Origin of the sequence: Kribbella sp. VKM Ac-2566 (assembly GCF_004366005.1) — a bacterium.
Classification (GTDB): Bacteria; Actinomycetota; Actinomycetes; order Propionibacteriales; family Kribbellaceae; genus Kribbella; species Kribbella pratensis.
The window spans coordinates 449,804-908,769 of sequence record NZ_SODT01000009.1; the positions used below are offsets into that span (position 1 = coordinate 449,804).

The following is a 458,966-nucleotide window of genomic DNA, read 5'->3' on the forward strand; positions in this document are numbered from 1 at the left end:
GGAGCGGTCGCCCTCAAACTCCTGGTGATCTGGAAACGCGACAACCAACAGGAACGGCGACGAGAGATGTCCGAGGAGTTCGTACGCCGCTGCGCTGCCGCCGGCCTCCTCTCCGTCCTGGAGCCCGTCGTACAACCCGCGGACGACGAGCCCGACTTCGACCTGGACAAGGCGATCCTCGACGCCGCCGCGGCCCTGGGCCCCGTCCGCCCCGACCTCTACAAGGCCCAGGTTCCGAGCCGCGGCACCGGCGACGCCGCCGGAATCATCGCCACCTGCCAGCAACTCACCGAAACGCTGCCCGTCCCATGGGTGGTCCTGTCCAACGGCGTAGCCCGCGACGACTTCCCAAGAGCAGTAGAACTCGCCTGCCGCGGCGGCGCCTCCGGCACCCTCGCCGGCCGAGCCCTCTGGACCCCCGCCCTCGAAACCGACAACCCTGCCGCCGTCCTCGCGACCACCTGTCGTGAACGTCTCGCCCTCATCGCAGACATCGTCCACGAACACGGGCGTCCTTGGACGAAGGTCAGTTGAGGGCAGTTAGTTCGGGGTGGGTCAGAGTGTCTTCTGTGGCTAGGAGGAGGACGCCTATGCACCAGGAGTGGGAGAGGGTTAGGAGGGCTCCGGGTGGGCCGAAGCATTCGGTTTGGTAGTAGCGTTCGGTGACCATGCCGCGGCGGGCGTTGAAGTCGCCGTCGTGGCGGGCGATGAACTGGCGGGCGAATCTGAGGTGTTCGGCGGCGGAGGTGGCGTAGCTGTCGTCGCCGGTGAGGGCTGAGAGCGTGGCCAGTTCGGCGGTGCAGATCAGGCCGTAGTTGTGCAGGTGCTGGTTGGACGGGCTCGCCTGGTCCGCGCCGCGGCTGCGGAAGCCGTACGCCCCGAGGATCGTCTCGGGATCGAACCGTACGTCGTAGCTGTAGCGGAACGTCAACATCCAGTCTGCGGCGTGCCGCGCCAGCGCGAGCCATTCGTGGGACGGATCGATCCGGTGCAGGCCGACGTACGCGAACAACGCGGCGTACCCGTCCTCGGACGTCGGTGCCAGGTCGACGTCCTCCGGGGCGCCGCACAATGTCTCGTCGCGGACGAAGGAGGCGTAGTACTGCCCGCCGCGGCGCGCTGCCTCGCGGAAGCGTTCGTCGCCGAAGAGTTCGTACGCCTCCGCCATCGCGCCGACCCACGTGAGCCCGGCCGCTCCGAGCCGGGACAGCACTTCGCCGGTCTCCAGGTGGTACATGCTCCCGAAGTTGCCCTCGGCATCTTGTGCCGCCAGCGCGAACTCCAGGTTGCTGAGCGCTGCCGCACGCCACACCGGATGCTCCACCGGCTCAGCGGCGATCGCCCGCAGCGTGAAGAGCGTCGCCTCGGCCAGCGTTCGCGCGTGGAGCCCGCCGGGCACCGGCGTCCACGACTGCTTCCAGCCCTTCCCGGCGTACCACGTCCCGAAGAACGTTCCGGCCGGTGTCAGGTTCGCCGTGATGTGGTCGATCACCGCCGTACCGGCCTCGACGTACGACGGGTTGCCGGTACGTCGGCCGTGGCGCAGCAGCGCGTGCGCGTACGGGATCCCGCTCACCCACGCCACGTGCATCGCAAGCCGGTCGCCGCGATCGCCCAGGTCACCCGCGAGCTCACGGTCGAACAGCGCGGTCTCGATCAGTACGGCGGGATTCTCCCGGTAGTGCCAGCGCCACAGGCCGTACGCCGTCAGCTCCGCAGCCTGGGCGATGTCGACCCAAGGCGTCACCGGCGGATGAGCCGCGCGCTCACGATCACGCAGTACCTGGAGGACCGGCGCATAGCTGTGCCGGTCCGCCGGCAACGTCCACAAGCTGGCCTGAATCTCGTGGCATTCGCCCGGCTCCCAGCGATGGCAATCCGCAAGCGGTTCGACGCCTCGTGGTTCGCCGATGTAGCTGAACGGCTCCTCGCGATAGGGCAGCGAAACCCAGATGGTCGCCGGCCGGTCCGGTCCGGCGCCCAGGCCGAGTCCGCTGAGACCGAGCGACGTGGTGGCGCCGACTGACAGCGCCACACCGCCCTCCTCGCCCCAGGCGAACACGACCGGTGTCGCGGCGCGATCCGCCCGGAACGCCCACCGGTCCGCGATCAGGTTCTCCGCATCCAGCTCACCAGGCGCATAGCGCGGGTAGAGCCGGGCACAGGCAGGATCCCGGTTGGCGCCGTAGAACAACCCCGGGATCAGCCAAAGCGGCGCGTCCGGCGCCGCGACCTCGAGACGCACACGGGCATCGGCCGCGGCAACCCCGTCGTACTGCACCCGCAGCTGTACGGCGTGCTCGTCGGCACCGACCGGTGTGGCCTCGAGCTCGACGCGCCAGTCGGGCGAATCGATCGGTGAGCCGTCGACTGTTTCGAGCACTACGTTCAGGTGCACCGGATGAGCCTCTCTCTGGGATCCAGTCCGAGCCCGTCGATCGCGATCACCCGTTCGCCGCCGGCTCCGTGCCAGCGGAGATCGATTGTCCGTTCCTCCCCGGGCAGCAGGACGAAACCGCTGTCCGACAGCCGCAGCCATCCGCCCGCGTCGCCCTGCACCGGACGCGCATCCCGGATGCGAACGAACGGTGCCACCGGACCCGACAGGTGCCGCACGCTCAACTGGTCACCGCGCAGTTCCGCGTCCACTTCGATCCGATGATCGAGCAGGTCGGCAAAGTCGGTACCAGTCAGCACGTACCGCCGTTCCGCCCGGAAGTCACCGGCGATCAGCTGCAGGTCCACGACGAACGGTTCAGCAGGTGTGGCGGCACGCAGTTCACCCGCGAAAGCATCCGCCGAGACGTCTTTGTACGTCAGGGTTGTGAGCTCCGTACCGCTGAAGGTGAGGAGACGGGCAGTGACGGTGGCGGGCGGGAGCGGATGCTCGGACAGGAACCACAAGGGCAGCCGAAGCCCGTCGTGGCTGGCCCAGGACTGGCGCGTGCAGACGGCGCCGACCAGGGCAGGACGATAAGCGGCGGCCACTCCGTAGTACGCGGGCTTCGGCTCGCCGGTGTGGGTGACCGCCGACGTGCACCAGGCGTTGGGAAAGGGCTCATTGAACTGCCACGGGAGAGTGCCGACGCAGCGCGGCCAGCGCCGACGGTGAGCTTCCGTGGCGTACTGGAGCCCGTCGCGTTGCAGGAACTGACTCGCCAGGCCGAGCGTGTCCAGGTCCCGGATGCGGTGACCGAACGACTCCTGGACGAGGTCCTCGTTGTTCCACCAGCGCCCCAGATGGTCCCAGACGGGCCGTCCCCGGGTCGGCAGCCGGCGATCCGGCTCGGGCACCACCTGGGCGACCGATCGCGGCATCGTCATCCCCTCGACGCCGAACTCGCTCAGCAGTTGCGCCGTCCCCGCGTCGTACAACGCGTAGTGGTCGCGCAGTCCTTGGTGTTCCCATGGCCCGTGGACATCGTGCTGGTTGTCCGGTGCGTGCCGGATCAGGTCGAGCCGGTTGAGGAACGCGGGACCGGTTGGCGAGGTCGCCAACCACAGGCGCTCCGGATCCAGTCGTCGTACGACATCTCCCAACGCGTCCAGGACCGGCGCATCGGAGAGCGGTTCGCCTTCGCCGGCCTGCAGTTCGTTGCCGCCGCCCCAGATCGCGAGCGACGGATGGTGCCGCAGGCGCGGCACGATCGCCTCCGCCTGCGAACGCATCATCGCGACGAAGTCCTCGTCGTCGGCCGGCGTCGACGAGATCCCGGAGCTCGACTGGGCGAACTCCTGCCACACGAGCAGCCCTCTCCGGTCGCATTCGGCGTAGAACTCCGGCGTCTCGATCAACCCGCCACCCCAGACCCGCAGCAGGTTCACCCCGGCGTCGACGGCAAGATCCAGCAGATGCCTGAGCCGGTCAGGTCGCGGTACGCCGTAGCTGAGATCGAGCGGCACCCAGTTCCAGCCCTTGGCGAAGATCCGCCGCCCGTTCACCTCGATCCCGTACGGCGCGGCGTCCGTGGACGCGCCGTCGGCCCGGAAGAACCGCAACGTCCGGAACCCGATCTCGTACTCCCGCCGGTCGCTCACCACGCCATCGGCATACGCGGTCGCAGTCAGGTGGTAGAGGTACGGCGTACCGCTGCCGTTCGGCCACCAGAGCCGGGGATCGCGCACCTCGAGCGCCCGGTCGCCGGTCGCGACTATGACCCCATCGGCATCCGTCAGCGTCAACTCCACGTGATCGTTGCCTGGGGCCCCGACCAGGACCCGGTCCGCGGTCACGGTGAGATCCGTGATGCGGGCGGGTCCGGTCAGTTCGACGTACACCGACTGCCAGATGCCTTGGTGGACGAGCCGCGGGCAGAAGTCCCAGCCGTACGTCATGCGGGACTTGTGCACCCGGACCTTGGCCGTGTGACCCACCTGCGGTTCGCTCACCGGCGTCGGCTCCACGACGACCACCAGCGTGTGCTCCGCCGACGTCCGCACCAACTCGGTGACGTCGAACCGGATGGCGACGAACATCCCGTCCACCCGGCCCAGCTCAGTGCCGTCGAGGTATACGAAGGCGCTGTGGTCGACGCCGTCCAGACACAGAAACGCCTGCTGTCCTGGTGGTGGCGGCTCCAGCCGGAACTCGTGCCGATAGGCCCAGTGCCGGTCGGACACCCACTCGATCGCCCGCGTGTTCAGGCCGACATACGGATCGGGTACGGCGTTCGCACGCCACAGATCGTCGACGACGCTGCCCGGTACCGTCGCCGGCAACCACGCGTCGGGTTCACGCAGCGGGCCCCAGACACGGTGATGCCGCCACTCGTCGCCGAGGAAGCCCCGGACCCTCCAGGGCTCCCTGTCGAGAGGTACGCGCATCTCACTCCGTCGTGAGCGGCGGCGGTGCGGCCGGGTCCCACTCGAGCAGGTCGACCTCGGTCGGGCTGACGTCGCCGTCGGCAGGGATGCGCAGCGTCTTGACCTCGTGCGGCGTGAAGGCGGTGTCGAAGGTACGGCCGAGGAAGGGCACGTCGATCGTTACCTCCGCGTCTCGTCCCGCGGTCTCGTACGCGCGGAGGATGGTGGCGCCGCCGTGGTCCTCGGCGCGTTTGAGGACCGAGACGACGACGTTGTCGGCGCCGGTCACGGTCACGTACGACTGCGACGGCGGCAGCGGCCCGCGGTGGAAGCACTCGATCAGCGCGGTGACCGGCTGGTTGAGCTCGGCCGCACGGCGGACCACGGCCGCCGCACGCCAGTCGCCGCCGTGCGGCAGCAGGCGGTAGGTGAACCGCTGGATGCCCTGATCGAGGTACTCGTACACACCGTCCTCGTCCAGCTGCCACGGGTCGTGCCAGGCATAGACAGGCGAGCGCACCGCCGTCATCGCCAGCACGGAACGCCCGGCGGTCGTGCCGTCGACGGCGAACGAGTACTTCCCGTCGTTGAGCACCGCGACGCCGCCGTTCGGGCCGGAGACGTCGACCCACGCGTGCGACGGCACCTCCTCGCGATTCTGCTCGCGTTCCAGGTGCCCGTAGGGGATCTCGTGCGTCGCCACCGAGTCTTGCAGCGCGAACGGGAAGCACAGTTTCAAAGACTTCAGTTGTTCGCGCCAGTCCACCGTGACCCGTACCTCGACGGCGTCCGACCCTGCGTCCAGCACGAACTCCTCGACCAACCGCGACCGGCCGTACGTCGATTCCACCCTGATCAGCTGCCGCACCGGGCCGTCCGCGAGCCGCCGTACCCGCTGCACCTTGAAGGAGTCGGCGGTCTTCCACAGCGACCGTACGCCGTGGCTCCAGGTGTCCGTGTCGTCGTCGATCACCTGGGCATGCGCGACGCCGGAGGCCAGCAGGTTCGGCCCGCCGGCCGTCGCGAGCGACTTCAGCCAGCCGGTCTTCGGATCGACCTCCGCGTGGACCGTGCCGTTGTCGAGCACCAGGCCGTCGCCGGTCGGCGCGCCGAGGTGGTACGACGGCTCGTCGCCGGTCCGCATCGTGAACAGTTGGTAACCCAGCGGCGGGACGTTCGCCGTGAAGGCGACCCGCCGGCGGCCGCCCGCGGTTGCGGCCGATCGGACCTCCTGGAGGTCGAGGATCCGGCCGTCGAGGCCCTCGCGGAGCTCGATCGCTCCGCGCATCGGGGCGGGATAGCCGAGCTCGAGCTCGACCGTCGCGGTCACCGGCCAGGCGTGCGGGTTGAACACCGCCACCGGCACCATCATCGCCTCCGCCGGGATGTCGATCTGCCGCGCGATCGACTGGATCGAGCGGTTCGCCAGCCGGGCCGCGATCGACTTCGCCTCGCCGAGCTGGTCGCGCGCGTCGTCGTACGCCGGCTCGATCGCGGTGCCGGCGGCGATGTCGTGGAACTGGTTGAAGCTCACCTGTTTCCAGGCGTGCCCGAGCTCCGCGGTCGCGTCCGGCATCCCGCTGACTGTGGACGCGATCGTGGTCCACTTCTCGGCGGCGAGCAGCGCCTGCTCGGCCAGCCGGTTCTGACGCTTCACGCCGGAGTGCGCGGCGTAGCAGCCGATCGCGTGCGGCTGCAGCTCGGTCGGGTGCACCGGGATCCCGTCGAACGTCCGCGCCTCGTCGAAGAACCGGCGCATCGTCGACGGGAACACCTCCGGGTACAGGTCCCGCTCGGCGAGCTGCTTGATCGACTCGATGTTCTCGATCGTCGGACCGCCGCCGTGGTTGCCGACGCCGTAGAACACCATCAGCGGTTCGGTTGTCACCGGCAACTGTTGCAGCGCCTTCGTGACGTGCCCGGTGATCTCACCGCGGGGCGAGCAGTACTCGTGGGGGATCCGGTACGCCAGCACGCGCGAACCGTCCGCGGACTCCCACCAGAACTTCTGGCCGTGCAGCTCGCGTTCGTGCATCTGCGGCCGGAGAAACGCGTACGAGTCCAGCCGGGCCTTGCTGAGCAACTGCGGCAGGTTGGCGTTGTGACCGAACGGGTCGACGTTGCAGCCGACTGTCGCGATCACGCCGAGGTGCTCGGCGAGCCAGTGCTGCGAGTACAGCGCGTGCCGGACGAAGGCCTCGCCGCCGGGCAGGTTGCAGTCCGGCTCCACCCACCAGCCGCCGACGATCTCGAAGCGGCCCTCCGCGACCCGCTTGCGGATCCGCTCGAAGAGCTCCGGGTCGTGCTCGGCGATCCAGCTGAAGTACGCGACCGAGTCCGCGGTGAAGACGTAGTCCGGATACTCCTCCATCCGGTCCAGCGCCGACCGGAACGTCGCCCGCACCTCCTGATATCCCTCCTGCCACTGCCAGAGCCACACCGCGTCGATGTGCGCGTTGCCGATCATGTGCAGGGGACCACGCTTGGTCATAGAGCCTTCCTGTTGTCGGGGGTGTCAAAGGCCCAGCGGTCGACGAGTTCGCTGACCAGGTGCAGGGCAAGGACGTGCATCTCCTGGATCCGCGCCGTCTCCTCCGCCGGTACGACGACTGCCAGGTCGGCCGAGTCCGCGAGCGCCTGACCGCGGACCGAGGTGAACGCGACCGTGCACGCGCCGTTCGCCCGGGCGGCCGCGAGTCCCTTGACGACCGTGGGCGAACTGCCGGACGTGCTGAACCCGACCACCATGTCCCGCGGCCGGACCAGCGCGGTGACCTGCCGGGCGAACACGTCCTCGTACGAGTAGTCGTTGGCGATGCAACTGACCACCGCGGCGTCACCGATCAAGGCGACCGCGGGCAGCGGACGGCGTTCGCGCAGGTAGCGGCCGATCAGCTCGCCGGCCAGGTGCTGCGCATCGGCCGCGGACCCGCCGTTGCCGAAGGTGTAGAGCACTCCGCCGGCCGCCAGCCGCCGGATCAGCTCGTCCGCGACGGCCTGCACCTGGGGCAGTTGGGCACGCATCGCCGCGGCCACTTCCGAGTGTCGATCGAGCTGCCCGTCGAGCAGCCCCTCGAGTCTGGTCGTCACGCGTCCCCCAACCGCTCGTACGCGATCGCCGCAGCGCCGAGCACGCCGACCGCGTCACCGTGCCGACTGAGTACGACGTCGCAGGCGCGCGCCGCCGGCGGCATCGCCTGCCGCAGCGCGGCGTTCCGCACCGGGTCGAGCAGCTGCGCACCGGCCCGGGTCACCCCGCCGCCGAGTACGACGAGTTCCGGCTCGCAAACGTTGACGAGTACGGCGACCATCCTCCCCAGCATCGCGGTCGTCTCGTCCCACACTGCCCGCGCGATCGGATCGCCCGCGCGGGCGTGCGCCGCAACATCCTTCGCGGTGATGGTCAGCCCGGCGAGTGTCGAGTCCGAACCGGCGACGGCTTCGGTGGCTCTGCGGGCGATCGACGTACCGGAGACGTAGGCCTCGGCGCAGCCGCGGGCACCGCAACCGCACTGCCGGCCCTGCCAGTCGATGACCACGTGACCCAGCTCACCGCCCTGCCGGGCCGCGCCGTGGAACAGTTTGCCAGAAGCAACGATCCCGCCGCCGAAGCCGGTCGACACGGTCAGGTAGACAAGGCTCTCCACACCCCAGCCGCCCCACCGGTACTCGCCTAGTGCGGCCGCGGTGGCGTCGTTCTCGACGTACGTCGGTAGTTCGAAGCGCTCGGCCACCAATTGACCGAGTGGTACCGAGTCCCAGCCAGGCAAACCTGGCGGCCCGAGGATCACCCCGGTCGACGGGTCGAGCGGACCGCCGCAGCCGACTCCGACCGCGGCCACGGGCGTGGAGCCGACGGGTAGTCCTGCCTCGGCCAGCGCTTGCTCGCCGAGGTCGAGCAGGCGCTTGACGACCGCGGTGGGACCTTCGCCCACCGCGGTCTCGATCCGGCAGAACGACCGCACGGTGCCGTCGCGGGCGACGACGCCGGCGGCGAGTTTGGTGCCGCCGACGTCGAGGGCGAGGACGGGCTGCAGCTGGGTCACACTCAGCCTTTCTGCGCGGTCGTGGCCACGCCGTCGAGGATGTAGCGCTGCCCGAAGGCGAACAGGATGATCATCGGAACCACGGCGATCACGCTGGCGGCCACCGCGATCTCCCACTCGTAGTGACCCGAGAGGGCGAAGGCGTCGATGATCTGCTTCAGGCCGCGCGGCATCGTGAAGTACTCCGTGGTCTGCAGGTAGATCAGGGGCTTCATCAGGTCGGACCAGCTCGCCTTGAACTCGAAGACGAACACGATCACCAGGGCGGGCTTGCACAGCGGGAACGCGATCCGCCGGAACATCGCGAAGTAGCTGCAGCCGTCGACCCGGGCGGCCTCGAAGAGCTCGCGGGGAATGCCGAGGAAGAACTGCCGGAGCAGGAAGACGTAGAACGCCGAGCCGAACAGGTTCTGCGCCCAGAGCGGGATCTGGGTGTCGATCATGCCCAGCTTGTTCCAGATCAGATAGACCGGGATCATCGTCACCGCGCCGGGCAGCATCATCGTCGACAACAGGATGCCGAACAGGATGTTCCGCCCGCGGAACCGGAAGTACGCGAAGCCGAACGCGACCAGGGCGCTCGACAGCGTCACCGCCGCGGCCGCCATGAACCCGACGGTCAACGAGTTCGTCAGCCAGCGCAGCACCGGCGCGGCGTCCCAGACCCGCACGTAGTTCGACGGCTGGAAGATCTCCGGGATCAGCCGGTTGTCGAACACCTGCGACCGCGGCTTCAGCGACGCGGACACCAGCCACACCAGCGGATACACGAACGCGATCGTCGCCAGCGTCAGGAACACGAAGAACGGCAGCCGCCGCCAAGGGACAGTCATCAGCGCTCCCCGTGGTAGTACACGTAGCGGTTGCCGATCCGGACCTGGAGGAACGTGATCAGCAGGATGATCACGAACAGCAGCCAGGCCATCGCCGAGGCGAAGCCCATCTTGAAGAACTGGAAGGCGTTCTGGAACAGGTAGACCATGTACACCAGCGACTCGTCGGAGGCCGTCGCCTTCTGCTGCGGCCCGTAGAACATCGTGTAGGCCTGGTCGAACATCTGCATGGCCGCGATCGTGTGCGTGATCACCGTGAAGAACAACGCCCCGGAGATCATCGGCACGGTGATCTTGAAGAACCGCGTCACCGGACCGGCGCCGTCCAGCTCGGCCGCTTCGTACAGCTGCTTGGGTACGCCGTTCAGCGCGGCCAGGTAGATGATGACGGTGCCGCCGACGGTCCACAGACTGACGATCGCCAGCGACGGCTTCAGCCAGTTCGGATCGGCTGTCCAGTTCGGCCCGTTGATACCGAACCAGCCGAGAACCTTGTTGATCAGGCCCTGCTGACCGTTCAGCAGCAGCAGGAACATCGCCGCCGCCGCGACCGCGGGCGTCATCTCCGGCAGGTAGAAGGCGGTCCGGAAGAAGCCGCCGGCCTTGCCCACGCGCTGCAGCATCATCGCCAGTGCGAGCGCGAAGACCGTGCCGAGCGGCACGAACATCGCGGCGTAGACGAAGGTGTTGCTGAGCGACTTGAGCACCCGCGGGTCGTCGAACAGCTCGCGGTAGTTGTCCAGGCCGACCGCGTGCGGCGCCTGGATCATCTGGTAGTCGGTGAACGACAGCACCAGGCTCGCGATCATCGGACCAGCGGTGAAGATGAGGAACCCGATCACCCACGGCGAGATGAACAGCCAGCCGGCCCGGTCCTCCCGCTTCGCCAGCGGACTCCGCTTCGGCCGCCGGCGACGCGCGGGCTCGGCCTGCCCGCTGGTCGCCGGACGCTCGACGGTGGTCGTCATGTCAGCCCTGGCTGGCCTTGTCGAAGGCGGCCTTGGCCTCGGTCTGTGCCTGGTCGAGGGCAGCCTGCGGGGTGACCGAGCCGCCCAGGGCCTTGGCGACCGCGCTCTTCCAGGCGGCGTCGATCTCGGCGCCGGCCGGCGACGGGTTCAGCGACTTCGCCTTGTCGAGCACGTCGTAGTAGTTCTTGATCGCCGCGTCGAACCCGGCGTCACCGCTGGGCTTCAGGTACTGCGCCTTGATCTCGTCGTCGGCCACCTTGTTGCCGGTGAACAGACCGGTGAAGAAGCTCTTGTCCTTGGCAACGGTCTGCATCCGGGCCTCGGCCGCCTTGTGCCAGGTCTCCTTCGAGGTGAGCGTCTTCGCCCACTGGCAGGCCGCGTTCGGGTTCTTCGCGCCCTTCGGGATCACCCAGGCAGAGCCGCCGATCGTGCTGATCGGCTGTCCTTGCCGGTCGGTGAACGGCGTCGACTGCAGCTTCAGCCCGTTCGCCCGGGAGTCCCGCAGGACGTTCACGTACCAGTTCTCGATCGGGAACGCGGCCAGCTGGTCCTTGGTGAACTGGTTCTTCGCGCCGAACAGGTCGAACGTGTCGCGGAAGGTCTTGAAGTTCGACCAGCCGCCCTGGTCGTTGATCAGCTTGATCGTGAACTGCAGCGCCTCGACCGCCTTCGGGTCGTTGAGGTTGGGCTCGCCGCCGGGTTTCACCAGCTCCGCGCCGTTCGCCATCGCCCAGAGCGGGAAGAAGTCCGGCATCTTCGGGTCGTACCCGATCCGGGACGGGCGGCCGTTCTTCGCCGTGTAGAGCTTCTTCGCGGTCGCCTCGAGCTTGTCCCAGTCGGCGGTCTGGATGTCGCTGACCGGCACCCCCGCGGACTTCAGCGCGGTCTCGCTGATCAGGTTCGTCGACACGGTGTAGAACTCCGGGATGCCGTACGTCTTGTCCTTCAGCTTGACCTCGTTCAGCGCGGCCTCGCGATACTGTGTGGTATCGATTCCAGCGTTCTTGATGCAGTCGTCGAGCGGCTGGATCGCGCCCTTCGCGGCATAGGTCCCGACCAGGTTGCGGGCCATGTAGACGACGTCCGGCGGGTTGCCGCTGGACACCGCGGTGAGGAACTGCTGGGCGTCGAAGTCGCCCTTGTTGTTCTGCACGGTGACGCCCGGGAAGGCGGTCTTGAAGGCGGTGATCCGGGACTGGGCGACCTCGTCCTCACCGCTGAAACCCATCACCTTCAGGGAACCGGTCGGAGTCGAGGCTGCCGAGCTCTGGTCGCCGCTGCCGCCGCCGGCGTCCTTCTTCCCGACGCCGGCGCAGGCGGTGAGGGCCAGCGCGCCGGCCGCGAGCACCACGGGAAGGCGCAGGTGCTTCATGGGGTTGCTCCTAACGTCTACAGGGGACGAGCGGCGGAATGTGGTATCGATGCCACATTTCCGGAATGCAGGAACCGTACGGGTGCGTCCGAGCAGTCGTCAAGACGTCAGCGACGACCTTGTGGAGAACGAGGACCTGTCTGGTCCTAGCGCGGAGCGGGTCCGGTGGAGCCGCGGACGATCAGGCGGGCCGGTACCTTGACCTGCCGGCGCTTCGGGGTGAGCTCGCCGCGGATCCGGGCGAGCAGCAGGCGCGCGCAGCTGCGGCCCATCTCGACCGTGCTCTGGTCGACCGTGGTCAGCGCCGGCTGGACCAGCGACATCCACGGCACGTCGTCGTACGCCGCGAGACTGATCTGCCGCGGGATCTTCAGCCGCCGGTCCTTCAGCTCGGCCAGCGCGCCCTGTGCGAGCACGTTGTTCGCGGAGATGATCGCGGTGACGTCGTGGTCGTTCAGCAGCTTGCGCGTCGTCAGCCGGGCGGCGTCCGCGTCGAAGCTCGTGTAGGCGATCAGGTCCTCGTCCACGGTGAGGTCGTTGTCCACATGGGCGGCCCGGAACCCGGCGAGGCGGCCGGCGCCGGTCGACCACTTCGTCTCGTCGATGAGCAGGCCGATCCGGGTGTGGCCGAGCGCGATCAGATGCTCGGTCAGCTCCCGCGCACCGGTCTCGTTGTCGCCCAGTACGACGTCACTCTTCGACCGGCTCAGCTCGCGGTCCGCGCAGACGACGTGCACCCCGTTGTCCTGCAGCACCTGCGGGCACTTCGCGGTCACCGGTGTCACGATCACACCCGGCACCCGCATCGCCAGCAGTGTCTCGGCCGCCTGCAGCTCCTCGGCCGGATCGCCGTTGTCGTTGACGAGCACCATCTGGTACCCCGCTGAACGCAGCTCCTGCTCGATCCCGGCGGCGAGGTCGGCGTAGAACGGGTTCCGCAGGTCGGAGATGAGCACGCCGATCGACGTCGACGTCCGGCTGCGCAGGTTGCGGGCGTTGTGGTCGGTCACGTACCCGATCCGCTCGGCCGCCGCCCGGACCCGGGCCCGTACGGCGGGTGACGCGTACCCGCGCGTGTGCAGTGCACGGGACACGGTCGACGGCGAGACACCGGCCTCCCGTGCGACGTCCTGCACCGTGGGACGGCGTACCGGCGGCTGTGTCGGTTGTGGCACCGCCCGTGCCGCCTGCCCCCGGGGACTCATGGCCCGCAGTCTAGATGGTCGGTCGCGCTCTGTACCGGTTCCACGTCTGCTTGACGGCGTCGAAATCCTCGGTGCGGAAGTCGTAGCGATCCGTGTCGGTGCCGTCCACGTAGTACAGCGCGGGCACCCCGAGGGAGTCCTGAATCCGCAGGTAGTCGCGCCACTCCGCGTGACTGGGCATCATCCAGCCGTCCGTGTCCACACCCAGCTCCGGCACCACAGAGCGCACCACACCGGCCCGGTAGCTCATGTGACGAGCGACATAGCCCGGCTCGGCGGAGTGATCGTGCAGTACGTCGTTCAGCCGGATCATGTCGGTGACGTCGAGGAAAGCCGGATTGGGTGTGTGCGTGACGACCAGAGCGTCTGGCTTGACCTGCTTGGCGGTGTCGTAGACCAGCCGGAGCTGTTCGTGCAGCAGGGCAGCTCCCCACCGGTTGCCGCTGTGCCGCAGTGACGAGCCGGACGGCGTCCGCGCGGTGAAATCGATCTTGAACCCGTCCGCGTCCAGTCCGTCGGCCGAGAGCATGTATGTCACCGCATCCCGGATCAGCTCGACACAGGCCGGTGACTCCGCGTCCAGCCCGACCGGCTCGCCTCCAACGTCGGTGATGCACGCATCCGGTGGGGCGCCTTCGAAGTCCCACGCCTTCCACCACAGCAGCACCCGCTGGCCGGCCGCGTGCCGCTTCGCGATCCACCCGGCGAGGTCGGTCCAGCGCGCCGGATCGGGTCGGCAGGTCGCGTACGACGCCTGCCACTTGTCGTCGATCACCACTGTCTCCGGCACGATGCCATGGCCGGCGAGGGTCTCCAGAAAGGTGTCGTAGTTCGCCTGCGTGGCCAGCGGCTGTGGTGCCTGGTCGGTCCGTACGCCGAGAGCGCACTGCGCGCCCCAGCCGCAGAAGATCGTCCCCGACCACCACTCGGGCCGCTCTGCCACGCGCGAAGGCACAGCACCCGCAGCGTCGAGCAGCTCACGATGCCGAACCAGCACGTCCTCAGCCGAGTCACCACCCAGGTGCACGACCAGGAGCGGCGTCGTAAAGGTGCCGTCGACGGCGGTGTGACCCTCGTAGTCCAGCTGGAGGCTGAATCCGCCAGTCACCGGACGGTAGTGGTAGCTGGTGAAGTTCTGTTCGGCGACAGGTGCGACCAAGCTGAACCCGATCCACTCCTCAGAGACGGCCGCAGCGAAGCACCAAGGCGCCGGAGTGAACAGCCACCTCTCGATCCCCGGTTCACCGCCCTCGCCGCAGACGCTGATCGTGGCCGGCTCGACCGCGTCCCGGACAACCCGCGTCGGATGGTCCGGATTGGGCGAGTACACCTGCCGCAGCCGGGACCCACTGGGCAGGAACCCACGGGGAGTACGGCGTCCGCCCAGCAGATGCACGTCCGTGAGACGACCCTGTCCGGTCACTGTAGTCTGGACCTCGATGCGGTCCGGCAGGAACCGTGTCGTCGTGACCCGGCTCTCCCAGACCGAACTGCGAGCCGTCACTCTCACCACGCCGGATTCCGACGTGTCCACGTCGAGCGAAGAACTCTCGTCGAAGCCCTCCGCGGTGTCGAGCGAGGCGAACAACCGCAGGTTGAACAGGACCTGTTCGTCCCGGCTGACGGTCGCGTACGCCTTTCCGGCATTCACGTCCACGCTGTAGTCCACAAGGTTCCTTTCACGAAAGGCGTACGTCGACCAGGGCCTCGGCCAGCTGCCCCAGGTACATCCCGTCCCGCGTGACCGCAGCCGCGATCCGCTCCCGCCGTACCGCTTCGGCCACCCGCGGGATCACCACGAACTCATCCGTGCCGACCCGTCCGCACTCCCATCCGGCAGGCACGACCAGGTCCGCAGGCACGCTGACTCGCACCGTGAACGGCTGCCCGTTGACCGCGTCCACCCGGTACGGCGTGATGCGCACAGCACGCGTGAACACCGGGTCGTCCGCCGGCAGCAGCGCCCGGTGAACCCGCGCAACCTCGTCACCGAGCCGCGCCAGCTCAACCAGGTACGCCGGAGTGACCGGGCGCGGGTCCCAGTGACCAGAGATCATCAACTCCGGCTGCAGCCGCCGGTAGAGGGCGGCCGACGCCACGTAGTCCTCGGCCGCGAACGCATTTGCGTACTGGAAGTTCGGTATCTCGGGGGCCCCGTCCGATGACCAACTGCCAGTTTGCTGGTCACCTGTCGCCAGCACTCGCCGTCCGTCGACCTCGAACCCGATGGCCGACGCGTAGAGCGTGTGGCCAGGCAGCGCGTACATCGACAGCTCATACTCGCGCCACCGGATCCCGGCGCCGTTGTCGATGTGCTGGACGCACGGAATCGGCTCGTACCAGAGGCACGGCAGGTCGTAGTGCGTCGGGTTCTCCAGGACGTGCGCTACCGGGCTGGACGCCCACACCTCGGTCCCGTGCACCTCTCGCATCAGGTTGAAGGCGGCAACGTGGTCGTCGTGGTAGTGCGTCGGGATCGCGACTTCGACACGTTCGATGCCGTAGTCCCGCCGCAGTGCTCGCAGACTCGGCAGCCATGGCCGGACCACGTGCCGAGGCCCGCCCGTCGGGATGCTGGTGGTCAAGTCGTACCCGTAGTCGATCAACAGCGCCGTACCGGAGTCGCTCAGCAGCACGTAGCTGCGGGACTCACTGGTCCGGTTCATCAACAGGTGGGGGCTGAGCTCGACGTACGGATTCTCGAGCTTGTCGAGCAGACCGCTTGGTGTGCCGAGCCGCACGGTGATGAGGTCCTGTAGCGCGGCGCAGGTCTCCCGCACAGCGTCAGCCGGGTTGTCCATCCGCGACCCATGGCTGGGCAGCAGTGCTCGGGGTGAGTGATCCAGGAGTTGCGTCAGCGAGGCCATGGTCATCGCGGCGCCCTCCATGCCGACGTACGACCACTGCAGCGCGGCAGCCGACCACACCTTGCCGGGACTGTGGATGAGGTCACCGGTGAACGCGTAGCCGTCGATCAGGTAGCTCACGCTGCCCGGCGTATGGCCAGGCGTCGGCAACGTCAGCACCGACACATGGCCGATCTGTGCCGTGCTGTAGTCCTTCATCACGCCTGTCACCGGCACTGACGACAGCAACGAGAACCGGTCCGTATGCAGGTCGTAGTTGTTCACCAAGTTGCGTCGCTGCCAGTGGTGATCGGCGTCCGTGATCAGCTCGGCCTCGTTCTCCGGCGCCCAGATCCGCGTCCCGGCGGCCGCCAGCTGCGGCAGGCCCTCGACCTGGTCACGGTGGTGATGCGTGACCAGTACGTCGGTCACAGTGTCCGCGCCGTACGACGGGAGCCGTTCGAGCCAGCGCCCGCTGCCGGCGTCGACCGCAACAGCTGTCCGCGACGACGGGTCGACGAGCAGGTACACCACGCAGGTGTCCTCGATGGCGTGCACGATCACACCAGCACCCTAAGCGCAGACCTGGAATCGATTCCACCCCGGCCGGGCCGGTCAGCTGTCGGCGAGCGCCTCGGCGGCCGTGCTGTAGATGCGGAACTGACCGCCAAGACCCGTGACGCTCAGCGGGCGGTCGACCGGCCGGCCGACGCCGACCAGCGCCAGGGTGATGTTGTGCTCACCGGCCAGGTTGCGTGCCTCGACCAGGTTGCCGAGGCCGGCCGAGCTGCAGAACGTGACGGCGGACACGTCGATCAGCACCAGCCGGGCCGGTGGTGCGACCGCGGCGCGGATCGCCTCGGCGGCGAAATCGGTACTGGCGATGTCGATCTCGCCGGACAGCCGGACCAGGAGTACGCCGGGCTCGAGCTCCTCGGTGACCGCATCGAAGGTGGTCCTGATCATCTCGCCGTCCCGCGGCTCTGGATGCCTGGTCACGCGGGTATCTCCCCCGGATAGCGCCACGAACGCGGGTCCTGGCGGATATGGAACTGCCCTGCCCTCACACCGTATGCCCCAAGGCGCGAGCCGTACAACGGGTGCGCCGACGATCGACCCCGGAGCGTGACCTCGCGGCTGTAAGCGCTGTCGGAGTAAAACAAACGACGGACCTAATGGGGTGATAGACAAGGCAGTATGGGCGTTCTGGACGGTAAGACGGCGCTGGTCACCGGAGGCTCACGTGGGATCGGTGCCGCGATCGTACGGCGGTTGGCCGCGGACGGCGCCGTGGTGACCTTCACGTATGCGAGCAGCGAAGCGGCCGCGGCCGAGGTGGTCGCGGAGGTGAAGGCAGTCGGCGGCGCGGCGATCGCCGTACAGGCGGACCAGGCGGACCTGTCCGCGATCGACGGACTGTTCGATCGTGCGGCCGAGCCGACCGGGACGCTGGACATCTTCGTCTGCAACGCGGCACAGGCGATGGTGAAGCCGATCGCCGATGTCACTGTCGAGGACTACGACCAACTGTTCGCGACCAACGTGAAGGGTCCGTACTTCGCGATCCAGCGCGCCGGCCGCGTCCTCCCCGACGGCGGCCGGATCATCGCGCTGTCCACTCTGAACACCGTGATGCCCGGACCCGGGATCTCGCTGTACGCCGCGAGCAAGGCAGCGCTCGAGCAGTTCGTGAAGATCGCTGCCCGCGAGTACGGTCCGCGCGCGATCACCGTCAACACGGTGTCCCCGGGAGCGACCGACACCGACATGTTCCACGACCACAATCCGCCGACGGTGCAGGACGCACTCGTCGGCATCACCGCGCTCGGCCGGATGGGCGAACCCGCCGAGGTCGCCGACGTGGTCGCGTTCCTGGCCGGTCCGGACGCCCGGTGGATGACCGGGCAGAACCTCCGCGCGACCGGAGGGATGCTGGTCTGAGTACCAAGGACCTGATCGCCGACGTCGACGCGGCCGCGGATCCCGCGGTGGCGGAGGTACTCGCGCGCTACTTCCAGCTTCAGCCCGGCGGCTACGGCCACGGCGACCAGATGATCGGCGTGAAGCTCTCGACGATCCGCGGCATCCTCAAGCCGTACCTGCGCGCCGACCTCCCGCTGCCCGAACTCGAGCAGGCCCTGACCAGCCCGGTGCACGAGCACCGGCTCGCAATCCTTTGTCTGCTGGCCGATCGCGCGTCCCGCAGTCTCAAGCCGCGTACGGCGAACCCGCACGAGCTCGCCGCGATCTACGAGCTGTACACGCGCAGTACGGTGTACATCAACAACTGGGATCTGGTCGACTGCAGTGCTCCCCAGGTTGCCGGCGGGTACCTGCTCGACAAGCCGCGCGATCCTCTCTATACGCTGATCCGCTCCGACCAGCTCTGGGAACGCCGGATCGCGCTGATCGCCACGCAGTACCTGATCGGCCAGGGGCAGACCGCAGACACCTACAAGCTGGCCGCCGAGGTCCTCGACGATCCGGAAGACCTTGTCCACAAGGCCTCCGGCTGGATGTTGCGGGAGGCAGGCAAGCGGGTCTCCGAGGACGAACTGCGCGCCTTCCTGGATCAGTACGCGACCCGGATGCCCCGCACCATGCTCCGCTACGCCATCGAACGTCTGGACCCCATCAGCCGCAAGCAGTACCTCGCGCGATAAGTCGACAAATCAGCTTGGCGTGCGGCTGTCGGCGTACGGCGGGGCCTCGAGCGCACAGTGCGTGTGGTGGTGCACGAGGTGGTGCCTGTGCGGTACGCCGCGATCGCCGAGGGTCACCCACGCGATCACGCCGCCGACTGCCGCGAGGACGGCGGAGATCCACAACGCGTGGCCGAATCCGTTGTGGAAGGCAACGGGATCGCGGTACGCGTCGCCGGTGATGCCGGCCGCCATCGGGATCGCCGCGACCGCCATCAGCTGCGCCGACCGGGCGACCGCGTTGTTCACCCCGGACGCGATCCCCGCGTGGTGGTCCTCGACCGACGAGAGCACGGTCGCGGTCAGCGGCGCCACGGTCGCGACGAGACCGAGCCCGAGCAGAACGACGGCGGGCAGCACGGCGGTGTAGTAGCTGGTGCCGGTGTCGATCCGCAGCATCAACAGGAATCCGCCGGCCATCAGCGCCGGCCCGACGGTCATCGGGATGCGCGGGCCGATCCGGTCCGCGAGACCACCGGCGTACCCGGACAGGCCGAGCATGAGTAAGGTCATCGGGAGCAAGGACGCGCCGGCCCAGAGGGCGGAGTAGTGCAGGGCGGTCTGCAGGTAGACGACGACGAGGAAGGTCGCCGTACCGAGGGCGCCGTACACCGCGACGGTGACCAGGTTCGCGCCGGTGAAGCGGCGGTTGGCGAAGATGTTCAACGGCAGCATCGGGTACGAGCCGCGCCGTTCCACCTCGATGAACGCCACGAAGGCGACGACCCCGATCGCCAGGCTGGTCAGGACCGTCGCGTCGCCGAAACCGTGGTCGCCGGCGCTGATCAGGCCGTACGTGATGCCGGCGAGCCCGACGGTCGCGAGGACCGCGCCGTTGATGTCGAGCTTGCCGGCGGCTTCCTCGTCGCGGGTCTCCGGAACGTGCCGGAGCGTGACCAGAACGGTCGCCAGCGCGAGCGGTACGTTGAGCAGGAAGATCAGCTGCCACGATCCGCTGTCGACCAGGCTGCCGCCGACGAACGGGCCGACGGCCGCGGCGACCGAGGTGAGACCGGACCACATACCGACCGCCTTACCGCGATCGGAGTGCTGGAACGTCGTCTGCAGGATGGCCAGGCTGCCCGGGGTCAGCAGCGCGCCGCCGATGCCTTGCAGGACGCGGCCCGCGATCATCACCTCGAGGTTCGGCGCGATCGCGCACACGACGGAGGCCGCGGCGAACCAGATCACCCCGGCGACGAACGTCCGCCGCCGTCCGAGCCGGTCGCCGAGCGAACCGCTGAGCAGCACCAGCGACGCCAGCATCAGCATGTAGCCGTTCACGATCCACTGCAGGCCGGCCATGTCGGCGTTCAGGTCCTCGCCCATCGCCGGCAGCGCGACGTTGACCACGGTCCCGTCCAGGAATGCCATGCCCGACCCCAGCGCGGTGGCGGCCAGCACCCACCGGCCGCGCGCCGTGCCCAGCGCGATCCGCTCATCACTCATGGGGTCAGCGTGGCAGATTCAGCTGCAGTACGACGAGGGCCTTGCCGGCCGGGATGCCGGGCCGGACCGTGAGGTGGGGCGGATCGCCGACAGCGCACCGGGGCTCGTCCAGCAACGGGCAGACCACGTTCAGCAGCCCGCTGGTGATGGTGATGTCGGTCGGCAGGGCGCTCGCGGCGCTCGCGGTGAGAGGGCGAATGGCCGCGCCGGCCCGGGACGTCTGCGACGGGGTGGCGCGCACCGTCGAGCCCGACAGCCGATAGGTCAGCAGGAGCTTGGTGGCGCGGACGGACAGCGGCACGTTGTCCGCGCGGGTGATCGTGGTCTTCTCGAGCGGCACGGGCTTGTCGTCGGCGACCAGCTTCAGGCCCGTCACCAGCGGTGTCGTCGGGGTCATCATTCCGGGAAGGTTCGCACCGGAGCCCGGCAACTGCAGCGGCACCCTGTCCGTGGCCGCGGGCAATCTCACGTTCTCGGTGACATCGAACGAACCGTCCGCCCGTGGTACGGCGGTCAGCTTGATCCCCGGCTTGGGCTGCTCGGCGCTCGGTGCGACCGTCGTCCGGAAGGTCGGGGTGACCGGCGCGGGCGGACGCGAACCGCCGATTCCCGGGCTCGGGGCGGCCGGAGCAGCGGACCCGTCCGAGCAGGCGACGGTCGCGCCGTACCCCAGCACCAGCGCGACCGCCGCCAGGCACCCGGTACGCCCGCGTCCTGACACGAAGCCACCGCCCCCAAAAAAGGACCTGGCCGCAAAGCCGGAAACGTTGCCCCTGGCGATCAGGTCGGACCTGCGCATACGATACGCCCCAATTGGAGGGGACGGGCGTTTGTTTCACAATTTCCGGTGAACTCCGAGGGGGAGAAGAAATGCGCAGACGGAGCGTGTCCGGGCAATCCCGGACAGTGCGCGAGAATGTTACGAGAATTCACGGTCCGGTAATTCGAAGGGTGGTTCCGCTGCTGCTCGCGGTGTTGATCGCGGCCGCACCGGCACTACTCAGCGCACCCGCCGACGCGGCCGCGGGCGCCAACCTGTACTTCGTCCAGGGCCTGCCCGGCCGCGTCCTGGACATCAGCGTCGACGGGCGTCAGGTTGCCAAGGGGGTGGCCGGCGGGAAGCTCGTCGGACCGTTCGGGGTCGCATCCGGCAAGCGCATGATCACCGCCAGGCAGGACGGGAAAGTGGTGATCCAGCGGGCGATTTCGGCGGGTTCCGGCGCGAGCCTGGACGTCGTTGTTCATCAGCCGGTGTCGCCGACCGGGGCGCCGCTGATCACGACATACGCGAACAAGTTGACCGCGGTGCCGAAGGACAAAGCCGGATTGCGGGTCGCGCACGATGCGGCGGTCGGTCCGGCTGACATCCGGGTGAACGGAAAGGTGCTTTTCGAGAACGTCGCGAACGGTGAATCCCTGGACGTCGTCGTTCCGGCGGGCACGTACAAGGTCGACATCGTGCCGACCGGTGCGACGTCGCCGGTCGTGCTCGGACCGCTGGATCTGCCGGTGCAGGCGGGGTACCTGACCCGGGTGTTCGCGATCGGGGCTCCGAGTCAGAAGACCATGACCGTCGCGCTCGGCACGATCAAGGTTCCGGCCACCGGGTCGGCCAAGCCGGCCGAGGTGAACACCGGAACCGGCGGACAGGCCGCGGGGCTCGACCAGGCGCAGAGCCCCGCCGGCCAGTCCGGCCTCTGGATCGTGGTGTTCCTCGCCGCGCTCGGGGTGGCGGTCGTCACGGGCCGGAAGGTGGTCCGTCGCTGAACCGGCGACTCGCAGGTACGGCGCTGTGCTGTCTCGCCTTGGCCGGCTGCTCGGCCGAGGCGGACGGCGCGGCGCCTACACCCACGACCACAGTCAGTTTCAAGCACGGCGGTACGCCGTCGGCAGTTGAGCCGGCTGCTCCGACATCCGCACCACCGGGACGGGTCGGTACGCCGGCGCCGAGCCAGCGCATCCGTTTCGTCCCGGAACAGGTCGTGCTGCCCGGAGGAGCCAGCGCATCGGTGCTTTCGGCAACTACCGTCTCCGGTCAGCTTCAGGTGCCCTCCAAGGCGCAGCGCGTCGGCTGGTGGGACGGCGGCGCCCAGGCGGGTGATCCGTTCGGCTCGGTGGTGCTCGCCGGACACGTCGACACCAAGACCGAGGGACTCGGGTTCTTCGCCCGGTTGCTCGACGTACGGCGCGGTGAGGTCGTCGTACTGAACGGGGCCGGGCACACGGCGTCGTACCGGGTCGTCTCGGTCGTGTCGGTGCGGAAGGACGCGCTCGCGACGAAGAGCGGCGCGTTCGACCAGACCACCGACCAGCGTCTCGTGCTGATCACCTGCACGGGTGCGTACGACGCGTCGCGCGGTGGCTACGAGGACAACTTGGTGGTGACCGCACTGCCCATCGGGCTCGCGCAGTAGGCTCGGCGGTCATGGCCAGGTATTTCGACATCCATCCCGAGAACCCTCAGCGGCGGTCGATCGGACAGGTCGTGGACCTGCTGCGCGAGGACGGGCTGATCGCGTACCCGACCGACTCCTGCTACGCGCTCGGCTGCCAGTTGGGCAACCGGGACGGAATCGACCGGATCCGCACGATCCGGAACCTTGACGACCGGCACCACTTCACGCTGGTGTGCGAGAACTTCGCGCAGCTCGGCCAGTTCGTGCACATCAGCAACGCGGTCTTCCGCTCGATCAAGGCGGCCACGCCGGGCAGCTACACGTTCATCCTGCCGGCCACCAAAGAGGTGCCGCGGCGGCTGCTGCACCCGAAGAAGAAGACCGTCGGCGTACGCATCCCGGACCATGTCGTCACCCAGGCGCTGGTCGCCGAGCTGGGTGAGCCGCTGGTCTCCAGCACGCTGCTGCTCCCCGGCCAGGAGGAGCCGATGACGCAGGGCTGGGAGATCAAGGAAGAGCTCGACAACCAGATCGACGCAGTCATCGAGGGCGAAGCCGGCACCGACCCGACCACCGTCATCGACTTCTCCGACGACGTCCCCGAGGTCGTCCGCGTCGGCTCCGGCGACCCGACCCCCTTCGAGTGAGGTCTTGCAGACCGGAAGATCATGACGGATCGTGGCGGATGAGCGTTAGTTAGTTTCCTCGTCCGCCCCGGAGGGACTCATGCGTCGTGTTCTGCTTGTTGTGGCCCTTGTGCTTGTCACGGCTCTGATGCCTGCGTCGGCGCAGGCCTACGCCAACGCCTTCTTCCCGACCCAGAGCAGCGGTAACCGTGGTGCCGACGTACAGGCGATCCAGTTCCTGCTGCAGCACGCTGGGCAGTCCGTCGACGCGGACGGGGTGTTCGGCGCAACCACCGTCACCGCGGTGAAGGCGTTTCAGGCCGCCAAGGGGCTGGGGGTCGACGGGATCGTCGGGCCGCAGACCTGGGGCGCGTTGGCGCCGACTATTCGTTCTGGCGACAGCAACGCCGCCGTGAAGGCGTTGCAGGTCGAGTTGAACGCCAAGCGCCGCCTCAGTCTCCCGATTGACGGTGTGTTCAGTACGGCGGTCCGCGACGCGGTCGTGTCCTTCCAGTCGCACGCGGGGATCGGCGCGGACGGCATCGCCGGCCCGATCACCTGGCGCAACCTGGCCTGGCACTACGACTACCCGGACTTCACTGCGAACCTGTGCGACCAGGACCCGGACGGCAACGGTACGGCGGCCAACTGGGCAGCTGCTGCACCTGTGGCGCAGATGGAGGCCGCAGCCCGCTCCTTCGCGTCCACGGGTCAGGGCAAGGTCCCGTACGGCGATGCGGGGTTCGAGCACGGTGGCGACATCCCGGGTCACGCCAGCCACGACAACGGTATGGACATCGACATCTGGCCGATCCGTACCGACAACGCCCAATGCACCGCGGGCCGGATCACCTGGGAGTCCTCGACGTACGACCGGGCGGCTACTCGTCAGCTCATCCAGGCCGTTCGCGCCGCGGCGCCGGGGCACGTGAAGTACATCTGGTTCAACGACCCGACCCTGATCAGTGAGGGTTTGACCCAGAACTGGCCGGCCCACGACAACCACCTGCACGTCCGGTACTGCGAGAAGGTCCACCCGAACAGCACCTACGTCTGCTGACAAACTGGTCCACGTGACCTACACACTCGACCTGAACCCCGACGAGCTGCTGACAACGACCCGTACCGTCCGCAAGCGGCTCGACCTCGAGCGGCCGGTGCCGATGGAGCTGATCCGGGAGTGCATCGAGATCGCGTTGCAGGGCCCGTCGGGGAGCAACCGGCAGACGTGGCACTGGCTGGTGATCACGGACGTCGAGAAGCGCGCCGCGGTCGGTGAGTACTACCGCCGGGCGGTGGAGAAGTACCTGGAGGGTCCGGGTGCGGCCGGGAAGCTGTACGCCGACGATCCGGTCCGTGGGCCGATCCAGCGCCGGATCGGCGACGGCGTCGCGTACCTGGGCGAGCGGATGGGGCAGGTCCCGGTGCTGGTGATCCCGTGTCTCCAGGCGAAGAACCTGCCCGCGGGGAACCAGGCCGGCCTGTGGGGTTCGATCCTCCCGTCGGCGTGGAACTACATGCTCGCCGCCCGGGCTCGCGGGCTCGGTACGGCGTGGACCACGCTGCACCTCAACTACGAGCAGGAGGTCGGGGAGCTGCTCGGCCTGCCCGAGGACATCCGCCAGACGGTGCTGATCCCGACGGCGTACTCGATCGGCACCAACTTCAAGCCGGCGCCCCGGCAGCCGCTCGACGACGTACTGCACATCGACGGCTGGTGATCAGGAGGCGGCCATCTCCTCGATGGTGAGGCCGCTGAGAACCGATCGGGGCTCGGTGACGGTCAGGTCCAGCGACGGATCGGCGTCGGCGTCCTTCACCTTGACCAGCAGCCAGTCGCCTCCGGTACGGGTGAAAGCCCAGGCCCCGTTCAGCTTGACGCCGTGCAGTTGCACCTTCAAGTGTCCGCGTTCGATCGCCTCGGCCGGGTCGACCAGCTGCCGCCGGTCGTCGCGGGTGAGGTTCGTGTAGACGCCGGCGTCCCAGACGATCACGGCGCCGCTGCCGTACTGCGCGTCGCGGTGCACCCCCTCGTACGACGCGTACTCGAGATCGTGGTCCGTGGTGAACACCGCGAGCCGTTCACGATCGGATCCAGCGACGGCCCGCGCGGCACCGCCCACGACTTCAGCACCCCGTCCACCTCGAGCCGCACGTCGTAGTGCAACCGCCGGGCATCGTGCAGCTGCACGACGAAGATGGGTTTGGACAACGGGGCTCCCGGACGAATTCGAGTTACGGCTAACGGTCTGTCATGTTGCGGTTGTACGCTTGCGACTGGTTGGGAAACCGGCCCCCACAACTTCCTCCATCATCCGCCCCTGTCCCTAAGCAGGTGCCCATGCCCGTAGCCCCCTCACCGGCGCGGCCGCTCGCCGTCCAGATCCGCATCGGCGGACGCTGGATCGCGGGTCAGGAGCTGGGTCGCCGGACCGGGACGGCCGGGACCGACGAGGTTCTCGTCAGTCACCACGGCCATCTCGTCTGGATCGACCAGAGCTCCGTCCGCGCATCCCGAAGCTGAATCCCTTTACAAACAAGAGGTTTCAGCAAAGAGTTTTCGCAACCAGGTTGCCGATCTCGACCGCCGACCCTGACCCCGTCGGATCGAACAGCGTCCTGGTCAGCGCGAACGTGACCCCCGAACGCGTGTCGGCCCACGCGACACTGCCACCCGTGCCCGGCCAGCCGAACGACGCCGGGCTCTCCTCCGCACTCGACCCGAGCCGGCCGATCGCGTAGCCGAGCGCCAACGTCGCCGGGTTGCCGAGCAGTTCGTCCTGCACGACCAGCGCCGGTCCGGTGATCACCGGGACCGCCTCCGGCCGGACCAGCCGAACCCCGTCCACCTCGCCGATCAACCCGGCGTACAGCTTGGCGATCCCACGAGCGTTCAGGATCCCGCTCGACGGGTCCTCGATCGCGAGCTGCTCAGGCCGGTTGAGTACGGCGGCCCGCGGCTGCATCGCCCGCGGCACGACCTGCTCGAACATCCCGGCCAGCATCGCGAACGTCTCCTCGGCGCCGCCAGGCTCCACGAGCTCGGCCAGCCGATGCCGTTGCTCCACCGGCAGCGCGAAGAACACGTTTTCCTGCAGGCCGAGCGGCGTCACGATGTCCCGCAGTACGTCGGACATCGTCCGACCGGTCGCGCGGCGGACGATCTCACCGACCAGCAGGCCGAAGGTCTCCGCGTGGTAGGTCATCTTCGTGCCCGGTTCCCACCACGGCTTCGCGGCGGCCAGGCGCTCTGCCTGCTCGGGTAGCGTTTTCCGTGTCGTGTCGGGCGGTAATGCGGGCAGGCCGACGGAATGCGTCAGCACGTGCCGCAACGTCGCCTTGTCTTTCCGGTGCGCGCCGAATTCCGGCCAGATCTCGACGAGCGGCTGGTCGTAGTCGAGTACGCCGCGATCCACCAGCACATTGGCGACCGTCGCGGACGCGCCCTTTCCGGTGGAGGCGGCGAAGTACAGCGTGTCCGACGTCACGCCGTCGCCGGCCACCGCGTCGACGACGAGCTCGCCGTGTCGATACACCGCGACCTGCAGGCCGAGCTCGGTCTCCACCAGTTCGTCGATCCGCCGCTGCACCACGTCCTGAAGCTCCATGCGGGTACGTCGGAGTGGCGGCGGATCGTTCGACACGTCTCAAACGTAGTCGTGCGCGAACTGGATCGTGCGTGCCCGCTCCGCGTCGGTCCCGACCGGGCAGACCAGGAATTCCGTCGTACCGGCGTCCGCGAACCGCTGCAGTTCCTTGGCCACCGTCTCCTCGTCACCGAGGACCGCAGTGTCCGCCGGGCCCGCCTTACCGCCGCGGTCCAGCACGGCCCGGTACGCCGGCATGTCGCCGGCTGCCCCGAACTGGTCGTGGATCCACTGCCGGGTCGCGTCCGGGTCGTCCGTGACCGCGGTGCAGACACCCGCGATCACCTGCGGCTCGGGCCGTCCCGCCGCGGTCGCGGCCCGGTCGATCGTGGGGCGGATGAAGTTCTCGATCACCTCAGGACCCGCCCAGCTGGTCGTCGTACCGGCGGTCAGTTCACCGGCCGTCTTCAGCATCCGCGGACCGAGCGCGGCCAGGATGAGCTCGGGCGTCTCCGCGCCGGTGATGTCGATGTGTCCGCGGGCAGTCAGCCGCTCGCCCACGTAGTCGGTGGCCTCACCGGCCAGCAGTGGGCCGAGCGCCTCGACGTACTCACGGACGTACGCCGCGGGGCGGTCCATCGACAGGCCGAGCATGCCTTCGACCACGTGCGGATGGCTCGAGCCGACGCCGAGCGTCAAGCGGTTGCCGGTCAGTACCTGGACGCTGAGCGCCTGCGCCGCAAGCGCCAGCGGATGCCGCGGGTACACCGGCACGACGCCGACGGCGTACCCGATGGTCGAGGTGTACGGCGCGACACCCGCGATCAGCGTCAGCGCGTCCCACCCGAGCCGCTGGCTGAACCAGATCCGGTCGATGCCCGCGTCCTCGGCGGCCTTCGCGGCGGCCCCGATCTCGTCAACAGTCTGGCCCTCTTCGTCGATCCACAGTCCGATCCTCATGTCCACCAGTCAACGGGTCCGGAGGCTGCCGACCCAGACGCAGTTACGCTGTGCAGCGATAAGGAATCGTGATCGCCGGGGGTGTCCGATGGAGCTGCGGCAACTGCGGTACTTCGTGACCGTCGCCGAAGAACTGCACTTCGGCCGGGCCGCCGAGCGGCTCAACATCGTGCAGCCGGCCGTCAGCCAGCAGGTCGCCCGGCTCGAACGCGAGCTCGGTCTGCAGCTCCTCGACCGTTCCTCGCGGCATGTCCGGCTGACCGGCGACGGGGAGCGGATGCTGCGCGAGGCACGGGCGGTCCTGTCCGCCGCGGATCGGGCCGGCGAGGTGGCTGCGGAGCTTGCCTCCGGGCATTCCGGCGTACTGCGGATCGGTACAGCGCCTGGGCTCCGGGACCGGCTGGAGCGTGGGCTCGCGGCCCTTCGAGCCCAGACGCCGGATCTCGACCTCCGACTCACCTCGGGGTCCACGGCCGAGTACCTCACGGCGTTGCGGGCCGGCGAGTTGGACTTCGCGTTCGTCCGCGGTGACGTGGCCGCCGCCGATCTGCGGGTGATCGAGCTCTGGCGCGATCCGCTGTCCGTCCTGCTCCCGTCGTCCTACCGGACCGACGACGGCGTCAAGCTGATCGACCTGGCTGATCTGCCGCTCCGGCTGCCGTCCGACCAGTGGTTGCGGGACGAGTTGACTGCCGCCTGCCGGGCGGCCGGTTTCGAGCCGAGGATGGGCCGGCCCGCAGACGATTTCGAGGCCGCGATCGTCGAGATGTCGACCGGATCGCCGGCGTGGACCGTCGTCTACGGCACGGCCTGTGAGGCCGCCGAGGGCGCGCTCTGGATGGGACCGCTCGCGCCGCCGCTGAGTGCGCCGGGGCAGTTGGTCGTCGGGCCGGGACCGACCGCCGAGTGTGTCGACGGACTGGTGGCCGCCTTCGGCTGAAGACCTCCGGCGGGCCCTGACAGCTCCGCCGGAGGCCGGGTGTTGATCACTCAACAAGCACCGGATCGTACGTTGGAAATCGCGTTCCGAGGAGGTCCCGTCTCATAATGCGCCGAACCGGCGTTTCGTGGCTCCCGGTGAACGGTTGCTGACGGTGCGGGATTAAAGTTGGTAGTCGCAACCAAATAGTCAGGTCGGGTGAGGGCATCGCCGGCCGTTTCCGCCTCGGAGCAGCACACCCGCTGCTCCGGTCGTTCGCGTTCCCGCCGTACGAAACGGAATCTGATGTCTGCCACCCAGGCCTCCCCGGCCACACCCGCCGCCGACTCCACACCTGCCGGCTCCACACCTGGCGACCCGACGCCGCCCCGGTACCGCTCGCGGTACGCCGCCGGCGACCCCGACCCCGCGCCGTCCGCACCGCCGCCTGCCACCCCATCCGCCGACGACCCCGAGCTCTCGCACCGCGAGATCCTGGAGATCCTCGCCGGGCTGCTCGCCGCGCTGTTCACCGCGGTCCTCAGTTCGACGATCGTCAGTAACGCGCTGCCGACGATCATCGCGGACCTCGAAGGCACCCAGACGCAGTACACGTGGGTGGTCACGGCCAGCCTGCTCGCGATGACCGTGTCCACGCCGGTCTGGGGCAAGCTGTCCGACCTGATGAGCAAGAAGCTGCTCGTGCAGCTCGCGATCATCATGTTCGTCACCGGCTCGGTGTTGGCCGGCGCCTCGCACAACGTGCCGTTCCTGATCGGATCGCGGGTTCTGCAGGGGATCGCGATGGGCGGGCTGATGGCGCTCGCGCAGGCGATCATCGGCGCCGCGATCCCACCGCGGTCGCGGGGTCGGTACTCCGGGTACATGGGCGCCGTGATGGCGCTCGCGACCGTCAGCGGACCGCTCGTCGGCGGGGTCATCGTCGACACCTCATGGCTCGGATGGCGGTGGTGCTTCTACGTGTGCGTGCCGCTCGCCGTACTGTCGCTGATCGTCCTGCAGCGGTTCCTGCACCTGCCGGTGATGAAGCGCAAGGTCAAGATGGACTACCTCGGCGCCGTGCTGATCGCGGGCGCGGCCAGCCTGCCGCTGATCTGGGTCTCGTTCGCGGGCGAACACTTCCCGTGGTGGTCGTGGCAGACGGGCGCCTATCTGGGCGGTACGGCGGTGCTCGCGATCCTGGCCGTGGTCGTCGAGGTGCACGCGGCCGAGCCGCTCGTGCCGATGCGCGTCGTCCGGGAACGGACGACGGCGCTGGCGATCCTCGCGAGCGTGGCGGTCGGGATGGGGATGTTCGGGAGCGCGGTGTTCCTGGGTCAGTACTTCCAGGTGGCCCGCGGGTACAGCGCGACCGAGGCCGGGTTGCTGACCATCCCGATGATGTTCGGGTCGTTCCTCGGATCGGTCGGGTCGGGTCAGTTGATCACCCGGTTCGGGAAGTGGAAGCGGTACCTGGTGATCGGCGCGTTGTTCCTGACCGCAGGGCTCGGGTTGCTCGGGACGATCGACCACACGTCGCCGTACTGGTATGTCGGGCTCGGGATGCTTGCCATGGGCATCGGGATGGGCATGTCGATGCAGAACCTGGTGCTCGCGGTGCAGAACACCGTCGACGTCAGCGAGGTCGGGGCCGCTGGTGCGTCGGTCACGTTCTTCCGGAGTCTTGGCGGTGCGGTTGGGGTGTCGGTGCTGGGGGCGATCCTGGCTACGCGGGTTACCGACTTGATCACGGAGCATCTGCGCGAACTCGGGCCTGGGGCGGCAGCCGCGGCGCAGGGCGGTTCGGGGAGTTTGCTGGACGTGAACGCGCTGCCGGGGCCGGTCCAGGAGATCGTGCGGCACGCGTACGGCGACGCCACCGGGCGGATCTTCGTGATCGCCGCCGGGGCTGCCGTGGTGAGCCTCCTGGCGGTCCTGTTCATCCGCGAAGTCCCCCTCCGCCGAACCGTCGCGATACGCCCGTCGGCCGATGACACGGCCGCTGACACGGCCGACGAGACGGCCGGTTCGGGCGTGGCGTCGTACCGGGAGACGAATGACGATCCGGCTGAGCGGGCTGCGGTGGTTGCGCTCGACGTGATCACGTCGGCGGAGCGTACGGCGCGTGAACGCGAGCGCGAGGCCAGCGAACGAGTGCAGGCCGCCGCGAACACGATCCGCCAGATGCGGACCGACGTCGCGGACCTGTTCACCCGGGTGGACCAGCAGATCGCCGAGTTGGAGAGCACTCTCCCGGACGCCGGGATCCCGCAGCCGGCCGCGGCGATCCTCGACGCCCAGCGCCCCGCGGGTGAACTGGTCGACGAACTCCGCCGGTACGAGCTCAGCGTCCTCAGCGCCAGCCAACGCACCGCCGACCACCTCCGCGAAACCGCCCGCGCCGAATCCGACCACCTCCGCGCAACGGCCCAGGCCGAGGCGGACCACCTCCTGGCGGAGGCTCGAGCCGCAGAACAGGAAATCCGCACCCGAATCACCGAACTGCAAGCCGTAGAACACCGCCTCCTGACCACAGTCCGCAACAACCTCGCCAACACCCCACCCCACGGTGCACCGGAGCACGGCACCGCCCGGCCCACCCACGAACCGGCACACGACGCGGCCCCATCCACCCACCCACCAACCCACGACACGGCCCGACTCACCCACGAACCTGCACACGACGCGGCCCGACCGGCGCACCCCACCGCCCCGCCCGCCCACACCTCCGGCCACCACACCCACCCACCAACCCACACACCGGCCACCCACGAGGCAACCCCGGCACAGGCCTCCGGCAACGGCTACCCCGAAGACCTCCCCACCCGCCAACCCTTCGGCTGACCCCCATTTCCCTGGCTGCCCCACCCCTTTCCCTGATGACCCACCAACTGCGGGGCTCCCCACCCGCATTAAGAGTCCAGAACCCCACACCTCATGGGTCAGCCCGCCAAATGCGGGCGGCCCGCCCCCGGAACCCGCACATCTCGTGGGTCAGCCAGCGAAATGCGGCGGCGAAGCGGGCACTGGCAGCCCCGCGGCGAACCCTCCGGTTCGGTGGGCATCCCCTCATTTGGAGGGTTGCCCACTGGAAATACGAGGGGGCAACCCTCCAGTCGAGCGGGCAACCTTCACGCGGAGGGCGCCCCTCCAGTCGGGGCGCAACCCTCCAGGCGGGGGGGCAAGCGTCCGTGTGAGAGGGCGGGACTCTGGGGGAAGGGGGCAGGTGGGGCGGGGGGTGGGTGGGGTGTCGGTGGGGGGTGGCATGCTTCGGGTAGGGCGTGAAGGAGTGGTGTGGGGTTGTGGGACGTGGAGCAGGTGGTGGGGCTGGCGCCTGATCCTGCGTCCGCGAAGGCTGGGCAGGGGTTGGCTCGGGGCGAGAAGTGGTCAGGCGCCGGTGCGACGGATCGTGCGGTCTGGGGCCTGTGCCAGGGCAGTGGGAAGCAGCCCTACCAGACAGTCGTGGATCTCGGCGGCCCGGCGTACAAATGCTCCTGTCCGTCGCGGAAGTTCCCGTGCAAGCACGCGCTCGGCCTGCTGCTGCTCTGGGCCAAGCACGAGGTGTCGCCCGGCGACGAGCCGGACTGGGTGAAGAGCTGGGTCGACCAGCGGGCCGAGCGCGCTGAGCGGCCGGAGCGGAAGCCCGGAGAGGTCGCAGACCCGATTGCCGCGCAGGAGCGGGCGGCCCGGCGCGCGGATCGGGTCTCGGCGGGACTGGCCGAGTTGGCCGGGTGGTTGGACGACCAGGTCCGGCAGGGCCTCGGCGGATTCGATCAGCGGGCGTACACCGAGCTGAGCCGCCTCGCCGCGCGGATGGTCGACGCCCAGGCACCAGGAGTGGCAGGAGCGGTACGTCGGGCAGCGGGTGTAGTCGGACGTGGTCACGGCTGGCCGGGTGAACTCCTCGAAGAGCTGTCCCTCGTCCACTTGGTCGTAGCGGCGCACGGGCGTCTCGCGGAGCTCCCGCCGTCGCTCGCCGACACGGTGCAGAGCCGGATCGGCTGGACGACGGAGACGGCCCGCGTACGGGAGGAAGGCGAGAAGGTCGAGGACGACTGGCTCGTGCTCGGACGCGTGATCGAGCCGGACGAGCGCCTCACGGTCCGCCGTGTGTGGTTGCGCGGGGCAACGACTGGCCGGATCGGCCTGATCCTCACGTTCGCGGCCGCCGGGCGCCCGTTGGACCCGCTTCCGGCCCGCCCGGGTGAGTACGTCCCCGGCGCGCTCTCCTTCTATCCCGGCGCTCTCCCGATGCGCGCTCTCCTGACTCAGACCGATCCGCGCCTGCCCGCACCACGTCCCGCTGGAATGACGGTCCATGAGGCGTTGGCGTCGTACGTCGAATCCCTCGCGGCCGATCCGTGGAACGAACGCTGGCCGCTGGTGCTGCAGGACGTCCGACCCGCACGGCACGGCGACGGCTGGGCGCTGGTGGACGAAGCCGGCGACGGGCTGGAGATCCTGCCGGGCTGGGATGCGTTGAAGCTGCTCGCGGTCTCGGCGGGCGACCCGCTGACCGTCGCCGGTGAGTGGAACCGCGCCGGCCTCCGCCCGATGACCTGCTGGCACGGCGATCGGCCGGTGATCTTGTGAAGGGCTGGGACGGGCTGGTCAGCTCGGCGTTGCTCGGCACCGATCGGCGGCCGCCGCATTTCGACGAGCTGCCCGAGCACATCCAGGAGCGTCTCGGCGACGGCAACCTGCTCGACGCTGCTGCGCTGGCGACCGTGTACAAGCGGGCCGGACGCAAGCCGTTGCACGATCTCGAGCCGCTTCCAGCCGCGCCCGGTGAGGATCGGCCGTTGCCGCGCGCGAACGCGGTTCGGCGGTTGGCCGCGATGCTGAGCGGGTTCCAGACGTCCGCGCTGGGCGAGTGGTTGCGTACGGCGGACGCGCACGGCTGGGGCGTTCCGCCCGAGCACTTGCCGGCGTTGGCGGACTACGCGCGCAACCGTGCGGAGTACCGTCCGCTCGTCATCGCGGCAGCCGGTCGTCGTGCGCGGTGGCTCGCGGATCTCAACCCGGAGTGGCGATTCCTGCACGCAGCGGTTGCTGAGAGCAATGATCCGGAGTTGTGGACGCACGGCAACGCGATCCAGCGCCGTACCTGGTTGCGCGCCGCGCGCACTCAAGATCCCGCCGCCGCACGCGACGCGCTCCAAGAGGCCTGGCCGACCGAGGCCGCCGCCACCCGGGCCGATTTCCTCGGCCTTCTCTCGGACAACCTCTCGCTGGCAGACGAGGAGTTCCTGGAGTCCGCGCTCGACGACCGTTCCCGTGAGGTACGGCGGGTGGCCGCGCGGCTGCTCGCACGGTTGCCGGGATCGCAGTACGGCGTACGTATGACGGAACGCCTGCACGCGCATCTCCTGCCCAGTCAGGGCGTGCTCGCCGTCGACCTTCCGCGGCGTCTCACCCAGTCGATGGAGCGTGACGGCCTCGACTCGCAGAACCCGGAAGGTGTCGGGAAACGCGCGTGGTGGTTCCACCAGATCGTCGCCGACACGCCCTTGCAGGCAATGGACCTCACCTGGCTCCAGACGCCCGTCGAAGGATGCGCCGTCGAAGTGCTGCAGTCAGCCTGGACCGAGGCCGCCATACGTGAGAGCTCAGTCGAGTGGTCGCGAGCCATCTTGCAGGCCGGATCGAATACCGGCAGTCGTGGTCCGGCCGAGTTGTTGCGGTTGTTGCCGCCGGAGGAGTGGGCGAGTGCGGTCGACGTACTGCGGAAGAACGTCGACGTTGCCGAGCTGGTCGGTGGGTTGCCGGTGCCGTGGCCTGCTCCGCTCGCGAGCATGATCCTCGATCAGTTGGCCAAGGTCGGCACCAACCGCGCCTGGGCCCGACTCGCCAGTATCGCGGCCCGCGCCGCGCCGCCCGACGTACTCGACCATCCGATCACCCGCCAACCCACCGGCGAGGAAGACACCTGGCTCCGCCGCCTCGTCGAAACCCTGACCTTCCGCCGCGAAATGTACGAGGAGCTCACATGAAAGTACTGATGCCACGCCTCCGGCGCGGCGGGTCATGGGGCTGTGACTCCTGGCCTTCCCTCGTCGCTCCGGTCGCTCCGCTCCCTACGCTCCTCAGTCCAGGCCAGGAGGCCCCATGACCGGCGAGGTACTGCGCCCGCACGCGGAAGTGGAGTATGCCGACGAACTGCAGGCGCTGCGTGCGACGGACGACAAGCCGCGACCGCCGGCGTGGCTGATGTCCCCGAGCGCCGTGGTCACGTACCTGCTCGGTGGGAAGGCCGGTGACACCGAGATCTCGCCGAAGTACGTCGGCCCGCGGCGGCTGGTCGAGGTCGCGGTCTCCACCCTCGCGACGGATCGCGCGCTGCTGTTGCTCGGCGTACCGGGGACGGCGAAAACGTGGGTCAGCGAGCACCTCGCGGCCGCGATCAGCGGCGACTCGACGCTGCTCGTGCAAGGTACGGCGGGCACCGCGGAGGAAGCGATCCGGTACGGCTGGAACTACGCCCAGTTGATTGCCCAGGGCCCCAGTGAGGCGGCACTCGTGCCGAGCCCGGTGCAGCGCGCGATGACCGAGGCGAAGATCGCCCGGATCGAGGAGCTGACCCGGATGCCGTCCGACGTCCAGGACGCGCTGATCACGATCCTGTCCGAGAAGGCGCTCCCGATCGCCGAGCTGGCCACGGAAGTCCAGGCTCGTAAGGGATTCAACGTCATTGCCACCGCCAACGATCGCGACAAGGGCGTCAACGAACTGTCCAGCGCGCTCCGCCGGCGCTTCAACACCGTCGTACTGCCGCTGCCCGATTCCGCCGAGGACGAGGTGGAGATCGTCTCGCGCCGGGTGTCCCAGCTCGGCTCGGCACTCGAGCTGCCGCAGCCGGACGATGCGCTGGAGGAGATCCGCCGCGTGGTCACGATCTTCCGCGAGCTCCGCTCCGGCCGGACCGAGGACGGCCGTACGGCGGTCAAGTCGCCGTCCGGAACGCTGTCCACCGCGGAGGCGATCAGCGTCGTCACCGGCGGTCTCGCGCTCGCGGCTCACTTCGGCGACGGCGTACTGCGTCCGACGGACGTGGCCGGCGGCATTCTCGGCGCGGTGGTCAAGGACCCATCCGCGGACCGCGTCGTGTGGTCGGAGTACCTCGAAACCGTCGTCCGGGAGCGGGACGACTGGGCGCCGTTCTACCGGGCCTGCCGAGAGATTTCCGGATGACCGTTCACCTGCTCGGGATCCGGCATCACGGGCCGGGGTCGGCGCGCGCGGTGGCGGCCGCGCTGGCCGAGCTCCAGCCTGATGTCGTCCTGATCGAGGGGCCACCGGAGGCCGACAAGATCGTCGAGCTGGCTGCCTCTGCGGAGATGGAACCGCCGGTTGCGCTGCTCGCGTATGCGGTGGACGACTCGACACGGGCGGCGTTCTGGCCGTTCGCAGTGTTCAGCCCGGAGTGGCAGGCGATCAGGTACGGCCTGGCAGCCGGCGTGCCGGTGCGCTTCTGCGATCTGCCGGCGGCGCAGCAGTTCGGCTCCTCGGGTGGGCGGTCGGTATCGATGGATCCGCTCAAGACGCTCGCGGAGGCGGGCGGGTACGACGATCCCGAGCGCTGGTGGGACGACGTGATCGAGTCGCGGCGCGGTGGCGCCGAGCCGTTCACGGTGATCGCCGACGCGATGCGGGAGCTGCGGCACGGCGAGGAGACGACCGGTCGCGAGGCGCAACGCGAGGCCTACATGCGAACCGTTCTGCGGAAGGCGATTCGGGACGGATTCGAGCGCATTGCGGTGGTCTGCGGCGCCTGGCACGTGCCTGCTCTGGAACTACCGTTGCCTCCAGCAACACACGACGCGCGGATCCTGAAGGGCTTGCCGAAGCGAAAGGTCGCCTGCACCTGGGTGCCGTGGACGCACGGTCGGCTGGCGGCGGCGAGCGGGTACGGCGCCGGCATCACCTCACCCGGTTGGTACCACCACCTGTTCACCGCGCCCGACCAGATCACGACCCGTTGGCTCTCCAAAGTGGCGCAAGTGCTGCGCAACGAGGACCTGCCGGTGTCCAGCGCGCACGTCATCGAGGCAGTGCGGCTCGCGGATACGTTGGCGGCGTTGCGCGAACGTCCGCTCGCCGGGTTGAGCGAGGTGACCGAGGCTACACGGGCGGTGCTCTGCGGCGGGAACGACGTACTGCTGGATCTCGTGACGCGCGAGGCGGTTGTCGGTGAGCTGCTCGGATCCGTGCCGAGTGAGACGCCGCAGGCACCGGTGGCGGCGGATCTGGCGGCGCAGGCGCGGCGGCTGCGGATGAAGCGGGACGCGGCCGAGCGGGTGATCGAGCTCGACCTGCGGAAGTCGAACGACCTGGAGAAGTCCAGACTCCTGCACCGGTTGCGGATTCTCGGCGTGCACTGGGGTGTTCCGGCCGCCGACGAGCGGCGGGCGCAGGGCACGTTCCGGGAGATGTGGCGGCTGGCCTGGGACCCCGGCCTGGAGGTCGAGCTGGTGGCCGCGGGCGCTCACGGTACGACGGTGCTCGGCGCTGCGACGTCCGTGATGCTGAAGTCCGCGGACTCGCCGACACTGGCCGATGTCACCGCTGCGTTGGAGAAATCGCTCCTCGCCGACCTCGCGGAGGCGCTCCCGCCGCTGCTTCAAGGTATCGACACCCGCGCGGCAGCCGATGCCGACGTCGGGCATCTGATGGCGGCACTGCCCGCGCTCGCACGAGCCTCGCGGTACGGCGATGTACGCGGGACCGACACGGCCGGATTGGCCGCGGTCGCGGGGCGGATGGTGTCGCGGGTGTGTGCGGGTCTCGCGCGGACGGTTCACGGGCTGGATCCGGATGCGGCCGCCGCCGTACAGGAACTGATTGACGGGGTGCAGGACGCGACCGTGCTGCTGGCCGAGGACGTGCGGTCGGAGTGGCTGAACACGCTGCAGGGGTTGAGCGATCGGACCTCGGTGCCGCCATTGATCCGTGGGCGGTTGACGCGGTTGATGCTGGACACGTCGCGGTTGCCGGATCACGAGGTCGCGTTGCGGCTCGGGCGTTCGCTGTCACCTGGTACGCCGACGGCGGACGCGGCCGGGTACGTCGAGGGCTTCCTGGCCGGTGGCGGGTTGTTGCTGGTGCACGACGAGCGGCTGCTGGCGATGGTGGACGGGTGGCTGGCGGCGATCCCGGACGATGCGTTCGTGGAGGTTCTGCCGTTGCTACGGCGTACGTTCGGCACCTTCGCGGCCCCGGAGCGACGCTCGATCGGCGCGCGGGCGCGGGTGCTCAGCGATCCGGCGTCGTTGGTAGTTGCTGACGACGACGAGCTGGACGCTGAGTTGGCGGCGACCGCGTTGCCGGTGGTTGCCCAGTTGCTGGGGGTCTCATGAGTGACGAGCGTCTGCGTCGCTGGCGGCTGGTCCTGGGCGGTGAGGCCGAGGAGGAGACGGGTACGACGTTGTCGGCCGAGGACCGGTCCGTCGATGCGGCGTTGGCCGCGTTGTACGACGCCGGGGAGGGGGAGTCGGGGACGCAACGGTCGTCCGGGTTGGGTGCGTCGGCGCCGCGGGTGGCCCGGTGGTTGGGCGACATCCGGCAGTACTTCCCGAGCACCGTCGTACAGGTGATGCAGCGGGACGCGGTCGAGCGGCTCGGGATCACGCGGATGTTGATGGAACCGGAGTTGCTGGGCGCGGTCGAGCCCGACGTACATCTCGTGTCCACGTTGCTCGCGCTCAACGAGGTCATGCCGGAGGAGACCAAGCAGACCGCGCGGGACGTGGTCGGCCGGGTGGTGGCCGAGCTCGAGGCACGGCTCGCGGAACGGACGCGGGCTGCGGTGACCGGTGCACTCGATCGGGCCGGGCGGACCGCGCGCCCGCGGCATTCGGACATCGACTGGGACCGGACGATCCGGGCGAACCTCAAGCATTTCTCGCCGACGCTCGGGACGATCGTGCCGGACCGGCTGGTCGGGTACGCGCGACGCAATCACAGTGTGCAGCGAGACATCGTGCTGGCGATCGACCAGTCGGGGTCGATGGCGGAGTCCGTTGTGTACGCGTCGCTGTTCGGTGCGGTGCTCGGGTCGATCCGGACGTTGCGGACCTCGCTGGTTGTGTTCGACACCGCGGTCGTGGACCTGACCGATCAGCTCGAGGACCCGGTCGACGTACTGTTCGGGACGCAGCTGGGCGGTGGGACGGACATCAACCGGGCGCTCGCGTACTGCGAGGAGCTGGTCACGAAACCGGCCGAGACCGTGCTCGTGCTGATCTCGGATCTCTACGAAGGCGGAGTCCGGGAAGAGATGTTGCGTCGGGCGCGTTCTTTGGTGGAGTCCGGCGTACAAGTGATTGCTCTGCTGGCGCTCGCGGACTCGGGTACGCCGTCGTACGACGCCGAGAACGCGGCCGCGCTGGCGGAGCTCGGCGTACCGACGTTCGCCTGCACACCGGACAAGTTTCCTGACCTGATGGCCGCTGCCATCCGCCACGAAGACGTCGCCGGCTGGGCGGCGACCAACATCACCTGAGAGGTACGTCGATGTCGACAGTCGAACTGACCCGCTTCCGTGTGCTGCCTTCGCGCTCGGAGGAATTGCTCGCGGCGCGCGCCGACATGCTGAAGGACTTCGAGGCGGACCGCTCCGGGTTCCTGGGTGCTCGACTGGTGCAGCTCCCGGACAACGAGTGGCTGGACATCGTCGACTGGGCGACCCCAGCGGATTTCGCCGCGTCCCGCGAGAAGGGCGCCAATCTGCCGGGCATTGCGCGGTTCTTCGCGGCGATCGACTCGCTCGTCGTCGCAGAGGAAGGCGTCAGCGTGCCGTAATTCGCCTGACAGCCTGCTGCGCGCGGTGCGACGGTGGCGGGATGGAGATCAGCGACATCCGGCCGGACGAGTACGAGCGGGCGCTCGAGTTGTGGGAGGCGTCGGTCCGGGCGACGCATTCGTTCGTGACCGAGGCGGATCTCGACGTGTTCCGGCCGCTGGTACGGGCGTCGTTCCCGGAGATCGCGCAGCTGGCCGGGTTGCGCGGCGACGACGGGCTGCTGATCGGGTTCATCGGGGTGGCGGACGGAAACGTCGAGATGCTGTTCCTCGATCCGGCGTACCGGGGGCGCGGCGGCGGGAGTCTGCTGCTGAAGCATGCGTTCGCGCACTTCGCCGCCACGTCGGTCGACGTCAACGAGCAGAACCCCCAGGCCGTGCGCTTCTACGAGCACCACGGGTTCCGCCGCGTCTCCCGCAGTTCGCACGACACCACCGGCAAGCCGTACCCGATCCTGCACCTGACGCTCTAGCCGGCGACCTCCAGGATGTCGATCTCGGTGTACGGGTCGGCCTCGGCGAAGCGGAGGGCCCACTGCACCGCTTCCTCCTTGGTGTCGACGCGGATGATCGAGACGCCCGCGACGAGCTCCTTGGTCTCGGCGAACGGCCCGTCGATCACGCGCGGCTGCCCCGGCACCGGGAACGTCACCCGGGCGCCACGGGAACTCGGCATCAGGCCTTCGCCGAGAACCAGCACCCCGGCCTGACGCATCTCCTCGAGTACGGCGTCCGCCCGCTCGAGGATCTCCGGATCCGGCGGATTCCCGGCCTCCAGGCTGTCATTGGTCTTGTGCAGCAGCATGTACCTCATAGCGCAGACCTTAATGCGGTCCAGAACGCTGTCGGCACCTCAAATTCAGCGCGGCACGTCACCACGCCAGGCGCCGGTCTCGCCCGGGCGCTCCTCGATGAAGTGCTTGAACCGCTCGAGATCACCCTTCACACGCCCCTCGACGACCCCGAGCTTGTCGCCGACCTTCTCGACGAACCCCTCCGGATCGATCTCCATCTGCGCGGTCACGCGGGTGCGCTGCGGCGTCAACTGGTGGAACGTGATCACGCCGGCGTGCTGGGGCCCGGAGTCCGATCGCCAGGCAACCCGCTCGTCCGGGTGCTGCTCGGTGATGGTCGCGTCGAACTCGCGACGCGCTCCGCCGACCTTCGTCACCCAGTGGGTGTGCGTGTTGTCGAGCTGCCGCACCTCTTCGACGCCCTCCATGAACGCCGGGAACGACTCGAACTGCGTCCACTGGTTGTACGCCGTTGTCACCGGAACGTCGACATCGACGGACTGGGTGATGCCACTCATCTGCATTCCTCCTTGTTCGCCGTGAGGGATTCCGGTACCCGCAGGGCACTGTCATATGCCCGGTCTTCCGTGATGGCCGGTCAGGCGGCACGATGCGGAGATGGGTGAGATCGCGGAGCGGTACCGCCGCCGGGCCGAGGCGTTCGAGCGGAAAGTTGCGGCGGTGCACCCCGAGCAGTGGGGGAACCAGTCGCCGTGCGCGAAGTGGACGGCGCGGGACGTGGTCGAGCACGTCGTCACGATGCACGCGGTGATGCTGACACCGGTCGCGCGGAAGCTGGAGCCGGCCGACGACCCGCTGACCGCGTTCCAGGAGGCACGAGCCGCGATCGAGGACGTACTCGACGACCCGATCGCCGCGCTGACCGAGACCGACACGCCTGCCGGTCGGCTGACGACCGAGCAGCACATCGACCAGGTGGTGTCGGACGACCTCGTCCTGCACGGATGGGACCTGGCGCGCGCCACCGATCAGGACGAGACGATGGATCCGGCCGACGTCGAGCAACTCTGGGCGACCGCGGTCGCGATCCCGCCGGAAGTGATGACGAAGTACCGGACGCCCGGCGCCTTCGGCGAGGGCATCGAGGTGTACGGCGCCGAAGTACCGGTCGAGCCGGACGCCCCGCTGCAGGACCGCCTACTCGGCCTACTCGGCCGCGAGCCGTGACAGGCTGCTCGGCGCGTAGTAGCTGCTCGGGTCGTCGCACAGCGGCGCCTCGGTGAGTTGCCCGGGACGAGACATGAGGAGTGCGTGCCCCTTGGCGATCGCCGGGTCCAGGTACTCGTGGCCCGGGAGGTTCGCGACCGCCGTACGGCAGCCGAGCGCCATGCCTTCGAAAAGCGCGGTGGTCGAGACGCCGACCTGGTACGTCGAAGTCGCGAGCAGATCGAGCGTACTGCCGCCGGTCGAGAGCTGGACGCCGGCCGGAATCGTGTAGTCCTCGGCACGCTCGCTCGGGTGCAGGCGATAGAGAACCTCCAGGTCCGGGTGCTCCTTCGCGACCGCGTCCGCGACCTCGACGAGCTCCGCTCCAACGGTCCCCTGCGACAAGAAGACGACCCGGCGCGGCTCCTTCGGGCCGGGCGGCGGCAGGAACGGCGCACCCATCACCTCGGTCCGCATCCCGGCGGGCAGGTCCGCGACATCGGTCCAGTACGACCCGAAGCACCACAGCTCGTCCGGCTGATCCGCGACCACAGGCCGCCCCGGGTAGCTGTACCCGAGGTGGAACGGGCTGATCGCGCCGTGCTGCAGCTCGACGACGCGGATCCCGAGATCGCGGGCGGCGCCAACGATGTGCTGGTGGAAGTACGCGACGACCAGGTAGACCGTCTTGATCCGGTGCTTCCTGAGGAGCGCGCGGTACAGGGCACGCAGCCGCAGGTGCTTCGGGACCTCACGGGCCAGCAGCGCGCCGATCGGAATCCGGACACCGGTGAGTTTCTCCAGCGCGCTCGCGATGCCGCGGTCGTCCGCCGTACGGCGATGGATCGCGCCGGCCGCCGACGTGAAGAAGTCCAGGTTCTTGCTGCCCGGAAGCGGGGTGCCGTTGATCCCCGAGTCCAGAATCAGGGCACGGTCGCCGAGCGTGGCGCGGAGCTCGTCGGTGTAGATCTCGACACCGTTCGGTTTCCGCGGGTGCGGTACGACGAGTGCGTCGTACCGGCCGGGGAACGGGGTACGCGCGACGATCCCGGCGACGTGTTTCCCGACCAGGGCGGCCTTGTCGTACGGCGTACGTCGTACCGGATGTGGCGCGCCGTGGATGCCGGTGCGCCGGGTCAGCTCATGAAAGACGCGCATCCGGATGATCGGCCAGGGGTGCGCTCCCCGGATCTGCCACGCGAGCAGCTCCAGGTCCCGCTCCACCGTCCAGATCGCCCGGCACAGCTCCGCCACCGTCGGCCGAACCGTGCCGTTCCCGGTACTCGTCATGGTTGATCCCTACTATCCCGGCGAGACTACCGACGCCCGAGAAGAACCGGCGGACTGCCTTCAGCAGGTGCGTCTTACGGCCGAGCAGCAGCCCGGCGAGGGCGAACCCGATCGCGGAGATCACCCGGGCGGAAGCATAGGCCAGCACCAGCACGTAGCTGACCGCGCCCGGGCGGATCAGCAGGCGGCTGATCGTGTCGCCGCTCCCGGAACGGAACGCCCGCCGTACCAGCCAGCGCAGCGTGGTGCGGCCGACCGGGACCTCCTCGGCGATCCAGGCCTCCTCGCACCAGACGATCCGGAACCCGGCGCGGTGCACGCGCAGGAAGAAGTGCAGGTCGCTGGAGCCGGTGTACCGGAACGCGGGATGGAAGCCCGGCGTGACGGCGTGGTAGACGCGACGGCTGACCAGCGTGTTGTTCGTGTACGCCTTCCGGAGCTCCTCGCCGGTGGTGTGCCGGCCGGTGGAGTCGTGTACGTCGCTGTAGGCGTTCCACGGCGGTGCGCCGGGCGGAAGATTGCCCTTCACCGGGCCCGTCACGACGTCGGCTCCGGTGGATTCCCATGCCTTGAGCAGCGTCGCCAGCCAGCCGGGCGGGGCGACCTCGTCGTCGTCGACGAAGATCAGCGCGTCGTCGTTCCAGCAGAGCTCGACGGAGCGCTCCCGCGCGAAGGGGATCCCCGGCTCCGGTTCCACGACCGACTCGATCGGGTACGGCGTACCGTCCCCGAACTCCTCCAGCACCCGCGCGGCCGACCCGTCCGCGTCGTTGTCCACCACGACGATCCGGATCGCGTACTCCCCGTCCGAGGGCAGCTCCTGAGCCTGCAAACTCGTCAACAACCCCCGCAACAGAGCAGGTCGCCTGAAGGTAATCACCGCGATGGCGACACTCGTGCTCATGCCGCCCGAGACTATCGGTCCCCACCCACAACCGCCCATCCACCGCGTGTGACATTCCCGGTCCGCCCAACCGGGGATGTCGGCACAACCCCCGGAGACTGGAAACAAGCAATTGCACATCCCCAGCCCCCACGAGCTATCCCCAGTCCGACCTAGACCCGGGTGGGGAGTTTGGTGTCGAGGGTTTTGAGGGTGGTGGCCAGGGGCAGGCCGAGGAGCAGGACGAAGGTGGCGTTGCAACCGGCCACGCCGGCGGGTATCGGTGAGTTTGTAACGCCGGGGGGCCGTCCAACGATTTAAGGCGAGGACCGAATATGGTCGGTTCACTCATCTTGGGGGTCCCCCGTTGTCCCGTCCCACCCAACTGCTGCGCCTGGCCGTGCCCGCGGCCCTCGTCGCAGCCGGCTTGGTCGCCCTCTCCGGATCGTCCGGCACCGCCGCGGTCTCCGCCGAGCCGAACGTGCTGCACGCGAAGTTCCGTCCTGGCACTGCTGGCGGACCCGCGTACGACGCCAAGTCCGTGATCGTGAAGTTCAAGTCGAAGGCGACCACCTCGGCCCGGAAGGCCGCGCTGGCGAAGGCCAAGGGCACGCCCGACGTCTCCGTCACCTCCGACGTGGTCACTGTGACCGGTGACACAGCGGCACCCGAGCTGCTGAAGAAGGTCAAGGCCGATCCGTCGGTGGAGCTTGCCTCGCTCAACTACATCCGGCAGAAGTCCGCGACGCCGAACGACTGGCTGTACACGAACTACCAGAAGTACCTGTCGACCGTCCGCGTCAACAGCGCCTGGGACCTGTCGAAGACCGCCGGAACCCAGACGATCGGTGTCCTCGACACCGGTGTCGACGCCGGCCATCCCGACCTGGTCGGTCACCTGCTGCCCGGCTACAACACGTTCAACACGGCCCTGCCGCCGAACGACGGCGACGGACACGGTACGGCGGTGACCGGCATCATCGCCGCCGGAACCAGCAACGGGATCGGCGTCGCCGGTGTCGCCTGGAACGCGAAGGTCCGCCCGGTCAAGGTGCTCGACGACGGCGGCTCGGGCGACGACTCGAACCTGATCAACGGCATCAACTGGGCGGTCAAGAACGGCGTCCGGGTGATCAACATGTCGCTCGGCGGCGAGGGTGACAACCCCGTCCTGCACCAGGCGATCCAGAACGCGGTCAACGCCGGTGTCGTCCTGGTCGCCGCGGCCGGCAACACCGGCTCGTCGGACCTGCATTACCCGGCCGCGTACCCGGAGGTCCTGTCGGTCGGCGCTACGACGTCGGCCGGCGTACTGACCAGCTTCAGCACCTGGGGTGACTCGGTCGACATCGCCGCCCCCGGCTACGACATCACCAGCACCGCGCCCCGCGACCAGACCGAGGCCGGCTACGAGCCGTACTGGCTCGGCCTCTCCGGTACGTCGTTCTCGTCCCCGATCGTCGCCGGTGTCGCCGCCCTGGTCCGCAACAAGTGGCCGTCGTACACCCCGGCCCAGGTGATGGCGCGGCTGAAGGCCACCGCCCGCGACGCAGGCCCGCGCGGCACCGACCCGTACTACGGCGCAGGAATCCTGGACGCCTACCAGGCTCTCGGCGGCAAGTGGACCACGGACTTCGCGCAGGGCGTCGCGGACACGAACGACCAGCCGGCCCGCGCGGGTGAGCTGATCGCCGGGGTCGCGGTTTCGTCGGCGATCAGCGTCGAAGGCGACGTCGACTGGTACAAGCTGCCGACGGACTACGCGCACCAGGTCCGCATCGACGTCAGCGGGCAGATGTTCGACTCCGGCGCCTACGCGCAGAACTTCGGACCGGTCGTGTCGGCGTACGACGAGAACCTCAAGCCGCTGGCCTTCGTGCAGAAGCCGGAGCCGCCCGTGGACAGCGACGGGTACGAGATCCCGCAGCCGCTGACCGCATCGACGTACGTCACCGTCCCGGCCGGGCCCATGTACGTCGCGGTCCGGAACGCCAACGGGTCGCGGGACAGTCGCACCTACTCCCTGAAAGTCACCAACGCGGACGGCAACGTCGGCACCGCGCCGATCGACGCGTACCCGGTGCGCGACGTGCAGCCGGCGAATCTGTCCTCCGGTGTCTCGGTCCTTGCCAAGCCCACCGTCACCTTCCCGCGGGAGGTCGACGAGAACAGTGTCGCCAACGGCGGCGTGAAACTGCTCAACGGCAAGACCGGTGCGGTGATTCCGGCGACCGTCACCTACGACCAGTCCATCCGCCGGGCGGAGATCGCGCCTGCGTCCCCGTTGGCTGAGGCAACGCCGTTCCGGATCGTCGCCGACGGCGTCGTCTCGCTCGATCCCACGGTGCCGATGGTGCCGTTCAGCTCGGTGTTCAGCACGGAGGACCGCGTTCCGCAGCCGGTGCAGCTCATCGGCGTCGGCGCCTACCTGGCCGCCAACCTGTCGTGGACGATCCCGCCGACCAATGACCTCGATCAGGTGATCGTACGGCGCAACGTCGGGAGCAAGGCGCCGACGCCGACGACCGGGACGCTCGTGTACGCGGGTACCGGGACCGCGGTGAAGAACACCGGGCTCGCGCAAGGTACGACGTACACGTATGCCGCCTGGGTCAAGGACCGTGCCGGTCACTACAGCCCGGCCGCGGTCAAGCAGCTGCTCGGGATGAAGTCCGGGATCGCGGTGACGTCGACGCTCGTCAACTACGGCGGCTCGATCACGATCAAGGGCAGCACGCTGCGGATCGACAATCTGGCGTACGCCGGGTTGCCGGTGAACGTCTACGTACGGCCGAAGACGTCCTCGAAGTTCACGCTGCTCGCGGCGCTGAAGACGTCGTCGACCGGGACGCTCTCGGTGACGCACAAGCCGCTCGTGTCGTCGGTCTACATGCTGACGTTCCCGGGCAACGGGACCCTGATGGGCACCCGCACCCCCGACGTCACCGTCCAGGTCAGGCCGACGATCTCGGCAACTCTGTCGCCGGCGTCGATCCGCCTCGGCGGAACGACCGCGTTCAGCGGGTACGTCGCTCCGGCGCACTACGGCCAGACCGTCTACCTGCAGCAGTACGGCAACAAGGTGTGGAAGTCGATCGCCTCGGTGAAGCTGAGCAGCTCGGGCAAGTACGCCTTCGGCATCCGGCCCGCACTCCGCGGCCAGATCGCCTACCGCGTCTACTTCCCCGGCGATGCCGACCACGCCCCGGCGTACACGGTGAACAAGATCGTCACCGTCAGCTGACAATCACGGTTGGGGAGGGTTCTGTGCCGATTCGGGTACAGAACCCTCCCCAACTTCATCTCCCCGGGCTGTACCTGTGGGTACAGTGGGTTCGTGGAGACGGTGGAGCGGTTGATTCGTAGTACGCAGGAGTTGTTGTGGGAGCGGGGGTATGTGGGGACCTCGCCCAAGGCGATTCAGCGGGCGGCGGACGCTGGGCAGGGGAGTATGTATCACCACTTCACCGGGAAGGCGGAGCTGGCGAAGGCGGCGATCGAGCGGTCGGGGGCCGAGCTGCGGGCGGCTGCCGAGGTGCAGCTGGCCGGTGAGGGTACGGCGGCCGAGCGGATCAGCGGGTACCTCGGGCGGGAGCGGGACGTGCTGCGCGGGTGTCAGGTCGGGCGCCTCGCGGCGGATCCGGACGTGGTTGCGGATCCGGAGCTGCGGGCACCGGTCGCGGAGACGTTCGAGTGGTTGCGGTCCAGGCTCGCCGAGGTGGTTGCTGAGGGCAAGCGTACGGGCGACTTTCCCGAATCCCTGGACCCGGAGCGGACCGCCGCGACGATCGCCGCCGTACTGCAGGGCGGGTACGTGCTCGCCCGCGCGGCCGGGTCGACCGAACCGTTCGAGCTCGCGGTCCAAGGGCTCATCGACTTGTTGGGAGCGAAATGAAAATCGGTGCGGTGTTTCCGCAGCTCGAGATCGGCGCGGACCCGAAGGTCGTGCGCGACTGGGCGACGACCGTGGAGGACGCTGGGTACAGCCACGTGCTCGCCTACGACCACGTGCTCGGCGCGGATCCGTCGAATCGCCCGGGCTGGAGCGGGTACACCGACAAGTCCTTGTTCCATGAGGTTTTCGTGCTGTTCGGCTACCTCGCCGCGATCACCACGGAGCTGGAGCTCGTCACCGGCGTACTCGTCCTGCCGCAGCGCCAGACCGCGTTGGTGGCGAAGCAGGCGGCCGAGGTCGACGTACTGAGCAGCGGCCGGCTCCGCCTCGGCGTCGGCATCGGCTGGAACCACGTCGAGTACCAGGCGCTCGGCGTACCGTTCAAGCAGCGCGGCGCTCTGCTCGAGGAGCAGGTCGACGTACTGCGGAAGCTCTGGGCGGACCCGGTGATCTCGTACAAGGGCAAGTACCACGAGATCGAGGAGGCCGGGCTGAATCCCTTGCCTGGCAGACAGATCCCGATCTGGTTCGGCGGCAGCGCGGATGCCGTACTGCGTCGTACCGGGCGGATCGGTGACGGCTGGATGCCGCAATCAGCACCGGACGAGAAGGCCCGCGAGCAGATCGCGACGATCCGCGAGGCGGCGGAGGCGGCCGGCCGCGACCCGCAGTCCGTCGGCATCGAGGCCAGGCTGACGCTGGGCGCCGTACCCGAACAGGACTGGCGATCTTTCGCCGACGGCTGGCGGGACCTCGGCGCAACCCACCTCTGCGTCAACACGATGAATATGGGTCTGTCCCAGCCGGCAGAGCACGCCCAAATCCTCCGCGACGTCCTACCGCGCTTGCGCGGCTGAAGCCACGAACGGGGCGAACGGGCTGCTGCGGAACCATCCCGGGAACTGGTTGCACAGGCGTGGTGGGCCGATCAGTTCGACGCGGCCGGTGCGGATTGCGCGTGCGTAGGTCAGCTGCTTCAGGTGCAGGTCGACGAGGGTCAACGCATCGGTCCGGCACACCAGATCCTCGGCGTACCCGCTGGACCTGCTGCACAGCTCAGGCTGGGGTCGCCGCAACAGCATCCAGTGCTGCTCAGCGGGACGGTCGCGCAGTTCGAACCTGACCACCGTCGTGCCGTCCGGGATCCTGTCCAGGTCCACCAGCTTCATCGTTGCCCAGAGCACGTACGCCGGCTCCAGGTGGCCCGGCTCGATCTCCAGCCAGCGCGCACCCCACTGCCCCATCACATCGAGCACCGGCCGTAGCGCCTGGCCCATGTCGGTCAGTTGGTACGTGACCGCGCGGCCGTCGGCGGTACGACGGAGTACGCCGTGACGTTCGAGTACGTCGAGACGCTGGGCGAGGAGCGCTGTGGAGATGCCGGGCGCCCCTTGGCGGATCTCGTTGAACGTGCGGCAACCGTTCAGCAGGTTGCGGACGATGATCGGCGTCCACCGTTCCGCCAGCAGCTCGGAGCTCCTGGCGATCGGACAGAACTGGCCGTATCCGCGCACAACTTCACTGTCGTCCGCCCGCGGCCGGATGGCAACTTCAGAATTTGATATTGCCTGACGCCCCCGGCCGGACGACTGTGGGAGCAATCGAGCAGGAGGCGGTGGGGACAATGACAGGTCAGGCGCACGTGGTGACGAAGGATGCCGGACGGACCGTGGATCTCGGGGTGGCCCGGATGCGGGTGCTGGCCGATGACGCCGTCACGCGAACGTTCTCGTTGACCGAGTTCGCGGGGGAGGCTGACGGACCGTGGACGGTTCCGCACCTGCACCACGGGTTCGAGGAGTCGTTCTTCGTGCTGGAAGGTGAGTTCACCTTCACCGTCGGCGGCGAGCCGGTGGTGGCCGGCGCCGGCACCTACGTCCTGGTTCCGAAGGACACCGCGCACACGATCACCGCCGCCCGCGGCGGTGGGCGCTTCCTCACCCTGATGGTGCCGGGCGGGCTGGAGAAGATGTTCGTCGAACTCGGCGAACTTCCTGCGAACGCGGTCACCGACCCCGTGGCCCGCAAGAAGGTCTCGGCCCGCTACGACTCGATACCGGTCTAGATGCGCCGGTTGGCGGTCGATCCGCGGATCGCGAGCGGGCACGGCAGTTTCATCGTCGCGGCCGGGCGGTCCGGGTCGGCGATGCGCTGCCGGAGCAGGTCGATGCCGGTTTCGACGATCGAATGGATCGGCTGCTCGACGCTCGTGAGGTCGAACGCCTCCCAGGCGGCCATTTCGGTGTTGTCGAAGCCGATCACCCAGAGGTCGTCGGGGACGCGGGCGCCGACCGCGCGGGCGCCGTCGAGGATGCCGAAGGCCAGCAGGTCGGTGACCGTGTAGATCGCGGTCGGCGGCTTCTTGCGGCGAAGGAGTTTCCGCGCGGCGGCGTGTCCGTCGGCGTGCGGAACGCCGACCGTGATCACGTTGCCCGGCTTGATCTGTACGCCGGCGTCGGCGAGGGCGGCGCGGAACCCGAGGTCGCGGTCGCGGGACGTGTTGCTGGTGGGGGCCAGCGTCACCAGGCCGATCTCGGTGTGTCCCGCCTCGACGAGATACCGGCCCGCGTCGTACGCGCCCTGCCAGTTGTCGCCGACGACCTGGTCGCAGTCCAACCCGTCGATCCCGCGATGCAGCAGCACGGTCGGCGTCCCGGACGCGAGCGCCATCGTGTGCAGCTTCGAGTCGAACGTCGCCGACGTCAGCAGGAACCCGTCCACGAGGCGCTGCTGGAGCACCTCCGCGACCGACTCCTCGGGATCGTGCTCGATGTTCCACAGGATCATGTGCAGGCCCATCGAGCTCAGCACCCGGCCGATCTCGTCGAGCAGCTCGGCGTGGAACGGGCTGGTCACCCGCGTCATGAACACGCCGATGGTGTCGGTCCGGCCGGTCTTCATCGCCCGGGCCAGCGCGTTCGGCGTGTAGTTCGCGTCCTTCAGCACCTGCAGGACGCGCGCCCGGGTGTCCGGGTTGACCTTCGGGTTGTTGGTCAGCACCCGCGACACCGTCGCCTGCGACACCCCGGCCAGACGCGCCAGGTCGCGACTCGTCGGTGGTCGTGTCATCGTCCGTCTCCCCTCGTGGTCCCCGAACCCTACTGAAGAGTGTCCGCACCAGGCGTTGACCATGCCAACGGAGCTGTGTATACGTATTCAGTAGTCGATTGTATACGTATTCATCCCTCGCGGATGGGAGATTCCGGTGCAGACCAACCTCTCCAACCTGAACCGCCGCAGGTTTCTCGCCGGTCTGACGGGACTGACGGCCGCCGGCCTGCTGGCCGGCTGCGGTGGCAACGGCAACGCAAGCAGCGGTGGCAAGAAGGGCCTGACCTTCCTCAACTGGGAGCAGGTCAAGGGCAACCCGCTGGAGCAGGCGATCCAGGCGTTCGAGAAGCAGTCCGGGACGCAGGTCACCATCCAGCCCGCGGTCACCCAGGAGTACGACACCAAGATGCGCACACTGATCGCCGGCGGCAGCCCGCCGGACGTGATGCGGATCAACGACGACTTCGTCCGCGGCTTCTCCCAGCAGGGTGCGTTGCTGGATCTGAAGCCCTACATCGAGAAGGACAAGCTCGACACGTCGCAGTTCGCCAAGGAGACGTTCGAGTTCCCGAAGCAGCCCGACGGCTCGCACACCGCGTGGGTGCTCGGGTACCAGCCCCGGCTGATCTTCTACAACGTCGACCTGTTCAAGCAGGCCGGCGTACCGCTGCCGCCGACGACCTGGTCGTCACAGGGCTGGACCTGGTCCGACTTCGAGGCCGCAGCGAAGAAACTCACCGATCCGGCGAAGAAGCAGTACGGCGCTCTCGTGTATCTGGACACCGGCTACGAGCAGACGTTCACGGTCAACCACGGCAGCGAGACCGGCATCTTCTCCCAGGACGGCACGCAGTTCACGCTCCCGGGCCCGAAGGAGACCGAGGCGCTGCAGTGGGCGACCGACCTGACCTGCAAGGACAAGGTGCAGCCGCCGTGGTCCGCGCTGCAGCAGGACAACGTGCAGAACCAGATGTTCGCGCAGGGAAAGATCGCGATGATGTTCGCGACCTTCGGCACGGTCCCGTACCTGCGGTCCGCGGTCAAGGACTTCACCTGGGACGTCGCTCCGCCGCCTGCTGACGTGGAGCAGAAGACCGAGTCGAGCGTGATCGTGTTCTGCGTCCCGAAGAAGGCGAAGAACCCGGACGCGGCCTGGGATCTGCTGAAGTACCTCGCGAGCGAGGAGGGCGGCAAGATCCTGCTCCAGGGCGGCGCCTTCACGCCGATCAACCTGAAGGCCGCGGCCGGGCTGGCGCCGAACGGCAAGGCACCCGCGCACATCGGGCTGTTCGCCGAGGCCGCGAAGCACCTGACCGCGACCAACCAGACCAAGAACACGATCGGCGCCCGCGAGCTGTACCGGCCCGCGCTGGACAACGCCTACAACTGCGAGAAACCCGTCGGTGACGTGCTCCAGGGCGTCAAGTCCCAGGTGGAGAACGCCTTGAAGGGTTGATGTCGATGGCAACCATCACGATGGCGCGCGACCGCGGCACCGTCCAGGTGGCCGACGTACGGCGGGCGCGACGCCGGCAGAATCTCACCGGCTGGTTGTTCATCAGCCCGATCGTGGTCGGGGTGGTGGCGTTCCAGTTCTTCCCGATCCTGGTCTCGATCGGCGCGTCGCTGACGGACTGGAACGGCATCTCGGCACCGAAGTTCGTGGGGCTGAAGAACTTCGTCGACCTGTTCGGCGACGATCCGTTGTTCCTGCAAACGTTCAAGAACACCGTCTACTTCACGCTGGCGAGCATCCCGCTGACGATCGGCATCGGCCTGGTCCTGGCGTTGCTGTGCGCCCGCCCGATCCGGGGTGTCGCGTTCTTCCGGACGGCGTACTTCGCGCCGTACGTGACGAACGTGGTGGCGATCGGGTTCGTCTGGTTCTGGTTCTTCCAGCCGGACAACGGGGTGATCAACGGGCTGCTCGACCAGCTCGGCATCCCCGGCCCGCAATGGCTGTCGAGCTCGAGCTGGGCGATGCCGGCGGTGATCATGGTCAGCGTCTGGCAGGGCATCGGGTACCCGATGATCATCCTGCTCGCGGGCCTGCAGGGCCTGCCGACCGAGTACTTCGAGTCCGCGAAGCTCGACGGCGCCGGAGCCTGGCGGCAGTTGCGGTACATCACGCTGCCGTTGCTGACACCGCATTTCCTGTTCCTGCTGATCACGCAGTTCATCACGTCGTTCCAGGTGTTCGGCCTGATCTACGTGATGACCAAGGGCGGGCCGGGCCACGCCACCAGCGTCTACATCTTCAACATCTACCAGAACGCGTTCAGCTACGGGAAGGTCGGCTACGCCTCGGCGATGGCGTGGATCCTCTTCGCGGTGATCGCGGCCGTCACCTACCTGCAGTGGAAGCTGCAGAAGAGGTGGGTGTTCTACACATGAGACTCGTCTCCAAAACCTCGCAGTACGTCGTGATGTCCTTGTTCGCCATCGTTTTCCTCGCGCCGCTGGTGTGGATGATCAGCGCCTCGCTCCGGCCGGAGGCGAAGGTGCTGAGCGTGCCGCCGAAGTTCCTGCCGTCGGACGCGCAGTGGGACAACTACCGGCAGGTGTTCGAGCTGATCCCGGTGTTCCTGTGGAACAGCGTGAAACTCGCCGGGCTGAACGTGATCGGGATCCTGATCGTCGCGTCGATGGCCGGCTACGCGTTCGCGCGGCTGAGGTTCGCCGGCCGGGACGCGGCGTTCATGGTGCTGCTCGCCACCTCGATCATCCCGGGGATCGCGTACCTGATCCCGCAGTACATCGTTTTCCGGCAGATCGGGTGGGTGGACACGCAGTACCCGCTGTGGGTGCCGAAGGTGCTCACGCCGGTGTTCGCGACGTTCCTGATGCGGCAGTCGTTCCTGACCGTTCCGCAGGAACTCGAGGACGCGGGCAAGATCGACGGTGCGTCCACGTTCGGCATCTACTGGCGGATCATGCTGCCGCAGACCAAACCGGCGCTGGCCGCGATCGGGGTGTTCACGTTCCTGGAGTCGTGGAACGACCTGTTCGGCCCGCTGATCTACATCAATTCCGAGAACCTGCAGACGCTGCCGGTGGCGCTGGCCCAGTTCCAGGGCGAGTACTTCACCCAGATCAGTCTGCTGATGTGCGGTGCGACGGTTTCCGTCGTACCGGTGATCGCCGTCTTCCTCTTTGCCCAGCGCTATTTCATCCAAGGCATCACGATGACAGGAATGAAGGGGTGAGCACCGTGCCGGACCGGCTCGTTGCCATGCAGATCGGAGCGGTTTCGTTCGTCGACGAAGGCGTCGACCAGACACTCGACATCCTGGCCGGCCGCGGCGCGGTGAACGCGCTGTTCCTGGCCACACCGACCTGGACCCGGGGGACCGGCGGCCGGCAGATCCCGGGGCACCCGCTCCCGGACCACGGTGTGGGTGAGTACGACCTCGGCTGGGTCGGCGGCAACTACGCGACCCCGCACCCGGAGTACTACGGAAATACTGTGCTCGGCGCGGTCGGAAAGGCGCCGGAAAATCCGGAATTCGACCTGCTCGGTGAGGTGATTCCGAAGGCCCGCGAGCGCGGCATGAAGTCGTTCGCCTGGATGGAGGAGAGCGGCGGTGCGCGTCAGCTGCGGACGTACCCGAACTTCGCCAAGGTGCTCGAGGTGGATGTCTGGGGACGGCCGGGGCGGCGACCGTGCTTCAACAACCCGGACTACCGCAACTGGCACCTGGGGTTCGTCGAGGACTACGTACAGAGCTACCAGCTCGACGGACTGGCCTGGTGCTCCGAGCGGCCCGGGCCGCTGAACATGCTGATGCAGGGCACGGTCGACGTAGCCGAGGTCGGTTGCTTCTGCACGCACTGCCGGCGGATCGCCCGCGAACGAGGCATCGACGTCGACCGCGCGCTGCGCGGGTACCGGGAGCTGGTCGACTGGAACCAGCGGGTCGGCGCCGGCGAGCGTCCGGTGGACGGCGCGTTCGTGACGTTCTGGCGGATCCTGCTGAACTTCCCCGAGGTCCTGGCCTGGCAGACGGTGTGGACCGAGAGCCAGCGGCAGTTGTACCGCGACATCTACGGGGTGGCCAAGGCGATCTCGCCCGAGGTCCAGGTCGGCTGGCACGTCTACCACAACATCTCGTTCAGCCCGTTCTACCGAGCCGACCAGGACTACGCCGAGATGGCGAAGTTCTCGGACTTCATCAAGGTCGTCATCTACAACAACTGCGCGGGTCCGCGGTTCTTCACCTGGGTGAAGAGCATCTGCGGTGCGCTGTTCGCCGACGCCGAGCCGGAGGACGTCTACCCGCTGATGATGAAGCTGCTGCAGCTCGACGAAGGCGACTACGAGAAGCTGCCGCAGACCGGATTCACCGCGGACTACGTACGGCGGGAGACCGAGCGGGCCGTCGCGGGTGTCGGCGGGCAGAGCAGGATCTACCCGGGGATCGACATCGACATCCCGGTCGGGGTCGCGAAACAGCGCGGGCTGGAGTCGCCGCGGGACCTCGGCACCAAGATCAACTGGGACGACAACGAGGGCGAGCTGACCCGGTGTACCCGGGAGTCCGTGCGGGACGCGACGCTGGCCGCGTTCGAGGGCGGCGCGGAGGGCGTCGTACTGAGCCGGAAATACTCGGAAATGCTGCTGGACAATCTTTCCGGCGCCGGCGACGCCGTCCGGAGTCTCGCGTGAAGCCCTGGTACCAAAGAACACTGCGGTGGGCGCAGACCAACCTCACCGAGAAGGACCCGACGCGGTACGACGCCGCCTGGTGGCGGGAGCACTGGCGGCGTACGAAGGTCCAAGGGGTGATCGTCAACGCCGGCGGCATCGTCGCGTACTACCCGAGCAAGTTCGAGCTGCACCATCGAGCGGAGTACCTCGGCGACCGGGACCTGTACGGCGAGATCGTCGACCTGGCCCGGCGGGACGGTCTGACGGTCCTCGCCCGGATGGACTCCAACCGAGCCCACCAGCCCTTGTACGACACACATCCGGACTGGTTCGCGGTCGATGCCGACGGCAACCCGTACCGGGCAGGCCGCCTGTACGTCGCGTGCGTCACCGGCCCGTACTACAAGGACTTCCTGACCGGGATCCTCGAAGAGATCATCGAGCGCAGCACCCCGGACGGCCTGACCGACAACAGCTGGAGCGGTCTCGGGCGGGACTCGATCTGCTACTGCCCGAACTGCCGCGACAGTTTCGGTCAGGAGCTGCCCACTGCCCCGGACTGGACCGACCCGGTCTACAAGCAATGGATCCGCTGGAGCTACGACCAACGGCTGGCGGTCTGGGACCTGAACAACGAGGTGACTCGGCGCGCCGGCGGTCCGGACTGTTTGTGGATCGGGATGAACGGGGGTGAGGTCGTTGCGCAGAGCAAGAGATTGCGCGACGACGTCGAGATCTGCAAGCGGGCGTCGATCTTCCTGCTGGACTCCCAGTGGCGGCACGAGGAGACCGGGTTCCAGGCGAACGCGGATTCCGGAAAACGCCTGCACGGGATGCTCGGTCCGAAAACCCTGATTCCGGAAAGTACCGCGATGTACGACGCCGGCGTTCCGACGTTCCGGCTCGGGAGCAAACCCGAGCCGGAGGCGCGGATGTGGGCGATCGAGGGCTGGGCCGGCGGGATCCAGCCGTGGTGGCACCACATCGGCTCGGTGCACGACGACCGGCGGCAGTACGCGACCGCCGAGCCGTTGTTCACCTGGCACGAGGAGCATGAGGAGTTCCTGGTCGATCGGGAGCCGGTCGCCACGGTCGGGCTGCTGTGGAGTCAGCGGAGCGTGGACTTCCACGGGAAGGACGAGCCCGAAGAGATCAGCCAGCTGCCGTACCGGGGCTGGGTGGATGCGCTGATTCGTGCGCGCATCCCGTACCTGCCCACGACCGAGGTGGATGAACGGTTCGAGGTCCTCGTCGTGCCGAACGTGGGCGTGCTGACGGATGAGCAATGCGACCAGCTGAGGGCGTACAGCGGGAAGCTCGTCGTGACCGGGGAGTCGGGGCTGTACGACGAGTGGGGCGATCGTCGCGACGGTTGGCCGTTGGGCGATCTGCTGGGCGTCCGGCACCAGGGCAAGCGGCTCGGCGACGGGACGGTGACGGACTGGGAGAACTACGACAGCCACAGCTACCTGCGGATCGAGGACCGATCCGTTTTCGACGGTGACACCGACGTACTGCCGTTCGGCGGGCAGCTGGAGGTCGTGGAGTCGCAGGCCCGGAAAGCGTTGTCGTGGATTCCGCCGTTCCCGATCTACCCGCCGGAGAAGTCGTGGATGGAGGAGCCGCACAGCGACGTACCAGCGCTGGTCCTCGGTGAGCGTACGGCGTACCTCGCGGCCGACCTGGACCGGTTGTACGCGAAGTACCACCATCCGGACCACGGGCAACTCCTGGCGAACCTGGTCCGTCACGACGGCATCCCGCTGCGCATCGAGGGCGTCGGCGTACTGGACTGCCAGCTGTACCGCCAGGGCGACCGGCACGTGCTGCACCTGGTCAACCTCGACCAGGGCGGCGCCTGGCGCGGCCGCCTGCAGGAGCTCACGCCCGCCGGTCCCTTCACGATCAAGCTCAGGGTGAACAGTCAGCGGGCGCGGCTCCTCGTCTCGGGCGGTGAGGTGGACGTGCAGGAGCAGGACGGCTGGATTACGGTCGGGGTAGACCGGATCACCGATCACGAAGTCGTAGTACTTGATTAAGGAGTTCCCTGTGGCAGTCGAGGTCACCGGCCCGATGGGCGAGCGGTACGACGAGATCCTCACCGAGCGGGCGCTCGGACTGATCGAGACGCTGCACCGTGCGTACGACGGACGCCGGCGGGAGCTGCTCGAGCGACGCCAGCAGCGCGTCGCGGAGATCGCGGCCGGGGCGTCGCTGGGGTTCCTTGCGGACACGAAGGACGTTCGGGACGACCCGGAGTGGCGGGTCGCGCCCGCTGCTCCGGGGCTCGTCGACCGGCGGGTGGAGATCACCGGCCCGACCGACCGGAAGATGACGATCAACGCGCTGAACTCGGGCGCCAAGGTGTGGCTGGCCGACCAGGAGGACGCGAACACGCCGACCTGGGAAAACGTTGTCGGCGGCCAGCTGAACCTGCTGGACGCGATCACCCGGAACATCGACTTCAGCACCGACACGAAGAGCTACGCGCTGAAGCCGGACGAGGAGCTCGCGACCATCGTCGTACGGCCGCGGGGCTGGCACCTGCCGGAGAAGCACATCCTCGTCGACGGCGAGCGCACCTCCGGTTCGTTGGTCGACTTCGCGCTCTACCTGAGCGCCTGCGCGCAACTGCAGCTCGACCGCGGCCAAGGACCGTACTTCTACCTGCCGAAGATGGAGTCGCACCTCGAGGCGCGGCTGTGGAACGACGTGTTCGTCACCGCGCAGGAAGCGCTCGGCATCCCCCGCGGGACGATCCGCGCGACCGTGCTGATCGAGACCTACCCGGCCGCGTTCGAGATGGAGGAGATCCTGTACGAGCTGCGCGAGCACTCGGCCGGGCTGAACGCGGGACGCTGGGACTACATGTTCAGCGTGATCAAGACGCACCGGACCCGCGGCGAGGACTTCCAGCTGCCGGACCGGAACAGCGTGACGATGACGGTGCCGTTCATGCGCGCGTACACCGAGCTGCTGGTGCGGACCTGCCACAAGCGTGGCGCGCACGCGATCGGCGGGATGGCGGCGTTCATCCCGAGCAAGGACCCGGCGGTGAACGAGCAGGCGTTCGCGAAGGTCGAAGCCGACAAGACCCGCGAGGCCGGCGACGGCTTCGACGGTTCGTGGGTCGCGCACCCAGGGATGGTCGAGACCTGCAAGGCCGTCTTCGACAAGGTTCTCGGCTCGAAGCCCAACCAGCTCGACAAACTCCGCGAGGACGTCGCCGTCACCGCGGATCAGCTGCTCGACGTCGCGGCCACGCCGGGTGAGGTCACCGAAGCCGGTCTGCGCAGCAACGTCAGCGTCGCCGTCCAGTACCTGGCCGCCTGGCTCGACGGTACCGGCGCCGTCGGCATCTTCAACCTGATGGAGGACGCGGCGACCGCCGAGATCTCCCGGTCGCAGATCTGGCAGTGGCGCCAGAACCAGGTCGCCCTCGACAGCGGGGAAACGGTCACCACCGAATTGGTCGAGCGGATCGCCGACGAGGAGATCGCGAAACTCGGTACGCCGGAGCGGTACGACGCCGCTCGTGCCCTGTTCCTCGAGGTGGCCCTCGCCGACGAGTACGTCGACTTCCTGACGCTGCCGGCGTACGAGCGCTTCAGCTGAACCTGGAGTCTGCCGCCGGGGGGTACCGATCCAGATCAATTTCGGTAATGGCCGTAAAGCGTTGACATCGACGCTCGTACGGCCCTACGGTCGCGCCATAAGTCGAGTTCAGGACGCCAGAAAGGCGGCACTCAATGGCGAAGCGCGCGAGCTCGGTTCCCCTGGCCGGTCAGACCCGGCGTGACTTCCTGCGATTGTCCGGTCTGACCCTGGCCGCGATCGGCGGCAGCTGGTCGCTGACCGGGTGCGGTCTGTTCGGTGACGACAGCAAGGCGGCCGACGGTCAGTCGACGCTGAAGATCGACTACGTACCGGTCGAGGTCCTGGACCCGCAGGTGATCACCAACGGCATGTGGATCCTCAGCCGGGGGATCTCCGAGGGCCTGGTGACCCAGAACGAGAAGGGCGACGGCGTGCTGCCGGCCGTCGCTTCCGAGTGGAAGGTCTCCGACGACCACCTGACCTACACGTTCACGTTGCGCGACAACGCGCAGTGGTCCGACGGCAAGCCCGTTGTCGCACAGGACTTCGAGCGGACCTACAAGCGGCTGTTCACGCCCGCGGCGACGTCGGCCGGTGGTACGACGCTCGGCGCGAACAGCTACCAGGTCTCGACCGGGATCAAGGGCGGCAAGGACTTCCTGGCCGGCGTACTGACCGACTGGTCGAAGGTCGGCGTGAAGGCGACCGGGGACCACGAGCTCGTACTGACCCTGTCCAACCCCAACCCGGACTTCCTGCTCGCGCTGACCCACCCGGCGATGCTGCCGCTGCCGATGGACCTGGTCGAGAGCAAGCCGAAGGACTGGCAGAACCCGCCGAACTACGTGTCCAACGGGCCGTACACAGTGATCGAGTGGGTCCAGAACTCGAAGCTGATCCTGGTGCCGAACGAGAAGTACTGGGACCGCGGCAACGTCAAGCTCGGGCGGATCCAGGTCAACCTGGTCGAGCCCAGCGCCGCCGCGACGGCGACCGTGGCGTACGAGAACGGCGAGACCGATCTGGTGCAGCTGGCCGGACCCGACGTACTGCGGTTCCAGAAGGACGCGAACCTGTCGAAGGAGCTCGAGCAGACCGAGAACTACAGCATCCTCTACCTCGCGAAGCTGCGTAGCCAGCACCCAGCGATGGAGGACGTCCGGGTCCGCAAGGCGTTGTCGCTGGCGCTCGACCGCAAGACCCTGGCGGGCGTGCAGCCGGGTCAGGAGCCGGGAGTCTCGCTGGTGACCAGCCGGACCGGGGGCTGGGACGAAAGCCTCGGGATCAAGGAGGACGTCGCCGAGGCGAAGCGCCTGCTCGCCGAGGCGGGCTATCCGAACGGCCAGGGCCTGCCGCCGGTGCGGATCCTCGTCGGCGTACCGGACACCACGCTGGCCGACGCGATGGTGGACAGCTGGACCAAGCAGCTCGGCATCAAGGCGAGTGTCGACCACGTCGAGTCCGGCGTGTACACCGAGCGGCGCTGGCAGGTTCAGAAAGGCAACTACATCGGCTTCTACTACGGCACGTTCGCCGGGCTGCCGACGTGGCCGACGATGGTCGGTTCGCTGTGGTCGCCGAAGAACGTGCAGGAGATCAGCCTGCCGGGCGACCAGTGGCAGAAGTACCAGTCCGTGCAAGAAAACAAGAACCTCAAGCCGGCGGACAAGACCGCCCAGCTCGACGCCATCCTCGCGGGCCACGCCTCGAAACCCGCGCTGGAGATCGGTGCGCTGGTCGACCAGGCCAACACCGAGCCGGACGACGCGAAGCGGATGGAGTTGTACAAGCAGGCCGCGAAGCTGCGCGAGGAGCAGTACCTGTACCTGCCGGTGCTCTGGCTGAGTCTGTTCCACGCGGTCAAGCCGAAGGTGAAGGGGCTGCAACTGCGGGCCTATCCGGACTACTTCTACCTCAAGCCGCTGAGCGTAGGGAGCTGACGTGGGGCTCGCCGGTTACCTCGGCAAGCGCGCGGTGCGCCTGGTCCTGTCGTTGATCGCAGTCTCGATGCTGACGTTCACTCTGCTGCAGCTCGCGCCCGGCAACTTCGCCGATCTGCAGCGGGTGAACAGCGGCGCCACGAACTTCGGCGGCGTCGGCACCGAGTCGATGGTCGGCGAGCTCGAGTCCCGGTACGGCGCCGACGTACCGGTCTGGAAGCAGTACCTGATCTTCATGAAGGGCGCGGTCGTCTGGGACTTCGGGCCGTCGTACAAGTACGCCAGCCGCAACGTCCAGGACATCATCGCGGAGGCGTTCCCGGTGTCGGCGACGCTAGCGCTGCTAGCGGTCCTGCTCGCGCTACTGATCGCCGTACCGATCGGGGTGTTCGCGGCGTTGCGGCAGAACACCAAGACCGACCACGCGACGATGTTCGCGGTCACCCTCGGGCACGCCTTGCCCAGTTACCTGACCGCGGCGTTCATGATCCTGCTGTTCTCCGCGACCCTGAAGTTGCTGCCGTCCGGCGGCTGGAACGGCCCGGAGGACCTGATCCTGCCGGTGCTCGCGCTCAGCCTCGGGCCGGCCGCGGTGCTGGCGCGGTACGTGCGGTCGAGCATGCTGGAGACCCTCCGCGAGGAGTACGTGACCGCCGCGCTGGCCAAGGGCGGTCCGCGGCGGACGGTCATCATCCGGCACGCGCTGCGCAACTCGCTGATCCCGCTCGTCACCGTGGCCGGCCCGCTGCTGGCGGCACTGATGACCGGCACGGTGTTCGTCGAGGCACTGCTCCGGATTCCCGGTCTCGGCCTGTACTTCGCGAACGCGGCGGCCAGCCGGGACATGCCGTTGCTGATGGGTACGGCGATGTTCTTCGCGCTGATCCTGATGGTGACCAACCTGGTCGTGGACCTGATCTACGGGCTCCTCGATCCCCGAATCCGTACCGTGGGAGGTGGGTCCCATGACGGCCACTGAGGGCGTCGAGGCCGTGGTCGGCAGCCTGAGTACCGGCGAACCGGAGCCGATGGAGCGCGGTACCACCGCGCGCGGCCCCTGGTCGCGGGCCTGGTCCCGGTTTCGCAAGCACCGGTTGGCTTTCGGCAGCCTGATCTTCTGCGCGTTGCTGATCCTCACCGCGATCGCGGCGCCGCTGATCGCGCCTTACGGGTATGAGGAAACCGACATCCAGCACAAGCTGGCGGGACCTGGTGCCCCGGGGCATCTGCTCGGCACGGACCTGCTCGGGCGGGACATTCTCAGCCGGCTGATCTACGGCCTGCAGACCGCGCTGACCGTGGCATTCGGCGCCGAGCTGACGGCGCTCGTGCTGGCCTTGGCGATCGGGCTGCTCGCGGGCTACCTCGGCGGCCGGGTCGAGTCGTTGCTGATGGCATTCACCGACGTGATGTACGCGTTCCCCAGCTACCTGTTCGCGGTCGTGATGGTCACCGTTCTCGGCCGCAGCATCTTCGCGCTGGTGGTCGCGATCGGGATCGCGTCCTGGGTCACCCAGGCGCGGCTGGTCCGGGCGCAGGTGATGACGCTGAAGGAGCGCGAGTACGTCGAGGCGGCCCGGTCGATGGGCGCCAAGGGCAGCACGATCGCGATCCGGTACATCCTGCCGAACGCGATCGGGCCGATCCTGGTCACCACCAGCTTCGCGATCCCGGCCGCGATCGCCGCCGAGGCAGGGCTGGCGCTGCTAGGGCTCGGCGTACAGCCACCGACTCCGTCCTGGGGCGCGATGATCAGCGAGGGCAGCCGGTACCTCCTGGCGGCGCCGCACATGCTGGTCGCGCCGGCGGTGCTGTTCGCCCTTACCCTGCTGGCGTTCACCTGGATCGGTGACGGCGTACGGGATGCTTTCGACCCGAGTGGAGAGCAGCGATGAGTGAAGGCGCGTTGCTGTCCGTCCGCGAGCTGCGGACGACGTTCCGGCGCGACGGCGCCGAGCCGTTGACGGCGGTCGACGGGGTGTCGTTCGACGTACGACGTGGGCAGGCCCTGGCGATCGTCGGCGAGAGCGGTAGCGGCAAGAGCGTCACCATGCGCAGCGTGATGGGGATCCTGCCGCGGACCGCGCGGATCACCGGCGGTCAGGCGCTGTTCGGCGGCCGGGACCTGCTGGCTATCGGCGACAAGGAGTTGCGCAAGGTCCGTGGTCGCGAGATCGCGATGGTCTTCCAGAGCGCGATGGAGGCGATGAACCCGACGCTGACCCTGGAGCGCCAGCTCACCGAACACCTGCTCTGGCACGGGATCTGCAACAAGGCCGAAGCGCGCAAACGCGCGGTTCGCGCGCTCGGCGATGTCGGGATTCCCGATCCGGAGAAGCGGATCCGCACGTACCCGTTCCAGTTGTCCGGCGGGATGCGGCAGCGCGCGATGATCGCGATGGCGATGGTGACCGAGCCGGCGCTGCTGATCGCCGACGAGCCGACCACCGCCGTCGACGTCACCGTGCAACGGCAGATCCTCGATCTGCTGGCGGAGCTGAAGAATCGCGGCACCGGCGTCATCATGATCACCCACGACCTCGGTGTCGCCCGCTACTTCTGCGACGACGCGGTGGTGATGTACGCCGGTCGCGTGGTCGAGCGGGCGCCGATGGGCCGGCTGCTCGACGACCCGCGCCACCCGTACAGCGTTGGCCTGCTCGGATCAGGTGTCGAGGTCGGTGGCCGGGACCTGCCGTTGCGGCCGATTCCGGGTAGCCCGCCGGATCTGTCGCATCGCCCCGAGGGCTGTCCGTTCCATCCGCGGTGCGCGCAGGCCGAGCTGCCCAGGTGTGCGACGGAGCAGGAGATCCTGACGATCGGTCCCGGTCGGGACGCCGCGTGCTGGAAGGTGGCCGTCGATGCCTGACGAACTGGTTCGTGCCGAGTCGGTGACCAAGGTCTTCCGGACCCGTGCCGGAGAGGTCCGCGCTGTCGACGACGTCTCGCTGACTGTGCATCGCGGCGAGACGCTCGGCCTGGTGGGGGAAAGCGGAAGCGGCAAGTCCACGATGGCGCGGTTGATGATGGGCCTGCAGACCCCGACGTCGGGCCGGGTCTCATTCGACGGTCGCGATCTCGGCACGCTCCCGGCCCGCGAGTTGCGGATGTTGCGGCCGCGGATGCAGATGGTCTTCCAGAACCCGTACGGTTCGCTGCTACCGCATTTCAGTGCCATCGGCAACGTGATGGAGCCGCTGCGCCTGCACGAACGGGGCGACAAGGAGTCCCGGCGTACCAAGGCCCTTGAACTGCTCGAGCTGGTCGGCATCAACACCGGGCACGCGGAGCTGTACCCTCGGCAGTTCTCCGGCGGTCAGCAGCAGCGCATCGCGATCGCCCGCGCGCTGGCCCTCGAGCCCGACCTCCTGGTCTGCGACGAGCCGACGTCGTCCCTCGACGTCTCGATCCAGGCCCAGATCCTCGAACTCTTCACCGACCTCCGCGACCGCCTCGGCCTGTCGTTCCTGTTCATCTCCCACAACCTCGCCGTAGTAGAACGCCTGGCCGACCGCGTAGCAGTCATGAACAAGGGCCGCCTGGTCGAGGAGAGCACCACCGAGGCCCTGTTCCGCTCCCCCCAAGACGACTACACCAAGCAACTCCTGTCCGCCGTACTCCCCATCCGCCAAGACTCAGCTCTGTAGCCGGGGTTGGGGAGGGTTTCTGCCCGTTTTGGGTAGGAAACCCTCCCCAAGTGACGGTGCTAGCTAGCTACGGCATTGGTGAGGGTGGTTGCGATGGTTCGAGTTTGGGGTTCTGTGCCTAGTAGGTAGGGCTGGGGGAGCCAGATGGTGTCGGTGGAGACTTTGTCGGCGTTCGGGCAGTCGGCCTCTGGGTAGGGTTGGCCCAGGCGGGTCGTGATGGCTTTGGATTCTCGGAGTACGGCGGTGTTGCGGTGCAGGGGGACGTAGCCGCTGGACGCTCGGGTGATTCCTGCGGCGGCGAGGGACTGTAGTGCGGCGTCGCGTCGGCCGGGGATTCGGAGCATGAACAGGTGCCGGCCGTGTGCTGTGATCGCCGGGTCGTCCGGGGCGAGCTGTATGCCGTCAACGTCGGAGAGCAGGTCCGTGAGGAGTCGCGCGTTGCGTTCGCGCACCTCCTGCAGCCGTGGGTGACGCCGAAGCTGGACGCGCAGGATCGCCGCCTGGAACTCGGTCAGTCGCAGGTTGTACCCAACCGCCTCGTGCTGGTACCAGCCGCCGCCCGGCACCCGCCCGACGTTCACCAGCGAGTACACGGCGCCTGCCAACTCCGAGGAGTCAGTAAGTACGGCGCCGCCCTCGCCGGCCGTGATGTTCTTGCTGCTCTGAAAGCTGAACGTGCCGAGGTCCCCGATCGCGCCGACCGGCCGCCCCTTGTACGCCGCCCCGTGCGCCTGAGCCGCATCCTCGATGATCGTCAGCCCGTGCTTGGCGCCGAGCGCGTTGAAGGCGTCCATGTCCGCCGGCCGACCCGCGAGATGGACGACAACGATCGCCTTCGTCCGCTCGGTGATCGCAGCCTCGGCCGCGACCGGATCGAGGAGATGAGTGTCCGCGTTCACGTCCGCAAAAACCGGGACCGCACCAACGAACAGCGCCGCCGAAGCGGTTGCGATAAAGGTGTACGGCGGCACGATCACCTCGTCACCAATGCCGACGCCGGCCGCTCGCAAGGCCACCGCGATGGCGAGCGTCCCGTTGGCGAGGCAGATCGCATGCCCTGCCTGCTGGTACTCCGCGAACTCCTGCTGGAAGGTAGCAACGACATCCCCGCTCGTGCTACCCCACTTCCCCGAGTTCAGCACGTCCAGCAGGGCCTTCGCCTCTTCGTCGCCGTACTCCGGCCACTCCGGCATCCCGGACATCCCAGACGTCATGGTGTGATCACCCATCTGTTGTCTCCAGCAACGATATCCGCGGTCAGTTCGACGAAGGTCCGGCCGAGCCGTACCACCGTCTGGGCCGAACCCTTACCCTCCTTCACAATGGGGCCAGTGCTCGGTACGGCGAGCAACACCGCAGCGCCAGGCACCGGCTCCGAAGCCTCAGCCCGTACGGCGAGACCGTCCGGATGCGGCTCGACCGACAGCTCGACTCCACGCCGGCTGCGCTCCCAGCTGTTGATCCGGGTTGCCGTCCACCACGGCATCCCGCGCCGACGGGCCTCCGCAGCGAGCTCGATACACGCCGCTCGAGTAGGTGGCCGCAGGTGCAGATGCGGCCCGTGGAACAGGAAGTGTGCAACGCCGTGCACCGACTGAGCGCCGTCCAGGATCACATCCCGGACAGAAGCGTGCCCAGCCCACGCGAGATCCTGGGTGTGCAGCGGCAGGTTGAGTACGTCGTACATCCGGTTGCCTTCAGCAACCGGTGTCATCGGGAACGAAACGTGCGCGGTGCCGAACGTGAACCCCACATCACCTTGTTTACTGGGCCCGCGCGACTCGTCGATCTGGATGCCGAGTCGTTCGCACCAGGTGTAGAACTCAGTCCATCCCTCCCAGCGGGTGAAGTGATTCTTGTTCGAGACGATCTGCTCGGTTCCGGTCACGGCTTGCGCCCACGCGTACTGCGCCCGCATCTGCGGCCAGCCCCAGACCGCGAGATCCGCGTCGCCCATCGCGTTGTAATGCAGGGCGTTCTCGTGCCCAGCCGCGGTGATCGCCTCGTACAGCTCGGGCGAGTATCCGCCCGGAAACACGTGGCACCACGTCACCTGAACATCCGCCTCGGCGAACGCGTCGATTGCCGCCTGGCCGTGTTCCTCGACGTTCTGGTCGGAGTCGTGCGACATGTGCGCGACGGCGTCGACGCCGGCCGGCCAGTACCAGAGCCACGGCACTGCCGCGCCGGCCTGTGAAGTGCCCCACCACAGACTCTGCGCGAACAACAAGCACCACCAGTCGGCGTGCGGCTGGTCGAACATTGGTACGGCGCTCGGCGGCGGATAAGTGTGCTCGTACGTCGGGAGCAACTCCGGCTCACCCGGCGGCATCGCCCGGTCCCGCTCGAAGCTGAGCACCATCCCGTCCTCGCACTTGAGGATGCCGTCGTCGATCGGCGCGGTGCCGTCGGCGGCCGGTGCACCGTCGGCGGTGACGGCGTACCCCTGCTGGATCCGGACGATGGTCTGCCACAGGTCGACGCCGTACGTCAGCACGACACCCGCGTCGAGCCGGCGGAGGGTGACCGCGGCCGTGTCATCGTCCTGCCAGCGGGCGAGCACCTCGACATCCTGGCCAGTGAGTCGACGACCGCCGACGGCGTGGAGTGCGACCGGTGGGCGGGATGACCAAACAGGGGTTTCGGACAGTACGACGTGGCCGCCCGGGACGCTGGCGCCCGCCGAGACACCCGCGAGCGCGGCCAGCGGACCGGGGTCACCGACGAGGATCAGCACACCGCCGTCGCGCACCCACTGCTCGAGACCGTCGTTCGGCCTGGTCTCCGGGGTGGTCGCGAAGACCAACACCGAGACGTCGTTGTCCGCTTCGCGAGGGGAGATCGAGCGGTACGGCAGCCGCAGGTGCCCGAGCACCTCGGCCAGATAGACCCACCAGGCGTCCTGACCCGCCTGGTGGGCCCGCTCGGTCGCCGCCCGGCTGTCCACCACTGCGACTGCGTGAAGGGGTTCTGGCACGCGACCAACCCTGCCCCAGGCGTCCTTCTTCGGCAAGGCCTAAATAGCTGTTATGGACGACCGTAATAACTAGCGCGGAATCTTCTCCACCAGCAGTTGGTACGGGCGTGGTGGCCGGCCGAGCTTGCTCGAGCGGGGTGGCGGCATCGGCCAGGCCAGCCCCTCGTCGACGAGCGTGCTCAGTGTCCGGCGGGCAGTTCGCAGGGTGACGCCGAGGAGTTCGGCGACCTTCTCCGCGTCGACGACCCGCTCGGTGTCGTTCGCGTTCTCCAGCTGCTCGGCCAGCGTGGCCAGGATCTGCAGCGCGCGCGAGTCGCCCGGCACCGGCCGCTCGGCAGCACGCGTACGTTCTCCAGGAACCTGCAGGACGAAACCGTGCGGCCCGACCACGAACGCGGTCCCGCCACCCGCCGCCTTGTCCACCGCGGATTGCGCGTTCACCTCCGCCTCGCGGGTCGACGTACCGAGTCCGATGCCGACCTCGAGCCGGATCCCCAGCTCCTCGGAGATCCGGTCCAGGAACGGCGCCATCGACAGGTTGTCGGTTGCCAGCCGCAACGAGCCCATCGTCGTGACGATCAGGAAGCTGTGCTCGTCACGCGGCACCACCGCCGCGTCCATCGGCCGCGCGTCGCGCAGCAACTCGCGGTGCAGCGACAGCCGCAACTCCTGGTACCAGTACGCGCTGGCGCTCGCATGCGCCGGCAGCGAGGCGGCGGGGACCCGGACGATCATCGTGACGATCCGGGACTCCTCGAGCTTGGCGCCACTGCCCATCAGGATCGCCGTCGTCAGGGCCTGCCGGATCGTCATCGACGACGGCGTCATCCGCAGGGTCGGTACGCCGGCCTTGCGCAGCGCCACATCGACGGTAGGCACGGTCGTCACCGCCCCGGTGGTCCGCCCGCGCTCGTGCAGCGTGCGGTGGAAGTCGAGGAACGTCTCGGCCGACTCGGGACCGGTGTATTCCTTCAGCCGTACGCCGGACGCACTCAGGCCGATCTCTTCGTAGACATGCGTGAGATCGCGCCGCGACATCGTGTCGACGCTGATCCGGGCCGGATCGAAGACCTTCTCGAGCACGCCGCGAAGCAGGGTCGAGAACAACGCCGGCCCGCCGCTCGGCACGTACGTCGCCGGCACCGGCAGCCCGCCCGCGACCGCCACGTCGTACGGCAGCGGTCCCGCGAACAGGAAGGAGTCGACACGGGAGGCGATCCGGGCTGCCTGCTCATGCGCGTCGTGCTCGTCGGCGTACTGGGCGGTGACCAGCCGCAGACCGGGATTGTCCAACTCGCGCGCCAGATTGATGATCCGCCGCACAATCTGCTCCGCGCCAACAACACCAACCGTCACCTGTTCGTGGGTCGCCATGTCAGCGCCGCCACCCGCCCGCGATAAGGACCAACACCCAGCCAGATTAACCGTCCCCAGCCAGCTCAGTTCGCCTCAGGGCGTCGATCGGTTTGCGGTAGTCTGGGGAGGAAGGAGGTGGTCGGTGATGTCTGAGCCAACATCAGCGCCTGACGCTCTGGACCGTGCCGACGCGTCCTATTGGCAACGGCAGGATCTCGAGGAGCTTCTGCGCGGTACCGAGCCGCTCCGCGAGGACGAGTCGTTCGAGATCCCCGATCTTGCTGAAGATGATTGGGACCGGTTCGTCCGGGCGATCCACGAGTGACGGTTGGGACCGTCCTGCTCGACACGAACGTATTCACCGCTTGGCTGAAGCCGCGCTCAACGCTCGTGCCGCTGTACGGGAAGCACGTCTTCGGTCGGCGGATCGCCATTGCACACCAAACGGTGGCAGAGGCTCGGTACGGCGCGGTCGTCGCGGGGTGGGGTGACAAGCGACTGGACAACCTGGAGCGTCTGATCCATCGGAGTGCGGTGCTTCCTGCCGACAACGAGACGACCTGGGTGTACGCGCGGTTGCGGGCGGAATGCAGGCATTCGGGGCATCCGCTACATCAGAAGCAACATCAGGGTGATCTGTGGATCGCGGCGACCGCGCTCCGGTGGCACTTGCCGCTTGTCGCTCACGATGCCATCTATGTCGAGTGCCCTGGACTCGAACTTCTTACCGAGCTCTCGCCCACCTGATCACCGCGGGTCCGGTGGGTCGACGTTGACGGTGGGGATTCCGCCGCCGGCTCGGGCGATGATGGCCAGGGACGGGTCGGTGGTGGGGTTGCTCTCGCGGTGGACGGTGAAGGACGGTACGTGTACGAAGTCGCCGGCGACCGCGTCGAGGTACTCGTCGGTGCCCTCGAACTCGAGGCGCAGTACGCCTGACACGATGTAGAGGCTGCTCTCGTTCCGGTCGTGGTGGTGCCAGCCGGAGATCGCACCGGGCTGCGTGATGACCTGGCCGGCCCACAGGATCGGGAGCTCGAAGGCTCGCATCCGGAGCATGCCGGCCGTCGGGTCGGCGGCGACCAGGTCACCAGCTTTGATCACACGGACCGGCTCAGTCATGACACCAGTCTGCCGCCGCGCGAGCTGCCCGGCTATCGGGCGGCGCGTATGGTTCGGCTATGGCGAGGATTGTGTTGCGGGTCCGGCTGATCAGTGGCGACCAACTGGATGTCACCTACGACGAGCCCGGCGCGGCGGACGACGTGACTGTCCAGCATGCCGTCACAGCACTCGCGAGTGATGGCGGACTGCTGAGGTGCAGACACGGCGATCGGGACATGGTGCTGTACTCCCGCGGAGTCGCCGCCGTCGAGGTCGCGCCACGCGGCGCGGTGCTGTAACCGGAATGCCCCGGCTGGATCGCCGGGGCATTCGGAGTGGTCAGCGTGTCGGGTAGGCCGCGTCGACTTCTACCTCGACGAGCCAGCCGCCGACCGGGAGGTTCTCGATCTCCAGGGCGAAGCGCGACGGGCGGGCCTTGTTGACCACGAACGGTTTTGCGGGTGCCGCCGTACCGAGGGGGACGGGGACGTAGGCGCCGGTGGTGAGGTCCGTGTTCGCGAAGTACTGGCGGTATGCGCGGTTCCACCCGGCGAAGTCGGCGACTGTCGCGCCGGCGGGGTTCTGCAGGAAGACCCGCATCGTGTAGACGTCGGCGTAGGACAGCCCCGCGGCCGCGAGGTTCTCGCCGATCCGCCGGAGTACGTTGATCCCTTGGGCTTCGGTGATGGTGACGCCAGCGGGCAACGTCCCGCCCGGGAAGATCGCGGTGTCGATGTACGACGCCTCGGACCCGGCCGGAGCGCCCGTGTTGAGCGCCGACGGCCCGATCCCACTCGTCTTGTAGACCGGCGTGTTGGCGCCTATGCCGACACCGGTCGCGATCATCGGGTTGGACTGCCCGGCGGGCAGGGCGGGTACGACGGTGCCGGGTTTCGGCGGCTTCGGCCGGTCCCACCAGCCGGCCGCCGTACCGGCGCCTGCTGTGAACGACACGACCAACGCGACGGAACCCGCGATCAGAGAGGTGCGCTTCATCGGCTCGCCACCCGACTGTGCAGGGCGGTCACGGCCGCGCGGGCGGACACCATCGCACCGTGCTGCCAGGCGATGGCGTGGGACAGGTGGTCGCCCGCGAAGTAGATGTTGCCGGTGGCCTCGAGCAGCCGGGCGTAGATCCCGTCGGTCTGTGACGGCCAACTGACCCAGGAAGCCTCGGAGTACTTGGTGCCCATCCAGTTGACCGAGAACGACGCCTTCACGTCCTTCGAGTAGACGTCACCGTGCATCTTGGTGCCTTGCATCAGCGCGCGCTCCAGCCGGGCCGCCGGCGTCAGAGCGCCGTACGCGTTGGCGTTCGCGCCGGTGTTGTAGTAGCCGATCACCGTGCCGCGGTCGCCGTGGAAGCCGTACGACGGGTACCAGGTGTTCACGGTGTCGAGGCTGCTGTTGGTGATACCTCCGTAGATCCGGTGGTCCTCCTCCCACCAGCGGCGGCCGTACTCGATACCGATCTTGCCCGCGTTCGTCGGCCGGGCGTACTTGAGTGCCTCGACGATCGGCGCCGGCAGGTTCGACGGGACCTTCGCGGCCAGGTGCGGTGGCAGCGTGCAGATCGCGTAGTCCGCGGTGATCATCTTGGTCCGCGATCCGGTCTTGTAGGTGACCTGGACACCGTTGCCGGTGTTGGTCATCCCCGTCACCTCGGCGCCGTACCGGATCTTGTCCTTGCCGACGGCCCGCTCGAACGCGTACGGGATCCGGTCCATCCCGCCGACCGGCTGGAACATCATCACCGCCTGGTCCCAGCCGAACTCGAACGAGAAGTAGTTGCCGACACCGCTGGCGAAGACGTCGCTCAGTGCGTACGGCGCGGCCGTCGTACCGGCCTCCATCCCGGCGCCCGGCTCGACCGTGTACCCGCGGCGGCCGTCGGTCCCGGTGTACGCGAACCCGGAGGCCTTGTTCCCGATCGAGCCGAAGCTGCTGAGGAACCCGATCAGCGCCTCCTTGTCGGTCGCGGTCAGCATGGCGTCGAGTGCGCCCTGATCGGCGGCCGTGGCGAGCAGCTCGGCGACGTAGCCGTACACGTCCGCCTTGGCGGTGCGGTGCCGGATCGGCTTGTTCGACAGGCTGGTGGTGCCTTCACGGTAGAGGTACGCGTCCGCGTTCTGGTTGACGAACGGCTCGATCGCGACGCCGAGCTCGCGGCAGTAGTCGAGCGTCACGTGGTGCTGCGGCAGCCGCGCCGGACCGGCGTTCATGTACTGACCGGGTGAGAAGGTCGCGCGCTGGGTGTTGCCGGCCAGGTCCGTCTCGACGGTGCCGCCGCGTACGGTCCAGTTGCGGCCGCCCGGGCGTTGCCGGGCCTCGAGCAGCGTGACCTGGTAGCCGGCCTTCAGGAGTTCGTACGCCGAGGTGAGTCCGGCGATCCCGGCGCCGAGGATGACGACGTGCTTGGCGCCTCGGCCGTTGAGATCGGCCCGCGACGGGGCGGCGTACGCAGGAGTCTCGGCGACGCCCGTGAGGCCGAGCGCCGACATGGTGGAGTAGAGCACCCCCGCACCACCGGTGATTCCGACCTGCTGCAGGAATTGACGTCTGGTCTGCGCCATGCCTTCTCCTCACTGAGCAACTGGGTAGCTGACCAGAAAGGTAAGGACATGGTGTTTTCGGAGCGTGACAGGACCGTAACGTATAGACGCTCGTACTGACAGGTATGTTTCGGCTTAACGAACCTGTTGGAGCATCGCCTTCGCCGCGCCCGCGATCTCCGTGTAGACGCCGGGCTTGCCGGGTTGGGCGCAGCCCTGGCCCCAGGAGACGACACCGAGCAGTCGACCGTTCAGGACGAGCGGACCGCCGGAGTCGCCCTGGCAGGCGTCGGTCCCGCCCGCGAGGTAGCCGGCGCAGACGTTGGTGGCGGCGGCGTACCCGTTGGAGACGTAACTCTTGACTGCCAGGCAGGCCTTGTCCCCGAGGTCCGGTACGGCGGCCTTCTGCAGGGTCTCGTCCGGCCCGGTGTCCTGCGTGTCACCCCAGCCGTACACAGTCGGTACGGCGCCTGCCCGGTCGGCTCGTGCCCGAGTCTCCAGAGGCAGTACCGGGACGCCGATGAACGGCTTCGCCAACGTCAGCACCGCAACGTCGTACCGGTGGTCTTTCGTGTTGTAGCCGGAGTGGACCCACGCTTTGCTGATCGCCGACACCCGGCCGACCGAGTCGTCCGCGAGGTCCGCCCGCCCCTGCACCGCGTAGTACGTCGACACCGGCTCGTCCATGCAGTGTGCGGCCGTCACGATCTTGTCGGGTGCCACCAAGGCAGCTCCGCAGTACCGGCCGCTCGAGGACATGGACTGCGTGTTGTTCAACGCGATCGCCCAGGGCGCCTCGGTCGTGCTCGCGACCGTCCCTCCAACGACCACCGGCTTCGCGCCCGCCGTGACAACCAGCAGAACCCCAACAAGAAATACAGCCCGCTTCAGCATTCACTACTCCACGTGAGACAACGATCGCTCCAAGTAAAGTCCCACACCGAGCGCGATCGTCCACAGCCCCCACGCCGTACTCCCGAGCAGTCCGGCCGCGTCCCACACCGGGAACCCGGGGAACGCGGTCGCCAGGATGTCGCCCTGGTTGGCGAAATACAGCACGCTCGCCGCGAGCCCCATCCACCCGATCCACCGCGGCAGTGCACGCGTCCGCAGTATGGCGACACTCACCAGCGCGCTCCATGCGATCGCGAGCAACTGTCCCAGGTGCTCACCGAGCAGCGCGCCGCCGAATTGATGTTGTGCTGTCCAAGCCATGACTGCCGTCGGGTCCCCGTCCGCATATGCGCGAGCCAAAGGCGGTACGACGAAAACCCAGCGCAGGAAGCCGATCAGCGACAGCAGGACCGACGTGGCGCCGAGCGCAGTCGCAACACGCAACGGCTGATTGATTGCCCGCGGCAACATCAGGATCGGGATCGCGAGCAGCCCGTACGTCCAGGCGGTCGCGAACCAGGTCCAGGTCAGTCCGGAGCCGCCCTCGACGTACTCGGTCAGCACCTTGCCGGCCGGCTCCCGCAGGATGTCCGGCCAGTCGAAGGTTGCGGACAGCACGGACGCGGCGGCGGCGAAGCTCAGCGCGGCGACGACGAACAGGATTCCAGTGGTACGGCGCATGATTCCCCCAAATAAATTGTACGGTGTACAGAGATAGTGTGCGCGTAATTCTGTACGCTGTCCAGAGATGGCTACGCGAGGGCGGCCCGGGCCGCGACGAACCCTGACCGAGGACGAGCTGCTGGATGCCGCGCTCCAGCTGCTGGACGAGGGCGGGCAGGCGTCGATCCGCGGGATCGCGGCGAAGGTCGGAGTGGCGCCGAACGCCGTCTACACCTATTTCCCGGACAAGTCCGCGGTGATCGCCGCGCTGATCGAGAGGCTGCTCGGCGACGCCGACACCGGCGGATTCGCGGACGAGAGCCGACCGTGGCGGGAGCGGATCGAGGCGCTCGCGCTCGACCTTCGCGCGAACCTGGTCGCGCATCCGGGTGCCGGCGCGCTCCTGATGAGCGGTCCGATGGACGGCCCGCGGACGACGGCGCTGAACGAGCGTCTGCTCGGTCTGCTCATCGACGCCGGCCTCGACACGGCCGACGCCGCGCGGTCGACGTACCTGCTGATCGTCTACGTCCTCGGGTCGATCGCCCTCGAGGTAGCGGACGAGACCGATCCCGGACCGCTACCGCCCGAGGACGCACGCGTGGCCCGGCGGCGTGCGACGTACGACCAGATCCCGGCTGAGGTCTTCCCACGGTCAGCCGCGGCAGGGCCGACGATGGCGCGCTTCATCACCACCGAGCAGTACCTGTGGGGTCTGCGCCGGATCCTGGATGGCATCAAGGGCTGACTGGCGCCTGCAGACTGCCGTAGCGCTCCATGCGTTGCCAGCGGAGCCGGGTGCCGGCCAGTGCGGTGAAGACCGACTGGATGACCACCAGGTACATCAGCTGCCGGTAGACGAACTGCTGCAACGGCAGCGTCCACAGCGGTCCGGCTCGCTCCCCGTCCAGCCGGAATGCGTAGAAGCCCATGAGCAACTGCAGTACGACGAAGGCGACCCAGACCGACAGCACGCGGACCGGGTTGAGGAACACCAGGCCGTAGATCGCGAACACGTCCACTACAGGTGCCAGCAGCGGCAGCAGCACCTGGAAGAGCATGAGGTACGTCAGACCGCGACGGCCGAACTTCCCGGCCCGACCGCCCTGCACCATCGCCCCGCGGTGTTTCCACATCGCCTGGAGCGTCCCGTAGCACCAGCGGTACCGCTGCCGCCACAGTGCGCCCAGCGACGCCGGCGCCTCGGTCCACGCCACCGCACTCTCCTCGTAGACCACCCGCCACCCGTCCCGGCACAGCGCCATCGTCAGGTCGGTGTCCTCGGCCAGCGTCACGTCACTCAGTCCGCCGATCCGCTCCAGCGCCGTACGACGGAACGCGCCGACGGCACCGGGCACGGTGGGCATGCACTCGGCGAGGTCGAACAACCGGCGGTCCAGGTTGAACCCGATCACGTACTCGATGTGCTGCCAGCGGCCGAGCAGACCGCGCCGGTTGCCCACCTTGGCGTTGCCCGACACCGCCCCGACGGACGGGTGCCCGAACGGCTGGATGAGCTTGCGGACGGCGTCCGGCTCGAACACGGTGTCGCCGTCGACCATCACGATCAGCTCGAACCGGGCCGCTTGCAGCCCGGTGTTCAGCGCGATCGGCTTGCCCGAGTTGGCCTGCCGGATCACCCGGACCCCAGGGATCTGCAGTGCTTCGACCAGGTCCGCCGTACCGTCCGTCGACCCGTCGTCGACGACGATCACCTCCAGCGGGTGGTCCGAGGCGACCAGCGAGCGGATCGCGGCCTCGATGCCTGCGCTTTCGTTGTACGCCGGAACGATGACGCTGACCGGTTCCGTCACCGGGGGGCCGTACGACCAGCCTCGCATCTTCACGTGCCGTCGGGCCGCGATGACCGTGGTGATCGCGCGCAGCACGCTCAGCGCGCCGGCGGCGTACAGCAGCCAGCCGATCAGGGTCAGTACGGCGTCGCTGATCCGCATCGCCCACATCACCGCGAGACCGCGGCCGCGGTCCAGCACACTCGCTTTACGGGTGGGGTCCGGCAGACCGACCGCTTCGCTGACCGTTGCGAACCGGAAGCCACGTGCCTTCAGCCGGGGGAGCAATTTGCTCAGTGCCTCGACGGTCTCGCTGCGGTCGCCTCCCGCGTCGTGCATCAGCAGCACCTGTCCGGCCGTGCTGCGCGGCATCGAGTTGGCGATGACCTGTTCGGTCCCGGGCTTACGCCAGTCCTCGCTGTCCTGCGTGCTCAGCACGCTGAGGTAGCCGGCCTTCCGGATCTCCTGGAGGCTTGCCCAGTCGCGGTCGTTCAATGCGCTCGGTTCGGACGAATAGGGCGGCCGGAAGAGCGTCGTACTGGTACCTGTCGCTCCGGCGAGGATGAGCTGGCTCTGCCGGAACTCGAGCGCACGGCGCCAGGAGGCCGCGGTCGACAGGTTCGCGTGGGTGAAGGTGTGCAGGGCGATCTGGTGCCCTTCGGCAAGGATCCGCCGGGCCAGCTCCGGGTGCGCGGCGACCTCGGTGCCGATGACGAAGAAGGTCGCGTGCACGTGCTGCTGCCGCAGCAGGTCCAGGATCTTGGGCGTCCAGACCGGGTCCGGGCCGTCGTCGAACGTGAGCGCGATGGTGCGGGCCTTCGGTGACGCGGACCGGGGAGTGCCCTCGCCGGCGTCGATGACCGGTCCGCCGGTGAGGATCTGCCGCGGTACCGTTCCGTAGCTACCGGTCTGCTGGACCGCGCCCTCGGACAACGTACCGAGCATGTGGTGCGTGTAGCCGTTCAGCAACAGCATGCTGGCCAGGCAGACCAGCAACATGGTCAGCACGACCCAATGCGTGCGGAGCGGGACCGGCTTGGCCCGCCGCGCGACAGGTCTGCTCACGGCGTCGTCGGCGTCTTGGTCTTACCGGGCGGCGTGGTCGGCTTGTTGCCGCGTGTCGTGGTGGTCGTCGCCGTCGGAGTAGGTGTGGCGGTCGTCGGCGAGTTCGTCCGGCCCGGCGGCGTGGTCGTGGTCGTCGGAGCAGTCGTCGGTACGACGGTCGGCGGCGGCACCGGAGTCACCGGCGGGACAGTGGTCGGGACGGTCGTCGGACCTGAGGTCGGTACGCCGGTGGGGGTCGTCGACGGAGTCTGCGGCGTGGAGGTCTCGCTCGGCCCGTCACCCGGCGTACCGGAGGTGTCCCCGGTCGTGGGCCGCACTGTTTCGATCGCGATTTCGGCCGGCGGAGCGGTCGGCCGGTGCTTGGGCTTGGCCGCTTCCGGGAGCGGAATGAGCGGGGTGTCCATCCGCGGCCCGCCGAGAAGGCTACTGACCATGAGCACCAGGTAACCGACGGTAGGTACGGCGAGGAAGGCGCCAGTTCTGCGGATGGTGCGACGGCGACGCCCGGTCGCGTCGAGGAAGACCGGCCGCCGGGGGGAATGCGGTTTCACAAGGGCGAGAGCTTAGTCGAATCGAGCGGAAATTGGGACGTTCCAAGTCTTGCAACAAGCTGCAAGCCCTTGCCCGGTGAATTCTCGAGACCGAAACACCCGGGGGTTCGGTGACCGGGGGTCGGGGTGGCTACTGTCGTCAGGTGCAGAAATGGCCTGGTCGTCCTTACCCTCTCGGCGCCACGTACGACGGCGCCGGGACGAACTTCGCGGTGTTCTCGGAGGTTGCCGATCGAGTGGACCTGTCGCTGATCGGCGACGACGGATCCGAGCAGCTGGTGCAGCTGACCGAGGTGGACGGGTTCGTGCACCACGCCTACCTCCCCGGAGTGCAGCCGGGACAGCGCTACGGCTTCCGGGTGCACGGGCCGTACAACCCGTCCGAAGGCCACCGGTGCAACCCGTCCAAGCTGCTGCTGGACCCGTACGCGAAGGCTGTCGACGGGCAGCTCGACGGTGACGAGTCGCTGTTCAGCTACCGGTTCGCGAAGCCGGACGAGCTGAACACCATGGACAACCGTGAGCACACCATGCTCTCGGTGGTGACCAACCCGTTCTTCGACTGGGGCAACGACCGCCCGCCGGGCCACGCGTACCACGAGACGGTGATCTACGAGGCGCACGTCAAGGGCCTCACCAAGACGCATCCGGGCCTGCCGGAGAACATCCGCGGCACGTACGCCGGGATCGGCCACCCGGCCGTCATCGAGCACCTCAAGGAGCTCGGGGTGTCCGCGATCGAGCTGATGCCGGTGCATCAGTTCGCCCAGGACGGCCACCTGCAGGAGCTCGGCCTGTCGAACTACTGGGGCTACAACACGATCGGCTTCTTCGCGCCGCACAACGCCTACTCGTCGACCGGCACCCGCGGCCAGCAGGTGACCGAGTTCAAGGCGATGGTGAAGGCGCTGCACGAGGCGGACATCGAGGTGATCCTCGATGTCGTCTACAACCACACCGCCGAGGGGAACGAGTTCGGTCCGACGCTGTCGTTCAAGGGCATCGACAACGCGGCGTACTACCGGCTGGTCGACCAGGACAAGACGCACTACTACGACACCACGGGTACCGGTAACAGCCTGCTGATGCGGCACCCGCACGTGCTGCAGCTGATCATGGACTCGCTGCGCTACTGGGTCACCGAGATGCACGTCGACGGCTTCCGCTTCGACCTCGCGGCCACGCTGGCCCGCCAGTTCCACGAGGTCGACCGGCTGTCGGCGTTCTTCGACCTGGTCCAGCAGGACCCGGTGGTGAGCCAGGTGAAGCTGATCGCCGAGCCGTGGGACGTGGGCGACGGCGGCTACCAGGTGGGCAACTTCCCGCCGCTGTGGACGGAGTGGAACGGTAAGTACCGCGACACCGTGCGCGACTTCTGGCGGGGCGAGCAGTACACCTTGGCCGAGTTCGCCTCCCGGCTGACCGGCTCGTCGGACCTGTACCAGGACGACAGTCGCCGGCCGCTGGCCAGCATCAACTTCGTCACCGCTCACGACGGCTTCACGCTGCGCGACCTCGTGTCCTACAACGAGAAGCACAACGCGGCGAACGGTGAGGGCGGCAAGGACGGCGAGAGCCACAACCGCTCCTGGAACTGCGGTGTCGAGGGCGCGACGGACGACCCCGAGGTACTGCGACTGCGCGCGAGGCAGCAGCGCAACTTCCTCACCACGCTGCTGATCTCGCAGGGAGTGCCGATGATCGCGCACGGCGACGAGCTGGGCCGGACGCAGAGCGGCAACAACAACGTCTATTGCCAGGACAACGAGATCGCCTGGGTGGACTGGGGGCTCGGCGAGCCGCAGAAGCACCTGCTCGAGTTCACCCGGGCCGTCGTCCGCCTCCGCAACAACCACCCGGTGCTGCGCCGTCGCCGCTTCTTCCACGGCGACACCGGGATCGACGGACTCGGGGACCTGGTCTGGTTCGCGCCGAAGGGCGCCGAGATGCAGAACGGCGACTGGCAGCAGAACGACGCCCGGGCGATCGCGGTCTTCCTGAACGGCGACGCGATCTCCGAGCCGGACCTCCGCGGCGAGCCGGTGGTCGACGACTCGTTCCTGATCCTGCTGAACAGCAACTACGAACCGGTCGACTTCCTCCTCCCACCCGAGGAGTACGGCGAGAACTGGACGGTCGTCGTCGACACGACGAGTGCTACCGGCGCCGGGACCGACGAGCCACACGCCGCCGGCACCACGGTCCAGCTGGAGGCCCACAGCACGCTGGTCCTGACCCGCCCGAGGCAGGCCGCCGGATGACGGGGGTCCCGCAGGCCACCTACCGGTTCCAGCTCCGCGCCGAGTTCGGCTTCGACGCCGCGGCCGCGGTGGTCCCGTACCTGGCCGGCCTCGGGATCTCCCACGCGTACCTCTCCCCGATCCTCCAGGCCGCACCCGGTTCCACCCACGGGTACGACGTGGTGGACCACAGCCGGCTGTCCGAACCGATGGGCGGCCGGCCGGCGTTCGACCGCCTGTCCGCGCAGCTCACCGAGTACCGCATGGGCGCCATCGCGGACGTCGTACCGAACCATGTCGCCGTACCGACGCCGGAGAGCTTGAACAAGGCGCTGTGGTCGGTGTTGCGGCTCGGGCCTGGTTCGCAGTACGCGGACTGGTTCGACGTCGACTGGGGCGCGGGGAACCAGCCGTTGCTGATGGCGGTGCTGGGGCAGCGGATCGGCAAGGTGCTGGCGGACGGAGAGTTGTCGATCGACGGCGACGTACTGCGGTACTACGAGCACGAGTACCCGCTGCGGCCGGGGACCGAGCACCTGCCGATCCAGGAGCTCGTCACCGAGCAGTGGTACCGCCTCGCACACTGGCGGGTCGCTGACGAGGAGCTGAACTACAGGCGGTTCTTCGACGTCGACACGCTCGCCGCAGTACGTCAGGAGACGCAGGAGGTCTTCGACGCGACGCATCAGCTGCTGCTCGCGTTGCTGCACGAGGGCAAGCTCAACGGCTTCCGGATCGACCACCCCGACGGCCTGGCGGACCCACGCGGCTACCTGCGTCGACTGGCCGAGCGCACCGGCGGCGCCTGGGTCGTGGTGGAGAAGATCCTGGAAGGCGACGAGCAGCTCCCACGCGACTGGCCCTGCGCCGGCACCACCGGGTACGACGCCCTGCTGCGCGTCGGCGGCCTGTTCGTGGACCCGGCCGGTGCTGCACCGCTTGCAGCACTGCACTCGGAGCTCACCGGCGCACCGGCCGACTTCGGGCCCGTGGTGGAGGAGGCGAAGCGCGAGATCGTCCAGCACGGGCAGTACGCCGAGGTGCATCGGCTGGTTGAGTTGCTGGCCCGCATCTGCCAGGACGACGTACGACTGCGTGACCACACCAGGCGGGCGTTCCATGAGGTCGTGGCCGAGTTGCTGGTCCAGTTCGACGTCTACCGCGCGTACGTCGTACCGGGTGAAGAAGCGCCTGCTGCCGCCGTTGCTGCGATGGAGCGTGCGGCCGAGAAGGCACGGGCCAATCTCGACGAGGACCGGCAGGCGACGCTCGACGTAGTGCTGCACCTCCTGCTCGGACGTGAGACGAACGCGATCGACGAGGAAGCGCGGGCCGAGCTGATCGTGCGCTTCCAGCAGACCTGTGGGCCGGTGATGGCCAAAGGCGTCGAGGACACCGCGTTCTACCGATGGCTGCGGCTCACGTCGCTCAACGAGGTCGGTGGGGACCCGGAGCACTTCGGTGTCACGCCCGAGGAGTTCCACGCGTACGCCTCCCAGCTGAACCAGCACTGGCCCAAGACGATGACCACGCTGTCCACTCACGACACCAAACGCTCAGAGGACGTCCGTGCGCGTCTCGGCGTACTGTCCGAGCAGCCGGCCGCCTGGTCGGAGGCGGTGCGTGAATGGCGCAGGCTCGCGGATGACCACCGGAGTCCGCTGCTGGACGGCAGCACGGAGTACTTGTTCTGGCAGACGCTCTTCGGCACCTGGCACGACGGACCGCTCGCTGAGGACCGTCTACAGGCCTACCTCCTCAAGGCGATCCGCGAGGCCAAGAGGCACACCAGCTGGACCTCCCCGGACGACGAGTACGAGCAGACCGTCGCAACCTTCGCAAGAGCAGTCCTGCGCGACGACACCGTGCTCGACGCGGTACGTCGCTTTGCTGACGAGCAAACCGACTACGTGCGCGCAGCCACGCTCGGACAGAAGCTGGTGCAGCTGACGATGCCCGGCGTACCGGACGTGTATCAGGGCACCGAGCTGGTCGACCTGTCCCTCGTAGACCCTGACAACCGTCGTCCCGTGGACTACGAGCAGCGCATCAGTCGGCTGCAGCGTCTGGACGACGGCGGCAAGCCGGAGGACCTGTCCGACGAGAAGCTGCTCGTCACGTCGCGGGCGCTCCGCCTCCGCCGGCAGTACCCGGAGGCCTTTGCTGGTAGCTACACGCCGCTCCCGACGTCAAACGGACATGCGGTTGCGTTCGCCCGTGGAGACGCGGTGATCACCGTTGCGACCCGGCTGCCGGCCGCGTTGCAGCGTCTGGGCGGCTGGGGGGAGAGCACGGTCGTGCTGCCGAGTGGCCAATGGAAGAACGTGCTGACCGGACGCGACGTCGGCAGCGGCGCAGCCCGGATCGTCGACCTGCTGACCGACCTCCCGGTCGCCTTGCTGGTCAGGAGCTGACAGCCATGCACACCTTCCGAGTCTGGGCACCCGAGGCGACCAACGTCGACCTGGTCCTGCGGGACGGTGTGCTGCCGATGCGCTCCGTCGACGACGGCTGGTGGGAACGACAGGTGGTCGAGGCACACCACGGCACCGACTACGCGTACTCCGTCGACGGCAGTGACCCGCTACCCGATCCACGCAGTCCCTGGCAGCCGGACGGGGTCCACGGATTCAGCCGGGTCTTCGACGCCGCCCGCTTCGAGTGGACCGACGACAGCTGGACAGGTCGCGACGTACGCGGTGCTGTCTTCTACGAGCTTCACCTGGGTACGTTCACCTTGGAAGGCACGCTGGAGGCCGCAGCTGAGCACCTGGACTACCTGGCTGTGCTCGGCGTAGAGGTGGTCTCGCTGTTGCCGATAGCCGCGTTCCCCGGCGTACACGGCTGGGGGTACGACGGTGTGGACCTGTACGCCGTGCACGAGCCGTACGGCGGCCCGGAAGCACTGCAGCGGTTCGTCGACCGGTGTCACGACGCCGGACTGGCTGTGTGTCTCGACGTCGTCTACAACCACCTCGGCCCGAGCGGGAACTACCTGGACAGCTTCGGTCCGTACTTCACCACTCGCCACTCCACCCCGTGGGGCCCCGCGGTGAACCTCGACGACACGGGCAGTACCGAAGTACGACGGTGGATCTGCGACAACGCACTGCGCTGGTTCCGCGACTTCCACATCGACGTACTGCGGCTGGACGCCGTACACGCGCTGGTCGACGACAGCCCGACCCACCTCCTCCAACAGCTCTCGACAGAGACCGCAGCGTTGTCCGAGGACCTGGGACGCCCGCTGGGGTTGGTGGCCGAGTCCGACCTCAACGACCCGCGCACGGTCGAGCCAGTGGCGCAAGGCGGGATGGGGATGACCGCGCAGTGGAGCGACGACTTCCACCACGCGCTGCACGCCCTGCTGACCGGCGAGCGGTTCGGGTACTACGTCGACTTCGGCGATCCGGCGGTGTTCGCGAAGACGCTGACGCGGGTGTTCCTGCACGACGGGGAGTACTCGACGTTCCGCGGCAAGGACTGGGGCCGGCCGGTCGATCCACGCAAACACCGCGGTGGCGAGTTCCTCGTCTACACGTCGAACCACGACCAGGTCGGCAACCGGGCGCTCGGCGACCGTCCGGCGCTGACGCCGGGACAGCTCGCGATCGGCGCCGCGCTGGTGCTGACCTCGCCGTACACGCCCATGCTGTTCATGGGTGAGGAATGGGGCGCCTCGACGCCCTGGCGGTTCTTCACCGATTTCGCCGAGCCCGCGCTGGCCGACGCGGTGCGGACCGGACGGCGGCGGGAGTTCGCGGAGTTCGGCTGGGACGCGGACGAGATCCCGGACCCGCAGGATCCGCAGACGTGGCGGAGTTCGGTGCTCGACTGGTCCGAGCCGGACGAGGCGCCGCATCGCGACGTCCTCGCCTGGTACCGGCACCTGCTGACGTTCCGGGCCCGGATGCCGGAGCTGCGCGACGACCGGCTCGAGTCCGTCGGGGTCGCGTTCGACCCGGCCGGGGCGTGGCTGGTGGTGACCCGCGGCAGCCTGCGGGTGGTGGTGAACCTGACCGCGTCCGAGGCGGTGGTGCCGGTCGACGCGCTCCCGGAGTACCTGGTGATGTCATTCGCCGGGGCCGAGCTGACCGGCGCCGGGGTCGCGTTGCCGGCTCACGGTGTCGCGATCCTCGCCGTCTGAGACTTTCTCGACAAGAGCACGTTTGTGGGTCAAACCAACACAAGACGGCGTTCGAGCGTGTTGATCCGTGGTGATTTCCGGAATCGCTTGCTGCCAGGGCTCTCCTGACGGACTGTAGATGAGCCAGCAGGGGACGGGGGGTTTGACGGGAGGACCGGATGACAGTCGGAGGCGTCGACACCTACTACGATTACGAAGAGAAGCAGTGGAAGAGCCGGAAGCTGGGGGGCGGCCCGATTCGCCGCGGCCCCGTGTGCCCGGCCCCGCGCACCCCGGACCACGCGGTGCACGAAACACTCCCCGAGCGCCGTCGCGACCACGACGTGCCGAAACACACGCTGAACTGACACAACCCCGGTGGCAGGGCCCGCCAGACCAGGTCACCGATCGCACCACAGCGGCCGCCGTACGACGGTCGCTGTGGCATGCCCTGATCAGCCGGCGGCGGTGATGACGTCCGCGGCCAGGAGGGAGCGGAGTTCGTCCGTCGACGGGCGGCGCCCGAGAGTGCGGAGGCGTTGGGACTGGGCCTTGCGCATGCCCTCGACCAGGCGGCGGGCCTCCCGGGCGTTGCCGAAGTTCGGGCCGTCCGCGATCCGGTCGAAGTACGACGTCAGCGGCGCGCCCGCCGCCGGGTCGAGCAGATAGTCGCCCCCGGCAACCATCCGGTCGGTGATCAGCAGCAGCTCCGCGGCGCTGTAGTTCTCGAACTCGATCGTCTTCGAGAACCGGGACGCCAGGCCGGGGTTGGCGGCCAGGAAGTCGTTCATCTCGGCGGTGTACCCGGCGACGATGATCGCGATCTCGTCGCGGTGGTCCTCCATCAGCTTCACCAGCGCGTCGATCGCCTCCTGCCCGAAGTCGCCGTTCCCGGCCGCGCGGGACAGCGTGTACGCCTCGTCGATGAACAGCACGCCGCCGAGCGCCTTCTCGAAGACCAGCGCGGTCTTCTCCGCGGTGTGCCCGATGTACTGGCCGACGAGATCCCGCCGCGACACCTCGATGAACCCGCCGTCCGGCAGGACGCCGAGCGCCTTCAGCAGCTTCCCGTACAGCCGGGCCACAGTGGTCTTCCCGGTCCCCGGCGCACCGGCGAAGATCAGGTGGTGGCTGACCGCGCCGATCGACAGCCCCGCGGAGCTTCGCCACTCGTTGACCTGGATCTCGTCCACCAGCGCCCGTACCTCGGCCTTCACGCCGGGCAGCCCGACCATCATGTCCAGCTCGCCGAGCAGATCGTCCACCGGGCCGTTCTCGGCCGTCGCCGTACTCTCCTCGATCACCTCGACCGTGCTGCCCGCCGCGATCGACAGCGCGGGCTCCGCGGTGTTCGTCGCCCGCAGCCCCTCGACCGCTCCACCGCAGCCCGGCGCAAACGTGATCGCCGAGCCGCGGGTGTCGTGCACGGTCGGCCGGCGGACCGTCGGCGTACTGCCGTGCGCGACCCCGATGCCTTCGGTGCCGGTCTGACCGACCTCGACGTCGACGAGCTCCGGACGGCTGTACTGGTAGATGTACACGCCGCGCCCGCCGCAGCCGGTGATCGTGCAGCCGCGGATCAGCGGATCGGCGCCCAGGGCAACGACTATGCCGTCCCCGGAGATCTCCCGGACGGTCGTGTCCAGGATCTGCCCGCCGGCGCCCTCGACCACGATCCCGGTCTCGGCGCCGCGCACCGTGCAGCGTTCGATCCGGAACGACGTACTCGCGTGCACGCTGAGCGCGGGCCGGGTGCGTCCGGAGATGGTGCAGTTCTCGACCGTCAGCGCCGTACGGTCGACCGAGACCGCGATCCCGTCCGTCGCGCGGATCTCCAGCCCACGCAGCGTCAGCGTGCCGTCGACAGCGCGGATCGTCGGCCAGTCGGCGCCTGACCCGTCCAGTACGACGTCCGCGCCGTCCTCGGCCTGCAGCGTCACCGAGCGCCCGGTGAGCTCGAGTGTCTCGGCGTACGTTCCGCCGGCGATCGCAACCGTGGCCCCGTCCGGAGCCTCGAGCAGCGCGGAGCCAACGGTCTGATAGGCGCCGGGACGATCGGCGGCGACGGTCAGAATCCTCATGAGGCGCGCTCGAGAAGCCAGCCGCGGTCGGCTGCCTTGACGCCGGCTTGGAAGCGGCTGCGGGCGCCGAGGCGGTTCATGATCTGCGCGACCATCCGGCGTACCGTCCGGACCGAAATGTTCAGATGTGCCGCGGCCACCTCGTCGGTCGCGCCGAGGGCCAGCAGGCGCAGCATCTCCTGCTCGCGCAGCGACAGGTCTGCCTCGTCCGGCAGATCCCGGTCGGCCAGCGGTACGGCGTCCGGCCAGATCCGCTCGAACAGCTCCAGCGCGGTCACCACGACGCTGGTCAGCCGCAGTACGGCGATGCTGCAGTTGGTGGTGTCGGCGGGGAGCACGGCGACCGAACGGTCGATCACGATCGCGTTCATCGGGACCTGCGGGATCGTCCGTACGGCGACACCGGCGAGCGACAACGCACCGAGGTGCCGGCCGACAGTCGGCGTGGTCCGCGCGTGGTCGGGGAAGATCGCCCGGTAGCGCACGCCGTGCTTGACCTCGCGCGGCCCGAACGTCGGACCGGCCAGGGTGCTCATGGTGATCACCTCGTCCTCTGCGGACGCGAGCAACTCGGCGAGCCCGCCGTGGGCAGGGATCTGCTGATATCCGGTGGGCGGGTTGAGCATCAGTAGAGTCATGAGAGAGGGACCCCCAGAGGTAGTGTGGCGGCGACGCCGGCGGCGTGGCGCCCGTCGAGGCGTTCGGGCTCGACCCCGAAGGAGCGGGCGAGTGTGGTCAGGACGGAGAACGCCGTGTCGAGCGTGGCCGGATGGGATGCGGCCAGGCGGAGTACGACGTCGTGGCGGGCGGAAGTCGAGTGGGCTGAGCTCGAGGTGGCGGTGACGGCGATCGTCTGCGCGGCCCCGGTCCCGGTGCCGAGCAGCGTTCCGATCAACGCGTGAGTAGTTGCTACCGGCAAGGATGCGGATCCGGCGAGTCGCACGGACAGCTGCCGGACCGGCCCGCACGACCAGGAGGTCCAGCGCTCCTGGAGTTGTCCGCGGCCGGCGTTCGCGTGGGCCAGCGCGCCGAGGGACGCGAGTACGTCGGACTCGTCGAGCGGCATGTTCTCGACCTGCTCGCGGTCCAGCCGGCGTACGAGTCGACGGACGGTGTTGGCGAGCACCTGCCGCAACTGCTCGTCGGTCGCGATGTCCGGCGTCCGCTCGGCCGAGACCGCGATCCACGCCCGCGGGGGCTGGTTCTGCTTCACCCCGGTGTGCAGGATCAGCTGTACGCCGATGCCGACCGGCTGCTCGTCCGACGCCTCCGCGAGCTGCCCCAGTCGAGGCAGCAACTGGTGCTGAGAGTCGGGGCCGATCCGGAGCGCGACGCTTGCGCCGAACGGCCGGCTGAGTACGCCGTACGGCTGTTCGCGGACGACGATCTGGTCGGTCGAGGTCCGGCCGTGGAACGTGCTGACCAACCGGACCGCGATGTCCTCACCGAGGTCGTGCTTGCGCCGCCGCAGCAGGAACACGATCAGGACGCCCGCCCAGCGATACAGCCACAGGCCGCGGATGCGGACCGCTGTGAGCAGGACCAGTGACACCGCGGCGACCGAGGTCAGGATCAGTACGGTCCGCGACGCGGTGGTTGCCGCGCCGACCGCCACCACGGCCAGCTGCCAGCAGATGATCTGCCCGACGCGGACGGCCCGGTCCGGTAGCTCGACGGTATCGGCGACCGGTGCCGGTGCCGGTGCAGGCGGCTCGGCGGCCGGCTGCAGCTTCTGTTCGGACGGTTTGACCGAGCCGACCGACGCGATCAGCGTGCGCGTCGGCGGCTGCTGCACCCGAGGCTGGGCCAACGGCATCCCGACAGCGGTCGCCTGCGGAAGGGTCGTCGTGGTTCCGGCGTACTGCGCCTCACCCTCGTGCTGAGGCGCCGCGCGGTAAGCAGCGGACCTCATGCGACCAGCTCCGCTTTGGGTCCGGCGACGACCAGCAACTGGCCGGCGTGATCGCGGACGATCGGGTGGAGTTCGAACCGGCCCGGGGCCGGCTCGGTGAGCAGGTTGAGGTCCATCAGCTGATCGACCATCAGCTCGGCGTCGGACTGGCTGGTGCCGGTGAGCCGGGCCGCCTGGCGCAGGTCGAGGCGCGGCGTCGTCCCGATCAGCCGGTACAGCCGCTGGACCGCGCCCGGGAGCGCTTCGTAGGCAGCGTCGAAGCGGGCCAGGACCTCGCCCAGCGCCTGGCACCGCGCCTGCTGGTCCTCCAGGCGGGCGGCCATCCGTGCGACGGTCCACGGCTGCCGGTTGCGCAGCCGCTCGACCAGCTGCCGGATCGCGCCCGGGTGACCGCCGCAGCAGCTCAGGATCTGCTCGAGGTCGGTCAGTTTCGCGGCCTCGTCCGGTGCCAGTACGTCGAGCGTCATCGCCGCCGTACGGTCGAGATCGCAGAGCCGGCGGCGGCTGATCACCAGCACCAGCGCGCCCGGGTCGTTCGGGAGCAGGTGCCGGACCTGGTCGGCGTGCTCGACGTTGTCCAGGATCAGCAGTCCGGTTGCCGGCGGCAACGAGGTGGGACGGTTCAGGTCGACGTACTGCTGGGTCTCGAAACCGGAGGCGGCGGCGACCTCGAGCGCGAACGCGGTCTTGCCGATGCCCGGCATCCCGTCGATCGTGACCACACCGGTCGCGCCGCGCAGCGCGCGCAGCTCGGGACCGCGGCCGACGAAGGTGCGGACCCGCGGCGGCAGGTTCGAGCTCACCGGCGGCACCGGCGTCGGCAGGACGGCGGGGGACTCCTCGCTGAGGATCTGCTGGTGCAACGCGGTCAGCTCGGCGCACGGCTCGATCCCCAGATCGCGGACCAGAGCGGTCCGGGCTCGCTGGTACGCCGCCAGCGCGTCGTGCCGCCGCCCGACCTGCCGGTACGCCGCCATCAACCGGGCCCATGCCAGCTCGCGGAGCGGCTCCTCCTCGGTCAGCGCCCGCAGTACGGCGATCGCCTCGGCAGGCCGCTCGAGCAGCAGTTGTGCGTCCGCAAGGTCCTCGCGGAGCGCCCGGTGCAGCTCGGTCAGCCGGTCCACCGCCGACGTCGCATCGGCCGTCAAACCGTCGTACGGCGCACCACGCCACAGACTAAGGGCGCGCTGGACAACGGTGACTGCCTGCGCCGCATCCTTCCGGCTGAGCAGCTCGCGGGCCTCGTCGCACAGGGCGGCTGCGACGTCGGCGTCGAGCTCGCCCGGCAGGACGTGCACCCGGTACGCACCCGGCCGGCTCTCGATCCGCTCCTCCGGAAGCGAGCGGCGGAGCTGCCAGACGTACGTCTTCAGGTTGTTCTGCGCAGAGGCCGGCACGTCCCGGCCGGCCCAGACCGCGTCCACGAGCTGCTCGGTGCTGACCCAGGCGTTGCGGTGCAGCAGGAGCAGGGTCAGCACGGTCGCCGGCTTGCCGCCGCAGAGGTCCAGGGGGTGGCCGTCGGGCCCGTCGACCTCGAGCGGGCCCAGCACCCGGAAGCTCAACCGGTCTGGTGTGTGCGCTGCGTGACCGTTCATGACACATACGATCCGGGGAGACGATGACATTTCGATGACACGCGAGGAGGGCCGTGCGCGTACTGGTGGTAGAGGACGACAAGGAGCTGCAGGTGGCCGTCCCGGCGGCGCTCCGCTCCGCCAATCTCGCCGTCGATCTGGCGGTCGACCTGGACGACGCCGACGAGAAGCTGTTCGTGAACTCGTACGACTGCGCCGTGTTCGACCGGATGTTCGAGATCGACGGCCGGAAGGTCGACTCGCTCGCCTACGTCAGCCGTCGCCGGAAGGAGGGCTGGACCCTGCCGGTACTGTTCCTGACCGGACGGGACACGCTGGCCGACCGGGTGGACGGATTCGAGCACGGTGGCGACGACTACCTGATCAAGCCGTTCGCGGTCGAGGAGCTCATCGTCCGGGTGCTCAGCCTGGTCCGGAGGGGCCCGACCATCCGTCCGCCGATCATCAGGTACGCCGACGTGGAGCTCGACACCGCCCGCCGTACCGTGCACCGGGCCGGCGTGCTGGTGACCCTGCGAGGCAAGGAGTTCTGCGTGCTGGAGTACCTGATGTCGCGGCCCGAGCAGCTGGTCACCCGGGCCGAGCTGATCGACCACTGCTGGGACGGCGACGGCCCGATGTCGAACGTCGTCGACGTCACGATCACCCGGCTGCGCAACCGGCTGCGCGGCGGTCCGGATCTGGTCGAAGCCGTTCGCGGCCAGGGGTACCGCCTGTACAGCCCGGGTGGTGCCGGATGAGTCAGCGCGGGATGCGCGGTCCGTCGGCCGACCGGCTGCGCCGACTGCGGTGGTGGCTGACCGTCCTGTTCACCGCTACGAACACCGTCGCTCTCATCGTGCTCGCGCCGGTGATCATCATCCTCGACGCGCAACGTGGCGCCGATCGGATCGACCACGACCTGAGCGTGGTCACGCAGCCCGTCCTGCGGCTGATCGACGACAACCACGGTGCGCTGGTCTATGCGCGCGTGCCGGCCGATCCGTTGGCGTCCGACTGCCCGGACTTCGCGGTCATGCCGGGGAAACCGAGCGACTTCACGCCGCTGTTCAGCACGCGCGGCTGTACGCGGGTCGACACCAAGCTGTTGGCGGACCTCGCGGCCGAGTCGGTGCGGAACGGCGCACCGCTGTCCGCGGACCGGAAGGCGGTCAACGGGCATCAGATCCGGGTCGCGGTGGAGCCGTTCAAGGACTCCAACGGCCACTACTTCGGCGCCGTACTCGCCTGGCAGGACACGCAGAAACAGCAGGAGCAGCATCGGCAGCTGACCATCGCGGTGCTCGTTGTCTGCGCGATCCTGATCGGCGCCGCCGCGCTCATCAGCTACTGGCTGTCCGGTCGCGCGATCCGCCCGGCGATGGCCGCTCTCGAGCAACAGGAGACGCTGCTCGCCGAGACCGCCCACGACCTGCGGACGCCGGTCGCCGCACTCCGCGCGCTCGCCGAGACAGCGCAGCGGGATCCCGAACAGCGCGCGGAGCTGCTGCCGCGGACCGTCCGGCTGGCCGGGCGGATGGGCGACATCATCGACGGACTGCTCGTCCGCGCCCGGCTCGCCGCGGGTGTGGAGCACCTCGCGATGCAGCCGGTCTGGCTCGACCAGCTGGTCGCCGGTGTGGTCGAGGACATGCCGACCGGTGACGCCCGGTTCTCGCTGGTGACCGCGCCGACCATGGTGCGTGCCGACCCGACGCTGCTGCGGCGGGCGATCGGCAACGTGCTGGGCAACGCGATGCGGCACGGCCGGGTGCCCGGCGCCGACCTGGCGATCATCACGGTGACGGTCGCCGACGGCCGGGTCACGGTCGCCGACCAGGGCCCGGGCATCGATCCCACCGTCGGCGCGGACCTGTTCGAGCCGTACACGACCGGCGGCGCCTCGACCGGCCTCGGCCTGTCGATCGTGCGCTGGGTGGTGCTCGCCCACGGCGGCGACCTGAAGGTCTACAACGCCGACGAGGGCGGCGCGATCTTCGAGATCCAGCTGCCTACCGTCCAGTAGTAGACCGGTTCTGTACGGCGGATGGACCAGGGCTGAGTAGGGTCACTCAGTGCAGTTCGGCGTACACCTGGGGAGATATCTATGAGCGCGACGATTCCGCCTGGCGAGGCTTATCGGCTGGTGGCGGACAACCTGGCGAAGGTGATCCACGGGAAGCCTGAGGTGATCCGGCTGGCGCTGACCGCGCTGTTCGCCGAGGGGCACCTGCTGATCGAGGACGTGCCGGGGCTCGGCAAGACCACGCTGGCCCGGTGCATCGCCCGCAGTATCGACGCGAGCTGGAACCGGATCCAGTTCACGCCGGACCTACTGCCCGGCGACATCACCGGCGTGATGGTCTATCACCAGGGCACCGAGTCCTTCGAGTTCCACCCGGGCGGCATCTTCGCCAACGTGGTGGTCGCGGACGAGATCAACCGCGGTACGCCGAAGACGCAGTCCGCGCTGCTCGAGGTGATGGCCGAGCGTCGCGTCACGGTCGACTCGAACACCCGCGCCGTACCGGATCCGTTCCTGGTCATCGGCACCCAGAATCCGATCGAGATGGAGGGCACCTACCGGTTGCCCGAGGCCCAGCTCGACCGGTTCCTGATGCGGATCGAGATCGGATACCCCGACCATGACGCCGAAGTGCGGATCGTGCTCGGCGACACCGGCCGGGTCGGACCCGACTCGCTCAGCCCGGTCATCGACGTACCGGCACTGCGGAACGCGATCGCCGCCGTCCGGTCGGTCCACGTGGACCCCGCGATCAGTTCGTACGCCGTGAAACTGGCCGCCGCGACCCGCGAGCACACCGCGGTCCGGTACGGCGCCAGCCCGCGCGGCAGCATCGCCCTGGTCCGCGCGGCCCGCGCGTTCGCCGCGACCGACGGCCGGGCGTTCACGACGCCCGACGACGTCAAGCAGGTCGCGCATCCGGTGCTCGCACACCGGTTGGTGCTGACGCCGGACGCGGAGCTGAGCCAGCGGCCGCCGTCGTCGGTGGTCGACGAGGTGCTGTCCGCCGTACCGGCGCCAACAGCCGGCACAACCGCGAGCTGACACCTTGGCCCTCGAGAACCGGTTGACGTGATGAGGCTGACGGGACGCGGGGTGGCGGTGCTGGTCGGGTCGATTGCGGCCTACGTGCTGGGCGAATTGGCCGGGTACTCCGTCTTTCGCGCACTCGCCGGGATCGGGGTCGGGGCGTTGATCGCCGCGACCGTACTGACGGTGCGGCAACCGCAGGTGACTGTGCAGCGAGTGCTGTCGCCAGATCGCGTCGAGCGAGGCCGTCCGGCGCTGGCGACGCTACGGGTGCGGAACGAGGGCACGCGTTGGCAGGCCGCCTTCGCCGCGCACGACTCGGCAGGGAACGATCGGCAGGAGGTCAAGATCCGGCGGCTCGGTCCGGGCAGCGAGGCGACGTACCGGTATGAGCTGCCGACGTTGCGGCGCGGCAAGGTCGCGGTAGGGCCGCTGACGCTCGAACGGCGTGACCCGCTCGGCCTGGCCCGCAACCGCAAGGCGACCGGCGAGGTCGCGACGTTGTGGGTGCATCCGAAGCGGCATCCGACCAAGACCGTGGTCGCCGGCCGGCCGCGGCACCACCACGTCGGGCGGACCGCGGACGACTCGTTGCGCGGATCGGCCGACCTGCGCGACGTACGCCCGTACGTCGTCGGCGACGAGGTCCGCCACCTGCACTGGAAGGCGACCGCGCGCACCGGGCAGTTGATGGTCCGCGACTACGCCGATCCGGATCAGCCGCGACTTACCGTGCTGCTCGACACGCGGCGCGAGCCGTTGTCCGAGGCAACGTTCGAGGAGGCGACCGAGGTTGCGGCGTCGATCCTGCTCGCGGCGTCCACGGCCGGCCACCGCTGCCGGTTGGTGACCACGACCGGCGCCGACCTCGCTGCTCCCGGCGGCGCCGTCGCGTCCCGGATGTTCCTCGACGAGCTGTGCGTGGTGGAGCAGATGGACGACAAGTCTGGTCTGGTGCCTCGCGTGCTGACCACCGGAGCGTCCGCGGGTGGCGCGATCGTCGTGGTCACCGGTGCGCGCGGATCAGCGGCGGACTTTGCTCCACTGCTCAGCCGGTACTCGTCGGTGACCGTCATCGGTCTCGGCGAGGCGCAAGGCGTCGCGCCGATCCTCAGCGCGCAGGTTGTCCTCGGCGGCTCCGCCCGGGAAGCCTTGCAGCAGTGGACAGGAGTTCTGCAATGAGCCGCCGGCAGACGATTGCGGTGCTCGCCGCTGTGCTTGTTGGCGGGTTGTGCTTCGGGCCGGTGTTCGGCCTGCGCAACCTGTGGCTGCCGGTGGGATCGGTCTGCCTGATCACCCTCGTCGTCACGGAGATCTGCCGGCACTGGTTCGTTGCGTGGCGCCCGATCCTGATCGTGCTCGGCGGCCTGCTCGCCGTCGTCGAAACGGTGCTGCGGGCAACTACTGTCGCCGGAGTGCCGACCGCGGCGTCGATCCGGGCGCTCGGGGACGGGCTGACAGGCTGGCGATTGACCCTGGAGTCGACCTGGCCGGCGCGGCCGGATCCCGAGCTCGTGGTGTTCGTGCCGCTGCTGACGTTGATCGCCTGCCTGCTCGCGGTCGAACTGCTCGACCGTGCGCCGCCGTTGGTCGCGTTGATTCCAGGTCTCGGCGTCATCGGTGCGAGTCAGCTGTACATCGCGGCGGACGGGTGGGGCGCCGTACTGATCGCGGCCGCGCTCGGGTTGATCATGGTGGCGCTCCTGATCCCCGAGAACCTCGAGTCCCGGCGGATCGCGCCATGGGTCGCGACGGCGGTCGTGACTGTCGCCGCGATCGTGTGTGGGCTGGTCGTGAGCACGATCGATCCGATCGGGCGTACGCCGTACTCGCTGCAGAAGGTGCAGTCCGCGACGGCCCCCGGCGTACGGCAGACGAGTCCGCTGGACGAGCTGGCGAGCCGGTTGAGTGCGCGGGAGCGCGACGAGGTGGTGTTCAAGTACACGGCCTCGAAGCCGGTCGATCGCTGGCGGCAGGTCGCACTCGACGACTTCGACGGATCGAACTGGACGACCGACCACCCGTTCCTGCGGATGGGGTCCGAGGTGGGTTCCGACGTCACCGTGCCGACCTCGCTGGAGTCGGCGAACGTGCGCCTCGAGGATCTGGACGGACCGTGGTTGCCGAGCCAGTTGCTGCCGGCAACGGTCAGTGGTGTCACGGATCCGCAGGTGGAGCCGATCGGCGCGACGTTGATGTCGTCGGGCCGGCCGGACGACTACACGCTGACGTGGCGGAAGCCGGACATCGACGCGCAGTACTTGCTGAACGCGGGGATCGACGGGGACGCACCAGGTGGGCTCGAGCTCCCCGCAGTGCCGCCGGAGATCGCGTCGATCGATCCGTTGCAGGGGAAGCGGGCGACGTTCGCGACGGCGATCGCCCTGGAGAAGTACCTGCGGCAGAACTACACGGTCGCGGTCGGGGAGAACCTGCCGACCGGGTACGGGTGGCCGCAGCTGAAGAGCTTCCTCCTCGACGAGAAGCCGGGCGGTGCACAGGCCGAGACCAAGCAGCCGGGGACGAGCGCGCAGTTCGCTGCGGCGTACGTCGTACTCGCGCGGCTGAACGGGATCCCGGCGCGGTTGGTGGTCGGGTTCCGTGCGCCTGCGAAGCCGGACGCGGACGGGTACTACACGCTGCGGAACTCGGATGCGTTCGCCTGGCCCGAGGTTGCGGTCGAAGGTCTCGGTTGGTGGCCACTGGATCCGGCCGAGGACGCGGCCACCGGGAAGACGACAGTCGCTGGTTCGATCGACGACATCACCAGCCAGGCGCGGGCCGCCGTACCGCCGGTGGAGAAGATCAAGGACCCGGAGGTCCCGCCGCAGACCGATCGGGGCGACGACAAGGGCACGCCGATCCTGCCGCGGATCTCGCTGACCGCGGTGTTCGCGGTGTCGGCGGGGCTGTTGCTGCTGTGGCTGGTCGGCGTACCGCTGGTGAAGTTCGTCCGGGCGGCGCGGCGCCGGCGGCGGGGCGGGAGCGCGGCGGTGGTCGGGGCGTGGGCCGAGGCGCGTGACCGGTTGCGTGCGTACGGCGTACCGGTGACTGCGGGTATGACGGTGCGGGACCTCGCCGATGCGGCGAAGGAGCTCCCGGACACCGCGGGCGGGCTGACTCGGGTCGCGCGGGCTGTCGATCAGGCGCTGTGGTCCGGGGGAGCGACGACGGCGGATGTGCAGAACGAGGCGTGGACAGGGGTTCGCGAGCTGCAGAAGGCGTTGCGCGGACGGCCGTGGGTCGACCGGTTCCAGGCGTCGCTCGAACTGCGAACACTGTTCACCCGCTCGCGTTCGGCATGACTTGCCGGGGGCCGGAGCGCGGTAGTTTCCGGGTCGCATAGAGTGACATCTGTCTCGACGAGGAAGGCTGTTGTCTTCGGGAAGGATTGGGCGCGATGTCCGACGCAGACGAGCCGGTGACGGAGAAGTCGCCGTTCCCGGGCTTCGACACGACGAAGCCGAGTATCGCGCGGACGTACGACTACTTGCTCGGCGGCAAGGACAACTTCGCGGTCGACCGCGCGTTCGGCGACCGGTTCATCAACGAACTGCCCGGTTCCCGCGTGATCGCGTACGACAACCGTGGCGCGCTGATCCGCGCGGTCCGTGAGATCGTCACGAACACGCCCGTCCGGCAGTTCATCGACCTGGGCAGCGGCTTGCCGACCGCGGACAACGTGCACCAGGTCGCCCAGCGGTACGCGCCGGACGCGAAGGTCGTGTACGTCGACAACGACCCGATCGTGCTCGCGCACGGCCGCGCGCTGCTCGCCGAGAACGACAACACCACGGTCATCCAGGCCGACCTGCGGGAGCCGAAGGCGATCATCGAGCACCCGGACACCGTGCGGCTGATCGACTTCGGCCGGCCGGTCGCCGTGATCTTCAGCGCCACCCTGCACCACGTGAACGACGACGAGGACCCGGCAGGCATCGTCCGCTTCTGGAAGGACCGGATCGTCTCCGGCAGCCACGTATTCATCAGCCACTTCCGCAGCGAGAACGACCCCCGCAGCCAGGAACTCGAACAGGTTCTGCAGGGGTCCCTGGGCCGCGGCCGCTGGCGCACCGACGACCAGATCCTCGCCCTCCTCGGCGAAGGCTTCACCGTCCTGGAGCCCGGCATCGTCCCCGCCTCCGAATGGCGCAACGAAGACGCCCCCGAAGACCTCACCGACTACCAACGCCTCATCGCCGCAGTCCTCGCCGTCAAGAACTAACCCTCCGCCCGACAGAGGCACACCTCCCGCATCACAGTGGATACCCAGCTCGTGTGATGCATGTGTGGGTCAGGAGAGCCGGGGGATAACCCGTCGTCTGTCGCACCATCGCGGATCGGGTTGGTCACGAGCCACACATCCGACAGGAGAACCCGAGGCATGGGCGTGGCTGCCGCCGCGGTCCGGTCAGGTGTCGGATTTCCAGAAGAACTTGTTGGAGGTGTAGGTGCCTTCGGGGCCTTGGACAGTTACCCAGGTGAGTTGGCCTACGGCGCTGCAGGGGAACTGGTCGGGGACGAGGAGTTGGCCCTGGGCGTCGGTCTTGGTGCTGTAGCCGGGGTTGAAGTTGCCCCACTCGGACGTGTACGGCTTGATGCTGTACGTCGTGTTCGGCGTCAGGTTCTCGATCCGGACCTGGATGTACGCGCACTCCGGGTGCTGACAGTTGTCGCCGTACGTCGTACCGTCGCCCCGCGAAGCCACCACCCGCTTGGTGGGCTGCTCCTTGCTGACCGAGGTCGCGGACAGGCTGGTGTACTTGCCCACCACCTCCTGCCCATCCGACGCCTTGGTGATCGCGCGCACGAAGAAGGTGGAGTACTTCCCGTCGGTCAGGCCGCTGATTGTCGCGGAGGTGGTGGTCGACCGCACCCGGACCGGCGCGGTGCTCGATCCGATCGACACCTCGTACCGCAGGAACGTCCCGTCGCCCATCGTCGGCTGCATCCAGCCGAGCGTCAGCCTCCCGCTGATACCGTCGTCCTTCACCAGGAGCTCGCGCGGCGACTCGGCCGGGTTCCACTTCAGCTCGACCCGGTTCGACTTCACCGCGGGGCCGTTGCCGGCGCTGTTCACCGCGTAGATGGTGAAGTAGTACGCCGTTTTCGTCTTCAGGCCCGGGATCAGCGCCGAGCGCGTCGACCCGCTGACCGTCGTCGATCCGCCGGTCCAGCTCAGCTTGTACGACGTGATTGTCGCGCCGTGCGCCGCGGCCGCACCCCAGGTCACGACCGCGCCGCCGTCGATGATCCGGGCCGCCACGTTCAGGGGTGCACCGGGCCGCCCCGGCTTCGCGGCCGGCGGCTTCGGTGGGGTCGGAGGAGTGGTCTTGCGGGTCGGCGGTGGCGTCTTCGTCTTGCCGGGATCCGGTTTGTCCGGTGTGTGCTCGTTGCCCGGACGGTTCGGCGGAGTGGTCTTCCGCGGCGTCTCGGGCTTGCGAGGAGGCGTGGTCCTCGGGGGAGTGGTGCGAGGGGGCGTGGTGCGAGGCGGGACCGTGGTCTTGGGCTTGGCCGGCGGCGTGATCGTCGGCCTGGCGGTGTTCTCGGGCTTCTTCGGCGTGGTCGTCGGTTTGCCGGCGCCGTCCTCGCCGGTGCCGATGTCCACGGACTCGGTCTCGCCGTCGCGGTCGACCACGACGACGCGGTCGCCGATCCCGTTCTCGACGTACACCCGGGAGTCGTCGCCGCGGTACAGGTTCGCCTCAGGCTTCTCGCGTCCACCGACGGGCCGGCTCGGCAGCTTGGCCTCGTCGACCTTCTTGCCGTCGCGGCCGAGCGTGATCAGGTTGGAGTTCTTCCGGTCCAGCAGCGCGAGCCCGTCACCGGAGGACGCGACCTTGTCGTAGTTCCCCTTCGGCAGCGGCGTGCTGATCGGCGCCTCGGGCTTGTCCGGGTGCGAGATGTCGACCAGGTGCAGCTTGTTGTGCGTCCGGTCGACGATCGCCAGCCGGCCGTCGACGTCGTTGCCCGCGACCAGCGCGTCGTCGGGTACGTCGATGTCGCCCAGATCGGGGCCGGTGTCCATCCCGCCGGCGTTCAGCGTGTACACCTGCCGCGCGGTCAGGTCGACGAACACGGCGTTCGTGCCGACCGCGGTCAGCGCGCCCTTGTGTCCCTTGGGAGCCGTTGCGGGACAGGACATCCGGTCCGCCGTCATCGGCAACCGGCACAGGTCGCCCTCGCCGACCCGGTGCACCCACAGCGTCCCGTCCGAGGTCACGACCGGATCGCCGAGCGGCCCGCCGGGGAAGGCAATCGTCTCCTTGTCACCGAACCGCACCACCCGCCCGGCCTGCTGGTACACGGCGAACGCCGCACCAGCCGCCTCGAGGCCGACCGGCTGCTCGTTCGTCGCCGGTGGCTGCACCGGGTCCAGAACGGTCAGGTCGGACTTGCCGAACTGGTCGATCCGCGACCGGGACAGCACATATCCCTGCTTGTCGGTCTGCACGACCTGTGCACCAGGCGAGGCGGTCTTCACCTCGGTGTCCGCGTCCACCTTGCCGGTCGCGCCGTCCAGGTGGAAGATCCGTCCGACCACGCTGTTGTAGACCCAGTGGCCGGACTGCGTGAACTTCACGCCGTTGTCCGGGGAGCCGGCGCCGGTCAGCACGACCACGCTCATCAGCGCGACGCAACCGGCCACGACCGCAGCGAGCGTGGCCTCGGAGCGGCCACGCCTGCGGAGCAGTTCGGTGAGCCGCCTGGGGCGGAACGGGATCGGCCTCACCCGCTCAGACTAGGCGATCAAGGTCCAGAACCGGTCCACAGTCCGTCCAGCGTCATCCACTGCAGGTGGCACCACGGATGGCCCTCGGCTCGCTCTCGAACTTGTCCACGCCGTCGGTGCCCTGCACGAGGAAGCAGTACTTCAGACCGCTGCTGACCTGTACGGTCAGCGAGGTCATCGTGCCCCGCAGCGTCGTCTGCGGCTGCCTGGCGCCCTGCTCCGCGACGATCACGGCGTACGTCAGCCTCGGCGGGCCCGACCAGGTCAGGACAACCGAGGTGCCCTTGTCCACCGGCGGATTCAGCTTGATCGTGGCCTGTTTCGGCGGTGTCGTAGGAGGCGGTGCCGGCGTCGGGGTCGGCGTACTGACGGCAGGTGGTGGCGCGGCCGCCCGACCGGCCGGGTCGTCGCCGCCCGGCCGGAACACGACCGGTACGACGGCCACCAGCGCGACTGCCGCGCCCGCGCCGAGCAACAACGGTTTCCGGGATTTTCCGGGTACGGGTTTGGCGGCCTTCTGCTTCGCGGGCGGCTTCTTCTTCGGCGCCTCGACGACGGCCAGCGGAACGCTCCGCCCCGCGGCCAGTTCGTCGCGGAAGTCGTCGAAGTCCAGATCGTCCTCCGGCACCGCACCCGCCCCGGCCAGTAGCGCCTCGAACTCGCCGACGACGGCGGCCGCCTCCGGACGGGCGTCCGGTTCCTTCGCCATCATCCGCAGCAGCAGCGCCGACAACGCCGGCGGCACATCCCGGCCGGTCACCTCCGCGGGCGGGTCCCGCAGGACCCGCAGTACGACGCCGTCCGGCGGCTCACCGGTCCGCGCCGGGAACGGCGGTCGCCCGGTCAGGGCCAGATACAGTACGGCGCCCAGCCCGTAGACGTCGGCCGCCTCGGACAGCTCACCTTCCCGCAGTACCTCGGGAGCCGTGTACGCCGCGTCGCTCATCAGATCGCGCGGGAACCGCAGCCGCAGCGCCATCCCGAAGTCCGACAGCGCGGGCTGCCCGCTGGACCGCTCGAGCACGTTCGCCGGCGTCACCCCGCCGTGCACCAGCCCGGCATCGTGCGCCTCCGCCAGTACCGAGCTGAGGATCTGCCCGAGGACGATGACGTCCCCGATCGGCAGAGGTCCTCCTCCGACCAGATCCGGCAACGATTGCGGGCAGAACTCCATCCGCAGCGCGGTCCGCCCGTCCGGCAGGTCGTCCAGCGACTCCACCCGGACGATCGACGGCGCCGACCGCAACCCGGCCAGCTTCGCCTGCTCGACCTCGATCCCGTTGTAGGTCCGCCGATCGAGCGGCTGCGGATAGACCTTCACCGCGACCGTCCGCCCGCCGGGAGGCGCCAGCAGGTACACCGTCGCCACTGGCCCGGTGGCCCGCGGCACCAGCGCATCGGGGGAGATCTCAGCCATCAGGGTCATCTTGTCATCCCGCAACGTCCAGGTACGCGCATCCGCGTGCCACCAGGAAGCGCAGGTCGCCGAGGATCTCGGCCAGGGCAGCGTCCGGATCGGTCCGCCCGGACGGTTCCGCGGTCACCGTCGCGCGAACCTCGCAGCTGTGCCACAACGTCGGCGCCACCGAACCCCATTGCCACAACTCGTAGCAGTCCGGGTCGAGGATCGCTGCGGTCCCGAGACCTGGAATCCCGACCGCATGCCCTTCCAGCCGGTCCGGAGCGTTGCCGAGGCCAACGAACATGATGTCCAGCCGGTGCCGCTGCGCGAACTGCCTCCCGTCCTCGACGACCACTATCAGCCCCGCGCCGGAGAGCCGCTCGACGTACGCCGCCGGTTCCGCGACCCCGGCCCGCTGAGCATGTAGGACGACATCGTCGACGGTCCACGCACCCTTGCCGACCTCGGGCAACCCGTGCGCCAGCACCCAGACCACGAACGCGTCCGCGTCGAGCCGGTGCTGACTCCACCCGACCCGAACCACCTGCTCCTCGTCCCGGACGCCGTTGTAGTGCCCGATCGGGAAAACCGTCACCGCACCCTCCGCCGGTCGAAGTACGCCGCCCGCACACAGAGCAGACCGTGAACCTGTCCGAGCACCCCGGCCAGGACCTGCCGCGGATCCGTCTCCTCCGGCGCCGTCACACCAGCCTGTACGGCGACCTTCGCGGCGTCGTTGCACCCGGTCCACAGCTCCGGTGCGAGCTGCGCCCACATCAGTACGTCGTACACGGCGACCGAGACCTGCGCCACCGGATGGTTCAGAAGCCCGACCCTCTGCATCCACGGCTGATCCGGATCCGGCCCGAGCCCCTGCAACAACGGGAACAGCTGGTGTTCCTCGGCGAAACCGACCGCGTCGTCCGCCGCAGGATCTACCGCCACCAGCAGTCCGTCCCGGAGGAACCGCTCGACCACGTGTTCCGAATCCAGCCCGAGGTTTCCGGCCCGCTCCACCACCGACGACCGCGTCGGCCGGTCCTGGTCGTCAACCCCGTGCGCCAGCAGCCACACCGCGAACTCGCGGTCCGCCAACTCGGCCACCTCGACCCCCACCCGCACCTGCTGCCGTCGCTCGGTCGCCCCCGAATACACCACCCCCAGGTCGTGCCCCACCGGGAGAAGCAACTCTCGATCAGTCGTCACACCCAGTACGCTAGGTCGCCGCACCGCCCCCGATCCGCCGGCGGCAGGAACCTGTCGCGTCCCCTCCCGACCACGCCGGCGCCGCGACAGTTGCCCCATGAACATCACAGGTCTGGTCCGGGTGACAATCGTGGCGCCCCAGCGCCGCATCGACCTGGCTCTCCCGGAGCAAGCGGCGATCGCCGAGATCCTCCCCGGCCTGCTCACCAAGGCCGGCGAACACCTCGCCGACGAAGGCGTCGCGGACGGTGGCTGGATGCTGCGCCGGTTGGACGGCGCGGAGCTCGTCCTCGGACGCACACTCGGTGCGCATCGCATCCGGGACGGCGAGATCCTGCATCTGGTCCCACGGACGACGGAGTGGCCGGAGCTCGAGTACGACGACCTCGTCGACGCCGTCGCCCGTGGCTCGGGCCGCCTCGGCGCTGCGTGGTCCGCCTGGCACACCCGCGCCGCGGGGCTGACGATCGCCGTGGTGGCGGCCGTGGTCAGCGTCGTCACTGTCCTGCGTCTCGGTACGCCGTGGGCGAATCCGGCGGGGTGGCTGCTGTTCCTCGCGGGCCTGTTCATCGTGGCCGGCGTGACGCTCGCGAGGGCGGTCGGGGACTCGGGCGCCGGTGTCGTACCCGGCGGACTGTCCTTGGTCACCGGCGCTCTCGGCGGTGGACTCGTGCTGGCCGGGGACGCCGCGGCGCCGGAGATCGGAGCCCCGCAACTACTCGCGGCTTCGGCCGCACTGCTCGTGGCCGGCGTGGTGCTCAGTAGGCATCGTCGACGGTGCCACGCTGTTCGCCGCGGCCGCGACGCTCGGCGCGCTCGGCATCGCCGGCAGCTGGATCGGATCCGCCGACCGGCTCGACGGTACCGATGCCGCGGCCATCACGGCGGCCGCGGCGATCACGTTGTCGCCGGCGCTCGGCTCGTTGGCGATCCGGCTCGGGCGGGTACCGATGCCGATCCTGCCGCGCACCACGGCCGACCTCGTGCGAGACGATCCGCAGCCGCCGCGGCGGCAGGTGTACGGCGCGGTGGTCCGAGCCGACAGTCTGCTCACGGGCCTGTTGATCGGCACCGCGACGATCGTTGCCGTGGGCATCGTCATGCTCGCGCTCGACGGCACCCGATCGGCCACGATCCTCGCCGTACTGCTGAGTGCGGGCGCGCTGATCCGCGCCCGGCTGTACCCGATCGTCAAGCAGCGACTGACGTTCCTGGTCGCCGGCGTCGTCGGTGTGGCCGCGCTGCTTCTCGGGCCGCTGAGCTCCGGCGGCACGAATCCACTGACACCGGTGGTCCCGGTCAGCCTGCTCGTCGCGGCCGGCGCCGTCCTGTTCGGTCTGCGGTACGCCGTCCGGCCGCCGACGCCGTACTTCGGGCGCGCCGCGGAGATCCTGGAACTACTGCTGGTCCTCGCGCTGGTGCCGGTGACCTGCGCGGTGCTCGGGCTCTACGGTCTGCTGCGCGGATGGGGCGGCTGAGATGGCGACCCGCAAGGATCAACTGCAGTCGCACCAGTTCCTCGGGCAGCGGATGGTGTCCGCGCTGGTCACCAGGGACTCCGATCCGGAACAGCCCCCGTTCCGGCGCCCGCTGAACGCCGCGATCGGAAGCTTCGTGATCGCGTTCCTCGCCCTTGCCGTGGTGGCTGTCTACGGGCTCGTCGTGCCCGGCGGGAACAAGGCCTGGCAGAGCGGCGAGCTGGTGATCGTCGAGAGGGAGACCGGGACCCGCTACGTGTACCTGGACGGGCGGCTGCACCCGGTGACGAACTACGTCTCCGCGTTGCTTGCTCTGGGCAAGAACTCGGCCACCAAGCAGGTGTCGCGGAAATCGCTTGCGGAAACTGCGCGCGGTCCGCGGATCGGCATTCCGGATGCACCGGACGCGCTGGCGCCGGCCAGCCGGTTGCTGACCGGCGGATGGACGCTCTGCTCGCAACCGATCCGGACGTCCGCGGGTGAAGCGGACAGCGAGTCGGTGCTGCTCGTCGGCTCCCGGCCCGGCACCGCCCAGCCGCTCGGCACGAAAGCGCTGCTGGTCGAGGTGATCGAGACCGGCGACCGGTATCTGATCAGCGACGGTCTAAGGCACCGGATCGACAAGTCGGACGCGGTCGCGGTCGGGCTGGCGCTCCGCACCGAGCCCTGGGCCCGGGTCGGCAGCGCGTTCGTCGCGGCGCTCCCGGAAGGCCGGCCGATCGCGCCGATCAAACCGGCCGGGATCGGTACGCCGTCGACCGCGATCCCGGACCGCCCGGCGACGAAGGTCGGTCAGCTGTTCGTGGTGAAGACCTCCGGCGGCGGACGGCAGTACTACCTCGCCGCGAAGACCCGGCCGGTGCCGATCTCCGAGCTGCAGTACGACATCCAGACCGCCTACCGGCCACTGGCCGCGGCGTACGGCGGTAAGGCGCCGGTCGCGATCGAGCTCGGCCTGCTGTCGGTCGGACGCTCCGACCCGCTTCCGGACTCGACCGGCGACAGCAGCGTGCCACGCAGCCGGCCCGAGTTCGCGGCTCCGAACGGCGGTAACGGGACGGTCTGCGCGACGTTCGCGCCCGGTAGTACCCGGCCGGTCGTCGCCATCGACGCCGTACTGCCCGCTCGGGACCCGATGATGATCACGCCGAAACGCGGACCGCGGGGTACCGCCCTCGCCGACCGGATCGTCGTCCCGCCCGGCACGGCCGCGGTCGTTGAGGCGATGCCGTCGGGTCGCGCACCGGCCGGAACGGTGGCACTGGTCACCGACCTGGGTCGTGCCTATCCGCTCGCCGACCCGAAGCTTCTCGACACCCTCGGGTACGCCGGCACGCGGCCGGTCCGACTGCCCGCGGACCTGGTCGCGCGGATCCCGCAAGGCCCGGGCCTGAGCCCGGCGAGCGCGATGACCGCCGCGCCCTGACGACCCCTGGACACAGCAGATGTCCCCGGCCGGAAGATCCGGCCGGGGACATTCTGTGTGCGTCTCCGATCAGGTGGCGAGGCGCGGAGTGGACGGCTTGACGTCGGTCTCCGGCTCGACCGACCACAGTTCCTCGTCGAGGATCTGCAGCGTCTCCGGCCGGTCGTGGTCCCGCTTGGCCGTCGACTTCGCCGCCGGGGCCGCGGGGAACATGGGCTGCTTGCCCGCGCGGCCGCGAAGCCGGTCCGGTACGCCGGGAGCCGGGCCGCCGGTGCGACTCCGTTCTCGGCCCGCCGGGCGGATCGCGCCCGTGCCGGGTTTGCCGCCGCGACCAGCACCGGCGCCTGCGGCCGCACCGCCCATCGGCGGCATCATCGGCGGCACGCCCGAGCCCGCTCCGGCGGCTCCACCGGCCGGAGACGCGCCGGTCGAGCCGGGGAGTGCGGGCGCCTGGCCGACGGACGATGCGGTCTGCGTCTGCCCGCCGCCCTTGACCACGGAAGGGATCTGCTGGTCACCGACGCCGAGCGGCTTGATGCCACCTAGCTTCGACCGTCCGGCGCCACCGAGGCCGGCACCGCCGATCCCACCGCCGGAGCCGACACCGGACCCGATACCGCGCCCGGCGCCGCCGCCGATGTACCCGCCGGCTCCGGATCCGAGCCCGTGCGAACCGACCGGGCTGAGCGGACCGATCGAGGTGGCGGGGGTGGCCGCGTGATCGATCGGCAGCAACGGCGCGATCGGCTTCAACGGCGTCGGCGTCGCCGACGGCAGCCCGGTCAGGCCCATACCGCCGGAGCCGCCAGGTGTGCCGACGCCTCCCGTGCCCTCCGCGCCTTCGCCGGCCCCGCCGGCACCCGTTTCGCCACCGGCAGCACCACCGCCGGCGCCACCGCCCGCCTCGTCACCGCCCGGAGCCCCACCGGGAGTTCCACCAGGAGCCCCGCCCGGGCTGCCGGCCGGCACACTTCCGGGCGAACCAGGACCAGTACCAGGGGTGCCTCCAGGACCAGCGTCACTGTGCGGCCCCTGCCAGCGCACCCGGTCGGCCATGCCGCGGGCCTGCTGGCCGATCATGACGTACTGCTGTCCGACCTGGTCCAGCCCCTGGCCGACGGTGATCAGATCCTGCTTGAGCCCGTCGAGCGGGTTGAATCCCCCTGTCGCCTCGGCGATCGCAAGGCCCTGCTCAGCGCCGGACTCCTTCATCAGCGTCTGCTGGACGCGTGCCTGCGCCGCGACCCGCGTGGCGTTGGCGGCCGCTGTGTTGATGTTCTGAATGACGACCGGAACCTGCCGACCGAGACTCGCGCCGTTGACCCGCCCGCTCAGCTCGTCGGCGCTGTCGGCGAGTGACTTGGCACTCTGCTCGGCAGCCTGCTCGAAGACCTTGGACTCCACCTTGCTCCGCCAACCGGTGAGCAACGAGGCCGCGGCCTGACGGAACTGCGTGTGCGTGGTGCTGAGTGCCTGCGAGGCTTTCGCGAACCGCTCCGGCAGCTTCTCCAGGCCGGGTGCGGTTTCGCGTTGCTCGCCGAGCGCCAGTTGCTCGAACTTCTCGGCCAGCGTGACGATGGCCGCGATGTCGGTGCCCACACCGGACGCCTCGGCGGCGTAGCTTGCCTGACCATCAGTTGGCTCGGCCATCAGTTCCCTCCTGTCGTCTCGCCGGCGTCGTTGATCACGCCGCCCAGGACCTGCGTGGACAGCTCCCGGTGGCGCTTGTACAGCTTGCCGACCTGCGAGCTGACGGATCCGTAGGCCCCGACTCCCTGCGCGGCCTCCGTCATCTTCTGCCCGGCGGTCGTCAGCGCCGTGTTGATGTCGTTGGCCATCTGGGTCCGGCCGGTGAAGACACCCGGCGTCACCGGTCCTGGCTGACCCATCTCGGCGCCCGCGGTTCCGAGTTCGCCGGACTGGCGCCGGTAGCTTCCCGCCGTCGTCTCGAAGTCGTCGGGGTTGTCGGAATCGAGATCTGCCATGTGCTGCTCCTTTCTGCTGTCGGTGTTCGTCCTGCGCCGTACGGCGGTCAGGTCTGGGGTGGAAGGGTGAGCTGGACCAGTTGCGCCGTACCCTGACGGCTGATCAGGCGGCCGCGGCCCGGAGGCAACGGCTGCGGGCGGACGCCGCCCAGCAACGGGCCTTCCTCGCGGCTGCCGGACAGCATCAGGCCCGGGGACGCGATGTCCCGGAGGCGAGCAAGGACCGGCTCGAAGAACCCGCGGCCGGCGCCACCGGTACGGCGGGCCACCACGAACCGCAGCCCGATGTCCGCGGCCTGCGGGATGAACGGGAGCAACGGCATCAGCGGATGCCCCTCGGTGGTGGCGACCAGGTCGTAGTCGTCGACGAGCACGTACAGGTCGGGTCCCTGCCACCATGAGCGGTCGCGGAGTTGTTCGGCGGTCACGTCCGGGCCGGGCATCCGTTGCGTCAGGACCGCGCACACCTGCTCGACCAGAGTCTCGGTCGCGTGGTGGTTGCTGCCGTAGCCGACCAGATGCTCGCCCTCGAAACCGCCGAGCAGGCTCCGCCGATGGTCGATCACCAGGATCCGGGCCTGGTCCGGTGTGTACGCCTCCTGGATCCGCCGGCCGAGGGTGCGCAGGAATCCGCTCTTCCCGGACGCGGTGTCGCCGAGCACGATGAAGCACGGGTCGGCGGAGAAGTCGATCCGGACGGGGGAGAGATCCCGCTCCGCGACGGCGACGGCCAGGCCACGTTCGGGATCGCTCTCGCCGTCGAGGCGGTCGGCGGGAACCTCGGCGGGCAGCAGCAGGACCGGCGGCGCGGATTCGCCGGTCCAGGCCGCCGCGATCTGCTCGACGAGCCGGCCCAGGCCGTCAGCGGTCCGCTCGCCCTGGTCGGCGGCCAGCAGCGGCCGCGCCGACAGGAACTGGTGCCGGCTGCCGGTGATGCCGCGCCCGGGTGCGTTCTCCGGGACCAGCAGCGCCGTACGGCGGTCCAAGAAGGAGTCGATCGGATCGCCGATCTTCAGTTCCAGCTTGGTACCGCACAGGTCGCGGATGTTCATCCGGATGTCGAACCAGCGCGCCGCGCTGATGATCAGGTGCACGCCGTACGCGAGACCGCGGGTGGCGATGTCGCCGAGCAGAATCTCCAGATCCTCGAAGTCGTTGCGGATCGTCAGCCAGCCGTCGATCACCAGGAAGACGTCACCGTACGGCGACGGCGGGACGGTCCCGGCCTGCCGGCGCTCCCGGTACGCGGCCATCCCGTCGATGCCGAGCTCGGCGAACTCGCGCTCGCGCTGGGAGATCAGGTTCATCACCTCGGCGATCGTCCGTCGTACCGAGTTGGTGTCCTGCCGGCCGGCCAGTCCGCCGACGTGGGGCAGGCCGCGCAGACCGGTCAGCACGCCGCCGCCGAAGTCCAGGCAGTAGAACTGCACCTCTTCCGGGGTGTGGGTGAGTGCCAGTGACATGATGGTTGCTGCGAGCAAAGAGCTCTTGCCGCTGTGCGGGCGGCCGACGACGGCGACGTGCCCACCGCCACCGGACAGGTCCAGTTGCAGCGGGTCGCGGCGCTGTTCGAGCGGCCGGTCCACGATGCCGGCGCGGGCGGTCAGGCTCCCGGTCAGACGCGGCTCGCCCGCGGTGAGACCGCGGCCCGGCTCGACCCGGACCGGTCCGAGGACGTCGTCGAGGGCCGGTGACTCGTCGAGCGGCGGCAGCCAGATCTGGTGCGCGGCGTCGCCACGGCCGGTCATCCGATCCACCAGGATGTCGAGCAACGTCTCGCCGACACTCTCGTCGAACGGGTCCTCCGACTGCTGCTGCTCCTGGTCGTCGGTGGCCACCGGCGGGGCGACGTACCCGCTGATGTAGTCGTGCAGGACCAGCGAGTTGCCGGGTGTCATCGGCAACTGCCCGGCCGTCGGCCGCCGGTGGACGCCGGAGACGTACGCGGCCCGGAACCGGTCGAGCTGCTCGGTACCGACTCGCAGGAACCCGTGACCAGGTGCCCTGGGCAACAAGAACGCGTCGTTCACGCCGAGGACGGTGCGGCTGTCCATGTCCGAGAACGTCCGCAGGCCGACCCGGTACGAGAGGTGCGCCTCGAGACCGCGCAGCCGGCCCTCGTCCAGGCGCTGGCTGGCCAGCAGGAGGTGCACGCCGAGCGATCGCCCGACCCGGCCGATCTGCACGAACATGTCGATGAAGTCCGGCCGGTCGCTCAGGAGTTCGCTGAACTCGTCACACACCACGAGCAGTGTCGGTACTTCGGGAAGCGGCGCGCCGGCCATGCGCGCCTTCTCGTAGTCCCGCAACGAGGCGAAGTTGCCCGCGGCCCGCAGCAGCTCCTGCCGGCGGATCAGCTCGCCGTTGATCGCGTCCGTCATCCGGTCGACCAGATGCAACTCGTCGGCCAGGTTGGTGATCACCGCGCTGGTGTGCGGGAGCTTCTCCAGCGTCGCGAACGTCGCGCCGCCCTTGTAGTCGATCAGCGCGAAGTTCAGCGAGCGCGGCGGGTGGGTGATGGCGAGGGCAAGCACCAGCGTGCGCAGCAGCTCGCTCTTGCCGGAGCCGGTGGCGCCGATCAGCAACCCGTGCGGCCCCATGCCTTCCTGGGCGGACTCCTTCAGGTCGATCTCGATCGGCAGCCCGTCGGCGCGCAGACCGAACCGCACCCGTAGCCGGTCGCGGCTGGGCCGCTGCACCCAGGTGACCGCGGGATCGAAATCGTACGGATCGCCGAGTTCGAGCAGCTCACCGAGTCCGAGGTCCGCGCTCAGCGGCTGGTCGCTCTGCGCGCCGGCGGTGAGCCGCAGCGGTGCGAGTTGGCGCGCCAGGCCCTCGGCCGCCGCCCGGGACAGTTCGTCGGCGCGGCCGAGCCCGGCCTCGTCGTCCATCGTCTCACTGGTCAGCGTGCCGTCATTGCCGACGTCGAGCACGATCGCGCTCGCGTCGAGCGCCCGCGGCGGCAGGGTGGCGAGGTCCAGGACCGTGACGCCTTCCAGTCCGCGATCGGCCAGGAGGTGATCCGAGCCGCTGGTATCGCCCCCGGCGAGTACCACGACGACGTGCGGGCCGGCCGCCGTACCGCCGCCGTCCGGATCGAACCGCGGCCGGCCGGTGAGCAGGTCGTCCAGCATCGCCTCGATCGAGATGATCGTTGGAGCGACCAACCGTAGTGGCCCGAGCGCGTCGGTGCGCTCCGGGTGCAGTGCGTGCGGCAGCCACTTCACCCAGTCCCAGTCCGCCTCCTGATCGTGGTCGGTGACGACGGCGATCCGCAGGTTGTCCGGCGCCTGCAGGGTGGCGAGCTGGGCGAGCATCGCGCGGACCAGGCCGCCCGCCCGCTCGCGGTCCCCGGTGAAGTGGATCCTCGCGAACCCGGTGATCGCGATCGCGATCGGCAGGTCCGGCACGGTCGCGTACGTCGAGACGAAGCGGCGCAAGGCCAGCGCGGACAGGGGTTCCAGGCGCTCCAGCGGCTGCGTGTCCGGCGGTACGACCGAGATCGCCGGTGCCTGCGGTCCGACCCCGATCCGGGTGATGCCGAAGTCCTCGTCGTCGCGGCGACGTTCCCAGAGCCGGTGACTGGCGGCCAGCGTCCACAGGCTCTCGGGCTCGGGGTGGTGGTACTGCAGGGCTGCGCGCTGGTTGCCGACCGATCTGGTCAGCCGGATCCGTTGCTGCGCCAGCTCCCGCAGGTACCGGCGCCGGGCGTGGCCCATCTCCGACTTGCCCGCCCCGGAGCGCATCAGCAGGCCGGCGAAGATCATGCCGACGATCGCGACGCCGAACAGCGCGAAGACCGCGATCCGCAGTCCACCGCCCAGGCTGCCGGAGAACGACAGCAGCATCGCGCCCATCATCGCCACCATGGGCAGCACCATCAGCAGTTGCGCCCACTGCCGGCCGCCCGGCTCGGGGACCTCGGGCGGCGCCTCCAGCAGCAGTTCGCCGCCCGGCACGTCCGGGCCGGGTCTGCGGTCCGGCCGCCGTACCACCATCGTCGCCATCACGATCACCTCTCCTGGGAATCCACGCCGATCGTGGCCCGTCCGGACGGAACGCCGGCGCCGATGGCAGGAACGTGCCGCGCGGATCTCCGGCAGCGGTGCCGGCTCCTAGCGTGGATCGCCAGGCAATCCAGGAGAGAAAGGAGTCTGCCGATGTCGATGCCCTTCATCGAAGGTGTCGGTAGCGACATCTACACCGGGTTCGGTGTGCAGTCCGACCAGTACGGCGACCAGTCGGACTTCAACCTGCGCCGCAGTGACGAGACGATCAACGCCGACCTGTACGACGCTCTGGGCGGCTCGCCGTACCTGGCCGCGGTGCAGAGCAACCAGGCGATCGGCGATATCACCCGGAAGAACATCGAACATGCGCGGCTGCAGGCCGACACCGGTATGGCCATCGGTACCCGGTTCGACGCGACCCGGGACCAGGCCGCCAGCACGCTGACGATCGGCGACGTGACGGCCTGACCCACCGGTCCGGCCACCTCATTGCAGCAGGCAACGAACAGGAAGGAAGCAGATGGACAACAGGCTGTTCATGAACTTCGGGAACTTCGAGCAGAACATCGGGCTCCAGAACGCCAACGCGGACGGCAAGGTCACCGAGGTCGGCGATCATGTGGCCAACGTCTCGCGGCTGGAGGTGAGCTGGCGCAGCGACGACTTCCGCGGTGCGCTCGAAGCCCTCCGCCAGCACGAGAACCGGGTCGTCGAAAACGCCCAGATCCAGCACGACCTGGCTCGCCGGGGCGGAGTCACGCTGGGCGACGGCATGGAGACGGCCAAGTTCTCCCAGGCCGCGGTCCAGGGCCTGATGGGGGCCTGACCGCGGACGAGCTGAACCGCACGACAAGAGCCCCGGCCGCCGGCCGGGGCTCTTCTGCGTGTGCGCTAGGAGAAGAGATGTTCCGGCAGGGCGTCGGTCGGCGATTCCGTACGGCGGATGTTCGAGCGACCGGCCGCCCAGCGGCGTCGCCGTCCTGCCGCCAGCACGCCCGCGACGAGCAGCAGCACCAGAGCCGCGCCGACCGCGATCCCGGTCAGGCCGCGCGCTTCGAGTGCCGCCGTACGCCACCAGGCCTTCACGGCGAGCTGTTGCTGGTCCGGTGGTACGTGGGCTGCGGCCGGTACGGCGACGGCTTTGCTGGTCATCCCCTCGGTCACGGCGCGGTACGGGTCCACGATGCCGGCGCCGTACTCCCAACTGCCCTTGCCGCCGCGGGCCGGTGATGCGGTCGCCTGGAGGCGCTGGATCACCTGTGCGGCGGTCAGTTTCGGCCACGCCGACCGGACCAGTGCGGCCGCGGCCGAGATGAACGGTACGGCGAAGCTCGTCCCGCTGACGTACGCGTGACCGGTACGGCGGGTCGCGGCCAGCACGCCGTCACCCGGGCCGACGAGGTCGACGTACGGACCGATCTGGGAGGCTCCGAGCCGTGCCCCGTTGATGTCGATCGCGCCGACGCCGAGCACGCCGGCGTATGCGGCCGGGTACGACGGCAGCACGCCCGACCCGTCCGACTGGCTGTTCCCGACGGCCGCGACCACGACGACGTCCTTGCGCACCGCGTACGCGATCGCCTTCCGGACGGCGGCCTCGTTCCGGTCGCTGGTCATCGACAGGTTGATCACCTTCGCGCCCTGGTCGACGGCGTACACGATGCCGCGGGCAAGGACTCCCGGGTCGATGACCTGGCCGGTGTTCGAGTCGGTGGACTCGCGATCGGTGACCCGGACCGGCAGGATCCGGACGCCCGGTGCGATCCCGTGGAAGCCGATGCCGGTCGCCGGGTCGGCGGCGATGATGCTCGCGACGCCGGTGCCGTGCGAGATGCAGTCGTAGTTCCCGGGCAGCCGCCCGACCAGGAAGAAGTCGCGTCCGGGCAGCACCTTCCCGGTCCGCCGGAGCTGCGGATGGTCGGCGTCGACGCCCGAGTCGATCACCGCGACCGTCACGCCGGAGCCGGTGCTGTGCGGCCACGCCCGCTCGGCGCCGAGCAGATCCTGGGCCCAGGGCAACGGCCGCACGGCCGGACGCCCGGGCTCCGGATTGGTGCAGGCGCCGCGCGGCGGGGCCGCGGCAGCCGTCGTCGGCAGGCAGGTCGCGGCCAGGCTCGTCGCGATCACCGCAGCGAGGCCGGCGAGCCGCCGGCCGGTCCCACGTCCTCGTCCGTCCACCCCCCGATCCTTTCCGGCAGCGGACCTGGCGCCGGCGCGCTGGCCGGAACAGGACAGCGCGCGAGAACGGTCGCCGGCGGACCCGAAGGTTGGTGAACGCAGCGGGCCCAACGGAAGGAGCGTCATGGGGACAGGGATCGGGCGGCTGGCCGACGTCCAGCGACTGGAGAACGAGGTCCGGCAGGCCCAGCAGGCGGTCGATGCGGCCACCGGAACCGCGGAGGCCGGTGAACAGCTGATCGAGGCCACCGTGACGGGGAACGGCGAACTCCGCGAGCTGGTCCTCGATCCGCGCGTGTACCGCGAGTTCGCGCCGGAGGTGCTGGCCGCGGAGATCGTCACCGCCGTGAACGAGGCCCGCGCGGCCGCCCACCAGAACGCCCTCGACGCCTGGATCGAGATCCTGCCGGCGGACGCCGGGGACGACGTCACCTTCGAGCCGATGCTGGCCGAACTGCGCCGGATGCGGGAGACGGTCGCCGACGGAGGCCCGCGATGAGCCCGGCCGGCGATCTGGACATGGAGGCCGGGCCGACCTCGCAGGCGCTGGCCGGGATCGAACAGCCCATCGATGGCTGGGGTACGGCGTGGCCGGCGAAGCTGGCCGCGATCCACGCGGCGGAGCGCGCCGCGAGCACCGGATTCGACGACATCAGCGTCGCGTTCCGGGACGGGTACAACAAGGTCGAGCCGGACCTGAGCACCCGGGCGAGCGCGCTCGCCCCGCGCGTGAAGCTGGCGGTCGGGACCGGTCGCCGGATCCTCCGACGGTACGGCGTGACGTTCCAGAACGCCGCCGACAACCTGAACCTGCACTGAGACCGGACGCCGCCGGTGATCCCCGAACCCGACACGATCCTGTGGCCGCCGCTGCGCAAGGCGATCGACACCACGTTCCCGATCTGGGTCGACGAGGACGCCGCGTTCGAGCTGCGGGACCTGTGGAAGAGCGCTGCCGACGACCTCCGGACGGCCGTCACCCAGGCGAGTGCGGCGAACGGGCAGCTGCCCGGTGTCTGGCGGGATCCGCAGGGTATCGGGTTCCACCAGAAGATCGACCAGCTGCTCAACTCGCCGTACACCGGGACTGCCGAGCTGATCACGGCGATGCGGGAACTGTCGGCGATGGCGGGCGAGTACGGCCGGCAGATCGTCTGGGTGAAGGACCAGATCTACGCCGAACTGGCCGCGAACGTGATCGCGTTCGCGCTGAGCTTCGGGCTGCCGCCGGGGATCGGTGACTTCGTCCGCGCTCGCATCATCACCGGGATGGCGGGCCGGATCGCTACGTTCATCGCCGGCCGGGTCGCGCAGATGGCGGCCTTCGCGAGCCGCATCGGCCGGCTGACACCGGCGATCGTGAAGGAGACCGCCTGGGAGATGATCGAGGAGCCGGCGATCAACATCGGCGCCAACGTGATCGACATCTGGCGCGGACAGCGCGACAGCATCAGCTGGCGCGACACTGTCATCGCCGGTACGGCGGGTGGGGTCGGATCGATCGGGTCACGCGTGCTCGCCCCGGTCGGCTGGGTCGCGTCGGTTCCCGCCCGGGTGGCGTTCCGGTCGCCGGGCCGGCTCCGGGACGCGGCGATCAAAGGCTCGTCCGGCTTCGTCGTCAACGGCATCACGTCGCCGGTGTCCGGGACGTTCGTCCAAGCTGTTGCCGACGGCAAGAATCCGTGGACGCAGGACTACGGCAAGGCGCTCGTCGAACAGGGTCTCGGTGCCGGAACGCTGGCCGGCATGCGGATCGGTGCACATGAGCTCGGGCACGCGCTCGCCGGGAATCACAGCCAGACCCAGGCAGGGACGACGGACACCGGCAAGCCCACCGGCACCGCCGAGGGGCCGGCCGACAACCCTCCCGACGGGCCACCGCCCAACACCCCCGCCGAGGCCACCGGGAATTCGACATCGCCCTCCACCTCGGCGGCCGGACAGGACGTCGCCGCCCAACAGACCGCCACCGCCGAACAGACCGCCACCGCCGAACAGACCGCCACCGGCGCCGACCCGTCGGCCGCCGCCGCGACGGACACCAGCCAGGCCGTCGATCAGTCCTCGGCCAAGGCCGACCAACCGTCCGCCCAAGTCGGCACCGACCAGTCCGGAGGCCAGTCCCTCGCCGGGACCCGCCCGTCGCTAACAACCGCCGCAGCCGCACCCCCCGCGGCGACGCATGCACCCCCCACTGCCGCTCCCACCTCTACTCCGGACGTCACCAGCACCCCACCCGCACCCTCCGCGGCATCCACCCCCACGACCGCGCCCGCCGCATCCACCAACCAGCCGGCCTCGGCCCCAACCACCGCCACCAACCCCAACGCATCCACCCAGCACCAGACCCCCGCCCAGCACCAGGCCCCTGCCCAGAGCCAGCCGGCGCCGAACCAGTCCGCGCAGATCCAGTCCGCGCAGAACCAGCCGGGGCAGAGCCAGTCCGCGCAGAACCAGTCCGCGCAGAACCAGGCGGGGCAGAACCAGTCTGCGCAGAGCCAGAATGGTCAGGGGCAGGCGGCCCAGAACCAGCTCGGGCGGGGCGAGTCCACCGCCAGACCCGGCAACAGTCCATCGCAGCAAAACGCCGTACCCCAGGGCAAGAAGACCGGCTCACAGGACACGGCAGACGACGCGCCAACCACAGATACGACCGACGCGACCGGCACGACCGACGCGTCCGGCTCCGGGCGTGGGGAGGGTGGGCAGTCGGAGGTGCAGGGCGCGGGGCCGGTGTTGTTGGCAGGGTCGGCTGTCTCGGCGTCTGAGGCGAACGCTGCGAGCGAGGCAACCACACGTCCACAACCACGCGAAGAGACAGCGCCGTCCGAGCCGGCGCTGCCAGTTCTGACCCGGGTTGACGGGCCGTCGGCCGAGGGGTCCGCGTCGAAGGGGAGTCCGGTGGGGCCGCGGTTGTTCCGCCCGGTGGAGGAGGCGGGTGAGGACTTCGGGCGGGTCGATCCGGATGCCTATGCGGCGCTCCGGGAATACGCGGACTCGCTTGTGCGGAAGGGATTCGAGGTTTCGCTGCGGGCGGTTCGGGTGCCTGGGTCGGCGGCGGGCGTGGTGCTCGAGGTTACGGCGGTGGACGGGACGACGGAGACGATCACCGGTACAGCCTGGGACGTTCTCGATCAGGTGAGTCCGATCCCGCCTGTGGTGGTCGACGCGGCGGCCGTCGCGGCTGCGAGCTCCGTTGCGGTTGCTGCCCAGCAGGAGCTGGTGAAGCAGCTGAACGAGCGGGCCGCCGACGGCTCGCTGACTGCGCTCGCCGGCCGGATGCGCAAGGCGTTCTACCAGGTCGGGCCGGACAGCAGGCCGCGGATCGGGATCCTGTCGCGGCGCGCTGGACGAACCGAGGCCGCGCCGGATCGCACGTTCAAGGTCCGGTTCGGCGACCAGGACCTGTCGGTGCGACTGCCCTGGGTCGAACAGCGGTCCATCGACAACCAGGAGGCCGGCCGGAACCACCGCCGTACCGATCTCGCACTCGCCGCGGTGATCGACGGTCACCCGGTCGGCAGGACCCGCGTCGACCTCTCCGACCCGGTACTGGATGTCTCCCAGGCGGTACTGGATTCGCTGACAGCCACTGTCGAGGCATGGCAGGCCGGCGCATCCCACCTAGGACCGGAGCAGGTCGGCGACGAGTTCGCTCGGACCATCGAAGGCTGGCTGGCCGCCAGGCACGCCGGCGACCGTGTTTTCCGCGTGTACCTGACGCTGTCCGGCCGCGGCGGCTTCGACCAGATCTACGTCCGGCTGAGTGCCGACGGGACGGTGACCGGCTTCGCGATCGTCGAGGCGAAAGGACCGAACGCGGACCTCGGCGCCGGCCTCGGCACCGACGGCGAAACCCGCTACGCGCAAGGCCACTGGGACTACGTGCGTGAACTCCTCGCGCAATTGAGCGATCCGGCCCGCGAGGATCGTGCCGGGGTGCTGACGGCGGAGATCGTGGAGGTCCACACCTCGGCGGAGGAGCGCGCCGGCCAGTACGCATCTCGTACGGTCGCCGAAACCGAGCACCGCATCGCCGAGTTGCGCGAGGCGTACGTCGAACACATGGCCGACCAAGACGTCGCCGACCGGGAACTGTCCCACCGCGAGGCGCAAGTGCTTGCCAAGAAGGCGGCCCGCGACGCCGGCCTGACGGTCAAGGACGCGAAGAACGCGGGCTCGGCCGCCTATCGGGAGGCGAAGAACGCGACGCGCGAAGCGGCTCGTGCGAAGGCTCTGGAGGAGTTCGCGCGGCGCGACCTGGGCACCGTCGTGGAGGCTCTGGAAGCCCACGCCGCCGACCTCACCCGGAAGGAACCAGCCGCCCCGAACCCTCGACCGAATGCAGCGAACGACGCGTGGAAGAAGTACGTGGACAGCGCGTGGAACGCGGGGAAGGCAAGGGCGCTGGCCGATTGGGCCGCCCGCAATACAGAGACCGTACGCGAGTTCCTGGCCGATCCCGACGCTGCCCGGCGAGCGTGGTACGACGCCGCGTACGAGGCCGCCTTCGCCGACGACGGAAACGCCGGTCCACGGACCAGGGTCCCGCTCAAGCCGGAGATCCGGACTCCTTTCAAGGACAGCGCCGCGCTGGCCGCCGCGCTCCTGCCTTTCCTGGACAACGGTTCGCTCGAGTACTTCGTCGTACGCGCCCTGATCGCTGCGGACGAGAACGGTGTCGCTCGGCCGCAAGGGATCGAAATCACCGAGTACTCGATGGACCCGAACCGTACGCCCCAGCACGATCACACCGGCGGGCGGCGGATCAACCAGGAAGCTGTTGATCGCGGCGATGGGCTGGAGCGTACGGCGGGGACGGTCGAGGAGGTCGCGGCCGCGGCCGGTGTGGATCTGAGCGAGATCGATGTCGTCGTTCTCGACGACGCGGCCGATTACGCGTACCTCGACGACATGCGTGCGATGGCGAGTGCGCAGCAGTTGGACGACGGTACGGTCCGGGTCCTGCTCGGCCCTGCGAGTTTTGCCGACCGGGAGTTGCTGGCGAAGACGCTGGCGCACGAGAAGACCCATGCGGACCAGTTCCGGGCCGGCCGGGTCGCCGACGACAACGTGCCGGAGATGGAGCGCGAGGCGCACGTCAGTGAGGCGGCCGCGGTAGAAAGGTTGCGAGCACATGACCAGGTTCACGATCGAAGCGACGTACGACCTGCCGAGCCGGCCCGGCATCGTGACCCCCGGGAGGATCCACGACGGGGCGGTCCGGGCCGGCATGGTCCTCCGGATCGAGGGCACCAACCGGGACGTGCGGATCCGGGGCGTCGAACTGAGCTGTTCCGCCGGGACGACCCGGACGGCGCTGCTGATGGACCGCGAACACGCCCCGATGCTCCGGCCGGGGACGGTTCTCGTCAGTCCGGCCTGAGTCCGGACAGGCCCGGTACGCCGAAGCGCAACGAGGTCCTCGTCGGTGAAGACGGCGAGGTGACCGTCCGAATTCGCAGCCTCGGGTCGCCGCGTCCCACGTCCGCCGGTGGTGTGCGTCGACTGGTTGTCGAGGCGATGCTGGCGGGTTGGGGTGGCTTCCGGGGCACGGGCGAGGGTGTATTCCCGGCGGACGCGCGGGTGCCGTGGGAGGACTTCGTACGGCTCGAGGAGGCGGTCGACTCCGCCGTACGGCGCGGTCTCGAGGTCGACCTGACCCTCGTGATGAACCCGGAAACGAAGTGGCTGGAGGCAACTGCCCACGTCACCGACCCGGTCACCGACGAGAGCGTCACCTACCGCCGAGCACCCGTCGCCGAGATCGCCAACCGCCTCCACCCAACCGTCGCCCGCACCGCCGACCCGACCCAACCCCCACCACCCACCCCACTCGGGGCCGTGGGGGACAGCGTTCGTATTGGTGTTACTGAGCATGGACTGTCGGCAGTGTTGCCGGCTGAGCTTGTCGGCGATCCGGAGGCGTTGGCCCAGCTCGAGGCGCGGTGGGTCGCGCTCGTGCGGGCCGGCTACCAAGTCGAGGTCACGGTGACGAAGGTTGCCGGTCGGCATGCTGTGGTTGATGCGTTGGAGTTCACCGTTGAGGTGACGGATCCGCACAGCACCGTGGCGGCTGAGGCGCGGGACGTGTACGGGCCGGCCGGGGTACGGGCGCTTGTCGAGCAGATGATCACCGAACAGCAGTCGCCAGGAGGCCGCCACCGCCAGCCCGAGGGCCCGCCGACCGAAGACGGGCCGGGGTATCTCACGCCAGCGGCGTTCGATCCGACGGCCGGTCCGGTGGTGGGGGAGGTGCGGCCCAACGACTCGGCAAACCGGGCCGGGTGGAGTTTCGGTACGCCGGGACGCGCCGACGAGGTCGTACTGGAGCTGCACGAAGTCCGCCCGCCTGAACGCCTGTTGAACCCTGGGGGGAAGTCGGAGGCCCTGCCCCGGATCCCGCTCGACTGGGCGTTCGCGCGCGATCGGGCCCGTGGTCTGATTCCGCCGGGCGTGCGGATCTCGGAGCAGGAGTTCGCGGCGCTGGAGCAACGCGTGCAGCGACTGATCGCGGACGGGCACGTTGTGAGCGTTCGGCTGCGGGTCCTGAACGGGCGGTTGGTCGTCGACGCGTACGTGCGGGAAACGGCGACCGGGCGCAGCGCGCTACACGAGGATCTGTCGCTCCCGGACCTGGTCGTTGCCCTGGACAACCAGGTGCTGGCAGCGCCGCCCGGAGTCGCTGAGGTCGCCGTACGCGCCGCTGCCGCGAACCTGGGCGCGATCCACCTCCAGGACGGCAGTCTCCGCGTGGCGACGGCCGATGGGCGGCAGGTGGTGATCCCCGCCGAGGTCCTCGCTCGCATCACCGCCGAGCTCGGTCAGCCGGGAGCCACCCAGGAAACCCTCGACGCCGAAGCAGTACGCCGAGTTGGTGAGCACCTCGGCGTAGTGAACCCTGGACGTGCCGCGCGGTCTCCCGCGGACGTCCTTCGTGCCGCAGCCCACCGCGTAGCCGCCGCCGAAATCACCCGCCGCGCCCAGGAGCTGTCCGGTGGGCACCAGAACGAGCAGCCGCACAGGACGCAGGAGGGCAGCCCCCGTGCCGATGGTGAGCGGGGGTTTGCGGCGCGGGCCCTGGCGGCCCTCGAGAGTGTGCTCGGCTCGGATCTGGGTGGGTTGAGTGTTGGGGATCCAGCTGTGGTGGGGCAGTTGGTTGTGGTTGACGAGCAGCACTTCCGGGTCAGGGTGGGGCGTGTGCGGCGGGGGAAGGCGGCGTCGACCGAGGTGCGGGCGGGGACTGCGCAGGATCCGCATGTTGTGACGTTCGCGGCGGGTGTTGCGGACAGCCAGTTGGCTCGCGTCTGGGTGCATCAGCTCAGCCACACGCTGCAGGAATTGCGAGCGCCCGAAGGCGGACCGCTGCGTCGGCTGTGGAGCCGCCTCACCGGCACCGGGCGGAATGCCTGGGTCGACGCCAAGTTCAACGAGTTCCGCCACCTCCAGCGCCAGTGGACGAGGGGCGACCGGCCCGAACTTCGGCAAGACATCGAAAGGCTTGTCAACGCGATCCGCAAACGCGGCCACGTCCCGCCGACCCTGCCGTGGAACACGCCGATCCCGCTCGACCCGCGGGCGGACCTGAAGGCCGCGATCACCCGGCAGCTCGCCGGCCTCGACGAGACCATTGCATCTCTCCACGCTCTGATCGCCAGTAAGGACTCGGCCGCCGAGGAAGCGATCGACGCAGCCCGCAAGGAGGCCGAAAAGCGCCGTCAAGTGGCCAAGGACGACGGAGCGATCGCACGCCGTCGCGCGGCCGAGGCCGAGGGACGAAAGCAGATCGAGCTCGCCTACTGGCATCGTCAGATCGCCGCCCAGTACAAGCAGGCACTTGCCAAAGTGACCGCAGCACGCGCGGGCTACGCTCAACTCCTTCAGAGCGCCGCAAATGCCACGCCACGTCACCTCGTCGCCGAAGCGCACAAGTTCGCTGCCGAGGTCGCGGCGTACCAGACAGCGCTGGAGAACCTCGCCCCGCCGATCGCCGCGCTGCCGAGCATGCAGCCGACCGGTCGTCTCCCGCACCTCACAGCGCTCACCGAACGTATCAACGCCGCCTTGGTAGCGAACGGTATCGACCAAACGTTCACGGCCGACGAGCTGCAGCAGTTGCTCGGTGCGGAGTTCGGACGCATCCTGACCGACGACGGCGTCGTACTGCGCGTCGGTAGCAAACACCCCGCCGACCTCCGCATCAAACTCAGCGTCGACGAGCTGGTCGAGGTCCGCGATCCGAAGGTCAAGGCCTCGGAGATCATCAACGGCCTGTTCCCGCAGGGCGGCCGGCGTCTCGCCACGGCTGCGACGTCCCGCTTCGATGCGGCGATCACGGTGCCGTTGACGGCGCTCCTGAAGCTCCTCGGCGCGGTCATCCGCCAGCCCTGGCTCAGCGACCTCACGCTCAAGGTCGAGGTCGGTGGCGGACGCACCCGCGCCGTCACCGGGAACGCCGCCGAGTACGCGCAGACCGGCGCGGTCGAGGACAATCGCGGCGAGTCCGTCCTCTATACAGGCAAGGCGTCCTGGCAACTCGACGTGCGCACCGACCGTACGTGGTCAGCTACCGAGACGATTGCTGAGGGCAACCCGGAGGACGCGACCGAGCTCCGTGCCTGGGTGTCGCACGCGTATACCGTCGACCCTGCCCAGGAGACGCGGCGACTCGATCTCGCGAACGGTCTGCTGCCCGCGCACCTCCTGACCTCGATCACCGGGCTGGAGCAGCTCACCGACGACGTGATCGAGTCGAACGAGGACCGCCTTGCCAAGCTCGGCTCCGGCCGCACGCAGGTCGAGGAACAGCTGCACGCGGTCTTGAACAACGACCTCCCGAGCCGGTTGGCCGAGTCCACCGACCATCCCGTACTGCGGCCGCTGACCGTGGACGGAAAACCGGTCGGGCATGTCGAGGTCACGACCCGGATCCGCTACGAGCAGGTCGAGCTGGTCGGCGCGCAAAGCACGACTCACTGGCAGGAGTCGGTCCGGATCGGCTTCAGTACCACCAGTGCGCAGCAGTCCTTCGGCGCCTCGGCATCGGTGTCCGCGAAGGCCGGATACGACGGGGCCGCGGTGCACGACATCGACCCGGACGGCACCGATGTCGGCCCGACCGTGAGCGGCGGTCGTACGGCGACGCGGTCGGAGACCCTGTCCGGCGGGGGTACGTCGATCCACGTCGGCGTACACCGCTTCACCGGGCCGACCCAGGCTTACAGCATGGTGCTGTCGCACGTCGTGAAAGTCGTCCTGGACGGCAAGGCGGCGACCACGCCCCGGGACAGCACGGTCGTGGCACGGGTGCGGGTCAAGGACGCGTTCCGGTACGGGCTGCCGGTCGATCGCAGCGCGGTGCACAACGACGGGCAGATCGTCGACGGAGAGGTCGACCCGAATGCCGTCGTACCCGGCCGGAAACTGGAGTTTCCTGCGTGGGCTAAGGACGCCGCCGGCCGGCTCAACACGGCCGGGCCGTGGAACGTGCAGGCCGTCACCGGTGGGAAGGCGGCCTTCGAGGCGATCATGGCGCGGCTGGCCGGTCGCGGATTCGTACCGCCGCTGGACCGCAACGGAAATCCGGACCTCACCAAGCTCTCGACCGATCCGATGGAGCGGCACTCGCAGCTGCTCAACCTCGAAGAGCTGCGCGAACAACTGTCGACCGAGCGCCTGGAGGCCGGGTACGACATCGCTGTCCGGGACGGGATCCTGATCACGCTCACCCGTGCGCGGACCGGCCAGCCGACGGAAAACGTTGTACTTCGGATCGGCATCGAGCCGCACGCCTCGAGACCGCTCGGCGTCACCGACCACGAGTCCGTCGTACTGCTCAACATCGGCTCCGAGACCGCCGGCCGGACCTCGTCGCGGTCGAAGGTCTGGCCGTGGCGGGCCGATCCGCTGGCGATGAGCTCGACGTCCGGCCTCGACGGAAAGGCAGCGCTTTCCTACGGCCGGCAGGCGCTCGGTAGCGTCCTCGCCTGGTTCACCGGCGGCACCGTCAACCAGGTCACGCTGGTCGAGAGCACGTCGCCGGTCGCGGTCTTCGCGGTGCAGCACACGCTTTCCGTCGCGGAGGGCGAAGAGACGTTCTACACCAGTTCGCCGAGCGAGACCGCGCACATCCTGATCGACAGCGACCTCCTGCCGTACGACGACGCGCTGCCGCCGACCCCGCCCACGGGACCCGTGCGACCGTCCGTTCTCCAGCGGATGACCTTGCTCGCGCTCGGTGCTACGGAGTTCACCGCGAAGTTGCCCAAGGCAATCAGGAACGAGGCGACCGCGCTCCAGCAGCTCGGAGTCTTCCTCAATCCGCGGAACCTGCTCGCTCACCCGGAATGGATCGGCACCGGCTACCGCACCACCCTTCTGGTGCCCGGCATCGGCGGGATCTCGAGACGGATCGCGGTCTCGCTCACCGGCCGGTTGCAGAACCCGCAGCTGGTTGCCGTGACCGAAGGCGTCAGCGGCGACATCAACCTCGCGCTCGGAAACCACGGCTCGGGAACCGGACGCTCGTACGGCGGGAGCACCCAAGCGGCCGCTGGGGTTTCCGAGAATTCGGCCGGTGGCGGGTTCAACGCGTCACTCGGAACCAGCGGCTCCACGGGCCGGACCGATCAGGACATCTGGGGCGTCGAGCGGCTGACGATCGAGACCGGGCGGCACTACGTCTTCACCGCTGACGCCGAGGTGTCGCTTGCGGTGGGCAACCATCAGCCGACCGAGTCGAAGGTCGGCACCGTGTTCCAGCTCGCCGAGCGGGAAGCGCTCCGGTTCTACGCGCAGAACGAACTCGCGCTGCCGCTGCAGCAGGTCGCCGACGCCGTAGAACGTTTTCTGCACGGGCACCTGAAGCTCGACCGCCGGGCGGCGACCGGTCTGGTCCGTCGCTACCGCGCGGAACTCGCCGCAGCCCGCCGACGTGGGACGCCCGTACCTGCGCTGTCCGCCGATCACACCGCGCAGGCTCTCGCCGCGAAGCTCCGTCCGAGCCCGCGACCGCAGCCGGGGACTCCCGAGCAGCGGTTGGCCGAGATCCTCCGCGATCAGCCGCCGCCCCGGATCGACCTGCCGGAGCACTACCGGCGGCACCTCGGGTTCAGCCTGATCGAGAGCACGGAGCTCGACGGGAACCACGAGCTACTGGCCGAGGTGTACGACGTACTGCGCAGTGAGTTCGATCTCGATCCGGCGCAGGACCCGGCGTTGGCTCAGGCGCTGTTCGTCGACCTCGCCGGGAAGCGGTGGTGGGGGCGGCTGGAGGACATGCTCGGGCGCAGCGGGTTCGCGCGGACCTATCCGGTGGGGCGTCCGGGACGACTGTCGGCGGAGCAGGTGACGCTGCGGATCCGGGCCGAGTTCGCCGACGAGGCGGAGAGGTTGGGCGAGGCGAAGGATGTCGTCGGGATCGTGCAGCGGTACCTGTACGGCGATCGGAGCCGGTCGCGGAGCAGCGAGCGGTCGACCGGCCTCGGGGCGGACGGTTCGGTCGATCCCACGCGGTCGGGGTCGGCGAGCACGGATCGGAGCGAGGGTACGTCGACGAGCGCCGGCGATCAGGTGACGCGGTTGGAACGGATCGCCGGGTTCGACGGGATGACGCGGGTCGGGCGGCGGATGCGGTTGCGGATCGAGGTGGAGCACGACGTGGCGGCGCCGACGCGGACTCCGCTCGGGCAGCGGTTGTCGCCGCGGTTGTCGGTGACGCGGACGGCGCGGGAGCTGACCGGGAAGGTTGTGCAGCTGATGCCGAGCGCTGCGATCGGGCGGAAGGTGCCGTCGGTGCCGGTTGTGCCGGGGGAGGTGGAGTTGCCGTCGATGTACCACGTCGAGGGTGTCGGGCCTGTTGACGGTCGGGCCGATCTGTTCGACGTGGTCGTCGACGAGTTGGCGGACGAGGAGCTGCTCGGGGTTGACGGCGTACGAGCGCAGCTCGCGGGGCTCGAGAACAAGTTGTCGGCTTCGGCGCTGAACGCACAGTTCAGCCGGATGGCGTCGGAGGAGGGGTTCACCCTTGCTCCGTTGGAGGTTCCTGGTTCGAAGCAGGACACGGTCGAAGTGACGATTCGCGCGCGGGTTTCCACTGTCGAGGTCGTTTCGGCGCCGTTCGCCGGGGAGCTGGGTGAGGTCAACCGGCACCAGGAGACGGCCTCCACCACGACGACGACGGGCCGGATGCTCCCGGTCGCTGGGTCCGGGGCGTACGCCGCTGTGGGCGCCGGCATCGGCGACCAGGTGTCGGACGCCACGACGGACCTCCGCGGCGCCCGCACCGAACGCAGCCACTTCGAGAAAGGCAACCTCGTCACGGTCCGCGTCCGGGTCGCCTACGACCTCACCATCACCCGCACCCACCACACCCCAACCGGCACCACCCGCCAACGCTCCATCAACCACGTCCCCGCCGCCACCACCGGCCGCGCCTACCTGACCCTCCACGAATCCGACCACCAGAACCTCGTCCCACCCACGCCACCAACCCCACCAACCCAGCCCACCGTGCCGATGCCGCCGGACCCTCCCACCGTGCCGATGCCGCCAACTCCTCCCTCCGCGCCGGCGAGTGTGGAGGACGGGAACGTTGAGGCGGGTGTGGTGTCTTCGCGGTGGCAGCCCATTCATACCGGGGCTTCTACGTTGCTGGCGTTTCAGCGGGCTCGGCGGTTGGCCGAGGAACGATGGAAAGCGGAATGATGTTGCCTGTAGCAAGAACTCGTGACGAGGCCCGGCTCTATCTCGATCTGACCCCATGCGCCTGCGGCGAAGTGGACGCGGACTGGCAGCACGCAACCGGTCTGCTCGACGGCGAGCTGGTCAGCGTGTACGACGCGACCTGCCCGAACTGCGACGCCGAACGCGAGTACACCTTCGGCCTCCCCGAGCACGAGACCGCGGCCGAGTTCCCCAACTTCGGTGGGCCCGAGCCGTCACAGCTCATCGACCCGGGCCACTGGATGGCGCTGGCCGATCACCTGGCCGGCAACCTCCCCGCCGACGACCCGGAAACAGTCACCCACGCCCTGCAGTTCGCTGCCGCCGCAGTCGCCGAGGTCATCAAGTTCATTCCCCCGGGTGAAACCGCCGTACCAGCCGACGCCTTCTGGACCCCCGAAGGTCGAGCCGCCTACGAAGCCGAACCGGGCCGCTTCCACCGCACTCGCCTCGGGATCACCCAACAGACCTACCGCACCACCTGAACCGTTGGCATGAAGCGGTCAACGGCCCATGCCGGCGCGCGCACGTCGTCACGCTGTGGGGGAAGGCGAGCTGAGGAGACGTCATGAGTGCCAGTCCGTACGTACCGCCGAGTCGGAGTGGAGCGATACCGACAGGCCGCTTCCGGCAGAATCACAACCTCGGGATCGCGGCGTCGGTGGCGGTGGGAGTTGTCGTCCCCGCAAGCGCCTTCACCTCGTACACCGACCTACACCTCGCCGCGGCGGTTCGGGATTACGCGTACACCGGCGGCGACGTGGCGGCGCTCAATGACGCGGACCGGCTGAGCCGCCTGGGCTCACTGGCCAATCTGGTGCTGTTCCTGGTGGCAGGCGTCCTGGTCATCGTCTGGCTGTGGCGGGCGCGGGCGAACGCGCAGTTCTTCTGCGATGCGCCGCACCGCCACCGCCGGGGCTGGGTCATCGGTGGCTGGATGGTTCCGATCATCAGCCTCTGGTTCCCCGTGCAGGTCGTCGACGACGTCGTCCGCGCGAGCAGTCCGTACGTCTGGCCGCGGGACGGTTCGCTTCAGGCTGCCCCGCCGGCCAAGGTCGTCCGCAGGTGGTGGGGCACGTATCTGGGGATGAATTTCACCAGTCTGTTCGCGACCACCCAGCAGTCCAACGGGTTGGCCGCCCCGAGCGCCTCGGCAGCTCTGCGCGGTCTTGACACTGGAGCGTCTCTGTCGATCGTCAGCACCGTCCTGGCTGTTCTGTCGGCGATCTTCATGATCCAGTTGATCGCGCTCGTCGATCGCCTGCAGAGTTCGCGGCTGCCGATTCCGTGGTGGCAGACGCCGCTCAACCCGCCCGTCCCAGGGCCTGCGCCCTGGTGAGGAATGCGAACTGAGCCGTCTTGGTGCTGCCGTCCGGTTGGGTGATCTTGGCCTCGGGACCGAGGGTGAATCCGCTGCGTCGGAACCGGTCGATCGCCCGGGTGTTGCGTACGTCGGGCTCGACCACGATCCGCGGATTCCCGAGTTCCTCGAAGACGAATTGCGCGAGTGCGTCGACCAGTTGACGCGTGAACCCGCTCCGCGTTTCGCCGGGCGCGATCAGCAGATGTACGCCGAGATCGCCCGCCGCGACGTCGTACGCGGAACCCGCGGGATCCGCCTGCGGGTCGTAGGTCTGCAAGAGAGCGACCGGTACGTCGTCCAGCCGCACGACGTACACGTGATGCGTCGGCACCGAGTCCAGGAACTGGTACGTGGCCGCGATCTCGTCCCGCGACAATGCGCCCATACCCCAGAACGCCGCCCGCTCCGCCGTCACCCACTCGTAGATCAGATCGAGGTCACGCGACGGATCCGCCTCCTCGATCCGCACGGTCCCGAACCCGTCGACGGCGACCGAGTACGTGCGATCCTCCCGGACCACCGCACCGTCGACCGGCACGAGCGAACCGCGCAACCACGACGGCAACTGGTCGTGATGGTGCGGATCTCCGAGTACGCCGGACGCGCCGAGCGGCACCACCCACCGGCTGGCCGAGCGGTCGGCGAGGTCCCAGGCGTACCGGGCCGCGGATGCGCGGATGCAGACGTCGGTGAGCCCGGGCAGGCTCGACGTCGACATCACGCAATGGTGGTCCCCGGACAGGCTGAGGTCGTACGGCTGCTCACCGGGCGCGAACACCGCGCCGCGCAACGCATGCAGCGGTGTGAGCTGGTGGGTCTCGCCCCAAGGCGGGCGCGGGCTGTTGGCGGCCACCTCTTCCAAGGCCTCGCGGGCAAGCCATTGGATGTTGACGTGCGGGATCAGGTCGGTGGCGAGGAGGTTCTCGAGCGCATACGAGACATGCGTGAGCGGGTCCATCCACGGGATGAAGATCTCGGCGACGTCGGCGTTCTCGAGCATCGTGAAGTGGTCGGTGAGGCGGGAGACGAGCGCCTTGCGGACCGCGGCGTACGACGAGGCCGTCGTACTGGTGGCGTCCATGTGGCGGTCCCAGGCGAGCAGTTCGGCGCGGAGGGCAACTGCTTGGGTGGAAAGATCTTCGAGGTCGGTCAGTAGGTCCAGGACGGAGCCGGCCGAGCCGAGGTACGTGTCGCGGTGGATGCTCGGCATGTCGTCGAGCGTCCAGTCGTCGCGCGCTTCCACGAGTTCGCGGATGCGGTCGGCGCGGTGGGGCGCGGCGAACTCGACACCCAACGGCGTTGCCAGTCCCCGCGCGTTGGCCATCACCGCCGGGCCGTCCACGTCCGCCCGCGGCATCTCGTGCCAGCCGTCCCACGCGTGCTCAGCCTCCCAGGCCGGTACGACGCGCAACCTGTTCTCCCGCGCCCGTCGAGGCACGACCCCGGCTGTTCGATGGAGGAGCCCGCCTGCAGTGTCAGCCGCGAGTACGACGTTCACCGGCTCAACCCAGTTTTCAAATGCCGAGTCGACATCCCTCACGGTGGTTGCTCCCAGCAACCGCCGCATCACCTCAAACCCGAGCCGCCCGGTGACACGCGGAGGGTAACGAAGAGAGGTCACCCGCTCCATCCCGCCGGCGCCCTCGGCGTCCGGCATGATCACCGGTCCGCGTTCGGTCTCGATCACTTCGATCTCGACGGGATCGGCGTCGGCGACCTCTACCACCTCGGTGTGGTGAGAAGCCGGTTCCCAGCCGGTCGGGCCGAGCGCTTCTACGCCCGATTCAGTTCGACGGAGTTGTTCGGCGTACAGGTCCTGGTAGTCAGCCATCGCGTTGGTGATGGACCAGGCGACGCTGCCGGTGTGCCCGAAGTGCGCGAGCCCCGGAATCCCAGGAACCGCAAGCCCCAGTACGTCGTACTCAGGGCACGTCAGCCGGATCTGCTGATAAACGCCCGGGCTCTCGATGTACCGATGCGGATCGCCAGCGACGATCGCCTGACCACTGGCGGTGTGCGACCCCGGGATCAACCATCCGTTGCTCCCCGCCCCATGAGGACCCTCTGACGAGAACAACTCCAGCGACGCCTCCCCGAGTCGCTGCGCGACATGGGTGCGCCAAAGCTTCGAAGGGAACCCGGCGAACAGGATGTGCACCGCCAACCAGATCCCGAGCGGGGCCCACGGCTCCCACTTCTGCAAAGTCAGCCCCGTCTGGGCGAACTCCGGCGCGCGCAACGCACCACCCGGCAGCGCGTGGTTCACCCCCTCGACGTACGCCGTGACCCACTCGCGCGTCTCGTCGTCGAGCGACTCGAAACACCGCTGCGCCGTGTCCGCCAACCGCGCCTGCCGCGCGAACACGTCCCACCCGGTCGCCTCCGCCCCGAGGAACGCCGCGCTCGTCCCGAGGTACCGACGGCGCTCCAGCTCGATCTGCCAGGCGCGGTCCCGCGCGGCGTTCACGCCTTGCAGGTACACCAACGCGAGCGGATCCCCGGCCTGCAGGTGCGGTACGCCGTACGTGTCCCGGAACACCCTCGCGTTCACAAACAGTCCCCACTTCAGTTAGGTTAGGCTGCACTAACTTATGCGGCAGTGTCCTGCCGCCACAACCGCATTCTCGCTGGAGGTCCATCGTGAGGCATGGCTGGGAAGGCGTCGTGCTCAAGCTGTTCCGGGCGAAGGACTTCACCTTCACCGTGACCGGCGCCGAACAGGTCACCGAGCGCTACCGCCGCGTGCACTTCACCGACGGCGGTCTGCTGCAGACGCTCGGCGTCCACCCGACCATGTGGGTGCGGCTGTGGTTCGACAACGCAGGCAAGCCGCACCAGCGCGCGTACACGCTGGTCGATCCGGACGTCGGGGCCGGCACGTTCAGCCTGGAGTTCGCGCTGCACGACGGCTGTGCGAGCGACTGGTCCCGCAAGGCCGAGCCCGGCGACACCATCGAGGCGACGGTGCAGGGGACCGGGTTCGACGTACCGGATCCGCTGCCGCCGCGGATGCTGGTGGTCGGCGACCCGGCCTCGCTGCCCGCGATCAACTCGCTGCTCGCCGTCGCCCCGAAGCTGCCGGCCACGATCTGGTTCGAGACCACACACGACTCCGACGACGAGCTCCCGTTCCGGATCGAGGACCACCACGACCTGCGGACGGTTCCGCGGCCGAAACTGGTCGAGCAGGTGAAGGCGGATCTCCAAGAGCTCGTCACCGCGGACACCTTCGTGTGGATCGCGTGCGACACCACGACCACGCGCGAACTCACGTCGTACGTCCTCAAAGATCTCGCCGTCCCCAAGCATCGAGTGAAGTCCCTCGGCTACTGGAAGGCCGCGTAATCTGACACCCGTGATCACGCCGCTCGACCTGACCGACCGCGCTCTCGCCGAGCGACTGCTGACGATCCAGCACGCCGCGTACGCCGTGGAGGCCGAGCTGATCGGCTTCGACGGCATCCCGCCGCTCGAGGAAGACCTCGACGGCCTGATGTCCTCGACCGAACTCTGGCTCGGCCGGTACGACGGAACACACCTCGTCGGCGCGGTCGCGTATGAGCTGCCGGACGACCGCACTGTCGAGATCTCCCGCCTGATCGTCGACCCCGCGCACGCCCGCCGCGGGCACGGCCGAGCCCTCCTCGACCACCTCGACCGGATCGAACCGCGACCGGTCAGCCTGGTCTCCACCGGCTCGGCCAACCTCCCGGCCGTCAACCTCTACAAGTCCCGCGGCTACGCGCCGGCCGGCGAGGTAGAAGTTGCCCCCGGCATCTACATTACGCAGTTCCGCCGCGGGTCCTGACCTGCTCGAACCCGTAGTACAGCGCCAGCAGGAACACGAGCAGCAGGGTCAGCTGGGCGGAGACGAACGAGATGCCGATGCAGGCTCCGTAGATGACGGTGCCCAGCGAGTAGCGGATCAGCGACTTGCGCATCTCCGCCTTGGACATGTCGTGGTCGACCAGGTGGTTGCGCAGCACGTACCACCAGATCAGGCTGAAGGCGATCGCCGCCAGCGTCAGGTTCGCGCTGTAGACGGCGGCCGCGACGTGCGCGTTGCTCGACTCGTCCTCGAGGTGCTCCGCGAACAGGCTGGTGGGGAACGGCAGCAGCGTCGCCCACAGCAGCAGCAACAGGTTGAGGAACATCAGCCCGCGGTCCGCGCGCTGGATCTGGCGGAACATCGAGTGGTGGTTGACCCACATGATGCCGAGGATCGCGAAGCTGGTCAGGTACGCCGCGAACTGCGGCCACTCGTGCAGCAGCGCCGGCCACAACCGCTCACCCTCCTCGAGCTCGGGGCTGCGGAGTTCGAGGACGAGGAGGGTGATCGCGATCGCGAAGACGCCGTCACTGAAAGCTTCGAGACGACTCGTCTCGGCAAGGTCGGACTGTGTGCTCACGGAGACACAGTCTGAGCCGGCGTCGTCAGTTCGTCGACAGAGAAAGCGCTGTCCAGCTGATCGCCGGTAGCGTAATCGTCAGTTTGCCGTCGACGAGCCGGGCGTCGGCCGGTTGGGGGCTGACGCGGTCCGGGTGGGCCGCGGTGTTCGTCGCCAGCCCGTCCTCGTCGTGCACGATCACCGCCTCGTCGACGGTCGTCACCCCGCTGCGGCTGACATCGACCGTGACCTCGATCGGACCGTCGGTCGACCGGTTGACCGCGAAGACCGCGAGCTTGCCGTCGTCGTACGTCGCGACCGCGTCGACAGCGGACACCTCGCCGTACTTCGCCGTGGTCACCACGGGCGAATCGGTCTCGACGCGGAGCACCTGGCCGGCCGCGAGCCGGGACGTGATCGCGAACGGGTGGAACGTCGGCTGCCGCCAGGACGCGCCGCCGGGCTCGGTCATGATCGGTGCGATCACGTTCGCGAGCTGCGCGAGACAGGCCACACCGACCCGGTCGCTGTGCCGCAGCAACGAGATCAGAAGGTTGCCGACCACCACCGCATCGGTGACGTTGTACTCGTCCTCGATCCGTCGCGGCGCCACCTCCCACTGATCGCCCGGTCCGTCGGTACGGCGGGAGCGTTCGCCGTACCAGACGTTCCACTCGTCGAACGAGATGCCGATCTTCTTGCTGCTCTTGAGCTCCGCTCCGACGTGGTCGGCGGTCGCCACCACGGACTCGATGAAGTGGTCCATGTCCACCGCGGACGCCAGGAACGAGGCGGTGTCACCGTCGTCGTTGCCGTAGTACGCGTGGCACGAGATGTACTCGACGAACTCGTACGTCTCCCGCAGTACGTCGCGCTCCCAGGTCCCGAACAGCGGCATCTTCGACGACGACGAGCCGCACGCGACCAGCTGCAGGTCCCGGTCGATCATCCGCATCGCCCGGGCGGTCTCCGCCGCGAGCCGCCCGTACTCCGTCGGGGTCTTGTGCCCGACCTGCCACGGGCCGTCCATTTCGTTGCCGAGGCACCACAACTTGATCCCGTACGGCGACGCGCCGTGCTGCTCGCGCAGGTCGGACAACGTCGTACCGCCCGGATGGTTCGTGTACTCGAGCAGTTCGAGCGCCTCCTGGACACCGCGGGTCCCGAGGTTGATCGCCATCATCGGCTCGACGCCGGCCTTGGCACACCAGCGGCTGAACTCGTCCAGCCCGAACTCGTTCGTCTCGACACTGTGCCAGGCGAGGTCGAGACGCCGGGGCCGGTCGGCGCGCGGGCCGACGCCGTCCTCCCAGCGGTAATTGGAAACGAAGTTTCCGCCGGGATAGCGGACCACGGAAACACCCAGCTCACGGGTCAGTTCCAGGACGTCCTTACGGAAACCGTCCTCGTCGGCGGTCGCGTGGCCGGGCTCGTAGATACCGGTGTAGACGCACCGGCCCATGTGCTCGACGAAGGTTCCGAAGGTTCGGCGATTCACCGGCGCGATCGTGAACGCGGGATCGATGGTCAGATTGGCAGCGGGCACCAGGTTGCTCCTGTCGTGTGGCTAGCCCTTGATTCCCGCGTCACCCACACCGCGGACGACGTGGCGCTGGAACAAGGCGTAGACGATCAGCAAGGGAAGGCCGCCCAGCACGGCGGAGGCCATGATCTGGGCGTAGCGCAGGCCGTACGAGCCCTGCACGTTGGCGAGGCCGACCGGGATCGTCATCATTGACGGGTCGGTGGTCACGATGAAGGGCCAGAGGAAGTTGTTCCAGGCCCCGATGAAGGTGAAGATGCCGACGGCAACGAGGATCGGCCGCGACATCGGCACCATCACGCTCCAGACGATCCGCCGGCGGGACGCGCCGTCGACCCGGGCGGCGTCCTCGTAGTCGCGGGAGATACCGTCGAAGAACTTCTTCAGTACGAACACCATCACCGGCGCGACCACCTGCGGCAGCACCATGCCCCAGTACGTGTCGACCAGGCCGAGCCCGGTCATCTCCTGGAACAACGGCACGATCAGCACCTGCGGCGGCACCAGGATGCCGGCGATGATCAGGCCGAACAGCACCTTGCGCCCCGGGAACTTGGTCCGGGAGAAGCCGTACGCCGCCAGCACCGACACGACCAGCGTCAGCGTCGTCACGAGGACCGACACGATCGTGCTGTTGAAGAACCAGCGGATCAGGTCGCCCTGGTCGATCACGCTCCGGTAGGCGTCGGCGGTCGGCGCTTCCGGCAACCAGGTGATCGGAGCGCGGGTGGTCTCCGGCTCCGGCTTGAGTGAGGTGTCGAGGGCCCAGAGCAACGGAACGAGCCAGACGACGGCCAGGATCACCGCCCCGACGGCGCTCGCAGCTTTCGGGAAGGTCCAGCGCACTGGACGGCTGGGTTTGGTGGCCGCAGGCAACGTAGCGGTTGTCATTCCGCCTCCCCTCGGCCTGAGAACAGTCTGAATTGGGCGACTGCGACGATCACGATGATCGCGAAGAACAGGTACGAGATCGCGGACGCGTAGCCGATCCGATAGCTGGTGAAGCCGGATTCGTAGATGTACTGGATGATCGGCCGGGTCGCGTAGTTCGGGCCGCCGTTGGTCATCAGGTAGATCTGGTCGAAGATCTTCAGCGACGCCACCAACTGCAGTACGACGATCAGCCCGGTGGTGCGGCTCAGCAACGGCAGCGTGATCCGGAACAGTTGCTGCCGGCCGTTCGCTCCGTCGATCTGGGCCGCCTCGTACACCTGGGCCGGAATCCCTTGCAGGGCGGCCAGATAGAGCAGGAAGTTGAACCCGACCGTCCACCAGACGGTCGTGATCACCACGGCGAGCATCGCCCGGTTCTCGGTGTTCAGCCAGTCGATCTCGGCGAACCCGCCGGCCGTCAGCAGGCCGTTCACCAGGCCGAACCCGGGCTGGTAGATCCACACCCAGATCAGCGTCACGACGGTAGCCGGCAGGACGAACGGAGCGAAGTACGAGAACCGCAACAGCCAGCCGAGCAAGCCTTTACGGTTGGCGAGCAGCGCCATGATGAGCGCGATGATCACCAGCGGTGGCGTACTCATCGCGGTGAAGACGAGGGTGTTCTTGAGCGACGACCAGACGGCCGGGTCGCCGAACAGGTCCTGCCAGTTCTGCAGGCCGAGGAACTCCTGCTTGACGCCGGCAAGGCTGGTGTTGAAGAAGCTGTTCCACAGGCCGGAGACGATCGGCCAGAGCATGAACAGCACGAACAGCAGCAGGAACGGAGCCACGAAGAACAGCCCGCCCCAGCGTTCCTTCCAGGGCTGTCCGGTCCCCGCCTTCGCCGCGGTCGGCGACGTACCGGGGGTGACGCGCGATGGTGTTTCTACGGCCATGACCGACCTCCTTAAACCGGTGACGGGGTGTCGAGGAGCTTCTGGGTGGCGGCCTTGAACTGCGCGAGCGCGGCCTTCGGCGTCGCCTGACCGGAGAAGACGCCGCTGAACGCCGCGGCGGCCTCGTTCTGCAGTTGCGCACCGGATCCGCTGAACCAGGCGTCCGGGTCGAACAGCACGTCCGGCGCGACGCTGCGGTACTCCGCTTGCGGCTTGAGGTTCAGGTACTCCTGACTCTTCGCCACGGGCTGGTATGCCGGAACGTGGCCACCGGCCGCCCATTCCGCGCTGTGCTTGAGCATCCAGGCGATGTACTCGACCGTCGCCTTCGTGTCGTCCTTGTTCCGGTTGCTCTGGTGCGGCAGCACGAACGTGTGCGCGTCACCGGCGTACTTCGGTACGTCGTACACGACCGGGAACGGCGCCATACTGAACGGCATCTTCGCGGTCTGGTACGTCGTGACTTCCCACTCCCCGTTGAAACTCAGGCCGGCCTCACCGTTGCTGAACTGCGCAACCAGGGCCGAGTAGTTGGACGACCGCGGCGTGAGCCCGTCGGCGGCGAGTTTCGCCATCAGGCTCAGGGCTTCCAGCGCCTTGGCGTCGTCGAGGATCAGCCGCGTGCCGGTCTCGTCGAAGAACTTTCCTTCGAGCTGTCCGTACAGCGTCCACCAGAGCCGCCAAGGGTTGGTGGTCTCGACCGAAGCGCCGAACTTGCCGGTCACGTCCTTGACCGCCTTCAGCATGTCGAAGAACGCGTCGACGCCTTTGACGGTCTTGATCTTGCCGTCCGCACCGAGGAGCCCGGCCTTCTTGCAGATCTCCGTGTTGTAGTAGAGGACGAACGGATGCGTGTCGAGCGGTACGGCGTACAGCTTGCCGTCGACGATCGCGCGGTTCCAGGACGTCGGCAGGAAGTCCGACTCGGTGACGCCGGCATCGGCGAGCAGGTCCACCGGGATCGGGTCGAGCATCGTCGTCGGGCTGAAACCCTTCAGCCGGGACAGGTGCAGGGTCGCCACCTCGGGCGCCCGGCCACCGGCCGCCGACATCGCGAGCTTGGTGTAGAACGGCGGTCCCCAGGCGAGCGTGTGCGCCTCGAACGCGACGTCCGGGTGCTCGGCGACGTACTGCTGGTGGATCTGCAGCAGGCGGGCACCGTCGCCGCCGCCGAACAGGTTCCACTCGCGGACTTTGGGCTTGGAGCCGAGGGTGCCGCAACCGGTGAGGGCGAGAGCGCCGAGCAGGCCACCAAGTACTGCTCGACGCCCGGGACGGAACAGGGCGGGGTCAGGGGGCATCTGTCCTCCAGGCGGAATGGAGCACCGATTTACATCGGTGTACTACATCGGTGTAGAAGATCGCACGGGCCGTCTGGAGCCGTCAAGACCTCAGGGCTGCGTTAGTGGAGACCTAGCGTCGATTCGCGGGTGTGCAGCTCGTAGCGGGCGGCGATCTCCTCGTGGTCGGAGTCGTCGCCGGCCATCCGCCGGACCAGCAGGTCGACGGCCTTCTTCGCGATCTCCGTGCGCCCCGGATCGACCGTGGTCAGGCTCGGCGTGCTGTAACTGGCCTCGTCGATGTTGTCGAAACCCGCCACCGCGACGTCGTCCGGGACCCGGATGCCGTGTTGGGCGAGCACCCGCAGCGCGCCGAGCGCGAGGGTGTCGTTCAACCCGAGGAGGGCGTCGAACTGCAGGCCCGACGCGAGTAGTCGCTCGGTGGCCTCGGCTCCGGTCGAGCGGTGCCAGCGGCCGGCCGGAAACGCCAGCTCCTCCGGTACCGGCAGGCCGTTCGCGGCGAGGGTTTCGGCATACGCGCCGTACCGGATGGCCGCGGTGCCGACCTTCTCGCCGGGGTGGACGCCGAGGACCGCGATCCGCCGGCGTCCGAGGGTCAGCAGGTGCTCGACCACGGCCTTCGTGGCGGGGACGTTGTCGATCATCACGTGATCGACCGGGCTGTGGAAGATGCGCTCGCCGAGCAGCACCATCGGCGTGTTCACCTTCAGCTGATCGATGTCGTCCTGCCCGAGTCCGAGCGGGCTGTACAGCAGGCCGTCCACGAGGTGGCCGCGGGGCCGGTGCAGGACGGTCAGCTCGCGGTCGCGGTCCGCGCCGGTCTGCTCGATCATCACGGTCAGGCCGTGCTCGTCGGCCGCCTCGATCACCTGGTCGGCGAGTTCACCGAAGTACGGCAGGCTGAGCTCCGGGACGGCCAGCCCGATGACGCCGGTCCGGCCGGACTTGAGGTGCCGGGCGGAGAGGTTCATCCGGTAGCCGAGGGCATCGATCGCGGCGAGCACCTTGGTCCGGGTCTCCTCGCGGATGTACGGGTACCCGTTCATCACGTTCGAGACCGTCTTCGGGGACACGCCGGCCTTGCGCGCCACATCGCGCATCGTCACCGCCATGGCGTCATCCCCATCATGAGCAGCCACGGTAATGCACCGGACCGGGACACGCTGCCGGTTGCAAATGACATGAGTGAGTCATATGAATGAATCATGTCCGAAGCGAACATCTGGGCCGCCTGGACCCTGCACAGCCATGACGCGCTGACAGCTGCCGTGGACCGGGTGACACCGCCGGGACTCGGGCCGCGCGACCTCGCCGCGCTGACGCTGCTCGGCAGTCACGAAGGGTGTTCGGCCGATTGGTTGTTCGCCCGGATCGGCCTCACGCAGTCCGGCACCGTCCGGCTGATCGATCGCCTCGAAAGCCTTGGGTACGTCGACCGCGCGCGCCGCGGGCGGGTGCTCGCGCTCGGACTGACCGAGGCGGGGCGCGGTCTGCTCGCGGCCTGGACCGCCGCGCGGGATGCGGCGAGTGAAGAGGTGCTCGGCGCACTGGCGCCGGCCGAACGGCGGCAGTTGAACGAGCTGCTCTCGACGGCATTGCGCCGTACCTCGCGGGCTCGCGATGCCGCGGACGTGACGTGCCGCTTCTGTGACTGGCCGGCCTGCGCGGCGTGTCCGGTGGACCAATCGGTGGGTGGATCGCCATGAACCGCCCGGGCCCGGTCGCCGGGTTGGCCGTCGCGTGGACGCTGGCGTCGACCGCGGACAACTTCGTGATGTTCGTCCTGCTGTGGATCGCGGGACCCCAGGGCTGGTCCGGAGCAGAGACGGCCCTGCTGGTCGTCGCCGCGAGGGTGCCGACGGTTGCCGGCGGCCTGATCGGCGGCCGGGCGGTGGATCGGTTCGGGCCGGTGCCGATGCTGATCGTCGACGCGCTCGCTCGAGCGGGGCTGATGGGTGCCTTGGCCGTTGCCGGATGGGGTCAGCACCCGTCGATCTGGGTGGTGCTCGGTCTTTGCGCCGCCGCCGGTACGACGCCTCCGCTGGCCTACTCGGCTTCGCGGACGCTGGTGCCGCGGTTGGTCGACGACGAGTTCCTGCCGCGGGCCAACGCCTGGCTCGGCATCGGCGATCAGCTGCCGATGGTTCTCGGTGCCTTGCTGGCGGGCCCGGCGCTCGGTCTGCTCGGTCCGGGCCGGGCGTTCCTGGTGCCGTTCGTGATGATGCTCGTCGTGGCCGCCATCGCCGTACGCCTGCCACGCCGCCGTACGGCCGGTCCGCGGCGGGTCTCCTCGTCGCGCACCGGTTGGGCCTCCGGGCCGGTGGTCGGCCTGATCGCGCTGTCGGCCGTGTACTACTTCACGTACGGGCCGTTCGAGAGCGTGCTGCCGCATTTCACTCGGCAACAGCTGGGCAGCGACGTGGCGGGTTACACCGTCCTGTGGGTGGTGTTCGGGGTCGCTGCGTTGTCGACGGTGCCACTGGCGTCGTGGCTCGGGCAGCGACGGCCGGGGTTGGTGAATGCGGTCGGCGCGCTGGTGTGGGGACTCGTCACGCTGCCGGTCGTCGCGGTTCAGAGTCTCCCGCCGGCGGTGGCGATCTTCGCGATGTCGGGAGCGGTGTGGGGCCCGTACTCCGCGATCGAGACGACCGCGCTGCAACGGTGGGCCGATCCCGCGGGACACGGGTCGATGTTCGGGACGCAGCGCGCCCTCCTCGCGATCGCTTCACCGCTCGGCGCGGCGGCAGGGGCGCTGGCGGTCGATCACGCGAGTCCGGCGAGCATTCTCGCCGTCTCGGCGCTGAGCTGCAGTGTGGCCGGCGCAGTGGCCGCGTGGCCACTGCGCCGGGATCGGTCCGTCTCTCCAGGCAGGCAAGTAGTCAGCGGTCGGACAGGGCGCGGCGGCGCTGGGTGATGTCGACGAGGGACTGAGGTTGCCAGGCGGCGTCCGCGCGGTACACGTCGGTGCCGGGCGGGACGATCTCGTCGATCCGGTCGAGGGTCTTGTCGTCGAGCGTCAGGTCCGCGGCGGTGATCAGGCCCTCGAGTTGCTCCATCGTGCGCGGACCGGAGATCACCGACGTGACCGCCGGATGCGTGGTGACGAAAGCCATCGCCAGCTGAGGCAACGTCGTACCGATGCCGTCGGCAACTTCCACGAGTTGCTCGACGGCGTCGTACTTCGCCGCGTTCGCGGGCAGCGCCGGGTCGAAGCGGTCGGGCGCCAGCGCGGCCCGGGCGGACAGGTCGAGCGGCTGGTTCTTGCGGACCTTCCCGGACAGGAATCCGAAGGCGAGCGGGCTGTACGTCAGCACGCCCATCCCCAGCCGCCGGCAGGTCGGCAGCACGGAGCGTTCGATGCCGCGGGCCATCATCGAGTACGGCGGCTGGTTCGTCCGGAACCGCCCGTACCCGCGCCGGTCGGCGACGTGGTACGCCTCGACGATGTCCTCCGCCGGGAACGCCGAGCAGCCGAACGCGCGGATCTTGCCCGCACTGACCAGGTCACTCAGGACCCACAGCGTCTCCTCGATGTCGGTGGTGTGGTCCGGCCGGTGGATCTGATAGAGGTCGATCCAGTCCGTGCCGAGCCGGCGCAGGCTGTCCTCGACCGCCCGGGTGATCCAGCGCCGCGAGTTCCCGCTCCGGTTCCGGCCCTCGGTGAACGGGAAGTGCACCTTGGTCGCGAGGACGACGTCGTCGCGGCGGTCCTTCAGCGCCTTGCCGACGATCGTCTCGGACTCGCCCGCGGAGTACATGTCCGCGGTGTCGACGAAGTTGATCCCCTGGTCCAGGGCGGCGTGGATGATCCGGACGCACTCGTCGTGATCCGGATTCCCGACCGCCCCGAACATCATCGCCCCGAGACAGTGCGTACTGACCTCGATCCCGGTCCCACCCAGCATCCGATAACGCATGAACAGCTCCTCTGTAGTCGCTGCCCTGCACGCTAGAAGCTAGAGCGCTCTCTAGGTCAACCCCGCACTTTGAGCCCCCACCAATCAAATCGGGGCCCCGAAAACGGTTGGTGAGGGCTCAAGGTGGAGTCCGTAGGGTGGGGGAATGGACATTGCGGAGCTTTGGGATGCGGAGCCGGGGTGGTTGAACACTGCGTCGTACGGGCTGCCGCCGCGGCCGGCGTGGGAGGCCTTGCAGGCTGCGCTTGCTGATTGGCGGGTCGGCGCGACCAGTTGGGAGCCGTGGGACGCGTCGACGACGCGGACCCGGGAATCGTTCGCGCGGCTGGTCGGGGCGGCGGCGGAAACGTGTTCGTCGGCAGCACGGTGTCCGCGGCGCTGGCGCCCGTCGCGGCCGCGTTGCCGGACGGTGCGAAGGTGCTGACCGACGACGTCGAGTTCACGTCGAACGTGTTCCCGTGGCAGGTGCACGCAGACCGTGGCGTCGAGGTGATCGCCGTACCGGGTGACGAGGTGGTCGCCGCGATCACGCCGGGAATCGATCTGGTCGCGGTGAGTGCGGTGCAGTCGTCGACCGGTGCCGTCCTGGACCTCCCCGCGGTAGTTGCCGCCAGCAAGCAGATCGATGCGCTCGTGGTGATCGACGCGACCCAGGCGGTCGGCTGGCATCCGATCACGGTCGACGGTGTCGACGCGCTGATCGCGCACAGCTACAAGTGGTTGATGTCACCGCGCGGCGCGACGCTCGGGTACCTCTCGCCGCGGTTGCAGGAGCGCTGCCGGCCGTCGGCAGCGGGCTGGTACGCCGCACGCGACATCCACGGGTCGTACTACGGGCCGGTGATGGAGCTCGATCCGGCCGCGCGGAGGTTCGACCAGTCGCCGGCCTGGTTCAGCTTCGTCGGCGCGGCGCCGGCGCTCGAGCTGATCGAGGAGATCGGCATCGAGACGATCAACCGGCACAACCTCGCGCTCGCGAACGAGTTCCGTGCCGGGCTCGGGCTCGCGCCGTCGAACAGTGCGATCGTCAGCACGAGCCTGCCCGGGGCGCAGGAGGCGTTCGCGTCGGCCGGGATCCGGGCCGCCGTACGGGACGGGAAGCTGCGCGCGTCGTTCCACATCTACTCGACGCAGGACGACGTACAGCGGGCTCTGTCCGCGCTGAAGCCTTTGATCCGGGGTTAAGGTGCCGACATGGGTGGACTGAGCATCGGGCAGGTCGCGGAGCGGACCGGGTTGAGCGTGCACGCGCTGCGGTTCTACGAGCGTGAGGGCCTGCTGGCAGACCCGGTACGGCGGGAGTCGAACGGCCGGCGCGTCTACACCGAGGAGGACGTCGACTGGCTGAACATGTGCATCAAGTTCCGCTCGTCCGGCATGCCGCTCGACACCATCCGCAAGTACACGGACCTGGTCCGGCAGGGGGCCGGCAACGAGGCGGACCGGCTGGCCCTGCTCAAGAGCCATCAGGACCATGTGCGCGCGCAGATCGAGGAACTCAACGAGTGCCTCAACGTGATCACCTGGAAGGTCGACATCTACCAGGAACATGTGAACGCCGGCACCGCCGACTGCCTGTGGGTCACGCCGTCCACACAGACAGCCAGCGAGGCGTCCTGATCACCTGATCGCCGACTCCATGGCTGCGAGCGTGGACCGCATGTTCGCCGCCAGCTGGTCGAGCCGGCCGTGGATGGACTCAGCTGCGCGGTCCGGATCCTGTACGACGCCCAGACGCATCCCGCTGACGCCTGGGCCGTGCGTGAAGGTCTGCCGCACCAGAGTCTCGGCGCCGCGGTCCTCCAGTTCGTACTCCCAGTGTGCGAACGGGACCGATTCGTCGCCGTACACGTCCCAGCCGAAGCGCTTCTGCTCCTCAAAGACGGTGACCGTGCAGGTCACGTACGTCTCGAACCCGTCCGGGAATCGGTTCCGCGCCTCGAAGCGGACATCTTTCTCGAGCCAAGCGCCGTAGACGCACTCCGGGCTCCACTCGCCGTACCGCTCGATCGCGGTGATGCCGGACCAGACCTCGTGGACCGGCAGCTTGATCAGTACCTCGACGCCGGTGGTCGCACCGGTCACTCCGTAGTCGTTCATGCCCGGTACGTCGTACGCACCTCAGCCGACTCGACATTTACGCGTTCCGGGTGGCTGTACAGGTTCAGGTTGCCGTTGCGGATGAAGCCGGCGAGGGTCAGGCCGGACTCGGCGGCGAGGTCGATGGCGAGTGAACTGGGGGCGGAGACCGCGCCGAGGATCGGGATGCCGGCCATCACCGCCTTCTGGGCGAGCTCGAACGAGGTCCGGCCGGACACGATCAGGATCAGTCCCCGGGCGGGAATCCGCCCGTTGAGCAAGGCCCAGCCGACGACCTTGTCGACCGCGTTGTGGCGGCCCACGTCCTCGCGGACGACGAGCAGTTCGCCGGTCGGGGTGAACAGACCGGCCGCATGCAGGCCGCCGGTGCGGTCGAAGACCTGCTGCCGGGCGCGGAGTGCGTCGGGGAGCGTCGCGAGTACGTCGTACCTGATGGTGACGTCGTCGGCGGCCGGGGAGTGACGGGTCTTGGTACGGACCGCGTCCAGGGACGCCTTGCCGCAGACGCCGCAGGACGAGGTGGTGTAGAAGTTGCGCTCGACTCCGGTGACGGGCGCGGGTACGCCGGGCGCGAGGCCGAGGTCGAGGACGTTGTAGGTGTTGCGGCCCTCGTCGTCGCGGGAGTCGCAGTACCGCGCGTCACGGATGTCGTCGGCGTTTCCGATCACGCCCTCGGTGTGCAGGAAACCGTGTGCGAGTTCGACGTCGTGGCCCGGCGTACGCATTGTCACGGCCAGCGGCTTCCCGTCGACCCGCAACTCGAGCGGCTCCTCGACCGCGATCGAGTCGGGCCGGGATCGGCTGCCGGCCGGGGTGACGCGCACCACCGGCCGCCGCGCGATCAACCGCCCCATGGCCGGGATCCGGGGTCGAGGGGGAGGAGGCGGGCGGCGATGGCTTCGGCGGGGCCGGGAGCTACTACGGCCAGGGCGTCGGCGGTGGCAGGGCCGCGGAGCATGGCGGCGCCGCCGTGGCCGACGGGTACGGCGCCTTGCGCGGTGAGGCGAACCGGGACCAGTCGAGTGCTGGTGGGATGGCAGGGGATCCCGCCGGGGACTGCGATGTTGGTGAGCTCGGGCAGCGGGAGGCCACGCATCCTGGCGATGGCTGCGACGCCCAGCGTCAGGAACGCGACGAGGGCGGCGAACGGGTTGCCGGGGAGGCCGACTACGAGGCGTCCGTCCGGCAGCTGTGCGAGCGCTTGTGGATGCCCGGGGCGGCAGGCCACTCCGTCGACGATCAGGTCGGCACCCAGCGCCTTGAGGGCCGGCCGGAGGTGATCGGCCGGCCCAGAGGCGGAAGAGCCGGAGACGAGGACCAGATCGGCTTCGGTTTCCCGCAGCGCGCTCAGCAACTGATCAAGCGAGTCCGGCAGATGCCGCACCGACGCGACCGGCTTGGCGCCGGAGCGTGTGATGAGGCCGGGGAGCATGGGGCCGATGGCGTCGCGGACCCGGCCAGGGGTCGAGTGCCCTTGGCGGACCAGTTCGTCGCCGGTGATCAGGGCGGCGACCGTGGGTGGGGAGATGACCGTGAGACGGTTCAGGCCGACGGTTGCCGCGAGGCCGAGAACGGCTGGGTCGATGACAACTCCGGCCCGCAGCAGCTGGTCGCCGGGGCGGCATTCCTCGCCCGCGCGCCGGATGTGCCGCCCGTCCTCGGACGGTCCGTCCAGCCGGTCACCCGTCACCACAGCGTCTTCCGACCGCACTACGGACGTCGCCCCGGCCGGCACCGCCGCACCGGTGACGATCCCGGTCGCCTGACCGTCCGCCAGCTCACCCGGATCCGCGGTCCCGGCCTTCACCTGCCCGACCACGCACCACGGCCCGGAGCCACGTACGGCGTACCCGTCCATCGCCGCCCGATCCACCGGCGGCACCGCAACCGGCGACACCAGCGGCGTGGCCAGTACGCACCCGTCAGCCTCGTCCAATGCGCGCCGTACGACGGCTCCCGGCCGCGCCACAGCATGAGCCAAGGCCCGAGCCACGTCCCACGGCACCACGTCCCGCCGTGGCCGACGTTCAGCAGTTGTACGCCCAGGCCCGTCCTCCACAGGCCCACCCTCTCCGACCCGCCCCCGCTTGTCGAACCGATCCCGCACGCCGGACGGTATCCCCGCCTTGGTCGCGCCGGACTGAGTCATGCGGGGGCCTGGAGCTGCTGGGCGGCGAGCGCCGCGGCCGGGTCGAGGTCGGTGGCTCCGGAGGCGACGTGCGCGATCAGCGCCTGCTTCATCCGGGGGTCCCACACGGCGTTCATGTGGTTCGCGATCGCGGTGGCGGCGTCCGCGGGCGGACGGTGCGCGAACTGGACCGCGATCTCGTTCGCCAGCCGCACGTACGGCGGTACGCCGCCGCTCATCGATTGCCGCCGGCAACGACAGGCTCCCGGGTGGACTCGTCGGCGACCGGCTCCGGGATCAGATCGACCTGGACCGCGGTCACCTTGTACTCGGGGCAGTTGGTGGCCCAGTCGGAGTTCTCCGTGGTGACCACGTTCGCGCCGCTGACCGGATGGTGGAACGTGGTGTAGCAGACGCCCACCGGCATCCGGTCCGAGATGGTCGCACGCAGCTCGGTCCGCCCGACCCGGCTCGACAACGCCACCGTGTCCCCGTCCGTGATACCGCGCACCTCGGCGTCGTGCGGATGGATCTCCAGCACGTCCTCGGCATGCCACGCGACGTTCGCCGTACGCCGGGTCTGCGCCCCCACGTTGTACTGCGACAGGATCCGCCCGGTCGTCAGGATCAACGGGAACTTCCGCGTCGACCGCTCCGACGTCGGCACGTACACGGTCTCCATGAACCGGCCCTTGCCGCGGGTGAACTCGTCCTCGTGCATGATCGGCGTACCCGACGGATGCTCGAGGTTGCACGGCCACTGGATCGACCCGAGCTCGTCGAGCTTGCCGAACGACACCCCCATGAACGTCGGCGTCGTCAGCGCGATCTCGTCCATGATCTGCGCCGCCGAGTCGTAGTGCATCGGGTACCCCATCGCCTGCGCGATCTCGCAGATGATCTCCCACTCCTGCTTCCCGGTCCGCGGCGCCATGATCGGCCGCACCCGGTTGATCCGCCGTTCCGCGTTCGTGAACGTGCCGTCCTTCTCCAGGAACGATGTCCCGGGCAACAACACGTGCGCGAACTTGGCCGTCTCGTTGACGAACAGGTCCTGGACGACGAGCAACTCGAGTGCACCCAGTGCCGCGAACACGTGCTGCGTGTTCGGATCGGACTGCGCGATGTCCTCGCCCTGTACGAACAGCGCCTTGAACGAGCCCTCGATCGCCGCGTCGAACATGTTCGGGATCCGCAGCCCGGGCTCGTCGAGGATCGGCGTACCCCACAACTTCTCGTAGATGTCGCGGACGTCCTCGTTCGACACGTGCCGGTACCCGGGCAGCTCGTGCGGGAACGAACCCATGTCGCACGAGCCCTGCACGTTGTTCTGCCCGCGCATCGGGTTCACCCCGACGCCCGGCCGGCCGATGTTGCCGGTCGCCATCGCGAGGTTCGCCATCCCCATCACCATGGTCGAGCCCTGGCTGTGCTCGGTGACGCCGAGACCGTAGTAGATCGCGGCGTTCCCGCCGGTCGCGTACAGCCGGGCCGCTTCGCGGATCTTCTCCGCCGGTACGCCGGCGATCCCGGCGACCGCCTCCGGGCTGTGCTCGGGCTGCGCGATGAACGTCTCCCAGGCCTCGAAGTCCTCACACCGGCTCGCGACGAACTCGCGATCGACGAGACCCTCGGTCACCACGACGTGCGCGAGTGCGTTGATGATCGCGACGTTCGTCCCCGGGCTGAGCTCGAGGTGGTACGCCGCCTCGATGTGCGGCGACCGGACCAGGTCGATCCGTCGCGGGTCGATGACGATCAGCTTGGCGCCCTGCCGGATCCGCCGCTTCATCCGGGAGGCGAACACCGGGTGCGCGTCGGTCGGGTTCGACCCGATCACCAGGATCACGTCGGACTCGTCGACAGAACGGAAATCCTGCGTTCCGGCGGATTCCCCGAAGGTCTGCTTCAACCCGTACCCGGTCGGCGAGTGGCAGACCCGCGCGCAGGTGTCGACGTTGTTGTTTCCGAAAACCGCGCGGACCATTTTCTGGACCGCGTACACCTCCTCGTTGGTGGTCCGCGACGAGGTGATCGCGCCGATCGAGCCCTGCCCGTGCGCGGCCTGGATCTCCCGGAGCCGGCTCGCCGTGAACGAGATCGCGTCTTCCCAGGAAACTTTCCGCCACGGTTCCGAAATCGTGTTCCGCACCATCGGCTCCAGCACCCGGTCCGGGTGCGAGGCGTAGCCGAACGCGAACCGGCCCTTCACGCACGAGTGCCCCTCGTTCGCGCCGCCGTTCTTGTAGGGCACCATCCGGACCAGCTCGTCACCACGGAGCTCGGCCTTGAACGAGCACCCGACCCCGCAGTACGCGCAGGTCGTCAGCACGGTCCGGGTCGGCATCCCGAGCTCGACCACCGACTTCTCCTGCAACGTCGCGGTCGGACAGGCCTGCACGCACGCGCCGCAGGACACACAGTCCGACTCGAAGAACGACACCCCGGCACCGGCCGCGACCTTGGAATCGAACCCACGCCCCTCGATCGTCAGCGCCAGCGTTCCCTGTACTTCGTCACACGCGCGGACACACCGCGAGCACGCGATGCACTTGGACGCCTCGAAGTCGAAGTACGGATTGGAGGAATCGGTCGGCAGGTCCATGTGGTTGGCACCGGCCTCCACGCCGGAGCCGTAGCGGACCTCGCGAAGTCCGGTCACGCCGGCCATGTCCTGCAGTTCGCAGTCACCGTTCGCGGAGCAAGTCAGGCAGTCGAGCGGGTGGTCGGAGATGTACAGCTCCATCACGCCACGGCGCAGCTTCCCGAGCCGCTCGTTCTGCGTCCGGACGACCATGCCGTCCCGGCACGGCGTCGTACAGGAAGCCGGCGTACCTTTCACGCCGTCGATCTCCACCACGCACAGCCGGCACGACCCGAACGCCTCCAGGTTGTCGGTCGCGCAGAGCTTCGGTACGTCGACGCCCGCCTCCTTCGCCGCCCGCATGACCGACGTACCGGGTGGCACCTTGACGGGAACGCCGTCGACGGTCAGCTCGATCGTTGCCGCACCGGCGCGTGCCGGCGTCCCGAGGTCAGGCTCTTTCAACAGAGTCATGCGTGGAAGTCCTCTCCGAAATGGCGGACGGCGCTGCGTACTGGCATCGGGGTGAGGCCGCCCATGGCGCAGAGCGAGCCGTCGGTCATGAGTTCGCACAGGTCCTCGAGAACGACCAGATTCTTTGCGCGGTCGGTGCCGGAAACGATCCGGTCGATGGTCTCGACGCCGCGGACCGCGCCGACCCGGCACGGTGTGCACTTGCCGCACGACTCGGCGGCGCAGAACTCGAACGCGAACCGCGCCATCGCCGCCATGTCCACGGTCTCGTCGAACACCACGATCCCGCCGTGCCCGACCATCGCGCCGGCTGCCGCGAACGCCTCGTAGTCCATCGGCAGGTCGAACTGCTCGACCGGCAGATAGGCACCGAGCGGCCCGCCGACCTGGACCGCCCGCACCGGCCGTCCGGACGACGTACCGCCGCCGAGGTCGTTCACCAGTTCGCCGAGCGTGATCCCGAACGCGGTCTCCACGATCCCGCCGCGGGCGACGTTCCCGCCGAGCTGGAAGACGCTGGTGCCTCGTGAGCGTCCGGTGCCGTGCGCTGTGTAGTGTGCGGCGCCGTCCGCGAGGATGATCGGCACCGTTGCCAACGACAACACGTTGTTGACGACGGTCGGGAGCCCGAAAAGCCCTTCCAGGGCAGGGATCGGGGGTTTCGCGCGGACCATGCCGCGCTTGCCCTCCAGGCTCTCGAGCATCGAGGTCTCTTCGCCGCAGATGTACGCACCCGCGCCGACCCGGACATGCAGGTCGAAGCCGAACCCTGAGCCGAGAATGTCCGGCCCCAACCAGCCCTCGTCACGCGCTCGCTCGATCGCGTCCTTGAGGGTCGCGACCGCGTCCGGGTACTCCGAGCGCAGATAGACATACCCCTCTGCGGCGCCGACGGCGTACGCCGCGATCGTCATTCCCTCGATCAGGGTGAACGGGTCACCCTCGATCAGCATCCGGTCCGCGTACGTCCCGGAGTCGCCCTCGTCCGCGTTGCAGCACACGAACTTGAGATCCGACTCGGCGCCGAGCACGGTCCGCCACTTGATTCCGGTCGGGAACCCGGCCCCACCACGTCCCCGCAGACCCGAGTCCACGACGGTCTCGACCACGTCGGCCGGCGGCATCGCTAGCGCTGCTAGCAATCCGCGCGTCCCGCCGTGCGCCACGTAGTCCGCGGTCGACAACGGGTCAACCACACCCACTCGCTGAAAGGTCAATCGCTGCTGCCGCTTCATCCACGACAACTCCTCCACAAGCCCGAGAGAGTCGCCGCCACCGGACAACATGCCGGAGGCGATCAGCCCATCCACATCCTCCGGCGCCACAGGCCCGTACCCCACCCGCCCCGCGGCCGTCTCCACCTCCACCAACGGCTCCAGCCACAACATCCCGCGAGACCCGGTGCGGACAACCTCAACTCCAGCCGCCGACACCGCGATCCGCTCCGCGACCTCATCCGCTCCGACGGAACGGGCCGCGGAGTCGCGCGGTACGTACACGCGGGGGACTCCCCGAGTTGGAAGGTCGGACGCCGGTGTTGTCATCGGGCCTCCCCGAGGAGCGCGTTCAGGCGGGTGGTGGTGACCCGCCCGTGGAGTTTGCCGGCGACTTGGACTGCGGGACCCAGGGCGCAGTTGCCGAAGCAGTAGATCTCTTCGAGCGTGACGCGACCGTCGTACGTCGTCTCGCCGAACCCACAGCCGATCGTGCGTTTCGCGTGCTCGGCGAGCTCGACCGCGCCGACCGAGCGGCACGCTTCCGCCTGGCAGATCGCGACGGTCGTGCGGCCCGCCGCAGTACGCCGGAAGTCCTTGTAGAACGTGACGACGCCGTGCACCTCGGCCACCGCGAGGTTCAGTACGTCGGCGATCACCGCGACATCGGGCTGGTCGACGTACCCGAACTCCTCCTGCACCGCGTGCAGGATCGGCATCAGCGCACCACGGAGACCGCGCAGTTCCTCGGCGATCTCCCGCACTCGCTGGGCACGCCCGGGAACCGGGACGGGGGCGGCGGCCACGACCTCACTCGTCATGTATACAACATTCCGTCGCCAATCCACCCTGGTCAAAGCAATGCTGCCTATGAGCTGATAGCCGGCACCTATCAACTCAGGCTGTGCGCCGGGCGATCGTGTGCAGTTCGACAGGTAGAGCACCAGCGAGACACCGTACGCACGACCACATTCCCGCTCAGGTGCACTACCCAGCCACCCGACACCTCCTGTCGAAATGCGCACCGGCAGCCGCATGTCCGGCGTGGGTGCGGGCGTTAGGTCAGGCAGTACGCCCCATCGCCGTGCGGATCAGGGTGTCGACGACCTCGGCGTACGACATGCCGGCCGCGGCCCACATTCGCGGGAACCGTGACGCCGGTGTGAAGCCGGGGAAGGCGTTGATCTCGTTGATGACCGGCTCGCCGTCGCGGGGGATGAAGAAGTCCACCCGGGCCAGCCCTGCGCAGCCGAGCGCCTCGAACACGTCGATCGCCGTACGCTGCAGTCGCACTGCGAGTTCGGGGTCGATGCGGGCCGGTACGACGAACCGCGTGCCGCTGCTGTCGTACTTCGCGGTCGCGTTGAAGAATTCGGGATCCGCATGGATCTCCAGCGCCGGCGCCGTCTCCACCCGCCCGTCCGGGAACTCCAGCACCGCGAGGTCGATCTCGCGACCGTCCATCTCGCGCTCGACCAGAACCCGCGGACCGAACGCGGTGGCTTCCGCGATCGCAGCCAGCAGGGTCGGCAGGTTCGTCGCGCGGGTCACACCCGAACTCGAGCCGCCGACCGCCGGCTTCACGAACAGTGGGAAGTCCAGGCCGGCCGCTTTCAGCTTCTGCAGCGTCGCTTCGGTGTCGGTCAGCTCGGTGCCGCGCAGCGTGACACCCGGCGTCACTGGGATCCCATGTGCTTTCAGGATTGCCTTGGTCAAGTGCTTGTCCAGTCCGACCGCGCCGGCGGCGATCCCGCTGCCGACGTACGGGATGTGCAGCTGTTCGAGAAAGCCCTGCAGGCGCCCGCCTTCGCCGTGCAACGCCGGGATCGTGACATCGCACGCCTGCAGGAGCTCGATCGCTTCGTGCTGCCCGTCCAGCCAGTTGCCCTCGGCATCGATCACCAGCGGGATCGCCATGTGGCCCAGTAGTTCGACGGCCTTCAGGATCCCCTTGCCACTGGCCAGCGACACGTCGCGCTCCGGACCCGCCCCACCCATCACCACCGCGACCTTCATACCCGTCATTGTTGTTTCTGGCAACGGTCGGGATCATCGGAGTGCGGGCGGATGTCGGTCTACGACCCTGGTATGACGCACCTCCTCCACAAGAATGAGCGATACTGGAGGTGTGCAAGCCACCGATCATCTGCAGGCGTCCTTGCAGGCCGCGATCGCGCTGGCCAACACCTTCGGGTCAGCCGAGCGGCAGGGGCGCCCGGCGATTCCCCCGGACGCGGCGGCGGTCGACGCCGTACTGCGCCTGACCACCAACCAACCGCCCGCCGTCGATCCCGCCGACTACGCAGCCGGCGGAAAAAAGCTGTACGACGCCCTCGGCAGCCTCCCCGCGGTCGATCGCGCTGTTGAACTGGTGAACGCACTGCTCAAGGAAACCAAGGCCGCGCCGCAGTTGACCCGCGACGGGGGCGCGCCCTGGCATCTGCACTTCGGCAGTCCCGACGACGCGAACGGCTGGCTGGCCGAATTCGCCACTGCCGTGGCGATGCTGCTCGGGAGTGACGAGGCGGAGCGGCTCCGCCGGTGCGAGGCGGGCCGGTGCGACGACCTGTTCCTGGACTCGACGCGGAACGGGAACCAGCGGTTCTGCTCAACCGCCTGTCAGAACCGCGCCAAGGTCGCCGCTCATCGGGCGCGGGTCCGCAACTCCTGAGGCCGTGACCATGGTGGCCTCCGGCGACCAACCGAGCTTGCGGTACAGGTGAAAGCCGTCGGTCGTGGCCATCAACAGCCCGGTCCGGGCGCCGCGCTCGAGCGCTCGTGCGGCCAGGGCGCCCATCACGACGCTGCCGAGTCCCCGTCTCCGGTACGCCGGTTCGGTCTGGATGTCGTGCATGACGGCGTCGTCGCCGACGATCGCCACCATGCCGTGCGCCGCGACGGTGCCGTCCACCAGGACGTTCACGTACTCCAGGGGGCCGTCCGTCTCGATCTCGGCCGTCGCGCGGGGATGCGCGAGGAGGTCGATCGACATCAACGTCTTCTGTTCTTCGAACGGCCGGGTCCCGGCAGCGGCCAGCCGGCGGGCGATCTCCGCGCCGTGCTGCGTGGTGACGGTCAGCCAGGTGTCCGCGGGCAGGGCACGGGCGAGCCGGTCCACAGTCGTCGGGTCATCGGTGCGGGTGAACAGTTCGCGGTCGCGCCCGGGGAGTCCCAGTACGGCGGCGTACGCGTCGTCGTACCCGATCACCGGCCCCAGGTCGCGGCACAGCCGCCAGCCTTCCAGCCATCGCCTCATCATGGCGCTAGTGTAACTGCCTATTGATAAATAGCCAGTTACAGCCAGTTACTCGGTTCCGAGGACGAAGGTCTGGATCGCGACCACGGCGGCGCCGCGGGCCCACTCGCTGAAGTCGGCCGGCTGCAGGACCATCGGCACTTCGGCGGCCGACGGATGCCGGTCGGCGTGCAGACCTGCCAGCAGTGCGTCGTGTGCGACCTCCGCCAGCCGGACGCCTTCGCCACCGAGGACGACCAGCTCAGGCATGGTGAAGTTCGCGGAGGCCGCGATCAACTTCCCCAGCGCGCGACCGGCCCGGTCCACGATCTCGCGCGCCGCGGGATCGCCTTTCGCCGCGAGATCGAGCGCTTCGTCGTACCCGACCTCCCGGCCGATCGCGGCGCCGACCTGGCTCGTGACGGCGCTGACCGTCAGCAGACCGAGCGCACAGCCGCGGTGGCCGCGGTTGCAGCGCGGGCCGTCGGGAAGCAACGGGTGATGGCTGACCAGTCCGAGCGTGACGTCCGGACTGTCGACCACCCGGTTGTGGGCGACCAGCCCGTACCCGACACCGGCCCCGATCGTGAGCAGCACGAAGCGGTGTGCGTTCCGCCCGGCGCCGAACCAGTGGGTGGCTTCGACCAGGGAGGTCAGGTCGTTCGCGATCACGATCGGCACGCTCGTGTGCGCGGCGAGCAGGTCTCCGAACGGTACGTCGACCCAGTTCAGGTACGGCGCCCAGCGGACCTCGGTACGGTCGGCGACGCGACCGCCGAGGGAGACGCCGACGCCGGTGATCGCCGTACCTCCCGGAACCTGGACGGTCAGTTCGTCGATGAGCTGGACGACGAGGTCGGCGACCGCGGACGGCGTGGGATCGGTGATCGGGCGCTCGACGCTCGCGAGCACGTCCGCACGCAGCGTCGTGAGGACGCCGATCGCGGAGTCGGCGGTGAGCTTGATGCCGACGAAGTGGTGGGCGTCGGCGTCCAGGTCGAGCGGCTGCGAGGGCCGGCCGACGCGGGCGTCCGTGGGACCGCCCTCGACCTCGACCAGCAGTCCGGACTCGACCATCGGTTTCGTCAACCGGGTCAGGCTGCCGGGCGACAGGCCGACCCGGCGGGACAATTCGGCGCGCGACAACGGCCCGTCCAGCAGGATCTCCAGCGCCACCTGCCGCGAGGGCCCCGCCAACGGCCGCCACGCACCCATTGCGTCAGACTAGCCTGGGCTCGAGAGGGTGTCTGAGGACCCTCGGAGACGCCGGGACGTGACCCGGTCCGCGGTACTGGCCGCACAAGTCCCGGCGTCAGGCTCATTCCGAATTATGCAGGCGTTTGAGGCAGGCGGCGCCGGGACAACGGTGTCAGATTCTGGTCAGTGTGGAAGCTTGCGCGTATCGATGAGTTGCTGGGCAACGTCGCGCAGTTTGGTGTTGGTGTCCTGCGAGTACCGCTTGAGGATCGCGAACGCCCGGTCGCCGTCCACGTCGAAGCGTTCCATCAGGATGCCCATCGCCTGACCGACCAGCTTCCGCGCGTCGACCGCCTGGGCCATCGTCTCCTCGTGCCGCGCCGACGCCACCGCCACGGACGCATGCCGCGCGAGGATATGCGCGATCGCCTCGTCGTCGGTGGAGAACGCCTCCGGCTCCGAGCTGTACAGCCCGAGGACGCCGACCGTACGTCGCGGCGCGTCACCGGTCGCCAGCGGTACGTCGAGAACGCTGCGGATCCCGAGCGCCGCGACCTTCGTGCTCCACTCGGGCCAGCGGTCGTCGGAGGTGGTGTCGCGGATCAGGACCGTGGCGCGTTCGCGGAGCGCCGTGATCAGCGGACCACTCTCCGCAGCGATCTGCAGCTCGGAGATGTCGGTGACGACCTGATCCGTGACCGCGGCGATCTCGGCCCGCGAACCACGTGTGTAGAGAGCCACGCCGGCGTACGTGCAGTTCACCGCCTGCAAGGCGAACTGCACCACGGCATCGATCGTCTCCTCGACTCCAGGCGCATCGTGCAACTCGATCGCCAGCCGGGCAAACGTATCCGCCGAACGGGCAAGCTCAGGCTCAGTCACTGGAAACTCCAGGGCATGTCACGCAGTAGGGCAAGGTAATAATGCAGCCCAACCGCCCCCCAGCGTTAGCCGTGACCAAAACCCGCCACAACGCGCTCCCGATCCCACCGGAGCCTGTCTCACGGGCCTTCAGATGGCCGCGTGGTGGAGCTGTGCGGATTACAGTGTGCGGCATGGCGGAGTTGGTCGGTCTTCTGAGTGGGCGGACTGACTGGCGACGGGGATTTGCGGCGCCCATGCGGGCGTTCTTGCGGACCGAGTCGGGTAGTTCGGGCGTGCTCGCGGCCGCGATCGTGCTGGCGTTGGTGTGGGCGAACGTGTCGCCGGGGACGTACGACGAGGTGTGGCGGACCGACCTGTCGATCGGGCTCGGGCACGACGTACTGAGTCTGGATCTGCAGGAGTGGATCAACAGCGGACTGATGACGCTGTTCTTCCTGGTCGTCGGGCTCGAGGCGCGTCGCGAGTTCGATCTCGGGGATCTGCGGGATCGCAGCCGGTTCGTGCTGCCGATGCTGGCCGGGATCGCGGGGATGATCGCGCCGGTCCTGATCTACCTGGCGTTCAACGCCGGCGGTCCGGGGTCGCACGGCTGGGGTGTCGCGATGTCGACCGACACCGCACTCGCGCTCGGTCTGCTCGCGTTGGTCGGCCGTGGTGTGCCGGATCGCGTGCGGGTGTTCCTGCTGACGGTGTTCGTGGTCGACGATCTGCTCGCGCTGGCGGTGATCGCGGTCGTCTACAGCGAGGACATCAGGATGATGCCGCTCGTGCTGGCGATCGTCGCGTTCGCGGTCGTACTGGTGTTGTCGCTGTTCCACGTCCGCAAGGCCTGGATGTACGCGATCCTCGGCGTACTCATGTGGGCCGCCCTCCTGAAGAGCGGCGTGGACCCGGTGGTCGCAGGTCTCGCGATCGGGCTGACGGCGCCGGCGTACTCGCCCGGTCGTGAGGAGCTCGAGGAGGCGACCGGCCGGTTCCGGCTGTTCCGCGAGCAACCGACGCCGGAGCTGGCGCGGTCCGCGACCGTCGGTCTGACCACGACGATCTCGCCGAACGAGCGCCTGCAGTACCTGTACCACCCGTGGACCAGTTACCTGATCGTCCCGCTGTTCGGGCTCGCGAACGCCGGCGTCACGATCGACGCGGCGTTTCTCGGGCGGGCGTTCACGTCGCCGATCACGCTCGGCATCCTGCTCGGGTACGTCGTCGGCAAGCCGCTCGCGGTGACGACGGTGTCCTGGTTGCTCGAACGTTTGAGTGGTGGGCGGATCCGGCCGGGGGTCGGCTGGGCCGCGGTCGTCGGCAGCGGGACGATCGCCGGAATCGGGTTCACGGTGTCGTTGCTGATCGCAACGATCGCGTTCGACGGGCCGCAGCTGGCCGAGGCGAAGGCCGGGCTGCTGTCCGCGGTGATCGTCGCCTCGGCGCTGACCTGGGCGGTGTTCCGCGCGGCGAAGCTGCTGTCTCCTCCGAAGAAGGCGCTAGCACTGCTAGGAAACGCGGAGCAGTTGGTCGATCTGACCGATCCGGTGGATCCGGAGCGGGACCACATCCGCGGCCCGGAGACGGCGTCGGTGACGCTGGTGGAGTACGGCGACTTCGAGTGCCCGTACTGCGGGATGGCCGAGCCCGTCGTACGGGATCTGCTGCAGGACGACGATCTGCGGTACGTGTGGCGGCACCTGCCGCTGTCCGACGTACACCCGCGCGCTCAGATCGCGGCCGAGGTGGCGGAGGCCGCGGCCGCGCAGGGGGCGTTCTGGGAGATGCACGACCTGCTGCTCGCGAACCAGCAGAACCTCCAGCCGAAGGACCTGATCGGCTACGCGGAACAGCTCGGTCTGGACATCGATCGGCTGCACGACGACGTGAAGCGGCATGTGGCGGCGGCGCGGGTCGCGCAGGATGTGGAGTCGGCGGACACCAGCGGGGTGTCGGGTACGCCGACGTTCTTCGTGAACGGGCAGCGGCACTACGGGGCGTACGACGTGGAGACCCTGAAGCAGGCGATCAAGGTGGCGCGGGCGCGGGCGAAGATCACCGCGCGGCACAGCTGAAGACAGGTGGCGGAATCTTGATGCACTAGGGCATTTCTGCCACTGTTGTCGGGTTGCCGGATCCTTGACGCTTGGCTGCATGACGCACTCCATGACCGACTCCATGACCAACTCCATGACCAAGCAGATCGACCAGGCTGCCGTCGCGCACTTCGCCGGACGGCTGGCGTACGAGACGGACGTGTCCGATGTCGCCGCCGACATCGGGGCCGGGGTGACCGGGTGGATTCTGATCGACAGCCGTAGCCAGGAGAGCTGGGACCAGGGGCACGTGCCGGGAGCCGTGCACCTGCCGACGCGGGAGATCGCGGCGCGGGCGGCGAGCGTCGTACCGGACGACGTCGCGGTCGTGACGTACTGCTGGGGGCCAGGGTGCAACGGTGCGACGCGGGCGGCTCTGGAGTTCGCCAAGCTCGGGTATCCGGTGAAAGAGATGATCGGTGGGTTCGAGTACTGGGTCCGTGAAGGGCTGCCGGTGGAGACGGCCGACGGCATCGAGCGGCGCCTCGCCGACCCGCTGACCGTGCCGCGCGGGGTGGCGTGCGCGTGCTGAAATCCCTGTGAGCGTTGAGGTTTAACACAGATCGAACTCGCCGTGGTGAAACGCTGACTCTCCGTGCGTTACGCTCGATGCAGCGCCGACGCGAGGAGACAGTGTGACCGATCAGCCGAGGTACGACGGTGGGCTGATCGCGCGCGGGATCGACACCACGCGCCCGAGCGTCGCCCGCGTCTACGACTACGCCCTCGGCGGCAAAGACAACTACGAGTCCGACCGCGAGCTGTACCGGCAGATCATGAAGATCGCGCCGGAGACGCCTCTGTGGGCGCGGGCGAACCGCCGCTGGCTCCACCAGGCGGTCACCTGGCTGGCCGAGGAGGGCGGCGTACGGCGGTTCATCGACGCGGGCTCCGGCTTGCCGACCGTCGAGAACACGCACCAGATCGCCCAGAAGGTGAGCCCGGACGCCTCGGTGCTGTACATCGACAACGACCCGTCCGTGGTCGCCCACGGACGGGCGCTCCTGCTGGACAACGACCGGACACAGTTCACCGCGGCGGACCTCACCAAGCCTGACGAGGTGCTGGCGGACCCGGCGGTCGCGGGGATGCTGGCCGACGGTCAGCCGGTTGCGCTGGTGATGGCGCTGATGCTGCACCACATCGCCGACTACGACGAGACACTGGCGATCGCCGGCCGGTACGTCGACGCGCTGCCGCCGGGCTCCTATCTGGCGATCACGCACGCGTGCAACCCGGGTGACGGCGGTCCGGTCGACGTACTCGTGACCGAGCTCCTCGAGAAGGTCAAGGATGCTTTCCCGACCTTGGCGTTCCGTTCGGTCGAGCAGATCTCGTCCCTGTTCCACGGGCTGGAGATCCTCGATCCGGGGGTCGTCCGGCTGGCCGATTGGCATGTTCCGGGCGGCCGCGTCGAGGAGGACCCGCCGGTCGACATCCGCGACGCCATCTACGGCGGCATCGCGCACAAGCCTTAGGTCCTAGCTCAGGCCCGCCAGGTAGTCGGCGTTCCCGCGGATCGCGGCCTCGTAGCGCTTGATCTCGGCGGAGTCGACCTTGTCGGCGATCACCAGCAGGAGCGTCGCGAGCGCCTTGTCCTTCGCCCCGGCGGCATGCAGCGTCAGCGCCTTGAAGACCCGCAGCGAGTCCGACTCGGGGAACTCCGCGCACGCGCCCTTGAACACCGCGAGCGACTCGTCGAAGCGTTCGAGGTTGCGCAGCGTGCTGCCGTACTGCAGCAGGCACTTGCGGCGGGTCTCCCCGGTCAGTCCGGGCAGCGCGCGCTCGTAGTACCCGACGGCCGTCTCCTCGTCGCCGGCGGTGTCGTACGACCCGCCGACCTCGTACAGCACGTACGGATTGTCCGGATGCTCGGTCAGCAGCTTCTCGAAGAAGGCGATCGTCGGGCCCATGTTCGCCCGGTCGCGCCGCGCGAACGCCTCGTCGATCGTCGCCGCCAGTTCCGGCGTCAGCTCAGTCGTCACAGTTCCATCATGCCGCGTCGGTCCGGCGGGCCTGCCACGGCCACGATCCGGAGATCTCCACTTCGAGCGCGAAGCTGAGCACGGTCCGGATCACCACGATCAGTCCCAGCACCAGCACGCTCTGCACCGACGTCTCGACGATGATCGTCCGGATGATGTCCCCGACGATCAGGATCTCCAGCCCGAGCAGGATCACCCGCCCGAGATTCACCCGCAGCTGCTGGTAGCTCCCGGTGCCCTTGCGGACGACGTCGTAGCAGTACCGCATCAGGACGACGGCGAGTCCGATCGCCATGATGACCACGCCGGCGCCCTCGATCGTCCGCGCGACGCCGGCGAAGACCCGCTCGAAGTCCATCCCTCACAGTTACCAGTCAGGCAGCGGACTCGCTGGTCGGCTCGCCGGGCCGGATGTTCTGGTTCAGGTGGAACACGTTGGCCGGGTCGTACGCCGTCTTCAGCGCGACCAGCCGCTCCAGTGTCGCAGGCGGGAACGCCCGGTGGATCGGGTCGTCGTTCAGCGTGTTCACGTAGGCCCCGCTCGCGTACGGCGCCAGCGCCGCCGCGTACCCGCGCAGGCGGCCGATCCGGTCCTCGTCCTCGGCCGGGTCCTCCCAGCGTGTCGCGGTGACGAACTCGAACAACGTGTCCCGGTGACTGAATGCAGCGTTTTCCGTGGGGACGTCGGCGATCGCGCCGCCGTACGCCTGCACACTCGCCGAGACCCCCGGGTTGTCCAGCAATGCCCGGATCGCCGCGTCCGGCAGCGACTTGAAGTAGTGACCCTTCCAGTACCGCCGAAAACGGTGTCCTTGGACGTTGTCGTCGCGCGTCTGCAGCTTCAGGTACGTCGTCTCCTCGACCAGCTCGTCGCTCACCGGCCCGAGCGCCCGGAACGCCGGCAGCAGTTCGTGCCCACCCTCGCCGACCCACACGTACCCGACCGTCACCGACTCGGCCGTGATGTTGGCGGTGAACGTCGCCTCGCGCGGCGCATCGGCGTTCAACTCCCGCCACCCGCGCAGTACGTCGAATCCCGCCGACACCGGGTAGCTGAACTCGACGATCAGCGCCCGCGTCCCCACCTGGTGCAGCTGGAACTCGAACGACGTCACGATGCCGAAGTTGCCGCCGCCGCCACGCAACCCCCAGAACAGCTCGGGGTTCTCGTCCGCACTCGCCCGTACGACGTCACCGTCTGCCGTCACGACCTCGTACGAGATGACGTTGTCGCAGGCCAGGCCGAACCGCCGTGCCAGCCAACCCATCCCGCCGCCGAGCGTCAGCCCGCCGACACCGGTGTGCGACACGTTCCCGGCCGTCGTCGCCAGCCCGTATTCCTGCGCCGCCCTGTCCAGTTCGCCCAGCAGCGCGCCACCCTGCACCCAGGCCCGCTTGGCGGCAGGATCCACGTGGACCGCGCTCATCGGCGTCAGGTCGATCATCAGCCCACCGTCCGGGACCGCGAGACCGGCGATGTTGTGCCCGCCGCAGCGGACCGCGATCTCCAGACCGGCCGCACGCCCGAACCGGACCGCCTCGGCGACGTCCTCGGTCGAAGCGCAGCGGGCGATCACGGCGGGGCGGCGGTCGATCATCGCGTTCCAGACGGTGCGGGCCTCGTCGTACCCGGCGTCTCCGGTGCGCAGCATCACGGTCATCGCTCTCAGCTCCCTGGATGAGTTGGTCTGTCCACAACCCTGACAGCGGAGCGGTCCGTCGATAAGGTCCAGTTCTGTGAGCCGAATGAGGACCAGTTCCGGAGCCGGTGAGCTCCTGGTCGAGCTGCAGCGCGACAGTGGCGTCCCGCTGCACCAGCAGCTCGAGAGCGGGATCCGGACCAGGATCCGGGCAGGACTGCTGCGCGCCGAGACCGTGATGCCGTCGACGCGCGCCCTCGCGCACGACCTCGGCCTGTCCCGCGGGGTGGTCGTCGAGGCGTATCAGCAGCTCGTCGCCGAGGGATACCTGATCAGTCGCGCCGGCGGATACACGCAGGTCGCCGACATCGCCGTGACCGAGGCGGCGACCGCTCTGAAGCCCGGCGCAGGTCCCCCGCGGATCGACTTCCGCTACAGCCGCCCGGACGTGTCCGAGTTCCCCCGCGCCGCGTGGCTGCGATCGGTACGGCGAGTGCTCACCGAGACGCCGTACCGCAGCCTGGCCTACATCGACGGGCGCGGAACGATCGAACTGCGCACGGCGCTGTCCGACTATCTCAACCGGGTCCGCGGTACGGCGGCGCGCCCGGAGAACATGCTGATCTGCAACGGGTTCGCGCAGGGCTCACGGCTACTCCTGCAGGTGCTGGCCGCACAGGGACGTCGGCGGCTCGCGGTCGAGGACCCGTCCGACAACGACCTGCGGGAGGTCGCACAGGCGGCCGGGCTCGAGGTGGTCGGCGTACCGATGCTGGAGACGGGCATCGACGTCAACGCGTTGGAGCGGTCGGGTGCGGACGTCGTACTCGTGACGGCTGCACATCAGTTCCCCACCGGAGCGGTGGCGTCGGCGGAAACGCGGGCCGCGCTGGTCGCGTGGGGCGGGCTGGTGATCGAGGACGACTACGACGCGGAGTACCGCTACGACCGGGAGCCGATCGGCGCGATGCAGGGGCTCGCGCCCGACCGGGTCGCGTACGCCGGGACCGCGAGCAAGACGCTGGCGCCCGGGTTGCGGCTGGGCTGGCTGATCCTGCCGACGTGGCTGGTCGAGCCGATGGCGCAGGCGAAACTGATGGACGATCGCGGGTCGCCGGTGTTCGACCAACTGGCGTTCGCCGACTTCGTGGCGAGGGGTGAGTTCGACCGGCATCTGCGGCGGATGCGGCCGCGGTACCGGACGCTGCGGGACACGCTGGTCGAACGGTTGGCGGCGCGGCTGCCGGAGCTCGAGCCGGTCGGGGTGTCGGCTGGTCTGCACGTGATGACGTGGCTGCCGACTGACCTCGGCGAGGACGCGTTGCGCGACGCGGCCCGGCAGCGCGGGCTCGGCGTGTACGGGCTGGCGCCGTACTGGGTGTCGGGAGAAGGACCCGCCGGGCTGGTGTTCGGGTACGGGTCGCTCTCCCAGAAGGAAGTTGTCGAGGGCATCGAGTTGCTCGCGGACGTGGTGGCGACTATCCGGAGGCGATGAATAATTATCCACTTGATTGCAATTCGATCCGGACGGTTCTAACCTTGGCGAGGTGATCGCCACAGCTGGTATCGACGCCCTCATGAACAAAGGCTGGCCTGCCGCGGACAGCACCGAGTTGGACGGCTGGCTGGTCCGCCGCAACGCAGGCGTCACCATGCGAGCCAACTCCGTCCTGCCCGCGAGCGCGCCGTTCGACCTCGACAGGGCCTTGGACTACGTGGAAAACCTGTACGCCGCGCACCAGATCGCACCGTCCTTCCAGGTGGGTCCGGCGGCGCAGCCCGGCGACCTCGACGAGTACCTGGCGGCTCGCGGGTACGAGGTTCGCACTCCGACGCTGGTGATGTGCGCCGAGGTCGCAGATGTGCTCGCGAAGCTGCCCGAACCGACGACGGCAGTGAATATTTCCTCGACGCCCGGTGACGACTGGATGGCCCTGTGGTGGGTCGTCGACGGCCACGGCGGATCCGACGCGCAGCCCGCCGCCCGGCAGATTCTCAACCGCGGCCGCGCGCTGTACGCCACGATCTCGTCCGGCCGGCAGGCCCAGGCCGTCGGCCGCCTGGCTCTGGTCGACGACTGGGCCGGCATCTACTGCCTCGCCGTCGATCCGGCCTACCGCCGCCAGGGTCTCGCCCAGGCGACCATCCACGGCTTGTTGCAGAAGGCAACGACCGTCGGCGTCAACCATGTCTGGCTCCAGGTGGTCGAGGCCAACACCCCGGCCCGCGCCCTGTACGACCGCTTAGGTTTCCGGGCCGTCTCGCGCTATCACTACCGCGTCCGCCCTCTGCCCTGAGCAGAAGCCTTCGGTACAGCCCCGCGATCGGAGAAGATGTCGGCGTGCTGACTCTCGCGGATCACCGGACCGGTCTGTTGCAACGCGGTACGAGCGGACCGCCGGTGGTGCTCCTGCACTCGCTCGGCCTCGACAAACACATGTGGGAACCGATCATCGATCAACTCGCGGTCGGGCGCCGGGTGTTCGCTTACGACCTGCGAGGTCACGGCGAGGCAGCCGGATCGCCTCGCCCGTTCACGTTGGGCGACACGGCCGCGGACCTGATCGGCGTACTCGACGAGCTCGGGCTGGAGAGCGCGCATGTCGTAGGGCTGTCGTACGGCGGAGCGATCGCCCAGACCGCGGCGATCGAGTCGCCCGATCGGTTCGCCTCCCTGTCACTGCTGGCGACGACCGACCGGGCGTTCCCGGAGATCTTCGAGGGGCGCGCGGCCGGCGCCGAGGTGGACGGGATGGCGGCCCAGGTCGACGAGACGCTGTCCCGGTGGTTCACTCCGGAAGCCCTCGCCGCCGAGACCGCGGGCGTGCGCTACGCGCGGGGTTGTCTGCAGGCGATGAAGTCCGAGGACTGGGCAGCGGCGTGGCGTTCGATGAAGGAACTCGATGCCCAGGGCAAGCTCGGAGACTTCGCCGCGCCGGCGCTGGTAGTCGCCGGCAGTGCGGACGTGTCCGGGCCGACTGGCGTCCTGCGCCAGGTTGCCGACGGCATTCCCGGCGCTGCGTTCCGCGAGCTACCCGGCGTACCGCATATGCAGACGCTGGAGCGTGCCGATCTGATCGCGGGCGTTCTGGACGACTTCCTGCCTAGAGGTTGAGTTGCTGCAGGTGATCGAGGACGACGAACTCGGCACCCGTCTTCTCGACCGACGTGCGGAGCGGGGTCAGGTCGGTCCACGGGATGCCGGGATCGTCGAGAGGCTTGTCGAAGTCGTCCCAGTGCGTGGCGATCACCTTCCGGACCGGCTTGATCGTCTGCAGCAGGCGGTCGGTGATGCCCGGCTCGCCGCCCGGAGCGGCCAGTACGACGTCGACCTGGAGACCGCGCAGCGCGTTCGGGGCGAAGTTCGCCGTGCTGAGGCTGAGGACTCGCAGGCCGCCGATCGTGATGACGAACGCGAGCGTGCCGCCCTCGACCAGGTCCTCGATCACGCGCGGGCGCGGCGGGACCTCGTACCGGTAGCCCGGGTACGCGTACGTGTGCCGCTTGCCGCCGCAGGAGTGCAGCGACGGGAACACCTCGATCGTGAAGCCTTCGAACGGCAGGTACTCGCCGCCGCGGACAGGTGACAGCAGGTCGTTCGGCGTCTTCATCGCGCGCAGCATGTTCGCGTGCGTCTCGGTGCAGAGCACGGTGGCCCGCGTCTTCTTCGCGACGTACGGCACGTCGGCCATGTGGTCGTAGTGGCCGTGGTGGACCAGGATCGCGTCGGCGGTACTCAGGTGCCGGTCGATCACGTCGGGCTTGATCACCAGCTTCGTCTTCGGGTCGGCGCCCTCCGGCGTGAACGTCCCGGTGTGGAACCGCGTCAGCCACGGATCGGTCAGTACGACGCTCTTGCCGCACCGGATCTGCCACGCATGCGTCCCGAACCAGGTCAGCTCCACCGGCTCTCGCGTCGCCTGGCTCGTGGACGTCGTTGCCGCCTCGCTCTGGTTCTCGAGCACGACCGCCCCGACCACACCCGCGGCACCGGCCGCCGCCGCGCCCGCCAGCATCCCTCTCCGACTCACCTTCACGCTGTTTCCTCTCGTCGTCTGAAACCTCAGTCAAGGCGAGGGCTCGCGGGCATGTCGAATATGCTCTTGCGCATGGACCGATTGGCTGGAGATATCACCGCAGGTCAAACAGGTCATGATCACTGAACGACATCTGCAGATCTTCATCGCCCTCGCCGAGGAGCAGCACTTCGGGGACGCGGCGCGGGCCGTCGGCATCACTCAGCCGCCGTTGTCCCAGGGCCTGCGGCGCCTGGAAGCGCTGGTCGGCTCGAAGCTCTTCGAACGCGGCGCCGGTCGCGTCGAACTCACGCCCGCGGGCGTCGCGCTGCTGCCGTACGCACGGCGCGCGCTGACCTCGATCGAGGAGCTCCACCAGGCGGCGATCGCGCGTGATCCGGAGGGACCCGAGATCCGGCTCGGTCTGGCGCCCGAAGTTCCGCCGTCGGCGGGTGCGGCGGTGGCCGCGGCCTGCGGCTCGGTGATCCCGGGCAGTCGGGTGACGGTGGTGACCGCGCCGACGAGTTCGCTGGTCAATCAGGTCGGGACGGGCCGGTTGACGTTGGCCGCCGTACTGCATCCCGCCGTTCTGGGCGGCCTGGAGGCCGGACCTGTATCGCTTCTGCCGACCTGGGCGCTGGTGCCGGCCGCGACCGTCGACACTGAGGTTGTGGCATTGCGGCAGTTGAAAGGGCTGCCGATCGCGGTGCGGCCGCGCGCCGAAGCGCCGGCGGCGCGGGACCTGTTCCTGGACACGTTGGCGTTGCACCGGCCTGACGGTGGGACGGTCGTGGTGACGGACGAGCGCGCCGGACTCGCGATGGCGGCGGCCGGCCAGGCGATCGTGGTGACCGCCGATCCGGCTTTGATCGCACCGGGCGTCGGGCGGCATCGACTGGCCGACGATCCGCTGCCGTTGCGACTCCGGCTCGTCTGGTCGAGGACGCGTACGCCGTTCCTCCGCCCGAACGACGTGATGGCTCAGCTCACGGAAGCGCTGGCATCGTGAACGCCCGGATCCGTGGGATCTTCGAGGACGCCGGTGTCCGCGGCTGGATGCACGCGATCTCACTCGAGGATCCTCAGGCGAGCGTCGAGCTGGATGCGGACGTCGTCGTACCGCTGGCATCGGTCTACAAGTTGCCGCTGCTCGCCGGGTTCTGCCGGCTGGTGGACCTGGGCGAGCTCGATCCGCGCGAGCGGGTGACGCTCGAGCCCTCGGCGCGAACCGCCGGACCGACCGGGCTGTCCGCGTTCGCGGATCCGGTGACGGTGTCGCTGCGCGATCTGGCCCTGTCGATGGCGACCGTGTCGGACAACGCGTCGGCCGATGCGCTGCTGGACATCGTCGGGCTGCGTCGACTGGCCGAGATCCTGGAGTCGTTCGGCCTGCGCCGCACCTGGGTCCGCCGCGGTACGGCGGCCAACCTGCGTGACCTGCAGCGCCGTACGGGTGCGGACGATGCGGACGCGGCCCTCGCCGTACTCGCGGACAACAACCGGACCGATCCAGTCGGCGTGTACGAGGCCGCGAACGGGTCAGCCGCGAGCGCGCGCGACCTGACCCTGCTGCTGCGGCGGTTGTGGGCGGGGGAGTTGCTGTCGGCGTCGCAGACCGAGTTCGTGAAGACGACGATGCACCGGCAGATCTTCCTGCACCGGTTGGCGTCCGGATTCCCGCACGACGGCGTACGTGTCGCGGGGAAGACCGGAACGTTCGGCGCGTTGCGGCACGAGGCCGGCGTGGTCACCCTGCCCGGCGGAGCGGCGTTCGCGATCGCGGTCCTCACGCTCGCCGCCCGCGGCGACTTCCGCCAGCCCCGCGTCGACGCCGCCATCGGCGAGGCCGCCCGGGTAGCGGTCGACCTGCTGCGTTAGACGATCGCGTACGCCTCGATCTCGAGCAGGGCGTCCGGGCTGAACAGCGCGGCCACCTGGACCGCCGTACTCGCGGGCTTGGTGCCCGGAATGTACTCGTCGCGGACCGTACGGATGGCCGGCAGGAACCCGATGTCGGTGACGAAGTACGTCAGCTTCACGACGTCCTCGAACGTCGCGCCGACCGCCGACAGGCAACGTCGCAGGTTCTCGAAGACCTGGCGTGCCTGCGCCTCGGGATCCCCGATCCCGACGAACTGCCCGTCCGGATCCAGCGCCACCTGCCCGGAGATCGCCACCCACTGCCCGCGGCCGGTGACGACGTGGCTGTAACCGTTGCCCGGGGCCACTCCGACGGCGCGCGGGTACTCCAGCTTGCTCACATGCTCCTCCAACCGATCTCCACCCCATCCGACCACATGAGCGGGTGAACTACGCCGGGAGCAGGCGCTCCGTGAAGAAGTTCTTCACGAGATCCTGCATCTCGCGGTCGAAGCGGTGCGGGCCGGGGAGGAAGGTGCCCGTGTAGCTGCCGGGACCGTCGAGGAAGAGTTCGGTGAGCTCGCGGTCGGCGGCGACCATGCCTCGCGACGGGAAGAGCTCGTCGTCCTCGGCACAGACGACGAGCTGATGGTGGCGGCCCCGGCCCGCGGTCAGCGTGGGGTGGTCGAGCTCCCGAGCCAAGCCGGGCGTCGTGAACAACCAGGAGTGGGCGTCGACGTACGCCGGGACGAGCGCCTCGAAGGTGGTCATCATGCACACCACCGCCGAGGCCCGGATGCCCGGATCCAGCGCGGTCAGTGCCGCCGCCCTCGCACCCCCGCCGGAGAATCCGAAGACGCCGACGTCATCCACTTCGTCGACTCCACGCAAGACACTGAGTGCGACCAGGTCGTCGTACGCGACCATCCCGGCGAACGACGTACCGAGGATGCCGGCCGCCTTCGCGATCGTGTGCTCGTGGTGCACGGCCGCGACGTCGTACCACTCGTCGTCATCGGGGGAGTGGTCCGCGGCGAGCCAGGCGGCCTCGTACGCCGCCATCAGGTCGCGCAAGCCCCGCGGCAGTGGATCGAAGCCGAACCGCCGGGAGCCCCACGCGAAGGTGTCGTGGCACAGCACCACGAAACCGGCGCGGGCGAGCTCGTTCGCGACGGCTCTGTCCTCGTACAGGTCCGCACGCACCCCGAGGGCCCTCGTGCTCGGCCGAGGCGTGTCGACCATCCGCTCCGCGCCGATCGACTTCACGCCGGCGTGGCAGTGCAACCCCAGCAGACCGGGTCCGAGCGGGGCGTCCGCGGGACGCAGCAACCACGCGCGAGTCGGCGGACCGAAGCCGGTCGACCACTCGAGCTCACTCCCGTGGACGCCGTCCGCCAGCCACTCGCCGACGGTCCGCACGGCCGGTCGTTGCGGAGGCTCCGGCACGCCGAGGAGGGCGGCGACCCTCGTGGTCAGTTCGTCACCGGTCAGTGGCGACGCGTCGCGGACGAAGTCCGGCCAGTCCTCGTAGCCGCCCAACGCACTCGGTCTCAACCCTTCACCGCGCCGACCGATGCCAGGCAGCGCTCCACGTTCCCGAACACCTGGCCAGTTCCGGTCACCACCTGGGTGTACCCGTTGCCCGGCGCAACGCCCTCGACCTGCGGATACTCCAACTCGCTCACAGTTCCTCCGGTTGTGGTGTCGGTCCATCATGCGTGGCACGAGGGTTGAGAAACCGGTTTCCATCGGGAGAGGATACGGAGGTGGGACGGACACCGAAGGACTCGATCACGATTGCCGACGTCGCGCGGGCGGCGGAGGTGTCACGCGCGACCGTGTCCCGGGTGATGAACGGGCGCCTCAGTGTCGCACCCGAGATCGTCGCCCGGGTGCGCGCCGCGGCGGAGCGCCTCAACTACCGGCCGAGCGACCTGGCCCGCAGCCTGTCGCTGGGCCGGACGAACATGGTCGCGCTGGTCGTCCCGGACCTCGGCAACCCGCTGTTCCAGCAGATCCTGCGCGGCATCACGAACGCGTCCGCGGCGGCCGGGTACAAGGTGCTGGTCGCCGAGACCGACGAGGACCCGAACGCCGAGGCGGCGATCGCGATCGAGGCCCGGCGGCGCTGCGACGCGCTGATCATGGTCTCGCCGCGGATCGACGAGGAGCGGCTGCTCGAACTCCTGCCGCAGGTGCAACCGGTGATCCTGGTCAACCGCCAGGGGCCGGCGGAGGTGACGTCGGTGGTGGTCGACTACGGTCGCGCCGTACGGATCGTCGTCGATCATCTGGTCGGACTCGGCCACCGGCGGCTCGCGTTCCTGTCCGGCCCGGCGGCGAGCACGTCCAACGTGCTGCGGCTGCAGGCGCTCGCGGTCGCCGAGCGGGAGATCCCGGGGCTGGAGCTCGTCCGGCTCGAATGTGGCCGGTCGATCGAGGACGGGTACGCCGCGGTGGAGCGGGTGCTCGAATCGCAGGTCACCGCGGTCGTCGCGTTCAACGATCTGGTGGCGTTCGGGCTGCTCGCGCGGCTCAACGAGGTCGGGGTCGCCGTACCGGCTGATCTGTCGGTGACAGGGATGGACGACATCGGGCTCGCGCGCTTCGCCGTACCGTCGCTGACGACTGTGCGGGTGCCGCAGAAGGATCTCGGTGAACTTGCGTGGCGGCGGTTGCACGCGTCGATCACGGGGCTTTCGGACGAGGTGGGCGGCGTACCGGAGCTGCGGCTGGCGGTGCGGGCGAGTACGGGGCCGGTGCCGCAGGAGCCGCGTTCCGAAGCGTCAGCCGATCAGGTCGGGTGGCAGCAGCAGGGGGACATCTTCGCGCTCGGGAGTTCGGCGGGGTTGCTCGCGCGGTACGAGTTCGGACGGCGGATGCCGCAGGTCCACGCACCGCGTCCTTATCTGCACCCAGTCCGAACGCTCGGCGGGCACCCGCTGACCGAGGTCAGCCCGGTCGACCATAGGCATCACTACGGTGTCTCGCTCGCCGTCGCGCAAGTCAACGGCACCTCGCACTGGGGCGGCCGGACGTACGTGCGCGGTCAGGGCCCGACCCTTCTCACGAACCACGGCCAGCAACGCAGCCGCGGAGTCACCGTCAACAACCGCGAGCTCGTCGACGACATCACCTGGTACGACGAGCAAGGGCGACCGCAACTGGTCGAACGTCGGTACCTGTTTGGCGATCTCGCCTTCGGTGGTTGGCGACTCGACTGGCGCAGCATCCTCACCGCCCGCTACGGCTCGATCCGGATCGACAGCCCGGCCACCAACGGTCGCGAGGGAGCGGCGTACGGCGGTCTCTTCTGGCGTCTGCCTGCCGCGGAGACGACTGTGCTCAGTGCCGACGGCGAAGGGCTGGAGGCCGCCTTCGGGTCTCGTAGCCCGTGGCTCGCGTTCGTCCAAGGCGATGTCAGCCTGCTGTTGCTGCAGCCGGATCAGGTCTGGCCGTGGTTCTTGCGATCCGAGGAGTACGTCGGCGCGTGCCCGGCGCTCGCGTGGGAGCAGCCGTTGGTGCTGCAACCCAACCAGGATCTGACGTTGTCGCTCACCGCGCTCCTGCTGGACCGGGCGGTCGACGCGGCCGAGGCTAAAACGTTGGCAGGCCAGTTGTAGGCGACGACGCCAGCGCCGACTGCCATCTCTTCGGCACCCGGCCGGCGAGGCGTGCGTTCCGGCCGGCCGAGACGGCGTCGCGCATCGCGGCGGCCATCAGAGCGGGTTTCTCCGCACGGGTCACCGGGGTGGCGAGCATGACCGCGTCGCATCCGAGTTCCATCGCCAGCGCGGCGTCACTCGCCGTACCGATGCCCGCATCCACGATCACCGGGACGTTCGCCGCCTCGGCGATCAGCGCGATGTTGTGCGGGTTGCGGATCCCCAGCGCCGAACCGATGGGTGCGGCCAACGGCATCACGGCCGCGCAGCCGGCCTGCTCGAGGCGGCGGGCGAGGATCGGGTCGTCGTTCGTGTACGGCAACACCGTGAAACCGTCGGCCACCAACGCCTCCACGGCATCGAGCAGCTCGAACGGGTCCGGCAGCAGCAGGTGGTCGTCGGCAACGACCTCGACCTTGATCAGGTCGGTCCCGAGCGCCTCGCGGGCCAGCTTGGCGGTCAGCACGGCCTCGGCCGCGGTGTGGCAGCCGGCCGTGTTCGGCAGTACGTCGATATTGTGCTTCTTCAGCACGTCGAGCACCGAGCCTTCGTGACCCGTGCCGAGCCGGCGCATCGCGACCGTGGTGAGTTGGGTGCCGGAGGCAATCAATGCCTCCTCCATCACTTCCAGGTTGGCCGAACCGCCGGTCCCCATGATGAGGCGCGACGTGTACGTGCGCCCGCCGAGCTCCAGTGGATCATCCATGGTCAGCCTCCCTGCGTCGCGCTGACGATCTCGACCCGGTCGCCCGGCCGCAGGGTGGTCTGCGCCCATTCGGCCTTGGTCAGCACGTTCTGGTTCACCGCGACCGCGATCCCGGTGGCGCGATCGGAGTACTCCGCGATCAACTCAGCCACGGATTTGCCGGCCGGTACGTCGACCGCCGTACCGTTCACCCAGACGGATTCCATCGCTTCCTCCCTACGCCGGAATTACCCGATTCAGGTTCAGCGGTCGGTGACGGTCCGGTCACCCTCTCAGCCCACTCCCTGCGAGCTCCCGCGGACGTTTCGACTCTAACTCACGTCTCAACTAGGACGCGAGTCCGTCTCGCAACAGCGGAAGCACCTGCTCCCGCACGGCCGGTGCGACGTTCAGACCGTCTTCGGAAGTGATCCAGCGGAGGTCGGCGAGCTCCGCGGCGGGCTGCGGGACCTGCTGCAGCTCGACGGCGTACACAGTCATCTGCATCCATTGGTTCTCGAGCGCGGCCTGGTTCTCCACGGTGGCAAGGAACTTCGGTTTGTACGGCGTGACGCCCAGCTCCTCGTGCATCTCCCGGGCCAACGTCTCCAGCGGCGCCTCGCCCGGCTCCGGTTTCCCGCCCGGAAGATAGAAGACGTCCGGCGCGGCCTGCTTGCTCACCACCAGGAGCCGTCCGTCCTGCACAACTGCCGCCGCGATCACGATCAGCACATCGGTCGTCACTGTGCTTCTCCAATACCAGTCAGGAGGGCCGCGAGTTCGGTCGGGCGGTAGAGGACCTGTTTGCCGGTGCGTTGCGGTTCGACGAGCCCGGTACGGCGCAGTAGTTGCAGGTGCTGGCTCACCGCGGACGGCGTCACCTTCAGTTCGCCGGCCAGGTCGGTCGTCGTACGGGGATAGGAGAGGAGCGCGAGGATGTGCGCTCTCGGCGTACCGATCAATTGCGCGAGGTCGTGGCGCGACGGTGGCTCGACGACGGACCACAGGTTTGCCTGACCGCGTGGCGGGTAGCCGAGCAGTGGTTCGGCGCCGGGGTCGAACGGGATGACGGCGTGCGGTCCGAACAGGGTCGGTTGCAGTACAAGCCCGCGACCGTCGACGTGTTCGGTGCGGCTCTGCTCGGCTACGCGGTCGACCTTGAGCAGACCATCGGCGTACGTGATTGCCGGGCCCAGCCCGTTGAGCATCGCGCCCGTTCCTTGCTGGGTGACGACGTGGCCGCGGTAGCTGATGTCGGCGGAGAGGAGGGTGCGCATGCGGCTCCAGTACGGCGCCATCACGGCGTCCCAGTACTCGTGGAGTGCCTCGACCACCTTGTCCACGGTGAGGTCTTCCGGCAGCTCGCCGTTGACCGCTACGAGTTGTCGCTCGAAGGTTTCGGGGTTGACGGTCGCGATCAGGTCGAGCTCGTCGGAGAGCTGAGTGAGCGGCGAGGTCGGTCGTGGCGTCAGGAAGTCCGGACTGCCCATGGTGTCGTTGACGAGCCACCGCAGTACGGACCAATCCAGGGCGGCCACCTGCGGCTGTACGGTGCGAACCCAGCCGAGCTGCAGCGGGAAGCGGCCGGGATCCCGGAGCGCCCGCAACGACAGCACCATCTCCGCCACCGGCGACACCGCGAACCGGACGTCGGCCAGATCCTGCGAGTTCAGGACGTAAGTGAGCACGGCGCCTCGCTTTCAGTCACGACCTGAAGTATGGCGGAATTGTCGGTGGCTGGTGGGAGCGTGGTTTCCATGGGATTTCGAGCGATGGACGACGACGAAATTGCAGAGTTCCTGGCGCGGCCGCTGGTGGCCGTGCTGGCAGTCGACGAACCGGGCTGGTCGCCGCATGTGACGCCGGTGTGGTTCCGCCACCTGCCTGACGACAACAGATTCCAGGTGATGACGCCGGCCAAGTCGAAGAAGACCAGACTGCACCGGACCGGCACAGGGGCGCTGTCACTCTCGATCCAGACGGTCGACGGGGCGACGGCGAAGTACGTCAACATGCAGGGCGTGGCGCGATTCCTTCCCCTCGAGCCCGACCTGCTGAACGCGATGGTGGAGAAGTACCTGCCGGAGGAGAACCGCGCGGCGTACCTGGCCAACCCACCCGAGGACTCGATGTTCGACATCACCCCACGCCGCATCACCTCAGCCGTCATCGACTGACAGTTCACCGCGCTGCCTCGTCGTACCCCGTATGAGCGACTATTACGTACTCGACGGGGAGCGGACCCAGATCGGGTTTGTGGCCGCACACCGCGTGGGCGGCAAGGTCCACGGCCGATTCACGGCCTTCGAGGGCGCGTTCCGAGTGGACACCGCGGACCCGGCGGCCTCCACCGGCTGGCTGAGCGTCCAGATGGACAGCGTCGACACCGGCAACGACCGCCGCGACGCCCACCTGCGCCGCGACTTCTTCGGTACGCCGACCTACCCGGCAATGACCTTCGTCGCGACCGCCGTCGTACCGACCGGACCCCAACGCGTCGACGTCACCGGCGACCTGACGATCCGGGGCACCACCCACCCCGTCACCATCCCGTTCGCCCTCACCGCGGCCCCCGACGAACTCCACCTGCAGACGTCCCACCCCATCAACCGCCACACCTGGAACGCCAACTCGAACCGTCTGACGACAGCCCTGGTCCACCCCGACGTAGCCCTGGCCCTGTCCCTCACCGCCACCCGGACCTACTCGCAGGCGATCCCGTCGTCGTCGGCGTCGAGGCGGTAGATGTCGGAGCCGACAACATCGATCGGACCATCGACGTACTCAGGTCCGTTCCCGCTCCCGCCCGAGCAGTCGACGTCACTGGCAATCGGAACGCAACCGGAGTAGTTCGGGTCGCACCCACCGGACTGCTCCGGCTCCTCGACCTTCGTACCCACCGCGGTCACCTGCGAACGCGGCTCCTTCGCCACCTCCTGCCGAACCAGCCGCCTACCCGTCTGTACGCCGTTCACGTAGGTAACCCGGTACACGAGCCGCCGCGTCCCGTTGACCCCCGCCGTACGGATCGTCCGCTCACCCTTCGCCAACGAGTCATCCGTCACCGTCTTCTTCTTGAACGGAATCACCCGAAGCTCCACGACCTCCTTCGTCGTGGTGACACTCGCCTTGGGTGAGCGGGACCTGGTCGGCGTCACAACCGGAGCGGATATGGCACCCGGCCCGGCCGTGCTGGCCGGCGTGGGCGTCACGCTGACCTGCACACTCGCGATCGCAGCCGGCTCACCCACCCCCGACGTACCCGAATCCGCCCCACACGCCCCCACGAGCGCCACCACAGCAACCGACCCCAACGCAGCACGAACCAACAACACGATCCATCCCCCCAAACCCGCCGTCGGTTCCCCCCGCGGCAGGACTTGTCAGCACCCGGACAACCCGAGCGAATTCCGATCTGTACCACCAGCCAGGCCCGCCACGCAACCCCTCACCCCAACCCCCACCAAGCAAACCCCCACCAAACCTGACACACTGTTCCCCTCACCAGATGAGGGCCTCTAGCTCAATTGGCAGAGCAGCGGACTTTTAATCCGCGGGTTGTGGGTTCGAGTCCCACGGGGCCTACCACTTTCCGCAGGTCAGGCGCACATCGGCGCCTCGGTCTGGAAAGTTGGGTCTGCGCAAACTCTGCCAATACTCAGAGTGGCCGATGCATGCCTGTCTGAGGGGGATCGGCGGCCCCGCGAAGCCATTTGGCGGCGCGTTGCTGAGCGACGTATCGCATCCTGTCGCACTGCTCCCGTTTCGTCCGATCCCCGCCCCGCCCAGACGTTGAGCTGCCACGTGCAGCTGGACTGTGGAGGGCCGAGATGAGCAGACCGCACCTTCCGATCGGAACGTGGGGCAACGTCCGATCCCGTGCTGAGAGGAAGGACGCCGAGGGCAAGGTGGTCTCCTGGCGCGCGTCCGCGTACTTCCGTGACCACGACGGACATACCCGTGAGGTCACCGCGTCCGCCAAGACCAAGGGCGCAGCCGAGCACCGCCTACTCACGAAGCTGCGAGACCGTGCAAAGATCACGCAGTACGGCGAGCTGAGCCCGACGGACAAGATCAACGACCTCATCGACCTCTGGATCGAGAAGCTCGAGGAACGTATCGAAGACGGCCGTCGATCACCGACGACGCTGACGACGTACCGCACAGCCATCAAGAACCACGTACGGCCCGCCCTCGGCGAACTCCTGATCGGTGAGGCAACCACACCACGCATCGACAGAGTGATCGGAACCATCAAGCGCAGCGCCGGCCGATCCACAGCGAAGACCTGCCGCGCTGTCGTCTCCGGCATGATGCAACTAGCCGTCCGATACGGCGCGCTGACCGTCAACCCGGTCCGCGAGGTCGAAGCGATCGAGGCCCGCCCGAAGGACCCGCCCCGAGCACTCACCAACGAAGAGATCGCCGGCCTACGGCAACTCCTGACCACCGACGAAGCCGCCGTACGAGCCGACCTGCCGGACCTGGTCCTCTTCATGCTCGGCACAGGCGTCCGAATCGGCGAGTCGCTCGCCGTCCTCTGGTCACAGGTCAACCTCGAGTCCGGCGCAGTCGAGATCACTCACACCATGGTTCGCGTCCCAGGCCAAGGCTTGATCCGCAAGGCCCCGAAGTCCAAGGCCGGCGTACGCGCCCTACCCCTCCCAGACTGGGCCGTCACCATGCTCCGCCGACGCCACGCAGCCGGCGTCCTCCCCGACGAACCCATCTTCGCCGACTCCCTCGGAGGCTTCCGAGACCCGTCCAACGTCCGCCGAGCCCTCCGCCGCGCTTTGTCCCCCGTAGCCAGCACCGCCCGCCGCGACCTAGGCAATACCCTCCGATCCGCCCGCCTCCAAGCCGGCCTCAGCCGCAAACAGGTCGTCACGAAGCTCGGCTGGCCAAAGACCAGACTCGAACTCATCGAGAACGGCCGCATCAAGCTCGACCGCGAACTCGTAGCCATCCTCGCCAAGACCTACCGCATAAACCTCGACGCATCCCCCACCCTCAGCGCCCAAGTCGACCAAGCAGCCCAGCCCTCACCCTCAGACGCCCTCACCTGGATCCGCTCCCACACCTTCCGCAAAACCACCGCCACCGCCCTAGACCGCCGAGGCCAATCCGCCCGCCAAATAGCCGACCACCTGGGCCAAGCCCAAGTCTCCATAACCCAAGACGTCTACATGGGCCGACGAATCCACAACCCCTCCGCAGCAACCGCCCTGGACCAGGAGTTCGCAGACCTCGACCTCTGGTGAGATCCGCACCGCATGCCTGCTTGCTGGAGTGTCGGCAGCCAGCCAAGGCAGCAGCCGCTGACCGGACGGTGTTCATGGCACTACACAGCCCGGGGCAGGCGCAGGGCTGCCCTGATGCTGTCATTGCGCAAGGGCACGTACTGGCCTTCGATGGCGGAACCTCCCCCGAAGATCTTCATGAGGTCAGCCGATGCCTGCTCACCGAGCAGGGCGCTATCAGCCTCGATCATCCGGTTGAGGCTTTCCGTGACCTGGGGAGCTGTGAGCTTCTCCAGTGCGTTCTGCAACTCTACCGGGGCGCCGGCCTCGAGTTGAGCGTTCGACAGTGCTCTCATGTTGTCGGCGATGACGGCCGCCGCGAGCATGATTTCGAGGACGCGTCGTTTCGCGTCTGCGCTGCTCATGTTCGTCATTTGCTCGTCGAGCGCTACCTCCACCTCGGTCGCGAACGCGGCAACGGCCAGTGTGGCCACGTCGAAAGATTCGGCTTCGTCGGCCAGTTCGGCCGTTTCTGACTGCGTGACCTTCTTTTCCCGGCGTTCCTTCCACCAGGTCTTGACGCGCGGTGTCGCCTTCAAGGCGCCGATGGTCACCAAGACTCCCAGCGCGATGCCCGCGGCCACCTTGAGCATGTCGGACTCGTCCTCGCCGTCCTCGACGCGGCCACCGAGGGTGGCGTGCGTCTCGAGTTTGTTCGTGTCATCAGCACGCGCCAGCGGACTGGAACCACCGGCCGAGAAGTGGGTGTCGGGGGGGCCGCCCGACCCACATCGGCTCCCACACCAGGTGGGAGCTCAGGTCATCGGAATTCACGGGGTCAACTGTATCGGCGCTGGCCGGCACTTCGCCGTTCCGTGGCCTGCATCCGTTTGTACGGATCTGTCGCAGGTTGTAGGCCGCGGCATCCCATGTTGGTGAGAGCTCATGGCGACCGTACGCAGGTCGCGATGTGGGATCTAGCGCTCGGCAGGAGCGTGAGATGGTGGACGGGTGAGCGTCTCCGACATCATCCGGTCAGCACAACGTAAGGCCGCGCAATCGGGCTCCTTACGTGTCACCGTCGATCACCTGACTTCGGAGCAAGTCGCGGAGCTTGCGGATGCGACTCTTGACTGGCTTCGTCTGCGGTCGGGCAAGCCGTCGGCTGTTCGCGAGGGATGGATGCAGATATCTGCCGCCCAAGCCGGCGTCCTGCGGATGTGGGCCGCAGATGAGAGCCTGAGCGAAGGTGAGCGGCAGGGTCTGCGACCGCTACGCCAGCAGATCTACGACCTGCTGGAGGAGGGCGGACTGATCGAGAAGCCGCCAGGGCAAGGATCACCGGTCCAGGTGTCACCCGCCTGGGATGGACGAGCGATCCTGCGGAAGGTGACGCGGGAGAACCTTGGCGCGTGGATGGTCAAGTGCAACCCGAGTGTGTGGGACTTGGAGGGTTTCCTCGATGACAACGGCGAGGTGATCGACGCCTGGGCAGTCCAGGAGAACTATCGCTCCGCCCTCATGATGCCGGGCGACGTGGTGTTCTTCTGGGTCACCGGCACCGACCGCCAGGCTTTGACGCCTGGCGTGTGGGGCGTGGGGCATGTGGTGGCACCGTGCGACTGGGACGTGCGACAGGACGTGGCCGAGGACTCGGCTGACAACGGCTACTGGCTCGATCGAGATGCTCGATTGCGAGCATTCTATTTCGCCTACCTGGAGCTTCCGCTACTTGACAAGCCGACGCCGCGGGCGATCATTGGGACTGATCCGCGCCTGGCGAAGCTGGAAGTCTTGACGAGTCCGCAGATGGGCAACCCGCAGTACGTGTCGCCGTCGGAGGCTGAGGCGCTCCTAGAACTAGTTGGTGGTCCTCCAGCAGCGCCGGAGACCCATACCGACAAGATCGCCATCGACAGGTTCGGCGCCGGATTCGGGGACGCGCTCAAGAACCGAGTCGTGGAGATCAGCGCGATGAACGCCGTCACCGAGTATCTGCAGGCGAAGGGCTGGCGCTGCGACGATGTCAGCGTCCAGAAGTGTGGCTGGGACATCACCGCGAGCCGTGACGGCCGCGAACGCCACGTCGAAGTGAAGGGCGTGAGTGGCGCAATCCCCACAATCCTCTTGACCCGCAACGAAGTAGTCACCGCCCAAGCTGATCCAGACTGGTGCCTGATCGTGGTCACTCAAGCGCTGTCTAAACAGGCCGTGCACGAATTCGACGCCACGGCAGCCATCGCAGCGTCCGAGCCCTACGTGTACCGAGCGAAACTTTCCCGATACTGACACGCGAATCGGCGATGGCGGACCACCCACCGATAGCTCTTGACCGCAGATCAAGTGCCTTCGACACGAACACACTTGTCGCGCGACGACCGGCGTTGGCCCCCAGAGCCTCGGCTGCTGCCACTCACGTGACACGGGTCGTGACGCCGAACTAGTTGAGTCCCTGACAGTGGTGTAGCGCGGTCGGTAGGTCTGGCCAATCACCTGGCTGGCAATGTCAGTCTGGCTGTACTGGCGGGACGGACTGTGTTGGCACCTCAGCGAATCCCGCACCGGCCACCGATCGTTGAGCGGTCTCTGCTGAGAAGCCAGCGAGCATGTTCATGAGCCGGACGTGCTGACGATGTTGCTCGACTGCGTTGGTTGGCGGGGCGTCTCCGAGGATTGAGCGGCCCCGAATCTGGTGGCGCTCTCTGTAGACGGCGATCTCCCGGATGAGCTCGGTGAGGTCCGGGTCAGGTGTCGTGCTGGCTGCGCGACGCAAGTCGCGATACCAGTCGGGCGGGTTGGCAGATAGTTCGTCGACGAGCCAGTTGGCGCGTTCGACGATCTGAGATTCGAGCTCGCGGAGTGGCGCGATCAGTGTGGGGTCGCTGACGTGGGTGGCTGGGGTGAGGAGGCCGACGATCTGTGCGGGGTGGCGGCCGGCCTTCTGGAGGGACCGGGCGGTCAGGCGGCGCACTCTGTGGTGGATGACCGCGGCGACGTCGTTGGCGTTGGTGAGCGCTGACTGGTTGACAGCGCGGTGGAGTAGCTCGGTGACGCTGAGGCCGGCGTTGTCGGCGCGGCGGAGTTCGGCGATGAGGGGGCCGTAGGCAGGGGAGGCTTGGAGCCCGGCTTGGTCCGCTGTGTCGATGCCGGAAGCGGAGATGGCGGGCTGGTAGCGCTTCTTAGCGTCAAGTTGGCAGAGGTGCTCGTGTATGGGGACGAGCCGGTCGAGCCGGGTCGCGTTGTCGAACTCTTGGCGCATGACCTCGTGTGCGGACTGCTCGACGCCGGGATCATTGAGGACCGCTTCAAGGACGTCTTGCATGGTCTGTTCGAGGTGGGGTTCGTGGAGGTCGGGGCTCGCCTGGTGGGTGGCGACGTAGGCGCTGTTGATGTGGCGGCCGCGAGTCATGCCGACGTACATCAGGGCTCGGGTGAGCTGTTCGGTCACGAGTAGGTGGGCGGTGTCTACGGTGGCGCCCTGGGCTCGGTGGGCGGTTGTGGCGTAGGCGAGTTCGACGGACTCCTGCACGTATGCAGTGGGCAGCGTGACGGTGTCGGCGATGTGGTTTTGGACGGTGAGGGAGCCGTCGGGCCAGCGGTGGATGACGGTCCATTGGTCGCCGTTCTTCACGAACTGGCGGCTGCCGGTGTTGCTGCCGTAGGGGAGGCGGCGGTTGTTGAGGCGGGTGACGATGTGGTCGCCGAGGCCGATGTGGTTGCCGTTGTGGAGTTCGATGCCGTCGGGTTCGACTTCGCCGGTGGTGATGCGGTCGAGGCGGGCGCGGGCGTTGAGTCGGGCGACGGTGGCGTTGTCGGCGGCGATGAGCAAGCTCGGTTTGCCGTTGTTGGTGTCGGTGAGCCAGGCCTTGTAGGCGGCGTCTTCCATTTCCTCTGATGAGCCTGCGGTGAGCCGATGGTGGTCGTCGTAGGCGTCGATGGCGGTGAGGTCTCCGGCGCGGAGCGCGAGACTGGCGTCGCGTTCCCAGGGGTTGGTGAAGCGCCAGACGTCGGTGAGTTCGGCCGCCTCCGTGTCTTTGCTGATGAGGCGGAACGCACCGCCAGTGTCGGCTGCGGAGAGCTGGGCGTCGTCGCCGACGAGGAGGAGTTTGGCGCCGGCTGTATTGGCGGCGCGGGCGAGGGTGGCGAGTTCCACGGTGCCGGCCATGGAGGCTTCGTCGACGATGACAAGCTGGTTCTGGTGGAAACTCCATCGATCCTGCTCCGCTCGCAAGGCTGCGAGCTGCCCGATCAACCGCTGGTGGCGGAGACGACGGCGTTCGTGGTGTGCGAGTCCGGCGGCGTGTTCGGTGTGCAGGATTTGATCGCCGCGTTGTTCGGCGCCGAGGCCGGCGGATTCGTAGATCCATTTGGCGATGTTCTCGGTGGGTGCGCCGATGGCGTCGGACAGGATGGATGAGGCGGCTGACGATGGGGCGAGAGCGATGACCGACCCGTAGCCGTATGTGGCTTCCCAACTGGCGGTGAGGGTTGACAAGAGGCTGGTTTTGCCGGTGCCTGCTGGGCCGATGAGGGCTTCGAGCTTCTGGCCGCTGGTCGCGATTCGGCGAAGTGCGGCTGCCTTGTCGGCGCTGAGATCGGCGATAGGGATCGTAGCTGGGGCAAGGGTAGGCCCACTGGTATCGCGCGCGAGGTCTAGCAGGACTGCTTCGGCGCCGAGGATCGCAGGTGACGTATAGATCTGGCCGTTGTGGATCGTGAACACATTCTCGCCGCTGGCACGGGTGACTGGGATGGTGACCAGGTCGGGTGCGGTGAGGCTGATCGAGTGCTGTTCGGAGTGTTCGACGATCGCCTGGAGTGCGGTGACGCGGTCGGCGGTGGTGACGAATCGGAGGAGCCGAGTTTGGCGTGCGGCTTCGGCGAGGAGGTTCCAGCGGGTCCAGGTCGCACGTTTGGTCTGCAGTGTCAGGACGGTCGCGGCGCCGTACGCGTCGAGCGTTTCCGCGCTCAGGTCTGCCGCGGCCAGCGGACGTTCACCGGCCGCGTTGAGGGATCGTTGGATGGTGGCGACGGCGTCGTGTCCGATGGCCTGGTCGGCGCGTTTGCGCCACTGCGCCATCAGTACGGCAAGGGGTTGGGCGTGGTGCTTGGATGGGCGGTTCAGGAGGGTTGCGTGCTGCCGTAGGGCGTACATTTCGCGGCGGTCGGGTGGGTGGATCTGGTCGGTTCGTTCGTCGAGAAGTGCGTTGAGGTTGGCTTCAATCTGTGCGGTTCTGGTGGAGAACTCGTGGATCAGGTCGTCGGGAATCGCGTCGATTTCGAACGCCGGATTGCGGCGAGTGCCGCGTTCGCGCAGCTCCCAATTCACGCCCAAACGCCGGGTCAGATGGTCGGCGAGAAGCACGTTGTGGATCTCCGACATCGCCACCGCGGCCCGGTACAGGACGCGCCCATCCGGCGTCCGCCACACACCGTCCACGCCCTGTACGCGGTTCGCGACCACGACGTGGGTGTGGAGTTGAGGGTCGCCGCTGCGGCTGTCCCAGTGGTCGAACGCCGCCGCGATGACACCACGGGTATCCAGTTGCGCGATGCCGCCATCGCCGCTCCTGGTAAACGCCGCATGCTGCTCGATCAGCGACAGCACGTCGGCGACAGCCTCGTGATGGGCTGCGAGGATCTGCTCTTGGGTACCCACATCGGCAGTCGCCCACATGGCCGAAACCGACTTCACCGGAGAGAAGGTGAGATCGAACCCGGCGACCGACTGCCGCGACTTCTTCCGCATCTCCTCCCGGCGGATCCGCGCCACCGCGTGCTCACGTTCGGGGTCCAGCAGGGCCGGGTCCAGGTCACGGATCCGGTTCCGAATCCGCTCCTCCGGACTCTTGAAAACCCGGTACGGCTCGCCGAGTGTCCGGCCGGTCAGCGGATCTTCGCGCGCCCGAACAGCGCCGCCATCTGTGCCTCGGTCACCTCGCTCCCCGGGACCAACTCGCCATCGCCCAGACCACTGAGGCCCTGACCAATCCAACGGCCATGCGGGTATCCCGACGCGGTGTAGTAGGCCGTCAACGGCGTCGCCATCCGCCGATCAACATCACCAGCAGCGACATGCCGAAGCAGATACAGATAACCTTCTCCGGCATTCATCCGGTGGATACTCAGCACAGTCGCCCGCCCGGAACGAGGCTGGTCAGTGGGTCTGTCAGATCGCTCATGCAAGCTCAACGGCTGAGCGCTCACATGTCTGATCGCGACGGCCCTCGCGGAGTCGAGCCGGACATGCAAGAAGTGTGCTCGGATCGGGGCTGGCGTTTTGCCGGCCGATGGGCCGGCAGCCCCACCTTGCCTGACGAGATCGGCTGCAGACACCAGCAGCGGTGCCGTCTCTGCGACCTGCTGCTCGTGCACGCCGAGAGAGCGATGGCGGTTCCTTGCACATGTGTCCACAGATCCGGCGTATCTTGCGCGCCGCATGTACGGCGAACGTGTAGCACCGCTATCTGGCTTTGGAGGTCTCCACCAGCACCGTATGTAGGTCAGTGCTGACACCACCCGGACCAGGAGGGCACCTTAGTGTTGGTGGGAGTTGACAACACCCTGGCGGGCGCGCAAGCGGAGCGAGTCCGAGCAGATTGAGCGGAGGTGGGCGCATGTCGGCGACGAAGCTCCTGGTACTCGGTGTCGTGCACCTCTCCGGCGGCGCGCATGGCTACCAGGTGCGGTCCGAACTGCAGAGCTGGGGTGTGGAGATTTGGGCCAAGATCAAGCCCGGCTCGATTTATCACGCGCTGAAGAAGGCGGCGGCTGATGGCCTCCTCACCGAACACCCCGAGCCGGGCAACTCCGGGCCGGAGCGCGTTCTGTACCGCGCGACAGCTCGGGGACGTGACGAGATAGTCGAACTTGTCCGCGACGGTCTGCGGCGGACCCACGATCCGGCCATGCTCAACGCGGCCATCGCCATGTTGCCCATGCTGACCAGGACAGATGCCATCGCGCACGTCAACGAGCGAGTCGCGCGCCTGGAAGCGGAGCTCGTAGAGCAGGCCAAGTGGCGGGAGCACCCCAATCGGGACACCCCCGAGCACGTCCGCGATCAGGCCGAACTGTGGGCGGGACACGCACGCACCGAACTGGAGTGGGCGAAGAGCCTGAGCAAACGACTGGCTGAGGGCGCCTACACCATGGCCGATGATCCGGGTTCGTGGCGAACGGTCCCCGATCACCTCAAGATGCGCCTCTAATCAAACTTGACTAGACGTTCCTCTTCGTGCACTCTGGCCAAGTAGCCAAACTTGACTAGTGCTCAACCAATCCGTTCGCAACACCGAGAGAAGGAAGCGAACCCATGGGAAAGCTCGCGATCGAGACGAGAGGGTTGAAGAAGAGCTTCGGCAAGACCCACGCGGTCGCCGGTGTGGACCTGGCCGTGAGCGCCGGGGGCGTGTACGGCGTGCTCGGTCCGAACGGGGCGGGCAAGACCACCACGATCCGCATGCTGGCCACGCTCCTGCACCCCGACGCCGGAGAGGCGCAAGTGCTCGGCTACGACGTCGTGCGTGACGCCCGGGCGGTGCGGAGCAGGGTGGGCCTCACCGGGCAGTTCGCGTCGGTCGACGAGGACCTCACCGGGGTGGAGAACCTGTTGCTGCTCGCCAGGCTGCTCGGCTACTCACGCCGCCGAGGCAGGGAGCGGGCGACCGACCTGCTCGACGCGTTCGGTCTTGCCGAGGCGGCCGACCGGCAGGTGAAGAAGTACTCCGGCGGGATGCGCAGGCGCATCGACATCGCGGCGAGCCTTGTCGTCACCCCCGAACTGATCTTCCTCGACGAGCCCACGACCGGGCTCGACCCGCGCAGCAGGAACCAGGTCTGGGAGATCGTCAGGGGCATGGTCGCCGAGGGCGCCACCGTGTTGCTGACCACGCAGTACCTCGACGAGGCCGACCAGCTGGCCGACCGGATAGCGGTGATCGACCACGGGAAGGTGATCGCCGAGGGCACGAGCGGCGAGCTCAAGGCATCGGTCGGCGCCGGCTCGCTGCACGTACGGCTACGTGCGCCCGAGCAGCGAGCCGAGGCAGAGCGGGTCCTCGCCGGCGTCCTCGAGGTGCCGGCCGAGCCGTCCGCTGACCCGGCTGCGCTGTCCGCGCGGATCTCCGACCCCGAGCGGGTCGCCCGTTCCCTGGCCGAGCTGTCCCGCAGCGGCATCGACGTCACCGAGTTCGCGCTCGGTCAGCCGAGCCTGGACGAGGTGTTCCTCGCCCTGACCGGGCACGCCACCGAGGAGACACCCGAGGAGGATGCCGCATGAATGCCACGTCCGCAGAGCAGGCGTCGGCGCCGGTCACCGCGGACGCGCTCCGCAGTGTGCTGTTGGCCGGCGAGCGGCCGTCGCGCCCCGGTCGGGTGCTCACCTCGTTGACATTCGGCTGGCGCGCTTTGCTGAAGATCAAACACGTCCCGGAGCAGCTCGTCGACGTGACCATGTTCCCGATCATGTTCACGCTGATGTTCACCTACCTGTTCGGTGGCGCGCTCGCCGGGTCGACTCAGGAGTACCTGCAGTTCCTGCTGCCCGGCATCCTGGTGCAGGCGAACGTCATGATCACCATGAACACTGGCATCACGCTGAACACCGACATCCAGAAGGGGGTGTTCGACAGGTTCAGGTCACTTCCGGTGTGGCGACCGTCGCCGCTGGTCGGCGCCCTGCTCGGCGATCTGGTGCGCTACTCGATCGGGTCGGCGATCGTGATCACGCTCGGACTGGTCCTAGGGTTCCGGCCGGAGGGTGGCGCCGTCGGGGTAGTGCTCTCGGTGGTGCTGCTACTGGTGTTCTCGTTCTGCCTGTCGTGGCTGTGGACGATGCTCAGCCTGATCCTGCGCACGCCGAACTCGGTGGCGGGGGTCAGCATGATGGTGATGTTCCCGCTCACGTTCGTGAGCAACATCTTCGTGGACCCGAAGACGATGCCCGGGTGGATGCAGGCGGTCGTCGAGGTCAACCCGATCACCCACCTGGCGACCGTGGTACGCGGCCTGATGGACGGCTCGGTCCCGGCCGGGGAAATCGGCTGGGTGCTCGTCTCGTCCGTACTTCTCGTCGCGGTGTTCGGTCCCATCACCATGGTCCTCTACCGCAACAAGAAGTAGATGCCGCTACCGCGAGAACTTGGTCGAAATCAACTCCGACAACCCGGCCCACTCGGCCAACGCCATCACCGGTACCAGGCCCGGACACGACAAGGAGAGCCGAATGAGCACCATCCCCAAGAACAACTCGGAAACCGTTGCGCACACGCCCGGGCGGGCGAGCAGCATCGGGGTCTGGATTCTGCAAGTCGTGCTGGCGGCGATAATCGCCGGCGGCGGAATCTCGAAGCTCGCCGGCGACCCGGTCATGGTGGACATGTTCGCCGACATCGGGGCTGGCCAGTGGCTCCGGTACCTGGTCGGAGCGCTGGAGGTCGCGGGAGGGGTTGGACTTCTGATCCCGGCTCTGGCGGGCCTGGCCAGTCTCGGGTTGGCGGCATTGCTGACCGGTGCTGTCATCACCGATCAGTTCGTGCTCGAGCAGAGCCCTTGGCTGCCGCTCGCCTTTCTCGTCGTGGCGGCCGTGATCGCAAGGGCGCGGTGGTCGCGCACCGAGGCCGTCGTCGGCACGCTGCTCAGGCGCTGAGACAAACCTCTCGAACGGAGATGTGAGATGAACGAGATGGCCTTTCGCGTGACATCAAACGATGGCACCACCATCGCCTACGACCGGAAGGGAAGCGGCCCGGCTGTCGTCCTGGTAGGCGGCGCACAGGACGACGGAGCCGAGAACGCTCCCTTGATACCTGCTCTCGCCGAGCACTTCACGGTTTACAACTATGCCCGTCGGGGACGCGGCGCGAGCGGCTTCACCGAGCCCTACGCCGTGGAAAGGGAGATCGAGGACCTGGATGCGTTGATCGCGGAGGCGGGCGGCTCGGCGCACCTGTTCGGGGCGTCCTCTGGTGGCGCTCTGGCGCTGGAAGCCGCCGCGGCCGGGTCAGCCATCGACACGATCGCCGTGTGGGAGGTGCCCTACGCGGTCGGGGACGACATACGCCCGCGATTCGAGGAGTACGTCGCGGACACCCGACGCGCCTTCGACGCCGGGCGAGACGAGGAGCTTCTCGAACTGTTCATGCGCATGACCGGCGCCTCCGACGACAACATCGCGGCCAGGAAAGCGGCAGGCAAGCAGACGGCGCATTGGGCGGATTCGGTCGCCCTCGCGCCCACGCTGGTCCACGACAGCCTCTTCCTCAACCGCTACCAGTTGCCGGCCGATCGACTGGCAACGGTCACCCAACCGGTCCTGGTCACCACCGGAGGACCGATCACGGTCCCCTACATGGCAGGCCTGCCCTCGGACTTCTTCGACCGCGCAGCCGACGAGCTTGCAGACCTCCTACCCCACGCTCAACGGGAGACCCTCGAGGGGCCGGATCACGTCGTCGACCCACAGATCGTCGGCCCGCTGTTGCTACGGTTCTTCAGCAGCGAACACTGAGGGGCCCGCGAGGTGTTGCGGGAAGACCGATTAGGCACCGCGCAAGCAGATCTTCGTCGCGCCAGGGACACGGGCGGACAGGTGGTGTCGAGGTTGATGTCGTTGGCGGCATCACAGGCCTGATCCAGGGCGTGCTCGTCACCAACGTCTTCGTCACCACGCAAGGCCGGGCCGTCGTACTGACCTGCGCTTCAGTGGGACTCGACCTGGCCTACTCGCTGCTCATCGGCTCCGTCGTCGGTCGTACCCCGCACTCCGGGCCGACTTAGTACCGCCCACCGAAGCCCTGCGCAGCACATGACCAGGCACCTCGGTAGGGCCAGTGATTCCGGGCTGTGGTCGCATGCGGTCACCGTTCCCGGGCGATGGCCCGGTGCCGAAAGTCGTGCCCACGGCGTGCTCACGTCAGGAGTGCCACCGATGACGCAGCCGCGTTCCCGGGTCGACCTGTACGCGGCGATCCGACGGGATGCCCGATCTGGGATGTCCAACCGCGCGCTGCAGCGCAAGCACGGCGTCGGCTTCCGAACCGTGACAGCGGCGCTGGAATCTGCATGGCCGAAGGAGAGAAAGCAACCGCCCAAACGCGGCTCACGGCTTGACGCGTACCGAGTGGTGATCGACGACTGGCTGCGCTCGGACCTCGACGCGCCGCGGAAGCAGCGACACACGGCGAAGCGGATCTTCGATCGACTGCTTGACGAACATGACGGGGCCGGGGTGGTGTCGTACTGGATGGTCCGCGAGTACGTCGCCACCCGACGCCGTGAGATTCGCGTCGAGGTCGGACGGGAACCTGCCAACGCGTTCATCCCGCAAGAGCACCTCCCGGGCCGCGAGGCCGAGGTTGACTTCGGCGACGTCGCCATCCGCCTGCGCGGCGAGCTCGTAACCTGCGCGCTGTTCAGCCTTCGGCTCTCCTACTCGGGCAAGGCGGTGCACAGGGTCAGTGCCTCGGCTGGGCAGGAAGCCTTCTTCGAGGGTCACGTCCACGCCTTCAACGTGCTCGGCGGGGTGCCGACCGGGAAGATCCGCTACGACAACCTCAAGGCCGCCGTCGCGAGCGTGATCGGGTCGCGCCCCTTCCGACCGAGCCGTTCGAGACCGGCCGCTGGTTCACCCCGCGCGTGGACAGGTACGCCCAGGTCACGGTCCGGATGAACAAGTACTCCGTGCCCGCGCGCATGGTCGGCCGTCAAGCCCGGGTGCTCCTGAACGCTGGCGACCTGGTCGTGTTCGACGGCAGGACCGAGATCGCCCGCCACGAACGGCTCATGACCAAGGGCTCGACCCGGGTCGACCTGGACCACTATCTCGAGGTCGTCCTCCGCAAACCGGGCGCGCTACCCGGTGCGAAGGCGCTGGAGCAGGCCAGGGCATCCGGGCGGTTCACGCCCGTTCACGACGCCTGGTGGGCCGCGGCCTGCAAGGCCCACGGTGACGCCGACGGCACCCGTGCCCTCATTGAGGTCCTGATGCTGCACCGGCACCTTCCACACGACCACGTCGTCGCCGGACTCGCGACGGCGCTGCGTGCAGGCGCGCTCACCGCGGACGCTGTCGCGTTGGAAGCGCGCAAGTACAACGACACAGCAGATGGCGGAGCCGACGACACGACAGCGGACCACCAGTCCCTGATGAGCGGCGACAGGGCACGCGGAGAAGGCGAGATCCCTGCCGTGCGATCGCTGACCGAGCGCCGGCTCCGCGCCCACATCCCGGCCGACACTCGGCCGCTGCCGAGCGTGGAGAAGTACGACCAGCTGTTGGCCAGCCGACGTGACACCCCGAACGAAGGAGCCGCACCGTGACCACCAAGCGCCGTGGAATGACCGAAGAAGCAGCCGACGCCGCGATCGACCAAGCGTGCCGGATGCTGCGAATGCCCACCATCCGCAACTCCTTCACCGACTACGCCGACCGGGCAGGGCGTGAGCAGATGTCTTACCGCGGGTTCCTCGCCGAACTATTGCTTGCCGAGTGCGACGATCGCGCCCGACGCCGGTCCGAACGCCGGATCAAGGCCGCCAAGTTCCCCCGCGAGAAGTCCCTGCGGGCCTTCGACTTCGACGCCAACCCCAACATCGATCCCGCCGTGATCCACACCCTCGCCAAGTGCGAATGGGTCCAGAAGGGACAGCCGCTGTGTCTGATCGGGGACTCCGGCACCGGCAAGTCCCATCTGCTGATCGCACTCGGCACCGAGGCCGCCATGGCCGGCTACCGGGTCAAGTACACCCTGGCGACCCAGCTTGCCAACGAGCTCGTCGAGGCCGCCGACGAGATGACGCTGGCGAAGACCATCGCCCGCTACGGCCGCGTCGACCTGCTGTGCATCGACGAACTCGGCTACATGCAACTCGACCGCCGCGGCGCGGAACTCCTCTTCCAGGTCCTCACCGAGCGTGAGGAGAAGGCCTCGGTCGCGATCGCGTCCAATGAGTCCTTCGGCGGCTGGACCAAGACCTTCACCGACCCCCGGCTATGCGCAGCCATCGTCGACCGACTCACCTTCGGCGGCACCATCCTCGAGACCGGCACCGACTCCTACCGTCTGGCCCAAGCCACAAAGCAGCGGACAACCTGACACCCGTCGGGAGCGGAAGCGGTGTCGACGCAAACCAACATCCGCGGCACCGACGTGCCCGGCGGTGTCAGAACTCGCCAACAAGCGGTGTCGGACGAAACCTCCGCAGCCAGCTATCGATACCGCTGCGCGCGGCCGGTACGCGGCCGCATACAAGCTGTCAGAGCGTGGTCACACAGCTATTGGGCGAGTGTCAGCGATCGCGCCAGGCGAGTGGTGAGGTTTGAAGAGCTGCTTCGGCAAGGCGGCGACCGAAATCGGTTTGGATTCGGGCGCGGGACGACTCGATCCAGCCTGTGACGCGCTTGTAGCCGGCTTCGCCGTACTCGACAGCTTGCATGAGGCACTCGAGCCGATCGGCGTCTTTCGCGCAGCGAGCCTCAATCGTCTCGGCGGCCTCGTACTCGGTGACGGCTTCCCTGATGCTCTTGGCGGCCGCCTCCGGAAGAACAGCGACCTGGTCCTCGGTGATGCGTTCGTTGCTCGCGACATCCATGTAGGGCTTGGCGCTGTGCGGAATGTCCCCGATGCGAGTTTCCTGCGAGTCGTGCCACATGCCGAGGTACGCCGCCCGCGCTGGATCGCCGCCCTCCTCGCTGGCGATCAGCGCCGCGAGCTGGGCAACGCGCAGGCTGTGCTCTGCGACGGACTCGGGGTCGCGGACTCCGACATGCCACCATCCGGCCCGACGGAGCCGCTTGAGTACGCCCATCTCGTAGGCGAAGGCGACGACTCCTACTGCGTCCCGATCGGTAGCGTCATCCGTCACGATTACTCCGTTTCGATCATCGGTTGGCCAACTGCACAGCGCACCGCAGATTGTTCAACTCTACGGTGCTGCTGTCAGCGGGGTTGTCGTCCAGCGCTGTTTCGACTCGCTCGCCGGTTCGTTGCCGTAGCTCTCTGTCGTACTCCAACAGCTCCGGGCGTGCGAGCACCAATTGCCAGAGGCTGTGGATGTTCAGCGGAGCATTCACCTGATCTGTCAGATGCTCGAGCAGGTGGTTCGCTAGCCGCACTCCTGACCAGCTTCGAGTCGACGTCGCGGTGATCAGGTAAGCGTCATCGGTATGCGGCTCGTTGATCTCTCCAAGCCAGTAGGCCCAGTAGGTGAGGTTCGCGGCTGCATGTCGTTCGTCGCTCAGCGTGTTGTCGATGAAGTAGCGCAGCGGATCCGCGTCGCCGTGTCTGGCGAGTGCGACTGCCGCTGAGCGTGCCGCGATCCCACTGGTGAGATTCGCCGTCATGCTGCCGTTGAATGCATGTTTGTGCTGCACCGCGAGCCAGTCGGCAGACTCCTGGCGTTTGTCGAAGCCGAGCAGGTAGGTCGCCTGCCGTCGCAGGACCGGCATGTCCTCAGGAGATGCCCGTTCCGCCACGCTCAGTAATTGATCGAAGAACTCATGCTGAGCCGCGATGGTGAGGACCGGGTGCGATGCCACAGGTCCTCGGCCCGGCTTGGCCGGCAGGCCGCGGAGCTGAGGAGGTGTGATTCCCGTGAACGGCCAGGTCACAAGGTTCACCAGGCGTCGGCGGTGGACAGTCGAAGCCAGTGGATGGTGCTGGACGTCGGCGTTGCCCAGCTCGCCGCTCGTGATCTGGCCGAGCAGTTCGTCGGCTTCGACGGCATCGTGCAGCGAGGCCACACCTGTGGCAGGTGCACCAAACGCCGCCAGACGTGTTTGCAGCCGCCGGAAGTCGGAGACTCGCAGCGAGGTCAGCGACCGGCGGCCGGTCTCCCAGCCCTGGACGGTGCTGACGTCGACCCCGAGTCGTTCCGCGAGCGACGTCTGAGTCTTGCCGATCGAGCCGCGCAGCATCTTGAGGACATAGCCCGAAATCACGCCGTGGTGGTCCCCAGGCATCGAGAAACCCGGCATGTCGGTCGGTGTTTCAGGACCACGCACCGGCGAGCCTTCCCTCAAGCCGCGCTGCATCACGCGAACCACCCGTACTCACAGTGAGTTCAGGATAGGTCAACGCCGCGTCATCGTTGTCGACATGCCGATGGATCTGGATCTGCGGATGGTGACTGCGGACATGCGATCAAGAGTTCCTAGGGTCTTCTTTCTGGTGCGACACATTGATGTATCCGGTGCGAGTGGCACGGGCATCGTCGCGGAGGGAACGGAGTGGACGGACGGATCCGTGTCCCTCCGATGGCGCAGTGAGCATGCTTCGACGACGTTCTACGAGGCGGGGGTGCGTGCGCTCCTTGCCGTGCACGGCCACCGTGGGGCCTGCGAGGTCGTCTATCTATCTCCATCTGACGGGTTAGGGCCCGTCGGCTCGTCGCTTGACCTTGTCTTCGCAAGCCAGCGGGTGGGCGTACCGGTCCCTGCACCTGCGCCCGCCCGCTGTTCCAACGGGCTCCAAGAATGCTCGACGTGTGACGCTGACGAGCCTGCGCACCAGGCTGTGAGTGACAAATGAGCGCTAGCCCGCGGTCGCATCCGACAGATCGCCGCGTGTGCGTCTGGTTCGGTACGCACCTCGTCGCGGACTACGTTGGCGACCCGGACGATGCGGTCGCTTACGAGTCGGGCATGCGCGGGCGATTCATCAGTCTTCGGATCTCCAACGAGCCCGCAATGCCGCAGGCAGTTGCCTCTGACCGCAATCAGTTGCGGGACGGCAAATGATCTGGCGGGGCCGGCGACGGTCATCCTCAGCCGTCAGCTCGCGGAGCGATCGCCGTGAGCTGCTGGTCCCGTCGCATCACGGTCCTTGCTCGCGTCTTCCTTCCCCTGTGGAGGGCTCGACCAGGGCCGTTCGGATGGCGGCTGGCACGGGACGCGAAGCGAGTCCGTTCCGTGTCAGCCGCTCAAGCGCCGAGGCCCGGACGGGTGCCTCGGTCACAGCTGGCTGGGTGGTTGGGGCCTACGCGCCTGGGCGAGCAACCACCCGGCCAGCGCCGTCCAAGACCAGCGGGCGGGCGCACAGCCTGCAGAGCGGACGCCCGCCCTCTGTTCCACCCCGATGATAGGAGCGCAGTGGATACGCCCGTGATCCCGCTGGACCGGCCGACCGTCGATCCAGCCATTGAGACGCATTACTCGAGCCGCTGGGACGAGGCCGCCCGGCTGAGCTCGACCGTCAAAGGCCGACTGGAGCAAGCCCGGCTCTACGACTTCCTCGGCCAGTGGTTCCCACCGGCTCCATCCCGAGTTGCCGACATCGGCGGCGGTCCCGGGGTACACGCTGGCTGGCTCCGCGACCAAGGGCACGAAGTCGTGTTGCTCGATCCGGTCCAGCGTCACGTCGACCAAGCCAACGCGGCAGGCATCACCGCCGAACTTGGCGACGGCCGCCGACTTCCATGGTCGAATCAGTCGTTCGACGCCGTGCTCATGGCGGGACCGCTCTACCACTTGCCGGAGGCACACGACCGCCGCCTGGCACTTCGCGAGGCACTGCGGGTGCTGCGCCCGGGTGGCGTGCTGGCCGCCGTCGCAATCAACCGGGCAGCCAACCTAATCGGCTCGACGCTCGCCAACACGCTGCTGACGCGGCACGGCATCGTGAGCGACATCCTGGAGACCGGCCACAGCGCCGACAACGAGCGCATGGCGCACTGCTACTACCACCGCGAAAGCGAGCTACGCAGCGAACTCATCAGCGCTGGGCTGCGGCCGGTCGACATCTTCGGTCTCACTGGTCCCGGTGGCTGGCTCACGGTCATGATCGACGCCCACTTCAAGAACCAGCCCTACACCGACAAGCTGGCCGAGCACGACCCGCTCGACACGGCGCTGGAGTGCTCTCGCCTGGCTGACCGGATGCCGGAGTTGGTGGCAGCTAGTTCGTTGTTCCTGGCCATTGGTCAGAAGGGCTGAGCCGTGGTGTCCTGCTGCACGGTTGGCGAGATCTCAGCCGAGCTGGCCGTGCAGCTCGACGTACTCCTCTTCGGCACGCAGCACCTTCGACAACACGGCATCGGCGCTAGGCAATGGATGGAGCGGGAAGTTCGACCCGTCCCACCTCAGTCGGCCGTCTACGGTCGTCGAAGGCGGGATGACCACGAGTGTCCCCGACTCGACGTACTGAACGCCTGTAGCCAGCGGGCCAAGGTCGGTTTCGGGCTGGAGCGTGCAGGTGATCCAGTCGCCGTCCGGCAGCTTCATCGTCGGCGGCCAGATCCCAGGTCGATCCTGCTCGTACAGCCGCTTGCCGTATGCGCCAGCGATCCGCGGCAGGCGCCAGATCGCCACAGCCGGGCACGACGTGACCGCCAAGTTCGGCGGCTCGGTGACGTCCCAGACAACGCGGGCTGCATCGACATCGGTGATCCAGCCGCCGTCCGGCGTACCCGCGATAGTTGCCGCCTGCACCGGAATACCACGTTCCACGCATGCGAGAGCCGTGTCCAACAAGGCGTTCTTGCGTCGAATCATCTGCCTGATCGTCCTCCCGTATCGGGACCATCATTGCCGCGCCACTGTGCGGCTTGTCAATCGGACCCAGCAGATCGCTGACTGTCTAACCAAGTGAGGAGCCGTACATGTCCCACGTCGAACAGATGAAGATGCAGCTGCACGGTCTGGCTGACCAGTCGAGGCAAGGCGCAGCCAGTTTGGCTGGATTCAAGCAGCGCTTCGAACAATCCAGCCAGCAGGTAGAGGCCCTCATCCGCGGCACAGCAACCCGTGCGGACCAGGACATCGCGACGATGCTGGACGCCGCCGCAAAATCGGTCGACCAAGCCGTCCAGTCACTGCAAATCGCAGAAGCCGGATGTCGCAGCTACGCCGACCAGATTTAGCTGGCCGAGGCAGCGCATGCCTTCCGAGCTCCAGCGGGTCGCCGAACATCTGCTCGCCTGCCTGAACGAGGCTCCGCGGGCGGTCGGCTACCTGCAGGACCGAGCGAGAAAGTGCCGCGAAGCCGCGGCGTGGATCGGGAGCACCAGTAGCAACCCAAGTGCCCGAATGGCCGCTATGCGGCTCGATGATGCGGCAAGGCGCTGCGAAGAGGCAGCCCACTACTTGTCTGAGGCGGAGGCTCGAGCGAGTCAGTGGGTCGAGCAGATGGTGAGCGGCATTCGAACCGCCGAGCCAAGCGGCGGCTCGAGGGATGAACGGTCGCAAGGGCCTGGCGGCAGCACGCATCCTATGGCTCGCCGGCGTGCGGACCATGACAACGAACCGGACGGCAACAAGCCCGACAAACCCGCGCGGGCTGGCTATGAGACGAGCTCGGAGGAAGATGAACCGCCTTCGCGGGGCACCGCCGACGACCGGCCGCAGGACACTGGCGACAGTGATGAAATTGGAGATCAGCCGGCGCCCGCTCCGTTCATCGAACAGATCTTTCGGCGACTACCCGAGCGGCCGGGAGACGTCGGGCCGACGTCCGGAATTCTGTCCAGGCCGGACGGTGGAGGCCTGATTCATGTGCGCAGCGGGACGCGAGGACCCGGAGGTGCGGCGCCAGGTCTCGGCGGCCGAACCGCCAGCCTTGACGCTGCGCGAGAACACGCGGAGGGCCACGCAGCGGCACTCCTGCGCCGCGCGGGAATGCCTCGAGAAATGACCCTGTACGTGAACAAGCGTCCCTGTGGTGGGCGGTACGGCTGCGACAACACGTTGCCGTGGCAGTTGCCACCCGGTGCCAAGCTGACGGTCTATTGGCCAGGCGGCTATAAGGTCTATATCGGTGATGGGAGAGGACTCGCATGAACGACTTCTTGACGGCCTACTACGACGATGACGCTGGGCAGCAGCGCATCGGCAGCCAGGCCGCGCTCGACGAGCTACTTGACCGAGTCGCAAGTCTGCCCCGGCCGGCCTGGGTCGAATTGGTCAGTGCGGACGAGTTCGCCACTATGAACATTGGGCTAGGGGCGGCCTTCAGTTCCTTGACGCTCTACGACGACGTCGAAGGCTCCGCCAAGTACCGCTCAGCCGGCACCCTCGCCGAGCCGCAGGACGCCACGTTCGACTATGGCGGCGTGCCGACGACCATGGGCAAAGGCAGCGCGATCACCGTGAAGGAGGCTCGTGCGGCGGCCTCTGAGTTCTTCGCCACTGGTAGACGTCCTGAGCTGGTGGCCTGGGAGTTGGCAGTCGACTAAGCGCGCACATGGCGAAGATGGATTATGCGTGTCGTTGGCGTGGCCGGTCGAGGCTTCGTTCCGTCCAACTACCGCCGCTCGTTGGCAGCGATACGCTGATTTCTCGGTTTGTGGGGTTACGTCTGTCTTATGGCCCGGCCATTGATGCTGACCCGAGGACGTCAGCGCCTTGCTCCGGGCGAGAAGCATGATCTTGACCCCCCACGCGGCGAACGAGACGCTCGAGCTCGTCCCGAAACTCAAGCCGCTGTATGCGAATGCGTACTCCGAACCTCCGTACGAGATGTCGGATGAGGACATCGAGCAGTTCGAGATCCGCATCACGAAGCACGCCGGCCTGGAAGGATTCGTCCTGGTGACTGGAGAGCTCGATGGGCGACTTGTAGGGTTCTCGTACGGATTCACCTTTCCGCCTGGACGATGGTGGACCGGGGTCAAGACTGACCCGCCTCCGGCCGACGTTGCTTCAGGCCCCCTTTTCGCGGTCATCGAGCTTGGCGTACACACGGACTTCCGTGGCCGCGGCTTCTCCCGCGAGCTCGTCGACGCCCTCCTCGCCAGCAGACCGGAGTCCTTCGCAAGTCTCATCTCCCGCCCAGGTGCACAGGCTCACGCGATGTATCAACGCTGGGGTTGGAAGAAGGTCGGCACCACGCAGACGTACGCACACTGGCCCGTTGAGGACATCGACGTCCTCCCGTTGCACGACAGCTAGTCCGCCTGACCCTCGAAGAAGGCCTCGATCATGAGCAACCGTCCGTTCGGCATGTCAGGCCTAGAGCCGGCGACCGTCGACCAGAAGGCGACGGACAGGACCGTCTCGGCACGCCTGTCCGTCGAGCGCTCACGGCTGTAGGAATCTCACCCGTCCAAAGGAGCAACGCTGTTGTCGAACGAAGAGGGCCGCATCTTCCGTGACGCATGGATCGCTGGCGTGACGAAGCACTACCCCGGTGAACCAAAGCCCGGGTACGTCGCACTGTGGGAAGAGACCCCCGATTGGGAGCGGGAGAGCGCTGCAGCCGTGTACGAGCAGGTGCGGGCGTTCGTCGAGGTCTCTGAAGGGAACACGAGCAAGCTCAGCCGAGAGCAGAAGGGCCGGTTTGTGGCGTTGTGCTGGATCGCGCAGATCTACCGTCACATCCCCGACCCCAAACCCAGCTACGTCGCCGACTGGGCCGACCTGCCAGGCTGGCAGCGAGAGACTGACGCAGACATCTTTGAACGGATCGAAGGCGTCAACTGACACCCGCTGGCATCTGTGCAGGCCGTGCTGTCAAACGAACGGGCGAGTACTGCCCGTGTGTGCCCCCGCGACGGATACTGTTCGTGATGGTTCTGCTACTTCGGGTTTGCGTTGGCGTGGATAGGAGATGGCTGTGTCCGAGCTGGGAGGTCGTCGTGGCGGCGATGACCCGAGCAAGGGCAACACGCCAGGGGATCAGGCTGGCGAAAGCGGGCGTCGTGAGAACGAGACGTCTTGGCAGTCCGACGGCGGCGTGCGTGATCAGCCGGCAAGCTGTAGAGATGCTCCGACGCCGGATCGCCACGACGCTACACATGATGAGACGCCGCGTCCGTCTACTGCTCGCGAGAAGTTCGAGCAGCGCGTCGATGACGTCTACTGGCCGGGCAACGCGCGCGGGGCATCGGCTGAGCAACGTGATGACCCGACCGACCCGAACTCCGCCACTGTCGTGTCCCGGGCTCCGGAAAGCAGACAAAAGGACTCGCAGGCGTCCGCTGACCCTCGGCTGAGGGAAGTGCAGGCATCCGAGGCGGACTCAATTGAAGGCGAGACCGCGGACCGTCGATCCTCACAGCCACTGACTGCTCGCGAAAAGCTCGAGCAACGCCTCGACGAGATGTACTGGCCGGGGTACTCCAAATGGTCGTCAGCCGAGCGGGGCGATGACGAGTCGGCCGAGCGACGACCGGTCGATCCTCCCTCGGCCCCGGCGACGACGCCGGTCGATGATCGACCCGAGCCGGAGGAGCCGTTCGCCTCGTACTCACCAGAGCTTCGGGCCCACATGCTTCACGACGACACCTTGGCCCGCCTCCAGTACATCAGCCCGCCCGCTCAAGAAGCCGAGACCACCTCCCACGACTCAGATCCTCCCAGTCTGGTCGAGTCGCCTGGTGCTGACGAGCGAACGTCAGAGGTGGAATTGCGTGGCGACGTAGCGAACGTCGCGTCGACGGCGGACGACAGCACGGCGTCGACGTCACGTCTGGCCGACGAAACCGGCTATCAGCCCGCTGCCAGCTCGCCTCGGACTGAACAGCTACCCACCGACATCGAGGCTGCCGCAGCCAAGGATCAGAAGCTCGCCGGCGATAGCGTTCCGGCCGGATGCAGCGACTTGCTCGAAACCGATGCCGTTGCTGCTGGCATCGATTCCGAACCGGGGTCTCTTGCCGGCGTCGACGAGGTCGCCGAGCTGGAGCATGAGTTCGTCGGCGATGCCTCCCCGGAGGAGATGGACCAGTACCGCCGAATCCGGGAAGCTGACGACGTCGATGCGCTCGCGGATCAGAGCGGGATGCCGCATGAGGTCATTGAGGAGGCAAAACAACACCTCTTCCAACGCCAACACGACGTGGCGGTAGGCCCGGACGACGTCAGGCACGGCTACTTCACCCCGGACGCGCTGTACGGCGATCTCTGGGAGCGAGTCGCGTCCGGTGCGGAGTTGACTGACAAGAATCGAATGGAGTTCTGGTCGTTCCTGGCGCACGAGTACGTCGAGTCAAGACTTATGGCGGCCGGACTGCCGTATCGGTCGCCAGATCCTGAAGCCTGGGACCAATCGGGGACGCCACTGGCCACCTCTGATTACCCGTCGGCGCACAACACGGCACCATTGAGTACGCGCTCATCGAGGATGGATCTACTGATTCTTTGGGACTCGTCGTTGGACATACCGAGGGGCGACCTTCGGGTCGCGGAGGACCTGTCGAATCTTGACGAGGTCGTACGTGTGGCGAAGGAAGGGCTGGGATTGTGATGGATACAGGAGCGTGCGAGCGGCTCTTGGTGCGTCTTGCGGCGGCGAGCTGGGACGACGATGAGGCCGAGGAGCGGCACTCCAGATCGCGAGGTCTGCTTGCGCAGGAGTATTTGCGGCGGATGGCGATCTGGGCCGAGGCGCTTGATGTGCCGAGGCGATGGCCGTTCTTCGAGTTGGCGGTGGTGTTCGATCCATCGGTCGAGACTGACGCAGGCTGGCTGCGGCGCCTCGAGGTCGAGGTTGGACGGGAGCTCGGGACACGGACGGAACAGGTGCTCACCGACATGTTCCGGTGGGCTTCTTTGGGCGATCGCCCGAAGGAACGTTTTCCTGATTTCGACGATCCGTACGAGCCGATGGTGCAGGTGTTCGAGCGCGGCGGCGAGATCTATCCCGGCCACGGATCGATCGAACTCCTCGCAGCCTCGATTCCGTATCTCGGCATCACCGAACGGCTCGCTCAGCCGCCGTTCCCGATCGATGCCGCCAGCTTGGACGAGGTGGACGAGAAGGAACGGATCAGGGTCGAGGAGTCACGCGCACGCCGAGCGGCCAAACGTGCGAAGCAAGAGCCCACATAGCAAGCCGGCGAGCAGGCCGAGCAACCGTCAACTGGCTCCTGATCGAGATGCGCGTGTGGTCGGGCCGTGCAGTCATCCGTGCGGAGGTCGGCCGGTGGTATCGGCGAAAGAGGAGGGATCGGCGCGTGACCGATTTGGTCGCGTGTGAGCGACTGCTGGCGCGGCTGGCGGCCGCGAAGTGGGACGACGAGGAGGCCGAAAATCGGCACCCGGCGTCCAGGGGGTACCTGGCGGTCGAGTATCTGCGCCGTATGGCGATGTGGGCCGATGCGCTCGGCGTACAGCGAAAGTGGCCGTTCGTCGATTTGGCGGGAACGGTCGATCCCTCGCTCGAGACCGATCCAGTCTGGATGGAACGGTTGGAGGCCGAGAGCGGCCACAAGTTGTGGACCATGTCCAGGAATGTGGTCACCGACATGTTTCGCTGGGCGTCGTTGGGCGACAGCCCTCGATCGCGGTTCCCGGAGTTCGATGACCCGTACGAGCCGATGATCCAGCTTTGGAGCGGGGCGGCGAGATCTGGCCGGGCCACGGGGCGATCGAGCTCTACCTTGGCTCGATGCGGTTCGGAAGCATCGCCGAGCGGCTGGCTCAGGAGCCACGTCCGATCGATGCGGCGTGCGCGAAGTTCGGAACCTGAAGGCCGGTCGTCGGCGGCGAGGATCTGAAGGGCTTGGGTGAGCGTCCAATGGACGAGTGATCCTTCGTATCCGTGGTAGACGCCGATGCGGTCAACCGCAATGTCGTCGTCGGGTTCGGCGAGCGCGCAGCCCAGAACCTGCCGCAGGGTTCGGGGGAGAGATTCTTCGGGGCGCTGTTCGCACTTGACTTCGATCAGGGTGTGGCCGATCAGCAGGTCGCCTGCGGCGAAGCGTGATGCGAACGATGGTTTGACCTTCACCGGTTCGCCGAACCCGGCGAGCGTCGCGTGTGCGTAGGTGGCGTACCGGTGCCAGAGGTTCAGGAGCGCGTTGATCGTTTCGTCGGGCGGCTCGGGCTGTGGACACTGGGCCCAGAACGTCGCCAGCGCGTCGCTGGAGTTCATCGAGGTCTTCGGCAATTCAAACGCTACGGTCTCGACATAGGCCATCTGCCAGCAGAGCTTGGCGGCCGCGATCTGCAGGTCGCGATCATCATCGAGCTCCCTGGCTGAAGGCGAGCCGACCTTGTGCCATGTGGACAGTTCGTCGCTAAGACCGGTGTCGACGGTCGGCCCGTAGCCCAGTGCCTTGATCGCATCGTGCCCAGTCGTCGAGCAGACGGGCGCCGCCAGGTCGGCGTACGGCAGAACCTGCGCGAGGTCGAGACCGATTCGAATCTCGATTGCTGCTCCAACGAGGTGCGGTGCCTTGGAGGTTCCTGCGACTCTCCTCATCGCCCGCTGCCGAAGTGTTCTCTCCCACGAGCGGATCAGCGGAACCTGGTGCGGGAGATGTTCATCGAAGAAGGCGTTGATCAGGCTGGTTGGGTCGTCCAGTGCGACGGTCAGAGACATACCAGTCGACTCCCGCCTCGGCACGACCAGGCTTGGCTACGAGGATGCGGCATGTCTCAGTCTGGCAGGGCAACTACTTCGGTCATCGATCCAACCACCTCGACGGCCGGGCTGGGCTGCAGGATGTCGGTTGACCGGTGCAGAGCTACGCGTCGTCGCCCGGCGTCGGACCCAGGTCGAGGAGGTCGCCGGGGGCCAGGCCGAGGTGTTGCTCGATCATCGCGGGAGATGGCCGGACATCTTCGTCAAGGCTGTCCAGGCGCAATTGATGCAGGTAGTCGCGGAAAGCGTCCTGGATGTAGGCCATGTACTTCTCGACTGTCTTGTCCGAGATGTAGAGCCGAGCGGCGACCTGTTTGTGGGTCTCGCCGCGGGCTTTGGCGCGCAGTACGTCGAGCTTGGGTTTCGTGATGACGGGCAGCAGCCCTTTGCGCTGGAAGAGTTCGGCGAGTCCGGTGAGTGCGGTGGTCAGGACCGCGCCGCCCGCCGCCACGTGGATGATGGCCTCGGTGAGGGCCTGCCGGGACTCGGACTTGAGGATCACCCCGTCGGCGCCAGCGGCCAGGCATCCGACGAGCACGGGGCGTCGCTGTTCGGAGGTGTAGAGAAGGATCCGGTAGCCGAGAGCACCGACTGCTTTGACAGCACGGGCCCCACGCAAGGGCGGGATCGGACCAGCCTGGGGGCGGATCCATAAGTCGAGAACTACCACGTCCGCGTCCGGCCTGGCGCTGAGGAGCTCCTCGACGGTGCTGTAGGCGCCGACGGTCTCGAACTCCGGCATGACGGTCATAAATTCTCGCATGAGGGTGTCGTCTTCGACGATCGCGACCCGGACGTGCCGCGGTGCCGCCTCATCGAGAGGAGCGTCTGCCATCAGCTCACCACTCCGTCCGGTCGCGTCAACGAGCCGGCGATGGTGATCGACGTACCGAGACCCGGTGAGCTCCAGATCGTCACGTCCGCTCCCACCCGTCGCAGCGCGGCCTCGACAAGATGGGTGAGACCGTATCCCCTCGGCGTGGTATCGGGATCGAACCCGGTTCCATCGTCGGTGACGACGACTTCCCAGGTCGAATCCTCGATCTCGCCGTGGATGACACAGTGGTTGGCCTCGGCATGGATACGAACGTTGTGCAGCAATGTTGTCACTGCGTCCTGGAGCACGCGTTGCACCTCTGGACGCAGCTGGGCGCTGGCAGCCAGGTCGGCGTTCACGGTGATGTCTAGATCGGAGAATCCGGCCGCCGCGTTCTGAAGGTTGCCAGCCAATGTCGTGGGTGCGCCGTCCGTGGGCCGGTCGCCCTCAGCGAGGAACGCCCGGATCCTGCGTTCCATCACCAGAGCCTGGCGGCGCACGGCTGCTTGCTGTTCTTGAGGCAACGCACCCAAATTCGCTAGGAGGCGCAGCATCGATGCGGGGTCGTGAAGGATGTCGCGTTGCTGACGTCGCTCGTTCTCGCGTGCCAGCTTGGCAGCGGTTGCTCGCGCGGCGTCGGCTTCGGTCGCCAGGAGCAGTAGGTAGGTCCACAGGAGCCGGATGACGATGACGTTGGCGACGTAGCCCGTCGCGTTCGACACCGCGGTCGCGGGGTGCCCGGCGTCGATAGCGCTGGGCAGGACCGAGATCAGGTAGCAGGCGGCCAGGGCCGTGGCGGCGGCGATGGTCTGCCACCATCGCGCGAACGCGATTCCGGCGATGGTGAGTGTGCTGAGGGAGACCCCGAAGCCCCATGCCTCCCAGGTCGAAAGGCGCGCTTCTGAAGGAGCGTAGGCGATCTGCGCCAGCAACAGGACGCACATCGTGGCGACATCGACCACCGCGAGTCGAGGCAGGACGGGTGACCGACAGGCGAGCATCCACCACGCGGCCAGAAGGCCCTCGGCGACGAAGATCGCGAATGCCGTCCAGTACACGGTCAGACTGAGGGTCTGAAGATGGCCGGAGAATGTTGCCACTGTGAGCTGGACGATCGCGACAGCGCGCAATGCGACGAAGGGGACCACGCCGATCCGGTGGACGCCGTCGGCCGTGGCCGGTATGCGCCAGCGACTCCACTGGATCGTCGCGCTTCGTTCCTGAGCTGACACGTGCTTCTCCTGGTCGGGTGTCTTGGACTCGATTGTGCAGAAACTGCCACCGGTGGCGACAGTGCCCAGGGCTCCGATCGTTGCCGGAGCCCCGGGGTGCCGCGAGCTGTCAGGATGCGGCGTGGCGAGCCCAGCCCAGGTAAGTCGGGTACCGGTCGATCATCGAGTAGACCTGCACCGGCAGATACTTGTTGTCCACTCCCTGAGTCCCGACCATCGACTGCCCGCCGACGTACAGGCCCGTGTGACCGTACGGCGCGATCGATGTGAACACCGGGTCGCCGTACCGGGGGAACCGGTCGTAGCGAGCCTTGCCCGCGTTCTTGAACGCCTGCCACTGGTCGATGGCGTTCGCCAGCGGGTACGACATGCCGGCGTGCAGGTAGGCGAGGTACGGGAGTTTGGCACAGTCTCCCGACCACTCGCCGGTCGGACCGGGAGCCCAGACGAACTCGGGCCTGAGGTCCGCGGTGGGCGCGTAAACCCGGCCGACCTGCCCGAGTGCCCAGTCGGCCGCCCGGACGCGCACGAGGGTGTCGCAATTCGGGACGCTGACCTGGTTGGTGACGAACGACGAGTGGACGAATCCCTCCTGCCCATTGCTGAGTTCCATCAGGAACCAGCGGTTGGAGCTGTAGTTCCCGTCCGCCCACGAGCCGTCTCGCCAGCACTGCATGCGTCCAGTCGACGTCGTCGTCGCGACCTGCCCGCAGGCAGCGCTCGCCGTGTTCACGCAGGACCGGACACGCATCCCGGGTGTGATGGTCGAAGCGTAGTACGCAGCGGAGGCCGGGACTGCGGTCAGCAGGCCGGCGGCGACGACCGAGGCCGCCGTGGTCGCGAAGACGAGGTGTCGCAACCTTGTGAGTGATGATCGGTGCACGATGTCGACTCCTTGCCGAAGGTCGCTGTGACCGAATGGTCCGCGCGACGCTGCACCAACAGAGTCGATCCGCAGCGTACCTCGCCATCATGGGGACTTCCCTACGCTTCGGATTCGCGTGAGGGTCCTGCGGCGGCCGAGCGGCTTGGGGTCGGATGGTGATCGAGCGCTTGGACTGCCTCGTTCTGACGGTCGCTGATCTGGAGGCGACCGTCAGGTTCTACCGTGACGTTCTCGGGATGCGGTATAAGCCGTCTGGAGAGGGCCGGTCGGCGCTGCGGTTGGTGATTCGAAGCAATCTGCATGAAGTCAGCCGAACCTTCGAGCCGAAGGCGGCCGCTCCCACGGCAGCGCGCTCCTCTGCTTCGTCGCGTACGTTGGCGGCCGGATGGCGACGCTCAACGCCGGTCGGGACCTGTACGGGTCTTCCGGCCCCGAATACGCTGCCGTCGCTGCGGCGTGGAGCGGCGTCGGCGTCAACTGACACCTGGCGAACCGAGCGTGTGGCCGGCACTCAGCAGAGGTGCTGGCCACAACTTGCTCCCAGGGCAATTTGCAAATGCGTGTAACGGTCCAGGCCGGAGAGCGATATTCGATGTGGGGACGGGACAGTTGTCTTTGAGTTGAAGGCAGCGATCGAGCAATCATCCGGGGGATGTTGTGCCGCTGTACGTCATGATTGACGCGCTGGGCGTGTCACACGCGCCCAGAACGCACGCCTGTCAGGAATCCTGCCCAGGCATGCGTCTCGCTAGCAGACGGAGGACGTCCTCTCCGTCTAACGAATCGCCTTCAGGTTCGGTCTCGGTCAACCAGTCGCCACCGCAACTCGCCGATCGATTTCCGGTCGACCGCGAACGTCTTCGACGGTCCGGCCGGTGTCAGACCACGCTGGGGGACAGAGCACGTGAACGAGCAGCAGGCCGTTGCCATGGACGAGCGCCAACTGGAACTGGTTCGAGATCGTTGCCTTGATCGCCTTTCGATTGAGGAAGTGAGTTGGGCAGTCCAGCGCTTGAGCCGAATGGACAAGCAGCGATTGCTTCGCATCGTTGGTCTCGAGCTTGACCCCAAGTTCCTGCGATCTGGGATGGGGCCGTTGATCCAGGCCAGGATCGCGCAAGTTGGTTCAACGAACCGTTGGTCTGCCGCCACATTGCTGCAGAAGCGGTGCCTTGAGGAGTTCGCCAGGGTCCTAGGAACGGCGTTCGAGGATCCGACGCTCGAACAACTGTCTGATGCCGTGCCACGAGTCGTTCTTTCTTGTGGAAGCACGCTTGTCAAGCTGACCTTGAGCGTAGGAGTTCATCGCGAAGCGAAGGCCGCGGATCACCTTCGGAGCATCCTTGAACTCCCCGAGTGGCGGGATGCCGATCCGCCCGACGGGATGGCGGCGCCGACGCAGAGAGGTGGCACGCAGTCGTCCGCCCTCAAGGTCGGACTGGCCGGATCTTCCAATGCGAGCGGTCATGGGCGACTCGTCGGCCCGGACATCAGCTCGCAGCACTTGCTCCTACCGCTGCGGAGGATGCAACAGCGAGCCGACGCTGCCATGCATGACTCGGATGCGACTTACTATGCCAGCCTCATTCTCCTGGGCGAGATGCTCACGAAGTTGACTGCGATCTCGTTGATCGCGTCGATCGATCCTGAGCTAGACGAGAATCTGATCGCGTACTCTACGCAACACTCTCTCTTGCGGGCCGACGGCATCGGATCATGGGCATCGGCGATCCAGGACCTCACCACGGCACCGGTCTACCGATTGCTTGGTAGCCAGGCAAGGCAGTTCCATTCTTCGATGACACAGCGATTCGGTGCCGAGAGCGAGTCCTGGCAACGGCATGCCACCGATTCGCTGGCAAAAGCGGCCGCTTGCTTCCCGGTCCTCTCCAGCGAGCGCGCTGTCGGGAAAGTTCCGCTGTCGCAGTGGTTCCAAAGCTTTGCGGCTCTGCGTAACAAGACTCGCGGACATGGAGCGGATCTGGTGAGCTGGCAGGCCAGCGCGACCGCGCCTTTAGCTGACTCCTTGAACACGCTCATGGGTGAGCTCGGTGCGCTCCGATGGAACTGGTGGTACGTCCACAGGACCGCTGCCATGCGGTACAAGTTCGCCGCGATCGCGGGGGACCCCGACCGGAGGGCACCGGACGTACCCGCAGATCTCGAGCAGAGCGTCTATGTCGTGCCTGAGGGGCAACTTCGCGGAGTGAGACTACTCCGGACTGATATCGACCTCTCGGACTTCTTCCTGCCCAACGGCGACGCGAACGACAGTCGTGAAACGTACGAGGAGCTGTCCTATATCTCAGGGCAGAAGCGATGGGCTCCGCTCAAAGACTTCATGCGGCCGCCGCGGGTGCTGCCGGCCAGCGAAACTCAAGGATCGGCCGAGTTGCGCGCGGTGGGCAACGTCCTCACCAATCTGCCGGAGCCACGATTGGACTATGTTCGGAGGGACTCCCTCGAGGCGGACCTCAAGTCCGTACTGATGGACTCCCGCCATCCAGTTGTTGCAATCAATGGCCCTGGGGGCATCGGAAAGACGTCGCTCGCCCTGCAGGTGTTGCACGACCTGGCGGAACGTGAGGCATTTACAGCCATTCTTTGGTTCAGTGCGAGAGATATTGATCTCGACCCAATTCGGGGACCTCTTGCGGTCCGTCCGGCCGCCCAGAGTCTCATTCAGATCGCACGGCAATATGCGGGCTACATCGAGCCCAAAAAGTTGACATCCTTGGGCGCTGACGATCTCATCGAATCATTCCTGAAGTCGCTGAGTGAGAATGAAGCGGGCCCGATCATGTATGTCTTCGATAACTTCGAGACCGTGCATAATCCGGCGCATTTGTTCCGCGAGCTGAATGAATTCGTTCGACTACCGAACAAGATCCTCATCACGACGCGATACCGCGACTTCAAGGGAGATTGGCCGCTGGATGTCGACGGTATGAGCCGACCGGAATTCGACGCGCTCGTTGCTTCGACTGCGAGCCGCCTCAATGTCACCGGGCTGATAAGTGGCCACGCCGGCTGGCTCGATTCGCTCTTCCGAGAATCAGGTGGCCATCCCTATGTTGTCAACGTCGCGCTCGGCGAGGTCGCCCGCACGCGTAAGGTCGGGCAGAAGTTCGACCGCATCATGGCATCCAAGGACGAAATCCTCGACGCACTCTTCGAGCGCTCGTTCAACCGTCTGAGCCCTCAAGCGCAACGAGTATTCTTCACGTTGTGTCGTTGGCGGGCCCGCATTCCGAGCATTGCTCTTGAAGCAGTCCTGACGCGGCCGGCCTGTCCACGGATTGACGTCGAGGGCGCGCTGAATCATCTCATTGACAGCTCCCTCGTCGAAAGAACTTACTCTGAAGTCGATGCGGAGAGCTTTCTGTACGTCCCGGCGGCTGCGTACCGGTTCGGGTCCAAGCAGATGAAGTTCAGCGATATAGCGGACGTTGTCGACGAAGACGCGCGCTACCTTCACCTCTTCGGAGCTGTATCGGACAACGTCGAGAAGACGGGGTTCTCGCCGCACGTTCACCGATTCTATGACAATGCGCGCGCGTTGACCGGCTCGCAATATATCGAGGCGATCGCGATTGGGGAGTATGTCGCGAGACGCTATCCGGAGTCATGGCTACTTCTGGCGCGCCTCCAGCGCCAGGAGGTTCCCAGCGGTCGAGTCGCGGCCAAGGGCAGTTACCAGTCCTACCTCAGCCGAATGCCCGACGACGCGGACGCATGGCTTGAGCTGGCCGAGCTCGGGCGCGAGACGCGAGACGACATGTGCGAGCTACGCGCCTCCGCCCAGGCCTCTCAAATTGCAGACCGGCGTTACACCGCTCTGTCGGAGTCACTTGGGACACTCCGGGAGCGTTGCGATCAAGGACTGACCAAGGTCGAATCGAAGCAGAAACGCTCGTTTCTCCTGGCGCTGTGCCGCGGATGGCACCCGCGGGAGAATCAAGCATCAATGAGCGACTGCTACAACCTTGCCCGCCTAGCGGAGCGTGCAGGTGCCCCCGAGGAAGCGCTGTTCTGGGCCGAGCATGGTCTGCGACGAGATAGACGGAATCAGCGGCTCCAGGAGATCCGTGAAAGCGCTATGCGCCTCATAAGGTCCGGGAGGTAGCGCCTCCTGTCGAGGCGATTCGTATCACACCTCACCGCTCATCGGGCGGTTGGTGTGAGGCTGCCGAGTGCGGTGGTGAGGGCGCCGATTGACACATTCACCGCGAATCCCCCAGAACACGACTGCCAGAAGATCCTCGGTCGTGTCTACCCATCTGGCGGTGAACAAGGAGTAGGCCACGCCGAACGCCAAGAGGATGGTGACGGCCAGCCGGATCGCCGCGGCGAGACATGTGTCCCCTGCGTGCGCCCGCGGGCGAATTTGCGACAGCGGTCGTGTAGGGCAGCGGCTTGCCGGGGTGACTAGGTGGGACCAGCGCTGCGTCGGCTCCGATCTGGTGGAGAAGCGGCTGCGCGGTGGCCAACCCCCGCTTCAGATCGATCCGCGGACCATCGAACGGACGCCTAGTGGAAGTGCTCGCTGATGTAGTTGAAGGCCTCTCGTGCACCAAGTGGTCTAGTGGAGTTGTTAAGGCGCACGAACAAGACATCATCTTGACCCTTCTGCCTTGTCCACACGGGCTTCGCGCTTGCCTTGACCGCTACGCGGCACACGGTCCGGCCGCTGATCTCCTCGAATCGAACCCGGACGTTCGACGCTGCGGCACCTCCTATACCGTTCTCGAGCAGTGTCGTGAGGTGGTTCTCGTAGAAGTCCAAGTCCTGGCGTTGCGGCAGCACCTTGACGTCTTTTTCTATGCCAACCACGTCGCCATCATCCGACACCCCAATCAGGAGAACACCGCCTTGGGCGTTCATCAGCCCGGATACCGACTTGACAATGACCTGCTCAAGGACCTTGTTGACCCCACCCCCTTTGAGGTCGTATCGCATGGAGCTCTTGAACTCAAGGGTCTGGCTTTCGGGCATCTGGAGGAGCTGCACGATGGAGAGGTCTTCGGCATGTTCCAACACCCTGGTTTCGCTGACGCCAAGGTCGGCGGCTGCAGTGATGTCGACGCCCTCAGGCTTCTCAGGAGTCTCGACGAACAGCTCCCGTTGAGTGTCGTTCTCCAAGTATGAGAACGAAACCTTCGCGTACTCGTGCGGTGCAAGGACCTTGAGCTGCTCTTTCACGCGCCGCCGGGCTTCGATTGCGATCTCGAGGTATTGGCGCAGGTCGCTGTGGGTGTACCGCTCGTCCGGGTGCAGCAGCTTGAGAAACCCAGACACCGTCTTCTTCACTGCTCTCTCATCGCGGGCGTTTAAGTGCGATCCGAAGGAGAAATCGGTGGTGATAGCGTCCGCGTAGCTGAACTTGCGAAGCTCGCGGAGTGCTTCGGAGAGGTAGTCAGCGACCAATCCGTAGTGGCTGGTGAAGAACTGTTGCTCCATCTTCGGAACCTCCCAGCCGGGTAGGTAGAAGTGGATGCGGTCGAGGAACGCTGGGTCCTTCATCGCCCGAGGCAAGTCAGCGAACAGGTGAGATGTCTTGATCAGTGTCTCGGCTGGAAGATCTGTGTTGCCGAGGAACACGATCGAGGCTTCTGAGGGCGTCTCGTCCTTGCCGCGTGAGAACGATCCGGACTCCATGTAATCCTTCAGCATCTGGACGGCGGTCGAATCGGAGAACTCGATTCCGCTGATCTCGTCGAAGGCAACGACGTCCCAGACGGGGATGAGTCCAGGGTTGGCCCTGCGGTTGAGATATCCGAACAGCTGCGGGACGGTGGTTTTGCCACCTGAGACCAAATGCGAGTTCGGTGAGATTTCGCGGTAGACGAATGACTTGCCGGTTCCTCGCGGGCCGAGCTCGACTAGGTTGTAGTTGCGCTCGCACATCGGAATGAGCCGGCTGAGGTAGTGCAGTTTAAGTCGGTTGTCGAAATGCTTGGGCTCGAAGCCGATTGATCGAATGAGCAGGTCGAGCCACGTGTCACGATCCAGAGCCGAGCGAGACTCGCGGTACTCGTCGAGGTCGAATGCTGCGACCTGAATGGGACGGAAAGACTCGATCCAGAACGGACGACGTGAGCCTACCGGGTCGTCGTCCGTCTCGTCGTAGATAAGGTCGACTTGCGCCCATACGCCGCTTTCGAAGAGTCGGTCGTACCTCTGCCAGACGCTCTCGGGAACGTGCACGAACTGACTGCCGAAGTTGACGAGCTCAGCCCAAATCTTGTTGTCGCTTTCGATGAGTCGGGCTTTGACTTTGTCGATGACTCGGTACTTGCCCTTCTGCTTGAGTTTCGCCTGGATCTTGCTGGCCTCGCCAGGCCAAACGAAATGTTCGGTCAGCTGACGGTTGACCTCGGTCAGCCCGACCTCGACTGCCTCGGGGTCGTCAGAGGCGCAGTACTTGCCAAGGAGGTACTCAAGGACATAAACAGGAACGTTGGCGCCGACCTTGGCCCGCCGCAGCAGATCTTTCCGGACCACCCGACCAGAAAAAGCTTCGTTCGCGAGTCGATCAAGGGCATCAGGCGAACTCATCGTCTACCTCCAGGCGCCGGGCTACGGTCGCCGGCGTGTCGCTAGTAGCGAGACGCCTATCCGTCCTCGCGTCAAATACATGTAACTCGACCTTGTCTCCGCGCTCGAGTGTAGTCGTGAGCCGGAAACCCAACGTCACCTCTTCGCCTGGTACCAGCCTGACGAAGCCGGCATCGGTCTCGGCACCGCCCGCCGTAACCAAGACGCCAGTCTCGACTCCACCCTGCAGGACGGCTACTGCCCTAACCTCAATCGGAGCGCTTAGCAGGTCGGCGTTCAGCACGACTTTCGCGGTGAACACCTGGCTGGTGATCTTTGACGCGATTGAGGCGTTGACGCTCATCACGGCGACACCTTGCGGTGGCTCGACCTCAATTGTGACAACAGGCACCACGAGCTCCTGTGGTGAGCACCCGCCATGGAAGAAGCCGCGTGCGCCGCCTCCGGAGATGAGCGCGAGGCCTCGTGGGACGAGTACGTCTAGGTCACTCGACACTCCGATGTCCGCGAGCGGGATACGCATCAGCGCCTCACCTGCGGTGCCACCTCGTCCGATAAATGCCCGTCGGTGCAGGTCTCCCTGTCCGCCGGGCTTTTCGATGATTCGGGACTGGCCAAGCTCGCGAGTGAGGCTGATGAACCCGTGATCTGCCGTGATGACGAAACGTGACACGCCATGGTTCGCGAGGCGAGACACGGCTCGCTGCAGATGCCTCACAGTAACGCTGAAAGCCTGAAGGCCGGCGCTGATCTTTCCGCCCTCGCCGGTCTCGTCGATCTCCTGGGACCTAACGAGTACGAGGTTGGAGCCGTCGATGCGCTCCCCGAGTTCTGCTACTTCGCTTCGGAACACGTCGTCGAGGGTGAGATCAACGACGGTGCCATGGGCAGCTTGGAGACGAGCAATGCGTGCTGGTACTCCATCGATCGACTCGCCGCCAATTCGGACCTCGAGCTTTCCCTTGTCGCTGAGTCGTAAGTCGAGACCCCCTTCCGCACCAGGGCAGAGGTTGGCCATCCCGACACGGGTGATCGAGGGGAGTAGCGCCACGGCAGGTCGCAACTCAATGGACCCGTCGGGGAACGGCCGCCGTAGCGCGTCCACCAGGTCGCGCCCGAGTTCGAATCGCAGGGCATCGACCAGAAAGTAGGCGATGGTCCCGTGTTTCGCCATCGGAGCTACAACCTCCGCATGGATCTGTCCCTGCGCGAGCAGACCGTCATGTGTGAGTCCGCCATCGACCACTGCTTGCGTAAACCCGCGCAGATAGGTGTCGAGCCACGACTCGTAGGCGATGCGGGCATCGCGGATCGCGACCTCCAGCCCCCTCTGCTCATCAAGTTCGAGCAACGCGAGTTCGAGTCCACGGTGCGCACGATCGACCTCGAAAAGATCTTGAGCGTACGCCTGGAGACGTGCCGTGGTGTCAGGTCTCGACGTCAGTTCTTCGGCGCTGTTGATGAGGCGGCGCAGCTGCGCACAGCCGCGACTAACTCGCCAGCGCGCACGCCAGACATCCGTTTCGTCCGCCCCCAGCACCCAGATGCTGTTCGCAAGGCGAGTTTCGGCAAGATCTTCGCCTAGCGCGAACTGGCCGCTGTTGATTCGTCGGCAGAATTCGGCGAACGCGACCTCCTCATATGCCGGGAGTGTGTCGAGATCGGCGAGAGCGTCGTCCCACTCCAGCTGCTCACCGAGGGCAAGCTGAGGCTCCACCCGCTTCATTGACTGGCGGAAGGACCCGAGGTATCGACGGTCGGACTGCCACCTGTCCAGTGCTTGGACCGCCCGCCTCCGCTGCTCGACCGTCGTCGTACCGATCGAGCCCGCGACCGACACCGGCAGCAGTGAAAGCGTTTCGCGCAGCTCACACAGCACGAGGTGACGTGCGAGAGCATCAGGCATGTCCTTGAGGTTGGCAGCAAACGACCCACCCACCATCGTTTCGATGTACGACGCAGCCTCGGCTTTCAACATTTCGTCGGCCAGTTCGCCGTTTGCAAGCTTCAAAAGGAGCTCTGACGTGTCAGCTGTCCTGAGTGCCTGAACGAGGCGGGCGGGCCCAGCGGTGACGCCTCCCTCGATCAGCGCCTCGGCCGCGGTCAGAGAGTCCGCAGCATTGGCGATCTCCTCGATCTTGGCCGCTGTCAGTTCATTCTTCAGCGTCGTGCGGAGGACAGTTGCCAGGCGTGGGCGGTACTCGATGCCAGCAGCACGCAGCTCGCCGAGAGGATCCTCTTGAGGCTCGTCCGCATCGAGATAGACGACAAGCCGCGGGTTGCTGCGGGCAAAGGTGCGCTCGGCCCGCCGCCGCAGTTCGTACCAGCTGCCGCGGAACGGCTCGAAGATGACACCGACGGGCACGAGCTCGTCCGCGATGTCCCTGTACTCCCCCTGTGGGTCGACCCACAGGACCACCCGATGGCGATCGACCTTGCGCGCGAGCTGGTCAGTGAGGTACCGCCGCATTTCGCTCATGGGCGCCGTCCGTAGAACTGGCTCTGCACGCTCGCCCATGGGTACCCACCCTTCTGGAGAACCTTGTGATGTGCTGTGATCTGAGTCCTCCAGACTCTGTTCACGAACAGTGCTTCGAGTGGTGCAGCATTGAGGACGAAGCCGTCATTGAGGTCTGGCTCCCATCCCGACTGCGCCGCAACATCTGCGGTCGCAGCGAACTTTTCGATCTCGGTAAGTAGGTCCTCGAGCGACTCGGCTTGATGGCGGAGCTCACGATCGTCGCCCCTAGCGAGCCCGGCCCGGATCTGGGCGATCTTGTCACTAAGAGCAGCCATCTTGTCGTGTGCCGCTCGGGAGATCGCGAACAGGCTCTCCCGAGACAGCGCCGGTGCGTAGAGCCACAGCCCCCATCGCTTAGACGGCACCGCCAGTTGCCAGTAGATCGGCGCGGACCGACGGGACCTGGAATACTGCTTCAAATGTGCGGCAAAGAACTTGTCGCGGACGTACTTGCGAAGGTCGCGGATTTCGGACGTGAGCCGCAAGGTTTGTGGCCCTCCGCCGGACGTCACGATTTCGGCGGTGCGGTGCACGGCCGTTACGACATCGGCCGGGTGGCCGGGGTCGTCGTGAAGCAGCAGGTCTGGGGGCAGCGGAAGCGGGTAGTCCTTCGGCGGCCGCGACGCCGGAACGCCGTCTTCCTCCACCAACATGCCCCTCGCGACCCGAGGCAGCGGATCAAAGGGGTCCGGCATCGCTAGTGGCTCCGCCTCGCCTGTGGCATAGCGGACGTCCCAGCGGCCAAAAGCTACGCCGACGAGGTATGACAGCTCCTCGTGCGGGCCGGGCTCCGGGACCGGTTCGAAATCCTCCTCGAGCCACTTCGTGGGGTAGGTGGCCGAGAGAGGCACGATCGGCTCGTAGTGACCGATCGCCTTTGCCACCAGCTGATCGATCTCGCGGCTCCATCTCACCAGTTGTTCACGATTTGCTGGGGCGCCAGACCATGGCGAAACGAACAGATGGTCGGTCTCCACACGTTCGCCCTCGCGGCGCAATGCCTCGGTCAAGGTGCGAGACACCCTCGACGCCTCGTCTGGTGGACGCAAGAACGGCAGGCGTTGTACAGCCCCAACTTCATAGGAACCGAACGCGACCATCGCTTCAAGGGTGGCAGCCGCCAGGCCGCTGTTGAGGTAGGCCAGTACAGCATCGAGGTCGCTCGCACTACCGCCCGGCGCGAGCACCATGGGGCCTTTGTCCGCGAATATCGTGCCAGCCATCACTGGTCGGACAGAGAAGCCCTTCTGACTTCGTCGCGACCACCCGAGTCCGGGCTGGCCGAAGAGGTCCCTGTTCTCAGGTATCTCGCTGGGCCGGCCCTTTCTGCCGTGAAAGTCGTTGAAGGTGCCGCGGTCATGGTCCCAATCGACCGTAAGGACGATGTCGCTGTAATACGGGGAGTATTCGCCTCCCTTGGCGAAGTTGACCCATCGATGGCCGCTCTCAATACTGCCTGACTCCGGGCATTCCCACCAAAGCCGCAAGTATCGGAAGTCATCGCCCGTATATGCGCCCCGTCGCGCGATGAGTCTCGCAGTGCCCTCCAGTGCCGGCGCGGAGGAGAAAGTTCTTAGGAGCGGCTCAGGAAGCCAGTATGCCGCTGGCTCCTCGGGGATCGCGCGGAAGTCTCGTGGATGGCGTTCGTAGGTCGGCCCGGCGCCGCCGTATACGGCGATCGCGAGGTCAGGCTCATCAAGAAGACGCCGGAATGCAGCGCTTCCGTTGTGCGGCGCGGCCTGGACGACGTATGCAGCTGATTCCACCATGGCGTTGTGCATAACTCCGACGCCGAGGTCGAGCATAGCGCGTAGGCGGGGAAGAAGGAGCTCAGATCGCCATTCGCGGAAGCTGGTAAGGAAGAATCCTGTTCGGGAAGTGATCGCGCCGACGTAGCCTTCCGGCTTGAGAAGCTCGACTCCACGGGCGACGAACGCCGCGTACATGTCTGTGGCAGCGACACCATATGCGGCTCTGATGTAATCCCTGGTCTCCTGGATTGGATCACCGAACGGCGGGTTCATCAGAACCGCGTCGTAGCGGTTCTGGCAGATAGCGAGGAATCTCAGCGCATCTTTAGCATCAGCGGTGAACATTCGTTCTTCGGCTGTCGAGGTTGCGGTCACAAGGCGTTCCAGAGCGTGGTTCAGTTCCTCGACAACAGCTGTCTCGTTCGCATCAAGTGCAAGCTTGGGCGTGGTAAGAACGCGATTCAGCTCGCTCGCGAGTCGTTGCTCAACCTTCAAGAGTGTCCCAAGCTGCGGGGCCCGCGAAAGCGCATCTGCAATCGTGTCCGCAAGGTCACGCGCGTTGGACGATAGACCGCCGAACGCTTCTTGCTGCAACTCGGAGCTGTGGGGAAGTGCGACCGCTGTCACGATGGTCGGGGCCGTCAGTTCGGCGGCCGGGGCGGCGCGGCGCGCCCTTAGCAGCAGTACTGCCTGAGCGACCTGGGCTGCCCTCGGGTCGATATCCACTCCGAACAGGCAGGGCAGAATCTTCGCCGCCGCCTCAGACGAGTCGAGACCTCTGGCTATCCATGCCTGCTCCAGCAAGTCATAGCAGCCGAGCAGAAAATGTCCCGATCCGACGGCCGGGTCCAGGACTCGAATGTCCTCGAGGGCGAGGGGCCGGTTGTCACCGGACTCACCGACGAGCAGCGGTAGGTCGACATTGTAGGCTGCTTGGGCCAGGCGACGACCGAGCGTGTTCTGTACGAGCCAGTCCACGACGTACCGCGGGGTGAAGAATTGGTTGCGTACGGCTAGTTCACGTGAGTTGCGGGGCTGGGCAGACTCGGACCGCATGACAGCAACGTCGTCTGCGTTGAAGAACTGGTAACTCCAACCGAGCGCTTCGGGTTCTGCCCACGCACTCGCCAGCTCGGGTAGGTCGATGAGTTCCAACGCCTTGTCCAGACATGCCCGCGATGGCGCGAAGGCCGAGGCAGGGTGGCGACGGTCAAATAACCGCGGCACCCCGGACGAGAGCTCATCGCCGGCGACCTGCACATAGGCCCAATAACTTCCCTCATCGTGGGCGAGGACTGGAAACAGATCTCCAACCGCATCACGGTATCCGGCCGATTGCCGGCCGCGCGCCAGCACTTCAGGCACCACCCCGATTGCCTCCGCCACGCGCACCGCTAGGAGACGGTTGACAGCAGTGAATGCAGCCTCGCGTATCAGCCGTTGTACGGCGCCACCTCCGCTCAGCCCTTCGGAGCATAGGTAGCGCAACGCGTGGATGAGCTCGTCGCGCTGCGCGATCTCGACGGGGGTGAGTGACAGATTCTCGACCGGATCCAGCCAATCCGCGAGAGAGTCAATTTTGTCCGGGCCAGGCCGTGGGGTGTCGCGGATCCCGAAACGGCCCGACGCTTGCTTGCCGAACTCGTCCTCGAACAGCCAGCGCAATGCTCTGACGGTTCGACTGAGGCTGTCACGCGTCAGCTTCGAAAGGGTCACGTGGTGCTCCTCAGATCAGCAGGAAGTACTCGCCGGCGTCAAGGGCCTCCTCAGCGGCCTGGCGAACGCGTGCCAACAACGCGGTCAGCTCGGCCTCGCTGCGGACCGGCTCGGTATAGAGCTCGACGATCCGTACCTGGCGAGTTGGTGTGTCGCGTCCGACGCTCGCACGCAGGTCATTGACGAGTTGGGGGAGCCGTCCGACGCGGGCCATCATCGTCTCGCGAGATGGGCCAGTTCCCACATCGGCGTTGTCTGGAACAGCCATAGCACGGAGGGAAGTTTCAAACTCAGCGCGAGCAGCATCAGTAACTTGGTCAAGCAACAAGCCAGCTTGTTCGCGCGCCGCGGACATTGCCTCGTCGAGTTCTCGACGTGCTTCTTCCCAACGCTCGGCACGTGCCGTGCGGACGGTCTCGACAGCGCCACGGAGTTCCGCAAACCGCTCAGCCCATGCCGCTGAGTCAAGGATTTCGCGACTCGTATCGCGAGCCTCGCGCGCTACAGCGGGAAGGTCTCCTCCAGCCACAACCAGCTCGCCGCGGGCGGCTGACAACGTCGCTAGGTTGCTCTCGTCGTCGATCAGGCCTCGGATGGATCGTGCTGCTAGCACACCATCCTTGAGATCGGCACGCCCGATATCCAGCGCCAAGATCAGCGCGTCGTCGTCCTGCTCTGTGCGCACACGTCTGAGCGTGCTTGCCGCCCGAGCAACCGACTCCGGCAACGGGATCTGCATGCCGGTGAGGACGGCTGATAGGTGCAGGACGTTTTCACGGTCGTCTTCGAGCCGCCGTCGAGCGAAGGTGGCCAGTTCGCCAGTCGCAACTGGCGGCTTCTCGCCAATTAGGTCGTGGTGGAGCAACTTGGCGACGCGCACACGCGTTTCCGCGTCAACGCCTGTGGCCGGCGGCGTGAACGACGCAGATCGAAACTTTGGCAGGGTAGACAGGACCTGGTCGAGACGGGCGTCCGTCCTGGCGGTCAACCGAACACCGCCGTGAGTGACGCTGAGAAGGCCGGCCCGGACGGCGGCTGCTGCCAGGATCAGGACGACGTCGACCTCGGCGCCGTACGGGGGCCCTTGGAAGCGGCTCTCTAGGTACTTTCCGGTCGCCTCGTGACCATAGTCCGCCCGTTCGTTGGCGATGCGCACGAAGTCGGCAACCGGGCCGTCCTCGTCGATCTTGTATCCGTCCGCTTCGAGCTTGAGCACACCGAGACCGTCCGGTCCGAGGCGATCGGGAAGGCCGGCCAGGTCGTCGGATCGCAGGATGCTCAAGGCGTCGGTACGTGACACGGGCGCCGCGAACTCGCTCAGGCGCGTATAGATCTCGGAGACACGCTCTGCCATCGACTTCGCGAGCGCTGGACGCAAGTCCTGACCATCGAGCGGCTGTCGGTTGCCGCGGAACACGATGACGCCTGAGAGCAGGTCCTCGCGAAGGCTGCGCTCGAACCGGCGTACCGCGCGGTCGAGGCGTTTACGTTCCTCATGCAGGAGCTCGGTCTCGCTTGAGTCAAGGGACCGGGCTTCTGCCTCCTTAATGGCCTCGGACGAGCGGAAGACCTCCTCCGCATCACGCCAGGTCTTGTCGCCGCGGGCGAAGACGAGAAACACATCGTCCTGGTGAGCTTCTTCTCGCGATCGAGTGACCGCCCGATCGCTCTGATCCTCCGCGCCCTCGTAGATCCGAAGGGTAACGTCACCGTCGAGCAGCTTGTCGTCGTCATAAAAAACCTGGACTTTGAACTCCCGCGCCGCCGACGCGGTCAACCCTCGAAGCATGTCCTTAAGGTGCCTGTCACGCAACAGACGGTTGAAGTCACCGGACTTCATCTCACGTGACCGACGCGCCTTCTCCCAGTCCTTCTCCTGCGGAGACTGCAAGCGATAGCCGTCTTCGCCTTCTCGGATGGCCTCCTCGGACACGAGGATCGCCAAAGCGTCCTTGACGGCGGGCCGATTGGTCTCGGCGTCGACTGACGGGTGGGTCAGCACAGCAAGGTTGTGGTCATCGAGCTTCAGGGCCCGGACATTCGACGTCAGCGCGATTGCCTTACTCACCTCGACCATCAACGTACTGTCAGGATGCCGATGCGCGATCTGGTCGATCTCCCCACGCCACGCCGTGGGGATCATCTCGTCCATCAAGTCGTAAGCCTTCGGCACGGTTGCCAAGGCTCCTACGTCCTGATTCGCAAGCGCCGTCTTGACCAGCTGATGCGCGAGCCGGATGAGGGTGCGGTTGGCCCCGCCGACCATCGGGCCTGCGCCGCCGACTGCGCGTAACGCCGATACTGCGTCGATGAAGAGCTGCACCTGGTAGGGCACCAGTGGGTAGACGCGGGTGAACTCGTCACCCGTGAAGTCGCTGCCACGAGTGGCGCTCTGCAACGCGACGTTGGATCGAAGCTGGTTCTGGTACCGGTCGTAAAGGTCCCGTACCGCCTGCGCTCCTGCCGGGTTCTTGGCCAGCACGCGCTTGCTGACGACTTCCTCGATGTCGCTGGGGACTAGATCGACCGTCAAAGGGAAGCGGTCACGGACGCGCGCAAGTTCAACCCGCTTGTCGCCGAGAGAGCCGACAACGTCCTCCAGCGTCTCCTGCCCGGTGGCGATCAGCCAGAGGCGACCGTCCTTCTTCTGGCAGGCCTGTGCGAAACCTTGGAGGTCGAGCATTCGCTGGACGCTGCGGGAGACGTACTGTCCGACCTCATCGACGATGAAGACAACGCGTGACTTTGCTGGACCGCGTCGCGACAGCATGTTCAGCGCTCGGTCAGCGAACCAGTTGGCTGTCACCTCCACTTCGGGCTTGGTCCTTGCCCAACTGTCCGCGTTCGGGTACGTAGAGGGGTCGAGCTCGTGCAGAGCCTTGGATGCTTCGTTCTTGGCAAGCGCGACGTCTCGACGTTCCTTCCACGTGCGCTTGTTCGCGCGCTCAAAGGCGGCGACGAAGTCATCTAGGCGGCCATCATCCTCAAGCGTGTACTCCAGCTCGGCCAGCTCGAAATTGCGGGCATAGTCTAGTCGCGAGAGCAGTTCCCGGTACAGCGGTAGGACAATGCTCTCGCCCTCCTTGGCCACGTTCCGGGATGAGGAAAGGTCGACGAAGATCGACAGTGTCGGTGCCTCGTTATGGATGGTGTTGAGGAGCGCGTGAATCGTGGTCGTGTCAAGTTTTGACGTTAGGAGTCGAGCCGCGGTCGTCGTACCGAGGACAGGATTGGCCAGGACGTATCCGAGGACCTTCGCGAAAGACGACTTTCCCGAGCCAAAAAAGCCTGAGATCCATGCATTGACGGACTCCGATGGCTTCTTGATTGACTCCTGGTATTCGTCAAGGACCTCTACTAGGGCGTCGTGGATGTGATTAGTGACCACGTACTCCTGGAGTTCGGCCGCCAGGTCGTCCAGGTCGGGGTCGTCGACCTTGATGACTTCCTTGATCTCACGATCCAGGTCGTGACGGAAGATCTCCGAGATCTTCACAGCATGCTCCTCTGGTAGATCTTCGCACGGTAGCCGTGCGTCGGCTCGCATTTGCTCATGAAGCTCAGACCATACGGGTCCACCACGTGTCCGGGATAAAGCAAAAGGACAGGTCTTCGCAGCCGCTCCCGCAGATCATCCAGGAGTGCTGAGGTGCGGAACACGGGGTACAGGGCCCCAGCGCGGTGGAGGATAACGGCGCAATTGTCTGGTTTGGTATCGAGCTCTGCCAGGACGCGTCCCGCGAGCGTGGGGGAGGTGTTTAGTATTTCGCGCAATGACTTGTGAACATCGTCGAGCACGTCGTGGTTATTGGGCATCGAAACCTCGGCATCAACGATGGTCTCGTAGAAGTTCGAGTCGTCGACGGCCTTCCAGAACAGGTCTGCGAGTGAGATGGTCGCGACATCGACGCGCTTGGCGTTCAGGTACGCGGATAGATCCTGCATTTCGGCGCGTACCGCAAATTCCTTGTCGGGCTCATAGACGTAGATTGCGTAGGGGCTGGACTGCGTTGAATCGCGAAGGAAGCTGAGTATGTCGTCCGCAATCTGTTGCAAGGGCTCAGGCAGCGGCATGGATCATCTCCTCTAGGCCGTCGATGGTCCAATCAATCCGAACCGTCGAGCCCGCCTCGGAAAACCTCAGGACGCCCTCGCGATCAGCCTCCAGAAAGTGGGCCCGAACCTGCCGCTCATCGAGCAGCCACCAGCGCCAAGCATTGTGTGCAACAAGCTCCGGCGCGGATGCGCCCTCCTGGCGCAGCCGCCCAACGACGTACACAAAGCCTCCAAAACTGATTTGTGGGGGTGCGATGTGTTTGATCGCCCTGCCCTCGAGGACGCCGAAGTCGCGAAGAGCAGATAGAACGCCGTGGACGACTCGCGTTCGTGTCGACTCGCTCCACTCGGCCACAATCGGCGCAGGCTGAGCCTCCAAGAGCGCGCGGGACACGTCATCGACGGCCACCTTCGTCCACCCCTTATCGCGCACGTCGTACAACAACGATCCAGCAATGTATGCGAGGAGGTCGTCGTTGCGCGCAGCCTCGAAGTAGCACGCGTCGCGGAAGGCATCGCCTCGGACGGTCAGCGCCCGCAATACTGGAAAAATCGACCGCTCCTGCGACGCCAGTCGCTGGCGGAGAATCGCCAGCGTGTCCTCTGCTCGCGACCGAGACCGCTTCCCAAGAAAGTTCCTTGTCCGAAAGGCCTGCAGGTTGTCGCCTTCCGAAAGCGTGTCGTCCCAGGTCTCAACGAATCGCCGAGACTCCTCCAACAAGGCTCCCCCCTTGATGATCCGTGACGTAATCTCCATCAGTCCACGAGGTCCAAGTATGGCGCGAGGAAGTCTTGCTTCGTCCCCGCGAATGCGGCGGTGAGTGTGTCCAGCGTCGTGCTGAGCACCGCATCATCGTCAAGATCTTCGCGCCGCAAGTTCCCAATGTAGAGACCGTCGGCTCGCCGTTCGCCGCCGTTTGGTAGCGGCAGCCTGGCCTTGAGGTCCTCGGTGGACGCTGCGGGCAGCCACTCGAGGGGGGCCGGATCACGTTCGATCTTGCGCTCGATCAGCCAATTCCTCAGCAGGCGATGAAACGGCAGGTAATCCGAGAAGATGTGAATCTGGGTCGGGCGGCCAAGTAGTTGCTCGTGCCGGACACGGGCAGACTCCATCGCGAGTTCGACTCCCGTTGCCATCCATGTGCTCGGAAAAGCCTCACCGAGCACATACTCAGCAGTCTCGTCGACAGAGTGTGATCGCCACCATCCGAGGCGGTCTGCATCGCCCAGTCGGACCACGGTGAGCAGACGATCGATCGTGACCCCCGAATCCACGAGCATCGATCCGCTCCTTCCAGGCGGGACGGATTAGTGGTCAGCCACCCCGTCACAGTTGATCCACTTGATGAAGCCACACTAGTGCCTCGTCTAGCAACGGTGAGTAGGTGATCGGGTCAGCGCAGCGTGGAGTCGATGGCGAAGGCTGGTTTGGGTTGGGCGCGCATTACGCAAGCGGACGGCGCTTGCGATCGCGTTCTCCTGGCCGGTGCGGCTGGGATGGCGCTGCCGCCGAGGGCGAGTAAGGCAGCGCGTCGTACTCGCACCCCTGATCCCGTTCAGCTGTCTGAGGAACCCGAAGGACCTCGACCCCGTTTGCGGGTGTGGAACCGGGGAACACCTGGCCGGCCGGATCCAGTGCGGCGAGCATGTCGCGACGCCGTCAGAAGAAGGTTCTCTATTTTCTCCGTTTGCTTGCTCTGCTGTCTCTGTATGCACTACTTTTGTACCGCCAGGGAGGGAAGGGGCGACAATGAACGCAACCATCGAGGTGGACGAGCAGACCTACCGCTCGTTGGAGTTTGCCGGCCGGATGAGCGACAGCACGGCTGGCACGGTGGTGGCGAGGTTGGTGGCTGACGCAAGCATGTCGACTCCTGAGTCAGCTGCGGACGAGGCTCATGTGGAGAAGGTTGCCGAGATCCCGATCTATGCCGACTATGAAGGTCACCGCACGCGCGCCAGCTTCAACCGGGACACCGCCCGGATCGATATAATGTCAGGACCGCTGGCCGGCCGGAGCTTCAAATCCCCGACGGGAGCAGCCCGGGCGGTCGTGGCCCACTACAAGCCAGACGTCAGCCCCAACCGCAACGGGTGGTCGTTTTGGATGCTAGATAACGGGTCGGGGGCATTCCTCCAGAGCATCCGGCACTCGACATGACTGGCGAGGATGACCTGGCGGTTCTCTCGTGAGTACGGGCGGCATTGGGAACGACCCGAAGAACCAACTTCCACGGTGATCATGATCGGAGATCTTCCGTGAGCGGGCAGTTGTGCCCCTCAGGTGGTCCGCTAGGCCCCTGAGCTAGGCACGGCTGGCATTCGTCGCGACCATAGTCAGTTTTGGTGCCGTCCTCGTAATAGGCCTTGCTGGCCAGTCTTTGGTGGCCGGAGTGATTGGCGCATTTTAAGGTGCGGCTTGTGGCCAGCTTGTCAAGCCAGTCTGAGGTCTGAGCGCGGCACCGGCGCCTGTATTTGGCCCGGACAGTGCAGGTGTCCGCTGGGATGACGCCGGAGGCCGGCCGCGCATGAGATTCGTTGGCAGCAGTGACTCCGCGATATCACCCGTCTGCCCGCAGCCCACGCGATAACCTCGTCAATCACGAGCTGTCCGTCCTTTACTCCGCTTAATCAACAGAAGACGATGACTATCCAAGATCACCGATGCGCGTCCTGGTTTGGGGAATCCGCAGGTCACGGGTAAATTTGGCAATTGATGACAGACGATGAGTGCATTCTTGTCAGAGTCCGCGGGTTGTGGGTTCGAGTCCCGCACGGGGCCTACTGAACCCCAGGTCAGGCGCGTGTTGGCGGCCTGTGCCCCGGATCTCCATGTCAGCTTTTACTCAGCCAATTGGCTGAGTCCGCTGCGGAGTGACTGGGTGCCCGGCTACTGGCTGGTGGTGAGCCGACGGCTGCCGGAGCCGCCCGGCCGCTCGCTGTTGTGCGACGTCTCTCATCGCCTCTCATCGATCTCGGTTTGCCCGATATCGGCCCGGCCGGGCGTTGAGTCCCGATCGATCGCCGACGGTGGAGGGCTGAGATGACCAGGCCATAGTTCCCAATCGGGACATGGGGCAACATCCGATCCCGAGCATCGACTTGTGGATCGAGAAGTTCGAGGAACGCATCACGAACGGCAGGCGGTCGCCGACGTCGCTGACGACTACCGGTCGGCCATCAAGAACCATCGCCTGGGCCAAGCTCAAGGCTCTATCACCCAAGACGTGTGCCTCTATCACCCAAGACGTCTGCATGGGCCGTCGAGTCCACGACCCGTCCGCAGTCAACGTCCTGGGCCAGGAGTTCCGGATCTCGACCTTGGTGAGAAGCGCATCGCGGCGTTGACGCCGCTGTTGGCAGGCGCACTCTCTCGGTGGCTCGATCGGGCTCTAGGTCGCGGACCAGCGTAGGTAGCCCTCGTTTACCTCTGGCAGATACGGGGGAAGTCGTTGGGCTGGCTGTGCGGCGCCGTTTGCGTAGGTTTGGAGGGCGGGGCGTCCTTCCGCGAGTGCGTACGCGACGTCGTCGATCATCTCGCTGACGCTGGCCCACCACGGTGCCGGCGCCACGCCTCCCTCGGCGTACCACTCCCAAACGCAGCCGAACTGGTCGCCGTCGCGCAAGTCGACGTACAGGAGACCTGCGTCGGCCGCGTCGGCGATCGGGAGGAAGCTGTCAAGCCAGTCCGCTGTCGGGCTCCCAGCCGGCTGGCTGTCTCCTGGTCGGGAGTCGGGGCCGAAGAGGTCACGCTCGATCCGTTGCAGCATTTGCCTGATCGACAGCATGTCCATCACTGGGACGAGGTTGTAGAGCGTCGGGATGAGCGATCCCCGGACTGCGCGGTGCTCCGTGCCGTTGGCGAGCTCGAGCAGTTCGGCCAAGTCAGCTGGGAGCGGGCGATTGATCGCGGCCTGGAGGTAGCGGATGTCGACGGCCGCCGCAGGTGGGTTGACGAGTGCAGCCGTAGCCGGCTGGTTGGTGGCAAGCCAGCCAACGATCCGCGACCAGGACGTGGCGACGGTCACCCGAGCGTCCCGGTCTGGTCCTGGGCAACATTCGGGCGACGGACGGAGTGCGGGCGAAACACGTGCCGCGGTTGTGCGCCCGCCCTCAGCGCAGGCTGGGTACGAGTTGGTGTATTACGCCGACGACCGGCGATTCGTGGGTGGCGCCTCATGGCTGGCTCATCGCTCCCGGGGGCACTTTCGTTTCAGCGCCCGAGCCGGCAACGGTCGAAGCGACTGGTACGCCGAGCTGTTTGAAGGCAATGAGTTGCGCGCGCTGCCGGTACGCAGGCGACCGGCGACGCGGTCATGATGACGGGTGCGGCGCCGCACGAGTCGGTAGTTGAGTCATCTCGCCAGCGCGTCGGTGCCCGCTGAATGGAACGTCGCTTGACCTCGCCTGTTGGGTCAGTGATTATTGAGGCAATGGGTGTTGAGCGGAATTCTCTGGTTGAGCGGGCGCGGGTTTATGCGGCGCTGGGGGATGCTGCGCGGTTGGCGGTTGTGGATGCGTTGGGGGTGGGGGATGCGGCGCCGGGGGAGTTGGGGGCGTTGTTGGGGATGCCGACGAATTTGGTGGCGCATCACTTGAAGGTGTTGGAGGAGGCTGGGCTGGTCGTTCGGGGGCGGTCCGAGGGGGATCAGCGGCGGACGTATGTGCGGTTGGTGCCGGAGCGGTTGGCGTCGGTGGCTAGTCCGTCGCTGGAGGGTGTGCCGCGGGTGGTGTTCGTTTGTACGCAGAACTCGGCGCGGTCGCAGTTGGCGGCGGCGATCTGGGCGCGGCATAGTCAGGTGCCTGCGGCGTCGGCGGGGACGCGGCCGGCTGAGCGGGTGCATCCGCGGGCGGTGAAGGTGGCGCGGCGGCGCGGGCTCGACCCGACGTCGTGGCGCACCGCGCAAGTGAGCGACGTACTGAAGCGCGATGATCTGGTGATCGCGGTGTGCGATATCGCGTATGAGCATCTGCCGGCGGAGACGCGGCCGCGGGTGCATTGGTCGGTGCCGGATCCGGCGGCGAAGGACACGGACGCGGCGTTCGAGGCGGCGTACGACGAGATCGCCGGCCGGATCGATCGGCTGGCGCCACTGGTTTCGAAGGGGACGGCATCATGACCGACCGAGAGGACCTGTCGCTCGCGTTGCCTTCGGGAGCAGTTTGGCGAGGCGATGGTGAGTAGCCGGTGAGCGTGACGCCGCTGTGGCGTCGGGTGGTTGCCGAGGGCATCGGAACTGGTCTACTCGTCACGGTCGTCGTCGGGTCAGGTATCGCGGCGGCCAAGTTGTCGCCGGACGATGTCGGGCTTCAGTTGCTCGAGAACGCGTTCGCTACCGCGCTCGGGCTGGCCGTGCTGATCTTGATGTTCGGCCCCGTGTCGGGCGCCCACTTCAACCCGGTGGTCTCGGCCGTGGACTGGTGGCTCGGCCGCCGGACCGGGAGCGGTCTGACCGCACAGGATCTCGGCGCATACATCCCCGCGCAGATCATCGGCGCGGTACTGGGTGCCGTGCTTGCCAATCTGATGTACGGCGAGGCCGCAGTGTCCTGGTCGACGACGGAGCGGACCGCGCCGCACCTGTGGCTGGGTGAGGTCGTCGCGACAGCCGGGCTGATCGTCCTGATCTTCGCCCTGGCTGCATCAGGTCGCGCAGCGGTGGCGCCTGCGGCGGTCGGTGCGTACATCGGATCGGCGTACTGGTTCACCTCGTCGACGTCGTTCGCCAACCCGGCGGTCACGATCGGGCGGGCGTTCAGCGACACGTTCGCCGGTATCGCCCCGGGCTCGTTGCCGGGCTTCGTGATCGCTCAGATTGCCGGAGCCGCTGTCGGAGTGGGCGTGCTGGCCGTGCTGTATCCGCAGGCCGGACGAGCCGCAGACGATGTTGTCACTTCTCATACCGAGACTGGAGCCTCCAAGTGAGCAAGTCAAGTGTTCTGTTCGTCTGTGTCCACAATGCCGGGCGGTCGCAGATGGCCGCCGGGTGGTTGCGGCATCTGGCGGGGGACTCGGTGGAGGTTCGCTCGGCCGGGTCGGAGCCGAAGGAGCAGATCAATCCGGTCGCTGTCGAGGCGATGCGCGAGGTCGGTATCGACATCACGGGTGCTGTGCCGCAGCGCCTGGAGACCGAGGCCGTTCGGGAGAGCGATGTCATCGTGACGATGGGCTGCGGTGACGCCTGTCCAGTCTTTCCCGGCAAGCGTTACGAGGACTGGGAGCTCACGGATCCCGCCGGTCAGCCGATCGAGGTCGTACGTCGGGTCCGCGACGAGATCCGTGGTCGGATCGAGAAGCTCCTCGGGGAGCTTCAAGCGTGACGAGTTCAGAGGTCGCGGACGAGATCGCGGGCGGTGCGGCCGGCGCCGATGAGGGTGGCCGAGGCGGGTCCGGTCCAGTCGCCGTACCCGATCAGATGCAGGCGTGATTCCTTGATCGCCTGCGTGCCGTCGGTCGGGATCAGGCCGTCCGGCGCGCGCAGGCCGAGACCGGCGAGGTGGCCGAGCGCGGGGCGGAAGCCGGTGCACCAGATGATCGTGTCGAACGATGACTCGGTGCCGTCGGGCCAGCGGACACCGTGGTCGACCAGGCGGGTGAAGGGCCGGCGCGCGTGCAGTACGCCGCGCTCGCGAGCCTCGCGCACATTCTCAACCATCACGATGTCACCGAGACCGGCGACGCCAGTGGTGTCGGATTCACCGCGCAGGCGGGCTTTGTGCCGTTCGGTCGCGATCTCGAACAGCGCGCGCCCGTCGACCTCATCCGGTAGGAACCGTGGCGGACGCAATGTCACCCAGGTCGTCTCGGCCACCAGCGAGACCTCGGCAAGGATCTGAGCGGCTGAGTTTCCGCCCCCGACGATCAGGACCCGTCGGCCCCTGACATCCGACGCACTTCGATAGTCGGCGGTGTGGAGCTGCTGGCCGGCAAAAGTTCCCGGATAGTGCGGCACGAAGGGCCTCGACCAGGTTCCCGTCGCCGAGATGACGTGCTCCGCCGGCCAGTCGCCGCTGTTGGTGTGTACGACGAGTTCATCGATGCCGCGGTTGACGGATCGGACGGAGACGGATCGACGTACGTCGAGCTGGTAGCGGTCCTCGTACCGGGCGAGGTAGTCGACCACGTGTGATGCCAAGGGGTAGCCGCTGTCCCCGGTCCAAGGCGGCATCATCCAGCCGGGCAGAGACGAGTACTGGGTGGGGGAGAAGGTTCGCAGCGTCGGCCACATGCGGGCCCACGCACCGCCAGGTTCGGCCGCCGCGTCCAGGATCACGAAATCCTTGCCAGGAACCAGGCCGGATCGGCGGAGGTAGAACCCGGTCGCGAGACCTGCCTGACCACCGCCGATCACCACGGCGCGGAACGTCACGGAGACGAGTCAGACCGCTGCGGGAACAGACAAGAGCGTGGAAAGCCAGGTGAGGCGCTCAGGCAGAGGCCAGTAGTAGACCCAGGTGCCGCGGCGCTCGCAGTCGACCAGACCCGCCTCGCGGAGCACCTTCAAGTGGTGCGAGATGGTCGGGCCGCTCACCTCGAAGTGTGGCGTGATGTCGCAGACGCAGACCTCATCGCCGGCCGAAGCGATGATCGACATCAGCCGCAGCCGGATCGGGTCGGAGAGTGCCTTGAACACCGCCGCACCCTCCGCAGCCTGCTCCGGACCGAGGGCAGCCTCGGAGATCGGCGTGCAGCACGAGTTGAGGACCGGCAGCTGATTCGACATGGATCTATCTTGACTCTTGTCGAATCAAGAGGCAAGCTTCGTGATTAGACAAGCATCTAGACAGCGCGGAGGATGATCGTGACAGAGCCGGTGGTAGTCATCGGAGCGGGCCCGGTGGGACTGGCCGCGGCGGCCCACCTCGCCGAACGCGGGCTGGAGTTCCTGGTGCTGGAATCCGGACCGGGCGTCGCGGCCGCGATCGACGAGTGGCGGCACGTGAAGCTGTTCAGCCCGTGGCGCTACGACATCGACGAAGCCGCGCGCCGGCTGCTGGAGGACAGCGGCTGGATCGCGCCCGACCTGGACGAGCTGCCGACTGGCGGCGACCTGATCGACGAGTATCTGGCGCCGCTGGCGAAGACCCTCGCGGACAGGATCCGGTACGGCGCTCAGGTGATCGCGGTGACCCGTGTCGGGTACGACCGCGTCCGTACGGCGGGCCGCGAATCAGCGCCGTTCCTGCTGCGCCTCGCGGACGGCGAAGAGGTATTGGCGTCAGCCGTGATCGACGCGGCGGGGACCTGGCGCCGCCCGAACGTTCTTGGCGCATCAGGGATCCCGGCCCGTGGCGAGGACGAGACGGCCGATGCGATCGCACACGCGCTGCCAGACGTGTTCGGGCGCGATCGTGATCGTTTCGTGGGTCGTCGTACGGCGGTTGTCGGCGCCGGTCACTCTGCTGCGACGACGCTGCTCGAGCTCGGCGAACTGGCCGAGCACGAACCGGGTACCGAGGTGGTCTGGGTCGTTCGGGGAACCGACCAGGCGCGGACGTACGGCGGTGGCGATGGCGACGAACTGCCCGCGCGGGGTGCTCTCGGCGCGCGGCTGAAGGCGCTGGTGCAGTCGGGCCGCGTCGAGTTGGTGAGCAGCTTCCGCACCGAGTCGTTGACCCGTACGGCGGACGGCCGGGTGGAACTGGCCGCTGGGGACCAGCGCGTCGTGGTGGACACCGTGGTGAACTCGACCGGGTTCCGGCCCGACCACGACATGGTCGGCGAACTGCGGCTGGATCTGGACCCGATCCTGGGTTCGACGCGGGCGTTGGCGCCGTTGATCGACCCGAACCAGCACTCCTGCGGGACCGTTCCGCCGCACGGCGTCGACGAGTTGGCCCACCCGGAGCCCGGGTACTACGCGGTTGGCGCGAAGTCCTACGGCCGGGCGCCGACGTTCCTGCTCGCGACGGGCTACGAGCAGGCTCGCTCGGTCGTGGCCGCGTTGGCCGGCGACTGGGAGGCCGCGCGCGATGTCCAGCTGAACCTGCCGGAAACCGGCGTGTGCTCGTCGAACCTCGCGTACGGCGACTCCACGGATGAGGCCGGGGGCGGCTGCTGTGGCCCAGCACCGGTCAGCATCGAAGCGCCGGTGAGTCGAGGCCTCGCAACCGGCATCAGCGGCGGACTGCTGACCGTCGTCGAGGCCAAGCCCAGCACCCAAGCCGGCTGCTGCGGCTGATGACGACGACTCCGGGTCTGGCCACTCGTGCAGTGTTCAGACCCGGACGGCTGGTCGGGACGCTCGCCGTCACACAAACGGTCGGGTACGGCGTTCTGTACTACGCCTTCAGCGTGATCCTCGGTCCGATGAGCGACGACCTCGAGATCTCGCACACCACGGCAGCGGGCGCGCTGACTCTCGCGGTCCTGGTGTCAGGTCTGCTGTCGATACCGGTCGGCCGCTGGCTTGATGCCCGGGGCGGCCACGCGTTGATGACGGTGGGATCCGTAGTCGGCACGGTGGCGGTGTTCGGGTGGTCCCAGGTCCACAGCGCCGTACAGCTCTGCTTGGTTTTTGTGCTCATCGGAGTCGCGTCGGCGATGGTGTTGTACGAGCCGGCCTTCGCGGTGGTCGTGGCAGCGACGGAGCCGGCGCGGCGGGCGAAGGCGCTGCTCGGCGTCACGCTGGTCGCCGGATTCGCCAGTTCGATCTTCATCCCGCTCACCGGGCAGCTGGTCGATCGGATCGATTGGCGTCGCGCGCTCGTCGTACTCGCGGTCCTCCTGGCTGCACTGACCGTTCCTCTGCACGCCCTTGGGCTGCGACGGACGGCTGCGGCGCGTCATCAGGCGCGACGTCCGCGCACGTCGCCCACCTGGGTGCTGCATGATCCGGGGTTCTGGTTGCTTGCGGCAACCTTCGTGCTGCATGGCGCGGCGCTGGCTGTCATCGCCGTACACCTGGTGCAGTACCTGACCAGCCTCGGTCATCCGGCCGTCGTCGCCGCCACGCTCGCCGGGTTGCTCGGGTTGTTGTCGGTCACGGGCCGGGTCGTCACCACATTGTCCACCCGTTGGTTGCCGATGGCGACGATCGTCGGATGCATCCTTGTCGGACAAGGCATTGCGATGTCATTGCTGCCTGTCGTCGGCCGGCAGTTGCTCGGAGCGATCGCCTGCCTGGTGCTGTTCGGACTCGGCTTCGGGGTCGCGTCGATCGCCACACCGGCGATCCTGCTCGACCGGTACGGCGCCATCGGATACGGCACGATCGCGGGCACACTGGCCGCCCCGATCCTGATCGCGAAGGCCACCGCACCTCTCGGCGGCGCGCTGCTCGCCGCCGCGGTGGGTTACCGGACACTCGTCCTGCTGGTCGCTGCCGCGTGTGTCGTGGCGGGCGTGCTGCTGTTCGTCGTACGGCGGATGCCCACCGAGGACCTCAGTCCAGTGTGAGTTGCTTGCGGTGGAAGTCGTAGTGCTGGGTCGGGAAGTGATAGACGTCAGCCAGGGTCATGTAGTCCTTGAAGAACGGATCCCACCGGGTCGGATAGTGCATGCCCCGGGCCAGGTCGGCGTCGGTTTCGGCGTCGAGCCGCCGGTGAAGCTTGTCGATGACGTGGTCGAACATCGTGACCATGCGAGCCGGGCTGACCGTGCGGCCGGCGGCGTACGAGCCGAGGAAGTTGACCTCGTCGAAGGGCCGGGTTCCTGCATTCAGCAATCGTGCATACGTGCGACTTGCTCCGCGGGGCAGCCGACCGAAGACACGAACCAGCCCGAGCAGCGCACGGACGATCAAGTAGCCCAGCAGCATGTGAAACAGCAGTTGGCGGTTGTTCCACCGCGTGCCGTTCGAGGCTCTGCGCAGTACGTCGTCGTCCGCCGACTCGACCAGCCGGCGGAAATCGGCGCGAACCCGCTCGAGTTCCTCGTGCACCGACGTCCTGTCCATAGCTCCATCATGTGCTGTGGAACCTCGTTCGGTCAGCAGGCTCAGGGCTGGGGTTTCATCGCGATGATGGTCTTGCCGCGGGTGCGTTCTGCGAAGGTGGCGGGGACTGCATCCAGGTCGCGGACGGCTGTGACAAGCGGTGTGAGCCTTCCGTCGCGCACGCGAGCAGCCAACTGAGCTGTCTGTTCGCGGTGGGGCTCGACAACGAAGAAGATTGACCTGCCGTCGCGCGGGTGGACGGTCGGTGGTTCGGCGACACTGACGAGGGTTCCGCCGGGGCGCAGCAGCGCGGTGGAGCGGTCGCGGATCTCGCCGCCGATCACATCGAACACCACGTCGACCTCACCGGCGTCCTCGAGGCGATCGCTGTCCAGGTCTAGGAACTCCTGGGCGCCGAGGGAGCTGACCAGGTCCCGGTCGGCAGCCCGGCCGGTGCCGATGATGTGTGCTCCGGTCTCGCGGGCCAGTTGTACGGCGACGGAGCCGACGGAACCGCCGGCGCCGTGGATGAGGACGGATTGACCTGCTTGCAGGTGAGCGTGGTCGAACAGCGCTTGCCAGGCTGTCAGACCGGGCATCGGGAGAGCGGCCCCGGTGACGTGGTCGATGTCGGCAGGGAGCGGAGCCAGGTTGCGGGCCTCCACGGCGGTGTACTCGGCGAGCGAGCCGTTACGGGCCCAGTCGGTCAGCCCGAAGACCCGCTGGCCGATCCTGAGTCCCGTCGTACCGTAGCCGAGCTCGACGACCACACCTGACACCTCGTGGCCGATGACACTTGGCGTACGGTCGCGGCCGGCACGGTCGGTCCAGGTCGCGGGCCAGTCCGGCTCGGTTCGGATGAAGCCGGCGGCGTGCACCTCCACGATGACGTCGTTCTCGGCGGCGTGAGGGTAGGGCAGCTCGGTCAGGGACAGCCCGTAGCCATCGGCCTCGCGGTCCCGGACAGTGATGGCACGCATTTGAAGATCCTTCGCACTGGTCGTAGTGATGGTTCTCCTCCGACCGTAGGCAGACGTGGCCCGCGATCGCTGGGCCATTCCGAGGTGGTTTCGATGGGCCACCTGCGCAGCCCGGCAGGTCACTGAGGTGGACGGCGGGCGTGGGTGGGCGTGCGCCGTCGGCTTGCTACGGTCGGCTGGTGCTTGTCCGCCGTCGGTCTGTCCTTCTTGGTATGGCCTCTATACCTCTGCTTGCGGCGTGTGGGGAGACCGCGGACAAGACCGCGCCGAAGTTGATGCTCGAGAAGGTTTGGCAGGAGCGGCTGGTGACGCCGTGGCCGGCTCTGCCGGGGCGGGTGCGGTTGGTGGGTGACGCCGTGGTGATGGTTGACGGCACGGGGACGGAGAACGCTCGGGTCTGCTGTTTCGGCGCGGCGGACGGTGCGCGGAAGTGGGTAATCGACGACAAGTTGCCGATGTCGGTGCCGGAGCTGGGGACTGTCTGGATTTGTGCCGTCGGCCCGGGATTTCTGGGGAACTCGCCGACACTGGTTCAGCGGCCGGCGGTCCGGCCTGCCGGCGACGTCCTGCCGGTGTCCGTTGCGTCCGCACCCAGGGGTACGACGACGAGTGGGGTCGTCGGCGTCGACGTCCGAACAGGCGATCCGGTCTGGGGTTTTCGGGCCGTGGCGACGCCGTCCAACGATCGCACGATGGTCACGGCGGTGGCGGAGTCCGTCGTACTCGCGACCGTCAGCGCGCCCTTCGGTCCTGGCTGGCCGAGCAATGCCCCGTCGCCGACCACGATCGCGCTCGACGCCAAGACCGGCGCCGAGCTGTGGCGTGACGCAGACGTCGTCGGCGTCTCGGGCGATGGGAACTCGGTCGTCGTCGCGAAGCGGGCGACGGGGTTCTGGCAGATGGAGGTCCGGGACGCGCGGACCGGAAAGGCTCGATGGACCGGTACGCATCAGTCGCGCGGACCGCACGAACACAAGGGAACGGCCGCAGACCACACCGTGCTGCAACACGCGGACCGCACGGATGTCGACGTGATCCGGTTGTCCGACGGCAAGCCACTCGTTTTCGAGACCGACAGCGTGCCGGCCGTGGTGGCGAGCGATCCACCGTTGCTTGTGTGGGACAGCGGACCCGCCTGGTGGGCGAAGGGCCCCAACGGTTTCGTCACCCAGGCATTGCCCGAAGGCTCGCCCACCAAGGGGAAGCATCGGCCCAAGGGCCTGGAGTTCACCGCGACGTACGGCGTCGGACCGTACATCTGGGGCGTGTACCAAGACACGCAGGAAAGCCAGGCGAACGACCGTCTCGTAGGGACGATCGCGGTGGACCGCACCGGCGCACCATGCTCGCCGAACCTGCAAGGCGTGGCCCTCGCCGACGTTTCCGAGAAGTGGCTGGTCGTCGGCCGAGCGGGGTACGTCGAGGTCCACCGGGTCAAGCCCGCTTGAGACGGGCCCGCAGCGGTGGGATCAGTTGCTCTCGGCAAAGGAATCTCGGCGGGCGGTTCCGCGGGTCAGGGCCAGGTGGCCGCCGAGGAAGCCCGCGCCTGCGATGACCAGGTTGCCGGCCAGGGCGAGCTTCGTGCCGGTCCGGTGCCTGCCGCGCAGACGTGCGACGACCGAGCCGGCGAAGAGGGCGATCGCAGCGTCGGCGCCGAGCGCGTGGATCGCGCCGATCCGGCGTTCGGCGCCGGACAGCTCGGACCAGTCGGCCGCGCCGGCGATGGCCGTCGGCACGGAAGCCAGCACCCCGAGCCCGGCGAGGATCCCCGCCCCACGACGCGACTGGGATCCACCAGCGAGGTCGAGAAGGGTCGTGCCGAGCCAGCACCCGGTTGTCACGTCGGTGAGCGAGGGATGTATCGAATGACCGAGTACGTCGGTGTGTAGCGGACTGCGTCGTGCCCAGTCCATCAGCGGCGCATAAGCCAGCTCCTGAGCGCGCGCCAAGCGCTCAGAGAGCGAGCTTTCACCCACCGCGCGAACCGCGCGCTGCGGCAACGGTTTGGACGCCACGATCCTCAAGATACGCGCACGCCTGACACCCCCGGAAGCACTTGGTCGGTGGTGGGTTGGAGCGCCGGCTGGTTCAGTTCGGCCAGGTGGGGTTGCGGCCGAGGTGGGCGACGATGTGGTCGAGGGGGTCGTTGCCGGACCACGGTACGTCGGGGGCGAACGGCGTTCCCGGGGTGAGGCGGACCTCGCCCGTCGGCACCACCTGGGCCACGTCCTGCGCCGCCTCGAGCGTGGCGGGGGCGAAGGTCACCGTCGTACCGAGCGACTTCGCGACGTCCCAGCTGTGGACCACGTAGTCGATGAAGTGGAAGCTGATCGCCTGGGAGCCGGGGAACGCGGCGTCGGGGCCGAACTCGGCGAGTGTGAACGTCCGCTCCGCGACTCCCGGCTGCGCGAACGCGTCCAGGACATGCTCGGCGGATTCGACGTACGCCTTCACCGGGTCGTCGCCGAGATCGCGGACCTTCCAGATCGCCGGGTCGGACTCACCGCGGGAGGCGGCCGCGAAGCCGTAGTGCTGAGTGGCCATGTGGGCGAGCAGACCGTAGAGGGTCCAGGCGCGGCACGGGGTCGGCCTGGACAGGTCGTCGGTGGTCGCGGTCGAGACGAGCTCGATGCTGGCCCGGACGGCCTCGGCGTCGAGCTGAACGTAGTCAATAGTAGGCATGCGCCTATCGTAAGCGCCAGCATATGATTGCGCCAGTGCTACCTTTCCGGGCATGGCAACCGAGCGACCCGACCTCGCCGCGATGCTGTATCCGCTGGTGCGGGAACTGATCGCGCTCGAACTGCCCGTGCTCGCCGCGCACAACGTTTCGATGTGGGGCTACTCGGTGCTCACCGCGCTCGACGACACCCCGGTCCGGACCCAGGCCGCGCTCGCCGAGGCGATCGGTGCGGACAAGTCCCGCATCATCGGCACCCTCGACGAACTCCAGCAGGCCGGCCTGATCGAGCGCACCCCGGACCCCGCCGACCGCCGCGCCCGCCTGCTCTCGATCACGCCCCAGGGCCGCAAGGTACGTCGTACCGTCCGCAAGGAAATCCAGGCGCAGGAGGAACAGGTCCTCACGACGCTCGCGCCGGCCGACCGCAAGACCTTCGTCCGCATCTTGCAAGAACTGCACGCTTCACGCTGACGATGGAGGCCGATCCCTCGCGCGGGTGATCCGAGCGCGGCCGAGGCTCAACAGACTGGCCGTATGAGACGAGCGGTCGTGGTGTGGGCGGTGGCGTACGGCGTGCTGCGGATCTGGTTCGCGACCGGTCACGCACCCGAGTGGAAGTTGCCCGGCGACGATCTGCTGGTCCCGAACTGGGTCTCGGTGATCGGCTGTCTGGTCACCGCGCTCGCCGTGATTCGCATCCGGCCGTGGTTGCTCTGGGCGCTCGCCGCGGGCTGGCTCGCCGCGGCCGGGTTCATCCTGCTCGACCTGGTCGCCACCCTCCTGCCGGGTCTCGGCATCCCGATCGACGTGCCCGGGATGCTCAGCCGACTGGGCGCGGTCGCCGGCGCCGTACTGCTCGGCCGCCTGGCCAAATCCCACCAGTCCGAGGCCAAGCCCTGGCCGCACTGGGTCTCGACCGCGGGCGCGTGTCTGGCGGCCGCCGGGTGCCTGACCAGGTTGGCGGCGCAAGCAGCCGTCGGCTTCGAGAAGGTGCCGTACGGCGGCAACCTGTCGATCGTGCTCTTCGAAGGCGGCTTCGTCCTCGCGGGAACCGTCCTCCCGTTCCTCCTCGTGCACCGCATCGGCCGGTACTTCCCGCGCTGGCTCCTACTGCTTCCCGGCTACACGATCGGCGCCGGCATCACGGCGTACTTCACCGTCGGGCTGCTCCAGATGATCGTGAACGCGGTCCAGGGCGAGCCCGTGTACGGCGATGTCGGACTCCCGGACAGCTTCTTCTGGGTCGCGGTCCCGGCGTACGTCGCCTGGGGTGCGGGGCTGACGGTCGCCGCCCGGGGGTACCAATTCGCGACCCGAAAGACAACCGATTCGGAATGTGAGCTTCACATCACTCAGCGTTGAACCAAGTAGAGCGTTGAATCGTTCGAACCAGGCACAGACCACAACCACGCCGCGAGGAGTGAGGCCCTGTGCAGGTGCTTGAGCGTTTTCAGAAAGAAGTCATCGGCGTCTTCCGGATCGTCGTCGGGTTCCTGTTTGCGACCCACGGCGCGGCCGCGCTGTTCGGCGTCCTCGGCACTGAACAGGTCGACGCCTTCGCCTGGCCGTCCTGGTGGGCGTCGTTGATCCAGGCGGTCGGCGGTGCGCTGGTGATGATCGGCCTCGGCACCCGGTACGCCGCGCTGCTGTGCTCCGGATCGATGGCCTACGCGTATTTCAGCGTGCACCAGGCGGGTGCTTTGCTGCCCGTGCAGAATGGTGGCGAGAAGGCGGCCCTGTTCTGCTTCGCGTTCCTGCTGATCGCTGTCCTGGGCAACGGTGCCTGGTCGGTGCAGCGGGCCGCTGCCGCGAGCAAGTAGCCCGATGTCCGACCCGCACAGAGCAGGAGCGCCGATGGCCGACGACCGGGCGACGCTGCTGCGTGAGCTGCACGATGTGCACGCTCCTGCGCTGTGGCGGTTCGTCGTCCGGCTGACCGGCGACGACCGGCTCGCGGAGGACGTCGTCCAGGAGACCCTGCTGCGGGCCTGGCGGCGACCGAACATCCTGGCCGAGGACGAGGCGGGCGCCCGGGCCTGGCTGTTCACGGTGGCGCGCAACCTCGTCATCGACGACCGGCGCAGCGCCCGGGTCAGCCGGGAGGTCGCCAGCGACGACCTCCCGGAGAGCCCGAGCGCCGACCACGCGAACGCCGTACTGGATGCCTGGCTGGTAGCCGAGTCGCTGGCTCAGTTGTCGGAGGAACATCGGCAGGTGATCGTTCGTGCGTACTACGGGCGCCGTACGGTCACCGACATCGCCGAGGAGCTGGACATCCCGTCGGGCACCGTGAAGTCGCGGCTGCACTACGGGCTGCGGGCGTTGAAGCTCGCTCTGCAGGAGAAGGGGGTGACGAGCCAGTGAGCGACCCGTACCGGGAGTGGGACGCTGCCTACCTGCTCGGCGCGCTGTCGGCGAAGGACCGGCGCGTGTACGAGGAGCATCTGCACGCCTGTGAGGAGTGCTCGGCCGGGGTCGCGTCCCTGGCCGGCATCCCGGGCGTGCTGGCGGCCTTGCCGGCCGACCGGGCGCTGGCCACCATCCCGGCGGAACCGCCGAATCTGCTGCCCGGTCTGGTCCGGAACGTTCAGCGTGACCGGCGCCGCCAGCGGATCCGGGTCGGTGCGCTGACGACCGGGATCGCCGTCGCGGCCGCCGTCATCGGTGCGCTGATCATCGTCCCGCTGACCCGCGACGAGCCGAAGGGCGACTACGTCGTACTCGCCCAGACGGTGTCCAGCAAGCTGTCCGCGGACGCCCGGCTGGTGCCGGAGCCGTGGGGTACGACGATCGAGATCAGCTGCCGGTACGACGAACTCGCGACGCCGAGCGAACGCGCCCGCGGGTACGAGTTGTACGTAACGGACACGTCCGGAAAGATCGAGCTGATCGCCAGCTGGACGTCCGCACCCGGGACGACGGTGAAGCCGGCGGCGACCACGAAGCTGCAGCGCAACGAGATCAAGGCCCTGGACATCCGCAGCTCGGAAACCGGTCGCGTGCTGCTCGCTGTTCGTTTCTGATCGTGCATGACCGTAGCCCGTCGGGGCACCTGTTGGGGCACGAGCGGTGGTCGCTCGAGAGGCTGCCGATCCAGGCCCCGGTGTTCAGGGACGTGCACCGGGGCCGCGTACGTTCGTGACCAGGTTGCAAGAAAATTCTTCCGATTCTGTAACACTCGGCCCGTCACCGGCGATACACCGTGTGTAACGCCACTGAGGATCCCGTCCCAGGCCGTCCGCCCGAAGGGTCTGGGGCGGGGTTCTCGATGCTTCTGAGGCGCCCAAGCAGCGTTACGAACGAAGGCCCCCGGTGACTCATCACCCCGGGGGCCTTCGTATCGTGCGCGTTCCCTCCCTAGGACGCTTGTTCAGTCGGGCCGTTCGACTCCGGGAGAGCGATCCGGTCCGCCGGGAGGCGTTCCGTCCGCTCGTTGCCGTCGTCGCCCTCGTACTGCACCAGAGCGGTCCATCCCGATTCCTCGTGGTCGCGGCCGATCAGCCAGCCGCGACGCCACTTGCCATCCGCCAGGACGACAACATGGCTGGGCAGAGGGAGTCGGGACACCAGATCGGTGCCGGGCTCGAACTCAGTCATGGCCGAAGGCTAGGGGGTTTCGGAGCCGAGCGCCTCCCGGACGCGTGTTACTTCTGTGTTTCACGCGGGCCGGGCTGCAATTCTTTGACAACTCTCACAGGCAACCCGAACGCTTGAACCGAACCGGACACCTTCAAAGCGCGACCGCCCGGGATATGCGTCACCCAGTCGTTCCGTAACGCGTGCCTGCACAACGCCGCCCCGACTGCGCCGGCGAGATGCGGGCGGCGTTCGGTCACGTCCAGACACGACCTGATGGCGGGCCGGCCGCGTCGTACGTCGACTTCGATGCCGAGATCTTCCAACCAGGCTTGGCCTTCCGGCGTCAACGCGATCCCCTCCGACCAGTCGATCAGGCCACGCTCGGTCATCGCGTCGGCGAGCGCGACGCCGAGCTTGCCGGCCAGGTGGTCGTAGCAGGTGCGCGCCCGCGCGAACGCGTCCCGCTTGCTCACCGCGGCCAGGCTGTTCGCGACTTCTTCACGACGTGGTGCCAACGCGGCGAGACCTTCGAGCAACTCGGCCGTATCCGGTCCGGCGAGCTTCACGTACCGGTGCCGCCCCTGCCGCACCTCGGTCAGCAACCCGCCGCCGACCAGCTGATTCAGGTGCTCACTGATCGTCGGCCGCGAAACTTTCGCCAACCTGGCAAGCTCGCTGGCAGTCCAGGCCCGCCCGTCGAGCAACGCCAGACAAACCGTCGCCCGAGTCCCGTCGGCCAACATCCGAGCCCACCCCGCCAACTCCTCACCCTCAGCCGTCATACCCCCATCATCCCGCTCCCACAGTTAGGCATCCGCCGAACGGTCTCGTGTCTAGCGTCGGTTTACGTGACTCATCTGACGATCGAACCTTCCATCCTGTACGTCGGTACGCCGGTTGCCCTGCTCACGACCGTGAACGAGGACGACACCGTCAACCTTGCCCCGATGTCGTCGGCCTGGGCGCTCGGCGACGTTGTCGTGCTTGGGGTCGGTGTCTCGGGACAGACTGCGATCAATCTGCGTGCGAGGCCGGAGGTGGTGATCAACTACCCGTCACCCGAGCAGTGGGAGTCGGTCGAACGCCTCGCCCCGTTGACGGCGGCCGACCCGGTCCCGTCCCACAAACAGGCCCGCTTCCGCCACGAACGCGCCAAGTTCACCGCATCCGGCCTGACCCCCGTCCCCTCCGAACTCGTCACCCCACCCCGAGTCGCCGAATGCCCACTCCAATTCGAGGCTACGGTCTTGGAGGCGGATCTAGATGCTAAAGGCAACTTCCTGATCGCACAGGCCCGTGTCGTCCGAGTACACGCCGCCAGAGAGATCGTCGTACCAGGCACCTCGCACGTAGACCCCGCAGCCTGGTCACCCCTCATCTACAACTTCCGCCACTACTACGGCCTAGGCCCCGAACTAGGAGAATCCTTCCGCACCGAAACCCCAAGGTAGGCGGCCGAGGCTGGGTGTGTGCTCCCGCTCTCGGTGGTCGGGTTACTGAGCGGCTTTGCGGCGCAGCCGGGTCACTGCGGCGAATCCGGCTCCGGTGACGGCGATCCCGCCGACTGTTCCGGCGCCGAGCTGCAGCAGGTCCAGATCGAAGCCGCTGTCCGCGGGGCGCGTCGATGATGGGTTGGCGTTCGCACCGAGCTCAGGTTTCGTGATTGCGCTGGCCGGCGCGGTGACGGCCAGCGGGAGGCCGGCGATGCCGATCGTTGCGGCAATGGTGGCGATTCTGGTGATGGTCTTGATAGCCATTGGAATTCGACTCCTCATGAGTTGGACTTGCCAATGACTGTCCGAGATGAGGAGCACCGCCGACATCGGGCATCCGCGCACAAATCTGCCGTCGTTCGCCTTATGCCGCTGTCATTTGGAGCGGCAGTGCCTTAGTTGCGGTCGCGTGCGCCAAGCCGGGCTGCGGCGCCGGTTGGTGGGATCGCCAGGTGAGGGCTTTCTCGCCACAGGACGGGGGCGCATGATGGTGTATGGCCGACTTGATGGTCGGACGCGGAGATGAGGCTCCGGTACTGCGGGGATTGATCGCTGATCTGGCGGAGCGCTCAGCAGCCGTGGTGGTTCGGGGTGAGGCGGGCATCGGTAAGACGCTGCTCGTCCGGAGAGTTCTGGACGAGCAGGCTGGTAGCGGTGTGCGGATCTTTCGCGGCGCCTGCGCGCCGATGTCGAGTGCGACCGCCTACAGCGGCCTGGGCGCCACTGTGACGGCTGCGCTGAGCCAATCGGCAAACAGTCAGTTCCCGTCGGCTGCTGCGGCTCGAGCATGGTCGATGCAGACCCTTGCCGGAGTGCTCGACGACGGGAAACGGAGCACGGTTCTGCTGGTCGAGGATGTTCACTGGGCGGATTGGTCCACGCTCGACCTCCTTGCCCACTTGACACGTAACCTGCCTGAGCGACGGTTGCTGGTCCTGCTGACGTGGCGCGACGAGACAGTCGAGCCCGACCGCCTGACCTGGCTGGGGGAGGTACTTCGAACCCCGGGGCTCGTCGATCTACCGCTTCGCCGGCTGACCGAGCAGGAGACGTTGCGACAATTGCGCGCTCTCCAACCCAACTGCACGGCGGAGACGATCGCTACGGTTTACGGGCGCAGTGCAGGCAATCCGTACCTGAACGTCGAACTCATCCGCGGGGACCTGACGGTCCCGGCTTCGTTGCGCCAGTTGCTGCTGGCGCGTCTGCAGGCACTCTCGCCGACGGCTCGCGCAGTCGTCGCGGCCACTGGCTCACTTGCTCGCGCTCTCGATGACGATGACCTGCTGGCGGCGGCTGACTCTGCCGCCGACGCCGTCCGAGAGGCCTGTGAGTCCGGCCTGGTGATCCGCGACTCGGAGGTCGGCTGCGCTGCGCGGCACCCGGTGATCGCCGAGGTCGCCTACGACCAGTTGCTGTCCTCGGAACGTCGCGACCTGCATGCGCGACTCGCGAAGCATTTGTCCGAACGCATTGGCGGCGACACCACCGCATCGGTGATCGCCGAGGTCGCCGAGCAGTATCGCCGCGCGAACGATCGAGATGCGGCGTTCAGTTGGGCTCTGATGGCGGCCCGTGCGGCCGAGAAGGAGTACGCGTTCGCGGAGGCCGGCCACTGGTTCTCCGTTGCGTCGTCGTTGTGGAGGCCGTCGGACCTGGCCGATGACCGGGTGCCGCCGCGCCTTGTGCTCGCCGAGCGGGCGGCTTCGCTGCTGAGCGGCGCCGGCCGGCATGTCGAGGCTCTCGCTTTGCTCGACGCGGCGGTGACTGATCGCGACACCGAAGTCGGCACGCTCGCGGCCCTGCTGATGCGTGGCACGCTGCGCGGACTGACCGACGACCTCGCGGGCGCGATGGCGGACCTGCAGCGAGCGCGGCGTCTGGTGTCAGCCGGTGACGACCGAACTCTTGGCCAGGTTTACATCTCGCACGCGATGATGCTGCGCGGCTACGCGCACACCGCTGAGACCGCTGAGGCGGCCCAGGCGGCGCTGGAGCATGCGACCAAAGCCGGTGACACCCGGACGATCGGGCAGGCGCGGTCGATGCTGGGAGCGGTCGCCGCCATCGAGGGCCGGCTCGACAAGGCGTTCGAAGAGGCTGTGGCAGGGCTCAAGATCGCTCGCGACCTCGCCGAACCCGAGGACCTGGCCATGGCGGCGATGCACCTGACCTTTGTGCACGGATTGCGCAACGACACCGACCAGGTGGTGGCGGTCGCGGACACCATCCAGAGCGAGCTACGGCACTTGATGGTCAACGAGCACTGGGTAGAGGGCATCCTCGAGAGCAATGCCGTCTACAACCTCTATCTCGCTGGTCGGTGGGACGAAGCGCTGGACAGGGATGACAACAAGGGCCGTCTCCCGTCCGGACCGGCGTTCAAGGACTCCCAGCTCGCGCTGATCCATCTTGCACGAGGGAACCTCCAGAAGGCCGTCGAACTGATGCACGGGCAAGAGGTGTTCGCGGTCGACGACCAGCCCCAGGACAAGAGTGACTACGCCGAGACCATGGCCCTGGTGCGTCTCGTCCAGCATCGCCCGCGCGAGGCCCTGGCTCTTGTCCTCGACTCCGCCGAACTCAGCCACGACACCGAAGACGAACCGATGGCCGGCTCGCTGCTGTGCATCGGTCTCGAGGCAGCGGTCGCAGCGCAGTCAGCTGACGGCTTCGATCGACTTGTGGCGCTCTATCGGCGTGCCGTTTCTGGGTTTGCGGCCGGAGCGCTGGCTGCGGTTGTCGACGGTGAACGATCCCGGATCCGCGGCACGCCCGACCCGGCGGCGTGGCTTACCGCAGCACAGGAATGGGCGTCACTCGGCCGGCCGTACTGGGAGGCGCAAGCCCGGCTGAGGGCAGCCGAAGCGCTGCTGGCCCAGCGCAGGCAAACCGGCGCTCGAGGCCGTGCGACGGCCGAGCTGGAAACGGCGCGGCAGATCGCAGACCAGCTCGGTGCGGAGCCGCTGCTCAGCCGAATTCAGGCGCTGGCGAAGATCGCTCGGGTCCATCTCGACGACTCCGCGACCGAGCACCACGAGCGCCGCGGTGCCACCGCGGATCCACAGTCACTGTTGACCGAGCGTGAGCGGCAGGTGCTTGCCTTGGTTGCTGCTGGGCGGACGAATCGTGAGATCGGCGCGACGCTCTACATGAGCCCCAAGACTGCCAGCGTGCACGTCACGCACATCCTCGAGAAGCTCGGCGTACAGAGCCGCGTCCAAGCCGCCGCCGAGGCAGTCCGGCTCGACCTGACGGACCACCCGGAATCATCCACCTGAGGGTAGCTGTCACGACGGTCAGCTCGATGCAGGGCGCCGGCCCGGTAGTCGCCCGAGCGCGCGTAGCTGCCTTGGACGAGGAGTGGAGCGACGAGGTGGCGGCTGCGTGGCACGCGTGAGGTTGACGCGTTAGACCAGGCGGAGGTGGTCTATTTCTTCTTCGTTGAGGATTACGTCCAGGGATGCGAGTGCGTCGGGGAGGTCTGCTGGGGGGATGTTGCGTTCGGTGGTGTGGCCGTTGGCTTGTTCGGTGGTGAGGGTGTTGCCTACCAGGCGGCGTACGACGCCTTCGGCTACGCGCATTACTACGGGGCGGCCGGTGAAGGGGGACTTCGGGTGGGTTGAGACGTAGTGGTGGTAGACCTCGTAGTCGATGGGGCGGACCGGCTCGTCGTTCGACGCGTGCTGGGGGACCCACCCGTCCGCGGTCTGTTTCGACAGGGTCCACAGGTCGCCGTCGAGCGTGAGGCGGTGGTCCCAGCCCGCTTGGTCGACGACGGCGCCGTCCTTCAACGGGGTCGGGTACAGCTGGCCGGCCCCGAATCCCACGTCAGCCAGGAACTCCTGCCCGTCGACGCCCACCTTCAGCAGTGCATGCGTCCGCGGTCCGGCCTTGTGCGGTTGCACCCGGGCGACCCGGCGTACGACGTCGAATCCGAGCTGCTCGAGCGCGGCGCCGAACAGCAGTGCGTGCTCGTAGCAGTACCCGCCGCGTTGCCGGCCGACCAGCTTGGCCTGGATCGCGTCGAGGCCGATGCCGGGATGCGTGCCGAGGATCACGTCGATGTTCTCGAACGGGATCGCCAGCACGTGTGCCCGATGCAGGCTCCGCAACGCGGCGGCGGACGGGCGCACCCGGTCGTGCCCGATCCGGGCGAGGTAGGCATCCAGGTCCAGGTCGTCGATGTTCCACATGCCCGCTACCTCAACACTTCCAGTTCACTTGAGGTCAAGCTCGGTGAACAAGGTCAGCTGGATGCCGCCCGGGGTTTCGAGGCGGGCGTTCAGCGAGTTCCACGGCGTACGGGTCGGCTCCGCGATCACGTCAGCGCCGGCGTCGGCCAGCCGCGTCGTTGTCTCAGCCGAGTCGGCGACCTCGAGCGCGACTCGGAACTTGCCGGCGACCCGCCGCCCGACCTCGACCTCGTCGATGTACTCGGCCTGAGCGGTATTCGCGATCTCGAGCGTCGCCCGACCGGCCTCGAGGATCATCACCTGAGCATCCCCTGTCGTGTAGGACTCGCGCTCCGGCAACCCGAGCGCGTCTCGGTAGAACGCCACCGCGGCGTCGTAATCGTCCACCGTCACAACCAGCCGCAGCTCTTTGACACTCATCCAGCCAGTATCTACAACCGCGACACCTGGTAGTGCACAATCAGCCAACCATCGTCCGTCCGCCGGAGCAGCACGCTCAGATTGACGGTCAGCGTAGGCCGGTCGGTGAACCTGAAGTCGACCGTCAGGTACCCGAGCAGCAGGTCGTCGCTCAGCTCGCGCGTCTCCAAGATCTGGTACTGCGGCGACAGGCCGAGAGGCTGTGAGTCGTAGTACTCCGCGACGGTGTCGCGACCGACGCCGTACGGATGCAGGCCCTGGAAGATGGCGTCCTTCGTGAAGAGGGCGGCGACGCGTTCGGGATCGTGGTCGTCGATGCCTGACTTCCACTGGTCCAGGACGTCGGTGAGGATGGCGTTCATGTGAGTCTCCTAAGGGGATGGCGAACCAGGAGCGCGGCTGCCGCGGCGAGTGCCACGACGCCGGCGCTGACCAGGAGCGCCTGGTGATATCCGTTGTGTAGTAGGGGTCCGACTGCCAGGGGTCCAACGATCTGGCCGAGGCTGTAGCCGGTCGTGAGGATGGCGACCGCGTGCGGCACGCGGAGTTCGGTGCCGATCGCGATTGCCAGGTTGGCGACGCCTAGGAACGTGGCGCCGAAGAGGGCGGCGGAGGTCAGCGCGGCAGCGACGCCGTGCACAAATGTCGGCAACGCGATACCAACTCCCTGGAGCGTCAACGCCGCCAGCAGGAGGGTCGACCGTGACCAGCGGCGGCTGAGGTGAGCCCAGGCCGCGGTCGAAGGTACGGCGGCGATACCGACGAGGATCCAGGCGCCGTTGCCGACCGGACCGGAGGCGGTTTCGTTGATCGCGGCCACGAGGAACGTACCGGCGATGATGTAGCCGATCCCCTCCAAGGTGTAGCTGGTGAGAAGTGCGGTGAAGTCCCGGGACCGGGTTGCGCGTTCAGTGGTCGACAGTGTCGGCGATCCGGTCAGGTGCCACGCCGGGAGCGTGCAGGCGATCATCAGCAGGGCCGTGATCCACCACGCCGTACGCCAGTCGCCGCCGACCAGGACCGCGCCCGAGAGTGCGATGCCGGCGCCGACACCGCCGAAGGTCCAGCCGACATGGTGGCTGTGCAGCCGGGGGAGTACGGCGCTGACCGCGATCACGAACACCAAGGCGCTCGCGATCCCCGCGATCAGGCGCAACCCCAGCCAGAGCGAACCGTTCCGGCTCAGTGGCATCAGGGCAAGCGTCGCGGCCAGGATCAGGAGCGACACGCGAAGCGCCCAGCGGGAGTGGAGGAGCCGCGGCGCGACCATCGCCGCCAACGCACCGGCGAGGTAACCGGTGTAGTTGGCCGTTGCGAGGGCCGCGCCGAGTCGCGGTGACAGGCCGGCCTGCGTGTGCATCAGCGGCAGGATCGGCGTGTACGCGAACCGGCCGATGCCCATCCCGCCGGCCAGCGCCGCCGCGCCCTGACCCGCCAGGCGCCACTGCTTCATGTCAGTGACCAGCCTGCTGGCCGCCGTCCACGTGCAGCACCTCGCCGGTCACGAACTTCGCGTTCTCCAAGTACGTGACCGCGTCGACGATCTCCTCGATCTCGCCGAGCCGGCCGACGGGGTGCAGTGCGGCGAGGAACTCGTGCGTTTCCTCAGGGTGCATCGGCGTACGGATGACGCCTGGTGCGACGGCGTTGACGCGGATGTTGCGGGTCGCGTACTCGGTGGCGAGCGACTTGGTGGCGGAGTTCAGGCCGCCCTTGGTCAGCGCGGCCAGGACGGCCGGAACACTGCTGAAGCCGCGGTCCGCGAAGGTGGTGGTGATGCTGACCACGTGGCCGCCGTCGGGGTTCTCGAGCATCGCCGCGATCGCACGGCGCGTGATGTCGAAGAAGCCGCGCAGGTTCAGGCCGGTGGCCAGGTCGTAGTCCTCGTCGGTGTAGTCGGTGAACGGCTTCGCGACGAAGACGCCCGCGTTGTTGACCAGGGTGTCGATCCGGCCGAAGGTGTCGAGGCCTTGCTCGATCACCCGGGCGCCCACGCCCGGCTCGGCGAGATCGCCTTGTACGGTCAGCACCTCGGGGTCGTCGGCGCGGTCGATCGTGCGCGAGTTCGCGACGACGGCGTAGCCGAGTTTGCGGTACGCCGTGACGAGCCCGGCGCCGATGCCCTGGGACGCTCCGGTGATCACGGCGACTTTGCGGTGGTTCATGGTTCTCGCTCTCCTCGAGTGGATGTACTTCGATCGTTGTCGAACCATGGGCGCTTTTCCACGACCGGTTTGCTCCCAGCTGATAGGCGCGGCCTACTACGCTGCAGGCGTGGAGCTGCGCCAGTTGCGGTACTTCGTGGCGGTCGCCGAGGAGCTGAACTTCGGGCGGGCCGCGGCCCGGTTGCACATCGCCGGCCCGTCGCTGTCGCAACAGATCAAGGCGCTCGAGCGCGATCTCGGCGTACGGCTGTTCGAGCGCGATCGCCGAACCGTGCGGTTGACCGCGTTTGGCGAGACGTTGCTGCCGCAGACGCGGGCGTTGCTCGAGCAGGCCGACACGTTGCGACGTACCGCTCGGGGGTTCGTGGCGAGTGAGCCGGTGCGGTTGGGTTACGTCAGCTGGCGGCCGGCGGATCTGGCGGAGCGGGTGTCCGGGGTCGCGCAGCTGCTCGTGGATGCCTGGGTGATGCCGTCGCACACGCAGGCCGGGCGAGTCGCGGACGGCAGCATCGACCTGGCGATCTGCTGGGTGCGCGCGACCGACCTCGCCGAGCAGGAACTGGCGGGCTCGCTGCTGGGTGCAGACCGGTTGTTCGCGTTCTCGATCGGTGACGACTCGCCCGTGCGGGCGCGCGACACGGTCGTGCTGGTCGACGCGGATACCGAAGCGTGGGCTTCGTGGAACATCTACGCGGTGGAGTTCGCCCGCGCCACTGGAGCGTCAGTGGTCCGCATCGACGACCACGGCATCACCGGTCCTGCCTTCTACGACCACGTACGCCGTCTGGGACGCCCGGTCGTCAGCTCGCCGAAACGGGACGCGACCCCGCTCCCGCGCGACTTCGTACGCCGGACGGTCGTCGACCCGATCCCGTTGTGGACTTGGGCTTTGGTGGCACGACAGGACGAGATGCGATCCGCCGTGCTCGCGACCGTTGAGGCGCTGACGCGGGATGTGAAGGTGGAGTTCGATCCCCGCGCGTGCTGGTTGCCGGCCGACGACCCGTTCCGCGCAGAACTCGGCGCGTGACGGACGCCCAGGCCATCACAATGCCCCGCGCCGGCGACGTGCCCGCGGGAGTCGGCCCGGTGGGCGCGATTGTGATGGCCTGGGCGTCCGGCTACCAGGCCTTGGTCAGGGCGGTGGTGTTCGGGGACGACGTCAGGCGGTAGCCCGTGTGCGCGGAGAACTCGGCGGAGAGGGCGAAGCGGTCGCCGCGGACGATGGTATGCCGCCACTCGACCGGGCGGTTCTGCGCGGTGCCCTGGCGGATGATCGAGAAGACCGCGGCATCGTCCGGGCAGTGCAGGAGTGCGCGCTCGGCGGGGCTCGGGTTCATCGCCCGGATGTCCTCGCGTCCGTGGTCGAGGTTGATGCCGGTGCGTTCGGCCAGCTCGTTGTAGAGGCTGGTGTGGGTGAAGTCCGCGTTCAGCAGCGGCTCCGCGAGGGCGGCGGGCAGCCAGACGCGATCGAGTGCGAGCGGCTCGTCACCGGCGTACCGGAGACGCTCGAGGTAGAGCAGCGGGATCGACCCTTCGAGGTCGAGGCGGGCGGCGACCACACCGTCCGCGCGGAGATCGAGTGCCCGTACGACGCTGTGCTGCGGCAGGCCCGATTCCTCGACGGAGGAGAACAGGCTGTAGAGCGCGCCCATCGGCTGCCGGATCTCCGGTGCGGTCGCGACCCGGGGCTGCCGGCCGCGCTCCGCGACGATCAGCCCGTCGGTGCGGAGCTGCCCGAGTGCCTGGCGGACGGTGTGCCGGCTGACCGCGTACTCCTCGACCAGTGCGAGCTCGCCCGGGAACGCGTCGTCGAACTCCCCGGAGCGCAGCCGGCGTACCAGATCCTCCTGCAGTTGCTTCCACAACGGATCTCCACCGGCCCGGTCGAGCCTGCGTACGGTCACCCAGTTCCTCCCAGTTGCCAAATGTCCGGTCATCTCCTACCGTGAATGTACGTACATTTCTCGCAGGAGGGAACCGGCTAGTGGTGCAGCTTGAGGTTAGGCCACCTCACCGCCACCCCGCCGCTCCCACGGTCCGTCGCCTCGGGTCTGCCGTACGGCGGCTGCGCGGGTTGTGGATCGTGCTCCTGGTAACCGCTGTCGCGGTCCCGCTCGGGCGGCTCGTGCCGCTCGTCGGCGGACCGGTCTTCGGGATCCTTCTCGGAGTGATCGCGGGCAGTGTGATCCCGGCGCTGCGCTCGGAGGTCTGGCGGCCGGGGTACGACTTCGCCTCGAAGACATTGCTCCAACTGTCGATCGTCGTACTCGGCACCGGACTGTCGCTGCAGCAGGTCGCGCGCGTCGGCGTCTCGTCGTTGCCCGTCATGCTCGGCACGTTGGCGCTCGCCCTCGGCGGCGCGTGGTTGTTCGGCCGGATCCTCGGCGTCCGTGGCGACACCCAGATCCTGATCGGCGTCGGTACCGCGATCTGCGGCGGCTCCGCGATCGCGGCCGCGACCGCCGCGATCGGCGCCAAGCGCTCGTCCGTCGCCTATGCGCTCGCGACGATCTTCACCTTCAACATCGTCGCCGTCCTGACGTTCCCGCCGCTCGGCCACCTGATGGGCATGAGCTCGGAGGCGTTCGGGTTGTGGGCCGGTACGGCGATCAACGACACGTCGTCCGTCGTCGCGGCCGGGTACGCGTACAGCCAGGCGGCCGGCGACCAGGCGATCGTCGTGAAGCTGACGCGGTCGCTGACTTTGATCCCGATCGTGCTGACCCTGGTCGCACTGAAGGTCCGGCGCGAGAACCGCGTCGCCCGCGCACTCGACGCCGCGGCCGAGGGGTCGTATGCAGGCGCCACGGCATCGATTCGTAAACCGTTGCCGTGGCGCAAGCTCGTTCCGCTGTTCCTGATCGGCTTCATCGCCGCCGCGGGCCTCCGCTCGGCCGGCGCCGTACCGGAGTCCTGGCTGCCTGGTTTGAGCCTCACCGGCAGCACCCTCATCACCGCCGCGCTCGCCGCGATCGGCCTTTCGCTGCGACCGAGTGAGCTGCGCGACGCAGGACCCAGGCCACTCCTCCTCGGAGCAATCCTCTGGATCCTGGTCGCTGCCGGCAGCCTCGGGCTTCAGTCCTTCTCGTAGGCGGCCTGGCGCTCCTGGACTGCCTTGATCCGCGGTACATCGAGCTTGTTACTGCGATCGAAGTTGTAGATGCCGTTCTCTTCCTGGAACACGTCGGTCAGCTGCGTGTAGCAGTAGCCGAACATCAACTCGTTGTCGAGCAGCGCGTCGACCAGGCCGGCGAAGCGGATGTAGAAGTCCTCTTCGTTCGCGACCCGCTGGCCGTAGCCCCACGAGTCCGCGGAGTTCCCGCTCTTCCCGGCGGCCGCCTTCTCCGCGTTCCACCAGATGCCACCGAACTCGCTGCAGAAGTACGGCTGGCCGTCGTACGCCAACGAGATCGGCTTGCCCTCGGGGCCGCCGGTGTTGCCGTACGGCTTGTCGTTCACCAGATCCGCCATCTGCTTCGCGAACTCGGCCGGGTCCTGCTCGTAGTTGTGCGAGTCCCAGACGTCCGTCTCCGGCACCCGGTGCGAGTATCCGGACGCGTCGAGCACCGGGCGGCTGGTGTCGGCGGCCTTGGTGGCCAGGAACATCGCGCGGGTCACGTCGTCGAGCTGCGTGATCCGGTCGTGCAGCAGTTGGTGCGTTTCGTTCAGCGGGCACCAGCCGATGATGCTCGGGTGGCTGTAGTCGCGTTCGACCGCCTCGAGCCACTGGCCGACGTACGACGCGGTCGGCTGCTGGTTCTCCTTGTCGGTGTTACCGACGCCGGAGCCCCAGTCGCCGAACTCGCCCCAGACCAGGTACCCGAGCCGGTCCGCGTGGTACAGGAACCGCTCCTCGAACACCTTCTGGTGCAGGCGCGCGCCGTTGAACCCGGCCGCCAGGCTGAGCTCGATGTCGCGGACCAGCGCCTCCTCGGACGGCGCGGTCATCAGGCTCTCCGGCCAGTACCCCTGGTCCAGCACGAGCCGCTGGAACACGTGCTTGCCGTTGATCAGGATCGCCTTGCCGTTGATGCTCACCGACCGCAGGCCGGCGTACGAGTCGGCGCCGTCGACCACGTTGCCGTCGGCATCGATCAGCTCGAGGCGTACGTCGTACAGGTGCGGATCCGTGGTGTCCCAGAGGCGGACGCGTTCGGCCGGGACCTGCAGGGTGAGCCGCGGGGCCAGGTCGAGGTCGGCGCGGACCTCGGCGGTGGTCACCTCGCCGTCGGCGTCCTTGAGGACGGCCCTGATCTTGTAGCCGGCCTTGTTCGCCGAGACCGGTACTTCGAGGTGGAACGCGGAGCCGGCCACGTCCGGCGTGATCCGCGGACGCTTCAGGTGCACCGTGGGTACCGCTTCGAGCCAGACGGTCTGCCAGATGCCGGTGGTACGGGTGTACAGGCAGGCGTGGTTGAAGTACAGCTGGCTCTGCTTGCCACGCGCCTGCGGGCCGCGGTGCGTGTCGCGGGCGCGGACGACGATGGTCGCCTGCTCGCCCGGCTTGGCGACGTGGCGCAGATTGGCGCTGAACGGGGTGAACCCGCCGCGGTGCCGGACCACCTCCTCGCCGTTCACCCAGACGGTGGTGTCGTGGTCGACGGCCTGGAAGTGCAGTACGGCGTCCTTGCCGTCCCACTCCGCGGGGATCGTGACGGTGGTGCGGTACCAGACCGCCTCCATGAAGTCGACGTCCTCGATCCCGGACAACTCGGTCTCCGGCGCGAACGGTACGACGATCCGCTGGGACAGCTCGCGTTCACGCAGGCCGCGCTCCAGCCCGGAGTCCGACCGGTCGATCTCGAACTGCCACTCGCCGTTCAGATTCACCCACTCGGGGCGGACGAACTGCGGACGCGGGTACTCCGCACGAGGCTGCGACATTGTTGTCTCCCGTGGTGCTTGATCGGTGGCGGGACACGAGCACTTTACAACGTTGAAATGGCCCCAGCAATGGCCAGTTCCAGTCACTGGAAAGGGGCTGCTCAGGGCTGGGTGAAGAGGGCGGCGTTGAGGAAGTCGGCGGCGAAGGTGCCTTCGCGGTCCGGATGCACGGCGCGGAGCTCGATCGGGGTGAGGGCGCCGAAGATCGCGCGGAGATCCTCGACGGAAAACGTCATACCGCCGTACGTGTCGCCGGTCGTGACGACGTCGAGGTCGCTGGGCATGTCCATCCGCTCGGCGGCGAACGCGACGATCCCGAACCGGCCACCGGGGCGCACGAGCGGGAGGACGCGCTGCAGGTACGTGAGCCGGCGGTGCGGGGCGATGTGGTGGAAGCACCCGGAGTCGTACACCACGTCGTACTCACCAGCCGGCAGCGGATCACGCAGTACGTCGACCGCTGTCAACGTGACCGCGGCGGGCATCGTCGGCCGTAGCGTGTCGAGGAGGTCCGCGGCCAGGTCGATCCCGTCGACGGTCGCGCCCTGCTCGGCGAACCACCTGGTGTTGCGGCCCGCGCCGCAGCCGACGTCGAGAACCCGCGCATTCTCGAGCTCTCCGAGCAGACCTCGCTCGTGCCAGTCGACCAGTGGCTCGTCCGGGAGTTGGGTGGTGAGCGGATGCCCGGGCGTGGTCAGCAAGCCGGTCCAGTACTCGGCGGCGGAGGTGCTGGAGCGGTCTCCTCGCCCACTCGCACTCACCACCTGATCAAGCACATCGAGCAACTGGTCAACTGTGAAAATGCGAGGTCCCGTCACCAGTGAATTCTACCGGAATTCCCTTTGCGTAGCAGCGTGTTCCGGGCTGATCGACGTACTTTCCCCAGGGTGCCGTGCGGGTGTATCCACTCGACTCGTAGAGGGCGATCGCCTCGGGCTGGAGCGCACCTGTGGACAAGCGAAGCGTCGGATAGCCGGCGGTGCGAGCGGCCGTTTCCAGACCGGCCAACAAGGCGCGCGCGTATCCCCGCCCGCGTGCGGCCGGGACGACGTACATCCGCTTCACTTCGCCGTCGCCTGGATGCTCGCTGTCCGGCCCGAACGCCTGTACGGCGCCACACCCGACAGCACGCCGCGCGTCGTCGAGCACCACGAAGTACCGCGCACCGCTCTTGACCTGCGATCGCCCCTCGGCCCCGTACTTCGCGACCAACTCGCCGTACGCCGCCGCCAGCAACTCACCTAGCTCGCGATCCTCTGCCGGCCGCTCCTCCACGATGTGCTCCACCCCCGCATCGTAAAAGCAGGTGAGCCGGTACGGCGGTGCGCCCTAGGCTGTTGCTCGATGCAGCGTTTCTGAAGGTGTAGGTACGTCGTGGCGGGCCCTGGACGGGGTCGGCTCGATCTGGCGTGCCTGCGCCGCGCTTCGACCGTTCTGTCGATCGCGAGCCTTCAGGAGCCTTCTTGTCCGGCATTGTCCTGCCTTGCATTGTTCTGCCCTGCATCACCGATCACCTTGTCCTGCGCACCATCGACGGCGCGGCCGACCTCCTCATCGAGGAACTGCGGGCGATGGCGTCGATCCATTCGATCCGTCAGGCGTCCGTCGACACCGTCGAGTGCACGATCGACGGCCCGCTCGACGAACTCGCCGCCTGTGGTCTGTACTCGACGGTCGCCGTACGTGACCTTGACCAATCGCTGCGAACCGGAGCCCTGAGCAACCTTCCGCATCCTGTCCGGTTTCGGGTCGGGACGGCGGATCCGGCCCAGCGACGAGAGGTGATCAACGCGACCGAGCAACGATTCGGCTGGGTGAACCGGCCGGGCGACTGGGACGTCAACCTCGTCCCGTCCGCCGACGGGTGGATCGCGGAGATCGGTCCGCTGTCGTGGACGCGGCGATTCGGTCTCTTGGAACGGTTGCCCTGGTCAACCAACCTGATCGTCGCCGAGGTGCTGATCCGGTTGGCGAAGATCCGGCCCGGCCAGCGCGTCGTGGACCCATTCTGCGGCACCGGCACCATCCTCCAAGCGGTACGCCGCCAACACCCCACCACCCACCTCCTAGGCCTCGACCACGACCCCCACGCACTCCAGATCGCAGCCGGCAACTCGCCTCGCGGGGGTGAGCTTCCACTCGCTCGGGGCACGGCGGAGGCTCTTCCGCTAGCGTCCGGCAGCGTGGATCGGCTGGTTGCGAATCTCCCGTTCGGCAAGCAGGTCGGCAGTCATCGCGCCAACCGCACCCTCTATCCCGCCGCGCTGGCAGAGATCGACCGGATCCTGACCGCCGACGGTCGCGCCGTCCTCCTCACCGAGGACAAACGCCTGCTCCACAGCGCGATCGAGAGGCAGCGCGCCTTGAAGGTCGTGCGTCAGCGCGTGCTCAGATACAACGGCGCGACCCCGACCGCCTACGTCCTCAGCCGGACCCGTCTAGCCAGAACCACCCCTGCGCGATAACATCGCCAAATGGCGATTGATCAGGTCGAGGTTGACGAGGCGGCTGCGTTGGCGGTGGCCGGTTGTTTGTTCCACGGGTTCAGTGATGCTTCGCGGTTGGCGATCGTCCGGCACCTGGCGCTGGGCGAGCACCGGGTCGTCGACCTGACCGAACACCTGGGTCTGGCGCAGTCGACAGTCTCCAAGCACCTCGCATGTCTGCGCGACTGCGGGCTCGTCGAGTCGCGGCCGCAGGGGCGGGCATCGATGTTCAGCCTGTCGCACCCCGAGGCGACGATGGACCTGCTGGCCGCAGCCGAGCGCCTCCTAGGCCTCACCGGCGACGCCGTCGCCCTCTGCCCGAACTACGGCCTGGCACACGACGCGACCACCGCACCGGAGCCCAGCCATGACTGACCCGCAGCAGCCGAGCCGACCCTCTACTGAACCGCTGCGGCCGGGTCGAGCCGCGGGTGAACCGCTGCGGCCGAGTTCAGTGATGGCTGAACCGTTGCAGCTGGGGACTGCTTGGGTGGTGGATCCTGCTGAACGCCGCCGGCTGGGGAAACGAGCGCAGTTGCTCGCCGGCGCATCCGTTGCGTACAACGTGGTCGAGGCTGTCGTCGCCATCACGTCCGGTTTGGTGGCCGGCTCGGTCGCGTTGGTCGGGTTCGGCCTGGATTCGGTGGTCGAGGTCTCCAGCGGCCTGATCATCCTCTGGCAGTTCAGTCACCCGCTGCCCGACTCCCGCGAACGTCAAGCCCTTCGGCTGCTGGCGTTCTCGTTCTTCGCGCTCGCGGCGTACGTCGGGTTCGAGTCGATCCGCACGCTGATCACCGGGGCCGATCCCGAGACATCCTCGGTCGGTATCGGTCTGGCGATCGCGTCCCTGATCGTGATGCCGTTCCTGTCCTGGGCGCAACGACGTACCGGAAAGGCGCTGGGATCGAACGCGGTCGTCGCGGACTCGACGCAGACGCTCCTGTGCACCTACCTCTCGGCGGTGCTCCTCGTCGGGCTCGTGCTGAACGCGACCCTCGGCTGGTCCTGGGCAGACCCGATCGCCGGCCTGATCATCGCGGCCGTCGCAGTACGCGAAGGAATCGAAGCCTGGCAAGGCAAAGGCTGCTGCTCCCCCCTCGGCGGCCCGTGCCGGGACTGACACCGTGCCGTGCAACAGCCGATCATCACGATCCGACGCAACCCAGGCAAGCGAACGGCCCACCCTCACACCACACCACGCCCCGACACAGCACGCCCCGACACAGCACGCCCCGACACAGCACGTCCTGCACAGCACGTCCTGCACAGCACGTCCTGCACAGCACGTCCCGCACAGCACGTCCCGCACAGCACGTCCCGGGCACAGCAGGTCCTGAGTGCAGCAGGTCCCGGGTGCAGCAGGTCCCGGGTACAGCAGGTCCCGGGTACAGCGGGTCCCGGGTGCAGCAGGTCCCGGGTACAGCAGGTCCCGGGTACAGCAGGTCCCGGGTACAGCGGGTCCTGAGCACAGCGGGTCCTGCGCACAGCAGGTCTCGCGTACAGCGGGTCCTGAGCACAGCGGGTCCTGCGCACAGCACACGTCCTGAGCACAGCAGGTCCCGGGCACAGTACGTCCCGCCACGCCACGTTCCGGGTGCGGCGTGGACAGAGGTGTGCGCGGCGGGGCTGGCGGGCTGCCCGCGATCGTGCACGTCCGGTTGGGTCAGATCGTGGCGAAGGAGGGGGGGCCGGTGTCGGAGTTGTTCGGGGCGCGCTCGCCCCAGACCGCGAACCGGGCTGCTTCCGCGCGGGTCGACTCGTCGGCCTGCCAGCGGCTCGGTCTCACACCCGACGCGGTGGCTGCGGGCGCTGCGGTCTCACCCCACGGATCATCTGCTGGGGTTGAGATTCGAGGCTTTGAGTTGCCGGCGGGCGTCGGCTCGCCGTCCGATGGCTCCGAGGGCGTGGGGTGCTCGCGCGGTGGCTGGGGTGGCCGGGGTGCGTCACCCGTTGATTTGTGCGCCCGGGATGGGTCATCGAGTGGGCCCGCGGGCGTGGGGCGATCACCCGGCGACTCGTGCGCTCGGAAGGCGGCCTCCGATGGGCCCGAGGGCGTGCGGTGCTCGCGCCGCGGCCCGGGTAACCGGGGTGCGTCATCCGGTGGTTCGTGTGCCCGAGAGGCGTCGTCCGATGGGCCCGACGGCGTGGGGTGTTCGCCCGGTGGTTCGGACGCCCGGGATGGGTCATCGGGTGGGCCCGAGGGCGTGGGGCGATCACCCGGCGACTCGTTTGCCCGGGATGGGTCGTTCGATGGAGCCGAGGGCCTGGGGTGTTCACCCCGTGGCTTGGGTGCTCCGGATGCGTCGGCCGGTGGTTTGTGTGGGTGGCGGGGTGGTGGGTCGGCCCAGGTGGGTCTGGTGACGTGGACTTGGCCGTTGGTGATGGTGATGGTCCAGTGGCCGTGGTGCAGGTCGGTGTGGTCGCGGCGGCAGACCAGGGCGAGGTTGTCGAGCTTGGTGTGGCCGCCGTCGATCCAGGAGATCAGATGATGTGCGTCGCACATGACCGGTGGCGCATTGCAGATGACGCAGCCGCGGTCGCGGGTGTTCAGGGCCCGGCGCATCGCGCGGGTGACGAGGCGTTCGCGGCGGCCGACGTCGAGGGGTTCGGAGTTGGAGCCGAGCACGATCGGGATGACGTTGGCGTCGCAGGCGAGGCGGCGGATGGTGGCCGCGGACAGGCCGTTGCTGTAGACGGTGTGCCCGATCGCATCCGCGGTCGCTGCCTTCAGGTCTTCCAGGTCGATTGTGACGGTCAGGTTCGCCTTCGCCCCGAACCCAGGCACCAGGTCACCACCCACCGCACTACGGCCCGCTACCACGGCACCGTCCGTACCACTGCCCTGGCCGGCTGTCGCCCCACCGTGCGAGCCAGCAACCGAGCCAGAGGCCGAGCTTGCTGCTGAGCCGCTGGCCGCGTCGGCGGTCGTGTCCGCCGCGGAACCGGCATCCGCTGAACGAGCAGAACCGGCCTCCGTGGAACCAGCCTGCGGGGAACCACCCTGCGGAGAACCAGCCTCCGGGGAGTCCGCCGCCGGGGAGTTTGCTGGTGCGGTGGGGCGGGGCATCGTCGGTGAAGGGGTGCCGGCGTCGAGGGCGGTGGCGGCGAGGGTGAGGGTGGTGGTGAGGGCGTCGGCTTGGCGTTTTTCGCGGGAGCGGGGGTCTCGCTCGCCGTCGACGGTTTTGTGGGGGCGGGCGCCGGTGACGATCAGGGTGCGGAACAGTTCGGCGTTCTCGTTGGCAAGGTAGCCCTTGAACTTCACGCCGCGGTCGGCGGTCGTCAGGGTGAGGGATTCGCGGGCGGCCGCTTTGTGTTCTTCGGGTTCGGGGCCGTCGGTGTCGAGGATGTCGCGGGATTGTTCGGCGGCCTTGCGCAGGTCGGTCGGACACAGGTGCCGGGCGAGGCGGACCAGTTCTTGTTCGGCGAACTCCAGATCGGCCACCGGGACGGTTGTCGGCACCTTCTCCAGCGCGGTGACGATTGCTTCGGCTTGTGCCGGCCGTAACAGCACCTCGGGCGGTTCGTCCCGGTCCTGCGCCACATCGGGGAGGGCGGCGGTGACGGCCGGGTACTTGCGTAGCGCGCGGGCCAGCCGGACGTCGCGGAAGGCGCGGGAGTGGTCGAGGCGGTAGCGGAACTCCAGGTACTGCACCATGTCACGGGCACCGACCCGTTCGGCGTACCCGGAGGAGTCCATCGCCGCGACCAGCCGCAACCGGCGCGTCTCGAGCAGCGCCAGCTCGGCATCGACCTCGTCGAGAGCACGCGCCAACTCCGCATCGCTCATCAACTCGGCCGGCTTGTCCATGTAGCAAAGCCTAGACACCGCTACCGACAGTTTCCGAAACCAGATCCCGTTGTTTCCAAGGGGTTCTGTTATCCACAGCCGAAACATGTTGTGGATCTTGCTATGGGCAACCGAGTAGTCGGGCGCCGTTTGCCCGGCAGACAGCGCGCAGCCAGTCGTCGCCCAGTTCCAGCGATTCCAGGGCGGTGAGTTGGACGGCGTACTCGTAAGGGATGTTGGGGAAGTCGGAGCCCAGGACGATGCGGTCCTGCAGATCGGCCAGTCGGGGCACCAGGTCGCGCGGGAACGGCATCAAGGACTCGGTGAAGGGTGTCAGCGCCATCGTGGTGTCGAGATGCACGTTCGGGTACGACGTGAGCGCGAGATGTTCGGCGTACTCCGGCATTCCGAGGTGCGCGATCACCGCGGTCAACTGGGGATGCCGTCGCAGTACCTCACCCATCGGCCCGGGACCGGTGTGCCGTCCGGGGATCGGTCCGGATCCGCAATGAACGACAACAGGTACGCCGGCCTCCGCGAGCTGGCCCCATACGTCGTCGAGCTCACCGGACCGTGGATCGTAGTCGCCGACCTGGACATGCACCTTGAAGATTCGGGTCCCCAAGTCCAACGCCTCGCGGACATACCCAGCCGCTGAAGGCTCGGGGAAGAACGTCCCGCTCGCCACACAACCGGGCGTCACGGCCGCGAAGTCCCGCGCCCACACGTTCAGCGCCGCGGCCATACCGGGCTTGTGCGGATAGACCAGCGCCGGAAACGCCCGCACCCCCAACGAATCCAGCGTTTTCAGCCGCTCCTCGACCGAGGTCCGGTAGGTGATCGGCCAGTCGGTCCCGTAGTGCTCGGACGCCTGGTCGAAGTACGCCCAGACCGCGTTCATCACCCGGTCCGGCAGGAAATGCACATGCACATCCACCAGCCCGTCGAGCCCAAGCCGCCGCCACCAGGCCGGAACTTCAGAGTCACGCACGCCCCTAGCCTGCCTGATCGGCCACCCAGTGGTCAGTAAGGCCCTTGAAGTGGGCCATGAACTTGTCCTGTTCGTGCGGCGGGTACGTCGCGGCGACGGTCTCCTGGAGTATCCGGGCGAAGTCCGGGCCGGCCACCCAGTCCCGGACCCGCAGGTCGAAGTCGCCCAGATGGGAGGCGCACCATTCGTGGTACTTCGCGGTTTCGAAGTGCTCGTCCGCGAGGGCCAGGTACGCGTTCAGTTTGGCGTCGTAGTCCAGAGATGAGTCGTCCGCGATCTCGAAGTACCGCTCGGTGTGCAGGTCCACCGACGAACGCCGGCCGGTCGCCAGGCAGAAGACCGACCACTTCACCAGAGCACTCAGCGCCCACGGGAAGTAGTAGTGCAAGGACGTCACCGCGACGTCCGGGCAGGCGTTGGCGTAGTCGATCGGGTGCACCGAGTCGCCCTTGACCAGCATCTCGCAGGAGTTGAACTCCCAGCCGAAGAACGCGTTCACGATCCGGCTGATCGCGACCGCCTCGTGGCCGGCGGCGGGGCTGAGGAAGTCGTGCGAGACGGCGTACCGGTTGTGCATCGGCTGGTCGGGGCGGAAGTCCATCACCATCGTCTCGGCACCGATCGACAGTGCCCGCGCGAACTTGTCGTACTCGATCGTCGCCTGCAGGTGCATCAGCATCTCGCCGGACTCGTCGTACGCGCGGTGCAGGTCGTCGGGGTTGTTGATCCGGGACACGCCTCGCCAGCCGCCGCCGTCGAACGGCTTCATGTACAGCGGGTACCCGAGGTCGTCGGCGATCGCGTCCAGGTCGAACGGCCGGTTGTACGTCGCCGACGTGTACGCCCAGCGCACGTTGTCGAGCGGGTTCTTGTACGGCACCAGCACGGTGCGCGGGATTTTCAGGCCGAGGCGGAGCATCGCGCAGTACGCCGAATGCTTCTCCATGGACTGGAACGTGAACGGGGAGTTCAGCAGGTACGTGCCGTTCATCAGCGCGGCCTTCTTCAGCCACTCGCGCGGATGGTAGTACCAGTACGCGAGCCGGTCGATCACGAGCCCGACGCGCACCGGATCGTTCAGGTCGAACGGCTCGATGGTCAGCCGCCGGGACCCGAACTCGTGCTCGTGCCCGTCGATCGTCACCGGCCCGACCCGCTGCAGCAACGCCTCGAACGCCTGCGGCCAGTCCTCCTCGGCGCCCAGCAACAACCCGATCAGATGACGCGAACGATCAGCCACAAGAGCTCCTTGAGTCCAGGGAAGGAAGGAAAGAAGGTGGTGGGTCTCCTCGAAGGGGAGGTGGTGGTGGGTCTCCTCGAAGGGGAGGTGGTGGTGGGTCTCCTCGAAGGGGAGGTGGTGGTGGGTCTCCTCAGCAGAATCGGGGCAGGTGGTGGGCGATTTGCTGCTGCCACCAGGGCCAGTCGTGTGCTACGTCGTACCCCCACATGTCCAGCTCATGCGGGATGCCTTTCTGCTCGAGGAGCGCCGCAGTCGCGCGAGCGGACGGCAGCGAGCCGGTCGGGTTGGTCTCCCAGTCACCTTGACCCACGGTGAGCAGGATGAACAGCCGCCCGCGCAACCATTCCAGGTGATCACCGGACAAACCAGGCAGGTAGTCGGCCGGGTTGTTGAAGTACGTCGCCTCGCCGCGCTCGCCCCACGCGTGCCAGCTGGCCGCATCGTAGTTGCCCGACTGGCAGATCGCGACCGGGAACAGGTCGGCCCGCTTGAACGCGAAGTTCAGTGCGTGGAACGCACCGAGGCTGCAGCCGGTCGTGATGATGTCGCCGGCCCCCGGCGAGTCCGACCCGATCGTCGGCACCACCTGGTTCACGATCCAGGACTCGTACAGCTCGTGCCGGCGGGCCCGGTCCTCGAGCTGGATGCTGCGGTCCGACCAGCTCACGTGGTCGTAGGAGTCGACGCAGTACAACTTGACCCGCCCGGCCTCGATCAGCGAAGCGACCGCGTCGACCATGCCGTTGTTCTCGTAGTCCCAGGCGCGTCCCTGCTCGCTCGGGAAGACCAGCACCGGGCGGCCGAAATGGCCGTACCGGATCAGCGTTCCGCGGCGGTCAAGCCCCGGCGCCTCCAACTCGACCTGCTCCCGTTCCATCAGCCCCACCCCAGGTCCGTCGCAGTAGATCCGTCAGATCAGGATCCAGCACATCTCGCCAGGCTGTGAAGTTGTGCATGTCGGGAGTTTCGTCCAGCGTCACATCCAGCCCGAGCTCGGCCAGTCGCGCCGCCATCACCCGGTTGTTGTGCACGTTCTCCTCGGTCGTCCCCGCGGTGATCCCGACCGGCGGCGTACTCGGCGCCGTGGTTGCCGACAGCACCTGCTCGACGAACCCCGTCACCTCGGCGTAGAACTCGAAGTTCGACTCCTGCGGATCGGTCTCCGGCGTGAAGAACGACCCGGACTGCAGGAACAGCCCGGCGAACGTCCCCGGGAAGCTCCACTCCGCGTGCAGCGCCGCGAGCGCCCCCAGGCTCGCCCCCATCATCGCGGGCCGACGGCTCTGGTACTGCGCCCGCACGGCCGGTACGACGTACTGCGTCAAGGACACGGCGTACTGCGGGTTCGCGGCGTACCAGAGGTTTCGGGCGGTCGGCTCGGTCAGCGCCAGCCGGAACGGCGGAAGCTCGGACTCGGCGATCATCGCGCCGGCGTACTGCGCCAGACCGGCGTACGCGGCGAACTCCGGACCGTCGTGGGCGAGCAGGAGAGGCAGGTCGAACGACGGTGCGATGCCCTCCGGCGCCCAGACCTGCACGTTGACCTGCCCGACGGGGGACTCGACGGTCACCGCGGTCAGCGTCGACGGGATCGGCTGCACGGTGAGCCAGGCGGGCTCGACGTACCCGGGCAACGGCAGCCAGGAATGGTGCCCGAACGCTCCGTCGACGGTCCGTGGATTGGTCGGATCCGCTCGCGTGCCGAGGTTGGCGATGTCGAACAGGTACTCCATCCGGTGCACCGACGGCCGGGGCAACCGCAGCTCCCAGCCGTAGTCGACCGGCTTGAACTCGAGCAGCTCCGCCGCGAGGCCCAGCTCCTGCCACAGCCGGACGCCGCTGAACGCATGCGTGGGGTCGTCGAGGCGGAACACCACCTCGGCTCCCTCGACCGCGCTCACGTGTGCAGGCATCCAACTACCGTAGCGACGTAAACACTGACAAGGGCTGTCAGTGATGGCGTTCTATCGTGGGAAGGTGGTCGATCTCACCGATATCCGCGAAATCACCGCGGACCTTCCGCGCAGCTACGAGGTACTGGTCCGGGACCGGATCAAGTTCCGCGTCGGCCAGATCGTCTATCTCGCGGTCGCGGCCGACGAGCAGACCATCGGCCTCGGCTTCCCGCGCGAGGAACGCGCCGCCGCCCTCGCCGCCGAGCCGGACAAGTTCCTTCCGCCGCGCCCGTCCGACGAGCGCTTCCAGTGGATCGAGCTCAACCTGGCAGCCGTCGAGTACGACGAACTCCGCGAGCTGATCCTCGACGCCTGGGCAATGTGCGTCCCGAAGAAGGTCCGCGCCGAGTACTTCGGAACTTAGGCGGAGGTCACGACGACGGGCGTATCCTTGCTGCCGATCAGGCCGAGGAGTTCCAGGGCCTCGGCCTCGATCGCTTCGGTGTCGGCGGCGGTGACCGGGCCGTGGGTGGTGACCCGCAGACTCGGATCGGCGCCGCGGTGATGACGCCAGTCCGCCGCGTAGTCGCCGTCGATCAGGACGGTGCCCATCGCGGCGCCGTTGCCGGGCGGCAGCGGTACCTGCCGGCCCCGCGGGTTGACCCGCCGCCGATCCGCGTGTGACAGCAGCAGATTGTCGAACTCCGGCAGGAACCGCACCGGCGCGGGCGTCTCCGCGTCAAGCAGTGGGCCGTCAGGTACGTCGTACAGCTCCCGCCCGTCCTCGTCGGCGTACACGCGCAACCCGGGCCGGAGCCGGTCGACGACCTCACGCAACCTCGTCAGCCCCGACCACATCTGTACGTCGGCCACACTCGCCGGACCGAACGCCGCCAGGTACCGCAGGACGAGCGCGTCGATCGAAGGATCCGCCACCGGCGAGCGGCCGAGCCAGCTCTCGATCGTCTGCAGCGCGGCCGGACCGGTCTGACCCCAGACTCCGCGGGGCGTGACCTGGACTGTGCCGGTCAGATAGCTGACCGCGTACGCCATCGCGTTCGCGTCCCAGTCCGGCCAGCGCTCGCCGAGCACCTCACGGAGCCGGCTGCGGCTGTACGGCTCCCGGCTCAGCAGATCAGTGCCGAACGCAACAACGGCGTCGATATCGGCCCCGGCCAACTGCTTGCCGAACGCGCCGCGGAACCCGCGATCCGCGACCGGATGCACGAGCCGCCACAGCCGCAGACAGTCCTCGGCCGTGACCAGATGGATCGTGGCCCGCATCAGCGACGTACGAACCGCGTGGCGTTCGGTCATCAGCGCGGACAACTCGGCCGGATCGAAGCCCTCGAGCCTCGACCACAGCGCGACGTACGGCGCCAGCGGGGCCTGCGCCTGCAGACCCACCAGCCGCTCGATCAGCTCGGCGACCGTGCTGCTCTCCCGCCGCAGCAACTGCTGACGCTGGAGGGTCGCACGGTTGAGTTCCCGCCGGCTGAGCACGCGAATCGAGGCGTTCATCGGCCAAGCGTACGGAAGAAGGAGCGCACGTCCTGGACCAGCAACTTGCCGCACTCCATAGCGGGGAAGTGACCGCCCTCGGTGAAGTCCGACCAGTGCGAGATCCGCTGCTCCGGATCGGCGATGCGCCGAACGACCGGGCTGCTGTTGAAGACGGCCCAGCCGGCCGGCACCGACGACTCGGCGACCCAGCCGAGCCTGGAGTGCGCCGCCTCGTACAGGAACCGGGCCGCGCTCGCGCCCGCCCGGCAGAACCAGTAGATGCTGACCAGCGTCAACAGCTGGTCGCGATCCACCGACTCCTCGGGCGACTTGGCCGGATCCGTCCACATCTGGAACTTCTCCGCGATCCACGCCAGCTGCGCGACCGGGGAGTCGGTCAGCGCGGCCGCGATCGTGTCCGGCGTGTGGTTCTGCAGATCCAGATAACCACGTCCCGCCTGCCAGGCCGCCTTGGCCTCCGCGATGACTGCCAGATCCTTCTCGTCGAGGTCGTCCGGCAGCGGCACGAACTCCCCTGCCAGCCCGAGCGTGCCTCGATCGCTGTTGATGTGTGTGCCGATCACCCGGTCGGGCACCGTCGCCCCGAGATGCCCGGTGATGCCGGCGCCGATGTCGCCGCCCTGCGCGGCGAACCTCTCGTAGCCGAGCCGCGTCATCAGCTCAGCGAATGCGGCAGTGGTTCGCCCGAGCTCCCAGCCGCCGGCGGACAACGGCGTCGAGAACCCGAACCCCGGCAAGGACGGTACGACGACGTGGAAGGCGTCCGCGGCCTGGCCTCCGTGTGCGACCGGGTCCGACAGAGGTCCGAGCAGGCGGAGGAACTCGACGGCCGATCCGGGATAGCCATGGCTGATCAGCAACGGCATCGCGTCCGGCTCGGGTGAGCGGACGTGGAAGAAGTGGATGACCTGCCCGTCGATCTCGGTCGTGTACTGCGGATAGCGGTTGAGCTCCTGCTCCGCCTTCCGCCAGTCGTACGACGTACGCCAGTACTCGGCCAAGTCGTACAGATAGCCGCCGGGGATGCCGCGGCTCCAGTCGTCGGCGTCTCCCGCGACGGGACGCGGCCGACGCGTGTGTTCGAGCCGGAACGCGAGGTCGGCCAGGTCGGCCTCGTCGATGTCGATCAGAAACGGACGGATCTGGTGTGTGTTGGTCATGCTTCGACCGTAGAAGCCATTGCGGAAGACTTTCTTCCGCAATGTCGGCCATCCTGGAGAAATGCTGAACACGTCGGCTCGTCTGCTCCGGTTGCTGTCCCTGCTGCAGGCCCGCGCACTGTGGGCCGGCCCGGAGCTGGCCGAGCGGCTCGGAGTGACCACCCGCACGATCCGCACCGACGTCGACCGGCTGCGGCAGCTCGGTTATCCGGTGGAAGCCGCGCCAGGACTCGCCGGTGGCTACCGGCTCGGGGCCGGTGCCGCATTGCCGCCGTTGCTGCTGGACGACGACGAGGCCGTGGCTGTCGCGATCGGCTTACGCACCGCCGCCAACGGCGGTGTGGAGGGCATCGGCGAGACCTCGATCCGTGCTCTCGCCAAACTGGAGCAGGTCTTGCCGCCGCGGCTGCGCCATCGGGTGAGCGCGCTGCAGTCGGCGACGCTCGCCGTACCGGCCACCGGGCCGAAGGTCGATGCCGACGTGATGATCGCGATCGCGGCCGCGATCCGCTCCGAGCACCGGCTACGCTTCGACTACGCGAGCCACGACGGGCGGGCGAGCAGCCGCGAGGTCGAGCCGCACCGGCTGGTCGTCATGGGACGCCGGTGGTACCTGATCGCCTGGGATCCGGAGCGCGACGACTGGCGGACGTTCCGGGCCGATCGCATCACGCCGAAGATCCCCGGCGGCCCGCGGTTCACTCCCCGGGAGCTGCCGGAGGACGAGCTCGCCGCCAGGCTGCAGCGCGGCGTCGGCACAGCGACCTGGCGCTACTACGCCCGCGTGCTGCTGCACGCACCCGCCGCCGAGGTCCGCGCCAAGCTCCCGCTACCCGTCGAGATCGAGGAGCTCGGTCCGGACCGCTGCCAGCTCAGGGTCGGCTCCGACACCCCGCACATGCTGACGCTCTACCTCGGTCTGCTGGACGTCGACTTCGAGGTCATCGACGCGCCCGAGCTGTCGGCCGCCCTCACCGCACTGGCCGACCGGCTGCACCGCGCGGCCGGGCCGGTTGGCCGTTCGGATGCCCCTGGCAACGACCAGTCATCCTCAGGTAGTAGACCAGAACCATCCTGACGGCCGATGGGTACGGCCGTTTCGCGAGCGACCCTGGAAACATGACTGGGGACTTCCTACCCCGGCGCCAGAAGGCGTCGGTGCTGAGCCAAGCTGTGACCGTTGTGATTCTGCTGGCCGTGGTGGCGGTCGGGATCGTGCTGTTTACCTAGGAATCCCAGCGCACATCCGCTTCGCCCGGCCGGACGACTCCGGCCTCGTAGGCGACGACGACGGCCTGGACCCGGCTGGACAGGCCGAGCTTCGACAGCACCGAGCTGACGTGGGTCTTGACCGTGGTCTCGCTGACGAACAGCTTGGTCGCGAGGTCACGGTTGGACAGCCCGCGGGCCATCCAGACCAGGATCTCGCGCTCCCGTTCGCTGAGGTGTGACAACAGCCCCGCCCAGCGCGCATCCGGTTGCGCCGGCTTGCTGGTCGCTGTACCGCCGTGGACCTGACGCTCCAGCTCCATGCAGCGCTCGAGCAGAACACGGGTCGAGGCCGGATCGACGAGCGAGTCGCCGCGGTGCACCGCCCGTACGGCGGAAACCAGGAGATCCGGATCGGTGTCCTTCAACAGGAACCCGGACGCTCCGGCACGGACGGCGGCCAGGACATAAGCCTCGTCGTCGAACGTGGTCAGCACCAGTACGGCGGGACGCGCCCGGCCGGTCTCCCGGTTGGCGGTGGTGATCCGCTCGGTGGCCACCAGGCCGTCCATCACGGGCATCCGGATGTCCATCAGGACGACGTCCGGGTCGTGCTGTTCGATCAGCCGGAGCGCCTCCTCGCCGTTCTCGGCCTGCGCGACCGTGGTCAGGTCCGGCTCGTGGTCGAGAATCATCGCCAGGCCCATCCGGATCACGCCCTGGTCGTCGGCGACCAGGATCCGGATCGGATCGCTCACTTCTGCGGCGGCAGCCATGCCTGCACTCTCCATCCACCCAGGGGGCCGGCCGCCACGGCGAGGGTGCCGCCGACCGCTGTGGCCCGTTCCCGCATCCCGATCAGTCCGTTGCCCCGGCCGCTCTCCTTGCGACGCGCGGTTTCCAGCACGTTCACGGGCGGCGGCCCGCCGTTGCCGTTGTCGTCGATGGTCAGCAGCTCGCCCTGCGGTCCACTCTGCCAGGTCACCCGTGCGGCGCTCGCCTTGGCGTGCACCATCACGTTCGTCAGCGCCTCCTGGATGATCCGCACAGCGGTCAGGTCGGTCGCCGACGTGAGCTGCCGCTGCCGTGGCGGCAGCTCCATCGTCACGTCGATCCCGACGGCCTTCAGCCGCTCACCCATCCGCGCCACATCGGCCAGGTCCGGCACCGGTGTGGTGCCGCCGCCGGACCCCGTGTCGCCGGCGATCTGCGGCGAGGCGGTGTTCAGCACCCGGACGGTCTCCCGCATCGCGCTCAGCGCTTCCTTGCCGCTGGCAATGATCCAGCGGATCGCCTCCCGCAGTACTTCGGGGCGCTCGTCGGCCACCCGGTCCGCCGCCTGCGCCCGGATCACGACCGCACTCACGTGATGCGAGATCACGTCGTGCAGGTCGCGGGCGATCCGGGTCCGCTCCGCCACCGCGGCCCGCTCCGCCTCGACCGCGCGCAGCCGCACCAGTTCGGCGTTCCGCTGCTCGAGCAGGGCCACCGACTTCCGGCGTCGGCGGGCGTCCGCACCGAGCAGCACCATCCCGCAGATCAGCGCCTCCGCGAACACGAACAGTGACACGTCGATGTACGAGTACAGACTCGGCACGTCCCGCGGCAGGCTCTTGTACCGGTCGCCGTACAGGATCGCGCGGTTGACGTGGCTGAGGACGATCGCGACGACGGTCGGCAGGCCGATCATCAGTCCGGCCAGGCTGCCCATCGTGAAGAACAGACAGGTGAACCGCCGTACGCCGGCCGACGCCGCCAGGTACCCGACGACGAGCAGCGGGACCAGGTGGATCTCCGACTGCAGCGCCGCGTCGCTGATCTCGGGCTGACCGAACATCGTGAGGCCGAGCTGTGCCGCCAGGCCGGTGCCGGCCGCGGCGTACAGGAACGGGTACAGCACGGAGACGGTCACGAGCATCGTGCGCGGGATCCGCCGGACGAGGGCGACCGTGGCGACCAGGAAGACACCCGTGACGACCGAGACCGCCGGGTTGTGCGGACGCAGACCGGTGCCGTTGATGAGGTTCAGTACGGCGAACCAGACCAGCCCGATGACCGCGGCGAGCAGCAAGTCCTGCTGCCCCTGCGACAATCGGCGCCAGATCCCTTTCACGTCGCCCAGCGTAGTCAGACCGTGTTTGCCAAAGCTTCATCTGCCCGGAGGGGCGGTCTCTCCAACTTTTGGAGGAGGCTCAGCGTCCGAACTGATACTCAGGGGCTACAGATGGGACGTGAGAACGGTCCCTGGGACCGATGTGCCGCACCGCCCGATCCGAGAGGCTGTACCCCATGAGTCACGACGTGCCGCCGCGCCGGAACACAATGGCGCGGACGCGGTTGCTGTCCGTGATCGGTGTGGTCGGGGTCGGTGCGGTCGCCGGGGCGCTGCTGCTGTGGCACGCGCAGGTCGGTGACGTGCTCGGCCTGGGTGCGGACAAGGAGCCGGTGGTGTCGACGGTCGGCGCGCCCGCGATCGGCGGACCTCCCACCACGACGAAGCTCGTGACGCCGACGCCGTCCCGCCGTACGACGCCGACCGTGCCGCCGAAGACCGCGACGACGCCCTCGAAGAAGTCCACGAAGAAGCCCGCGCCGGTATCTGGTGAGGAGAGCATCGACGGGCTCTCGCCGAAGCTGAAGTCACGGCTGGCGAAGGCGATCGCGGCCGCGAAGGCGGACGGCGTGCGGATCAGCATCACGTCCGGCAGGCGCAGCGCGGCGAAACAGCAGCGGCTGCTGAACGATGCGATCAAGAAGTACGGGTCGTACAAGCTGGCGACCCGTTGGGTGCTGCCGCCGAAGTACTCCGCCCACGTGCAGGGCAAGGCCGTGGACATCGGTCCGGCGGCCGCCATGACGTGGCTGAACAAGAACGGCTGGCGGTACGGCGTGTGCCGCCGGTACGACAACGAACCCTGGCATTTCGAGGCGCTCACAACGCCCGGCACGAAGTGCCCGCCGCGGGAACCGCACGCGGTGGCCAAGGCAGATTGATACAAGGGGGAAAACCGACATGACCATGACCTACGCACAGCCCCTCACCCGGCGCTACACCCGCGCCCGGCTCGCCGTACCCGCCTTGTGGCGCCAGGTGATCCGGACCAGCGACAGGCCCGAGCGCACGACGACCGAGCCGGATCGCTCCGCGCATACGCAGCTGGAGATCTACGACGGCATACTGGCCGCGTTCGAGCGTCGTGACGAGGTGGCAGCGGTACTGCGGGCATCCGCCGACCGTGCGACCGCCGTACGACGTCTGCGCGAGGAGTTCGCCCTCAGCCACCTGCAGGCGAGCGCGCTGATCGACCTGCCGCTCACCACCGAGTGCCGCGACCGCATCGCCCACCGCGCCGAAGAGCTCCGCACCGCCCTCGCACGCTGACCCGCCCCCTCCCACGCGAGCCGCTCTCGGTGGTCGCGGCTCGCGTGGACCTGCGGAGTTTGCGTGCCGTGGGGAGGATGGAGGGGTGATCACGATGGAGCAGGCCGGACGACTGCGCAAGGCCGGGGTGCTGTGGACACCGGCGGCCGGGGATCGTTTCGTCGTACCGGACCGGGACATGGACGACGACGTGTTCGTGGTGAGCGACATGACCGTCGAGGTGCACGACTACCAGGGCAGCAAGGTGATCGGCTTCAACGGCACCACCGAGTGGGCCCTGGACAGCATCGAGCAACGCGAAGTCATCTGGCTTCCGCGCGAGGAGCAGCTCCGCGCTCTCCTCGGCTCGCACTTCAAGTCCCTCGAAGCCACCCCGGACGGCTACAAAGTCACCCTCACCACCAGCACCCACACCTCCGACGACGCCGAACAGGCGTACGCCGAAGCAGTCATCCACCTCCTCGGCGCTTAGGGAAAGCACGTGGTGACGGCCACGATCTAACCCCGTTGGGTTGCCCGCCAGTACTGCTTCTTGTCCTTGTCCTTGACGCTGTAGCCGAGGTTGGCCAGGTCGGTGCGGAGCTCTCGTAGGTCGGCCTTGCCCTTGTCGCCCTGGTCGAAGGCCTTGGAGCGGGCCCGGAGGAGCGCGTTGGCCGCGGGCGAGAGGTCCGGGTCCCCCTCGACCCAGCGGCGGAACTCGGACTCGTGCGGGTCACCGGAGTCCGACCACGGGTAGCCGTGGGCCCGGAACGCTGCCGGGATCCGCCTCGCCTCGGACTTCAGCTGGTCGTGCTTCTCCCGGGCCAGCTCACGCGACGACGCGTCCTGGAGGACGATCTCCTTCCCGTCCAGGAACGCCACCGCGACCTTCGCCCGCGGCACCGTCACGGTCTTCTGGTTCTTCAGGAACTCGACCGACTGGCCGGTGATCGTCACCTTCAAGGTGTCGTCGAGCGCCATCCCGGCCAGCAGTACGCCGGCCACGAGCCCGACGACCACGCAGATCACCACGACCCACCAGCTGTCCCACGCGGCGATCAGCTTCAACGGCCCGTGGAACGGCACCCACTCGCGTCCGGCCGCCCAGTGGGCGATCCGCGGCAGGAAGAATCCGAGCACCAGCCCGGCCAGCGGCAACCCGCCGAACAGCACCGTCTTGTCCGTGGCGGAGTGGCCGATCACCGTGCGATCCGCAGTCGTAGACCCCATGGCCCGAACGTAGCGTGACGGCCTGAAACTAAAGTATCGATCGACGGCAACCGAAGGAGCCACGTGACGGACGGGATCTGGCTGCGCTTCCTCAGCGGCCCCGACATCGATGCGTTGGGGCTGACCCGGCTGGAGATCGTCGACGCCGTGGAGGACGCCGTCCGCGAGCACGGCGAGGGCCGGACGAGCTTCGAACCGCGCATGCACCTGATGCCGAACAACGGCGGCATCGGCCACTTCAACGTCCTTCGGGGGCACCTCGACGGCCTCGGTGAGCACGGGATCAGCGGCGTGAAGGTGGTCGGCGACTTCGTCCCGAACTACCAGAAGGGTCTGCCGAGTGAACTCGCGATGGCGACCCTGTTCGACCCGACCACCGGCGTACCGCTCGCTGTCCTGGACGCGACGATGATCACCGCGGCGCGGACCGGCGCGATGACGACGGTCGGCGCCCGGCACCTGGCCCGCCGGGACAGCAAGATCCTCGCGCACGCCGGCGCCCGCGGTACGGCGTGGTGGAACGTGACGATGCTCGACGACCTTCTCGACCTCGACGAGATCCGGGTGACGTCGCGGCGGCCGGAGTCCCGGGAGAAGTTCGCCGCGGAGCTCTCCGCCGATCTGACCACGCCGGTCCGGGTGTGCGCGACAGCGGAGGAGGCCTTCGACGGCGCCGACGTACTGGTCGAGGCAACTCGTCTCACCGAGCCCGAGCCGCTGCTGCGGACGGCGGCGGTCCGGCCGGGCGCGTTCGTCGTACCGTACGGCACTGTTTCGGCGGTCGAGCTCGACCTGCTCGACGTGATCGACAAGGTGGTTGTGGACGACTGGCGGGAAGCGCAGTCCGGGCGGTTCGGCTCGCTCCGCCGGCACGTGGACAGCGGGCGGCTGTCGCCGGAGACCCTGTACGCCGAGATCGGTGAGATCGTCGCGGGCCGCAAACCCGGTCGCGAGAACGATGCCGAACGCAACCTCTTCTGGCATCGCGGCCTGTCCCTGCTGGACGTCGCGATCGCTCACCTGATCCTCCGCCGAGCGGAAGCCGCCGAAGCCGGCACCATGCTCAGGTTCCACTGATGATCGTCAACGACCCCACTGACCTGGACCCGGCGAGTCCGGAGCCGATCGAGCTGGCACCCGCCCTCCTCGACCGTGTGGCCGCGACCCGCTCCGCGGCCCTTCACACCCTGACATCCGGCAGGCCCGTGTACGGCGTCAACACCGGCATGGGCAACCTGAGCAAGGTCCGCCTGTCGGAAGCCGAGCAGCGGGTCCATCAACGCAATCTCCTGCTGGGTAGAGCGGTCGGCGGCCCGCCCTGGCTCCCGCCCGACGAATCCCGCGCAGTCCTCATCGGCCGCCTGAAAACCTTCCTCACCGGCGACGCAGCAGTCTCGATCGAGCTGATCCACCAGTTGGTTGCTCTCATCAACACCGGCCCGCCGCCGGACATCCCCGCCGAAGGCGCCGGCTCCGCAGGCGAGATCATTCCGCTCGCGCACGCCTTCGCCTCCCTGGATCCCGGTCCCAAGGAAGGCATCGCCTTGCTGGCGGGCATCCCCGGGGCGACCGGCCGAGCCGCGCTCCACGCCACCAGAACGCACCGGTTGGCGGATCAGCTCAGCGCCGTCGCGGCCGGGGCGATCGCAGCTATAGCAGCCAACCGGGATCCGTATCAACAGCTCGCGGCGCGTGGGGACGACCTGCTGGCCGCCGAGTTCGCAAGGCTTCGAGAACTGGCAGGCCCTGAGCCCGAGCCGCGCAGTTTGCAAGCCCCGGTCTCGTTCCGGGTCGCGGGGCACGTGAACGCTCACGTTCGGCGGACCTTGCAGCACTTGGACGACGCCGTGGACCGGGCGTTCGCGGGCGTGACGGACTCCCCGGCGTACCTCGACGGCGACTTCGTCGGCACCGCCGGCTTTCACGGGATCGACCTGGCTGCGCACTGCGACCATCTGACGGCCGCGTTGGCGCACGCAGCCGAGGTCTCGACAGCACGATTGCACCGCCTGCTGGATCCCGGCGTCACCGGCCTCACCGCGCAACTCGCCCGCGAACCAGGCCCGCAAGCCGGTCTGGTCGCCGTTCACAAACGCGCCGTCGCGACCACCCACCGGTTCCGCCGCCTGACGTTGCCTACGGCAATCAGTACGGCGGAGACGTCCAACGGTCAGGAGGACGTGCAGACGTTCTCCTGGGAAGCGGTCGGCAACCTCGGCGAAGCGATCCGCCTGACCCGCGAGACGACCGCGTGCGAACTGCTCGCCGTACGGCAGGCCTTCGCGCTCTCGACCCGCGAGATCCCGGCGGGACTTCAGGACATCATGCGGACGGTCGACGCCGTCGTACCTCCGATCGACGCGGACCGCCCGTTCGGCGAGGACCTGACCAGACTCCTCACCGACGTTCTGTAGCTCTCCTGAGGGTGGGTTGATCGAAAAAGCGAGGCGACACGCGGGCCGTGGCGAAACCGCAAGTAGCCCGGACCGGGTCTGCGTCGTTGGCTTGGTGCGGGGGATCGGCGTCGGCGAGTGGAGGAGTTCTCTTTGAAGCGGTTCGTGGTGCCGCCGAACTGGCCGTCCCCGCCCCGGCGCAGCTGGGTCCCGCCGAAGACCTGGCGCCCGGATCCGTCCTGGCCGCCGGCTCCGGAGGGCTGGAAGTTCTGGGTCGACGGCAAGGGTGAGCCGGTCCTCGGCCCGATCGGCCGGTACGGCGCTCCGTCCCGCCGAGCCGCGTACGCCGCCGCCGCGGCGATGATCGTGTTCGCCGGGGTCAACCTCTGGGCGGTGCTCGTCATCGGCCAGTTCGGAGGATCGGATGATCCGGCGGCGGTGAAGTTCGCCGAGGAATCGCCGTCCGCCGTTCCGGCGGTCAGCTCGACGAGTCCCGTCGTACCGCGGACGACGTCAACGCCGCCGCTGGTGCCACGGACGGTCCTGGTGCCGAGCGAGGGCCCGACCTCCCGGCCGACCCAGCGGCCGACCCAGCGACCGACCCAGCGCCCGACCCGGAAGCCGACCGCGACCAAGACCACCGAGCGGACCACGCCGAAGCCGACCCGCACGACCACCAGCACGGCGACCGCGAGGCCGTCGCTGCCGACCAGTCGCCCGTCGACCCGGGAAGAACTCCTCCGGCAGTACTGCATCGACCGCGGCATCGACCCGGCCTGGTGCGACCCGGCCAACTGGGAGCGAACGCCCTGACGCCCTGTTGACAACCGGGGCGGTCCGCGTCCATCCTTAACCACATGGTTTTGAAACCACTTGGTTATGAAGATGGATTGACAGGCGTCTTCGCGGCGCTCGCCGATCCGACCCGCCGGGCGATCCTGACCCAGCTCAAGCACGGGGACGCGACGGTCGCCGAGCTCGCGGCCCCGTTCAGCATGTCGCAGCCGGCCGTCTCCAAGCACCTGAAGGTGCTCGAGAACGCCGGACTGATCAGCCGCTCGCAACGGGCGACCGCCCGGCTCAGCCACCTCGAGGCTGAACCGCTCCGGACGGCCGTCGGCTGGCTGATGGACTACCGCGCCTACTGGGCGGAGAGCTTCGACCGTCTGGACGACCTGCTCGACGACCTGAAGGGGGAGTCGTGAAGGTCATCGCCGAGCCGGGCGTTCCGCAGGTCGTCATCATCCGGGAGTTCCGGGCGCCGCGGGAGCTGCTGTTCCGCGCGTACACCGAGCCCGACCTGGTGAAGCGCTGGCTGGGTCCGGCCGAACTCGAGCTGGTCGTGAACCAGCTCGACCCGCAGCACGGCGGTCGCTGGCGGTGGACGCAGTACGACAGCGACGGCAAGGGCTATGTGTTCCACGGGCTGTACCACGGGGAGCCGACGCCGGAGCGCATCGTGCAGACGTACGAGTTCGACCATGCACCAGGAACCGTTTATCTGAATCTGATCACCTTCGACGAGGCCGACGGGGTCACCACCCTGACGCAGAACACCGTGTTCTTCGCGGTCGAGGACCGCGACCTGTACGTCGCCGGCGGCATGGAGCGCGGCATCCGCGCCTCGATGCAGCAACTCGACGATCTCGTCACCCAACTGGCAAAGGAGTCCAACTCATGATGCTCAACGACAAGCAGGCAATCGTGTACGGCGCGGCCGGCCCGATCGGCGGCGCGATCGCCAAGGCGTTCGCCGCCGAAGGTGCGACCGTCCATCTCGCCGGACGTACGGCGGAGCGCCTCGAACGGGTCGCGGACGAGATCCGCGCCGCGGGCGGCAAGACCGAGATCGCCGTCGTCGACGCCCTCGACGAACGATCCGTCGACGACCACGCCGCCACGGTCGGCCGGATCGACATCTCGTTCAACCTGATCGGCCACACGCAGTACTTCGGTACGCCGCTGATCGACATGTCCCTCGCCGACGTCGAGGAGCCGGTGCGCAACATGCTGCGCACGTTCTACCTCACGTCCCGCGCGGCCGCCCGGCGCATGGTCGAGCAAGGGTCCGGCGTGATCCTGACGTTCGGTGGGAACGGTGACCCCGTGGCGAACCTCGGCGCCTTCCAGACAGGGTTCGGTGCTGTCGAGGCGATGCGCCGCAGCCTGGCGCGCGAGCTCGGCCCGCACGGAATCAGGGTGATCACGTTGCAGACCAACGGCATCCCGGAATCGAACCCGGACACGTACCCGGAGGACTTCCGCCGCGAGGTAGCCGAACACACCGCCGCCCAGACCATGCTGAACCGTGCCGCCACTCTCGCCGACGTCGCCGCCATCGCGACCTTCGCAGCCTCCGACCAGGCCCGCTCGATCACCGGCACGGCGATCAACCTCACCGCCGGCGCCGTCGTCAACTAACTCAGGAAGTCGACCGTTCGGAAATCGCCCTTCGAGGCCTGGTACACCGGCCAGGCAACCGCGAGGTCCTGCCAAGGCAGTCCAACGGGCGCATACACGGTGACTTCTTCCGCCGACCGGCGACCGGCGGCGACTCCGTTCAGTACGTCGGTCAGCGTCGCGTGAGCCGCATCGGCGGCCAGGCCGACGTTGCCCAAGGCGCCCATTTGTGCGGCGAGGGAGCGGTCGTCGACGATCACACGGGCAGCCGTCAGCAAATCGGCGGACAGCTCCACCTTCCCTGGCTCGTCAGCTCCCAACGTCGTGAGATGCGAACCCGGCCGGACATCGGCCGCGGTGAGCAACGGCTCTCGAGACCAGGTGGCCAGGACGACAACCTCGGCGGCCGCAGCAACCTCCTGCGGGCTGCTCACCACAACACCCGGAATCCCTTGCTGGGCAAGGAATTCCGAGGCCCGCTCCGGTACGACGTCATGCACAACGAGGCGGTCGACTCGGCGGAGGGCAACCAACCCGGCAAGTGTCATCGCTGCCTGCGCTCCGGCACCGATGATGCCGACTGTTCCTGCTGGAGCCAGGGCGTCTGTGGCGAGGGCGGCTGCCAGGCCGGTGCGCCAGGCGGTGATGGTGGAGCTGTCGAGGAGGGCGAGGAGGGTGCCGTCGGTGGTGTCATGGAGACACACCACACCGCGCAGTGCCGGCGTGGCGCCGGGGAACTTGGCGTTGACCTTCACGGTGTACGCCGGGATGCCCGGAATCACGCCCGGCAGCAGCGCTGTCGCAGTACCGGGACCAGGCAGATCAGTGCGGATCCGTAGCGGCTCGATCTCACTGGACTGGAGGAACCCGGCACGTAATGCGTCGAGCACAGCAGGTACGTCGAGCGCCTGCAGGACATCCGACCGGGTGAGGAGAGCTGTCATCAGACGATGTTCCGCTCAGGGCGGACGGTGGACCGGAAGCGGTCGGCGCTCAGCGGAGTGACGTCGACGAACGGTTCCCGGTCCAGGTAGAGGTCGCGAATCACCTCGCCGACAGCAGGCCCCTGCAGGAAGCCATGGCCCGAGAACCCTGTCGCATAAAGGAATCGCGAGATGCTGTCCGCCTCGCCGATCAGGGCGTTGTGGTCGGGCGTGACCTCGTACAGGCCGGCCCAACCGCCGGTCAGCCCGACGTCGAGGAGCGAGGGCGCGCGTCGTGCCATGGCCTCGGTCAGCCGGGGGATCCACGTATCCGTCCGGTTGAGGTGGAATCCGGGCTCCTCGTCGGGATCGGACAGGCCGACGAGGAGCCCGGGCCCCTCGCGGTGGAAGTAGAACGTCGTACCGAAGTCGATCGTCATCGGCAGATCGGCCGGCAGACCTTGGATCGCCTCGGTGACAACGATCTGGCGCCGCAACGGAACCACCGGAAGCTCGACCCCCGCCATCTCGCCGACCTGCGCGGACCAAGCACCTGCCGCACAGATCACCGTCCCGGTCCGGATCTCACCGCGGCTCGTCCGCACCGTCGTCACATGGTTGCCAGCAGCCTCGATCCCCAGCACCTCGCACCCCGTGACCAACCGCGCCCCGAGCCGCCGGGCAGCCGATGCATATCCCAGTACGACGGACTCCGGCGTGCAATGCCCCGCGCTCGGCGAGAAACACGCACCGACCAGCCCGTCCGCCGCAACGACCGGCGCCAGCGCGACCGCCTCGTCAACGGAGACCATCCGCGTCGGGAGCCCCGATCCCTGCTGCAACCTGGTCTGCAGCGCGGTGCTCTCGCGGAAATGCTCGACCTGCTCCGCACTGTCCAGCAAAAACAGGTACCCGACCTGGTGCAGGTCGATCTCCTGCCCGGGCCGCTCACCGAACCGCGCAAACGCCTCGAGACTGCGCGCACCCAGCGCGATGTTCACCTCGTCCGAGAAGTTCGCTCGTACGCCACCGGCCGCCTTGCAGGTGGAGCCCGACCCCAGCTCGTTCATCTCCAGCAACACCACGTCCCGCACGCCGGCCTCGGCCAGGTGGAACGCGATGCTCGTCCCCATCACCCCACCACCAACAACCACCACGTCGGCAACCCCAGCCACCATCAACCTCCTCCAGGTAGATCGAGGGGTCAGGGGAGCTGGTACGTCAGGTCGGCTTCGACCGTCTCGGTGTCCATCTGGGCCTTTTGCAGTTTGCCTGAATAGTCCCAGTTCATGGACTGCCAGCGGGTGAACTGGTCCAGGACCCACATCCCGCTCTGCCGGGAGCCGTTGCCGGACTTCCCGTTCCCGCCGAACGGCAGGTGTGCCTCGGCGCCGGACGTCGAGTTGTTGACGCTCACCATCCCCGCCGAGATCCCCTGCGCGAACCGGAACGCCTTGTTCGGATCGGTCGTGTAGATCGAGCTGGACAACCCGTACCCCGACTTGTTGCCCAGCGCAATCGCCTCGTCCAGCGTCGAGTACGGCGTGACGCCGACGACCGGCCCGAACGTCTCGTTCAGGAACAGTTCGTCGTCCGCCTGCACCCCGGCCACGATCGTCGGGTGGTAGAACAGTCCGGCCGCCGGATCGCCGACGAATCCGGCCCGGGGGCTGTCCGCCGTGACCCGGCCGGTCCGGCCGATCACCCGGTGATGCGCCGCGATCCACCCCAACGACTTCTCGAACCCCGCCGCGAACTTCTCGTCCAGCAACGGCCCGAACAGCACGTCCTGCGTCGGGTCGCCCATCGCCGCGTCCGCGGTCGCCCGCCCGAAGCGGTCCAGGAACTCGTCGTACACGGACCGGTGCACGATCGCCGTCCCCAAGGACGTGCACCGTTGTCCCGCCGTACCGAAGCCGGAGAACAACGCGCCCTCGACGGCCAGGTCCAGCTCCGCGTCCTCGGTGATCACCATCGGGTTCTTGCCGCCGAGCTCCAGGCACGGCGTCTGCAGGTGACGGCCGCACAACTCGCCGATCCGGGTGCCGACCGCGCTCGATCCGGTGAATCCGACCTTGTTGATCAGCCCGGCCTCCAGGGCTTGCTCGAGACCGGTGAACGTGTCCGGCCCGTCGGCGTACACCACGTTGAACACCCCGGCCGGTACGCCGGAATGCGCGAAGATCTCGTAGAACGCGTCCGAGACGACAGCGGAGTACTCCGCCGGCTTCCAGACGACCGTGTTGCCGCAGAGCAGCGCCGGGACGATGTACCAGGACGGGACCGCGACCGGGAAGTTGCCGGCCGTGATCACCGCGACGGTGCCGACCGGTCGGCGGAATGTGAACAACTGCTTGTCCGGCATCTCCGACGGCGCCGTCTGCCCGTACAGCCGTCGGCCCTCGCCGAGGAAGAAGTCGCAGGTGTCGATGATCTCCTGCACCTCGCCCCGCGCCTCACCCAGAGGCTTCCCGATCTCCCGCGTGACGAGCGCGGCGAGCCGCTCCTTGTTGAGAGTCATCAGCCGGCCCGCGTTCGAGATCACCTGGCCGCGTTGCGGCGCCGGGGTCGCGGCCCACGCGGCCTGCGCGGACCGGGCCGCTTCGGCAGCCTGGACGAACACCTCCGGCCCGGCGCTGCCGACCGTCCCGACGACGTCGCTCAGCTGTGCGGGGTTGGTCGACGGAGTACGCCGTACCGCTTCCGCCACTCGTTCGCCACCGACAACGGACAGCACCTCACCGGCCATACGGCTACCTCCTCGTCGTGGGCCTCCACCCTAAGTCGGCGGCGGGATCTTGTGGTCGGGGTAGAGATCCGGGATCGGGATGGGCATCCGCCACAGGCGGGAGTCGGGGTGGATCATGCCGTGCCGGATGGCGACGTACCGGAGCAGGCGGAGCGGGCCCGCGATCAGTACGACGGCCAGTGGCAACTCGACCAGGAGCGCGCTGAGCAGCGCCTGGGTCAGGTCGCCGCCGCGCTGGCTGGTCATCACGTCGAACCAGGCGTCGCAGATCAGCAGGACGCCGGACGCGAACGCCGTCGGGAACACGAACTGCTTGCGTTTCCAGCCGGCCAGCGCGGTCAGCACCAGCATCGTCAGCAACAGGATGTCGAACCCGACCCAGGTCGCGACCCAGTTCCGCGCGACGTAGTGATTGGGCAGGGTGATCGCCAGGTACACGGTCCACGGGATCAGGGCGGCCGCGCAGACCAGCATCAGGACCGTCCGCCACTTGCGGATCCGGTCGATCGTCCGCCGCGACGGCAGCCCGGGTGGCCGCGGCGCGAGCCGCAGGATCAGCTCCCGCCGCTCCTGCGGCGTCATCGCCGCGATCTCTTCGTCGGTCAGCCGCACAGCAGAAGTATGCCTTGTGATTGCATTCACAAGCCAGTATTCTGTTCGGACGGAGAAGCTGTCGATGATGACAGGCGAGGTGTGGCCATGACCAAGCGCAGACCACCGGGCATGAGTAACCAGGAGTGGGTCGAGTCGCAGATCAAGCTCGCTCAGAACCAGGGCGAGTTCGACAACCTGCCTGGTGCCGGCAAACCACTGAAGCTGGCGGACCAGCACGACCCCGACTGGTGGGTGAAGGACTTCATCCGCCGCGAGGACATCGAGGCCGAGGCGTTACTGCCACCGGCCGTCCTGCTCCGCAAGGAGAAGCAGCAGGTCCACGAGAAGGTTCGCGGGATGCGTCGCGAGTCCGAGGTCCGCGAGTACCTCGCCGACCTGAACAAGCGGATCCGGCTCAGCATCCGCGACACCACCGGACCGGTCGTGCCGACGGGCCCGGTGGACGAGGACGTGGTCATCGCCCAGTGGCGGATGGAACGCCCCGCGCGCGAACCGCGTCCGCTGCCCTCCGAGCAGCACCGCCCGAGGAAGAAGTCCCTCTGGCAGCGGCTGTTCAGCTGAGCAGTCCGCGGGCCGCCTTCTCGATGGTCTGTTCGCTGAGCAGTACTTCGTGCGCGGCGGCGCCGAGCGGGACGTACGAGTCGTAGCTCGTGACCCGGGCCAGCCGTCCGGCGTACCCGTGGTCGATCAGCGTGGCCAGGATGCCCTCGGACACGCCGCCGGACCGGCGGGTCTCGTCGGCGACCAGCACCCGCCCGGTGATGTTTGCCTCGCGCAACAAGTCCTCGACCGGCAACGGCGCCAGCCAGCGCAGGTCGAGGACACGGATCCCCGGAACCCGGGCAGCCACCCGCAGGCTCATCGGTACGCCGTTCCCGAACGTGACGATCGTCAGCTCGGTACCGTCGCCGTACGTCCGGCCGCGTCCGATCGGCACCGGCTCGTCGGGGTACGGCGCCAGCCACTGCTCGTCGCCGTCCTCGTACAGGTCCCGCCGGTGGTAGAGGGCGATCGGCTCGAGGAACACGCTGACGGTGCCAGACGACCGGGCCGCCGCCGTACAGGCGTGCAGCATCGCGGCCGCGTCGTCCGGACGGGACGGCGAGGCGATCACGATCCCCGGGATGTCCCGCAGTACGCCGAGTGCGTCGTCGTTGTGGAAGTGGCCGCCGAAGCCCTTCTGGTACCCGTAGCCGGCGATCCGCAGCACCATCGGGTTCGCGTACTGCTCCTGCGAGAAGAACTTCAGCGACGCAGCCTCGCCGCGGAGCTGGTCCTCTGCGTTGTGCAGGTACGCGAGGTACTGGATCTCGGGGATCGGCAGCAGGCCCGAGACGCCGGCGCCGAGCGCGAGCCCCAGGATCGACTGCTCGTCGAGCAGCGTGTCGAAGACGCGGGGCGGTCCGAACGCCTTCTGCAGCCCCCTGGTCACGCCGTACACGCCACCCTTGCGACCGACGTCCTCGCCGAAGACCATCGCCTCCGGGTACGACGCCAGTACGTCGCTCAGCGCGCGGTTGATCGACTGGCTGAGCGTCAAGGGCTCCGCGGTGGGCGTCCGCTGTGGCAGCGCATCGGCGACCGCTTCCGGTGCGGGGAAACGCAGGGGCGCGGCGACGACTTCGGGCGAAGTGAGCTGGGGGAGGCCCGCGACCTCGGCCGCGATCCGGTGCGCCTCGGCGTGCTTCTCGTCGTACAGGTCGATGATCTCGTCGGCGCTGTAGCCGGCTCCGAGCAGGTAGCGCGCCGTACCGAGCAGCGGGTCGAGCTCCTCGTCCGCGGCCAGCTCCGCCGGGGACCGGTACGCCGCCTCGACGTCGGAACCCGCATGGCCGAGCAGGCGAACCGTCCGCAACCGCAGGAACGCCGGGCGCCGGTTCCGCCGTACGAACGTGGCCGCCTCGGTCGCCATCGACAGGGCCGCGTCCAGATCGGTGCCGTCCGCGTCGAAGTACCGCAGGCCGGGGCGCGAGCCGTACGCCTGCCGGATCCAGCCGTCCGGGGTGCGCACGCTGATCCCGATCCCGTTGTCCTCGCAGACCAGCAGCAACGGCATCGGCAGACCCTGGTACGACGCGTGCAGGGCAGCGTTGATCGCACCGGTCGCGGTCGAGTGGTTCGCGGACGCGTCGCCGAAGCTGGTCACCACGATCGCGTCGGACGGCCACGGGGACGGTACGCCGAGCTTCGCCGACCGGTTCATCGAGAACGCGACGCCCATCGCCCGCGGCAGGTGGGAGGCGATCGTCGACGTCTGCGGGATCACCGACAGCTCGTGCCGGCCGAACACCTTGTGCCGGCCGCCCGCGATCGGCTCGCTGGTCGCCGCGGCGACACCGAGCAGGATGTCGCGCAGGCCCTCCTTCGAGCCGCACTGGGCGGCGCGGGTCAGGTAGAAGGCGCCGGACCGGTAGTGCAGGAGGGCCGGGTCGGTCGGCTCCAGGGCGGCGGCGACGGCCGCGTTGCCCTCGTGACCGGCCGAGCCGATCGTGTAGAAGCCGGTGCCCTGGGACTGCATCCAGCGGGCCGCGAGGTCCGCGTGCCGGCTGCCGAGCTGAGCGTCGTACAGGCCGCGGAGCAGGTCTGCGTCGTGCTCCCACGTGGCTGGGGCGAGGCCGCGGACGCGTTCGGCGAAGGTCCTCATTTCATCCATGATCCGGGATCGCCCCGCCGAACACAGCTCCGCCCACGAGTTGAACACGTCACCCCGGCTCGTCCTCCGGCGCCCGGGGAACCGCGCTTGGGGGTTGTTCGTTCTAGCGGGGAGGGGGACTCTGTGGGGTGTGGTGACGGTGAGTGAGCCTTGGTGATGCAGCTTTCCTGGGTACGGCGGGTGGGGATCGCGGCCGGTCTCGGAGTCGGGACAGCCGGCGCGCTTGCGGGCGTCCTCCTGCTCGGTCCGCTCGCCGCGTCGCTCCTGCTGCTCGTGGTGTTCGTGCTGGTCTGGCCGCTGGCTGCGGTGGTGCGGCACGTGACGGACGATGCGCCGTACAGCTCGGCGGCCCTGGTCGCGGGCGCGGCCGCCGCAGCGGTGTTGTGCCTGCCGGGCCTGGTGCGGTTGCTCGCGTGGGGCGCACTCGGGCTGGTGTCGGCGCTGATCCTGGCCGCACTGTTCGTGCTGATCGATCTCGCCGTACCCGATCGGGTCCCGCGCCTGCGCCCGTCGCGTAGGCAGCGCAAACTGGTCCGTCTGACCGAGACGCAGCTTGCGGCGGACGAGCAGCTGATCGCGTCGCTGCAGTGTCCGCTCTCCATCGAGGAGCTCTGCGGAGTCTGGTCCGAGACCGCCACTCAGCTGACCCAGGGCGCCGATCCGCGCGACCGGCAGGCGGTCGCCGAGGTGCGCCGGATCTGCCTCGACGAGTTCGAGCGCCGCAACCCCGACGGCTTCAACCGCTGGCTGGACGCCGGCGCACCGGCCAACCCCGGCCGCTACCTCCTGGGCAACAGCAACAACTAGGCAGCCTTCTTGCTCCGGCTGGTCTTCTTGGCCGCGGTCTTCTTCGCCGCGGTCTTCTTGGCTGTCGTCTTCTTTGTCGTGGTCTTCTTCTTCGCTCCGCGGGCCTTGCGGGCCTCCTCGACGCTGGCGCGCAGGGCGGCGACCAGGTCGGTCGGGTTCGTCGCCTGCGGCTCCTCCTCGGAGTAGACGACCTCCTTGCCCTGATGCTTGGTCTTGACCAGTTCCTTGACCCGCTCGGTGTAGGTGTCCTGGTACGACGCCGGCTTCCACTCGCCGCTCATCGCCTCGATCAGGTCGACCGCCATCGACAACTGCTTGCCGGCGCCGGCCTTGCGCGGCAGATCGCCGAGCTCCTCGTCCGGGTCGCGGATCTCGTCGGCGAAGAACATGGTCTCGAGCACGAGGACCTTCTCGTCGGCCCGGATCGTCGCCAGGTACTCCTTGCCGCGCATCACGAACTTCGCGATCCCGGCGCGGTTCGTCTTCGCCAGCGCGTCGCGCAGCAAGGCGTACGACGAGGCGTTCTCGGCATCGGACGGGCCGAGGTAGTAGCTCTTCTGGAAGTGCATCGGGTCGATCTCGTCCAGATCCACGAACGTGTCGATCTCCAGCGAGCGGGACTTGCCCGGCGCGATGTCGTCGAGCTCCTCGGGCTCGACGATCACGTACTCGCCGCCGCCGACGTCGTGACCCTTCACGATCTTGTCGTACGGGACCTCGCGGCCGGTGCGTTCGTTCACGCGCTTGTACCGGATCCGGTCCGAGGTGCCCTTCTGGAACTGGTGGAAGTCGATCTCGTGTTCCTTGGTCGCGCTGTACATCCCGACCGGTACCGAGACCAGTCCGAAGTTGATGTACCCGCTCCAGATCGCCCGTGCCATCGCCAGCTCCTTCCGGTACTCCTGGTCGCCCCGGCCGGTACCCAGTTCAGAGCCGGTTGTAGCGCTTCCGGGCCTCGCGGCTCTCCTTCTGGGCGTCGCGGGCGGCTCGGCGGGCCTCGTCGAGTTCGGCGCCGATGCTGTGGACCCGGGCCTGGGCCTCGGAGAGTGCCTCGCGGGCGTTGTCGAGCTGGGTGTCCAGCTCCTCGACCCTCGCCTCAGCGGCCTGGGCGGCCGCGACTGCCTCCTCGAACGCCTGTTTGGCCAGGGCGCGCTCCGCCGCCTCGCGTTCGTCCTCCTCCGCCTGCTTGCGCTTGGCTGCCGCGCGCTCTTCCTCGGCGGTCTCGGTCTCCGCTCGTTGGGCCTTCCGCCGGTCGCGGGCGGCCTGGCGGCGTTCGTCGGTGAGCGGGGTGACGTTGGACGGTTCGCCGTTCTCGTCGACGACGCCGAAGCCGACGTGCCGCAGCGCGCTGCTCAACCGGCCCTCGCGTACGGCGTCGCCCGCGGCCGGATCCACCAGCGCGGCATCCAGCGTCTCGCGCAGCTTCTGGCCGACGTCCGCGCTGACTTTCTGGCCCTCCTTGGCGGCCAGCCGGGCGGCTTCCTTGGACAGCTTGTCCAGGAGCCGGTGACGCTTCGGCGTCAGCTCCCGCAGCCGCTCGCCGTCGAGATCGGCAGTCGCCTCCCGGAACTCGTCGCCGAGCGCGAGCAGGTCGTCCAGCTCGTCGGGCAGCTTGCGGGCCACCAGGTTCGCGAGCCAGGCCGCGACCGTCGGCTTGCGCAGTGCCTTCAGCCGGGTCGACCCGATCGCGTCGCCGTCGGCCTTCAGCTGCTTGGCCAGCTCGTTGCGAGTAGCAATGAAGTCGGCCGCCGGCGCCGCATAGACCGCATCGGCCGCCTCCTCGAAGTCCACGAAGGCGACGCTACCCGAATCAGCCGCCGCTCGGGCCCCGTTGCACGGCCAGTTCGGCGCGGAGGGTTTCGAGGATGCCGCGGAGCAGGCGGGAGACCTGCATCTGGCTGACACCGAGTTCCTGGCCGATCTCCTCCTGGGTGAAGCCGTTGCAGAACCGGAGCTGGAGGATGCGCTTGTCCCGCTCACCGAGGTTCGCGACCGCCGGTGTCAGGGTGTGGACGTTCTCGACCAGGTCGTAGCCGTCCTCGGCGTCGGCGACCGTCTCCAGCAGGCTCGTCCCGCCGTCCGACGTACCGGGCGCGTCCAGCGAGAGCGTGCTGAAGCAGCCGCGGACCGAGACGGCCTCGGCGACCTCGGACGGATCGGTGCCGAGCGCCTCCGCGGTCTCCTCGTCGGTCGGCACGTGACCGAGCCGCTGGATCAGCTCAGGCTCCGCGGCGGCGATGTTGCCCTGCATCTCCTGGACCCGGCGCGGCGGCCGGATCGTCCAGGCGCAGTCCCGGAAGTACCGTTTCAGCTCACCGCGGATCGTCGGTACGGCGTACGACAGGAACGCCGTCGACGCCTCCAGTTTGTAGCCGTTGACGGCCTTCACCAGGCCGAGGTACGCGACCTGCTCGAGATCGTCGGCGTCGACGCCCTTGCTGCGGTACCGCGAGGCGATCGATCTCGCCACCGGCGCGTTCAGGAGGACGACCTCGTCGAGGCACGCCTGGTGCCGGGGATCCGGGACCCTGTCCGCCTCGAGCAGCAGCTCGTGGGTGGCGTCGGCGATGGTCTGCTTGGTGCGTTCTGCAGTTGCGATCGTCACGGGAGATACCTCGTCGTGTCGTCGTACATGCTCGGTGGCAGGGGCTGAACCACTAGCTCCACCAGATCAAACTCGGCCCGAGCTTTCAAGTACCCGACTGTTACGGGTGCTTGAAACGCTTGTCGCCTGACAGTAACTGTCAGGTTTCAGTGGTTTGCTCGCATTCATGAACGAGTGTTGCGCCGTCGTCGACCTGCGCCAGTACACGCTGCGCCCCGGCCAACGGGACGACCTGATCGAAGTCTTCGACACCTACCTCGTGGAGGGGCAGGAACAGACCGGTATGCACATCGTCGGTCAGTTCCGCGATCTGGACGACCCGGATCGGTTCGTCTGGATCCGCGGATTCCGCGATCTGCCCGCGCGGGCGGACGCGCTGAACGCGTTCTACTACGGCCCGGTCTGGCGCGCGCACGCCGCGGCGGCGAACGCGACGATGATCGACTCGGACAACGCCCTGCTACTGAAGCCTGTCCGCCTCGAGGCCGGCTACCCGGCGCTCGACGCGCCGCGACCGGACGAGCCTGCGACTTCGGTGGTCGGTGGCGCGGTCTACCATCGCGGTGCCGAGGACGACGGGTTCGTCGAGTTCTTCACCGATCAGGTCGCGCCCGTGCTCACCGCGACCGGGGCCGCGCCGGTCGCGGTCCTCCAGAGTTTGGTTGCCGAGAACAACTTCCCGCAGCTGCCGTTGCGGGACGAGGTGGTGCTCGCCTGGTTCGCGCGGTTCGCCGACGACACGGCGTACGACGACCATCGCCGGCGGCTCGCCGACTCGCGCGTCTGGCAGCAGCGGGTGCTCCCCGAACTGGTCTGCCGGTCTGCGAAACCGGTGCAGGAGCTGCGCCTGCGCCCGACTGCGCGATCGCAGTTCCGGTAAATACGTTGCGGGGCCCGGAGCGGGCGGGCATCCTGGGTTGACCGAGCGGCGGCGAACGCTGCCTGGACTAAGGAGGGCTGACGGATGGCCATCACTGTGCTGCGGCATGTCCGCGTCAGTTCACCTTCTTTGTTCAGGAGCACACCCGTTGTCTGCAGAGTACGAACTCACATCTGATTTCTCCGACCTCGACTCGCGCTGGGCAGATCTGGCCCGTGACGAGTCCCAACCGGATCCGTCCGACGCCTTCGTCTTCAAGTTCCACTCCGTGGACGAGGAACTGGGACCGGATCAGCGGTGGTCCACCTGGCTGGACGTCGAGCGCGGCTCTCGCGGGCCTGATCCCCGCCCGGAGTGGGTGGTGACGGAACAGGCCGCGATCGATACCGAGCTCGGCGTCCTCAAAACCGGTAAGGAAGCCGACGTCTTCCTGGTCGAACGGGCCGTCGAAGCCATCGGCGACAACCCGGCGAAATCCTCGCTGCTGGCCGCGAAGCGGTACCGCACCGAGGAGCACCGGTCCTTCCACCGCAGTACGTCGTACGTCGAAGGACGCCGTACCCGCAACAGCCGCGACAGCCGGGCGATGCACAAGAAGACCGCGCACGGCCGCAGTGTCGCGGCCGGGCAGTGGGCGTACGCCGAGTGGGACGCCCTCAACCGGTTGTGGAAAGCCGGCGTCCCGGTGCCGTACCCCGTCCAGGTGGACGGCACCGAGCTGCTGATGGAGTTCATCGACGACGGTGAGGGCGGTGCCGCGCCACGGCTCGCCCAGGTCCGCCCGTCGAAGGAACTGCTCGGTCAGTACTTCGAGCAACTCCGCGGCGGGATGCGTGAGCTGGCCCGGGCCGGGCTGGCGCACGGCGACCTCTCGCCGTACAACGTCCTCGCCCAGGGGGAGCGCATCGTGATGATCGACCTGCCGCAGGTGGTCGACATCGTCGGCAACCCGAAGGGCATGGACTTCCTGCTCCGCGACTGCCACAACATGGCCGCGTGGTTCACGAACCGCGGGCTGGACGTCGACGAACAGGAACTGTTCGCCGACCTCCTCACGATGGTGTTCTGATTGCCTTCTGCAGCAGGGGGACGAGTGGGACCAGTTGGTCGGGGTAGGTGTCGACGAGGCCGTCGACGTGGTTGCCTGCCTCGACCCGCTGGTACGTGTGCAGGCCGGTGCCGCGGGCCATCTCGGCGTACACGTCGGAATCCTGGGTGATCGGGAGCAGACTGTCGTACGTGCCCTGGATGGTGATGAGCGGCTTCTTGACCTTGCCGGTGAGCGCGATCCGCTTGATCGCCCGGTGCGCCTCGGGCCGCTGGGCGTAGTCGTAGTCGGCTTCGCTGCCGGTGTACGTCGGGTCGAGCTCGGCCGCGTAGATGCGCTGGGTCAGCTTCCAGTAGACCGTGTAGTGGTAGTCCCAGAGGAAGTCCGAGCGCGGATCGAAACCCGCCGCGACGATCGCAGCCGGGTCGTGCCGCTCGTAGCCCTTGATGGCCGGAGGCAAGTACGTGAGGAGGTTCGGTCCGTCGGCCGTCCACAGCGTGCCTTCGAGGTCTACGCCGCGGGTGAAGAGTTCGGGGTGGTTCTCGAGTTGCCAACGGACCAGGTAGCCGCCGTTCGAGATCCCCGCGGCGATCACCTCGCGTGCCGGGTGACCGTAGTGCTGCGAGACCGTGGCGCGGGCGGCTCGCGCGAGTTGCGTCGTACGGACGTTCCATTCGACGATCGCATCGCCGGGACGTAGCCCGTCGGTGTAGAACGCGGCGCCGGTGTTGCCCTTGTCGGTCGCGGCGTACGCGTATCCCAGTGAGAGCACGTAGTCCGAGATCGCCTTGTCGTTCGCGTACTGCGCTCGCACGCCGGGTGATCCGGACACGACGAGTCCGCCGTTCCATGTCCGCGGCAGCCGGATCACGAACTGCGAGTCGTGGTTCCACCCGTGGTTGGTGTTGGTGTGCGAGTTGTCCGGGAAGTACCCGTCGACCTGCACCCCCGGTACGCCGGACTGCTGCGGCAGACCCGAGTGCGTGAGGCCCGCGTAGTCCGCGGGATTCGTGTGACCCGACGCGACCGTGCCGGCCGTGGTCAGGTCGTCCAGATGGGCGACCTGTTGATACTCGGCACCCGGAACGCGCACCGGTCGATGGGCATTCGCCGGCGTAGTCATGAGACCCGAGAGCAGCAGGACAGCGGCGGACAAGGCGAGGAAGCGGCGCATGCCGTCACGTTAGAAGCCGCCTCCTTCGCCGGGTATGGGCTGACGACCTATAGCTCGCCCTACCGACCTGGCGTCAGGTACTACTCGCGCTGGTCGACTGCCGTGACCAGTCCGATCACAAGACCGCGCCAGTCGCGCGCGGGAATGCAGACTCTTTCGAGCCCTCCTGTGCGGTCGTTGCGAATGTCGAGGGTGACGAGGTCGTCCGCCCCGGTCGCGCCGTACGAACCGCCGAGCAAGCGCCCGCGGCGCTTGTCGGCCAGCCTTTCGGGGGCGATCTCCGGGGCCCCGACGCGGGCGGCACGCTCCGGGTCGGCCCTGGTCGCGAGCAGCTGTACCCAGTCGCGGTCGATCGCCGCCAGCGGGATCTGGTCCGTCCCCACTCGCAGCCGTTCCCGGGTCACGGTCACGGTGCCGCGCCAGGTGAGCATCGCCAGACTGAGCAGCCAGATGCCGAACACCCCAGCTGGGCCGAAGATCGCCAGGCCCACCTGGGTGCGGCTGAGCTCGACCTTGGACGTGAGCAACAGACCGGTGGTCGCCAGAACCCAGAGCACCACCGGCAGCAGCCACATTCGGCGCGACACCGGCCGGTGCCGGTAGATCACGTCGGCCACTCTCAGGACACCGCTTTCGCGGCTGCGCGTCCCGCCGTACGGCCGGTGAACAGGCAACCGCCGACGAAGGTGCCTTCGAGCGATCGGTAGCCGTGGACGCCGCCGCCACCGAAGCCGGCGACCTCACCGGCGGCGTAGACACCGGGGAGTGGGGTGCCGTCGGTACGCAGTACGCGCGACTCCAGATCGGTCTGCAGACCGCCGAGGGACTTGCGGGTCAGGATGTTCAGCCGTACGGCGATCAGCGGGCCGGCCTTCGGGTCGAGGATCCGGTGCGGCGACGCGACCCGGATCAGCTTGTCGCCACGGTAGTTGCGGGCCCCACGCAGCGCGGTGATCTGCAGGTCCTTGGTGAACGTGTTGGTCAGCTCCCGGTCCCGCGCGACGATCTGCCGCTCGAGGTCGTCGAGCTTGATCAGGTTGTCGCCGGTCAGGTCGTTCATCCCCCGGACCAGGTCCGGAAGGTTGCCGCGGACAACGAAGTCGGCGCCCTTGTCCATGAACGCCTGTACGGGTGCCGTTGCTCCTCCGCGGGCCCGGCCGAGTACGCCCCTGACGTCCTTGTTGGTCAGGTCCGGGTTCTGCTCCTGGCCGGAGAGCGCGAACTCCTTCTCGATGATCTTCTGGGTCAGCACGAACCACGTGTAGTCGTACCCGGTCGTCATGATGTGCTCGAGCGTCCCCAGCGTGTCGAACCCGGGGAACAGCGGCACCGGCAGCCGCTTGCCGGTGGCATCGAACCACAGCGACGACGGCCCGGGCAGGATCCGGATGCCGTGCATCGGCCAGATCGGGTCCCAGTTCTGGATGCCTTCGGTGTAGTGCCACATCCGGTCGCGGTTCACGTAGCGGCCGCCGGCCCGCTCGGTGATCGCGAGCATCCGCCCGTCCACATGCGCCGGTACGCCGCTGATCATCCGCTTCGGCGGCTCGCCCATCCGCTTCGGCCACTGCGAGCGGACCAGGTCGTGGTTGCCGCCGATCCCGCCGGACGTGACGATCACCGCCTGCGCGGTCAGCTGGAAGTCGCCGACCTCGGTCCGCGAGCTCGACACGCCACGCAGTACGTCGCTGGGCTCGAGCACCTTGCCCGCGACGCCGTCGACCACACCGCCCGTCACCGTCAGCTCGTCCACCCGGTGCCGGAACCGGAACTCGACGAGCCCCTTCCCGACGGCCTCTCGCACCCGGCGCTCGAACGGCGCGACCAGGCCCGGACCGGTGCCCCACGTGATGTGGAAGCGCGGCACCGAGTTCCCGTGGCCGTCCGCGTTGTACCCGCCCCGCTCGGCCCAGCCGACGACCGGGAAGAACCGCACGCCTTGCGCGTGCAGCCACGGACGTTTCTCGCCGGCCGCCCAGTCGACGTACGCCTCCGCCCACTGCCGCGCCCACTTGTCCTCGTCGTCCAGCCGGTCGAACCCGGCCGAGCCGAACCAGTCCTGCATCGCCAGCCCGTGGGAGTCCTTGATGCCCATCCGGCGTTGTTCGGGAGAGTCGACGAAGAACAGGCCGCCGAACGACCAGAACGCCTGGCCGCCGAGCGACGCTTCGGGTTCCTGGTCGAGCAGCAGTACCTTCCGGCCCGCGTCGGCCAGTTCGGCGGTCGCGGCCAGTCCGGCCAGCCCCGCCCCGACGACGATCACATCAGCGTCCATGGCGACATGTATAGCGCACTTGGGATCATGGGGCAGTGACGATCCTTTCTGTTCAAAACGTCGTACTTCCTGCAGCTTCGATCGGTCCGGAGAACCCGCTCGCACCGCTCCGGACCCAGCGCGAGCCGCACCACGTCGAGAACATCGCCGAGCTCCCCGCCGACCTGCGGGAGAACATCGAGTACGGGCGCCTGCACAGCCCGCTGCCGTGCCTGAACCAGGACGGCTACGACCGCACCCTCGTGGAGACAGCGCTGCCTGCTCTGGTGCTGGAGAACGACCACGTCCGTGCGACCGTTCTGCCCAGCCTCGGTGGAAGGTTGTACTCGCTCGTCCACAAGGGGACCGAGCTGCTCTACTGCAACCCGGTCTTCCAGCCCGCGAACCTCGCGCTGCGCAACGCCTGGTTCGCAGGCGGCGTCGAGTGGAACGTCGGAAGCACCGGCCACTGGACCGGGACCTGCGCACCGATGCACGCCGCCCGCGTCGAAGGCCCGGACGGTACGCCGGTCCTGCGGCTGTGGGAGCTCGAACGCACCCGCAACCTCGTCACCCAACTCGACTTCTGGCTGCCGGAGGACTCGGAGTTCCTGTACGTCGGCGTACGGCTGCAGAACCCGTCCGACGCCGAGGTCCCGGCGTACTGGTGGTCGAACATCGCAGTACCGCAGTCGCCGGACCGCCGCGTCCTCGTACCCGCGGACCAGGCCTGGCAGTTCGGGTACGGCAGCCGACTGGACCTGGTCGACGTGACTACGGATCTGACCTATCCGATGCGGCACCCGCGCGCCATCGACTACTTCTTCGAACCGCTGCCGGACGAACGCTCGTGGATCGCGTCCGTGGACGGCTCCGGCAACGGCCTCGTGCAGGCGTCGACTGAACGGCTGCAGGGACGCAAGCTCTTCGTCTGGGGCCAGGGCGACGGTGGACACCGGTGGCAGGAGTGGCTGTCGCCCGGGCTGGAGGGCGATGGGTACGCCGAGATTCAGGCCGGGCTCGCGCGCACACAGATGGAGCACCTGAAGCTGCCTGCCGGGACTTCATGGCACTGGCTGGAGGCGTATGGACGTCTCTCGATGGACGCCGGTGTTGCGCACTCCCAGGACTGGAAGACAGCACGCGCCGGGGGAGCAGCAGCGCTGGAACCGTTGCTTGATGGGCTGCGTGGGAGGGAGCAGGCGTGGTTGGGGGTTGTTGATGCTGCGCCGGTCGAGCGGCTCGCGGTCGGATCAGGGTGGGGTGCGCTGGAGCTCAAGCGGACCGGTTGGAGCGTCTCGGACGGTACGCCGTTCAGCGAGGACACGATGACGTCCCGCGAGCAGGCGTGGCTGCCGTTGCTCGACGGGCAGCTGCCGGCGGTTGACGCCGTACCGGACGGGACTCTGGTGGCGTGGCGGGACCTGCTGGAAGCGGCCGAGGACAACTGGCTCGTCTGGTACCACCGGGGCGTCGCGCGGCACTACGACGGTGACGTCGACGGTGCGATCGAGGCGTGGCGGGAGTCTGGGGAGAACGCGTGGGCGCTACGCAACCTCGGTCTGGTCACGGGAGGGCTGGAGTACTACGAGCGCGCCGTCGAGCTCCTGCCCGACCTGGTGCCGCTGGTCGTGGAGGCGGTCGCGGCCGCGCTGGACACCGACGTGCAGCGGGCGGAGCGGATGCTCGAGCACGCGCCTGACGACCCGCGGATCCAGCTGCTGCGTGTCCGGCACGCACTGGAGACCGGTGACCCGGCCACAGCGCACGACCTGCTCGCTGCAGGGATCCAGCTCGCCACGGTTCGGGAGGGTGCGAACCCGCTCACCGACTACTGGCTGGCCGCGGAGGAGGCACTTGGCACACAACGGCCGGTTCCGCCGCAGTACCAGTTCGGAATGGGCGGAAACTGACAACTTCAGGTCAACTCTACCTCTAGAAACACCGCTCCACCGGACTCTACTATGGTCCTGTAGAAAGGTTTTTGTACTTACCTGGAACCAAGTGGAATCCGGTGGCGTCTCACCGGATGAGCGGCAAACGCCGCGCAAGGGCAGTTTCGACAAACGACCGCGTCGCTCGCGGGCGACGCGTCGGGGGTGAGTGCCATGTTGACGATCGTTGTACTCGGTGGGTTCGGCCTGGTGCTGGTGGTCGCGACCTTCATCGTGACCGAGGTTCTGGCCGGTCTGCGGCGTAACGAACTCCCCACCGGCACGGAAGAGAAGACCGCGGGACGAGTGATCCGGGTGCGTGGCCCGGTCCGCGGCCAACTGCAGAGCGGTGCCCCGGCGATCTACACCGAGGTCATCGTCGAGTACTACACCCGCCGGGGTGAGGGACCGTACGAGGTCGCTCGCAAGTTCCCGGTCGGGAGCCGTATTACTTACGCCAAGGGCGACCGGGTGATCGTCGCGTACGACGTCCGGACGCCCCGCCGGGCCCGCCTGGCCGGCCGGGTCAGCCACTGGCCGACCCTGGGGCCGTTCTCCGCCACGGCGGCCTGACGGTTCACCTGCTTGAGCCTCCTCTCCGGCTCAAGCAGGAAGATGCGGGGCGAGCAGGTTGTAGAGCACCGGCCGGCCCTGATCCAGAACGTAGTCCGCCTCGTCCGCGGAAAGCCGGTCTGCGAGATGCGCCAGCGCCTCGCCCATCGTGATGCTGAGCGTCACGGCCAGGCGGAAGTCCCGCGAGTCCCGCGCGCCGAAGCGCGCAGCCAGCAGCTCCGCGAACTCGCCGGCGTGCTGGTCGTCGAACTCGCCCGGCTTCGACTCCAGCTCCGGATCGCCGAGCCCGCTCAGCACGACCGCCTTGAAGCCAGGGTCGGTCCGGTGCATCTCACGGAACGTCTCCAGCGTGACGTCGACCGCCGCTCGCCAGTTCGTCACGCCGGCCAGCCGCTCGCGCACCGCGTCGGTGTAGCGGGCCTGGTTCCGCCGCTCGATCGCCTGGATCAGGCTGCGCTTGTCCGGGAAGTACCGGTACACGCTGCCGACCGCGATCTCGGCCCGCTTCGCGATCCCGCTCGTCGACGCCGCGTCGTACCCGCGTTCGACCACCTCGGCACAGGCCGCGTCCAGGATCCGCTCGACCTGCCGGCTCGCCCGGTCCTGGGTCGGCGTCCGGCGCAGCGGATAGGCCCCCGAAGTCACCATTCACCCATTGTCCACGCTTCGAGGGACACCGTTGCCACCTCTTTGTGACAGATTGCCGACAGTTGGTCATGAGGAGGGGTAACTCGTATGCGCATCAACAAATCCGCCGTCGTCGGCCTCGCATCCGTCGCGCTGGCCGCCTCCGGGGTCGCCGGTACGGCGCTCACCCGGGAGAACTCCGCGTCCGCCGAGAACGGCTCGGGCCTGCGGTTCAACCAGGTCCAGATGATCGGGTCGCACAACTCGTACCACCGCGAGCTCAGCCCGGCCGAGCAGAAGGTCCAGCAGGCCCAGAACCCCGGTTCGGTCGACCTCTGGTACTCGCACGCGCCGATCACGCAGCAGCTCGCGGACCAGAACGTCCGCACGCTCGAACTCGACCTGCTTCCGGATCCGGCCGGCGGCCTGTACACGTACCCGCTGATCCGGAAGCTGACCGGGCAGGGGCCGCTCACCGACCCGGCGATGGCTCGTCCCGGGATCAAGGTCATGCACGTCCCGGACTTCGACTACAACACCACCTGCGACACGTTCGTCCTGTGCCTGCAGCAGGTGAAGTTGTGGTCCGACCAGCACCCGAACCACGTGCCGATCACGATCAACCTCGAGCTCAAGCAGTCCGACCCGAAGGTGGTCGCGGCCGGCGGCGTCCAGTCGCCGCCGTGGGACGCGGCCAATCTGGAGGGTGTTGACCAAGAGATCCGGTCGGTGTTCTCCGAGAAGGAGTTGCTGACGCCGGACGACGTCCGCAAGCCCGGTCTGACGCTCGAGCAGTCGGTCCTGACCAAGGGCTGGCCGACGCTGGACGAGGCCCGCGGCCAGGTGCTGTTCTACTTCGACAACGGCGGCCCGGGCGCGATCCGCGACCTGTACCGGACCGGTCACCAGAACCTCGAGGGCCGGGCGGTCTTCACCCGGGGTCCCGAGGGCGAGCCGGACGCGGCGATCACGCAGGTGAACGACCCGCGGGGCGCGAACCAGGCGGAGATCCAGCGGCTGGTGTCGAAGGGCTACCTGATCCGGACCCGGTCGGACGAGCCGATGGCGACGATCCGCGACAAGGACTACACCCGGCTCGGGATCGCCTTGGCCAGCGGCGCGCAGGTCGTGACGACTGACTGGCCGGTCGCGGGCATGGCCGCGCGGTACGACAGCGACTTCGTCGCCGAGCTGCCCGGGCACACCGCCGTACGATGCAATCCTGTGACAGCACCGAAGTGGTGCCGTGGAGATGTCGTCGGAAGGTGATGTGCGGATGTCGGAGCATGTGGTTGACGTGAGCTGGAGCCGTGGTGAGCACGAGTTCACCTATGACACCTACGACCGCGACCACGAGTGGCGCTTCGACGGCGGCATCACGGTGCCGGGCTCGGCGAACCCGAAGTACCTGGGCAACCCGGGCCCGGTCGACCCGGAGGAAGCGTTCGTGGCGGCGCTGTCGTCCTGCCACATGCTGACGTTCCTGGCGATCGCGGCCCGGAAACGGATGGTGGTCGACGCGTACGACGACCACGCGGTCGGTGTGATGGCGAAGAACGCGGACGGCCGGCTGGCGATCACCGAGGTGACACTGAACCCGAAGATCGTCTGGAACGGCGCCGAGCCGGACGCCGAGACGCTCGAGCGGATGCACCACCTCGCGCACCGGGAGTGCTTCATCGCGAACTCGGTGACCACCGAGATCACGGTGGCTACCAGCAAATGAAACCACCCGCCGACCGGCCTGAACCTCGCGCAAACGGTGTCAGGACGGTCGGCGGGTGGTGAGGTGCACCTCTGTGGCGGTGCACCGGTAACGGATCCGGGGGCGCCTCGCACTGGGGCGCCTCTGCGTTTGATGTGCGACTTCCGTGCGGTCTGGCTCGGTGGGCCAGACCGTCCGGGTGCGCCGCCCGGGTCCGTTCGTCCGGCTGGCGCCTCAGTGCTCGGCGGCGGCGTCGGTCCGGTCGTCTGTGGTCTGGGTGCTGTCGACGGCCAACAGGTCCTCGAGTTGGCGGACCTGCTCGGTGGCCATCGTGGTCATCAGTCGGTGGATCGTCATGCCAGTGAGACGCCGAGGGCCTGAAGGTATGACGGGAATCCGCGATGTGACCTGAGTCACTACTTCTCGTCGAGTCCGTCCAGCCGCAGGGGGACGAGCTTCCGGGCGTCGTCGTACGAGGTCCCGGTCAGTTCGAGCAGGTCGATGATCGTGGAGCGCAGCTGACCGAGGACGACGACCGCGGACAGTCCGATCGGCAGCGGCATGTCCGCCGTACGACGGCCCAGTTCGCCCAGCACGCGGTGCGCGGCGACGTCGGCGGCCGGTTCGAACAGGGACTCGCCGATCAGGCGGGTGCCGTCGGCCAGGCGTTCGAGCAGCGCCGGGTACTCGTCGGGCATCCGCTCGTCGCGCCACACCGACACCGCGCACCGGCGGACCAGGACCCGGGTGTTCCGGATCGCCCGGTCCAGCGGTACGACGAGATCGGCGATCTCCTGGACCCGCCCGCGGTGCCGGCGGCGGAACGGGGACAGCCGGACGACCGCGACCCCTTCCTCGGCGGCGCTGCGCAGGTCGTCGAGCCGGGACTCGCTCGCGCGGGCCCGGCGGAGAGCGTCGGTGACGGCCTCCTCGTCGCGATCGCGCAGGCCGTCGGCGGTCTCGATCAGGATCTCTGCCAGCTCGTTCAGCACGCCGGACGCCTGTTGTCGAGGACGCCTGATGGCAGCGGCCGGCGCGATCGTGGCGGCCGCCAGCGCGACCAGCCCGCCGAGCGCCGCGTCCTGCCAGCGGCTGAAGCCGGCGCCGGGGTTGGGCAGCAGCGTGGTGACGATCGCCGCCTGGACGCCGGCCTGGGTGGTCATCAGGTTCCCGGCGCCGAGCAGTACGGCGACGCTCATCGCGAGCGCGATGACGAAGACGAGTTGGAGTACGCCGGTCCCGAAAACCTTCACGAACAGGTCGCCGACGCCGACCCCGACCGCCACCCCGACCATCACCTCGGCGACCCGGCGGAGACGCTGGCCGAAGCTGAAGCCGAGGCAGACCATCGCGGCGACCGGGGCGAAGAACGGCTGCTTGTGACCGACGACATACCGCGCGATCGCCCAGGCGACTCCGGCGGCGAGTGCGCACTGGGCGATGAAGAAGACCCGGCTGCGCCAGCGTTCGATCCGCCGGCGGATCGAGGCACGGGACCGCCGCGCGGCCTGCGGTGCGATGTCGTCGCGCAGCTCCCGCAACTGGTCCAACGTCAACCTGACCGGATCCACGCGCCCCATTCTGCGGGATGGGTGCGCCAGCTTGATTCATCGGCGCCTTGCGGTTCAGTGTTGCCTCATGACCGACAACAACCGTGAGGACTACGGCAGCTACTCCGTGGACGACGAGGATCAGCTGCAGGCGGAGGACACGCTCAACGACCGCGGCGTGGACGACCTGCTCGACGAGGGGTACTCGCCGCCGGAGAAGTGGTCCGCGGGCGAAGGCTTCGGCACGACGGCCGACGAGGCGCTCCAGGGCGAGACGCTGGACCAGCGGATCGCCCAGGAGGTCCCGGACGCCGACCCGTACGCCGAGGACGGTGAGGACGTCGGCGGCCCGCAGGTCGGCACCGAGCGCTCCGGCCGCCTGGTCGCCTCCGACGAGGGTGCACACAGCGACGACGACAGCGAGCTGTTCGCCGAGGACGTCGGCATCGACGGCGCCGCCGCCGGCGCCGAGGAAGCCGCCGTCCACGTGGTGGACGACGACGGGTTCGAACTCGAGGACGACGACGAGTCCGACCTCGAGAACTACCGCGACGTCGACCTGGGAGACGTCGGCGACCTGGAGGACTGACCTACCTGCGGGTGACGAGGATCTCGGCGCCGTGGCGGGGGACCAGGGTGACGTTCTTGGCCTGGGCCGGTTCGGGTTCGGGGTGCGGGGCCTGGAAGTTGTAGGCGCCGACGGCGGCGCGGAGGATCTCGGTGGCTTCCATCAGGGAGAATCCGGCGCCGATACACCGCCGGGCCCCGCCGCCGAACGGCATCCAGGTGCCGGGCGCGGGCGGATCGTCGGACAGGAAGCGTTGCGGGCGGAACTCCTGCGGCTGCGGGAAGTGTTCGGCGTCGCGGTGGACCAGGCCGATCGCGGCCATGATCGTCGTACCGCGGGGCAGCCGGTAGCCGGCGAGGTCGGTGGTCTCGGTGAGGCGCCGGCCGACCTGGTACACGACCGGATGCAGCCGCAGCGCTTCCTTGACGATCGCTTCGAGTTCGTCGTCGGAGCCGGTGTCGGCGGCGCGTTGACCGAACTCCAGATCGGCCGGCCGGCGCGCCAGTTCGTGGAAGGCCCACGCCAGCGCGGTCGCCGTCGTCTCGTGCCCGGCCAGTAGCAGCGTCACCAGCTGATCGCGCAGCTCCACGTCCGACCAGTTGCCCGCAGCAAGCAACCGCGAGAGTACGTCGTTGCGTCCGGCGAACGTCTCGCGGCGGGCGGCGATCTCGTCGTACAGGATCTCGTCGACCTGCTTCTGCGTGTCCAGGTAGGTCTTCCACGGCCGCACCCGGAGCAGCGGCGGGTAGAACCCACCGAGCATGATCACCGGCGACACCGACACGATCTTGTCCAGCAACGGGCGCAGCGTGTTCAGCCGGTCGGCGTCGGTGACGCCGAAGATCACCTGCAGGATGATCTCCAGCGTCAGGTTCCGCATCCGCTGGTGCACCTTGAACGGCTTCCCCACGGGCCATTTCGCCACTTCGGCCTGGGCGAGTTCGAGCACCATCGCGGCGTACCCGCGCAAGGCCGCGCCGGAGAACGCGGGCATCAACTGCTTCCGCATCCGCACGTGGTCCTCGTCGTCGAGCAGCAGCAACGAGTGCGAACCCATGATCGGCTCCAGCACCATGTTCCCCTCGCCGGCGTGCATCACCGACGGCGGGCTGCCGAACACCTCCCGGATGTGATCGGGGCGACTCAGCACGACGCACACCCGACTCGACGGCACGAGGCGGATCGTGAACACGTCGCCGTACTTGTCCCGCATCCGCGGGAAGAACGTCCTGCGGTGACTCGCGAACAGCACAGTCTGCGCGAGGGTCGGCAGCTTCGGCCCGGGCGGCAGCGTGCGGGCCGTCTGACGGTCGAGCGTCCGGGAACCGAGCAACGGGGTCCGGGCCATGCCACCTCCACCGATCGAGCCTGTTCTTCCACGCTACGTCAGTCGGGTGAACACCCGGCGGCGGAAAGACGAAGGCCCGCCCGAGGGGGTTCGGGCGGGCCTTCAGGGGTGCTGTGTCAGGAGCGCTTGAAGCGGAGGGTGAGGATCTGGAAGGGACGGAGTTCGAAGGTGACTCCGTTGTCCTTCAGGTCCCGGTCCGCGAGGTGTCGCTCGAGCAGGTCGACCTCGGTCACCGACGCCGCCGCGAAGGACGGCGTGACGGTGGCACGGGAGCGACCGCCGCTGGACTCGTAGAGCCGGACGACCACGTCGCCGGACTCGTCGTCGGCCAGCTTGAGCGCCTCGACGATCACGTTGTCGTTGTCCACGGCAAGGATCGGACCGACGCCTTCGGCGCCGGTGACGACGCGTTCGGGGAGGTTGATCCAGTAGCCCTCCTTGATCGCCTCCGGGATCCCGGCGCCGACCACCAGCGCGTGGTTCACGGTGTGCACGCCCTGGTCGGTCTTCGGGTCGGGGAACCGCGGCGCCCGGATCAGCGAGGTGCGGATGGTGGTCGTCGTACCGCCGTCCTCCCGCGCGGTCCGGTTGATGTCGTGGCCGTATGTCGAGTCGTTGACCACGGCGACGCCGTACCCCGGCTCGCCGACGTGCACCCAGCGGTGCGCCGCGATCTCGAACTTCGCCGCGTCCCACGAGGTGTTCTGGTGGGTCGGCCGGAAGATGTGCCCGAACTGCGTCTCGGACGCCGAGCGGTCCGCGTGCACGTCGACCGGGTACGCCGCCTTGAGGAACTTCTCCGCCTCGTGCCAGTCCATCTCGGTCTCGATGTCGACCCGCTTCACGCCCGGGCGGACCCGCAGCGTCTGGGTCACCGTGGACCGGTTGAAGGACCGCTTCACGACCACGGTCGCGACGCCGTCGACGGTGCTGAAGTCGACGCTGTCGACCTCGGTGACGTCCCGGACGTTGTTCTTGTAGAACGAGTCGACGTCCCACGCGTCCCAGTGGTTCGGGGTGTCCACGTGCAGCTGCAGAAGGTTGCCCACGGCACCCGGCGCGATGACCTCGCGGTGCTCCTCGAGGTCGTACAGCGAGGTGATCAGCCCACGCTCGTCGATCGTGACCCGGATGACGCCGTTGTCCAGTACGCCGTTCTCGACCGTGACGGCCTGGCCTTCGCCGGCCGCGATACCCGCACCGAGCCCGGCCACGCCATTGCGCGTGTGGGGCGCGGCGTTGAAGACGATCTGCGCGGAGCCCTCGCCGGCCAGCGCCTGCTGCGCCTTGGCGATGATCGCGTTCAGCTCCTCGGCGACCCGCGCGTACGTCGCCTCCGCCTCGCGGTGCACCCACGAGATCGACGAGCCCGGCAGGATGTCGTGGAACTGGTGCAGCAGCGCGACCTTCCACAGCCGGTCGAGGTCCTCGTACGGGTACGTGTCGAGCTTGCCCGCGACGACGGCCGCCGTGCTCCACAGCTCGGCCTCGCGGAGCAGGTGCTCGCTGCGCCGGTTGCCCTGCTTGGTCTTCGCCTGCGACGTGTACGTCGCCCGGTGGATCTCCAGGTAGAGCTCACCGGACCAGACCGGAGCATGCTCGCGGTACTCGTCCTCGGCGGCGGCGAAGAACTCGGTCGGCGACTCGATGGTCACCTTCGGCGAGGACTCCAGGTTCGCCACCCGGCGCGCGGTCGCGACGAACTCGCGGGTGGGGCCGCCACCGCCGTCGCCGTACCCGAACGGAACCAGCGACCGGGTCGCGGCGCCGTTCTCCTGGAAGTTCCGCTGCGCGTGCGCGAGCTCACGGCCGGACAGGTCCGAGTTGTAGGTGTCGATCGGCGGGAAGTGGGTGAACACCCGGGTCCCGTCGAGGCCCTCCCACCAGAAGGTGTGGTGCGGGAACTTGTTCTCCTTGTTCCAGGAGATCTTCTGGGTCAGGAACCACTTCGATCCGGACAGCTTCACCAGCTGCGGCAGCGCCGCGGTGTAGCCGAACGAGTCCGGCAGCCAGACCTCCTGGGTGTCGATCCCGTACTCGTCCAGGAAGAACCGCTTGCCGTGTACGAACTGCCGGGCCAGCGCCTCGCTGCCGGGCAGGTTGGTGTCGGACTCGACCCACATGCCGCCCACCGGAACGATGGTGCCCTCGGCAACGGCCTTCTTGAGCCGCTCCCAGACCTCCGGGTAGTTGTCCTTCACCCAGGCGTGCTGCTGGGCCTGCGAGAACGCGAAGACCAGCTCCGGGTACTCCTCGGCCAGGGTGGCGACGTTGGACACCGTCCGGGCCACCTTGCGGCGGGTCTCCCGGAGCGGCCAGAGCCAGGCGGAGTCGATGTGCGCGTGCCCGACCGCGGACAGCTGGTGCGCGCTCGCGTGCGCCGGCCGGCTCAGGACGTCGGTCAGCTGGGCGCGGGCGTCCGCGGCGGTGCCGGCCACGTTCTCGTAGTCGAGCGCGTCCAGCGAACGGCTGAGCGCCCGCAGGATCTCCTTGCGGCGCGGGTCCTGCAGCGACAGCTCACGCTGCAGGCTGTCGAGCGCCTCGAGGTCCAGGATCAGGTCCCACACCTCGGCGTTGAACACGGCCAGGTCGGCGCGGGTGAGCTGGTAGATCGGAGTCTCACCGAGCTTGGCGCCGATGTCGACCTTCGCGTAGGCGTTGTCGAGCGGGATCTCCGGGTTGGCGGCACCCTCGACGTAGAACTCGATCCGGTCGCCCGGCGATGCCGCCGTACCGTCCGGGCCGAGGATCGACAGCGGGGCGTAGGTCTGCCGCGGGTGCAGGCCCTTCAGCGGCCGGCCGGAGGTGGTGTGCACCAGGCCCTCCGCGGAGAAGCCGGGGCCGCCGCTGAAGCCGAGGTCGATGACCGCCTCGATCTCGCTGCCGGCCCACTCGGCCGGCACCTGACCGCTGAACTTGAACCACGCGGTGCCCCAGGCGGGACCCCACGGCAGCCCGATCTCGGCCGGCTCGTAGGTCTGGGCCAGCGCCTCGGCGGGGGACACCGGCTCACCGGGTGCGTGCCACACCTCGATGTCCAGCGGGACCGCCGCGCCGTAGATCGCGGGGCGGAGCCGCTCCCGCAGGGCGCGCTTCAGCCGCTCCTCGATGAGTTGACGGTCGTCGTGCACGAAATCAGCCTCCGGGAAAGGATCCTCACGCGGCCGACCGGGCCGCACCGATGACAACGCTGTCACACCGACCCCGGATGCGTCCAGACGCAGTTTGTCACTTGCTGTGTGAATCTCTGTGAGTAGCGGTTGGATTGCAGGGCGCCGACACGGCTACCCCCGAGGCCTCATTGTTGTCTAGGTTGTCCTGCATGGATCGCCCCCGCCTGCTGTCCCCCTCCCGGCCGACCGGTCTGACGCGGCGCAGCGTGCTCGGCCTCGGTGCCGCCGCGGCGTCCGGACTGCTGCTGCCCGGCTGCTCGCGCGGCCGCGCGGACGAACCGGCGCCGTCGGAGGCCGCGGTGTTCTCGACCGGGAACCTGAACGGCGTCTACAACAAGTTCGGGACGGCGCTGTGCGCACTGGTCAGCGAGGTCACCGGCATGGAGCTGAAGCCGATCGTCAGCGACGGGTCGGTGGACAACCTGAACAAGGTGGCAGGCCGCAAGGCCGACCTCGGATTCTGTACGTCGGACTCCGCGCTCGCGGCGTACGAGGGCACCGGTGACTTCAGCACCGGCCCGCTGCGGTTCACCGCGCTCGCCCGCGTCTACGACAACTACGTGCACGTCGTCGTACCGATGGCATCGAAGGCGTCGAAGCTCGACGACCTGTTCCCGAGCAAGGCCGACCCGAACCGGAAGATGGTCGTCGGCGTCGGTCCGAAGGACTCCGGGACCGAGATCGTCGCGAACATGATCCTGAACAGGGCCAAGGCCGAGCTGATCCAGAAGAACCCGGAGCTGGACCCGAACAAGGTCGACGTGATCCGGAAGAACCTGACCCTCGAGGAGATGGTGGCAGCGGTGCAACCCCGCGGCACCGCCACCAGGGGTTCGATCGACGCGTTCTTCTGGAGCGGTGGCGTCCCGACCGATCCGATCGCCAAGCTGCAAGGGACCATCGGGTTCCGGCTGCTGGACATCAGCGCGGTCGCGGAGTCGATCGCACTGAAGGAGTTCGGCGGTTTCCTGGTGTCCGCGATCCCGCCGTCGCAGTACGGGCTGGCCAGCTCGGTGCCGACGCTGGCGGTCCCGAACTACCTGATCGCGAAGCAGAACCTGTCGGACTCGTGGGCGTGGTGGACGCTCAATACCCTGTTCCGCCGGCAGAACGACCTGATCAAGGGCACCCCGTCACCCGGAGCCAGCCCGGGGACCGGCGGCCACCCCGAGGCCGGCGCGCTGGACCCCCGCTCGGCGATCGCGACCATGCCCGTCCCGCTGCATCCCGCCGCGGAGCGCTGGTACCGCCAGAATCACATCTGAGCGGTACTGGAGCGGTACTGCTCAGGCGTCGTAGTCGTCGATCAGCGGGACGCGGACCTCGATCACGAGGCCGCCGCCGATCGGCGGCCGGGCTACCACACGGCCGCCGACCCTGGCCGCCTCGGAGCGCACGATCGCCAGGCCGAGACCGGTACCCGGCATCTCCCGGTGGTGCGCGCTGCGCCAGAACCGCTCGCCGACCTTCTTCAGGTCCCGCGATCCGAGCCCCAGGCCGTGGTCGCGCACCGACAGCACCACCTCGGTGCCGTCCCGGGTGACCGAGACCTCCACCGGTGGCGCGCCGTACTTCGACGCATTGTCGAGCAGTACGTCGAGGATGTCGTCGACCTCGAGCTCCGGCGCGACCCCGCCCGGGACCATCTCGCCGATGATCAGCTCCAGGTCGTCGGCGGAGTACACGGCCTTCCAGCCGACCAGCCGCTCCTTCACCGCCTGGGCCAGGTCCAGCGGCTCTTCGTTGCCCTCGGCATCCGCCGACGGGCGGTCGGAGCCGGCCAGCCGGGACAGCCGCTGGACGATCCGGCCGAGCCGGTCGATGTCGCTGAGCGCGAACCGCGCGGTCGGCGAAAGCCGGGACAGGCCCTCGATGTGGATCCGGGCCGACGTCAGCGGCGTCCGCAGCTGGTGCGACGCGTCGGCGACGAACTCGCGCTCACGCTGCCGGGCCTGGTGCAGGCTCAGCGCCATCGAGTTGAAGCTGTCGCCCAGCCGGCGGAGCTCCGGTGCACGACCGTCGGTCGAGACCCGGGTGTCGAGCGCGCCGCGGGTGATCTGGTGGGTGGCGTTGTCGAGGTCCTGCAGCGGCCGCAGCACCCAGCGGGTGATCGGCCGGACGATACCGATGATGATCGCGCCGATGCTGATCAGCAGGCCGCCGAGGAGCAGCAGCAGGCCGCGCTGCACCTGGTCACGGGCCTTGTCCGTCGGCACCCGCAGCACGGCGGCGCCGAGCACGCTGCCGTTGTTGACGACCGGGCGGGACACGATCATCTCGCCGGCGGCCCACGGCCACAGCGCCGGCGGCTCGGGTGGGAGACGGCCCGCCAGCGTGCTGTGCAGGGCGGTCGCGATGTCTTCTTCCTTCACGTCCACACCGGACACCGACGTGGCGACGACGCGGGAGTCGACGTCGACGACGAAGACCGGGGTGTCGTAGAGCTCCTGGTACCGGACCGCGAGCTCACGCAGGTTCGCGATGTCGCCGGTCTGCAACGGGGACTCGGCCATCGCGGCGAACCAGTCCGCGTCGTTGCTGCGGGACAGGAAGAGCGTGCGTGAGTTGCTCGTGGCGATGAAGTTCGCCAGCGGGATCACGGCGACGATCGCCAGGGCGACGACCATCGGGACGAGGGACTGCAGCAGTCGACGGCGCAACGGTCAGTCCGAACCGAGGCGGTAGCCGACGCCGCGGATGGTCTGCACCAGTTCGGGCCGGCCGAGCTTTGCGCGCAGGCTGGCGACGTGCACGTCCATGGTGCGCGACGACGCCTCGAAGACCGACTGCCAGGCGTACAGCGCGACCTGTTCACGGGGAACCACCCGGCCGTGGTGCGCGGCCAGCACTGCGAGCACGTCGAACTCCTTGCGGGTCAGACTGATGGGCTTGTCCGCCACCTGAACCGTCCGGGCCTCGATGTCCACGGTCAGGTCGCCGACGGTCACCCGGGGGCGGGGCTGCAGGAGGCCGGTACGACGAAGTACAGCATCGATGCGGGCCAGCAGCTCGGAAATCGCGAACGGTTTCACCACGTAGTCGTCGGCGCCGCTGCGCAGGCCGCGCACCCGGTCGGCCGCCTCGCCGCGCGCGGTCACCGCGATCACCGGCACGTCGGACACCGTCCGGATCTGCCGGCACACGTTGATACCGTCCCCGTCCGGCAGCCCGAGGTCCAGCAGCACCAGGTCGCCGGGATCCGCCGCCAAGGCGTCCGCGGCCGTGCGGACATGCGTCACCATCAGGCCGTACCGCCGCAATGCGGGTATCAGGGCATTGGCGATATCGAGATCGTCCTCGACCAGCAGAATCCGGACCGCGCCACTCATGCGGTGATCGTAGGCCAGGTCACGGCCCGATGTGTCAGATCTTGGTAAAGACGTAATCACGCGACTCCACGCAGTGTTCGGCAACATTAGCCTTCCGGACACAGGAGGGAACCGGTAGATGACTGTCGGTGTTGGCAGCGGGGGTGGAGTGACCGTGCCCTCTGAGGAAGAACTGGCCGAGTACGAGCAGGAACGGCCCGCTCGGCGGCTTCGGCCTGCCCTGGACCGGGTGATTTCGGTCTGGTGCGCAATCATCAGCGTCGGCGTGCTCGTGCAGGTGTTCGCTCCATTACCACAGGGCACGCAGTTCTACCTGGTGATCTTTCTCGCAGCGATTCTGCCGATCACGTTGCTGTGTTACCGCGGTTTTCGGGTGCCTGCGTTCATCAATCCGTTCAAGGCGCGCTCGCACGACGACCCGGGCATGGCGGACTGGATCCTGGCCATCGTCGCGCTGGCCGTGTGTGTCTATCCGCTCTTCGATTTCGACGGGTACCTCGAGCGCCGGCAGGCTCCTTCCGCGCTGGACGTGGCGGCCGGGGCTGTGTTGCTGATCCTGTTGCTCGAAGCGTGCCGTCGTACGACTGGCTGGGTGCTTCCGGCGTTCAGCCTGGTCTTCATCGCCTACGCGTACTACGGCGGCTACCTGCCCTACACCTGGTCGCTGTCCCACCAGGGCTTCAACTTCGACGCGATCATCGCGCAGTTCACGATGGGTACGGCGGGGTTCTACGGGACGCCGTTGACGGTCGCCGCGTCGTACATCGTGCTCTTCACCATCTACGGCGCGGTGCTCGACTACTCGGGTGCGGGCAAGTTCTTCATCGACCTGTCGTTCGCCGTCTTCAAACGCAGCCGGACGGCGCCCGGCCGCACGGTCACGATGGCAGGCTTCCTGCTCGGCACCGTCTCGGGCTCCGGTACGGCGACCGCGGTGTCGCTCGGCACCGTGTCCTGGCCGATCCTGCGCCGGGCCGGGTACCCGGCCGAACCGGCAGGCGGAATGCTCGCCGCGTCAGGGATCGGCGCGATCCTGTCCCCGCCCACCCTCGGTGCGGCCGCGTTCATCATCGCGGAGTTCCTGCAGGTCTCGTACCTGAAGGTCCTCGGGTTCGCCGTGATCCCGACCCTGCTGTACTACCTGGGCATCCTGCTCGCGATCGAGATCGACGCCCGCAAGCACAAGACGTCGGCGGCGGAGACCTCTCAGGACTCCGCGCTGCGATTGCTGCTGCGGTTCGGGTACCACTTCCTGTCGTTGTTCGTGATCATCGCCTTCATGGCGGTCGACGTACCGCCGTTCAAGGCCGTGGTCTACGCGGTGATCATCCAGTTCGGGTTGTCGTTCCTGGACCGTGAGCACCGGTTGACCGGGAAGCCGCTGTTCAAGGCGCTTGCCCAGGGCACCCGTTCGGTGCTGCCGGTGGCGGCGACCTGCGCGACCGCGGGCGTGATCGTCGCGGTCACCACGCAGACCGGTCTCGGACTGAACCTGGCGGAGATCATCGTCGACGCGGCGCGCGGGCTGACCGACAACCACACGGTGGTGCTGATCCTGACCGTGCTGCTGTCCGGGTTCGCCGTCCTGATCCTCGGACTCGCGGTGCCGGTGACCGCCTCGTTCATCATCGCGGCGGTGATCATCGCGCCGGCGCTGATCAACCTCGGCGTGACGCGGCCCGAGGCGTACATGTTCATCTTCTACTACGCCGTACTGTCCGAGGTGTCGCCGCCGACCGCGCTGGCCGCGGTGGCGACCTCCGCGATCACCGGCGGCAAGGTGATACCGACCATGTGGCAGGCGTGGAAGTACACGCTGCCGGCGTTCCTGGTGCCGTTCGCGTTCGTGCTCACCGACAACGGCGCGCATCTGCTCGGGCAGGGCTCGTTCGTCGGCATGGTGTGGACCACGGTGGTGTCGATGCTGGCCGTTGCAGCGCTCGCCGTCGTGACCGGCGGCTGGGTGTTCGTCCGGGCGACCTGGCTCGAGCGGGCGATCTGCGTACCGGCCGCCGCACTGCTGCTCTACCTCGCGCCCGTAACCATCACGGCCGGAATCTGTTTGCTACTTGTTGCCGTCGTCATCAATCTGGTCCGGCGGCAACGCCAGACCTCTGCCGAGGAAGGAACCCTTGCCTCATGAGACTCCGAACTGTTGCTGTGGCACTGGTCGCCGTGGTGTCGCTGGCGGCCTGTGGCGGTCAGCGGGAACCGTCCGGCTCCGGAACGGGATCCGGCGGCCGGCTGACGATTGCCACCGGCAACACGACGGGGGTGTACTACCAGCTCGGTGGTGCGCTGGCCTCGGTGATCTCGCAGAAGATGTCCGGCTACCGCGCGACGGCCAGCGAGACCGGCGCCTCGGTGCAGAACATCCAGGGCCTGGTCGGCGGGAACTACGACATCGCGTTCTCGCTCGGTGACTCCGCGGCGGACGCGGTGAACGGCGTGAACAGCTTCAAGACCAAGCAGGACGTGGTCGCGCTCACCCGGCTGTACAACAACTACACGCAGGTCGCCGTACGGACGTCCGCGGGAATCAACTCGATCGCGGACCTGAAGGGCAAGCGGGTCTCCACCGGTTCGCCGAACTCCGGCACCGAGGTGATCGCCCGCCGGCTGATCGAGGCGGCCGGCCTCAACCCGGCCAGTGACGTCACCGCGCAGCGGCTCGGGCTGCCGGAGTCGGTGGACGCGATGAAGTCCGGGTCGATCGACGCTCTGGTCTGGTCCGGTGGACTGCCGACCGGCGGCATCACCGACCTGTTCACCAGCATGGGCAAGGGCGTCAAGCTCTTGCCGATCGCGGATCTGCTGCCGAAGATGCAGGAGAAGTACGGCTCGATCTACTCCCAGGCACCGATCCCGGCAGCGACGTACAAGCAGCCGGCCGACGTGGCGACGATCATCGTGCCGAACGTGCTGCTGGTCCGCAAGGACATGAAGGACGAGCTCGCGGAGCAGCTCACGAAGGTTGTCTACGACAACATGGATGCGCTGGTCGCGGTGAACGCGGCCGCCAAGGGCATCAAGCTCGAGAACGCCGACAAGACCGACCCGGTGCCCCTGCACCCCGGCGCGAAGAAGGCGATCGACAGCCTCAAATGACTACGTGCTGGGTACCGGTAGATGTTGCGGTGACCTAGCTCACAGACCGTCCTCCCCCGCACACCAGGCGCAGCGGGGGAGGACGCAGGGCCCCGGATCCGCACACCAGGCGCAGCGGCGACGGGACCCGCACGCCGGCTCCCACAACCAGGCGCAGTGAGAGCCGGCAGACCGGGCCCGGCCTCGGCGGAGGCATCCGCCGGGGCCGGGCCTCTGTCGTCTAGCGGGGTTCTTCCTCCTCCGGCATCGGGGTGCCGTAGAGGTAGTGGGAGAGCGCGGAGTCACGCTTCGGGTGCGCGTGGTACTTGGTCGGCACCACGCGTCCTTCGGCACTGTCCCAAGCGGTGTCCGCCATCCGCCACATACGGTGCGCCAGCCGACCGGTCATGCCGGTGTGCGGTGAGTACGGGTGCGCCCGGGTCGGCGCCACCTCCTCCGCCTCCAGCAGGTCCTCGGTCAGCGTGTTCACGTCCGGGTCGTCGAGCTGCTCCGAGATCTGCCGGCTGTACGTCGCTTCCATGGTCTCGTGCTCGTCGAGCAGCCGGTCGATCTGCTGCCACAGGTCGCGGTGGTGAAGATCCACGAAGCGGCTGTCGCCGTACTGCCGTCCTTTGAGGAAGCGCAGCGAGCGTTCCAGTTCCTTCGCGTTCCCGACGTACCTGGTGACCAGGTCGTCCCCGTCGGGCAGCTTACGGACATGCGGGAGGAGTACGTCCTCCGCCGCGGCCAGATGCTGGGCAGCGATCGCGTAGAACCAGTCCGTCTGATGCCGGTGCTCAGGGTGCGCAGCGTCGCGGTGATGAGCCGGCTCGGCCAGCTCCCGAATCCGGGCGTGTTCGTAGGTCAGGGCCATTTCGAGCGTCGAAGCGGTCATGGCAACCACCTCCAGAAGGTCTCCTTCCAGCGTGTGCCCATCCCACCCGATCCGCAACCGTCCCACCGCGCTCCGTAACCGACCCGTCCGCAATCCGTGAGCCACCCCGTCCAGGTTCCGGTTCGCGTAGGTTGACCCGGTGCTCGCGACCCCGCTCCTGCTGGCCACACTCCTGTACCCCGGATCCGCCGCGTCGGCCGGCGACATCACGCCTGACATCCTGGCTGGACGCAATGTCACGCTCAGCGGCGACGCCGTCGTCACGCTTCCGCCCGGAACGACGACGTACGGCGGAGTGATCAGCGGCGAGGGCACGCTGCGGATCACCGGACACGGCACCCTCGTCCTCACCAAGGACAGCGACTTCACGCTGCCCAAAACTCGTCAGCGGCAGAGCGTCAGCATCCTGGGCGGCAATCACCCGTACGTCGTCGTCCGCACCCCGGATCCACCGTCGGTGATCGTCGATCGCGGTGCCACCCTTCAGTACGGGAACGGCGGCGGCGCCGGGCTGATCGGGCGGTTCCCGTACAACACGCCCGGCTACCAGCTCAACCAGGACAACGTCGAGGTGAACGGCACTCTCCGGCTCTCGCTGACCCGGACCTTCAATCTCGGCACGATCAGCGGCTCCGGCCTGGTCACCCAGCCCCGCTTCCTGTGGGGCACGCTCGATCTCGCCGGCACTCAGCCGTTCTCGGGAGTGATCGACAACGGGACCGGGATGGCGGCCGGCAAGCCTGAGTCCGCGGTCGCACTGCCCAACGCTCGCGCGATCCTCAACCAGGGGACCTGGACGATCGACACTCCGTTGGACCAGACCGTCGTACTGCGGCAGAAGTTCTACCAGCGTGAGTACGGCAGCGACATCAACGTGCAGTCGCGCCCAGGGAGCAAGGTCGTGCTCACCGGTCAGTACAGCTACTCCGACCGAGGCGGCGACACCGACCCGTCGCTGAGCGACCCGGCGCTCAACTGGCGGAAGGTCCCGCACGATCGCAACAAGCGCGGGACCAACATCAAGGGCGCCGACGTGCAATGGGGCGACGGTACGACTCATCAGATCTTCATGCCGGGTACGGCGGACACGGTCTACATCAACCTGCTGGCGGCGCGGTCCCGTTCGAAGCTCACCTTCGCGTACGACGGCCCGGTGACGCTGGGTGCGCCGATCGGCGGGGGTGTCTTCCACGACACGCTCAAGGCGCCGGGTGCAGGCGACATCGTGATCAAGGGTGTGCCGGGCAACGATGTGACCTTCGCGGCGAACCAGTACTACGACGGCTCGACGACGATCGAACGCGGCGCCGTACTCCGGCTCGGTGGTGCGCAGGGCGACGGAAGCCTGCTGACGAAGGCTGAGCTGTTCAAGGTCGTCAACGACGGTTCACTGATCGTGGGGAACTCCCGGGAGACGATCTCACTGTCGAAGATCAGCGGAAGCGGTTCGTTCACCCAGGCCGGCGCTGCCACGACCCAGCTGACCGGTCACATGACCTACACAGGCGCGACCAGGATCTCCCGAGGCACTCTGGTTCTGACCGCCGGGACCTTGCGCTCGAGCAGCGCCGTCGCGCTCACCCGCGCCGGGGCTCGGCTGGACCTGACCACAGCCGGAGACCAGACGCTTCGCAATCTCACAACGGTCGCCGGTACGGCGATCACGTCCGGCAGGCGGGCGGTCGTGACGCTGGCAGGAAAGTCAACGCTCGCAGGTGATTTCCAGGGCGGCAAGCTGGTGAACACCGGCGTGCTCGGTGGTTCGTTCACCGTGAATGGGGATTTCGCGCAGAGCTCAGGTGGCCGGTTGATCGCCAGTGGGAAGCCGGTGAAGGTCGCCGGCGCGGTGTCACTTGCCGGGGCCCTGCAGTTGGCCAGGGCGGGGATTGGCGCGGGTTCTCAGATCACTCTGATCGACAATGCCGGCTCGGACCCTGTGACCGGTGCCTTCGCGGGATTGGCCGAAGGCACGGCGGTGACGGTGGGCGGGAAAAGGTACGCCGTCACCTACCGAGGTGGCGACGGCAACGACGTGACCCTGACTGCGGTTCAGGCTGCGGCTGCGAGACCTTCGGCGGCGGCCAACGAACCGCCCGTGGCAACCAAAGCTGCCACGGGCGCTTCGTCGTACTGGCGTCCAGCCGGTCTTGGTGGGGCGGCCGTGCTGGTGGCAGTACTGGGGATGATGCTGGTACGACGGCTCAGGCGTCGGAGCTCCGCTTCCAGAGGTTGATACCGGCCTCGACGGCGTCCTTGTCGATGGCGTCGAGCTCTTCCTGGCTGAACGTGAGGTTGCGGACCGTGGCGAGGTTGTCCTCGAGCTGCGCGACGCTGGAGGCGCCGATCAGCGCGCTGGTGACGCGGTCGTCGCGGAGGGTCCACGCGAGCGCGAGCTGGGCGACGGACTGACCGCGCTCCTTGGCGATCTCGCTCAGCGCGCGGACGTGCTTGAGCGTTTCCTCGGTCAGCGAGTCCGGGTTGAGGGACTTGCCCTGCGCCGCGCGCGAGTCGGACGGGATGCCGCCCAGGTACCGGTCGGTGAGCACGCCCTGCGCCAGCGGCGAGAACGCGATCACGCCGACCCCGAGCTCACCGACGGCGTCCAGCAGGTCCTCCTCGATCCACCGGTTCAGCATCGAGTACGACGGCTGGTGGATGAGCAGCGGCGTACCGAGCTCCTGCAGGATCCTCGCCGCCTCCCGGGTCCGGTCGGCCGAGTACGACGAGATGCCGGCGTACAGCGCCTTGCCCGTGCGGACGGCGGCGTCGAGCGCGCCCATCGTTTCCTCGAGCGGTGTGTCCGGGTCGAACCGGTGTGAGTAGAAGATGTCGACGTAGTCCAGGCCCATCCGGCTCAGCGACTGGTCGAGCGAGGCGAGCAGGTACTTCCGCGAGCCGCCGCCCTGACCGTACGGCCCCGGCCACATGTCGTACCCGGCCTTGGTCGAGATGATCAGCTCGTCGCGGTACCGCTTGAAGTCCCGCGCGAAGTGCGTCCCGAAGTTGGTCTCGGCCGACCCGTACGGCGGGCCGTAGTTGTTCGCCAGGTCGAAGTGCGTGACGCCGAGGTCGAACGCCCGCCGCAGGATGTCCCGCTGCGTCGTGAACGGCTTGTCGTCGCCGAAGTTGTGCCACAGCCCGAGCGAGATCGCCGGGAGTTGCAGTCCACTCCGGCCCGTCCGCCGGTAGGTCATCTGGTCGTCGTACCGGCTCGCAGCCGCCTCGTAGTCAGTCACGGAACCCCAGTCTGCCTCATGTCACAACAAGTGCAAACCCCCTTGTTTTCAAGCAGAAACCGCATCACTGATACCAAGAACCCCGCCTTCTGACTGGTCGCGACCGTTTGAGAAGGAGCGGCCGGCGGGCTGACGGCGGAGGCTGCAAGGATGCGGCTATGGAACAGATATTGAGTCGGCCGGAAGCGTCGGAGGCGATCCAGGATTCTGGGTGGCGCTTCTTGCTGGGCACTTTGCGAACCTCGGTCCCGGTCGGGTCGTTGGCTCGGGCGATCGGCTTGGCCGCGGACGCTGTCGCGGTGTGCGGCGACGACGCCGACGGGCACCTTCGGGTCGATGCCCGCCCCGATCGGGTCGTGTTCACTCTGCAGTCGTTGCAGCACGCAGCGGTCACCACCCGGGATGTCGAACTCGCACGTCGGATCTCCGCCACCGCGGACAGGTCCGGGTTTCTGACGGAACCCGAAATCGGAACGGCGGCACCGCGATCCGTCCAGCTTCTGGAGATCGCTATCGATGCCCTGGACATCGCCGGGATTCGGCCGTTCTGGAAGGCAGTGCTGGGCTACACCGGTGAGGCGGGTGCCGAGGGACCGGAGGATCCGCTCGTCGACCCGGTCGGGCAGGGCCCGGCCATCTGGTTCCAGCAGATGGACGAGCCGCGCCCGCAGCGCAATCGCATCCACTTCGACATCTGTGTTCCGCACGACGAGGCACCGCGGCGCATCGAGACCGCACTGGCGGCCGGGGGCCGGCTTGTATCCGCGACGCGTGCCCCCGCGTTCTGGGTGCTTGCCGACCTGGAGGGGAACGAAGCCTGTGTGACCACCTGGCAGGGCCGAGACGGCTGAACTTGCTTCCACCTGCTGGTCACAGCCGTTGCCCTACGTGAGTCCTGACCAGGGCGCCGGGGGAGAGGTGGTGAAGAAGTGCAGGATGTTGAGCAAGCGGCTGGTGGTGGGCGCGGTCCAGTGGCGTTGGCCGGGCCAAGGGGCGGCGGGGAGTTTGGCGAGGGCCCAGAAGAGGTGGAACCAGAGGACGGCTGCGGCGAACTCCTCCTCGGACTCTGGTGAGTGGGCGTGTCGGAGATAGTCCGGGAGGAGCGCGGCGACCTGGGTCAACGGGAGCTTCGCGAAGTCCATGGCCGGTGGCGCCCAGGCTGCGTCGCCCCAGTCGATGAGCGCGCGGAGGTCTCCGTCCGGACCGGCGAGAAGGTTGTGAGCGGCAACATCTCCGTGGATCAGCACATTCGGCCGGCTCCCGTCGATGTGCTCCGCCAGCCGCGTGAACCACCCGGTTAGCCAACTCGCTGTCCCCGGATCGACGTACCCGCGCTCAGCAAGCTCGTCGATCGTCCGCCACGGATCCCCCCACCCATCCTCAACCACCCCCAAGAGCCCCACCCCCACCAGTCCACCCCCCGCCCCGCCCGACTCTGCACAGCCCGACCCCGCGCAGCCCGACGCCGCGTGGCTCGACTCCGCGCCGACGGGCTCGGCGCCGCTCGACTCCGCGCCGCTCGATTCCACGCCGCGCGACCCTGCGCCGGCGGGTTCCGCGTTGGCGGACTCTGCGCCGCGCGACTCCGCGCCGCCCGACTCCGCGCAGCCTGACTCCGCGTGGCCTGACTCCGCGTGGCTCGACTCTGCGCCGACGGGCTCTGCGCCGCCCGACTCCGCGCGGCTCGACTCCGCGCCGCGCGACTCTGCGCCGGCGGATTCCGCGTTGGCGGACTCTGCGCCGGCCGGCTTCGCGCGGTTTGGTGTGGATCTTGGGGCCTGTTTGAGTTGGTGGAGGCGGGCTAGTTGTTCGGCGAGGGCGGTGGGGAGTTCGGTGGGCTCGGTGCCGTGTACTCGCTCCATCACCGCGTACGGCGCCGCGATCAGGCTGCGGCTGTCGTCGTACTCCACGATCGCGGGTGTCAGCACCCCGACGGACCGAGCAGCCGGCACGACGCGCGTCTCCTTCAGCAGATCGGCCTCGTACCCGGGACGGCACACCCGCAGGAACAGTTCGTCCCCGAGCACGAAGCCCCGGTTGGCCACCCCGCCGGCGACCTCCTTCAGCTCACCGGGGCCGACGCCGTGACGGCGCGCCACAGCAGCCACCTGGTCCAGGAAGTCGAGCTCCGCAGCCAATCCACATCTCCGTCGTCCGCGCGAACCGCCGCCCGGATCCGCGAGGCGGGGTACGGCGGCATCAACCGAGTTTGATGTACTGCGGGCGTGCGTGTCGATGTGAATCCGGAGACCGTCGGGCGGCGGGAGTTCTATGCGCTGCTGAACTCCGTGGTCGTGCCGCGCCCGATCGCGTGGGTGTCGAGCCGATCCGCCGACGGCGTGCTGAACCTGGCGCCGCACTCGTTCTTCACCGTCTCGTCCGTGCAGCCGCCGATGGTGCAGTTCACCTCGGTGGGGCGCAAGGACAGCCTGAACAACGTCGAGGCGACCGGCGAGTTCGTGGTGAACTTCGCCGCCGAGCCGCTCTACGAACAGGTGAACGCCTCCGGGACGAACTTCCCCGCGGAGGTCTCCGAGTTCGAGGCGATCGGGGTGACGACCGAGCCGTCCCGGACGGTCGCCGTACCGCGGGTCGCGGAGTCGCCGGTGGCGATCGAGTGCACGCTGCACACCAGCCTCGAACTCGGCGACTGCACCCTCGTCATCGGTCAGGTCCGGCACCTCGCGATCGACGCCGCCGTCCTGGACGGCGACCACCCCGACGTCCGGCGCCTGCGCCCCCTCGCCCGGCTCGGCAAGGACGAGTGGTCCACGATCGGCGAGGTCCGCTCGATCACCCGCATCCGCTACTCCGACTGGCCTGGGCATTTCACACCTCCTGGTGAATAGGGCTCCTGGTTCCTGATAGTTGCTCCGGGCAGCTGTCATCCGGCGGGACTCAGGTTGCCTCCCGGGTCGCGAGCAGTTTGGTGAGTGTCTCGAGCTCTGGGGACAGCCGCAGTGGCGTGTGGTCGGGTAGGGCAGTCGTGGCAGGGTGCCAGGTGAAGTCGGGGGTCACCAGATAGACCTCCGGTGACAGCGGGCCGGGATCACGGGCGTAGCAGCGGGCGGCGACGTTCAACAGGACGCCGAGCGCCGGGATGACGGTCAGGCCCTCGATCACGTGGAGCAGCAGCGTGTCCCGGGCCGGGACCGCAGCGAGCACACCATGGGGTGCGTGCTCGATGTGCAAAGACTCACGCAGGACGGTGTCGAGGACCAGCGCACGAGAGGCCGCGAAGGCGGTCCCGGAGACGAAGGCGATGCGCAGGTCGTCGTGATCGACGTACTCGACCTGGTCCTCGAGGCGGCGGAGGTTGGCGAGGCCGAAGCGTTCGGCGTCCGACCAGGTGAGGTTCAGGTCGGCCGGCTCCAGGTACATGGTCACGATGCCGTCGGCCTCCGCGCACGGGACGGAGATCAGGCCGGGAAGGAAATCGGGGCGGTCGGCTGTCCAGTCGGGCGGCAGCGCGTCGCGAGGGACGAGCCGTTGGATCAGCTCGCGCTCGGGATCGTCCGGTGGTTTCGGTGGTCCTTGGCGAAGCTGCTCCAGGAGTTGGCGGAAGTGTTCCTCGATCAGCACCGGCCAGCGGTCCTCGTCGAAGTGGGCGAGAATGCGCGCGAGGTTGCTGAGTCCGAGCACCGGGTTGTCGGCGGATCTGTCGGTGGGCACGAGCGCCGCGCCGCCCTGGTAGCTGACGGCGAGGCCGAGGTCGGCCGCCGTCCGCAACGCGAGGTGCACGAGCCGATCGGCCTGCCGCCTGGACAGCGGCGGCAGCACCAGGTCGGGACAGCTGGAGTGCGGGGAGTTGTTGCCTTGGGCATGTTCGGTGGTGTCGATGGGCATCGTCGGTCCTCCTTGTCGGCAGAGAAAGTACGAGGATCGAGCCGTCGCCGAGCACACCAATCCAGCCCTGTGGACAAGTGGGCGTCGCGCCGCAGGCAAGAAGACCCGGTGATCCGGCTCCTGTCCGATGGATGGGCGGTGATCAGCCGAATCCGTGGTCATGGGACAGGTAATGGTGGGTCGGAACCTGCTATTGCCTGTCCCCAGTCACCAGCCCCTGTCCCCACTCGCCGCCGTCGTCCCGCCGGTCCGCGACCGACCGTCGAGCAGACGACGGGTTGTCCGGCTCTTGTGACCTGATCCGTGGGTGGTCGTGGTCAGGCGCGGCCAGCTCACCGCACGGCCCGCCGCGACGTATGTCCTGCTGCCCCTTGCTCGCCGGCCAGGCGCCCAGGCGCCGGATCTGGGGAGGATTGTTTCCCCGAATCGGGACAGGATCCTCCCCAAGTCACCTTTACTCGGCCTCACGCGCCCGACCCCGGACGCACGCTTCCCGGAACATTTTCGTCACCGGCTGGCACATTTGTTCCGCAAACCACCATCCACGGATCGGACACAAACGCCGGTTATCCCCTCGCGTTGCGGGTTCACGCGAGGGGATAACCGGTCGTCGTGGTTTGGGGCGGGCGAGCTTTGTGGGCGGGTTACGCTGCGGCAGGTTCAGTTGGAGTTAGTCGAGGAGTTGTATGACCAGCAGCCTGTTGTCGCGGCCGATCTCGGAGACGCGGTTGTCGTTGTCGCATATCACCGCGCAGAACGAGACGAACCTGCTCGGCACTGTGCACGGCGGTGTGATCATGACGCTGGTCGACTCGGTGGCCGGTGTGGTCGCGGCGCGGCACTCCGGCGGGGCCGCGGTCACCGCGTCGATGGACGAGATGGTGTTCCTGGTCCCGGTACGGGTCGGTGATGTCGTGCACTTCAGCGCGCAGGTGAACTGGACCGGGCGGAGCTCGATGGAGGTCGGCGTACGGATCACCGCGGATCGGTGGGACGCTGTCGGTCCGCAGGTGCACGTGGCGTCGGCGTACCTGGTGTTCGTGGCGGTCGGCGAGGACGGGAAGCCGCGGCAGGTGCCGCAGGCGGTTCCGGAGACGGACGAGGACCGCCGGCGGTTGCGCGAGGCCGAGATCCGCCGGAGTCACCGGCTGGCCCGCCGCGCAGCGATCATCGCCTCCCGGGAGCAGGCATGACCAGCGTGTTTGGCCACGCCAGGCGGAACCCATCCGCGGTGCTGCTCGTGGTGCAACTGCTCGGCGTACTCGTGTATCCGGCGATGGAAGGATCACGCTCCGGCCGTGTCGCGTTCGAGATCCTCGGCATCGTCGTACTGGTACTCGCGGTCTTCTCCGTCCGCGCGACCCCAGGAATCACCTGGGTCAGCGTCTGCCTGGGCCTCCCGGCGGTGGCGCTGTCGTTGCTCGACGCGTTCAACCCGACCGAACCGGTCGTCGCGATCTCCGGCGCCCTGCACGCGGCGTTCTACTTCTACGCGGCGTACTGCCTGCTCCGCTACATGCTCTCCGACCACGAGGTCAGCGTCGACGAACTCTTCGCGACTGGTGCCACGTTCACCTTGGTGGCTTGGGGTTTCGCCTACCTGTACGTGTTCGTCCAGGTCCTCGTCCCAGGCAGCTTCACCGCAGCCGTTGACCCAGCCAACGATCGCACCTGGATGGAACTGCTGTTCCTGAGTTTCACCACGCTGTCGAGCACCGGACTGAGCGACATCGTCCCGATCACGTCCTGGGGACGCTCGGTCGTGATGCTCGAACAGCTCGCCGGCCTCGCGTACGTCGCCATGGTCGTGTCCCGCCTCGTCGGTCTGACCATCACCAGGCGGAGCAACACCTAGCCGGACAACACCTAGCCGGACAACACCTAGCCGGACAACACCTAGCCGGACAACACCTAGACCCGAGGCCACCCGGCCAGCAGATCGGCGGCCGCGCGAGCCGCGACCTCGGGCGCCGAGGTCATCGCCGCGACCCGGTAGCTGACCAGCGCGCCCTCGTGAAGCAACAGCAGCCGATCGGCCAGCTCACCCGCGTCCGCGAGTCCCGCGGCCTTCGCCTGCGCCTCGAACTCGGACCGCATCCATCGCTTCTGGCCGACGATCACCGGCATCGCCGGATGGTCCGGCGCGGCCAGCTCCACGCTCGCGTTGATGAATCCGCACCCGTTGCGCGATCCGGCCAGCCAGTCCGTCAGCGCGGCGAACAGCACCAGGATCACCGCCTCGGGCGTGGCCGGATTCCGCGCGGCGAGTTGTTCGTCCAGGAACCGGTGCCAGGCGCGGTCCCGCTCCTCCAGGTACGCCGCGATCAGCCGATCCTTCGACCCGAAACGGTCGTACAACGTCTTCTTCGTCACGTCCGCGGCCGCGGCGATCGCATCGACTCCGACGGTCCGGATCCCCTGCTCGTAGAACAGCGTCGACGCGGCCGCCAGGATGCGCTCGCCGGCCGGGGTCAGCCGGGGCGCCGCGCGGTCCTCGCGGTCCACGATCAGTCTCACCTGGTGGTCGAGCATACTGACAGTATACCGACCGGTATGGTTACCGTCTTCCATGACCACGCACAGGGCGCTCACGCTGGCTGCCGGGACCGGGTTCGTCGTGTTCTGGAGCTGCGGCTTCATCGGCGCGCGCTGGGGGACGCAGTACACGAACGCGTTCGACCTGCTCGCCTGGCGGTTCCTGGTCGCGGGCGCGATCGCCGCCGCGGTGCTGGCGGTCCGGCGGCCGCGGATCTCCCGCCGGGACCTCGTGAGCCAGGTGTGGATGGCGGTCCTCACCCAGTTCGTCTACCTGGGCCTGATCTTCACCGGAATCGAGCACGGCATCACGGCCGGCGTCACCGCACTCATCGGATCGCTCCAGCCGATCCTGATCGCGACCGTCGCGGGGCCGCTGCTCGGGGAACGGGTCAGCGGGCGCCAATGGCTGGGACTGCTCCTCGGTCTGCTCGGCGTCGGTCTGGTCGTGGCCGACGACCTCGGTGCGGGCCACGGTTCACCGCTCCTCTTCCTGGTCCCGATCGGCGGTCTGCTCGGCCTGGTCGCGGGGACCTGCCTGGATCGCCATCGAAAGCCGGCGACGAACTCGCTGGACGCGCTGACGATCCAGAGCCTCGTGTCAGCAGTCCTCTTCACCGCATTGGCCGCGTGGACCCAGCGACTGACCGTGCCTGAGCAGCCGGGCTTCTACGGGGCGGTGCTCTGGCTGGTGCTGTTGGCAACCGGCGGCGGCTGGGGGCTGTACCTGGTCAACCTCAAGCTCTCCGGCGCCACGCGCATCAGTTCGCTGCTCTATCTGGTGCCGCCGACCACGATGGTGTTCGCGTTCCTGCTGTTCCACGAGACGATCGGCGCGCTCGCCGTCGCCGGCATGCTGGTGTGTGCGGCCGCCGTACTGCTGATCCGGCTCGGTGAACCAGTACGCTGCGTGGATGGCGGAACCCCGGTGGCTGGACCAGACAGAGGCGCAGGCCTGGCGTGCGTACATCGCGGCGCAGCGCGTAGTGAGCAGCCGGATCGAGCAGCAACTGCAGCGCGACGCCGGAATTCCGCACACGTACTACGAGATTCTCGTCCGGCTGTCCGAGGCACCTGCCAACCGGCTGCGGATGAGTGAACTCGCGGTCGCCACGCAGGGCTCCCGCAGCCGGCTCTCGCACGCGGTCAACCGGCTCGAGCAGAACGGCTGGGTGAAGCGCGAGGGCATCGAGTCCGACCGCCGTGGCCAGGTCGCGATCCTCACCGAGATCGGCCGGCAGAAGCTGGTCGACACGGCACCCGGTCATGTCGAGGAGGTCCGCAAGGCGATCTTCGACGCGCTCAGCCCCGAGCAGGTCGAGCACCTGTACGACGTCTGCGCGACACTGGCCCGGCATTCCGGTGACACCATCGACCGCGCGGCGTGGGAGCGAAACTGAGATGAGGCGTCCGGTCACGCTGATCGCGCTGACTGCCCTCGCCGCGACCGGCTGTGGTGACAGTGGTTCCCCGACCGCCGGGCCGAGCACAGCGCCGTCGTCCTCGATCTCGGTGACCGGCCCGAGCTCTCCGGCAACCACACCCAGAGACACACCCAGCGGCACACCCAGCGGCACGCCCAGCGACACAGCGACTCCGACCGAGCCGCCGACCTCGAAACCGCCGTCCAGCGCGGCGGGCTGCGTCGACCAGAAGCTGCAGGCCCTGACCCTGCGGGAGAAGGCCGCACAGCTGATCATGACCGGGATCAACTCCACCGGTATGACGTCGGCCCAGCGTGCCGTCGTACGGCAGGAGAAGTCCGGCAGCGTGTTCTTGATCGGCACCGGCGGCAGCCTCTCGCACACCCGTACGGCGATGGCCGCGGTGAACACGGCGGCGACGGTGAAGGGCGTCCGCCCACTGATTGCCGCGGACCAGGAGGGCGGCCAGATCCAGCGCCTCAAGGGCTCCGGGTTCGACCGCATCCCGGCGGCCACGGTGCAGGGCGCCTGGTCGAGCTCCAAGCTCACCGCACAGGCCGAGCACTGGGGCAGTCAGCTCAAGGAGGCCGGCGTCAACGTCGACCTCGCGCCGGTCGCCGACGTCGTACCCAGCTCGCTCAAGTCGCAGAACGCACCGATCGGCCAGTTGGACCGTGAGTACGGCGACACGCCCGAGGAGGCCGGTCAGGGAGTAGAAGCGTTCGTCCAGGGCATGCGCAACGCCGGCATCGCGACGTCGGTCAAGCACTTCCCGGGACTCGGGCGCGTGCGCGGCAACACCGACTTCTCCTCCGGGGTCGTCGACAACGTCACCGTCCGCGGCGACGCCGGCCTGCAGCCGTTCGCGGACGGGATCAAGGCCGGTACGTCGATGGTGATGATCTCGACCGTGACGTACACGAAGATCGATCCGAAGAACCGCGCGGTGTTCTCGCCGACCGTCATCCAGGGCATGGTGCGCGGCGATCTCGGCTGGCGTGGAGTCGTGATCACCGACGACGTCGGCGCCGCGGCGGAGGTCGCCGCGGTTCCGGCCGGTGACCGCGCCACGCGGTTCGTGGCGGCCGGAGGCGACATTGTCATCAACGCCAAGGCCGGGCTGACCGCGGAGATGGTGTCGGCGCTGGTTGCCAAGGCCGAGCAGGACGAGTCCTTCGCTGCGCAGCTGACGAGTAGCGTGCGCCGTGTGCTGATACTGAAACAGGACCACGGCCTGGTGAGCTGCGGATGACGGAAGACGAGCCCGACTACCGCTTCACCCTGGCAAACGAACGCACCTACCTGGCGTACCTACGGACCTCCCTCGCCTGTTACGCCGGCGGACTGTCCGCGGTCCAGTTCCTCGATCTCGGGCCGGACCGCTGGCCGGCCCGGATCATCGGCATCGTCCTGGTGATCGCCGGAATCGTCACGACCGCAGGAGCGTTCCGGCGCTGGCAGCTCAACCTGACCGCGATCCGTCGCGGCGGCGCACTCCCCGTGACCAAGTTGCCGTTGATGCTCGGAGCAACGATCGCCGTGGTCGGCCTGATCGGCCTGCTGTTCTCGCTCTGGCGGTGAATGTGGCGATGAGCACACCGGATCCAGGCCGCCAGCCGGAGCGGACCCTGCTCGCGTGGCGGCGTACGGCACTCGGACTGGTTGCCAACGGCGTCCTGCTGCTTGCCTCCGGCCACGGCTCGTCGGACGTCCGGACCGGTCTCGGGATCGTTGTTCTCGTGCTGTCGATGGCCTGCTGGGCGGCGGTGAGCGCCGTCTACCGCCGTACCAAGGGAGGTGCGGTCCATGCTCTGGGCCACCAGAACGTGCTCCGGGTCGCGGCCGGTCTGGTGCTCGTGGTCGGGCTCTTCGACCTGTACGCCGTGATCACACGCTGAAACCGATCGGTTACCAGCCGTGCGCCGCGGAAACGCGGTTCACCCCGACGCGCTACGTTGATCGGGGCGGATGCCGCGTCAACCGCTGGTTCCCCCTAGCATGTTCACGGTTTGTCCCTCGTTCATCCGGAGCTTGAAGTGCCGTTACGTCTGCGTCCGAACGACCCGACGTTCTACGACCTTTTCACCGAGTCCGCGAACCACCTCGTCGAGGGATCGCGGATCCTGGCGGAATTGCTCGGCAGTACGGCGGGGACCGGGCTCTCGTCCAGCCACCAGATCGCTGCCCAGATGAAGGACGCGGAGCATGCGGCTGACGAGACGACCCACTCGATCATCCGCCGAGTCAACTCCACCTTCGTCACGCCGTTCGACCGCGAGGACATCTACCGGCTGGCCTCCGACCTCGACGACGTCATGGACTTCATGGAGGAGGCCGTCGACGCCGTCCACCTGTTCAACCTGGAGAAGCTGCCGGAAGAGGTGGCCGAGCAGATCGAGGTGCTGCAGCGGGCCGCCCAGCTGACCGCAGAGAACATGCCCAAGCTGCGGACCATGAAGGACCTGGCGGAGTACTGGATCGAGATCAACCGGTTGGAGAACACCGGTGACGCGGTCCACCGCCGGCTCATCGCGAAGCTGTTCAGCGGCGAGTTCGACGCGCTGACGGTGATGAAGTTCAAGACCGTGGTCGACCTGCTGGAGGAGGCGGTCGACGCCTTCGAGCACGTCGCCAACACGGTCGAGCAGATCGCCGTCAAGGAGAGCTGAGCGTGGAGTTCACGCTCGTCATCGCCGTCGTCGTCATCGCGCTCGCGTTCGACTACACCAACGGCTTCCACGACGCCGCCAACGCGATCGCGACGTCGGTGTCCACCCGGGCGCTGACGCCGCGGGTCGCGCTGGTGCTGGCTGCGGCGTGCAACTTCCTCGGCGCGTTGGCCGGCACCGAGGTGGCCGAGACGATCGGCAAGGGCATCATCACCGCACCGGCCGGTCAGCACGGCCTGGTCATCGTGATCGCGGCCCTGATCGGCGCCATCACCTGGAACCTGATCACCTGGTACTTCGGCCTGCCCAGCTCCTCGTCGCACGCGTTGATCGGCGGCCTGGTCGGGGCCGGCCTGGCCTCGACCAGCACGGTGCTGTGGTCCGGCATCGTCGACAAGGTCGTCATCCCGATGGTGCTGTCGCCGGCTGTCGGCTTTTTCGGCGCGTTCCTGCTGATGATCGCGATCCTCTGGCTGTTCCGGCACCGGAACCCGGGCAAGACCACTCGCGGCTTCCGGATGGCGCAGTCGGTGTCGGCGGCCGCGATGGCGCTCGGGCACGGTCTGCAGGACGCGCAGAAGACGATGGGCGTGATCTTCCTGGCGCTGCTCACCACGGGCCACGTGCAGAAGGGCGACGGCATTCCGCTGTGGGTGAAGATCTCGGCCGCGACCGCGATCTCGCTCGGCACGTACTCCGGCGGCTGGCGGATCATGCGGACCCTCGGCCGCCGGATCATCCACCTCGACCCGGCCCGCGGGTTCGCCTCCGAGGCGGTCGCCGCCACCGTGCTGTACGTGATGGCGATCGGCCTGCACGCCCCGGTCTCCACCACCCACACGATCACCTCCGCGGTGATGGGCGCCGGCGCCACCAAGCGCCTGTCCGCCGTGCGCTGGGGCGTCGCCAAGGGCATCGTCACCGCGTGGATCCTGACCATCCCCGCCGCCGGCATCGTCGCCGCCGGCGTCTACTGGTTGGCCCACCTGATCCTCGAGTAATCTCCCGAACCGGTTCATTTCGAGTTCACCCACCCGGCCTACGGTCGATCGACGCCGCCGATCGTCCGCCTAACCGGGAAGTGGTCGCTATGGACCTTTCGTTCCTCGTCGTCGTGGTGATCGTCACCGCGCTGGTGTTCGACTTCACCAACGGGTTCCACGACACCGCCAACGCGATGGCGACCTCGATCGCCACCGGCGCCCTGAAACCGAAGATCGCGGTCGCGCTGTCCGCCGTCCTGAACCTCGTCGGCGCCTTCATCTCCACCGAGGTGGCCAAGACCATCTCCAGCGGCATCGTGGACGACGCCAAGGTGACCGTGCCGGTGATCTTCGGCGGGCTCGTCGGAGCGATCCTCTGGAACCTGCTGACCTGGTACCTCGGTCTGCCGAGCTCCTCGTCGCACGCGCTGTTCGGCGGCCTGATCGGCGCCACCTGGATCGCGTCCGGGAGCAGCGCCGTACATTTCGGCACCGTCGTCCAGAAGATCATCGTCCCGGCGATCGCGGCCCCGGTGGTGGCCGGTGCGGTCGCGCTGCTCGGGACCTACCTGGCCTACAAGATCACCGCACGGGCGCGGAAGAAGTCGGTCGACGACGGGTTCCGGGCCGGGCAGATCGCGTCCGCGTCGCTGGTCTCGCTCGCGCACGGCACCGGCGACGCGCAGAAGACGATGGGCGTCATCACGCTGGTGCTGATCACCTCCGGCAGCCTCGCCTCGGGGTCGCGGCCGCCGCTGTGGGTGATCCTGGCGGCCGGCTTGGCAATCGCGGCGGGCACCTACCTGGGCGGCTGGCGGATCATCCGGACGATGGGCAAGGGCCTGGCCGAAATCGAGTCGCCGCAGGGCTTCTCCGCGGAGACGAGCTCGACCGCCGTGCTGCTGGCGTCGTCCCACCTGGGCTTCCCGCTGTCCACCACTCAGGTCTGCTCCGGCAGCATCCTCGGCGCCGGCCTCGGCAAGCGGCTGGCCGAGGTGCGCTGGACCGTCGCCGGCCGGATGGCCGTGGCCTGGCTGCTGACGCTGCCGGCCGCTGCGATCGTGGGTGCGCTGTCCGGCCGGGTCGCCGACTCCGGCAACCTCGGTGTCGTCATCATCGCGGTCCTCGCGGTCGCGGCCGGTGGCGGCATCTACGCCGCGTCCCGGCGCCGCCCGGTGACCTCGGAGAATGTCAACGAGTACCCGAGCTCCACCACACCGTCCACCACCGCCGCTGCGGCCTGAGAGGAGTACGGCGATGCATATCAACTGGAGTGCCCTCGGTGAGGTCGCACTGGTCAGCCTGCTCTTCGGTGTCGGCCTGGCGGTGCTGTTCGCGTTCGGTGTGACCGCTATGTCGCGGCGGGCCGTGGCGATTGACGAGAAGCGGCAACCGTCCTTCGTGGACACAGGTGTGGCTGCACTGTGTTTCGCGGCCTGTCTGGCAGCAGTGCTATATGGCCTGTACCTGATCATTCCGCAGTTCCATTGAGCTGTACGACGGGCGGTCTGGCGGCTGCCCGTCGTACAGCGGTCTTTTAGCGGTTCCAGCGGCGTACGGACTTGGCCACGTCCTTGGCGCGGATGGAGCCGAGGTTGTACTCCCAGGCGGCCAGGAGGCGGTCGCCGAGGACCTCTGGGTCCAGGTAGGTGCGTGGGCGGACAGCGACCGCCCAGGTGGCCGCGGCCGCGTGGCCTTGCTGGTGGAGCAGGTGGTCGACGGTCGCCTCGATGCGGCTCGCCTGGTTGCCACCAAGGCCGTCCGTGGCCCACACCTGCACGATCCGCGCGTCGTCGGCCGTCATCCGGGCCAGATAGGTCAGTGGACCACGCCAGAACCCCTTGCGGCCGATGGTGTCCAGCGACTCGAGCGGGAACCAGCCGTTCTGGTTGCGCCGGCCGTTCACTGCCGACTCGATCTCCCGGGCGCGCTCCGCGGACAGCCCGCGAGTCGCCCAGTCGACGAAGAACGCCCCGGCGTCCGGGATGTGCTCGGACACGTGCGGGGCGGGTGTCAGCGCCCCCGGGTCGAACAAGTGCAGTTCTTCCGATGAATCGAACAAAACCATCCCCGCCAGCTCTAGTACGCGAGCCACCGCAGCCGCCCGCCGCACAGGGACCCCCCAGGTTCCTGTTCCGTCAACGACAGACTTCGTACCCTCGGACCGGCCCGAGGGTCAAGGTCTGGTCCGGTTTACCGACGTTTCGCTGCCCGCCGGGCGAGCTCCTCGGCGTCCAGCCGTTGGGCCTCCTCGGGAGTCGGCGCGCTGCCGCCGTACGCGGCCGGCAACCACCAGGCACCGGCCGGTTGTTCGGGGTAGGCGCGGATCGTCTCGTCCAGCATCCCCGCCATCGTGGACCGTAGGTGCGCGGTCGCCTCGGCCGGGTCGTCGTCACGCGTCACGGTGATCGGCGCGCCGATGCTGATCGAGATCGGCCGGTGCCGGGTGAAGTCCCGCGGGTGGTCCTTGGTGAACATCCGCTGCGTGCCCCACAGGATCATCGGCAGCACCGGTACGCCGGCCTCCGCCGCCATCCGCACCGTGCCGGACTTGAACTCCTTGAGCTCGAACGACCGGCTGATCGTCGCCTCCGGGAACACGCCGACGACCTCGCCCGCGGCGAGATGGTCCAGGGCGTGCTGGTACGACGCGGCGCCTGCGTCCCGGTCCACCGGGATGTGATGCATTCCGCGCATCAACGGGCCGGAGTACCGGTTGCGGAACAGCACCTCCTTCGCCATGAACCGGACGAGCCGCTTGGCCGGAAGTGCGCCGTACCCGCCGAGGATGAAGTCGACGTAGCTGATGTGGTTGAGCGCGATCAGCGCCCCGCCGGTGCGCGGCACGTGCTCGATCCCGGTCCGACGGATCTTCAGGTCCAGCACCTTGAACGCGGTCTTCGCGAAAGCGACGACGGGCGGATACACAAGATCTCGCATCTCTAGAACTTACAGGCCCCGTCCATGGCATGGCCTAGGGTGTGCGGTGACAACTGGAGATCGCGGGAGCTCGCACCGTAGTGGGCTGAGAGGGCGGCTGGGATTCGAACCCGGCGCCGCCGACCGCCGAACCTGTCCGGGTAATTCCGGCGTAGGGAGCAGCAGCATGGTGAATGTCAGCACGATCCGTCCGGCCGTCACCACGGGCCCGATCTCGGGCTCGGAGAAGATCTATCGCGGAGAGCTCGGGGTACCGGCGCGCCGCGTGAATCTCACCAACGGCGAGCACTTCGACCTGTACGACACGTCCGGTCCGTACACCGACGCGTCGGCGCGGATCGACGTCCAGGCCGGTCTGCCCGCGTTGCGGCGCGAGTGGATCGCCGGACGCGAGTCGCGGACCCAGCTCGGGCACGCACGGGCCGGGGTGATCACCGAGGAGATGCGGTACGTCGCGTTGCGGGAAGGGCTCGATCCGGAGTTCGTCCGGGCGGAGGTGGCGCGCGGACGCGCGGTGATCCCGGCGAACCGGCAGCACCCGGAGAGCGAGCCGATGATCATCGGGAAGAAGTTCCTGGTGAAGGTCAACGCGAACATCGGCAACTCCGCGGTCAGCAGCTCGGTCGAGGAAGAGGTGGAGAAACTCGTCTGGGCGACCCGCTGGGGCGCGGACACTGTGATGGACCTGTCCACCGGGAAGAACATCCACGAGACGCGGGAGTGGATCCTGCGGAACTCGCCGGTGCCGATCGGGACGGTGCCGCTGTACCAGGCGCTGGAGAAGGTGAAGGGCGATCCGGCGGCGCTGTCGTGGGAGGTGTACCGCGACACCGTGATCGAGCAGTGCGAGCAGGGCGTGGACTACATGACCGTGCACGCCGGCGTACTGCTGAGATACGTGCCGTTGACCGCACGGCGGATCACCGGCATCGTGTCGCGCGGTGGGTCGATCATGGCCGCGTGGTGCCTGGCGCACCACCAGGAGTCCTTCCTCTACACGCATTTCGCGGAGCTGTGCGAGATTCTCCGCGAGTACGACGTGACGTTCTCGCTCGGTGACGGGTTGCGGCCGGGGTGTATCGCGGACGCCAACGACGAGGCGCAGTTCGCCGAGCTGCGGACGCTGGGGGAGCTGACCCGGATCGCCTGGGAGCACGACGTACAGGTGATGATCGAAGGCCCGGGACACGTGCCGATGCACAAGATCGCGGAGAACGTCCGGCTCGAGGAGGAGCTCTGTGGGGAGGCGCCGTTCTACACCTTGGGGCCGTTGGCAACCGATGTGGCACCGGCGTACGACCACATCACGTCGGCGATCGGCGCGGCCCAGATCGGCTGGCTGGGTACGGCGATGCTCTGCTACGTCACGCCCAAGGAGCATCTCGGCCTGCCCGATCGTGACGACGTGAAGACCGGTGTGATCACCTACAAGATCGCCGCCCACGCGGCCGATCTGGCCAAGGGGCATCCGGGCGCGCAGGCCTGGGACGACACGTTGTCCAAGGCAAGGTTCGAGTTCCGCTGGGAGGACCAGTTCAACCTCTCGCTGGATCCGGACACGGCTCGGTCCTTCCACGACGAGACGTTGCCGGCCGAGCCCGCGAAGACCGCGCACTTCTGCTCGATGTGCGGCCCGAAGTTCTGCTCGATGCGGATCACCGCCGACATCCGCGCGTACGCCGAGGAACACGGCCTGACGTCGGCGGACGCCATCGAGGCCGGCTTCGCGGAGATGTCGGAGACCTTCAAGGCAGGCGACCAGAAGCTCTACCTGCCGATCACGGACTGAGTACGGAACCCGTCCGGCCCGGCGTGAACCTGGCTCCGGGCCGGACACGGGGAGTAACTGGCTGAACCGATTCAGGTTTTGGCCTTCACTCTACGTGAATAAGACTGTAGCCTTAAGCCGTTCGGAAGGAGGTGCAGGGCATGGTCTTCGTTCTCACGGTAGATCAGCGCGGCAGCCGAAGCACGAGCGATCTCGTACCCGAGCTACTCAACTCCCTGAACCGCCGGCCGCGGCGGACCGGACTGCTGCGGAAGTTCGAGCGGACCGCCGGCGACGAGGTGCAGGGCGTGCTGTCCGAGGCCCGTCCGACCATCGACGTGATCGTCGAACTGCTCCGGTCGGACAACTGGTACGTCGGACTCGGCGTCGGTGAGGTCACCGAGCCGCTGCCACGCAGTACCCGGGCCGGAAGCGGCGACGCGTTCGTGTTCGCGCGAGAAGCGGTGACGCGGGCGAAGTCCAGTCAGCACCACGTGAACGTGGTCGGAGCGGACTCACGCAGGGCAGAGCAGGTAGAGACGGTGCTGTGGCTGATGGCGTCCGTGCTGCGGCGTCGCAGTGAACGTGGCTGGGCAGTGGCCGACCTGTTGGGCGAAGGACTCACAAGGCGGGAGATCGGCGTGAAACTCGGCATCAGCCAGTCGGCGGTGACGCAACGCGCCCAGGCGGCGGGCTTCGCCGAGGAACAGCGTGGACGGGTGCTCGCCGCGGATCTCCTCGGCGCCGGGGCAGCTGCGTGACGGCGCTGGTCCTGTCGCTGACCGGTGCCGCCCTGGTCCTCGCCGTACTCGCCTGGGTGCCCAGGTCGTCCGGCTCCACCCTCGAGATCGTCATCAGCGGGCTCATGCTGGCCTGCCTGGCCGCTGTAGGCGTGCTGCTGCTCGCCGGCCACGGCGTGTCCGGTTGGCCCGAGCGCTGGTGGAACGTACTGCTCCTGCTGGCGGGAGCGTTGGCGGTGACGGGCGGCGGGCCGCTGACGACCTCTGTGATGGCGCTGGCGGACCGAGGGAACACGCGAGCCCAGTCGACGCAGAAGGCCGGTGAGGTACTGCGTGGCGGCGCTCTGATCGGTGCACTCGAGCGAATGGCCATCTACGCTTCACTGGTCGCCGGCTGGCCGGAAGGCATCGCTGTGGTGCTGGCGATCAAGGGACTGGCCAGGTACCCCGAGCTCCGCAGTCCCGATCAGCCTGCCTCGGTCACCCCGCAAGCCGTTGCCGAACGCTTCATCATCGGCACCTTCAGCAGTGTGCTGTGGGCAGTGGCCTGCGCCGGTCTCCTACGCTCGCACTGACGTCAGGTGCGCACCACGTAGGTGTTCACGACCTTGTCGTGCCACGTCTGCCGCTGCTCGTCCCACAAGGGCCACAGCAGGTTCAGGAAGCAGGCGGTGTTGAAGAGGCTGCTGAGGAAGTCGCGGAGGAAGGAACGGCCGGCGCCGATCGGCTCTCCGGTCACGGCGTCGATCAGCTTGATGTTCAGCGCGCTCTTGCCCACGCTCTGGCCGGACTTTCCCTGCCGGAAGACCCGGTTCCACAGGCTGAGCACGATGCTGGCGACGCAGCCCACCAGGAAGAGGATGATCGCCCACCATTGCGGGTTGTCGTCGGGGTAGGGGTTGCCTTCGCGCGCCGCGACGTTCGCGATCAGAGCGCCGAACCCGATCAGGAGCGGCGCCACTGAGATCAGGCTGTCGATGAGCGACGCAGCGACCCGAGGGCCCCAGTCCGCCAGGGGAGGCATCGGCGCGCCGTAGCCGTAGCCGTAGGCGTCGTAGGGCTGCTGGCCGTAGCCGGAGCCGTACGGCTGCCCGTAGCCCGGCCCGTACGGCGCCTGCTGAGGATGGTGCTGCGACTGCTGCCCGTATCCGTAGCCCGGCTGCTGCTGACCGTACCCGTATCCCGGCTGGGCGTTTCCGTACGGCTGGTCCTGCGGCCGGTTGTCGTCAGGCGGCGTCGGTGTGCTCATCGCAATCCGTCTCCCAGTCGATCGATGCCACCGTATCGCGGGTACCGTTGGAGCGTGACCTTCGCGGTGATGCCCCGTCCACAAGGACCGGTGAAGCCGGTCGATCGCCGCGTCTGGGGCCTGGCCGGAGTGGGGATCGGCGGCTTCGCGCTGGCCGGCATCTACCGGCTGTCCGGCCTGGGCATCCCGTGCCCGCTGCACACGCTGACGGGTCTTGACTGCCCGTTCTGCGGCGCGACCAGAATGGCCGCGGCACTCCTCGAAGGCGATCTGAACGCCGCCTGGCACTTCAACGCCGCGGTCCTGATCCTCGGCCCGCTCATTGGTGTTGCCATCGGCTACGAGGTCGTCGCCTGGTTGCTGTCCCGCGCCGGCTGGCTCAACCTGCCCCGGCAGCGCCTCAGCCCACGGGCGGTGGCAATCCTCACAAAGGTTGCTCTGGGCGCCTTGCTGATCTTCGGCGTACTACGGAATTTCTGAGGCCGATCACCTGATCAGGCCGGCGCGCTGCCACGCGGCCTGCACGAAGGGCGGGACGACGAGATCGATCCGCCGGCCGAAGGCCACGTAGTTCAACATGACGTCGAACCAGACCGGCCGCGGCACCCGCAGCTTGTACTGAGTGTCCCCGTACGCGAGGACGGTCCCGTCATGCTCGGTCCACATGCGGGTCACGGCAGCCAGGCCGAAAACCTGCTGGCCGTAGCGGTTGAGCAGCAGCACCCGGTGCCGCGTCAGGATCGCCGTACCGTTGTCGATCGTGCGCCACTGCGCTGCCGCCGCATAGCCGTGGGAGTTCCCGATGGCGAGCCGGACGCCGTCGAACCGTTGCACCTCGCAAGGTTCGACCGCGTGGGCGGTCTCGCCGGGCTCCAGCGGCACCGGCGGCGGGAGAGGCTGCAACTGAACCCCCTGGCCCAATGCGCTCCACAGATTCCACGCATCCCACCAGTCCTGCTCGAATGGATTCAGCACAGCCCCTCCCCGGTCCTCAGCCGACTACCGAAGCCCGATCACCAGCGTGTTCGCGGCCTTGTCGTGCCAGCCCTGCACCCGCCCGGAGCTGTCGAACAGCGGCGACAGGTAGACGAGCAGCGCGCCGATACCACAGATGGCCGCACCGATGATCGGCAGCAGCCAGCGCATGAAGGCCGGACCGAAGCCTGGCAGTTGTCCGTCGGCGGACTTGACGACCTTGATGCCCATGATCATCTTGCCGACCGTTTGCCCCTTGAAGGCGGTCATGAGGAGTTCGTAGCCGATCGTCAACAGGCCTGTGAGCCACCACACGGTGAACAGCGCGCCGAAGAATCCGCCGAGTGCGGCCCCGGACTCCTCCGGTGAGGCGTCACTGAGTCCCTTGCTCGCGCCCCCGATGATCACGGTAGCGAGGATGGAGACGACGATGCCGAGAATCACCGAGTCGATGATGCGGGCGAGCGCCCGGGACCCGAGGGTCGCGACCTTCACCGTCCCGAGGCCGGGGATCTGGACGAGGCCGCTCTGAGCCTGAGCGACCTGGCCGTACTCGGGACCCTGCGGGTATCCACCGGGCTGGCCCGGCTGCTGGCCGTACTGCGGTTGGCCGTAACCGGGCTGGCCCGGCTGCTGGCCGTACTGCGGTTGGCCGTAACCCGGCTGACCGGGCTGCTGGCCGTAGCCAGGCTGGCCGGGCTGACCGCCAGGCTGCTGGCCGTACTGACCCGGAGCGCCGTAACCCGGCTGGCCGGGCTGGCCCGGCGGGGTCGCACCCGGGGTGCCGTACGGGTTCTGTCCGGGGCCTTGGGCGCCCTGTCCATAGGACGGCTGCCCACCCGGCGCGCCCGGTCCCTGGTTCCGGCCGTCCTCCGGTCCGGTGCCCGGGGGTACGTTCTGGTCGCTCACGATGGTCCTTTCGTCACAGTTCACCCGCGTTTACTGGGCAAAGGCTAGCGGTCGGAGGGCCACAGCGGTGGGCATGGCAGACGCGAAACGCCCGATCTGTGGACAGTTGCACCAATTGACATCAAATACAGCTGCGGACCGGCGATTCGCCGGCCCGCAGCTGTGGATAACTCGTACGACGGATCAGACAGGATCTAGCCGAAGCGGCCGGTGATGTAGTCCTCGGTGGCCTTTTCGGCCGGGTTGGAGAAGATCTGCTTGGTCGGCGCCATCTCGATCAGCCGGCCGGGCCTGCCGGTCGCGGCCAGGTTGAAGAACGCCGTCTGGTCCGAGACCCGGGCCGCCTGCTGCATGTTGTGCGTGACGATCACAACAGTGAAACGGTCCTTGAGCTTCTCGATCAGGTCCTCGATCGCCAGCGTGGAGATCGGGTCCAGTGCCGAGCACGGCTCGTCCATCAGGATCACCTCGGGCTCGACCGCGATCGCCCGGGCGATGCAGAGTCGTTGCTGCTGGCCACCGGACAGACCCGCGCCCGGCTTGTCGAGCCGGTCCTTCACCTCGTTCCAGAGGTTCGCGCCCTTGAGCGACGACTCGACGACCTCGGTGAGCTTCTTGCGGTCCTTGACACCGTTCAGCTTCAGGCCGGACGCGACGTTGTCGAAGATCGACATCGTCGGGAACGGGTTCGGCCGCTGGAACACCATGCCGACAACCCGCCGTACCGCGACCGGGTCGATGCCCGCGCCGTACAGGTCCTGCTGGTCCAGCATCACCTTGCCCTCGACGCGGGCGCCGGGGATCACCTCGTGCATCCGGTTCAAGGTGCGCAGGAACGTGGACTTGCCGCAGCCGGACGGGCCGATGAACGCGGTGACCGAACGGGGCTCGACCGTCATCGACACGTCCTCGACGGCCTTGAAGTCGCCGTAGTAGACGTTGAGGCCGCTGACCTCGATGCGCTTAGCCATATCGACTCAGAACCTCTCGACTATTTCGACTTGATGGCGCTGAACCGGGCGATCAGCCGGGCCAGCAGGTTGAGGGCAAGGACGAGCAGGATCAGGGTGAGCGCCGCCGCCCAGACCCGGTCCGCGGCGTTCGGCAATGCCAGCTCGGTCCGGTCCTGGTTGATCATCGTCGGCAGCGCGCCCATGAAGCCGTTGAACGGGTTCAGGTTGATGTTCTTGGAGTAGCCGACCAGGATCAGCAGCGGCGCGGTCTCGCCCATCACCCGGGCCAGACCGAGCATCACGCCGGTGATGATGCCGCCGAATGCCGTCGGTACGACGACCTTCAGGATCGTCTTCCACTTCGGTACGCCGAGTGCGTACGACGCCTCGCGCAACTCGTCCGGCACGAGTTTCAGCATCTCCTCGGTGGACCGCAGTACGACGGGAAGCATCAGCAGCACCAGCGACAGCGACACCGCGAAACCCACGCGGTTGAAGCCGAACACGGTGATCCAGACTGCGTAGACGAACAGCGCGGCGACGATCGACGGGACACCGGTGAGGATGTCGATCATGAAGCTCACGACCTTGGCGGCTCGCGTGCCCTTGCCGTACTCGACCAGGTAGATCGCGCCGAGAATCGCGATCGGGACCGCGATCACGGCGGTGATCAGGGCCATGATCAGCGTGCCCATGATCGCGTGGTACGCGCCGCCGCCGGCCCGCCGGACCGTGATGCCACGCTGCGACTGGCTCCACCAGTCCGCGCTCAGCAGCAGGTGATAACCCTTGCTGACCACGGTGAACAGGATCCACAGCAGCGGGATCATCGCGACCGCGAAGGCCAGCACGATCAGCACGGTGGCCAGCGTGTTCTTGAAGGCCCGGGCGCCCGACTTCCCGGTCAGGTCCAGGACCTTCCCGTCGTACGCCGGCTTGTTCTCTGCTACCGCGGTCATGCTGAGGCTCCTTCCGTGGCGGCGCCGGCGCGGCGGTTGCGCCGGGGCCGCTTGGTGCCGGGGGCGCTGCGGTCGACGATGATCCGCGCCGCGGAGTTGACCAGGAACGTGACGACGAACAGCACCAGGCCGGCCGCGATGTACGCGCCGGTCTTCTCCGGCGAGTCGAACTCGGCGGCGTTGTTGGCGATCTTCGACGCGAACGTCTCGCCACCGGCGAAGATCGACGAGTTCCACGGGTCGTTGCCGTTCGGCACCGACAGGATGATCAGTACGGCGACGGTTTCACCGAGCGCCCGGCCGAGACCGAGCATCGAGGCGCTGACCACACCGGAACGCCCGTACGGCAGCACCGACAGCCGGATCATCTCCCAGCGGGTCGCGCCGAGCGCCAGCGCGCCTTCGCGGTGGGCGATCGGCGTCTGCGCGAAGATCTCCCGGCTGATCGCGGTGACCACCGGAAGGATCATGATCGCCAGCACCACCGACGCGGTGAAGACCACGCCGACGTTGTCGCCCGGCGGCTTCTCGAACAGCGGGATCCAGCCGAGCGCCGTGGACAGGCCGTTGATCACGGGGCGCAGGATCGGCGCGAAGAACAGGATGCCCCACAGGCCGTAGATGATCGACGGTACGGCGGCCAGCAGGTCGACCGCGTGCGCGACCGGTGCGGCCAGCCGTTTCGGGGCGTAGTACGTGACGAACAGCGCGACGCCGATCGCGATCGGGACCGCGATCAGCATCGCGATGATCGAGCTGATCACGGTGGTGTAGAACAGCGCCGCGATGCCGAACCGCGGCTGGTCGCCGCCCGGCTCCCAGATCCGGGAGAACAAGAAGTTGCTCTTGTCATCGATCAGCGCCGGGATCGCCAGTGCCAGCAGGAAGATGCCGACGAACGCGACGATCAGGACCACCAGGCCGCCGGAGCCGCGGGCGAGCCCGCCGAACAGCCGGTCGCCGAGATGCCCGACCGGGCCGAGCTCGAGCTTGCCGCCGGTCGCCGTCGGGGTCACAGGCGCGGTCGTCGTACCCGCATCCTCGACACCGGACTCGGTCATCACCTCGGCGTCCGCCGCGGCCGCCTCGTGCTCGGCGTGTTCCGAGGCCAGGCCGCCGAACCGCGGGGTCGGGCCGGCGTCCTCGTGAACCAGATCCTCGATCCTCGGTTCTTCGGCGGCTGTGCCGTCCGGCCGGTCGGGCGGTGCCGTGCCGTCTGGACTACTCATTTCGATGCTGCTCCAAGCGCCTGAGTCGTGATGTCACGTATCGGTCTCACGAGGCGAGCCCCGGCGTGCTCCGATGACTCGGATCGGCCGGGGCTCGCATCAGTACTGCGTCTCGATCAGCTGATCGCCTGGATGGCGGCCTCGACCTTGGTCTGGATCTCGGCCGGGAGCGGCGCGTAGTTCAGGTCGGTCAGCGACGCCTGGCCGTCCTTGCTGACGAAGTAGCTCAGGAAGCTCTTCACCAGCGCGGTCTTCTCGGCCGGGAGGCCCTTGGTGCAGGCGATCTCGTAGGTGACCAGGATGATCGGGTACGCACCCGGGGCCTTGGTCGCGTAGTCCAGCTTCAGGGCCAGGTCGGACCCGGTGCCGGCCGGCTTCGCGGCGGCCAGCGCCTTGCCGGCGGAGTCGGCGGACAGCTCGACCGGGGTGCCCGAGCCGGTCTCGATCTGGGCGACGCCGAGCTTGTTGTCGACGGCGTACGACCACTCGACGTACGTGATCGAGTTCTTGCTGCTCTTCACACCCTCGGCGACACCCGCCGACTTCTCCTTGCCGGCGCCGGTGCCGGTCCACTTCTTGGCCGGCTCGCCGGTCCAGGCGCCGCCACCGGCCGCCTTCAGGTACTTGGTGAAGTTCTCGGTGGTGCCGGACTCGTCGGAGCGGAAGAACACCGAGATCGGTGCCGACGGCAACGTGACGCCCGCGTTCAGCTTGGCGATCGCCGGGTCGTTCCAGGTCTTGATCGTGCCCTGGAAGATCTTCGCGGCGGTCGGGCCGTCGAGGACCAGCTTGGTCACACCGTCGACGTTGTAGGCGATCGCGACCGGGCCGATGACCATCGGCAGGTCGACGGCCGCGTTACCCGCGCAGCGCTTCGTGGCCGCGGTCATCTCGGCCGGCTTCAGGGCCGAGTCGGAGCCGGCGAAGTCGACCTGGCCCGCGTTGAACTGCTTGATCCCCGCGCCGGAGCCGGTCGGGTTGTAGTTCACCGTGACGTCGGCGCACTTCTCGTTGTACTTGCTGATGACTTCCTCGATGGCGTTCTTCTGCGCCGAGGAACCCTCGGCGTTCAGGGTGCCCTTCGGGCACTCGGCACCGGCCGACGAGGTCGAGGAGTCGGGGCTCGACGAACCGGCCGGCTCGGGGTCACTGCCACAGGCGCTCAGGGCGAGGACGCCGAGGGAGGCCACGGCGACGGAGCCGACGCGGAACAGGCGATTGACGGACACGAGAGTGTTGCCCTTCTGCGGGAATCAGACTTCTGAACTTCCACAGACGGTAGGGAGACCAGGTGACCGACCGGTCCGTCGCTGGTGAACGAGCGGTGAACGGTTCCGGTAGCGTGCGCGACGCCTGGCGTGCCGACAGGCAGCCATTAGATGAACTGAGTTAAGAGCCGTCACTCTCCGTCGATGTAAACGGCTGTTGGCTCACGTTTCGGTAACGCACAGCGCACCGGCACGGTGAACGGTAGTACCTCGTCGTGCCATCCCAAGCCGACGGGCGTCAGCTGGAGAAGTCCTCCGGGGCGACGCCGTCGAGGAACTGCCGGAAGCGTTCCAGCTCGGCCTGCTCCTCCTCGGGGGTCGCGACGCCGGCTTCGCGCAGTACCTCTTCGGTGCAGCGGATCGGCGTACCGAGACGGACCGCGAGCGCGACCGAGTCGCTCGGTCGGGCCGAGACCCGCGCGCCGTTGGCCAGCACGAGTTCGGCGTAGAACACGGCGTCGCGCAGTTCGACGATCTCGACGGCTTCGATATGCACGCCGAACGCCTCGATCAGGTCGCGCATCAGGTCATGGGTGAGCGGTCGCGACGGACGCAGGCCCTGCTCCTCGTAGGCGATCGCGGTCGCCTCGACCGAGCCGATCGAGATCGGCAGGTAGCGGTAGCCCTCGGTCTCCCGCAGCATCATCACCGGGGCCCGGTTGGGCGATTCCATCCGGATCCCGATCAGTGTCAGTTCTCGCATCATCGTCATGGTGCGCCCCGAACCTCTCCTCAGACCTGCACCCGGTGGGGCGCCGGTTCCTCGGGTAGGAACATACCCGTCACCTCCAGTGTCACCCGGGTACCCCGTCGGCTGTGCCTGGATCGTCACCGAGCCGTGTCGCGGCGGCCACTCGGTGCTTCAGGGTGGCCCGAATCGCTCGTGCACCAGCCGGCCGTCGGCCAGCCGATGGGCGACCAGAAACGCACCTGTGGAGAACTTGCCGACCTTCAGCCCCAGCTCCCGCGCCAGGGCAGGCAGGACTGGCCGGTGCGAGCAGACGACCGTCACCTTGCCCGGTTTCCACACCCGCTCGGCCAGACCGCGCAGTGCGTCCGGGTCGGCGTCGTACCCGCGTTCGGAGATCTCCGGCCACAGGTGGATGCGCCGGTCCAGCAAGGCGGCGTACGGCGCGACTGTCGCGGCACACCGTTCCGCGTCGCTGCTGATGATCCGGTTGGCGCCCAGGGCCGCCAGTACGCCGGTCATTCGCTGCGCGACCGCTGTACCGTCGCTGGTGAGTGGACGGAGGGTGTCCTTGCCGTCCCAGTCCTTCCGCTTCAGAGCCTCCGCGTGCCGCACCACGACCACGGTGGCGACAACCGGCACCGCCTGCTCCAGCGCGTCCAGGATGTCCACGTCACGCGGGTAGCTGAGCTTGCCGCGGGCCTTGTCGACCGGGAGCCAGCTGACCTGGTCCACCTCGTCGTTCGGCTCGAAGTCGCTGTCACTGACAGGTACGGCGGACCAGTAGTGCACCAGCTTCTGGGCGGTCCCGCCGTTCTTGCGGATCGCGTACCGCTGCACGCCGAGCGGGGGGCCGAGTGTGACCTGCAGTCCGGTCTCCTCCTCGATCTCCCGGCGTGCACCGAGCAGCACGTGCTCGTGCGCGTTGAGCTTGCCCTTCGGGAGGGACCAGTCGTCGTACCGGGGACGGTGCACCAGCAGCACCTGCCGGGTGCCGCGGCGCTCTCGCCACACGACACCACCCGCGGCGATAACCGTCGCCGGGTTACTCATGGAATCACCCTAAGACGTGGCTAACCGATCGGTTCGGACGCCCGCCGCCGCCCGCGGGTTGCGATCAGCCGTTCCTGCATGTCCCGCAGCGGCTCACCGTCCGGCCCACTGAGCCGCGCCTGCCAGGTGTCGTCCGCCTGCAGCCACCAGGAGCCGGTGCCGTCGTCCAGCGCCAGGTCGAACATCTCACCGAGCTCGTTGACGTGGTCCTGCTGCCTCAACTGCACCAGCACCTCCACCCGGCGGTCCAGGTTGCGGTGCATCAGGTCGGCCGAGCCGATCCACACCTCCGGCTCACCGCCGTTCTCGAACAGGAACACCCGGCTGTGCTCAAGGAATCGGCCCAGGATGCTGCGGACCTGGATGTTCTCCGACAGACCGGGTACGCCGGGCCGGATCGTGCAGATGCCCCGGATCCACAAGTCAACGGGTACGCCGGCCTGTGACGCCCGGTACAGCGCGTCGCACAGGGCCTCGTCGACCAGGCTGTTCACCTTGATCCGGATCCGCGCCGGGCGGCCGGCGTGGTGGTGCTGCACCTCGCGGTCGATCCGATCGAGGAGCCCCCGCCGTACCGACTGGGGAGCCACCAGGATCCGCCGGTAGCCGGCGCTGCGACCGAAGCCGGACAGGTGGTTGAAGAGGAGCGCGACGTCCTCGGTGACCACCTTGTCGCTGGTCAGCAGGCCCAGGTCCTCGTAGAGCCGGGCCGTCTTCGGGTGGTAGTTGCCGGTGCCGATGTGCGCGTACCGGCGCAGACCGTCCGGCTCGTCACGGACGACCAGCGACAGCTTGCAGTGCGTCTTGAGGCCGATCACGCCGTACACCACGTGGCAGCCCGCATGCTCGAGCTGACGAGCCCACTTGATGTTCGCCTGCTCGTCGAAGCGCGCCTGGATCTCTACGAGGACCAGCACCTGCTTGCCGGCCTCGGCGGCGTCGATGAGCGCGTCGACGATCGGGGAATCACCACTGGTCCGGTAGAGCGTCTGCTTGATCGCCAGGACGTGCGGGTCCGCGGCCGCCTGCTCGATGAAGCGCTGGACGCTGGTGGAGAACGAGTCGTACGGGTGGTGGACGAGTACGTCGCGCTGCTTGAGCGCGTGGAACATGTCCGCCGGGTTGGAGGTCTCCACCTCGGCCAGATGCGGATGCGTCGACGGTACGAACGCGGGGTACTTCAGCTCGGCCCGGTCCAGGCCGGCGATGGTGAACAGGCCACGCAGGTCCAGCGGGCCCGGGAGCTCGAACACTTCCGCCTCGGTGACGCCCAGCTCGGACAGCAGCAGCGCCTTCACCTGCGGATCGATCGACTCCTCCACCTCGAGCCGGACCGGCGGACCGAACCGGCGGCGCAGCAGCTCCTTCTCGAGCGCGGCCAGCAGGTTCTCGGCGTCGTCCTCCTCGACCTCGAGGTCCTCGTTGCGCGTCACCCGGAACGTGTGGTGCTGGGTGACCTCCATCCCCGGGAACAGCTGGCCGAGGTGGGTGGCGATCACGTCCTCGAGCGGCACGAACCGGCCCTCGGCGACCTTCACGAAGCGCGGCAGCAGCGGCGGCACCTTCACCCGGGCGAAGTGCTCACCGCCGGTGTCCGGGTTGCGGACCACGACCGCGAGATTCAGGCTCAGGCCGGAGATGTACGGGAACGGGTGCGACGGGTCGACCGCCAGCGGCGTCAGCACCGGGAACACGCGCTCCCGGAAGAACCGGGTCATGTCCTCGCGCTCGCTGTGCTCCAGCTCGTCCCAGCGCAGGATGTCGATGCCCTGCTCGGTCAGCGCCGGCTGCACCGACTTCCGCCACGTCTCCGCCTGCCGGTCCATCAGCTCCCGGCTCCTCGCCAGGCTGCGGTCGAGAACCTCGCGGGGGAGCAGGCCGCTGGCCGCCTTCACCGCGACCCCGGCCGCGATCCGGCGCTTCAGACCCGCGATCCGGACCATGTAGAACTCGTCCAGGTTGCTGGCGAAGATGGCGAGGAACTTGGCCCGCTCGAGCAGCGGGATCCGGTCGTTCTCGGCGAGCTCCAGGACCCGCTGGTTGAACGCGAGCCAGCTCAGTTCCCGGTCGGAGAACCGGTCCGCGGGGAGGTCACCGACCGCACTGATGTCGTACGGCGGTTCAACGTCGTACTCCCTGTTGTGCGATGCCAGCAAGTCTCCAGCCACACCGCTCAGCATCCCACCCTTTGGTTAACAACGGGTAGCCGTCCGCGCGTTGCCGGATGTGACCTTTTCGAAGTCCGTCAACCGGCTCCGGGGACCGTTTCGGGCACCTGGTTGCTCCCTGGTTGCTAGCGTCACACCTTGTGAACCTACGACTGGACTCGGTACTGCGTGACACGGTGGCCGCCGCACAAGCGAACGCCCTCATCCCGCTGTACGCGCTGCCCGCCGCTGTCCGCCGACGGCTGGCCGGCGCCCCGATCCAGATCGACGGCACCACCCTGGATCCCGACGTGCAGCTGCTCCTGCGTATCGACAACCTGTTGCCACGCACAACCAAGACCGACGCGGCGACCGCCAGGACGCGCTTCCGCAACCTCTGCAAACTGATCACCGGCACCCCCGCCGACATGCTCCGGGTCACCGACCTGACCGTCCGCGGCGCCGCGGGTCAGCTGGAGGCCCGCCTCTACATCCCCCGTGGCGACGCGGGCCGTGGGCTGCTGGTGTACCTCCACGGGGGCGGCTGGGTGGTCGGCGACCTCGCTACCCATGACGCGCTGTCCCGCGCGATCGCCGCCGATGCCGGCGTACGCGTCCTCTCCGTCGACTACCGCCTCGCCCCCGAAGCCCCCGCCCCGACCGCCGCCGAGGACGCGATCGCCGCGTTCACCTGGGCCGTCGACCACGCCGAGGACCTCGGCGCGGATCCCAGCCTGGTAGCCGTCGGCGGCGACAGCGCAGGCGGCAACCTGGCCGCCGTCGTCGCCCAGCAGACGGTACGCCGCGGCCTCCCACAGCCGGCGCTCCAGGTCCTTCTCTACCCCGCCGTCGACCTGGTCGCGCGCCGCCCCAGCCGAGACCTCTTCTCCGAGGGCTTCATCCTCACCGAGGAGGACATCATCTGGTACCGCGACCTCTACACCCCCGACCCCACGCTCCGCCCCGACCCGATCGTCTCGCCCCTCCGCGCCGAAGACCTCACCGGCCTCCCACCCACCTACCTCACCACCGCCGGCTTCGACCCCCTCCGAGACGAAGGTCGCGAATACGCCACCGCCCTGACCAAAGCCGGCAACGACCTGACCCACGCCCACCACCCGACCCTCCCCCACGGCCACGCCAACCTACTAACCGTCCCCGGCGCAACCCGCCAAGCCCACACCCACCTCACAAACCACCTAAGGCAAACCCTCCACTAGCCGCCCGTGGAGAACCGCCCGTCCGCCGAGCGCCCCGCTTCCTGAGTCGGGGTTGGGGAGGATTTCCTACCCAATCCAGGCAGAAACCCTCCCCAACCCGCGTTCCCCTGGCGAGAACGAAATCAGCGGCCGGGGTCGACGAGAACGGGGATGGCCTCGCGCACCTGGAGCGCGGTGGTCGGACCGGTCACCGGAATCGTGCCGGCGACGTACTGCCAGCCGGTGCCGGCAACGTTGAAACGGGCGGCGTAACTGGTCGTCAGGGTGAGCCCGACGGCACCACGTTTCATGTACTTGTGGGTGATCTCCTTCGACGGGTACGGCTTGCCGGGCGTGCTCGTGGTGAGCGCCGGGCTACCGTCCCCGAAGTTCCAGGTGTAACTGATCGGCGTCGCCTCGACGACCACGGGGAATCCGAGCAGGGTGACAGTCGCGGTCGACACCTTGCTGTCGTCGGTGTAGACGATGGTGTCCAGATTCACCAGCGTCCGCCCATTAGGCTGCACCTTCACCGAGAGCCCTGGGAAGGTCAGGTCCTTCGCCTCCGACCGAATCTGGTCCCAAGTCACGTCCTTCGGCTGCGGCCGCACGATCCGACGTGCGATCGCGCGCTCAGTGGGCTTCGGCTCATCCGGCTTGTCGGGCGTGCAAACGTTTGGCCCTTCTACCTTGCCTTGCGTTTCTGTCGGTTTGCAGCCGGCGTCGTGAATGCGCAGCTCTTGCCTTGCGTCTGAGGTCTTGGCCCGCTCTTCTCGCGTCGGTGTACTGCTCGTCGGCATTCTGGGCTTCTTGCGCGCGGACTTCGGTGGGGGAGGGTCCTCAGTGCGAGATTCCTGTGTGCGTTGCGTGCCCTTCAGCCGTAGGCTCTCTCGATAATGACTGGTGGTCACAGTCGGCTTCGGCTTCGGCTTGGGCTTCGTTGCTGAGCTGGCGACCGTCACCAAGTGCGGAACGCCGTCCGGCGCAGCGGCCGCTTCGTTGGTGGCCAGCAAGCTCGCCCCCACGAGCGAACCGACGACGAGAATTCTTCCGATGCTCACGGCTGGCGCTCTTCGAGTTTGATCTCGTACATGACCCAGTTGCCACTGCTCGGAGAGAGCGCGACCTTCTCGGTGTAGCTCCGCGGCTTGCTCGTAACCGGCTTCGCGGTCGGTGAGTCCTTTGTCGTGTACGAGCCGATCGTGACTGCTGCGGTGCCGAACAGGCGGTCGCTGTTCTTCCCGCGAGTTAGTCCGGTCACCTCGGCTACGCGCTCGAAATAATCACCGCTGAGCCCGCCATTGGCAGCATTGATCTTTGCTGCGAAGTCGGCGTACTGCTTACACCCCTCGCAGCCTGCCTCGCTCTCGGCGAGGAGGGGCGCACCGTCGCCGGTTTGCGAGGCGTAGTTCATCAAGTCGACGTAGTGCCGGACGAAGGCCTCACCTGCGGCCAGTGAGAGACCAACGGCGGCTGTAGGCCGGGACGGTGGAACTGCTGGCGTGCTACTCGTCGCGGCAGGCGACGATCCACTGGGCGAACTGCCAGACGAGGGTGCCGGTGGGGCCGTGTTGGGGTGGCCGGCTTCGGGGCTGGCTTGGGTGCAGGAAGCGAGTAGCGCGGTAGCGGCTAGGCAGGCTAGTAGCGCGAGTGTTGGCCTGTTGCGGTGTGTCACGTTTGTCAGCCCTCCGTAGTCGACACGATCGTAACGGCGGGGTGGGGCTGGGTTCGATGTCAAAAGATGCAGTTGTGGATAACGGGTTTGAGGGCCAGGAGCCGTCCGGCTGGGGGGTTAGAGGCTCGGACGGCTCCTGGTTGATGGTGGGACGGGGCTGGGCGGGGTTTATGACGTGGAGTGAGCGGGTGACTTCGTTGTGATGTCGTTCACAGGGGGTCAGGCGGGGGCGTACTGGACGTCCAGGGCGGCGGTTTCGAAGCCCAGGGTGTTGTAGAGGGCTCGGGCTGACGTGTTGGTGCCGTCTACGTAGAGGACTATCTGGTCCAGGTTTCGGGTGGTTTGGAGGTGGTGGAGGCCCTGGAGGGTGAGGGCCTTGCCGAGGCCTTGGCCCTGGTGGGTGGGGGAGACGCCTACTACGTACACCTCGCCTATGCCGTCTTCGACCTTGGTCCAGTGGAAGCCGGCGATCGCGCCGGTGGTGGAGTCGACGGCGAGGAAGAAGCCGTTGGGGTCGAACCACGGTTGCTGGAGGCGCTCTGCCAGGTCGGCGGCGGTCCAGCTGCCCTGCTCGGGGTGGTCGGCGAAGGCGGCCGCGTTGACCTTCAGCCACGCGGCGTCGTCCTGGCCGGGGACGAACGTCCGTACGTCGATGCCGTCGGGCCAGACGGGTTCTGGCAGCTCGGCCCTGGTACGGCGGAGGAAGTAGAGCTCCCGGGTGACTTCGAGGTTGAGGCGGTGGGCCAGTTCGTCCGAACCGGGGAGGCGGCCGTGGGCCCAGACACGAATACGGGCACCACCGTGGTCGAGGAGCATGCGGAGGAGCGCCGTACCGAAGCCTTGGCGGCGGGCGGATGGGGTGACGAAGAGTTCGGCGGAGCCGTCGGGGGACAGTGCGCCGTACCCGACCAGGTTGCGGGCGCTCTGCAGGCCGCTCACCTCGATGGTGCCCGGATCGCCTTCGTAGGCGAGGACGTGGACGTCGCCGGGGTGTTCGCCGTCGAGGTGCAGGAGGGTGCGTTCGGAGAGCGGGTTGACGCCGTCGCTGTGTGCTGCGGCGCGGGCGAGTTCCGTGACGGCGGCGGCGGTGGCCGAGGGCAACGGTGAGGGTACGGCTTCGAGGGTCACCTGAATACCGTAAAAGGTCCGGTTCAGTTCATGCTCAGGTCCTGGCGAGGGCGCGTCGTCACGGGTAACTTTCCCGGAACCGCGGAGGATTTCGCGGCACCGCTACAGCGGTGACCGAGACGACGGAGTAGATATGGCCATCACAGCACGAGGCAGGGCACGGTTGGGGGGACGGCGGGCGGTCGGACTGCTCGTCACCGGGACGGCCGTGGCGCTCGCGTTGGCCGCGGGGGGATCCGTGAGCCAGGCAGGAGCCGCGACCCAGGACGCGACGCAGGCGAACAAGCCGAAGCCGACGCACAGCCAGATCCAGTTGCTCGCGATCAACGACTTCCACGGCAACCTGGAGCCCGCGACGGGGTCCAGCGGCAACATCAACGGCATCCCGGCGGGCGGCGCGGCGTACCTTGCCACCCATCTGAAGCAGCTCCGGGCGGCCGCGGAGGCGAAGGGCCAGGACTCGGTGACGGTCGCCGCGGGTGACCTGATCGGCGCCTCGCCGCTGCTGTCGGCCGCGTTCCACGACGAGCCGACGGTCGAAGCGCTGAACGGGATGGGACTCGAGGCTGCGTCGGTGGGCAACCACGAGTTCGACGAGGGCTGGCACGAGCTGCTCCGGATGCAGACCGGCGGCTGCCTGCCGGACGGCGACGGGGCGAACAACCAGAACTCCTGCCCGGACGCGGCGCACCCGTTCGAAGGCGCGAAGTACAAGTACCTGTCCGCGAACGTGTTCTTCGAGAACACCCGCAAGACGCTGTTCGCGCCGTACACGATCAAGACTTTCAAGGACGGCAAGAAGGTCGGCTTCATCGGTATGACGCTGGAGAACACCCCGAACATCGTGACCAAGGCCGGCGTCGAGGGGCTGACCTTCAAGGACGAGGTCGACACCGCGAACGCGCTGGTCCCGGTGCTGAAGAAGAAGGGCGTGGAGTCGATCGTCGTGCTGCTGCACGAGGGCGGCTTCCCGGTCGACGCGAAGGCGTACAACAGCTGCCCGGGTATCTCCGGCCCGATCGTCGACATCAACGCCGGCCTGGACCCGGAGATCGACGCGATCATCTCCGGCCACACCCACCAGGGGTACAACTGCTCCCTGCCGGACAAGGACAAGAACCCCCGCCTCGTCACCAGCGCCTCGTCGTTCGGCCGGCTGGTGACCGATGTCCGGTTGAGCATCGACAACGCGACCGGCGACGTCGACCGGGTGAACACGCTGGCGAACAACCAGATCATCACCCAGGACGTCGTGCAGGACCCGAAGACGGCGGCCCTGATCGCGAAGTACAAGCAGCTCGTCGCCCCGATCGAGAACAAGGTGATCGGTCACCTCACCACGCCGTCGGTGGTGCGGACACCCGACGACTCGCTCGAGTCGCCGCTGGGCAACCTGATCGCCGACGCGCAGCTCGCCGACCCGAGCGTCGTGACCGGAGGGAAGACGCCGGTCGTGGCGTTCATGAACCCGGGCGGTATCCGCGCGGACCTGGCGTCGAACAACGGTGAGGTCACGTACGGCAAGGCGTTCAGCGTGCAGCCGTTCAACAACTTCCTGGTCTCGATGGACATGACCGGGACGCAGATCAAGGCCCTGCTGGAGCAGCAGTTCTCCGGAGTGAACGGCCCGGACGCGCCGAAGTTCAAGGTGCTCCAGGTCGCGGGCATCACCTACACCTGGAACCCGGCCGCCGCGGCGGGCTCGAAGGTGGTGGCCGGCTCGATCAAGATCGGCGGGCAGCCGCTCGTCGACGGTACGACGTACCGCATCGTCACGAACAACTTCCTGTCGGACGGCGGTGACGGCTTCCCGGCCTTCACCACCGCGACGAACAAGTTCTTCGGTGGGCTGGACATCGACGCGTTCGCCAACTACCTGACCGCGCACGACCCGTACACGCCGGTCGCGACCGACCGCATCTCCGTCGGTTCCTGACCGCAACGGTGGACTGAACGAGAGCCGGTACGTCGCCTCCCAGGCGGCGTACCGGCTTTTTCTTCTCGTCAGTGATCCTGGTACCTTGCGTGCTCAGGCACTTACGGAAGGTGAGCGATGGCGCACGTTGCTCCGACCTCGCACCGGCGGGCTCCCAGGACTTCGCATCGCGGGCATCGCAGCGCGGACGGGCCGGTGCAGATCACCAGCTGGCTCGGGCTGACGGTGGCATTCGTGGTGGGGCTGATCCTGACGGCGCAGTCGCACGTCGGGGTTCACGCGGCCGGCGTCACCCTGCTGGTGATGCTGGTGCCGATCACCGTCGGGGTGTTCGTGGCGGCGTTCCGGCAGGGCGTCGGGTCATGGAAAGCGGCCCTCAGCACGGCGGCCGCGCTCGCCTTCACCCTGCTGAAGTTCTTCTTCTGACCAGCAACCTCAGGACTTCACTTCGGCAGGCTCGCGCGATGTGGGCGCCGGCGGGACCACGAAGCGGTAGCCGACGTTCCGGACGGTGCCGATCAGGGCCTCGTGCTCGGGGCCGAGCTTCGCGCGCAGGCGCCGTACGTGCACGTCGACCGTCCGTGTGCCGCCGAAGTAGTCGTAGCCCCAGACCTCCTGGAGCAACTGCTCCCGGGTGAACACCCGGCCCGGGTGCTGCGCGAGGAACTTGAAGAGCTCGAACTCCTTGTACGTCAGGTCGAGCGCCCGGCCGTTGAGCTTCGCGGTGTACGACGCCTCGTCGATCACGACGTCGCCGCTCCGGATCAGCGTGGACTCGGGCTCGTCGTTGCGGGTCGCGGCGAGACGGCCGATGACGAGCCGCAGCCGCGCCTCGATCTCGGCCGGGCCGGCGGTGTCGAGCAGTACGTCGTCCGCACCCCAGTCGGCGTTGACGGCGGTCAGGCCGCCCTCGGTGACGACCAGGATCAGCGGTACGTCGATACCGGTCGTGCGGATCAGCCGGGAGGCGCTCCGGACGGCGACCAGGTCGCGGCGGGCGTCGAGCAGCACGGCGTCGGCGTCCGGCGCGTCGACCAGCGCGGAGACCTCGGTCGGCAGGATCCGGATCTGGTGGGGGAGCAGAGCGAGCGACGGCAGGACCTCGGTGGAGGCCTGCAGGGCGTTCGTCAGCAGAAGCAACGTGCTCACGCTGTCTCCTTGTGCTGATCATCGGATCCGGTGGCTGCGATCCGGGCCTCGTGCACGGCAGGCCCCGGCGGCGTCGTTGCCGGGGGCCTGGGACACACTGGGTCTAACAGCAAGCTGACATAATAGCCGAGACTTAACCGATTAGTGAGGCGCGGACCAGATGCCGGAAGTGACCATCAGGTACTTCGCTGCCGCACGCTCGGCCGCCGGGGAGTCGTCGGCGACCGCCGAGGCGGGCTCGATCCGCGACCTGGTCACGACGGTGTCGGCCGACCGGCCGGAGCTGGCGCGGGTGCTGTCGATCTGCACCTTCCTCCTGGACGGCGAGCGTGCCGAGCCGGGCACACCGCTCACCCAGGGCGCCCTCGTCGACGCCCTCCCACCCTTCGCCGGCGGCTGAGCAAGGCCGGGCACAAGGACAGGCACAAGGCCAGGCACTAGGACTCCTCGCCGGGTACATTCGTCGCCGTGGCGATGGAGTCGGGGACGCTGCTCACTACGGTGGGGCGTGCGGGGGTTCTGTTCGGGAAGGCGTGGCCGCGCCTTCTGGCGGTGTTTCTGGTGGCCCAGCTGGCGCACCGCGGCTTGCAGTGGGTAGCGGTCCAGGCAGGCGCCAGAGCTGAGGCAGCCGGCATCGCTGTACTGGCGCTGCTCGTAGTCGTCTCGCTGGCGATGTACGTGACGATGTTCCTGGTCCTCCGCGGAGAGCTGCCTTTCCACCGCAGGGCAGTAGCCGAGGGCATGCTTGCCCCGGACGGTGTGGAGCCCGGCTATGAACACAGGGCGCTCGATGCGCTCGCTGCGGCGCTCCTCCCGTTCCTGGCCTTCTACGCCGCCTACAAGTTCCTGCAGAACGAGGCGCTCGACTACGAGTACCAACTGGCCGTCCACAAGGTCAACGAGACCGCCGCCACCATCCTCGGCGGCGGTACGGTTCCGCAGCCGTCGGAGGGTCTGCAGTCGCTGTCCACCTGGTTGTTCGTCGGCCTGGGCGTCACGGCGTACCTGCTCCGCTTCGCGTTCAAGAGGTGGCGGAAGGAGAAGGAAGGTCCGGTCCGCAAGCTGTTCGTCACGTACCTCGAGGCGCTGTGGATCTTTGTCGTCGCGTACCAGGCCACGTCGGTCATCCCGCCGCCGATGACCTGGCTGAAGGAGCGCCAGGTCTGGCAGTGGCTGCACGACGGATACACCTGGGTGCTCGACCACGTGCTGGGCGTCAACCAGGTCCGTGAGGTCTGGGACGCGGTCACCGGGTTCCTCTCCGCCGGTATCGCCGACCTCTGGGACGCCGCGGTGCTTCCGCTGATGTGGATCACCATGACGGCGATCATCTACGGCCGCGTCGTGCGGAAGCTCGACAAGCCGCGCTGGCGGTTCGACCGCATCACGCACCGCTGGCAGCAGACGCCGCGGATCGTCCGCGTCGCCGGGAACTCGGTGATGGCCGACTGGAAGGACCGCTGGACCCCTGTCCTGGAGGCGTTCCGGCTGGTGGTCCGCTCCGGCCTGCGGCCGATGCTCGGATACTTCCTGGCCTGGGCGGTCGTCACCTTCGCCGCGAGCGGCGTGTGGATCGCCCTGAAGGTGTGGGTCCTCGGACCGCACACGCTGCAGTTCTGGCAGGTCATCGACGAGCCACTGAACCTGATCACCGACGGCCTGAAGATCATGCTGCAGGTCAGCCTGCTCGCCGCCGCCTACGACCGGATGATCGGCGGCCTGGCCGGCTACCTGACCCCGCGGACCCGCGCGGTCCACGAGCAGCCGGCCGGCGACCACGGTGTCACCGACCTCAGTGCCGCTACCTCGGGAATGCCAGGTACTGAGGCAGTTTCGTAGCCCACGTGATCGTCGGCTGCACGCTGCCGGCGACGGACGACGGTACGACGAACACCGCGACCGTCTCGAACGGCTTCCCGGCGACCGGCTTCAGGTAGTACGGCGCCGCGGTGCCACGCCAGCTCGACGGCTTGTCGTCGGAGCCGCCAGTGCAGCCGGTCGGACGATCCTGGTAGTCGTCGGCGATCCTGGTCTCGTCCCAGATCCGGCCGTCCGGCGCCCGCAGATGGACCTGGCAGCCGCCGAGCCCTTCGAGCGCGGACAGGTCGTCGACCTGCAGCCGGAAGTACACCCGGATCCGCGTGGTGCCTTCGGGTAGCGCGTCCTGATCGAGACCCTTCTCGGACGGCTGCGGGTTCTCCTCGACGCTGGCGGCGTACCAAGTGGCTCCGTTGTACGACGTACCGCCCGCGGAGACCGTGACGGGATCGCGCGGCTCGTTGCTGTACCAGGACTTGTAGTCGCTGCGCGTGGTCCACCACCCGGCGAGCGGGATCGCCACCACGAGCGTCGCGAGCGCGGCCGTGTTCTTCCGGAGCCACCCACGGCGAGCCCGGCGCGCGCCACTCATGTTTCGGTCGCTGCGGTCAGGTCGACGACGTCCTGCAGTTGAGGGTCGTCGTCGCCGAGTGGCACGGTGACCTGTGGCTCGAGGTCGTTCAGGATCGACTTCTCCGTCACCAGCAATGTTGCCCCGGGCACCTTGTCGGCGGGCATCTCGACCACGAACGAGCCGCGGACCGGGATGCCGGGCGCGAACTCGGTGCCGGTCAGGTCGACCCGGTCGAGTCCGCTGCGGTTGGAGCCGAGGTACGTGATGCCGTCGGCGGACCGGATCTTGACGCCGAAGATGTGCATCGGCTCCCGTTTCGCGGTGACGCCGGCGTCGACGACCACGAAGGCGGTCAGCGAGTCGCGGTCCGGCGTGGAATGCGGGATCCGGAGCTTCTTGCCGACCCGTACGTCGTCGACGGTCAGGTCGAAGCGCGGCGTCTGCACCGCGCGCCCGACGATGCCCTTCACGGAGGTCGGCTGCTGGATGTCCTGCTGTGTCGGCGTGAACCGGTACAGGCCGACGATCGCTACCAGTACGGCGAGCGTGAGGCCGACGTTCAGCAGCTTCTTCCGGGTCAGTACGGTCATTTGGCCTTCACCGCGACTGTGCTTTCGGCGGCGATCTTGTCCGGCAGCCACTTCTCGTGGTGGTCGAGGATCGACTCGTCCTCGTGCTTGTAGCCCTGCACGGTCAGCTTGACCTCGGTCGGGAACCGGCTCGCCTTCGGCAGTTTCCAGACGTACGCGACGTCCTCGGCGGCGTCCGGGGTGAGCACCGGGCTCATGGTCGCGTCGCGGAGGTTCGTGGTGCCGAGTGGCGGGTCGGTGTCCTGCACCCCGGGTACGCCGATCAGCCGGATCAGGTCCGACGGAGGTCTCGTGCCGGTGTCGTCGGTGACTTTGAGCTTGGTCACGACCGCGATCAGCACCCCGCCGTCGTCCGGGGTGAACAACGGCTTCAGGTCCTTCACGGTGACGACCCGCTGGACGGTGACCTCGAACTGGCCGGTGTCGATCGCGGTACCGGCGTCCACCTGCGGAGTCTCGTTACCGGCCTTCTTCAGCCCGCCGAAGGCCGCCGAGATCACCAGCAGTACAGCACCGGCGCTGATCGCCCACGTCCGCACCGAGCGGCCCCGCACCTTCAGATCCTGGAACTCCGGAAGCTCCTCCGGTTCCTGCCCCCCGCTCCCCGTTTCCTGCACGCGCGCAAGCGTATCCAGCCAGAGGGCCGAGTCAGTCGTCCGGCCGTCCGCGGAGCCGCTTGGTCTCGCCGCGGCGCTTCTTGTTGTCGAGCCGGCGCCGTACGGACCCCTTGCTCGGCTTGGTCGGCCGCCGCTTCCGGGGTGGCGGAGCGATCGCCTCCCGGATCAGCACGGCCAGCCGTTCCCGGGCGGCCTCGCGGTTGCGCCACTGCGACTTGTACTCCGACGCGGCGATCGTCACCACCCCGTCGACCAGCCGCGACTGGAGCCGCTCAAGCGCTCGGGTCTTCAGTACGTCGCTCAACGCCGACGTACCCGCCACGTCGAAGCTCAGCTCGACCCGGCTGTCCGTGGTGTTCACGGACTGCCCGCCCGGTCCGCTCGACCGTGAGAACCGCCACGCCAACTCCGCCTCGGGAATCACCACCCCCGCCCGCACAGTCACTCCACTCTCCACAGCTCCATTAGACCGGAGCACAATCACCAGATGGATGCCTGTGTCTTCTGCGGCCTGATCTCTGCCGACTCGGCCCGCTGGATCGCCAAAGAGGACGCAGCGGTCGCGTTCCTCCCGCTGCCCGGCGAGGAGATCGCCCCGGGGCACACCCTGGTTGTGCCGCGGCGTCACACCACCGCAGGTCTCCTGGACGCGCAGCCGGGCGACCTGACTCTGGTGATGGACTTGGCTCAGCGCATCGCGCAGAAGATGGTGGCCAGGCTCGGAGCGACCGGTGTGTGCGTGCTGAACGCCAGTGGGCCCGGCTCCGGCCGCAGTGTCGACCACCTCCACCTGCACGTGGTCCCGCGGTACCCGGGCGACGGTGACGACTGCCTGCCTTGGCCGACCGGGCGTTCGGTCCACCGCCTCGCTGTGGATCCGCAGGTGCTTCTCAGCACGTGAAACGGGCGGTTGAACCGTGAACGGCGCGACGTACCGTGGGTAGCTGTGAGCCTGGGCCTGTGGGTACTCGTCGCGGCAGTAGTGGCCGGCGTGGGGCTCAGTGTGCTCAAGGCCTGGGTCGACGGGCGGTTTCGCGGGAAGAGTGAGGACGACGTGGAGCGCGTGACGGCCGCGGAGTTGGGTGGGGAGCTGGGCGAGCGGGCGACGCTGCTGCAGTTCTCGTCGGCGTTCTGTGCGCCGTGCCGCGTCACGCGGCGGACGCTCGCCGAGGTCGAGGGCATGGTCGACGGCGTACGTCACGTGGAGTTGGACGCCGAGTCCCACCTGGAGCTGGTACGCCGGCTCGACATCCTGCGTACGCCGACGACGCTGGTGCTCGACAGCACCGGAGCCGTCGTGAAGCGCGCCAGCGGAGCACCGCGGAAGCCGGACGTGATCGCCGCGCTGGCCGTCGCGATCGACCGCCAGCCGAGCTGACAACGTCCGGTACGTGTCACCGGATGGCCAATGAACCGGGACTTAGGCAAGACTCTCCCGGTGAGCTCCCAAGTAGCAGGTTGGTACGACGACCCTGAGGACCCGACCCAGCAGCGGTACTGGGACGGCAACGCCTGGACGGATCAGCGTCGCCCGCAGGAGGGCCCACCCCCGTTCCAGGGGCAGTTCGGCCAGCCGAAGACGCAGGACTTCCCGAAGTACGGGCAGACCGCGGAGCACGGACAGGTGTACGGCGGCGGATCGGCCCAGTCGCCGGGTCAGTCACCGTCGCAGTTCGGCCAGCAGGCCCCGCAGCAGGGCGGCTACCCGGCGTACCCGCAGAGCAGCCAGGGCTTCGGCTACCAGGCCCAGGGTTCCGGCACCACCCCGGACGGTCAGATGCTGTCCGGTTGGTGGCGCCGTGTGTTCGCGCGCATCATCGACTCGATCCTCGCCTGGTTCATCGCCTTGCCGCTGACCGGGTACTTCTACTACCAGTCCAGCAAGGTGATGAACGCCTGGGTGGAGGACGTGCTGGACGCCGCTCGTGCCGGTAGCTCGACTCCGGTCTCCGTGCCGCCCGAGGTGTTCAAGTGGGCCATCCCGGCGTCCCTGCTCGGGGCTCTGGTCATGTTCGTCTACGAGTACCTGTTCCTGGTCGCGAAGGGCCGCACTCCCGGCAAGATGGCGACGGGGATCGCGGTCCGGCTGCGGGATGCGCCGGGCAAGCCGCCGCGCGGGGCCGCCGCGAAGCGATCTGCGCTCCTCCTGGTGCTGACCATGGCGGGCTCGATCCCGGTGGTCGGCCTCTTCGCCTCCCTCGCGCTGCTGCTCAACTACCTCTGGCCGCTGTGGGACGACAAGAAGCAAGCGCTGCACGACAAGATCGCCGCGACGAACGTGGTCCGCGTCTGAAACCCGGCACGCGTCCACAGTTTGATCAGTTGTCTCACGTGATGGGACCACGGGTGGTGTGCCCGCCGAGGTTCCGTAGTCTCGTTGCGTGGTTTACACGACATGGCTGACGAAGCGACGGGCAGTGGACAACTGCCGTGTCCGCTCTTCTCTGTGTCGTCGCCGCTGACCAGGCGGCGTCCCGAGCGCTGCGGAACCGGTCGCTGAGCACGGTTCCGCGTACGTCGCCTCCCGCAGACCCGGGCGGGTTCCGGCTCGACATCCTCCTTCACCGGGAGTCGTCATGTCCGAACAACAGACGGCACAACAGGTCGATCCGCGCGGTCTCCGGTTCGCGGCCGGCGTCACCACGGTCGTCCTGGCGCTGACGCTCGTACTGAACAACCCCTGGCCGCTCGCGGCGCAGGCCGTGGTGTTCGCGATCTCGGTCGCGTTCGGCGTGAGCGCGTCGCCGTACGGGTTGCTGTTCAAGCGGCTGGTCCGGCCCCGGCTGGGCCCGCCGAAGGAGCTGGAGGACGCGGCCCCGCCGCGGTTCGCCCAGTTGGTCGGCCTCGTCTTCGCGGTCGTCGGTCTGGTCGGGTACCTGACCGGCGTGACCGTCCTGGGAGTGGTCGCCACCGGATTCGCCCTGGTCGCCGCGTTCGTGAACGCGGCCGTCGGGCTCTGCCTCGGCTGCGAGGCCTATCTGCTGATCCACCGCATTCGTACGCCAACCACCGCTACCAACTGAGAGGCAGCACACATGAGCAGGGAATCCGCGCTCGTCTCGGCCGACTGGGTCGAGGAGCACAAGAACGACGCCGGTGTCGTCCTGATCGAGGTCGACGAAGACGTCTCGGCGTACGACGCCGGCCACATCGCCGGAGCGATCAAGCTGGACTGGAAGGACGACCTGCAGGACCCGGTCCGGCGGGACTTCGTCAACAAGGACCAGTTCCAGGCGCTGCTGTCCGATCGCGGCGTCAAGAACGAGGACACGGTCGTGCTGTACGGCGGCAACAACAACTGGTTCGCGGCGTACGCGTACTGGTACTTCAAGCTCTATGGCCACGGTGACGTGAAGCTGCTCGACGGCGGCCGCAAGCGCTGGGAGCTGGACAGCCGCGAGCTGACCGACGAGGTCGTGAAGCGCGAAGCCACGGAGTACAAGGCGAAGGACCCGGACCTGACCATCCGCGCCTTCCGCGACGAGGTCAACGAGGCCATCGGCGTGAAGAACCTCGTCGATGTGCGGAGCCCGGACGAGTACGCCGGCCGGCTGCTCGCGCCGGCGCACCTCCCGCAGGAGCAGGCGCAGCGCGCGGGCCACATCCCGACCGCGGCGAACATCCCGTGGAGCAAGGCGGCCAACGACGACGGCACCTTCCGCGCCGACGACGAGCTCAAGCAGCTGTACGCCGACGCCGGCGTCGACTTCGGCAAGGACACGATCGCGTACTGCCGGATCGGTGAGCGCTCGGCGCACACCTGGTTCGTGCTGCACGAGATCCTCGGCCAGGAGAACGTGAAGAACTACGACGGTTCCTGGACCGAGTGGGGTTCGCTGGTCGGCGTACCCGTTGCTCTCGGCGACGAGCCCGGGGAGGCCTGACATGTGCGGAGCGAAGCAGGGCGGACTCGACCTCAAGGGCGTGGACGTCGACAAGGAGGCCGTGATCCAGGGCCAGGTGCTGCGTGGCGAGGAGCCGGTCGGCGGCGCGTACGTGCGGCTGCTGGACTCCACTGGTGAGTTCACGGCCGAGGTGCCGACCTCGGCGACCGGGCACTTCCGGTTCTTCGCGGCGCCGGGCAGCTGGACGCTGCGCACACTGGCCCCGAAGGCCGACCCGGTCGACCGTCAGGTGGTCGCGCAGTACGGCGAGGTCGCGGAAGTGGCCGTCACCGTCTGAGCACTCGATCGTTACTGATGGTGCCACCCCACCCGACGGTGGCCCACCCTGAAGTAAGCACCGAAGGGCCCGGACCTTGCGCGTCCGGGCCCTTCGGCATGCTCGGATCGCCTGCCGGTCAAGGATTTCCGGGTCATCGCAGCCGGGTTACGGGTGGGACCGGGAAATCTCGTGGAACGAGCGACGATGTAACGGTTTGGTCTCGGAGCGCGGTCGGCTCGTCACCTACCGCAGTCGGCTGAGTTGTGTCTGTGTCCTGACCCGCACTTCGGGTCACGTCATCACTCAGGGAGGAGGGGTCAATGCGACCCCGCATCGGATACAAGAAGCTCGCCGCCGTCGGAGTTGCGGCGGTAGTCGGCGTGGCTTCTACGATTGCGCTGACGTCGGGTTCCGCGTCCGCCTCGCCGGTTTTCGGCTACAGCGGTTACGCGTACGGGACCGACGTTCAATCCGGGCTGGCGAACAGTGGCCCGCAGGTGATCAGCAAGTTCGGTTGCACCACGGACGCCAACAAGGCTGACAAGAACGACATCGCCACGGCGAACGTGAACGGGCAGGCGATCGCGCGCTCGGTGAAGACCGACACGCACAGCTTCAACAACGCCAGCGGCACCGGCGTCACCAGCAACGCGGTGGCCGCCGACATCCGCGTCGGCAACCTGCTCACGCTGACCGGCGTGAAGACCACCACCACGTCGAAGTACTCGAAGGGCCAGCTGTCCTACACCGGCAGCACCACCTTCGCGGGCGTGCGGATCGGCGCGGTCACGGTGCCGTCGCTGCTGAACCCGAAGCCGAACACCAAGGTCGCCGTACCGGGCCTGGGCTACATCGTTCTGAACCGTGTCGGCGGCGTGAAGACCGCGTCCGGCATCTACTCGTACGCGCAGGCGGTCGTGCTGCACGCGACGGTGAAGAACCAGTACATCCCGCAGGGCGTCGACGTCGCGGTGCTGAAGACCCGCGCGGAGATCTCGAAGCCGGCGACCGCACTGGTCATCGGTTCGGCGTACGGCACCAAGGCCTGGGCCGACAAGCTGGTCGTCTCCGACGCCACGTCCCTTCAGACCACCTGCCAGGGCACTGAGGGCAAGACGGTCCGGGTCGCGGTCGGCGAGCTGAACATCCCGAAGGTCGCCTACGTCGGCGGTGTCTACACCACCAAGAACGGCGCCATCGGCGAGGGCAAGTCCTACATCAACTTCACCTCGCACGTCGCGGGCGTGAAGGTCGGCAGCCTGTCGATCGGCGCCATCGAGTCCTCGGCCTCCGCGTGGAAGACCAAGGACGGCAAGGCCGGCGTCAGCTCGTCCTCGACGATCGCCTCCATCAGGGTCGGCGGCAAGAGCTACGCCGTCCCGACCGGCGAGAACAAGACCCTGGACATCCCGGGTGTTGCTCGCCTGACCTTCAACCAGGTCATGCGCCAGAAGCGCTACATCGAGGTCAACGCGCTGGTTGTCGACGTCTACAGCCTGAACACCAAGGTTGTCGTCGCTCACTCGGCCGCCGGCGTCGTCAGCTGATCTCAGCAGACACGCTCTGAGTCGAACCTCACCGACCCAGAACCCCCGGCCCCCGGATCCCGCACGGATCCGGGGGCCGGTTCTTTATGCGTCGAGGATCAGGGTCACGGGTCCGTCGTTGGTGAGGGCAACGTCCATGTGGGCTCCGAAGATGCCGCGTTCGACCTTGGCGCCCAGGGACTCGAGGGCGGTGCAGAACGAGTTGTAGAGGGGCTCGGAGACCGGGCCGGGGGCGGCGGCATTCCAGGAGGGGCGGCGGCCCTTGCGGGTGTCGGCGTACAGGGTGAACTGGCTGATGGCGAGGATCGGGGCCTGTTCGTCGGCGGCGGAGCGTTCGTCGTGGAGGATGCGGAGGGTCCAGATCTTCGCGGCCAGCGCGGCGGCCTTCTCGGGGGTGTCGTCGTGGGTGACGCCGAGCAGGACCACCAGCCCGGGCCCGTCGATCGCCCCGACCACCTCGCCGTCCACCGTGACCGACGCCCGGCTGACTCGCTGTACTACGGCTCTCATGACCACATCTTCTCGTGCGGGAGATCGTCCGGTCATCGGACCCTCCGACCGGCAAATATCCGTTTCGAGATGCGATCTGGCAGGATTCGTCCATGGCGTCGACTCTGATCACTGTTGCTCCTACCGGTGCCGAGACCGCGAAGGCGGACTGTCCGGCGTTGCCGACCACGCTCGACGAGCTGGTCGAGACGGCGAAGCGCTGCGAGGCCGCGGGGGCGGCGATGATCCACATCCACATTCGCGACGGTGAGCACAAGCCCACGCTGGACCTCGGCCGGCTGACCGAGACCGTCGCGGCGGTCCGGGAGAACACCGCGCTGATCGTGCAGCTCTCGACGGGCGGTGCCGTCACCGATCCGTACGAGGATCGCCTCCGCGTGCTGGACGCCGTACCCGACTCCTGCTCGCTGACCATGGGCACGGTCAACTTCGGCGACGACGTGTTCATGAACCCGTGGCCGTTCGTCACGCAGCTGTTCCAGCTCACGCAGGAGCGCGAGGTCGTTCCCGAGTTCGAGCTGTTCGACCTCGGCCACGTCGCCGCACTGCACCGGCTCCTCGACAAGTACGGCCTGCCGTACGGCGGACGCGTGCACTGCGACCTGGTGATGGGCGTCCCCGGCGGCATGCCCGGTACGGCGGACGCACTCGTCGCCGCCGTCAACGCGCTCCCCGACGCCGTCACATCCTGGTCCGCCACCGGCATCGGCCGTACGTCGTTGACCGTCGCGCTGGCCGCACTGTCGAAGGGCGGCAACCTCCGCGTCGGCATGGAGGACACGCTGACGCTGGCGAAGGGGCACCCGGTCACGCACAACGCCGAACTGGTCGAACGCGCCGCCGCCCTGGCGACCCTCGCTCAGCGCCCGCCGATGTCCCCGGACGAGGCCCGCGACCTTCTCAAGGTGAAGAAGTAGCCGGCGATCCCGGTCACGATGATCGTTGCCTCCAGCAATAGCCAGTCGCGGAGGTAGTCGCGGGCGAGCACGGTCGAGTTCGTACCTTTGCCCTGCCGCAGTAGTAGCGGCACGGCGATCAGGCTGGTGATCCCGACGTACAGCAAGGTCGTCCGCACCGCGCCGACCGTACGGTGCCGATCGGGCCCGGCCGACCATCGAACGAAGAGCCAGCCGACGCCGACGGTCAGCGGCACCAGGAAGAAGTCGTCGGCCACGACGGCCCCGCCCAGCCAGACCGGCAGTCGGATCAGCGCTGGTAGCTCCAGGGCGCTGAGCAGCAGCCAGAGTCCCCACAGTCCGACACCGACACCGGCGACGGCCAAACCGATCCGGGTCTTCACGAGATGACCTCCAGTCGATGCACCCACTTGGTCTGCAGGACCCCGGGCCGATTGGGCGCGATGACTCGCGCAGGGAACCCGTGGTCGAGCGCAAGCTCACCGCCGTTCAGCCGGAGCGCGAGCAGTGTCAGCGGATCAGCGGCGAAATCCGGTGGCAGCTCGCTCGTCGCGTAGAACCCGCCCTTCTCCATCGAGACGACCCGCACTCTCGAATGCGCCGGGGCTCCGGACAGTTCGAGCAGGTCCCGGATCCGGATGCCCTCCCAGCGGGCGCCTTGGCTCCAGCCCTCGACGCAGGCGATCGGCAGTTCGGAGCGGCTCTGCGGCAGCGCCCGTAGTTCGTCCAGCGAGTAGGAGAGCTGCTGCGGTCCCGTGATCATGAAGCGCCAGTTCTCGTCGATTCCGGTGACGCCGGCGGCTTCCGCCGTACGGTTCACCGGCAGGCCTTGGGGTCCGATGTTCGGCTTCCGCGGCGCCAGGACGGCGACCGGACCGAACGCCGGGACCGACTGCCCGACCGATGTGATGCCGACGAGCGTCGCGGCGCCGGCAACCGTCCGGAACAGCCCACGCCGGGTGAGCCCGGTGATTGCCGGCGGCAATGAGTCAGGCACCTTCTCGGCCGTACGCCGCCAGTTCGCGCGGATCAATGGGAGCTTGACGGCGAGGTGGACCAGCAGGGCGCCGACGATGATCCACGCCAGCGCGTAGTGGGTCTGCCGGAACGGGAACGGCCACGGGTACCACTGCAGGGTGTTGATGAAGCCGATGAACAGCTCCAGTGCCATCGCCGAAACCAGCACCAGGATCGACGCCCGCTCCAGCATCGTCGCGAGCGCCTTTCGGCTCGGCGGCCACGGCGGCTTCGCGAACAGCTTGGGGTAGACCGTCCACAACTTCGCCAGCAGCAACGGAACCGCGACGGTCCCGCTCAGCACGTGCAGTCCCTGAGTCACGCGGTACAGCGAGGCCGGACGACTGGGGATCGGCAGCCAGCTCGGGGCGTCCTGGGCGAAGTGGCTGTAGAGACCGGTCAGGAAGCAGATCGTCACAGCGACCGCGAGCCAGCGGCCGATGACCGTCGCCACCCGCGGGTGGTGCAGCGGCGACGGGAACGACTTCTCCGTCGGAGGTGCCGGGAGCTTCATGTTTCTACTACAACCCAGCCGGAGACGTGTGGACGGCGTACGGCGGTTACTGCTCGCGAACGGCGTACCCGGAACCAGTTATCCACAGGTCCGCGTCTGTACCGGAGTTGGTGGCACCGGTCGGGGCATACTCTGGGCAAACTTGATGGAAGGAGTGGCGCAGTGAAGACGCAGGAGCGGTCGTTCGACGATGACGAGCGGGCGATGGCCGATCTGGCCGAGGTCGTCGACTGGCGACCGATCTGGGGGCCGCCGGCCACCGGCATGGACGCGATCCGTGCCCTGGTCAACCGCGTCACAGATGCCACCGGCTGGCGTCCCTGGGCGCCGGGGACCATCGATCCTGATCGGTACACCTGGGGCCTGGTCACCCAGCGCGAGACTGTGATGCTCGTGCTGCCGGACGCCGTACTGCCGGAGTCGCCGCGGAGCGGCTGGTCGGCGTACGAGATCGGTTCGTCGGAGCTGCCGCAGGCCGAGGAAGGCCTCGACGCGCACTGGCCCGGCCAGCTCGAGATCGCCCGTCGCTACTGGGGTCCGCCGGTGTACGTCGGGCCCGGCGACGACCTACGCATTCCGCCGGAGTGGCGCGGCCGCCGCCGGCACCTGGCGGTCTGGCTGCGGCCCGGAGCCGAGTTCCACCTGTACGCGTCCCAGCCGGGGCCGGAGGACACCGCGGCCGGTTTCGGATATTCCGTCTATGCCAACGAGGTGGCCTGATGGCTGAGGATCAACTTGAAGCGGAAGACCTCCTGCGCATTCTGGTCAGGGAGTTCAAGCGCTACAAGGACTTCGGGCAGAACGTCTGGAACCGCCTGACGTCGCGGCAGCGACGCCGGGTGGGGATCGAGACGGGAGTCATCCGGGACCGCTGGGGCCCCGACCCTCGGTCGAACGAAGATCCCCGTGATCGCACCGCCCGGTTGGAGCGCGAGGCCGCGCGGGCGGAGGAACAGGTCCGCGATCTCGAGTCGCAGAACGAGAACCTGCGCGGCGACGTCGACCGCCTGCAGCAGCAGAACCGGGACCGGGACCAGGACCTGAACAACGACCGCGACCGGGACGGGATCGACGATCGGGTCGAGAACCGGACCGATCTCGATCGCGACCACCGCGACGACGCGACCGAGCGGCGGGACGAGGCCGCCGAGGAGCTCGACAACGCGAACGACCGCGACGGCGACGGCGTCGACGACTCGGTCGAGCGCCGCGAGGACGAACGCGCACGCGAGGACGACGAGCGCCGTAAGCGGGAAGAGCGGGAGAGCCAACAGGATCGCGCAGACGGGGTCGACCCGGTCACCGCTGGGGCGGCAGCCGGCGCGGTGGCCGGGGCCTCGGAACTCGCCGACGAACAGAACGCTGGTGACCGGCAGGAGGACCTCGAGGCGGACAGGGAGTCGACGGTCGACGCGGACAACGCGCTCGACGAGTCGACGGTCGATGCGGACAACGCGGTGGACGATCCGTCGGCTGAGGCGGACAACGTGCGCCAGACGGAGCCTGCTGCGGAGCAGGAGGGCGTCGATCCGTACGTGGCGGAGGAGGGGGCGCTCGGCAACGACGAGCGGTTCCAGCAGAACGACCTTGAGCAGGACGGCCAGCAGACGGCCCCCACCCTCGACGCGGACAACGAGCTCAACGAGCCGGGAGCCGACGCGGACAACGCGCTCGACGAGTCGACGGTCGATGCGGACAACGCGGTGGACGAGCCGTCGGCCGAGGCGGACAACGTGCGCCAGACGGAGCCTGCTGCGGAGCAGGAGGGCGTCGATCCGTACGTGGCGGAGGAGGGGGCGCTCGGCAACGACGAGCGGTTCCAGCAGAACGACCTCGAGCAGGCCGGCCAGCAGACGGCCCCCACCCTCGACGCGGACAACGAGCTCAACGAGCCGGGAGCCGACGCGGACAACGCGCTCGACGAGTCGACGGTCGATGCGGACAACGCGGTGGACGATCCGTCGGCCGAGGCGGACAACGTGCGCCAGACCGAGCCTGCTGCGGAGGAGACCGACGTCGATCAGTCAGCCGAACAGAGCTCGCCCGGCGCGACCAACGAGCGGGTGGTCGAGTGGGACACCGAGCGGGACGGTTCGCACATTGAGCTGGACTCCGACCAGGAATGGGACGGGACCGTCTACCAGACCGGCGAGAACGGTCCGAGTGTGACCATCAACGGCGGGCAGCAGGGACAGGAGCAGTCCGCCCCGGATGTAGAAGGCCAGGAGCAGGGCGGATCCCAGTCGGCGGAGGCGGTCAACCTCGACCGGGTCGAGGGGCAGACCTTCACCGTCGGACAGAACGGAGTCCAGTTCGCGGACCAGAACCAAGCGTCCCCCGCCACCGAGGGCCCATCGACCAGCCAGGCGCAGGGCACGCAGTGGCGTCCGCCGGAGCGGGCAGCCGAGGACCCGGCGATCGCCGAGGCACGAGAGACCCAGGGGGACAAGCAGCAGCGCGGTCCCGGCAAGGATCTCCCGCCACACGAGCAGGCGCAGTTCCACCACACTCGAGGAGACCAGGAGCCGCTCAGCAAGGTCGACCCCAAGAACGCGGCTCTCGCAACCAACGACCGCCCCGGCACTCCGGCCGCGCAACGCGGCCAGGACCGCGACCGCGGCGGCCGAGGCAACGACGGCCGAGGCGGCGACGGCGGCCGCGACTTCCGATGACCCAGCTACAACAACAGCAAGGTCCGCGGGCTATCGACGTCCGCGGACCGTGCTGTCAGTAGACGATTGCTTGGGTGTTGTCCGTGAGGATTTCTTCGGTGAAGGCGGGGGCGCCGGCGATGCGTGTGCCGGGGCGGAGGTCGGAGTCGGTGAGATCGCGGCGCTTGGCGCACTGGGTGCAGACGGTGAGTTGACCGCCTTCGAGGACCGCGGTGAGCAGGTCGGCGAGCGGCGCCGCGTGCGGGAGTTCGAAGGCTTCCGCGCGCCCGGGGACGGCGAACCAGACGGCCTCACCGGTCAGCCACAGGGAGACCGTGGCACCGGCCGCGACCGCGGTGGCGGCGACGGTGAAGGCCTGGTTGGCGCGCTCGGGCTCCTCGGCGCCTGCGGTCAGTTTGATCACCAGCGTGCGGGACATCACGCCACCGTAGCCGAAACCGCCGTACCCATCCTCTAGACTGACCAACGTGCTGCACGTCGTCTTCACCACGCTGCTGGTCCTGGTCTGTGTGTTCATGGGCTGGTTCTCGGCATTCGTCGTCTACCGGCTGTATCGCGGCCGTCGTGCGAACTGAGTGACCCCATGGCGTTCGAGATCCCGCAGGACCTGCACTCGGATCTGATCCCGCTCGCGTGGCTGCTCGGTCGCTGGGAGGGCCGCGGGCACGGTGACTACCCGACCATCGAGAAGTTCGAGTTCGGGCAGCAGATCGACTTCACCCACAACGGCAAGCCGTACCTGCACTACGTCAGCCAGACGTTCGTGGTCGGCGAGGACGGCACCAAGGAGCGTCCGCTCGCCGTCGAGACCGGGTTCTGGCGTCCGCAGCCGGACAACAAGGTCGAGGTCATCCTCGCGCACCCGACCGGCATCGCCGAGATCTGGTACGGCGATATCGACGGCGCGAAGATCGAGCTGCAGACAGATGTGGTGGCGCGCACCGTCACGGCCAAGGAAGTCACCGCCGGCCACCGCCTCTACGGTCTCGTCAACGGCGAGCTCCTGTGGGCCTACGACATGGCCGCCGAAGGCCAGGCCCTGCAGCCCCACCTCTGGGCGACCCTCGTCCGGTCCTAACTCTCCGACACCCAGGAGTACTCGACTTTCGGGCGGCCGCTGCGACCGTCGTAGCGTTGGGTTCGGAGCGCCTGCCCCTGGTCGGCGAGGTGTTCCAGGTAGCGGCGGGCGGTGATCCGCGAGGTGCCGAGCGACGTCGCCACCTCCTCCGCGGTCCAGCCCTCGCGATCGGCGAGGAGCTGTACGACGCGGTCGAGCACACCTCCCGCGAGACCTTTCGGTACCGACGAGGTCGTTGCCGGATGCAACAGCCGGTCCACCTCGTCCTGATCCGCGACGACCTGGCCGGCCTCGGCAGCGCGGCGCTGGCGTGCGTAGGCCGACAGCCGGTCCCGCAAGGTCTCGAACGCGAACGGCTTCAGCACGTACTGAACGACCCCGATCCGTGCGGCCGCCTGCACCGCCGCGACCTCGCGCGCCGACGTCACCGCGACCACGTCCGTTTGATTGCCAAGGGCCCGCATCCGCCGTACGACGTCCAGCCCGTGCCCGTCCGGCAGGTGCATGTCGAGCAGTACGACGTCGACGTTGCCCCGCGCAAGCACCTGCAGTGCGCGCCCCGCCGTACCGGAGACTCCCACGCACGTGAAGCCGGGCAGGCGTTCGACGTACGTGCGATGTGCTTCCGCTGCGACCGGATCGTCCTCGACGACGAGTACGCGTAGGTCAGGCACTCGCGCCCACCGCCCGCGGCAACCGGACCCGCACGGTCAGTGCGGGTACTTCGTCCAGCTCGGAATCCGGATCGACCATCAGTGAACCCTGCCACCGCTCGACCGTGCTCCGCACCAGCACGAGCCCCAGCCCGTGCCCCGGCTCCGCCTTCGTCGTCCACCCACGCTCGAACATGTGCGCCAACTCCACCGACCCCAACTCGGCACCCGTGTTCGTCACGATCAGGTCCACTGCGTCCGCGGTCGTCGCCGCCCGGAACTCGACCTTCCGCGGCGCCGGACCGCCCCGCGCCGCCTCGATCGCGTTGTCCAGCAGGTTCCCGACCACGGTCACCACGTCCTGCGCCGGCAGCCGGGTGTTCAGCGCTTCGTGCCCGAGGTCGAGGGTCAGTACGACGCCGCGCTCCTGCGCCTGCGACAACTTCGCCAGCAACAGCGAGGCCAGCACCGGATCGCCGACCGTGCCGACGACCCGATCCGTCATCGCCTGTGCGAACTGCAGCTCCGACACCGCGAACTCCCGCGCCCGTTCCGGTTTCCCGATCTCGATCAGGCTGACCACGGTGTGCAGCCGATTCGACGCCTCATGATTCTGTGCCTGCAGCGATTCCGCCAAACTCCGTACGGCGTCCAGCTCGCCGAGCAGCCGCTGCAACTGGGTGTGGTCCCGCAGCGTGACGATCCGCCCGCGCCCGGACGGCTGCTGGTTCACGACGACGACTCCTTGCGCGCCGAGGTGCAGCTCGTCGTACGCCGTCCGCCCGGTCCCTAGCAACTCGGCCAGAGCTGCACCGAGAGGGAGCTCCTCCAACGGCGTACCGGGTGCAACTTCGCGCAACCCGAGGAGCTGCAGCGCCTCGTCGTTCGCGAGCTGGACCCGGCCGTCGAGGTCCAGCAGGATCAGACCTTCGCGGGCCGCGTGCAGGACGCCTTCGTAGAAGTCGAGCATCCGCGCCAGCGACTGCGTGCCCATGCCGCGCGTCGCGCGACGGACGCGCCAGGTGACGAGCGCGTTACCCGCGATCGCGACGCCGAGCATCAGGCTCGCGATCCCGAGCATCGAGCGCAGGTCGAGCCGGGCCAGCTCCCACCAGCTCGGTGCGGCCAGACCGGTGGCCGCCGCGTCCCGGAGCGCCTGGGCGCGGGACCGGCTGACCATCACGATCCAGACCATCGCGATCAGGACCGCGACCGTGACGCTCTGCAGCCAGAGAACCTGGCGGCGCAGCTCCCACGGACGGTGTCGCATGCGCACAGTTTGCCCCTAATCCGTCCCTGACTCGCACTGCGAACGATATGAACGAAATGCGCACTTCTCCTGTGCGTCACGTCACAGTTACCCACAACCCCTCCGCCAGGCCGATAAGGGAGTCCCACCAATGTCGAGCCCGACCGAACCTCGTCCGACTCCGGTCCGCAACGACCGGACCCATTTCCTCTACATCGCCGTCATCGTCATCGTCGCCGTCGCACTCGGCATCGGTGTCGGTCTGCTGTTCCCGGACTTCGCCGTCGAGCTGAAACCGCTCGGCGTCGGATTCGTCAACCTGATCAAGATGATGATCAGCCCGATCATCTTCTGCACGCTGGTGCTCGGCATCGGATCGGTCCGCAAGGCCGCCCGTGTCGGCAGGGTCGGCGGTCTCGCGCTCGTCTACTTCCTGGTGATGTCGACGGTCGCTCTCGGTATCGGGCTGGTGGTCGGCAACCTGGTCCACCCGGGCTCCGGACTGAACCTGACCGAAAAGCTGCGTGAGTCGGGCCAGAAGCAAGCGGCCGGCGCGCACGCCAGTACGTCGGACTTCCTGCTCGGCATCATCCCGAAGACGATCGTCTCCTCGTTGACCGAGGGCCAGGTGCTGCAAACGGTGTTCGTGGCGCTGCTGGTCGGCTTCGCGCTGCAGGCGATGGGCTCCAAGGGCCAGCCGGTCCTGGACGGCATCACCCATCTGCAGCGGCTGGTGTTCAAGGTGCTGTCGATGATCATGTGGGCGGCCCCGATCGGTGCCTTCGGCGCGATCGCCAACGTCGTCGGCGCGACCGGCACGGATGCCCTGGTCAGCCTGGGCAAGATCATGCTGGCGTTCTACATCACCTGTCTGATCTTCGTGGTGGTCGTCCTCGGCACCATCCTGCGAGTGGTCACCGGGATCTCGATCTTCCAGTTGCTGCGCTACCTGGGCCGCGAGTTCCTGCTGATCGTGTCCACGTCGTCGTCGGAATCGGCGCTGCCGCGGCTGATCGGGAAGATGGAACACCTCGGCGTCGACAAGTCCGTTGTCGGTATCACCGTTCCGACCGGCTACTCGTTCAACCTCGACGGTACGGCGATCTACCTGACGATGGCGTCGCTGTTCATCGCCGAGGCGATGGACCAGCCGTTCTCCCTCGGCCAGCAGATCTCCCTGCTGCTGTTCATGATCGTCGCGTCGAAGGGGGCCGCCGGTGTCACCGGTGCGGGCCTGGCGACGCTGGCCGGCGGTCTGCAGTCGCACCGGCCGGAACTGCTCGACGGCGTCGGTCTGATCGTCGGCATCGACCGATTCATGTCCGAGGCCCGTGCGCTGACGAACTTCGCCGGCAACGCGGTCGCGACCGTCCTGGTCGGCCACTGGGTCGGCGAGTTCGACAAGAACCAGGCCGAGCAGGTGTTCGCCGGCAACGACCCGTTCGACGAGGTCGCCTTCGCCGCCGGCGACACCCACGCCGGCGACGTCCCGGCCGCGGTGGAGTCCCGATCAGCTGACGCCTGACCCGCCCCTCCACCCCCACGCACTGCCTGCCGGCCACAGACCGGCGGGCAGCGCGCTGTTCTTTGTGCCCCGATCAATCACTGGCCGGCTTCTTTGAGCACCCATCAACCATTTCCGGACCGGATTTTTGGTTGATCGGTGCTCAAAGTCGGCGGGCAGGGCCTTACTACTTGCCGTCCAGCAGTTCGATGACCGGTGCGAAGTCCTCGAGGTAGCCCGAATTGACGCTGATGTAGCTCGCGCCGATCTGGTCGCGGCGGCGCAGGAGTTCGTCGGCCATCTCCTGCGGAGTGCCGCGGAGCAGCATCAACGAGTCCATCGCCTCGAGCTCGTCGGGGTCGACGCCGGAGGCGCGCTTGGTCCAGGGCGGCAGCGGGCGGGTGCCGGCGGCGAGCAGGTTCATCGCGAGCTCGATGTCGTCGGCGCGGGAGCCGGCCAACTCACGCAACTCGCGCGCGACGGCCGCAACCTCCGCGCGAGGAGTGGTCGCGTCCTTGGCCAGCGAGACGATGTCGGCCCGCTCGGCCGCGAGCGCGAGCGCCTTCGGCCCGCCGGCGGCCAGCATGATCGGCGTACGGCGGTCGCCGTCGAGCTCGCGCAGCAGGTCGAGGGTCTCGATGACCTGCTCGCGCCGCTCCCGCGCCGTTCCCCACCGCAGGCCGACCTCGGCCGTCTGCTGCTCCGCGACCGGACGGCCGGTGCCGATGCCGAACTCGAACCGCCCGTCGGTGAGCACGGTCAGGGTGTGCGCCTCCCAGGCGGTCTGTCGCGGCGTCCGCAACGGCGCGGCGGCGACGAAGGTGCCGACCCGGATGTCGGCGACCGCGGCCGCCATCGCCAGCGAGGAGAACGGCGCCGGGAGCTGCAGTCCGTCCGGCATCAGCACGGTCTGGAAACCGAGATCCGCCGCCTGCCGAACCGTCTTCACCCACTCCTCGCCGGTCGTCGGACTGCCCGCCACACCGAATCGGAACTGCCTCGCGTTCATCGCCCTGCTCCCTCCGTCGTTGGATGACTCCAGCCTCGCGGCCGATGGGGTCTGTCCACATCCCACGAGGGGAGGCGTTCGCCGTACGCCGACCGACGTACTCTGGTGACATGTCACGTATGCGCAGCCCCCTGCTGGACCGGCCCGGCGCGGTCGAGGCCGACGGACTCGACGCGGGCGTCGCGGCGCACTATGGCTCGGACCTGCGCGAGCAGCGGGCCCTGGTCGCGGGTGAGGCGTTCGTCGATCTGTCGCACCGCGACGTGGTCACGATCACCGGCCCGGACCGACTGACCTGGCTGCACGCACTGACGACGCAGTACTTCGAAGGCCTCAAACCCGGTACGTCGACGACCGCGCTGCTGCTGTCTCCGACCGGGCACGTCGAGCACGTGATGTACGGCGTCGACGACGGCGAGACGTTCTGGCTGCACACCGAGCCGGGCGCGGCCGCCGCGTTGGTGGAGTGGCTGCAGAAGATGGTGTTCATGTCCCGCGTCGAGATCGCGGACGTGACCGACGACTACGCGATCATCTGGCGGCCGGGCGCTCCCGAAGGTGAGCATCTGACCCGTAGCGGTGATGACTCGCTGGGTGGGCACGAGGTGTTCCTGCCGCGCGCCGAGTTGGCTGGGCTGGAGGGCGCCGCGGCCGGGATCTGGGCGTACGAGGCGCTCCGGATCGAGGCGGGCGCGCCGCGGTTCGGGCTCGACACGGACGAGCGCGCGATCCCGAACGAGCTCGGATGGCTCGGTGTCGGCGTACATCTGGAGAAGGGCTGCTACCGCGGCCAGGAGACCGTCGCGCGGGTCCACAACCTCGGCCGCCCGCCGCGCCGCATCGTCCGCCTGCTGCTCGACGGCTCCGTCGACCACCTGCCGGCGCACGGGTACGCCGTCTGCGTGGGGGACAAGCAGGTCGGCGTCATCGGCTCCGCGGCCCGCCACCACGAGCTCGGCCCGATCGCCCTCGCCCTGATCAAGCGCAACGTCGACCCCAGCGCCGTACTCGAGATCGTCGCTGAGGACCAGCCGACCGTGACCGCGACCCAAGAGCTCTTGGTCGACCCCGAGGCCGGCCTGCACGTCCGCGCCCGGCTGTAAGCCGCAAACTAGACGGGTGAGCGGAGGCGGCGGCCAGGGGACGGGATGCTGGCGGGGCTGGCCAGGCCCAGAGTGCCCAGGAACCGTTCGAGGCTGAACGCGGCCATGCCGAGCGCGACCGGATTGCCGGGAACGCGGGACGCCTCGACGGTGAGGTTGGGCAGGGACCCCGGCAGGACGTGATCCGGCAGCTCTGCGCGGACCGCGGGGATCAGCCAGTCGCCCAAGGCCGCTGTGGTCCACCCGGTCAGCGTGATGTGCGCGATGTTCAGCAAATTCACCAGGTCGCCGAGCGACGCCGCCAGGTAGTGAGAGGTACGGCGGGCAAGCTCGTCCAGCGCACTGTCACCACGCGCCAGCCCGTCGGCGACGGCATCCACGAACCCGCGCTGCTGTGGCTCCCGCAGCGCGGCATGATCCTGGTCGATTTCCGACAGTGTGGTCTGTAGTCCCTGCACACCCAGGTACGCCTCGACGCAGCCGAGCCGGCCGCACCGGCAGCGCCGGCCGTCCAGCTGGAGCAAGGTGTGTCCCCACTCGCCCGCGTTGTTCGCCTCCCCGCGGAGCAGGGACCTGTCGATCACGATGCCGGCGCCGACCCCGGTGCCGAGATTGACCACCGCCATGCTTTTGGTCACCCGGCCGACGCCGAACCACAGTTCCGACAGCGCGACGGCCTTCAGCGGGTTGTCGACGTACACCGGCAGGCCGAGGCGTTCCGCGAGCAACGCCTCGATCGTGACGTCGTGCCAGTCCCAGTTCGGTGCGAAGACCGAAACCCCGGCGTCCGGCCGGACCTGGCCGGGCATGCTCACGCCGGCGCCGATGATCTGGTCGCGCTTGATGCCGTCCGCCCCGACCGCCGCGTCGACGGCCCGGACGATGCCGTCGACGACGTACGCCGGTCCGCTCTCGTGCTCGTCGAGCGCGACCTGATGTTGTGCGAGCGGCTGGAGAGTGACGTCGTACACCGTGGCGTCGACGTACGTCTCGGCCACGTCGATGCCGAGGATGCGGCCGCGGTCGGGGTCGATCGTCAGCCGCTCGTACGGGCGGCCGACCGTGTTCTGCTCGACCGTCGCGATCCGCAGCACCCCCTCGGCGAGGAACTGCGTGACGAGGGTGGCGACGGTCGCCGGGCTCAACCCGGTGTGCCGCGAGATCTCCTGCCTGGTGGACGGCCCCAGGGCGAACAGTGCGTGCAGCACCTCGAACCGGCTCTCGTTGCGCAGGTCACGAGACGTCTGCCGCGGCACGTTCATCCCCTAGGTGTTCTCGATCCGTACTGCCCGAAGCTCCGGCCTGGCCGGTCCGTCGACGCCCCGCACCAGCAGCGTCAGTCCGGACCATCCCGGCGGGATCCACAGTACGTCGGGATCGCCGCCCGAGAACGCCGGCCGGTCACCGAGCCAGACGCGTCCGAGACACTCCCCGCCGGCCCAGCCGGTGATCCGGACCTGAGTCCCTTCCGGCCGCACCAGCACCCCATTCTCCAACGTTGGAAGCTCCACGTCGAGCCAGGCCTCCTCGCCTGGCGCGAGGGTCAGGGGGAGCTCGATCTCGGGCCCGGACTCGCGGCGGAGCGCGAACGCGGTCAGCAGTTCGTCGTCCTGTACGGCGCAGGTCCAGTCCACGATCGGGCCCAGTATGAGCAGCTCGGCACGGAGACCGCCGCCGCTCGGATTGTGCGGAACGGTGACGGAGATCTGCTGGGTCCCCGCGGGCAGGATCACCCACGGGTCCTCGGAGTGCACGGTGAGTGGCCGGCCGTCGTCCACAGTCACGGAGACGGGTTCGCGAACGCCTTCCAGATGCAGGGCCGCGGGCGTTTCGGTGTGGAGCTGGCGCGTGTAGGTGATCGGCGTGCCGACGCGCGTGCTGCTCCAGCCGGTCAGGCTCCGCAGCGGGGCCGGCTCGCCGGCCCACTGCCCGTGGACTGTCCAGAGCGCCGAGATGTCGCGCGTCTCGAGGACGTTCCACAGTGACCCGAGGCCGCGCAGCGCGCCGAGCCGCAGGGACGGCAGCCGGGTGTCGTCGAAGTTCGCGTGGCCCCAGATCTCGACGGTTGCCTGGATCTGTCCGGTGAGCCCGCGGACGTCGATGCGTTCCGTCGCACCGAAGGCCGCCAGCGTGTGGACGCGACCGCCGATCGACAGGTCCACGATGTCGGCGGCGCCCACGAGCAGCAGCTCGCCGGTCAGATCGGTGGCCGTCGTGTAGGTTCCGCGCCCGCGGTAGACGCCGAGAGACTCCAGCGTCGGCGGGAGCTCGTGAGTCCCCGCCGGCGTCGAGGGCGCGGCCGACGTACGTCGCCGGACGGTCACCGCATCGGAGACCTCGGAAACCTCGGAGACCTCGGGAACGTCGGTCTCCGGTGGCGGCTCGACGGTGACCACGACACCTTCGACGATCCGCGACGACCCGACCGGGATCTCCTCCGTGGTGCTGCCGATGACGACAGTCACCGGCACGGAGGAGCAGAACAGCAGGCCCTGCTGCTTCGTGTCCATCAGGTCGGCCGATGCCAGCCGGAGCGTGGTGTCGCCGAGCGGCAGGTCGAGCACCATCAGCGGGCACGAGTCCGCCGCCACCGCGACCGGGATTCCCGCGACGATCGCCTGTCCGTCCTCGGCGCCGAGGTTCGGTACGGCGACCAGTCGGCCACCGCCCTCCAGGTCCAGCACCGAGTGCGACGAGCTGGTCGGAAAGTCGGTGGTCACCTTGACCGGCTCACCCAGCTTCGCCGACGCGAGCCGTGGTCCGAGCGCCTCCAGCACCCAGGCCAGCGTCTGCGCCTGAGCGAATTCCGGTCGCTCCACTCCTGTGGACGACACATATCCACCGAAGTCGTAGCCGTGGCTCATGAAGTTTCCGGGCCGTCCCCAGTTCCCGCTCGACGGGGTGTAACCGAAATTCCATCCCGACGACTGCAGGTAGGGCGCGATCAGCGACGCACCACTCGCCAGCAGGCGCCGCAGCGTCCGGTGCCGCCGGTTCGTCTCGGTGATCAGCAGCGGCAGCCCGCGATCAGCGAGCAGCCGCGCGTACCGCCGTACCTCTTCCTCGATGAACGGCGAGTCGTCATCGGGGTAGAAGTTGCACGCCGGTACGACGCCTTCCACGTCGCCGGTGGCGCCGAAGAGATCTCCTTGCCCGGAGCAAGCAATCAGCGGTACGCCGAGACCGTGCTTCAGCGCCTGTTGACGCAAAGCGGTGAGGTACGCGGGCCGGTCCTCGCAGTCGAAGAAGTCGAGCTCGTTCTCCAACTGGACCATGATGACGGCGCCACCCGCGCCGTACTGACGCGCGGCCAGGATCGGCAGGACCTGATCGAACCAGTCCGTCACCTGAGCCAGGAACCGCGGCTCGTTCTGCCGGACGCGCAGCGCGGGGTCCAGCCCCAGCCACGCCGGCAGCGCACCGCCGTCCCACTCCGAGCAGATGTACGGACCGGGCCGGGCGATGACGTGCAGCCCGAGCTCGAACGCGAGATCCAGGAACGCAGCGACGTCACGACGGCCCTCGAACGACCAGCGGCCGGGGGAGAGCTCGTGGAAGTTCCACGGCAGGTACACGTCGACACACGTGTAACCGGACCGGTGGACCTGCTCGAGCCGTGCCCGCCACTGCTCCGGCGGCAACCGGAAGTAGAACAGCGACGCGCACAGCAGCACCCGCGGCTCGCCGTCGATCCGGATCCCGCGCGCGTCCATTTCGACCGTCACTTGACCCCCGCACTCCCGCCGCTGATGTCCATCTCGTACAGGTACCGCTGTCCCAGGTAGTAGACCAGGATCATCGGCAAGGTGAGCAGGATCGACCCGACCATCACCAGGTTCCACGGTGGCGCCTGCAGTGCTTGCGACGTACTGGTGATGTACTGCACGCCCAGCGCCAGCGGCATCTTGGTCTCGTCGTTGAGGTAGATCAACGGGCCCATGAAATCACCCCAGGTCGCGGTCAGGGTGAAGATACCGATCGCGATCAGCACCGGGGCGAGCATCGGCAGCATGATCCGGCGGTAGATGCCGAAGAAGCCGAGGCCGTCCACCATGGCGGCCTCGTCGATCTCGCTCGGCAGCCGGGACACGAACTGCCGGACCAGGAAGACGTTGAACGCGTTGGAGAAGAAGTTCGGCACGATCAGCGGCAGGAAGGTGTTCACCCAGCCGAGTTCCTTGAACAGGATGAACTGCGGGATCATCGTGATCTGCGCCGGGATCATCATGGTCGCCAGTACGACGATGAACAGCGCGTTCTTGCCCGGCGCCCGCAACCGTGCGAACGCGTAACCGACCAGCCCGCTGGACAGCATCTGCCCGATCACCGCGCCAGTCGAGATGATCACCGAGTTCAGCAGGAACCGCTGCATCGGCAGGTCGGTGCTGAACACCCGGGTGAAGTTGTCCCAGTGGAACTCGCGGGGGAGGATCGTGAAGGTGTTCGCGTTGACGGTCTGGTCGCTGGACAGCGCGATCGACACCACGAACACCAGCGGGACACACAGCACCGCCGACACGATGATCAACGTGGCATAGGTGAACGGCGTCGCCCGGAACACTCCCATGACCCGATCGCGGCTCGGGGTCCGCTCCGGTCCCGGCTGCGGCTCCTGCTGCGGTGGTGCGGCAGCGGAGATGACGGTGGCCATCACTTCACCTCGGTCTCGTAGAACACCCAGCGCCGGGCGGTGCGGAAGGCGAGCAGCGTGAACACCAGGATGACGGCGAACAACAGCCACGACAGCGCCGACGCGTAACCCATGTGGTAGAAGGAGAACGCCTCGTTGAACAGCAGCGGAACCATCATCTGGCTGGCGTTGTCCGGCCCGCCCTTGGTCAGGATGTAGACCTGGGAGAACACCTGGAACGCCCCGATCAGCCCCATGATCAGGTTGAAGAAGATGATCGGGGTCAGCTGCGGGAAGGTGATGCTCCAGAACTGCCGGAACGCTCCCGCACCGTCCACCTCGGCCGCCTCGTAGAGCTCCCGCGGGATGCCCTTCATGGCCGCGAGCAACAGGACGGTCGCGCCGCCGGCGCCCCAGACGGACAGCAGGATCAGCGCCGGTTTCACCCAGATCGATTCCAGCAGCCACGACGGGCCTGGGATGCTGAACACCCCGAGCACGTCGTTCAGCGGGCCGGACGGGGCCAGCACCATCTTGAAGATCATCGCCGTCGCGACCAGTGGCACCAGCGTCGGCAGGTAGATCAGCGTCCGGAAAACCTTGCGGAGGCGGACCTGCTTGTTCAGCAGGTTCGCCAGCCACAGGCCGATCCCGAGGCCGAGCGGCACCGAGATCGCGGCGTAGAAGAACGTGTTCCACAGCGCCTTCCAGAACACCGGGTCCTCGGTCAGCAGCCGGGTGTAGTTCTCCAGCCCGACGAACTTCGGCGGGGTGAACGAGTCCCAGTCGGTCAGCGAGATGTAGATCGACGCGATCATCGGCCCGAGCAGGAACACGACGAACCCGATGATCCACGGCGACGCGAACAGGTAGAACCACAACGCCTCGCGGCGGCGTAACCTCGACATCAGGCCGGCTTGACGATGGACTCGAGTCGCTTCTGGACCGCGGTCAGCGCGGTGCGCGCGTCCTGCTTGCCCAGCCAGAAGTCGGCCAGCCCGTCGTCGAACGCCTTCTGCATCTCGTTCCAGGCGGGGATGAAGGGCGCCCGGTAGACGAAGTCGCTGGACTCGCCGAACACGTTCATGTTCACCGGCTTGGTCATCCAGGCCGGCTTCAGGAACGCCTGGCTCTTCTGCACCTCGAGGTTGGCCGGCACGTCCTGGCCGGTGGCGATGATCTGCTGCTGCGCCTCCGGCGAGGTGAAGAAGTCGATCGCCTTGAGGGCGGCATCCGGGTTCTTCGCCGTCCGGGAGACTGCCAGGCCGCTGCCGAACGCGGTCACCGCCTGCTGCTTGCCCTTCCACAGCGGCGCGATGTCCCACTCGATCTTGCTCTTCGCCAGACCGCCGATCGCCCAGAACCCGGTGGTGTTCACCGCGACCTTGCCATTGGCGAACGCCTGGTCGCCGCCGACGTCCGCGCCCATGTCGGCGTACTGCTTCTTGGTCGGTACGACGCCGTGCTTGAACACCAGGTCGCCGGTCCATTGCAAGGCCTCGATCACCTCGTCGGTGGCGACCGCGGGCTTGCCGCTGTCGTCGATGATCTTGCCGCCGTTCTGGTACACGAAGCTCCACCACTGCGCCCACCAGCCGCCGCCGGCATAGCCCCACTGCTTACCCGGAACGGTCAGTTCCTTGAACGCGCCGAGCGCGTCGTCCCAGGTCCAGTCCGCGCTCGGCGCCTTGATGCCCTTGGCGTCGAACAGCGTCTTGTTGTAGTACACGATCATCGCGCCGGAGCGGTCCGGGATCGCGTAGACCTTGTCCTGGTACGAGTACAGCTTGCCGATCGAGCCGAACCGCTTCTCCAGGTCGATCCCGGCCTTCGACGCCAGCTCGTCCAGCGGCAGGAGTTGGTTCTTGCTCGAGTAGACGTTGACGCTCTCGGCCACCTGCATGATGTCGGGGCCCTTGCCGCCGGCAATCATCGTCTGGACCTTCTGCGCGTACCCGTCACCCGGGATCAGCTGCAGCGTCACCTTCAGTTCGGGGAACTTCTTGACCAGCAGGTCGATCCGCTTCTGGTACGCCGTCTTGTCGGCGTCTCCGCCCCACACCGCCATCACCAGGTTGGCGGCGGTGGCGTTACCCGACGTACTGCCCTTGGCGTCACTGTCCGCACCGCACGCGGTGAGCGTGACGACACCCGCGGCCAGACTCATCCCGAGAAATCCCCGACGCGAAACCTGCGCCTTGTCCATCGCCATCGCGCTGACCTTCCCTACGTGTTGAACCCTGAGGATTTGTGTTGATCCCTGAGGGTTTGGGTGCCGGTTAAACTAATCATTGGAATAACCCTTGGCAAGACCCCGATCCTTGAAATGCCAAACCGTGACCGGGGGCTTCCGGGGCCAGTGCGCTGGCCTGCGAGGGGAATCATTCGCAACCCGGTGTTTTGCACCTGTACAGTTCAGCCGTGACCGAACCTGTGATCCTGGCCGACGTCGTCCGTAGCGACTTCGTCGAAGGCCACCACCGCGGCTCCGTCGTCGTGACCAATCCCGACGGCACCGTCGACTGGTCCGCCGGCATCGTGGACCAGCCGATGTTTCCACGCTCGTCCAACAAGCCCATGCAGGCCCTTGGCATGCTCCGCAACGGCCTCCCGCTGACCGGCAAGCTGCTCGCGCTCGCGGGTGCCTCGCACTCCGGTGAGCAGTTCCACGTCGACGGCGTACGGCAGATCCTCGCGACCGCCGGCCTCGACGAGACTGCGTTGCAGACGCCGGTCGCGTACCCGCTGGACGACGACACCCGGGACGCCTGGGTCAAGGCCGGTCACGGCAAGGAGCGGGTCGTGATGAACTGCTCCGGCAAGCACGCCGCGATGTTGCTGACCAGCACGCTCAACGACTGGGATCTCGAGACCTACCGCTCGCCGGATCACCCGCTGCAGAAGGAGATCCGCGCCGCGATCGAGGACGCCGCGGGCGAGAAGGTCTCGTACGTCGCGATCGACGGCTGCGGCGCGCCGATCTTCGCGCTCACGCTCTCCGGCCTGGCCCGCTCATTCGGGCTGTTCGCGGCGGCGGCCACGGACGCCCAGGAGGGCCGCATCGCCCAGGCGTTCCGCGAGTACCCGGAGTACGCCAGCGGAAGTACACGCGACGAGGCCGAGCTGATGCGAGCCGTCAACGGCCTGTTCTGCAAGGCCGGTGCCGAGGGCGTGTACGCCGTCGGTCTCGCGGACGGCACCGGTATCGCGCTGAAGCTCGAGGACGGTACGCCGCGCGCTCGCAAGGTCGTGATGGCGGCGACCCTCCAGCGCCTCGGCATCACGAACGAGACGATCGAGAACCACCTCCACTTCGACCTCACCGGCGGAGACAACGTGGTCGGCGCAGTCCGTCCGCACGCACCGACGTTCGCCTGACCCCAGCCCCGTCGTTCCGGAAAGGCGGTCACCCGCGCGCGACACCCGGTGTTCCTAAGGTGGATGTGTGGATGAGGCGATCGTGGTCGGAGCCGGGATCGGCGGAGTGGCAGCCGCAGGGGCGTTGAGGCGGGCCGGGTGGCGCGTGCGGGTGTTGGAGAGTGCGCCCGAGCTGGGCGAGGTCGGCGCAGGCCTCGTGGTGACTGTCAACGGACAACGGGCGGCCGAGGAGCTCGGTGCCGCGGAGCGGATCCGGCGGAGTGGGTACGACGTGCGCGCGGCCGGGACCCGGCGGTGGGACGGGAAATGGTTGCTCAAAGCGCCTGATGGTGGTGACACCGGGATGATCGGGATCCACCGGCAGCGGTTGCACCAGGCGCTGGTCGAGGCGCAGGACGCCGACCTCGTGACCGGTGCTCGGGTCACTGCGGTCGAACCCGGAGCGGTGGGTGGTGAGCGGGCTCGGGTGAGGTGGGAGTCGGCGGACGGGACTCACAGTGCGCGGGCCGATCTGGTGGTCGGTGCGGACGGGATCCGCAGTACGACCAGGAACGCCTTGTTCTCCACGCGTCTGCGCTACAGCGGCTTCAGTTGCTGGCGTGCGGCGACACCCGACACCACGGTCGACGACCGGTTCGCGATGACGTGGGGGCCGCGCGCCGAGTTCGGGGCGCTGCGGATCAGCGCCGACGAGGTCTATTGGTACGGGTACGTCGCGATGCCGAGCGGCCGGCCGATCGGGGACGAGGTGCGGGCGGTCCGCGAGTACTTCGCCGCGTGGGCTCCCGACGTACGGGCGTTGACCGAGACGACGGACGAGGTGATCCGGCACGACGTGTGGGTGCTGGAGCGGCCGCTGCCGCGGTACACGATCGGGCGGACCGTGCTGATCGGAGACGCGGCGCATCCGATGCTGCCGACACTCGGGCAGGGCGCGAACTCGGCGCTCGAGGACGCGGTGACGCTCGGGTTGGTGATTCCGGCCGGTGGCGAGCTGGCGGCCGGGCTGCGGGAGTACGAGTCGCAGCGGTACCGGCGTACGCAGAGGATTGTCAGCCGGTCGGCGTGGATGGGGCGGACGGGCGCGGAGGTCGGTCCGCGTGGTCAGTGGTTGCGAAACGCGATGCTGCGGATCACCCCGCCACGGGCCGCGCTCAGGAACGGCACACGGATCTTCGACTGGACTCCGCCCGGGTCATTTGGCACGCAAGCGGTCGACCGCGGGTGAGGCGATCGGAAGCGGGGCGGTCGGCGCGGGCAGGTCGTAGCCGGCGTACAGGCGGGTGCGGATCGCCTCCAGGGGGAAGGTCTCGCGGTAGATCGCGAGTTTGACGGTCACCCCCTCCAAGGTTGCTCTGAGCAACATCTCCTCGACGGCCGGGTCGGCGGCGCCGCGGGCCGCGAACACGTCGCGGATCGCGTCCTCGACCAGCGACAGCCGGCCGGATTTGGCCTGCTCGACGCGGGCGAACACGTCGTGGGTGGTCGGCTGCATCATCAGCGTGATCGCGAGCCGCTGGATCGGGAGCGTGGTCGCGGCCGCCATCAGGGCGCCGTCGATGATGCCGGCCAGTCGTTCGTCCGGAGTTCCCTGGATGTTCAGGATCCCCGCGATGCCGTCCAGCCAGCGGTCCAGGAGCTCGGCGGCCAGTTGTTCCTTGGTGGCGAAGTAGTACGAGACCAGGCCGCGGGAGACGCCCGCGGCGGCGGTGATGTCGGAGATCGACGCGGCCTCGTAGCCCTTGGCGGCGAAGGTCTCCAGCGCCGCGGACAGGATGCGTTCCCGGGAGCGCTCCCGCAGCTCCCGGTTGACGGTCGCCGATCGCGGCACTGATTCCTCTCCCGGTCGAAGCCTGAAGCGCCGGGCAACCCCCCATTCGCGTGCCCGGCGCCTCGGGCTGACCCCCCGTTGTTCCGGCCCCTCCCCAGGCGCCGTTTATAGACTGGACGTCCAGTCAACAAACGTCAAGCATCTTGCCGTTTTCTGGACACGAGCCGTGACGGGTAGACTGAAAGGGCTGCGCCCTGTGTCGAGTGGCACGTGAAACCAGCCGTAGCCACCGCCTACACACCCTCTGATGACTGGAGCGCTCCTTCATGCCTGTCCGTAACGACCTGCGCAACGTCGCGATCGTGGCCCACGTCGACCACGGGAAGACCACCCTCGTCGACGCGATGCTGTGGCAGTCCGGCGCCTTCGGAGCCCATCAGCACGTGGATGAGCGGGCGATGGACTCCGGCGACCTGGAACGTGAGAAGGGCATCACGATCCTCGCCAAGAACACCGCCGTACGGCACAAGATGGCCAACGGCGAGCAGATGACGATCAACATCATCGACACCCCCGGTCACGCCGACTTCGGCGGCGAGGTCGAGCGCGGCCTGTCGATGGTGGACGCGATCGTGCTGCTGGTGGACGCCTCCGAGGGCCCGCTGCCGCAGACCCGGTTCGTGCTCCGCAAGGCGCTGGCGCGGCAGATGCCGGTGATCCTGGTGGTCAACAAGGTCGACCGTCCGGACGCCCGGATCTCCGAGGTCGTCGACGAGACGTACGAGTTGTTCCTCGACCTGCTCGACCACGACGCCGACCAGTCCGCCCTGGACTTCCCGGTCGTCTACGCCTCGGCCCGGGCCGGCCGCGCCTCGCTGAACCAGCCTGCCGACGGCGATATGCCGGACTCCGAGGACCTCGAGCCGCTGTTCGAGACGATCCTGAACAACGTGCCCGCCCCGGAGTACACCGAGGACGCGCCGCTGCAGGCGCACGTCACCAACCTGGACGCCTCGCCGTTCCTCGGCCGGCTCGCGCTGGTCCGGGTGCACGAGGGCACCCTGAAGAAGGGCGCGCAGGTCGCCTGGTGCCGGCACGACGGCACGATCCAGAAGGTCAAGATCACCGAACTGCTGGTCACCGAGGCGCTCGAGCGCGTCCCCGGCGACTCGGCCGGCCCGGGTGACATCGTCGCGATCGCGGGCATTCCGGAGATCATGATCGGCGACACCCTGACCGACCCCGAGAACCCCAAGCCGCTGCCGTTGATCACCGTGGACGAGCCGGCCATCTCGATGACGATCGGCACCAACACCTCGCCGCTGGCCGGCCGGACCAAGGGCACCAAGGTCACCGCCCGCCTGGTCAAGGACCGGCTCGACCGCGAGCTGGTCGGCAACGTGTCGCTGAAGGTGCTCCCGACCGAGCGCCCGGACGCGTGGGAGGTTCAGGGCCGTGGTGAGCTGGCGCTGGCCATCCTGGTCGAGCAGATGCGCCGCGAGGGCTACGAGTTGACCGTCGGCAAGCCGCAGGTGGTCACCCGCGAGATCGACGGCAAGCGGCACGAGCCGGTCGAGCGTCTGACGATCGACTGCCCCGAGGAGTACCTCGGTACCGTCACCCAGCTGCTCGCGGTCCGGAAGGGCCGGATGGAGCAGATGACCAACCACGGCACCGGCTGGGTCCGGATGGAGTTCCTGGTCCCGGCCCGCGGGCTGATCGGGTTCCGCACCGAGTTCCTCACCGACACCCGTGGTACCGGCATCGCGCACCACGTCTTCGAGGGGTACGAGCCGTGGTTCGGCGAGCTGCGTACGCGGCCGTCCGGTTCGCTCGTGTCCGACCGGGCCGGCGCGGCCACGTCGTACGCGATGATCAACCTGCAGGAGCGCGGCACCATGTTCGTGGAGCCGGCCACCGAGGTGTACGAGGGCATGATCGTCGGCGAGAACTCGCGCTCGGACGACATGGACGTCAACATCACCAAGGAAAAGAAGATGACGAACGTCCGCTCGAACGCGGACGAGTTCGAGAAGCTGGTGCCGGCCCGCAAGCTGTCGCTGGAGCAGTCGCTGGAGTTCTGCCGCGAGGACGAGTGCGTCGAGGTCACGCCGGACGCGATCCGGATGCGCAAGGTCGCCCTCACCCAGATCGAGCGCGCCAAGCTCGGCCGTAAGTCGAAGAGCTGATGATGCTGGAGCGTGCCGTGATCGACGGGCTGTTCCCGAGTGACCTCCCCGGGCCGCAGTACTGGGAGGACCGGTATCCGCAGCGGGAGCTGCCCGAGGGGGCGAAGGTCACGCGGCTCGGCCCGTCGCCGACCGGGTTCATCCACATCGGCGGCGTGTACGTCGGGATGATCGACCGGGACATCTCGTCGAACACCGGCGGGGTGTACCTGGTCCGCGTCGAGGACACCGACCAGTCGCGGGAGGTCGAGGGCGCGCTCGAGCAGTTCGCGCGCGCGTTCGAGTACTTCGGTATCAGCTCCGACGAGGACAAGGACCACGGTGCGTACGGGCCGTACCTGCAGTCCGAGCGCGAGCAGATCTACCTGACCTACGTGCGGCACCTGCTCCGGCAGGGCAAGGCGTACCTGTGCTTCGCGACGAAGGACGAGCTCGCCGACATCACCTCCCGCCAGCAGGCGTCCAAGGTCCCGACCGGGTACTACGGCAAGTGGGCGACCTGGCGCGACGCGGACCCGTCCGCCGTCGCGGCCAAGCTCGCGGAGGGTGCGCCGTACGTCGTGCGCTTCCGGACGCCGGATGACGCCGACGGGCAGCGGACCAGCTTCGTCGACGCGATCCGCGGGCGGCTCGAGCACGAGGCGAATCGCAACGACGCGGTCATCCTGAAGGCGTCGGACCAGTCGCCGCGACTCCCGACGTACCACTTCGCGCACGCGGTCGACGACCACCTGATGCGGGTGAACCTGGTGATCCGCGGCGACGAGTGGATCTCCTCGGTGCCGCTGCATCAGCAGCTGTTCGCGGCGCTGGAGTTCGAGCCGATCACCTACGCGCACATCGCGCCGCTGATGAAGCAGATCCCGGGCGGCAAGCGCAAGCTGTCGAAGCGCAAGGATCCCGAGGCGGGCGTCGACTTCTACATCGGCGCCGGCTACCCGGCCGACGCGGTCCTGTACTACCTGCGCGGCCTGGCCAACGGACGGCTCGCGGAGCTGCCGCTGGCGGAGGCCCTGACGACGCCGATCGACCTCAGCCTGTGCGGGGTCGCCGGTCCGTTGGTCGACCTGGTGAAGCTCGAGGACATCAGCGCCGACCACATCGCGACGCTGAGTGGACAGCAGATCCTCGACGCGGTGCGCGCCTGGGCCGTGGAGTACGACGCGGAACTCGTTCCCGTGCTCGACAAAGAGAAGGACCTCGCGCTGCGGGCGCTCGCGGTCGAGCGCGACGGCGTCGAGAACCCGCGCAAGGACCTGCGGAAGTGGTCGGACTTCCGGCCGGCGTACGGCTTCTTCTTCACCGAGCTGTTCGTCCCGGTGGACGGGCCGGCCGACGAGCGGCTGGTTCCGCTCGGCGTCGCGGCGGACGTCGTCACGGCGTTTGCGGCGGATCTCGTGGCGAACTACGAGCATCTCGGCGACCCGCAGGCGTGGTTCGACCAGATCCGTACTCTCGCCGGCAAGCACCGGTTCGCGCCCAACGCCAAGGAGTACAAGAAGGATCCGGAGGCGTACGTCGGCTCGATCCGCGAGGCCTCGCAGCTCGTGCGCGTCGCGATCACCGGCGCCACCCGCAGCCCCGATCTGCACGCGACCGCGCAGGCGCTCGGAGCTCCTGAGGTCCTGCGCCGGTTGCGCGCGCTGGCCTCGTAGAGCACGAACTGGAAACGGTGGCTGACGGAGCGTGCCCTGGGCTCCGTCGGTGTGATACACCATTGCTCGGCCACTGGTGGGGCAGAGGTCGGGGGAAGAAAGTTTTGATTCGTTACCAACCAGACGTGAAGTACCGACGTCTGTTCTTGTGGAAGCACTCTTTGGGGGAAGGACAAGGGAAACATGGGGATTCTGCGTAAGATCGGCGCTACCCTGACGGCCGCCGCGTTCGTGGGCGTCGGCGCTCTGTCGGCGACCACTTCGGCCGAGGCCGCGCCTCAGGTTACGGCGTCGGCGCAGAAGTCGACGACGGCTCCGGCTCCGGTGGGTCTGCCGCCGAAGGCGGCGGTCAAGACCACCGCTGCGACGTCCACGAGCAAGCTCATCGCCAAGTCCAGGATCGACCGGCGGTGCCTGACCAAGGGCCGGGTCCTCTGCATCAACAAGAAGACCCGCAAGCTGGTGTACCTCGTGAACGGCAAGCCGATCCAGGTCATGGACGTCCGGTTCGGCGCGATGAAGACGCCGACCCGCAGCGGCGTCTTCAAGGTCTACCGCAAGTCGAAGAACCACGTCTCGTCGCTGTACCACTCGAAGATGCCGTACGCGATGTTCTTCAGCGGCGGTCAGGCCGTCCACTACTCGTCGGACTTCAAGGCTCGTGGCTACAACGGCGCGTCGCACGGCTGCGTGAACGTCCGCGACAAGAAGAAGATCGCCTGGGTGTTCTCCCGGGTGCACGTCGGCGACAAGGTCGTCGTCTACAGCAAGTGAGCTGATGTTCGGACCAGCGGCCGGGGAGCTACTCCCCGGCCGCTGTCGCGTTCCGGAACGCCTTGTACAGCCGCGGCTCCACCAGACAGAAGGTGCCTTGGGCAACATTGGTCGGCGTACGTCGCAACGTCCGGACGGCGATGTCCGCGGCGGACTGTGCGGGCCACCCGTAGATCCCCGCCGAGACGGCGGGCAGCGTCATCGTCCGTACGCCGAGCTCGTCCGCGATCCGCAGCGCGTTGCGGTAGCACGACTCGAGCAGCGCCGGATCCCGTTGTCCCGCGGTGTAGTTCGGCCCGACCACATGGATCACGTACGTCGCCGGTAGTGCGCCGGCCGTGGTCCACACCGCCGTACCCGTGGGAGTGCCGTTCGGGTACCGCTCGATGAGCTCCGCGAGGATCTCGCGGCCGCCCGCCCGGTGGATCGCCCCGTCGACACCACCACCGCCCCGCAAGGCGTGATGAGCGGCGTTCACGATCGCGTCCGCGGGCACCGTGGTGATGTCCGCCGTGCTGAGTGCGATCTCCATGTGGAGTTCCCTCCGGTACGCTGAGGGGCCAACCGAAACGTCAGTGGGGACGTCCTACAAGTGTAGGAACGGGGCGACCGAAGGGGTGTCCGATGCGCGGGCTGTTGATTCGCAAGGTGCTGAGCGGGCTGGTTGCGGGAGGCGCGATTGCTGCACTCCTGAGTTCCGGAACGACTGCGACCGCGGCCCCGCAGGACCTGAAGACGGTGCCGTTCGAGGTCAGCGGGGAGCTGCCGATCTACCCGAAGGCGCTGTGGAAGAACGGCTCCAGCGGGACGAACGTCCGCAAGGTCGAGGCGCGGCTGGTGCAGCTGAAGCTGCTCGAGAAGCGCTACCTGGACAACGAGTTCGGGACCATGACCCGGTCCGCGGTGAAGAAGTTCCAGAAGTCGAAGGGCATTCCCCAGCTCGGGTACCTCGACCAGTTCACCTGGGACCAGTTGGTGAAGGTCACGCATGAGCCGACCCAGACCGAGCTGTACCCGCCGGTGCCGGTGGTGAACGGCAAGAAGCTCGACGCGCGCTGCGCGACCGGGGTGGCGCTGTGCATCGACAAGACCACCCGCAAGCTGCGGTACGTCGTCGACGGTGTGGTGAAGATGCAGATGGACGTCCGGTTCGGCGCAGTGAAGACCGCGACCCGGGAAGGCAGCTTCACGGTCGGCTGGAAGAGCCGCAACCACGTCTCGAAGCTGTACGACTCGGCGATGCCGTACGCGATGTTCTTCAGCGGCGGCCAGGCCGTGCACTACTCGTCGGACTTCGCGGCCCGCGGGTACAACGGCGCGTCCCACGGCTGCGTGAACGTCCGCGACCTGGCCAAGATCAAGGTCCTCTTCGGCGAGGTCCACGTCGGCGACAAGGTCATCGTCTACCGCTCGTAGTTCTTACAGGGGGCGGGGGCCTCGGCGCCGGCGGATGGCGCCCCAGCCACCGCGGCCACGGCCGGTGGCGGCGCGGAGAGCGGGACGGGCGTCCACCAGGTACACGGCGGAGGCGACGATGCCGATCAGGCCGAAGAAGCTCAGCCAGCCCTGGAACACCTGACTCAGCGTGAACACCACCAGGATCAGCACCCAGCCTGGCTTGGTGAGCTTGTCGGCGGCGATGAACACCGCCCGTGGCCGGAAGACCGCGTCGGCGAGCGCGACCAGCTTGATCGCAAGCAGCACCCACCAGATGACCGACAGCGGATCGTCGAACCCGGGGATCAGGCTCCGGAAGGTGATCATGCTACGAGCCTAACCGACAGACCGGGCGGCCCACCTCTGCTCAGTCGCAGCTGTGGACCGCCCGGTCCCAGGATTCACCCGGAGGTGGGTGAGTCATTACTGTCTGTCGTGACCAGGAAGCTCAGTCGCCGACCTTGTCCGCGGCCGACTCGGCAGCCTTGGCGGCGGCCTTCGCGGTCTTGCGGGCGCTGGTCGCGGTCGCCTTGACGTTGCGGGTCGCGCTCGTGGCGGTCTTCTTCGCGGTGGTGCGAGTGGCCTTGGCCTTGCTCACCGTGGTCTTGGCGGTGCTGACCAGGTCCTCGGTGGCCTGCTGGTGGCGGATCCGCTCGACCAGGTCCTTGCCGCGGCCGGCCAGGTCCTCGTAGGTCTCCTCGGCCTGGCCGAGGACGGTGGTGAAACCGGCCTGCGCGGTCTTCGGGAGCTCACGCAGCTTGGCCGGGGCGGTGCGCGCGTCGGCGACGATCGCCTCGAAGCGCTTGGTCAGCTCGGCCTGCGCCTTGGTCAGCTCCTTGGTGAGCCCCTGAGTGAGCTCGGTCTGCAGGTTCTTCTGGTCGAGCTTGGCGAACCGGGCGGTCACGTCCTCGCCGACGGCGCGGACCTTCTCGACCGCGAGGTCGCCGGCGCCGGCGATCGCGTAGAACGGGGTAACAGGCGTACGGGTAGCCATCAGGCTTCTCCTCGGGTGTTTTCAGCAGGTTCGTTCAGTCGGTGCTGCGTTTGCGAGCCGTGGACTTCTTCGCTGGGGGCTCTTCAGGGGTGTTCTCGCGGACGAACGACGTGTAGACGTCCAGCAGCACGCGCTTCTGGCGCTCGGTCAGTGCGGGGTCGAGCAGGACGGCGTCGACCACACCCGTGCCCTGCCGGCCGCCATCGGCGTCGTCGTCCGGATCGAGAATGCCGGCCCGTACGTAGAGGGTCTCCGCGGAGATCCGCAACGCCTTCGCGAGTTGCTGCAGTACGTCGGCCGACGGCTTCCGCAGGCCGCGCTCGATCTGGCTCAGGTACGGGTTCGACACTCCGGCCAAGTCGGACAACTGCCGCAACGACAGCTGCGCGTGCCGCCGCTGCTCGGCGAGGTACTCCCCGACGGAGCCCACCGCCCCAGCCGCCCGATCACTCAACTTGGCCATACCCTCAGTGTGCTAGCAAGCTGCTTGCAATTGCAAGCACCCACCCCGTGAGCCGCCTCACTCGTGTCCCGGGCAACTGGCTCAGGACTCGCGGTGGACCTTGTGCTGGGCGGCTTGGGCTCGGGGGCGGACCGTGATGCGGTCGATGTTGACGTGGGCTGGGCGAGTCGCGATCCAGGCGACGATGTCGGCGACGTCCTCAGAAGTCAGGGGCTCCCGTACGCCGGCGTACACGGCGTCGGCCTTGGACTGGTCGCCGTTGAAGCGGGTCAGGGCGAAGCCTTCGCTCCGGACCATGCCGGGGGCGATCTCGCTGACCCGGACCGGCTGGTCGTACAGCTCCAGGCGGAGCGTGTCGACGACGGCCTTCGCGCCGTGCTTCGCGGCGACGTACCCGCCGCCGCCCTCGTACGCGACCTGGCCGGCCGTCGACCCCATCACGATGATCGTGCCGCGCCCGGCGATCAGTGCCGGAAGCAACGACTTGGTGACCGCGGCGACCGCGATCACGTTCACCTCGTACATCCGCCGCCAGGCGTCCAGATCGGCGTCGGCCACCGGCTCCAGACCGAACGCCCCGCCGGCGTTGTTCACCAGCACCTGCAGCTCGTCCCCGACCGCCGCGGTGAGTGCGGCGACGTCCTCGGCGGACGTGACGTCGCACTGCACCGCGCGGCCGTCGATCTCCTTGGCCAGCGCCTCGATCCGGTCCAGCCGCCGCGCGGCGCAGATCACCTCGAACCCCTCACGGGCGAGGTACCGCGCCGACGCGGCCCCGATCCCGCTGCTAGCACCCGTCACCACGGCCAACCGACGATCGCTCGAAGTCATACCCCAAGTTTCTCAAAAGCCTCGGTGTGCTCGGCCGGGAGTCTCACGGGCCGTCGGGCTGACGCGATCACTCCGGCGAGCGCGACCAGACTCACCGCCAGGAACCCGCCCAGCAGACCAAGCGTCTGTACGTCGGGGTGGATCAAAGCCTGCCCGCGGAACGCCTGCACCGCCACGGTGATCATCACGCCGGTGTACCCGAACGCCGCGACGCCGACCAGGCGGTGGCGGACGCGCTCCGGCCGCAGCCACTCGACCCGCGCGGCCAGCACGCTCAGCGCGAGGACCGTCAGCAGCAGGAAGTGGATCGCGTGCAGTCCGACGAAGTGCGGGATCCGCAGATCGCCACCGACAGTGCTCCAGTTCGTCAACGGCATACCAGGGCCGCCCGCCTCGACGCCGATACCGTGGCTGCCCGCCAACGTGACCGGGTGACCGTACGCGTCCGTGACCTCTTGACGCTGACCCTGCGAGCCGACCAGGTAGAACGCGAGCGCCATACCGGCGACCGCCAGCCCGATGCCGACCCGGATCGCCCGGTTCAGCGGCGCGTCGCCGATCCGCTGGAACAGCAGCATGATCGCGACCACCAGACTGGCGCCGAACAGCCCCATGACCCCTGACATGAAGACCTTCTGCCCGACCTGGTTGAACGTGTCGGAGTTGTCGTTGAAGTGGCTGAACGTCCCGCGCGCGGCCTGTACGGCGATGAACCCGACGTCGACGATCCCGGTGATCGCGAACACGGTGCCGGTCCACCAGCCGAAGCGTTTCGCCTTACGCAGCTTGGAGAGCAGCCACGCGAGCGTCGCGCCGTACAGGACGAACGACAGGCCGAACTTGAACGGCTTGAGCCACACGGACTCGTGGAGGATCTCCCGGCCGTCGACCGCGAGACCGATGCCGGCGGTCAGGACGAGACCGGACATGGCAAGCACCATCAGCATCAGCGGGCGATGCCAGGACTTCACTTCTTCGAGGACTGTACGCATGTGTTCAATGCTTTCGGCGGACGGCCCGGACCACAGTGGGCCGAGTCCGCCAATGGGGGTGGACGTAGACCCACCAAACGTCACGCCTGGCGGGTCGGTAGCGCGATGATCTGGCGGAGGTTGACCTCCCGCCGCCGGCTCACCGTGAACGTGACGACGTCGGCGATGTCCTCCGCGTGCAGCGCGCCGATCTGCTCGTTCATCGAGGCGATCAGCTCCTGGCCCGAGGCGTCCAGGTGCGTCGCCAGTTCGGTGTCGGTCAGCCCGGGCTCGAGGTTCGTCACGCGGACGTCGTACGGCGAGAGGTCGGCGCGCAACGATGCGGACAGGTGCGTCAGCGCTGCCTTCGTCGCGCCGTAGACGGCGTACCCGGGGAAGACGACGTGCGCCCCGATCGACGAGATGTTCACCAGGTCGGCGGTGCGCCCCGCCTCGGCTGCCGCGATCAGGTCGGGCGTGAAGGCCCGGACCAGTCGCAGTACGCCGGTCAGGTTGGTGTCGATCATCCGGGTCCAGTCGTCGAGGCGCCCGTCGGCGATCGGCGCGGCCAGCATCACGCCCGCGGCATTCACGACCAGGTCGACGGTGCCGAGCCGCTCGTGGATCCGTGCGACTCCGGCGTCCGCGGAGTCCTGCGAGGTGACGTCCAGGCCGACGCCGAAGGTCCGCGGTCCGAGCTTGCCGGCCAGGTCGTCGAGGCGGTCCTGCCGCCGCGCGACCAGCGCGACCGCGGCGCCGGCCTCGGCCAGTTGGGTCGCGATCGCGGCCCCGATACCGCTCGCGGCGCCGGTGACCACTGCCTTGCGAATCTGTAGATCAGTCATGTCACCGATCGTGGAGCGGTCGCGGAGGCTTACCCAGTGGTCTGCTGAGCCTGGTTCTGCCAGGACCAGGTTGCGGTTCCGGGCGGCCTGGATACTGGAGGGCATGGATCGTCGCGCGGAGCTGACCGAGTTCCTCACCTCACGCCGTGCGCGGGTGCGGCCCGAGGACCTCGGCATCAAGGTGTACGGCGGGCGACGCCGAGTCCCCGGCCTGCGCCGCGAGGAGCTCGCCCAGGCCGCCGGCGTCAGCGCCGACTACTACGTCCGCCTCGAACAAGGCCGCGCCGACAACGTGTCCCAGGAGATCCTGGACGCCGTCGCCGACGTCCTCAAGTTGACCGAGGACGAGCAGAAACACCTTGCTCTGTTGGCGAAACCGGCTCGTCGGCGGGCGAAACGGCGTACGCCGCAGCGGATGCGACCCGGCCTGCAACGGCTGCTCGACTCGATGACCGACGTACCGGCGTTCGTCCTCGGTCGCCGAATGGACGTCCTGGGGTGGAACCGGCTCGCCGCGGCCCTGATCGCGGACTTCGACAGCATGGACCCCAAGGACCGCAACGTTCCGCGGATGGTCTTCCTCGATCCGGCGTCGCGCGACTTCTACCCGGACTGGGACGCGGTCGCGGAGGAGACCGTCGGCTACCTGCGGATGTACGCCGGCCGCTACCCGGACGACCCGGAACTCGCCGAGCTGATCGGGGAACTGTCCATCCGGAGTCCTGAGTTCCGCGTGCTGTGGGCACGGCACGACGTGAAGGACAAGACCTTCGGGACGAAGACGCAGCACCACTCACTCGTCGGCGACATCACGGTGGGGTACGAGACCCTGCAGCCTCCCGGCGAGCCGGACCAGCTGCTGGTCACCTACACCGTCGAGCCCGGGTCGCCGTCCGAGCAGAATCTGCGGCTGCTGGCCAGCTGGACGGCGGCGGATAGGGAGAAGTCCCGATTCCCGGCCGAAGCCCCGGAGTTACCCTGACCGGGTGACCGATTCCCCCGACCGTCCACTCCGGCGGGTTGCGATGATCAGCCTGCACACCTCACCGCTCGACCAGCCGGGGACCGGGGACGCCGGCGGGATGAACGTGTACGTCGTGGAGCTCTCCAAGCAACTGGCCGGCCTGGGGATCGAGGTCGACGTCTTCACCCGGGCGACCGCCTCGGCGCTGCCGGCCCGGGTCGAGCTGATGCCCGGCGTGATGGTCCGCAACGTCGCCGCCGGCCCGTACGAGGGCCTGACGAAGAACGAGCTCCCCGCCCAGTTGTGCACGTTCGCCCGTGCCGTCCTGCGCGCCGAGGCGATCCACGAGCCCGGCTGGTACGACGTGATCCACTCGCACTACTGGTTGTCCGGCCAGGTCGGCCTGCTCGCCCGCGATCGTTGGGCGGTCCCACTGGTCCACACCATGCACACGATGGCCAAGGTGAAGAACGCCAGCCTCGCGGACGACGACGTACCCGAGCCGCCCGCGCGGCTGATCGGTGAGGAGCAGGTCGTCGAGGCCGCGGATCGGCTGCTGGCCAACACCGACGACGAGGCCCGCGAGCTGATCGACCTGTACGGCGCCCGGCCCGCGAAGGTCGGGGTGGTGAATCCGGGGGTCGATCTGGAGCTCTTCGGTCCCGGCTCGCAGATGGCCGCGCGACAGGAGGTCGGGTTGCCGGCCGATGCCGTCGTACTGGCGTTCGTCGGCCGGATCCAGCCGTTGAAGGCGCCCGATCTGCTGATCCGGGCGGCGGCGCGGATGCTCGAGCGGGACCCGTCGCTGCGGTCGCGGCTGGTGGTCGCGATCATCGGCGGGCCGTCGGGCAACGGGATGGAGCACCCGGAGTCGCACGCCGAGCTGGCGCGGGCGCTCGGGATCGACGACGTGACCCGGTTCGTGAAGCCGATGGAGCGCGCGCGGCTGGCCGACTGGTACCGGGCGGCGTCCGTCGTGTGTGTCCCGTCGTACTCGGAGTCCTTCGGGCTGGTCGCGCTGGAGGCCCAGGCCTGCGGTACGCCGGTGGTCGCGGCGGCTGTCGGCGGTCTGAGTACGGCGGTGCTGGACGGGCGGACCGGGTTCCTGGTGCGCGGGCACGCGGTGGACGACTTCGCCGACGCGCTGGCGCGGATCGCGACGGATCCGGCCGTCCGCGAGAGCATGAGCCACGCGGCGGTCGGGCACGCACGGGGGTTCGGCTGGGAGCTGACCGCGCGGAAGACGCTGGCGGCGTACCGGACCGCCGCGGACACGATGGCGACGGAGATCGCCGCGGAGGTAGCCGGGTGAGAGTTTCTGCGGCGGACGTGATCCGCCAGGTGCTGACCGAGAACGAGCTCGAGTTCACCGAGAGTGAGCCGGGCGTCTTCAGCGCGGACCTGCCGGGGGAGCGGAAGCTGAAGACCACCGTCTCGCTGACGGTCGGCGCGCAGGCGGTGCAGGTGCACGCGTTCGTCGCGCGGCACCCCGACGAGAACCACGCGGCCGTGTACCGGTGGCTGCTGGAGCGGAACCTGAAGATGTACGGCGTCGCGTTCGCCGTCGACCACCTGGGTGACATCCACCTGGACGGACGGGTCCCGCTGCACGCGATCACACCTGGTGAGGTCGATCGTTTGCTCGGGGCGGTGCTGGAGTACGCCGACTCGTCGTTCAACACGATCCTCGAACTGGGGTTCGCGTCGTCGATCCGGCGTGAGTACGAATGGCGAGTGTCGCGCGGCGAGTCCACCCGGAATCTGGACGCGTTCAAGGGCTGGCTGGAGCCTCGATAGCATGCGGGTATGACCTATCGCCTGATCCTGCTCCGCCACGGCCACAGCGACTGGAACGCCAAGAACCTGTTCACCGGCTGGGTCGACGTCGACCTGAACGCCCAGGGTGTCGAGGAGGCGCACCGCGGCGGCCAGTTGCTGCTGGAGCGTGAGCTGCTGCCCGACGTACTGCACACGTCGGTGCTGCGCCGCGCCATCCGGACCGCGAACATCGCGCTCGAGGAGGCCGGGCGCCAGTGGATCGACGTACGGCGCTCCTGGCGGCTGAACGAGCGGCACTACGGCGGCCTGCAGGGCAAGGACAAGAAGCAGACCCTCGAGGAGCTCGGCGAGGAGCAGTTCATGCTCTTCCGCCGCTCGTACGACACGCCGCCGCCGGCGATCGAGCGCGGCTCCGAGTACGACCAGGCCGGCGACCCGCGGTACGCCGGGCTCCCGCCGGAGATCCTGCCCGCGACCGAGTGCCTGAAGGACGTTGTCGAGCGGATGCTGCCCTACTGGTACGACGCGATCGTGCCGGACCTGCGCGCCGGCAAGACCGTCCTCGTCACCGCCCACGGCAACTCACTCCGCGCCCTGGTCAAACACCTCGACAACCTCGACGAGAAGACCATTGTCGGCCTGAACATCCCCACCGGTATCCCCCTGTACTACGAGCTCGACGACAACTTCAAGCCCGTCACCCCCGGCGGCGAATACCTCGACCCCGCCGCAGCCAAGGCCGCCATCGAAGCCGTCAAGAACCAGGGCCGCTGAGCTCCTCGAGGTCGAGCGTGCGGAGGTAGTCGAGCCTGTCCCGCAGCTGGGAATTCTGGGCGACTACCTCCGGACTGCCTTCGAGCAGCGCAAGCTCGGACCGCTGCAGATACTTCATGTGCTGGTCCACGGCCTCGAGATGCGCACGCAACTCGAGGCCGCTCAACGCTGACACGTCGGTGTTGACCAGGCGGTCGGTCAGGGATTCGTCGGGCATGGGGTGAAGATACGCGCCCGGCAGAAGTGGTGGTTACTCGCCGCGCATCGGGTCGTAGTGGTAGCCCATGCGTACGGAGTTGACGCCGTTGAAGACGACGCCGGGGATCTTGCCGTAGCCGGTGAGGGCGGTGGCTGCGCCGTTCGCCTTGCTCATCGCGTAGAGCGTGCCGGTCTGGGTGTTGTTGTCGACGCCAACGATCAGGACGCCGCCGCGGGTGCCGCAGTTCTCGACGACCAGCGACTCGAAGTTCTGCCAGCCGCCGGACCGGATCCGCTTGAGGACCGGCTTGGTGGAGGCGGCGACCGGGATCCGCACGGTCCAGAGCGCGCCGGCGGTCGTGGTCATCAACAGGGTGTCGTAGGTCATGGTCTCGCTGATGACCGTCATCGTCTTGAAGCCCTTGAAGCCAGGGAACGAGCCGAGGCCCCTGATGACGCCGCGGACGATCGAGTACCGGTACAGGCTGCCGTTGCTGTTCAGGCCGTACAGGTACGCGTGGCTCGGGCCGTCGACGCTGTCGTTCGACGTGGCGATGGTCTTGAAGCTCGTCCAGCCGCTGCCGACCTTCTTGAAGGTGGCGACCGGCGGGCGGTAGGGGTACACGTAGGTGGTGTGCCGGTACAGGTTCCCGCCCTGCAGCAGCAGGCCGTAGTAGTAGAACTGGGTGCCCGCCGCGTTGGCGGCCATGTACCAGGTCGCGTTCGCGCGGGTGCCGACGAACTTGAACGACTCGTACGGCGCACCCTGCGGCGGCTTGCCGGCGATGACGTCGGCTGCCTCCATGGTGCCGGCCGCGGTCGGGTAGCCGGTCGAGATCCCGCAGGCCTCGGCGGCAGCCTTCGCGGAGTTCGACTGCTTGGTCAGGTCGGCCCACGGCTTCGGGTCGGTCTTGCCGGCGTTGGCAGGCGCAGAAACGACCGACGCAGCGAGCAGGCCCATCCCTGCCATCGCGAGGGCGAGTCGTTGCATTCGCATAGCGAATCCTCTTTCACGAGATGTCTTCTCGGGGGCGGATCCCGAGATCGGGTCACTTCCCGTCCCATCGCGCGCCGCACACCTGGCGTTACATCGATTACCGAACGTCATCAGATCGAGATCCACCGCGTGCCGCAGGCGTGTGCTTTTACCTCAGGTCCACGGGACAAAAAAGTAGCCCGCAGCAACTTTCTGGTTGCTGCGGGCTACTTGTCGAACGTCAGTTGCCGTTGGGGTTGGGGGCGGAGGCGCCGGCGCCGGAGCCGGCGGCGGTGCCGCCGATGGCTACCGGGAGTTCGCCGGTGACGAGGTAGACGACGCGGCGGGCCATCGCGACCGCGTGGTCGGAGATGCGCTCGTAGTAGCGGCTGAGCAGCGCCATGTCGACGGCGACCTCGACGCCGTGCGGCCACTCCTCGTCCATCATCAGGCGGAACTGGTTCGAGCGCAGCTTGTCCATCTCGTCGTCGCTGGCCTCGAGCCGCCCGGCCGCCTCGACGTCGCGGGACGCGATCACGTCGCCGGCGGCGTCGACCATCTTCCCGGCCACGGACCCCATCGACTCGATCACGTCGTGCAGTTCGGCCGGGATCGCCGGGGCCGGGTACCGCATCCGGGCGATCTTCGACACGTGCGCGGCCAGGTCGCCCATCCGCTCCAGGTCGGCGACCATCCGCAGCGCGGCGACCAGCATCCGCAGCTCGTTGGCGACCGGCGACTGCCGCGCCATCAGCTCGAAGACCTTCTCCTCGACACCCTCACCGGCGGCATCGAGCTGGATGTCGGCCGCGATGACCTCTTCGGCCTTGCGGATGTCCGCCTCCAGCAGGGCCGACGTCGACCGGCGTACGGCGGTGGACACCGTCCGCGTCATCCGCTCCAGCTCGGCGAGGATGTCGTCGAGCTGCTCGTGGTACGTGTCACGCATGGTGTTCGAATCCGATCTGTGGTGTCCGGTGCCGCGGAGGGGACCAGCACGGTACCCCGCCCACCGGTGACCGTATGCCGTCGAGGTTGCCGGATGGCGACGAGTGGTGAACGACCGATGAACAGTTAGGTCGTGTCCCGGTCATCCGGTGCTCATTCGGTCTTTCCCTGCTGGTCGCCCGCGTAGCATCGTTGCCGTGGACCCCACGCTGGCTGCGGTGCTGGGCGGCGTCATCGGCGCGGCCCTGGCTCTGCTTTCGCTCGGCGCGATGATGCTTTCCGAGCGGGCCCAGCGAAAGATCCCGGAGTCCCCGGAGCCTGCGGTGCCGTCGGGCGTCGCCACGGTGCTGTCGGTACTGCGGTCCTCGGCGGTCGTGATGGGACCCGAGGACCAGGTGCTGCAGGCCAGCGCCCCCGCGCACGTGCTCGGCATCGTCCGCGGTGAGCGGCTCGTGGTCGACGACATCCTGACCATGGTTCGCCAGGTCCGCCGCGACGGCGAGATCCGCCAGCAGGACCTGGAGATCGTCCGGGGCCGGCTGGGCGCAACGCAGTACGTCAGTGCCCGGGTGGCGCCGCTGGGCAGCCAGCTCGTACTGGTGCTGGTCGAGGACCGTACGCGCGAGCGCCGCCTGGACGCGATCCGGCGGGACTTCACCGTCAACGTCAGCCACGAGCTGAAGACCCCGGTCGGCGCACTGATCCTGCTCGCCGACGCGGTCTCGGAGGCGTCCGACGACCCGGAGGCGGTGCAGCGGTTCTCGGACCGGATGCGGATCGAGGCCTCCCGGCTGAGCCGGCTGGTCAAGGAGATCATCGAGCTGTCCCGGTTGCAGGGCGACGACCCGCTGGAGAACCCCGGCCCGGTGGACATCAACGGGGTCATCGAGACCGCGGTGGACCGCTGCCGGATCGACGCCGAGGACCGGGACATCAAGATCGTGGTGAAGACCGAGCCCGAGCTCGAGGTGCTGGGCAGCGAGGACCAGCTCGCGATGGCGATCGGCAACCTCGTCGAGAACGCCATCAACTACAGCCCGGACGGCACCCGGGTCGCGGTTGCCGCGCACCCGATCGGGGATCTCGTCGAGGTCACCGTGTCCGACCAGGGCGTAGGCATCCCGAGCAGCGACCTGGAACGCGTGTTCGAGCGCTTCTACCGGGTCGACAGGGCCCGCAGCCGGGAGACCGGCGGCACCGGTCTCGGCCTCTCGATCGTCAAGCACATCGCCTCGATCCATGGCGGCGACGTACGGGTCTGGAGCGTCGAGGGCCAAGGTTCCACCTTCACCGTGAGACTCCCGTTGCGGCTCGAACCCGCACCGGGCCAGACCGACTCCACCAGCCAGGAGGAGCCGGCCGTTCCCCTGACGCCTACCCCGTCAGGTCAGAAGACAAAGGAGACAGCTTCGTGACCCGAGTGCTGGTCGTCGAAGACGAAGAGAGCTACAGCGACGCGCTGTCGTACGTACTGCGCAAGGAAGGGTTCGAGGTCGCCGTCGCGGAGACCGGGCCGGACGCGCTGGACGAGTACGACCGCGCCGGTGCGGACATCGTCCTGCTCGACCTGATGCTGCCGGGTCTGTCCGGCACGGAGGTCTGCCGGGCGCTCCGCAGCCGGGGCAACGTCCCGGTGATCATCGTCAGCGCCAAGGACACCGAGGTCGACAAGGTCGTCGGGCTCGAGCTCGGCGCGGACGACTACGTGACCAAGCCGTACAGCCCGCGGGAGCTGCTGGCCCGTGTCCGCGCCGTACTGCGTCGCGGTCAGGACGTCGAGCTGCTGCCGGACACCCTCGAGGCCGGTCCGGTCCGGATGGACGTCGAGCGGCACGTGGTGACGGTCTCCGGGACCGAGATCCGGCTCCCGCTGAAGGAGTTCGAGCTGCTCGAGATGCTGCTGCGGAACACCGGCCGGGTGCTCACCCGCGGTCAGCTGATCGACCGGATCTGGGGCGCCGACTACGTGGGCGATACCAAGACCCTGGACGTGCACGTGAAGCGGTTGCGTTCGAAGCTCGAGAAGGACCCGTCGAACCCGCAGCACCTGGTCACCGTGCGTGGCCTGGGCTACAAGTTCGAGTCCTGAGTCACACTCCCGCAGGTCGCCATGGCCTGTGGGGTTAGCTTAGGCTCTCCTTAGTTGAGGCAATCTAAGGAGAGCACTACATGTCCTGGTCCCGTTCCAAGGTCGTCAGTGCGGTCACCGCCGTACTGCTCGCCACGACCGCGCTGGCCGCCTGCGGCAGTGACGGCGACAAGCAGGCCGACGCCGGCGCGAGTACGGCGGATGCCGGGTTCCCGGTCACGCTGAAGAACACGTTCGGCGACACGACGATCACCAAGAAGCCGGAGCGGATCGTCACGCTCGGCTGGAACGCCCAGGACGTGGTCTACGCGCTCGGCGAGACTCCGGTCGGGATGCCGAAGGTCACCTACGGCCCGACCGCCGACGGTGTCACCGCGTGGGACGCGGACAAGTTCGACAAGTCGAAGACGACTTTGCTGGACACCGGCGACAAGTACCCGTTCGAGAAGATCGCGGCGCTGAAGCCGGACGTCATCCTGGCCCCGTACGAGGGCTTCGACGAGGCGACGTACAAGACCCTGAGCGGGATCGCGCCGACCGTCGCGTACCCGGGTGCGCCGTGGCAGACCACCTGGCAGGACCAGACGCTGCTGGTCGGTGAGGCGCTCGGCAAGAAGGCCGACGCGGAGAAGCTGATCACCGGGATCCAGGACAAGATCAAGCAGGTCGCGGCCGAGCACCCGGAGTTCAAGGACAAGACCATCACGGTCGGCTCGTTCGGCGCCGAGAACTACGTCTACATGCCGGGTGACCCGCGCGTGCAGATCCTGAACGAGATGGGCTTCAAGAACGCGCCGGGGGTGGAGGCGCTGGAGAAGACCAACACCAAGAAGGAGTTCTCGCTGACGATCAGCAAGGAGAAGGTCGCGGACGTCGACGCCGACGTGCTGATCGCATACGTCGACGGGATCGGGACGCAGAAGTTCCTGGCCGACCCGGTCTACTCGTCGCTGAAGGCGGTCAAGAGCGGGGGCGCGTACGCGCTGCAGGACCAGCAGGTGATCTCCGGCATGAGCGCAGTAAGTGTCCTGAGCGTCCCGTGGGTCCTCGACAAGGTGCTCCCGGGCCTCTCGAAGGCAGCCTCAGCAAGCAAGAACTAAGAGCTGGTACGGCGAACCACGGCCACTGGCTCGCCCTACCAAGTAGAACGGGCCGTCCCGCGCCGGGGCGGCCCGTTCTGTCGTTCTGGAGGTCTACTCGGCGGCGGCCGGGGACGGCGTGTAGTGGTCGTCGGTGAGGACCGGGACGTAGGCGGAGACCGGCGCCGCGGTGCCGAAGGTGATGGTCACGTTGACCATCTGGCCCGGCTTCGCGCCGGTCACGATGATCGCCGGACCGGCCTCCTCGGCGCCCGGGGTCGGGGTCTCGGTCGGGGTTGCCGACGGCGTCGTGCTCGGGCTGGTCTCGGCGGCCGGCGCCTCGGCGCCGGTGCCCGGCAGGACGATCGCGGTGTGCGGCTCCAGCTCCAGCGGCTTGGTGAGCCCGGTGAACTTGACCTCGCTCGGCTGGTCGGAGCCGGCCTGGCCGTCGGCCGTCCCTGGTGCGGCCTGCTCGATGCTGACCACGGTCTCCGGGGCGTCGCCGTTGTTGACGATCACGCTGTGCAGTTCACCCTTGCCGTCGGCGTCGGCCAGCACCAGCATGTTGCGGACCTTGACCTGGCCGGACTCGAAGTTGGTGCCCTCCGCGGCCTGGTACGGCTGCAGGGTCGGCGCGGAGAAGCTCGCGCTGCACGCCGCCAGCGCGATACTGAGAGTGGCGGCGGCACCCGCCAGCGCGGTACGCCGGGCGAACCGCGAGGACAACGTGATCGGCACTGGAATCCCTCTCGTGCAAGCTTTTCGGACCTGTCGCGGCACTGGTGTGCGGCGACTGCGGGCCGACTGTGGACCGACTGTGGACACCGTCAGGCAGCGGCCTCCGGCGCCCCACAGCGTAGCCCTCGGGGTGGGCGAGCCGGACGCCGGGATGCCGCCGGAAGGGTGCCGGAGCGATGTCCAGAGCTTCGGTGCGCGCGCGCACGAGGCATGTGAAACAGCGTTTGTCAAGGCAGGAAGTGGGCCCTGACCAGCGCAAACGCCCCGGCCAGGCCAGCGACTGCGTGGTAGTATTGGTCTTGGAAAGGGGCACGTGACATATGACTTTCACAGTCGGCGAGACGGTTGTTTACCCCAATCATGGTGCGGCCGTCATCGAGGACATCGAGACCCGCAAGATCAAAGGTGAGGACAAGGCCTATCTGGTCTTGAGGATCGTCGCACAGAACGACCTGGTCGTCCGGGTCCCCGCGTGCAACCTCGATCTCGTCGGCGTGCGTGACGTCGTGGATCAGGCTGGCCTGGAGCGCGTCTTCGACGTGCTCCGTGCACCGCACACGGAGGAGCCGACCAACTGGTCGCGACGCTACAAGGCGAACCTGGAGAAACTGCACTCCGGTGACGTGCTGAAGGTGGCAGAGGTCGTCCGCGACCTGTGGCGCCGTGAGCGTGACCGCGGTCTGTCCGCCGGTGAGAAGCGGATGCTGGCGAAGGCTCGCCAGATCCTGGTCTCCGAGCTGGCCCTGGCCGAGCACACCAACGAGGACAAGGCGGAAGCCATCCTCGACGAGGTCCTCGCTTCGTAGTCGAATCCCATGAGTAGCGCGGTCGTGATTCCCGCGGCCGGGCTAGGGCTGCGACTGGGTGGTGAGACCCCGAAGGCATTTCGAGAGGTCGGTGGCGATTCGCTGCTGGTCCACGCGGTGCGTGGACTGAAGGCAGCGACCGCCGCCGACCTCGTCTGTTTCGTGGTCGCCGTGCCGCCCGGCTCCGAGGAGACGGTCGGCACGGAGCTGACGCCGTACGTCGGGGATGCGCGGCTGATCGTGGTGGCCGGCGGTGCGGAGCGGCCTGCCTCGGTGCGGGCAGCTCTGGACGTGGTGCCGGTCGACGGGATCGACTGCATCCTGGTCCACGACGCGGCGCGGGCGTTCGTCCCGGCCGATGCGATCGAGCGCGTCGTGGCGGCGGTGCGAGCCGGCGCCGAGGCCGTCGTACCGGTGGTGCCGGTGACGGACACGATCAAGCGGGTCGGGCCGACCGGTGACGTGGTCGACACGCCCGATCGGTCGACGCTGGTGGCCGTACAGACGCCGCAAGGGTTCGCTCCTGACGTACTGCGGCGCGCACATGCGGCTGGTGCGGACGCGGCCGTGACCGATGACGCGATGATGTGTGAGCGGATCGGGGTGACGGTGCGGACGGTCGAAGGTTCGCCGGACGCGTTCAAGGTGACCCGGCCGCAGGACCTGCTGCTCGCCGAGGCACTGCTCGCGGAGCGGAGGATCTCGTGAAGGTTCCACGGGTCGGCAACGGCGTCGACGTACACCCACTGGAAGAAGGCCGCCCGATGTGGCTGGCCGGCCTGCACTGGCCTGACGAGCCGGCCGGGCTGTCAGGTCATTCCGATGGCGACGCGGCGGCACACGCTATCTGTACGGCGCTGCTCACCGCCGCGAAGCTGGGTGACCTGGGATCGAACTTCGGTACTGCCGAGCCCGAATGGGCCGGTGCGGCCGGGGTTGTGCTGGTGGCAGAGGCCGCGCGCCGGGTCCGGGCCGCCGGGTTCGAGATCGGGAACGTCGCGGTGCAGATCGTCTGCAACCGCCCGCGGATCGGCACTCGTCGCGAGGAGGCGGAGAAGGTTCTCTCCGCCGCGTGCGACGCCGAGGTTTCGGTGAGCGCGGCAACGACCGACGGCCTCGGCTTCCCCGGCCGCGGCGAAGGCATCACCGCCATCGCCACCGCCCTCATCTACTGACCCCAACCCCTCTTTGAGCACGCACCAACCAAATTCGCGCGCGATTTATGGTTGGTGGGGGCCCAAAGATGTCACTGGGTCGGGGGAGAAGCGGGTGGCTCGGGGATCCAGTTCGTTGCCTTGGCGTTGGGTGAGCGGGGCATAGAGCTCGGGGCGGCGGCCGCGGAGCCAGCGGCGGCCGGTCGCGAGGGGCACCAGCTCGAGGTCGAGGTCCGCAACCACCACAGCCTCGGCAGGGACCGGGGTCTCCGCGACGATGCGGCCGTACGGGTCGAGGATCATCGCGTTCCCGGTGCGCAGTTCGTCGTCGTCCCGGCCGACTCCGTTGCTGAACAGCAGGAACATCCCGTTGTCGTGCGCGCGTGCCGGCAACCACCGCATCAGCCATTCCCGCCCGCTCGGCCCGTTGAAGGCCTCCTCGATCGCCGCGCGGTCCCCGCTCGTCCACACCTCGAGCGGGATCGGCTTCATCCCGTGCGGGCTGCGGGAGTTCGTACCGCCGGTCTGGTGCGGCGCGATCAGGACCGTTGCGCCGAGCAACGCGGTGATCCGGACGTTCTCGACCAGGTTGTTGTCCCAGCAGATCAGTACACCGGCCCGGAATCCCCACGGCGTGTCGAACACCGTGTACGACGATCCGCTCGCGATCTCCTCGTGTTCGAACGCATGCAGCTTCCGGTGCACGTGGACGGTTCCGTCCGGCAAGCAGACGGCGTACGCGTTGAACAACGTGCCCTCGGCATCCTCGAGGAACCCGACCCCGATCCCGGCGTCCAGTTCCTTGGCGAGAGCAACGACCCGGCTGACCAGCGGTCCATCCGCCGGCTGGGCGAGTTCGTGCAGCCGGGCGGGAGTGTGCCGCCGGAGATGCCAGTAGCCGAGCAAGCACATCTCCGGGAACACGATCAGCCGGGCGCCGTCGCCGACTGCCTGCCGGGCGAGACGCTCGACCGTCGCGAGATTGGCCGAGGGCTGGTCAGGGGTCGGCTCGAACTGCACGACAGCGGCGCGAAAGGACGTCATACGACCATCGAAACGCCGAGGCACCTATGACGTCCAATAGCGGTTCGCAGAGGTTCCATATCCTGGGGTTATGGATCTCCGACTGCTGCGGGCGTTCGTCACGGTGGCCAGGCTGCGGAACTTCGGGGCCGCGGCCGTGGAGTTGTCGACCAGTCAGCCCGCGCTGACCAAGCAGATCCAGGTGCTGGAGCGCCGGGTCGGCTCGGTGCTGTTCAGCCGCGGCAGGCACGGCGCGCGGCTGACCCCGGCCGGGGAGCTGCTGCTCCCTGACGCTCTGGAGTTGCTCGATCGGTCAGAGGCCTTCGAGCGACGGGCCGTTCAGGTGGCGTCCGGGACCGAGGGCTCGCTGGCGATCGGGTTCGGGTTGTCGGGGATCGAGTTGGCGCCGCGGGCGGTTGCGCTGTTCCGGAGCCGGTGGCCGGGAGTGACGATCTCGCTCGAGGACATGTCCTCGGCGGTGCAGTGCGAGCGGCTGCTGGCCGGGAGCCTGCAGATCGGGTTCGTACGGTTGCCGGTGCCGGCCGGCCTCGAGCACCTTCGGTTACGACGGGATCGCCTCACCCTCGCCGTACCGGCCGACCAGCAGTTGCCGCGTGATCTGGCCGGCTGGATCGACGGGCGGCCGCTGGTCCGCCTGACACCGGATCGTGGACCGGGACTGACCGCCCAGATCAACACGCTGTACGCCGAACTTGGTTGCCACCCGCAAATACTCCAAGAGGCCGGGGACCTGCAGACCGTCCTCGCCCTGACGGCAGCCGGTGCCGGGCCGGCCGTCGTACCGCAGACCGCCGAACGGCTCGCGCCGCACGAGGTCCGCCTCGTCCCGCTCCCCGGCCGCGCGGCCACCTGGTGGATCGGTACCGCCTGGGCCACCAGAACCCCGCTCACCGAACGCTTCGTGAAAGCCGCCGCCGAGGTGGCACGCAACCGCTGATCAGCGTCGTCTGGGGAGTGGCGGGAGTTCGTAGGAGTCCAGCCAGGCGGCGAACAGGTGGCGTAGGGACTGCTCGTCGGGGCTGAAGGTGGTGGCGAGGGCGATGAAGTCGGCCGTGGTGACCGACCCGTGCCGGTGCGTCTTGGTCCAGGTACGGAGGAGGTCGAAGAACGCGTCGTCGCCGAGGTGCTTGCGCAGTACGTGCAGGGTGAGCGCGCCGCGCTTGTAGAGGCGGTCGTCGAACATCAGGTCCGGGCCTGGGTCCGACAGCATCAGGTCCTGTGGCAGGCCCTTCAACCGCGTGTGCGCCTTGGCTGCTTGCTGGTCGGCGGAGAGTCCGCGTGACTCCTCCGACCACAGCCACTCGGCGTAGCAGGCAAAGCCCTCGTTCAGCCAGATGTGCTGCCAGTTCGCCGGGGTCAGGCTGTTCCCGAACCACTGGTGCGCCAGCTCGTGCGCGACCAGCCGCTCCGACCCGTTCCGGCCGTCGACGTGGTTGCTGCCGAAGACCGAGATGCCCTGCGCCTCGAGCGGGATCTCCAGCGGATCGTCGGTCACCACGACCGTGTAGCGACCGAACGGGTACGGCCCGAACTGCTTGCAGAACAGCTTCATCATGTCCTGCTGGCGCCCGAAGTCGTGCCGGAACTCGCGGTTCCGCGCGGCCGGCAGCACGCCGCGGATCGTCACAGGCGACGCGGCCAGGTCCACCTCGTCGTACCGCCCGATCTGCACGGTCGCGAGGTACGTCGCCATCGGCGCGGCCTGATCGAACACCCACGTCGTACGGCTCGCCTTCACCCGGCGTGACACCAGCCGCCCGTTCGCGACGACCTGGTACGGCGAGTCCGTGGTGATCGAGATCCGGTAGTGCGCCTTGTCGCCGGGGTGGTCGTTGCACGGGAACCAGGTGGCCGCACCGCTCGGCTGGCTGGCGACGATCACGCCCTCGGTGAGCTCTTCCCAACCGAGCTCGCCCCACGGGCTGTCCTCGGGCCTCGGGTTCCCGTTGTACTGGACGTCGACCGAGAACTCGGCGCCGTCCGGGATCGTCGCCGCCGGGGTGATGTGCAGTTTGCCGCCACGATGGACGTACCGCTGCGGCCGGCGGCCGTTCACCGACACCTTCGACACCCGGAGCCCGGACAGGTCGAGGCTGAGGCGCGAGAGCGCCTGGGTGGCGAATGCCGTGATCGTCGCCTTGCCGGTCAGCCGGTTGCTGCTGACCCGGTAGTCCAGGTCCAGCTCGTACGACTCGACCTTGTAGTCGTTGCTTCCGTGGCTGGGCACATACGGGTCAACCATCAGTCCTGCCAGGGACCGATCGGGTTCCCGGCCCACCGGGTACCCGCCGGCACACCTTCACCACGCATCACGAGAGACACCGGCCCGATGGTAGCTCCTGCTCCTACCTCGGCCGCCGGAAGGACGATGCCGTGCGGGCCGAGGGTTGCCCCGGCCCCGAAGGTGACTGTGTTCATGGAGAGAACTCGATCATGAAACAGGTGCGTTTGCAGCACACAACCGCGATTCACCGTGGCCCCGTCGCCCAGGGTGACCAGATCTGCCTCCGGCAACCAGTACGTCTCGCACCAGACGCCCTTGCCGATCTTCGCTCCGAGTGACCGCAGCCAGAGCGTGAGGACCGGCGTACCGGCGGCGGCGTTCGCGAACCACGGCGCGGCGACCAGCTCGACGAAGCTGTCGACCACCTCGTTGCGCCAGACGAACGAGCTCCACAACGGGTACTCGACGGCTCTCGTCCGGCCGACGATGACCCATTTCGCGACCGTCGCCATCCCGCCCGCGACCGCGCCGGCCGCGAGGATGACCGCGCCGGACAGCAGCATCGTCCACCACGGACCCAGCCAGAGGTCGAGCGCCTGCAGCGCGAACAGCACGCCGAGGGCGATGAGCACCGTGCACATCATCGGGACGAACCGGCACAGCTCGACGAGCGCGCGGGCGACCTTGAGCTTGTACGGCGGGTTGAACGTGCGGCTCTGATCACCCGAGACGGTCTGCCGGCGCAGCTTCACGGGTGGCGAACCGAGCCACGACGTACCGGCCTTGGACTTCTTCGGGGCCGCGGACAGCACGGCGACCAGACCGTTCTTCGGGACGCTCCGCCCGGGCGCGGTCATCCCGGAGTTGCCGAGGAAGGCACGCTTGCCGACCTTCGCGCCGGCCACGTGCAGCCAGCCGCCGCCGAGCTCGTACGACGCGATCATCGTGTCGTCGGCCAGGAACGCGCCCTCGCCGACGGTGGTCATCTTCGGCAGCAGCAGGACCGTCGACGCCTCGACGTCGCGGCCGATCTTCGCGCCCAGCGCGCGCAGCCACCACGGGGTCAGCAGGCTCGCGTACAGCGGGAAGAGCAGTGTGCGCGCGGAGTCGAGGAGCCGCTCGGTCGCCCAGACCTGCCACCCGATCCGGCTGCGGACCGGGTAGTGGCCGGGCTTGATCCCGATGCCGAGGAGCCGTACGCCGATCAGCGTGAGGACCGTGATGGTGGCGAACCCGACCAGCGTCATCAACGGGATCGCGCCCAGCGCGTGCAGCGCCGCGTCCGGCAGTGTCTGGGTGCCGCGCAGCGCGTAGCCGAGGACGACGAACGCCGCGGCGGCCCCCGCGACCGGAATCAGGGACATGAGCGCGGACTGGGCGCCGTACGCCGCAACCCACCACGGAGCGCGCGCGGGACGGTGGTCCGGCCACGGGTGCCGCGCGCGACCGATCCTTGCCGCGGGCGAGCCGGACCAGCGCTCGTTGTCGGGCACCTTGCCGGAGACGGCCGAGCCGGCCATGATCTCGGCGCTCCGGCCGATCTCTGCGCCCGGGAGCAGCGTGCTGCGGGAGCCGACGACCGCATCGGGGCCGACGGAGATGTGTCCGACGTGCAGCCGATCGCCGTCGATCCAGTAGCCGGCCAGGTCGACCTCGGGCTCGATCGAGGCGCCGCGGCCCATGGTGAGCATGCCGGTCACCGGTGGCAGCGTGTGCAGGTCGACGCCGCGGCCGACCTTCGCGCCGAGCGCGCGGGCGTAGTAGGCGATCCAGGGCGCGCCTGCCAGATTGGCGGCGCCGGCCGCGTCGGCGAGGTTCTCGGCGGCCCAGAGCCGGACGTGGACGTTGCCGCCTCGTGGATAGGTGCCCGGTTTCAGGCCGCGGAGCAGGATCCGGGCGCCGACGACCGCGATGCCCATCCGGCCCGCCGGGCTGATCAGGATCAGCCAGCCGGCCAGGATCCACCACCAGGACACGGTCCGCGCCCACGGGAGCGGCTCGATCAGCGCGGCGAGGAGGTTGTTCAGCGTGAACACGTAGACCAGCCAGCGGACACCGACGACGGTCTGCAGGATCAGCGTCAGCGCGGTCTGCAGGAGTTGCGTGCTCTTCGGCGTCGGCCGGATCTCCCGCAGCTCGACCGGCTCGAGGGCTGCGGGCTTGAAGTCGTCGAGCCGCTCGGCGAGCGCGCCGAGGCGCGGGTACTCGTAGATGTCGCCGACTGTGACGTCCGGAAACCGCTCGCGGAGCGCCGAGACCAGCTGCGCCGCGGCGAGGCTTCCGCCGCCGTGCAGGAAGAAGTCGTTGTCGGGTCCGGTGACCTTGGCGCCAAGGATCTTCGTCCAGCGTTCGGCCAGCCAACCGGCGGTTCCGTCCAGCTCGACGGCCGGGCTGTCGCCGTCCATTCCGGGCAGTGGCCAGGGGAGCGCGTTGCGGTCGACCTTGCCGGAGGTCCGGGTCGGCAGCGTGTCGACGACCGCCAGCAGCGGCACGAGCGCCGCGGGCAGCGCTTCACGCAGACGCTCGGTGGCCTTCGCGTTGTCGAAGGTGGCGGCCTCGTCCGGTACGACGTACCCGACGAGGAGCTGATTGCCCGCGGCGCTGTTGCGTACGGCGGCCGCGGCGCCGGTGACGCTCGGGAGGGCCTGGAGAGCGGCATCGACCTCGCCGAGCTCGATCCGGCGGCCGCCGAGCTTGACCTGTTCGTCGGCGCGGCCCTGGAACAGCAGACCTATCGGGTCGGACCGCACCAGGTCGCCGCTGCGGTAGGCGCGGTCCCAGCCGAGGGCCGGCATCGGGGCGAACTTCTCGGCGTCCTTGGCCGGATCGAGATACCGGGCCAGGCCGACACCGCCGATGATCAGCTCACCGATCTCCCCGTCGGCGACTTCGTTGCCTGCGGCATCTACAACGGCGAGGTCCCAGCCGTCCAGCGGGAGGCCGATCCGGACCGGCCCTTCGCCGGTGAGGCGGGCGGCGCACGCCACCACGGTGGCCTCGGTCGGGCCGTAGGTGTTCCAGACCTCGCGGCCTTCGATCGCCAGGCGTTCGGCCAGCTCCGGCGGGCATGCCTCACCGCCGAAGATCAGCAGCCGGACCTGATCCAGGGCGTCCGGTGGCCAGAGCGCGGCCAGCGTCGGCACGGTCGAGACGATAGTGATGCCCTGGGCAACCAACCACGGGCCGAGGTCCATACCGGTGCGAACCAGTGAACGTGGTGCGGGCACGAGGCAGGCGCCGTACCGCCAGGCCAGCCACATCTCCTCGCAGGACGCGTCGAACGCGACGGACAGGCCGGCCAGGACCCGGTCGTCGGGCCCGATCGGCTCGTCCTGCAGGAACAGGCGGGCCTCGGCGTCGACGAACGCGGCCGCCGATCGGTGCGTGACGGCGACACCTTTCGGTACGCCGGTCGAGCCCGAGGTGAAGATGATCCACGCGTCGTCGGTCGGCTCCGGGCCGGTGCTGCCGCGCGGCGAATTCGTCGTACTCGTGGCATCCATGCGAGCCGAGTACGGATAGTCGAAGGCGCCGTTGGCCGCGTCGTTGTCGGCCAGCGGCGCCTGCTGCGGACGGGTGATCGTGAGCTCGAGCTCGTCGCCGACCGTGGCCGCGACGGCTGCCTCACCGAAGACGAGTTCGGCACGCTCCTCCGGGTCGTCGGCGTCGATCGGGACGTACGCCGCGCCTGCTTGCAGGGTGCCGAGAATCGCGACGTACAGGTCGTTGTGCCCCGACGAGATCCGGATCCCGACGCGATCGCCGGGGCCGATACCCGAGGCGGTCAACCGGCCCGCGAACTTGGTGGTCTGCGCCAGCAGTTCGCGATAACTCAGGCTGACGCTGCCGTCGTCGAGTGCGGGTTCGTCAGCGTACTTGGCGGCTGTCTCCTCGAGCACATCCACCAACGTCCGCGAGGCTGTCGCCAGGTCCCCGCGTCGCAACGTCACGGGCGGATACTACGCCGCCCAGTTACGGCTTGGATAACTCGAAGCGAACACGTGGGGATGCCCATCAATCGCTTGCTCACACCCAGGAGTGCCTCACACGGGGACATTGATGGAGTTGTCGCGGGTCGTGGTGCGGGGCGGCTTGGTCATGCCGGCGACGGTAAGTCCGGTCGCCGGGGACCCCTCCCGAACTCAGTCCAGTAGGTCGAGGTCCGCGGGGACCAGTGTGGTGCTCAGCAGCAGTTCCCGGAACATGTTGTCGTTCAGGGCGTTGCCGACCGGCTCACCGACCTCTTCACGAGTCAGGCCGGGTACGCCGTCCCGCGACAGCCGACTGCGGACGTTCGAGACCAGGTGCTCGACCCGCTTGGCGGTCCAGCTCTCCGTCGGCTGCAGCTCGGCCAGCTGGTCCGCGGCCTGTCGCCAGGACAGCGGCAGCGGATGCAGGTCGTGCAGCAGATAGCGCTGGCCGACCACGATCAACGCGAGCTTTTCAGCCGGAGACAGCTGCCAGACGCGCGGCGGGTGCGTTGACGCACGTGGCCGCGGTACGGGGCGAGTCCCGCTGTCGCCCACGACGTACACCTCCAGGAGGTGCTCGCGTCCGCTGGAGCCCTGTACGAACAGCGGTGTGTAACCAGCCGCCAGAGGTATCGGATCCTCGCCGGCGAACAGCGTCCGCTGACGTGGGAACCGCACGGGCAGTCGCCCGGTCACTGCGACGTACCACTGACCGCTGCGGTGGCTGATCGAGCCGTGCATCCGGCTGACGCGCGGATCGTCCTCGCCGATGCAGACATGCACCTCGGGACGGTTGCGTCCGAACAGGATCGTCCGGTGTGGTCCGGCGTCGAGGCTGACACCACCTGCGATGCTCAGCACGAAGATGGTGCCCGGCTTCGCGTCAGGTACGCCGCGGGACAGGCTGGTCTGGTTCGGAGGGAGACGCTCCATCTCAGGCCTTCGGCAGCTTCGTCGCGACTGCTTGACCTAGCTTCGAGGCCAGTCCGCACAATGAGGTCTGCGTACCTGGGCCTCTCGCGATGACCGTCACCAGTTCGACGGTATCGGCGTACTGCCGGAACACGATCAGTACCGCACAGGTCCCCGGGCCGTCGTCCTCGCTCGACACGAACGCGGACCGGCCGGACATCGTCACCGGGCGCCCGTCCGACGCGTCCAGCGGCTGGTCCCGGTCGAACCGGACGTCCACCGACAGATCGCTGGTCGTACTCTCCCAACCGCACGACCAGCCGCCGAACGACGTGTCCGGATGCTTCGCGTCCACCGCCGGGATCAGCTCGAGCGCCTGGTTGTCCAGCAGCGTGCAGGCGTCGAGATGCGCCAGCGACGCGGCCGGCAACGGCTGCGCACGGCGGGGGATCGGCCCGGCCTTCATGACCCCGATCGCCTTCTGCGTCACGGCTTCCGCCATCGCGCACACGTCCATCCCGGACCCGTCGGTGTGCCGGGCCTCGACCACTACATGCGTACCGTCCGACAGCACGAGTACGCGTTCGCAGTTGCCGTCCCCGGCCCGCCCACGGACGACCTTGTTCAGGTTGCCGGTCAACTTCTCCACCGCACCCTGAGGCAGTTCGTTGTCTGCTTCGTCGAGTTCCGCCCGTACGTCGACCTGCTGGCCGCCGCTGCCGTTCACCACCACGTCACACCGGTCGAAGTTCCCGTACGCCGGTTCCAGCGTCGCCTCCCCGAACCTGCTCAGCGACGCCGCGTCGATCAACGCACAGGGATCCGCCGTCAACGGATCACCCACCGGACCGGCGACAGCCGTCGTGGGCGCGGCCGACGGCTCCGACGGCCCCGACACCGCCCGTCCGATCAGAACCGCCAGTACGGCGACCACCGCGACACCGGCAGCCGCCGCGGGGATCACCCATCGTCTGCGTCGCCTGTTGACGGGCGCGGCCGCCGTACCGCCGAGTTCGTTCACGACCTCGGCGACCGACGGGCGGTCGGCTGGTTCTACAGCGAGCATCCGCGTGATCAGCGGCGTCAGCTCGCCACCGCGTCGCAACGGCTCCAGTTCACCGCGTGCAGCGCGTCGCAGGACCGCCAGCGGGTTCGGGTCGTCGCCGAACGGCGAGTGGCCCTCCAGCGCCGTGTAGAGCACCGCGCCCAACGAGAACACGTCGGAGGCGGTCGTCGGTTCGTTGCCGTTGGCTACTTCCGGTGCCAGGTGGGCCGGCGTACCGACGGTCGAGCTGTCCGTCAGCGTCGCCTCGGCCCACAGTCGCCGCGAGATGCCGAAGTCCGCGAGTTTCGCTGTACCGTCCGCGGTGACCAGGATGTTGGCCGGCTTGAGGTCCCGGTGGATGATGCCTGCCGCGTGCACGGCCTGCAGCGCCGACGCGATCTGTCCGCCGATCCGCGCGACCTGGTCGGGTGGCAGCTTGCCCAGTTCGTCCAGGCTCCGCGACGGCAGGTACTCCAGGACCAGCCAGTGCTCGTCCCCGTCCGTCACCACGTCGAAGATCGTCACTACGTGCGGGTCGTGCAGCCGGGCACCGGTCCGCGCCTCACGGCGCAGCCGGCGTCCGTCCGGGTCGTCCACCCCGGGATGCGCGCGTTTCAGCGCGACCACCCGGTCCAGCTGCTGGTCGTGGGCACGCCACACCGAGCCCATACCGCCCGAGCCGAGCGGTTCCCCCAACAGGTAGCGGCCCCCGATCAGCCGGGTCGTCACTTCACCAGGTCCGCCGATACCGCGAAGGTGTCACAGGCCTTGTTCTCACCGATGTTGAAGCCGTTCTGGATCCAGAAGCCCTGGCTGGTCGCCAGACCGTGCGTCCGCTCGTCCTGCGGTGTGTCGGCCGACTCACCGAAGCTGTTGCTGGACTGCTCCTTGAACTCCTGCAGCCGGTCGGTCAGCGGGTACGACTTCGCCACGGCCTTGCTGAACACACCGGCGAAGCAGGACGCCTGCAGTTCGTTACGCCGCGAGCTCTCCAGCTTCTGCTCCGGATGGTCCTGCACATACACGGCACGGGCGTAGAACAGCCCGGTGACGCCCTGGACGTGGTGGCCGTACTCGTGCGCGATCGTCATCAGGTATGCCAGGTCCTGCTGCGGACCGAAGGCACGGTTCATCTGCTTCACGTCGGTGTACATCACCTGGTTGCCGTAGCAGTAGAACGCCAGCACCCGTCCCGACAGCGGTGCGAAGTTGCCGCACGGCGTCTGGACCGGCTGGTCGAACACGACCAGGCCCGGGTCCGGCTTCTCCTCGCCGAGCTCCTTGAAGATCGGCCGCCACGCGTCGTTCAGACACTTGAAGAGCCGCTGGTAGTAGACCTTCTGCGATGCCAGGCTGCCGCTGCCGAGGTTGGCCGCCGGGCAGTTCTGCTGCGGCAGCGCACCCGTGCGGTAGATGTCGGCGTTCAGCAGGAAGTCCTCGGCGGTGCCCTTCTCGGGTGTGGTCGTCGGCGTCGGCACGATCGACGGCCCGGTCACCTTGGGCTCGGCCGTGTCCGTGGTGCTGTCGGAGCCCAGCAGGGCGGCCAGCACGGCCACCGACACACCGATGAAGGTGAGGAAGATGAAGCTGACCAGGACCAGGCGCAGCGCGCCGCCGCGCTTCCGTGGCGGCTGGAACCCGTTGAACTGACCCGGACCGCCGTAGTACGGCTGGAACTGACCTGGGAACTGCTGACCCTGGTACTGCTGCCCTTGGTACTGCTGACCGGGGTACGGCCGGCCCGGGTACGGCGTACCTTGCGCCGGACCCTGCGGATACTGACCCTGCTGCGGCGGCCACGGCGCGGCCTGCGGTGGTGGCAGCACACCAGGCGGCGGGCCGAGTGGCCGGCCCTGCGGTGCACCCTGCGGTGGGCCGCTGTACCCGTACGGGCTGCTCACAGGTCTGGCCTCCAGTGGTCGGGTCACGCGGTCGGTCGAGTTCGCTGCACGAACCGGCACGAGACTACCCTCGACCCATGTCACCGAAGCGCCGCCTCCTCCCGGCTGCCCTGCTGATGTCCCTGACCGCCCCGTTGTTCGTTGCCCTGAGCACTGTGGCCGCCGACGCGGTGGCCCCGATGGCAGGGGACCAGATCACCGCGTACTCCGCGGACGCGACGCTCACCAAGGACGGTGAGCTGCAGGTCAAGGAGACGGTCGACCTGACCGCAGGCGGTACGACGTTCAGCCGCACGCTGGCCACCCGGGTCCGGTCGGACTCCGAGCGGGACCGCACGTACGAGCTGAAGGACGTGTCCGCGACGGTCAACGGACAGCCTGCCCAGGGCTTCCAGAACGACAGCACCGACGACGGCCGCAAGCTGACGCTGAACGTGTCCGGGCAGTCGAAGATCGTCTACAGCTACACCGTGGACAACGTCGTCGCCGACTCGACCGAGGGCCGCCAGGTGAGCTGGCCGATCGTGCAGGGCTTCGCCACCTCGATCCCGAAGGCAAGCCTGACTGTCGGCGTCCCGTTCGCGACCTGGGTGACCTGCTTCGCCGGTCGCACCGGTTCGAGTCTTCCGTGTACGTCGTCCCAGCTCGCCGAGTCGGCCGCGCTGCAGATCGAGCAGAACGGCGTACCCGCCGGTGGCCGGGTGACGTTCCTGACCGGGCTGAGCGACCAGGCGACCGTGCAGGCGAACGCGCAGTACTCCACCCGGTGGACGCTCGGGAGGGCGTTCACGGTCGACAAGACCACCGTCGGGCTGGCAGTCATCGTGTTCGGGCTCGGACTCCTCGGTGCGGTCGGCCTGTGGTTCTTCCGCGGCCGGGACGCCGCGAAGGTCGGTGACGGAGCGCCGGAGCGCCCGGTGCTCGACAGCGCCGACGGCCCGCAGTTCGCCGCTCCGGACGGGATCCGGCCCGGCCAGGTCGGCACCGTGGTGGACGAGACGGCCGACGTCGTCGACATCACCGCAACTTTGCTGGACCTTGCCGTGCGCAACTACCTGACGATCGTCGAGCAGCCGCGCGAGTCACACTTCGGCAAGCTCGACTGGGAGCTGCGGCGGCTGCACCCGGGCGGTCCGGAGCTGCTGGCGTACGAGAAGGCCCTGCTGGACGCGGTGTTCGCGGACGGCGACTCGGTGCTCGTCTCCGCGCTCGGCCCGTCGCTGCGGCCGCGTCTCAACCTGGTCCGCGAGCAGCTGTACGCCGACGTCGTCACGCAGGGCTGGTTCAACAACCGCCCGGACGCGGTCCGGAACCGGTGGACCACCGCCGGCGTGGTGCTACTCGGTGCGGGCGTCGTACTGACCATCGTGCTCGCGATTGTCAGCAAGTTCGCCCTGGTCGGTTTCGCCGTCATGGCGGCCGGTCTGGTGCTCGCACTCGTCGGCCAGGCCGCACCGGCCCGTACCGCGCGCGGTGCCGCCGTACTGGGCCGCGTGGCCGGTCTGCAGAACTACCTGGCCAACGAGACCTCGTCCGACCTGCCGCAGAGCCACCGGCTCGAGTTCGCGTCCCGCTGCCTCCCGTACGCCGCTGTGCTCGGAATGACCGAGAAGTGGGCGCTGGAGATCGCCGCCACCGATGACGACGACGACCCGGACGAGGGCATCGGCTGGTACTCCGGTCCGGAGAACTGGCACCTGTCCGACATCGGAGAATCGCTCAGCAACTTCGTCACCTCGTTCGGCGGCACCCTGACCACCGCCCGCCGCCTCTTCGGCTGACACCGCCGACCCGGCCCCACAGCAACCACCCCACCCACACGCCCGCACCGCACCGGATAACCCCCCGCGTGCAGGGTTCTCTGCTTGTGTAGCAGTAGAGAACCCCCAACGCGAGGGATAACCGGCACTGCTGTCCGATGTGTGGGCGGCGATCAGCCCGATCCGGGGTCGTGCGAGAGGTACTGGTGGGTCGGCACCTGGTATTGCCTGGCCCCGATCCCCAGTGTCTGTTCCCACTCCCCACCATCGCCGCGCCAGTCGACCCCACCAGGCCGATCGGTCCGCGGCTCCCCAAGCGAAGATCGCCCAGGTACCGGCGTGCGTGCAGTCGTGGGTTTCGGCTGCGCCCCGGACGGTGAGCCGTCGCGCCGGCCGGCGTACGCCCTCGTGGCGGGAAAGAAACCGTCGCTAGGTGCAAGTTTGTTTCCCCGCTGTCCGAGGCCGACCCGGATCGGGCAGCAAAGCGACAGCCCAAGGTCTCCACCCACCACGTCCCGGGCAGCAGAGCTCCCCAAACCAGTTTGGGGACGATTCACCTGCCGTTTCCGGGATGCACGGCTCCCCAGTCCCGGACGAAACGCTCCCCAAACCGGTTTGGGGAGCCACAGCAGCCAGGAGCTTGCGGGTGGTGGTCAGCTCGACAGGTAGAGCACCGGCCAGACACCGTACGCACGACCACACTCACGCTCGGGTGCACTACCCAGCCACCCGGCACCTCCTGTCGAGACTGCATACCCAGCCGTTCACCACCCGCCCCGGCACACAACCACCCACACATCAGCCACAAGAGCCGGAGAGCCCGTCGTAGGCTCGACGGGCGGTGGCTCTTCGGCGGGACGGCTGGTAGGTGGGGAGTGGGGGCAGTCGCTGGTGGCTGGAGACAGGTAATAACAGGTGGCAACCCACCATTACTTGTCTCGCGGGTTAGTTCACTCGGACGTCGGCTGCGGTGAAGGTGTTGCAGGAGTCCGGCTTCTTGCTGTTGTAGCCGGTGATCGACCACTGGTAGTTGCTGACCCGGTTGCCGTGGTCGTGGACCCGCGGCCGGGAGTAGTCGTCACCCGAGTGCGAGATCAGGAACTTCCAGTTGTTCAGCAGTACGCCGTTCATCGGGATGTACGGCGCGTTGGCACCGAGGTAGACCGCGCCGAGACAGGTCGCCTGCAGTTCGCGGCGGCGGCTCTCGGTCAGCTTCTGGTTGGGCGTCATGCTCTTCTGCCGGGCCATCGACGACGCGAGGATCCCGCTCAGCTTCTGGATGTGGTGGCCGTACTCGTGCGCGAACGTGTTCAGCATGGCCGCGCGGGTGTAGACCGGGTTGGACTTGTAGTAGCCGTTGTCGACGGTGAACGGCAGGTAGATCGTCTCGTTCGCGCCGCAGTACGCCGCCCGCACGCTGCGCTGCACGCCGCAGGGCGAGGGCGCCTTACCGACGTACACGACGGCCTTCGGGTTGCGGAACGGCAGGTTCGCCTTCTTCATCGCCAGCCACCAGGTGCGGTTCAGGCAGGGCAGCAGGCGATTGTAGTACTGCTGCGCGGCCGGGACGGTGACCGGTGCGAACGGCGGCTCGGCGCATTTCGACGCGGCGAGCGGGCCGATCGTGTAGAGCCGGCTGCCCTTCACGACCTCGTCGGCCGTCGGGCCACGCGGCGTCGACGGGGACGGTGAGGGGGACGGGCTCTCGGACGGGGACGGGGACTCCGAGACTGTGGTCGTCGGAGTCGTCTTTGCCTCGGGCTCGTCACCGCCGAGGCCGCGGATCAGCAGTGTGATGCCGGAACCGACCACGAGGACCGCGAGCACGACCAGACCGATCAGGAGCGTGCGGGAGATCTTCTTCTTCCGCCGGCGACGGCCGCCGGGTGGCTGCGGGATCGGGATCGGCGGGTACTGCCAGGTGGGTGCTTGCTGGACAGGCTGGCCCATCGGGCCGATCTGACCGCCGTGACCGCCCTGGGACGCGGCATGGCGGGGGCCTGTCTGCTGTTGCTGCGGCGGGAGCGCGTTGCTCCAGGGGGACGACTGCTGCTGTCCCTGCTGTTGACCCTGTGGGCCCCACAGGTACGAACTCTCTGAGCGCGGTCCGGTCTGCTGCTGCGGGGGCTGCTGCTGCGAAGGCGACGACTGCCAAGCGCTCGACTCGGACTGCGATCCACCGCTCTGAGCGCTCCCGGTCTGCAGAGGCCACGACTGATTCCCCCACGACGCCCCCGACTGAGGAGCGTTGGGCTCGGAAGGCCTGGACGGGCTCGCACCCGACTGCGGGTTCTGACGACCCTGGGGACCCTGCGGGGGACCTGACTGCCACGGGCTGGGAGGGGTGGCGCTGGGCTGGGGTGCCGGCGGGCCAGCCTGCCAGGAAGCAGGTCGGTTCGGACCAGGCTGGCTTGGGCCGGGCTGGTTCGGGCCGGGCTGGATGGGGCGTGGTTGGGCTGGACCGGGCTGTGCTGGGCCGGGCTGTGCTGGACCGGGCTGTGCTGGACCGGGCTGTGCTGGACCGGCCTGTGCTGGACCGGCCTGTGCTGGACCGGCCTGGTTCGGTCCTGGTCGACCAGGGCCGGGCTGGTTCGGGCCCGGCTGAGGGCGGTTGGGTTGGGGCTGGCCGGGGGCGGGCTGGTCGGGGTGTTCTCGGCGGTTGGGGTCCCAGCCGCCGTCGAACCAGCTGCTGGGGGGCTGTTCGGACGGGGCCGGGTTGCTGAACTCCCGCTTGGCGTCGGAGTCACCCGTCCACCACGTGGCCGGCTGACCTCCCCCAGGACGCTGCTCCCCAGGACGCTGCTCCCCAGGGCCGCCGCCACGAGGGCCGGTCTCGTGGTCCCGGGTTCCGAACCAACCACCATTACCGGGTCCTTGGCCTGCGCGCGGCTGGCCTGGAACGGGCTCCTGCGGGCGCTCCGGCTGATCGTCAGCCGGGTCGCTCCCCGGTGGCTGGTTCCTGTTGTCCGACATCGATGCTCCTCACGACCTTGCTGGCTACAGCTCTGCAGCTCGTTGGTGGGGCGCCGAAGCCGCCTCCCCCTACATATCTTCCGCGACATACTTTGCGCGATACGGACCCACCAGGCTAGCTACTCCGGCCAGTCGTTTCGAAGTGGACCAGTGACGGCGCTCACTGCACCTTCGCGGCCGATGCGACGAAAGTGTTGCAGGCGCTCGGGTTCCGGGCGTTGTACCCGCGGGTGGCCCAGTACTGGTGGTTGTTCGCGTCGCCGTGGTCGTTCCCGAGGTCGGTCACGTGCCCGATCAGCCAGCGCCACTGGAACAGCGACTGCCCGGTGATCGGGTAGGTACGCCGGTTGGCGCCGATGAAGATGTCCGAGAAGCAGGACGCCTGCAGCTCCAGCCGCCGGCTGTCCTGCAGCTCCATCGCGTACGTCGGCCGCTCGTACCGGATCCGCGCGTACGCCTGCAGGATCCCCATGTTGTTCTGGACGTGGTGCCCGTACTCGTGCGCGAACTGGTGCAGCATCCACATCCGCGCCCACACCTTCTGGTAGGACTGCGGGTAGCGGTTGTAGTTGCCGAGGTCCTCGCTGAGGTTCATGTAGATGGTGTCGGTGCTGCCGCAGAAGAACGGCGGACCGGAGTCGCTGTGGGTCCCGCACGGTGTCGTGATCGTCCCGCTGAACATCTGCACGGTCGGTGCTCGGAACCGCCCACCGGCCTTGGTCACCAGCGGCGCCCATGCTCTGTTCAGGCAGCCCCACAGGTTCTTGTAGTTGGCCCGTGCGCCGGCCACTGTGCTCTGCCGCGCCTTGGACTCCTTGCAGCTGACCGATCTCATCGCGCCGGCCTTGTACAGCCTGTTCCGCAGCACCAAGTCGCTGTCGGTCGGACCTGGGTTGGTCGTCGGCCTAGTGGTCGCGGTCGCGGTCGACCGGGTCGCGGTCGGCCGCGGCGCCTGCGTGGTCGGCCGGGCGGTGGTCGGCTCGGCCGTCGGTACGGCGCTGGTCGGCCCGCCGGACGGCTCCTCGGTGGGCTCGTTCGTCGGGCTGTACGACGTGGTGGGCGTCGGCTGCGCGTACGACGGGTCGCCATTGTGTTTCAGCACGTAGGAGACCGTCTTGAGTGCGATTACACCGGCCAGCAGCACGCCGAGCAGCACGCACACAGCGATCACCCCGCCGCGCCGCTTCTTCGGCGGCTGCGGTCCGCCAGGCGGAGCACCCCACCCGAACTGCGGCTGCCCGGGACCCGGCATCGGCTGGCCCTGGAACGACTGCCCGTGGAAAGGTTGCCCCGGCCCCGGAAAAGGAGGCCCTTGAAAACCCGGTCCCTGCTGCCAGGGCGGAGGTGGCTGCTGCGGCGGGTACTGCTGCCCCGGAGGAGGTCCCCATTGGTTGCCTGACACACCCAGGACGCTACCGGAGCCAGGGCTCAACTTACCCGGGCAGGTGAGGCCGACCAGGTGTTGCAGCTGGCCGGATTGCGGCTCTGGAAGGCCGCCCGGCTCCAGGCTCCGTGGTTGGTGGTGCTGCCGTGGTCTCGCGGGTACGGCGGACGATCGCCGCTGTTGTTCACGTCGTACAGCCACATCTGGTACGCGTATCCGGTGATGCCGTAGCTGTTGCGGTTGGCACCCAGGAACACGTTGCCGAGACAGGAGGCCTGCAGTTCGAGCCGGCGACTCAGCTGCAACGCTCCTGCGGCAGAAGCGTCGTACCGGAGCCTCGTGTAGGCCACGCCGAGCCCGGTCATCCACTGCACCGCGTGCGCGTATTCGTGGGCCATGGTGAACGTGCCGACCATCCGGCCGAACGTCGGGTTCTGCTTGTAGAACGAGACGATCGACGGCGACTCCATATAAATGGTGTGCGTCGTCGGGCAGTAGAACGAGCGCCCCACGCCGCCACCGCACGGTGTGTTCACCGAACCGCCCCAGACGACCAGACCGGGGGACCGGAACCGGCCGCCGGACGCGGCGACCTGCTTCGGCCAGGCCCGGTCCAGGCAGGTCTTGATCGTCTTGAAGTACGCCAGCGACTGCGAGCCGTTGCCGAGACCAGTCTTTGCCTGCTTGCAGTTCACGGTCCGCATGACACCGGTCTTGTACAGCCGGTGGGTCGCGTTGTACGTCGCCGGGTTCACGGTCTGCGCCGGCTTCGGCGGCGTGACCTTCGTCGTGGTCCTGGTTGTCCGCGTGGGCCGCGGAGCGGCAGTTGGCGGAGGAGGCGGGACGCTGCTCGGAGCCGTAGTCGGCTCAGGGGTCGCTGACTCCGTGGCGACCGGTGCGGCCGTGGTAGGTCCGTCGCCGCCGCCCTGTGTGAGTTTCACTGCCAGGAACACGCCGCCGGCCGCCACCACCGCTAGCAGTGCGACGACCAGTAGCGCCGTACCGCCGGACCTCTTCCGCGGCTGAGGCGGCAACGGGCCCCATCCGTACTGCGGGCCGGGCGGCGGCGGGGGAGCGTAGTACTGCGGGGGCATGGAGTACTGAGGAGGCGGAGGCCCACCTTGGTAACCCTGCTGTGGTGGCGGGCCGAATTGTCCGGGTCCCGGTCCCCATTGGTTGCCTGACACTCCGCAGACGCTATCGTGCCCCGTGTCAACCTGACCCTCTTTCTACGGTGTGATTGGGCGATGCGTCTACGTCTCCTCGGGCTATCCCTGTGTGCCCTCGGCCTGCTCGGCCTGTCCACTGTCCCAGCCGGTGCGGCCGGCGCGGACGCAACCAGCGCCGCCGCCGACCCGGTGGTGACCAACTACGACAGCCAGGTCCGCGTCGAGCGTGACGGTCTGCTCCGGGTCGCCGAGACCTGGAAGCTCAGCAATGTCACCGGGACCTTCACCCGGTTCGTCGTCACGCGGGACCACCTGCCGGACGACATCGACCACGTCCAGGAGATCGGCGACCTGCAGGTCAAGGTGGGCGGCCAGGACAAGAAGGCCGAGCTGAAGACCGAGGGCGACGTCACGTCGATCGCCGTACCGGACATCAGCGGCGCGACGACGCAACTCGACGTCACCTACACCGTGAAGGGCGCGGTCGCGAAGACCCTGGACGGGACCGAGGTGCGGTTCGCGCCGCTGACCGGGATCAACCTCCCGATCCAGACCGCGAACATCGTCTTCAGCGTCCCCGAGGTCTCGCACGTCTCCTGCTTCGCCGGACCGATCGACAGCAACATCCCGTGCACGCTCGCGCAGATCGGCGAGACCTCCGGCCCGACCTTCCAGCAGACCGCGCTGCCGCCGGGCAACACGGTCAAGATGGCGGTCGGCTTCCCGAAGGGCCAGATCGCGGACAACTCGATCATCGAGTACCGGCACACCTTCAAGCGGGCCTTCTCCACCGACGCGGCGCAGCTGATCACGGCGCTGGCGGTGCTGCTGCTCGGCGCGATCGCGCTGTTCGTGCTGTACCGGCTGCGTGGCCGGGACCAGGTCGACCCGCGGCGCGTCGTACCGGCGTCGCTGTTCAGCCTCGGCGCCGACACGCGGATCGACTTCACGCCGCCGTCGGACCTGCGGCCCGGTGAGGTCGGCACGCTGATCGACGAGCGGATCGACCCGGTCGACGTGACCGCGACGATCATCGACCTGGCCGTTCGCGGTCACATCCAGATCGTCGAGCTCGAGCACAGCACCGAGTTCGCACGGCCGGACTGGGAACTGCGCCGGGTCTCCAACGCCCCTGCGGAGGAGCTGCAGCGCTACGAGAACGTCCTGATCCGCGCGATCTTCGGCGACGCCGACTCGGTGCTGGTCTCCGAGCTCGGCAAGCAGGTCCGGGCGAACCTCGCCCAGGTCCAGGACGCCCTGTACGACGGTGTCGTCAAGCGCGGCTGGTTCACCGAGCGCCCGGACCGCACTCGGTCGCTGTGGGCAACGATCGGCATCGTGACCACTGTGGTCGGCGTCATCGCGACCGTCCTGCTGGCGCTGCTGTCGACCTGGGGCCTGCTCGGCCTCGCGATCACGCTGGTCGGCGTCGGCCTGCTCGTGGTCGGCCGCTACATGCCGGCCAAGGCCCCGGCCGCCGGCCGTGTGCTCGGCCAGGTCGCGGCGATCCGCGGTGAGCTGCTGGAGATGGATGTCAGCGAGCTGCCGACCGACCAGCACGCCGAGCTCTGCTCGCGCGCTCTGCCGTACGCCGTCGTACTCGGCGGCTCGGACCGCTGGATCGACGCACTGGTCGCGACCGACTCCACGCCGGACGAAGCGGACGAGGGCTTCACCTGGTACCGCGGCCCGAGCGGATGGCACCTGCAGTACCTGCCGGACTCGCTCCGCAACCTCACCACCAACCTGACGGGCGCACTCTTCGCCCGCTGATCACCGCATTGAACAGGGCCCGCCACGCCGCCCCGGCGTGGCGGGCCCTGTCGTCTGTCACCAGTTGTGCTGGGGATCCGTTGGCGTAGGCAACGGTGTGCCTTCCGGGTGGATCACGTACACGAGCCCGCCCGAGTGCGGCACCCACGCGTTCTCGAAGGCTTCCCGGTCGTACGTCGTCCGCACCTGGTCGTTGCTCGCGATCAGGTGGGACGCAGGATCGTTGACGATCACGTTGCCGCTCTGGTCGAACCCGACGATCACCATCAGGTGCCCGTTGGTCCCATAGCCCGCACCGGGTAGCTCGCTCTTCTTGAACGACAGCGACGCGACCAGTGGGATGCCGGCCTTGATGAACTGTTCGGCCTCGGTCAGCGACCGTAGCCGCGTGACGAAGGCGTCGAGCCCGCGTGTTCCGGCGTAAGCCGTGTTGAACGGCCAGTTGCCCGCGCCGTCGTACGCGTAGTCGAAGACGGACCGCGCCGAGTGGTCCACCTGCGGATCGGAGTAGGACGGATCCACCCACGCGGTTTCGGCCGCTGTCGGTCCGGCGCCCCAGTAGTCGAGCACCATCGCGGTCGACGTCGCCGAACACCACGCCTCACCGCCGCCGTCCCACTGCGGGTACTGCCCGACATGCGTCTCCTGCGAGTACGTCGGTACGTCGAGGACCATGCCCTCCGCGCCGCCGAGGGGGCTGACGGCAACCTTCTTGTCGGACGGCAGCCGGGAGGCCATCGCTCCGACGGACCGGACCACGGGCGACTGCGTCGTACCGCTCAGCCGGTACAGGGTGACCTTGAGCTGCCAGCGGTCGAGCCACTGACCTGTGGCGGACTGGAAGGTGTCGACGGCAACGGATCCGTTGGCGTCGCCCTGGCTGGGCACCGAGGTCCGGTGGATGTCGCCGGCTCCAGTGTCATCCCCGCTGGACCAGCGGCCGAGCACGTACCACTTGGTGGTCGTGCCGAGGTTCGTCGTACCTGCCATCGACACCTCGACCCAGGTGCCCGGTGGGGTGGTCGCGTTCCAGGAGGCGACCAGTTCGGTCAGCCCGAAGCCGGTGCTGACCTGCGGCGAGACCCAACTGGTCTGGTCGTAGGACTTGGCGGTGCCGTCGCCGAACGGGTCGACGTACGACGTGGAGCCGGTCGCCGTGCCGAACGTGAGGGCGCCGTCGGCGACCGTGGTGCCGGACTGCTGGCCGGCGAGGAAGTCGGCGCTGGATGTCCAGGTTCGGTAGGCGACCTGCCGTGCAGGGGAGACCTTCACGGCTTCGCTCGGCAAGCTGCCGGCGCTGAGCACAACCACACCGAGAACCAGCGCGGTGACAGAACGGGCGGAAGTCATACTCCGACGGTAGTCCGGGCGGCAGTTGCTGTCATCAAGACGGCGTGCCGTGGACAAAAACTTACGAACGCTTGTCCCACTCGCTGTAGAGCATCGCGAACACCAGTTCGTCGGTCCATTCGCCCTTGAGGTACTCGTTCTGCACGAAGTGCGCCTCCTGGCGCAGACCGAGCCGCTCCAGCAGTTTCACCGAGCCGGTGTTGCGGGCGTCGAGCCGCGCGATGATCCGGTGCAGGCCGAGCTCCTCGAACCCGAGCCGCAGCAGTTCGACCGACGCCTCGGCGGCGTACCCGTGGCCGTGCGACTCCGGGTGGAAGACGTACCCGATCTCGCCGGTGCGGTGCTCCACGCTGTTCATGAACAGCGTCACCTCACCCAAGTGCTGACCGGTGTCCCGCAGGATCACCGCGACGGTGAGCGCTTGACCGTCGGTGTCCATCGGGACATCGGCCAGCCGGCCGGTGAGGGCCTCCTTGACCTGCTCCGGCGTCCGCACGTCGTACAGCAGAAAACGTGTGACGTCAGGGTTCGACTGCAGTTTCAGCAGGTCGTCGTAGTCGTTCTCGACGTAGCGTCGAAGGGTCAGGCGGTCAGTCTCGATCGGCAGTGAGTAGGTCACCGATCGAGACTATGCGACCGCGGCAACCAGTTATCCGTTCGCCAGCGCTGTCAGCCGGGACATGTCGCCGTTGAAGTGACTCTGGTCGATCGGCGACGAGGTGAACTGCCAGAACGTGTAGAACGGCCAGCCGCCGGGCAGCGTCCCCACGGTGGAGGAGTAGCGCGCGACCCAGAGCGGGTTGGTCGAGTTGAAGGCGGTCGAGTTGCCGGTGCAGGTGCTCCACCAGTTGTAGTTGGTGTAGATGACCGCGTCGCGTCCGGTGCGGGCCTTGTAGGTGTTGACGAAGTCCCGGATCCAGCTGACCATCGCGGACTGGCTCAGTCCGTAGCAGGTCGCGCCGTACGGGTTGTACTCGATGTCGAGTGCGCCCGGCAGCGTCTTGCCGTCACGGGACCAGCCGCCGCCGCTGCTGGCGAAGTAGTTCGCCTGCGTCGCGCCGCTGGAGTTGTTCGGCAGCGCGAAGTGGTACGCGCCGCGGATCATGCCGACGTTGTAGGACCCGTTGTACTGCTGGGCGAAGTACGGGTTCTTGTACGACGTGCCTTCGGTCGCCTTCACGTACGCGAACCGCTTGCCTTGACCCCACCAGTAGGCCCAGTCGACGTTGCCCTGGTGACTGGACACGTCGATGCCTTCGACGGTCGCCGTGATCCCCATGTCGGTGGGCGCGGCGCTGGTCGTGGTGGTGTTGTTCGTCCATCCCATGTAAGCGTCGCCGGCCTTGGTGATGCCGTGCTGGCGGGCTTGTGCGGTGGGCTGAGGGGTGGAGCTTGCTTGGGCGGAGCCGGTCGAGGCCAGGATCAGGCCAAGAGCGACGGCGGCACCCGTGAAAAGGGCGGACTTCACGGTTTCCTCCAGAGCGATGAGGGGCGGACAGAGCGCTCGGCGATGGTCTTACCCGCATCCGGCAAGAACCAACCCTTACAGCGGTTTGTTCGGTGATTATTTACCGACGTCACCTCCCGTTACCCTTGACCGGTGACACTTCGCTTGTACGACACCGCAACAGCAGCAGTGCGAGATTTCGAGCCGGTCCACCCGGGCAAGGTCGGGATCTACCACTGTGGGCTGACGGTGCAGGGTGCCCCGCATGTCGGGCACATCTACAAGGAAGTGGTCTTCGACGTCCTGCGGCGCTGGCTGGAGCGGTCCGGCTACGAGGTCACCGTGATCGCGAACGTGACCGACATCGAGGACAAGATCCTCGCGAAGTCGGCCGACCGCGGTATCCCGTGGTGGGCGCACGCCTACGAGTTCGAGCGTGAGCTGCACTGGGCGTACGACGTGCTCGGCTGCCGCCCGCCGACGTACGAGCCGCGCGCCACCGGGCACATCCCGGAGATGCTCGAGATGATCGCCGACCTGATCGAGCGCGGGCACGCGTACGTCGCTCCGGACGGATCCGGTGACGTCTACTTCGACGTGCAGTCCTGGCCGTCGTACGGCGCTCTGTCGCACCAGAAGATCGCGGACATGGAAGCCGCCGAGGACGCGGACCCGCGCGGCAAGCGGGACCCGCGTGACTTCGCGCTCTGGAAGGGGTGGACCGACGCCACGCCGTGGACCGCCTCCTGGCCGGCGCCGTGGGGCCGCGGCCGCCCTGGCTGGCACATCGAGTGCTCCGCGATGGCCGGCAAGTACCTCGGCGATGAGTTCGACATCCACGGCGGCGGCCTGGACCTGCGGTTCCCGCACCACGAGAACGAGCTGGCCCAGTCGACCGCGGTCGGGCAGAAGTTCGCCCGGTTCTGGATGCACAACGCGCTCGTCACGACGGCCGGCGAGAAGATGTCGAAGTCGATGGGCAACAGCGCCGTCGTGCGGAACGTGGTCGAGCGGGTCCGCCCGATCGAGCTGCGGTACTACCTGGTGCAGTCGCACTACCGCTCGGTCGTCGAGTTCTCGTTCGAGGCGCTCGACGAGGCCGCGAAGAGCTTCCAGCGGATCGAGGGCTTCGTGACCCGGGCCGTCGAGGTGACCGGTGGCGTCGAGCCGGACCGCGAGCTGCCGGGTGACTTCGTGGCCGCGATGAACGACGACCTGGGTACGCCGGCCGCCATCGCCGTACTGCACAACACCGTGCGCGACGGCAACAAGCTGGTGGCCGACGGCGACTCGGAGGCGCTACGCGAGGTGCTGGCGTCGGTGCGCGGGATGCTCGGCGTGCTCGGGCTGGACCCGCTGGCCGAGCCGTGGGTGTCGCGGGCCGGCGGCAGCGACGAGCTCACCGAGGTGGTCGACGGCCTGGTGAAGGCGCTGCTCGAGCAGCGGCAGGCCGCACGCACACGCAAGGATTACGCCGCCGCGGACGCTGTCCGCGACCGGTTGAAGGCGCTCGGCGTCGTCGTCGAGGACACTCCGCAGGGGCCACGCTGGTCCCTCGCGACCACTACCACCGACGAAGGAAACTGACGTGCCAGGCAACAGCCAGCGCAAAGGCGCCATCCGGAAGAAGCCGCGGGGGAACCCGACGGCCGGGTCCGGCGGGCGGGTCCGCCGCGGACTCGAGGGCAAGGGGCCGACGCCGAAGGCCGTGGACCGGGTCAAGCACCCGGCGCACAAGCGGGCGAAGGCGGCAGAGCGGGCCAAGGAGCGCGAACGCACCCGCCGCCCGGCGGCGCGCAAGGACAACGACTCCGCGGTCGAGTGGGTCTACGGGCGGAACCCGGTGGTCGAGGCGCTGCGGGCCGGCGTACCGGCCGCGGCCCTGCACGTTGCCGAGGGCACCGAACGGGACGCCCGGCTGCGCGAGGCGTTGCTGGTCGCGGTCGAGACCGGGGTGTCGGTGCTCGAGGTGCCGCGCGCGGAGCTCGACCGGGTCACCGCGGGCGGCTCGCACCAGGGCGTCGCGCTGCAGATCCCGCCGTACGAGTACGCGCACCCGGACGACCTGCTCGACCGAGCGCACGCCGCCGGCGAGGTGCCGCTGATCGTCGCGCTCGACGGCGTGACCGATCCCCGCAACCTCGGCGCGATCACGCGATCCGCCGCGGCCTTCGGGGCGCACGGCGTCGTCGTACCGGAACGCCGTACCGCGTCGATGTCGGCCTCGGCCTGGAAGACCTCGGCCGGCGCCGCGGCCCGGATCCCGGTCGCCCGCGCGGGCAACCTCAACCGGGCCCTCAAGTCCTACAAGGACGCCGGCCTCCTGGTCATCGGCCTCGACATGAACGGCGCCGTGGACCTCCCGTCCTTCGAAGCCGCCACCGAGCCGATCGTCCTGGTGATCGGCTCCGAGGGTAAGGGGCTGGCCCGCCTGGTCAGGGAGAACTGCGACCTGATCGTCTCGATCCCGATGACCAGCGCCACCGAATCCCTCAACGCCGGCATCGCCGCCGGCGTAACCCTCTACGAAATCTCCCGCCGCCGCGCGAGCTGAACACGAGTGTGGGGCCGGGAAGATCTCCCCGGCCCCACAGTCATGTCTGGATCAGTAGACGCTCACGCCGTAGCGGGAGAGTACTTCGGTGACGGGCTGGAAGTAGGTGGTGCCGCCGGAGGAGCAGTTGCCGGAGCCGCCGGAGGTGAGGCCGAGGGCCACCGAGCCGGCGAACAGTGCGCCGCCGGAGTCGCCGCCTTCCGCGCACACCGTGGTCCGGATCAGGCCGGAGACGGAACCCTCGGCGTAGTTCACCGTGGCGTTCGTCGCGGTCACCGAGCCGCTGTGCACACCGGTCGTGCTGCCACTGCGCTTGACCGCCTGGCCGACGTAGGCGTTGCCGGCGGACGTGATGTCCTGGGAAGAACCGTTGTAGAGGTCCACGGTCCCGGGGTGGTTCGTGTACGACGTGCTGTACTTCACGATCGCGTAGTCGTTACCCGGGAAGCTCGACCCGTACGTCGTGCCGAGCAGCGTGGTCTTGCTGGAGTTCGAGTACCAGCTGGATGCGATGTTCCCGCAGTGTCCTGCGGTCAGGAAGTAGTACGTGCTGCCGCTGCGCACGTTGAAGCCGAGCGAGCAGCGGTACTGCCCGCCGTAGATGGCGTCGCCGCCGGCGATGTACTTCGTCAGCTTGCCGGACATCTTCTCGAGCTTGATCCGGTCGCCGAACTGCTTGGTGACACTGGTGAGTTTCGACATCTTCGCGCCGGTGACGGTTTCGTCGTACGACACGATGATCCGGCCGTCTGGGTCGGTCTGCCACGCCGTACCCGGGATCGTCGCGTCCTTGACGAGCGTGGACGTGATCGCGGCGGCGGACAGGGTGGACGGGTTGACCGGTGCGGCCGAGGCCTGCGTTGCCAGAAGTCCGGCGGCGGCAAGCCCGGCCGCGGCCAGGACAGCGAGGGTACGGCGGAACGGGGACATGTTCATGGTTGATGCCTCCTCACGATGAGGACGCCTTCGGGGCGGGGCGTCCTTGACTCAACCGTGAGGTGTCCTACCCCACTATCTCCCTGAGTATTCAAACAAGTTCGGAGAGTAGGGGAAACCTCCGCTCAGTAGATGTAGACCCCGTACGCGTTGAGGGCTTCCACGACCGGCTGGAAGTAGGTCACGCCGCCCGAGGTGCAGTCGCCCGAGCCGCCGGAGGTCAGGCCGAAGGCCCACTGCCGGTAGAACAGCGGACCGCCCGAGTCGCCGGGCTCCGCGCACACGTTGGTGCGGATCAGGCCGGCCACGCGCCCGTCACCGTAGTTCACGACCGCGTTGAGCCCGGTCACGCGGCCGCTGTGCAGGCCGCTGGTGGCACCTGAGCGGTACACCAACTGGTTGAGACCCGGCGTCATCGCCCGGGTGATGTCCTGCGAGTGCCCGTTGTAGAGGTACACGCTGCCGCCCGGCACCTTCAGCGGGATGTCGGTGCGGTACACGACCAGGGCGTAGTCGTTCCACGGGTAGCTGGCGTGGTGGACCGCGCCCGTGAACACCTTGTGGCCCGGGTCCTGGTACCAGCGGGCCGCGTCGACACCGCAGTGACCGGCAGTGAGGAAGTAGTACTTGCCGCGTCGCTGCACGTTGAAGCCGACGCTGCACTTGTACTCGCCGCCGTACGTCGCCATGCCGCCGCTGATGTACTTCTGCAGCTTGCCGGGCAGCTTCTCAAGCTTGACGTTCGACCCGAGCTGCTTGGTCAGGCCGGTCAGCTTGCTCAGCTTCGTACCGGTGACCGTGGGGTCGTACGACACCAGCACGGTGCCGTCCGGCCGTGTCATCCACGCCGTACCAGGAGTGTGGATCTGGTCGTTCAGCGTCTTGGTGATCGCCTTGGCGGACAGGCGGGGCGGCTTCACCGGATCGGCCCCGGCCGGCACAGCGGCGGTGAGGGCGAGAGCGGCAGCCGCCACCATGGCCGCGGTTCGTCGGAGAGTTTTCATAGGATCAGCCTTCCGGGGCGTACGGCGCTGATGCGCGGTATGGCAGCAAGAGGACGGTTTCCCCACCCTAAAGGGCCGGGCGGTTCAGTCGAGGCGCAGGGAGTGCAGTACGAACGAGGCCAGTTCGCGGTACGCCTCGGCGTCGTTCAGCCCGGTACGGCGGGCGATGTCGCCGCGCTGGATCGCCTGCATCGTGTGCGCGATCATCTCGGCCGCGAATGCGATGTCGACCTGCCGGAACATCTTGTTGTTGATGCCGTCCTCGATCAGCGTCCGGACCCGCTCGGCGGCGATCCGGGTGTTCCGCTCGTACACCGACCGGGCCGGCGCGAAGGTCGCCACGTCGTCGAGGAAGGTCCGGCTGGCCGGCCGCAGGGCGTCCGCGACCGCGTTCAGGTACGCCGCGATCCGCCGGTCGTGCCGGGTCTGCCGGGCCACCGCCGACTCCACCTGCGCGGTGGCGTTCTTGAAGTAGTGCTTCACGACCTCGACGGCGAGCTGCTCCTTGCTCGGCGCCAGCGCGTAGAGGGTCGTCTTGCTGCAGCGCAGCTCGGCGGCCAGGTCGTCCAGGGTGAACCGGCTGAACCCCTGCTCGAGGAACAGGGACAGGAGTCGGTCGAGCAGCTCGGACTGCCGGCGGGTCCGCCGCCCCGGAACGACTGTTGTCATATCGAGACAGCATAGAACGATACTGAGTTGCGTGCTTCAGTATCGTTACGAGTATCATTTCGTCAGCTGTTGAGAGGGGTGCCTGATGGCTGTCGATCGTCTCCTGCCGGCTGACGAATCCGTTGACCTGCTCGCCCTGGTCCGCGACCTGTGCGAGCACGAGCTCACGCCGTACGCCGCTCAGGCGGAGGAGAGCGAGACCTTCCCGCGGGACGCGTTCCGGACGCTCGGTAAGGCCGGTCTGCTCGGCCTGCCCTATCCGGAGCAGTACGGCGGCGCCGAGCAGCCGTACGAGGTGTACCTGCAGATGCTCGAGGAGATCGCCGCTGCCTGGATGTCGGTCGGCGTCGGTGTCTCGGTGCACACGATGACCACCTACGCCCTGGCGACGTTCGGGACCGCCGAGCAGCGCCAGCGGCTGCTGCCGGACATGATCGGCGGCGAGCACCTCGGTGCGTACGCGCTGTCCGAGCCGCAGGCCGGCTCCGACATCAGCTCGATGACCACGCGGGCCGTCCGGGACGGCGACGACTACGTCCTGAACGGGACCAAGGCCTGGATCAGTCACGGCTCGCACGCCGACTTCTACACCACCTTCGCCCGGACCTCCGACGAGCGCACGCACGGGATCTCCGCGTTCCACGTGCCCGCGTCGGCCGAGGGGCTGAGCTTCGGCGCCCCGGAGCGGAAGATGGGCCTGACCGGGTCGACCACCACACTGGTCAACTACGACAACGTCCGGGTCCCGGCCGCGAACCTCATCGGCTCCGAAGGGCAGGGCATGCGGATCGCGCTGTCCGCGCTGGACTCCGGACGGCTCGGGATCGCCGCGTGTGCGATCGGCCTCGCGCAGGCGGCCCTCGAAGCAGCGGCGACGTACGCGAAGGAGCGACAGCAGTTCGGGCAGGCGATCGCGGAGTTCCAGGGCGTGCAGTTCCTGCTCGCCGACATGGCGACCGCGGTCGAGTCCGGGCGGTCGACGTACCTGCAGGCCGCACGCCGGCGTGACCTCGGTCGGCCGTTCACGCAGCAGGCGGCGATCGCGAAGCTGGTCTGCACCGACGCGGCGATGAAGGTGACCACGGACGCGGTGCAGGTGCTCGGTGGGTACGGTTACACCCGGGAGTTCCCGGTCGAACGCTACATGCGCGAGGCCAAGGTGACCCAGATCTTCGAAGGTACGAACCAGATCCAGCGGCTCGTGATCAGCCGCGACCTCATCAGGAGCGTGTGATGCAGTTCAGTCCGTCCGATGTCGCTCTCGTCACCGGTGGCGGTTCCGGGCTCGGAGAGGCGACCGTACGGCGGTTGGCCGCGGACGGACTGGGCGTCGTGATCGTCGACCTGCCGTCGTCCGCCGGCAAGGCGGTCGCGGACGAGCTGGGTGATCGGGTGGTGTTCGCGCCGACCGACGTCACCGACGAGACCGCGGTGACCGCCGCGCTCGACGCGGCGGAGGCGCTCGGCACGCTGCGGGTGGTGGTGAACTGCGCCGGCGTCGCCACCCCCGGCCGGGTCGTCGGGCGGAAGGGCGCGTTGCCGCTGGCAACGTTCCGGCAGGTGATCGAGATCAACCTGATCGGCACCTTCAACGTGCTCCGGCTGGCCGCCGAGCGGATGGTCGCGCTGGAGCCTTCTGCGGACGGTGACCGCGGCGTCGTGATCATGACCGCGTCGATCGCGGCGTACGACGGTCAGGTCGGGCAGGCGGCGTACGCGTCCAGCAAGGGCGGCATCGTCGCACTGACCCTGACCGCCGCCCGCGACCTCGCTGACAAGGGCATCCGGGTCGTCACGATCGCCCCCGGCACGATGGAGACCCCCATGCTCGCCGGCCTCCCCCAAGAAACCCGCACAGTCCTCGAACAACAGGTCCCCCATCCCTCCCGCCTCGGCAGGCCCTCCGAGTACGCCGCCCTCGTCCGCCACATCCTCGACAACCAACTCCTCAACGGCGAAACAATCCGCCTGGACGGCGCCCTCCGCATGCCACCCCGCTGATGCGCCCCCGCGCCCTGCTGCTGCGCGCCGGCTCACCGTTCGCGCAACTCTGGTTCCGGGTCCGCAAGCCCACGACGTTCGGCGTCAAGGCTCTGCTCCGACAAGCGGACGGCCGCTTCTTGGTCGTCCGCCACTCGTACGCCGACACCCGCCGCTGGGCACTACCGGGCGGCGGCTACAAACCAGCTCGCGAAACGCCGGCGCAGGCGGCTGCCCGTGAGATCCACGAGGAACTGGGCCTCGTCGTACCGCCCGATGCCTTCACCGTCCTCGACACCACCGTCACCACCCTCGAGGGCAAACACGACACCCTCACGATCCTTACCGCCAGTGTCCCCGGCGACGACGCGCTGACCCTGTCGCCTGAGATCGCCGAGGTGCGGTGGGTGAAAGACCTTCAGGAATTGGGGGATGCGCCCCTTTCCAAGTGGTTGCTTTCGGCCCTCATCGAATAGGTCTCGCTCCTTTCGGGGTCGGCCGAAAGGGGGTGCGGCTGCCGTGGTTCGACCGGCACTCTCGAAGTGTTCGAGCCAACCACGAAAGGTACGGATCATGAACATTCGCAGGGTTTTCTACAGTGTCCTGGCCGGCGGAGCGATCGCGGCGGGTGGCCTCGCCGTACCGGCGGCACAGGCGGTCGACGCTCCGGTGGCCACGACGACCTCGACAGCTGTTGCCGCCGACAACTGGGAGTACGTCGGTGACTTCTTCTGGCAGTCGGACTGCCACGCAGCCGGTGCCGCCGGCACCAAGTGGACGAAGTACAAGTGCATCAACGGCTCGGCTGTTCCGGGCGACGACTACGAGCTGTGGGTCGTCTACAAGTAGGTCCGGTCGAAGTTCGTGTCCGGGGTGGATCGGGGATCGCCCCGGACACGAACTCGAACCTCACAGCGCCGAGCTGAGCTTGAGCCAACAAACACCGTGCGCAGGGACGACGTGCACGCGCTCAGTAGTGGGTGTGCCGGTCCACAGGTCTTGCGACGGGGTGGGAAGTTCGGCAGGGAGCGGAACCTCTCGAGGCGCAGCGCCGGTCCAGAACAGTGCTGCGTAAGAGCAGTTGTCGCCTTGCGCGGTCCAGACGATCAGTTCCCCGTCGTCCAGTGGTTCGCGGATGATTTCGCGGCCGTCGTACGACGTGGTGAGCAGCTCGGCGAGGGCCGGGTTCTTCAACAGGGCAAGGGTTTCCGGGGATGTGCTGGGCAGGTCGCCGCCCATCATGAGCGGAGAGCGGGCCATGACCCAGAGGGTGAGCAGGGTCTTCTGTTCGTCGACGGTGAGGCGGCTGTCGCGGTCGTCGCCGCGTTCGGCGCGGATGCCGATGTGGCCGAGTGGCAGCATGTCCGCGTCCGCCCAGCCGCCGGGCTGCTGGAACGGCGCCCACCGTGCCAGTCGCGCGAACTGCGCGTGCACGTCCTCCCACCGGTCCCACAAGTCGTCGGAGATCCGCCAGAGCTGCGCATTGGCACGCAGATGCTCGACGTGATGCGTCGACAACCGCGTGCCGGGTGACAAGGACAGGACGATGTCCCGCCCGCTCCGTGCGATCGCCTGCGCGTACGCCGCGATCTCGCGATCGTGGTACGGCGCGAGCATGTCGTCCGCCTTCACGAAGTCCACACCCCACTCGGCGAACTGCGCGACCTGGGCGTCGTAGTACGCCTGCGCGCCGGGATGGTCATGGTTCAGCCCGAGATTGTCCGGGTTCCACGCGCAGACGTGATCGGAATCCGCGACCTCCCGCGCCGTCCACTGCGTCCCGTACACCGGCAGGTCGAGCTCGACCGCCCGCTTCGGGATGCCGCGCATGATGTGCAACCCGAACTTCAGCCCGAGCTCGTGCACCTTCGCCGCCAACGGCCCGAAGCCGGCGCCGTCCGCGGCCGAGGGGAACCGCAGCGGCGCCGGCAGTTGGCGGCCGTAGTCGTCCAGGACGACCGGTGCATTCTCGTTGTAGCCGTGCGATCGGGCGGTGGGGTCGTACCAGGCGATGTCCACGACGACCGTGTCCCACCCGAACGGCAGCAACTGGTCGTGCATCACCTGCGCGTTCGCGAGCACCTCGGCCTCGGTGACCGTCGTGCCGAAGCAGTCCCAGCTGTTCCACCCCATCGGCGGGGTCGGGGCGCTCACCATTCCGCGAAGGATCCGTCGTCGTGCCGTAGCACGGGTGATCGCCAGCGATGCGGCTCCGCGGCGGCTGCCCGTACGACGTCCTCGTTGACCTGGATGCCCAGCCCCGGACCGGTGGGGCGTTGCACATGCCCGTCGGTGAACGCGAAGACGTTCGGGTCGACCAGGTAGTCGAGCAGCGCGTTGCCGCCGCCGTACTCGATGCCGAGGCTCTGCTCCTGGATCAGGAAGTTCGGGATCGCGAAGTCGAGTTGCAGGCTCGCGGCCAGCGTGATCGGCCCGAGCGGGCAGTGCGGGGCGACGCTCACGTCGTACGCCTCGGCCATCGCGGCGATCCGGCGTACTTCGGAGATGCCGCCGGCGTGCGAGATGTCAGGCTGCGCGACCGCGATGCCGGTGGTCAGCACGTCGCGGAAGTCCCAGCGGGAGAACAGCCGCTCGCCGGTGGCGATCGGGATACTGGTCGATTCGGTGATCCGGCGCAGGTCGCGGGCGAACTCGGGCAGCACCGGCTCCTCGACGAACATCGGCAATAGCGGCTCGAGCAGGGGCAGGATCTGCCGCGTCGCCGCCGTACTGAACCGGCCGTGGAAATCGAGCGCGATGTCGATACCGTCACCGAGTGCGTCGCGCAACGCCTCGACCCGGCTCACCGCGGCCCGGAGCTGAGCAGGCGAGGGGATCGGCGGCAGCGCCTCGGACAGGTTGAGCTTGAGGGCCGTGAAGCCCTTCTCCACCTTGGCTTCGGCCTCGTCGACCAGCTGCGCGTTGTCGCGGCCGTGGACCCAGGTGTAGACGCGCGCCCGATCCCGGACCGGCCCGCCGAGCAACTCGTGCACAGGGACCTCGTGGTACCGACCCTTGATGTCCCACAGCGCCTGGTCGATCCCGGCGAGCGCACTCGACAGCACCGGACCGCCGCGGTAGAAGCCGCCCTTCGCCATCACCTGCCAGTGCTCCTCGATCCGCAGCGGATCCGCGCCGACCAAGTACTCCATCAGGGCCGCGACCGCGCCCTGGACCGCCTCGGCGCGGCCCTCGACGATCGGCTCACCCCACCCGCTGATCCCTTCGTCGGTGTCGATCCGCAGGAACTGCCACCGCGGCGCCACCAGGAACGTCTCGTATCCGACGATCTTCACACTGCCTCATTCGGTTGGCGGTCAGGGGCGGACAGGAGCGCGGCGACCAGTTGGTCGGTCTGGCGGAGCACCAGGGCGGCGGCGCCGGACGCACCGGCGCGGGCGCCGAGGTCGAGCTCGGCCGCGACGACGTCGACATCGCGGGTGAGTGCCATCGCCGTACGGCGCAGGGTGGCGCGGATCGGATCCAGGATCAGGTCGCCGGCCCGCGCGAGCTCGCCGCCGACGATGATCCGCTCCGGGTTCAGCAGGTTGCAGATGTTCGCGAGCACCCGCCCGGTCAGCTCACCGGCATCACGCAGCACCTGCAACGTTTCCGGCTGACCGTCGGCGGCGGCTGCGAGTAACTCCTCGAGACCGGCGTCCTCGCCGAGCACCGGCGCGAGAGCCGTGAGTACGGCGGGAAGCGACGCGTAGTGCACCAGGCAGCCGCGATTCCCGCACGGGCAGAGCGCACCGTTCGAGTCCGCCGACAGGTGGCCGATCTCGCCGCCGCCACCGCGGGCGCCGCCGTGATGAAGGTTGCCGTCGACAAGCAACCCGGACCCGATCCCGGTCGACAACCCGAGATAGAGCACGTCGCGGACGTCCCGCCCCGCGCCCCAGGTGAACTCGGCCACCGCCTCCAGCCGCGTGTTGTTCTCCACCAGCACCGGTACGTCGAGACGCCGGCCGAACTCCGCCGCGACGTTCACCCCCGCCCAGGCCTGACCGGGCAGCGACGGACCGACCACACCGGTCTGCAGGTCGAGCGGCCCGGGCACGCCGATCGCGACGCCGACCAGGTTGTCGCGACCGCGACCGGTCTGCTCCAGCAGGCCGTCGAGCAGCTCGATCCCGGCCGCGAGCCGCTCCTGCCACGGGGTGTCCCGACCCACGCGGACGCCGTCGCTGGCCAGCGTCTCGCCGGACAGGTCGGTGAGATGGCACCAGACGCGTTCGAGGGTGAAGTCGAGGCCGGAGGCCGCGCCGGCCGCCGGGTTGGCCCGCAGGAAGCCACGAGCCCGGCCGTCGACCTCGGACGCGTCGATACCGGCCCGCGCGACCTGGTCGCCGACCACCTCGATCACCACGCCGCCGGTGATCAGGTCGGCCACGATCGTCGACACCGTCGTCCGGGACACACCGCAGATCCGCGCCAGCTCCGCCCGGTGCAGTGCTCCGTGCTCCATCAGCGCGGACAGCATCCGTTCGGAGTTCGTGCGCCGCAGCGCTCGTAGAGATCCGGTGTCCTTGGCAGCCACGACGAAAAGTATTGACGAACTCCGAACCGCCGTCAACAAAACTGACAAACTGCGTTCACACTCTTGACACAAACGGCGAAGTGCTCGAACAATTCCTGCCACAGCCCGGGGACCACCCCGGGCCCGGCGACCGGACGAACGACATGGACGCTGAGCTCGACAACGCGCCGCTGGTGGTGGTGACCGGCGGACTGGGGCGCGTCGCCACGGTCGTACTGCCGTGGCTGCGCAAGCACTACAGGGTGCGGCTGATCGACAGCGCCGTACCGGCGCGGCGAACTGCCGGGCTCGTGCAGGCCGACCTGGGCGATCCAGAAGAGATCCGCGACGCCTTGGCCGGAGCTGACGCCGTCCTGCACCTGGCCGGGAACAGCAGTCCCTGGCAGACGTGGGACAGCGTGTACGCCGCCAACGTGTGGACGACCCAGGTTGTACTCGAGGCCGCCGCGGCGCACGCCGTACCGAAGCTGGTGCTGGCCAGTTCGCTGCACGCGCTGGGTGAGTACAACCGGCCGCAGTACTGGCCTGTCGATCCACGGCTCGACCCGCGCCCGTGTTGTCCGTACGGACTGGGCAAGGTCGTCCTGGAGGCACTCGGCCGGACCCATGCCGAGCGCACCGGTACATCGGTCACCTGCCTTCGTCTGGGACTGACCGGTTGGCCGCCGACCGAACGGCGCTACCTCGGGCAGTGGCTGTCCGACGACGACGCCGGCCGGCTTATGCTCGCCGCCCTGCAGGCGCGAGAGCGGTACGGCGTGCATTTCGGTGTGTCCGCGAACACCCGCAACTACTGGGACACCACCTCCGCCCGGCACGAGCTGGGCTATCGACCTGAAGACGACAGCGAAGCCCTGGCGGACCGGGCCGGCCCCTCCTCCGGCCCGGTCTGCCGGCTGTTCGACCCCGAGACATCCGATTGAGAGGCTGGCCATGACCACAACGAACGCAGGGCTCTCCCGCCGCCGGTTCCTGGCGCTCGGCAGCGCGGCCGCCGGCGGTGCGCTGGCGGTGGGCTGCTCACCCGCGTCCTCCACGAATACTCCGGCCGCCGCTCCCGGCACGGGCTCGGCCGCCAAGGGCACTGTGACCGTCATGTCGCAGTCGGGCGAGTTCGGCCCGAAGGAGGCGAAGGCCGCCGGGCAGGCGCTCGGTGTCACCGTGAAGACCGTCGAGTACGACCTGACCAAGCTGACCGCGATGCTGGCCAGCGGCAACCCGCCGGACGTGGTCCGGGGCATGGGTGCGCTCGACACGCCGTACCTGGTGGCGCGGCAGGTGGCGGAGAACCTGGATCCGTACTTCGCCAAGAGCACGCTGATCAAGGCCGACGACATCGACCCGGTCAACGACCTCTGGCGGTTCGACGGCGAGAAGCAGGGTAGTGGTCCGCGGTACGGTTTCGCAAAGGACTATTCGCAGGACTGCACGATCTGGTTCAACAGCGCGCTGTTCGACGCGGCGAAGGTGACCCATCCGAGTGCGACGACGCCGCTGCTGCTCGACGAGCTGCTCGACGAGGGCAAGCGCTTGGTGAAGCGGCAGGGCGCCAAGGTCAGCGTCTACGGCCTGAACCCGAACGGGCTGGGCCTGTTCACGCAGCTGAGCTGGCTGACAGACCTGGCCGGCGGGAAGCTGACGTCCGACGACCTGGCCTCTGTCGACTTCAGCAGCCCGGAGGCGCAGCGTGCGCTCACCTGGTACCTGGACTACGCGAAGGCGGGCATCGGGCCGACCGTGCTCAACCCCGACCCGAACGGCTGGGACGGCCCGACCTTCCAGGCCGGCCGGATGGCGGCCACGCTCAGCGGCTACTGGCTCGGTGGCCTGTTCGCCGGCGACCCGAAGTCCGCCAAGGTCGCGGGCTTCGCGCCGGCGCCGCAGTTCGACACCGGCCGGCGGATCAGTCCATGTTTCGGCGCGACCGGCTTGTGGATCCCCAAGGCGAGCAAGAACAAGGACGCCGCCTGGGCCGTGCTGGAGTGGTTCATGGCCGGCGACCCTGCCAAGGCGCGGGCGGCCGGCGGCTGGGGCATCCCACCACTCAAGTCGCTGCAGAAGCTGATGCCGCAGAAGCTGCCGTACCAGAAGCAGGCCTACGAGGTGCAGATGGCCGAGCAGCAGCACTTCTCGGTCACGTCCGTCACACCGTACGTCCGGCAGGACGCGATCAACGCGGTCATCACCCGGGAGTTGCCCAAGGCAATCAAGGGCTCGATGTCGGCCGGTCAGTTCGCCGATACGCTGAACTCGCAGATCAACGCGCAGCTCGCGGACGGAAAGAAGCGGTTGCGGTGAGCTCCGCTCTGACCGACGTACGGCGTTCCACCGTCGCGGAGGCCGCGGTCGAGCGCCCGGACCGGAAGAAGAAGCCGCCGACCCTGCGCAAGGCGCGCACCTTCTACCTGTTCGTCGCGCCGTGGGTTCTCGGGTTCGTGGGCCTGACCGTGTTCCCGCTCGGGTATGCGTTCTGGCTCAGCCTGACGGACTCCGACGGCCTGTCGCCCCGGACGCACTTCGTCGGCTTCCAGAACTACGTCGACATCTTCCACGACCCGCTGACCCTGAGCTCGCTCGCCAAGACCGGCATGTTCGCGCTCGTCACCGTTCCGTTGTCGATCCTGGCCGGGCTGCTCCTGGCGGTGATGGTGAACCAGCCGATCCGGGCGCGGGGGCTGTACCGGGCGCTGATCTATCTGCCGGCCGTGGTGCCGCCGGTCGGCGCGGCCCTGACGTTCCGGTTGATCTTCGACCGCGACGCCGGCGCGGCGAACGGCATCCTGAGCACCCTCGGTGCGAACCCGATCACCTGGCTGGTGGATCCGAACGTCCGCTATGTGCTGTATGCCCTGGTGCTGTGGGGCTGCGGCGGATCGATGATCATCTCGCTGGCGGGATTGCAGGACATTCCGCGGGAGCTGCTCGAGGCCGCGCAGGTCGACGGGGCGTCGTACTGGCAGTCGTTCACCAGGATCACCATCCCGCTGCTGTCGCCGGTGATTCTGTTCCAGGTGATCACCGGCATGATCGGTTCGCTGCAGTCGTTCGCGCCGTTGCTGTTGTCGTCAGGCTCGCTCAGCGGCGCCGGTGCGGTGCCTCAGGGCAACTACCTGTACATGATCCACGTCTTCGCCCAGTACTTCAGCGCCTCCCGCTTCGGCTACGCGTCGGCGATGTTGTGGCTGCTGTTCGCGGTGATCCTGCTCGTCACCCTGCTGATCATCAAGGTGAGCGCCCGGACCGTCTTCTATACCGTCGAACCGGAAGGGACCTCGAAATGACGCGGACCTACCGGTGGGCGCTGTCCCTCGTACTGCTGGCTGTCGTCCTGGTGATGATCAGCCCGATCCTGTGGCTGGTGTCGAGTTCGCTGAAGTCGTCGGCGGACATGGCGTCGTTCCCGCCGACCTGGTGGCCGTCGCAGCCGCGGTTCGAGAACTACACAGAGGCGATCACCAGCGTGAACTTCCTCGGCGCCGCGCAGAACTCGCTGACCATCGCGTTCATCAGCACGACGTTGACCACACTGAGCTCGGCCTGGGTCGGATTCGGGTTCGCGCGGCTGACCGCGCCCGGCAAGAAGCAGTTGTTCGTCGTGCTGCTCGCGACGATGATGTTGCCGGGGATCGTCACACTCGTTCCGACGTACCTGATCTTCGCGAAGCTGCACATGGTCAACACGTACTGGCCGTGGGTCGCGTGGGGGCTGGGTGGCAGCGCGTTCCTGATCTTCCTGTTCCGGCAGTTCTTCGCCGGTATCCCGCGGGAGATGGAGGAGGCCGCGATCATCGACGGCTGCGGGTACGTCGGGATCTTCTGGCGGATCTTCCTGCCGCAGTCCTGGCCGGTGATCGCGGCCAGCGTGATCCTTTCCTTCACGCACGCCTGGGGTGACTTCGTCGGCCCGGCCATGTTCCTCAGCCAGGACAGCACGACCCTGGCTGTGGCGATGGCCACCGGCTACGTCAACGACAAGGGTCTCCCGATGAACAACCTGGTCGCCGCCGGTGCCGTCATGTATGTCCTCCCCGTCCTGATCCTCTTCCTGTTCATGCAACGCCGCTTCGTCAGCGGCTTCTCGACGTCAGGGATCAAATGATGAGACTACGAATCATCACCGCTGCCGTGCTGTTGCTCGCGGCAAGCCTCACCATCGTCCCCGTCCAAGCACAGGCGACGAGTCCCACGTGTGCCTCCGCGCCGCAGCAACCTGCTGGGATGCGGTTGAGTTGGCATGACGAGTTCGGTGGGGAGGCGTTGGACCGGCGGTCGTGGAGCACGGTGATGGACTTCCCCGGACGGGCGGGCGGGCATTTCCACAACACGTCGTACGGGAGTTACGCCGTCGACGAGAACGTTGTGCTGTCCGACGGGAAGTTGCGGCTGGTGACCGACAACAAGCCGGTGGTCGGCACGGATCCGGCCGGGACCTACCAGTACACCGAGGGGTTCATCTCCTCGCACGACAAGTTCTTCCAGACGTACGGGTACTGGGAGATCTGCGCGAAGTTCCCGGCCGGCAAGGGGTTGTGGCCGGCGTTCTGGCTGATTCCGCAGGACCGCAGCTGGCCGCCGGAGATCGACGTCGCCGAATGGTTCGGGAGTATCGAGAGCATGCACAGCGGCCTGGCGTCGGGCACCTGGCCGGACGTCCGCTGGGACAGCCATTGGGCGACCGGACTCAATCCCACGACCGGCTGGCACACGTACGGCGTGCTGTGGTCACCCGGCCGCATCACCTTCACCGTCGACGGCAGACCAACCTCGACGATCACCGGCGCCCAGGTCCCCGACAAACCGATGTACGTCGTCCTCAACAGCGGCACCTGGGCCAACCCCGACCGCGGCGGCCCACCCGACGCCACCACCCCGTTCCCCAACTCCTTCGACATCGACTACGTCCGGGCCTATCAGTCGAAATAGCCCTGTGGACAAGGGCAGATCCGGATCGAAACACCCGTACCTTCTCTGGCGACCACAACGAAGGGTGGGTGTCAGACAAATATGTACTATTCTGAGGCCATGGCTGAAGTTCCGATCCGGATGTTGAACCAGGAGACGGCCCGGGTGCTGGCCCGGGTCAAGCAGGGCGAGGAGATCGACATCACCGAACGCGGCGTGGTCGTCGCGCGACTGGTGCCAGCTGAGGCATCGCCAACGGCGTGGCTGCTCGCCACAGGGAGTTTCCGGCCGGCTCGGCTGACTAGAGCCTTCTCACGACCGAAGGGCGAGGTGCGGACCGATCACGAGGCCGGTGCACTCTTGGAGCAGATGCGTGACGAGGAGCGCTACTGATGATTTACCTGGACACAGCGGCGTTGGTGAAGCTCGTCCGACGTGAGGCCGCGTCGGACGAGCTCGTCGATTGGCTCAACGAGCAAGTCGATCGGATCTTCGTCTCGTCGGCTTTGGTGGAGGTGGAATTGCCTCGTGCCCTCCGGCGATCTGAGCCGGCCCTTCTCACATCCGCCCCATCCGTCCTGGCCCACGTTTCCGTGTATGACGTCGACGAGACGGTGCGCAGCACTGCGGCCTCCTATCAGGACCCGTGGATCCGCTCGCTGGACTCGATCCACCTCGCGACGGCGGACGCCGTGCTGGGCGACGATCTCACTGCCTTCGTCACCTACGACCGTCGGCTCCTGGCCACCGCGAAGGCGATCGGGCTGCCCGTCGTCAGCCCTGGGATGTCGTGAGGTTCAGCGTTCACCGCGGTGAGGGAGTGAGGGGACCGGCTGGGTCGAAGAGGTCGCTGGGTTGGTTGGGGTGATGGACGCCCTGCCTGATCAGGTCGAGGGTGATGGCGTCGGCGCGGCGTTGGGTGGTGCCGTCGTCGGTCGGGAAGGAGTGGTCCACGGTGCAGTAGTCGGCGATGAGCCACACCGGGTAGGACTTCTCGCGGCCGTGCAGCGTGACGACGTAGGTCCGTTGGTCGGGCTGCCTGCACCCCTCGAAACGGGCCGGCTGTGGACCTTCTGGTGAGGCGTTGACTCGCTGCGCGAACGCCCCGGCGGGCTTGGCGGCGAGCCGGGATCCCGAGACCAGCGAGCCATGCCAGTACTCACAGATGTTGGCCGACGTGATCGTGTCCTTCGCATTCAGGCCTGTGCCCCTCGGTCCGAGGTCGGTCGGCGAGCAGCCGTAGTAGTCCGTGCCGGTGATCGGGCGGGCCGAGTCCAGAATGCGGCGGCGGAGCGCGTCGTCCTGGGTCAGCACGCTGATCTTGGTGCCGCCGACCAGTCGGGTCTCCTCGGTCCAGCCGGCGTCGTACTGCTTGGTCCCAGGCGCCTGGACGTCGTTGAACCACAGGTACGGCGCACGCCGCCCCAGCGGGAGTACGGCGTCCTCGCACGTGTAGGAGCTCTTCCCAAGCCAGTCGTTGAACCGTCCGATGGTGGGGAGCGCAGCATTGCCGAACGTCGTACAAGGTGCCGGCCCGGAGATGTACTGCGTCCACGAGTCCGGGACCTGGACCTGCGCGGTCTTGTACGACTCCCAGTGCCAGCCGGACTCGGGTGTGCCGGGCCGGGCGACCTGCGGGTCGGTTCGGAGTTCGCCCGTGAGCGAGTGGCTCGCGGTGATCGCGGTCGCGACGGCCGCGCAGGCCAGCACGGCCGCCCCGATGGTGCGACCGGTACGGCGGCGGCGCAGGTGGTGATGGACAGTCGACAGCAGGTGCTCGTCCGAGGGCGCGTCCACCGCGTGCTTCGACAGGCTTTCCACGATCAGGTCTTCGGTAGCGTCCATCTCAGGTGGCCTCCTCGGCCGTGGTCAGCGTGGTCCGCAGAGTGGCCAGCGCCCGATGAATCTGCGAGCGGACAGTGGCGGGCGAGCAGTCGAGGATTCCGGCGATCTCGGCGTCGGGCAGGTCCTCGTAGTACCGCAGGATGACGGCGGCTCGTTGCTTGGTCGGCAACGTCGCACAAAGCGTCCAGACCGCGTCGTGCTCCGCCTGGGCGTCGGCATGATCGGGCCGGGAAGCTGTCTGTACCGGATCCGCGGTGGGCGTCTCGCGCCGGAGGAACCGGCGCCAGCGGGAGATGTCGGCGTTCACGATCGACCGGCGGACGTACGCCTCGGGATCCTGACCGCGGCAGATCCGGGCCCACCGTGAGTACGCGGCGAGCAGCGCGTCCTGCACGGCCTCCTCGGCGCGCGCGTGGTCGCGGGTGAGCAGGTAGGCGAACCGCAACAGCGCGGCCCCCCGCTGCGCCACCCACTCGTCGAACTCCGGCGTCTCCATCCGGCACCTCCCACACCCACATCACGCCGGCGAGGCCCGGAACGTTGCAGGGGGGTCAGTCAGGTTCGGGAAGCGTCGGTGTCGGCAGCGCCAGTTTCTCGTCCGGCTTCGCGGCCAGTACGTCGTTCACGTACGAGCGGGCCGCCTCCAACGTGTCGACCTCGTGCCCGGCCTGCTCCGACAGGAACCACCGGTGCTCGAGCACCTCGTGGAACACCTCGGCGGGCTCGAGCTTCCCGCGCAGGTTGCGCGGGACCGACTGCACGACAGGCTCGAAGACCTCGGTCAGCCACTGGTGGGCGACGATCTCCTCGTCCTCGTTCTGCTGGTCGGTCGAGGCGGCGAACGAGTCCAGGTCGTTCAGCAGCCGGCGAGCCTGGTTCTCCTCGACGTCCAGCCCGGTCAGTCGCAGCAGCCGCCGGGAGTGGTGACCGGCGTCGACGACCTTCGGCTGGATCCGGACCTGGCTGCCGTCCCAGTCGGTGATGATGTCGATCTCCGCGACGTCGAAGCCGAGCTCGTTCAGCCGCCGGATCCGGGTGTCCAGCCGGTGCATCTCGTCGTTCGCGAACTCCTCCGGTGCGGTCAGCTCGGCCCAGAGCGCCTCGTACCGCTTCTGGATCGACTCGACCGTCTCCTGCGGGTCGATCGCCTCGTCGAGCAGGCCGCCCTCCTGCAGGTCGAGGAGCTCACCGAACAGATTGATCTCCGCGGTGTAGAGGTCGTGTGCCCGCTGCCCGTCGGAGATGTCCTGGTGCAGCTCACCGGTCTCGGCGTCCACCAGGTACGCCGCGAACGCGCCGGCGTCCCGGCGGAACAAGGTGTTGGACAGCGAGCAGTCGCCCCAGAAGAACCCGTTCAGGTGCAGCCGGACGATCAGCGCGACGAGCGCGTCGATCAGACGGTTGACCGTGTCGGGCCGCAGGGTGCTGGAGAACAGGGCGCGATACGGCAGCGAGAACTGCAGGTGCCGGGTGATCAGGATCGAGTCGATCGGCTCGCCGTTGCGGTCGACCCGATCGGTGATCACGCCGACGGGCTCGACGGACGGCGTCTCCAGTCGCTCGAGGTCGCGGAGCAGGCGGTACTCGTGCATCGCCAGGTGCTCGAGGACCTCTTTGATCGCGTACACGCTGCCGTTGACCCGGACGAAGCGGACGACGTGCCGCGAGATACCGCGCGGCAGCGCGACCAGCTGATCTTCGGGCCAGTCCTCCAGCGGGATGTCCCACGGGAGCGACAGCAGACCGGTGTCCGGGCGGGTGGCGACGAATCGAGGCACGGCTCCCAGTGTGTCAGGAATCCCGAGAGGGTGCCTGAGGGTTCAGTCAGATACGCAAGTGCTTGCAAGTTCTTGCGTGAATAGGCGTAGAGTTTGCGTCATGACACGACGACTTGCAGAGGTGGCCAAGAAGGTCGGGGTCAGTGAAGCCACGGTGAGCCGGGTGCTGAACGGGAAGCCCGGTGTGTCCGAGGCGACCCGGGAAGCCGTCCTGACCGCGCTCGACGTGCTCGGGTACGAGCGGCCCACGCAGCTCCGGGGTGATCGCGCCCGGCTGGTCGGGCTGGTGCTGCCCGAGTTGCAGAACCCGATCTTCCCGGCGTTCGCCGAGGTCGTCGGCGGAGCGCTCGCGCAGCAAGGTTTCACGTCCTTGCTCTGCACCCGCACGGTCGGCGGTGTGTCCGAGGCCGACTACGTGGACCTGCTCCTCCAGCAGCAGGTGTCCGGGGTCGTGTTCGCCGGCGGGTTCTACGCGCAGGCGGACGCGCCGCACGGTCACTACGAGCTGATCCAGGAGCGGAAGCTGCCGACCGTACTGGTGAACGCGGCCGTCGATCACCTCGGCTTCCCGCAGGTCTCGTCGGACGACTACGTCGCCGCGGAGATGGCGATCGGCCACCTGCGCGCCCTTGGCCATCGGCGGATCGGGATGGTTCTCGGCCCACGCGACCACATCCCGTCGCGGCGGAAGCTGGAGGCGTTCATGGCCGCTGAGGAGGCGGATCCGGGGCTGGTCGAGCACACGATGTTCTCGCTCGAGGGCGGGCATGCGGCCGCGACCAAGCTGGTGAACTCCGGTGTCACCGGTATCGTCTGCGCCAGCGACATCCTCGCCCTCGGTGCCATCCGCGCCGTACGCCGGGCCGGCCTGAGCGTCCCCGACGAGGTCTCGGTAATTGGGTACGACGACTCCGCGATGATGAACTGCACCGATCCGCCGCTGACCACCGTCCGGCAACCGATCGACGCGATGGGACGCGCCGCCGTCGACATGCTGGTCGCCCTGATCGAACGCGCCGTCGTCCCCGCCGACGAGCTTCTCTTCGAGCCCGAGCTCGTCGTCCGCGCCTCCACCGCACGGGCGCGCATCTAGTCCACGCCGTACCGAGCAGCCGCTGACCGATGAGGTCGGCGGCTGCTGTCGTTTGTCCTCCGGCAGGCAATCTCCCACATGCAGTCATGTTTTTGCAATCATAGATCGAAGTATTGCGTTCATGCGTCCAGTTCCCTACGGTGTCGGCACCAGGAAAGGGAGAGGGTGGAGATGACCACAACGCGCCGCGGGCTCAGCCTGCTGTTGGTGATGGGACTCGGGCTGGTGGCCGCGTCCTGCGGATCGGACGACAAGAAATCGGCGGGGGCGGCCGACGGTCCGGTCACGATCACGGTCGGCTGCGAGCCGCCGAAGAGCAACCCGAAGGAACGCGAGGCCTGGGAGGCCGATGTCGCCGCGTTCCAGAAGGCGCACCCGAACATCACGGTCGAGGGCAAGGACGCGTTCCCCTGCATCAACCCGGACACCTTCCAGGCGAAGCTGGCCGGCGGGACGCAGGAAGACGTCTTCTACGTCTACTACACCGACGTCCGGAAGATCATCGAGAAGAAGCAGGCCGCGGACATCAGCCAGTACGTCGGCAGCGTGAAGCCGGTGAACGACCTGCGCAAGGACGTGATGAGCGTCTTCAAGGACGGCGACAAGACGTACGGCCTGCCGCGGAACAACTACAACATGGGCCTGGTCTACAACCGGAAGCTGTTCACCCAGGCCGGTCTCGACCCGGCCAACCCGCCCAAGACCTGGGAGGAGGTCCGCGCGGCCGCCAAGAAGATCGCCGCGCTCGGTCCGGGGTACGTCGGCTTCGGTGAGTACTCGGCCGGCAACACCGGCGGCTGGCACTTCGCCGCGGAGCTGTACGCACGCGGCGGGTCAATGGTCAGCGACGACGGGAAGACCGCCGCGTTCAAGAGCGACGAAGGCAAGGCGGTCCTCGAGAACCTGAAGAAGATGCGCTGGGACGACAACTCCATGGGCAGCAAGCAGCTGCTGCAGTGGGAGGACCTGATGCGCATGATGGGCGGCGGCAAGCTCGGCATGATGATCGGTGCGCCGGACGTCGTGCAATCGGTGAACAACGACTTCAAGGGCAAGTTCGACGACTACGGCGTCACCGCCGTACCGGAGTCGAACGGGAACTCGTCGCTGAGTGGCGGCGACGGGTACATGTTCAACCCGAAGGCGTCGCCGGAGAAGATCAAGGCGGGCCTGCTGTGGCTCGAGTTCCACGAGCTGACGCCTGGCCAGGGCCAGTTCAACTACGCGCGGTCGAAGGCGCAGGGCCGCCCGGTCGGGCTGCCGATCCCGGACCTGTACGGCGACAGTGACCCGGGCAACGAGATCAACGCGCTGCGCAAGCAGTACGCGACGGTCCCGGTCGACAACTTCACGCCGTACGTCGAGGCGCAGGGCGGCATCACCAACAAGCTCGAACCCCCGAAGGCGCAGGAGCTGTACGCCGTGCTCGACGTGGCGATGTCCGCGGTGCTGACCCGCAAGGACGCCGACATCGACAAGCTGCTGAGCGACGCGGAGTCCAAGGCCAACAAGATCCTGGCGAAGAACACCTGATGGTCGACGACATCACAACAAACACCCGCCGTCCCCGCTCCGCGGGGACGGCGGGTGGTGGGGGAGACGAGACGGCGGTCGAAGTGCAGGCGCCGAGCGGTGGGAGACGCCGTGGAGCGGCGGGTGGTGGGGGAGACGAGACGGCGGTCGAAGTGCAGGCGCCGAGCGGTGGCGGACGCCGTGGAGCGGCGGGTGGTGGGGGAGACGAGAAGCCGCCGAGCGGTGGGCGGCGCCGCGGGGCGGCGGGTCGGCCTGGCGGCCGCGGGCCGCTGCCGAGGGAGTCGAACGGCTCTGATGATCTGCTCCTCCCCGACGGCACGGGTGCGCTGCGGAGGGCAGTGGGGCGAAACCTCACGGCGTACGGGTTCCTGTGCGCCGCCCTGATCTGTTTCGCGTTGTTCTCCTGGTATCCGATGATCCGGGAGATCGTGCTGAGCTTCCAGCAGAACAACTTCGTCGACCCAGGCGAGTGGGTCGGGTTCGACAACTTCCGCGCGGTGATCGCGGACCCGGCGTTCCGGTCCGCGTGGCTGAACACTGCGGCGTTCAGCGGGCTCGCACTGGTGATCGGGTACGCCGTACCGTTCGTGCTCGCCGTGGTGCTCAACGAGCTGAAGCACGCGAAGGCGTACCTGCGCTTCGTCGTCTACCTGCCCGTGATGCTCCCACCAGCGGTCGCCGTACTGCTGTTCAAGTGGTTCTACGACCCCGGAGCCGGCCTGTTCAACCAAGCGCTCGACGCGGTGCATCTTCCGCCGTTGAGCTGGCTGGACTCGACGAGTACGGCGCTCGTCAGCCTGGTGATCGTGTCGACGTGGATGAACCTCGGCACCGGGACGCTGATCTACCTCGCCGCCTTGCAGAGCATCCCCGGCGAGCTGTACGAGTCGGCCGAGCTCGACGGAGCGGGCCTGTTCAAGCGGGTCTGGCACGTGACGATCCCGCAGACCAAGTTGATCCTGCTGGTGATGCTGCTCCTGCAGGTCGTCGCCACGATGCAGGTCTTCATCGAGCCGTACCTGCTGACCGGCGGCGGCCCGGAGAACGCGACCGTCACGGTCGCCTACCTGATGTACCAGTACGCGTTCAACTTCGGTGACTTCGGCGGCGGCTCCGCTCTCGGTCTGATGCTGATGATCGTCCTACTGGTCTTCTCCACGATCTACCTGCGCGTGTCCCGCGATGAGGCCGAGCGATGAGAACCCTGGTGTCACCCCTCGCACTCCGCACGCCGCACGGCCGGATCATGTACTGGACGATCCTGACGATCACAATCGTCGGCTTCACCGGCGCATTCGTCTTCCCCTTCTACTGGATGGTGAGCGGCGCGCTCAAGTCGCCGGACGAACTCGCGCAGATCCCACCCAGCTTCTTCCCGAAGTCGGTCGACTTCAGCGTCTACAAAGAGGCCTGGGACCAGCTCCAGCTGAGCGTGTTCCTCAAGAACACTGCCGTGTACGCCGGTGGCGCGTGGCTGTTCACGCTGGCAGTCGACGTGTCGGCGGCGTACGCGCTGTCGAAACTGCGGCCCGTTCTCGGCAAGCTCGTGCTCGGCGCGATGCTGGCGACGTTGATGATCCCGCCGATGGTCCTGCTGCTGCCGACGTACCTGGTGGCGAAGGACCTTCCGATCCTGCACGTCGACCTGCTGAACACGCCCTGGGCGATCTGGTTGCCGGCGGCAGCGAACGGGTTCTTCGTGTTCCTGCTCAAGCGGTTCTTCGACTCGATCCCGAAGGAGCTGCTCGAAGCGGCCGAGATCGACGGCGCGTCACCGCTGCGGATCCTCTGGTCGATCGTGCTGCCGGTGTCGCGGCCGATCATCGGGGTGGTGTCGATCCTGTCCGTGGTCACGGTCTGGAAGGACTTCGTCTGGCCGCTGCTGGTGCTGCCGGAGACGGACAAGATGTCGATCAGCGTCGGCATCGCGTCGCTGTCGGCCCAGATGCCGCAGAACGTCCTGATCGCGTCGCTGGTGATCGCCAGCCTGCCGACGATCCTCGTGTTTTTCGTGTTCCAGCGCAGCATCATGGCCGGGCTGACGGCCGGAAGCCTGAAAGGTTAGGGAGATTCGATGGCCGACGAATGGTGGCGTGGAGCTGCGATCTACCAGGTGTACCTGCGGAGTTTCGCGGACGGCAACGACGACGGCATCGGCGACCTCGCCGGTCTGTGCGCGAAGCTGCCGTACCTGGCGGAGCTCGGGATCGACGCGATCTGGCTGAACCCGTGGTACCCGTCACCGATGGCCGACGGCGGGTACGACGTCGCCGACTACCGCGCGATCGACCCGGCGTTCGGCACCCTCGCCGAGGCGGAGGCGTACATCGCGGAGGCGCACGCCCTGAACATCCGGACGATCATCGACATCGTGCCGAATCATGGGTCGAACCAACAGGACTGGTTCGTTCAGGCGCTGCGGGCCGGTCCAGGATCCCCCGAGCGTGAGCGGTTCCTGTTCCGGCCGGGCCGGGGTGACGGGCCACCCAACGACTGGCAGTCGATCTTCAACGGACCGGCCTGGTCGCAGGTCGAGGACGGCGAGTGGTACCTGCACCTGTTCGCCCCGGAGCAGCCCGACTTCAACTGGCGCAACCCCGAGGTCGTCGAGGAGTTCCACGACATCCTCCGGTTCTGGCTGGACCGCGGCGTCGACGGGATCCGGATCGACAGCGCCGCCGTACTGTTCAAGGACCTGGACAGTGCCGAGGAGTCGTACACCGACCACGACGAGGTGCACGAGGTGTATCGCGGCTGGCGGCGGATCTCCGACTCCTATGACGACCGGTTCTTCGTCGGTGAGATGTGGATGCCGGACCAGGAACGGTTCGCGCTGTACCTGCGACCGGACGAGATGCAGACCGCGTTCAACTTCGACTTCCTGTCCCGCCCTTGGGAAGCCGCGGAACTGAAGGCGTCGATCGACCTCACGCTGTCCACCCATGTCCCGATCGGCGCACCGCCGACCTGGGTCCTGTCGAACCATGACGTCACGCGACCGGTCACGAAGTACGGGCGCGCGGACACGTCCTTCTCGCACCAGGACCGCAAGCACGGGATGCGGACCGATCTCGTGCTCGGCGAACGTCGCGCGCGGGCGGCGGCCCTGTTGGCGATGGCGCTGCCGGGTGGTCTGTACGTCTACCAGGGCGAGGAACTCGGGCTGCCCGAAGTGGAGGATCTGCCCGACGAGCTGCTGCAGGACCCGATCTTCACCCGCTCGAAGGGCGCCGACCGCGGCCGAGATGGTTGCCGTGTGCCCCTACCGTGGTCCGGCAAGGAGCCGCCGTTCGGTTTCGGCAGCGGTACGCCGTGGCTCCCGCAACCACGTGACTGGAAGAACCTCACTGTCGAGTCCCAGTACGACGACCAGAACTCGATGCTCACCCTCTACCGCACCGGCCTTCACCTCCGCCGCACCCTCCTGGGCGACGGCGCACTGACCTGGCTCGACTCACCGCCCGACGTCCTCACATTCCAGCGCGAGAACCTCACCTGCATCACCAACCTGAGCCACATCGCCGTACCCATCCCTCCCCACGAGAAGGTCCTGCTGAGCAGCATCCCCTTGGACAACGGCGCGCTCCCACCGGACGCCACCGCCTGGGTCCGGTGAACAAGAAAGTGGGGGCCTCGGACAAGGCCCCCACTTCTCAGCTGAGCGGACGGAATCTCCGCAGTCGCAGGCTGTTGGACACCACGAACACTGAGCTGAACGCCATCGCAGCACCCGCGAGCATGGGGTTCAGCAACCCGGCAGCTGCCAGCGGAAGGGCCGCCACGTTGTAGGCGAAAGCCCAGAACAGGTTGCCCTTGATCGTGCGGAGCGTGCTGCGGGACAGCCGGATGGCGTCCGCGGCCGCGCGCAGATCGCCGCGCACCAGCGTCAGGTCACTTGCCTCGATCGCCACATCGGTGCCCGTACCCATGCTCAGCCCGAGATCAGCCTGAGCAAGGGCGGCCGCGTCGTTGACGCCGTCTCCGACCATCGCGACCACGCGACCCTCGTCCTGCAGCTTCTTCACCGCGTCGACCTTGCCGGCCGGCAAGACCTCGGCGATCACCTCGTCGATCCCGACCTCGGCGGCGACCTTCATCGCCACGGCTTCGTTGTCCCCGGTCAGCAGCACCGGCCGCAGGCCCAAAGACTTCAGCTGAACGATCGCCTCCACGGACGTGGGCTTCACCGTGTCCGCGACGACCAGCACAGCCCGCGCCTGCCCGTCCCAGCCGACTGCGACCGCCGTACTGCCCTCGGCCTCGGCGTGCTCCTTCGCATGCGCGAGCTCCTCCGGCAGGTACTGGCTCCACTCCTCCAGCAACTTCGTCCGGCCGACGAGTACAGCGTGCCCGTCGACGATCCCCTGCACACCAAGGCCTTCGACGTTCCCGAAGTCCTCGACCTCCGGCAGCTTCCCCGCCTCCGAGGCGGCCCGCGCCACGGCCTGCGCGATCGGGTGCTCGCTCGAGTGCTCGAGCGCCCCGGCCAACCGCAGTACCTCGGCCCGGTCCTGATCCGGAGCAAGCAGTACGTCGACCAATTCCATCCGGCCCGTGGTGACAGTTCCCGTCTTGTCCAGTACGACGGTGTCGACCCGCCGCGTGGACTCGAGCACCTCCGGACCCTTGATCAGGATGCCCAGCTGAGCGCCCCGGCCCGTCCCGACCATCAACGCGGTCGGCGTGGCCAGACCCAAGGCACACGGGCAAGCGATGATCAGTACGGCGACCGCGGCCGTGAACGCGACCTCCAGCGGCGAACCGTTGCCCAGCCAGAAACCTAGCGTTGCCAGCGCCAGCCCGATCACGATCGGCACGAAGATCCCGGACACCTTGTCGGCCAGCCGCTGTACGGCGGCCTTCCCGTTCTGGGCGTCCTCGACCAGCCGCGCCATCTGCGCCAGCTGCGTGTCCGAACCGACGCGAGTCGCCCGCACCACCAGCCGGCCACCCGCATTGACGGTGGCACCAACGACCGCGTCGCCGGGAGCCACCTCGACCGGCACGGACTCGCCGGTCAGCATCGACGCGTCGACCGCGCTGCTGCCGGTTACGACCGCGCCGTCTGTGGCGATCTTCTCGCCCGGCCGGACGACGAACTCGTCACCCACGACGAGCTGGTCGGCCGGGATGCGGGTCTCGGTCCCGTTGCGCAGGACGGCGACGTCCTTCGCTCCGAGCTCGAGCAGGGCGCGCAACGCGGCCCCCGAGCGGCGCTTCGCCCGAGCCTCGAAGTACCGGCCGGCCAGGATGAACGTCGTGACGCCGGCCGCGACCTCGAGGTAGATCTCCTCCGCGCCACTCCCGCGGGACGGGATCAACGTGAACGGCATCTTCATCCCGGGCTCACCGGCCGAGCCGAGGAACAGGGCGTACAGCGACCACAGGAACGCGCTCACCACGCCCAGCGAGATGAGCGTGTCCATGGTGGCGGCGCCGTGCCGCAGGTTCGTCCAGGCGGCCTTGTGGAACGGCCACGCCGCCCACGTCACCACCGGGAACGCCAGCGTCAGCGACGCCCACTGCCACGACTCGAACTGCAGCGCCGGGATCATCCCGAACGCGATCACCGGGACCGCGAGCACGATGCTCGCGATCAGCCGCTCCCGCAGGGGTTTCAGCTCGTCCGGCTCCTCCGCCGACGGTTCGACCGCCGGCGTCGGAAGACTCGCGGTGTACCCGGTCTTCTCGACCGTGGCGACCAGGTCGTCGGTGGAGATGCCATCCGCGTACGTCACCTTCGCCTTCTCGGTGGCGTAGTTGACGGTCGCGGTGACGCCGTCCATCCGGTTCAGCTTCTTCTCCACCCGGGCGGCGCACGAGGCGCACGTCATACCACCGATGATGAGTTCGACGGACTGACCGGGCTCGGTGCTGGTCATGATGATGTGCCTCCTCTCAGTGGCCGTGGGGCGTTTCGGCGTGCCCGGGGGTTGTCGTAGCAGTCGGTAGGGCGGTCGGCGGGACGATCGCGGTCCCGGTGGAGCTCACCTTCACGGTGAACTCGGCGGTGTGGACCTTGCCCGCGTGCTGGAAGTCCAGGAACAGGCTGTACGTACTGGCGGTCGGGAAGGTCGTGGCGAACGTGATCCCCGGCCCGCCCTTCATCCCCGCCGTCGCTTCCTGCGCCGGATGGGTGTGGAGGTAGGCGAGGTCCCCGCTGCGTAGCGAGACCAGGTGCCCGAAGGCGCCGAGGTACGGCTGCAGGTCGGTGACGGGCTTGCCGCCCCGGCTGATCGTGAACGTCAGCTCCGACTCCTTACCGGCGATCGGGGTGCCCTGCAGTGTCACGTCGTACCCGTCGAAGCTGTAGACGCTCGCCGGTTCGGCGACCGGGACCGGGACGTACAGACCGGTGACGTTCACATCCGTGCCGAGGGTGATCGTGCTGTCGTGGCCCGCCGGCTGGAAGTCGGCGTACAGCCGCCAGGTCCCGCCGGCAGTGAACGTGAACGGGATGGTCCACGTCCCGTCCGCCGCCAGCGTGGGGTGCACGTGGTGGAACCCGGACAGATCCCGGCGGACCACGATCAGGTGCAGGTCCTTCTCGTGGGTCTTCGTGTACTTCGTGACCGGTCTGCCGTCCGGTCCTTGGATCGTGAAGCGCAACTCGGTCTGCGTGCCGCTGGTGAAGAACGTCTTCGCCGGCGCGAACGTGTAGCCCGCGTCGGACACCGCCAGTCCGGGCAGTTGCCCGGCCGACTCGTGTCCACCGTGCTCCGAGGTGCCTGCAGTCTGCTCCATGCCACCCATCTCCTCTCCGTGGGCCGGTGCCGCGGAGGTTTCGTCGGCCGCCGCGATCGGATCGATCGCGGAGCCGATGCCGTACGCCGCCCCGAAGGCCAGCACCACCGCACCGGCGAACGCGCCGAGCCGGAGCGCGACGGCCCGGCTCACGACGCCGCCAGTTCGTAGCCCGCCTCGTCGACGGCGTCGCGGACGGCGGCCTCGTCGAGAGCGGACTCACTCGTCACGTGCACCGCGGAGGTGCCACCCGCGACGAGGTCGATCTTCACGTCCTGGACACCGACGAGCTTGCTCAGCTCCTCGGTGACAGCCGAAGTGCAGTGGGCGCAGGTCATACCGGAGACGGAGTACGTCGTAGTGGTGCTCATATCGATGCTCCTTGCTCGAAACGGGGTGATCGCTGGAGATGCTTCAGCTGGACGAAGGTGGTTCAGCTGGACGAATGGTTCAGCAGGACGAAGATGGTTCAGCTTCGGACGAGGCGGGCGATCGCGTCGGAGGCCTCGCGGACCTTCTCGTCGGCCTCGGGCCCGCCCTTCTGCGCGGCCTCGACCACGCAGTGCGAGAGGTGCTCGTCGAGCAACTCCAGCGAGAACGACTGCAACGCCTTCGTGGCCGCCGACACCTGGGTCAGGATGTCGATGCAGTACTTGTCCTCCTCGACCATCCGCTGCAGGCCGCGGACCTGCCCCTCGATCCGCCGCAACCGCTTCAGATGACTGCTCTTCTCCGCGGTGTATCCGTGCACATGTCCCTCATCGCTGGCCATCTCGCGTCCTCTTCTCGCCTCAGCTACCCCTCCGGGGTATCTGCACGCCCCAGAAGTTACCCCCTATGGGTATAGAACGCAAGTCCCCCACCAATACCGGCCGGGGGTATATACCGAAGAGGGGGCAGAGGCACCGAATGAAGGTGGGAGTGCCGGGGGTGGAGGTTGAGGTGCCGGGAGGTGGAGGTGGTCTGCCCCACGCCCGCTCCCACCCGCCCGCCGGCTGCCGCCGGCAGTGCCCGGCTAGCGCCGGGGTGGCGAGCTAGCGCTCGCAGCGACTACTTGGTGCAGTGCTGCGTGGAAATGGCCGTGGTGACGGGTCCCGCCCAGGTGCTCTCCGCGCCGGAGTTGAATCCGGGTTAGACGGCTTCTGGTCTGCAAGCCGTCCGGCTTTGAAAACCGGTATGGCGGGTGACCGTCATCGTGCGTTCGAATCCCACACCCTCCGCCCGCACGATCTACGAACTGCGCCGTGACCGGCGGAAACACTCACACTCACGCGGAATCAACGTGTCCGACTATTGCTGACGGTGTCCGGCAAACCACGGGTGTCTATGGCTGTCTGTGCCCGTATCGTGCCCGCGTCTGATCACACGCGCCCCCGTGTTCCAGCCACCCTCCAGACCCTGAAACACTCGGGGCGGGTTGGCCTAGCGTCCGGGAACAACAGCCTGTGCCTGCCGACAGTCCGGCTCAATCTCCGGATTCACGTCCTTGCAGAACTCGCCCAAGAAGGCGCGATAACCCCGATCGAACCTGTCGTAGTCCGCATCGGCCTCGACTTTGACTTTTCCATAAGCCGGTAGCAGTGATGCCGCCATGTCTCTCTGCGCTGTCCAGGCTCGATCGCTGCCATACATCGCGAGGAGTGTCCGCTGGTCTTGGTACGACCTGCGAGCCTCTTCGAACGTCTTCAGGGTGGGGTAGAGGGTGGCATATGGAGCACCCGTCTGTTGCCGAAGCTGGACCGCTAGCCAGGTGCTGTGCGTCGCATCGCGGTACGCCGCAGCCGCATGCAGATAAGCCGGATAGATCTGAGACCGCTTGTCACGAGCCTCTGCAGAGTGATCTTCCTCCACCGCCACGCTTTGCTGCTGGTTGACGTCCACATGGGTGACGAGAATCCCCGCCAGGACCACTACCGCACCGATCAGCGACCCACCCAACCCCGCTACCAGCGCAACCTTGGCGTCAAACCACTTGCCGTGGTCGCGCTTGCGAGCCTCCTGGCGCTCGAACAGACCCATCCTCGTCCCCCAAGTCCTAGCGGCTGTCCGCCTGCTCAGCGGACCGTATCGCTAACGCCGAGATGAGGCGAGAACTCGACATCGTCAGAGGCCAGAGAGGCTGAAGGTGGGGACAGATGAGACACGCGACCTTCAGCGCTGTCCCAGGCATCCATGCAGGTCAGGGCCGCAACTGGGACAGGGAGACAGTTGGGACAACATCAGCGCAGGAACGGATGTCGGCTCCATCGGCGCTGCTGCGCAGCCCCTTGTATGCCAATGCCGATCGGTAGAAGCTTTATGCCTGCCCCGGTGTCAACAATCGTCCGGGCAGATTGGACGGCACGATTCGCCCGGGGGTAGATCTACAAGGCCCGATCGGCCTCCGCCTTATTAAAGTGAGAAACATGATCCAAATTGGCATTGAACGACTGCACCTGACTAACGATGATGTTGACGATACGCCGAACGATGGCGAGAGTATCGATCTTCCATCACAAGGCATTGTGGCGATCGTTGGACCAAACAACGCAGGGAAGTCGTTATTCCTTCAAGAAATGTACAACGTCTTGCAGATACATGTCGCGGGTGGCTTGGGTGGTGCCAAATGGATCACGCGGGCTGATTTGTTGAAGGCTGGCGACGTAACGGCCTATTTTGAGGAGAATGCTCGCGTTGTGAGCGCCAGTGTTCCGCCAACGAGGATGCTACTGCCCGCCCATAGTCCAATCTCAAATGAACGGGGCTTCAAGCTCGAACAGTTTAAGTTGGCTTGGGAAGAGCCGCCTCACTACCCCCTTGGGGAGATAGCAAAGCATTTTTCGCAGCACCTACAGGCATTAGACCGAGGGCGTCTCTTGAAGGACGTCGAAACCCGCGAGCCAGGTCAGTCACCAACCGATCCGCTTCACTTCATCGAAGACTCTCGCGAACTTCAGGAGAAGTTGTCGAGGTTGATCAGGAGTGCATTCGGATTTCCTGTGTCGATAAATCGGTATCGCCATCAACTGCTTAGTCTGCTGATGGGGGAGCCAACCATTGCGGACATGGTCCCGCCTCCGAGTCCGGAGTTGATTTCTGAATACACTGCTCTAACCCCAGTCCACCAGCAAGGAGACGGTATCCGATGTTTTGTCGGCTTGCTCGTCGCGGCGCTTTCGGGCGGACCATACATCACGTTGATCGATGAACCGGAGGCGTTCCTGCATCCGCCGCAGGCCAAACTGCTCGGCCGCTATCTAGCTGAACAACCCGAGGCAGGTGGCCAACTGGTCGTTGCCACGCACAGCTCTGACTTCCTTGAGGGCCTCCTGGATGGTGCCGGACAGCGTGAGGTGGCAGTCATCCGCTTATCGCTGGATCTGGAAGAAGGGGTATCCAACCGCAGAGCTCACACCCTGCCACCAGAACGGGTTGCGACGTTGTGGTCGGACCCGTTGATGCGGTATTCGCGGATGCTTGACGGCCTGTTTCACAATGGAATGGTCATCTGTGAGGCAGACAATGATTGCCGGTTCTACGCTGCAGGGATTGACCAGTATCTCGGTCAGGAAGTCGCCCACGACTTGGTGCTGACGCACGTTGGCGGGAAGGGGCGTCTCGCGAAAGCGTTGCAGCGCGTGCGACCACTCCACATAAAGACAGCGGTCATCGCCGACATAGATATCTTGAATAACACCGATACGGTGCGCTCGTTGGTGGAAGCGGCGGACGGCGATTTTGGCATGATCGAGGCAGATCTGTCGGTCGTGATGCGAGGCGTCTTGGGGGAAAATGCGCCGCCGACTGTTCGGAAGGTGAAGGATGCGACGAATGGCATCGTCAACAGCCGCAGCCCCGACAGTCCGTTGACTGAACCGGAGATCAACCAAATTAAGGATGCTGTTCGCCTCCGCTCCGGCTGGAAGATTATGAAGCGGGCGGGGATTTCGTTCCTCCAAGGTGCAGAATACAATGCGGCATCAAACATCCTCGCCTATCTCGCGACTGTCGGTGTATTCGTTGTCCCGACCGGAGAGCTTGAGAGTTGGTATCCAGACGTGGAAGCGTCTCACGGGGAGGCGTATGTTACCGCAGCACTTGAGAGCGGACGATTGATTGAGATGCCCCCGGCGCTGATGGAATTTATGGCGGCGCTGTGCGGCTACTTTGACCTGACAGGCGGTAGATCTGACGCGGTCGAATGAGAGGGTGGTGCGGCCAGGTCGGCAAGGCGGGGAATCACGTCTTACATGCCGACCTGACCGGCTTAGTGGAATCAACTCAACTCGGCCACGTGGCACGCGCAGATCTCACGCGTGATGCCGTACGGCTTCAGGATCGCGTCCAGCGTCCCGACCGTGCTCATGAGAGCTTGGAGGTAGTCCTCGTGCGAGTTGGTGTTGTTGAACCTGTAGCGTCCCGCCTTCTGAGGGACGGCGCGCACACCTGTTCGGGTCAGGTGGGAGTCAGTTTCCCGGTTGAGGGTGTCGCTTGTGAGGGTGAACTCGACGCTGCATGCCCAGTCCTTCATTTCGCTCCGCAGTGGGTGTCAGGCACGAGTGGGTCAGGGGGAATGGTCAGTCGTCCAGCCGCGGAATCCACACGCGTGGCGGCCGCCCAGCTTGGGGCGGAGGCGGGTCACCCGGAGATCGTTGGGTGGGGGCACGAGATGACTGCGTGGTTCGCGCTGACACAAGGCCGGTTCCGGCAGGCAGTCGCCGCGTCGCGGCGCGGGCAGGCTATTGCTGAGGGCACCAGTGTTCACGTCCAGCTCATCGCTCAGGAGGCGAAAGCGAGGCGCGCCTCGGTGAGTCAGGTCTGACGACGCTGCTTGAGTCTGGCCGTCATCTGCTCGATGAGCTGCCGTACCCGGACAATCACTTCAAGGTGGATCCGGCGAAGTGGGACTGCTACTCGATGGACATTCACCGCATGGCGCAGGACAACGGGCAGGCGGGTGAGTACGCGAATTCTGTCATCAGCGACAACATCGCGCCGGACGGCACCGAGCTGAGCTCGATGCGGATCTCTGAGTGCAGGCTGACACTGGCGTTCGTCGCCGGGCGTGAAGGCGACCTAGAGCAGGCTGTAGGCCTCGGCGTCGAGGGACTGAAAGACGGTCGGCAGAGCAAAGTTCACTTGCGGATGATCGCGAGCGAGCTGGACCAGGAGCTACGGCGACGGTTCCCCGGCGAAGGGATTATGACTGGCTTGGAGGACGCACTCCGGGCAGTCTGAAGGGGCATGACGTCCGCGGCGGTCCGTGGTAGCTCGCTCGTGGGCAGGCCAAACCGCCGGAGTTCTGAGCTTCTCGAAGTGTCTGACGCTCGACTGTCGTCGCGATCGCCTCGCACGTGGCAGCCGTCCACTTGCACCACTCACCACGCTCATCTCCACGTAGTACGTGCACCAAGTAGTCGCTGCGAGCGCTAGCTCGCCACCCCGGCGCTAGCCGGGCACTGCCGGCGGCAGCCGGCGGGCGGGTGGGAGCGCGCGGAGCGGGCGCGGTGAGGAGCGCAGCGACGAAGCAAGCGCCCGCGCAGCGGGCGTGGGGCAGACCACCTCCACTTCTCACAACCTCATCTGAGTGCGGGTGGTGAACAAAGGTGTCACGCTGTGCGTCTGGTCAATGACGAGAGGGGTTTGGATGTCCGACGTGGCCATCAGTACGCGGGGGTTGCGCAAGACGTACCGGACTCGGCGGGGGCGCAAGGTGGTGGCGGTGCAGGGGCTGGATCTGGAGGTTCCGGCCGGTGGGGTGCACGGGTTCCTCGGGCCGAACGGGTCGGGGAAGACCACGTCGATCCGGATGCTGCTCGGGCTGGTGCGCGCCGACGCGGGGACGATGACCGTGTTCGGCCGGCCGGTGCCGGCGCAGTTGCCGGACGTGGTCGGGCGGATCGGCGCGATCGTCGAGTCGCCGAAGTTCTTCCCGGCGTTCACCGGGGAGAAGAACCTCGAACTGCTCGCCGAGGCCATCGGCGCCCCGCGCGCCCGGGTCGGTGAGGTGCTGGAGCAGACCTCGCTCGGCGAGCGGGGGAGGGACCGGTTCCGGTCCTACTCGCTGGGTATGAAGCAGCGGCTGGCGATCGCGGCCACGCTGCTCAAGGAGCCCGACCTGCTGATCTTCGACGAACCGACCAACGGCCTCGACCCGGCCGGTATCCGGGAGATCCGCGAGACCATGCGTGGTCTGGGCGAGCAGGGCAAGACGGTCCTGGTCAGCAGCCACATCCTGGCCGAGGTCGAGCAGGTCGCCGACACCGTGTCGATCATCGGTCACGGCCGCCTGCTCGCGTCCGGCACGGTCGCGGAAGTCATCGGCGGCGGTACGGCGCCGACAGTGAAGGTTGCTGTCGGCGACCATGAAGCCGCGACCCGCATCCTGACCGCCGCCGGTCTGACAGTTCGTGCCGACGGCAAGTATCTGCTCGTCGAAGGCGCGCCGGATCCCGCCGACGTGACGCGGCGCCTCGCCCACCAGGAGCTGTACGTGTCCGAGCTGGCCCCGGTCCGCGCCGACCTCGAGTCGGTCTTCCTCGAGCTCACCGAAGGCGAGGGTCTGTGATGGTCCGCCTGACCAAGGTCGAGCTCCGCCGGTTGATGGCACGCCGCTTGACGGCGGTCGGTCTCGCCGGCCTGTTCCTGATCACGATCCTGCTGCTGGTCGCCACCTGGTTCGACGCGCGGCC

General features: G+C 68.0%; 431 protein-coding genes, 1 tRNA gene, 2 pseudogenes and 2 riboswitches (2 of these 436 running past the window's edge). Of the genes and pseudogenes, 218 read left to right on the top strand and 216 right to left on the bottom strand.

What is annotated here, in order from left to right; genetic code table 11:
* Positions 1-534: the 3' portion of a hypothetical protein gene (locus EV647_RS13695; protein ID WP_134002710.1), read on the top strand. It extends 312 nt beyond the left edge of the window; only the last 534 of its 846 coding nucleotides appear in the window; the start codon falls outside the window, past its left edge; it ends in the stop codon at positions 532-534.
* Here EV647_RS13695 and EV647_RS13700 read toward each other — a convergent pair.
* From EV647_RS13700 to EV647_RS13755, 12 genes are all read right to left on the bottom strand, one after another.
* Positions 527-2,398, bottom strand: coding sequence for a hypothetical protein (locus EV647_RS13700; RefSeq protein WP_134002712.1), 1,872 nt, complete (start codon positions 2,396-2,398; stop codon positions 527-529). The two genes, EV647_RS13695 and EV647_RS13700, sit on opposite strands and share 8 nt — an antisense overlap.
* Complete coding sequence (locus tag EV647_RS13705; RefSeq protein WP_134002714.1) at positions 2,389-4,824, bottom strand: glycoside hydrolase family 2 protein; 2,436 nt, start codon at positions 4,822-4,824, stop codon at positions 2,389-2,391. Before EV647_RS13705 ends, EV647_RS13700 begins: the two co-directional genes overlap by 10 nt.
* Position 4,825: 1 nt before the next feature.
* Positions 4,826-7,294 (bottom strand): alpha-mannosidase, encoded by a 2,469-nt coding sequence (locus EV647_RS13710; protein WP_134002716.1) that lies wholly within the window; start codon positions 7,292-7,294, stop codon positions 4,826-4,828.
* Positions 7,291-7,893, bottom strand: coding sequence for an SIS domain-containing protein (locus EV647_RS13715; protein ID WP_238177188.1), 603 nt, complete (start codon positions 7,891-7,893; stop codon positions 7,291-7,293). Before EV647_RS13715 ends, EV647_RS13710 begins: the two co-directional genes overlap by 4 nt.
* Positions 7,890-8,849: an ROK family protein gene (locus EV647_RS13720; RefSeq protein WP_238177189.1), complete on the bottom strand. Its 960-nt coding sequence runs from the start codon at positions 8,847-8,849 to the stop codon at positions 7,890-7,892. Before EV647_RS13720 ends, EV647_RS13715 begins: the two co-directional genes overlap by 4 nt.
* A gap of 2 nt (positions 8,850-8,851) precedes the next feature.
* Positions 8,852-9,682, bottom strand: coding sequence for a carbohydrate ABC transporter permease (locus tag EV647_RS13725; protein WP_134002718.1), 831 nt, complete (start codon positions 9,680-9,682; stop codon positions 8,852-8,854).
* Positions 9,682-10,650: a carbohydrate ABC transporter permease gene (locus EV647_RS13730; protein WP_134002720.1), complete on the bottom strand. Its 969-nt coding sequence runs from the start codon at positions 10,648-10,650 to the stop codon at positions 9,682-9,684. Before EV647_RS13730 ends, EV647_RS13725 begins: the two co-directional genes overlap by 1 nt.
* A gap of 1 nt (position 10,651) precedes the next feature.
* Positions 10,652-12,022, bottom strand: a complete 1,371-nt coding sequence (locus EV647_RS13735) for an extracellular solute-binding protein (protein WP_134002722.1) — start codon at positions 12,020-12,022, stop codon at positions 10,652-10,654.
* A gap of 146 nt (positions 12,023-12,168) precedes the next feature.
* The gene (locus tag EV647_RS13740) at positions 12,169-13,227 is read right to left on the bottom strand and encodes a LacI family DNA-binding transcriptional regulator (protein WP_134002724.1); all 1,059 of its coding nucleotides are present in this window, start codon (positions 13,225-13,227) and stop codon (positions 12,169-12,171) included.
* Positions 13,228-13,237: 10 nt separating this feature from the next.
* On the bottom strand, positions 13,238-14,896 hold the full coding sequence (locus tag EV647_RS13745; protein ID WP_134002726.1) for a hypothetical protein: 1,659 nt from the start codon (positions 14,894-14,896) through the stop codon (positions 13,238-13,240).
* Between the two features lie 10 nt (positions 14,897-14,906).
* On the bottom strand, positions 14,907-16,637 hold the full coding sequence (locus EV647_RS13750; protein WP_134002728.1) for an MBL fold metallo-hydrolase: 1,731 nt from the start codon (positions 16,635-16,637) through the stop codon (positions 14,907-14,909).
* 51 nt (positions 16,638-16,688) lie between these two features.
* The gene (locus EV647_RS13755) at positions 16,689-17,072 is read right to left on the bottom strand and encodes an STAS domain-containing protein (RefSeq protein ID WP_238157164.1); all 384 of its coding nucleotides are present in this window, start codon (positions 17,070-17,072) and stop codon (positions 16,689-16,691) included.
* Between the two features lie 198 nt (positions 17,073-17,270).
* Between EV647_RS13755 and EV647_RS13760 the strand changes: the two genes are divergently transcribed.
* Together EV647_RS13760 and EV647_RS13765 are read left to right on the top strand one after the other, a co-directional pair.
* Positions 17,271-18,014 carry an SDR family oxidoreductase gene (locus EV647_RS13760; RefSeq protein ID WP_134002730.1) on the top strand — a complete coding sequence of 248 codons (744 nt, stop codon included), beginning with the start codon at positions 17,271-17,273 and terminating at the stop codon, positions 18,012-18,014.
* The gene (locus tag EV647_RS13765; protein ID WP_238177190.1) at positions 17,966-18,736 is read left to right on the top strand and encodes a DNA alkylation repair protein; all 771 of its coding nucleotides are present in this window, start codon (positions 17,966-17,968) and stop codon (positions 18,734-18,736) included. The genes EV647_RS13760 and EV647_RS13765 overlap by 49 nt, the downstream gene beginning before the upstream one ends.
* 9 nt (positions 18,737-18,745) lie before the next feature.
* On the opposite strand, the gene EV647_RS13770 is transcribed toward EV647_RS13765, so the two are convergent.
* Positions 18,746-20,224, bottom strand: coding sequence for an MFS transporter (locus EV647_RS13770; protein WP_134002732.1), 1,479 nt, complete (start codon positions 20,222-20,224; stop codon positions 18,746-18,748).
* Between the two features lie 4 nt (positions 20,225-20,228).
* Positions 20,229-20,945, bottom strand: coding sequence for a hypothetical protein (locus EV647_RS13775; RefSeq protein WP_134002734.1), 717 nt, complete (start codon positions 20,943-20,945; stop codon positions 20,229-20,231).
* A gap of 230 nt (positions 20,946-21,175) precedes the next feature.
* Between EV647_RS13775 and EV647_RS13780 the strand changes: the two genes are divergently transcribed.
* From EV647_RS13780 to EV647_RS13800, 5 genes are all read left to right on the top strand, one after another.
* A complete protein-coding gene (locus tag EV647_RS13780; protein ID WP_238175451.1) occupies positions 21,176-21,991 on the top strand; it encodes a DUF4397 domain-containing protein in 816 nt (271 codons plus the stop codon).
* 242 nt (positions 21,992-22,233) lie between these two features.
* On the top strand, positions 22,234-22,638 hold the full coding sequence (locus tag EV647_RS13785; RefSeq protein WP_238177191.1) for a class F sortase: 405 nt from the start codon (positions 22,234-22,236) through the stop codon (positions 22,636-22,638).
* Between the two features lie 11 nt (positions 22,639-22,649).
* On the top strand, positions 22,650-23,267 hold the full coding sequence (locus EV647_RS13790; RefSeq protein ID WP_134002740.1) for an L-threonylcarbamoyladenylate synthase: 618 nt from the start codon (positions 22,650-22,652) through the stop codon (positions 23,265-23,267).
* 79 nt (positions 23,268-23,346) lie between these two features.
* Positions 23,347-24,306, top strand: coding sequence for a penicillin-insensitive murein endopeptidase (locus EV647_RS13795; protein ID WP_134002742.1), 960 nt, complete (start codon positions 23,347-23,349; stop codon positions 24,304-24,306).
* A gap of 13 nt (positions 24,307-24,319) precedes the next feature.
* Complete coding sequence (locus EV647_RS13800; protein WP_202876161.1) at positions 24,320-24,967, top strand: nitroreductase family protein; 648 nt, start codon at positions 24,320-24,322, stop codon at positions 24,965-24,967.
* Here the strand turns inward: EV647_RS13800 and EV647_RS13805 are convergent.
* A pseudogene (locus EV647_RS13805) lies at positions 24,968-25,437 on the bottom strand (DNA polymerase ligase N-terminal domain-containing protein). It abuts the gene before it with no gap.
* A 150-nt stretch (positions 25,438-25,587) separates the two neighbouring features.
* Between EV647_RS13805 and EV647_RS13810 the strand changes: the two are divergent.
* Positions 25,588-25,770, top strand: coding sequence for a hypothetical protein (locus EV647_RS13810; RefSeq protein ID WP_134002744.1), 183 nt, complete (start codon positions 25,588-25,590; stop codon positions 25,768-25,770).
* A 22-nt stretch (positions 25,771-25,792) separates the two neighbouring features.
* Here EV647_RS13810 and EV647_RS13815 read toward each other — a convergent pair whose 3' ends face one another.
* Both EV647_RS13815 and EV647_RS13820 read right to left on the bottom strand, forming a co-directional pair.
* Positions 25,793-26,890 carry a serine hydrolase gene (locus EV647_RS13815; RefSeq protein WP_134002746.1) on the bottom strand — a complete coding sequence of 366 codons (1,098 nt, stop codon included), beginning with the start codon at positions 26,888-26,890 and terminating at the stop codon, positions 25,793-25,795.
* Between the two features lie 3 nt (positions 26,891-26,893).
* The gene (locus EV647_RS13820; protein ID WP_134002748.1) at positions 26,894-27,793 is read right to left on the bottom strand and encodes a TIGR03564 family F420-dependent LLM class oxidoreductase; all 900 of its coding nucleotides are present in this window, start codon (positions 27,791-27,793) and stop codon (positions 26,894-26,896) included.
* A gap of 88 nt (positions 27,794-27,881) precedes the next feature.
* Between EV647_RS13820 and EV647_RS13825 the strand changes: the two genes are divergently transcribed.
* From EV647_RS13825 to EV647_RS13865, 9 genes are all read left to right on the top strand, one after another.
* Positions 27,882-28,733, top strand: a complete 852-nt coding sequence (locus EV647_RS13825) for a LysR substrate-binding domain-containing protein (protein ID WP_166680317.1) — start codon at positions 27,882-27,884, stop codon at positions 28,731-28,733.
* Between the two features lie 285 nt (positions 28,734-29,018).
* Positions 29,019-31,556, top strand: a complete 2,538-nt coding sequence (locus tag EV647_RS13830; RefSeq protein WP_238177193.1) for an MFS transporter — start codon at positions 29,019-29,021, stop codon at positions 31,554-31,556.
* 450 nt (positions 31,557-32,006) lie between these two features.
* Positions 32,007-33,305, top strand: a complete 1,299-nt coding sequence (locus EV647_RS13835; RefSeq protein ID WP_134002752.1) for an SWIM zinc finger family protein — start codon at positions 32,007-32,009, stop codon at positions 33,303-33,305.
* On the top strand, positions 33,302-34,705 hold the full coding sequence (locus EV647_RS13840) for a DUF5691 domain-containing protein (protein WP_134002754.1): 1,404 nt from the start codon (positions 33,302-33,304) through the stop codon (positions 34,703-34,705). Before EV647_RS13835 ends, EV647_RS13840 begins: the two co-directional genes overlap by 4 nt.
* 115 nt (positions 34,706-34,820) lie before the next feature.
* Positions 34,821-35,903: an AAA family ATPase gene (locus tag EV647_RS13845; protein ID WP_134002756.1), complete on the top strand. Its 1,083-nt coding sequence runs from the start codon at positions 34,821-34,823 to the stop codon at positions 35,901-35,903.
* On the top strand, positions 35,900-38,068 hold the full coding sequence (locus EV647_RS13850) for a DUF5682 family protein (RefSeq protein ID WP_134002758.1): 2,169 nt from the start codon (positions 35,900-35,902) through the stop codon (positions 38,066-38,068). Before EV647_RS13845 ends, EV647_RS13850 begins: the two co-directional genes overlap by 4 nt.
* Positions 38,065-39,213, top strand: coding sequence for a VWA domain-containing protein (locus tag EV647_RS13855; protein WP_134002760.1), 1,149 nt, complete (start codon positions 38,065-38,067; stop codon positions 39,211-39,213). Before EV647_RS13850 ends, EV647_RS13855 begins: the two co-directional genes overlap by 4 nt.
* A gap of 11 nt (positions 39,214-39,224) precedes the next feature.
* Positions 39,225-39,512, top strand: a complete 288-nt coding sequence (locus EV647_RS13860) for a hypothetical protein (RefSeq protein WP_134002762.1) — start codon at positions 39,225-39,227, stop codon at positions 39,510-39,512.
* 41 nt (positions 39,513-39,553) lie between these two features.
* Positions 39,554-39,985, top strand: coding sequence for a GNAT family N-acetyltransferase (locus EV647_RS13865; protein WP_134002764.1), 432 nt, complete (start codon positions 39,554-39,556; stop codon positions 39,983-39,985).
* Here the strand turns inward: EV647_RS13865 and EV647_RS13870 are convergent.
* A complete protein-coding gene (locus EV647_RS13870; RefSeq protein WP_134002766.1) occupies positions 39,982-40,326 on the bottom strand; it encodes a YciI family protein in 345 nt (114 codons plus the stop codon). The genes EV647_RS13865 and EV647_RS13870 overlap by 4 nt on opposite strands.
* A 45-nt stretch (positions 40,327-40,371) precedes the next feature.
* Positions 40,372-40,824, bottom strand: a complete 453-nt coding sequence (locus tag EV647_RS13875) for an SRPBCC family protein (protein WP_134002767.1) — start codon at positions 40,822-40,824, stop codon at positions 40,372-40,374.
* 100 nt (positions 40,825-40,924) lie between these two features.
* Here EV647_RS13875 and EV647_RS13880 point away from each other — a divergent pair, with 100 nt between their 5' ends.
* Complete coding sequence (locus EV647_RS13880) at positions 40,925-41,494, top strand: TIGR03086 family metal-binding protein (RefSeq protein WP_134002769.1); 570 nt, start codon at positions 40,925-40,927, stop codon at positions 41,492-41,494.
* Here EV647_RS13880 and EV647_RS13885 read toward each other — a convergent pair.
* Together EV647_RS13885 and EV647_RS13890 are read right to left on the bottom strand one after the other, a co-directional pair.
* Positions 41,474-42,631 (bottom strand): hypothetical protein, encoded by a 1,158-nt coding sequence (locus EV647_RS13885; protein WP_134004321.1) that lies wholly within the window; start codon positions 42,629-42,631, stop codon positions 41,474-41,476. The two genes, EV647_RS13880 and EV647_RS13885, sit on opposite strands and share 21 nt — an antisense overlap.
* The gene (locus EV647_RS13890) at positions 42,615-43,667 is read right to left on the bottom strand and encodes a glycosyltransferase family 2 protein (protein WP_134002771.1); all 1,053 of its coding nucleotides are present in this window, start codon (positions 43,665-43,667) and stop codon (positions 42,615-42,617) included. The genes EV647_RS13885 and EV647_RS13890 overlap by 17 nt, the downstream gene beginning before the upstream one ends.
* Positions 43,668-44,013: 346 nt before the next feature.
* Between EV647_RS13890 and EV647_RS13895 the strand changes: the two genes are divergently transcribed.
* The 3 genes from EV647_RS13895 (at position 44,014) to EV647_RS13905 (ending at position 48,398) form a co-directional block, all read left to right on the top strand.
* The gene (locus EV647_RS13895; RefSeq protein WP_134002773.1) at positions 44,014-46,890 is read left to right on the top strand and encodes a S8 family serine peptidase; all 2,877 of its coding nucleotides are present in this window, start codon (positions 44,014-44,016) and stop codon (positions 46,888-46,890) included.
* Positions 46,891-46,983: 93 nt separating this feature from the next.
* The gene (locus tag EV647_RS13900) at positions 46,984-47,541 is read left to right on the top strand and encodes a TetR/AcrR family transcriptional regulator (protein ID WP_134002775.1); all 558 of its coding nucleotides are present in this window, start codon (positions 46,984-46,986) and stop codon (positions 47,539-47,541) included.
* Positions 47,538-48,398 (top strand): LLM class F420-dependent oxidoreductase, encoded by an 861-nt coding sequence (locus EV647_RS13905; RefSeq protein WP_134002777.1) that lies wholly within the window; start codon positions 47,538-47,540, stop codon positions 48,396-48,398. The genes EV647_RS13900 and EV647_RS13905 overlap by 4 nt, the downstream gene beginning before the upstream one ends.
* Here the strand turns inward: EV647_RS13905 and EV647_RS13910 are convergent.
* Entirely contained in the window at positions 48,378-49,055 is a 678-nt protein-coding gene (locus EV647_RS13910) for a helix-turn-helix domain-containing protein (protein WP_166680318.1), read from the bottom strand. The genes EV647_RS13905 and EV647_RS13910 overlap by 21 nt on opposite strands.
* Positions 49,056-49,165: 110 nt before the next feature.
* Between EV647_RS13910 and EV647_RS13915 the strand changes: the two genes are divergently transcribed.
* Positions 49,166-49,606 (top strand): cupin domain-containing protein, encoded by a 441-nt coding sequence (locus EV647_RS13915; RefSeq protein ID WP_134002780.1) that lies wholly within the window; start codon positions 49,166-49,168, stop codon positions 49,604-49,606.
* On the opposite strand, the gene EV647_RS13920 is transcribed toward EV647_RS13915, so the two are convergent.
* Positions 49,603-50,610: a LacI family DNA-binding transcriptional regulator gene (locus tag EV647_RS13920; protein ID WP_166680319.1), complete on the bottom strand. Its 1,008-nt coding sequence runs from the start codon at positions 50,608-50,610 to the stop codon at positions 49,603-49,605. The genes EV647_RS13915 and EV647_RS13920 overlap by 4 nt on opposite strands.
* Before the next feature lie 136 nt (positions 50,611-50,746).
* Here EV647_RS13920 and EV647_RS13925 point away from each other — a divergent pair, with 136 nt between their 5' ends.
* The 11 genes from EV647_RS13925 (at position 50,747) to EV647_RS13975 (ending at position 64,424) form a co-directional block, all read left to right on the top strand.
* The gene (locus EV647_RS13925; RefSeq protein WP_166680320.1) at positions 50,747-52,048 is read left to right on the top strand and encodes an extracellular solute-binding protein; all 1,302 of its coding nucleotides are present in this window, start codon (positions 50,747-50,749) and stop codon (positions 52,046-52,048) included.
* 5 nt (positions 52,049-52,053) lie between these two features.
* Entirely contained in the window at positions 52,054-52,986 is a 933-nt protein-coding gene (locus EV647_RS13930; protein ID WP_238177194.1) for a carbohydrate ABC transporter permease, read from the top strand.
* Positions 52,983-53,798, top strand: a complete 816-nt coding sequence (locus EV647_RS13935; protein WP_134002786.1) for a carbohydrate ABC transporter permease — start codon at positions 52,983-52,985, stop codon at positions 53,796-53,798. The genes EV647_RS13930 and EV647_RS13935 overlap by 4 nt, the downstream gene beginning before the upstream one ends.
* Entirely contained in the window at positions 53,795-55,258 is a 1,464-nt protein-coding gene (locus EV647_RS13940; protein ID WP_134002788.1) for a hypothetical protein, read from the top strand. The genes EV647_RS13935 and EV647_RS13940 overlap by 4 nt, the downstream gene beginning before the upstream one ends.
* The gene (locus EV647_RS13945) at positions 55,255-57,279 is read left to right on the top strand and encodes an alpha-amylase family protein (protein ID WP_238177195.1); all 2,025 of its coding nucleotides are present in this window, start codon (positions 55,255-55,257) and stop codon (positions 57,277-57,279) included. Before EV647_RS13940 ends, EV647_RS13945 begins: the two co-directional genes overlap by 4 nt.
* Positions 57,280-57,289: 10 nt before the next feature.
* The gene (aceB, locus tag EV647_RS13950) at positions 57,290-58,855 is read left to right on the top strand and encodes a malate synthase A (protein WP_134002790.1); all 1,566 of its coding nucleotides are present in this window, start codon (positions 57,290-57,292) and stop codon (positions 58,853-58,855) included.
* A gap of 134 nt (positions 58,856-58,989) precedes the next feature.
* On the top strand, positions 58,990-60,777 hold the full coding sequence (locus EV647_RS13955; RefSeq protein WP_134002792.1) for a peptide ABC transporter substrate-binding protein: 1,788 nt from the start codon (positions 58,990-58,992) through the stop codon (positions 60,775-60,777).
* A 1-nt stretch (position 60,778) separates the two neighbouring features.
* Positions 60,779-61,756 carry an ABC transporter permease gene (locus EV647_RS13960; RefSeq protein WP_238175457.1) on the top strand — a complete coding sequence of 326 codons (978 nt, stop codon included), beginning with the start codon at positions 60,779-60,781 and terminating at the stop codon, positions 61,754-61,756.
* Complete coding sequence (locus tag EV647_RS13965; protein WP_238177196.1) at positions 61,743-62,672, top strand: ABC transporter permease; 930 nt, start codon at positions 61,743-61,745, stop codon at positions 62,670-62,672. The genes EV647_RS13960 and EV647_RS13965 overlap by 14 nt, the downstream gene beginning before the upstream one ends.
* A complete protein-coding gene (locus EV647_RS13970) occupies positions 62,669-63,646 on the top strand; it encodes an ABC transporter ATP-binding protein (RefSeq protein WP_134002794.1) in 978 nt (325 codons plus the stop codon). The genes EV647_RS13965 and EV647_RS13970 overlap by 4 nt, the downstream gene beginning before the upstream one ends.
* Entirely contained in the window at positions 63,639-64,424 is a 786-nt protein-coding gene (locus EV647_RS13975; protein ID WP_134002796.1) for an ABC transporter ATP-binding protein, read from the top strand. Before EV647_RS13970 ends, EV647_RS13975 begins: the two co-directional genes overlap by 8 nt.
* Before the next feature lie 59 nt (positions 64,425-64,483).
* Here EV647_RS13975 and EV647_RS13980 read toward each other — a convergent pair whose 3' ends face one another.
* From EV647_RS13980 to EV647_RS13990, 3 genes are all read right to left on the bottom strand, one after another.
* Positions 64,484-65,638 carry a DegT/DnrJ/EryC1/StrS aminotransferase family protein gene (locus EV647_RS13980; RefSeq protein ID WP_238177197.1) on the bottom strand — a complete coding sequence of 385 codons (1,155 nt, stop codon included), beginning with the start codon at positions 65,636-65,638 and terminating at the stop codon, positions 64,484-64,486.
* Positions 65,635-67,401, bottom strand: a complete 1,767-nt coding sequence (locus EV647_RS13985; protein ID WP_134002800.1) for a hypothetical protein — start codon at positions 67,399-67,401, stop codon at positions 65,635-65,637. The genes EV647_RS13980 and EV647_RS13985 overlap by 4 nt, the downstream gene beginning before the upstream one ends.
* A 69-nt stretch (positions 67,402-67,470) precedes the next feature.
* The gene (locus EV647_RS13990) at positions 67,471-68,775 is read right to left on the bottom strand and encodes a transcriptional regulator (protein ID WP_134002802.1); all 1,305 of its coding nucleotides are present in this window, start codon (positions 68,773-68,775) and stop codon (positions 67,471-67,473) included.
* Positions 68,776-68,902: 127 nt separating this feature from the next.
* On the opposite strand from EV647_RS13990, the gene EV647_RS13995 reads away from it, so the two are divergent.
* Positions 68,903-69,082 (top strand): hypothetical protein, encoded by a 180-nt coding sequence (locus EV647_RS13995; RefSeq protein WP_134002804.1) that lies wholly within the window; start codon positions 68,903-68,905, stop codon positions 69,080-69,082.
* A complete protein-coding gene (locus EV647_RS14000; protein ID WP_166680321.1) occupies positions 69,079-69,504 on the top strand; it encodes a PIN domain-containing protein in 426 nt (141 codons plus the stop codon). Before EV647_RS13995 ends, EV647_RS14000 begins: the two co-directional genes overlap by 4 nt.
* On the opposite strand, the gene EV647_RS14005 is transcribed toward EV647_RS14000, so the two are convergent.
* Positions 69,505-69,879 carry a cupin domain-containing protein gene (locus tag EV647_RS14005; RefSeq protein ID WP_134002808.1) on the bottom strand — a complete coding sequence of 125 codons (375 nt, stop codon included), beginning with the start codon at positions 69,877-69,879 and terminating at the stop codon, positions 69,505-69,507.
* Positions 69,880-69,938: 59 nt separating this feature from the next.
* Here EV647_RS14005 and EV647_RS14010 point away from each other — a divergent pair, with 59 nt between their 5' ends.
* Complete coding sequence (locus EV647_RS14010) at positions 69,939-70,160, top strand: hypothetical protein (protein WP_134002810.1); 222 nt, start codon at positions 69,939-69,941, stop codon at positions 70,158-70,160.
* Positions 70,161-70,200: 40 nt separating this feature from the next.
* Here the strand turns inward: EV647_RS14010 and EV647_RS14015 are convergent, their stop codons facing one another.
* The 4 genes from EV647_RS14015 to EV647_RS14030 all read right to left on the bottom strand — a co-directional run bounded on the left by EV647_RS14015 (position 70,201) and on the right by EV647_RS14030 (position 73,988).
* A complete protein-coding gene (locus tag EV647_RS14015) occupies positions 70,201-70,857 on the bottom strand; it encodes a Rid family hydrolase (protein ID WP_134002812.1) in 657 nt (218 codons plus the stop codon).
* A complete protein-coding gene (locus tag EV647_RS14020) occupies positions 70,854-72,434 on the bottom strand; it encodes an FAD-dependent oxidoreductase (protein WP_134002814.1) in 1,581 nt (526 codons plus the stop codon). The genes EV647_RS14015 and EV647_RS14020 overlap by 4 nt, the downstream gene beginning before the upstream one ends.
* 114 nt (positions 72,435-72,548) lie before the next feature.
* Entirely contained in the window at positions 72,549-73,307 is a 759-nt protein-coding gene (locus EV647_RS14025; protein WP_134002815.1) for a trypsin-like serine protease, read from the bottom strand.
* A gap of 3 nt (positions 73,308-73,310) precedes the next feature.
* Positions 73,311-73,988 (bottom strand): DUF4386 domain-containing protein, encoded by a 678-nt coding sequence (locus EV647_RS14030; protein ID WP_134002817.1) that lies wholly within the window; start codon positions 73,986-73,988, stop codon positions 73,311-73,313.
* A 67-nt stretch (positions 73,989-74,055) separates the two neighbouring features.
* On the opposite strand from EV647_RS14030, the gene EV647_RS14035 reads away from it, so the two are divergent.
* On the top strand, positions 74,056-74,718 hold the full coding sequence (locus EV647_RS14035; protein ID WP_134002819.1) for a TetR/AcrR family transcriptional regulator C-terminal domain-containing protein: 663 nt from the start codon (positions 74,056-74,058) through the stop codon (positions 74,716-74,718).
* On the opposite strand, the gene EV647_RS14040 is transcribed toward EV647_RS14035, so the two are convergent.
* On the bottom strand, positions 74,708-76,828 hold the full coding sequence (locus EV647_RS14040; protein ID WP_238177198.1) for a bifunctional polysaccharide deacetylase/glycosyltransferase family 2 protein: 2,121 nt from the start codon (positions 76,826-76,828) through the stop codon (positions 74,708-74,710). The genes EV647_RS14035 and EV647_RS14040 overlap by 11 nt on opposite strands.
* A complete protein-coding gene (locus EV647_RS14045; RefSeq protein ID WP_134002821.1) occupies positions 76,825-77,262 on the bottom strand; it encodes a hypothetical protein in 438 nt (145 codons plus the stop codon). Before EV647_RS14045 ends, EV647_RS14040 begins: the two co-directional genes overlap by 4 nt.
* Positions 77,263-77,522: 260 nt before the next feature.
* Here EV647_RS14045 and glgX point away from each other — a divergent pair, with 260 nt between their 5' ends.
* The 4 genes from glgX to EV647_RS14065 all read left to right on the top strand — a co-directional run bounded on the left by glgX (position 77,523) and on the right by EV647_RS14065 (position 84,113).
* Entirely contained in the window at positions 77,523-79,640 is a 2,118-nt protein-coding gene (gene glgX / locus EV647_RS14050; protein ID WP_134002823.1) for a glycogen debranching protein GlgX, read from the top strand.
* Entirely contained in the window at positions 79,637-82,033 is a 2,397-nt protein-coding gene (gene treY / locus EV647_RS14055; RefSeq protein ID WP_134002825.1) for a malto-oligosyltrehalose synthase, read from the top strand. Before glgX ends, treY begins: the two co-directional genes overlap by 4 nt.
* A 5-nt stretch (positions 82,034-82,038) precedes the next feature.
* Entirely contained in the window at positions 82,039-83,766 is a 1,728-nt protein-coding gene (gene treZ, locus EV647_RS14060; protein ID WP_134002827.1) for a malto-oligosyltrehalose trehalohydrolase, read from the top strand.
* A 158-nt stretch (positions 83,767-83,924) separates the two neighbouring features.
* The gene (locus EV647_RS14065; RefSeq protein WP_134002829.1) at positions 83,925-84,113 is read left to right on the top strand and encodes a hypothetical protein; all 189 of its coding nucleotides are present in this window, start codon (positions 83,925-83,927) and stop codon (positions 84,111-84,113) included.
* An 87-nt stretch (positions 84,114-84,200) separates the two neighbouring features.
* On the opposite strand, the gene EV647_RS14070 is transcribed toward EV647_RS14065, so the two are convergent.
* Genes EV647_RS14070 through EV647_RS14085 form a run of 4 tightly spaced genes read right to left on the bottom strand, consistent with a single transcriptional unit; the run spans position 84,201 to position 89,333 of the window.
* Positions 84,201-85,826, bottom strand: a complete 1,626-nt coding sequence (locus tag EV647_RS14070) for a right-handed parallel beta-helix repeat-containing protein (protein ID WP_134002831.1) — start codon at positions 85,824-85,826, stop codon at positions 84,201-84,203.
* Entirely contained in the window at positions 85,823-86,464 is a 642-nt protein-coding gene (locus EV647_RS14075; RefSeq protein WP_134002833.1) for a helix-turn-helix transcriptional regulator, read from the bottom strand. Before EV647_RS14075 ends, EV647_RS14070 begins: the two co-directional genes overlap by 4 nt.
* The gene (locus EV647_RS14080) at positions 86,461-87,738 is read right to left on the bottom strand and encodes a type VII secretion protein EccE (RefSeq protein ID WP_134004334.1); all 1,278 of its coding nucleotides are present in this window, start codon (positions 87,736-87,738) and stop codon (positions 86,461-86,463) included. Before EV647_RS14080 ends, EV647_RS14075 begins: the two co-directional genes overlap by 4 nt.
* On the bottom strand, positions 87,735-89,333 hold the full coding sequence (locus EV647_RS14085) for an AfsR/SARP family transcriptional regulator (protein WP_166680322.1): 1,599 nt from the start codon (positions 89,331-89,333) through the stop codon (positions 87,735-87,737). Before EV647_RS14085 ends, EV647_RS14080 begins: the two co-directional genes overlap by 4 nt.
* Before the next feature lie 53 nt (positions 89,334-89,386).
* Between EV647_RS14085 and EV647_RS14090 the strand changes: the two genes are divergently transcribed.
* The 6 genes from EV647_RS14090 (at position 89,387) to EV647_RS14115 (ending at position 96,592) form a co-directional block, all read left to right on the top strand.
* Positions 89,387-90,073, top strand: a complete 687-nt coding sequence (locus EV647_RS14090; protein ID WP_134002837.1) for a response regulator transcription factor — start codon at positions 89,387-89,389, stop codon at positions 90,071-90,073.
* Positions 90,070-91,338, top strand: a complete 1,269-nt coding sequence (locus tag EV647_RS14095) for a sensor histidine kinase KdpD (RefSeq protein ID WP_238177199.1) — start codon at positions 90,070-90,072, stop codon at positions 91,336-91,338. The genes EV647_RS14090 and EV647_RS14095 overlap by 4 nt, the downstream gene beginning before the upstream one ends.
* Before the next feature lie 81 nt (positions 91,339-91,419).
* Positions 91,420-92,382, top strand: a complete 963-nt coding sequence (locus tag EV647_RS14100; protein ID WP_134002839.1) for a MoxR family ATPase — start codon at positions 91,420-91,422, stop codon at positions 92,380-92,382.
* Positions 92,383-92,412: 30 nt separating this feature from the next.
* The gene (locus EV647_RS14105; RefSeq protein WP_134002841.1) at positions 92,413-93,549 is read left to right on the top strand and encodes a DUF58 domain-containing protein; all 1,137 of its coding nucleotides are present in this window, start codon (positions 92,413-92,415) and stop codon (positions 93,547-93,549) included.
* Positions 93,546-95,672, top strand: coding sequence for a DUF3488 and DUF4129 domain-containing transglutaminase family protein (locus EV647_RS14110; RefSeq protein WP_134002843.1), 2,127 nt, complete (start codon positions 93,546-93,548; stop codon positions 95,670-95,672). The genes EV647_RS14105 and EV647_RS14110 overlap by 4 nt, the downstream gene beginning before the upstream one ends.
* Before the next feature lie 95 nt (positions 95,673-95,767).
* On the top strand, positions 95,768-96,592 hold the full coding sequence (locus EV647_RS14115) for an SAM-dependent methyltransferase (protein ID WP_134002845.1): 825 nt from the start codon (positions 95,768-95,770) through the stop codon (positions 96,590-96,592).
* 186 nt (positions 96,593-96,778) lie between these two features.
* On the opposite strand, the gene EV647_RS14120 is transcribed toward EV647_RS14115, so the two are convergent.
* From EV647_RS14120 to EV647_RS14135, 4 genes are read right to left on the bottom strand one after another with little or no spacing between them, the layout of a single operon-like run.
* The gene (locus tag EV647_RS14120) at positions 96,779-99,100 is read right to left on the bottom strand and encodes a fibronectin type III domain-containing protein (RefSeq protein ID WP_134002847.1); all 2,322 of its coding nucleotides are present in this window, start codon (positions 99,098-99,100) and stop codon (positions 96,779-96,781) included.
* A gap of 52 nt (positions 99,101-99,152) precedes the next feature.
* Complete coding sequence (locus EV647_RS14125) at positions 99,153-100,526, bottom strand: serine/threonine-protein kinase (protein ID WP_134002849.1); 1,374 nt, start codon at positions 100,524-100,526, stop codon at positions 99,153-99,155.
* A gap of 4 nt (positions 100,527-100,530) precedes the next feature.
* On the bottom strand, positions 100,531-101,097 hold the full coding sequence (locus tag EV647_RS14130; RefSeq protein ID WP_134002851.1) for a hypothetical protein: 567 nt from the start codon (positions 101,095-101,097) through the stop codon (positions 100,531-100,533).
* Positions 101,094-101,708: a hypothetical protein gene (locus tag EV647_RS14135; RefSeq protein WP_134002853.1), complete on the bottom strand. Its 615-nt coding sequence runs from the start codon at positions 101,706-101,708 to the stop codon at positions 101,094-101,096. The genes EV647_RS14130 and EV647_RS14135 overlap by 4 nt, the downstream gene beginning before the upstream one ends.
* 97 nt (positions 101,709-101,805) lie before the next feature.
* Here EV647_RS14135 and EV647_RS43690 point away from each other — a divergent pair.
* The 3 genes and pseudogenes from EV647_RS43690 to eccB all read left to right on the top strand — a co-directional run.
* Positions 101,806-101,991 (top strand): annotated as a pseudogene (locus EV647_RS43690) (EsaB/YukD family protein); the annotation flags it as partial.
* Between the two features lie 334 nt (positions 101,992-102,325).
* Positions 102,326-103,186, top strand: a complete 861-nt coding sequence (locus tag EV647_RS42970) for a hypothetical protein (RefSeq protein WP_238177201.1) — start codon at positions 102,326-102,328, stop codon at positions 103,184-103,186.
* Position 103,187: 1 nt separating this feature from the next.
* Entirely contained in the window at positions 103,188-104,612 is a 1,425-nt protein-coding gene (gene eccB, locus EV647_RS14145; protein WP_134002855.1) for a type VII secretion protein EccB, read from the top strand.
* A 69-nt stretch (positions 104,613-104,681) separates the two neighbouring features.
* On the opposite strand, the gene EV647_RS14150 is transcribed toward eccB, so the two are convergent.
* Genes EV647_RS14150 through eccCa form a run of 3 tightly spaced genes read right to left on the bottom strand, consistent with a single transcriptional unit; the run spans position 104,682 to position 110,604 of the window.
* On the bottom strand, positions 104,682-106,262 hold the full coding sequence (locus EV647_RS14150; RefSeq protein ID WP_134002857.1) for a hypothetical protein: 1,581 nt from the start codon (positions 106,260-106,262) through the stop codon (positions 104,682-104,684).
* Positions 106,262-106,597, bottom strand: coding sequence for a hypothetical protein (locus EV647_RS14155; protein ID WP_134002859.1), 336 nt, complete (start codon positions 106,595-106,597; stop codon positions 106,262-106,264). The genes EV647_RS14150 and EV647_RS14155 overlap by 1 nt, the downstream gene beginning before the upstream one ends.
* A gap of 47 nt (positions 106,598-106,644) precedes the next feature.
* The gene (gene eccCa, locus EV647_RS14160) at positions 106,645-110,604 is read right to left on the bottom strand and encodes a type VII secretion protein EccCa (protein ID WP_134002861.1); all 3,960 of its coding nucleotides are present in this window, start codon (positions 110,602-110,604) and stop codon (positions 106,645-106,647) included.
* Positions 110,605-110,757: 153 nt separating this feature from the next.
* On the opposite strand from eccCa, the gene EV647_RS14165 reads away from it, so the two are divergent.
* Positions 110,758-111,075, top strand: a complete 318-nt coding sequence (locus EV647_RS14165) for a hypothetical protein (protein ID WP_134002863.1) — start codon at positions 110,758-110,760, stop codon at positions 111,073-111,075.
* A 52-nt stretch (positions 111,076-111,127) separates the two neighbouring features.
* Positions 111,128-111,433: a hypothetical protein gene (locus EV647_RS14170; RefSeq protein WP_134002865.1), complete on the top strand. Its 306-nt coding sequence runs from the start codon at positions 111,128-111,130 to the stop codon at positions 111,431-111,433.
* Positions 111,434-111,498: 65 nt separating this feature from the next.
* Here the strand turns inward: EV647_RS14170 and mycP are convergent, their stop codons facing one another.
* Positions 111,499-112,785 (bottom strand): type VII secretion-associated serine protease mycosin, encoded by a 1,287-nt coding sequence (mycP, locus tag EV647_RS14175; protein WP_238177202.1) that lies wholly within the window; start codon positions 112,783-112,785, stop codon positions 111,499-111,501.
* 124 nt (positions 112,786-112,909) lie between these two features.
* On the opposite strand from mycP, the gene EV647_RS14180 reads away from it, so the two are divergent.
* From EV647_RS14180 to EV647_RS14200, 5 genes are all read left to right on the top strand, one after another.
* Positions 112,910-113,284, top strand: a complete 375-nt coding sequence (locus EV647_RS14180; RefSeq protein ID WP_134002869.1) for a YbaB/EbfC family nucleoid-associated protein — start codon at positions 112,910-112,912, stop codon at positions 113,282-113,284.
* Positions 113,281-113,604 (top strand): hypothetical protein, encoded by a 324-nt coding sequence (locus EV647_RS14185; RefSeq protein WP_134002871.1) that lies wholly within the window; start codon positions 113,281-113,283, stop codon positions 113,602-113,604. The genes EV647_RS14180 and EV647_RS14185 overlap by 4 nt, the downstream gene beginning before the upstream one ends.
* 15 nt (positions 113,605-113,619) lie before the next feature.
* Positions 113,620-125,490: a hypothetical protein gene (locus EV647_RS14190; protein ID WP_134002873.1), complete on the top strand. Its 11,871-nt coding sequence runs from the start codon at positions 113,620-113,622 to the stop codon at positions 125,488-125,490.
* The gene (locus tag EV647_RS14195) at positions 125,487-125,993 is read left to right on the top strand and encodes a hypothetical protein (RefSeq protein ID WP_134002875.1); all 507 of its coding nucleotides are present in this window, start codon (positions 125,487-125,489) and stop codon (positions 125,991-125,993) included. Before EV647_RS14190 ends, EV647_RS14195 begins: the two co-directional genes overlap by 4 nt.
* Positions 125,994-126,076: 83 nt before the next feature.
* On the top strand, positions 126,077-126,847 hold the full coding sequence (locus tag EV647_RS14200; RefSeq protein ID WP_134002876.1) for a DUF4328 domain-containing protein: 771 nt from the start codon (positions 126,077-126,079) through the stop codon (positions 126,845-126,847).
* Here EV647_RS14200 and EV647_RS14205 read toward each other — a convergent pair.
* Positions 126,813-129,422: a GNAT family N-acetyltransferase gene (locus EV647_RS14205; RefSeq protein WP_134002877.1), complete on the bottom strand. Its 2,610-nt coding sequence runs from the start codon at positions 129,420-129,422 to the stop codon at positions 126,813-126,815. The two genes, EV647_RS14200 and EV647_RS14205, sit on opposite strands and share 35 nt — an antisense overlap.
* 89 nt (positions 129,423-129,511) lie before the next feature.
* Here EV647_RS14205 and EV647_RS14210 point away from each other — a divergent pair, with 89 nt between their 5' ends.
* Complete coding sequence (locus tag EV647_RS14210; RefSeq protein ID WP_134002879.1) at positions 129,512-130,216, top strand: siderophore-interacting protein; 705 nt, start codon at positions 129,512-129,514, stop codon at positions 130,214-130,216.
* A gap of 10 nt (positions 130,217-130,226) precedes the next feature.
* The gene (locus EV647_RS14215) at positions 130,227-130,679 is read left to right on the top strand and encodes a GNAT family N-acetyltransferase (protein ID WP_134002881.1); all 453 of its coding nucleotides are present in this window, start codon (positions 130,227-130,229) and stop codon (positions 130,677-130,679) included.
* Here EV647_RS14215 and EV647_RS14220 read toward each other — a convergent pair.
* The 6 genes from EV647_RS14220 to EV647_RS14245 form a co-directional block, all read right to left on the bottom strand.
* Positions 130,654-131,280 (bottom strand): TMEM175 family protein, encoded by a 627-nt coding sequence (locus EV647_RS14220; RefSeq protein ID WP_134002883.1) that lies wholly within the window; start codon positions 131,278-131,280, stop codon positions 130,654-130,656. The genes EV647_RS14215 and EV647_RS14220 overlap by 26 nt on opposite strands.
* Positions 131,281-131,305: 25 nt before the next feature.
* Positions 131,306-132,805: an alpha-N-arabinofuranosidase gene (locus tag EV647_RS14225; RefSeq protein WP_134002885.1), complete on the bottom strand. Its 1,500-nt coding sequence runs from the start codon at positions 132,803-132,805 to the stop codon at positions 131,306-131,308.
* A 21-nt stretch (positions 132,806-132,826) separates the two neighbouring features.
* Entirely contained in the window at positions 132,827-133,693 is an 867-nt protein-coding gene (locus EV647_RS14230) for a carbohydrate ABC transporter permease (protein WP_134002887.1), read from the bottom strand.
* Entirely contained in the window at positions 133,690-134,631 is a 942-nt protein-coding gene (locus EV647_RS14235; RefSeq protein WP_134002889.1) for a carbohydrate ABC transporter permease, read from the bottom strand. The genes EV647_RS14230 and EV647_RS14235 overlap by 4 nt, the downstream gene beginning before the upstream one ends.
* Positions 134,632-134,642: 11 nt before the next feature.
* Entirely contained in the window at positions 134,643-135,932 is a 1,290-nt protein-coding gene (locus tag EV647_RS14240) for an extracellular solute-binding protein (RefSeq protein WP_134002891.1), read from the bottom strand.
* Between the two features lie 101 nt (positions 135,933-136,033).
* Positions 136,034-137,044, bottom strand: a complete 1,011-nt coding sequence (locus EV647_RS14245; RefSeq protein ID WP_134002893.1) for a LacI family DNA-binding transcriptional regulator — start codon at positions 137,042-137,044, stop codon at positions 136,034-136,036.
* Positions 137,045-137,137: 93 nt separating this feature from the next.
* On the opposite strand from EV647_RS14245, the gene EV647_RS14250 reads away from it, so the two are divergent.
* Both EV647_RS14250 and EV647_RS14255 read left to right on the top strand, forming a co-directional pair.
* Positions 137,138-137,638 carry a MarR family winged helix-turn-helix transcriptional regulator gene (locus tag EV647_RS14250; protein ID WP_134002895.1) on the top strand — a complete coding sequence of 167 codons (501 nt, stop codon included), beginning with the start codon at positions 137,138-137,140 and terminating at the stop codon, positions 137,636-137,638.
* Positions 137,635-138,846, top strand: a complete 1,212-nt coding sequence (locus EV647_RS14255) for an MFS transporter (RefSeq protein ID WP_134002897.1) — start codon at positions 137,635-137,637, stop codon at positions 138,844-138,846. Before EV647_RS14250 ends, EV647_RS14255 begins: the two co-directional genes overlap by 4 nt.
* Here the strand turns inward: EV647_RS14255 and EV647_RS14260 are convergent.
* Positions 138,812-139,849, bottom strand: a complete 1,038-nt coding sequence (locus EV647_RS14260; protein ID WP_134002899.1) for an aldo/keto reductase — start codon at positions 139,847-139,849, stop codon at positions 138,812-138,814. The two genes, EV647_RS14255 and EV647_RS14260, sit on opposite strands and share 35 nt — an antisense overlap.
* Positions 139,850-140,131: 282 nt before the next feature.
* On the opposite strand from EV647_RS14260, the gene EV647_RS14265 reads away from it, so the two are divergent.
* Positions 140,132-141,034, top strand: coding sequence for an aminotransferase class V-fold PLP-dependent enzyme (locus EV647_RS14265; protein ID WP_238177203.1), 903 nt, complete (start codon positions 140,132-140,134; stop codon positions 141,032-141,034).
* Positions 141,035-141,043: 9 nt separating this feature from the next.
* Entirely contained in the window at positions 141,044-141,469 is a 426-nt protein-coding gene (locus tag EV647_RS14270) for a MerR family transcriptional regulator (protein WP_134002901.1), read from the top strand.
* Here EV647_RS14270 and EV647_RS14275 read toward each other — a convergent pair whose 3' ends face one another.
* The 8 genes from EV647_RS14275 to EV647_RS14310 all read right to left on the bottom strand — a co-directional run bounded on the left by EV647_RS14275 (position 141,470) and on the right by EV647_RS14310 (position 150,365).
* Complete coding sequence (locus tag EV647_RS14275; protein ID WP_134002903.1) at positions 141,470-141,949, bottom strand: SRPBCC family protein; 480 nt, start codon at positions 141,947-141,949, stop codon at positions 141,470-141,472.
* Positions 141,946-142,803, bottom strand: a complete 858-nt coding sequence (gene fdhD, locus EV647_RS14280) for a formate dehydrogenase accessory sulfurtransferase FdhD (RefSeq protein WP_134002905.1) — start codon at positions 142,801-142,803, stop codon at positions 141,946-141,948. The genes EV647_RS14275 and fdhD overlap by 4 nt, the downstream gene beginning before the upstream one ends.
* Positions 142,791-144,098 carry a molybdopterin molybdotransferase MoeA gene (locus EV647_RS14285; RefSeq protein ID WP_134002907.1) on the bottom strand — a complete coding sequence of 436 codons (1,308 nt, stop codon included), beginning with the start codon at positions 144,096-144,098 and terminating at the stop codon, positions 142,791-142,793. The genes fdhD and EV647_RS14285 overlap by 13 nt, the downstream gene beginning before the upstream one ends.
* Complete coding sequence (locus tag EV647_RS14290) at positions 144,095-144,316, bottom strand: formate dehydrogenase subunit delta (RefSeq protein ID WP_134002909.1); 222 nt, start codon at positions 144,314-144,316, stop codon at positions 144,095-144,097. The genes EV647_RS14285 and EV647_RS14290 overlap by 4 nt, the downstream gene beginning before the upstream one ends.
* Positions 144,313-147,135: a formate dehydrogenase subunit alpha gene (gene fdhF / locus EV647_RS14295; RefSeq protein ID WP_134002911.1), complete on the bottom strand. Its 2,823-nt coding sequence runs from the start codon at positions 147,133-147,135 to the stop codon at positions 144,313-144,315. The genes EV647_RS14290 and fdhF overlap by 4 nt, the downstream gene beginning before the upstream one ends.
* Positions 147,132-148,679, bottom strand: coding sequence for an NADH-quinone oxidoreductase subunit NuoF (locus tag EV647_RS14300; RefSeq protein ID WP_134002913.1), 1,548 nt, complete (start codon positions 148,677-148,679; stop codon positions 147,132-147,134). Before EV647_RS14300 ends, fdhF begins: the two co-directional genes overlap by 4 nt.
* Positions 148,676-149,170 (bottom strand): NAD(P)H-dependent oxidoreductase subunit E, encoded by a 495-nt coding sequence (locus EV647_RS14305; protein WP_166679959.1) that lies wholly within the window; start codon positions 149,168-149,170, stop codon positions 148,676-148,678. Before EV647_RS14305 ends, EV647_RS14300 begins: the two co-directional genes overlap by 4 nt.
* A 241-nt stretch (positions 149,171-149,411) precedes the next feature.
* Positions 149,412-150,365, bottom strand: a complete 954-nt coding sequence (locus EV647_RS14310) for a D-alanine--D-alanine ligase family protein (protein WP_166680323.1) — start codon at positions 150,363-150,365, stop codon at positions 149,412-149,414.
* A 112-nt stretch (positions 150,366-150,477) separates the two neighbouring features.
* Between EV647_RS14310 and EV647_RS14315 the strand changes: the two genes are divergently transcribed.
* Positions 150,478-151,020, top strand: coding sequence for a CGNR zinc finger domain-containing protein (locus EV647_RS14315; RefSeq protein ID WP_166680324.1), 543 nt, complete (start codon positions 150,478-150,480; stop codon positions 151,018-151,020).
* Here the strand turns inward: EV647_RS14315 and EV647_RS14320 are convergent.
* From EV647_RS14320 to EV647_RS14330, 3 genes are all read right to left on the bottom strand, one after another.
* The gene (locus tag EV647_RS14320) at positions 150,958-151,608 is read right to left on the bottom strand and encodes a GNAT family N-acetyltransferase (RefSeq protein ID WP_134002919.1); all 651 of its coding nucleotides are present in this window, start codon (positions 151,606-151,608) and stop codon (positions 150,958-150,960) included. The genes EV647_RS14315 and EV647_RS14320 overlap by 63 nt on opposite strands.
* Positions 151,609-151,653: 45 nt before the next feature.
* The gene (locus tag EV647_RS14325) at positions 151,654-152,799 is read right to left on the bottom strand and encodes an ROK family transcriptional regulator (RefSeq protein ID WP_134002921.1); all 1,146 of its coding nucleotides are present in this window, start codon (positions 152,797-152,799) and stop codon (positions 151,654-151,656) included.
* 165 nt (positions 152,800-152,964) lie between these two features.
* Positions 152,965-153,663, bottom strand: coding sequence for a GAF and ANTAR domain-containing protein (locus EV647_RS14330; protein WP_134002923.1), 699 nt, complete (start codon positions 153,661-153,663; stop codon positions 152,965-152,967).
* Positions 153,664-153,899: 236 nt separating this feature from the next.
* On the opposite strand from EV647_RS14330, the gene nhaA reads away from it, so the two are divergent.
* From nhaA to EV647_RS14345, 3 genes are all read left to right on the top strand, one after another.
* A complete protein-coding gene (nhaA, locus tag EV647_RS14335; RefSeq protein WP_202876165.1) occupies positions 153,900-155,723 on the top strand; it encodes a Na+/H+ antiporter NhaA in 1,824 nt (607 codons plus the stop codon).
* A gap of 79 nt (positions 155,724-155,802) precedes the next feature.
* Complete coding sequence (locus EV647_RS14340) at positions 155,803-156,276, top strand: rhodanese-like domain-containing protein (protein WP_238177204.1); 474 nt, start codon at positions 155,803-155,805, stop codon at positions 156,274-156,276.
* Positions 156,277-156,379: 103 nt separating this feature from the next.
* Entirely contained in the window at positions 156,380-157,222 is an 843-nt protein-coding gene (locus EV647_RS14345) for an SAM-dependent methyltransferase (protein ID WP_134002927.1), read from the top strand.
* Positions 157,223-157,225: 3 nt separating this feature from the next.
* Here the strand turns inward: EV647_RS14345 and EV647_RS14350 are convergent, their stop codons facing one another.
* From EV647_RS14350 to EV647_RS14360, 3 genes are read right to left on the bottom strand one after another with little or no spacing between them, the layout of a single operon-like run.
* The gene (locus EV647_RS14350) at positions 157,226-157,729 is read right to left on the bottom strand and encodes a tetratricopeptide repeat protein (RefSeq protein WP_238177205.1); all 504 of its coding nucleotides are present in this window, start codon (positions 157,727-157,729) and stop codon (positions 157,226-157,228) included.
* Positions 157,730-157,736: 7 nt separating this feature from the next.
* Positions 157,737-158,087, bottom strand: a complete 351-nt coding sequence (locus tag EV647_RS14355; RefSeq protein WP_134002929.1) for a DUF1622 domain-containing protein — start codon at positions 158,085-158,087, stop codon at positions 157,737-157,739.
* 16 nt (positions 158,088-158,103) lie between these two features.
* Positions 158,104-159,390 (bottom strand): FAD-binding oxidoreductase, encoded by a 1,287-nt coding sequence (locus tag EV647_RS14360; protein WP_134002931.1) that lies wholly within the window; start codon positions 159,388-159,390, stop codon positions 158,104-158,106.
* Positions 159,391-159,475: 85 nt separating this feature from the next.
* Here EV647_RS14360 and EV647_RS14365 point away from each other — a divergent pair, with 85 nt between their 5' ends.
* Genes EV647_RS14365 through EV647_RS14375 form a run of 3 tightly spaced genes read left to right on the top strand, consistent with a single transcriptional unit; the run spans position 159,476 to position 162,484 of the window.
* Entirely contained in the window at positions 159,476-160,864 is a 1,389-nt protein-coding gene (locus EV647_RS14365) for a PLP-dependent aminotransferase family protein (RefSeq protein WP_238177206.1), read from the top strand.
* 52 nt (positions 160,865-160,916) lie between these two features.
* Positions 160,917-161,666: an N-acetyltransferase gene (locus tag EV647_RS14370; protein WP_134002935.1), complete on the top strand. Its 750-nt coding sequence runs from the start codon at positions 160,917-160,919 to the stop codon at positions 161,664-161,666.
* Positions 161,667-161,710: 44 nt separating this feature from the next.
* Positions 161,711-162,484 (top strand): alpha/beta fold hydrolase, encoded by a 774-nt coding sequence (locus EV647_RS14375; RefSeq protein WP_134002937.1) that lies wholly within the window; start codon positions 161,711-161,713, stop codon positions 162,482-162,484.
* Here EV647_RS14375 and EV647_RS14380 read toward each other — a convergent pair.
* Positions 162,474-163,406, bottom strand: coding sequence for an MBL fold metallo-hydrolase (locus EV647_RS14380; protein ID WP_238177207.1), 933 nt, complete (start codon positions 163,404-163,406; stop codon positions 162,474-162,476). The genes EV647_RS14375 and EV647_RS14380 overlap by 11 nt on opposite strands.
* Before the next feature lie 115 nt (positions 163,407-163,521).
* On the opposite strand from EV647_RS14380, the gene EV647_RS14385 reads away from it, so the two are divergent.
* Together EV647_RS14385 and EV647_RS14390 are read left to right on the top strand one after the other, a co-directional pair.
* On the top strand, positions 163,522-164,394 hold the full coding sequence (locus EV647_RS14385; protein WP_134002939.1) for a LysR family transcriptional regulator: 873 nt from the start codon (positions 163,522-163,524) through the stop codon (positions 164,392-164,394).
* Complete coding sequence (locus EV647_RS14390; protein WP_134002941.1) at positions 164,391-165,263, top strand: serine hydrolase; 873 nt, start codon at positions 164,391-164,393, stop codon at positions 165,261-165,263. The genes EV647_RS14385 and EV647_RS14390 overlap by 4 nt, the downstream gene beginning before the upstream one ends.
* Here the strand turns inward: EV647_RS14390 and EV647_RS14395 are convergent.
* Genes EV647_RS14395 through EV647_RS43375 form a run of 3 tightly spaced genes read right to left on the bottom strand, consistent with a single transcriptional unit; the run spans position 165,260 to position 166,930 of the window.
* A complete protein-coding gene (locus tag EV647_RS14395) occupies positions 165,260-165,646 on the bottom strand; it encodes a RidA family protein (RefSeq protein ID WP_134002943.1) in 387 nt (128 codons plus the stop codon). The genes EV647_RS14390 and EV647_RS14395 overlap by 4 nt on opposite strands.
* Before the next feature lie 49 nt (positions 165,647-165,695).
* Positions 165,696-166,799: a hypothetical protein gene (locus EV647_RS14400; RefSeq protein ID WP_202876166.1), complete on the bottom strand. Its 1,104-nt coding sequence runs from the start codon at positions 166,797-166,799 to the stop codon at positions 165,696-165,698.
* Positions 166,796-166,930, bottom strand: coding sequence for a hypothetical protein (locus EV647_RS43375; RefSeq protein WP_255517904.1), 135 nt, complete (start codon positions 166,928-166,930; stop codon positions 166,796-166,798). Before EV647_RS43375 ends, EV647_RS14400 begins: the two co-directional genes overlap by 4 nt.
* Positions 166,931-167,011: 81 nt before the next feature.
* Between EV647_RS43375 and EV647_RS14405 the strand changes: the two genes are divergently transcribed.
* The gene (locus EV647_RS14405; protein ID WP_202876167.1) at positions 167,012-168,868 is read left to right on the top strand and encodes a DUF6807 family protein; all 1,857 of its coding nucleotides are present in this window, start codon (positions 167,012-167,014) and stop codon (positions 168,866-168,868) included.
* Here EV647_RS14405 and EV647_RS14410 read toward each other — a convergent pair.
* The 4 genes from EV647_RS14410 to EV647_RS14425 all read right to left on the bottom strand — a co-directional run bounded on the left by EV647_RS14410 (position 168,843) and on the right by EV647_RS14425 (position 171,283).
* Positions 168,843-169,616 carry a thiazole synthase gene (locus EV647_RS14410; protein ID WP_131345372.1) on the bottom strand — a complete coding sequence of 258 codons (774 nt, stop codon included), beginning with the start codon at positions 169,614-169,616 and terminating at the stop codon, positions 168,843-168,845. The genes EV647_RS14405 and EV647_RS14410 overlap by 26 nt on opposite strands.
* A 2-nt stretch (positions 169,617-169,618) precedes the next feature.
* Positions 169,619-169,822, bottom strand: coding sequence for a sulfur carrier protein ThiS (thiS, locus tag EV647_RS14415; RefSeq protein WP_134002947.1), 204 nt, complete (start codon positions 169,820-169,822; stop codon positions 169,619-169,621).
* Positions 169,813-169,924, bottom strand: a riboswitch (TPP riboswitch). It overlaps the preceding gene by 10 nt.
* Before the next feature lie 19 nt (positions 169,925-169,943).
* A complete protein-coding gene (locus EV647_RS14420; RefSeq protein WP_202871060.1) occupies positions 169,944-170,339 on the bottom strand; it encodes an NUDIX domain-containing protein in 396 nt (131 codons plus the stop codon).
* Positions 170,336-171,283, bottom strand: coding sequence for a DUF5937 family protein (locus EV647_RS14425; protein ID WP_134002949.1), 948 nt, complete (start codon positions 171,281-171,283; stop codon positions 170,336-170,338). Before EV647_RS14425 ends, EV647_RS14420 begins: the two co-directional genes overlap by 4 nt.
* Before the next feature lie 84 nt (positions 171,284-171,367).
* Here EV647_RS14425 and EV647_RS14430 point away from each other — a divergent pair, with 84 nt between their 5' ends.
* Positions 171,368-171,772, top strand: coding sequence for a pyridoxamine 5'-phosphate oxidase family protein (locus EV647_RS14430; RefSeq protein WP_166680325.1), 405 nt, complete (start codon positions 171,368-171,370; stop codon positions 171,770-171,772).
* A 31-nt stretch (positions 171,773-171,803) separates the two neighbouring features.
* Entirely contained in the window at positions 171,804-172,340 is a 537-nt protein-coding gene (locus EV647_RS14435) for a YceI family protein (protein ID WP_134002953.1), read from the top strand.
* Here EV647_RS14435 and EV647_RS14440 read toward each other — a convergent pair.
* Positions 172,298-172,930 (bottom strand): G5 domain-containing protein, encoded by a 633-nt coding sequence (locus EV647_RS14440; RefSeq protein ID WP_202876168.1) that lies wholly within the window; start codon positions 172,928-172,930, stop codon positions 172,298-172,300. The genes EV647_RS14435 and EV647_RS14440 overlap by 43 nt on opposite strands.
* 177 nt (positions 172,931-173,107) lie before the next feature.
* Between EV647_RS14440 and EV647_RS14445 the strand changes: the two genes are divergently transcribed.
* Both EV647_RS14445 and EV647_RS14450 read left to right on the top strand, forming a co-directional pair.
* Positions 173,108-173,183: transfer RNA gene (locus EV647_RS14445), tRNA-Lys, on the top strand.
* A 242-nt stretch (positions 173,184-173,425) separates the two neighbouring features.
* A complete protein-coding gene (locus tag EV647_RS14450) occupies positions 173,426-174,856 on the top strand; it encodes a helix-turn-helix domain-containing protein (protein ID WP_134002957.1) in 1,431 nt (476 codons plus the stop codon).
* A gap of 80 nt (positions 174,857-174,936) precedes the next feature.
* Here the strand turns inward: EV647_RS14450 and EV647_RS14455 are convergent, their stop codons facing one another.
* Positions 174,937-175,488 (bottom strand): hypothetical protein, encoded by a 552-nt coding sequence (locus EV647_RS14455; protein ID WP_134002959.1) that lies wholly within the window; start codon positions 175,486-175,488, stop codon positions 174,937-174,939.
* A 358-nt stretch (positions 175,489-175,846) separates the two neighbouring features.
* Between EV647_RS14455 and EV647_RS14460 the strand changes: the two genes are divergently transcribed.
* Positions 175,847-177,124, top strand: a complete 1,278-nt coding sequence (locus EV647_RS14460) for a protein NO VEIN domain-containing protein (protein WP_134002961.1) — start codon at positions 175,847-175,849, stop codon at positions 177,122-177,124.
* Between the two features lie 217 nt (positions 177,125-177,341).
* Here the strand turns inward: EV647_RS14460 and mobF are convergent, their stop codons facing one another.
* Positions 177,342-180,830 (bottom strand): MobF family relaxase, encoded by a 3,489-nt coding sequence (mobF, locus tag EV647_RS14465; protein ID WP_166680327.1) that lies wholly within the window; start codon positions 180,828-180,830, stop codon positions 177,342-177,344.
* On the bottom strand, positions 180,722-180,949 hold the full coding sequence (locus EV647_RS43380; protein WP_166680328.1) for a relaxase domain-containing protein: 228 nt from the start codon (positions 180,947-180,949) through the stop codon (positions 180,722-180,724). The genes mobF and EV647_RS43380 overlap by 109 nt, the downstream gene beginning before the upstream one ends.
* Before the next feature lie 503 nt (positions 180,950-181,452).
* Between EV647_RS43380 and EV647_RS14475 the strand changes: the two genes are divergently transcribed.
* The 9 genes from EV647_RS14475 to istB all read left to right on the top strand — a co-directional run bounded on the left by EV647_RS14475 (position 181,453) and on the right by istB (position 187,932).
* Positions 181,453-182,046, top strand: a complete 594-nt coding sequence (locus tag EV647_RS14475; protein ID WP_134002966.1) for a PadR family transcriptional regulator — start codon at positions 181,453-181,455, stop codon at positions 182,044-182,046.
* 104 nt (positions 182,047-182,150) lie between these two features.
* On the top strand, positions 182,151-183,116 hold the full coding sequence (locus EV647_RS14480) for an ATP-binding cassette domain-containing protein (protein ID WP_134002968.1): 966 nt from the start codon (positions 182,151-182,153) through the stop codon (positions 183,114-183,116).
* Entirely contained in the window at positions 183,113-183,958 is an 846-nt protein-coding gene (locus EV647_RS14485) for an ABC transporter permease (protein ID WP_134002970.1), read from the top strand. Before EV647_RS14480 ends, EV647_RS14485 begins: the two co-directional genes overlap by 4 nt.
* 19 nt (positions 183,959-183,977) lie before the next feature.
* Positions 183,978-184,484: a DoxX family protein gene (locus EV647_RS14490; RefSeq protein ID WP_238177208.1), complete on the top strand. Its 507-nt coding sequence runs from the start codon at positions 183,978-183,980 to the stop codon at positions 184,482-184,484.
* A 27-nt stretch (positions 184,485-184,511) separates the two neighbouring features.
* Positions 184,512-185,345 (top strand): alpha/beta fold hydrolase, encoded by an 834-nt coding sequence (locus EV647_RS14495; RefSeq protein WP_134002972.1) that lies wholly within the window; start codon positions 184,512-184,514, stop codon positions 185,343-185,345.
* Positions 185,346-185,476: 131 nt separating this feature from the next.
* A complete protein-coding gene (locus EV647_RS42000) occupies positions 185,477-185,614 on the top strand; it encodes a hypothetical protein (protein WP_166680329.1) in 138 nt (45 codons plus the stop codon).
* A gap of 151 nt (positions 185,615-185,765) precedes the next feature.
* On the top strand, positions 185,766-186,506 hold the full coding sequence (locus tag EV647_RS43695) for a hypothetical protein (protein WP_370343083.1): 741 nt from the start codon (positions 185,766-185,768) through the stop codon (positions 186,504-186,506).
* A complete protein-coding gene (locus EV647_RS43700; protein WP_370343086.1) occupies positions 186,473-187,156 on the top strand; it encodes a hypothetical protein in 684 nt (227 codons plus the stop codon). Before EV647_RS43695 ends, EV647_RS43700 begins: the two co-directional genes overlap by 34 nt.
* Positions 187,153-187,932 carry an IS21-like element helper ATPase IstB gene (gene istB / locus EV647_RS14505; protein ID WP_106536463.1) on the top strand — a complete coding sequence of 260 codons (780 nt, stop codon included), beginning with the start codon at positions 187,153-187,155 and terminating at the stop codon, positions 187,930-187,932. The genes EV647_RS43700 and istB overlap by 4 nt, the downstream gene beginning before the upstream one ends.
* Positions 187,933-188,125: 193 nt before the next feature.
* On the opposite strand, the gene EV647_RS14510 is transcribed toward istB, so the two are convergent.
* Entirely contained in the window at positions 188,126-188,701 is a 576-nt protein-coding gene (locus EV647_RS14510) for an HD family hydrolase (protein WP_238177209.1), read from the bottom strand.
* 16 nt (positions 188,702-188,717) lie between these two features.
* A complete protein-coding gene (locus EV647_RS14515) occupies positions 188,718-189,869 on the bottom strand; it encodes a helix-turn-helix transcriptional regulator (protein ID WP_238177210.1) in 1,152 nt (383 codons plus the stop codon).
* 1,056 nt (positions 189,870-190,925) lie between these two features.
* On the opposite strand from EV647_RS14515, the gene EV647_RS14530 reads away from it, so the two are divergent.
* Entirely contained in the window at positions 190,926-191,768 is an 843-nt protein-coding gene (locus EV647_RS14530) for a class I SAM-dependent methyltransferase (RefSeq protein ID WP_238177211.1), read from the top strand.
* 33 nt (positions 191,769-191,801) lie between these two features.
* On the opposite strand, the gene EV647_RS14535 is transcribed toward EV647_RS14530, so the two are convergent.
* Positions 191,802-192,326, bottom strand: a complete 525-nt coding sequence (locus EV647_RS14535) for a hypothetical protein (protein ID WP_134002976.1) — start codon at positions 192,324-192,326, stop codon at positions 191,802-191,804.
* 107 nt (positions 192,327-192,433) lie between these two features.
* Between EV647_RS14535 and EV647_RS14540 the strand changes: the two genes are divergently transcribed.
* The 7 genes from EV647_RS14540 (at position 192,434) to EV647_RS14570 (ending at position 197,600) form a co-directional block, all read left to right on the top strand.
* Complete coding sequence (locus tag EV647_RS14540) at positions 192,434-192,694, top strand: hypothetical protein (protein ID WP_134002978.1); 261 nt, start codon at positions 192,434-192,436, stop codon at positions 192,692-192,694.
* A gap of 349 nt (positions 192,695-193,043) precedes the next feature.
* Positions 193,044-193,610 (top strand): DddA-like double-stranded DNA deaminase toxin, encoded by a 567-nt coding sequence (locus EV647_RS43705; RefSeq protein ID WP_370343365.1) that lies wholly within the window; start codon positions 193,044-193,046, stop codon positions 193,608-193,610.
* Entirely contained in the window at positions 193,607-194,005 is a 399-nt protein-coding gene (locus tag EV647_RS14550; RefSeq protein WP_134002982.1) for an Imm1 family immunity protein, read from the top strand. The genes EV647_RS43705 and EV647_RS14550 overlap by 4 nt, the downstream gene beginning before the upstream one ends.
* Before the next feature lie 187 nt (positions 194,006-194,192).
* Positions 194,193-194,720, top strand: coding sequence for a GNAT family N-acetyltransferase (locus tag EV647_RS14555; protein ID WP_134002984.1), 528 nt, complete (start codon positions 194,193-194,195; stop codon positions 194,718-194,720).
* Between the two features lie 171 nt (positions 194,721-194,891).
* Positions 194,892-195,251, top strand: coding sequence for a hypothetical protein (locus EV647_RS14560; RefSeq protein WP_134002986.1), 360 nt, complete (start codon positions 194,892-194,894; stop codon positions 195,249-195,251).
* 133 nt (positions 195,252-195,384) lie between these two features.
* Complete coding sequence (locus EV647_RS14565) at positions 195,385-197,016, top strand: hypothetical protein (protein WP_134002988.1); 1,632 nt, start codon at positions 195,385-195,387, stop codon at positions 197,014-197,016.
* Positions 197,017-197,045: 29 nt separating this feature from the next.
* Entirely contained in the window at positions 197,046-197,600 is a 555-nt protein-coding gene (locus tag EV647_RS14570) for a hypothetical protein (protein WP_238177212.1), read from the top strand.
* Here EV647_RS14570 and EV647_RS14575 read toward each other — a convergent pair.
* The 4 genes from EV647_RS14575 to EV647_RS14590 form a co-directional block, all read right to left on the bottom strand.
* Positions 197,539-199,095, bottom strand: a complete 1,557-nt coding sequence (locus EV647_RS14575; protein ID WP_134002992.1) for a hypothetical protein — start codon at positions 199,093-199,095, stop codon at positions 197,539-197,541. The genes EV647_RS14570 and EV647_RS14575 overlap by 62 nt on opposite strands.
* A 145-nt stretch (positions 199,096-199,240) precedes the next feature.
* On the bottom strand, positions 199,241-199,972 hold the full coding sequence (locus tag EV647_RS14580) for a response regulator transcription factor (RefSeq protein WP_134002994.1): 732 nt from the start codon (positions 199,970-199,972) through the stop codon (positions 199,241-199,243).
* Positions 199,972-201,102 (bottom strand): sensor histidine kinase, encoded by a 1,131-nt coding sequence (locus EV647_RS14585; RefSeq protein ID WP_134002996.1) that lies wholly within the window; start codon positions 201,100-201,102, stop codon positions 199,972-199,974. Before EV647_RS14585 ends, EV647_RS14580 begins: the two co-directional genes overlap by 1 nt.
* Before the next feature lie 193 nt (positions 201,103-201,295).
* Entirely contained in the window at positions 201,296-202,069 is a 774-nt protein-coding gene (locus EV647_RS14590; protein ID WP_134002998.1) for a hypothetical protein, read from the bottom strand.
* Positions 202,070-202,224: 155 nt separating this feature from the next.
* Between EV647_RS14590 and EV647_RS43500 the strand changes: the two genes are divergently transcribed.
* Both EV647_RS43500 and EV647_RS14600 read left to right on the top strand, forming a co-directional pair.
* Positions 202,225-202,638 (top strand): VOC family protein, encoded by a 414-nt coding sequence (locus tag EV647_RS43500; protein WP_305016643.1) that lies wholly within the window; start codon positions 202,225-202,227, stop codon positions 202,636-202,638.
* Positions 202,639-202,976: 338 nt separating this feature from the next.
* Positions 202,977-206,198 (top strand): hypothetical protein, encoded by a 3,222-nt coding sequence (locus EV647_RS14600; protein WP_134003000.1) that lies wholly within the window; start codon positions 202,977-202,979, stop codon positions 206,196-206,198.
* A 404-nt stretch (positions 206,199-206,602) separates the two neighbouring features.
* Here the strand turns inward: EV647_RS14600 and brxL are convergent, their stop codons facing one another.
* The 7 genes from brxL to EV647_RS14635 are packed head-to-tail and all read right to left on the bottom strand — an operon-like array spanning position 206,603 to position 219,955.
* The gene (gene brxL, locus EV647_RS14605; RefSeq protein WP_134003002.1) at positions 206,603-208,630 is read right to left on the bottom strand and encodes a protease Lon-related BREX system protein BrxL; all 2,028 of its coding nucleotides are present in this window, start codon (positions 208,628-208,630) and stop codon (positions 206,603-206,605) included.
* Positions 208,617-211,109: a PglZ domain-containing protein gene (locus tag EV647_RS14610; protein ID WP_166680330.1), complete on the bottom strand. Its 2,493-nt coding sequence runs from the start codon at positions 211,107-211,109 to the stop codon at positions 208,617-208,619. Before EV647_RS14610 ends, brxL begins: the two co-directional genes overlap by 14 nt.
* Positions 211,106-214,618 carry a hypothetical protein gene (locus EV647_RS14615; RefSeq protein ID WP_134003006.1) on the bottom strand — a complete coding sequence of 1,171 codons (3,513 nt, stop codon included), beginning with the start codon at positions 214,616-214,618 and terminating at the stop codon, positions 211,106-211,108. The genes EV647_RS14610 and EV647_RS14615 overlap by 4 nt, the downstream gene beginning before the upstream one ends.
* 10 nt (positions 214,619-214,628) lie before the next feature.
* On the bottom strand, positions 214,629-218,114 hold the full coding sequence (gene brxC / locus EV647_RS14620; protein ID WP_166680331.1) for a BREX system P-loop protein BrxC: 3,486 nt from the start codon (positions 218,112-218,114) through the stop codon (positions 214,629-214,631).
* On the bottom strand, positions 218,111-218,692 hold the full coding sequence (locus tag EV647_RS14625; protein ID WP_134003010.1) for a BREX protein BrxB domain-containing protein: 582 nt from the start codon (positions 218,690-218,692) through the stop codon (positions 218,111-218,113). Before EV647_RS14625 ends, brxC begins: the two co-directional genes overlap by 4 nt.
* Positions 218,679-219,431 carry a BrxA family protein gene (locus EV647_RS14630; protein WP_134003012.1) on the bottom strand — a complete coding sequence of 251 codons (753 nt, stop codon included), beginning with the start codon at positions 219,429-219,431 and terminating at the stop codon, positions 218,679-218,681. The genes EV647_RS14625 and EV647_RS14630 overlap by 14 nt, the downstream gene beginning before the upstream one ends.
* Positions 219,431-219,955, bottom strand: coding sequence for a BrxE family protein (locus tag EV647_RS14635; protein ID WP_134003014.1), 525 nt, complete (start codon positions 219,953-219,955; stop codon positions 219,431-219,433). Before EV647_RS14635 ends, EV647_RS14630 begins: the two co-directional genes overlap by 1 nt.
* Before the next feature lie 469 nt (positions 219,956-220,424).
* On the opposite strand from EV647_RS14635, the gene EV647_RS14640 reads away from it, so the two are divergent.
* Positions 220,425-220,835, top strand: coding sequence for a hypothetical protein (locus EV647_RS14640; protein WP_134003016.1), 411 nt, complete (start codon positions 220,425-220,427; stop codon positions 220,833-220,835).
* A 1,231-nt stretch (positions 220,836-222,066) separates the two neighbouring features.
* On the opposite strand, the gene EV647_RS14645 is transcribed toward EV647_RS14640, so the two are convergent.
* A complete protein-coding gene (locus tag EV647_RS14645; protein ID WP_134003018.1) occupies positions 222,067-222,702 on the bottom strand; it encodes an SMI1/KNR4 family protein in 636 nt (211 codons plus the stop codon).
* A 405-nt stretch (positions 222,703-223,107) separates the two neighbouring features.
* Here EV647_RS14645 and EV647_RS14650 point away from each other — a divergent pair, with 405 nt between their 5' ends.
* The 3 genes from EV647_RS14650 to EV647_RS14660 all read left to right on the top strand — a co-directional run bounded on the left by EV647_RS14650 (position 223,108) and on the right by EV647_RS14660 (position 224,995).
* The gene (locus tag EV647_RS14650) at positions 223,108-223,794 is read left to right on the top strand and encodes a helix-turn-helix domain-containing protein (protein ID WP_134003020.1); all 687 of its coding nucleotides are present in this window, start codon (positions 223,108-223,110) and stop codon (positions 223,792-223,794) included.
* A 68-nt stretch (positions 223,795-223,862) separates the two neighbouring features.
* Positions 223,863-224,600 carry an MIP/aquaporin family protein gene (locus EV647_RS14655; RefSeq protein ID WP_134003022.1) on the top strand — a complete coding sequence of 246 codons (738 nt, stop codon included), beginning with the start codon at positions 223,863-223,865 and terminating at the stop codon, positions 224,598-224,600.
* On the top strand, positions 224,597-224,995 hold the full coding sequence (locus EV647_RS14660) for an arsenate reductase ArsC (RefSeq protein ID WP_202876169.1): 399 nt from the start codon (positions 224,597-224,599) through the stop codon (positions 224,993-224,995). The genes EV647_RS14655 and EV647_RS14660 overlap by 4 nt, the downstream gene beginning before the upstream one ends.
* A 5-nt stretch (positions 224,996-225,000) precedes the next feature.
* On the opposite strand, the gene EV647_RS14665 is transcribed toward EV647_RS14660, so the two are convergent.
* Together EV647_RS14665 and EV647_RS14670 are read right to left on the bottom strand one after the other, a co-directional pair.
* Complete coding sequence (locus EV647_RS14665) at positions 225,001-226,044, bottom strand: ArsO family NAD(P)H-dependent flavin-containing monooxygenase (protein WP_238177213.1); 1,044 nt, start codon at positions 226,042-226,044, stop codon at positions 225,001-225,003.
* Between the two features lie 9 nt (positions 226,045-226,053).
* Positions 226,054-226,398, bottom strand: a complete 345-nt coding sequence (locus tag EV647_RS14670; RefSeq protein WP_134003024.1) for a helix-turn-helix transcriptional regulator — start codon at positions 226,396-226,398, stop codon at positions 226,054-226,056.
* A gap of 72 nt (positions 226,399-226,470) precedes the next feature.
* Here EV647_RS14670 and EV647_RS14675 point away from each other — a divergent pair, with 72 nt between their 5' ends.
* Together EV647_RS14675 and EV647_RS14680 are read left to right on the top strand one after the other, a co-directional pair.
* Complete coding sequence (locus tag EV647_RS14675) at positions 226,471-227,856, top strand: FAD-dependent oxidoreductase (RefSeq protein WP_134003026.1); 1,386 nt, start codon at positions 226,471-226,473, stop codon at positions 227,854-227,856.
* The gene (locus EV647_RS14680) at positions 227,856-229,073 is read left to right on the top strand and encodes an MFS transporter (protein ID WP_134003027.1); all 1,218 of its coding nucleotides are present in this window, start codon (positions 227,856-227,858) and stop codon (positions 229,071-229,073) included. The genes EV647_RS14675 and EV647_RS14680 overlap by 1 nt, the downstream gene beginning before the upstream one ends.
* Here EV647_RS14680 and EV647_RS14685 read toward each other — a convergent pair.
* Together EV647_RS14685 and EV647_RS14690 are read right to left on the bottom strand one after the other, a co-directional pair.
* Positions 229,060-229,572, bottom strand: coding sequence for a DinB family protein (locus tag EV647_RS14685; protein ID WP_134003029.1), 513 nt, complete (start codon positions 229,570-229,572; stop codon positions 229,060-229,062). The two genes, EV647_RS14680 and EV647_RS14685, sit on opposite strands and share 14 nt — an antisense overlap.
* Before the next feature lie 41 nt (positions 229,573-229,613).
* The gene (locus EV647_RS14690; RefSeq protein WP_134003031.1) at positions 229,614-230,531 is read right to left on the bottom strand and encodes an NADP-dependent oxidoreductase; all 918 of its coding nucleotides are present in this window, start codon (positions 230,529-230,531) and stop codon (positions 229,614-229,616) included.
* Positions 230,532-230,743: 212 nt separating this feature from the next.
* Between EV647_RS14690 and EV647_RS14695 the strand changes: the two genes are divergently transcribed.
* The gene (locus EV647_RS14695) at positions 230,744-231,979 is read left to right on the top strand and encodes a PQQ-binding-like beta-propeller repeat protein (protein WP_134003033.1); all 1,236 of its coding nucleotides are present in this window, start codon (positions 230,744-230,746) and stop codon (positions 231,977-231,979) included.
* 21 nt (positions 231,980-232,000) lie between these two features.
* On the opposite strand, the gene EV647_RS14700 is transcribed toward EV647_RS14695, so the two are convergent.
* Positions 232,001-232,444: a DUF2231 domain-containing protein gene (locus EV647_RS14700; RefSeq protein ID WP_134003035.1), complete on the bottom strand. Its 444-nt coding sequence runs from the start codon at positions 232,442-232,444 to the stop codon at positions 232,001-232,003.
* A gap of 175 nt (positions 232,445-232,619) precedes the next feature.
* Positions 232,620-233,213: a TIGR03086 family metal-binding protein gene (locus tag EV647_RS14705; RefSeq protein ID WP_134003037.1), complete on the bottom strand. Its 594-nt coding sequence runs from the start codon at positions 233,211-233,213 to the stop codon at positions 232,620-232,622.
* A 52-nt stretch (positions 233,214-233,265) separates the two neighbouring features.
* Between EV647_RS14705 and EV647_RS14710 the strand changes: the two genes are divergently transcribed.
* From EV647_RS14710 to EV647_RS14730, 5 genes are all read left to right on the top strand, one after another.
* On the top strand, positions 233,266-233,685 hold the full coding sequence (locus EV647_RS14710; protein ID WP_134003039.1) for a MarR family winged helix-turn-helix transcriptional regulator: 420 nt from the start codon (positions 233,266-233,268) through the stop codon (positions 233,683-233,685).
* Between the two features lie 63 nt (positions 233,686-233,748).
* The gene (locus tag EV647_RS14715) at positions 233,749-234,576 is read left to right on the top strand and encodes a hypothetical protein (protein WP_134003041.1); all 828 of its coding nucleotides are present in this window, start codon (positions 233,749-233,751) and stop codon (positions 234,574-234,576) included.
* A gap of 68 nt (positions 234,577-234,644) precedes the next feature.
* Positions 234,645-235,034, top strand: coding sequence for a DoxX family protein (locus EV647_RS14720; protein ID WP_134003043.1), 390 nt, complete (start codon positions 234,645-234,647; stop codon positions 235,032-235,034).
* Between the two features lie 34 nt (positions 235,035-235,068).
* Positions 235,069-235,578 (top strand): sigma-70 family RNA polymerase sigma factor, encoded by a 510-nt coding sequence (locus EV647_RS14725; protein ID WP_134003045.1) that lies wholly within the window; start codon positions 235,069-235,071, stop codon positions 235,576-235,578.
* Positions 235,575-236,237 carry an anti-sigma factor gene (locus EV647_RS14730; protein ID WP_134003047.1) on the top strand — a complete coding sequence of 221 codons (663 nt, stop codon included), beginning with the start codon at positions 235,575-235,577 and terminating at the stop codon, positions 236,235-236,237. Before EV647_RS14725 ends, EV647_RS14730 begins: the two co-directional genes overlap by 4 nt.
* A gap of 334 nt (positions 236,238-236,571) precedes the next feature.
* Here EV647_RS14730 and EV647_RS14735 read toward each other — a convergent pair whose 3' ends face one another.
* Both EV647_RS14735 and EV647_RS14740 read right to left on the bottom strand, forming a co-directional pair.
* Entirely contained in the window at positions 236,572-236,811 is a 240-nt protein-coding gene (locus EV647_RS14735; protein WP_130388759.1) for a hypothetical protein, read from the bottom strand.
* A 47-nt stretch (positions 236,812-236,858) separates the two neighbouring features.
* Positions 236,859-237,575, bottom strand: coding sequence for a helix-turn-helix transcriptional regulator (locus EV647_RS14740; RefSeq protein WP_133787434.1), 717 nt, complete (start codon positions 237,573-237,575; stop codon positions 236,859-236,861).
* Between the two features lie 66 nt (positions 237,576-237,641).
* Here EV647_RS14740 and EV647_RS14745 point away from each other — a divergent pair, with 66 nt between their 5' ends.
* The gene (locus EV647_RS14745) at positions 237,642-238,244 is read left to right on the top strand and encodes a flavin reductase family protein (protein WP_134003049.1); all 603 of its coding nucleotides are present in this window, start codon (positions 237,642-237,644) and stop codon (positions 238,242-238,244) included.
* A 42-nt stretch (positions 238,245-238,286) separates the two neighbouring features.
* On the opposite strand, the gene EV647_RS14750 is transcribed toward EV647_RS14745, so the two are convergent.
* Positions 238,287-238,550 carry a hypothetical protein gene (locus EV647_RS14750; protein ID WP_134003051.1) on the bottom strand — a complete coding sequence of 88 codons (264 nt, stop codon included), beginning with the start codon at positions 238,548-238,550 and terminating at the stop codon, positions 238,287-238,289.
* Positions 238,551-238,780: 230 nt separating this feature from the next.
* On the opposite strand from EV647_RS14750, the gene EV647_RS14755 reads away from it, so the two are divergent.
* Entirely contained in the window at positions 238,781-241,567 is a 2,787-nt protein-coding gene (locus EV647_RS14755) for a helix-turn-helix transcriptional regulator (protein WP_134003053.1), read from the top strand.
* Between the two features lie 129 nt (positions 241,568-241,696).
* Here EV647_RS14755 and EV647_RS14760 read toward each other — a convergent pair whose 3' ends face one another.
* The 5 genes from EV647_RS14760 to EV647_RS14780 are packed head-to-tail and all read right to left on the bottom strand — an operon-like array spanning position 241,697 to position 245,067.
* The gene (locus EV647_RS14760; protein ID WP_134003055.1) at positions 241,697-242,482 is read right to left on the bottom strand and encodes an arylamine N-acetyltransferase; all 786 of its coding nucleotides are present in this window, start codon (positions 242,480-242,482) and stop codon (positions 241,697-241,699) included.
* A gap of 24 nt (positions 242,483-242,506) precedes the next feature.
* On the bottom strand, positions 242,507-242,902 hold the full coding sequence (locus tag EV647_RS14765; protein ID WP_134003057.1) for a glyoxalase/bleomycin resistance/extradiol dioxygenase family protein: 396 nt from the start codon (positions 242,900-242,902) through the stop codon (positions 242,507-242,509).
* A gap of 11 nt (positions 242,903-242,913) precedes the next feature.
* A complete protein-coding gene (locus EV647_RS14770; RefSeq protein ID WP_134003059.1) occupies positions 242,914-243,264 on the bottom strand; it encodes an SgcJ/EcaC family oxidoreductase in 351 nt (116 codons plus the stop codon).
* Positions 243,261-244,355 (bottom strand): YbfB/YjiJ family MFS transporter, encoded by a 1,095-nt coding sequence (locus tag EV647_RS14775; RefSeq protein ID WP_202876170.1) that lies wholly within the window; start codon positions 244,353-244,355, stop codon positions 243,261-243,263. The genes EV647_RS14770 and EV647_RS14775 overlap by 4 nt, the downstream gene beginning before the upstream one ends.
* A gap of 1 nt (position 244,356) precedes the next feature.
* Complete coding sequence (locus EV647_RS14780) at positions 244,357-245,067, bottom strand: SDR family NAD(P)-dependent oxidoreductase (RefSeq protein ID WP_134003061.1); 711 nt, start codon at positions 245,065-245,067, stop codon at positions 244,357-244,359.
* 109 nt (positions 245,068-245,176) lie between these two features.
* Between EV647_RS14780 and EV647_RS43505 the strand changes: the two genes are divergently transcribed.
* Positions 245,177-246,097, top strand: coding sequence for a LysR family transcriptional regulator (locus EV647_RS43505; RefSeq protein ID WP_134003063.1), 921 nt, complete (start codon positions 245,177-245,179; stop codon positions 246,095-246,097).
* A gap of 91 nt (positions 246,098-246,188) precedes the next feature.
* Here EV647_RS43505 and EV647_RS14790 read toward each other — a convergent pair whose 3' ends face one another.
* Entirely contained in the window at positions 246,189-246,974 is a 786-nt protein-coding gene (locus EV647_RS14790) for a GntR family transcriptional regulator (protein ID WP_202871068.1), read from the bottom strand.
* Positions 246,975-247,153: 179 nt separating this feature from the next.
* On the opposite strand from EV647_RS14790, the gene EV647_RS14795 reads away from it, so the two are divergent.
* A complete protein-coding gene (locus EV647_RS14795; protein ID WP_238177214.1) occupies positions 247,154-248,161 on the top strand; it encodes a YeiH family protein in 1,008 nt (335 codons plus the stop codon).
* On the opposite strand, the gene EV647_RS14800 is transcribed toward EV647_RS14795, so the two are convergent.
* The 3 genes from EV647_RS14800 to EV647_RS14810 all read right to left on the bottom strand — a co-directional run bounded on the left by EV647_RS14800 (position 248,146) and on the right by EV647_RS14810 (position 251,241).
* A complete protein-coding gene (locus tag EV647_RS14800; RefSeq protein ID WP_134003067.1) occupies positions 248,146-249,954 on the bottom strand; it encodes a glycoside hydrolase family 2 protein in 1,809 nt (602 codons plus the stop codon). The genes EV647_RS14795 and EV647_RS14800 overlap by 16 nt on opposite strands.
* 101 nt (positions 249,955-250,055) lie before the next feature.
* Positions 250,056-250,772, bottom strand: a complete 717-nt coding sequence (locus EV647_RS14805; protein WP_166680332.1) for a class I SAM-dependent methyltransferase — start codon at positions 250,770-250,772, stop codon at positions 250,056-250,058.
* Positions 250,744-251,241 carry a GNAT family N-acetyltransferase gene (locus EV647_RS14810; protein ID WP_238177215.1) on the bottom strand — a complete coding sequence of 166 codons (498 nt, stop codon included), beginning with the start codon at positions 251,239-251,241 and terminating at the stop codon, positions 250,744-250,746. Before EV647_RS14810 ends, EV647_RS14805 begins: the two co-directional genes overlap by 29 nt.
* A gap of 176 nt (positions 251,242-251,417) precedes the next feature.
* Between EV647_RS14810 and EV647_RS14815 the strand changes: the two genes are divergently transcribed.
* From EV647_RS14815 to EV647_RS14825, 3 genes are all read left to right on the top strand, one after another.
* Positions 251,418-252,419 carry a TRM11 family methyltransferase gene (locus EV647_RS14815; protein ID WP_134003071.1) on the top strand — a complete coding sequence of 334 codons (1,002 nt, stop codon included), beginning with the start codon at positions 251,418-251,420 and terminating at the stop codon, positions 252,417-252,419.
* Positions 252,420-252,428: 9 nt separating this feature from the next.
* On the top strand, positions 252,429-252,815 hold the full coding sequence (locus EV647_RS14820; RefSeq protein ID WP_134003072.1) for a metalloregulator ArsR/SmtB family transcription factor: 387 nt from the start codon (positions 252,429-252,431) through the stop codon (positions 252,813-252,815).
* A gap of 82 nt (positions 252,816-252,897) precedes the next feature.
* Entirely contained in the window at positions 252,898-253,560 is a 663-nt protein-coding gene (locus tag EV647_RS14825; RefSeq protein ID WP_134003073.1) for a cation diffusion facilitator family transporter, read from the top strand.
* Between the two features lie 543 nt (positions 253,561-254,103).
* Here EV647_RS14825 and EV647_RS14830 read toward each other — a convergent pair.
* The 5 genes from EV647_RS14830 to EV647_RS14850 form a co-directional block, all read right to left on the bottom strand.
* Positions 254,104-256,248: an HNH endonuclease signature motif containing protein gene (locus EV647_RS14830; protein WP_166680333.1), complete on the bottom strand. Its 2,145-nt coding sequence runs from the start codon at positions 256,246-256,248 to the stop codon at positions 254,104-254,106.
* 100 nt (positions 256,249-256,348) lie between these two features.
* On the bottom strand, positions 256,349-257,218 hold the full coding sequence (locus EV647_RS14835) for an amidohydrolase family protein (RefSeq protein ID WP_134003077.1): 870 nt from the start codon (positions 257,216-257,218) through the stop codon (positions 256,349-256,351).
* A gap of 4 nt (positions 257,219-257,222) precedes the next feature.
* Complete coding sequence (locus EV647_RS14840; RefSeq protein ID WP_134003079.1) at positions 257,223-258,458, bottom strand: RimK family alpha-L-glutamate ligase; 1,236 nt, start codon at positions 258,456-258,458, stop codon at positions 257,223-257,225.
* 130 nt (positions 258,459-258,588) lie between these two features.
* Positions 258,589-259,335, bottom strand: a complete 747-nt coding sequence (locus EV647_RS14845; RefSeq protein ID WP_134003081.1) for an esterase family protein — start codon at positions 259,333-259,335, stop codon at positions 258,589-258,591.
* Positions 259,295-260,371, bottom strand: coding sequence for an esterase family protein (locus EV647_RS14850; RefSeq protein ID WP_134003083.1), 1,077 nt, complete (start codon positions 260,369-260,371; stop codon positions 259,295-259,297). The genes EV647_RS14845 and EV647_RS14850 overlap by 41 nt, the downstream gene beginning before the upstream one ends.
* Positions 260,372-260,414: 43 nt before the next feature.
* Here EV647_RS14850 and EV647_RS14855 point away from each other — a divergent pair, with 43 nt between their 5' ends.
* Positions 260,415-260,777: an MmcQ/YjbR family DNA-binding protein gene (locus EV647_RS14855; RefSeq protein WP_238175475.1), complete on the top strand. Its 363-nt coding sequence runs from the start codon at positions 260,415-260,417 to the stop codon at positions 260,775-260,777.
* On the opposite strand, the gene EV647_RS14860 is transcribed toward EV647_RS14855, so the two are convergent.
* Positions 260,774-261,874: a winged helix DNA-binding domain-containing protein gene (locus EV647_RS14860; RefSeq protein ID WP_134003085.1), complete on the bottom strand. Its 1,101-nt coding sequence runs from the start codon at positions 261,872-261,874 to the stop codon at positions 260,774-260,776. The two genes, EV647_RS14855 and EV647_RS14860, sit on opposite strands and share 4 nt — an antisense overlap.
* Positions 261,871-263,037, bottom strand: coding sequence for an epoxide hydrolase family protein (locus EV647_RS14865; RefSeq protein ID WP_134003087.1), 1,167 nt, complete (start codon positions 263,035-263,037; stop codon positions 261,871-261,873). Before EV647_RS14865 ends, EV647_RS14860 begins: the two co-directional genes overlap by 4 nt.
* Before the next feature lie 61 nt (positions 263,038-263,098).
* Here EV647_RS14865 and EV647_RS14870 point away from each other — a divergent pair, with 61 nt between their 5' ends.
* A complete protein-coding gene (locus EV647_RS14870; RefSeq protein ID WP_134003089.1) occupies positions 263,099-264,115 on the top strand; it encodes a YafY family protein in 1,017 nt (338 codons plus the stop codon).
* Between the two features lie 148 nt (positions 264,116-264,263).
* Here EV647_RS14870 and EV647_RS14875 read toward each other — a convergent pair whose 3' ends face one another.
* Both EV647_RS14875 and EV647_RS14880 read right to left on the bottom strand, forming a co-directional pair.
* Positions 264,264-265,004 (bottom strand): response regulator transcription factor, encoded by a 741-nt coding sequence (locus EV647_RS14875; protein WP_166680375.1) that lies wholly within the window; start codon positions 265,002-265,004, stop codon positions 264,264-264,266.
* The gene (locus tag EV647_RS14880; RefSeq protein WP_238175476.1) at positions 265,001-266,359 is read right to left on the bottom strand and encodes a sensor histidine kinase; all 1,359 of its coding nucleotides are present in this window, start codon (positions 266,357-266,359) and stop codon (positions 265,001-265,003) included. The genes EV647_RS14875 and EV647_RS14880 overlap by 4 nt, the downstream gene beginning before the upstream one ends.
* Positions 266,360-266,535: 176 nt before the next feature.
* On the opposite strand from EV647_RS14880, the gene EV647_RS14885 reads away from it, so the two are divergent.
* From EV647_RS14885 to EV647_RS14895, 3 genes are all read left to right on the top strand, one after another.
* The gene (locus EV647_RS14885; RefSeq protein ID WP_134003095.1) at positions 266,536-267,240 is read left to right on the top strand and encodes a M15 family metallopeptidase; all 705 of its coding nucleotides are present in this window, start codon (positions 266,536-266,538) and stop codon (positions 267,238-267,240) included.
* 19 nt (positions 267,241-267,259) lie between these two features.
* Positions 267,260-267,628: a hypothetical protein gene (locus EV647_RS14890; protein ID WP_134003097.1), complete on the top strand. Its 369-nt coding sequence runs from the start codon at positions 267,260-267,262 to the stop codon at positions 267,626-267,628.
* 94 nt (positions 267,629-267,722) lie between these two features.
* The gene (locus EV647_RS14895; RefSeq protein WP_238177274.1) at positions 267,723-268,100 is read left to right on the top strand and encodes a pilus assembly protein CpaE; all 378 of its coding nucleotides are present in this window, start codon (positions 267,723-267,725) and stop codon (positions 268,098-268,100) included.
* A 26-nt stretch (positions 268,101-268,126) separates the two neighbouring features.
* Here EV647_RS14895 and EV647_RS14900 read toward each other — a convergent pair whose 3' ends face one another.
* Positions 268,127-268,837 carry a hypothetical protein gene (locus EV647_RS14900; protein ID WP_134003101.1) on the bottom strand — a complete coding sequence of 237 codons (711 nt, stop codon included), beginning with the start codon at positions 268,835-268,837 and terminating at the stop codon, positions 268,127-268,129.
* A gap of 63 nt (positions 268,838-268,900) precedes the next feature.
* On the opposite strand from EV647_RS14900, the gene EV647_RS14905 reads away from it, so the two are divergent.
* The 6 genes from EV647_RS14905 to EV647_RS14930 all read left to right on the top strand — a co-directional run bounded on the left by EV647_RS14905 (position 268,901) and on the right by EV647_RS14930 (position 273,651).
* Positions 268,901-269,914 (top strand): ornithine cyclodeaminase family protein, encoded by a 1,014-nt coding sequence (locus EV647_RS14905; protein WP_134003103.1) that lies wholly within the window; start codon positions 268,901-268,903, stop codon positions 269,912-269,914.
* Positions 269,914-271,251, top strand: coding sequence for an aromatic amino acid lyase (locus EV647_RS14910; RefSeq protein ID WP_134003105.1), 1,338 nt, complete (start codon positions 269,914-269,916; stop codon positions 271,249-271,251). Before EV647_RS14905 ends, EV647_RS14910 begins: the two co-directional genes overlap by 1 nt.
* A gap of 132 nt (positions 271,252-271,383) precedes the next feature.
* Positions 271,384-272,043 carry a hypothetical protein gene (locus EV647_RS14915; protein WP_134003107.1) on the top strand — a complete coding sequence of 220 codons (660 nt, stop codon included), beginning with the start codon at positions 271,384-271,386 and terminating at the stop codon, positions 272,041-272,043.
* 77 nt (positions 272,044-272,120) lie between these two features.
* Positions 272,121-272,435 carry a helix-turn-helix transcriptional regulator gene (locus EV647_RS14920; protein ID WP_238177217.1) on the top strand — a complete coding sequence of 105 codons (315 nt, stop codon included), beginning with the start codon at positions 272,121-272,123 and terminating at the stop codon, positions 272,433-272,435.
* Positions 272,432-272,911 (top strand): SRPBCC domain-containing protein, encoded by a 480-nt coding sequence (locus tag EV647_RS14925; protein WP_166679966.1) that lies wholly within the window; start codon positions 272,432-272,434, stop codon positions 272,909-272,911. The genes EV647_RS14920 and EV647_RS14925 overlap by 4 nt, the downstream gene beginning before the upstream one ends.
* Positions 272,908-273,651: an SDR family NAD(P)-dependent oxidoreductase gene (locus tag EV647_RS14930; protein ID WP_134003113.1), complete on the top strand. Its 744-nt coding sequence runs from the start codon at positions 272,908-272,910 to the stop codon at positions 273,649-273,651. The genes EV647_RS14925 and EV647_RS14930 overlap by 4 nt, the downstream gene beginning before the upstream one ends.
* Here EV647_RS14930 and EV647_RS14935 read toward each other — a convergent pair.
* Genes EV647_RS14935 through EV647_RS14950 form a run of 4 tightly spaced genes read right to left on the bottom strand, consistent with a single transcriptional unit; the run spans position 273,648 to position 277,914 of the window.
* The gene (locus EV647_RS14935; protein WP_134003115.1) at positions 273,648-274,574 is read right to left on the bottom strand and encodes an ornithine cyclodeaminase family protein; all 927 of its coding nucleotides are present in this window, start codon (positions 274,572-274,574) and stop codon (positions 273,648-273,650) included. The genes EV647_RS14930 and EV647_RS14935 overlap by 4 nt on opposite strands.
* Positions 274,574-275,731, bottom strand: coding sequence for an FAD-binding oxidoreductase (locus EV647_RS14940; protein ID WP_134003117.1), 1,158 nt, complete (start codon positions 275,729-275,731; stop codon positions 274,574-274,576). The genes EV647_RS14935 and EV647_RS14940 overlap by 1 nt, the downstream gene beginning before the upstream one ends.
* A 26-nt stretch (positions 275,732-275,757) precedes the next feature.
* Complete coding sequence (locus EV647_RS14945) at positions 275,758-277,302, bottom strand: aldehyde dehydrogenase family protein (protein WP_134003119.1); 1,545 nt, start codon at positions 277,300-277,302, stop codon at positions 275,758-275,760.
* A 30-nt stretch (positions 277,303-277,332) separates the two neighbouring features.
* Positions 277,333-277,914 (bottom strand): hypothetical protein, encoded by a 582-nt coding sequence (locus EV647_RS14950; protein ID WP_202871070.1) that lies wholly within the window; start codon positions 277,912-277,914, stop codon positions 277,333-277,335.
* 87 nt (positions 277,915-278,001) lie between these two features.
* Between EV647_RS14950 and EV647_RS14955 the strand changes: the two genes are divergently transcribed.
* The gene (locus EV647_RS14955; protein ID WP_134003121.1) at positions 278,002-278,478 is read left to right on the top strand and encodes a DUF1992 domain-containing protein; all 477 of its coding nucleotides are present in this window, start codon (positions 278,002-278,004) and stop codon (positions 278,476-278,478) included.
* On the opposite strand, the gene EV647_RS14960 is transcribed toward EV647_RS14955, so the two are convergent.
* Complete coding sequence (locus EV647_RS14960; protein ID WP_238177218.1) at positions 278,471-280,561, bottom strand: thiamine pyrophosphate-dependent enzyme; 2,091 nt, start codon at positions 280,559-280,561, stop codon at positions 278,471-278,473. The genes EV647_RS14955 and EV647_RS14960 overlap by 8 nt on opposite strands.
* Before the next feature lie 165 nt (positions 280,562-280,726).
* Between EV647_RS14960 and EV647_RS14965 the strand changes: the two genes are divergently transcribed.
* Positions 280,727-281,377 carry a hypothetical protein gene (locus tag EV647_RS14965; RefSeq protein WP_134003124.1) on the top strand — a complete coding sequence of 217 codons (651 nt, stop codon included), beginning with the start codon at positions 280,727-280,729 and terminating at the stop codon, positions 281,375-281,377.
* Here EV647_RS14965 and EV647_RS14970 read toward each other — a convergent pair.
* Genes EV647_RS14970 through EV647_RS14980 form a run of 3 tightly spaced genes read right to left on the bottom strand, consistent with a single transcriptional unit; the run spans position 281,374 to position 283,982 of the window.
* Entirely contained in the window at positions 281,374-282,258 is an 885-nt protein-coding gene (locus tag EV647_RS14970; RefSeq protein ID WP_134003126.1) for a Ku protein, read from the bottom strand. The two genes, EV647_RS14965 and EV647_RS14970, sit on opposite strands and share 4 nt — an antisense overlap.
* A 46-nt stretch (positions 282,259-282,304) precedes the next feature.
* Positions 282,305-283,168, bottom strand: a complete 864-nt coding sequence (locus tag EV647_RS14975; RefSeq protein WP_134003128.1) for a hypothetical protein — start codon at positions 283,166-283,168, stop codon at positions 282,305-282,307.
* 19 nt (positions 283,169-283,187) lie between these two features.
* Entirely contained in the window at positions 283,188-283,982 is a 795-nt protein-coding gene (locus tag EV647_RS14980) for a sigma-70 family RNA polymerase sigma factor (protein WP_238175477.1), read from the bottom strand.
* A gap of 166 nt (positions 283,983-284,148) precedes the next feature.
* Between EV647_RS14980 and EV647_RS14985 the strand changes: the two genes are divergently transcribed.
* Together EV647_RS14985 and EV647_RS14990 are read left to right on the top strand one after the other, a co-directional pair.
* Positions 284,149-284,862 carry an NIPSNAP family protein gene (locus EV647_RS14985; protein ID WP_134003130.1) on the top strand — a complete coding sequence of 238 codons (714 nt, stop codon included), beginning with the start codon at positions 284,149-284,151 and terminating at the stop codon, positions 284,860-284,862.
* A 148-nt stretch (positions 284,863-285,010) separates the two neighbouring features.
* A complete protein-coding gene (locus EV647_RS14990; RefSeq protein ID WP_238177219.1) occupies positions 285,011-285,931 on the top strand; it encodes a serine protein kinase RIO in 921 nt (306 codons plus the stop codon).
* Here the strand turns inward: EV647_RS14990 and EV647_RS14995 are convergent.
* From EV647_RS14995 to EV647_RS15005, 3 genes are all read right to left on the bottom strand, one after another.
* Positions 285,915-287,084, bottom strand: a complete 1,170-nt coding sequence (locus EV647_RS14995) for a prolyl oligopeptidase family serine peptidase (RefSeq protein WP_134003134.1) — start codon at positions 287,082-287,084, stop codon at positions 285,915-285,917. The genes EV647_RS14990 and EV647_RS14995 overlap by 17 nt on opposite strands.
* An 80-nt stretch (positions 287,085-287,164) precedes the next feature.
* Complete coding sequence (locus EV647_RS15000; protein ID WP_134003136.1) at positions 287,165-287,701, bottom strand: DUF3093 family protein; 537 nt, start codon at positions 287,699-287,701, stop codon at positions 287,165-287,167.
* A gap of 2 nt (positions 287,702-287,703) precedes the next feature.
* Positions 287,704-289,359, bottom strand: coding sequence for an FAD-binding dehydrogenase (locus EV647_RS15005; protein ID WP_134003137.1), 1,656 nt, complete (start codon positions 289,357-289,359; stop codon positions 287,704-287,706).
* Between the two features lie 35 nt (positions 289,360-289,394).
* On the opposite strand from EV647_RS15005, the gene EV647_RS15010 reads away from it, so the two are divergent.
* Together EV647_RS15010 and EV647_RS15015 are read left to right on the top strand one after the other, a co-directional pair.
* Positions 289,395-291,251: a DUF5107 domain-containing protein gene (locus tag EV647_RS15010; RefSeq protein ID WP_134003139.1), complete on the top strand. Its 1,857-nt coding sequence runs from the start codon at positions 289,395-289,397 to the stop codon at positions 291,249-291,251.
* Between the two features lie 195 nt (positions 291,252-291,446).
* Positions 291,447-291,845: a DUF3592 domain-containing protein gene (locus tag EV647_RS15015; RefSeq protein WP_238157114.1), complete on the top strand. Its 399-nt coding sequence runs from the start codon at positions 291,447-291,449 to the stop codon at positions 291,843-291,845.
* Positions 291,846-291,875: 30 nt separating this feature from the next.
* On the opposite strand, the gene EV647_RS15020 is transcribed toward EV647_RS15015, so the two are convergent.
* A complete protein-coding gene (locus EV647_RS15020; RefSeq protein WP_134003141.1) occupies positions 291,876-292,493 on the bottom strand; it encodes a TetR/AcrR family transcriptional regulator in 618 nt (205 codons plus the stop codon).
* 87 nt (positions 292,494-292,580) lie between these two features.
* Between EV647_RS15020 and EV647_RS15025 the strand changes: the two genes are divergently transcribed.
* Together EV647_RS15025 and EV647_RS15030 are read left to right on the top strand one after the other, a co-directional pair.
* On the top strand, positions 292,581-293,741 hold the full coding sequence (locus EV647_RS15025) for a phosphatidylinositol-specific phospholipase C1-like protein (RefSeq protein ID WP_134003143.1): 1,161 nt from the start codon (positions 292,581-292,583) through the stop codon (positions 293,739-293,741).
* A 7-nt stretch (positions 293,742-293,748) separates the two neighbouring features.
* Positions 293,749-294,198 carry an OsmC family protein gene (locus EV647_RS15030; protein ID WP_134003145.1) on the top strand — a complete coding sequence of 150 codons (450 nt, stop codon included), beginning with the start codon at positions 293,749-293,751 and terminating at the stop codon, positions 294,196-294,198.
* Between the two features lie 213 nt (positions 294,199-294,411).
* Here the strand turns inward: EV647_RS15030 and EV647_RS43385 are convergent, their stop codons facing one another.
* Together EV647_RS43385 and EV647_RS15035 are read right to left on the bottom strand one after the other, a co-directional pair.
* Positions 294,412-294,534, bottom strand: a complete 123-nt coding sequence (locus EV647_RS43385; protein WP_255517825.1) for a hypothetical protein — start codon at positions 294,532-294,534, stop codon at positions 294,412-294,414.
* A 59-nt stretch (positions 294,535-294,593) separates the two neighbouring features.
* Complete coding sequence (locus tag EV647_RS15035) at positions 294,594-295,748, bottom strand: aromatic acid exporter family protein (RefSeq protein ID WP_238177220.1); 1,155 nt, start codon at positions 295,746-295,748, stop codon at positions 294,594-294,596.
* Positions 295,749-295,815: 67 nt separating this feature from the next.
* Here EV647_RS15035 and EV647_RS15040 point away from each other — a divergent pair, with 67 nt between their 5' ends.
* Positions 295,816-296,316: a DUF5709 domain-containing protein gene (locus tag EV647_RS15040; protein ID WP_134003149.1), complete on the top strand. Its 501-nt coding sequence runs from the start codon at positions 295,816-295,818 to the stop codon at positions 296,314-296,316.
* Between the two features lies 1 nt (position 296,317).
* Here EV647_RS15040 and EV647_RS15045 read toward each other — a convergent pair whose 3' ends face one another.
* Both EV647_RS15045 and EV647_RS15050 read right to left on the bottom strand, forming a co-directional pair.
* Positions 296,318-297,643, bottom strand: a complete 1,326-nt coding sequence (locus tag EV647_RS15045) for a cytochrome P450 (RefSeq protein ID WP_134003151.1) — start codon at positions 297,641-297,643, stop codon at positions 296,318-296,320.
* A gap of 116 nt (positions 297,644-297,759) precedes the next feature.
* The gene (locus EV647_RS15050) at positions 297,760-300,774 is read right to left on the bottom strand and encodes a glycoside hydrolase family 38 C-terminal domain-containing protein (RefSeq protein ID WP_134003153.1); all 3,015 of its coding nucleotides are present in this window, start codon (positions 300,772-300,774) and stop codon (positions 297,760-297,762) included.
* A 191-nt stretch (positions 300,775-300,965) separates the two neighbouring features.
* Here EV647_RS15050 and EV647_RS15055 point away from each other — a divergent pair, with 191 nt between their 5' ends.
* The gene (locus tag EV647_RS15055) at positions 300,966-302,081 is read left to right on the top strand and encodes a TAXI family TRAP transporter solute-binding subunit (protein WP_134003155.1); all 1,116 of its coding nucleotides are present in this window, start codon (positions 300,966-300,968) and stop codon (positions 302,079-302,081) included.
* A gap of 21 nt (positions 302,082-302,102) precedes the next feature.
* Here the strand turns inward: EV647_RS15055 and EV647_RS15060 are convergent, their stop codons facing one another.
* Positions 302,103-303,476: a HAMP domain-containing sensor histidine kinase gene (locus tag EV647_RS15060; RefSeq protein WP_238175481.1), complete on the bottom strand. Its 1,374-nt coding sequence runs from the start codon at positions 303,474-303,476 to the stop codon at positions 302,103-302,105.
* A 3-nt stretch (positions 303,477-303,479) separates the two neighbouring features.
* Complete coding sequence (locus tag EV647_RS15065) at positions 303,480-304,145, bottom strand: response regulator transcription factor (protein ID WP_012918592.1); 666 nt, start codon at positions 304,143-304,145, stop codon at positions 303,480-303,482.
* Between the two features lie 154 nt (positions 304,146-304,299).
* Here EV647_RS15065 and EV647_RS15070 point away from each other — a divergent pair, with 154 nt between their 5' ends.
* On the top strand, positions 304,300-306,288 hold the full coding sequence (locus tag EV647_RS15070) for a TRAP transporter fused permease subunit (protein ID WP_238177221.1): 1,989 nt from the start codon (positions 304,300-304,302) through the stop codon (positions 306,286-306,288).
* On the top strand, positions 306,285-307,253 hold the full coding sequence (locus EV647_RS15075; RefSeq protein ID WP_134003159.1) for a TAXI family TRAP transporter solute-binding subunit: 969 nt from the start codon (positions 306,285-306,287) through the stop codon (positions 307,251-307,253). Before EV647_RS15070 ends, EV647_RS15075 begins: the two co-directional genes overlap by 4 nt.
* 220 nt (positions 307,254-307,473) lie before the next feature.
* On the opposite strand, the gene EV647_RS15080 is transcribed toward EV647_RS15075, so the two are convergent.
* Entirely contained in the window at positions 307,474-308,127 is a 654-nt protein-coding gene (locus EV647_RS15080; RefSeq protein WP_134003161.1) for a hypothetical protein, read from the bottom strand.
* Between the two features lie 139 nt (positions 308,128-308,266).
* Here EV647_RS15080 and EV647_RS15085 point away from each other — a divergent pair, with 139 nt between their 5' ends.
* Entirely contained in the window at positions 308,267-310,360 is a 2,094-nt protein-coding gene (locus EV647_RS15085; protein WP_134003163.1) for an autotransporter-associated beta strand repeat-containing protein, read from the top strand.
* Here EV647_RS15085 and mgrA read toward each other — a convergent pair.
* Entirely contained in the window at positions 310,329-311,363 is a 1,035-nt protein-coding gene (mgrA, locus tag EV647_RS15090; RefSeq protein ID WP_134003166.1) for an L-glyceraldehyde 3-phosphate reductase, read from the bottom strand. The genes EV647_RS15085 and mgrA overlap by 32 nt on opposite strands.
* A 158-nt stretch (positions 311,364-311,521) precedes the next feature.
* Here mgrA and EV647_RS15095 point away from each other — a divergent pair, with 158 nt between their 5' ends.
* Complete coding sequence (locus EV647_RS15095) at positions 311,522-312,214, top strand: VOC family protein (protein ID WP_134003167.1); 693 nt, start codon at positions 311,522-311,524, stop codon at positions 312,212-312,214.
* Between the two features lie 33 nt (positions 312,215-312,247).
* Here EV647_RS15095 and EV647_RS15100 read toward each other — a convergent pair whose 3' ends face one another.
* Positions 312,248-313,501 carry an aminoglycoside phosphotransferase family protein gene (locus EV647_RS15100; protein WP_166680334.1) on the bottom strand — a complete coding sequence of 418 codons (1,254 nt, stop codon included), beginning with the start codon at positions 313,499-313,501 and terminating at the stop codon, positions 312,248-312,250.
* An 87-nt stretch (positions 313,502-313,588) separates the two neighbouring features.
* Here EV647_RS15100 and EV647_RS15105 point away from each other — a divergent pair, with 87 nt between their 5' ends.
* Positions 313,589-314,212, top strand: a complete 624-nt coding sequence (locus EV647_RS15105; RefSeq protein WP_134003171.1) for a flavin reductase family protein — start codon at positions 313,589-313,591, stop codon at positions 314,210-314,212.
* Positions 314,213-314,261: 49 nt separating this feature from the next.
* Here the strand turns inward: EV647_RS15105 and EV647_RS15110 are convergent, their stop codons facing one another.
* Positions 314,262-315,209, bottom strand: coding sequence for a hypothetical protein (locus EV647_RS15110; RefSeq protein ID WP_134003173.1), 948 nt, complete (start codon positions 315,207-315,209; stop codon positions 314,262-314,264).
* A gap of 686 nt (positions 315,210-315,895) precedes the next feature.
* Between EV647_RS15110 and EV647_RS15115 the strand changes: the two genes are divergently transcribed.
* Both EV647_RS15115 and EV647_RS15120 read left to right on the top strand, forming a co-directional pair.
* On the top strand, positions 315,896-316,402 hold the full coding sequence (locus EV647_RS15115) for an acyl-CoA thioesterase (RefSeq protein ID WP_134003175.1): 507 nt from the start codon (positions 315,896-315,898) through the stop codon (positions 316,400-316,402).
* Positions 316,399-317,064 (top strand): potassium channel family protein, encoded by a 666-nt coding sequence (locus EV647_RS15120; RefSeq protein ID WP_134003177.1) that lies wholly within the window; start codon positions 316,399-316,401, stop codon positions 317,062-317,064. The genes EV647_RS15115 and EV647_RS15120 overlap by 4 nt, the downstream gene beginning before the upstream one ends.
* A gap of 56 nt (positions 317,065-317,120) precedes the next feature.
* Here the strand turns inward: EV647_RS15120 and EV647_RS15125 are convergent, their stop codons facing one another.
* On the bottom strand, positions 317,121-317,726 hold the full coding sequence (locus tag EV647_RS15125) for a TetR/AcrR family transcriptional regulator (RefSeq protein ID WP_238177222.1): 606 nt from the start codon (positions 317,724-317,726) through the stop codon (positions 317,121-317,123).
* A 52-nt stretch (positions 317,727-317,778) separates the two neighbouring features.
* Between EV647_RS15125 and EV647_RS15130 the strand changes: the two genes are divergently transcribed.
* From EV647_RS15130 to EV647_RS15170, 9 genes are all read left to right on the top strand, one after another.
* Positions 317,779-318,843 (top strand): DMT family transporter, encoded by a 1,065-nt coding sequence (locus EV647_RS15130; RefSeq protein ID WP_166680335.1) that lies wholly within the window; start codon positions 317,779-317,781, stop codon positions 318,841-318,843.
* Positions 318,731-319,144 (top strand): MarR family winged helix-turn-helix transcriptional regulator, encoded by a 414-nt coding sequence (locus EV647_RS42005; protein ID WP_238177223.1) that lies wholly within the window; start codon positions 318,731-318,733, stop codon positions 319,142-319,144. Before EV647_RS15130 ends, EV647_RS42005 begins: the two co-directional genes overlap by 113 nt.
* A gap of 1 nt (position 319,145) precedes the next feature.
* Positions 319,146-320,420 (top strand): glycoside hydrolase family 3 N-terminal domain-containing protein, encoded by a 1,275-nt coding sequence (locus EV647_RS15140; RefSeq protein WP_134003185.1) that lies wholly within the window; start codon positions 319,146-319,148, stop codon positions 320,418-320,420.
* Positions 320,417-320,749, top strand: coding sequence for a YidH family protein (locus tag EV647_RS15145; protein ID WP_134003187.1), 333 nt, complete (start codon positions 320,417-320,419; stop codon positions 320,747-320,749). The genes EV647_RS15140 and EV647_RS15145 overlap by 4 nt, the downstream gene beginning before the upstream one ends.
* Positions 320,750-320,757: 8 nt before the next feature.
* Positions 320,758-321,066, top strand: a complete 309-nt coding sequence (locus EV647_RS15150; protein WP_134003189.1) for a DUF202 domain-containing protein — start codon at positions 320,758-320,760, stop codon at positions 321,064-321,066.
* A gap of 138 nt (positions 321,067-321,204) precedes the next feature.
* Positions 321,205-321,837 (top strand): DUF47 domain-containing protein, encoded by a 633-nt coding sequence (locus EV647_RS15155; protein WP_133787172.1) that lies wholly within the window; start codon positions 321,205-321,207, stop codon positions 321,835-321,837.
* Between the two features lie 2 nt (positions 321,838-321,839).
* A complete protein-coding gene (locus EV647_RS15160) occupies positions 321,840-322,838 on the top strand; it encodes an inorganic phosphate transporter (RefSeq protein ID WP_134003191.1) in 999 nt (332 codons plus the stop codon).
* 89 nt (positions 322,839-322,927) lie between these two features.
* The gene (locus EV647_RS15165) at positions 322,928-324,064 is read left to right on the top strand and encodes an inorganic phosphate transporter (RefSeq protein ID WP_134003193.1); all 1,137 of its coding nucleotides are present in this window, start codon (positions 322,928-322,930) and stop codon (positions 324,062-324,064) included.
* Between the two features lie 13 nt (positions 324,065-324,077).
* Positions 324,078-324,311 (top strand): hypothetical protein, encoded by a 234-nt coding sequence (locus EV647_RS15170; RefSeq protein WP_131460662.1) that lies wholly within the window; start codon positions 324,078-324,080, stop codon positions 324,309-324,311.
* 46 nt (positions 324,312-324,357) lie between these two features.
* Here the strand turns inward: EV647_RS15170 and EV647_RS15175 are convergent, their stop codons facing one another.
* Complete coding sequence (locus EV647_RS15175) at positions 324,358-324,888, bottom strand: hypothetical protein (RefSeq protein ID WP_238175483.1); 531 nt, start codon at positions 324,886-324,888, stop codon at positions 324,358-324,360.
* Between the two features lie 125 nt (positions 324,889-325,013).
* Positions 325,014-325,760: a 1-acyl-sn-glycerol-3-phosphate acyltransferase gene (locus tag EV647_RS15180; RefSeq protein WP_134003195.1), complete on the bottom strand. Its 747-nt coding sequence runs from the start codon at positions 325,758-325,760 to the stop codon at positions 325,014-325,016.
* Between the two features lie 52 nt (positions 325,761-325,812).
* A riboswitch (TPP riboswitch) is annotated at positions 325,813-325,936 on the top strand.
* Here EV647_RS15180 and thiC point away from each other — a divergent pair.
* The 3 genes from thiC (at position 325,927) to EV647_RS15195 (ending at position 328,843) form a co-directional block, all read left to right on the top strand.
* Positions 325,927-327,549 (top strand): phosphomethylpyrimidine synthase ThiC, encoded by a 1,623-nt coding sequence (gene thiC / locus EV647_RS15185; protein ID WP_134003197.1) that lies wholly within the window; start codon positions 325,927-325,929, stop codon positions 327,547-327,549. It overlaps the preceding riboswitch by 10 nt.
* 140 nt (positions 327,550-327,689) lie before the next feature.
* Positions 327,690-328,289, top strand: coding sequence for a transposase (locus EV647_RS15190; protein WP_134003199.1), 600 nt, complete (start codon positions 327,690-327,692; stop codon positions 328,287-328,289).
* Positions 328,286-328,843 (top strand): hypothetical protein, encoded by a 558-nt coding sequence (locus tag EV647_RS15195; RefSeq protein WP_134003201.1) that lies wholly within the window; start codon positions 328,286-328,288, stop codon positions 328,841-328,843. Before EV647_RS15190 ends, EV647_RS15195 begins: the two co-directional genes overlap by 4 nt.
* 2 nt (positions 328,844-328,845) lie before the next feature.
* Here EV647_RS15195 and EV647_RS15200 read toward each other — a convergent pair whose 3' ends face one another.
* Positions 328,846-329,517 carry an RDD family protein gene (locus EV647_RS15200; protein WP_134003203.1) on the bottom strand — a complete coding sequence of 224 codons (672 nt, stop codon included), beginning with the start codon at positions 329,515-329,517 and terminating at the stop codon, positions 328,846-328,848.
* 54 nt (positions 329,518-329,571) lie between these two features.
* On the opposite strand from EV647_RS15200, the gene EV647_RS15205 reads away from it, so the two are divergent.
* Positions 329,572-329,997 carry a DUF2752 domain-containing protein gene (locus EV647_RS15205; RefSeq protein WP_238177224.1) on the top strand — a complete coding sequence of 142 codons (426 nt, stop codon included), beginning with the start codon at positions 329,572-329,574 and terminating at the stop codon, positions 329,995-329,997.
* A gap of 6 nt (positions 329,998-330,003) precedes the next feature.
* Here the strand turns inward: EV647_RS15205 and EV647_RS15210 are convergent, their stop codons facing one another.
* From EV647_RS15210 to EV647_RS15250, 9 genes are all read right to left on the bottom strand, one after another.
* On the bottom strand, positions 330,004-330,492 hold the full coding sequence (locus EV647_RS15210) for a hypothetical protein (protein ID WP_134003205.1): 489 nt from the start codon (positions 330,490-330,492) through the stop codon (positions 330,004-330,006).
* 24 nt (positions 330,493-330,516) lie between these two features.
* On the bottom strand, positions 330,517-331,401 hold the full coding sequence (locus tag EV647_RS15215; RefSeq protein WP_134003207.1) for an RDD family protein: 885 nt from the start codon (positions 331,399-331,401) through the stop codon (positions 330,517-330,519).
* A 194-nt stretch (positions 331,402-331,595) separates the two neighbouring features.
* Positions 331,596-332,372 carry a phosphate ABC transporter ATP-binding protein PstB gene (gene pstB, locus EV647_RS15220; RefSeq protein WP_134003209.1) on the bottom strand — a complete coding sequence of 259 codons (777 nt, stop codon included), beginning with the start codon at positions 332,370-332,372 and terminating at the stop codon, positions 331,596-331,598.
* A gap of 20 nt (positions 332,373-332,392) precedes the next feature.
* Positions 332,393-333,313: a phosphate ABC transporter permease PstA gene (pstA, locus tag EV647_RS15225; RefSeq protein WP_134003211.1), complete on the bottom strand. Its 921-nt coding sequence runs from the start codon at positions 333,311-333,313 to the stop codon at positions 332,393-332,395.
* On the bottom strand, positions 333,310-334,374 hold the full coding sequence (gene pstC, locus EV647_RS15230; protein ID WP_134004374.1) for a phosphate ABC transporter permease subunit PstC: 1,065 nt from the start codon (positions 334,372-334,374) through the stop codon (positions 333,310-333,312). The genes pstA and pstC overlap by 4 nt, the downstream gene beginning before the upstream one ends.
* 284 nt (positions 334,375-334,658) lie before the next feature.
* The gene (gene pstS / locus EV647_RS15235; protein ID WP_134003213.1) at positions 334,659-335,771 is read right to left on the bottom strand and encodes a phosphate ABC transporter substrate-binding protein PstS; all 1,113 of its coding nucleotides are present in this window, start codon (positions 335,769-335,771) and stop codon (positions 334,659-334,661) included.
* Positions 335,772-336,048: 277 nt separating this feature from the next.
* Entirely contained in the window at positions 336,049-336,513 is a 465-nt protein-coding gene (locus EV647_RS15240) for a bifunctional nuclease family protein (RefSeq protein ID WP_165546713.1), read from the bottom strand.
* A 159-nt stretch (positions 336,514-336,672) separates the two neighbouring features.
* On the bottom strand, positions 336,673-337,551 hold the full coding sequence (locus EV647_RS15245) for an NUDIX domain-containing protein (protein ID WP_134003215.1): 879 nt from the start codon (positions 337,549-337,551) through the stop codon (positions 336,673-336,675).
* Between the two features lie 20 nt (positions 337,552-337,571).
* Positions 337,572-339,731 (bottom strand): RNA degradosome polyphosphate kinase, encoded by a 2,160-nt coding sequence (locus tag EV647_RS15250; protein WP_134003217.1) that lies wholly within the window; start codon positions 339,729-339,731, stop codon positions 337,572-337,574.
* A 128-nt stretch (positions 339,732-339,859) separates the two neighbouring features.
* Here EV647_RS15250 and EV647_RS15255 point away from each other — a divergent pair, with 128 nt between their 5' ends.
* Positions 339,860-340,918 carry an alpha/beta hydrolase gene (locus tag EV647_RS15255; RefSeq protein ID WP_238177225.1) on the top strand — a complete coding sequence of 353 codons (1,059 nt, stop codon included), beginning with the start codon at positions 339,860-339,862 and terminating at the stop codon, positions 340,916-340,918.
* 122 nt (positions 340,919-341,040) lie between these two features.
* Here the strand turns inward: EV647_RS15255 and EV647_RS15260 are convergent, their stop codons facing one another.
* The 3 genes from EV647_RS15260 to mshD form a co-directional block, all read right to left on the bottom strand.
* Positions 341,041-341,487: a PKD domain-containing protein gene (locus EV647_RS15260; RefSeq protein ID WP_134003219.1), complete on the bottom strand. Its 447-nt coding sequence runs from the start codon at positions 341,485-341,487 to the stop codon at positions 341,041-341,043.
* 467 nt (positions 341,488-341,954) lie between these two features.
* Positions 341,955-342,572, bottom strand: coding sequence for a DUF6318 family protein (locus EV647_RS42990; protein WP_238177226.1), 618 nt, complete (start codon positions 342,570-342,572; stop codon positions 341,955-341,957).
* A gap of 219 nt (positions 342,573-342,791) precedes the next feature.
* Positions 342,792-343,700: a mycothiol synthase gene (gene mshD / locus EV647_RS15270; RefSeq protein ID WP_134003223.1), complete on the bottom strand. Its 909-nt coding sequence runs from the start codon at positions 343,698-343,700 to the stop codon at positions 342,792-342,794.
* Positions 343,701-343,833: 133 nt separating this feature from the next.
* On the opposite strand from mshD, the gene EV647_RS15275 reads away from it, so the two are divergent.
* A complete protein-coding gene (locus EV647_RS15275; protein WP_134003225.1) occupies positions 343,834-345,636 on the top strand; it encodes a bifunctional UDP-sugar hydrolase/5'-nucleotidase in 1,803 nt (600 codons plus the stop codon).
* 117 nt (positions 345,637-345,753) lie between these two features.
* The gene (locus tag EV647_RS15280; protein ID WP_134003227.1) at positions 345,754-346,062 is read left to right on the top strand and encodes a hypothetical protein; all 309 of its coding nucleotides are present in this window, start codon (positions 345,754-345,756) and stop codon (positions 346,060-346,062) included.
* Positions 346,063-346,071: 9 nt separating this feature from the next.
* Here EV647_RS15280 and EV647_RS15285 read toward each other — a convergent pair whose 3' ends face one another.
* Entirely contained in the window at positions 346,072-346,785 is a 714-nt protein-coding gene (locus EV647_RS15285) for a response regulator transcription factor (RefSeq protein WP_134003229.1), read from the bottom strand.
* A 160-nt stretch (positions 346,786-346,945) separates the two neighbouring features.
* Here EV647_RS15285 and EV647_RS15290 point away from each other — a divergent pair, with 160 nt between their 5' ends.
* Together EV647_RS15290 and EV647_RS15295 are read left to right on the top strand one after the other, a co-directional pair.
* Entirely contained in the window at positions 346,946-347,185 is a 240-nt protein-coding gene (locus EV647_RS15290; protein ID WP_133787192.1) for a MoaD/ThiS family protein, read from the top strand.
* A 74-nt stretch (positions 347,186-347,259) separates the two neighbouring features.
* Positions 347,260-348,624 carry a hypothetical protein gene (locus EV647_RS15295; protein ID WP_238177276.1) on the top strand — a complete coding sequence of 455 codons (1,365 nt, stop codon included), beginning with the start codon at positions 347,260-347,262 and terminating at the stop codon, positions 348,622-348,624.
* Here EV647_RS15295 and EV647_RS15300 read toward each other — a convergent pair.
* The 4 genes from EV647_RS15300 to arfB are packed head-to-tail and all read right to left on the bottom strand — an operon-like array spanning position 348,587 to position 350,829.
* Positions 348,587-349,195, bottom strand: a complete 609-nt coding sequence (locus EV647_RS15300) for a hypothetical protein (RefSeq protein WP_134003231.1) — start codon at positions 349,193-349,195, stop codon at positions 348,587-348,589. The genes EV647_RS15295 and EV647_RS15300 overlap by 38 nt on opposite strands.
* On the bottom strand, positions 349,192-349,767 hold the full coding sequence (locus EV647_RS15305) for a hypothetical protein (RefSeq protein WP_134003233.1): 576 nt from the start codon (positions 349,765-349,767) through the stop codon (positions 349,192-349,194). Before EV647_RS15305 ends, EV647_RS15300 begins: the two co-directional genes overlap by 4 nt.
* Complete coding sequence (locus tag EV647_RS15310) at positions 349,764-350,384, bottom strand: hypothetical protein (RefSeq protein WP_134003235.1); 621 nt, start codon at positions 350,382-350,384, stop codon at positions 349,764-349,766. Before EV647_RS15310 ends, EV647_RS15305 begins: the two co-directional genes overlap by 4 nt.
* A gap of 31 nt (positions 350,385-350,415) precedes the next feature.
* Entirely contained in the window at positions 350,416-350,829 is a 414-nt protein-coding gene (gene arfB / locus EV647_RS15315; RefSeq protein WP_238157124.1) for an alternative ribosome rescue aminoacyl-tRNA hydrolase ArfB, read from the bottom strand.
* A 42-nt stretch (positions 350,830-350,871) separates the two neighbouring features.
* On the opposite strand from arfB, the gene EV647_RS15320 reads away from it, so the two are divergent.
* The 7 genes from EV647_RS15320 (at position 350,872) to EV647_RS15350 (ending at position 356,095) form a co-directional block, all read left to right on the top strand.
* Entirely contained in the window at positions 350,872-351,285 is a 414-nt protein-coding gene (locus EV647_RS15320) for an HIT family protein (RefSeq protein WP_134003237.1), read from the top strand.
* A gap of 45 nt (positions 351,286-351,330) precedes the next feature.
* Complete coding sequence (locus EV647_RS15325) at positions 351,331-351,762, top strand: thioredoxin family protein (protein WP_131345096.1); 432 nt, start codon at positions 351,331-351,333, stop codon at positions 351,760-351,762.
* Between the two features lie 60 nt (positions 351,763-351,822).
* Entirely contained in the window at positions 351,823-352,677 is an 855-nt protein-coding gene (locus EV647_RS15330; protein ID WP_166680336.1) for an RDD family protein, read from the top strand.
* A 283-nt stretch (positions 352,678-352,960) separates the two neighbouring features.
* Positions 352,961-353,407 (top strand): DUF4395 domain-containing protein, encoded by a 447-nt coding sequence (locus EV647_RS15335; protein WP_134003241.1) that lies wholly within the window; start codon positions 352,961-352,963, stop codon positions 353,405-353,407.
* A 12-nt stretch (positions 353,408-353,419) separates the two neighbouring features.
* The gene (locus EV647_RS15340) at positions 353,420-354,268 is read left to right on the top strand and encodes a sulfurtransferase (protein WP_133787201.1); all 849 of its coding nucleotides are present in this window, start codon (positions 353,420-353,422) and stop codon (positions 354,266-354,268) included.
* A gap of 1 nt (position 354,269) precedes the next feature.
* Positions 354,270-354,566, top strand: coding sequence for a DUF1416 domain-containing protein (locus EV647_RS15345; RefSeq protein WP_131294190.1), 297 nt, complete (start codon positions 354,270-354,272; stop codon positions 354,564-354,566).
* A 302-nt stretch (positions 354,567-354,868) separates the two neighbouring features.
* Entirely contained in the window at positions 354,869-356,095 is a 1,227-nt protein-coding gene (locus EV647_RS15350; protein ID WP_134003243.1) for a choice-of-anchor P family protein, read from the top strand.
* An 84-nt stretch (positions 356,096-356,179) separates the two neighbouring features.
* Here the strand turns inward: EV647_RS15350 and dtd are convergent, their stop codons facing one another.
* Positions 356,180-356,605, bottom strand: coding sequence for a D-aminoacyl-tRNA deacylase (gene dtd / locus EV647_RS15355; RefSeq protein ID WP_134003244.1), 426 nt, complete (start codon positions 356,603-356,605; stop codon positions 356,180-356,182).
* Positions 356,606-356,697: 92 nt separating this feature from the next.
* Between dtd and EV647_RS15360 the strand changes: the two genes are divergently transcribed.
* Complete coding sequence (locus tag EV647_RS15360) at positions 356,698-357,522, top strand: 3-keto-5-aminohexanoate cleavage protein (RefSeq protein WP_134003246.1); 825 nt, start codon at positions 356,698-356,700, stop codon at positions 357,520-357,522.
* Here the strand turns inward: EV647_RS15360 and EV647_RS15365 are convergent.
* A complete protein-coding gene (locus EV647_RS15365) occupies positions 357,465-357,905 on the bottom strand; it encodes a hypothetical protein (RefSeq protein WP_134003248.1) in 441 nt (146 codons plus the stop codon). The genes EV647_RS15360 and EV647_RS15365 overlap by 58 nt on opposite strands.
* Positions 357,902-359,053: a molybdopterin-dependent oxidoreductase gene (locus EV647_RS15370; protein WP_134003250.1), complete on the bottom strand. Its 1,152-nt coding sequence runs from the start codon at positions 359,051-359,053 to the stop codon at positions 357,902-357,904. The genes EV647_RS15365 and EV647_RS15370 overlap by 4 nt, the downstream gene beginning before the upstream one ends.
* Positions 359,054-359,215: 162 nt before the next feature.
* Between EV647_RS15370 and EV647_RS15375 the strand changes: the two genes are divergently transcribed.
* On the top strand, positions 359,216-359,773 hold the full coding sequence (locus EV647_RS15375; RefSeq protein WP_238175487.1) for a hypothetical protein: 558 nt from the start codon (positions 359,216-359,218) through the stop codon (positions 359,771-359,773).
* A complete protein-coding gene (locus tag EV647_RS15380) occupies positions 359,773-361,725 on the top strand; it encodes a hypothetical protein (protein ID WP_134003252.1) in 1,953 nt (650 codons plus the stop codon). Before EV647_RS15375 ends, EV647_RS15380 begins: the two co-directional genes overlap by 1 nt.
* A gap of 55 nt (positions 361,726-361,780) precedes the next feature.
* Here the strand turns inward: EV647_RS15380 and EV647_RS15385 are convergent, their stop codons facing one another.
* Entirely contained in the window at positions 361,781-362,143 is a 363-nt protein-coding gene (locus EV647_RS15385; protein WP_134003254.1) for a DsrE family protein, read from the bottom strand.
* A gap of 165 nt (positions 362,144-362,308) precedes the next feature.
* On the opposite strand from EV647_RS15385, the gene EV647_RS15390 reads away from it, so the two are divergent.
* The gene (locus EV647_RS15390) at positions 362,309-362,803 is read left to right on the top strand and encodes an FABP family protein (RefSeq protein ID WP_134003256.1); all 495 of its coding nucleotides are present in this window, start codon (positions 362,309-362,311) and stop codon (positions 362,801-362,803) included.
* Here the strand turns inward: EV647_RS15390 and EV647_RS15395 are convergent.
* A complete protein-coding gene (locus tag EV647_RS15395; RefSeq protein ID WP_134003258.1) occupies positions 362,800-363,477 on the bottom strand; it encodes a response regulator in 678 nt (225 codons plus the stop codon). The two genes, EV647_RS15390 and EV647_RS15395, sit on opposite strands and share 4 nt — an antisense overlap.
* Positions 363,470-364,726 (bottom strand): sensor histidine kinase, encoded by a 1,257-nt coding sequence (locus EV647_RS15400; RefSeq protein ID WP_134003260.1) that lies wholly within the window; start codon positions 364,724-364,726, stop codon positions 363,470-363,472. The genes EV647_RS15395 and EV647_RS15400 overlap by 8 nt, the downstream gene beginning before the upstream one ends.
* A gap of 130 nt (positions 364,727-364,856) precedes the next feature.
* Between EV647_RS15400 and EV647_RS15405 the strand changes: the two genes are divergently transcribed.
* Positions 364,857-366,230: a cation:dicarboxylate symporter family transporter gene (locus EV647_RS15405; RefSeq protein WP_134003262.1), complete on the top strand. Its 1,374-nt coding sequence runs from the start codon at positions 364,857-364,859 to the stop codon at positions 366,228-366,230.
* 166 nt (positions 366,231-366,396) lie between these two features.
* On the opposite strand, the gene EV647_RS15410 is transcribed toward EV647_RS15405, so the two are convergent.
* Positions 366,397-367,218: an LLM class flavin-dependent oxidoreductase gene (locus EV647_RS15410; protein WP_134003264.1), complete on the bottom strand. Its 822-nt coding sequence runs from the start codon at positions 367,216-367,218 to the stop codon at positions 366,397-366,399.
* Positions 367,219-367,328: 110 nt separating this feature from the next.
* Between EV647_RS15410 and EV647_RS15415 the strand changes: the two genes are divergently transcribed.
* Entirely contained in the window at positions 367,329-368,321 is a 993-nt protein-coding gene (locus EV647_RS15415) for a folate-binding protein YgfZ (RefSeq protein WP_134003266.1), read from the top strand.
* Between the two features lie 8 nt (positions 368,322-368,329).
* Here the strand turns inward: EV647_RS15415 and EV647_RS15420 are convergent, their stop codons facing one another.
* Genes EV647_RS15420 through EV647_RS15440 form a run of 5 tightly spaced genes read right to left on the bottom strand, consistent with a single transcriptional unit; the run spans position 368,330 to position 375,163 of the window.
* Entirely contained in the window at positions 368,330-369,583 is a 1,254-nt protein-coding gene (locus tag EV647_RS15420; protein ID WP_134003267.1) for an ROK family transcriptional regulator, read from the bottom strand.
* A 3-nt stretch (positions 369,584-369,586) separates the two neighbouring features.
* The gene (locus EV647_RS15425) at positions 369,587-372,046 is read right to left on the bottom strand and encodes a beta-galactosidase (protein ID WP_238177227.1); all 2,460 of its coding nucleotides are present in this window, start codon (positions 372,044-372,046) and stop codon (positions 369,587-369,589) included.
* Positions 372,043-372,972 carry a carbohydrate ABC transporter permease gene (locus tag EV647_RS15430; protein WP_134003269.1) on the bottom strand — a complete coding sequence of 310 codons (930 nt, stop codon included), beginning with the start codon at positions 372,970-372,972 and terminating at the stop codon, positions 372,043-372,045. Before EV647_RS15430 ends, EV647_RS15425 begins: the two co-directional genes overlap by 4 nt.
* Positions 372,972-373,859 (bottom strand): carbohydrate ABC transporter permease, encoded by an 888-nt coding sequence (locus EV647_RS15435; protein ID WP_133787217.1) that lies wholly within the window; start codon positions 373,857-373,859, stop codon positions 372,972-372,974. Before EV647_RS15435 ends, EV647_RS15430 begins: the two co-directional genes overlap by 1 nt.
* Complete coding sequence (locus tag EV647_RS15440; protein ID WP_134003271.1) at positions 373,859-375,163, bottom strand: sugar ABC transporter substrate-binding protein; 1,305 nt, start codon at positions 375,161-375,163, stop codon at positions 373,859-373,861. The genes EV647_RS15435 and EV647_RS15440 overlap by 1 nt, the downstream gene beginning before the upstream one ends.
* Before the next feature lie 209 nt (positions 375,164-375,372).
* Between EV647_RS15440 and EV647_RS15445 the strand changes: the two genes are divergently transcribed.
* Both EV647_RS15445 and EV647_RS15450 read left to right on the top strand, forming a co-directional pair.
* Entirely contained in the window at positions 375,373-376,329 is a 957-nt protein-coding gene (locus tag EV647_RS15445) for an asparaginase (protein WP_134003273.1), read from the top strand.
* Between the two features lie 67 nt (positions 376,330-376,396).
* On the top strand, positions 376,397-377,557 hold the full coding sequence (locus tag EV647_RS15450) for an FAD-dependent monooxygenase (protein WP_134003275.1): 1,161 nt from the start codon (positions 376,397-376,399) through the stop codon (positions 377,555-377,557).
* On the opposite strand, the gene EV647_RS15455 is transcribed toward EV647_RS15450, so the two are convergent.
* Positions 377,525-378,160: a TetR/AcrR family transcriptional regulator gene (locus tag EV647_RS15455; RefSeq protein WP_134003277.1), complete on the bottom strand. Its 636-nt coding sequence runs from the start codon at positions 378,158-378,160 to the stop codon at positions 377,525-377,527. The genes EV647_RS15450 and EV647_RS15455 overlap by 33 nt on opposite strands.
* 266 nt (positions 378,161-378,426) lie before the next feature.
* Between EV647_RS15455 and typA the strand changes: the two genes are divergently transcribed.
* The 3 genes from typA (at position 378,427) to EV647_RS15470 (ending at position 382,718) form a co-directional block, all read left to right on the top strand.
* A complete protein-coding gene (gene typA / locus EV647_RS15460) occupies positions 378,427-380,289 on the top strand; it encodes a translational GTPase TypA (RefSeq protein WP_134003279.1) in 1,863 nt (620 codons plus the stop codon).
* Positions 380,289-381,944, top strand: coding sequence for a glutamate--tRNA ligase (locus tag EV647_RS15465; protein ID WP_238177228.1), 1,656 nt, complete (start codon positions 380,289-380,291; stop codon positions 381,942-381,944). Before typA ends, EV647_RS15465 begins: the two co-directional genes overlap by 1 nt.
* 183 nt (positions 381,945-382,127) lie before the next feature.
* Positions 382,128-382,718, top strand: a complete 591-nt coding sequence (locus tag EV647_RS15470; protein ID WP_134003281.1) for a L,D-transpeptidase — start codon at positions 382,128-382,130, stop codon at positions 382,716-382,718.
* A 28-nt stretch (positions 382,719-382,746) separates the two neighbouring features.
* On the opposite strand, the gene EV647_RS15475 is transcribed toward EV647_RS15470, so the two are convergent.
* Positions 382,747-383,250 carry a macro domain-containing protein gene (locus EV647_RS15475; RefSeq protein WP_134003283.1) on the bottom strand — a complete coding sequence of 168 codons (504 nt, stop codon included), beginning with the start codon at positions 383,248-383,250 and terminating at the stop codon, positions 382,747-382,749.
* A 92-nt stretch (positions 383,251-383,342) separates the two neighbouring features.
* Between EV647_RS15475 and EV647_RS15480 the strand changes: the two genes are divergently transcribed.
* Positions 383,343-384,134 carry a L,D-transpeptidase family protein gene (locus EV647_RS15480; RefSeq protein WP_134003285.1) on the top strand — a complete coding sequence of 264 codons (792 nt, stop codon included), beginning with the start codon at positions 383,343-383,345 and terminating at the stop codon, positions 384,132-384,134.
* Positions 384,135-384,137: 3 nt separating this feature from the next.
* Here EV647_RS15480 and EV647_RS15485 read toward each other — a convergent pair whose 3' ends face one another.
* The 6 genes from EV647_RS15485 to EV647_RS15510 all read right to left on the bottom strand — a co-directional run bounded on the left by EV647_RS15485 (position 384,138) and on the right by EV647_RS15510 (position 388,259).
* Entirely contained in the window at positions 384,138-384,482 is a 345-nt protein-coding gene (locus EV647_RS15485; protein ID WP_131460606.1) for a DUF2516 family protein, read from the bottom strand.
* Positions 384,483-384,603: 121 nt separating this feature from the next.
* Positions 384,604-385,149, bottom strand: a complete 546-nt coding sequence (locus EV647_RS15490) for a hypothetical protein (RefSeq protein ID WP_134003287.1) — start codon at positions 385,147-385,149, stop codon at positions 384,604-384,606.
* Between the two features lie 34 nt (positions 385,150-385,183).
* Positions 385,184-385,612 carry a helix-turn-helix domain-containing protein gene (locus EV647_RS15495; protein ID WP_134003289.1) on the bottom strand — a complete coding sequence of 143 codons (429 nt, stop codon included), beginning with the start codon at positions 385,610-385,612 and terminating at the stop codon, positions 385,184-385,186.
* An 81-nt stretch (positions 385,613-385,693) separates the two neighbouring features.
* The gene (locus EV647_RS15500; protein WP_134003291.1) at positions 385,694-386,443 is read right to left on the bottom strand and encodes an SDR family NAD(P)-dependent oxidoreductase; all 750 of its coding nucleotides are present in this window, start codon (positions 386,441-386,443) and stop codon (positions 385,694-385,696) included.
* The gene (locus EV647_RS15505) at positions 386,440-387,435 is read right to left on the bottom strand and encodes a hypothetical protein (RefSeq protein WP_134003293.1); all 996 of its coding nucleotides are present in this window, start codon (positions 387,433-387,435) and stop codon (positions 386,440-386,442) included. The genes EV647_RS15500 and EV647_RS15505 overlap by 4 nt, the downstream gene beginning before the upstream one ends.
* 80 nt (positions 387,436-387,515) lie before the next feature.
* Complete coding sequence (locus EV647_RS15510; protein ID WP_134003295.1) at positions 387,516-388,259, bottom strand: SDR family oxidoreductase; 744 nt, start codon at positions 388,257-388,259, stop codon at positions 387,516-387,518.
* A 103-nt stretch (positions 388,260-388,362) separates the two neighbouring features.
* On the opposite strand from EV647_RS15510, the gene EV647_RS15515 reads away from it, so the two are divergent.
* The 4 genes from EV647_RS15515 to EV647_RS15530 are packed head-to-tail and all read left to right on the top strand — an operon-like array spanning position 388,363 to position 391,776.
* Positions 388,363-389,241 carry a helix-turn-helix transcriptional regulator gene (locus tag EV647_RS15515; RefSeq protein WP_134003297.1) on the top strand — a complete coding sequence of 293 codons (879 nt, stop codon included), beginning with the start codon at positions 388,363-388,365 and terminating at the stop codon, positions 389,239-389,241.
* A 43-nt stretch (positions 389,242-389,284) separates the two neighbouring features.
* A complete protein-coding gene (mshA, locus tag EV647_RS15520; RefSeq protein ID WP_134004385.1) occupies positions 389,285-390,535 on the top strand; it encodes a D-inositol-3-phosphate glycosyltransferase in 1,251 nt (416 codons plus the stop codon).
* Positions 390,532-391,020 (top strand): YbjN domain-containing protein, encoded by a 489-nt coding sequence (locus tag EV647_RS15525; RefSeq protein WP_134003299.1) that lies wholly within the window; start codon positions 390,532-390,534, stop codon positions 391,018-391,020. The genes mshA and EV647_RS15525 overlap by 4 nt, the downstream gene beginning before the upstream one ends.
* 9 nt (positions 391,021-391,029) lie before the next feature.
* Entirely contained in the window at positions 391,030-391,776 is a 747-nt protein-coding gene (locus EV647_RS15530; protein ID WP_133787231.1) for a phosphoglyceromutase, read from the top strand.
* Here the strand turns inward: EV647_RS15530 and EV647_RS15535 are convergent.
* From EV647_RS15535 to phoU, 3 genes are all read right to left on the bottom strand, one after another.
* On the bottom strand, positions 391,757-391,993 hold the full coding sequence (locus EV647_RS15535) for a hypothetical protein (protein WP_134003301.1): 237 nt from the start codon (positions 391,991-391,993) through the stop codon (positions 391,757-391,759). The two genes, EV647_RS15530 and EV647_RS15535, sit on opposite strands and share 20 nt — an antisense overlap.
* A 33-nt stretch (positions 391,994-392,026) precedes the next feature.
* A complete protein-coding gene (locus EV647_RS15540) occupies positions 392,027-392,971 on the bottom strand; it encodes a hypothetical protein (protein ID WP_134003303.1) in 945 nt (314 codons plus the stop codon).
* A 220-nt stretch (positions 392,972-393,191) separates the two neighbouring features.
* A complete protein-coding gene (gene phoU / locus EV647_RS15545) occupies positions 393,192-393,899 on the bottom strand; it encodes a phosphate signaling complex protein PhoU (RefSeq protein WP_134003305.1) in 708 nt (235 codons plus the stop codon).
* Between the two features lie 196 nt (positions 393,900-394,095).
* On the opposite strand from phoU, the gene EV647_RS15550 reads away from it, so the two are divergent.
* From EV647_RS15550 to EV647_RS15560, 3 genes are all read left to right on the top strand, one after another.
* The gene (locus EV647_RS15550) at positions 394,096-395,313 is read left to right on the top strand and encodes a cell wall metabolism sensor histidine kinase WalK (RefSeq protein WP_134003307.1); all 1,218 of its coding nucleotides are present in this window, start codon (positions 394,096-394,098) and stop codon (positions 395,311-395,313) included.
* Positions 395,310-395,987 (top strand): response regulator transcription factor, encoded by a 678-nt coding sequence (locus EV647_RS15555; protein ID WP_133787236.1) that lies wholly within the window; start codon positions 395,310-395,312, stop codon positions 395,985-395,987. Before EV647_RS15550 ends, EV647_RS15555 begins: the two co-directional genes overlap by 4 nt.
* 80 nt (positions 395,988-396,067) lie before the next feature.
* Positions 396,068-397,087 (top strand): iron-siderophore ABC transporter substrate-binding protein, encoded by a 1,020-nt coding sequence (locus EV647_RS15560; RefSeq protein ID WP_134003309.1) that lies wholly within the window; start codon positions 396,068-396,070, stop codon positions 397,085-397,087.
* 93 nt (positions 397,088-397,180) lie between these two features.
* Here EV647_RS15560 and EV647_RS15565 read toward each other — a convergent pair whose 3' ends face one another.
* The gene (locus EV647_RS15565) at positions 397,181-397,804 is read right to left on the bottom strand and encodes a hypothetical protein (RefSeq protein WP_134003311.1); all 624 of its coding nucleotides are present in this window, start codon (positions 397,802-397,804) and stop codon (positions 397,181-397,183) included.
* A gap of 320 nt (positions 397,805-398,124) precedes the next feature.
* On the opposite strand from EV647_RS15565, the gene EV647_RS15570 reads away from it, so the two are divergent.
* The 3 genes from EV647_RS15570 to ispF are packed head-to-tail and all read left to right on the top strand — an operon-like array spanning position 398,125 to position 399,785.
* Positions 398,125-398,610, top strand: coding sequence for a CarD family transcriptional regulator (locus EV647_RS15570; RefSeq protein ID WP_130383315.1), 486 nt, complete (start codon positions 398,125-398,127; stop codon positions 398,608-398,610).
* A 9-nt stretch (positions 398,611-398,619) separates the two neighbouring features.
* Complete coding sequence (ispD, locus tag EV647_RS42535) at positions 398,620-399,318, top strand: 2-C-methyl-D-erythritol 4-phosphate cytidylyltransferase (RefSeq protein WP_134003313.1); 699 nt, start codon at positions 398,620-398,622, stop codon at positions 399,316-399,318.
* Positions 399,315-399,785 carry a 2-C-methyl-D-erythritol 2,4-cyclodiphosphate synthase gene (ispF, locus tag EV647_RS42540; RefSeq protein ID WP_134003315.1) on the top strand — a complete coding sequence of 157 codons (471 nt, stop codon included), beginning with the start codon at positions 399,315-399,317 and terminating at the stop codon, positions 399,783-399,785. The genes ispD and ispF overlap by 4 nt, the downstream gene beginning before the upstream one ends.
* A 45-nt stretch (positions 399,786-399,830) precedes the next feature.
* Here the strand turns inward: ispF and EV647_RS15585 are convergent, their stop codons facing one another.
* A complete protein-coding gene (locus EV647_RS15585; RefSeq protein ID WP_134003317.1) occupies positions 399,831-400,808 on the bottom strand; it encodes a nitrilase family protein in 978 nt (325 codons plus the stop codon).
* A 70-nt stretch (positions 400,809-400,878) separates the two neighbouring features.
* On the opposite strand from EV647_RS15585, the gene EV647_RS15590 reads away from it, so the two are divergent.
* A complete protein-coding gene (locus tag EV647_RS15590) occupies positions 400,879-401,745 on the top strand; it encodes a LysR family transcriptional regulator (protein ID WP_134003319.1) in 867 nt (288 codons plus the stop codon).
* Here EV647_RS15590 and EV647_RS15595 read toward each other — a convergent pair whose 3' ends face one another.
* The 5 genes from EV647_RS15595 to EV647_RS15615 form a co-directional block, all read right to left on the bottom strand.
* Complete coding sequence (locus EV647_RS15595; RefSeq protein ID WP_134003321.1) at positions 401,746-403,050, bottom strand: M1 family metallopeptidase; 1,305 nt, start codon at positions 403,048-403,050, stop codon at positions 401,746-401,748.
* The gene (locus tag EV647_RS15600; RefSeq protein WP_134003323.1) at positions 403,050-406,982 is read right to left on the bottom strand and encodes a Pls/PosA family non-ribosomal peptide synthetase; all 3,933 of its coding nucleotides are present in this window, start codon (positions 406,980-406,982) and stop codon (positions 403,050-403,052) included. Before EV647_RS15600 ends, EV647_RS15595 begins: the two co-directional genes overlap by 1 nt.
* 192 nt (positions 406,983-407,174) lie before the next feature.
* Positions 407,175-407,936 carry an FHA domain-containing protein gene (locus EV647_RS15605; protein ID WP_134003325.1) on the bottom strand — a complete coding sequence of 254 codons (762 nt, stop codon included), beginning with the start codon at positions 407,934-407,936 and terminating at the stop codon, positions 407,175-407,177.
* Position 407,937: 1 nt separating this feature from the next.
* Positions 407,938-409,689 (bottom strand): serine/threonine-protein kinase, encoded by a 1,752-nt coding sequence (locus tag EV647_RS15610; RefSeq protein WP_134003327.1) that lies wholly within the window; start codon positions 409,687-409,689, stop codon positions 407,938-407,940.
* On the bottom strand, positions 409,686-410,861 hold the full coding sequence (locus EV647_RS15615; RefSeq protein WP_238177230.1) for a neutral zinc metallopeptidase: 1,176 nt from the start codon (positions 410,859-410,861) through the stop codon (positions 409,686-409,688). The genes EV647_RS15610 and EV647_RS15615 overlap by 4 nt, the downstream gene beginning before the upstream one ends.
* 77 nt (positions 410,862-410,938) lie before the next feature.
* Between EV647_RS15615 and EV647_RS15620 the strand changes: the two genes are divergently transcribed.
* Entirely contained in the window at positions 410,939-412,642 is a 1,704-nt protein-coding gene (locus EV647_RS15620; protein WP_134003329.1) for a DUF2207 domain-containing protein, read from the top strand.
* A gap of 924 nt (positions 412,643-413,566) precedes the next feature.
* Here the strand turns inward: EV647_RS15620 and EV647_RS15625 are convergent.
* From EV647_RS15625 to EV647_RS15635, 3 genes are all read right to left on the bottom strand, one after another.
* Entirely contained in the window at positions 413,567-414,571 is a 1,005-nt protein-coding gene (locus tag EV647_RS15625; RefSeq protein ID WP_134003331.1) for a neutral zinc metallopeptidase, read from the bottom strand.
* Between the two features lie 1,183 nt (positions 414,572-415,754).
* Positions 415,755-416,846: a neutral zinc metallopeptidase gene (locus EV647_RS15630; protein WP_238177231.1), complete on the bottom strand. Its 1,092-nt coding sequence runs from the start codon at positions 416,844-416,846 to the stop codon at positions 415,755-415,757.
* 176 nt (positions 416,847-417,022) lie between these two features.
* Positions 417,023-418,072, bottom strand: coding sequence for a neutral zinc metallopeptidase (locus EV647_RS15635; protein WP_134003333.1), 1,050 nt, complete (start codon positions 418,070-418,072; stop codon positions 417,023-417,025).
* A 153-nt stretch (positions 418,073-418,225) separates the two neighbouring features.
* Between EV647_RS15635 and EV647_RS15640 the strand changes: the two genes are divergently transcribed.
* Complete coding sequence (locus tag EV647_RS15640; protein WP_134003335.1) at positions 418,226-419,920, top strand: DUF2207 domain-containing protein; 1,695 nt, start codon at positions 418,226-418,228, stop codon at positions 419,918-419,920.
* Between the two features lie 57 nt (positions 419,921-419,977).
* Here EV647_RS15640 and EV647_RS15645 read toward each other — a convergent pair whose 3' ends face one another.
* The 3 genes from EV647_RS15645 to EV647_RS15655 form a co-directional block, all read right to left on the bottom strand.
* The gene (locus tag EV647_RS15645; protein ID WP_134003337.1) at positions 419,978-421,270 is read right to left on the bottom strand and encodes a peptidase C39 family protein; all 1,293 of its coding nucleotides are present in this window, start codon (positions 421,268-421,270) and stop codon (positions 419,978-419,980) included.
* Between the two features lie 61 nt (positions 421,271-421,331).
* Positions 421,332-421,889 (bottom strand): GNAT family N-acetyltransferase, encoded by a 558-nt coding sequence (locus EV647_RS15650; RefSeq protein WP_134003338.1) that lies wholly within the window; start codon positions 421,887-421,889, stop codon positions 421,332-421,334.
* A gap of 30 nt (positions 421,890-421,919) precedes the next feature.
* A complete protein-coding gene (locus EV647_RS15655) occupies positions 421,920-422,738 on the bottom strand; it encodes a lysozyme (protein WP_238177232.1) in 819 nt (272 codons plus the stop codon).
* A gap of 132 nt (positions 422,739-422,870) precedes the next feature.
* On the opposite strand from EV647_RS15655, the gene cysS reads away from it, so the two are divergent.
* Entirely contained in the window at positions 422,871-424,304 is a 1,434-nt protein-coding gene (cysS, locus tag EV647_RS15660; protein WP_134003340.1) for a cysteine--tRNA ligase, read from the top strand.
* Between the two features lies 1 nt (position 424,305).
* Positions 424,306-425,271 (top strand): 23S rRNA (guanosine(2251)-2'-O)-methyltransferase RlmB, encoded by a 966-nt coding sequence (gene rlmB, locus EV647_RS15665; protein WP_134003342.1) that lies wholly within the window; start codon positions 424,306-424,308, stop codon positions 425,269-425,271.
* Between the two features lie 51 nt (positions 425,272-425,322).
* Here the strand turns inward: rlmB and EV647_RS15670 are convergent, their stop codons facing one another.
* The 3 genes from EV647_RS15670 to EV647_RS15680 all read right to left on the bottom strand — a co-directional run bounded on the left by EV647_RS15670 (position 425,323) and on the right by EV647_RS15680 (position 427,880).
* The gene (locus EV647_RS15670) at positions 425,323-426,207 is read right to left on the bottom strand and encodes a S1 family peptidase (protein WP_134003344.1); all 885 of its coding nucleotides are present in this window, start codon (positions 426,205-426,207) and stop codon (positions 425,323-425,325) included.
* Between the two features lie 125 nt (positions 426,208-426,332).
* Positions 426,333-427,211, bottom strand: a complete 879-nt coding sequence (locus EV647_RS15675) for a S1 family peptidase (RefSeq protein ID WP_134003346.1) — start codon at positions 427,209-427,211, stop codon at positions 426,333-426,335.
* 84 nt (positions 427,212-427,295) lie between these two features.
* Entirely contained in the window at positions 427,296-427,880 is a 585-nt protein-coding gene (locus EV647_RS15680) for a TetR/AcrR family transcriptional regulator (protein ID WP_130383294.1), read from the bottom strand.
* Between the two features lie 85 nt (positions 427,881-427,965).
* Here EV647_RS15680 and EV647_RS15685 point away from each other — a divergent pair, with 85 nt between their 5' ends.
* The 4 genes from EV647_RS15685 (at position 427,966) to EV647_RS15700 (ending at position 430,709) form a co-directional block, all read left to right on the top strand.
* Positions 427,966-429,114 (top strand): acyl-CoA dehydrogenase family protein, encoded by a 1,149-nt coding sequence (locus EV647_RS15685; RefSeq protein WP_134003348.1) that lies wholly within the window; start codon positions 427,966-427,968, stop codon positions 429,112-429,114.
* Positions 429,114-429,881, top strand: a complete 768-nt coding sequence (locus tag EV647_RS15690; RefSeq protein ID WP_134003350.1) for a 3-hydroxyacyl-CoA dehydrogenase — start codon at positions 429,114-429,116, stop codon at positions 429,879-429,881. Before EV647_RS15685 ends, EV647_RS15690 begins: the two co-directional genes overlap by 1 nt.
* Complete coding sequence (locus EV647_RS15695; protein WP_134003352.1) at positions 429,881-430,336, top strand: NUDIX hydrolase; 456 nt, start codon at positions 429,881-429,883, stop codon at positions 430,334-430,336. Before EV647_RS15690 ends, EV647_RS15695 begins: the two co-directional genes overlap by 1 nt.
* A 97-nt stretch (positions 430,337-430,433) precedes the next feature.
* Positions 430,434-430,709 carry a hypothetical protein gene (locus EV647_RS15700; RefSeq protein WP_134003354.1) on the top strand — a complete coding sequence of 92 codons (276 nt, stop codon included), beginning with the start codon at positions 430,434-430,436 and terminating at the stop codon, positions 430,707-430,709.
* A 60-nt stretch (positions 430,710-430,769) separates the two neighbouring features.
* Here EV647_RS15700 and EV647_RS15705 read toward each other — a convergent pair whose 3' ends face one another.
* The 3 genes from EV647_RS15705 to EV647_RS15715 are packed head-to-tail and all read right to left on the bottom strand — an operon-like array spanning position 430,770 to position 434,400.
* A complete protein-coding gene (locus EV647_RS15705) occupies positions 430,770-432,017 on the bottom strand; it encodes a glycoside hydrolase family 27 protein (RefSeq protein WP_202876173.1) in 1,248 nt (415 codons plus the stop codon).
* Positions 432,011-433,156, bottom strand: coding sequence for a galactonate dehydratase (gene dgoD, locus EV647_RS15710; protein ID WP_134003356.1), 1,146 nt, complete (start codon positions 433,154-433,156; stop codon positions 432,011-432,013). Before dgoD ends, EV647_RS15705 begins: the two co-directional genes overlap by 7 nt.
* Positions 433,153-434,400 (bottom strand): ROK family transcriptional regulator, encoded by a 1,248-nt coding sequence (locus EV647_RS15715; RefSeq protein ID WP_134003358.1) that lies wholly within the window; start codon positions 434,398-434,400, stop codon positions 433,153-433,155. Before EV647_RS15715 ends, dgoD begins: the two co-directional genes overlap by 4 nt.
* A gap of 63 nt (positions 434,401-434,463) precedes the next feature.
* Here EV647_RS15715 and EV647_RS43710 point away from each other — a divergent pair, with 63 nt between their 5' ends.
* The 8 genes from EV647_RS43710 to EV647_RS15755 all read left to right on the top strand — a co-directional run bounded on the left by EV647_RS43710 (position 434,464) and on the right by EV647_RS15755 (position 440,096).
* Positions 434,464-434,583: a CxxxxCH/CxxCH domain-containing protein gene (locus tag EV647_RS43710; RefSeq protein ID WP_133787268.1), complete on the top strand. Its 120-nt coding sequence runs from the start codon at positions 434,464-434,466 to the stop codon at positions 434,581-434,583.
* Positions 434,544-435,323 (top strand): NAD(P)-dependent oxidoreductase, encoded by a 780-nt coding sequence (locus EV647_RS15725; RefSeq protein WP_134003360.1) that lies wholly within the window; start codon positions 434,544-434,546, stop codon positions 435,321-435,323. The genes EV647_RS43710 and EV647_RS15725 overlap by 40 nt, the downstream gene beginning before the upstream one ends.
* Before the next feature lie 10 nt (positions 435,324-435,333).
* On the top strand, positions 435,334-436,698 hold the full coding sequence (locus EV647_RS15730; RefSeq protein ID WP_134003362.1) for an extracellular solute-binding protein: 1,365 nt from the start codon (positions 435,334-435,336) through the stop codon (positions 436,696-436,698).
* Positions 436,695-437,681, top strand: a complete 987-nt coding sequence (locus EV647_RS15735; RefSeq protein WP_134003364.1) for a carbohydrate ABC transporter permease — start codon at positions 436,695-436,697, stop codon at positions 437,679-437,681. The genes EV647_RS15730 and EV647_RS15735 overlap by 4 nt, the downstream gene beginning before the upstream one ends.
* Positions 437,678-438,499, top strand: coding sequence for a carbohydrate ABC transporter permease (locus tag EV647_RS15740; protein ID WP_133787272.1), 822 nt, complete (start codon positions 437,678-437,680; stop codon positions 438,497-438,499). Before EV647_RS15735 ends, EV647_RS15740 begins: the two co-directional genes overlap by 4 nt.
* Positions 438,499-439,323 (top strand): family 16 glycosylhydrolase, encoded by an 825-nt coding sequence (locus EV647_RS15745; protein WP_166680338.1) that lies wholly within the window; start codon positions 438,499-438,501, stop codon positions 439,321-439,323. Before EV647_RS15740 ends, EV647_RS15745 begins: the two co-directional genes overlap by 1 nt.
* A 99-nt stretch (positions 439,324-439,422) precedes the next feature.
* On the top strand, positions 439,423-439,695 hold the full coding sequence (locus tag EV647_RS15750) for a type II toxin-antitoxin system Phd/YefM family antitoxin (protein WP_133787274.1): 273 nt from the start codon (positions 439,423-439,425) through the stop codon (positions 439,693-439,695).
* Positions 439,695-440,096, top strand: coding sequence for a type II toxin-antitoxin system VapC family toxin (locus EV647_RS15755; protein WP_134003367.1), 402 nt, complete (start codon positions 439,695-439,697; stop codon positions 440,094-440,096). The genes EV647_RS15750 and EV647_RS15755 overlap by 1 nt, the downstream gene beginning before the upstream one ends.
* 10 nt (positions 440,097-440,106) lie before the next feature.
* Here EV647_RS15755 and EV647_RS15760 read toward each other — a convergent pair whose 3' ends face one another.
* The 3 genes from EV647_RS15760 to EV647_RS15770 are packed head-to-tail and all read right to left on the bottom strand — an operon-like array spanning position 440,107 to position 442,946.
* Complete coding sequence (locus tag EV647_RS15760) at positions 440,107-441,147, bottom strand: hypothetical protein (RefSeq protein WP_134003369.1); 1,041 nt, start codon at positions 441,145-441,147, stop codon at positions 440,107-440,109.
* 1 nt (position 441,148) lies between these two features.
* Entirely contained in the window at positions 441,149-441,643 is a 495-nt protein-coding gene (locus tag EV647_RS15765; RefSeq protein ID WP_134003371.1) for a SigE family RNA polymerase sigma factor, read from the bottom strand.
* Between the two features lie 55 nt (positions 441,644-441,698).
* Positions 441,699-442,946 carry a DUF4032 domain-containing protein gene (locus EV647_RS15770; RefSeq protein WP_370343369.1) on the bottom strand — a complete coding sequence of 416 codons (1,248 nt, stop codon included), beginning with the start codon at positions 442,944-442,946 and terminating at the stop codon, positions 441,699-441,701.
* A gap of 79 nt (positions 442,947-443,025) precedes the next feature.
* Between EV647_RS15770 and EV647_RS15775 the strand changes: the two genes are divergently transcribed.
* From EV647_RS15775 to EV647_RS15795, 5 genes are all read left to right on the top strand, one after another.
* Positions 443,026-444,018, top strand: coding sequence for a LacI family DNA-binding transcriptional regulator (locus tag EV647_RS15775; protein ID WP_134003373.1), 993 nt, complete (start codon positions 443,026-443,028; stop codon positions 444,016-444,018).
* Positions 444,019-444,189: 171 nt separating this feature from the next.
* Positions 444,190-445,551, top strand: a complete 1,362-nt coding sequence (locus EV647_RS15780) for an ABC transporter substrate-binding protein (protein ID WP_134003374.1) — start codon at positions 444,190-444,192, stop codon at positions 445,549-445,551.
* A complete protein-coding gene (locus EV647_RS15785) occupies positions 445,551-446,750 on the top strand; it encodes a carbohydrate ABC transporter permease (RefSeq protein WP_238177233.1) in 1,200 nt (399 codons plus the stop codon). The genes EV647_RS15780 and EV647_RS15785 overlap by 1 nt, the downstream gene beginning before the upstream one ends.
* A complete protein-coding gene (locus EV647_RS15790) occupies positions 446,747-447,616 on the top strand; it encodes a carbohydrate ABC transporter permease (protein ID WP_134003376.1) in 870 nt (289 codons plus the stop codon). The genes EV647_RS15785 and EV647_RS15790 overlap by 4 nt, the downstream gene beginning before the upstream one ends.
* Positions 447,617-447,625: 9 nt before the next feature.
* Positions 447,626-449,167 (top strand): alpha-amylase family glycosyl hydrolase, encoded by a 1,542-nt coding sequence (locus EV647_RS15795; RefSeq protein WP_134003378.1) that lies wholly within the window; start codon positions 447,626-447,628, stop codon positions 449,165-449,167.
* A 37-nt stretch (positions 449,168-449,204) separates the two neighbouring features.
* Here EV647_RS15795 and EV647_RS15800 read toward each other — a convergent pair whose 3' ends face one another.
* The 5 genes from EV647_RS15800 to EV647_RS15820 form a co-directional block, all read right to left on the bottom strand.
* Entirely contained in the window at positions 449,205-451,433 is a 2,229-nt protein-coding gene (locus tag EV647_RS15800; RefSeq protein ID WP_134003380.1) for a cation-translocating P-type ATPase, read from the bottom strand.
* Between the two features lie 16 nt (positions 451,434-451,449).
* Positions 451,450-452,448 carry a hypothetical protein gene (locus EV647_RS15805; RefSeq protein ID WP_134003382.1) on the bottom strand — a complete coding sequence of 333 codons (999 nt, stop codon included), beginning with the start codon at positions 452,446-452,448 and terminating at the stop codon, positions 451,450-451,452.
* On the bottom strand, positions 452,445-452,666 hold the full coding sequence (locus tag EV647_RS15810) for a heavy-metal-associated domain-containing protein (RefSeq protein ID WP_134003384.1): 222 nt from the start codon (positions 452,664-452,666) through the stop codon (positions 452,445-452,447). Before EV647_RS15810 ends, EV647_RS15805 begins: the two co-directional genes overlap by 4 nt.
* Before the next feature lie 98 nt (positions 452,667-452,764).
* Positions 452,765-453,067: a metal-sensitive transcriptional regulator gene (locus EV647_RS15815; protein WP_202871073.1), complete on the bottom strand. Its 303-nt coding sequence runs from the start codon at positions 453,065-453,067 to the stop codon at positions 452,765-452,767.
* Between the two features lie 650 nt (positions 453,068-453,717).
* A complete protein-coding gene (locus EV647_RS15820) occupies positions 453,718-454,314 on the bottom strand; it encodes a hypothetical protein (protein ID WP_134003386.1) in 597 nt (198 codons plus the stop codon).
* Between the two features lie 386 nt (positions 454,315-454,700).
* On the opposite strand from EV647_RS15820, the gene EV647_RS15825 reads away from it, so the two are divergent.
* Positions 454,701-456,479: an ATP-dependent endonuclease gene (locus EV647_RS15825; RefSeq protein ID WP_134003388.1), complete on the top strand. Its 1,779-nt coding sequence runs from the start codon at positions 454,701-454,703 to the stop codon at positions 456,477-456,479.
* A 71-nt stretch (positions 456,480-456,550) separates the two neighbouring features.
* On the opposite strand, the gene EV647_RS15830 is transcribed toward EV647_RS15825, so the two are convergent.
* Positions 456,551-456,805: a hypothetical protein gene (locus EV647_RS15830; protein ID WP_134003390.1), complete on the bottom strand. Its 255-nt coding sequence runs from the start codon at positions 456,803-456,805 to the stop codon at positions 456,551-456,553.
* A gap of 356 nt (positions 456,806-457,161) precedes the next feature.
* Between EV647_RS15830 and EV647_RS15835 the strand changes: the two genes are divergently transcribed.
* The 3 genes from EV647_RS15835 to EV647_RS15845 form a co-directional block, all read left to right on the top strand.
* Positions 457,162-457,512, top strand: a complete 351-nt coding sequence (locus EV647_RS15835; protein WP_134003392.1) for a hypothetical protein — start codon at positions 457,162-457,164, stop codon at positions 457,510-457,512.
* 409 nt (positions 457,513-457,921) lie between these two features.
* The gene (locus tag EV647_RS15840) at positions 457,922-458,842 is read left to right on the top strand and encodes an ABC transporter ATP-binding protein (RefSeq protein ID WP_134003394.1); all 921 of its coding nucleotides are present in this window, start codon (positions 457,922-457,924) and stop codon (positions 458,840-458,842) included.
* Positions 458,842-458,966 carry the 5' portion of an ABC transporter permease gene (locus EV647_RS15845; protein WP_134003396.1) on the top strand. 865 nt of this gene lie beyond the right edge of the window, so 125 of the gene's 990 nt are visible here — the first part of the coding sequence; it begins with the start codon at positions 458,842-458,844; its stop codon lies off the right edge, out of view. Before EV647_RS15840 ends, EV647_RS15845 begins: the two co-directional genes overlap by 1 nt.

Bases quoted from the DNA above. Each gene is read 5' to 3' on its own strand.
- EV647_RS13705 (WP_134002714.1), bottom strand. From the start codon at position 4,824: ATGCGCGTACCTCTCGACAGGGAGCCCTGGAGGGTCCGGGGCTTCCTC.
- EV647_RS13710 (WP_134002716.1), bottom strand. From the start codon at position 7,294: ATGACCAAGCGTGGTCCCCTGCACATGATCGGCAACGCGCACATCGAC.
- EV647_RS13725 (WP_134002718.1), bottom strand. From the start codon at position 9,682: ATGACTGTCCCTTGGCGGCGGCTGCCGTTCTTCGTGTTCCTGACGCTG.
- EV647_RS13730 (WP_134002720.1), bottom strand. From the start codon at position 10,650: ATGACGACCACCGTCGAGCGTCCGGCGACCAGCGGGCAGGCCGAGCCC.
- EV647_RS13735 (WP_134002722.1), bottom strand. From the start codon at position 12,022: ATGAAGCACCTGCGCCTTCCCGTGGTGCTCGCGGCCGGCGCGCTGGCC.
- EV647_RS13740 (WP_134002724.1), bottom strand. From the start codon at position 13,227: ATGAGTCCCCGGGGGCAGGCGGCACGGGCGGTGCCACAACCGACACAG.
- EV647_RS13760 (WP_134002730.1), top strand. From the start codon at position 17,271: ATGGGCGTTCTGGACGGTAAGACGGCGCTGGTCACCGGAGGCTCACGT.
- EV647_RS13770 (WP_134002732.1), bottom strand. From the start codon at position 20,224: ATGAGTGATGAGCGGATCGCGCTGGGCACGGCGCGCGGCCGGTGGGTG.
- EV647_RS13790 (WP_134002740.1), top strand. From the start codon at position 22,650: ATGGCCAGGTATTTCGACATCCATCCCGAGAACCCTCAGCGGCGGTCG.
- EV647_RS13795 (WP_134002742.1), top strand. From the start codon at position 23,347: ATGCGTCGTGTTCTGCTTGTTGTGGCCCTTGTGCTTGTCACGGCTCTG.
- EV647_RS13810 (WP_134002744.1), top strand. From the start codon at position 25,588: ATGCCCGTAGCCCCCTCACCGGCGCGGCCGCTCGCCGTCCAGATCCGC.
- EV647_RS13820 (WP_134002748.1), bottom strand. From the start codon at position 27,793: ATGAGGATCGGACTGTGGATCGACGAAGAGGGCCAGACTGTTGACGAG.
- EV647_RS13825 (WP_166680317.1), top strand. From the start codon at position 27,882: ATGGAGCTGCGGCAACTGCGGTACTTCGTGACCGTCGCCGAAGAACTG.
- EV647_RS13830 (WP_238177193.1), top strand. From the start codon at position 29,019: ATGTCTGCCACCCAGGCCTCCCCGGCCACACCCGCCGCCGACTCCACA.
- EV647_RS13845 (WP_134002756.1), top strand. From the start codon at position 34,821: ATGACCGGCGAGGTACTGCGCCCGCACGCGGAAGTGGAGTATGCCGAC.
- EV647_RS13850 (WP_134002758.1), top strand. From the start codon at position 35,900: ATGACCGTTCACCTGCTCGGGATCCGGCATCACGGGCCGGGGTCGGCG.
- EV647_RS13855 (WP_134002760.1), top strand. From the start codon at position 38,065: ATGAGTGACGAGCGTCTGCGTCGCTGGCGGCTGGTCCTGGGCGGTGAG.
- EV647_RS13860 (WP_134002762.1), top strand. From the start codon at position 39,225: ATGTCGACAGTCGAACTGACCCGCTTCCGTGTGCTGCCTTCGCGCTCG.
- EV647_RS13865 (WP_134002764.1), top strand. From the start codon at position 39,554: ATGGAGATCAGCGACATCCGGCCGGACGAGTACGAGCGGGCGCTCGAG.
- EV647_RS13870 (WP_134002766.1), bottom strand. From the start codon at position 40,326: ATGAGGTACATGCTGCTGCACAAGACCAATGACAGCCTGGAGGCCGGG.
- EV647_RS13875 (WP_134002767.1), bottom strand. From the start codon at position 40,824: ATGAGTGGCATCACCCAGTCCGTCGATGTCGACGTTCCGGTGACAACG.
- EV647_RS13880 (WP_134002769.1), top strand. From the start codon at position 40,925: ATGGGTGAGATCGCGGAGCGGTACCGCCGCCGGGCCGAGGCGTTCGAG.
- EV647_RS13885 (WP_134004321.1), bottom strand. From the start codon at position 42,631: ATGCGCGTCTTTCATGAGCTGACCCGGCGCACCGGCATCCACGGCGCG.
- EV647_RS13890 (WP_134002771.1), bottom strand. From the start codon at position 43,667: ATGAGCACGAGTGTCGCCATCGCGGTGATTACCTTCAGGCGACCTGCT.
- EV647_RS13905 (WP_134002777.1), top strand. From the start codon at position 47,538: ATGAAAATCGGTGCGGTGTTTCCGCAGCTCGAGATCGGCGCGGACCCG.
- EV647_RS13915 (WP_134002780.1), top strand. From the start codon at position 49,166: ATGACAGGTCAGGCGCACGTGGTGACGAAGGATGCCGGACGGACCGTG.
- EV647_RS13920 (WP_166680319.1), bottom strand. From the start codon at position 50,610: ATGACACGACCACCGACGAGTCGCGACCTGGCGCGTCTGGCCGGGGTG.
- EV647_RS13930 (WP_238177194.1), top strand. From the start codon at position 52,054: ATGGCAACCATCACGATGGCGCGCGACCGCGGCACCGTCCAGGTGGCC.
- EV647_RS13935 (WP_134002786.1), top strand. From the start codon at position 52,983: ATGAGACTCGTCTCCAAAACCTCGCAGTACGTCGTGATGTCCTTGTTC.
- EV647_RS13955 (WP_134002792.1), top strand. From the start codon at position 58,990: ATGGCGAAGCGCGCGAGCTCGGTTCCCCTGGCCGGTCAGACCCGGCGT.
- EV647_RS13965 (WP_238177196.1), top strand. From the start codon at position 61,743: ATGACGGCCACTGAGGGCGTCGAGGCCGTGGTCGGCAGCCTGAGTACC.
- EV647_RS13970 (WP_134002794.1), top strand. From the start codon at position 62,669: ATGAGTGAAGGCGCGTTGCTGTCCGTCCGCGAGCTGCGGACGACGTTC.
- EV647_RS13975 (WP_134002796.1), top strand. From the start codon at position 63,639: ATGCCTGACGAACTGGTTCGTGCCGAGTCGGTGACCAAGGTCTTCCGG.
- EV647_RS13980 (WP_238177197.1), bottom strand. From the start codon at position 65,638: ATGACGTCTGGGATGTCCGGGATGCCGGAGTGGCCGGAGTACGGCGAC.
- EV647_RS13990 (WP_134002802.1), bottom strand. From the start codon at position 68,775: ATGGCGACCCACGAACAGGTGACGGTTGGTGTTGTTGGCGCGGAGCAG.
- EV647_RS13995 (WP_134002804.1), top strand. From the start codon at position 68,903: ATGTCTGAGCCAACATCAGCGCCTGACGCTCTGGACCGTGCCGACGCG.
- EV647_RS14005 (WP_134002808.1), bottom strand. From the start codon at position 69,879: ATGACTGAGCCGGTCCGTGTGATCAAAGCTGGTGACCTGGTCGCCGCC.
- EV647_RS14010 (WP_134002810.1), top strand. From the start codon at position 69,939: ATGGCGAGGATTGTGTTGCGGGTCCGGCTGATCAGTGGCGACCAACTG.
- EV647_RS14015 (WP_134002812.1), bottom strand. From the start codon at position 70,857: ATGAAGCGCACCTCTCTGATCGCGGGTTCCGTCGCGTTGGTCGTGTCG.
- EV647_RS14020 (WP_134002814.1), bottom strand. From the start codon at position 72,434: ATGGCGCAGACCAGACGTCAATTCCTGCAGCAGGTCGGAATCACCGGT.
- EV647_RS14025 (WP_134002815.1), bottom strand. From the start codon at position 73,307: ATGCTGAAGCGGGCTGTATTTCTTGTTGGGGTTCTGCTGGTTGTCACG.
- EV647_RS14030 (WP_134002817.1), bottom strand. From the start codon at position 73,988: ATGCGCCGTACCACTGGAATCCTGTTCGTCGTCGCCGCGCTGAGCTTC.
- EV647_RS14035 (WP_134002819.1), top strand. From the start codon at position 74,056: ATGGCTACGCGAGGGCGGCCCGGGCCGCGACGAACCCTGACCGAGGAC.
- EV647_RS14045 (WP_134002821.1), bottom strand. From the start codon at position 77,262: ATGGTCAGTAGCCTTCTCGGCGGGCCGCGGATGGACACCCCGCTCATT.
- treY (WP_134002825.1), top strand. From the start codon at position 79,637: ATGACGGGGGTCCCGCAGGCCACCTACCGGTTCCAGCTCCGCGCCGAG.
- treZ (WP_134002827.1), top strand. From the start codon at position 82,039: ATGCACACCTTCCGAGTCTGGGCACCCGAGGCGACCAACGTCGACCTG.
- EV647_RS14065 (WP_134002829.1), top strand. From the start codon at position 83,925: ATGACAGTCGGAGGCGTCGACACCTACTACGATTACGAAGAGAAGCAG.
- EV647_RS14070 (WP_134002831.1), bottom strand. From the start codon at position 85,826: ATGAGGATTCTGACCGTCGCCGCCGATCGTCCCGGCGCCTATCAGACC.
- EV647_RS14075 (WP_134002833.1), bottom strand. From the start codon at position 86,464: ATGACTCTACTGATGCTCAACCCGCCCACCGGATATCAGCAGATCCCT.
- EV647_RS14080 (WP_134004334.1), bottom strand. From the start codon at position 87,738: ATGAGGTCCGCTGCTTACCGCGCGGCGCCTCAGCACGAGGGTGAGGCG.
- EV647_RS14085 (WP_166680322.1), bottom strand. From the start codon at position 89,333: ATGAACGGTCACGCAGCGCACACACCAGACCGGTTGAGCTTCCGGGTG.
- EV647_RS14095 (WP_238177199.1), top strand. From the start codon at position 90,070: ATGAGTCAGCGCGGGATGCGCGGTCCGTCGGCCGACCGGCTGCGCCGA.
- EV647_RS14100 (WP_134002839.1), top strand. From the start codon at position 91,420: ATGAGCGCGACGATTCCGCCTGGCGAGGCTTATCGGCTGGTGGCGGAC.
- EV647_RS14105 (WP_134002841.1), top strand. From the start codon at position 92,413: ATGAGGCTGACGGGACGCGGGGTGGCGGTGCTGGTCGGGTCGATTGCG.
- EV647_RS14110 (WP_134002843.1), top strand. From the start codon at position 93,546: ATGAGCCGCCGGCAGACGATTGCGGTGCTCGCCGCTGTGCTTGTTGGC.
- EV647_RS14115 (WP_134002845.1), top strand. From the start codon at position 95,768: ATGTCCGACGCAGACGAGCCGGTGACGGAGAAGTCGCCGTTCCCGGGC.
- EV647_RS14125 (WP_134002849.1), bottom strand. From the start codon at position 100,526: ATGACCCTGATGGCTGAGATCTCCCCCGATGCGCTGGTGCCGCGGGCC.
- eccB (WP_134002855.1), top strand. From the start codon at position 103,188: ATGGCGACCCGCAAGGATCAACTGCAGTCGCACCAGTTCCTCGGGCAG.
- EV647_RS14150 (WP_134002857.1), bottom strand. From the start codon at position 106,262: ATGGCCGAGCCAACTGATGGTCAGGCAAGCTACGCCGCCGAGGCGTCC.
- EV647_RS14155 (WP_134002859.1), bottom strand. From the start codon at position 106,597: ATGGCAGATCTCGATTCCGACAACCCCGACGACTTCGAGACGACGGCG.
- eccCa (WP_134002861.1), bottom strand. From the start codon at position 110,604: ATGGCGACGATGGTGGTACGGCGGCCGGACCGCAGACCCGGCCCGGAC.
- EV647_RS14165 (WP_134002863.1), top strand. From the start codon at position 110,758: ATGTCGATGCCCTTCATCGAAGGTGTCGGTAGCGACATCTACACCGGG.
- EV647_RS14170 (WP_134002865.1), top strand. From the start codon at position 111,128: ATGGACAACAGGCTGTTCATGAACTTCGGGAACTTCGAGCAGAACATC.
- EV647_RS14180 (WP_134002869.1), top strand. From the start codon at position 112,910: ATGGGGACAGGGATCGGGCGGCTGGCCGACGTCCAGCGACTGGAGAAC.
- EV647_RS14185 (WP_134002871.1), top strand. From the start codon at position 113,281: ATGAGCCCGGCCGGCGATCTGGACATGGAGGCCGGGCCGACCTCGCAG.
- EV647_RS14195 (WP_134002875.1), top strand. From the start codon at position 125,487: ATGATGTTGCCTGTAGCAAGAACTCGTGACGAGGCCCGGCTCTATCTC.
- EV647_RS14200 (WP_134002876.1), top strand. From the start codon at position 126,077: ATGAGTGCCAGTCCGTACGTACCGCCGAGTCGGAGTGGAGCGATACCG.
- EV647_RS14230 (WP_134002887.1), bottom strand. From the start codon at position 133,693: ATGACAACCGCTACGTTGCCTGCGGCCACCAAACCCAGCCGTCCAGTG.
- EV647_RS14235 (WP_134002889.1), bottom strand. From the start codon at position 134,631: ATGGCCGTAGAAACACCATCGCGCGTCACCCCCGGTACGTCGCCGACC.
- EV647_RS14240 (WP_134002891.1), bottom strand. From the start codon at position 135,932: ATGCCCCCTGACCCCGCCCTGTTCCGTCCCGGGCGTCGAGCAGTACTT.
- EV647_RS14245 (WP_134002893.1), bottom strand. From the start codon at position 137,044: ATGGCGGTGACGATGCGCGATGTGGCGCGCAAGGCCGGCGTGTCCCCG.
- EV647_RS14250 (WP_134002895.1), top strand. From the start codon at position 137,138: ATGTCCGAAGCGAACATCTGGGCCGCCTGGACCCTGCACAGCCATGAC.
- EV647_RS14255 (WP_134002897.1), top strand. From the start codon at position 137,635: ATGAACCGCCCGGGCCCGGTCGCCGGGTTGGCCGTCGCGTGGACGCTG.
- EV647_RS14260 (WP_134002899.1), bottom strand. From the start codon at position 139,849: ATGCGTTATCGGATGCTGGGTGGGACCGGGATCGAGGTCAGTACGCAC.
- EV647_RS14270 (WP_134002901.1), top strand. From the start codon at position 141,044: ATGGGTGGACTGAGCATCGGGCAGGTCGCGGAGCGGACCGGGTTGAGC.
- EV647_RS14275 (WP_134002903.1), bottom strand. From the start codon at position 141,949: ATGAACGACTACGGAGTGACCGGTGCGACCACCGGCGTCGAGGTACTG.
- fdhD (WP_134002905.1), bottom strand. From the start codon at position 142,803: ATGGGGCGGTTGATCGCGCGGCGGCCGGTGGTGCGCGTCACCCCGGCC.
- EV647_RS14285 (WP_134002907.1), bottom strand. From the start codon at position 144,098: ATGACTCAGTCCGGCGCGACCAAGGCGGGGATACCGTCCGGCGTGCGG.
- EV647_RS14290 (WP_134002909.1), bottom strand. From the start codon at position 144,316: ATGAGCGGCGGCGTACCGCCGTACGTGCGGCTGGCGAACGAGATCGCG.
- fdhF (WP_134002911.1), bottom strand. From the start codon at position 147,135: ATGACTCTGTTGAAAGAGCCTGACCTCGGGACGCCGGCACGCGCCGGT.
- EV647_RS14300 (WP_134002913.1), bottom strand. From the start codon at position 148,679: ATGACAACACCGGCGTCCGACCTTCCAACTCGGGGAGTCCCCCGCGTG.
- EV647_RS14305 (WP_166679959.1), bottom strand. From the start codon at position 149,170: ATGACGAGTGAGGTCGTGGCCGCCGCCCCCGTCCCGGTTCCCGGGCGT.
- EV647_RS14310 (WP_166680323.1), bottom strand. From the start codon at position 150,365: ATGAAGGTCGCGGTGGTGATGGGTGGGGCGGGTCCGGAGCGCGACGTG.
- EV647_RS14320 (WP_134002919.1), bottom strand. From the start codon at position 151,608: ATGATGAGGCGATGGCTGGAAGGCTGGCGGCTGTGCCGCGACCTGGGG.
- EV647_RS14325 (WP_134002921.1), bottom strand. From the start codon at position 152,799: ATGGGTGCGTGGCGGCCGTTGGCGGGGCCCTCGCGGCAGGTGGCGCTG.
- nhaA (WP_202876165.1), top strand. From the start codon at position 153,900: ATGCGGGCGTTCTTGCGGACCGAGTCGGGTAGTTCGGGCGTGCTCGCG.
- EV647_RS14340 (WP_238177204.1), top strand. From the start codon at position 155,803: ATGACGCACTCCATGACCGACTCCATGACCAACTCCATGACCAAGCAG.
- EV647_RS14355 (WP_134002929.1), bottom strand. From the start codon at position 158,087: ATGGACTTCGAGCGGGTCTTCGCCGGCGTCGCGCGGACGATCGAGGGC.
- EV647_RS14360 (WP_134002931.1), bottom strand. From the start codon at position 159,390: ATGACCGTGATGCTGCGCACCGGAGACGCCGGGTACGACGAGGCCCGC.
- EV647_RS14365 (WP_238177206.1), top strand. From the start codon at position 159,476: ATGAGGACCAGTTCCGGAGCCGGTGAGCTCCTGGTCGAGCTGCAGCGC.
- EV647_RS14385 (WP_134002939.1), top strand. From the start codon at position 163,522: ATGATCACTGAACGACATCTGCAGATCTTCATCGCCCTCGCCGAGGAG.
- EV647_RS14410 (WP_131345372.1), bottom strand. From the start codon at position 169,616: ATGGATGATCCACTGGAGCTCGGCGGGCGCACGTACACGTCGCGCCTC.
- thiS (WP_134002947.1), bottom strand. From the start codon at position 169,822: ATGGAATCCGTCTGGGTGAACGGTACGGCGGTCGACGTACCGGCCGGC.
- EV647_RS14430 (WP_166680325.1), top strand. From the start codon at position 171,368: ATGGACGACGACGAAATTGCAGAGTTCCTGGCGCGGCCGCTGGTGGCC.
- EV647_RS14435 (WP_134002953.1), top strand. From the start codon at position 171,804: ATGAGCGACTATTACGTACTCGACGGGGAGCGGACCCAGATCGGGTTT.
- EV647_RS14450 (WP_134002957.1), top strand. From the start codon at position 173,426: ATGAGCAGACCGCACCTTCCGATCGGAACGTGGGGCAACGTCCGATCC.
- EV647_RS14455 (WP_134002959.1), bottom strand. From the start codon at position 175,488: ATGCTCAAGGTGGCCGCGGGCATCGCGCTGGGAGTCTTGGTGACCATC.
- EV647_RS43380 (WP_166680328.1), bottom strand. From the start codon at position 180,949: ATGAATGCCGGAGAAGGTTATCTGTATCTGCTTCGGCATGTCGCTGCT.
- EV647_RS14475 (WP_134002966.1), top strand. From the start codon at position 181,453: ATGTCGGCGACGAAGCTCCTGGTACTCGGTGTCGTGCACCTCTCCGGC.
- EV647_RS14480 (WP_134002968.1), top strand. From the start codon at position 182,151: ATGGGAAAGCTCGCGATCGAGACGAGAGGGTTGAAGAAGAGCTTCGGC.
- EV647_RS14485 (WP_134002970.1), top strand. From the start codon at position 183,113: ATGAATGCCACGTCCGCAGAGCAGGCGTCGGCGCCGGTCACCGCGGAC.
- EV647_RS14495 (WP_134002972.1), top strand. From the start codon at position 184,512: ATGAACGAGATGGCCTTTCGCGTGACATCAAACGATGGCACCACCATC.
- EV647_RS43695 (WP_370343083.1), top strand. From the start codon at position 185,766: ATGACGCAGCCGCGTTCCCGGGTCGACCTGTACGCGGCGATCCGACGG.
- EV647_RS14515 (WP_238177210.1), bottom strand. From the start codon at position 189,869: ATGCAGCGCGGCTTGAGGGAAGGCTCGCCGGTGCGTGGTCCTGAAACA.
- EV647_RS14535 (WP_134002976.1), bottom strand. From the start codon at position 192,326: ATGATTCGACGCAAGAACGCCTTGTTGGACACGGCTCTCGCATGCGTG.
- EV647_RS14540 (WP_134002978.1), top strand. From the start codon at position 192,434: ATGTCCCACGTCGAACAGATGAAGATGCAGCTGCACGGTCTGGCTGAC.
- EV647_RS43705 (WP_370343365.1), top strand. From the start codon at position 193,044: ATGGCTCGCCGGCGTGCGGACCATGACAACGAACCGGACGGCAACAAG.
- EV647_RS14550 (WP_134002982.1), top strand. From the start codon at position 193,607: ATGAACGACTTCTTGACGGCCTACTACGACGATGACGCTGGGCAGCAG.
- EV647_RS14555 (WP_134002984.1), top strand. From the start codon at position 194,193: ATGATCTTGACCCCCCACGCGGCGAACGAGACGCTCGAGCTCGTCCCG.
- EV647_RS14575 (WP_134002992.1), bottom strand. From the start codon at position 199,095: ATGTCTCTGACCGTCGCACTGGACGACCCAACCAGCCTGATCAACGCC.
- EV647_RS14580 (WP_134002994.1), bottom strand. From the start codon at position 199,972: ATGGCAGACGCTCCTCTCGATGAGGCGGCACCGCGGCACGTCCGGGTC.
- EV647_RS43500 (WP_305016643.1), top strand. From the start codon at position 202,225: ATGGTGATCGAGCGCTTGGACTGCCTCGTTCTGACGGTCGCTGATCTG.
- brxL (WP_134003002.1), bottom strand. From the start codon at position 208,630: ATGAGTTCGCCTGATGCCCTTGATCGACTCGCGAACGAAGCTTTTTCT.
- EV647_RS14610 (WP_166680330.1), bottom strand. From the start codon at position 211,109: ATGAGCGAAATGCGGCGGTACCTCACTGACCAGCTCGCGCGCAAGGTC.
- EV647_RS14625 (WP_134003010.1), bottom strand. From the start codon at position 218,692: ATGCCGCTGCCTGAGCCCTTGCAACAGATTGCGGACGACATACTCAGC.
- EV647_RS14630 (WP_134003012.1), bottom strand. From the start codon at position 219,431: ATGGAGATTACGTCACGGATCATCAAGGGGGGAGCCTTGTTGGAGGAG.
- EV647_RS14635 (WP_134003014.1), bottom strand. From the start codon at position 219,955: ATGCTCGTGGATTCGGGGGTCACGATCGATCGTCTGCTCACCGTGGTC.
- EV647_RS14640 (WP_134003016.1), top strand. From the start codon at position 220,425: ATGAACGCAACCATCGAGGTGGACGAGCAGACCTACCGCTCGTTGGAG.
- EV647_RS14650 (WP_134003020.1), top strand. From the start codon at position 223,108: ATGGGTGTTGAGCGGAATTCTCTGGTTGAGCGGGCGCGGGTTTATGCG.
- EV647_RS14670 (WP_134003024.1), bottom strand. From the start codon at position 226,398: ATGTCGAATCAGCTGCCGGTCCTCAACTCGTGCTGCACGCCGATCTCC.
- EV647_RS14675 (WP_134003026.1), top strand. From the start codon at position 226,471: ATGATCGTGACAGAGCCGGTGGTAGTCATCGGAGCGGGCCCGGTGGGA.
- EV647_RS14680 (WP_134003027.1), top strand. From the start codon at position 227,856: ATGACGACGACTCCGGGTCTGGCCACTCGTGCAGTGTTCAGACCCGGA.
- EV647_RS14685 (WP_134003029.1), bottom strand. From the start codon at position 229,572: ATGGACAGGACGTCGGTGCACGAGGAACTCGAGCGGGTTCGCGCCGAT.
- EV647_RS14690 (WP_134003031.1), bottom strand. From the start codon at position 230,531: ATGCGTGCCATCACTGTCCGGGACCGCGAGGCCGATGGCTACGGGCTG.
- EV647_RS14695 (WP_134003033.1), top strand. From the start codon at position 230,744: ATGGCCTCTATACCTCTGCTTGCGGCGTGTGGGGAGACCGCGGACAAG.
- EV647_RS14700 (WP_134003035.1), bottom strand. From the start codon at position 232,444: ATGGACTGGGCACGACGCAGTCCGCTACACACCGACGTACTCGGTCAT.
- EV647_RS14705 (WP_134003037.1), bottom strand. From the start codon at position 233,213: ATGCCTACTATTGACTACGTTCAGCTCGACGCCGAGGCCGTCCGGGCC.
- EV647_RS14710 (WP_134003039.1), top strand. From the start codon at position 233,266: ATGGCAACCGAGCGACCCGACCTCGCCGCGATGCTGTATCCGCTGGTG.
- EV647_RS14715 (WP_134003041.1), top strand. From the start codon at position 233,749: ATGAGACGAGCGGTCGTGGTGTGGGCGGTGGCGTACGGCGTGCTGCGG.
- EV647_RS14725 (WP_134003045.1), top strand. From the start codon at position 235,069: ATGGCCGACGACCGGGCGACGCTGCTGCGTGAGCTGCACGATGTGCAC.
- EV647_RS14735 (WP_130388759.1), bottom strand. From the start codon at position 236,811: ATGACTGAGTTCGAGCCCGGCACCGATCTGGTGTCCCGACTCCCTCTG.
- EV647_RS14740 (WP_133787434.1), bottom strand. From the start codon at position 237,575: ATGACGGCTGAGGGTGAGGAGTTGGCGGGGTGGGCTCGGATGTTGGCC.
- EV647_RS14750 (WP_134003051.1), bottom strand. From the start codon at position 238,550: ATGGCTATCAAGACCATCACCAGAATCGCCACCATTGCCGCAACGATC.
- EV647_RS14755 (WP_134003053.1), top strand. From the start codon at position 238,781: ATGGCCGACTTGATGGTCGGACGCGGAGATGAGGCTCCGGTACTGCGG.
- EV647_RS14760 (WP_134003055.1), bottom strand. From the start codon at position 242,482: ATGTGGAACATCGACGACCTGGACCTGGATGCCTACCTCGCCCGGATC.
- EV647_RS14765 (WP_134003057.1), bottom strand. From the start codon at position 242,902: ATGAGTGTCAAAGAGCTGCGGCTGGTTGTGACGGTGGACGATTACGAC.
- EV647_RS14770 (WP_134003059.1), bottom strand. From the start codon at position 243,264: ATGAACGCCATCCTCACCGACGTCCTGGACCAGTGGAAGTCAGGCATC.
- EV647_RS14775 (WP_202876170.1), bottom strand. From the start codon at position 244,355: ATGAAGCAGTGGCGCCTGGCGGGTCAGGGCGCGGCGGCGCTGGCCGGC.
- EV647_RS14780 (WP_134003061.1), bottom strand. From the start codon at position 245,067: ATGAACCACCGCAAAGTCGCCGTGATCACCGGAGCGTCCCAGGGCATC.
- EV647_RS14800 (WP_134003067.1), bottom strand. From the start codon at position 249,954: ATGTCGCAGCCTCGTGCGGAGTACCCGCGTCCGCAGTTCGTCCGCCCC.
- EV647_RS14820 (WP_134003072.1), top strand. From the start codon at position 252,429: ATGGCGATTGATCAGGTCGAGGTTGACGAGGCGGCTGCGTTGGCGGTG.
- EV647_RS14825 (WP_134003073.1), top strand. From the start codon at position 252,898: ATGGCTGAACCGTTGCAGCTGGGGACTGCTTGGGTGGTGGATCCTGCT.
- EV647_RS14830 (WP_166680333.1), bottom strand. From the start codon at position 256,248: ATGGACAAGCCGGCCGAGTTGATGAGCGATGCGGAGTTGGCGCGTGCT.
- EV647_RS14845 (WP_134003081.1), bottom strand. From the start codon at position 259,335: ATGGAACGGGAGCAGGTCGAGTTGGAGGCGCCGGGGCTTGACCGCCGC.
- EV647_RS14850 (WP_134003083.1), bottom strand. From the start codon at position 260,371: ATGCCTGCACACGTGAGCGCGGTCGAGGGAGCCGAGGTGGTGTTCCGC.
- EV647_RS14855 (WP_238175475.1), top strand. From the start codon at position 260,415: ATGGCGTTCTATCGTGGGAAGGTGGTCGATCTCACCGATATCCGCGAA.
- EV647_RS14860 (WP_134003085.1), bottom strand. From the start codon at position 261,874: ATGAACGCCTCGATTCGCGTGCTCAGCCGGCGGGAACTCAACCGTGCG.
- EV647_RS14865 (WP_134003087.1), bottom strand. From the start codon at position 263,037: ATGACCAACACACACCAGATCCGTCCGTTTCTGATCGACATCGACGAG.
- EV647_RS14870 (WP_134003089.1), top strand. From the start codon at position 263,099: ATGCTGAACACGTCGGCTCGTCTGCTCCGGTTGCTGTCCCTGCTGCAG.
- EV647_RS14885 (WP_134003095.1), top strand. From the start codon at position 266,536: ATGAGTCACGACGTGCCGCCGCGCCGGAACACAATGGCGCGGACGCGG.
- EV647_RS14890 (WP_134003097.1), top strand. From the start codon at position 267,260: ATGACCATGACCTACGCACAGCCCCTCACCCGGCGCTACACCCGCGCC.
- EV647_RS14895 (WP_238177274.1), top strand. From the start codon at position 267,723: ATGGAGCAGGCCGGACGACTGCGCAAGGCCGGGGTGCTGTGGACACCG.
- EV647_RS14900 (WP_134003101.1), bottom strand. From the start codon at position 268,837: ATGGGGTCTACGACTGCGGATCGCACGGTGATCGGCCACTCCGCCACG.
- EV647_RS14910 (WP_134003105.1), top strand. From the start codon at position 269,914: ATGATCGTCAACGACCCCACTGACCTGGACCCGGCGAGTCCGGAGCCG.
- EV647_RS14930 (WP_134003113.1), top strand. From the start codon at position 272,908: ATGATGCTCAACGACAAGCAGGCAATCGTGTACGGCGCGGCCGGCCCG.
- EV647_RS14935 (WP_134003115.1), bottom strand. From the start codon at position 274,574: ATGACAGCTCTCCTCACCCGGTCGGATGTCCTGCAGGCGCTCGACGTA.
- EV647_RS14940 (WP_134003117.1), bottom strand. From the start codon at position 275,731: ATGGTGGCTGGGGTTGCCGACGTGGTGGTTGTTGGTGGTGGGGTGATG.
- EV647_RS14945 (WP_134003119.1), bottom strand. From the start codon at position 277,302: ATGGCCGGTGAGGTGCTGTCCGTTGTCGGTGGCGAACGAGTGGCGGAA.
- EV647_RS14955 (WP_134003121.1), top strand. From the start codon at position 278,002: ATGACCAAGCGCAGACCACCGGGCATGAGTAACCAGGAGTGGGTCGAG.
- EV647_RS14960 (WP_238177218.1), bottom strand. From the start codon at position 280,561: ATGAGGACCTTCGCCGAACGCGTCCGCGGCCTCGCCCCAGCCACGTGG.
- EV647_RS14965 (WP_134003124.1), top strand. From the start codon at position 280,727: ATGCAGCTTTCCTGGGTACGGCGGGTGGGGATCGCGGCCGGTCTCGGA.
- EV647_RS14970 (WP_134003126.1), bottom strand. From the start codon at position 282,258: ATGGCACGGGCGATCTGGAGCGGGTACATCAACTTCGGACTGGTCTCG.
- EV647_RS14985 (WP_134003130.1), top strand. From the start codon at position 284,149: ATGAACGAGTGTTGCGCCGTCGTCGACCTGCGCCAGTACACGCTGCGC.
- EV647_RS14995 (WP_134003134.1), bottom strand. From the start codon at position 287,084: ATGCGCCGCTTCCTCGCCTTGTCCGCCGCTGTCCTGCTGCTCTCGGGT.
- EV647_RS15005 (WP_134003137.1), bottom strand. From the start codon at position 289,359: ATGGACGCTGATGTGATCGTCGTCGGGGCGGGGCTGGCCGGACTGGCC.
- EV647_RS15015 (WP_238157114.1), top strand. From the start codon at position 291,447: ATGTTGACGATCGTTGTACTCGGTGGGTTCGGCCTGGTGCTGGTGGTC.
- EV647_RS15020 (WP_134003141.1), bottom strand. From the start codon at position 292,493: ATGGTGACTTCGGGGGCCTATCCGCTGCGCCGGACGCCGACCCAGGAC.
- EV647_RS15025 (WP_134003143.1), top strand. From the start codon at position 292,581: ATGCGCATCAACAAATCCGCCGTCGTCGGCCTCGCATCCGTCGCGCTG.
- EV647_RS15030 (WP_134003145.1), top strand. From the start codon at position 293,749: ATGTCGGAGCATGTGGTTGACGTGAGCTGGAGCCGTGGTGAGCACGAG.
- EV647_RS43385 (WP_255517825.1), bottom strand. From the start codon at position 294,534: ATGACGATCCACCGACTGATGACCACGATGGCCACCGAGCAGGTCCGC.
- EV647_RS15040 (WP_134003149.1), top strand. From the start codon at position 295,816: ATGACCGACAACAACCGTGAGGACTACGGCAGCTACTCCGTGGACGAC.
- EV647_RS15045 (WP_134003151.1), bottom strand. From the start codon at position 297,643: ATGGCCCGGACCCCGTTGCTCGGTTCCCGGACGCTCGACCGTCAGACG.
- EV647_RS15055 (WP_134003155.1), top strand. From the start codon at position 300,966: ATGGATCGCCCCCGCCTGCTGTCCCCCTCCCGGCCGACCGGTCTGACG.
- EV647_RS15065 (WP_012918592.1), bottom strand. From the start codon at position 304,145: ATGAGTGGCGCGGTCCGGATTCTGCTGGTCGAGGACGATCTCGATATC.
- EV647_RS15075 (WP_134003159.1), top strand. From the start codon at position 306,285: ATGAGACTCCGAACTGTTGCTGTGGCACTGGTCGCCGTGGTGTCGCTG.
- EV647_RS15080 (WP_134003161.1), bottom strand. From the start codon at position 308,127: ATGACCGCTTCGACGCTCGAAATGGCCCTGACCTACGAACACGCCCGG.
- EV647_RS15095 (WP_134003167.1), top strand. From the start codon at position 311,522: ATGGAACAGATATTGAGTCGGCCGGAAGCGTCGGAGGCGATCCAGGAT.
- EV647_RS15110 (WP_134003173.1), bottom strand. From the start codon at position 315,209: ATGCCCATCGACACCACCGAACATGCCCAAGGCAACAACTCCCCGCAC.
- EV647_RS15115 (WP_134003175.1), top strand. From the start codon at position 315,896: ATGACCAGCAGCCTGTTGTCGCGGCCGATCTCGGAGACGCGGTTGTCG.
- EV647_RS15120 (WP_134003177.1), top strand. From the start codon at position 316,399: ATGACCAGCGTGTTTGGCCACGCCAGGCGGAACCCATCCGCGGTGCTG.
- EV647_RS15130 (WP_166680335.1), top strand. From the start codon at position 317,779: ATGACCACGCACAGGGCGCTCACGCTGGCTGCCGGGACCGGGTTCGTC.
- EV647_RS15140 (WP_134003185.1), top strand. From the start codon at position 319,146: ATGAGGCGTCCGGTCACGCTGATCGCGCTGACTGCCCTCGCCGCGACC.
- EV647_RS15145 (WP_134003187.1), top strand. From the start codon at position 320,417: ATGACGGAAGACGAGCCCGACTACCGCTTCACCCTGGCAAACGAACGC.
- EV647_RS15150 (WP_134003189.1), top strand. From the start codon at position 320,758: ATGAGCACACCGGATCCAGGCCGCCAGCCGGAGCGGACCCTGCTCGCG.
- EV647_RS15165 (WP_134003193.1), top strand. From the start codon at position 322,928: ATGGACCTTTCGTTCCTCGTCGTCGTGGTGATCGTCACCGCGCTGGTG.
- EV647_RS15170 (WP_131460662.1), top strand. From the start codon at position 324,078: ATGCATATCAACTGGAGTGCCCTCGGTGAGGTCGCACTGGTCAGCCTG.
- EV647_RS15175 (WP_238175483.1), bottom strand. From the start codon at position 324,888: ATGGTTTTGTTCGATTCATCGGAAGAACTGCACTTGTTCGACCCGGGG.
- EV647_RS15180 (WP_134003195.1), bottom strand. From the start codon at position 325,760: ATGCGAGATCTTGTGTATCCGCCCGTCGTCGCTTTCGCGAAGACCGCG.
- thiC (WP_134003197.1), top strand. From the start codon at position 325,927: ATGGTGAATGTCAGCACGATCCGTCCGGCCGTCACCACGGGCCCGATC.
- EV647_RS15190 (WP_134003199.1), top strand. From the start codon at position 327,690: ATGGTCTTCGTTCTCACGGTAGATCAGCGCGGCAGCCGAAGCACGAGC.
- EV647_RS15200 (WP_134003203.1), bottom strand. From the start codon at position 329,517: ATGAGCACACCGACGCCGCCTGACGACAACCGGCCGCAGGACCAGCCG.
- pstB (WP_134003209.1), bottom strand. From the start codon at position 332,372: ATGGCTAAGCGCATCGAGGTCAGCGGCCTCAACGTCTACTACGGCGAC.
- pstA (WP_134003211.1), bottom strand. From the start codon at position 333,313: ATGACCGCGGTAGCAGAGAACAAGCCGGCGTACGACGGGAAGGTCCTG.
- pstC (WP_134004374.1), bottom strand. From the start codon at position 334,374: ATGACCGAGTCCGGTGTCGAGGATGCGGGTACGACGACCGCGCCTGTG.
- EV647_RS15240 (WP_165546713.1), bottom strand. From the start codon at position 336,513: ATGCGAGAACTGACACTGATCGGGATCCGGATGGAATCGCCCAACCGG.
- EV647_RS15245 (WP_134003215.1), bottom strand. From the start codon at position 337,551: ATGAGTAACCCGGCGACGGTTATCGCCGCGGGTGGTGTCGTGTGGCGA.
- EV647_RS15250 (WP_134003217.1), bottom strand. From the start codon at position 339,731: ATGCTGAGCGGTGTGGCTGGAGACTTGCTGGCATCGCACAACAGGGAG.
- EV647_RS15275 (WP_134003225.1), top strand. From the start codon at position 343,834: ATGGCCATCACAGCACGAGGCAGGGCACGGTTGGGGGGACGGCGGGCG.
- EV647_RS15280 (WP_134003227.1), top strand. From the start codon at position 345,754: ATGGCGCACGTTGCTCCGACCTCGCACCGGCGGGCTCCCAGGACTTCG.
- EV647_RS15290 (WP_133787192.1), top strand. From the start codon at position 346,946: ATGCCGGAAGTGACCATCAGGTACTTCGCTGCCGCACGCTCGGCCGCC.
- EV647_RS15295 (WP_238177276.1), top strand. From the start codon at position 347,260: ATGGAGTCGGGGACGCTGCTCACTACGGTGGGGCGTGCGGGGGTTCTG.
- EV647_RS15300 (WP_134003231.1), bottom strand. From the start codon at position 349,195: ATGAGTGGCGCGCGCCGGGCTCGCCGTGGGTGGCTCCGGAAGAACACG.
- EV647_RS15305 (WP_134003233.1), bottom strand. From the start codon at position 349,767: ATGACCGTACTGACCCGGAAGAAGCTGCTGAACGTCGGCCTCACGCTC.
- EV647_RS15320 (WP_134003237.1), top strand. From the start codon at position 350,872: ATGGATGCCTGTGTCTTCTGCGGCCTGATCTCTGCCGACTCGGCCCGC.
- EV647_RS15335 (WP_134003241.1), top strand. From the start codon at position 352,961: ATGTCCGAACAACAGACGGCACAACAGGTCGATCCGCGCGGTCTCCGG.
- EV647_RS15340 (WP_133787201.1), top strand. From the start codon at position 353,420: ATGAGCAGGGAATCCGCGCTCGTCTCGGCCGACTGGGTCGAGGAGCAC.
- EV647_RS15345 (WP_131294190.1), top strand. From the start codon at position 354,270: ATGTGCGGAGCGAAGCAGGGCGGACTCGACCTCAAGGGCGTGGACGTC.
- EV647_RS15350 (WP_134003243.1), top strand. From the start codon at position 354,869: ATGCGACCCCGCATCGGATACAAGAAGCTCGCCGCCGTCGGAGTTGCG.
- dtd (WP_134003244.1), bottom strand. From the start codon at position 356,605: ATGAGAGCCGTAGTACAGCGAGTCAGCCGGGCGTCGGTCACGGTGGAC.
- EV647_RS15360 (WP_134003246.1), top strand. From the start codon at position 356,698: ATGGCGTCGACTCTGATCACTGTTGCTCCTACCGGTGCCGAGACCGCG.
- EV647_RS15370 (WP_134003250.1), bottom strand. From the start codon at position 359,053: ATGAAGCTCCCGGCACCTCCGACGGAGAAGTCGTTCCCGTCGCCGCTG.
- EV647_RS15380 (WP_134003252.1), top strand. From the start codon at position 359,773: ATGGCTGAGGATCAACTTGAAGCGGAAGACCTCCTGCGCATTCTGGTC.
- EV647_RS15385 (WP_134003254.1), bottom strand. From the start codon at position 362,143: ATGTCCCGCACGCTGGTGATCAAACTGACCGCAGGCGCCGAGGAGCCC.
- EV647_RS15390 (WP_134003256.1), top strand. From the start codon at position 362,309: ATGGCGTTCGAGATCCCGCAGGACCTGCACTCGGATCTGATCCCGCTC.
- EV647_RS15400 (WP_134003260.1), bottom strand. From the start codon at position 364,726: ATGCGACACCGTCCGTGGGAGCTGCGCCGCCAGGTTCTCTGGCTGCAG.
- EV647_RS15405 (WP_134003262.1), top strand. From the start codon at position 364,857: ATGTCGAGCCCGACCGAACCTCGTCCGACTCCGGTCCGCAACGACCGG.
- EV647_RS15410 (WP_134003264.1), bottom strand. From the start codon at position 367,218: ATGAACGCGAGGCAGTTCCGATTCGGTGTGGCGGGCAGTCCGACGACC.
- EV647_RS15415 (WP_134003266.1), top strand. From the start codon at position 367,329: ATGTCACGTATGCGCAGCCCCCTGCTGGACCGGCCCGGCGCGGTCGAG.
- EV647_RS15420 (WP_134003267.1), bottom strand. From the start codon at position 369,583: ATGAACGTGCCGCGGCAGACGTCTCGTGACCTGCGCAACGAGAGCCGG.
- EV647_RS15430 (WP_134003269.1), bottom strand. From the start codon at position 372,972: ATGGCCACCGTCATCTCCGCTGCCGCACCACCGCAGCAGGAGCCGCAG.
- EV647_RS15435 (WP_133787217.1), bottom strand. From the start codon at position 373,859: ATGTCGAGGTTACGCCGCCGCGAGGCGTTGTGGTTCTACCTGTTCGCG.
- EV647_RS15440 (WP_134003271.1), bottom strand. From the start codon at position 375,163: ATGGCGATGGACAAGGCGCAGGTTTCGCGTCGGGGATTTCTCGGGATG.
- typA (WP_134003279.1), top strand. From the start codon at position 378,427: ATGCCTGTCCGTAACGACCTGCGCAACGTCGCGATCGTGGCCCACGTC.
- EV647_RS15465 (WP_238177228.1), top strand. From the start codon at position 380,289: ATGATGCTGGAGCGTGCCGTGATCGACGGGCTGTTCCCGAGTGACCTC.
- EV647_RS15470 (WP_134003281.1), top strand. From the start codon at position 382,128: ATGGGGATTCTGCGTAAGATCGGCGCTACCCTGACGGCCGCCGCGTTC.
- EV647_RS15475 (WP_134003283.1), bottom strand. From the start codon at position 383,250: ATGGAGATCGCACTCAGCACGGCGGACATCACCACGGTGCCCGCGGAC.
- EV647_RS15480 (WP_134003285.1), top strand. From the start codon at position 383,343: ATGCGCGGGCTGTTGATTCGCAAGGTGCTGAGCGGGCTGGTTGCGGGA.
- EV647_RS15485 (WP_131460606.1), bottom strand. From the start codon at position 384,482: ATGATCACCTTCCGGAGCCTGATCCCCGGGTTCGACGATCCGCTGTCG.
- EV647_RS15490 (WP_134003287.1), bottom strand. From the start codon at position 385,149: ATGGCTACCCGTACGCCTGTTACCCCGTTCTACGCGATCGCCGGCGCC.
- EV647_RS15495 (WP_134003289.1), bottom strand. From the start codon at position 385,612: ATGGCCAAGTTGAGTGATCGGGCGGCTGGGGCGGTGGGCTCCGTCGGG.
- EV647_RS15500 (WP_134003291.1), bottom strand. From the start codon at position 386,443: ATGACTTCGAGCGATCGTCGGTTGGCCGTGGTGACGGGTGCTAGCAGC.
- EV647_RS15505 (WP_134003293.1), bottom strand. From the start codon at position 387,435: ATGCGTACAGTCCTCGAAGAAGTGAAGTCCTGGCATCGCCCGCTGATG.
- EV647_RS15510 (WP_134003295.1), bottom strand. From the start codon at position 388,259: ATGACTGATCTACAGATTCGCAAGGCAGTGGTCACCGGCGCCGCGAGC.
- EV647_RS15515 (WP_134003297.1), top strand. From the start codon at position 388,363: ATGGATCGTCGCGCGGAGCTGACCGAGTTCCTCACCTCACGCCGTGCG.
- mshA (WP_134004385.1), top strand. From the start codon at position 389,285: ATGATCAGCCTGCACACCTCACCGCTCGACCAGCCGGGGACCGGGGAC.
- EV647_RS15530 (WP_133787231.1), top strand. From the start codon at position 391,030: ATGACCTATCGCCTGATCCTGCTCCGCCACGGCCACAGCGACTGGAAC.
- EV647_RS15535 (WP_134003301.1), bottom strand. From the start codon at position 391,993: ATGCCCGACGAATCCCTGACCGACCGCCTGGTCAACACCGACGTGTCA.
- EV647_RS15540 (WP_134003303.1), bottom strand. From the start codon at position 392,971: ATGCGAATGCAACGACTCGCCCTCGCGATGGCAGGGATGGGCCTGCTC.
- phoU (WP_134003305.1), bottom strand. From the start codon at position 393,899: ATGCGTGACACGTACCACGAGCAGCTCGACGACATCCTCGCCGAGCTG.
- EV647_RS15560 (WP_134003309.1), top strand. From the start codon at position 396,068: ATGTCCTGGTCCCGTTCCAAGGTCGTCAGTGCGGTCACCGCCGTACTG.
- EV647_RS15570 (WP_130383315.1), top strand. From the start codon at position 398,125: ATGACTTTCACAGTCGGCGAGACGGTTGTTTACCCCAATCATGGTGCG.
- ispD (WP_134003313.1), top strand. From the start codon at position 398,620: ATGAGTAGCGCGGTCGTGATTCCCGCGGCCGGGCTAGGGCTGCGACTG.
- EV647_RS15585 (WP_134003317.1), bottom strand. From the start codon at position 400,808: ATGACGTCCTTTCGCGCCGCTGTCGTGCAGTTCGAGCCGACCCCTGAC.
- EV647_RS15590 (WP_134003319.1), top strand. From the start codon at position 400,879: ATGGATCTCCGACTGCTGCGGGCGTTCGTCACGGTGGCCAGGCTGCGG.
- EV647_RS15595 (WP_134003321.1), bottom strand. From the start codon at position 403,050: ATGGTTGACCCGTATGTGCCCAGCCACGGAAGCAACGACTACAAGGTC.
- EV647_RS15605 (WP_134003325.1), bottom strand. From the start codon at position 407,936: ATGGAGCGTCTCCCTCCGAACCAGACCAGCCTGTCCCGCGGCGTACCT.
- EV647_RS15620 (WP_134003329.1), top strand. From the start codon at position 410,939: ATGTCACCGAAGCGCCGCCTCCTCCCGGCTGCCCTGCTGATGTCCCTG.
- EV647_RS15625 (WP_134003331.1), bottom strand. From the start codon at position 414,571: ATGGGCCAGCCTGTCCAGCAAGCACCCACCTGGCAGTACCCGCCGATC.
- EV647_RS15630 (WP_238177231.1), bottom strand. From the start codon at position 416,846: ATGCCGGGTCCCGGGCAGCCGCAGTTCGGGTGGGGTGCTCCGCCTGGC.
- EV647_RS15635 (WP_134003333.1), bottom strand. From the start codon at position 418,072: ATGCCCCCGCAGTACTACGCTCCCCCGCCGCCGCCCGGCCCGCAGTAC.
- EV647_RS15640 (WP_134003335.1), top strand. From the start codon at position 418,226: ATGCGTCTACGTCTCCTCGGGCTATCCCTGTGTGCCCTCGGCCTGCTC.
- EV647_RS15645 (WP_134003337.1), bottom strand. From the start codon at position 421,270: ATGACTTCCGCCCGTTCTGTCACCGCGCTGGTTCTCGGTGTGGTTGTG.
- EV647_RS15670 (WP_134003344.1), bottom strand. From the start codon at position 426,207: ATGAACATGTCCCCGTTCCGCCGTACCCTCGCTGTCCTGGCCGCGGCC.
- EV647_RS15675 (WP_134003346.1), bottom strand. From the start codon at position 427,211: ATGAAAACTCTCCGACGAACCGCGGCCATGGTGGCGGCTGCCGCTCTC.
- EV647_RS15680 (WP_130383294.1), bottom strand. From the start codon at position 427,880: ATGACAACAGTCGTTCCGGGGCGGCGGACCCGCCGGCAGTCCGAGCTG.
- EV647_RS15685 (WP_134003348.1), top strand. From the start codon at position 427,966: ATGGCTGTCGATCGTCTCCTGCCGGCTGACGAATCCGTTGACCTGCTC.
- EV647_RS15690 (WP_134003350.1), top strand. From the start codon at position 429,114: ATGCAGTTCAGTCCGTCCGATGTCGCTCTCGTCACCGGTGGCGGTTCC.
- EV647_RS15695 (WP_134003352.1), top strand. From the start codon at position 429,881: ATGCGCCCCCGCGCCCTGCTGCTGCGCGCCGGCTCACCGTTCGCGCAA.
- EV647_RS15700 (WP_134003354.1), top strand. From the start codon at position 430,434: ATGAACATTCGCAGGGTTTTCTACAGTGTCCTGGCCGGCGGAGCGATC.
- EV647_RS15705 (WP_202876173.1), bottom strand. From the start codon at position 432,017: ATGGTGAGCGCCCCGACCCCGCCGATGGGGTGGAACAGCTGGGACTGC.
- EV647_RS15725 (WP_134003360.1), top strand. From the start codon at position 434,544: ATGGACGCTGAGCTCGACAACGCGCCGCTGGTGGTGGTGACCGGCGGA.
- EV647_RS15730 (WP_134003362.1), top strand. From the start codon at position 435,334: ATGACCACAACGAACGCAGGGCTCTCCCGCCGCCGGTTCCTGGCGCTC.
- EV647_RS15740 (WP_133787272.1), top strand. From the start codon at position 437,678: ATGACGCGGACCTACCGGTGGGCGCTGTCCCTCGTACTGCTGGCTGTC.
- EV647_RS15745 (WP_166680338.1), top strand. From the start codon at position 438,499: ATGAGACTACGAATCATCACCGCTGCCGTGCTGTTGCTCGCGGCAAGC.
- EV647_RS15750 (WP_133787274.1), top strand. From the start codon at position 439,423: ATGGCTGAAGTTCCGATCCGGATGTTGAACCAGGAGACGGCCCGGGTG.
- EV647_RS15755 (WP_134003367.1), top strand. From the start codon at position 439,695: ATGATTTACCTGGACACAGCGGCGTTGGTGAAGCTCGTCCGACGTGAG.
- EV647_RS15760 (WP_134003369.1), bottom strand. From the start codon at position 441,147: ATGGACGCTACCGAAGACCTGATCGTGGAAAGCCTGTCGAAGCACGCG.
- EV647_RS15765 (WP_134003371.1), bottom strand. From the start codon at position 441,643: ATGGAGACGCCGGAGTTCGACGAGTGGGTGGCGCAGCGGGGGGCCGCG.
- EV647_RS15775 (WP_134003373.1), top strand. From the start codon at position 443,026: ATGACACGACGACTTGCAGAGGTGGCCAAGAAGGTCGGGGTCAGTGAA.
- EV647_RS15780 (WP_134003374.1), top strand. From the start codon at position 444,190: ATGACCACAACGCGCCGCGGGCTCAGCCTGCTGTTGGTGATGGGACTC.
- EV647_RS15785 (WP_238177233.1), top strand. From the start codon at position 445,551: ATGGTCGACGACATCACAACAAACACCCGCCGTCCCCGCTCCGCGGGG.
- EV647_RS15790 (WP_134003376.1), top strand. From the start codon at position 446,747: ATGAGAACCCTGGTGTCACCCCTCGCACTCCGCACGCCGCACGGCCGG.
- EV647_RS15795 (WP_134003378.1), top strand. From the start codon at position 447,626: ATGGCCGACGAATGGTGGCGTGGAGCTGCGATCTACCAGGTGTACCTG.
- EV647_RS15800 (WP_134003380.1), bottom strand. From the start codon at position 451,433: ATGACCAGCACCGAGCCCGGTCAGTCCGTCGAACTCATCATCGGTGGT.
- EV647_RS15810 (WP_134003384.1), bottom strand. From the start codon at position 452,666: ATGAGCACCACTACGACGTACTCCGTCTCCGGTATGACCTGCGCCCAC.
- EV647_RS15815 (WP_202871073.1), bottom strand. From the start codon at position 453,067: ATGGCCAGCGATGAGGGACATGTGCACGGATACACCGCGGAGAAGAGC.
- EV647_RS15820 (WP_134003386.1), bottom strand. From the start codon at position 454,314: ATGGGTCTGTTCGAGCGCCAGGAGGCTCGCAAGCGCGACCACGGCAAG.
- EV647_RS15825 (WP_134003388.1), top strand. From the start codon at position 454,701: ATGATCCAAATTGGCATTGAACGACTGCACCTGACTAACGATGATGTT.
- EV647_RS15830 (WP_134003390.1), bottom strand. From the start codon at position 456,805: ATGAAGGACTGGGCATGCAGCGTCGAGTTCACCCTCACAAGCGACACC.
- EV647_RS15840 (WP_134003394.1), top strand. From the start codon at position 457,922: ATGTCCGACGTGGCCATCAGTACGCGGGGGTTGCGCAAGACGTACCGG.